Genomic DNA, 396,929 nt, shown 5'->3' on the forward strand with positions numbered 1-396,929 from the left:
GGTTGAGGACAGTCCTGCGCGTCTTGACGTCGTCTTAGGAATCCGTTGAGAAGACGAGAGTACCGCTTGCTCAAAGACCTTACGATCCTTACTCCTTACAATCCTTACATTCAAGCCTTTCCTTCGTCACCCGATGCCGATATGCGAACATCGCATCCAGATCGCGCGCGATATACAGCCAGTTGGCAACGATGCCCAGCGGCCCGGGCGGTGGCTTGTACGTGAGGGTGTCGCGAAGGATCGAAAGGCCCTCTTCAACCGACGGCAAAAATTCGTGCGTGTGTCGCCAGTATGCGAACGGTGATTTTTTGGCAACATCGACAAAGCGATGTGGTGCATCCACTTCCACGATCTCCGCTACCCACCGGCTGGGAATGCCAAAAATCGAGAACTTCATCTCCTGAATTGCGCCCTGCTCAACGGCCATCTCCTGGCTGATCGCTTCAATTCTCTTGCTTGGAGGCGTAAGGAGTTGAAGGACTTTGGCGTTGGAGTGGAACTCCCAAAGCTCCTGAACCGTGCAACGGATGTTGATTTCGTAGGTTTTGGTGATCAAATTCTGATCCTGACCGGATTATGCGCCAGCTTGACGTGTTCGCCCCAAAACTGTCTTTCGACAGCGTAGACTTATGCGGTCAGCCCATGAATCACCTCGTTATCCTTGCCCACCCGAACCCTAACAGCTTCTGTGCAGGGATTCGTGATGCTGTGCTGGACGCGGCGGGGCAATCCGGGCACCAGGTCAAGCTTCGCGACCTTTATGCACTGAACTGGAACCCGGTCCTGAGCGGGCAAGACATCGTCAGCATGCGGGCACACCAGACTCCGGTAGACATCACCGAAGAGCAGAGCTATTTGGCTTGGGCCGACCTTATCACCTTCATCTATCCGGTCTGGTGGTCCGGCATGCCCGCCATCCTCAAGGGCTACATCGACCGCTGCTTCTCCAATGGCTTCGCGTTCCGAGCTGGTCCGGACGGCATCGAAAAGCTCCTGGCCGGCAAGCGGGCCGTCGTCTTTCATACGATGGGAAGCTCAGCAGAGTCGTACCGGAAGTCGGGACTGGACGACGCTTTGGACTCGGCGATGACGGCGGGCATGATGAAGTTCGTGGGGATCGAGGTGGTGCAGGACATCCGCTTCGTCAACGTCCCCAAATCCACTGACGACGAGCGAGCCGCCATGATAGAACATGCAAAGGAAACTATTCGCGGGCTTTAGCCGCCCCACCAGCTTCCCATCGGCACAGTGATCGCCAAATCGGCGCCAGCTTTTTCCGCAAGCTCGACTGCAAAGTCAAGGTCGGGTACAAGGGCATAGATCGTCGTTCGTGGCTGGGTACGGTCAGCCGCCCGAGCCCCACTGACAAGCAGCAGATTGTCGGTGAGGATCAGGCTGAAGCGAACTCTCGCGTCCACGGGAGCGGGAGGCAGATCGCCAGGTCCCAGTGCCGTGTATCCCTCCGCTTCAAGCTGGCGCTCGAACAGGCTTTGATAGGCCGCGCTTCGTATCTGCACATACGCATAACCTTTGCGATCCTCATCCAGACCGCCCTCAACCAGCCGCAACGGGGGCGGAATCCACCTGCGTCCATCGTTCTGCGGAGAGCTGCCCTCGCTCATTCGACCTATCCTCTATTCATAGAAGCGCGAAATAATGGACTCCGTTCAATGAATATCGGCTCCTGCCGTCAAACGTGGCGAACTCATGCGCATGAACCTTAACCCCAACGACCCCATCTCCATGTGGGAATCCTCGGCCCAAGCCTGGATCGACAGCCAGGGCGAAGCTGGCGATTGGATTCGCCGCTGGGTCTTGGACAAGGCGATGAAAGACGCTCTTCCGCCTGTCGATCAAGCCAGAAGTGTGCTGGACGTGGGCTGTGGAGAGGGCCGGTTCTGCCGCCAGTTGCAAGCCTTGGGATATGAAGCGACGGGAATCGACCCCATCGAATCCTTCATCCAGTCGGCTCGCACGCAAGACCCAGCAGGGCGCTACCTTGTCGAATCGGTCGAGAGTCTCTCTTTCCCGGCGGAGAGCTTCGATCTGGTTATCTCTTACCTCACCCTGCTGGATTTCACCGATCTCGACCAAGCGATGGACGAGATGGTGCGGGTTCTTCGTCCCGGCGGGTGGCTGCTATCTTGCACGCTCAATCCGTTCATGACCTCCATCGAGTACCCCTGGAAGCGCGATGAGAACGGTGACAAGCTGTACGCGATGGTGGATCGGTATTCCGAGGAAAGGCTGCAGGTGGTGGGCTGGAAGGGGATTGAGATCATCAACTACCACCGCCCGCTCAGGCAGTATATGCAGGCATTCCTAAGCCGAGGAATGATCCTGGAATGCTTCGATGAACCCGACCCCTTGCCTGAAGCCCCCGACCGCGACGACTACCTGCGTGCGCCCTGGTCGATCCTGATGAAGTGGCGGAAGGGATGATTCGTGATCGGTAATCAGTGATCGGTGATCAGCCGGAAAACTGTACTGCCATGATGCTTGACTGACCGTTTTAGCCAGGAGCCCTTTCGTCAACTGTTGCCCTCCCCAGCTTTTCTGTGTATTCTCTGCTTGATGCCAGGGCACTACGATCTTCAGATTCCCGACGGGTTTGACCCGCAGGTGGCACTTCTCCTGGGAGCGCTGCAGGACAGCACGCGCGAATGGCGCGACAACCTCGGCAAGCCTCCCGTCGAAGCCATCGTTTGGCAGCCCTATCCCCACGCCCACAGCATCGGCGCCGAGCTGCTTCATATGGCGGACACGGACGCCTACTGGTTCGAGACTTTTGCGGCAGGGAAGGCTCGCCCGCGCGGCGAGATAAAGCGGCTGATGGTCGACCAGACCAAGATTTATGGAGCGAAATGGCCCGAGCCCCCGCGCGAGCCTATCGAGTGGTACTTCGACATGATGGACCGCATTCGAGAGCGGTCGGTAGAGGCGCTGAGGGGCCTGTCTGCCGACACGCTGTATGAGCGGAAGACCTTCTCCTGCACGCTGAGATGGGTGCTGGCGCACGTCGTCGAGCACGACAGCTATCACGGCGGGCAGGCCGTGCTTCTGCACGAGCTCTGGAAAAAGGACCAGGGGAAGAAACGCTAAGCTGTGGAATAATATGAGTGTCCGCTGAGGAGCGTTGCGATGCCGGAAACGGCACCAGGCTCAGCGGTGAGGGAAGATTCAAAGCGCGAATAGATTCACGCATTCCCAAAACGAACGGCGCTCGCAAGTCGAATTCGATTTGCGAGCGCTTTTTGTTTGTGGGAGGGCATCGCTCTGTCGATGCCGGTTCTTGGACGTGAGCAATCTTAAGGGTCTCTCGCAAAGGCGCAAAGACGCTAAACGAGAAACCAGACAAAAACTCTCTACACTGAACTTGCGTGAGGGCGTTCCGCGATTCAAGGCGCGAATAAATTCGCGCACTCCCAAAAGTGAAACGGCGCTCGGCGAAAGTACCGATAAGGATAAACAGATGGAAACTGCAATCAAAACCGACTTTCATGTCGCCGACCTCGGCCTTGCCGGCTGGGGCCGAAAAGAGATCGCTATCGCCGAGACCGAAATGCCGGGGCTGATGGCGATTCGCGAAGAGTTCGCCTCCTCTCAGCCGCTCAAGGGCGCGCGCATCGCCGGGTCGCTCCACATGACGATCCAGACCGCTGTGCTCATCGAGACGCTGAACGCGCTGGGCGCAGAAGTGCGCTGGGCGTCGTGCAACATCTACTCGACGCAGGACCACGCCGCCGCCGCGATCGCGGCAGGGGGCACTCCGGTCTTTGCCTACAAGGGCGAAACCTTGGACGAGTATTGGGCCTACACCCACCGCATCTTTGAGTGGGCCGACGGCGGCACGCCGAATATGATCCTGGACGACGGCGGCGACGCCACGCTCCTGATCCTCCTCGGCTCCAAGGCCGAGAGCAATCCGAGCGTCTTGGACAATCCGGGAAGCGAAGAAGAGGTTTGCCTTTTCAATTCGATCAAGGCCAAACTCGCCACCGACCCCACCTTCTACAGCCGCATCAAGGCGAACATCAAGGGCGTCAGCGAAGAGACGACCACCGGCGTCCACCGCCTTTATGAGCTTCAGAAGAAGGGCGAACTTCCGTTCCCGGCGTTCAACGTCAACGACTCGGTCACCAAGTCGAAGTTCGACAACCTTTACGGCTGCCGAGAGTCGCTGGTGGACGGCATCAAGCGCGCGACCGACGTGATGGTCGCGGGCAAGATCGCGCTGGTCTGCGGCTATGGCGATGTCGGCAAGGGTTCGGCTCAGGCTCTGCGCGCGCTCAGCGCCCAGGTTTGGGTCACCGAGATCGACCCGATTTGCGCTCTGCAGGCCGCAATGGAAGGCTTCAAGGTTGTGACGATGGACTATGCTGCCGACAAGGCTGATATCTTCGTCACCTGCACAGGCAACTACCACGTCATCGGGCATGACCACATGGCGAAGATGAAGAACAACGCCATCGTGTGCAACATCGGGCACTTTGACAATGAGATCGACGTCGCCTCGCTGAACAAGTATCAGTGGGAGGAGATCAAGCCGCAGGTCGATCATGTCATCTTCCCCGACGGCAAGCGCATCATCCTGCTCGCCAAGGGTCGGCTGGTCAATCTCGGTTGCGGAACGGGGCACCCCAGCTACGTGATGTCTTCGAGCTTTGCGAACCAAGTCATCGCTCAGATCGAGCTTTGGACCAAGCGTGGCGAATACGCCCCCGGCGTGTACGTCCTGCCGAAGATTCTGGATGAGAAGGTGGCGCGGCTGCAGCTCAAGAAGCTGGACGCTCAGCTCACCGAGCTTCGCCCCGACCAGGCGAAGTACATCGGCGTTCCGGTTGAAGGTCCGTACAAGACCGACATGTATCGGTATTGAGATTCGTTTCTAAGCCCCGGCTCGTCGGCTTTCTTATTGACTTGCCGGGGCATTTTTGTGTGCCCCGCATGCAGGGCACTCCGGGCGGCGGCGGACGTCCACATTGCGACTGATGCCGCTTTTCAGGTCTAAGAGCATCAGTCTGCTCGCAAGTGGGGTTTCGACCCCGAGCAGAACCTTAATCGCCTCGGATGCCTGAATCGTTCCGATCGTTCCCACGAGCGGTCCAAGGACGCCGACTTCAGCGCAGGAGCCGCAGATCGTTCGATCCGTCCACACACAGTCGTAGCATGCGGCCCCAGGCATATAAGTCTGAACAAATCCTGTCCATCCCACGGCACCGCCGAAGACGGCGGGCTTGCTCCGCGATATGGCGGCAAGATTGATGATGCGTCGAGCCCCCAGCGAGTCCGTGCCGTCGATTACAACGTCGCAGCTCTCAAGCAGCATTTCGGCGTTCCCTCTAGTGAGTCGATCCGGGATCGGCTCGATCTGTACGTCGGGATTCATAGCCGCTAGCCTCTGCTGGGCTGCAACAACCTTCATGATGCCCATGTCGGAGGGGCCATAAAGCACCTGTCTGCCAAGATCAGGCTCACTGACCGAGTCGTCATCAAGCAGGGCAATCTTGCCGATCCCGGCTGCGCAAAGGTAAAGCGCGGCTGGACAGCCTAAGCCTCCGGCACCTACGATCAGAACGCTCGATCCTTGCAGCCGCGCGATGCCGCTCTCCCCGATTTCTGGCAGCTGCGAAAACCTCTGATAACGCCCCGGCTCCACAGAGGAAAGTATGGCGTAGAATAAGCGAACCCGAACTCGCGAGAAAAACAATGGTTCAAGTACTGATGGTCGATGAATCCACTGCCGGAGGGCGCATACAGGGGCTGACCTTGCAGATTGCCTCCCACGAGATATCCATTAGAGATCTGATCGCACTTCGGGTACGGACGGAGATAGAGAATTACAACCGGGAGAGACCTGCCAGGTTTTACGGCCTGATCCAGCCGACCGACGTCGAGACATTTCTGAACGGACCGAAGGAGAGAGCATACAAGCCCATCAATGCGGACAGACAGGTTCAAATCGCGCTGGATGCGTTTGAGAAACAGAGGTTTTTGGTGCTGCTGCCTGGGGGGCAGGCCCAATCGCTAGATGAGGTCGTCACGCTGCGCGATAACGACGAAGTGTCCTTCCTGCGGCTGGTTCCGCTGATCGGCGGGTAAAGGATGAGGCTGCCATTCCTTTCTAAAGCCCTGAAGGGGCAGACGGTCGATCTTTCCAAAAGCGACTATCAGGAAGAGCATCGCATGCTGGCCTTGTATCTTGAGCAGAGCGATGCCTGGCGAAAGCAGGATGGGACCCACTTTATCTGGGGCTACGATCCATCAAGTGTGGAGGCGTCTGTGCCGATCCTCAAACGCACGAAGGAAGCTGGAGGCCGCATGATGACGGCGATCGGGGAGCGACTGGCGAATATCACGCCGATAAGCCAGCACGATTTTTTTGTTACGCAGGGCGATCTGCCATTCCTATACTCGCTCGCGACGATGCTCTCCTGCAGACAGCCGGAGTTCACCCCGCAGCAGATTCAGCACCTCCTGATGCTTTCGATGCGCAGCCAGGCTTGTTCATGGACATTCGGCAAGGATAGCCTGACGTCGATGATCGTTGGCGCGGCCAAGCGGCAGGGGCTGACGCCCGAGATAAAAAAGGCTATCGATGCGATAATCGAAGCTTATGAAGAGGAGACCCGGCGCACACATCTCAGCAAGGAAGATCAGCGCAGTCTAGCTCGGCTCAGAGCGGTGCGCGAAAGCCAGGACCCCAACGCTCACCCACTCAACGAACCTTGGCAGGCTCCCCTGGCAACTGAAGAGACACGCTTGCTCGAGTTCATTCGCCATTGCGCGACTGCAAGCGGGAAGACGCCTTCCGAAAAGTGGAAGAAGGTTGCTGCTGGAATATTGGCGCGCTTCGAAACGAATGACCTGCTTGCTCTGTTCGAGCAGTCTCTCGCAGGCGTGCGCAAGATGGAGGTTCCCGTCGACGCGGCGCACAGCAGCATGCTGCGCGGATACTGCTGGATGATCGGGCTGATCAAAAGTCCGCGAGCCGCCTTTCTGCTTGGCGAGATGTTGCTTGCGTGCAACCATAAGCTCACAGGCTTCGGAGCCCGCTCGCAGAAGGGCTTCAGCGCCTGCGTGATCGCTTTGGAGCAGATGGGGGAAGTCTATGCCTTGGCTGAGCTTTCCAAGGCACGGGCTAAGGTCAAGACGCCGAGCCTGGCGGACCACCTGCTGAGCACACTGAACCACGCCGCAGCACAGCAGAATATCTCCCTGGAAGAGCTTGAAGAGATCATTCTTCCGACCTTTGAACTGGATGTTCCGGGCATAAAGAATCTTGGGTTTGGAGATTCGCAGGCAACTCTGGAGATCGTCGGCACCTCCGAGGTTGAGCTTCGATGGACAAAGGCAGGCAAGCCGGTGAAATCGGCTCCCGCACACGTGAAGGCCGAGTTCAAGCAAGAGCTTGCTGAGCTGACGAGGACAAAGAAGGAGATCGAATCGGCGCTTTCTGCTCAAAAGGCTCGACTTGAATCGCTCTTCATGATCGACCGGTCATGGCCCTATCCGCTCTGGCGAGAGAGGCATATCGATCATCCTCTCATGGCGAACATGACGCGGAGGCTGGTGTGGCGATTCCTCACAGCGAAGGGTGAAGTGTTGGGTATCGCGACCGACGGCGTTCCCCTCGATATCGAGGACAAGCCGATTGAAGGCCTTGACGAAAACGCCGAAGTTCGTCTTTGGCATCCGCTCGACGCTGGGGTTTCCGCGGTCGAGGCATGGCGGGAGTACATCGTCGACCACGAGATCCGGCAGCCGTTTAAGCAGGCCCACAGGGAGGTTTATATCCTTACGGACGCCGAGCGAACGACCGGCATCTACTCAAACCGATTTGCCGCGCACGTGCTCAAGCAGCATCAATGCGCCGCGCTGATGCGCGCCCGAGGATGGAGATATCAGCTGCAGGGCTGGTTCGACTCGCAGTCGATACCGACGCTGGCTCTGCGCCAGCATGGATTGCGGGCTGAATACTTCGTCGAAGTCTCCGAAAACGACCCGGCGATGATGACGTCGGAGTCTGGCATCGCCACCTACGTCATCTCGGACCAGCTGCGGTTTCTCGATCTGGAAAACAACGCGGTCAGGCTTGATGAGATTCCGGCGAAAGTCTTTTCCGAAGTCTTGCGCGATGTCGACCTCTTTGTCGGCGTTTGCAGCGTCGGAAACGACGCGAGCTGGTTTGACCAAGGCGAGAGAATGGGCTTTGGCGCATACTGGCAATCATTCTCTTTTGGGGACCTGTCGGCTACGGCAGAGACCCGAAAGGCGATTCTGGGAAGGCTCCTTCCTCGACTGTCCCTCGCCAATGTTGCGCATATCGATGGCAGGTTCTTGGTTGTAAGGGGCAAGCGACGCACCTACAAGATTCATCTAGGCAGTTCGAACATTCTCATGGAGCCGAACGATCAGTATCTGTGTATCGTGTCGGCGCCGGACAAGGAACTGAAGACAGAGACGATCTATCTGCCTTTTGAGGGAGATCGGACGATGGCGGTTATTCTGAGCAAGGCTTTGATGCTTGCTGACGACGACAAGATCAAAGATCCGACGATCCTTAGCCAGCTTGAACGCTGACACAGCGCATTATCCACCCGTTAAGCAAGGTCTCTCTTTTCCTTCTCTTAACAATCAGGCTTCAGAATCCTGCGGTCGGGCCGGATATCCGGCCCTTTCAGCCCGCTTGAGCTTCGGGACACCGTGCAGGGCGTGGCTTGATCTTGCAGGAAAAAGGAAGATGGATAGCACCCGCGCACGCAGCTTTGCCGCTCTCGTCACTCTCACCGTCATCAGCACGACCGCTTTTGGACAGTCGGTCCGCATCGCCACCTGGAACGTCAGCAACTATTCCGGGGGGCGAGTGTCCGATATACAGAACGCGGTCTACGGCACTTTCCAGGGCCGGAGCTTCCGCCCCGATGCGATCTTGGGCGAAGAGTTTGCCAGCGTCTCCGCCGCCAACGCCTTCGTGACGGCGCTGAATACGGCAGCCGGATCGCCGGGAGACTGGGCAGCGTCATCGGACACGGTTTTTTCGCTGTCAGGAATCAACGGCTCCAATGACAGCGTGTTCTTCTACCGCACCTCCAAGTTCAATCTGCTGAGCGCACCGATCAACGTCAGCCCCTCAGGAACCGTAGGCTCCGGCTCCAACCAGGCACCGCGTCACGCTTACCGCTGGGACCTTAAGATTCTCGGCAATGCAAACTCCAGCGAAGTTCTGGCCCTTTACGGCAACCACATGAAGGCGGGCTCAAGCTCGGCAGACCAGGCTCGAAGGCAGCCGACCGCTGATGCGATCCGCAACGATGCCAACGCGCTGCCCAGCAACTATCAGTTCCTCTACGGCGGAGACACGAACACGCAAAGCTCAAACCAGGCTCCCTATCAGACGATGGTCGGCTCTTCGGCCAACAACCGGGGACGGTTCGTCGATCCGATCCGAACGCCGGGTTCTTGGAACGGCAACTCTTCCTTCCGGTTTGTGCATACGCAAGACCCGACAGGGTCGGGCGGCATGGACGACCGGCACGATCAGATTCTGGTCGGCGGCGGGCTGGTCGATGGCGTGGGAACCGACTATGTCGGCAACGCGAACATCGCCTATTCCACCTCTACATGGAACGACCCGAACCACTCCTACCGCGCTTGGGGCAACGACGGCACCAGCTTCAATACCACGCTGACGGTCACCGGAAACACGATGGTCGGCGATTCGATCGCCCAGTCGCTCAAGAACACAGCTACCGGAAGCGGAGGCCACTTGCCGGTCTTCCTCGACATCGCCTACACTCCGGTGCCCGAGCCCGCCACGCTTGCAGTTCTGGGTGTGGGCGCGCTTGCCCTGATGCGGCGAAAGCGACGAAGCTAGCGGGCTACATCTCAAAGTGAGCGCTGACGCCTTCCAGGATCATCTCCCGGAAGGCGTTTTCGTCGAGGTCCCCGAACTTCTTGAACCGAAAGCAGCTCTTCCGATGCTGGCTTTCGGCTGGCGATCCTTGTACTGTTCTGCGATATATCCGTTCTCATTGCCTGCGCAGACATAGACCGAGATGTAGTTCTTGTTGCTGGCAAGTCCGAAGCGAAACCAGTCTCCCTCTCGGCCCGAGTCGTATTTGTAGTGGTAGGTTCCGTAGCCGATCATGCCGGAACGGATGTGGGGATTGAGGCCGGGGGCGAGCTCTTGGATCAGCCTGTGAATGCGTTCGATCTCAGACTTGCGCGGCTCTTCCAACCCTTCGATGTACTCTTCAGCCGTTTTCACGGCGGTATTGCCAGGCATAGCGAGATATTATCGCGCAAAGAGTTTTCGGGCAAGAATTGCAAGGGAGTTAGGGTTTAAATCGTTTGGTCGCGTTGTATCCTATGCACCATGCGCGGCGAGGGCACCACCGAAGGCATGGCGGATGGTAAGCCGCTGGTCTCTGTGCGCGGGCTCGCGATGGCTTTCGGCGGTGTGGAGGTCCTCAAGGGCGTCGATCTTGATCTGCGGCCCGGCGAGGTCCACGCAATCACTGGCGAGAATGGGGCGGGGAAGTCCACGCTTGCCAAGCTGATCGCGGGCGTCCATCGCCCCATTAGTGGGGAAATCCTTGTCCAGGGCAAACCCGTGCGGATGGATGGGCCAAGCGCAGCCACTGCCAACGGAATCGCCCTGATCCACCAAGAGCCGCTCACTTTCCCAGATCTCACGGTCGCGGAAAACATCTTTGTCGGCAACCATCCCCGAACGGGCACGCGGCTGGTCGATTGGAAGGCGCTGAACGCCCGTGCCGAAGCGGTGATGGCGAATCTGGGTTTGAAGCTTAAGCCGACCGAGAAGGTGAAAGGGCTTTCGGTCGCGGATCAGCAGATGGTCGAGGTTGCCGCTGCGCTCACCCACGACGCCAAGGTTCTCCTGCTCGACGAGACCACCGCTTCCCTCACCCCCAAAGAGGTCGAAGAGCTGTTCGTCATCGTACGGAGATTACGCGATCAGGGCTGTGCGCTGGCTTTTGTCAGTCACAAGCTGGAAGAGGTGTTTGCGATATGCGACCGGGTCACGGTCTTGCGCGACGGTGAGAAGGTTGGAGAAGTCATGGAGAAGGACTCCAGCCCAGCGGAGATCATCCGCATGATGGTGGGGCGGGACATCGAGCCCTCGTCGCATGCGCGAAAAGAGCCCGGCGAAACGCTTTTGGAGGTCAAGAACCTCAGTGTCCCCGGTCGGGTGAATGGGGTGAGCCTGAAGGTGCGGGAGGGTGAGGTGGTGGCATTGGCGGGGTTAGTAGGGGCGGGACGTACCGACGTGGCCCACGCTATCGCCGGGGTTACTTCGGGAGCTTCGGGCTCAATCTCCTTGAAGGGACAAGCCCTTTCGGTCAAGAATCCTCAAGCCGCACTCAGGCAAGGGATCGTTCTCGTCCCCGAAGACCGCCAGCACCACGGCCTTCTTCTGGCGATGGACATCGCTCAGAACGCTACGCTCCCGATTCTCAAGCGGCTTTCGTGCCTTTGGATGCGGGAGAAGGATCAGCGCACGATGGCGCAGGGATGGATCGAGCGGCTTCGCATCGCCTGCATCGGACCGATGCAGCCCGTGCGCGAGCTAAGCGGCGGCAATCAGCAGAAGGTGGTCCTTGCCAAATCGCTCCTTTGCGAGCCGAAGATTCTGATCGTCGATGAGCCAACGCGCGGGGTGGATGTGGGAGCCAAAGCCGAAGTCCACCGACTCTTGCGCGAGCTTGCCGACCAGGGCCTTGGTGTGCTGATGATCTCTTCCGACCTGCCCGAAGTCTTGGCGGTCGCTGACCGGGTGCTGGTGATGCGAGCTGGGCAGATCGTGGCGGAGATGGACCGCAATGAAGCAAGCGAGGAGAGCATCATGTTTGCGGCTGCCGGGGAGACCGTTCATGCGGGCTAATCCCCTCTCGGCATTGCTCAGAAGCCGCGAAGCCCGCACACTTGCCCTCATTATCGTCGTGCTTGTCATTGGCGCGATGAAGGAGCCTCGGCTCATCAGCCCCTCCTCGATCAGCAGCATGATCCTATGGATTCCGCTTCTGACCGTGATGGCGGTCGGGCAGATGTTCGTAATCGTTTCTCGGGGGATCGATGTGTCGGTAGGGTCAATTCTCGGACTGTCCGGCATTATCGTCGGGATGCTTTTCCGATCAAACCCCGAGATGAGCATTGCCCTTGGCGCGGGATTGAGCTTGGGAGTTGGAGCGACATTGGGCCTCATCAATGGTTCCCTCATCGCCTTCGTCAAAATCCCTCCCATCATCACGACGCTCGGCACTCTCAGCGCTTATCGCGGTTTGGTCTTCATCATCAGTGGCGGCGAGCAAGTGAACTCTAATCACATCCCAACGGCCATTACCGACTGGTCGAAAAATGGTCCGGTACACATTGGCGGAGTCACCCTCCCGTGGCTGATTATTTTCGCCTTGCTGGCGGCTGTGCTTGGACACATCTTTGCCCACCGCACCACGACGGGGCGCAATCTTTACGCCATCGGAAGCCACCCAGAAGCCGCTCATCTCCGTGGCGTCCCGGTGCGGCGAAGCGTACTGCTTGCGTATGTACTTTGCGGGGCGCTCGCTGGCTTTGCCGGGATCTTGTACATGTCGCGGTTTGGTTTTGTGAATCCTGGCTCGGTAGGGCAAGGTTATGAACTGACGGTCATCGCCGCGACCGTCATCGGTGGGTGCGATGTGCGGGGCGGATCGGGCTCGGTGCTTGGTGTGGTGCTGGGCTGTGTGCTTTTAGGAGTGGTCAATGTGGCGCTCGCCGTGCTTGGCATCGCCGCCGACTGGCAAGTGCTGGTGTACGGCGCGGTGATCTTACTCGCGCTTGGGTTCGATGCGCTGATGGGCCGTCGCAGAGGGGAGGCTTTTGCATGAGGAAGTTCCTCCAGCGTCCAGAAGCGATCCCGGCATTGCTCTTGCCTATCGCCTTTGGAATCGGCATCTTGCTTTCGCCGTTCTTTCTGGACCTCCGATATCTGCTCGACAGCACTTCGCTTTACGCCGAGACAGGCTTACTCGTGCTTGGGATGACGTTCATCATCATTACGGGCAACATTGACCTTTCGGTGGCCTCCAGCATGGCATTGGTGGCTTGTACAGTGGCAAAGCTCACCGACTCAGGGATGCCGATCCCGGCAGCGATGATCATTGGCCTTGCCGTCGGGGGGCTTCTCGGCGCGTTCAATGGCCTGCTGGTAGCCTACGCCAAACTGCCTTCTTTCCTGGTGACTCTGGGAACGCTTGCCCTTTATCGCGGTATAGCTCAAGCCTGGATGGGAGCTGCTTCGGTGCCGCTTCCAGCATCCTTTGTCGGGCTGGAGAAGCTGGATTTCCCTCTACTCGGCGTCCCGATGCCGATGGGGATTGTGTTGATGATCGCGCTGATTCTTGGGCTTGTCCTGCATCGAACCATCACAGGAAGGTGGATTTTCGCGGTCGGAATCAACGAGAATGCCGCTTACTTTGCCGCCGTGCCAACCCAAGCGGTGAAATTCTGGGTGTTTGTAAATGCAGGATTTCTCGCTGCCGTCGCCGGCCTCCTTATCGATTCGCGGCTGGGCGTTGCGCGCTACGACGTCGCCCCTGGCTTGGAACTTGACGCGATCACTGCGACGGTCCTTGGTGGGACGAGCATCTACGGCGGGCGAGGGTCTGTTCTGGGCTCCATGCTCGCGCTATTCTTAATTGCGATTATTCGGGTTCAGATGGGGTTGGCGAACATCTCTGCCGAGGTGCAGATGACAGTTGTGGGGACCCTTTTGATCGTGGCGGTTGCCATCACTATGCTCACGAGTCGGCTTGGTGGCAACAGCCGTCGGGTTGTGGCAGGAGTGAAGGCCTCCTCTGGTGAATAATAAGCGCAGCATGCGAAAACTGTTGCTCCTTTTGCCGATCGCCGCGCTTGTCCTGGCTGCGTGCCAACGCCCCGCCGACGAACTGAAATCTTCGACATCCGGCACACCAACCGCCGGTCAAAAGCTGAAGATCGTCTTCATCCCGAAAAACTCTGGCAATCCCTACTTCGACCAGGTCTCGGCGGGATTCGAAGAGGCGGCAAAGGCAGCGGGTTGTGAGTTCACGACTGTCGCTCCGGCAAAAGGTGATGCGACTTCTCAAATCCCGATCATCAAGGAGCAGATCCAGCGCAAAGTGGACGTGATCGCGCTTTCGGCAAACAGTCCAGACGCTCTAAACGTGGTCTTGGACGAGGCGAAGGCAGCCGGAATTTTGGTTGTAACCGTCGATTCTGACCTCACCCGAAACGAGTCGCATCGAGAGGCATGTGTTCTTTCTCCCGATGCCAAGCAGATCGGCGAGAGCCAAGTGGAGCTTTTAGGTTCACAAATCGGCTACGAAGGCGACATCGCAATTTTGAGCGCCACCCACGACGCCCCCAACCAAAATGCTTGGATCGCCGTCATGCAAGAGGCGCTGAAGCAGCCCAAGTACGCGAAGATGAAGCTGGTGGATACGGTTTATGGTGACGATCAGCCGGAAAAGAGCGCGACCGAGTTTGAGGCTTTGCTTTCCAAACATTCGAATCTGCGTGGTGTGATCTCACCCACCAGCGTCGGTCTTGCCGCCGCCGCCCAGGCCTTAGAGACATCCGGCAAGTTTCCGGGTGGACCGAAGGCCTCGGGAGCCGGCCTCTTCTTGACCGGCCTCAGCACCCCGAACCAGCTAAAGAAGTTTGTAGAAGGCGGCGTGATCCAGGCGTTTCAGCTTTGGAGTCCGCGCGATATGGGCGTGCTTTGCTGCAACGTCGCAATCGCGATCAAGCAGGGCAAGCTCACTCCAGGTGATGGCGTGGAGTTTGACGATCCGAAGCTGGGCAAGCAGAAGTTCGGCACGAATAATGTGATCAACATCAGCCCGCTGACGACGTTTGACAAGTCAAACATCGCAAATTTTGACTTTTGATTGGTGAGGATGAATGTCTTCGTATAACGTGAGGTTAAGTCAGCAAGACTTGGCCTCATATTGTTCACGCTACTCTTACCCGTTAGAAGAAAGCGTTTCTGCACTTGTACCTGCTGTGAAATCTCGCGGCTGTCTCACACTTGACGACCTCAAAACGGTCGGCAACTGGAAATCACCTCGTATTCGCCCCAAGATCGCTCGAAACACCGATGCGCTTGTCCAAGAAGTTACACGAAGCATGCTGCAGACTAAGTCAATTCGGCTGGCTGTGTACATCCCTCAAGCATTGGTCGGAGTGGGCATGCCGGTCGCGTCAACCCTTCTCCACTGGTTCCATGATGACCCCTACCCGATTCTTGACTTTCGCGCTCTGTGGAGTATGGGCTTTGACGACGGGACCGTCTACTCGCTTGACTTTTGGGAGTCTTACGTCAACTCAGTCAGGCAGCTTGCCCAAGACTGGAACGTAGACATGCGCACTCTAGACCGAGCGCTTTGGCAGTACTCCAATGAGCATCAGCCAGCGCAAGCGAACGCAGTGAAGGTCCGGCCTGGAAATCCATAGAATCAAACACGTTTTGTACGCCACGTTATTCCTATATTCAATTTCGAGCAGCAATAAAAAATGAACTAGCTGTTGTTCTCCTACGATTGCGCGTAAGGAGAAGTAAGTGCGTCGGGCGGCCGACGCAAGGAGAAAATAATGGCAAATACAGCTACTCTTGACCGATGTATCGAGTCCTGTACGAGTTGTGAAAAGGAATGCCGATCCTGCGCCTCGGAGTGTCGAGGCATGACCGACAAGCCAGAGATGGTTGATTGCGCTCGTGCATGCGAGATGTGCGCTTCGGAATGTGCGCGAACCGTTCAGGCGATGGAGCGGGGCTCTAACGACAATTGTTCAAAGTGCGCTTCGATGTGCGAAAAATGCGCTGCCGAGTGTGATAAGTACGACCACGAGATGTGCAAGCATTGCGCTCAGAGCTGCCGAGACTGCGCGGAAATTTGCCGCGAATCGGCAGCTGCATGATCGTGAATCTGCCACGGGGAGGCATGCTGTCCATCCTGCCTCCCCCACAATCATAGGCAATTAGCCGGAGGAGCTGATCCGGCGAATGCAGGCTACTGCCTGCGACTACGCATTCATGTGATCTTGTTTCAACTTACTCTTGACAAGATATGTTGCTATTTAGTAACATATCTGTGCGATGGCGGAGGATGTCTGGAAGGCACTGGCCGATCCGACACGGCGCGCGATTTTGGACCAGTTACGCGATGAGCCACGGACGACCGGTGAGCTTGTCGAAGCTTTTCCGAACCTGGATCGATGCACGGTAATGAAACACCTTGAGATCTTGGTTCGGTGTGGACTTGTGCTCCCGCGCAAGCAGGGAAGGGTACGGCAGAACTATCTGAATCCAGCCCCATTGCAGGCGATCGTGGAGCGGTGGGTTCACGGGCACACTGCTCGAATTGCCGAAGCCGCGTTTAGGCTCAAACGCATCGCGGAGGAAGAGAATGGAACAGGCAGTCATCAAACAGATTGAACTTGAACTCGACATTAATGCCCCAATCGGGCGGGTTTGGAACTCCTTGCTCAACGAGCTACCGGTCTGGTGGCCGGGCGACTTTTTGGGTTATCCCGAGGGTGGTCCAATAAAATTTGAGCCACATGTCGGCGGACGATTGTATGAACAGACTGAGGACGGCAAGAGCCTTCTTTGGTCGACGGTGATCGCCATTGCGCCTGAAAAGTCGATGGACTTCATCGGATACATGACCCCTGCGTTTGGTGGCCCCACGCTGACAATGCTGCATCTAGAGCTCGAAGCGGATGGGGACGCAAAGACGAAGTTTAAGATGACGGACTCGCTTCTGGGTCGAGTCTCAGAGGAGGGCGAAGCCAGCATGAATCAGGGCTGGAGCTATCTGTTCGGAGCATTTAAGGCGCACTGCGAGAAGGGCTAGAGTGTTTCCCCTTCCAGATCAATCCTTTGGATTGGCGAGGCAGGGGAAATCCAAAATCTAAAATCCAAAATCGGAGTGGCGGAGAGGGTGGGATTCGAACCCACGGTAGGTTGCCCTACACCGCATTTCGAGTGCGGCGCACTAGACCAACTATGCGACCTCTCCGAGGGCAGATTATGGCAGACTCTCTTGCAAAATTCACCCCAGGGGGACTCTCTGTTCGCGAAACTTGAGCGCCCATTGAGAACACCGACCGTTGAAGCGTGCTTCACTGTTCACAAGAAGCTGAGTGTGAGGTGGAAAAGCAAACCCTACCTTGTCGGAAGCCTAAGGCGTGCGGGCATTTCGCGCACTGCTTGATCGACCGTCATAGGTCCAGTCACTTTATCGCCAGAGATGACATAGACGCCGGGCTTACGCTTTTGAAGGTCAGGCCGAACATCGCCGGTTGCGGGTGCGACAAGCCGACTCGGCCTGCGCATGAAGAGCTCTTTTGCAAGCGAGACGGACTGTGGCCCAACTGTAATGGCGTGTTCATCATCCATGAGCCCAAGGGAGGCGCAGAAGTAGCCAGACCCAAAGAACGCGATCTGTTCGGAGAGTCCAGCGAATCGAGTCATCGTGTTAAAAGCCGTCTGACTCAGGTGAAAAGCCGTCCTCACACGGTCACTGTCCGGAGCTAGGTCTGCATCTCGATAAAGCCGTGAGTAGCTGTTGCACAGTCGGATCGCGGTTGCCGTGCAAGACTCTTTATAGGTGTCGAGGATTTCTGGTGTCATCACATCGACCGGTCCGGGTTGTTCGGGAGCCTGAATCATAAGGTTCCAAACGCCGCTTGAGCTTACGAAAACCTCTTTTGCACGGAGCAGTACGCGCAACCCGTTTTGAAATGCTTGCGGGTCCCCCGTCGAGAGAAAAACCTGCAATGCGGCGTCGGCATAAGCCAGATAATCGCCAAGATAGGCACGCGGCGGGTCTTCTCGGCCTATCGTACGGACCACATCGTCGGCAACTCTGAACCTGTCGATGTTCATCCAAAATGGCAGGGTGCGCTGAAGGCGGTCGTCGTCGCCGATCATGCGGGCGGTTTGCAGCATCCGGGCCAGCACGGTTGCGTTGACATCAAGATAAAGCTCTCCTGTGCTTTTGGGCTCTTTGCTGCGTGCGGAGCGCAGCTTGCTGAGAACCGGTTCAAATCGCGCAGATTCCAGAGCCGCTCGTGGATCACGCAATACGAGCGTCATCGCAGGGTTCGTCTCTACTCGGAGGCCGAGGACGTCGCGGGCAAAGTCAAGATCGCTTCCTTTGAGAGTTTCTCGCAAAAGCCGGGGCGGGAAACTCACGCTTGGACTTCTTCCATCAGCACGTACGTCAGAAAGCCGCGATGCCCACACAAAGCCTTGCGAATCCCATTGCGCCTGAAACTGATCGTAGGTGCTCAGCGCTAACCGCCGATAGAGTCCTTCACCGAAGAGTGCTGATGCCAGACCAAGCACCTGCATCATTTCAGCGTTTTCAAGAGAATTTTTTTCGAAGTCGGGCCGAACCAATCCGTTCGAGTTATTGAGGGCGACAAAAAACCCGCCGTCCATCCAATCGACAATAGAACTGGTGAGCAAGGGATCCATCCAAGCTCGGAAGGCGTTTTCATCGTCGAGAAGGCAGATGTACCGAAAGGCGCCGACACGCAAAGTCGTACGCCCAAAAACCGGGAATCCGCCATTCTTGATGTCTGCCAGCGCAGAGATAGCGCTGGCCTGTGCCTGAAAGTCAGGCAAGCCGACCTGGGGTGTATGAGTCAGAAGCTCTATGTCGCGCTGATGCGGCGATGTCACCTCTGTTTGAGGAGTTGTTGATGCACGTTCCGAATACTTATCGAGTTGGCCTTCGAGAAGGTCAAGCAAAGCAGGCCAAACCGCAGGAACGGTTGTTCCAAAGTTAGCTGCGCTGTCGAAATAGCGCCCATCGGGGGTTAAAAACCAGATTTGGTATCCCCTCTGAAGCCCTGTTTGTGCCCTGCTAAGGGGGAGGTATGTGCTCAACCACTGCGGCGAGTCCTGGGAGTCGATTCGGACGCAGACAAAGTGTCGATTGATAAAACTCGCCACGTCGGTATCGGTGAAGATTTGGTTTTCGATGGTCCAACCAAGGCTTGATGACGAGACCCCAATCACAAGCATGATGGGCTTCCCCTCACGACGGGCCTTTGCGAAAGCTTCCTCAGACATCGGGTGCCAGTCGATGATGGAGCGCATCGCTTGGCGGAGGAAGGGTGCGGATTCGTCTTGGAGGCGGTTCGTGGGGAGAGGCGGCACAAAGGGTTCTAACCAACGAACCATCATGCCGATGCCAAAGAGCATGCATAGGCACAGGGTCATCACTCCAAAATTCGGTTTCCGCATGGGTAGGCGTCCATTATAGGTGACGCGCGAGGCAGCCTCGACGTGCCTGAGTTGGTCCCAGGATGAGCCTCATTGACAATGTGCCTCCACTCAGGTACTATTTCGACCCAAGGCCACCGATGATGGTTGCCGTTGTATGGAGTCACTTGAGAGTGGTTGCATAGAGCGGCATCGAACTGGGGGCCTTGAGACAGACGGAGGCTAACTTCCTACAGAATGCCGCTGGAAAAGCAACAAAAGTCACAGATCATTAGCGAACACGCCGTGAAACCCGGCGACACTGGTTCTGCAGAAGTGCAGATCGCTGTGATGCACGCTCGTATCCAACAGATTACGGGACACCTTCAGAAGAACCCGAAGGACTTTCATAGTCGTCGAGGTCTCATGATATTGGTCGGTAAACGCCGACGTCTTGAAGGCTATCTCAAAGCAAAGGATATTACGAAGTATCGCGAACTGATCAAGACTCTAGGTATTCGTGAAGTCAAGCCTCGTTAGGAGGCTCCATTGATTCACAGTCATTCATTCGAGGTTGAGGGAAAGACCCTTAACATCGAAACCGGTCGCGTAGCCAAGCAGGCAGGCGGCTCCGTTTTGTTCGGAATGGGCGAAACGGTTGTCTTGGCTACGGCCACTATGTCCCGCAATGCTAAGGAAGGCATTGATTTCCTTCCTCTTGTTTGCGATTTTGAAGAGCGCAAGTACGCTGTCGGCAAAATCCCTGGCGGATTTAACAAGCGCGGCGGACGTCCGAGCGACAAAGCTATTCTCACCAGCCGGTTGATCGACCGTCCTATCCGACCGCTCTTCCCGAAAGGCCTGCGAAACGACGTTCAAGTCATCGCGATGCCGTTTTCGGTCGATCCTGAGTGTCCGCCGGACGTTCTTGCAATCTGTGCCGCTGGCTGTGCCCTCGCGATTTCCGATATTCCGTTCCGAGGAGCGGTTGCCGGCGTCCGTGTAGGCCGTATCGACGGCAAGTTCATTCTTTTCCCAAGCCACGCCGAAATTGCGGAGTCCGATCTCGACCTTTGTGTCGCCGGACATAAGGAAGCGATTTCGATGGTGGAGTGCGGCTCCAACGAAGTGTCCGAGGCCGATATGGTCAAGGCGCTCAAATTTGCTCAAGACGCGATCCGAGTGATCTGCCTTGAGTTCGAAGAGTTCGCCAAGACAGCGGGCAAGCCGAAGCGCGAAGTCACCCTTTACGAAACCGACGAGGCGATGGTCGCCAAGATCGAAAAGGCAGAGAGCAAGTCCATCAAGGCCGCTCTCATCAACCCCGACAAGGCCACTCGCGAATCCGCGCTCGACGACATCATCAAAGAGATCGTCGCCAAGTACAAACCGGAATACGAAGACAAGCCCGAGCTTCAGAAGCAGCTTCCCGAAGCCGCCGACAAGGTTGTCAAAAAGATGGTGCGCAAGCTCATCATCGAAGAAGACACGCGTCCGGACGGTCGTGGACTGGATGAGATCCGAAATCTGGAAGCAGCCGCTGGAATGCTGCCGAGAGTCCACGGTTCGGGTCTGTTCACACGTGGCCAGACACAGGTCATGACGGTTTTGACGATGGGTATGCCAAAGGATGCTCAACTCGTCGATGCTCTTGAGGACAACTACGAGAAGCGCTATATGCACTTCTATAACTTCCCGCCCTATTCGGTCGGCGAAGTTCGGATGTTGCGCGGCGCAGGCCGACGCGAAGTAGGCCACGGCGCACTTGCCGAGAGAGCGCTCATTCCCGTGCTCCCGTTTGACGATCCTGAATTCCCGTACACGCTTCACCTCGTGAGCGATGTGCTCGAGTCCAACGGTTCGACGTCGATGGCGTCGGTCTGCGGTTCGACCCTCGCCCTCATGGATGCAGGCGTTCCGATCAAGGCCGCTGTCGCTGGAATCGCGATGGGCTTGATGTCGGACGGTAAGAAGTTCAAAGTTCTTACGGACATCATGGGAATGGAGGACTTCTGCGGCGACATGGACTTCAAGGTCGCTGGAACGCGAGACGGCATTACCGCTTTGCAGCTTGATACCAAGCTCGATGGAATTCCTGAGAAGGTTCTTTCCGATGCGCTTGCTCAAGCGAAGAAAGCGAGAATGCAGATCCTCGACGTGATCGACGCTGAGATCGCTCAGCCGCGATCCGAATATGCAGCTTCTGCTCCTCGCGTTGTGACCCTGACGATCAACCCCGAGAAGATCGGCGCTTTGATCGGACCGGGAGGCGCGACGATCCGCAAGATCACAAGCACCACCGGAGTCGAGATCGACGTTCAGCAGGATGGTCGAGTTCTCGTCGCAAGCACGACCGGAACCGCTTCCGACGAGGCGATTTCGATTATCAAGTCGCTGACCGACGAAGTTACCGTAGGCTCCGAGTTCATGGGAACGGTTTCACGACTCATGGGCCGTGGCGCGATGGTCGAGTACATCGCAGGCCGAGAGGGCATGGTCCTCTTGGAGCAGCTTACGCCGAACCCAATCCGAAGGCCGGAAGATGTCGTCAACGTTGGCGATAAGGTCCGAGTTAAGGTTCACGAGGTCGACAGCATGGGCCGCATCAACTTGACGGCGATCGGCGTTCCGCAGGAACTGCCTTCCCTTGCCGACAACGAGGCAGCAACGCCTCCTCCTCCCGGTAGCGGCGGCGGAGATCGTGGCGGACGCGGTGGAGATCGCGGAGGCCGAGGCGGCGGAGACCGAGGTGGACGCGGCGGTTATGATCGCGGTGGAGACCGAGGTGGACGTGGCGGAGATCGCGGCGGACGCGGTGGTGGATTTGACCGTGGCGATCGTGGAGATCGGGGCGGCGACCGTGGTGGAGATCGCGGTGGTCGAGACCGAGACCGAGCGCCCGTAGAATCGAGCGAGCCGAAAGCCGAGTTCCGAAGCGCTGAGCCGAAGACCCCCGAAGTTCCGAGCAGCTTCCCCAAGAAGAGCCGTGGTGACGACGAAGATGTGAACACACGCTTCCGTCCGCGACGGTAAGCATAGGTTCAAAAAAAACGAAAAGAGCCTCCGATCATTCGGGGGCTCTTTTTCTTGGCTAATCGTCCCTTTCACGACAGCGACGTGGCCAACCGGAACTCCACCCCCTTGCCCCCTCCTCATCAAGCCTTCGGCGTTGACGAGGAGGGGGAGAAAGGCAAGGTCACAGCATCTTCTGGACCAGGATGTAATCGGTGAAGTACTTGAACCCGAGGTCCAGGTTGAGCTGATACATCGGATTGTTCTCTTCGTTGTCCGTCGTGACCGTCTTGATCCCTTTGCTCTTCGCACAGGCGAGCGAGTTCGCTTTCAGCGCGGTGGCGATCCCACGACGTCGATAATCCCGTCGCATCCCCGTCAAGCCCGTGGTAGCGAGCTTAGAATCGACAAGATTCGGGTGAATCTGCGTCCCACCGGTAACCACATCGCCATCCATCGCAACCCACAGGGAGTTGTAGTCAAGGGCGGGGTCGGCAAGTTGCTTCAAGAAGGCCTCAAAAGGCGTGTCCTTCCAGGGCTCGGGAAGCGGCACGTCGCTCATCAGGTCGCTATCCAACCGCCAATACTGATGCTGCCAAGTGTCAGGATAGCGGTCCTTAAACTGATTGAGCGTAATCAGCTCAATGCCCTGCTTTTGGACACGTTCGATAGCGCCAGAGAACCGCGAAGGATCAAACTCATCGAGTTCAAGTTTGCTTCCGGGGCACTTGAGAGTCACGCTAAAGCCCTGACCTTCGAACCAATCGCCAAACTCTGGCTTGTCGGAACGCCAATGTGAAGAGATTCGCTTTGCCCCTTCGGCAACGGCAATCTCCGAGAGCTTCTCGAAAAACTCCGCGTGTCGCTCCATGTAGCCAGGCTCCGTCAAACAAGAGACCTGGACGTTATAAATCTTTTCGACCTCTTGCCAATAAGCCTCGTGAACGGTGCCGTAAGCAACCGCTCTATCTCCATCGAACATCAGCAGCCGCTTTGAGAAGGTCCCCTCGGGCTGCATCTCCCTCCAAGACTTGGCTTGAGTGACGGTAATGGGAGAATAGATCTCCTTGGTGTTGCGAATCTTGATCGCAACTTCCCAATCTTCCAACGTTTCTAATTCACGGAATTTCAATAATGTGTTAGCGGACATAGTGACCCCTTTGGGCATTGTCGGGCAGCCAAAAAAGGCTGTAGTAAGGCGTGGAAATAAGGGGGCGAGAAGCCCTCAATCAGCGCGTGTCAACGGTTTGCGCTGTTGGAGGCGGTTGTGTTTAGTTTGGTTTTCATCATCTTTGGCACCTCCGAAAAGTTGGTGGAGAGATTATAGCCGAACTTGTGAGTTTGCGTAAGCCTTAGGGTCCCAACAGGCTCGCCGGTAAAATGAGCCCCGTGCTGCTCAACGTCTCCAGCATCCAAAAAGCGTTTGGCCCCGATGAAATACTTCGGGATGCTACGTTTCGCCTGGACCATCGCAGCAAAGTCGCCTTGGTCGGGCGGAACGGGGCTGGCAAAACAACGCTTCTGCGCATTCTCATCGGGGAAGAAATCAAAGACGGCGGCAACATTACGTGGGCAAAGGGCGCGCGCTGGGGCTACCTTCGTCAGCAGCACGACGATGAGCCCGATCAAAGCGTCTTGGAGGCGGCTTCGGAGGCGCGGAAGCACTTGCTTGACCTCAAAACCCGCCTTGATGAACTTCAGGTGCGAATTGAGGACAACCCGACCCCGGAAGAGTTGGAAGAGTATTCGGTTCTTCATGAGCACTTTATCGAGCAGGACGGCTACGATGCCGAGCGGCAAGTTCTGAATATGCTGGAGCACTTTGGCTTCAAGCCCAGTGAATTTGAAAAGCGGGTCTCGATGTTAAGCGGGGGCGAACGGACGCGTCTTAACCTGGCGCGACTACTTCTCGAAGAGCCCGATGTTCTCATCCTCGACGAGCCAACGAACCACCTGGATATGGACGCGGCCGAGTGGCTGGAAGGGTGGATTCGGGAGTATCGCGGTTCGGTGCTGATCGTTTCGCACGATCGCACATTCCTCAACAACACCGCCGAGCACGTCGTCGAACTATCCGAGGGCAAGACAAAGACCTACGTGGGCAACTACGACCGCTTTGAGGTGCTGAAGGCCGAAGAGATTGCGCGACAAGGAGAGGTAGCCCGACGCCAGCAACAGCAAATCGGGAAGATGGATGAGTTTGTGCGGCGGTTTATGAACTCCCAGCGGACCGCTCAAGCCCGAGGTCGCGAAAAGCTCATGAACCGGCTCAAGTCGCAGATGGCGGAAACGCCACAGCAGGAAAGCGCGATGGCGGCGGGGTTTGCCCAGGTCGCACGGAGTGGGGATATCGTACTCGAAGCAAAGAAATTAGGCTTTGCCTTCCCGGATGAAGAGCTTTTTCATGGCCTGGATTGGACGGTGCGCTGGCAGGAGCGATGGGGGATCATCGGTCCGAACGGGAGTGGAAAATCCACGCTGACCAAGATTGCCCAGGGTGAGCTTCCTCCGACGGTTGGCTCAATTCGAACCGGAACAAAGGTCGTTGTGGGCTGGTTTCGGCAGGACGCCGAAGATTTGGACACTGAGGCGACACCCTTGGAGACATTGGTTGACGTGTGCGGCCTTGGAGCCGCCGAAGCTCGGACAGTGTTGGGCAGGTTTCTGATCTCCGATGACGACGCGTTACGCCCGGTTCGAACGCTCAGCGGAGGAGAACGGAACAAGCTCCAACTCGCGGCAATCACGGTGATGCGGCCCAACTTGTTGATTCTCGATGAGCCGACTAACCACCTGGACATAGCTTCGCGTGAGGCTCTCGCAAAGGTGTTGAAGGACTATCAGGGGACGTTGATTCTGGTCTCCCACGACCGTTGGTTGCTCGGTGAGGTCACGAACAACATTCTTGACCTCCAGCCGTCGGGACCGAAGCTGTATCCCGGCGGCTTTAACGACTACCGGGCACGGTCGGGAGGGCAACGCTCCGTCGTTGCCGAATCCAAACAGGCACGGCAACAACAAAGCGTAGCCCGCCCAACCCTGTCCCCCCATGAGATTAGCAAGGAGATAGGGCGGCAAACGGATGCCTTGGCCAAGGCTGAACAAGCCGTATTCGATGCTGAGGCGGACCTTGCCAAGCTTGAAAGCCAAATGGCGAACCCTGACCCCAATGCCGATTTTCACGCGCTCGGGAAAAGGCATGGTGAGCTAAAGCAAGCCGTCGATGAAGCTACGGAGAAGTGGATCGCTACCGGAGAGCGGTTGGACGAACTGAAGGCAATGCAGGGCTAGCCTTTCTTGGCGGGCAGCAGGTTCTTGAAGTCGATGATGACGCGTGGGGCGTCGCTCTTGTCCTTAGCCTTGTCCGTAAAGTCGAAAACCGCCCGCGGTTTTTGGTGGGTCATGACTGAGTCGATGCTGTGCTGGTCTTTGGCATCATGCCAAGTCAGCTTTGCCATCACTTCGCCCTTTGTTTCGCTGCGGAGCTCAATGCTGATGTGAAGGCCGTTCGCACGGTCGTCTAGGCTCACCAGCGCACCATTGTTGACGATCAGCGACATGTTTTCGACGATATCCCGATCCTTTACTTCGAGCTTTATATCAAGCTGGATTTTGACGGGCTCGACATCGAACCGCTTGACCAGCTCTTCAAGAGCCTTCAAGTCCTCCTCATTGCCTCGGGCGATGATGCTGTTGTCGGTTGGGTCGTGACTGATGAAATCGACAGACCCAAGGTTTGCCTGATTGATCACTTTAACTAGTGTGCGATAGACGGAGTTGGCGGTTGTTCGACTAACGCGGATCTTCTTAAACTGTTTTGACTGCTGGCTGGTCTCCAGTTCCGTTTTGAAAGCAACCGCAGGCGCAGGTCCGGGATTGCCCGAACTTACGGCGACGGCGACGCATGCAACGATTGTAGTGATCAGCATAAAACCCTCACTAACTGGAGGGATTCTACGCTGCTAAAGTTCGCTGCTGACGTCAGGGTGCAGGCATCCTTCCTGCGCCAAAAGCGGCGCTGAAACGCCGCACTCCATAAGCGCTACCTCTTTGCAAATCCCTGTTTCTGAATAAATTCCTTCAACACCATGCGCCCAGACATGCTTCGCTCGCTGCCGTTGACCCTCTTGCCCGACCGCATCGACCAGGTCACCTCTCCCTTCATGCCTTGGCTCTCATAAAACGCCTGCATCCGCGCATCATATTCGGACACATCCACATCGCTTTGATAAGCCTCACGGAACCAAACGGCATCCGGGCTGAGCTTGGGCTTGATCTCAGCGGTCAAGGGCTCCTCGGGCCAACCGACACAAAGCCCAAACGGGGAAAAGACGTGCTCGGGGAGATTTAGGAGTTGCTGGACTCCGGGCGGATCATTGCGCATCGCACCGATATAACAGATGCCCAATCCAAGCGATTCGGCGGCGCAGACCATCCTCTCTGCGGCGAGGGCCACATCGACCAAGGCCATGATAAAGAACTCTTCGTAGTCCAGACCTGCCGGGTCTTCACCTACTTGTTTTGCCGCTTCGATGAGGCGGTGATGATCGGCAAGGAATGCAAAGAACCAAGCTGCTTCCCGTACCTGGCTCTGGTCGGCGCAGAGCTTGGCAATCGCCTCGCGGCGTTCCGGCTCTTGTACGCTGACCACGGACCACAATTGCAGATTGCTGCTCGTTGCCGCGCTTTGAGCTGCCGCGATCAAGCCTTGGACGGTGGCTTCTGGCACCGGATCGGGCTTGTATTTGCGCACAGAGCGGTGGTTTAAGAACTTGCCTAGATCGGGAAGGTCTGGGGGCGGATCGGTGCCGAGGCGAGCGTTCCACGCCGCTTGAGGAGTTTCGTCGAACATCTGCCTAGAATTGTGGCACGGACGGGTTAGTTGAACTGCTCGGCTGTTGCGGGGAGATCGCCCACGGCTATATCCACAATCCTCCAGTCGTTCTCTCCGTTGCGTCGAAGCGTTAGTACCAGCAGTGCGTTCTTGTAGGCACACTGCATCTCGGCCCTGTACTTAAAATCGACTTTGGTGCCTTCCCCAGGCTTTAGGGCGACGCTGACACGCTTTTGGGTGACGGAGCCATAGGTGCCGTTCCACTCGGCGAATTTTTGACCATTCTCGGGCGCGCTCCACGAGGATTGAACTGACGGATCAAGAGCAGACTGCAAGTTCTCAAAGTTCCAGTTAGTAAAGATGTCGGCCACGTACTTCGACCCGGCCTCTCGCGCCTCACGCATATATGCCGCGTTGTCTTTAAATCCGACGATCTTATCCTTGATTGTTTGATAATTGACGGCAACGATAAGGATAGCGCCGAGAATGAGCGACCAGAGGATTATGCGTTTGGCGAGGGACATTGTTCTGCGTCTCCGATTAGAACTTGCTTCTCATGCTATTACTTTTGTCAATGTTGTGCAACAGGCGAACGCCAAATGAACCTACAAGGAAGTCTCGCTGCTCCCGGTAGAGTCCAAAACCCTCAGATCGTAAATCGACCACTTGTCACCACGCTTGCGCAGAATCATGTTCATATGCGCAACCTTCTTTTGAAAGACAACACCCGCAGAATAAGCCACTTCAGTGTAGGTGCCTTCCTCGGTCGTCGATTTAAACCTGTAGGCCATGGTTGAGCCGGAGAAGGAAACGGCTGATCCATATTCCGAGTTGAGCTCTTCAACGATCGGTTGAATGGTTTCCAAGGTATAGCGACCCTTGACCGATTCATCAAGCATGTCAAAAATTGCCTGTGCGCTCCAGGGTTGAGCGACTTTCCTAAGGATGGTGTCACCCTCGGCCTGTGCCTCCTGCATGACCTTGCCGCCACGATTGGCCATGATATAGGCACCTCCACCAAAGATGGCGGCCACCCCGCAGCAGCCAAAGACAAGCACTCCGGCAATGATCCAAAGGACTAGCGCATTCGATTTTTGCATTGCTTCAAAAAGACGGACTGTGTGGTTTCACAGAGGGTTGCAAACACCTCGCAAACACGCTATCCGAAAGTACTGACAACAGACTTTCTCACAGGCTGCCTTTCGTTGAGTTGGGCCCCATCACGCTAACCGATTCTAAGTACCAGTTACTGCCTCTCTTAGTCAAAATAAGCAGCACTTGGGCTTGAGACTTCTCGAACAGAGCTTCGCCTATGTACTCCGCCTCAGAGAAAGAACCTCCGGCATCCAATAGATCGGTATAGCTATTGATATCCCCTTTAATCGAAACCAGCGCCCCAAACTCTTTTTCATAGGCGACAGCAATCTTTTGGGCTTTCTCAAGTACCATCGGATTCGCTGAGTAGGGGTCGGCCATTGACGCCATCTTCTGCGCATCCCAAGGTTTGGCAATCTTCATCATGATGTCGTTGCCAACGTTATATGCTGAGCTTACGGCAGAGCCTCGATTGTATAAGACAAAACCAATGATTCCAATGAAGAGGCAAAACCCGAAGGCTAATGTTCCAACTATGACCCAAATTAGAGTATTATTTCTTGGCTTCACGATCAACTTCCGCAAAAAACGCTACGTTATCTTAGCCTAAGAAATTTAGAATACAAAATGTTTTCGCTCGTGTATTGCTTGTTCAGGTTCTGAGGGACCGACCAAGTCTTCTTTAATCAAGCATCATACTGCTTGAGTTGCAACTGCTCTTACTAAGAGCCAGGCGGATTAATCCTGAACGTGTTGAAGTACCAATTGCCATCGCGCTGAATCAAAGTCATTCCAATCTTTACTCGTCCCTTTTCGAATTCGGCATCACCTATATACTGGGCGTCGATGTGGGGTCCGTTCATGTCGCTTAGTTTTGAAATGTCCTTGATCTCACCCTTTACCGACTTTAGAGAACCATAGGTCTTGTCCATAGAGGAGGCAAAGTTTACGCAACCCCCAAGTGCCCACGGTAGAGGAGTTTTGGGATCTAACAATGAGTACATTTGCAGTCCATCCCAGGGTTGAGCTATTTTGGTCAAAAGCTCATCACCAGCGTTGATCGCGGCTCGTTCTGTGGCGTACTCCGGCAATACTAAAAAGCCAATGACACCGCTGATAATGCCAAGCCCAACTGCTATGCCGATACAAACTTGTACAACTGGAGACTTGCCCTGCGACATACCGTTACCCTAATCGTATGCTAACACAGATTAGCGGATCGATATCGTTGGCTCTGAACTTCTTAAGACCTCTCCAATACAATCGTAACCTTCGATCGGAGTTTTGCTGAAGAGAGCAAGCCCTCCGCTGGTCTGAGGGTCGCAAACGAGAGCTCGCATCGTGTCGGAGATTTCCGCTTGAAAGTCCAAGGCTTTGCCAATAAACTCTGCGTTCTTTCTTGCGCCGCCCGTCGTATGCCCCCGCTCGATCATGCCTATCACGCCAGGCAGGATCGGCAAGGACGCTGAATCAATCTGGATGTGAACGCTTGAGGCTCGTGCGATATTGTAGAGGTGTCCCGCAAGACCGAAGCCTGTGATATCTGTCGCGCAAGATACACCGGCGGCAGCACCCCTTTCGCTGGCGTCCTTGTTCAAGGTGGACATCCAGCGGATGGCTTCGTCAAGCTCTTCCTTTGTGCAGTCGTCGGACTTGGCGGCTGTTGTAACGACGCCCGTTCCAAGCGGTTTGCTTAAATAGATCTTGTCGCCTGGAGAAGCAGTGTCGTTCGTGAACATCTTTTTGGGGTCAACAAGCCCGGTTACGGCCATGCCAAACTTGGGTTGATCGTCTTCAACGCTGTGCCCACCCATGACAACCGCTCCGGCTTCCACAGTCTTCTCGAATGCGCCGAGAAGAATATCGGCCCATACTTCAGGTGGGGCGGCGGTGGGGTTGAAGCAAGCGATATTGAGCACCGTTAAGGGCTTGCCTCCCATGGCATAGATGTCGCTCAGGGCGTTCGCCGCCGCAATCGCTCCGTAGGAATAAGGGTCGTCAACGATGGGAGTAAAGAAGTCGACTGTCTGGACCAGAGCTTGATGTTCAGACAGCGCGAAGACACCCGCATCGTCCCGGGTTTCAAAACCCACGAGCAGGCCAGGGTGAGTCACGGATGGGAGTCGTCGGAGCACGTCCGACAGTTGGGTCGGGCCCAACTTACTCGCTCAACCGGCGCAATTGACCATGTGCGTTAATCGCATCGGGTTGAGTTTACTGCTTAATCGGAGTGTCGGGCTTGTAAGACATGGCGGCTGTCTCTCCCTTGGCTAACAATGGTGAGACAGCCGCACTAAGACTTCCTACACTCTGGTACGTTCGCGTGTCGTATTGACTAAAGCAACGGGTTCAATCGGGCGGTCAAGCTCAGCTTTGCCACGATCAATCGCGGTGACAACCTTGCCGACAACACCCTCAAGTTTGGAGAGCACGTCGTAGGCGTAGTTTTCTGCTCCGCGCCGCACGGCTGCAGCATCTTTGTCGGCGGAGTTTCGTATCTCTTCGGCCTGCGCCTTTGAAAGCTTTAGTATTTCGCTCTCAGAGACCATACGCTCCTGCTGCTGTCTGCCCTGCTCGATCGCGCGATCTGCCTCCACGCGCCCTTCGGCGATGATGCGCTCAGCCTCTTTCCGTGCGTCAGCCAAGGCACGTTCAGCCTCACGCCGAGCCACTTCAACCGTTTGGTCGGCATCGTGCTTGGCGGTGTCGACGATCCTTTCGGACTCGCGAACGCGCGCTACTGCTTGCTTCAGCTCGGTAGGCAGGGAGGCGCGGATCTTGGCGATCTGCATCTGGATCTCCTCTTGATCGAGGCCCCAGTAAAGTTTCGTGCCCAAGATTTGTTTCGGCCGCTCGACGGCCATATCGTTGAGCTGTTCGAGCATTCTTAAGATGTCCACAATAATGTTCCCCAGAAAGCTCCCGTGAGTTCGGTGTTCAGGTTATTTTGCCACCCTAGAGACGAAACCGCGCCAACAATCTTTCCACCTTGGGACGAAAGCTGTGGAAAACACCAGTACGGACAAGGATGATATCGAGTTGCAGACTCACTGCTCCGAGTCATCCTTCGAATCAGGCTTACGCTTTCGTACGCCCCGAAGTTTGAAACAGTTCCGACACCGGGCCTCGTAACTCTCGGTGGCGCCGATAAGAACAATGGGATCGTCAATGTGCGCTGGCTGCCCGTCAACGATCCGGTAGGTGTGGCTCGCGGGATTGCCGCAATTCACACAGATCGCACGAAGCTTAATGACTTCATCTGCTACGGCGAGCAACTTGGGCATCGGGCCAAATGGCTTCCTGCGAAAGTCTTGGTCTAGCCCGGCGCAGACGACGTGCTTCCCCTTGTCGGCAAGTTCGACGCATAGATCAACTATGGAGTCATCGAAGAACTGTGCCTCTTCGATACAGATGACTTGTGACTCCTGAGCAATCTTGTTCTCAAGTTCGGCAATGGAGGACACGGGGATAGCCTCAAGTTTGACGCCCATGTGGGTGACGACCATGGATTCGTGATAACGGGCGTCGATGACTGGCTTAAAGACTTGAACCTTCTTTTTGGCGTAGAGTGCCCTGCGAGCCAAGCGAATCAGCTCTTCGGATTTGCCCGCAAACATGCTTCCGCAAACGACTGTGATCTGGCCTACGGGCTTACTCTTCATCGTCGAGCTTGCCCTCCATATCGGCTTCGAACATCGCCTCAAGGTCTTCCGACATGTCGTCGTCCATGGCCTTGCCCATCTCTTTGGCAAGAGTTCGCATTTGTGAGGGGCTGTCTGGTTCCCCCATCGTTTCCAGATGGTCGGCGATCTCGTCAACCCGAGCATCCTCCGAACGGCCCCGTATAAAACGGCTCACGAGACGGGCAACGTCACGGCTGTCGCAGTGGGGACAGGCTTCGTCGTCAGGTTCGGCGGTCATGCCGATCAACGCTTGAAACCGCTTTCCGCAGGCTTGGCATCGGTATTCGTAGATAGGCATGGAGAGAACTCAATATACCGCCGAATTCTGGGCCTAAATGAGGATGGAGGTTGACAGGTAGAATGCACACGACTGGCACAAGAAGAGTGCGATTGAGGACTGTAGCGATTTCGGCCAAAACCAGACCTCTCGTGCTCGGGGAACGATCTCCGCTAAATCCCCTGCCCGCCAAAAACTATAACGAATTTGAGGCATACCATGCGCAATCAGCGCACCACAAACAAGACAAAGCAAACTGCCCGATCAGGGCGATCTACTCGGCAACCCAGACGAACTCCGGTCGTTCGAACTCCCGCACTCAACCCAAAGGTCGAGATCGTTGTCAACTGCACCGATCGTGAAACACGCATCGCGATGCTTGAAGACGGCAACTTGATGGAGTATCGCGTCGAGCGAGAAGAGCGCGTTGTCGGCTCCATCTTTAAGGGAATCGTACAGAATGTTCTCCCCGGCATGGACGCCGCCTTCGTCGATATCGGCCTGGAGCGAAACGCGTTCCTTTACGTTGCCGACATTATTCCTGAGGATTTGAGTGACAACTCCCCCGCGTCAATGAAGCGATCTGAGCTTCGACGCCGCAAGATCGCTGACCTTCTCCGATCTGGCCAGCAGCTGATGGTTCAGGTCACGAAGGGCCCTCGCGGCACCAAAGGCGCTCGCGTGACAACAAGAATTTCTTTGCCAGGCCGTTACGTTGTGCTGATGCCCGAGGCTCTGCATGTTGGAGTGAGCCGAAAAATCGAAGACCGGTCCGAGCGAGATCGCCTGAAAAGGGTCGGCGAGAAGATCTGTCCGGAAGGGTACGGGCTCATCATGCGCACCGAGTGCGAAGGCCGCACTGAGACCGAGCTGAAGCAGGATACTTATTATCTCGTCCAGCTCTGGCAGCAGGTCATGGTGAATGCCAAGCGCGTCCATGCTCCAGCATCGGTTCACAAAGATCAGACTTTGCTTTACCGGACCATCCGCGACATGTTTGGCGATGAGATGGACCGGATGGTGCTGGACGATCCCGACGAGTACGAAAAGGTTCACCTCGTCAGTAGTTTGGTCGCCCCCAACTTGCGCGACAAGATTGATCTCTACGACAAGGACGCTCCCATTTTTGATGCCTACGGGATCGAGAATGAGTTAGACAGGCTCCTTCAGCATAAGGTTTGGCTTCGGTCCGGCGCTTACCTCGTTGTCGACGAGATGGAAGCCCTCACTGCTATTGACATCAACACAGGCAAGCAAGTGGGTTCGACGTCGCTCAACGACACGATCCTCCGCGCAAACCTTGAGGCCGCAGAAGAGGTTTGCCGTCAACTCCGATTGCGCGACCTCGGTGGCATCATCGTCATCGACTTTATCGACATGGAGTCGGAAGAGGATCGCAAGCGAGTCATTGAGCATTTTAAGGCCATGCTCGCGAGGGATCGTGCACGAACGCGTGTGGGCCGGATTTCTTCCCTTGGACTAGTTGAGATCACTCGCAAGCGAACAGGCGAATCAGTAACGGAGTCAACGACCGAAGAGTGTCCGATGTGCATCGGACGCGGTCGTATTCCTTCAAAGGAGACGGTTTCAATCTGGATTGAGCGTGATATGTGGCGCAAGATCACCGACCCGGGCAACGCATTCCTTGTCGAATGCCACCCTGCGGTAGTCGAGGCTCTGATCGGCATAGACGGCGAGAACGTTGAAGAGATGGAGCACGAGATGCGACGAGGCATTTTCATCCGTGCAAACTTCGACATGGAGTACGAGGAGTACGAAATCACCTCAACGACACTCGATAAGGTTGAGCGGAAGTATATGGGCTATCGACGGGCGCAGGTGGTCGAATGCAACGTCCGCCGATCCGCCTTTGAAGCCACCAACAAGATCGTGGGTTGGACCGATAACGGGTACTACATCGAACTGATGGAAGCCCAGGATTACATCGGTCAGCGGGCCAAGGTCTGTTTGCAGGATATCCGGCGTTCGTTTGCGGTTGCCGACGTCATCCTGCCGGGTGTGCCGACCCAGAGCCGCAGCATCACTTAGACAAAGAAAAGGGCCGACACTCCCCAAACCAATCTCTGAAAGAGATTGCCGCGAAGCGTGCCGGCCTGATGTTGCGTTCACCGCCTCCCCTTGGGGTGAACTCTGCAGTCTGCAGAACATCTTGAGCAGGATTAGCGTATCCCAGGATTTGGCGTTTGCCAACGGTTTGCATGCAAGTCCGTCAAATAAGTACAAAGATTCTTTGATTGGGGCATCTTTGACCGTCGTGTGACCCTCCCGCTGACCCTATTTAGGACTGTCCTCGAACCCGAATCGAGTATCCTTAACCGCGATGGATTCGATGCACTATCTGACCGTTCAGGACGTTCTGTGGATCAACTACCAAGTCACGAAAAAGGTCCAGACCTTTGCGTATGCCAAGTTAGAAGAGGCCACTTTTTATCAGTACGGCTACGGCGCATCGAAAAACTTGCGAGGGCAAGCGGCACGATTTATCGAAGGCTTCCTCAAAATGGCTCCGCTGGAAGCGGGCAACGAGGCAACCGCATTCATTGGCCTGCTCGCGTTTGTGAGAATGAACGGCCACAACCTGAAGCTATCGGACGCTCAAGGCGCTGATTGGCTAAAGGCAATCGCATCGGGTCAGACGAAGGCTATAGATGCGCTGGAATCCGCCATTTCCCAATCTACAGACGGGCATCATGGGCTCCAGCCGGATGCTCATGCCATTTGCGAAGCCATCATCGAAGAGTTTCCGCAAACCATCGCCAGCCTAACCCCCACGAATGTCGTGTGATTGCCGATCGCGGTAGCTGACCGAATTATTTCCTGGAGCGGGTGACGAGATTCGAACTCGCAACATCAACCTTGGGAAGGTCGCGCTCTACCATTGAACTACACCCGCTCAGAGTCTTATTCTATACGATTTGAAGAGTGTCTTAGAACCCCGAAAATCCCGAGAACCCGGACGCTGTTCCGGCAAGTTCGTCAAGCGATTCACTGGGTACACGAACGTTCTTAAGCCGCCATTGCTTGCCTGGAATAATGAGCCATCGTGTTGTCGTTTCCTTTTCAAACTCCATCTCGACATTTTTGACGGTGAGCGCCATTCCTGGGAGGCCAAAGCTCACCTTTGCATCAGCGGTGATCAAAGCGCGTTCTCCATTGATGGAAGGCTCTTGATTCGAAAACTCGACGTCAGGCTTCTTTTCTCGGACGTATCGGGCGATTTGGGACATGTTGACCTGCATGGAGTCATTGACCGTCATCTCTTTGCTCATCAGGTCAACAACGCTGCCAGGGCGGCCTTCCTTTCCGGCGAGAACAGCCTCTGCTAGAGCGGCACGGATCAACTCTTTGTCGGAGGATTGGGGCGCGAAAACGACGAATCGGAGAAGTAAGACAACAGCTACCGTCGAAGCGATCATCCAGAACAGCTTGCTTTTGTTCATCGATTAACCAGCGATGCGCGCTAATGCCACATCGCTCTCCATCTGTACTTTTAACGCTTCAACGGAGTCAAATCGTTCTTCGTTGCGAAGTCTTTTTAGAAACCTAAGCGACATTGATGTTCCGTATAGGCTGGTTCCGGGGAAATCAAGCAAGTAGGCTTCGATTGTTCGCTGCCCATCGGATTCGATGGTTGGGCGGACGCCGATACCAACGGCAGCACGGAAAACGCCAAAATCGGTTTGGGCTTCGCAGGCATAGACGCCATCGCGAGGAACTGCTTGATTGAATGAGCGAGCGAGGTTTGCAGTGGGGTAGCCGATCGTCCGACCTAATCTCTGTCCCGGCACAACCACGCCAAATAGCTCGAACGGTCTCCCCAGCCAGCGTCTGGCATGCTCAACCCTCCCATCCAAAATCGCAGCGCGAATCGCACTACTGCTTACCCGCAAACCATCAAGCTCAAACGGAGGGACAATGGTGGTCTCGATACGCTCCTTGAGCCATTCTGCGGTACCAAGACGCCCGTGCCCAAATGCAAAGTCGTGTCCGACAACTATCGCGCTCGCTCGCAGCTTATTCACCAAGATTGTCTGATAAAAATCTTCGGCGGAGGTCTGGCTTAGATCGTACGTAAAGGGGAGCATGACGGTGACGGCAACGCTCAGGCTCTCAAACATTCTCAGATTGGCTGGGATTGAAGCGATGGCAGGTGGGCAACGCTCGGGTGCGAGAACGGCAGCGGGATGTCGGTCAAAGGTAACGAGGATCGCGGGCTCTTGGGCTTCGCGGGCGTGGCTCACCGACTGCCGTATGACCGCTTGGTGTCCGAGATGGACCCCATCGAACGTACCCACACAGACAAGAGCTTTTGGCCACTCCGCCTGAAGTTGGTCGACACCGAAGTGAACCTGCATGCAGGCACGATTTTACCGAGACTTGCGCGAAAGCCACACGCGCTGCAGGATGAGGACAATACCCAGGAAGCCGACTTGAACAAAAAGAGTCGCTATTAGAGTGTCCCAACGATGCCAGATGTAGAGCGTTTTCCCAAGCTCGCTCACAACCTGAATCGAGTCCTTCGAGGTAGTCGCCATGGAGACGATCATTGCCATTAACGCGATGTGCATGGGTGGCAAGAGCAACAGGTGCCAGCGATTCAACCGCCTGGGTTCGAACATTGGTCTCATCAGGCTGCTGAGAAGTGCAACGGCGCAGCTGCCAGCTCCGGGAACGGTGATAGAGAGGAGCAATGATTGATCTGTGAGGCCGGAGATTTCCGCGCGAAGCGACCACCATGCGACTGGGATACTTGCGATGAGCAAGACAATGGATAACGCAACGGCAAAACCCAACCCGTGGTCTTGCTTCATCCGTGTTTACTCCGGAACATCGTCGGGGCTGACTTCGGTGGATTGCACGTTCTCGACCTGAATCTGATCGTAAATCTCTTTGCGATGGACGGCAACATTTTTCGGAGCGCGTATCCCAAGCCGGACCTGTTCGCCACGGACTTCAAGCACGACAACTTCTACTTCGTCTCCGATGATAATGCTCTGATGTACTTTTCGCGTCAGAACCAGCATGCTCGTTCGCCCTCCGTGGCTGTAGTGAGCCGGAACCGCTCCAAGCTCAGTCCTTACACTATACTCCGGACTGAGCCTGGCTAGGTTGAAAAACCGCTACGCAGCGGTAACAGCAGGCTGTTTTTGAGACGCCTGGAGTGTAACACTGCTCGTCTCGACGACGAACTGTCGGCCTTGCCGATTCTCGAGGTTGATGACGATTGGCCCAGCAAGGTTGAGCGTGAGCTTGTCTGGCTCGCCCTTGGGGATGGAGACAGTCGTGAGAAGCATCATTGATGTCTCCGCTGTGATCTGCATCTCAAACGTGTCTTCATCCTCAATCTCGACGGAATAGCCGTCGATAAACTGCGACGGATCCGCAACCAAAAAGGCGATAGCCGGTTCCTCGATGGACTGTAGCCATCGGAACTTGCTCTCAGGTTTGTGAGAGACGATAAGAAAGTGTGTGAGGTGATCGAATCCAATCATTCCGCGATCAAACTCGATCACGTCTTCATTGAGATATTCGACACTTCCGAAACGTGTGCCGCTAAGTTGATTTATGCTCATGGTTATCACTGAATAAAGTCCATCAGACTGAGCCTAAATCCCTGGCTCGCGACATTGAGGGCCGCGGTGTACGCGGTTTCGGCGGCTTGATACTTCATGATCGCCTCCGCCATGTCGACTTCTTCCGTGTCGGAAATCGCTTTTGTAAATTCGTCGGACCGGCGTTGCATCATTGCGAGACCAGTTTCGACTTCTTTGAGCTTTGCGCCCACCTTTCCACGCTCATAGTTAAAGCCATCCATCGCGCCTTGAAGCGCAGGAATGTCTATTCCGCTCAGAGCGCCTGTGTCACCCGAGGTGAGGTGATTCTTGAGCTCTTCGAGATTGTTGTAGGCATCCGCCATCTTTTGAGCAACGACCGAGTTGATCTGGATCGTCTGCCCTGGCGCACTCTCGACAAAGACTTGCGTATTGCCTCCGTTCACTTGGACGACACCGCCAACCAGTGTCAAGGGTTGTTGATCGGAGGTCTGTCCCGCAAAGAGATACTTTCCGTTCGGTCCACGACTGTTTGCCGTATCCAAGAGCCTCTTCTGGATCTGTTGAATCTCTTCAACCATACCAACTCTGCTTGTCTGATCGGTAGCGCCGTTCGCTCCTGATACGGCGAGTTGATAGGCACGGCGCAAACCGGTGACGGTTTCCTCAAGCGCGCTTTCCGTGAACTTCATGAAGGTCGCTCCTGTTTGGAGGTTCTTCATGTACTGATTCGAGGCGTCGCGCATGTTTCCGAGCTTGAGGATATTGCCGGTACCGAACGGATCGTCGCTTGGCTGGTTCACCCGCTTTCCAGTGGTCACGGCACGTTGGGCGGCAAGATAGCTCTCTTGCGCCTTCGCGATGTCTCGCGAGTACGTTTCGTATTGGTATGCCGTAGAAATTCTCATTGCTTACCCCAGTGAAATTACCGGTTACCGGACCATATTGATAATATCTTCGGTTACTTGGTCGAGGATTGAGAGGGTCTTGGCTGCAGCTTGGTAGCTTCGCTGAAGTTTGAGCATGTTTGCCATCTCATCATCGAGCGATACTCCGCTGATGCTTTGTATCTGCGTTTGGATTTGCGCGATCACTGCCCCTTGAGTTCCGTAGGCCGACGCAGCGGCTTGACTATCGCGTCCGACTTGGGCCACGTAGTCACTGTAGAACCCTCCAAAGGTGAGGTTTCCAAGCCCCGCTTGGGTGGCGTCTCGGAGCTGAGACAACGAAAGGGCAAGGTAGCCATCTCCGAGATTTCCAGAGGTTCCGCTGGAGATATTGTTCGGATCGTTTTGGATGAGTTTTTCGAGCTTAAAGTCCATCGCTCCCGTCGAAGCAGGATCGAAGAAGGCGATATTGGTCGTGCCATTCGGGTTGGTGCCCGCGAGGTGCATGGAATTAACCCGATCACGAAGCTCGTTTGCGAAGGTATCCAGTTTTCCTTGGTAGCTCGCAACCTGGTTGAGGGTATCGAAGATGCCCCTGAGCTTTCCAGACTTCACGGCAAACGACGTCATCCCGTTCGAGACGGTGTTTGTCGAGAGGTCATAGGTTCTTGGTATTCCATGAGCCCCACCAGCATCGACCAACGAGAATTGGCCCATGTACACCACGTAAGAGCCGTCATCCTGCTCGAATGTGTTGACGGGCACGAGTTTCCCAAGTTGCTCGACAGCCTGATCACGCTGATCGAGGAGGTCACTGGCTGCGCCATTCACGCCTCCCTTCTGCTTAATTTCAAGGTTGAGCTGGGAAATCCGCTTTGCCAAGTCGTCGATTTGGTTAAAGGTTGAGTTCAGTTCGCCAATCGCCTGAGTGCTTACTCGGCTGTAGTCATTCGAGAGATTGCGAATGCGCATGGACAGGGTGTCGCCCGCAGTCTGAACCTGTCGTCGTGCCTCGGCGTCGCTCGGGTTTGAGGCGAGCCCCGACCAAGCGTTCCAGAACTTGTTCAGTGCATCGTTGATCCCGTTCGGCCCAGGCTCGTTGAGCAGTGGCTCGATCTGCTGCATCGACGATGCGAGCGTTTGGTAACGTCCCAAGTCCGCCTGTGCACCAACGCTTCTCTCTTGCAAAAACATATCGCGAATGCGATTAACACCGCTAATGGTAATGCCATTGCCGAGCCCGAATGGCTGCCCCGCTCCGAAGAACGTCGTTGGCTGCATCTGGGCGTACTCGACCGTTTGTCGCGAATAGCCAACGGTGTTGACGTTCGCGATGTTGTGGCCGGTGACATCGAGGCCGCGCTGGAAAGCCCGGAGCGCCTGCGACATCATCCCTATTCCGTGAAATGCATTGGGCATGGCAGTCTCCTTGGCTTAAGCCGCCTGGTTGATGAGAACGGCGGCGTGTGTCGGCTTCTCGTAAGGTGTCTTCGTTTCCGAAGCGGTCTTGGCGATCAGCGTCAGCGTTCCGTTCACATAGGTCAGTTCGTTCTGAATCAGGGTCTTGTTCTTCGCGAAAACGTTCTGCACGTTTCGGGAAGCGACGATGACTCGGTTTGCGAGAGCTTGAACCTGCTGCGCTTCGGCCTGTTCCAGGACCTGCACCAAGCTTCGAAGATTGGGCTCGGCGCCCGCTTCTTCGGCCAGCTTCTTTGCGCAAGTTGCAGCTTGTTCGTCGATGGCTCGCATCTTTTCTGTCAGAGTGTCGAGTTCGGGTTGAATTCTCTCCACGCGTTCGACGTCACGGAGCGTTAGCGCCGCAGTCTGTTCATGTAGCGAACGGAGCAATCGCTCCGAAGTGCTGAGCCAATCCCACCACAGTGTTTGTAGTTCACGCGTTTGCATGTCTTCTCCTTGTTCTCCTGCCGTTACCGGCCCGACGTAGAAATCTTGATTGGGACGCCGACAGCTTTTTCAGCTTCGTCGACAAGGTCACGGACCGCGGTGTTCACGGTCGCTTTAGCACGCTGGACGGCTTTCATCGTCTCAGCCTTTGCAGCGGCGGCAAACTTCTCTGCCTCCGCCTGAAGGATCGCAGGCTTCATGGTCTCCATCATCATCTTGCTGATGCCGAGAGAGCCCTTCTTAGCCATGTTCTCCGAGAGAGCCTGGTCTAGCATGTCGTAATAAATGTCGCTTCCTGGCATAGGCTTGTCGGTCTTGAGGACAGACTTGCGCATGATTCCGAGAAGGTCTTTGAGGAACATCGCCTCTACGCCCTCCGTTGCCTTGGCGAGCTTCTGTATTTGAGGCTCAGCCTGCTTGGCGATCAGGGCATCTTTGAGGGCAATCTTAATCTGCATTAGTTCACCTTCACCCTTGCTTTGAGCGCACCCTGCGACTGCAGGTCTTGCAGGATCGCAATGGCGTCTCTCGGCGTAACTTTGAGTGCTTGGAAGAGCTTGGCAAGGTCGAAGACGGTCGTCGTTGGTCCCATAATCGCCACTTGTGCCGTGTCCTCTTCGGCGGTAACGGTGGTTTGTTCCGTCACGACGGTTTGTCCCAGTGTCAGTGGGTTCGGCTGGCTAATGACCGGGTCTTTGGTGATGCGAATGTTTAGGCTGCCCTTGATGACTACTGACGGCCCGATCTTGATGTTGCCACCGAGCGTGATCGTGCCCGTTCGCTCGTTGATCACGACAATTGCAGGAACGTCGGCGTAGACCGTTGTCAGTTCGATCTCGCTCATCGCTTCAATCGGTGCCTTGCCAACCGGCAAGCTAACCTCAATCGTGCCACCGTTGAGCGGCCGAGTCTGATAGTTCGGGAACGCTTGCCCGAGCTTGTCGCTCACGCGCTGTGCCGTCGTTAGGTCCTGATCGTCGAGCTCAATGTAGAGCTTGCCGTCGAACACGAACTTGGTTGGCGCCGGCGTCTCGACGATGCCACCGGAGGGGATTCGCCCTACTGTGGAGTGGTTCTTCTGAACACTGTTGCCTCCGCTGCCGATATTGAATCCGCCGATGCTAATCGGCCCTTGAGCGACGGCATAGACCGTCTCCTTGCTGTTTGCCGCGTAAAGCGGGGCTTGCAAGAGGGTGCCGCCCTGCAGACTCTTAGCGTCTCCGATCGACTGGACGGTGACATCAATATCGTTGCCCGGCACCGTAAACGGCGGGAGGTCGGCTGTGATCGCGACAACGGCTACATTGCGCAACTTCAGTGAATTCGGGTCCACTTGCGTTCCCCAATTCTTGAGGGCGTTCGCGAGCAAAGTCTGGGTAAAGGGTGTGCTCTTGGAGTCGCCAGTACCCTCAAGGCCAACGATCAGACCGTAGCCGAGGAGTTGGTTTCCACGGACTCCTCGAAATCGAGCAATGTCCTTAATGCGGACTTCGACGCCGTTCTTCTCGGAGTTAATGAATTCTTGTCGCCACTTCTGCTCATTCTCGCTCAGTTGCTTTAGGCGCTCCATCTCCTCTTTGGTGAGCTGTCCGCCTTGACCATTGCCCTGTCCTGTGCCCTGGGTTTTGGGCGGGTTATTGCCATTGCCTGAGCCTTGGGGTCCTCCGCCTTGAGCGGCGGCAAAGCTGATGGCTGCGACAGATAGGATAGATAAAATCGTGTTCTTCATGGCTTTACCTCGTTAGAAAATCCAGTCCAGGATTCGGCTGAGGAATCCACGTCGCTGGCGGTCGCTGATCGCGCCCTTGCCATCGACTTTGATTTCAGCTTCAGCGATGTTCTCGCTGAGCACGGTGTTGTCGCTCCGAATATCGTCAAGCCGGACGATCCCGCTCAGTTTGAAAGTCTGTGTTTCTTTGTTCACTTGCACCGACCGCGTGCCTTCGATGACCATCGTGCCGTTCTCCATGACCTTTTTCACGATCACGGTCATCTTTGCCACGAGCTTGCCGTTCTGGCTAGTTGTGCCTTTGCCGTCGGATGACAGGTCCCCACTCGTTCCGAGTGCAGGGAGGAAGCCACCGATGATCGGAATGTTCAGGCGAGCGACGTTGTTTGCTTCCTTCTTGCTCGTCGTCGTGCCTGCATTGAACTGAGCGGCTGACGTTTCGCTGATCAGGACCGTTAAGATGTCGCCCTCCGTTCTAGCCGTTCGGTCGAGAAGAGGATTCTTGTAGCTCTTGGGCCATAGCGAGCCGGGATATTCATCGTTCAACCCTTGGGAGAACGAGCTTGCGCTGAGGAGCGCGAGCGTTGTCAAACAAAAAAGCTTTCGTGTGTTCATAGCTTTACCTCCACGATTCCGTTGCCAACGACGGTCGCCGCGTGGCTTGTAGTTGATCCGGGGCCGTCGTACTGCACGGTCACTTCGACCGTCTGTCCCAACATTCCGTTTTGTCGCGAGCGTCCGCTAATCTCTGCTACATAGCCAGAGGTGATAAAGCGAACCTTGACAAGCTGTCCGGCTTTGACGCCTGCCGTGAGGCCTTCGCCGTCGAGCTTAATCGTCCGTGAGTTGAGCCGCTTGCCGTCCACAAACACCGCCATGACGACCTGCATTTGCGCGTCCTTGGGTGACATGGATTCCATGCGAAGCTGGAGCACTCCCTTGGGTGCGTGAAAGTCAGGTCCTGCCGAATCTCCAGAAAGCGGGATGGCAACGCCAAGTCTTTCTTGCACGAACTTGATGGCTGCTTCCAAGAACTGCGCCTGGGTGATGATCTGACCCTCTCTGTGAACCGTTATGGTTTGGGGAGATTTGAGATCAAGAGTAGCTGTGTTGTAGCCAAGCCTTTTGACTTGGTAAAGGATCGTTTCGCGGCTAATGCGAAGTGGGATACCCGGCTGTGGCGTCGTGCCAAGATCGATTTCCCGGAGTCTGGCGAACTCAGCTTCCTTGGCTGAAATCGTGGCGATGTCTCCAAGCTTGATGCGATCAGCGGAGGTCATCACGGTCTCTGAGATTTCGATGCGGATGAGTCCAGTAGCCACGGGTTGCGTTTGCGGTGGCGTGTTCGAGGGCTCGGTTCGAGCTGGGCTTACGTCGTTGCCGCCCTGGACCCGCACAACCCCTGCCATCCTTTCGCCGGGATCGAGAAGCTGTGGTCTTGATCGTGCGATCAAGAACTCTCCCTGCTTTGTCAGAGTGGGCTCTGACTCAAAGTAGGCAAGGACAATACGTCCGATGATCCTCTTTTCACCACGGATCGTTGCGCTTATGTGACCCTCAAGATCGGAGCCTAAGCGTTCGGTGTTTGCTGGCACCTCGACGGAGGGCAGCAGCACTTGTCCGCTTGTGTGGGCAAGGCGTCCGCTTTCGTTGACGGTCAGCTTGGCCTCTTTGGAGTAGACAACACGACCGCGATCGCCAAAGCGAAGGTAGCCATCGCCGTCGATACTGACGCCGAGTGTAGGCCCTTGTCCGAGCAGGATGGTGGTGAGGAGAGTGACGATCATCTAACTCCTACCTCTTGAGCTGGTTGAGCGTGCCGAGCATCTCGTCGGCTGTCTGCACGGCCTTGGAGTTGATTTCGTAGGCACGCTGGGCGGTAATCATCCGAACCATTTCTTCGACGATCTGGACGTTTGAGCCTTCGATAAATCCTGATTGAATGAATCCCGATCCTTGCTCGCCAGGGGTCACGACTTGAGGCTCACCGCTAGATCCGCCGCCTTGCATCAGATTGTTTCCGATGCGCGTAAGACCAGCGGGGTTGGGGAACACGGCTACGGTAATTTGTCCGAGCTGTGTAACCTCATTCTGACCCGGCTGAACGCCGCTGACGATTCCCGATTGAGAAACAGTGAGGGCGGTTGTACCGGCAGGGACTGTAATGTTCGGGGAAACCTTGAAGCCCATGCTCGTGACGATATTGCCGTCGCCGTCAACCTTGAAATTGCCGTCGCGCGTATAAAGGGTTTCGCCGGTGCTCGGGCTTTCGATCTGGAAATAGCCCGCGCCGTTGACCATCATCTCCAGCGGGTTGCCCGTATTGATGGGCGCGCCCACGTTTCCGTTGACGGACGTTGCCGAGAACCGTGCACCGAGACCGACCTGAATCGGCACCGCTTGGCGTGCGTCGCCCGCAGTTCCTGCGCCCGATGCGCCTAATGTTTGGTAGACGAGGTCTTCAAACTCTGCGCGCTGTTCCTTAAAAGCTGTTGTATTGACGTTTGCCAGGTTGTTGGCAATCGTGTCCAGATTAAACTGTTGGGCGACCATACCGGTCCCCGCTGTCGTTAACGCTCGCATCATGGCGTCGATATCTCCCTTGCGCTTCTGCGCATGTTATCGTTCGCCTTCCTTGACCCTTCGTCGGAATCACATCCTGGATTCCGTGCCGCCTCCTACGTCGCCCTTGCGAGCTCCGATCGGTCCAGCGCTTTATCGGTCTTGAAGGCTTTGTATCAGTCGTCCTGTCATGTCGTCCTGCTGTTGGATCGACCGTTGCGACAGTTCGAAACTTCGATTCAGCGTGATCATCTCCAGCATCACACTGACGGCTTGAACGTTGGAACCCTCGACCGCGCCGTTTTTGATTTGAACGCTGTTGTTGGGGTCCGTCATGTCTATGGGTTGAGCATTCGTGCTCTTCCAGAGTCCTGTACCAATCTCCTTAAAATCTCCGTCAAACACGCCGACTTGGCCGACATCCCGTCCATCGACGGTTATCGTGCCATCTATGCCAACCATCACGGTGCCAAGCGGCACCTGTATGGGTTGGAGGTCGCTTCCGAGAACAGCTCTTCCGTCAGCAGTACGAAGGACTCCGCCTTCGTCGGTGATGAAAGTGCCGTTCCGGGTGTACGAGATCTTCCGGTTGCCGGTCAGGTCCGGCGTTTCCTCTTCCACTGCGAAGAGCCCCTTCGTGCCGCGAATCGCCATATTGAGCGGCTCACCGGTCATAAGTAGTGGGCCCTCCTCAAAGACAGCAAACTCTCCTTTCTCAACTGCGCCGCTGCCTAGGGTTCCCAGAACGCGGCCTTTGCCGCCATCTGCCTGGAGGAGTCTTTCGTAGGATTCCGCGAATGCGACGGCCTGTCGCTTATAGCCAACGGTACTGAGGTTGGCCAAGTTATGGGCATTGACTTCGAGCGCACGTTGCGCCGACATCATTCCCGTTGCTGTCGCATAAATTCCTCGGTTCATCCCACCATGTCTTTCGGCAGGCATGTTTACGAGGTTTAGGTTTCAAACCTCGCAATCGACTTTAGGTTTGTGTGATTTGAACCTGAGGATGTGGAAAAAGGGGCAATTTGGCGTGGGGCGTTAGGGCATTGTGGGTCCGATCCTCGAAAACGAAATGCCTCGATAACCTCGACGAAAAGCTCTATGCCAGTCTCACAGGGAGTACACGGATGCGTCTGTGCGGCTCTTCACCCACCGCTTCGCTCGCCAACTTCTTCGATTCCGTGACTTGGTGCTGCATCTTGCGAATCGTCGCAGGCTGGGGGGTGAGGTCGTACGGCTTACCGGTCTGCATCACGGTTTCAATCGCCTTTTGAACTTCGTCGAGGGCTTCGATCTCGTGATCTTTCGATTCTCCAGCGCCCTTGAGGATATCGTCGAGGCCTTGTGCAATCTGGCTGTATGTGTTCGACTTGACGACAACGGTTGGCACGTTACGACCCGCCAGGTCGCGCAGTTTACGCGGCTTGGCTTGATAGGTGGAGCGAATCGCCATGATCGCGTCGGCCTGATGGATATCACCGGTGACGTAGGCGGCGGCGCGCTTTTCGCGGATGGCGCGCTCAAGGCGCGTTCGAGCGATGCCGTAGGGGAAGATGCGGATCAGTCCTGGCTTCGCACCATTATCGGGGATGTTTCCGTTGGAAGCGCCCGATTTGGTTGAGGCCGTGTCAGGAGCAACTTCGCCCGGTTGGCGTGAGAGTGACGGATATTTTTTGTTGAACGTAGGATCGTCCAACTCACCGGCGAGCTCATGCTGCACGACTTCGATGCTGCCTGCGTCGGTCCGCACCCGAACTTCTGGCCTTGGTGGGACACCCCGCAGAAGAAGATCGACAGTCTTTTGGACATTGGAGTGGACGGCGAGGCGTTCAAAGTCGATCAGCTCAATCACCACGTCGAAAGTCGGCGGGGCTTTTCGTTCAAGGACCGTTTTTTGGGTGCCTCGGCGTCGCGCTTCATCGTCGGAAAGTGTGACCGCCTGGATGCCACCAATAAGGTCGCAGAGCGACGGATTCAGCATCAAATTCTCAAGAGTCTGCCCGTGCGCGGTGCCGATAAGCTGCACGCCGCGCTCATTGATTGTCCGGGCGGCTAGAGCCTCCGCTTCAGTACCGATCTCGTCGATAACGATGACTTCGGGCATGTGGTTTTCAACGGCCTCAATCATCACCGCATGTTGTTCAACAGGCGTCCTGACCTGCATACGGCGAGACGACCCGATCCCAGGATGCGGGACATCGCCGTCCCCGGCGATCTCGTTTGAAGTATCGACGATGACAACCCGCTTTGAAACCTCATCGGCAAGGACGCGGGCGATTTCGCGAAGCTTGGTGGTCTTTCCCGTCCCTGGTCTTCCCAGAAGAAGAATCGAAGCGCCCGAGCGGACGAGATCGTCGATCATGTCAATGGTGCCTTCGAGGGCACGTCCGACACGGCACGTCAATCCAATCACCTTTTCATGGCGATTACGGATACATGAGATTCTGTGGAGCGTGCGCTCAATGCCAGCTCGGTTGTCTACGCCAAACTCACCGATAGAACGCGTAACAAAGTCGATGTCGTGTTCAGACACGACAACGTCTTCCCATCGATCGACATGATCGCGGTACCTTGCTTCGGCAGGGCGTCCGTAATCAAGCACAACCTCGATGAGCGTTTCGAGTTTTCCGGTCCTTTCAAGCCTCTCCCTGACCACTGCGGGCAGAACTTCGAGAAACTCCTTGAGACCGTCGTATAAACCTGACATATCAATGTTCATGGCTCGCGGCGAGCCTTACAATCATTCCGACGATAAGGGCGAGACAAATGCTCCTTGAATTCTCATTCACTTAACGTGATGGTAACGGTTTTTGTAGAACCGCGGGACCAGTATTTTAGCGAGACCTGATCCCCAATTCGCTTGCCAAAGAGACCTTTGACATAGTCGAGAGGCTCAACGAGCTTCTTTCCGTCCATCTCAAGAAGGATGTCGCCGGGTTGAATGCCCGCTTTGGTGGCGGCGCTGTTACGGAAAACAGATCGGATGGCGAGCCCGTATGACTGCTTTGGTGGCATGGATCCAATGCGCTCGTTAATGAAACTGCGGAACTCGTCGCTTTCGAGCAAACCGGCCTGATTGAACAGCCGTACGCCCACCTCGCCATAACGGACGCGTCCGTTGGTGACGATCTCGTCGGCGACCCGTTTGACTGTGTTGATGGGGATGGCGAACCCGAGACCGATACTGCCTCCGGTGTTGCTGATGATGGCGGTGTTGATGCCGACGATCTGACCGGAGGCGTTGGCTAAAGCCCCTCCGGAGTTGCCTTGGTTGATGGCTGCATCTGTCTGTATCGCATCCACGAGGAGGCTTGAGCCGTTGGTGCTGAGGGTACGGTTGAGGTTGCTGACAACTCCAACGCTCACGGTGTTGTCGTAGCCGAGCGGATTGCCGATCGCAATCACCCATTCCCCGACTTCGAGTCTGCTGTTATCGCCGAGTTGTGCCGGTGTCAGATTTGTCGCCTCTATTTTGAGGACGGCAACGTCGGATCGAGGATCGGTGCCGACGACCTTGGCCTGGAACGATCTGCCGTCACCGAGACGGACCCGAACGGCTTGTGCCCCTTCCACAACGTGGTTGTTCGTGACCACATATCCCTTCGAGCTGATAATCACACCGGAGCCGGTTGCGGCGCGCTCAAGGCGGCTGTCGTCGAAGGAGAAATAGGACGACATGTAGTTGTCGACTGAGACCACGGACGGAGCAAGCTTCTTGGCAGCGAGCCGGAAGTCGCCGGGGGTGGCAACGGCGCCTTCTGTGCTGACCGGGATGGCGCCATCGAAAGCGTCCCGCTTGCCATCAAGCGTGAGCGTTGGCGGCTTGTTATTCATGGCCCGGTCCAGTTGCACAGCCAAGAATGCTCCGGCAAACACCGCCGTCAGGACACCCACAAACCCTAAAATCCAACTCTTCTTCACAGCATTGTCCTCTTTCTTTTGGATACAGATTTGCTAACGTCTGGTGTTCCGAAGTGGTTCACGGGACCCAGGTGGAGCGCAGATAAAGAAATGACCTGTTGGACCAATCCGTCCAACAGGTCATATTTTGAGCGTGCACGTTTCTGCACTTTCAATCCAAAATCCAGAATCTTAAATCCAAAATCGTATCAGCCGTTGCGCTTTGCAAAGTCCGCCATGAACTCTGCCATCACTTGGCAACCTTCCAGTGGGAAGGCGTTGTAGATGCTGGCGCGGATCCCGCCGAGCGACCGGTGTCCCTTCAGGCCATTGAGCTTGACGGCATCGGCTTCCTTCACAAAAGTAGAGAGCAGTTCTTCAGTCGGAAGCTGGAAAGTGACGTTCATGTTCGACCGGCAATCGGCTTTAGCGTGTCCAGCATAGAAACCGGCGGAAGCATCGATGGCATCGTAAAGCACCTTGGCCTTGGCTTCGTTGCGCTTTTGGATCGCCGTTAGCCCGCCTTCTTTCTTCACCCACTTATAAACCAATCCGCACACGTAGATCGCAAAGCACGGTGGGGTGTTGAACATGGAACCGTTGTCCGAAATCGCTTTGTAGCTGAGCATGGGGTGGAACGGCTCGGGTGTGCGAGCAAGCAGGTCTTCCCGCAGGATCACGAGCGTAGCGCCTGCGGGGCCCATGTTCTTCTGTGCTCCCGCATAGATCATGGCGTACTTGCTGACATCAACCGGACGGCTCATGATGTTTGAGCTCATGTCGCATACCGAGGTCACAGGCAGGTCGGGATCGCTCTTGAACTCGACTCCGTGGATGGTCTCGTTGCTCACCCAGTGAACGTAAGATGCGTTGGGTGAATAGTCGAGCTTTGTGAGGTCGGGCACCTCCGAATAGTTGTGGGGTTTGCCGTCGTAGATGACCTTGCATTCGCCGACGAGCGGCGCTTGTTGGCTGGTCTTCTTGCCCCAATATCCGGTGACGACGTAGTCGCCCACGCCTTCCCCGAGCAGGTTCATCGCATGAGCGGTGTTTTGAAGAGTCGCGCCGCCCTGCATGAAGAACGTTTTGTAGTTCTCGGGCACGTTGAACACGCGGCGGAAGGTCTCCAGCGTCTCGTCAAGGATGTCCATGAACTCTTTGCTGCGGTGGCTCATCTCCATGACGGACATGCCCTTGCCCTTGTAGTTCATCAGGTCGTCGCGGATCTCTTCGAGCACCTCAACAGGGAGGGTGCACGGTCCGGCGGAGAAGTTAAAAACGCGGTCGTACGCGGTCTTGACGGCGGTGACGCTCATAGCGTTATTTTAGCATGGGGGACCCTCCATTTATCAGACTGTTGAACCCCGTGGATCAATCCTCATATCTTTGCCCTAAACGAAAGTCGGGACCAGTTTCGAGAAACAACTTGAGAGTTTCGCTGTGCGTAGGATGTGGGAAAACCACGAACGGCTTCTCTGGGGAGCGTGTGGCGAGTATCAGTGCTGAACACCACGCATTCTGAACCCCAAAATAGCCATTGCCAGCGGTCGTCCATCCTACACCCGATGGGTCCGCTTTGAACACCGCGCTTCCATACAGTGCCTGCCATAAACAATCCTCTTCAAACAACGACAACATGGGCAATTCAATGACGATAATATTTAGTTGATCAGAGCTTGCTTTGGGCGCAAAACTCGGCTTTGCTTTTTTGAAGCGCGTAGACAAGGAATCGCGCAAGTCGTCTTCGCGCACTTCTTGCGCGAATCCCAAAGTGTCCACTGGAGCCCAGGTGGTTCCTCGCTTGACACCCTTTTTTTCTTGGTTGGTCAATGTTATCTGGACATAACAGTTAGTACTGGCATCCAGCCAATCTACATGCAGGCCAACTGGTAACTGATCTATATTCTGAGAAAACCATCGTTTAAGACGTTCAAAAGCCTCTTCATCCAAGTCCCGTTCTACGGCTATATCAAGTACCAAGCCAGGTTCTCTTTCACAGTATTTCTTCTCGCACCATGATAGGAATCGTTCAAGCCAAAGCTCGTTTGAGAGATTTAGAACAGCCTTGCACTGAAAGTTGATCCTTGCTGTGCCTTGCCAGACGACCAAATCAGGAGGCGATGTTGCAGGCGGACAAGGTGGAGGCTCATACTCGATTTTTGCTTCAGGAAAACTACGGCATAGCCGTTCGGCTAGACTGACCTCAAGCAAGTCCCCCTGGACTTTGGTCAAAGAGGACATTTGTGCCAGGAGCCGATCCACGAGTTTTCCCAAACCGCGCTGATCAAGAGTTTGTATTGTTTTGCACAACCATCCGTGCGCCTCGTTCTCCGGATTCTTGAGTCCCGAAAGAGTTGGGTGCATTCCCTCGTGAATGAGTGATGATAAACTCGTCGGATTACGCACGCTAAGCCTCCCAGCAAATTCTATCGCGATCTTTAGTATGAGCCAGAATTTCCGCTACGAACTTCTCTCCACCTGCCAGCGCACAGGCGCGCGCCGGGGACGCATCCACACGCACCACGGAACGGTCGAAACCCCGTGTTTCATGCCGGTGGGTACGCAGGGCACTGTCAAGACCGTCGGCAGCGAAGACCTGGAGGCCCTTGGCTTCGAGCTCATCCTCAGCAACACTTATCACCTTGGCCTGCGCCCCGGCAGCGACCTCATCGACCGCTTCGGGGGGCTGCACAAGTTCATGAGTTGGAAGGGGGCGATCCTCACCGATTCCGGCGGCTACCAAGTGATGAGCCTTTCCGATATGCGAAAGATCACCGACGAAGGTGTCAAATTCAAGTCGCACCTCGACGGAACGGAGATGTTCCTCACGCCTGAGCAGTCGATGAAGATTCAGGACGAGCTGGGCGTGGATATCGCCATGGCTCTGGATGTCTGCCCGCCCTATCCTTGCACCCGTGACGAAGCCGTCGCTGCCATGCACCAAACCCACCGCTGGGCCGGACGATGTTTGGAATCCAGGAAAAAGGGTGCGCTGTTTGGGATCGTCCAGGGAGGAGTGCATGAAGACCTGCGCCAAGAATCCGCCGATTTCATCACCAAACTCCCGTTCGATGGTTTTGCCATCGGCGGTGTGAGTGTTGGCGAGCCGACTGAGATGCAGCGCCCCGTCGTCAAGTTTGCCTCGCCTCTGCTGCCCAAGGACAAGCCCCGCTACCTGATGGGCGTCGGCCATCCTCAAGACATCATTCACGCGGTGCGATGTGGGATCGACATGTTCGACTGTGTCCTCCCAACCCGCCAAGCACGGCATCATTCGTTGTACACGATGCAGGGCCGGGTGAACGCCATGGCGTTAAAATGGGCCGAGCACGACGGACCGATTGATCCGATGAGTATCTTTCCAGGAACGGAACGTTATTCAGCGGCTTACTTAAGGCATCTCTTTAAGGCTAAGGAGGCACTTGGGGCAAGGATTGCAAGCCTCCACAACCTTGCTTTTTACGCAAGACTGATGGAGGAGATCCGAAAGGCGATCGAGAACGACGCATGGGCTGAGCTAGAGGAACGGTACGCAAAGGCGTAAGTCGGCTATGAAGTGCGGTGTCTTACTCGTAACACCTTCGCTTCATCCTTCCAGAAAACAAGACCCGACTTTTGGCCGGGCCTTGTGTGTGGATATTCCCCTGGCCCGAAAGGACAGTAGGAAAGCGTTTTACTTAAACACGGGCAACGGAGTGAATTTCTGCCCAAGCACGATTTCGGAGTCTCCGCCAACCCAGTTGTCCAGGGCTGTGGCGTAGACCTCACGGAAGTCGACGTTGTGCTTAAGGTCGCCGTTCTGCAGGTTCACCAAATCCGGCGCTCCTCCATAAAGACCACCTTTGATCTTGTTGCCCACCAGGAACATCAAACCGCCTGCACCGTGATCGGTACCTGCGCTTGCGTTCTCGTAACAGCGTCGTCCGAACTCTGAGAAGACCAGAACGATGACCTTATCGGCTCGCCCGGCTGCTTCCATCTCCTTTTGGAATGCGTTTACGGCGTCGCCAAAGCCCTTCAACAGCCGATCATGGCTTTCCGCTTGCTTCGCGTGAGTATCGAAGCCGCCAGCGCTGAAGTAGACCACTCGGGTGGCGGGGGAAGTCGCCACGATCTGGGCGATCTGCTGGAACCCTCGCCCAAACGGATCGTTGGCGTAAGTCTGCTTTGTCTTGTACGTGGCGAGTTGAACTTTGAGCGCGGCGATCGCATCAAGGGCGGCTTTATTGGCTTGCTGAACGATACGAGCGTTCGAGCCTTGTGCCGCATCAGGACCCTGGATCTGCCGAAGCATGCGTTCCATATCGGGGTCGCCTACCATCGACTGGATGTCGGCGAGGCTTGCAAAGCAGGGGATGCTTGCATTCTTTGCCGAGAGCGAACGTGGCTTTTCGGTAGATAACCCAAGAGCGACTACGGGATTGAGAGGACCGGTAAGGGCTTGCTGGTCAAAGTGTCGGCCAACCCAACCGTATTTTAGCGATAGGTCAGGGCTTGCCGATTGCCAGATATCCATGCTCTTAAAGTGCGAGCGGTTAGGATTTGGGTATCCAACGTTGTCGACGATGGCGACTTTGCCCGCTTTATAAAGCTCTTCCAGCCCGGTCAAGTTGGGGTGAAACCCGACTTCGTTGGAGATCTTCAGCACCTTGTCTTCGGTGATGCCGATGGTCGGGCGTAGTTCGTAATATTTCTTGTTGGCGTATGGAACGACGGTGTTCAGTCCGTCGTTGCCACCCGAGAGCTGACAAACAACCAGCACAGTATCACTTAGGGCTTTGCTGCCCTTAGCCTGCCGTATGACCTCTGCATGGGCGAGGGTGCTAAGCCAACGTGGGGCCGTCAGGCCGATGGCAATCATGCCGCCGACACGGAAAAGGTCTCTTCTCGTTAATAGGTCGCTCATCGCTTTCCCCTCACAGATATCGTCTGGTTAGACAGACGTGCCTGCTGAGTCCAAGTTCAGTAGAAATGGTACATTGAATTTGGCCATGAATGGCAAACAAAGTGCAGCAAGTCTTCCCGCAGCCGCCGTTTTGACGCTACTGACCCTAAGCGTTTTTTATCTGTTGCGTGATTTCGGTCCTGAGAGCGCGGTTAGGAAATTCCATCGTGCTGTCCTCAGCCGCGACTTTGCCAAGGTCCAAGAGTCGATTCGGCCGGAGACAAACCAGGAGTCGCTGGACTTTCTGGCAAGAGGAGTCTGGAACTTTGCCCGTGCCGATGGGCGTTTCCAAATTCGATCCCTCCAGAGAAACACCAACCAAGTCACTGCCGAAGTGGAGTACAGCTTTCCTGATAGATCGCTCGTCGCGACAACACTTTGGTTGGTCGAAAAGGACCAAACCGGTTGGAAGGTCAACGTAAATGCCACCGAAAGACTCTGGAGGGACGGGATGATTCCGTAAAGGAACGCTCGAGTCGGGTTAAATAGGTGTCGGATGCTGCGTGCTGGTCGTCTTAATATTGTTTTGGCTCTTGGATTAGCCAGCGTCATCGTTCTAGCTGTATTGCTAGTCATGACTCGAAGCTCCCCTTCAGTCACCGTTGGCAACTTTCTCACCGCCCTTGCGAAGGCTGATGTCGATCAGCTTGTCGAGTTGAGCCACTACGACGGCGATAAAGCTGAATTACGCAAACAATGGGAGTTTTGTGTGAAGGAGGCGGCCCCCCATGTTCGGTTCGTGTGGACAATGGTTGGGTCGAGGGAGATAAGCGACACAAGCGCCTCCGTCAACATCCTTTGGACAAAAGACTTGGGAAATCAAGGGTATGAAAAACGATACGAAATCCCCTGTGTGAAAGAGGATGGACAGTGGAAAGTAGACATCGTTGCCGTTGCTCGGGACATGTTCCCAGCCCTGCCGCGGTAGGCACGGACAACTCCTTAACCTTTCTCGACGTCATTAATAAGTGAAGTGAACCGTCGTCGAGGCAGACTCCGATTAATCTCAATCCCAAATGGCTATCGCCTTTTTGGTCCGTCACGCCTGTTTCGATGCCTCACCTGGCTGAGTTTTTTGTTCGGAACCGCGCTCTTTGCCGTCGCAGTTGCGATCTGGCGTGATTCCAATTCGGCGGGCTGGCTCGGATTCGACGCCGCGAGCGTCATCTTGGGTGCAATCGGACTCTATCATTGGTCACTTTCCGTTTATTACTTCGCCAACGGTCCAGACCGGATGCTTGGCGAGATCAACCAGAAACGGGTCAAGCTTGACCGGTGCCGAACCTTTGCTGCGGAGAATGTCCAGGCCGTGCTGATCGACGACTTTGGAGATATCGCTTCCATGCTGGGCTTTCGGATCGACGGGAAGGAGATTTTCCTTGGCGAACTCACTGCCGTTGAGGATGTCGGTGACGTCGCTGGGCGTATCGCCGAGCTGCTGGATGTCCCCGTTCTCAGACGCCAACAGGTAGTCTGAACTTCATGCGTAAGAAGGCTGTCGAGACTCGGAAGTATCGGCTGGACATGAATGAGAAGATCCTGAACTCAGGCCACAAAGAGTTCAACAAGTTCTTCGCCCTGGACACCAATGCCTACCAAGAAGGCGCGATCAGCGTCCCGAATAAGGAGTTGATGGGTCTGGTCGGCTCCATGGTTTTGCGCTGCAACGACTGCATCTTCTATCACCTTGATCGCTGTGTTACGGAAGGCTGCTCACGCGAAGAGATACATGAGGCGATGAACATCGCCTTGGTCATCGGCGGCTCGATCGTGATTCCACATCTGCGCTACGCATTCGATGTGCTGGATGAGCTGTTCGCGGAAGGCATGCCACCAGCTCCAAACCTAGTCTGAAGGGCTTGCATAAGCGCTTCGGTGGGGAGACCAACAACGTTGTCGAAAGAGCCTTCAATGCTCGCAATGAAGCCATTTGAGGAGTCTTGCGCCCCATAAGCTCCTGCTTTGTCCATCGGCTCACCTGTGGAGATATAAGACCAAATCTGCTCGTCCACGAGGTCGTTGAAGGTGACTTTGGAGGTGTCGGCAAAAATGTGCTGTCCGCCGGGCCAAAAGAGCGCGATACCAGTGATGACTAAGTGCGTCCGCCCGCTGAGTTGTCTCAGGATACGGTGGGCATCTCCTTCGTCCTCAGGTTTGGCAAGTTGCTCAAACTTGTCTTCCCCAATCGGCAGAGCCACGACGGTATCCCCCCCGATAACGAGGGAATCGGGCCGCTGAGAGAATATAATCCCGGCTTTTGCTGCAGCGAGCGCTTCCGCTGTCGCGAAGGGATCAGAAGTGGTCAGAGCGCCCTCATCCAGGTCGGCGTGTAAGATGTCGAATTCGGTGATAAGCTTATTGAGCAGTTGCTTTCGGCGTGGAGACGCGCTTGCCAGGATGACTGGATAAGGGATTGAGAGCACAAGAAGATTATGTCCGTTCGCACCGTTTGCTTCTTTGGATTCATGCTCGCGACTGGAGTTGCTTCAAGCTTAGTCGTCGAACCTCGTAGGCCAATTCTGGATGGAGTTTTCTATTTGCCTTCAATAAGCGAGGACAGTATCTGCGCAAATTCCGTGAAATTGTTTGCGATCGTAACAACTCTGACTTCCTCGGTATCTACCCAGATTACTGGCGGCTCCCCGCTGTCAAAGGATTTTCGGTAGTCCAGCATGACAGCCGTATGTCCGTCGCCTCCGAGTACGATCCCAGGCGAGGGATAGTCCCATTCTTCAATCATGTAGGCGGAACCGGTGTCACTATCAATCCCGTTCTCATAGCCGATGCCCGATATTGACCTGAAAGAAACCTCACAGGCATTGATCACGAAGAATTCGCCTCTGACGAATCCTCCGTTGACCACGCGGCAGAACTCAAGATAACTGTGGGGTAGTTGGAGTCCTAGCTTTTGCTCAGCAACCGCTATCATTCTGTCGGTAAGAGGAGGTCCGTAATAAGGCTTCAAGTGCTCGATGCTGTTGATGGCGCTCAGTGAGATAGCAAGGTCAAGCGGCTCAATAATCTTTTCAGCAAGCGTTTTCATCTCGACTCTGCTGAAGATAGCTTACTGCGCAAGTAGCATAGATAGGCAAATCTATCCCGACAGCCAAAAACCGGGCCTATCGACCCTGGTGTGGGACCACTGTCCCGAGAGCTGGGACCACTCTTGGGACCCGTTTCAGATTCAATTTCAGAAATTGTTTGCGAAAGGCCAAAAGTCCGATTGCTACCCGTAATTTCACAGGCCACACTTTTCCCAGCGCCTAAAGCGCAAAGAAGGAGAGCTGAAGAACATTGCGATCACGATGGCTTTTTGTTTGAGCTGCTCTGCACTGGTTACAGTGCAGGCAACCCATCAAAAGCCAAACCCTCCGTGTCGATGACGCATTGAGGAGCAAGCTTCGCAAGTGCATCTTCGTTTTGGATGGACGCCCCAGCCGCATTCTGCGGCTGGGCTCGGTTCATCCATATGACCAGGTTTAGGCCCATGGCGCTCGGCACGGAAACCCATGTTGAGCTTTGAATTCGGGCACGACTCATTACCATCAAAAATGCTCGACCCAGAGAATCAACCATGAAAAACACAATGCTCATGATCTGTGCCGTTCTGCCTGCCGTTAGTTTCGGGCAGAATCTGGCGCAGGACAAACCCACGATCCTCACTGACCGACCGGCTTTTACAGACTCGGCAGCAGTCGTTCCACTTCGCTGGCTTCAGATCGAATCCGGCCTGACCTATCAGCGGATCCCAGGGGGCTCTGTCGTAAACGGACCGGAAGCGCTTCTGCGCTACGGATAGTCCCCACGAACCGAACTTCGTGTCGGGCTGCCCGATTACGCTCGCCTCGTCATCTACGGCAATAAGCTGAGCGGATACGGCGATGGCAGTCTCGGATTCAAATTTGAAGCGCCGGAACGAGTGCTCGGCTTCAATGTTGCCGCAACGATTGAGACATCCATCCCAACCCGCGACGAGTTTTCGACGCGAACGTACGATCCCACAGTCAAGGTAGCGTATTCGAGAAGCCTCGGCTCTATGTGGACGCTCTCAGCAATGACCGCGGGGACGTGGAGCGACGAAGGCGGCGATCGCAAGCTCTATGTGCAGCAGTCCGTGTCGATCGGACGCCAGCTTCGTCAAGGTGTCGGCGCTTTCGTTGAGTACTCAGGCATCTTCAATCGGACGGCATTGCCCGATCATATCGCGCACGCCGGATTGTCCTGGAAGCTTGATAACAACCGCCAAGTGGATCTCCACTTTGGATACTTCGTGTCTGGCAGTGACCGCATGCCGTTCGTTGGAGCGGGCTACTCAATTCGGTTCTAACATTTGCAGGCGGAGGTTCAATGGCACAAAAAAGTGCTTACAACGAACCTCCGCCAACTCTAATATGTCTATCCTAACACGATGAGATTTGCTGCGCTTCTTCTAACTCTGTTTGTATGCACGCTTTCGGTTGCCCAAACCAAAGACGTCACCCTTACAGCCGCTGACGGCAAAAAGGTCTTTGGCAAGTACTACAAGGCCACAGGCAAGGTGAAGGGCGCTGTCCTCATGTTCCATCAGGCACGGTCGAACATGGAGGAGTATTCCAACATTGCTCCCCGGGTAGCAAAGCTGGGCTACGATTGTATGACCATCGACCAGCGCTCCGGCGGCGAAATGTGGGGGGTGAAGAACAAAACAGCAGCACAATATCCCGCCTCTCAGAACTTCCTCCAAGCCTACGCCGACCTTGAAGCTGCCTTTAACTGGGCAAAGACAAACAAGTACAAAAAGATTGTGGCCTGGGGCAGCAGCTACAGCTCTTCACTGGCCCTCAAACTTGGCGCTGAGCACTCCGAAGTGAGCGCGGTTCTTGCCTTTTCTCCCGGCGAATACTTTGGACAAAAGGGGCTTGTAGGCGGTTGGAATTCAAAGATGAAAGCACGCGCTCTATTCGCTTTTACCAAGGACGAGGCGATCAAAGGCGGCATCGACCTTTATGACACTGCGGGCAATTTTCCAAACCGAAAGTACGATGTGATGGCAGTTCACAAGGACGGTCTTCACGGGAGTTCAACCCTTCGCAAGGACAAGAACACCAAGAGCCTTGAGTACTACTGGACGATGGTCGAAGAGTTTCTCAAGAACCTCTGACCGCGCCCGCAAAGCCTGTTTTCAACGGTCAAGTTTCCCGATTCAAGGTGATGCCTCACCTACAGGACCTAGGGAAAGCATCAAAGTTTAGCCATGGTTACACTTTTGTGGTTTTGCTGTGCTACACTTTCTAAATGTAGCCAAGGCTACATTTTTTGAAAGCCATGAAAATCGTCCCTTTACTGACTTGTTTCGCTCTCGCGACTGTTGCGTTTGCTCAAGACAAAGCCACCCCGCAAGGTCCGATTGTGACCGATCGCCCAGACTTCACCGAATCTGCAAACGTAGTGCCATTGAGGTGGCTGCAGTTCGAGTCCGGCTTTACCTACCAAGGGATTCGCGGAGGCTCCTCCATAAGCGGTCCCGAAGCTCTCATCCGCTATGGTATGGCCCCTCGATCAGAACTGAGAATCGGCATCCCCGATTACGGTCGCCTCGTGCTCTTAGGCAACTCCGAAGTTGGATTCGCCGACGGCAGTCTTGGATTTAAGTTTGAAACAGAAAAGCCGGTGCTTGGCTTCGACGTGGCCGTGATCGTTGAGACGTCGATCCCCACGCGGGGAGCATTCTCATCCGACTCTTCAGAACCTGCCGTTAAGCTCTGTTACGCACGCGATTTTAGTTCTGGATGGAGTCTTTCGGCGATGAGCGTTGGCGTTTGGACGAAAGATGACGGAAACCGGACCATCCTTCAACAAACAGTTGCCCTCGCTCGCGAACTCTCTGGCGGCCTCGGATTCTTCATCGAATATGCTGGCACCTATCACAAGTCGATGAAATCGGAGCATGTCGCCCACGGCGGGTTTGCTTATCAGCTAAGCAACGACCGTCAAATTGATCTTCACTTCGGCACTTCGCTTTCGGGCAATGACCGAATGCCGTTCATAGGAGTAGGGTATGCGGTCCGATTTTAACCTTCGTGTACGGTTTGCCGTACTCGCGGCGATCCTGGTAACTGCGCTCGTCACCGCCCTTGGCTGTGGGCCCGATGACACCACATCAGGCTCGAAAAGCGGGGAACGGCGTGATGGTCCAGTGAGGATCGTAGCGACGACAGGCATGGTCGGAGACCTTGCTCGGCGCGTTGGCGGTGAACACGTCACCGTTGATGTCCTCATGGGAGCAGGCGTCGATCCACATTTGTATAAAGCCTCTCCAGGCGACATCACGAAGCTCACGAGTGCGGACCTGGTGCTCTACAGCGGGCACCACCTCGAAGGGAAGATGGCGGACGTTCTTGTCCAGGTCGGGCGAAAGCGCCCCGTTCTCGCCGTAACCGAGCGCATTCCGGAGGACCAGCTACTTAGCGATGTTGTAAACACAGAATTCCCGGACCCCCACCTTTGGTTCGATGTGGCGCTGTGGTCGAAGGGATTGGACCCGGTTGCCGAGATCCTGAGTGAAGTCGATCCCGCAAATGCAGAGGCCTATAGGGCGAATGCCGAGGGCTATCGCAAAGAGCTGCTTGAGCTCGACGCAGAGATTCGGGCACAGGTTGCCACCATCCCAAAACCTCGGCGTCTCCTAATCACCGCTCACGACGCTTTTCGATACTATGGGCGGGCGTATGGCATCGAAGTTCGGGGCATCCAAGGCATCAGCACCGAATCGGAAGCTGGCCTGAGCGAGATCAACCGTCTTGTCGATTTGATCGCAACACGCAAGGTCACAGCGGTCTTTGTCGAGACTTCGGTGTCGGCCAAGAATGTTCAGGCTTTGATCGAAGGCGCGCAGCAGCGTGGGCTGAAGGTGCGCATCGGCGGAAACTTGTTCAGTGACGCGATGGGCGCGCCCGGAACTCCGGAAGGAACCTATCAGGGAATGGTACGCCACAATACAAAACAGATTGTACAGGCATTACGATGATCGCTTTTGAAGTCCGAAACTTGACCGTTGTCTATGACCGCAAGCCGGTCCTGCAAGACGTATCTCTCGTCATTCCCGCAAACGAACTCGTGGCAATCGTCGGTCCGAACGGGGCTGGCAAAAGCACGCTGATCAAGGCGGCTCTTGGGCTGGTGCCTCGTCTTAGTGGGGCCTTTCAGGCCTTCGGGCAGCCACTCGAAGGCCACGACAAACGCATCGGCTATGTGCCGCAGCGTGAAAGCGTTGACTGGGATTTTCCCGTCAGCGTGATGGACGTCGTGATGATGGGCACCTATGGGCGCGTGGGCTGGTTCCGCCGTCCGGGCAAAGCTGAAAAGGAGTCTGCCGAATCTGCGCTGGACGCGGTCGGCATGTTGGACTATCGCCATAGGCAGATCAGCCAACTCTCTGGTGGCCAGCAGCAGCGAGTTTTCCTTGCCCGAGCTCTTGCGCAAGAGGCAACCTTCTATTTTATGGATGAGCCGTTCGCCGGTGTCGATGCTGCGACCGAACAGGCAATCGTCGAAATCCTCCGTCGAATCCGTCAAAGCGGTGGAACGGTGGTGATGGTTCATCACGACTTGGAGACAGTGCCGGAGTATTTTGATTCCGTCGTGCTGTTGAATAAGTGCGTGATCGCCCAAGGTGCGGTCAAGCAAACGTTTACCGACGACAACCTCAAGCGCACCTACGGTGGCAAATTGCTTTCGCTCGGGACGCTTGGGCTCGGGGGAGCCGCCGCCGGTTGACATACAACACACTCATTGTTTTGATTGGGGCTGCTCTGCTTGGTGCGCTTTGCGGTGGGGTAGGCACGCTCACCGTTTTACGTCGGCGGGCCTTGCTCGGCGATGCCATCGCGCATGCGGCGTTGCCCGGAATAGGGCTTGGCTTTCTTATCTTCAAATCGAAATCTCTTCCTGTGTTGCTGCTCGGCGCGCTCGCTACCGGCTTGCTTGGGGTTTGGGTGATCGCGATGGTGCGCAGACATAGCCGAACCAAGGAGGATGCCGCTCTGGGGCTGGTGCTGTCGGTTTTTTTTGGCGCTGGCATTGCGCTTTCGAGGCACATCCAGAATGCCGTGCCGGACGGCAGTCAAGCGGGCTTGGATACCTATCTCCTCGGAAAGGCCGCGGGCATTGTGCGTCAAGACGTCATGCTGGTCGCTCTCGTCAGCATTGTTTGTCTTGCGGTGTTGGTCGTTCTCTTCAAAGAGCTTCGTCTATTGAGCTTTGACCCAGACTACGCTCGTTCGCTCGGCTGGAATACAGTTGTCCTCGACTTTGCTGCGATGGCGATGGTGGCTTCGGCGGTGGTCGTGGGTTTACCGATGGTCGGGATCGTGCTCGTTGCTGCGTTGACGATTTTGCCAGCAGTCGCGGCTAGATTTTGGACGGAGAGCCTGAGCAAACTGATGCTGATCGCCGCTGGTGTGGGAGCGGCGAGCGCCGCTTCAGGCGCTCTTCTGAGCGCATCATTTGACAAGATGCCAACCGGGCCTGTGATGATCCTCATTGCCGGGGGATGTTTTGTTGTTTCCGCACTCGTCGCCCCAAATCGGGGATTGATCACTTACACGCTTCGTGAGCGTCGAGGAAGGCTGAGCCACGGCGCACGTCTTACGGCCCGCTTGCTGATGGAATCCCCTGACGGGGTTCCCATAATGGTCGCGACAAAGACGCTGCAGAGCTATGGGGTTCGCGATCCCAGGCAGTCGCTGCTTGAGGCCTCACGCCGAGGATGGGTCGAGTTGAGCCGTGATGCTTACAAGCTCACTCCGGAAGGGATGGAGGCTGCGAATGTCGTGGATTGACAACCTCAGCCCCGAAGTACGCATGGCCTTCTGGACAATCCTCGTGGCCAGCATCTGCTCGATCATGTGTGCCCTGCTTGGGGTTTGGCTTGTGCTTCAAAGGATGAGCTTGACTGGCGATGCGATCAGCCACTCGGTACTGCCGGGGTTGGCGCTAACCTTTGTCTGGTTTGGCACTCGTGATCCCGTGCCAATGATGTTGGGAGCCGTTGTTGCCGGTGTGCTTACGGTGGTATTCACACGCGGCATTGGGAAGCTGACAAAAGTGCGTGAAGATGCTGGACTGGGGGTCGTTTTTACAATTCTGTTTGCCATTGGTGTCTTCGTGATCACTCGCTATGCCGCTCAGATCGACCTCGACCCCGGCTGTGTCTTGTACGGATTGGTGGAGTTTGTTTCGATCGACACGGCCCCGTTTGGTGGTACCGAGGTGCCTCGGGCGCTCATCACGATCTTGCCCGCATTTGCGGTTGTTGCCGCTGGCCTCTGGCTCTTCAAGCGCGAGATTGCCTTGATGGCATTTGATCCGGCGCTTTCCGCATCACTCGGCAAGAAACCCAACGCAATCTACTTCGGATTGATGGCCCTCGTCGCTATTGCCACCGTTGCAAGCTTTGAAGCAGTCGGGGCGATCTTGGTCGTCGCAATGCTCATTGGTCCTGCAGCGACAGCTCAACTTCTCACGCGAAAGCTGCGAGCCATGTTCGTCATCTCTGTGGTCTTGGCGGTCGTTTCGTCGGTTGGAGGCTATGCCCTTGCCGTACGATGGAATACGAGCGTGGCGGGAATGATGGCGGTGTGCACGGGTTTGCTTTACGCTGGAGCTTTTCTCTGGTCGCTGGTGGAGCAGCGAATAAACCATCGTCGGGTTCTGCTTGGGGACACCATTTCTACGTAAGCCACTTGGCCTGTGCTCCAATACTTGAACCTCACCCTGCCATACTCATACCCATGCTCAAGGTCGAGGGGCTCGGCAAGAGGTTTGGTCCGCGCTGGATTTTTCGCGGGCTTAACTTTGAGCTAGGTACCGGTGATGCCCTTATTGTTCTCGGGCAGAACGGGAGCGGCAAATCGACTCTTCTGAAGACGCTTTGTGGGCTGCTCAGCGCATCGGAGGGCAATGTCATTTTGCCCGACGGCGATCCAAGACTGACCCTTGGAGTGTCGGCGCTCGACATGGCGCTCTATCCGCATCTCACGCCCACCGAGCATTTGGAACTCTCTGCCGACCTTCGAGGATGCTCAGCTAACTCCGGGGAACTACTCAAGCGAGTGAACCTGACAAGCGCCGCCGACCGCCCTTGCGCCAAGCTCAGCACAGGAATGCGCAATCGGCTCAAGCTCGCGTTGGCGATCCAAACCGAACCCAAACTCTTGATGCTCGACGAACCGGGCGCAAGCCTCGACGAAGAGGGCCGCGCCTTGATCGAATCGATTTGTGAAGAGCAACGAATCCGGGGTGTGCTAGTCATCGCGACCAACGATCCAACAGAAAGGAGGCTCGGAAACCTTGAACTCCGGTTGGAAGCGTGAGATCGTCGCGGTGCTTCGCAAAGAGGTCATGGCCGAGCTGCGCGGACGCTCGGGCTTGCTCACAAGTCTGCTGTTTAGCCTCGTCAGCATCGTCGCGATCGCTTATGCGACGGTGAATGTCGAGGTCACCGGGCGATTGGCGAGCGGGCTGCTTTGGGTTACGCTCCTTTTCAGCGCGGTGGTCGCACTGCCGAGAACGTTTATTGTTGAGGAGGAGCAAGGAACAGCCGACCTTTTACGGCTTTGGGCGCGGCCTCATGCTATCTATTGGGGCAAGCTGATTTTTAACTTCGTCCAGATGTTTGGAACTGCGCTCTTGCTGAGCATCTTGTTCTTCTTCTTGATGGGCATTGAGGTGCGTCAAGTGGCCTTGTACCTATTGGCGTTGGCATTCGGATGCGGGGCCTTGGCGGGAGCGGTAACCTTGTGTGGCGCGATCGTGGCGCAGGCATCCAATCGGGGGACTTTGGCGGGGGCGATTGCTCTGCCGCTTTTGGTTCCATTGGTGGCGATTCTGATCGCAGCGACGAAGTTTAGCCTAGGGGACGGTTTGGCCGAGATCAGTTGGCAGGCAACGGCGGGGCTTGGCTGTTACACGGTTGCGGCGCTGACTTTGGGGCCGTGGATATTCCAAGCGATTTGGAAGCCATGACTATAGTTGTTGAGGAGCATTTCAATTCGCGTAAATGCAAAGTCTCCTCCCCCTTGAGGGGGGAGGCTGTGAGCGAAGCGAACTGGGTGGGGGTGAGGCAAATCCGAACCTTCGGACGAGTTAGGAAAGTGGTTCAAGTGCGATGCTGAAGTGGCTTTACTTTTTAGCGGTCTCGGCGATGACGGTGTGGACGTTCTTCGTCCCGCCCGCCGAAGGCTTTCAGCGGCCCGAACTTGCCCGAATCGTCTTCTTCCACCTGCCCTGTGCCATCGGCAGCTCCATCTTCATGACGATGGGCGCGTACTTTGGCATTCGGTACTTGGTGAAGAAAGATATCCATTGGTCGGTCCGCACGGAAGCGGCACTGGAGATGGGTTTGACGCTCGGCTTGCTGACGCTGTTTACCGGGATCATTTTTAGCAAGGTGCAATGGGGAGCATGGTGGAATTGGGACCCGCGACAGACCTCCTATCTCTTCGTGATGCTGATAATTGGAGCGTACTTCGCGATTCGGGCGGCGTTCTCCGACCGCGAGCGTGCGGCAGCGGCGTCTTGCAGTTACGTCGCAGCAGCGACGCTGCCGATGCTCTTCTTCGTTTTTGTGTATGCACGGTTGAAGTCGGTGACGACGCTGCACCCGGACGTCGTCCGGGACAATGGGTTTGATCCCACCTACAAGTACACGTTTTACAGCCTGTTCTTGCTTGTCTTTGTCGGGTGTTTTTGGATGTATCGGCTGCGCGTGAAGGCCGGTTTGATGGAGCTTGATCTGGAGGATTCTTATGGACAATTGGAAACTGATCGCGGCGGTTCCGCCGCTGCTGGTGTGGTTCGGCCTATTTCTGTATCTGCTGAGGATGGATCGGAAAGTCAAGGCGGTTGAGAGAGAGCTGAATCAGAGAAGCTGAGGCCGTGCGTTTCGGGCGTAAACCATCGCCGACGGACGCAATATTTTAGTTGCCCATAGACGCGCCATCTGGAGTCTGTAGGCATAGTTTCTTTCGGTACCGAGCCCCCGGCTTGACATGCAAAGGCGGCAACGACGGAGCGTTGCCCTCCCGGGCTGTCAAGCTCCAGACTGGAAGTCTGGGGGCCATAGTTGTGGATCGTCTAAAATCCCTAACCCATGCCAAAGCAGTGGCCGCAGGATACGATCGAAACCCTTCATAGCCGGATCGTCTACCGATGTGTGATCGGGTCGCACGCTTATGGCCTGGATACCGACGCCAGCGATACCGACATCCGCGGTTGCTTTCTTCCCCCGGCGAGCATGCACTGGTCGCTGGATGGAGTCCCCGAGCAGCTTGAAAACGACGAGCGGCAAGAGTGCTTCTGGGAGTTTGGGAAGTTCGTCAAGCTGGCATTGCAGAACAACCCGAACGTCTTGGAGTGCCTTTTCACCCCACTTTCCGAGCCAATTGGGCCGGTTGGGAAAAGGCTCGTGCAGGCGCGTGACGCTTTCCCATCCAAACTCGCCCACGGTCGGTATCGCGGCTACGTCGAAGACCAGATGCGGCGGCTCGACAACAAGCTCAAAGCGTCGGGCGAAATTAAATGGCGGCATGCGATGCACATGATCCGGTTGCTGATCAGCGGACTCGATCTGATGGAGACGGGAAGGGTCCGGGTCGACGTCAGCGAGCACCGCGACGAGCTGCTGGCGATTAGGGCAGGGCAGGTGTCCTGGGAACTGGTGCTTGCCCGGGCCGATGAACTGAGCAGAAAGCTTGATGAAGCCTACAACACGACCTCGCTACCCGCCCAACCAGACTACGCGCTCGTCAATAACTTGCTGTTACAGGCACGAAGGGAGGCGCTCGATTTCTGATGGAGCATCGCCCGCTGCTGGAACAGATCGTGCGCGAGCACTCGTATCCGCTCATTTTTGCGACTGTGAGCGGCGCGCATCTTTATGGATTCCCATCGGCAGACAGCGACATCGACCTGCGCGGGGCCCACGTCCTGCCCAAGGAGACGATGCTTGGCTTAGAGGTCGGCGATGAGACGGTCGAGGCCTCTTTCGTGCGAGAGGGTGTAGAGATGGACATCGTTTCGCACGATGCCCGCAAGTACTTTGCGATGCTGCTCAAGAGGAACGGGTACGTGCTGGAGCAGGTGCTTTCGCCCTTAGTGATCCATACCACCAAGGCTCATCAGGAGTTGATTCGCCTGGTACCTGGACTGCTTACGAAGCATCACGCGCACCACTATTTGGGCTTTGCGAGGACCGAATGGGGGCTTTTTGAGAAAGAGGTGAAGCCTCGAATCAAGCCCCTGCTTTACATCTATCGGGTGTTGCTTACGGGCATTCACCTCTTGCGGACGGGGGAGGTTGAAGCCAACCTTGCAACGCTAGCGCCTCTGTATGGCTTGGACGATATTCCTGAGCTCATTCAAATGAAAGTTGAAGGCACGGAAAGGGGCTCCGTCGAGGTCGATGTGGAGTTTCACAGACGTCGATATGGCGAGTTCATCGAGAGGCTGGAGAAGGAAAGGGACAGCTCCACGCTTTCTGAATTCCCGGTGGGCCGGGAAGAGCTAAACAAGATCCTTCTTGGTTGTCGATTGGACCCCGAGACGTGGTTAAGCTCGCAAAACTCGTAAAGCCTTGCTCTATTCGATCCGCTAAGAATCCTATCAACATCTTTGCAAAGACCTGAGCATGGTCTAAAAAACCCAGTAAATATACCGAAATGGACATTGGGCAGTTGTGTGCCCGATTGACCATGAACGCGCTCATTCAACTGGTATTCGGCCTTCTTTTAGCATTTCAGCAGACCGGGTCCGCCCCGATCAAGCTCAAAGTTGGCGATACGGTCACGATCGAAGCCCCGTCGGGCTATGGTGGAAGCTTTACGCTCCTCAACGATGGATCGATCTACGGCCGAGGATTTGGAAAAGTCGTTTTGGCGGGCAAGACTTGGGAAGAATCGGAGCAAGCCGTTAAGCAGGCCCTCAAGAGATTCGTCAAACCCGAAGATGTCCATCTTTACATTTCTTCTCAACGGGCCGAGCTTGTCTACCTCGTTGGGCTTGCCGGTGGCAAAGGGCCAGCAGCTTGGCGACCAGACTTAACGCTGCGCCAACTCCTCGCGAATTCGGATGTTGGCGAAAATCTGGACAAGGTTGAGGTTTCCGTCTTCCGAAGTGGCAGCAGTATTTATCAGGCTAACCTCGACAGCGTTCTCAAGGGTCAGGCTTCACAAGACCCGAAGCTCTCACCCGATGACGTGGTCACGATTACACCCATTGAGCACGTTCGGGTGTGGGTGAGTGGGGCAGTGCGGAATCCTGGCGAAGTGAGGATCCCCAAAGGGAGCGACCTTTACCGAGCGCTAACGGCAGCGGGCGGGCTTATCCAGAAGGAAGCTATCGACGACGAAGCAACGATCGTGGTGCGCCGAGGTCCGACGACAAAAGAGTATCCCGCACGAGAAATCGCAAGCCTTTCCCGAGTGAATCTCGAAGCGGGCGACGACATCTCGGTCGTGCTTCCTGAAGCGGTGCGTGTGTCGGTAATGGGCGAAGTTGCCTCTCCAGGAGAGTATTTGCTAACGGGCGGTCCAACCCTTTCTAAGGCGGTTGCCATCGCTGGAGGACCAACGACCAAAGGCACGCTCAGCAGGGTCATGGTCGTCCGGAACGGAGAAATGAGTCAGGTCGACGTCAGCAAGCCGGATGCCATTTACAGTTTGAAAGCGGGTGACCTTGTGGTCATTCCGCGCAACGAGCGTGTTGTCTTTGTGATGGGCGAAGTCAACGAGCCCAAGCGACTCGATCTTGAGGACAATCGCGAGTACCGCGTCACGGATGCCTTGGCTCTTGCCGGTGGTCTGAGAAGTGGTGGAACTTACCGTAGGGTCTATCTGGCAAGGCCTGATAAGAACGGCAAGGTTCAGATCACTCAATTTAACCTCGACGAGTACCTGAAGGACGGCAAACTCGAAAGCAATCCTATCCTTCAGCCAGGTGACAGCCTTCTTTTCGGCCGTCCCAACGGCCTGAGCTTTGCGGCTGCCGGGCAGATCATTTCCAGTTTCATCCTCATCGACAGTCTGGGGAGAGGGCGCTAATCCATGAGCGAACAGTTCTATTCCGACGAGCCAAAGGCGATCTGGGTGGCGATCTGGCACCAGCGCAAAGTCGTTGGCCTCACAATCCTCCTTGCTGTCACAGCGGGATGTGCATACACGTTCTTTGTCCCCCCAAAATGGGAGGCCAAAGCAACCATCGTCTTTCCAGTGCGCAACCCGAGCACCCTCGGCCCATCCGGCATGATGGAGCAGAATTCGCTCGCAGTCAGCTTGGGAACGGGGCCAACACCGCTCAAAGTGTATGAGGGCTTTCTCGACAGCGAAAGAACGCTCCGAAACGTAGCCGAAGGCGTCGGGCTCAAAAAGCGTGCCGTTCGTGAGATGCGGCGACTCACTGACCAAGTAATGGAGAACAGCCTTACTATCTCCGCAGTCAATGAGAATCCTGATCTTGCCAAGCGCGTTGTTCAGCTTCACCTTGACTCGCTAGCCGAGATCAATCACACCATCAACGATCCCTTGGTTGACGATGATCTGAAGGTATTAGCGGACAAAGTAAAGGAGCAGCAAAAAGTCGTCTCAGACATCGAGCAGAAGCTGTTAGCATTCCAAAACGATGCAATGACGGCTCCGAGTGTTTCGGTGACCGGAAGCGGAAAAGAAGCAACCGTTGTTGGCAACCCAGCGCGCTGGCAAGAGCTGCAGCGTCAGCTTGAGATTGAATTGGGACGCGTGTCCAGCAGCATCTCTTCAGCGAACCGAAGCATCATGCGTTCGTCGAACGCCAATCAGTTGCCGTCTAACATCCCTCCTGTTCGAAAGTGGCGTGAGCGGCTTGTGGACTTGGAGTATCAACTCAAGCTTAAAGAGATCGACTATGCCCCTGAAGCCCCGGAAGTGAAGAAGCTTCAAGAGGCTGTGAACACGACACGGGCAGAGATGGAGAAAGAGGTAGCCGCGTATGCCAAATCGGTAAGAAGCGGCATTATCGATCCCACAGCTCCAGAAGCCTCCTTGCCTGCGATGATTACGCAGAAAGTTGGAATCGAAGCACAGCTTGCAGCAGTTAAACGACTTGCCAAGCAGGCTCCTGCAGAATCCATGATCCTTGCGCGATTGACGCGCGATCTGGCGACGCAGAGCACGATTTTGCAGCAGCTTCAAGCACAAACCAAACTCGCCGAAGTTCAGGCTGCTCGCGAGCCAAACCGATGGCAAGTCCTAGATGACACCGAAGTCGATGAGAAGCCAGTAAATAAGAGTTACCTAAAGATGGGCGCCCTCTCGCTTATCCTGGGTACGTTCTTCGGGGTTTTGACCGGGCTAATCCGCGACGCGGCGGTAAGCAAAAAGAAGGTTGCCACTGAGCCACAAGAGCTGAGAGAGGCTGCTTAAACGATGAGTCGTCGGCGAGCCGCACTTGCTACGTTTACGGGCTCGTCACTCAGCACGCTCATCGCTGCTGCCCAGGCCATCTTGCTCTTGCCACTGTGCATCAGCTCGGTTGGCGATAGGCTGTATGGAAGCTGGCTGGCCACCGGTGAACTGCTTCTTTGTCTTTGTGCCTTCGATTTTGGACTTCCGAATCTGCTCATTCAAAGAGGCGGAGCTGCGCATGCCAAGCAGGACGATGCTACCGTAGGACGGTACTTTGCAACTGGCATGATCATGCTTTCAGGGATTGCTGCCGCCCTCGGCATTGGTTTGTACGTTGCTTCGCCTGCAATCTCCCACACTTTTACTCACGGAGACGCAGCAAATTCACAAGCGCTGATCTACGCGCTTCGCCTGGCTGTTGTGGCAACTGTGCTTACCATCTTGAACTATGGATTTCAAGGGCTTTCACGCGCGATACAACAAACTGTCTGGGTGAACGTTGCTTCTGTTGTCGGGTCAATCATCGGTTTCGGCGTGACCTTGGCGATGCTCCTTACAGGGAAAGGGCTGGAAGCCATCGCCTACGGCCTTGTGGTACGCAGTTCAATCGGACTTGCCGGAAGCGTACTGTTTCTGCTCAGATCCAAGTCTACTGTCGTACTAAGGAAATCGCTTCATTGGAGCCCAGAAGTCTGGCGCGATTATGCAAAGCATTCCCCGGCTCTTTTTGCTTCCGGCGTGAGCTACGCACTCATGACGAACAGTCAAGTTGCGATAGCGGTTTTGCTGCTCAAGCCAGAGATAGCCGTTGTTTTTAGCGTGACTCGTCGAGCGGCAGAGTTCGGCAAAGCCTTCCTCGATATGATCGGATACGCGTCCGTTGGCGGGGTCGCTCACCTCACCGCCACGGGCGATGAGTCACGGATTCGCAAGGTTTATCGCGAGCTGAATGCGACGTATTTTGCGGCGGCTATCGCGGTGATGTCGGCCTACATCGCAGGAAATTCGTCGTTTGTGAACGTCTGGATCGGTGACGCGTACTTTGGCGGACTGTTGCTGACGATTCTCATTGGAACCAGAACGATCGCCGTATGCTGGTCATACTTTGAGCTTAGCTTTCTGCGTGCTGCCGGTGAGATAAAGCTGGCGTCAGTTGCCATCATGGTGGAATGCGCCGTTAGATTGGCGCTGATGTTTGGCTTGACGCTGTGGCTGGGCCTGTACGGGCTCCCGTTAGCCGGATTGATTACGGGCGTTGCGAGCGGTTTTTGGGCGCGTCAGCGGCAGCAGGTGAAGCTTGACGAACCAAAGTGGGTTCGGCTCAGATCGTTCGCGGCTCGTACTGCGCCTTTGGTCGCGGCAGCCGCAATTGCTCTCCTGATTCCGTCGGAGAGTTGGCTCGATCTTTTGATCACCGTGGTCGCAGCCGGTGGCATCTCGGTGGCGCTGTCACTTCTCTTCGAGAGCGCTCTTAGCTCGCATGTGCAGACACTGAGGACTCGGCTCATTCGGAGGCCAGCATGAGTCTGGTTTTGCAGACCCGTGTTTTGGCAGGGCCAAAGCCGAGGGCGATTCCCGACATCAGTTGGGGCAAGCGACTCTTCCCGCTTTTCTTACTCCAAGTGCATCTGTGGCTTTCGTTGGCGCTTTACGCCTTCGGACCGTGGCACTGGCCGATGCGGGACCCACAAAAACTGTTTGGATTCGTCATTGCATGTCATGTCGCGCTTGCCGCAGGATACTTCGCGGTGGCGCACTGTCGTCCGCGTGCCCTTTCCATACGATGGCGTGGCACAACGCTCGTATATTGGGGCATCGTAGCCTCCCTTCTCGTCTTGCCAATCACCTGCTATGCGCGAACGGGCCACTGGATGCCCGACCTTGCCAGCGCCATAGCCGACCCCGGAGAGGCGTATCTGCAGGCTCACCTCTATACGGCAAACAGTAGCAACGCCGCCGCTTATGTGCGGGTCTTGCTTAGCCCCTTGCTAGTCATGCTGTTTCCGATGGCAGCATTCTATTGGAATCGGCTGTCTGGGATGATGCGCATCGCCGTCGTTGTTCTGGCGATCTGGGTTGTGCTGTTATCGATTGCTACTGGCCAACGACGCGACATTGCCGACTTGATCGTCACAATCCCGTTTATCTGCATCGCAAGTCATTGGGCAAGGATCACCAGCATTAGCCGAGCTGCACGAACAATCATGGTGACGTTGTTGATCGCACTAATTGGCGCATTCTTAACCTACTTCACCTATTCTCACATCAGTCGAGTGGGCGCTAACACAGCAACTTACGCAGCAAACCCGGCAACGCAGCAACTCCCAGATCGTGACAATCCCATTCTGGGCACTATCCCGGATGATGCCCGACCCGGCTTTTTAGCATTTGCAAACTATCTGACGACGGGTTATTACGGATTGAGTTTAAGCCTCGACCGCGAGCAGAAGCCAATGTACGGGATGGGGCACAGCATGTTTCTCACCCGAAACTACGAGCGATTCACGGGCGACAAGTCGTTCGCGAAGAGGTCTCTTCCAGTCCAAATCTCGGATAAGGACGGCTTTAAATACCCTGTGTATTGGTGCACCGCCTATCCTTACATGATCAATGATCTGGGGACCATAGGCACAGTGCTATTGATGTTTGGAGTGGGTGTTCTTTTTGCCCTCACATGGATAGACACATTGGGCGGGAAGAACCCGTTTGCAATCGTTCTCTTCTGGCTGCTCGCGATCTTTCTGTTCTATCTGCCCGCGACAAACCGGATGCTCCAGGATGGAGAAGGCGTAATCGCTTTTTACGTTTGGCTGGTGCTGTATCTCTACCATCGAATGAGCTACCGACGGAGGGCAGCAGAGTGATGCCAAAAAACAAAGAGCTTTCGATCCTCTATCTGGGAGCGTTCACTCCTGACCGGCCTGAATACAAGAACTCTGCGACAAGCACCGCTGGCAATATCTTCCAGCTCAACTTCTTGGCGGCGTTCAAACCCGCAGGACTTCCAGCCCCCGAAGTGTGCAGCTACAGACCGATGCCCTCATTCCCGAGATCGAAAAAGCTCTTCTATCTTGGCGGGAAGGATATTCTTAGCGACGGCACTCAGGTGCGATTTCTTGCGTTCTTGAACCTGGGAGCGCTGAAGATCATTACGCTCGGACTGTCGTCCTGCCTCCAGGTGATCCGATGGGGATTGCGTAACAGAGCGAGTAAGCGCCGAGTTGTCATTGCCTACAATCTCACCGCGCCACCCGCTTGGCCCATCTTCTGGGCATGCCGTCTCGTAGGGTGTGAATTCGTGCCTTTTATCGGCGACATCTATGTTCCGGGTGAGGTCGTTAAAGACACTTGGCTTCGTCGTCGGGAGTTTGCCGGGCAAAGGCGAATCATCCCGAAAGTCGACGGTCTACTCGTCGCGAACCAAGCGATCATCGAGGACTTCGCCCAAGGTCGGGATGCCCTGCTCATCGAAGGCGGTGTGCCGTCCGCTTTCGTTCAAAGATTTGCCTCTCGTCACAAGCAAGACGAAGATCATTTCAACATCGTCTTTGCCGGTCAATTGAGTGAGTTGAACGGCATTCCGCTGATCATTGAAGCGATGAAACGGCTTCAGGGCGACCGGTACCGGCTCTCAATTGCAGGGGGCGGCGAATATGCGGACGCCGTCAAGAAAGCTGCAGAGGCTGACCCACGCATCACCTACCACGGTCTGATTCCTCATCACGAAGTGTTAGCGCTTTACGCCAAGGCAGATCTACTTCTTAGCCTCCGACGGACTCATTACCAAACTCATCGCTATGTCTTCCCGTCGAAAGTTGTCGAGTGCCTGGCGACGGGTTGTCCCTTGCTCACGACAGATACAGGCCACGCCCGCGAGGAGTTCGGCAGTTTTGTTATCTTGCTTGAGGACGAGACTCCCGAAGCCGTCGCAGACAAGATCGAAGAGATAGCAACTTGGTCGCCGGACAAACGGGCAAAACTCGGGAAAGCCGCGCAAGCATACGTTAAGGCGAACAGGTCGTGGGAGTCCAATGTCAAGAGGCTAAAAGACTATCTCGACCAGGTGGCAGCATGAAGAAAATCAAGATCCTTGCGATGGTCGATTACTACTTGCCTGGATACAAGGGTGGAGGTCCGATCGTCTCCGTCAGCCGAATGGTGAGCGAGTTGCGAAGCGAGTTCGACTTCGTTGTATTTACTCGAGACCGAGATCTTGGCGACGAGGCCCCCTATTCGGATATCGAACCTGGAAAGCTGAATGCGGAAAAGGATTGCCAAGTCTTTTATGCTCGTCCCGATCAGCTCAATCTGCGCACGCTTCGTAAGCTTGTTGCGGAGGTAAACCCAGATGTCATCTACCTCAACAGTTACTTTTCCAAGCTCACAAGGCTTGCGCTGGCATTGCGCAAGCTCGGGCAAGCGAAAGGTATTCGTTATGTGATCGCGCCGAGAGGAGAGTTTTCTCCTGGGGCTCTTCAGCAAAAGGCGTGGAAGAAACGGGCATACATCCGAGCGGCCTCTACCGCAAGACTCCATGACAATCTTCTCTGGCACGTCTCCTCCGAGCTTGAGAAGAAAGAGGCCATTGATGCTCTTGAGAACAGGCTTGATGCTTACATCCTCGCTCCTGACCTGATGCAGGTCACGGTCGATCATGTGAACCATGCTGCAAGACCCCCAAAGCAAGTGGGCAGCGCATGCTTTGCATGGATTTCGCGGATATCTCCCAAAAAGAATCTACTCGGTGCAATCGAGGCTTTGATGAGTTGTTCTGGCGAGGCGAGCTTGACCGTTTATGGACCGATTGAAGACGAAGCGTACTGGCAATCGTGTTGTGAGCGAGCCTCTAAGCTTCCGGATGGCGTCCGCTTTGAGCATAAAGGGGGAATCCCCTCCTCTCGTGTGGTCGAGGAGTTGTCGAAGCACCACTTCTTCTTGTTTCCCACCCTCGGAGAAAACTTTGGTCATGTAATCCCGGAAGCATTGGCGGCAGGCTGCCCAGTCTTAGTAAGCGATCAGACGCCTTGGCAAGACTTGAATCATCATGGCGCCGGTTGGGTTTTGCCGCTTGCACCGAGCAGTGGCTGGCAGGCGGTGGTACAGGAATGTATCGACATGGACGCAGATACATTTGCGTGTCATCAAGATCGCTGCGCAGTTTATCTGGCTCAGCGATTGAAGGAAAGTGATCCGTCCAAAAGCGCGGGCCTGTTCATACAGGCTTTAGCTCCTTAAATCGCAATTTTTGGAGTATGATTTACCTGTAAAAAGTACCTGGAAAATCCAATAACTAAAGTATGGAGCAAGCGCGGCTGGATTCCCGGGTACTTGTCTTAGGCGCGACAGGAATGTTGGGTCATAAGGTTGTACAAACATTAAGCCCCTGCTTCGAGGCTTGGGCGACCTGCCGTAAGCCATATTCAGCTCTTGTCAGCTACGATATCTTCGACCAAGAGAGATTGATCACTGGCCTTGATGCGGCGTCTCTCGACGACGTTGACCGGGTCATAGAAGACGTTCAGCCGCAGTTTGTCATCAATTGCATCGGCATCGTGAAGCAACACCAGCTTGCCAATGACGCAGTAGCCTGCCTGACCGTAAACTCGCTCTTGCCACATCGCGCTGCAAAGGCCTGCGAAAGAGTCGGCGGCAAGTTTATTCACATCAGTACCGACTGCGTTTTTGACGGCAAAGGCGGCAATTACTCCGAATCGGATGTACCAACCGCTGAGGACCTATACGGACGCAGTAAGTGGATGGGTGAGGTCACTGAGGGAACGGCTCTAACTCTACGCACATCGATCATTGGCCCGGAGTTGGATGGATGCTCCGGCCTGCTAGAGTGGTTTCTTTCTGAACATAAAGAGGTGAAAGGGTACACCAACGCTCTCTTCAGCGGCCTTACGACAGTTGAGTTGGCCCGAGTGATAGCCAGATTAATCACTGAGCGCCCAGACCTGAAAGGCTTGTACCAAGTCGCTGGACCCGCGATTAGCAAGTACGACCTTTTACATTTGATCAAAGAAGCTTTTGGTCTTAAGACCATTATTACTCCCGATTCTCAGGTGCAAATCGACCGCACACTGAACGGGGAGAAGTTTGTTGCCGGAGCTGGTTATTCAGCTCCGTCTTGGCGTGAGATGATCCAAGAGATCACCGCGCACATGAAGTTGAAAGAGAGAGAACACTATGTACTTGCAGGATAAGCACGTCCTTGTTACGGGTGGCACGGGATCACTTGGGCAAACTATCGTACGCCGCATGCTGTCAATGGAAACCGGTGCGCCAGCGAGGGTCACGGTTTTTTCGCGTGACGAAGCCAAGCAACACTATTTGCGCCTCGAATACGCAAAGCCTAAGCCTGGGTTAAGTGAGCTCGCGGTTGAGCGGAGTCGCAACGTGCTCAAGTTCTCGATCGGAAACGTTCGCGATTACGACAGCGTTTGCCGAGTTCTGAAGGGTGTCGATATCGTCATCAACGCGGCTGCCTTGAAGCAGGTGCCAAGCTGTGAGCTTTTCCCGTATCAAGCGGTTCAGACAAACATCATCGGCGCACAGCATTTGATCAGCGCTATCCGTGACACCGCTCCGCAGATTGAGAGCGTGATCGGCATCAGCACGGATAAGGCCTGCAAGCCGATCAACGTAATGGGCATGACGAAGGCCTTGATGGAGAGAATGTTCATCGAAGCTAACATTCAGTGCCCTGGCACACGTTTTTCGCTCGTGCGATACGGCAACGTTATCGCGTCCCGAGGATCGGTCGTGCCTTTGTTTGAGGAGCAGATTCGAAACGGCGGTCCGATCACGATCACGACGCCAGATATGACCCGCTTTTTGCTCAGCCTTGAGCAAGCAGTGGACACGGTATTCGCCGCGCTAGTCCATGGAAATGCGGGTGAGACGTTCATTCCCAAGGTTGCTGCTGCACGAATCGTTGACCTTGCTAGGGTGATGATTGAGGATTCTGGGAAAAAAATCAAAACCCTGAATACCGGCATTCGCCCAGGCGAAAAGATCCACGAGATTATGGTCTCTGATGAGGAGCGATATCGCACGGTCGAGCGCGGTAACTACTACGTTATCCAGCCGATGATCGAAGGCATCCCTCATATCACCCTCGATAAGCCGGTTCTTGAGACGGAGTATTCGTCAGAGTTGGTGAATCTGGATGACGATGGAATTCGAAGGTTGATCGCGCCGATCATCGAGCAAAAGCTGTTCAGCGTTCCGGTGGCCGCATGAAAATCGCGACGATCCTTGGCACCCGGCCCGAAATTATTCGGCTGAGCAAGGTCATCGAGCTTCTCGATAAGCATTGCAAGCATACGCTTGTTCACACCGGTCAGAACTACGATCCGAACCTGAGCGAGGTCTTTTTTGAAGAGCTCGGCGTTCGAAAGCCGGATGTTTGGTGGGGCGTTCAAGGTGCTGGATACGGGCAGCAGATTGCCGAAGTAATCAACAATGCAGCCGAATTCTTCACGATTCATCGACCAGACAGGGTCCTGATCTTGGGCGATACGAACAGTGGACTGGCAGCCCTTGTCGCGGCGCGGCTGGGCATTCCCGTGTATCACATGGAGGCAGGCAACCGCTGCTTCGATAACCGTGTGCCGGAAGAGATCAACCGCCGTGTTATCGATCAGTGCAGCACCCTGCTGATGCCCTACACTCATCGAAGCAAGGAGAACCTCCTCGCTGAGGGATTCCCGCTCAATCGCATTTACGTCACGGGCAACCCAATCTTTGAGGTGCTTGAAGCCTACAAATCTCAGATCGACTCCAGCAACATTCTTAAAACCCTAGGCATAGAATCGAAACGTTACTGTGCCGTAACGATGCACAGGGCCGAGAATGTTGACGCGCCCGAGCGATTGAAGAGCTTGCTGGAAGGGCTGGATCGAGTAGCCACCGAGCACAACATGCCTGTGATCGTCAGTCTGCACCCTCGAACTGCCGACAAGGTAAAGAAGAACGATCTTGCTCCCAAGTCGTCGCTCGTGCGATTTGTGACTCCCATGGGCTTTTTTGACTTCGTGAAGTTGGAGAAGGAGGCGCGGTGCGTCCTGACCGACAGCGGCACGGTTCAGGAAGAGGCCGCAATTCTAGGCGTACCGAACGTCGTCATTCGCGACGTGACCGAACGCGCTGAGACGATTGAGGCGGGCTCGGGGATCCTATCGGGCGCGAGACCCGAAGAGATCCTAACCGCTGTAAACTTTGCAATCAGCAATCCGCACGGTTGGACGCCTCCTGCCGAGTACCTCCAGCCAAATGTTTCATCTGTTGTTTCAAGTATTGTTTTGGGTTATCGCTACGCGGCTGCTGCTTAGGGAAGAGTCCATGAAGATCCTGTTTCTTTCTCAGCACTATAAGCCAGAACCGTGCGACACACGCACCTCACAACTCGCGCAGCACCTTGCGGCGCGTGGTCACAAAACCTCTGTGATCACCTCCTTCCCGAACTACCCGCTTGGCAAGACGTATGAGGGTTGGCGTCAACAAATCGTCAAGAAACAGCAAGTCGACGGCGTAAACGTCATTCGTGTGCCGATGTATCCCAGCCACACCAAGTCACCCAAACGCCGGGCATTGAGCTATCTGAGTTTCGGGTTGTCGGCTGCAATCCTGGGTGAAATCTTTACCAAGCGACCCAACCTAATCTGGATTCATCATCCTCCACTTACAACCGGCCTTGCGGGGTACTTCTTGGCCAAAATCAAGGGCGTTCCGTATGTTTACGAGATTCACGATCTCTGGCCCGAAACCCTTGTCAGTACGGGAGTCATCAAGGAAGGTCGCATTACGCGAGCCATCCGAAAGGTTTGCGGCTTTCTCTATAAGCGATCCGCAGCGATCGTCGTAACCTCTGCCGGTATGAAGAGCCACCTAGAGCGGCAAAACGTCGAGCCGGAAAAGATTCATGTCATTCCTCAGTGGGCCGATGAAGCCATTTATCATCCTGTTCCTCGCGACCTGAAGTTTGGCGATGAGCACGGTTTGAATGGCAAATTCAATGTTCTCTTCGCCGGAAATCTGGGCTTAGCCCAAGGGCTGGACACGGTTCTTTGTGCAGCGCGAAGGCTGGAAAGATTTGAGAATCTACAGATTGTCCTGGTCGGGAACGGAGTGGAGGCTGAGCGTCTGAAGCAACGTGTTCAGGACGAGAAGATCACTAATGTTCGGTTTCTGGGACAGCACCCCGCCGAGTCGATGCCACAGTTTTTTGCGTGGGCGGATGCTCTCTTGATTCACCTAAAGGACGATCCGCTCTTTGCGATCACTGTGCCCTCTAAGACTCAGGTTTATGTGGCTTGCGGTCGCCCTATCCTATGCGGTGTAGCCGGAGACGGTGCCGATGTCGTGTCGAAAGCAGCTTGTGGTTTGACCTTTGAGCCGGAAGACGTCGATGCAATGGCGAACGCGATTGCGATGATGATTGAAGCAAGTGACGAGGTCCGTGATCGGTTTGCCAATAAAGCCCGCGAGAGCTACTTGCGCGAGTTTGGGCAGGATGCGCTCGTTGATCGGTATGAGGCTCTGTTCCACGGCATCACCAAGATTCCCCGTGCGGTGGTTGGTGGAGTCGAGTCGGAAGAGCGAACGGCAGCGTGATGGCATTAGCCCTTATTTAGACTCGACAAATCGTGTTCGGCTTAACACAGCAAGCCCAACTCCTCCAAGAGTCAACACCGACGAGATCGCAAGCCTCATCGTTGCCTCCTCATGCAGCGCAACAACCCCCGCGACCGCGGCGAGCACCGGTACGCAAAGCTGAACGACGGCTGCCCGGGTGGGCGTTAGGTTTGGCAGCACCGAATACCAAAGGATATAGCCGATTCCCGAAGTCAACGCTCCGGAAATGATCGCAAGGATAATCCCGTTCGTTGAAAGATGGAGTTGAAAGAAAGCAATACACCAGACAACCGCTATGATTGGGGTTGACCGAATAAAGTTGCCAGCCGTCACCAAGCCCGGCTCCTTCACACCTCGCCCGCGCAGAGAGTAAGCGCCCCAAGCAATTCCAGCCATGGCCATTAAAGCAGCCCCAACTGGAGATGGCGCCTTGAGGCCAGGCATTACCAGATAGACAATGCCACAAAGGGCGATGATCAGTCCGACCCACTCAACCAGTTTCGGCTTGTTTCCTTGGACTATCCCCACGCCAATCATCGTGATTTGGACGCTGATAAAGAGAATGAGCGCTCCTGTGCCTGCGGTAAGGCTGACGTAAGCAAATGAGAAAGCCACGGCGTAGAGAAAGAGCATCGCTCCCGATAGCCAATCCCCTCCGATTTTCATCGGGCGGACGCCCTTTGGGACGATCACGATTAGCCAAAGAGTAAGAGCGCCAGAAGCCAGCCGAAGCGAAGTAAAGCTCGCCGGGTCGATAGAGCTGCTGGCAAGCGCGAGCCTACATAAAACTGAATTCGCGGCAAACGCAATCAAGGTGAGTAGCGTGAGAATAGCTGTCTGGCTCCGCACAAGGTAATGACGCTATGCCGTGCGATAATCGTCAGATTGAGGTGGCCTAAGAGTCACTATCGCCAAAAGCTGACGGTGATGTTGTCTTGCGCTGGGTTCTCCTTGACAGATCGCTCCCTTAACCGAACGCTGCCGTTCATGGGCCAAAAACCGTCGAACTGCTTTCTGTACTGAAGCCCATCCTCTTCTTGAACGCACGTCCAACCTTCCGATTCGAGTTCAGCCTGAAGACTTTTGACGGTTTCGTTTGGGCGTGTCAGCGTGTAATAGATCTGGACGCCGCTTCCGGTCCCGCATGAACCAGATTGAGGGATGGTTTTAAGTGTGTCAATCGTGCGAACGCAGTCAGGAATGCCGCGCCGTGCAAACTCCGGCCGAATGACTTCCCACGACTGCCACAGGAAAGCGGCAGTAATTCCAATAAGAACGAACCACTTCACGCAACTCCATTTTATAACCCAACCGCCCGAACTAGAACCATTTTTTACTAGCTTGCATTGTCATCATTGCACCTTGCAAGTTTGTGAAGGAGGGCAATGCCGACCAATAAATATGCCGCAATTTTTGATGCAAGTCGGGCTCTAACGCATCAATGGGATGGAAGGGAGCAGAAGGAATTTCCTATTGGAACTTGCAATGGCGTGATCAGGCTCCTGGGCCGTGCGCCGGGCTATCTCCCACTTTTAGCTCGCTTAGGATACGGTGAAGTGTTTGCCCCATTTCTGTAACTGTGTTCGGCTTCAAAATGAGTTCGCTGATACCCAGGTTTTTGGCCTGCTCCAAGTCTTTAGGCCGGATGTACCCGGTGACCATAATGATAGGCACTTCAGGGCGAATTGCTTGCATTTCATGAACAAGTGCAGGTCCATCCATATGGGGCATCGACATGTCGGTTATGACAAGGTCGAACCCGTACGGATCTGATCGGAACGCTTCAAGGGCCTCTCCTGGATGCTGGAAGCTAGCCACTTTATAATTCAGCCGTCGAAGCATACGGGTCATCATGTAAGCAAGCGCCTCATCGTCGTCCACGTACAGAATACGCTCTCCGTTGCCCTCTGCAACCTCGATTGGTTTCGGATCGGTCAGCTTTGCCTCGCCTTCGGCTGCCGGGAAGTAAATATGAAATACGGTCCCCTTGCCCGGCTCACTATAGACTGTGATGGCACCGTTGTGCCGTTCGACAATGCCATAGACGACAGACAATCCCAGCCCGGTTCCTTCTCCCTGAGCTTTGGTTGTAAAAAACGGCTCAAAAATGCGCTGAAGTGTTTGGGAGTCCATGCCGCTTCCGGTGTCTCCAAACGACACACGTAGGTATTTGCCAGGCTTGACACTAAGTAGCGAATTTGCAGTGGCATCGTCTAGAATCACCTGATTCACTTGAATATCAAGCTTTCCGTTCTTGCCGTGCATGGCGTGATGTGCATTAATGCCTAAGTTCAGAACTATCTGGTGAATGTCTGTGCTGTCGGCAAAGATCGGAGGTAAGTCAGGCTCGAAGTGCGTTTCGATCTCCATGCTTGCAGGCAGTGTTGCTCTAAGCAGTTTTGTCGCCTCCGAAAGCGTAGAGGACATGTCGATTACCTCAGCCCCTTTCTCTCTGGAACTGCTGAATGTGAGAATCTGTCGGACGACATAGGTGGCTCGGTTGACAGCCTTTTCAATTTCAGCAAGACTCTCTTGTGCAGGATGATGCGGCTCCATATCGCCGCGAACAAGCATCACATTTCCTGAGATGGCCGCGATGATATTGTTGAAATCGTGCGCGATACCGCCTGCCAGAGTCCCGATTGCTTCCATCTTCTGGGCTTGTCTTAATCTTTCATTGAGCTTCTTCTGTTCGGTGAGGTCTCTAACGAATCCGATAAAGATGTGCCCGTCCAGCTGTTTGTGGCACACAATACTAAGCTCAACAGGAAACTCACGACCGTCTTTAGCAAGAGCTGTCAGTTCCAGCCTGCGTCCAAGGATTCTCTCTTCCCCTGTTTCGACAAATCGGCGCAGTCCTTCCGTATGGGCATTGCGGTATTGTGGCGGTACGATTGTTTCGACAAGGAGTTTCCCTACGACCTCATCGCTGCTCCAGGCAAACATGGCTTCAGCATTCCGGCTCCAGAGGGTGATTGTTCCGTCGTCTCGAATTGCTATAATCGCGTCCATCGCCGAATCTACTACCAAGCGCCACATGTCTTCGCTGGACTTGAGCGATGTTTCGGCTTGATATCGCTGAGTTGCTTCGGTCTCTGCGGCTTCGCGCGCGTCAAACTCGCGAATCGCAGCGTTCCTCAAACGATTCTGCAAAGAGCCAACAATAAAGGTGAACAGCGGGAGATAGATTATGCCGCCGAGCAAACGTCGCATACCTTGAGCCGTGTATTCAAGAAGCAGGCCGGGAGTCGCATAAAACCATGCGAGGTAGCAGATCGTGATTGCGGAGCCAATCATTCCAGCGCGCAAACCCGAAAGGTAAGTCACGCACATGATAATGATCAAGATCGTGCCAGCCGGGTGCTGTATGTATCCGGTCATCGTGATGTTTGCATGAGCACTTGCGATCGCAAATGCGATTACAAAGATGCCCAGAGCTTGTCTAGTGATGCCAGGATAGGATGGGCGTACCCTTGGTTTAGTTCTCTGATTTGAGCGGGCACGGGGACGCCACTCCATTTTGCGATAAAACATCCGCATGCCTCCCTCTCTTGTTCTATCAGCGGCTTGATGCGAAAACAGAACTCTGCGCAGTATACATCGGTGTTGGACGAAGTTTAGTTCAACAGAGTTCGGTAGTTATTTCAATTAGATTTTTTTAACTTGACTTACCCTCGAAACGCGCTGCGAAAGCTGACAGATAGAATGGGCCGCAATCAAAGTCAGGATTCAGAAATATTAGTCTAAGTGATCAAAAATTCGCCATGTGCTGTTAGGCCAAGTCGTTCGTCTTTCAGCGTAGATGCCTTTGTGAGGTAGGTGCATAACACCGCAATTACAGCGTCATGAGTTGCATCCAGACAGCAAAGTATATCTGCTAGTATGAGGATAGATGTTTGGACTCTGATGTAGGATGGTCAGAATGCAGGCGAAAGCACTTGACAATTACTTGCTGGTCTGCCTATCGAAGCATTATCGACAATAGACCTTAATATATGCGACTTTTTGTCAAGAACGCTGGGCTATATTAGTGCATTCGATATTGATCCTAGCCCATGCCAAGAAGCTTGAAGCATCCTGCGTAATGACGAAGGAGGGCAAGATCATGCATGGTAGGGCCTAGTGCGTTTGGAACGCTCACGAATTCCCCCAAGTCGAACGTGTAAGGTGCTGCAAATTTTGTGGCTGCCACGGAGGAAAGTATGAGTAGTTATTCAAACTATGACGATGATCGCCTCATTAACCAACACGAGTCAGCAAAAGCTACCGTTGAGCACGACTTGAACGCTGAAATCTCACACCGAGCCGAGGAAGTCGTTCACAAGGACAAAGCCGTTCTTGATGATATGGCGGTGCAGGTTAAGAACAAAGCTGTCGCGGATGTGCAGAAAGCAGCGCGGCTGTCGGAGCGCCGGCAAAGGCTTGCTCGGACCGTGCAGGTCATCGACTTCCTTTTCTATGCCCTGTACGTATTGCTCGCCGTCCGCCTCATTCTTGGAATGATCGCGGCAAGATCGGACGCAGGGTTTGTGAAGTTCATCACAACCGTCACTGACCCGTTCTATGCGTTCTTCAAGGGCATCGTTCAAAGTCCTTCCGCTTCGGGCGGATACACGATCGTTCTGCCGATCTTGATCGCAATGGGCGCCTACGCCCTTCTCCACTGGGGTGTGCGAAGTCTCGCAAAGCTGATTGCTTACCGACAGTCGGAAATATGATCCCTATACAGTCAGTCCTCCCAAAGATTGACGGGAGGACTGACTGTGTTTTTGAACCAAGATTTTTTGTTCAAACAAACCAGTTGCTCACGACATAAAGTGAAGACTTCTTGAGAGTTCTTCAGGCTCTGCGTAAGCTAGAATACTAGCCGAAGATGTCCAAAGCCGCCACCGAAATTCGCTTTTCAGCAACACTTCACCGACCGGTTACGACCGAATCGGATGTTTCTTGGACCTTTTTGAACCTGCCCAAAGAAGCCAGCGATAAGCTCTCTTCCCGAGGCATGATGTCGGTTGAAGGAACCTTCAACGGCTCGTCGTTCGTGACCACGCTTTTACCCGACGGTGAAGGGGGCCACTGGATGAAGGTGGATCAGAAATTGCGCGAAGCGGCTGGAGCAAAGCCAGGCGACGTCATTGAATTGAAGATCGCTCCGGTTGCGAAGGAACCGGAGCCCGAAGTGCCGGAGGATGTTCTGGCAGCCCTGGAGGCGGCAGGGTCGGTGGCGATGGAGACTTGGCGGTCGATCACGCCGATCGCACGGCGAGACTGGATCTTCTGGATCGTCTCTGGCAAGAAGGCTGAGACAAGGATCAAGCGTATTCAGGTGGCTTGCGACAAGCTGTCGAAAGGGAACCGTCGACCGTGCTGCTTCGATCGGTCGGGGATGTATGACAAGAGTTTGAGCAGTCCGGTGGCGGAGGAAGTGTAAGAGTTGTAAGGATTGTAAGGGGTAAGGGTTGTAAGGAAGAGCATGATGATGATCGCGACCTTTATCCCTTACTCCTTACCCCTTACAATCCTTACTTTCCTTACCCCCTCAGCACCCACCCGTTCGGATCGACCGTCGGCTCAGCCCCTGAATAGCTCACCGACCCCTTCCTGCCGGTCATCGGAACCCTGACCGTCTTGCCATCCACAAGCACGTCGACGGGCATGGGGAAGAGGAGGCTCTCCGGCGTCACCCATTCGAGCTGAAGCACCCCGTTTGCGGCTTCCGCTTTGAGCACGGGAAGTTTCGCCTGCCGGACGTACACCTCGAAGAACCAGCGCAGGTCTTGCCCCGACTCCTTCGAGGCGATGTTCACATAGTCCTCGGTGGTGACCAGGCGCAAGGCTCGCCCGTCGGTCCACTTTTCCGACTCGGGCGTGGGGTACGCCATGCGGCGAATCGACCGCAGAAATGCCTCGTCGCCGATGAGATAACGCAGGGTGTGGAGCACGAGTGCGCCCTTGTCATAGATGTCGCCGCCGTAGGCTTCGCTGGAGGTTTCTTCGCGGGGGGCCACCGGGGCTTGGTTGCGAATGTTGCGTCGTCGGCCCTTCATGGCGGCGAAGTAGGCATCCTTTCCGCGAATCTGCTCGATATAGAAGGTGTCCAGAAAGCTTTGGAAGCCCTCATGAATCCACATGTCGCGCCAGTCGGCGTTTGAAACGAGGTTGGCCCACCACTCATGCCCAAACTCGTGCAGAAGGAGCCAGTCGAGCCCGTCGGGCGCGAACCGGTAGCGGTTGCCGTAGGCCACCGCAGTGGAATGCTCCATGCCAAGGTGAGGGGTCTCCACGAGCCCAAGCTTTACGGTTCGGAACGGGAACGGGCCGCAATACTTCTCCAAAAACGCGAGGTACTTTTTCAGCTCCTCGACCAGCTTCAGGGCCCTGTCCTTGTTCTCCGGCAGAACGTAGTAGTGGATCGGTATTGTCTCGCCGGCGACCGACTTTGCCGAACCTTTGACCAGATCATACGGCGCGGCGTTGAAGACCAGCGAATAGTTGTTGATGGGCAGGGGCATGTTCCACACAAAGGTAGAGGTTTTGTCGCTGTTTTTGACGGTCCTTTCCAGCGTGCCCGGACCCACGGCGATGAGCGGATCGGGGACCGTGAGCCGCATGATGGCTCGGTTTGGGCGGTCGGAGGGGTGGTCTTTACAGGGGAAGATCAGGTCGGCCCCGGCTCCTTGCAGGGCTACCGAAACCCAGTCGGCCCCGCTTGGCGTCTTCGCCCACACCGTGCCGCCGTCCCACGGCGCATTCTTGGCAGCGTGGGGCTTTCCTGCATAGGTGGACTCCACCCTAATGGGATCGCCCGGCTGCTTTGAGAGCGGGAAGTAGACCCGGATCATGCCCTTGAGGCGGTCGTAGCGAAGGGGGCTTTTGCCGTCGGTAACCTTGGAGACGGTGTAGGGATCGTCCAGGTCGATCAGGATGCTGCCGGTGGGGATGACCGCTTTGGCGTCCATGACGGTGGTGCCGGAAAGGGTCTTGGTCGCCGGATCGACCTTGATGGAGATGTCGTAGGCCAGGACGTCGTAGGCGGCCTGTTCCAGCTTGAGCGCGCCGCCCGAGATGTGCTTGGGCGCGGTCTGGGGGTGAGCGGCTGTTGCAAGGAGCAGCGGAAGGACAGCAGTTGCGATCATGCTGCGCTTAGTATAGGCCGGGATATGGGACGAGATGAACACTTTGAAATGACATATGCGCGGTCGAATGGCGGTCGATCATTCTTCGAAGAATTGGGATAACTGCACGGAGTCATAACCGAAGTATTGAAAGACCATGACGGGAATCCGGAATGGACAACAAATAAGATGGTGGGCGGTACAGGATTTGAACCTGTGACCCCTACAGTGTCATTGTAGTGCTCTACCACTGAGCTAACCGCCCGTAAGGAGGGTTTCATTATGGGCGCGGCGCGCATTTCAAGTCAAGCGAGGGGGTCTTCGGTCGTGAGTGGTGAGTGGTGAGTCGTGAGTCGTGAATCGTGAATCGTGAATCGTGAATCGTAAGTAGAGAGGTGTGAGTCGGCAATCGGCAATCTGCAATCAGCAATCGGCAATCTACAATCTACAAGCGACAGTCACCGATCCCTACAATTTCCCCTAAAATTTGCTTGAATCTGCCGATTTGGCCAACGCCAGAGCCCAATCTGACGTATTTACGAGTAGAGCCGGACCGACGAAGCGCCAAAAACTATCTTGTTGCTGGAGCGATCCGGCGGCTACAGCGAAAGGGAGGATTTCCATATGACAAAGAATTCGCAGTTCGTGTTACCCAGATGGACCGGAAGCCTCTTCGTCGCGGAGAAAAAGAACGGCGATTAGTTTCGCGGCTCTAACCCAAATTAGGGACCGTGTGACGGTCCTCGTATAAAAGAATCTGCCCCCGCTTAGTCGGGGGCTTTTCTATGGGTAATCAATCAGGTTAATCTTCCGTAAGTTGGAGCTCTCTTTTCGGCATCTGCTCCATCAGCAGCCCAACCGCTTCCAAAGGCTTCATCCTGCCGCGCAGAACGGTGTCAATCGCTTCAATCACAGGCAAGCGAACCATCCTTTGGCGGGCGAGGACAAGAATGGCCTCAGCAGTAGTCACCCCTTCCGCAACTTGCCCGACCTTTTCCAGAGCGTCATGAAGGTTGTCCCCTTCACCAATCAGGTGCCCGACGCGGTAGTTCCGGCTGAGGTTGCTTGAGGCGGTGGCAAAAAGGTCACCCACACCCGCAATCCCCATAAAAGTTTCAATCCGCCCGCCCATGGCGAGGCCAATCTTGGCGATCTCCCCAAGCCCACGGGCAAGCAGAGCGCCCTTGGTATTGTCGCCAAACCCAAGGCCGTCGGAGATTCCCGCTCCGATGGCAAGTACATTCTTGAGCGAGCCAGCCAACTCGACACCGGCAACGTCGTCGGTGATGTACACACGGTAGGTGCGGCAGTTGAATGCGCAGGCCACCTTCTCCGCCATCTGAAGGTCCTTCGCTGCGACGACGGCTCCCGTGGGGATTCCGCGCACAATCTCGATGGCTAGATTCGGCCCGCTGATGACGGAAACCTGCACATCAGGCCGGACCTCGGTGACGACGTCGTGCAGAAGCTGCGGTCCGTGGGTGTCCATCCCCTTCGAGGCGATGGTCACGACCGGGTTCTCACCCTGGACCAAGCTCATTGCAGCGCGAACCCCGTGGCTTGGCACCGCCATTACCCAAAGGTCGCTGGGCTTTAGGTCGGTTGGATCGGAGGTGATGCGGACGTCGGTTGGGATGGCAAATCCGGGGAGGTAGCGCAGGTTTTCGCGAACGCTGGACATGACCAGCATCTCCTCGCTTTCGCGTCCAAAAAGCGTGACTTCGTGACCATTGCGGGCGAGCAGGATCGCCAAAGCGGTGCCCCAACTCCCAGCCCCAAGAACAGTCACAGTCATGCGGATGATTATACGGAATTTGGGAGGGCATCACTCCGTTGATGCCGTGCGACTGTGAGAAAGAAATGAGTGATGCAGGTTGTGCGATATCCGTGATCCGTAATCCGATATCCAAACGCCGACCATGTAGCGCTCCGTTGTTGCTGTACGAAACGCGGCAACGACGACGCGTTACTCTCCGAGGGGACGAGACGCCCATACCCAAACATGCCCCACAGGTACACTCAGGTTAGCCTGAGCGATGCCGCACAGGCCAGTTTTCAAGGAATCTCACGCTATGGCAATCCGCATCGGAATCAACGGTTTTGGCCGCATCGGCCGTCTTTCGCTTCGCACCATGCTCGCTCGATATCCGGGTGAATTCGATGTCGTTGCCGTCAACGATCTCACGGACACCGCAACGAATGCCTACCTCTTTAAGTACGACACCACGTACGGCCCTTTTGATGGAACGGTTGAGCAGGACGATTCCTCCCTTACCGTTAATGGCGACAAGATCAAGGTCTTTGCCCAAAAGGACCCGGCACAGATTCCTTGGGGAGATGTCGGCGCGGACATCGTTATCGAATCAACAGGCTTCTTCACTGATGCGACCAAAGCAGCAGCCCACCGCGAAGCGGGCGCAAAGAAGGTCATCATCTCGGCACCGGCAAAGAACGAAGATGTGACTATCGTTCTCGGCGTGAACGACAACATGTACGATCCGGCGAACCACCACGTCATCTCCAACGCGAGCTGCACGACCAACGGCCTCGCCCCCGTTGCCAAGGTCATGCACGAGAAGTTTGGGATTGAGAAGGGTCTGCTGACCACGGTCCATGCCTACACAAACTCGCAGAGCACCGTCGATACCGCCAAGAAGGACCTGCGCGATTCTCGAGCCGCCGCCGAGAACATCGTTCCCAGCAGCACCGGCGCAGCAAGGGCCGTGGGCTTGGTTATCCCTGAGCTGAAGGGAAAGTTCACAGGCATGGCGTTCCGTGTTCCAACCCGAACAGTTTCAGTAGTGGACTTTACCGCTCTGCTCAGCAGAGACGCCTCGGTGGAAGAGATCAACGCCGCCATGAAAGAGTATGCCGACGGTTCGCTCAAAGGGATTCTGCAATACTCGGACGAACCACTCGTGAGCAGCGATTTGATTGGCAACCCCTACAGCTCGATCTTTTCCGCTGTTGACACGGTTGGCCTTGGAAACTTCGTGAAGGTCGTGGCCTGGTACGACAACGAGTGGGGCTATAGCTGCCGCATCGCCGACCTGTGCAGCTTCCTGTCGAAAAAGGGTTTCTAAGAGCGCCAGGACTGAACGATGAAACAGGCCCGTAACACTTGGTGTTACGGGCCTGTTTGGCTTTGACCTCGTTATGGCGTCTTCTTAGGTTGAGGGGGGTCTTCCGTTGTGGCCGCCTTCTTTGTGGTTTGCGGGGTGTTCGTGCTCAATCCAGGAATGCCCCAATACTTTCCAACATACTGATTGGGATCGGTCACATAGAAGCGGACAATGCCAAAAACCATGTAGGCGGTGAGCAAGCAACCGAGCGCCCAAGTGCCGCTACGTGTGCCTATATCGAACTTGATGCCGCGAACGTATCCATAAAGGCAAACAAGGGCAGATATCGTAAATGCGAGATATAGGATTGGCCCAAAGGGGTTCGCTTGGACAGCATGCGTGAACTGCCCGTGCACCATAGACGTAAAACTCGTGGTCAACCCACATCCTGGGCAGGGTCGCCCAAAGACAAGAACGCTTGGGCACGGGGGCAGGCCAAGCTGCTGATGCGTACCGTGGCCATTGGGGTTGGGAGTCAAGAACAGAGCTACGCCGGTTACACATACCCAGATCAAAAACCACACCAGGTGGCTTCCGAGTTGTCTTCGTGTCAGGCCAAGCGTTCGTTGAATCATCTCGACACTACTATGCTACGCTATGCGAGCGGGGATAGGATGCGATACCGCGACTAATTGCCGGTGACAGCTTCTAATGGCAAGACGCACTCGGGCTGGATTTTTCCTTCTTCGATCCGTCCAACCCCAATGACATAGCCGCCAAGGTCCTGTAGGGCCACCAATGGCTCTCCAAGGGTTTCTGGAGCAGCTAAGCGTTGCCCCTGTCTAAAAGTGATCTCGTCCGATGGGCTGAGCCGCAGCAAGGGCATCGGCGGCAATGCTTCGGAAAGAGGAATCAGATCGGAAGGTGTCACCGTTTCGAGGGCAACGGCATCTTCGACTCGGAACTTGCCTGCCCGCGTACGCAAAAGGCTGCTCATATAAGCCCCACACCCCACCGCTTCGCCAAGATCGTGCGCTAACGAGCGCATGTAAGTGCCGCCTGAGCATTCGATCTCGAAAGTCGCCTTGTTTTCCTCGATTGAGAGCAGTTCGTATCGGCCGATGTGGACGCTCCGAGGCTCGCGATGAACGTCTTGCCCTGCCCTGGCATATTTGTACATTGGCTTGCCCTGTACTTTGACGGCGCTGTAGATCGGCGGCAGCTGCTCAATCAGCCCCATAAACGTAGGCTTGCAGAGTTCGATACGTTCACATAGGTCAAGCGGGACATCAACGCGATCCGACAGGGTGCCTTCACCGTCGTAGGTATCTGAGGTCTGTCCAAAAGTGAACTCACAGACGTAAACTTTGGGTTCGAGCGGCAGATACTGAAGGAATCGTGTAGCCGGTCCAACCGCGACGACAAGAAGGCCAGTGCCGAGTGGATCGAGTGTGCCAGCGTGTCCGATCCGCTTCGTTTCAAATCGGCGTCGGAGAATGTTGATGACGTCGTGGGACGTTATCCCTTTTGGCTTGTCGACTAAGAGTATCCCAAGCACGCGCGCAACCTCGGAATCACGGCGTCGATCACTTCATCGATCGAGCTCTCAAAGGAGCACCCGGCAGCGTTCTTGTGCCCTCCGCCCCCAAACTCACGGCCAACCTCGGCGACATCGTACTCCGCACGTGAGCGGAGACTTACGCGAACACGGTTCGGCTTGTGCTCTCGGAAGAGCGCCGCAATCTGCACAGTGCGTATCGAAAGCAGTTCGTTGACAAACCCTTCCGTGTCTTCATCGCTGGACCCGGCGGACTCAAAGTCTCGCAGAGTCAGCGGGGCCCAAGCTAGCTGCTCGTCGCACTCAAGGACCATCTTTTCCAGCATGTAGCCTTGGAGACGTGCCGCTGAGAATCGCTTCCGATGGAAAATCTCTTCGCTCACGAGGTTAATATCTGCCCCGCATTCGAGCAAGAACCCCGAAAGATGCAAGGCCTCGGGGCTTGTGTTTCGGAACCGGAAACTACCGGTATCGGTGACGATTCCCGTCAACAAGCAGGTTGCCATTTCTGGTGTGACGTCCGCGTCCAACTCTTTGAATAGGCGAGTCAAGATCAGCGCCGTCGCAGCGGCCTCAACGTCGATGATTCGGAAGTCTCCAGGCGCCTCGTGGGGAACGTGATGATCCACGACAATAAGCTTGAAGCAATGATCGAAGAACGGCGCAGTAGAGCCCAAACGCTCGGTGGAATCGAGGTCCAAAATTATTCCGAGGTCGTGCTTTTCGTTCTCCGGTTCCTGTCGAACCCGGCCCACGCCGGGCAAGAACAAAAGGTTTTGCGGTGGTGCATGGTGGCAGACGATCTCATTCTGAACGCCTAGAGCGTCGAGATAGTGAGAAACTGCCAAAGCCGAACCCAACGCGTCGCCGTCGGGATTCAGATGAGTGCCGATGAGGACGGAGGATGCTTTTTGGACTTCCGCTTGAAATTTCTTGGCCAGCGTGATGGTCTGACTCACCTTTATCCTTATCCTGCGCGGACGGAGATCAAAATGACCCCAACAGGAATGAACTCCCGCTTGGGCAGCCTCGCTGCCCGGGAACATGATACTCGAATCGACTCAGATCCCTTTGGGAGTGAAACTCGTACCACAGCCACAGCTGCGTGCTGCATTGGGGTTCTCAAACTGAAACCCACCGCCTATGAGATTGCCCGTGTAATCAAGCGTCGAACCTGCAAGAAATCGGGCTGATTTGCGATCACAAACCACGGTCACCCCATCGACTTCGAGGGACATATCCCGCTCTGTTAGCGCCGTATCGATCTTCGTCAGGTACTCAAATCCAGAACAGCCGCCACCTTTTACTCCGACGCGCAGGAAAGCTTCCGAACGTCCGTCCTTTTCCAAAATCTGCTTTAGGCGGACAATGGCGCTTGGAGTAAGCGTCACGGGGAACTCAACAGTCGCTTCGGTGAGGGACGTTTCCGACATATCTCTTCCTACGCTTAGCGGTTTGCGGCAATACGATCTTTGGGTATAGAGGTCTGAATCTGGATGAGTTGGTTTTGTTCTGCCTGAACCTTATCCAAGATCTCTTTCAAGGTGATCTTGCTCACGACGCTGTCAATCGCAGTCTGTATATCGGCCCACAGGCACATGATTGCGCACTCACCTTCGTGGACGCAGGTGCCGATGGAGCCGCTGTGGCGCCCACAGAACCCTTTGTCGTAGAGTTTGCCTCCAAGCTGTGCAAGGACCTCTCCAATCACAATCTCTTCGGGGGGCTGCGCCAGGGCATAACCGCCCGAGTGTCCTCGAGTGCTGTTGATATAGCCACCTTTGCGTAGGATCATGAGCAGCTTGGCGACATGAGGCTCGCTCAGCTCCTCAGCCTTACTGATCGTGGGGATGGTGACGCTGCCTTCCGGATACTCTTTCGCCACGCGAAGCAAGCACCTCAACCCATATTCTTCTTGTGCGCTTAACTTCATAACTCCTCAAAAATCGACAAAGGCCCGTCTCCATTATAGGCGACCGTCCTCAAACTCACCAGATCACAGCAAACCCAGCATCAACTTCACTTCGTCCGAAACCATATCCAAAGTGAACGGAGGGTCCCACGTCAGTTCAACCTTTGCGTCCGTCACACCCGGCACAAATTTCACTTTTTCCTCAACTTCGAGCGGGAGCGATTCAGCGACTGGGCAGGCCGGAGAAGTGAGCGTCATCAGCACGTTTACAAAGCCATTCTCATCGGCTGAGACGTTATAGATCAGCCCGAGATCGTGAATATTGACTGGGATTTCGGGGTCGTAGATTGAGCGCAATGCTTCAATGACCTCACTTTCCAGCATTGAACGTTCGATGGTGTTGAGGGTCTTTGATTGCGAGTTTGGTGTAGACATATCGATCGGTTTAGGCATGGCTCTTTTCTAAGCGCTCCCATAGAGAATTTACGTCATTGCGATCTGCCCATCGCATGACATACCACGCCGTGAGGCTAAGGGGCAGGAGAATGGGAACGCATACTGTTGCGATTATCCCGTACGCGGCGAGTGCCTCAGCAGCTGAGATGGCACGGGCGGCGGCCAGAACAAGGCAAAAAAGGGCGATGTTTGTCAGGCTGATGAGATACGCATATCCGCCTGCTCCAGGCCCTGTTATGGAGACGATTTTCTTTCGGAAGAGAAAGGCAACCGTAAGGCCTGTGACGGCACCAAGCGGGCCGAGCCACAGCCAAATCAAGGGTCCAAGCTTGCCTATATATTCGACCCCCGCCACAAAAAGGCTGATGATCGACGCGAGCACTACTGTCGCGAAGTAGCCGACAATAGCTGCCATTACGTAGTAGAACCCGACTAATCTCTTCACTCTGTCGTCACCGCCTGGCCGGAATCTTTCAAAGCTGCTTCCATCGCATGCCAGGCAAGCGTGGCGCATTTGATCCTTACGGGAAACTCGCGCACACCGGCCAAGGCAGCGAGCTGGCCCATCTCTTCTACGTCGGCCTCCCCCACGCCTGTTGCCATCTCCCGGAACCTGCGAAAGAGGTCTTGAGCCTCCTCAACGGTCTTTCCGGTGACTTCTTCGGTCAACATCGAAGCCGATGCAGTCGAGATTGCACACCCCGCGCCATCGAAATGGGCGGATATGACCGTGCTGTGGTCAACGGTGAGATAGATCGAAACCTGATCGCCACATAGGGGGTTAAAGCCTTCGGCGCAGCAGCTATATTCAGCGGGCACGCCAAAGTTTCGGGGCCGCTTGCTGTGGTCCAAAATGACCTCTTGGTAGAGTTCACGAAGGTCGATGCTGGACATTTCTACTTCTATTGTGAAGCATTCCTTGATTGGCCTCTTGGGATGCTCCTTTAAATAGTCTGCAGCCACGGGTCTGTTTGATTTCGGGCTAAGCACCGACAACGAGCAGACTTACGAATCAGCCCAGAATCTCTTTCGCTTTTCGCACAGCTCTCTGCAAAGCATCCAAGTCCGACTTCATCGTATACATACCAAGGCTCGCCCGTGCCGTTGCCGGAACTCCCATTCGCTTCATGAGTGGCATTGTGCAATGATGTCCGGCGCGTATGGCGATCCCTTCGGCGTCCAGAACGGTGCCGAGATCGTGCGGGTGAACGCCTTCAAGCGTGAAGGCCAGAATCCCCGCCTTTTCACGTGCCTGGCCTCGGATCGTGAGCCCAGGAATATCGCTGAGGAGCTGGGTTCCATAGGCGAGTAGCTCGTGCTCGTAGCTTGCAATGGCTTCTTTTCCAATCGACTGCACGTAATCGATCGCCGCGCCAAGTCCAATAAAGCCTGCAATATTGGGCGTCCCTGGCTCGAATTTGGCAGGGATCTCGGCGTAAGTGGTCTTCTCAAAGCTGACGGTGCGGATCATGCTCCCGCCGCTTTGATAAGGGGGCATCTTTTCGAGCAAAGTTCGCTTGCCATAGAGAATTCCGGTTCCTGTTGGTCCGTAAATCTTATGGCAGCTCAGTGTGTAGAAGTCGGCGTCGATGTCTTGAACATTGATTTGGAGGTGAGGCCCGCCCTGGGCACCGTCAACAAGACAGATCGCGCCGTGCTTCTTGGCCATGGCGATCATCTGCTTCGCAGGATTGATGGTGCCGATGGAGTTGCTGATGTGAACGAGAGCAACGATCTTTGTTTTTTCAGACAGGAGTTGCTCGTACTCCTCAAGAATGACCTCTCCGTCGTCGTTGATGGGAGCGACTCTGAGCACGGTTCCTATCTGCTCGCACAAGATTTGCCAAGGCACGATGTTTGAGTGGTGCTCCATCGTGGTGATGACGATCTCGTCCCCTGCCTTCAGAAATGTGCGCGCGTAGCTTTGCGCGACGAGATTGATCGCTTCTGTACAACCCTTGGTGAAGATGATCTCGGCCTCTTCACGAGCGTTGACGAAGGCGCGAACTTTCTCTCTCGTTGATTCAAATGCGTCGGTCGCCAACTGACTGAGCGTGTGCACTCCTCGGTGGACGTTTGCGCTGTTTTCGGCGTAATAGGCCCGCGTGGCTTCAATGACTGGTTTGGGTTTCAGGGCCGTTGCCGCGCTGTCCAAATAGATGAGCGGCTTGCCGTGAATCGTCCGGCTAAGCGCCGGGAAGTCGTCCCGCACTTTCTCCCCAATATTCATGATCGTGGGCGAATGGGCCATGGCATTTAATCGCTACGGCTGGTTCATCGAGAACACATTTGCGTCGAAGACGTATTCGTACTCTTTGATTTTTCGCAGCGCCGATTCAGACGGGCCTTTGTCCATCGAGATCTGAGCGATTGCCGACTTTGCTCCTCCGAGAACGATGTTCTCCATTTCTTGAACACTGATGCCTTCATCTTTCAGTACGCCTAGAATATGGGAGAGCACACCCACTCGGTCAACATGCCTGGCGACCATTACATGAGAGGCGATCTCCGCTTTCTTCACATTGACCACATTCGGGACACTGCCCGTTGCCTTGTACTCTCGCACGATCCGCACAGTCTCCATGGCGACCGCTTCCTGAGCTTGATCGGTGCTTGCGCCGATGTGGTGAGTGCAATAGACTCTTGGGTTGTCCTTCAAAGGACCTTCGTACGCGGCTTCTGCTGTATCCGGCTCGCCGTTGAAGACATCAAGTCCGGCAAAGAGCTTCTTCGCCTCCAGCGCTTCGAGCAATGCATCTTGGTCAATAACCTCGGCTCGGCTCGTGTTGATGATGTAAGCGCCATCGCGCATGGCATCAAAGAATTTTTTGCTAAGCATTCCCCGCGTATCGTTGGTCAGGCTGACGTGGATGCTCACAACGTCGGCTTGACGGGCAAGCTCTTCCAGGGATTCGGCGCGTCCAATTCCAAGAGCAGCCGCAACATCAGCGGTCATCCAGCGGCTGTAAGCGATGACGTGCATGCCGAACGCTCTTGCGCGCACGATCATCTCTTGCCCGATCCTGCCCATGCCTACAAGGCCAAGAGTGCGTCCGTAAAGTCCCTTTGCCTTGCTGTACTGCTTCTTGTTCCATTTGCCGTCGCGCAGATCGATCACATTGTCGGGAATGTGCCTATCGATAGCCAGCATCAATCCAAAGGCGAGTTCGGCGACCGCCTGGCTGTTTTTGCCCGGGCAGTTCGTCACGTAAATGCCGTTTTCACTTGCGGCGGCCACGTCGATTGTGTTGTAGCCTGCTCCAGCTCGGATAATCACGGCGAGCTTGGAGCCTGTGACCATAGGGGCAGTCACCTTCGTCGAGCGCACGACCAAGACTTCACAGCCCGTCTCCTTGATCGCTGCTTCCAGCGCAGCATCCTTTAAATCGGGTTGAAAATCAACGATGACGCCCAAGGACTCCAGGCCTTCAAGGCCGATCTTTTCGAACTTATCCGCAACGAGCACCTTCATAGAATGAAGTTTACCGATAAGGAGCGTCCTAAATGGACCGAATCGGCGACTGGCCCGTCAGGTAAGATTTCATCCCTCTCGCCCCGTGCCGGGGTGGCGGAATGGTAGACGCGGCGGTCTCAAAAACCGCTGGCTCAAAAGGTCGTGCGGGTTCGAGTCCCGCTCCCGGCACCAAACTCCTTTTTTCAGCCTATGGGCCCAGGAGCGTCAGCCCACCAGTAAATCGTTGGCGTTTTGGCGTGAGCTGCTTCGTGCGCCAACTATTCATTTAGATACGAAAGGGGAGAAATAAAAAGAAACGCGCTCGAATCGCTGGACCGAAGTCCGTTGCTCGAGCGCGCTCTATGCGCTAACTGTCAAATGCTTCCGAAGAAGCTTCATCCTTTTAGCGCTGTAGACTTCTTGCAAAGCTTTGTAACCGAAGTTACGCAACTGGTCCGCAAGCATTCTACGGTTCGCCAGTGGAACGGTCTTAGTCGAGTCCACTCCGCTCCGAAGAGCGTTCACCGATCTCCTCAGTGAAGACTTTGCTGCCGCTTCTCTCTGGCCGCGGAATCCGATCGGCGCACCTCTCGTTTTCCGTGCTCGGCCTTGATCGCCGGCTGCATGAATAATGTATCACGTCCAGAAGCCGAATGCAACAAGAATTTCATTTTGTTTTCCACAGGAAAAGTGGAAAACATAGGGGATAATGGCAACAGGCCTGGTATCGAAAAGCATTGAGCCAGAAGGTTGTAGAGTTATCTTTGTACAAGACGATCTAATGCTTACAAAAGCGTCGAATTAGAACGGATCATCCACACTCTGCGTATGAGTAAATCGTCCAATCGTGTAGATTGAGCCTGTGTGAACCTGAACAAGCTCGACGTTCGTACCGTTCTATACAGTAGGCCCTCATGAGCGACCATTCCGTCGGCACCCTCGGCAAGTATCAGATCATCCGCGAAATTGCGCGGTCGAATGATATCGTCTACGAGGCCTATGATCCCGTGATGAACCGCAGGGTTGCTCTAAAGGAGCTCGCCATGCCGGGTGGCGCATCCCAACAAGCACGGGAAGAACGCACAAAGCGCTTCCTGCGCGAGGCAAAAGCTGCTGGGAGCATGGCGGACCCCAACATCGTCACGATCTACGAGTACGGTGAAGAGAACGGACGCCATTACATTGCGATGGAGTACCTGGACGGGCACACTCTGCGCAATGAAATCGACACTCAGGGTTTTCTTGAGTTGGGTGAGAGCTTCAGAATCGCACGCGAAGTTCTCAAAGCGCTCGAATATGCTCACAACAAAGGCGTCATTCATCGCGACATCAAACCGGACAACATCCAACTCCTCCCCGACGACCGCGTCAAAATCACTGACTTCGGAATTGCGCGACTTACTTTTGAACCGAACATCACGATGGACGGGCAGGTGTTCGGAACTCCGAGCTACATGTCCCCCGAGCAAGTTGTAGGAAAAGAGATTGACGTCCGCAGTGACCTTTTCAGCGTCGGCGTCATTCTCTACGAGATGATCGGCGGGCAGAAACCGTTCCCTGGCGACAGCGTGGTCGCCATCACCCACGCGATCATGAACCGCGAGCCTGACCAACCGAGGCAAGCAAACCACGTCGTGTGGCAATTCTTGATGCGGGCGATGGACAAGAGTCCACAGCTGCGTTTCCCTTCGGCAACGGCGATGATCGCCGCACTCAACCAAGCCGAGGCATCGACAAAGTCGGTAGTTGCCGACCCCGGACCGACTATGGGCGGCCCGCCGCTCGCCTCAAACAACTACGGCCAGCCGAACCCCTATGCTCAGCCTAATCCTTACGGACAGCAACAGCCAATTGCTGCACCGCCGATTAACAACCCTTACGCATATCCGCAGCCACCCGGTCAACCCGCGCCTCCGCCGACCTATCCCTACAATCCATACAGCCAGAACCAACTTCCTCAGCAGATGGTGCCAGGCTCGTACGTGCCGCAGCAACCGGGCAACGTTTATCCGCCAGTTCCGGTGTACTATCCGCCTCCGCCTCGACAACCTCTTTTCAAGCCGGAGACGAAGCAGTTTCTCGGGAAACTATTCCTAACGATCTTGATTCTGGGGACCCTGTTTGCGCTCGTGTTTGTGGCGCTCACCTCGCTTAACTCAGCGATCCAACAAGCAAACCGACAAGAGCAAGACCAGAGAATTGTGGCTCAGCTCAATGCGCAGGACTCTAGCAAGCCCATCGAAGATCGGATTGAAGAGCGCCAAGCGATGATTCGTCAACTGCGTGACACAGTTACGATCAACACCGAGAATAAGAACCTGGCGGTTCTCTATGAACAACTCGGCAAGCAAAAACTTGCAATGCAGGATTTCATTGCCGCCGAGCTCGCCTTTCGACAAGCGCTGTCGTTAGATTCCAAAAACCCGGCGTATGCCAGCGATTTGGGTGACCTCATCTATCGCTTTTCGAGGAATGCAGCCACCTCGAACGAACGAGCGAAGCTTCTTGCCCAAGCAGCCGAGTTTTGGCGTCAAGCATTCGTCAACGAGACCGACCCGAAAGTTAAGGCAAAGTACGGCACTGGCGCAGCCGTGGCTCTCTACGATTTAGCCCGTGAGCAGCTCCAAATGAATATCTCGGACTTGGCAAAGGAGAATCTGTACAGCGCACGGGAATACGAAGACCCAAACTCTGAATTGGGTCGACGAATCCAGCAACTTCTTGACCAGCTTACGCGGTGAGGGCTAACCGCGCTTAGGAGCGGCGGCTACATAAACATAGTCACCGATCCCCCTGCTGACTTCTTCTGAATCGGTCCCCTCGATCATTGTCATCGTGATCCCAGTCTCCCCGGTTCGCTTCTGAATCTGATAGTTGATCCCCTGTCCGTACATCACATGCCCTGCGCCCGCAACCACCACGAACACCGTATTTGAAATGGTGGGAGACTTGGCAAGGTATTTCAGAGCTGTGTCCGCCATTCCGGCATCCCACAACACTTGAGCCGAGTAAACAAACTCTGCCCGCTCGCCTGTCATAGGGTGACCCCCCATCAGAGCTGTAAAAACGGCGCGGTGGTTTTGATTTGTGAGATCGGGCTCAGGCACTTGAGCACGTATTTCGGATGAAAGAGACTTGAAGCCCTCACGGCCCGTTTGCCGGACCCATTCTCTTGGCACATTCATGGCAACCATCGGGAGTCGATACTTCTTCGTCGCTTCAAAGATCGGCCGATAAAGCGCAAAGTCAAACCCCCACTGCTTCTTCCAATCACTCTTCTCGATGAACTCTTCTTCACTCCACCACCCCAGCGTCCAGCCGTTGAGATTGTCTTGAACGGGTCGTGTGAACATCTCAAAACCAACGATCACGTTTCGTCCGCGCTTAGCTAACGCTTCAATGACCGTCGCTTGCATCTTGTGGTGGTCGGGATTGTCGTGAAGCTCGCCCAGAAAAACAAAACGGTGTCCATCGGCAGCAGCTGCAACGTCGTCCGGAGAAGCAAGCTTTCCACTCTGTGTAGAGCGAATCTTCCCCAACTCGACACGTAATGTTCCTGGCCTGCCGATTGAAAGTCTGTTCGGGTCGGAGGCAGTAGCCGGTTGCCCCTGAAAGAGAACGTGGGTCGAGGCAATGAGGATCGATGCAAGTGCGCTCATAACCGATATTCTACGTCCGACACCGTTGTGGATGCCTGCTTCTTGTCTGCCGCCACTGTCCAGCTAGAGGTAAAACCCCTCTATCGCCATGATTTCCGTTCTTATTGCCACGCTCACGCTTGCCCAAGCGCCCGCCGCTGATTTTGCTCAAGGTCTTGCTGTTTCAGGAGTTGCGCGTTCAGCGCGGTTTGCCTTCCAAACAGATGCTGTTCAGCCGATTATCGCCTCGGGCACGTGGACCGAACCCAAGCTTGATGCAGAGGTTGCAATGCCAGCGGGGAGTCCCCGAAAATGGACAGAGTTGAAGGCTAAAGAGAACGGGGCTTTTGATCAGCGACCGTTTAGTGGGGGCTACGCGTATTTCTCTGTTCACAGAGACGTCGACTCGGTAGAGATTCTTGAGGCGGCAGGGCATGGAATGGTCTATGTCAATGGCGAGCCGCGCATGGGCGATGTATACGGAACGGGATACGTAAAACTCCCGGTGGCGCTGCACAAGGGTGAGAACAGCTTTATGTTCTCGTCTGGGCGGGGCGAATTACGAGCAAAACTGACGAAGCCCTCCTCTGCCGCCGTCTTCAATCTTGCCGATGCAACGGTGCCGGACTTGGTCACAGCACCCCTTCCACCCAAATCGGATGGTCCCATATTTTCAAACGGCGGAGCGGCTCTACCCAATAGGAAAGTTGGTGTCATCGTCGTTAATGCCTCCAACGAACCGCTTGCCGGCCTCAAAGTCCGTCTTGCATTCCCTGGTAAAGCATTTATTGAGACCGAATTGCCGAACCTTCCTCCATGCTCAACGAATAAGATTCCGGTTGAGTTTGAGAATCCAAGGATAGAAACAGCGGGGAGCGTTGAAGCCACGCTGACGTTGATCGGTCCGGCTGGGATGCTCGACTTCCAAAAGCTCACTTTTCGTGTTCGGGAGCCTAATCAGACGCGCAAGGTTACTTTTCTGAGTCTCATCGATGTTTCAGTGCAGTACTTCGCACTTAACCCAGCTCAGACCCCAGGCAAGGACAAGGCCCTTGTATTGACTCTTCACGGCGCAGGCGTTGAGGCGATCGGGCAGGCCGATGCTTACAAAGGCAAGGATTGGGCAAACATTGTAGCTCCGACCAACCGCCGACCCTTCGGTTTTGATTGGGAAGATTGGGGTCGGAAGGACATGGCCGAGGTGCTGGGGCTGGCAACAACTATGTTGTCTGCGGACCCTCAGCAGATCTATCTCACCGGACACTCGATGGGTGGGCACGGAACTTGGCAAAACGGAGTCACGTATCCTGGCGAATTCGCGGCGATTGCCCCCAGTGCGGGTTGGAGTAGCTTCTTCAGCTATACGGGTGCACCGCGCCAAAGCCCCGACGATCCAGTCGATGAGATGTTTGCGCGAGCCCAGAACCCGAGCGACACGGTGGCTCTCAAAGAGAACTTCCGCAATCTCGATCTCTTCATCCTCCACGGCGACGCTGACGACAACGTGCCTGTTCGCGAAGCCCGGAACATGAAGGCCGAGCTTGAAAAGATGAACAAGACGTTCGAGTATCACGAGCAGCCGGGGGCGGGGCACTGGTGGGGGAATGAGTGCGTGGATTGGCCTCCCATCTTTGAGATGTTCCAGAAAACTCGAAGGCCCAAACCCTCTGAACTTATGAAGGTTGATTTCTCTACCTTCAACCCGTCCATTTCGAGTAAGTATTACTGGGTCACGATCGAGCGGCAAGAGTCATCGATGAATCTAAGTTCCGTGAAGCTCGAACGACAGGCTTCAAAGATGGTCGGAACGACGGCAAACGTCGCCATGCTTACAATAGACCCCGTCGCCATCGACAAGTCGTTGAATCCCTACATCATCGAAATCGACGGCAGTACAGTCTCCCTCCCAACCCCGGGGCTGGGCAATGACCCTATCGCGCTGGAGCGAGTAGATAAGCAGTGGAGACTCGCCCGCACGTCTACTGAGCTGAGCAAGTCATCGATGAGGTCTGGCCCGTTCAAAGAGGCGTTCAACCACGGAATGATCTTTGTCTACGGCACGAAGGGCGACGATGCCGAGAACGCATGGTCCTTTGCCAAGGCACGATTCGACGCTGAACAGTGGTGGTACCGGGGCAATGGCTATGTACCTCTCATGTCGGACGATGAGTTCAACCGATCTGATATACGGCATTTCGAGAATCGAAGCGTGATTGTCTTCGGCAACGCCGATACAAACAGCGTGTGGAATCGGTTCTTGAGCGACAGCCCGATCCAGGTTCGGCGCAATCGACTGACGGTCGGCAAGAAGCAGCTTAAAGGGTCAGGATATGCCACGCTCTTTGCGCGTCCTCGTTCAGGTTCAACAGTGGCAATGATCGGCGCGGTTGGTGGAACTGGAGTTGAGGGAATGCGCAGCACGGACAGATTGCCCTACTTCGTTTCCGGTACGGGCTACCCAGATTGGTGCGTTTTTACCAAAGATGTCTGGTCGAAAGGGCTGGCTGGGGTGCTCGGCAGTGGTTACTTCGATAACGACTGGCGTCTGACGATGAGGCAAACAGCATGGCGAGCCGAATGAGTAGGCCTCCCAGAATCCCTCATGTAAATCAGTCCAGAATCTAGGGTGCTTATGTCTGACACACGGCAACCGATCACTTCCTGGCGAGACTTCTTTAACCTACACGCCCCTCATTACGACAAGAATTCGTTCACGGCGTGGACAAGCACGGAGGTGAGCTTCCTTGAGGATCTCTTCATGCTTGCGAAGGGGGCGAGAATCCTTGATATAGGTTGCGGAACCGGACGGCATAGTATTGAACTCGCCAAACGAGGCTACGTCGTCACGGGTATCGATATCTCGAATGGGATGCTCGCACAAGCTCAGGCCAAGGCAAGAGGGGCTGGGGTCGAAGTCGAGTTCATCGAAGCGGATGCGACTCAGATTCAATTCGATGCAGTCTTCGATGCGGCGATCTGCCTGTGTGAAGGGGCATTTGGATTAACCGATCCCGACAAAGAACCGGTCGGTCATGACTTTGCCATCCTGAAGAACGTTTTTGCCGCGCTCAAGCCGGGCGCTCCCTTCGTTCTGAATGCGCTCAACGGCTACGCTACGATTCGTCGAGTGACGGATGAGATGGTTCAGATGGGGGCGTTCAACCCCGCAACCATGCACTTTGCCTACCAGGACGAGTTTGGGCCGGACGATGACAAGCACCTGGTTAACGTGCGCGAACGGATGTTCATCCCTCCCGAACTGGTCTCGATGCTGCGATTTGTTGGCTTCGAGGTTGAGCATGTATGGGGCGGAACCGCTGGGGAGTGGGGTGACCGTCCTTTGAAGCTCGATGAGATCGAAGCGATGTACGTTTGCCGCAAGCCGTCGACAAAAAAATAACCCCTCCTTTTCAGGAGGGGTCTCCCCAATCGAGTGAATAATTGCTGGGGTGAAGTTCAGTTGAACGTCCCTACCAATAAGATACGGCATTGAAGAGCTGTATGTGAACCCTTGTCAGCCCTCTTAAACCATTTCCGTCAGATAAGTAGAACGATTCTTGCGAAGCTGGACAAATCAAGAAGAAAGTGACCGCCTTGATCGAAAAAAGCAGACACAACGATCCCTCAATACTTGGGACAGGCCACAGAAAACGGATTACTTTAGGTGTCTATCCCACCACTGAGTAATCTCGTTTAAGCGATGCGCTCGAAGGTCGGGTGGTCCACTTCGGCTCATGCCGTGTGAGGTGGTCGATGGGTACCGAATGAATCGGCTATCGACACCTTCCTGCTGAAGGGCAGTGAAAACCTGTTCACTTTGCTCAATGTTGCAACGCAAATCCCCTTCGGAGTGGATGATAAGCATCGGCGTTTTTACATTTTTGAAGAAAGCGATAGGTGATTGATTCCAAAGCTCCTTAATATCTTCATGGTCACCCCAGGCAATGCCTTTGAAGTAACCGTTCTTGTTGAAAGGAAAATCGCTGTTGCCTGCCATTGAAACCATATTCGATACACAGCGGTCAGTGATGGCAGCCTTGAACTTGTCGCTATGCCCAACCGCCCAATTGGTCATGTAGCCACCATAGCTACCCCCCATAATTCCCATCTTTCCAGGGTGAACAAACGATTGATGCTCGATCCAGTGCGTAAAAGTTTCGACGTCCGCCCAATCGCGATTGCCCCAGTCTCCGCTTATGACGGCACAGTGGTCCTCTCCGTACCCTTTCGACCCTCGCGGGTTGCAGTAGACAACGACGTACCCTGCTGCCGCCAAAACTTGGAATTCATGAAAGAAAGCCCATCCGTACTGTGTATGAGGCCCGCCGTGAACCTCAAGCACCGCTGGGTACCTTTTGGGTGCGAGGTAGTCGATTGGTTTCATCACCCATCCATGAACCTTATGACCATCCTCTGATTCCAACCATAACTCTTCCGGCTCGCTAAGTTTGATCTCCTCGTGAAAGGTCTTGTTGAGATGTGTGAGCAGGCTTGGCTCATCGCCAGATTTGTCCAGGTCGATGACCCCGATCTCAGGCAATTTGATAGCCGTGCCATAAGCGCAAGCTATCTTGGAGCCATCTTTGCTCACATTGCCAAGTCCGAGGCTGTGGTTCCCCTGAGTCAGGAACTCGATCCCACCCTTGTCTGGATCGCACATGGCCAGTTGCTCTGACCCATGATGTCCGAGAGCGAGGTAGATCGCCTTACTGTCTGGCGCCCAAAGGATCGTCGAGCCGTGTGCAGAGTCCTTGGTGTCGCTGATAGTGGAAGTCGTCAAGCAGTAATCGTCGTTTTCTGTCAGGCACTTGGCGTCGCCGCCATCTGCCGGGCAAACCCACAGCCGCGTGTTTCTCGCGCCCCAAGGATCTTCGGGCGTGTGCCTTCCTGTGTAGGCTAAGCGCTTTCCGTCAGGAGACCATCGGACTGAGCTTTTGGGCCCGTCAGGCAACCCTTCTAACTTCCAGGCTTGCCCTTCAAGGTTCACGCGGAAAATCTGATCGTTGTCCTCTTGGGCCATCGGTCGCTTGTTGACCGTGTGAATGACGGCAAGTTCATCCGAATTTGGCGACCAATCGTAGTCATACATTCCAAGTGGACACGCTTCGTAGAGCAGATTGTGCTCGCCCGACTCAACATCGACAATATAGAGGCGAAAGCGCTGACCGCCGAAGTATCCGTCACCATCAAGCCGGTACCAAACGTCATCCAACTCCCACGGTGGAGTGCTCAGCCCCTTCTCTTCGCGCTCCTTCTTCGCCTTCTCGGTCCAGTTCGGATGCGTCTCTCGGAAGGTGAAGGCGATCTTCTTGCCATCGGTCGACCATTTGAAGCCCCCGATCATCCCTTCCGGCAGCGAGGTCAGCTTGCGCGCCTCTCCGCCGTGCACTGGCATGACGTATATCTGAGGGGAGGGCTTTTCTCGCCCGCTGATAAAGGCGAACGATTCTCCGTCCGAAGACCATCTGCCGTGGCTATTGCCGCCCTCTGCCTGCGTCCATTGCTGGACTTTGCCATCCATATCGACCGTGCAGAGCTGTGTGATGTATTTGTTCTTGTCGTTGATATGCTTTCTTGTGAAAAGAATGCGGCCTCCGTCAGGGCTGATCTGGGGGTCGCCGACGAAGGTTATCTTGAGAAGGTCGTCAATGCGGATGGGTCTCTTCGGCATGGCGAGAGGTTACCCTTGACGACGCCGAATTAGGCGGGCCGCTCAGTGAGTGTGAGACTTGAAGAAATCCCAAATTCGGGACGTTGCATCGTAAGTTTTCACGTTCGGCCCGATCGTATCTTCGCGGAGTCCAGCGTACTGCCCGCCCGGCCATCCATGCCCCTGCCCCAGAATCTTGACGACGGTAAAGCCCGCCTTATCCTTGCCCGGGCCGTACTCCCACGTCTCCAGGCCGCCCTTGTTCGTGTGCGAGGCGGGCTTCGTCGGACATCCCATCCCCTTCGCCCATCGCTCCACGCTGTCCATTACGGGAGGAACCGTACTCTTCCCCCAAGGCAGCGTCCTTTCGCCACCATCCCACAGACAAAGCGGGTCCTTCTCACCAAAGATCGCCAGGGTTGGAATCCCCCTCTTCGGCGTCGCGCTCACCGCATACTGCCCCATCACCGGAGCGATAGCTGCGAACACATCCGGGCGCTCCGCGCCCAGCCGAAACGTCATGCCCGCCCCGTTGGAGTGCCCCGTGCAGTACACCCTCGCCGAGTTGATCTTGTAATCCTTCTTGATCTGGGCAAGCAGCGCGTCGAAAAATTCCAGATCGTCGATGCGCCCTCGTGGAGACCTGGGTTGAAGCTGACCGCTGTTCCAAAGGTTGGGATTCGTCAGAAAATCGGATTTCTGCAGCGGCCGTGCGGCAAGCCCCGTCGGCGCGCAGGCGATAAACCCGCCCTTGGCCGACATCGCCGACCAGCCGTTTCGGTCCAGATAGAGCTCGCCGTTTCCGCCCGCCCCATGAAACACGAACACCAGCGGCACCACCGTCTTTCCCGTGTAGCTTGCAGGGACGTTGAGATGGTAGGTCCACTCATACCCCGCCGCCTTGATCGTCTTGGCAACCGGCTTGGGGGCTGGAGAAAACTCCCCCGCCGGTGTGGCGAGAATGGCGGCAGCGAAAAGCACGAGCGGAGTCATGCTGGCCCAGACGAGGCGAAGCAAGGCGGGTTCACCGTTCTGGGACCCGGTATCCCGGCTCTGCCATAATCCATCTATGCCCAAGACGCCCAAACAGCCTCCAAGCGACGGTCCATTGAGCGTCAAGATCGTGACCCTCGGCTGCGCCAAGAACGACGTGGATAGCGAAGAGATCGCGGGCGTCCTGCACGAGGCCGGTCACAAGATCGACGGCATGGCGAAGAAATCGGATGTCGTCATAATCAACACCTGCGGGTTCTTGGAAGCCAGCAAGAAGGAGTCAATTGAGGCCATCAAACAGGCCGTCGCCGACAAGAAGGCGGGCAAGATTTCGAAGGTGATCGTCGCCGGATGCCTCAGCCAGCGCATGGGCGCCGAGCTTGCCCGGCTCGCCCCCGGAGCCGACACCTACGTCGGCGTCGGGCAGATGGGACGCTTCCAAGAGATCGTCAAGGAGACCATGGTCGCGCGGGAGAAGTTGATGGACGTGTCGCCGCCGCACCACCGCTGGGCCGACGTCCCGACCCGCGCCCGCACCGGAAAACCGTGGTCGGCCTATTTGAAGGTCAGTGAAGGCTGCGACCACAAATGCACCTTCTGCACCATCCCCAGCTTCCGAGGAGGGCACGTCAGCAAGCCGCTGGAGCGCATCGTCGCCGAGGCCAATCACCTTGCTCGCACAGGCACAAAAGAGATCAATCTGATCGCCCAAGACGTGACCCAGTACGGCAACGACCTTTACAAGAAGCAGATGCTCCCCACCCTTCTGCGCGAGTTGAACGCCGTCGAAGGCATCGAGTGGATACGTATCCTGTATTTCTATCCTAACCGCCTCACCGACGAAGTCATCGAGGCGATGGCGACGCTGCCCAAAGTCGCCCACTACATCGACATTCCACTCCAGCACGCCCACCCCGAAACGCTCAAGCGCATGAAGCGACCGTGGGATGGCGACCGCTACCTAAAGCTTTTTGAGAAAGTTCGGAAGGCCATGCCCGACGTGGCGATCCGCACCACATTCATCGTCGGCTTTCCCGGAGAAACCGACGAGGAGTTTGAGTACCTGCTGGACTTTGTCGACGCCGCCCGCCTCGACCGAGTGGGCGCTTTCGTCTACAGCCGCGAGCCGGGAACTCCCAGCCACGACTATGACGGTCAGGTTCCGTTCAAGGTCAAGCGCAAGCGCTACGACGAGATCATGACGCTCCAGCAGGGGATCTCATTGGCGGTCAACGAGGATTGGATCGGTAAAGAGCTGACGGTGCTGCCTGAAGAGCACCAGCAGGGTTGGACGATCTGCCGGTCGCACCGCGACGCCCCGGACATCGACGGCCTTGTCTTCGTCCCCGGCGAATTGGTGCTCGGCGAGTTCGCGCGCGTAAAGGCGACTGGAGCCGAACCCTACGATCTGTACGCCGAAGCGACGAACCACAAGATGATTGGCGGAAAGGCAAAGAAGCTGACCTCACTTCGCCAGGCAGAACCGATCGCTCCGCAATAGTCGGTTCCGATTTGCGAGTGCGCGAATTTATTCGCGCTTTAAGTGAGGCGATTTATCGCCGCGCCGCGACCAAAATCTTCAGCCACTTTGCATCGCCAAGGTAATCCGTCGCGACTCCCTTGTTCGAGCTCGACGAATGCACGAAATAGCCGTTTCCAAGATAGATACCGGTATGCCCGACCTTGTTTCGTTTATGATCCCAGAAGTAGAGCCTGTCGCCTTCCTTCAGGTCCTCAAGTTTAGTGATCGGCGTTCCCACCTTCACTTGCTCTGCGGCGGTTCGGGGAAGATCGACGCCGATCTGTCCGAAAAGATATTTTACGAACCCCGAGCAGTCAATGCCTCTAGTGGGGTCGTTTCCGCCCCATTTGTAAGGGGTGCCTTGATAGTTCAATCCGTTGCGCGCAGCGCTTGCTCGTGATCGGGAAGAGAGGTTTTGATAGTCTCGATTCCCCTTAGGTACGTCGAGGGTGACGACGTACGCGAACGTTGCAACGGCTTCCGATTTGATATAGCCGTAGGCGCCGTTCTCCATAAGAACTTGCAGCCAGCCGTCTTTCGAGCTGTTTTGGATGACGAGATACTGATACTCTTTGGTCTTGTAGTAAGTCTTCGACTTGGTGCTCGGCTTCGAGAAAATCGTCGCCGCTTTGAGCGCTTGTCCAAGCTTGCCGAGTTCAATCTTCTCGGTCTCTTGAGGCTTGGCCTGAGCGATCACCAGGGTTGCTGAGATCGCGAGGATTGCGGCCAATATCAGTCGTCTTAAAATCGTCATCGCTCTTTGGGTGTGTGTAAGAAAGGAACTTTCCTCATCGTACAAGAACGGAATTCCATAATGATCCGTTCAGTCCCTATACAAATCTTCGGCGAATTCCCAGATTCCTACACCCCAGCCTTGACGACGGAAAGTGCGTTTAAGATCAGTTTTCCGTCTTCAGAGCCAAGAATTCCTTTCGTCGCTCTCTCGGGGTGGGGCATCATGCCCAGCACATTTCCCGATCTGTTTAAGATACCCGCGATATTCCACGCCGATCCATTGGGGTTCGACTCGGGTGCGATATCACCCGCTGCCGAGCAATACTGAAAAGCGATTCTGTTCTCGTCTCGGAGCATCTTCCACGTCTCGTTATCGCAGACATAACGACCTTCGCCGTGAGCTACCGGAATCCGTAAAACACGGTCAACCCCAGCAGTCCACATCGAGGTTGTGTTGATCGCCTTCAGATAGACGTCTTCGCACACAAATTTCTGACTGTCATTCAACAGAAGCGCTCCAGGCAAAAGCCCAGCCTCGCAAAGAACTTGAAAGCCATTGCAAACCCCAATGACTGGCCCTCCATCATTTGCAAACCGGACGGTCTCTTCCATGATCGCCGCACGGCTGGCAATGGCGCCGCAGCGCAAGTAGTCGCCGTAGGTAAATCCGCCCGGGACAAAAACAGCATCGAACCCATTGAGTGAGTGGTCTTCGTGCCAGACGTACTCGGCTTGCACGCCGATATCTTCTCGAAGCGCCCACAAGGCATCTTGATCGCAGTTTGCCCCCGGGAACCGGAGAACAGCGACTCTCACTGAACGACCTCGAAGCGGTAGTCCTCGATCACGGGGTTCGCGAGCAACTTGTCGCACATCTCCTTGACCCTTTGTTCCGAGTAGTCATTGACTTGAAGCTCGATGAGTTTGCCTATTCGGGCGTTATCGATCTCATCAAACCCGAGCTTTTGAAGGGATCCGGCAACTGTCCGACCAGCAGAATCGAGAAGTGAGGGCTTGAGTGTGACGTAGACGCGCACCGTGACCATGCGGTCATTTTGACACCAACAACCCCAGACTCCATCCTAGGCTGCGACTTCAATAGGCCATTTCAGGCTCAAATCGGTCGAAGTCTTGCCGTCTAATCGCAAATCGATGGTCCACAATCGCGTTCCAAATCGCTCCATCGGAATGAGAAAAGCCTCCTTCCGATGCATGCTGATCTCAGGTCTTTGACCGATAAACATCAACACGAGCCCATCGATATCCGCATCTGGAATGATCTGGATGCTTGCGTGCTCCTCATGGAAGTGGGGCCACAGCCGCAAGTTTCGGCGCGTTCTTTCGAAAGCATAAAGCTCGTCTGGTCTGTAGAAGACCATTTTTGCCTGTTTAGCGATAGCCAGCATACGCCTCAAAGATGCGTTGACAGTCTCATTGTCCACCGAATCTGAGCGAATCACGGCATGGAAACAGCCATGAACCGCGCTTGCTTCCTCAATGATTGCGTCGATGCTTTGATCGCAGGTGACTTCTCCAGGAAGATAGGCATGATAGGGCAACTCAGCGCAGACGTTGGGAGTCCCGTCTTTTCGAATCGGTGAGAAAGGATGGCAAGTTCCAAAGGCAAATCCAGAAGTCCCTGGTTGGCGACCACCTTTGCTCAGCGACATCTTTACGCCAGCGGTGTCGCACATCTCATAAAAATGTCGCCAGTTTCTCCACTGTCCATCTGCAGGACGGGATGAGCTAAAGCTTGAAGTTCCCGCCGCACGGCCCAACGCCAAGTGCTGAATCTTTAGGCGCTCTTCGTGCCAGTAGCCCCCCTCTTCGCCAGTAAATAGAAGACCGATTTCATGTCCCCAAGAGCGCATGGTTCGGTAGACATCGAGCGTATAGCCGGGAGTGGCAACCACCCAGGCAGGCTGGCAACCGAACATTGTAAGCAGGGTGTGCGCTCGGTGAACGTGATCGTAGTCGTACTCTTCGCTATCGATCGTGAGCGCAGCGACAGAATCGGCATTCTTAGGCCAGTACCAGGTCATCACGCTACATGCGCCGCTTGCCTCGATGGCCTCAATAACGGCACGTACCCAGATTTCGCGGACCAAATCAGCATGCGGCTTGGCAAAGTGGGGGTGTGATGCGCCCTCCGCAGTGATTCGGTCGGACTCAAAACTCAGTGCGATGCCGTCTTCGGCGCGCAAAATCTGATCATCAAGGTGAGCAGAGTCGTCGTCAGGACCGATTCCATCCGTTTCGACGCTAACGCCCATCTGCATCTGGCACATCGTTTGGCCAATATGAGGGCCTATGAAGAGCATGATGCCCTTCTCGGTCTGAATGCGGTTTACGGCGGAGAGCTTCCTGAATGGGACGACATTTTGTCCCCTCACCGACGCCATCAATTCGCCGCCAAAGAACCGAATGCTGTCTGCATGTTCAGGCCACAGCCGGTCAGTTTTAGGACGGGTAAGCGTACCGTTCGAGATTCGTTGGGGGGTTCCGTCTAAACCAAACAGGGGGTCTAAACCCCAGCTTGATCCGCTTGCTACGAGCGAGCCGCCGGTTTGTAGCCACTGTCCGATAGCGTTTCGCTGAATGTTCGAGACAGAGCCATAGCCGCAAAGCAGGATGACGTCAAACTCGCCGACCTCGTCGGTCGTGAGAGTGTCCAACGGTGTGAACGGAATGCCCACATGCTCAAGCGCTTCACGATAATATGCGGCGTAGGAGTCCCCTTTCGCCAAATACAGCCCAATTTTTGCCCACTTCATAGGTTGCATGGATGCACCTGCCACCCCTCCGATTGATTATCGGCAAAATTGCGAGCAGTTCTTAACCAAAGTTAGAGCCGATATCTGCAGCACGGGCAAGACAAAAGGGCCGGGATAAAAACCCCGGCCCTTCCATGCTCCACTAAAGGCAGATCAGTTAGTACCGCCGTCACCTGCTTCTTTCGGCTTCTCCTTGCCCGCATTCTTGACATACCGATCAAGCCACTCAACCCACCGTGCCCAAATGTCGTTAAGCGTCTCGCTTGCGATTGGACCGTGATCTTCATAGGGATACATGTACAGCGAGGCTGTCTTGCCAAGGACTTCTAAGGCGTTGAACATCCGCTCGGAGTTAATAGGGTGGGTGCCAACGTTCATGTCGTCCATGCCGTGATACATCAACAGTGCGCCGTTGAGGTTCTCTGCATACAGCATGGGTGACATGTTGATGTAGAGCTCTCGGCTTTCCCAGATTAAGCGCTGCTCGCTTTGGAAGGCGAACGGTGTGAGCGTTCGGTTGTAGTTGCCATCTCCGGCGATGCCAGCCTTAAAGTAAGGTGTTTGAATCATCGCATGCGCGGTGCTGAATGCCCCGTAGCTATGCCCACCGATTCCAAGGCGATCACGGTCGATCAGGCCTCTCTTGTCCAGTTCGTCTATCGTTGCTGAAAGGTTGTTTCTCAGGTCAGAAAGATAGAAGTCGTTGATCCGATTCTGAGGGCCGACAATCGGGCAATCCGGTTCGACAATCACATAGCCAAGCGTTGTGAGATACTCAACTGACAGGTTGCCAAATGTCGGGAATTGGTTCTTATTGTAGGTTCGCTGACGGTCGTTGTATGCTTGCTGTGTTGCAAACTCACTTGGGTAGAACCAGAACATCGCGGGAGCCTTCTGACCCGCAACGAAGAATTTTGGAGTTGTGACAGTGACCCAGAATTTGAAGCCATCGACACGTGTGACCTGAATCCTTTGGGTTGGACAGCGGGACACTTCTGCCTGGTAATCCACATTCTGAGTGAGTTTCTTGGCATCTTTGGTTTGCGTTGAATACAACCAGTTGTCTGGCAAGACGTCGCGAGACTGTCGGTTCAAAACAAGTGTCGAACCTTCACTGTCCAAGATCTCGTTCAAGGTCTCATACATAGTGTCGGAGCTATGCCACACACGCTCCTTTTTGCCATCGCTGATCGATACAGCATCCAGGAACGGCCTTGGCGCCTCTTTTTCGGGGTCCTTGGAGTACTGCGTCCCACTCAAGAAGACGCGGCCCGTGCTTGAAACACGAACGACATCGACCCCTTTTGCCCCTGGAGCGGTCATTAGCCTGCCGGGATTGGCATAAAAGTCGTCGGTGGCATAAGAATAAAGCGTGGTCTTCTTTTCGGGCTGATCAATGTTTACGGTGTAGAGCACGCTGTTCGATCCGGCTGTGCCGGTAAGGAAGAGTGTCTTCATGTCCGCGGCATAGGAGACCGAGCCGATGCGTTCGTTCGTTTTGTAGATCGGTTTTGCGTCGTCTTTACCGAATGGGGCAACCCACTGAATGACCTGGTCTTGGCGCGTGGCTTGTCCTTGTTGCTGGGGCTCAAGCTGGAGATAGCTCAGGCCCTCGCCATCGGGTCGCCATGAGAGATTACGTCGGCCATTATTGGTTGCTCCGGCCTGACCTCCCCCTCCACGTCCTCCGCGACCTTGTTCGTCGTCTTCGTCAAAAAAGTCAGGATCGGGCGCGCCACCCCCTGTTCTTAACGGAGTTTTGCGGATTTCGACAACGGCTTTTCCAGACTCATCCCAAATCTCTTCAACGGTTCCAAATGAACTCATCGGTACGAGATAGGAAAACGGTTTGAGCATCGTGCGAACGATAAAGTGCTTTCCATCTGGCGACGGATTGACCGAGAGAATCATCTTCGGTTCGCCAATACGCTTGACTTGCCCAGACTTGGCGTCGATTCTCACCAATTGCCCGACCGAGTAATACTCCAGCAAATCTTGGTCGTATTGCGTCTCCAGCAGCCCTCGATAGGTTCGCAGACTGTCTCGACCAGAGTTTGTGACCATGACACGAGGCTGTGATGCGATTCGCGGGCGCTTTGGCGTGGGTGTGCGGTTGTCTGGCACGACGACCGACACGATCTCCTTATCGCCATTGACCCACTGTAGGTTGGTCACATGCACCGGAAGAACGGATATTCCGCTCAATCGCCGAGTTTTGCCCGAAGCCGCCTCCGCGATCCAGATCTCCGATCTCAATTCAAAGTGAGCAAAGAAGGCAACTTGTTTCCCGTCGTTCGACCAAGCTGCACCCGTAACTTTTGAGCCGGGTGGTATCTGAATCGAGTATCTCTTGCTGGTATTCCACTCAAAAAGGTCATAGCCTACGGCTCCTCGCGTGGTCATGCTCCGTGCACGGTTGGCGTTCGCATCGACCTGAAGTCCACCCAAAGTGAAGTAAACCTTGCCTACAGATTGAAGATCGCTCATCCCACCGGAATTGGCGATCAAGAACCGTGACCCATCTGGGCTGAGATTGGTCAAGTTGACGTTCAGGTGTCTTGGAGCGTTCAATAGATCGGCCACGGGCTTAGGCGGGGCGATATAGGCTTCCTTGTCGATAACCTGGGCATACGAGCCAACGGCGATACCAACGAGCAGACTTGCGGTCCACCCACGCAAGAAGTTTCTCGAATTCATCGGATTAACCTTACCGCGCAGAGCAGGGAAACGCTACTTTTCCGAACAATCTCGCTATAAGACAATCCCTAAGAGTTTCGGACCCAAATCCTAAAGGGCGGCGGCAACCCAGACCCGATTTCAACGTCTGGTTTATCGAGAGTGCTCCATGCCCGAGAACAAACTGAGCCACTATGGTCTATTCGTGATGCGCGTAATTCTGGGGGCTGTCTTCTTCTATTACGGATCAAGGCATCTGTTGATGCTGTTTGGTGGGCAAGGGTTCAACTCAACGCTCGATTGGATGGAAAGGCGCTATCACATCCCTCCAGCATTTGCCGCACTGGCGATTTTTGCTGAATTTTTTGGCGGGCTGGGTGTTCTCGTCGGTCTACTGACACGGTTAGCAGCGTTTGGGATTGCCGCGACGATGGCAGTGGCAACATATGTCAACTTTGCCCAGCTTGACCTTTACGATGAGACGACAGTTCAGCAGTTTGGGCTTCCTCTCGTGCTTTTTGGAATGAGCGTCCTCCTCATCACCACAGGAGGGGGAAAGATTTCTCTTGACTGGAAGCTGAGCCATCGCAAGAAGAAGGGCGAGGCGGCTTGAAATCTTGAAGCGGATCGCCCTCACTGGAGGAATCGCCGAAGGGAAATCGACCGTTCTCGGCTATCTTCGCGACCTCGGCATCGCCGTAGAGTCGAGTGATCATATCGTTTCGCAACTCTATGAAAACGATTCTGTATTGTCGGAATTGAGAGCGGAATTGGCCATTGAGGGCCCCGTCACACGTGAAATAGTCCGTAATTTGTTACAAAAACGGCCTGAGATTTTCCAAACACTGAATCGCATCTTTCACCAAAGAACTCTTGATCGCATCCTCAAATCTTCGGCCCAGGTTGTTGAGGTGCCATTGCTCTTCGAAACGTGTATTCAGGCTCAATTTGACCGAGTTTGGGTGGTGACATGCGGTGTTGAAGAGCAGCGAAGAAGGCTTTTATCCCGCTATGAAAACGAGTCGGTCGCGGAGCAAATGCTTGAACGCCAGTTGCCTTCACGGGTGAAATGCGCCTTTGCCGATGTGATTGTCCGAACCAATCGCTCGGAAGCGTCCGTCCTTGCCTTTGTAGCCAGGTGGGTAAAAGAAGAATTCGTTTAGCTTGTTGCGATCTTGATTTCGACATGCTATACTTCACCCGGCTTCGAGGCTGAATCATCGAAAGCGTACGAAGTTGCACATATTGGGAATCGGCAATAATCGGTTCCAACGTGCGAACAAGCGGAAGACAAGCCGCGAGCTTGTCGTTTTTTGCGTTTGCCGTGAGGGAGGATATGTGTGGTCTTAAGGTGGATGTTATGCTTCTAAGCAAAACCAAGTTTCAGAGGACTGACAAGGAGGACACGTCATAGTGAGGCGGTTCATCAATTCGTTCCTAGGTAGGGCTGTGAGCCAAATCATCGTGATGGCGCTCATCCTGCCTTTCACAGTTTTACTGTCAAGCAGTAAAGCCGTTGCCCAAGTACAGCAAGCTCAAAGCTGGGCTGTTCTTGAGTTCATCAACCCCGGCGCAGGTGGAAGGGAAGTAGGCGCTGCAGCGTCAGAAGCCGTTTCAGGCGAACTGGCAAAGCTAAACCGTTACGATGTTATTCCCAGCGAGACCGTGAATAGAGCGGTCGAGTCACTCAACCTTCAAGCCCCCGTCACAGACAAAATCAGCTTGATGCGGCTCGCCAATGAGCTGCGTGCGACAACACTCGTCACAGGCGAGATTATCGGTTGGCGCACCGTTTCCGAAGGCGGTGGACGCAGAGCTGAAGTCATCATGCGCGTCGTAGTTATCGACGTTGCATCGGGCCTGGGCGTCAACGGAGCCGGCTTGCGAGCGCATTCAAGCGTTCGTGCAGGCAATGTCGACGATCAAACGCTTCTTAATGAAGCGTTCCAACAAGGTGCCGCAGCCGCAGTGGCTGAGATTCAAGCAAAGACTCTGCCCACAGGCACAATTTTAAATACATCAGAGAATACGGCTCTCATCAACCAGGGCACACGAACTGGTTTTGCCAAGGGTCAAGAAGTCATCATTCTTCGCGGCCGTGAGCAGGTTGCTTCGGCAATCGTTGAGGAAGTTGAGCCCGATAGCGCGGTCGTTAAGGTGACCCGCCCCATCAAGGGTATCCAGCCAGGCGACAAAGTTCGCGTGGTCTTCGATCCGCCTCGTCCGAAGCTCGATTGGCGAGCAGACAACGGCGTGAGCTACGAGAAATCCAAGCGTGGAGGCAGCAGCAGCGGCTTCACCACGGTTGTTCTGGTACTCGGTCTCGTTGGCCTCCTCCTTAGCGGTGGACGTTCGGGCAACCAAAAGGCTGCTGACGATGTCGTCGCTGAAGCCGGTATGTTCCCCGAAGGTAGCGATGTCTTTGGCGTACGCGTCAAGTGGCGTCTCGATCTATTCGCTCGCGGTAACTCGCAGCGTGTGGAATGGCAGGTTTATCGAAACGACGTCCCAGGTTCGCCTGTGATGGTCGCGAACGGCCTCGACACGTCTGTTGTTGACGACAACCTCGCTGGTCGTAACGTTACTTACGGCGATTACGGCGGAGTTATCGGTGGCAGCACCTGTAACAACCAGAGCAATCCGACAACCAGCGCGACCGTTGATGGCGTCGTTGCCGGGCGGCCGTACAACTACTCCGTGGCATTGGTTTATCGACTCGCGTTGATCGACCTCCCCGGTGGTGGTAGCAGCGGCTCTGGCGGTGGCACTGGCGGTCTCACGACTGGCGGCACCGGTGGGCTTTCCACGGGCGGTACAGGAGGCACCGGCGGTACGACTGGAGCTACGACGGGTGGTTTGACCACTGGTGGTACTACAGGCGCAACCACAACAACGGGCGCTACGACAACCGCAACCGGCGGCACCACAGGTGGTGGTGGTACCGGTGGCGCAGACACCTACTGCTTCTTCATTTCACAGCGATCCTCGGCTCGCGGTATCGCAACACCTCTGGCACGGCTGACGCTCGTCTCGCCTGCGCCGAATACGGTTGTTGCAAGCGATATCCCGTTCACATACAACTCGGCAGTTACGGCGTTCCCGATCACTTGTCAGTACGCACTGCAAGTTTCGACGGACCCCAACTTCCCGAAGAACAAGTCGAGAATCTACGCAACCCTGACACGCTCTGATCTGGGTGTGCTTAGCACTGGCGCGATCACTAACCTGGTCAACCGGCTGCGAAGCGACTTCGGCAGTGCGCAACAGGAGTTCTGGTGGAGAGTTGGCGCAAGGAATGTAGCCGACAAGCCAGGTCCCATTGCAGACGCGAGTGGAGAGCGCTATATCTTTAGCGCAGCACGACGGTTTACAATTCCGTCGCCGCCTCCGCCCCCGCCTGTACAATAGCTGAAACTTGGAAAATCAGGGACTCCCAAGTGAACTTGGGAGTCCCACCAGACGACATAGCATTACGCTTACATCCTGGTTTGCGAAAAGGGATGAATTATGAATACGTCATATAAGAAGGCATTATCAATAGCGGCGCTTGCTGCAGTAGGAGTTTCCACAGCGGCAGCACAAGCTGACTGGGGGTTCCAGTGTATCGACCCCGGTAACACGACAGCCCGCTCACCAGACCACGCGGTCGCTATGATCGGGAACAACGTTTTTAGATGTCACGTTGGGCAGTCCGGAACAATCACATACGGTGACGTGGATGGCAATGCCCCCGCTCCGTGTTATCCCGCAGCAACAACCGGAAACCTAGCAGGACGAATCGGTTTTATGATGGGTACGCAGGGCTCGGTACAAGACCAAAACCCCGCAGACCCTGCAAATGCCAACTTTACAGACGACCTGATGGTGCTCACTGTTGGTATGCCATTCGATCCGAGCGGCACTTACAGCTACGCGACGACCACAAAGAACGGCGTCAGAACACTGTTTGGCGCAAACGGTCTTGGTACGTCGTTTGTTGGGGCTTCACACCGGTACATGATTCACGATTCCACGAATGATGGAATCTATGTTCAGCTTCGTGTCGACCTTATCGCAGATACCGCACGACTACAGTGGACGCTTGTCAATCTTGAGAATCAGATTAACACCGTCGGCCTGTGGATTGGAGCGGACATCGGTATGATCACGAACGGGTCGGACCTCAACGGTGCGAATCAATCCGGTACCGGACTTGCGGGACTTACGTCGAATCCCAAGCCCGCATATGCGGTTCTGCCCGGTCGTCGACCGCCCGTTACTGAGAAAAGGCTTAACCGTACGATTGATCCGGGCACATACCCAGATCACCTTGACTTTTACTTCGGTCAAACGGCTGCAGCTGGCTTGAGAATTGATACGGGTCCAACTCCTGGTACGACCGATGAAAGCGGAAACAGCGATGCAACCCAATCGGAAGAGGTCGTCCTTGGAAACAAGGGTTTCATTACCGGTCCCGCTGGTGGCGACAACACGTTTACCGACTCTATCATCGGCGATGTGCTGTGGTTAGGCAATGCTTCCTACCTCGTCAAGTATCCGGAAACCCCGCTTGCTGCAAATCCTAACCCGATTGCGAGCGCTGATCCGGGTGCAAACCCTGTCGGGACAAGAAAGCAGATTATTAGCTACGTGCGAACGCCTTGGGGCGTTGGCAGTTACTCATTGCCGTACGCAGCGGTCGCAGATGCACCTGTCCTGGTAGCAGAAAATCCGAACGGACAAGACGGCTTAAGCCCGAATCCGATGACGATTCGTGTCTATGTAGACAATATCTTTGCTTACTCAGACGTTGAGATCGGTACGCCGTTGAACGACGTGAAGATCACACTCAACTTGCCGAACGGTCTTTCCCTCGCCCCTGGCGAACTCGGAACCAAGACCATTCAAGTGCTTGGTCCACGGCAGATGGGTTCTGTCGATTTCCAAGTAGAAGCCAACGGTGTTGAGTTTGGCGACCTTCCCTATACTATCGTTGTAGACCCCGCCGGTGTGCCGAAGGATAAGACGTTGCATGGCATTGTCCGTGTGGCAGCGACACCGAGAGTTACAATTCGTCAAGACTCGAACATGATCTCGATTCCGTGGAACTTCCCGGACACGGCTTTCAACACAATCTTTGCTCCGTTGCAGATGCCGGTTGATTTCCAGGCCTACACCTGGGACCCTGTGCAGAACGGTTACATCCCTGCAACTAGCGCACAGCGTGGAAAGTCATTCTGGATCGTTTCGAACACGGATGAAGGTTCGGTTCCCTACACAGGAGCTACAACCCCGACGGATACGTCAACGGGCTTCCCGCTGATCAACCTCACACCGGGTTGGAATATGATCGGTAATCCATACAACTATGCGATTCCCGTTTCCCAGCTCGTTGGCCGAACAACTTCAACGACCCTGACCTGGGCGCAAATGCTGACGCAAAATGTAGTCAGCGGCTCCTTGGTTTGGTACGACTCTTCAATCGGCGACTACCAGTATCTGCAAGGACTTGATGCGTTCATCGAGCCTAACAAAGGCTACTGGGTCTACGTTTTTGAAGAGTTCGACCTTGACTTCTCATCGGTCACGCTCCCCGGTCTGCCGGGCTCGAACCGAAGCTCAAACAATGCGATTCCGTGGCAGCAGACAGACAAGCAATGGCGACTGAAGCTCTCCGCTCGAACGAACAATTCGATCGACGCAGAGAACTACATCGGAGTTGCGAAGTCTCAGGCTGAAGCACGAAACCTTACAGTGTTTGAAGCTCCGATGTCGCCGACACAAAAGGTCGCTCTCTCCACTGAGCAGATGGTCAATGGTCAGCCGACTCGGATGGCGCAAGCGTTGATTGATAACAAGGCTAAGCGAGAGTGGAAGGTCTTTGTGACCGCTCAGGAAGCTGGCGAAGTCGTCTTGACTTGGCCGAACGTTTCGACCCTGCCGAAGAACGTAAGGTTCCGCCTTACCGATGTCGCAACAGGTTCGACACGCGACCTGAAGGGTTCCTCAGGCTATACCTTCAACATGGCAGCAGCGGGCAGCCGCGAGTTCAAGTTGGAGGCGCTTGCGGCCGGAGCCGTGAATGCAGTCATCGGAAACGTGGTTGCAACACGACCTGGACGAGGCCCTGGCGATCCTCTCAACATTACGTACACGCTATCCAGCGATGCGAACACGACCGTCCGAATCCTTTCGGGCAGCGGACGTGAGATCTTCACCGTGACGCGCGGACGTTCTGACCGGGCTGGCGAGAACACCGCCGTCTGGACACTTCGGGACAACGCGAACCGATTGGTCGCCCCAGGCGCCTACCGGGTCGAGATCCTCGCAGAGACTGAAGGTGGCGAGCGAGTGAGAAAGGTCGTTCCGATCAATATCATTCGCTAAGTTAGAACAACAAAACGGAGCCCTTGGATGATTCTCCAAGGGCTCTTTGTCTTTAAACCAGACACGATTCAGGAATCAAACCAATCGGTACCGTTCTACCGTCTTCCTATCAGAGTGCACGGTTCCGGTACTATCGGGAAGACGAGAGCTTGATTATGCGAGTGAATATCTGGAAACAGTTGCTCACGGCCATGACGCTAACCTTGGCCGTCTGTCTGGCACACGCCGACAACGCCTCGTTGCGAATCACTTGTTTCCCGACGGTAAGTGTTGCAGACGGTCGAAGCACCGTCACTGTCACCGCAGAAGTCCGAGACAACAGCGGAAGAGCCGTGCCAGACGGAAGCCAAGTCGTCTTCACGACGACACTTGGAACGTTCCGGAATGCCGTTGTGACTACAACGAACGGTCTTGCCCAAGCGATCCTCGTCGCGGGCTCCATTCCTGGACACGCCAAGATCACCGCAACCGCTCTCGCTTTTAATACGGTTTCAACCTACACGTTTGAGTTCGTTGGCGATAGGTCCATGCTCTCGACAGCCAAAGAGTACATCGAAGTGACCGCACCTGATTATCTGATGTACAGCATGGATCAGCGCGTTATCGGCGCTGCAGGCCCAAACAAGGGAGTCAATCTTCGCTACCGAGACATTGAGATCGAATCTGACGACCTTCAAGTTAATGTCACGTCATACGAAGTTCGTGCCCGAAAAGCTGTTCTTCGAATGGGCAAGTTCGAGAAAGAGTTCGACGAGCTCTACTTCGTTCTTAATCAACGGCGAGGGTTCGGAACGACAACTTACGAGGGTGAGGTCGTAGACTTTGTTGGCGGTCATCCTTTCATGGTCCCCGTTGCCACCAAGAGACTGCGCTACGGCATTCTCGAGATCACCGGCACAAAAGTTCACGAACCAACAAGCCAATATTCAACCGAGCTATTTGTGTTCGATGACCTCATTGAAGCCACGAGCGGCGTTGCGGCAAAGAAAGCAACTATTTTTCCGCGAAGGAATATCCAATTCCAAAAGGCCGATATCTACATCGGCACAACCAAGATCGCCAGCGTTCCGCTCTATCAGCTGCCCGTTTATGCACAATCGCCTCTAGTCACCGACCAAATCGTCAATATCAACGACAGTGAGGTTTCGGTCAACTACCCGCACTATCTGACCCTAAAGCCAGGCGTCACCAGTCTTCTCCGATTTCGAACGGGAGAAAAGTATGGGCGTACGGCAGGGGTAAGTCACGGTGCATTCCTTGATTACGAACTGAGTTGGAATAAGGGTGACGATATGGAGGGCGGCTTGGTCGTCTCCGGTCTTGCTCGCGACGACTGGAGCGTGGGAATGCGTCAATACCTGCGTTTGGACGACCGGAGTAGTATTAACGCCATGCTGGAATTCCCGGCACACCGCGCCATGTACGGTTCGGCTAGCTACTCCAGGCATTTCAACGGCTTCCAAATGAGCATGAGCGGTTCTCACAGCCGTTCACTGCAGGGCACAAAGTTTGAAAATCAGAGCTACTCGCTCGTTCTTGAGAAGGACGCTACGAAGGTTGGCAAGCTGCCATTCCGAATGTTCTATGGTGTCACGGCAACTTCATTCTCGACGGACTCGCCATCAGGAAACCTCAATCAGAGTGCGGTGGGTATGCGGCTCCGAATGCAAATGTTGCCGCAGATTCTGGACTCGCACACCATGCTGAACGCTTCGTTCGCGGCGACGAAGCAGCAGGGCCGAAACACACTCAGCGGCTTGGGATACTCGGCGGACCTTTCCCTGAGCAGAAGGCTGGGCCCGAACTCTAGCGCTCTCCTAGGCTATTCATTCATCGATGATGGGTTTACAAGCTCCATCGTCGGCAAGCAGAATCTCAGCTTCCAAGGCTATATGGAGAAAGGTCGCACATACATCAGCCTTTTCGGTTCGCGCGGACTTGATGTTGATCGCTTAAGCATCTTTGCGGACGCATCCTACCGCGTCTCTGGGCTGTGGCGAATGACATATAGCCACACCTTCAATCGTTACATCGGTGATTCTTATCTTGATAACATCGTTGGGCTCAACTATCGTCTCGGCTTCCGCGAAATTGGCCTCACGTGGTCTTCTCGAACGAATCGACTGGGGTTCCAGGTCTTTGGTGCTTCGATTTATTAGTGCGGTCACGGCAGTTCTGCTCGCCGCGATCACGTCCTCACAGGCGTTTGGGAGGTTCGGCTACACACCGAATGTCCGAGTGCCCGGCTTTATTGTCACCACAGAAGGGTTCAACGTAGACAACCCCAAAGCCGACGTGTTTAAGTTCGAAGCGCCCTCAAAGATGTGGCGTCCCGTACTCACGTCGGACACATCCCAAACAGTCTTGCTCTCTGGTGTAGGAAGGATGCCGGCAAAGCTCCGTACCGACCTTTGGGGGATGGGTTTTTCGCTGTACTTCCAGTACGGTTTCGGGCTGCATCTCTCCACGATCTCAAAGCCATATGTCAGTTGGGCAGAGGGCAGCGCAGGACCCGACATTCCCACACCACCTGCAAAGTGGGTGCTGATCTCGTTTAGAGAGGGGCAACCGCCAGTTCTGTTGTCGTTCTATGGCAAAGCTTTGTCGGTCAAGCTCTCGGGCCGAGCAGGAGATTGGGTGCTTCGCTCAGAGGAACCTTATGATGGTTGGGTGCGGGTTGTTGCCCCGTTCGGCTTCGAAAGCCGCTCTGCAAGCTCGGCAGCGTCCCTGGGGGAGCTTGTGGCAACGGTCAAGAAGCACGAAGCTGTTATGACAGGCCCCATCCCCAAAGTGACCGGGGTCACGACAGACGATTCACTCACAAGTGTAACGGTGAACTGGGAGTTTGATGGTCCGGGCGCAGTCGTTCCAAGCCCAGCGATCTTGGCTCCGTTAGGAGGCTATCCCGTCACGATTCATAGCCGAACGACAAGACTGCCAGGAATGGACGAGAACGGTCCAATAACCATCTCAGACGACCCTCGAATCCGAATGACCTTCCCTGTAAGGCGAATCCCCACAGGGAGAGGGCTCAGCATCGGTAAGTCGGGTGAAGAGCTGATTGCGACAGCCTCACCCATAGATATTCCTTCCGTTTTTGAATTAGCCTTGGCAAATCTGGTTGGACAAAGGGAGAAGGTCATCCGGCAAGGTGCAGGCGAATCGCTGAATGCCTATCTTGGTGGAGCGCGCTACGAGATCGAGCCGTTTACCAACCAGCGATTGCCTTACAGCCCTGATGGAACGGGGATCGATCTTGCGGCAGCCCAAGCGCTCCTGATGCAATCGACAATGACCCCGGTTCAAGCGACGTCCGAACCGAATTCGCTCCTCACGTCTGTTCTCTTTCGCCGAGACTGGGCGACATGGACTATCTGGACACCCAACCCCCAGATTTCACGTCGAGCCACCGCCCTTGCCGCTCTTGCTGCGGCGATCTGTCCTGAGCCTGAAAGGAGGCTCCAGGCCGGACTTCTCCAAGCCGGACTCGCCAGCCAACGAGGCCTCCAAGTTTGGCGTCGTCGGCAGAGCTTAGACGACGGCGACCCTGCACAGCTTCTTGAAGTCGCGCTTGGACTGCGCAACAGCATCTTCTCGGGAACTGCGCGTGAACCGCGTGAGGATGGATTCCTCAAGGTCCTCCAAAGCGAGATTAGAATTTACGGGGACATCGGTTTGGTCACCGAACTCAAAAACAGAGAGTTGGTGGCAAAATGGGATTCTCCCGATGGTCAGCCAACGACGCTCGTCTTTGCCTCTGCTTATCCAATCGAAATCAACGACGGCACGAATACCTCCATCAGTAGGTCCGAGGAGGCGCTTGGGTTTACCGTTGTGCGCTGCGCTCCGGTGAAGGCAGGCCCATGTGAGCTCATCATTACGACCCCGTCGTGGGCAAAATCACTCCCCGCTAATGTGGCGCCCCCTCGGTATACCGAAGTCATGCAGTAGGGATGAGATCGGTGTTGTAGTGTAGCCCGACATTCTCTCGCCTTGAGATCGCGCCACGAATGACATGCCCAGCCGCAAGGAGAAGGTTTCTTGTCTCTAGTGCGTACATGCCATACGGCGCGTCAGCCTTGGCATCGTACTCAGCCATAAGTTCGGCAAGGCGCGTTTCAGCCGCGTCCAAGCCTGCGTTTGTACGTACGATTCCCACGTTATCGGTCATTAAACGCTGTAGGGCCCGTCGGATCTGAACGGCTTCTGTGTCTGGCGTTGAAAGTGGCTCGTGGACAACGGGGGGATTCTCAAGTGTAAAAGAGGGTTCCTCGAATGAAGCCTGTGCGGCAGCCCTACCAAAGACCATCGCTTCGAGAAGGCTATTACTGGCTAATCGATTCGCGCCGTGTACCCCCGTCGAAGCAACCTCCCCAGCCGCGTAAAGGCCTGGCACGGAGGTCTTTCCGCTCAGGTCAGTAATAACGCCTCCGCAGGAGTAGTGCTGGGCAGGCACTACAGGCGCCCAGTCCTTGTCGAACTCCACTCCGACTGTGCTAAGCGTGGCGTGGATCGTCGGAAACTCTTCTTTCACTGTTCCAGGCTTAAAGTGAGTGAGGTCCAGGTAGACGCACCACGTCCCAAGTCGTTTGATCTCACTGTCTATTGCTCTGGCCACGATGTCGCGGGGTGCAAGCTCCAGCCGTTCGTCGTAGTCGTACATGAAGCGCCTCCCAAGGTGGTTGCGCAGGGTGCCGCCAGCGCCTCTGCACGCTTCCGTGAGAAGGTAGCCCCTCAACTGCTCATGATAGAGCGTTGTCGGGTGGAATTGCATAAACTCCATCCCCGCAATCTCTGCCCCGACTTCACTTGCCAATGCTACACCGTCCGCCGTGGCGACACGTGGGTTGGTTGTGTGCCGATACATTGTTCCGCAGCCGCCTGTTGCAATAAGCGTCGACTTCGAAAGGAAGGAGACCTCGCCAAGCCCCTCGATCATCGCTCGCACACCTACACACCGACCCTCGTGCATCAGCAGATTTGTGACAAAGGCATGTTCGATAACCGTGATGTTTGGGCTGGCTTTCACTGCAGCGACAACGGCGCGCTCAATCTCATAGCCTGTTCGGTCCTCGAAGTGGATAATACGGTGGCGGCTGTGTCCGCCCTCTAGCCCAAGCCGCAGTTCGCCGTTGTCCTGAACGTCAAACTTTGCCCCAATGTCTTGTAGCCATTGAATCGCATCCGGAGCTTGTTGCACCAGAAACCGAACCGCATCGGCGTTGCAAAGACCCGCGCCCGCGATGAGCGTGTCACGCTCGTGAAGCTCCCAAGAGTCCGCCTCGCCTATGGCAGCGGCGATGCCGCCTTGCGCATAACTTGTGTTGGCGTCCGTAACGGCGGCTTTTGTGAGCACACAGACCGATCCGAACTTTGAGGCGGACAAAGCATAAGTAAGCCCCGCTAGGCCACTTCCAACCGCCACAAAGTCGTACCGCTCAACGCTCATAGGAAGATTGTTGCATGTCTTCCTGACTGGCATATGGGCGTGTGCAAGTCACAGGTTCCAAAATGTCATAATCAACGGAAATGCAGGTTGTCGTCCCCGAGGAGTTTAAGTATCTATACGTTACGGATGCGTCGCGTCCGATCGTGAAGGTGCCCGTAAAGGTGTTGCGGCAAAAGTGTGAGCCGGTCAAGAAAGTTGACAAGAAAACCAACGAACTCATTGATCGTATGCTCAAAGCGATGAAGGACGCCAATGGCATTGGACTTGCCGCCCCCCAACTTGGGATCCCGTTGAGGGTCATTGTGGTTGCTGTTGGCAAGATGAAGCCTTTGGCGCTTATCAACCCTGTCATCACAAGCGCCGCAGGCGAAGAGATTGGTGAAGAGGGGTGCTTGAGCATTCCGGGCTTGTATGGAGAGGTGAAGCGAGCCGCCACTGTCGAGGTTGAGGGCTACGACAGAAAGGGACGAAGAGTCGGCTTTGAGATGAACGAACTTGCTGCGAGGGTCGTGCAACACGAGGTCGATCACCTTGATGGGGTCCTCTTCATCGACAAAGTTGATGAAGCAACCCTGCACTGGATGCACCCAAAGTCCGGCGACGAGGCTGAATGAAGCTCGTTTACTTCGGGACGGGTATCTTCGCTGTCGAAACTCTTCGTGTTCTGAGAGAGCATGTTTCCTTGGTCGTCACTCAGCCAGACCGCCCCTCGGGCCGCGGGATGAAGCTCCAATCGAGCCCCGTCAAACGGATGGCACAAGAGCTTGGACTGCCGGTCGAATCCCCTGAGAAGTGTCGCGCGCCTGAGTTTGTTGAGCGCCTGCGGAGTGAATCAGCAGATGCTTTGGTCGTCGCATCTTACGGACAGATTTTAAGCCAAGCCGTTTTGGATTCGGCAACGAGAGGCGGAATCAACCTTCATGGCTCCATTTTGCCCGCCTATCGCGGGGCTGCTCCTATCCAAAGATGCTTGCTGAATGGTGACCTCGAAACCGGTGTGACCCTCATGCAAATGGACAAGGGGATGGATACGGGAGATATGATCGCCATTGGGAGAACCCCCCTCCATCCAGACGAGACGTACAGCGAACTGGAAATCAGACTATCTGACCTCGCAGCACAGATGGCCCTGCAGTGGATGCCACGCATTGTAGATGCGGACTATCCTCGAACTCCGCAAAACCATGAGCAGGCGACGATGGCCCCTAAGGTGACAAAAGCCGAGGCGGAACTTCGTGTTACGAAGAATGTGTTGCAGGAATACAACCGCTATCGAGCATTTACCGGCGCCCCAGGAGCGTTCATTGCCACGCGCTTCGGCTTGCTGAAACTGACTCAAGTTCGGCGAGAAGAAACGACAGGCAAGCCAGGAACAGTCGTTTCGATGAATCCGGACCTGGAAATTGCCTTTGAGGGCGGAAGTTTGCGGCTGATCGAAGTCCAGCCGGAGGGTAAAAAGAGAATGTCGGGACGCGACTTCGCAAACGGAGCACGACTAAAAATTGGAGACCGATTAACGGATGAGTAACAAGCCAGACGACAAAAAGAGTCAGGAAGAGCAGTCTTCCGAGGGTCAGCGATCACCGAGCTATTCCTCGACGGGCCGCTTGCTCAAGCCGGGCATGGGGCTTGAGGGCGACGCCGTCCAGCCTAAGACGGTCAAGAAACTCATCACACGTTTTGCCATTCTGATGGCGATCCTTGCTGTTTTCTTCTTTGGCCTGCAGTGGGTTCTCAATCAGGGCAAGGACCTTGGCAGCCTTGGAAGTGTCAATAGTGCTGGCTGGATCTCTGCAGTCGAGTATTACGATCGCGGCTCACAAGCAATCTATCTCGATGCAAACGGTGTCATTCACAAGAGCAGCGGTTACGAGGACGAAGTCACAGACAACGAGCCGGTTTGGTCGCCCGATGGTAACTTCCTCTACTTCGTCAGCAACCGGGAGATTAAAGGGATTAAGCAAGGCGCAAACAACATCTATCGTTGGAATCTTGACAAGGGGCTTGTCGAGGCGAGAACTTACGATACGCGCAGCAAAGGCACCCCCATTTTTGATAACGTCAACACGCCTGAGAGCAACAACTACGCCATCGTCATGAGCGGCATGACGGTCGATAGTTTCACGCCCAGTGAGAAAAGCATGAGCCGTCTGCTGCCTCCGATCACTCGCGAATTGGGTTCTGCGGGTCAAGGGGAAGAAGGCGGGGCAAATCCATTCGTCGCCGTCTACGGAAGGTTCGGAGACAGCTTCAAACAAGTGCTCCGATCGAATGACAAGCGATACATGGTCGCGGTCATGCGTGCTGCTGATGGTGATGTGCTCATCGTGCAATTGATGGACGGCGAAGCCCCACCAAGGTTCGTCATCGCGGGCCGAAGAATCGACATCGAAAAGAATCCTGCAAACGGCGACTTTTACGTCATCATGCACGAACCCTATGTGCCGGAATTCCAGCAGAACCAGATCGTCAAGGATGCTATCGAGAAGGGCGAAAAGCCGACACTTCCTCAATGGCAAGAGCATCATTGGGTTTATCGGCTTGCCGTCGGTGAAGCAGACGTCCAGATGGCGCCGTTGATCCCCCCACTCAAGGACGACACGAATGTTTGGAACGACTTCAAGCCCTCTCCCGATGGACAGTACTTCCTGGTCACGGTTGGCGACTATAAAGGCAATGGAATCGTGGACGTAAAGTCTGTATGGGTCGGCAACGACACTGGCTTTTCAGTGCTCATCAATTCACCCGCTTATGATCTATCATGGAGCCCCGACTCAAACAAGATCCTTTACACGAAACTTGTAGGGGATAAGCGCGATATCTTCGTCATCAATCGAGACGGCTCTAACGAAACCAATCTGACGAAGGGGAAAGGCGACTTCGGAAAGCCGAGGTTTAGCCCTCAGCTACCCAAGTAGAGACGCTATACGTCGGTGAGATACTCCTTGACCTGTTCAGCGAGTCGCTGAGTCATCGTGGGGACGGCCGCGATCTCCTCTGTCTTGGCTTTGCGGATGCCCTCCAATGAGCCAAACGTTCGTAATAGGAGTCTCTTTCGGCGCGGACCGATGCCCGGAATCTCCTCAATCGCTGAACCTTGCATCCTTTTGTCGCGAATCTTCCGGTGGAAGCTGAGGGCAAATCGGTGGGCTTCGTCGCGTAGCCTTCGCAAAAGTGTGAGCCCGTGCGATTGCAGCGGCAACTCAATCTCCTGGTAGGCATAAGCGTGCTTCGAGCCCTTCTCATAGTGGTACACCCACTCACGCGCTTCTTGCTCCTCTCGGTCTCCACTTCGCGGCAAGCTTTCGGGGTGGGCGGCTGAGCCTTCGATAGGCTTGTAGATCAGTTCCATTTTCTTGGCAAGCCCAACCATTGGAACGCTCAGTCCAACGTCGTCCCGTGCCTTCAACGCGGCAGAGAGTTGTCCTTTGCCGCCGTCGATCATGATGAGGTCAGGCAGTTTTGCAAACTTGGGGTCGCCATCAACATACGCTCGTAGCCTACGGGTGATGACTTCGTGCATCATCGCAAAGTCGTTTGGGCTCTCGGGGTGGAATCGTATTCTGAACCGACGATACTCGCTCTTTGCTGCGCGCCCATTCTCAAAAACGACCATTGAGCCGACGGGTGCCGTCCCTGATATGTTCGAGATATCGTAACCTTCGATACGCATCGGCGGTGTGGGATTCTCGACGGCTTCTTGGAGTTGGGACATCGCCTCCTCTGCCCACTCTTCCTGTTCCGCAAGTTCCTTGCTGAGAGCGTGCAGCGCCTGCTCAGCATTGGTCGCTGCCATCTCAACAAGTTTGCGCTTCTCGCCGCGCTGCGGCACATCCAGAGTTACTGCCGAGCCTCTTCTTGATTTCAGCCATTGCTGGACAATCTGCTTTTCGGCGATCTCAACCGGTAGGAGAATCTCACGAGGCACCTCGGGTGCATCCGAGTAGTACTGTTTGACAAACTCCTGAACGGCTTCTCCTGGGGCGCTGTCGCTGGACCCGTCAAGCATAAACTGCCGCTGCCCAATAAGCTTTCCAGAGCGAATGTAGAGCATTTGGATGGCGGCTCCACGTTCATCCTTGACCACGGCGATGACGTCCTGATCGACAGGATCGGCGGTCAGCACTTTTTGCCGCTGCAGCACTGACTCAAGGGCCTGAATCTTATCTCGAATCTTTGCTGCTTTCTCAAAGTCGAGGTCATCAGCGGCTTGTTGCATCTGCTTCTCAAACTCTCCAACGAGGTCATCCCCCTTACCGGAAAGGAACCGCTGAACCTCCTGAATGACCTCCTTATATTCATCGTTGTTCGCCAACCCTGCACAAGGGGCGAGGCATTGTCCTAAATGGAAATACAGGCAAGGGCGCTGCTCAGCCCGCCCCGACCAGCTCTTTCCGCATGGAATCAGCGGGAAGGTTTTGTGCAGGAGTTGGAGAGTCTCTCGGACAGAGTAGGCAGAGATGTAAGGCCCGAAGTATTTGGAGCCGTCCTTCTTCACGCGCCGTGTGAACATGAGCCGCGGAAACTTCTCGTTTGTAATGGTGATATAGGGGTAGCTCTTGTCGTCACGAAGCAGAACGTTATACGGCGGGCGGTACTTCTTGATAAGGTTGCACTCAAGGATCAACGCCTCAATTTCGCTGTCTACGACGATCCATTCAATCTCGCAGATCTTCGAGACCATCCGGGCAATGCGGATCTGGTGGTTGGTGGAAGCTTGAAAGTAGCTCCGAACCCGATTTCTTAGATTGATGGCCTTGCCCACATAGAGAACATCGCCTCCAGCATCTCGGTAGATGTAGCATCCGGGACTTGCAGGAAGTTGTTTGAGCTTCTTTTGAACCTGTTCAGGCCATTCTTTCTTCATCGAAGGGTTGGGAATATCTTACTCTGGCAAGCGCGCGGACCTTGTGATGAGCAGGACAAGCCTCGCAAAAAGTGAATTCAAAGTCGGGACAGGCTGCAGTTCTGCCCCATCCTGGCGTATTATCAAGTTGTGATGGGAACATCCAAAAAGAGAGCGTTCAACCTCCGTATGCTTGGTTTCGGCCTTGCTGTGGGAGTTGCCGCGCTCGGTATCGCAGTGGGATCAAGCCAGCAGACCCCTGTTAAGTCCGGACAAAAAGCTCCGGATTTTAGCGCAACGGGAACTGACGGCAAGACTCACACTCTTTCGTCAACGACGAAGAAGAGCGCGACCGTGCTGTACTTCATTAAAGAAGGATGCCCGGTCAATCACCGCGCCGCACCGTTCCTTTCCAAAATAGCGGAAAAGTACGGAGCGGATGCCAATATCGTCGGTGTTTATAACGGCAGTGTCGACCGAGCAAAAGCTTGGGCAAAGACATACAAAGCCACCTATACAATCCTCGCCGATCCCGACTACAAGATCATCGAATCCTATAAGGCACCTTATAGCCCATTCATGATTGTCGTAGGTAAGGATGGCAAGATTGCGGAAGTCTATACAGGCGCAGGCCCGAAAGACTTGCCGAAGATCAACGAGCTCTGCTCGAAAAACGCCGACAAGAAAATGGTCGCCATGGACTTCACAGGAGCTCCAGATGGCGGCGGATGAGCGTTCTAACTTCACGTTTCCCGTTGGGAAACGACTGACTTAGAAGGACCGGTTCCGTGCGAACAAGGTCCTTCTTTCTTTTATCCGGTCCAAACTATTCGCCATCCCACCTTACAAATCTCTCTAGTGGATGCCGGTGATGGGTGAATCCGTCCTCAGCGGCGTAGCCAGCAGCAACGATCGCTGAGATCTCAGCGTTCTCACGCAGCCCAAGCGCTTTCTTCATCCCATCTTGATCAAAGCCCAGCATTGGCGAACTGCTGTAGCCGAAAGCATCCAACGTTAGCACCAAGTATCCGAGAAAGATGTAGTTGATTTGCCTGCCAAAGTTCTCTCGCTCTTTGGCATCCATCTCTGTGAACTCCTTTCGCGTGTTTGCAATCGTGCGCAAGCGACGATCCTCTGGAATTCCGGGATGAACTGTATCTTCAACGTTATCGATGACGTCCAGCATATCGCTGTACAACACAAACAGAGCTGCCGCTGCGCCGACCTGTTTTTGGTTATTAGCAATCGGCTGAAGCTCGGCAAGACGTTCTCGCCCCCGCACAACCACCACCCGCCAAGGTTGAAGATTGCCCGGAGATGGGGCAAGTCCGCAGAGAGTAAGGATTTCCCGAATATCTTCCTCAGGGATCGGGTCGTCGGTGTACCTGCGGATAGCCCGACGATGGAGGCAAGCTTCTTTAACGCTCTTAATATTTCTATGGGACATAACGGCTCTTTGTTGCGAATACAACTATATGACGTCAAATTACAAGATGCCATTCGCTCTCTTGAAGATACCGACTATTCGATCGGTTCCAAGAGCTTGAGCAGAAGATTGACGAGCTGTCTCTTTTCCGCGTCAGTAAGCCCACGAAACTGCTCTGCCTCATTGTTGCGGTGTTCCGCTTGGACCTTTTGAAAGAACTGCTCGCCTTGCGGAGTCATGGTTACGTGCCAAGACCGTCGGTCGTTGGGACAGGCCACCCTCTCGACGTAGCCCTTCTGAGCTAGGTTATCGACACGGTTCGTCATCGAGGCGGGCGTCACCGCCATTTGCGTCGATAACTCATGCAGAGGCACACCCTGAGGTCGGTTTAGCCGAAACAAAGTCGCCAGCACGTCATATTGCGAGATATGCAAGTCAAAGCTCTTTTCAAGCGCTTCAGTGAGATTGCGGCTTACGGCAACGCTCGATCTGGCAAGCATAACCGCAGCTATCGACGGCAACATATCCTCTTGGGGGTAACGGGAGCGCCAATCAGATTCAAAACAATTCAAATAATTTCGAGATTTCATGATCCCTCAGATATTTAAACGCGAATAAGTTGACTGAGGAAACACCCACGCTAAAGGTCTCGGCACATCAGGCTCAACAAATGTGCGCCCGATGGATTGTGCGAAAGCCCAAGAGGTTGATTCCCAAGGCCACCAAACGGGCGAAGTGTCGTGAGGATCACTTGCCTTTCTCCCAAGCTGATCTCGACTGCAATGGGGTGCTCGGCATAGGTGCGCACATCGACGCGATTGATGAGAACCTTGACCGTGGCACCTTTTGGCAAGCTGTTTTGAATGGTGGCGAGGTCAAGGGCGCGGTCGGGGGCGATGGGTAGGAATGTCTCCCAAAAACCGTCTGCGAGGGATTGGTACCAGGGTCGGACGTAAGGGAATTCATAGGCGCATTCACGCCATGCTGGCATAGGGATCGTGCCTTCGCCCATCGCGAAGGCAATCATTGAGGAAGTGGTTGCGCTCAGGTCGCTCAGTCGGAAATCGGTAGTGATGAGTTTTGGGTTCTTCAGTCCGGCTCCATCTGGGAAGTGCTCGATCAGCCCATAAGGGTCACGCTTGCCCCAGCCTTCCAATGTCTCAAAGTTCGGCTTCTCGTAGACGTGGAATCGCCATGCGTTCATCAGTCCGTCGGACTTCACCCGTAGCCAGTAACTCCCCGGTTGGTCCATTTGCACACAGATTTCGGCGATCTGTTGGGAATCAGATGGGTGTACGTTGAAATCTTCAGAGCCGCTTTCGACGAATTCGGCGTCACTGGCGTTGTCGATCCGCCACTCCAGCGTTCCTTTGCGTCCATGCTCTGAACCCAGGCCAATCTTCCACAAAATGGTGCCTATACTGTGGTTGTAATCGTCTTTCCAGCCAGGCCGGTTGCCTCCATTAACCCACGGCGGACGTCGGGATGGAATGAGGAAGAAGGCATCGGAGGCGTTCCATTCCCAAGGATCAAGGGCTTCTTTGACTTCGCCCCAGTCATCCAGGTACCCAGCGGTGGAGATGGGGGTGTCCTGCCATCCGGTCACCACATATCCCGCGATTTCCGACCGCGATCGCACCGCCTCCTGCACATATTTACGGATGAACTTGGCTTTCTCGATTGAGCGGAGTTGAAGAAGCCGGTGCCGGCGAGTGTCTTCGGTGTTGGCGAGAGGATGGGTTGGGATGACGCCGGGAAGATTGAGTTGCCACCGGACGCCTTTGTCGTTCAGCGCCGGGTCTGCCGACGCCCAATAAGGGGCTTCTCCTTTGATTCTTGGGAGGTCGCGGTGGACGTCGATGTCGTTGAACTCTCCGAGCAGGATCGGCTGGTTAGGGCGCGGTCCGGGTAGGAGGCTATCCAGGACTTGGGGATAGAAATGGGTGTCGCAATAGGGGTGATAGTCGTAAAAGTCGCCGAATTCGCGGGGGTCTCCACCGTACATCTCGGCGCCGCCGGAGTTGTCTTTGACGAGGGGCAATCCTGTCAGGTCTTTGACCATTTGAACCAGCGATTGACGGTATTCGGGGGGCGTTGCATCGCTCAATTCGCAGCCACAAGTCCAGACAATGATGTTGTCGTGATGCCGGTATTGCTCCACGATTCGATGCATCTCTGCCGCCATCATTCCTTGACGAACGGGGTCGGAGGAGGGGTCCCAGAGTGGAAGCTCAAGCCACGCGAACATCCCTTCTTCTTTGAGAATCTCAAGGTAGCGGTGCGGAGGAATCCAGAGGCAAAACTTGATGAGGTTGAACCCGAGTTTTTTGGCGGCCTGGACCTCTTTGCTGATCAGCTCTTCAGGCGGGTTAGTATGTCCAAGCTCGGCGTACCACCCCCAAGTGAGCGCCCCACGTAGGTACACAGGTTTGCCGTCGATGAGAATCTTGTGTCCCTTCACCGTGACGCGGGATTTTGGTGCGGGGGTGGGCTTCGATAGCGGGTCTTCATTTCCCGCAACTAGCTCAACTGGCTGATAGATCCCTCCGAAGGTGTGATAAACGTAAGGGAGAAAGCCACTGGCTACATCTTTCACGGGGAATGTTTCCCCGCCGTTCTTTATGACTTCAACCTTAAGCTCGGCCTTCTGCCCAGCCCAGCGGGTCACGTCGATGCTGAAGGCATCCCAAAGCCCCTCATGCTCCCCAGCAAGCGTATCGTTGACATACACCTTTGCCTGATAGCTCACTCCGTGGAAGATCAGCCATGCTTTGGTGTTTGCGGGGATTCGGATGGGTCGTTCATAAATCGCAGGCCCTTCCCATCGAACGTCTACGTCCTGTCGCCAGGCATGGGGAACAACGATCTGCTTTGGGTCTGTTGGACCATCGGGCAGAAGATAAGTGACCGTCCAGTCATCAAGCAGCGTTCGGAACCCCATGAATACCAATATTGGCATGGGAAAGCGGCGAATATTGGCACAAAGTTCCAAAGTAGGAATACATGGAGCCCCCTCTATTCGTTATAAAGTGCGTAATGTTTCTTGCTGCGCTTTCACTTACACTCATATCCTCATCGCAAAATTTGGCAGCTTCGGACGCTGCGTCAGAGACCGCCGCTTTGGTCGTGAAGCCGATACGCACTTCGCATGGGATCAAGTTAATGTCCGTTGCTCCTGGTCCGACCGGATCGAAGGTCGTGATTGGGGCCGAAGACAAAACCGTACGAATCGTTGACGCAAGTACTGGAGGGACGGTCATGACGTTTACCGGTCATCCCCAACCCTGTTACGCAGTTGCTTGGAGCCCGAACGGAAAACTGATCGCTTCGGGAGATGAGTCGGCAAGGATTTTCATTTGGGACACAGCGACTGGTAAGAAGCTGCGCGAACTGCGTACACATACACGAGGCATTCAGGCTCTTAGTTTCAGCCCAAACAGCCAGACCCTGATGAGCACAGGCAAGGACGACATGATGCGTGTCTATGACCTGTCCAATGGTAAAGAGATCAAAACCATTGCTGGTAAGGGCACGAACCTTTATGGAGCGCAATATTTAGACAACGGCGGTACCATCGTCGCTTCTCTCGGCGCAGGTGTTAAGCTCACGATCGGCTCAAAGGTGACAACCTTTAACTATCCCGGAAATCAGGGGTACTGGGATGCAGCTTATCTCCCCCAATCGAGCCGAGTTCTTACCGCTGCCCGAGACGGGCGCATCGGGCTATGGGATGCAAAAACGGGCAACCGGATTCAATTCCTCAATGGCCATCAGGATTGGGCTGTCCATGTCGTCGCTACCCCGAACGGCAAGTACGGCATCAGCAGTTCGGCAGACCGAACAGTTCGCGTCTGGGATCTGAAGACTCTTGCGAACGTCGCTACTCTTGAAGATCAGTCTCTTGTTGGCGCCCCGATCACCGTAACCGCCGACGGCAAATATCTGATCTCTTGCAGCTCTTCGGAGTCGCTTCAAGTGAGCGCGTTGAATCCCCCGCAACCGCCAACTCCTGTGAAGGCAACGAAGGCCAAGAAGCGCGGCGGCTAACCCTTCACAAACCAATCCAAATTCAATCCCTCCTTGGCGATGCGCCAAGGAGGGATTCGTTGCTTACAAGCTTTGAAAATGACCGGATAGAGCGTTCCTTGCCAATTTCGGCAATTGTGGATAAATCGAACGTCCCGACGAGAGGCTTTTCGAATCGGCAGGGCGTCCCTTCATGCGAGCTTTGGAGAGAAACCAGAGTGTGATTTTGTGAGTGAAGTGATGCGACCAGAAAACCTTTTTGAAAGCCAAGCAACGATCAAAGTCCTTGGAATTGGCGGTGCCGGATGCAACGCAGTCAACCGTATGATCTCGGAAGGGGTCTTGGGTGTCCAGTTCGTTGCACTCAACACCGACGGGCAGGCTCTGCAACTCTCGCGAGCTTCGAAGAAGCTGCAGATTGGCGAAACGCTCACGCGTGGCCTCGGCGCGGGTGGTGATCCTGTGGTCGGCGAAAAAGCCGCCCACGAAAGCGAAAAGCTGATTGAAGCCGAGCTCGAGGGCGCCGATATGATCTTTATCACGGCGGGCATGGGTGGTGGCACCGGAACCGGTGCAGCTCCGGTTGTCGCCGAGATCGCACGTCGCAAGGGGATCTTGACCGTTGGCGTTGTCACCAAGCCGTTCCTTTTCGAGGGCCCGCGAAGGCGCAAACTTGCCGAAGATGGCGCGGCAAGGCTTAAGGATTCGGTCGACACGCTGATCACAGTCCCCAACGACCGGTTGCTCAGCGTGGTGGAAAAGAAGACTACGATGCAGCAGGCGTTTGCCGAAGCCGACGACGTTCTCCGACAAGGAGTGCAAGGCATCAGCGACATCATCCTGCTTCCCGGTGTGATCAACGTGGACTTTGCCGACGTCAGAAGCGTCATGCGCGGCGCTGGAGTCGCCCTGATGGGACTTGGCAAGGGTGTTGGCGATCAGAGAGCGCGTATGGCTGCTCAGCACGCCGCAAACTCGCCTTTGCTGGAAACCAGCATCCAAGGCGCGAAGCGGTTGCTGGTTAATATCACAGCCGGACCGGACTTCAGCATCGGGGAAGCCCACGAGGCGATGGAGTACATCCTGCAGTTTGCGGACTCTGAAGATGCCGATATCATCATGGGTCACGTCCTGCGCGACAACAGCGAAGGCGAAGTGAGTGTGACTCTGCTCGCCGCAGGCATGACAGGAACTGTTCCACTCCAACACCGAGATCAGGAAGTTTTCGTCACGGACTCGACAGGCACTGTGAATGTTCCTCGACGAGACGTTTCCTCGACGCAACCCAATGCATCAACGCCGCCACCGATAGGGCTTGACGAGATTGACCTCGATATTCCGACGTTCCTTCGACGCCAGCGCAGCGGCAATTAACAATGTGGTTGAGGAGCGAAACGGACTTCGCTCTTCAACCCTCGAATTCATGACCGCTAGGCACTCCGGCGCTACAAGACCGGAGGCAACTGGTCCATAGCTAGCCCCGTCCTCAGTGGCGGGGCATTTTTCTTTTCCGCCTATCTCCCTCCCCTTGCGAAGCGAGGTGAATCAGACCGACGTGCCTGTCCAAGCTTATCGGGGAGAATGTTTTGTCGCAACACAGTTCCTCCCTCCAGGGGCAAGGGATTTCTGCTGCGGCACCCCAAACGCCGCTGGAGGGACACTGTCCACAGTGTCCAAAAGCCTTTGGTCATCGAGGACGATGACCCTACAGCCTGGGCTTAGGCACGAACCCCCATCCCTCAGCTCACTGCGTTCGCAGGTCCCTTCCCCCTAAACGCAGAGGGAAGGGATATCTCTTGCGGCCCTCCAACTCTGGCCGCGCAGGTGAATCCTCCATAATTCTCCCATGACCCTTGGCGAGTGGATTCCCCAAGCTGGAGCTGCGCTTCGTCAGAACGGCGTCGAATCCCCCACGCTTGAGGCACAGGTGCTCGCCGCGCACACGCTCGGGCGCGACCGCAGCTGGGTTCTTGCCCACCCCGAAGCCGAGCTTCCCGAGCTTGCCGCGAATGCTCTGCTCGAACGCCGTCTGGGGCATGAGCCGCTGGCCTATATCCTCGGATATCGCGAGTTTTACGGACGCCGGTTTGCCGTGAATCCGAGCGTTCTGATCCCTCGCCAGGACACTGAGACGCTGATCGAGGCCGCCCTCATGCACCCTGCGCTCACGTCGGACAATCCTTTGCGCGTTCTCGACATCGGCACCGGCTCCGGCTGTATCGCGATCACGCTGAAGCTGGAGCGACCGCTTTGGAGCATAGCAGCGACCGACATCTCCCCGAAAGCTCTCCAGAGTGCCGAGCTGAATGCGGAGAGCCTTGGCGCGGTGGTTCGGCTGCTGCAAGGCGACCTCTTCGAGCCGGTGCAGGGAGAGACGTTCGATCTGATCGTCAGCAATCCACCCTATATCGGCATTCATGAGGAGCTTGCGCCGGAAGTGCGCGAGCATGAGCCTGCATCGGCGCTTTTTGGCGGGGAGAGCGGGGATGAGTTCTACCGGCGTCTGGCCAGGGAGGTTGGGCCGCATCTGGCGGAAGGGGGCTGGGTGTTCGTCGAGGTGGGCTACCAGCAGGCTGAGGCAGTGCGGGGACTGCTTGAGGCGCAGGGGATGCGGTTTGGGCAGGCTTATGCGGACATACAAGGGCACCAGCGCATCCTTTCGTTTTCGTTGGGATAGGGCTTGCTCTGCGAGTTTTTCGTTTGCGTCACCCCCACCAAGTTCGTAAGGTTGAAGCGGATCTTCCTCCCTTGATGGGAAGGGGACAAAGGGGGAGGGTGACGAAGGATACTGCCTTCGGCGGTCGGGCGAAGACTTCTTGAATGGAAAGCGGCCTGCGATGCAACGCCCGCGCAGGACTCTCTCATCGAGTGTTTCGAGATTGCCCCTAGTCGTCCAGCGGCAGGTCTTCGCCGTGTAGTAGCCGCAGTACCGATCCTGGGTGTGAGCGGTCCATGAACGCGACTTCCAGCGTCAGGCCTTCGCGGGCTTCGGAACCCTCCCCACCATCGAGCGCGGCGCTGCCCGCGTCCCAAATCTCCTTCAGCTCTTCGATCGCTTTTTCGACCGTCTTGATGCGCGAGTCGAACTTCTTCAGCCTCTCCTCGATCACCTTGCGAACCTCTGCGTCGGCGGCAAGGAAGCCGTGCTTGCGTCGGGTGTGAAAGTCCCCATCGTATTCGATGGCGGAGAAGAGGTCTTGCTCCTGGGTGTCGCCGACCTCGGCAAAGAGGGCCATGGCGATGACGGGGGCCGAGGAGAAGTCGGCGAAGGCGCGCTTGATGGGCGCGGAGATGGCGGTGACGACGCGCTGAAGCGTCACGTCCTGCTCGCTGCGGCTGAAGCCCTCGCGGTGGGCAAAGTCGAGCGCGGCGGTGCGGATGGCTTCGGCGTCGGACTGCTGTCCCAGAGCCGCCATCGCCAGCCGGTCGTAGATTTCAAAGGTCTTGCGGGCGTTGCGGCGGTAGGTGAGGATGACGATTCCGGGCTCGATGGAGATTCCAAGGATCGGCGCACCGAGGGTCAGACGGGATTCGATATATTGGGCGCGGTTGCCGATGGCCTCCTGCCAGTCGTATGGTGTGAGCATCTGTTGTAGTTATACGTGATTTTCAGAGATTTGCGTTAAGTGGGTCAGTGACTTCAGGATTTGCACTACTCATCGGCTACCATCAGCTTCTGATATGCTTCTTCAAACTGCTTCTTGTAGCTCTCGACCGCCGCTTGAAATTCCGCCTCTGTCAGCACGATTGGAGACGCTTCGGGGCAAGTTACCCCTTGTTGGTAGAGAACTTCGGCGAGGGCATCACAGGCAGCATAAACATCAGGGGATCCGCGCTTTGCTCGCTTAGCCGCTTCGATTCCTTCTGTAGTAAGCCAATATCTGCCCTGAGAGTGCTCTATAAAACCTGCCCGGAGAAGTCTATTAAGGCCACTACTGAGTTCCGTTCGTGTGATCAGCAACTTTTGAATCCCGTCAACACTCCATATGACGTTGGGCAAATCAGTTGCTTTTCCATCAGAGGGAATCGCGCAGAATACCCATCCGTCGCTTGCCATCCGTCTAAGGATAGCATCCGTCAGGCATAGGTACATGATGGGAGCGAGATGAACAGCGCTAATCCCCAAATCACCCAGTAGATTAGGGCAATCGGCCGTCGCTTCACCAATGATGCAATAACACAAACCAATCCGAAGCCCATCAGCCCAGCGCTGATAAGGGCGCAGTATGTTGAAAATTGGTAAGCATAGGCGCCGTTGAACCACTCAACGTATGCTGGACTTGCCCACAACGCCAACAACGACGCAAGACCAAACACATTCGTAAGCCCTAGCGCACGACTGCCTGGCTTCGATGCGCGGCTCTCAGAATTTGGTCGCGCAGTGGTCTCTTCGAATTCCATAATTGCCTTGCCCGACCTCTACGTTCTAAGACGGTCTATCTCGTCTGTTTTGGGTCATCTCTTCAATCCAAATAGGAACACTACAGCCGATTTTGTAAGATGCCATAGCGCTACAAATGGCAATGCGATGATTATGAAGGGCGTTGCTGCGACTATCAAGGCGATTAATACTGTGTTCGACCACTTTGCTGCCCGATCAACCTCACCTTGTGTAATTGGCCTGAAGTCCCGTGGCGGTGTCGACCAGCTAAGTTCTTGTTCGAGAAATCGTAGCGCGTCATAAGCGGTGTGCGATCGCTCGGTTGCCATTTCTTGCAAAGTGATACCTTTTGCCGTAAGCCGGTACTTCCACGCCGAGGACTCGACGTAGCCACCTCCTATAAGACTGCCAAGAGCGATGTTCAGAACATCAGCCGATAATGGTGCCTTTTCAAGAGCTTCATACACTCCGACAATATCGCTCAAAGGCGTCCATTTTCCTTCGCGTTTTAGGCTGTGAAGCACGATTGCAGCGGTATAGAGGGAAATGTGATCATGCATGGTCGGTTGATGTGGTGCTATGCGAGGCAAATCGGCAAGACACTGCAGATATAGATACAGGAAGATGATTGTATCGGCAATGCATTTGCAAGATGCAGTGATGTGTAATCCTACTTGACTTCAGTTTTTAAAGTAGTTCAACACGCAATGCGACTAATTCGCTGTACACTTGATGCATGCAAATACGCCTGCGTTCGGGGTATGCCTGGCTTGGCGCTGCCGTTCTTCTCTCCGGCTTTCCGGCAACTGTGCCAGCCTCGACTGTTTCTGCGCTCGCATTCGCGTCGCTTGCCTACGGACCGAGGGATCAGCAAGATTGGACCGTTCTCGAGCAAGGCGACTTCAGTCCAGTCGCACTCGCGTCTGCCAATGAACTGGATAGATACGGGTTTCGCTCGGGCGTCGTTCTGAACTTGTACATCACGTATGAGGTTTTCTGGCTGGATGTGACCTGCTCAAGACGGGTCACTCCAGGACTAAGCCTCTTTGGGACTTCCAACTACAACGAAACCTTTGCCAAGGCAGAGACGCCGGGTGGTGAGTACGTGCTGCTGCCGATCTTGCAGCGGGGCGACGAGCCGGGAAGCTACGCGATCCCTATTCCCATCGCCTACGCGCCAAAGGTCTCTACACTCAAGCTGACGCTTTCGTCGAGCGGATGCAAAAACACCGTGCTGCGCCTGAACCGTATTCCAAAGTCGATCGAGCAGACGCCGCAAAAGGCCAAGCCCGTCACCGAGCTGCGCGCGGATGGTATCAGCGTGTCTGGACGTGCGTTTCCGGTGACTTCGGACGCTACAGGAAGCGAGGTTGGGCTGGGCTATCGCCTGTCTTGGAGCGAGCTGTCCTCGGGGCTGTTCTGGCGTATCCGGGTGGACCACCCGACGAAGCCGTTCGTTTCTCCGGCAATGCTGTCTTACGATGGCAATGCCAGCTTTATCGTCGAACCTTCGGCAGGGCATACGACGCGCGGTGCGATGATGTCGATTCCTTTTTCGCGCGATGTGAATATGCTGGGAGTCAAGGGCGTTTTTGAGGGCTATGCGGAAGAAACGGAAACGGTCGATTTTGGCACTCTGCCGCTTCTGCGCACTGAAGAGGAAGAGCATGAACAGAGAGTCCGTGACATCGTCGGGATCAGGGTCCGGAAGTATTCGTATCTCGACATCAGCGAACCGATAGCACGAACGCTGCCCTCCGGTTTGCGCATCACCCTTCTTCCCCTGCGGTCGCCCCGGGAGCACAACCTCAGCCATACAAACGATATGATCTACGTGCGCATTCAGGCCGATGCGGACAGTCTGCGCAGGGCAATAGGCAAGGCCCCCATGTCGGGGGAAGAGCCGATTGTGGAGGTTCGTCGAGAAACCAACGACTTTTCTTTTCACCAAATTCAGCCTCCGCGCGACGGCATGAACAAGGCGAGCCCCATGATCGTGCTTCCGCTGGACAGTGCGGACCAGCAGTCGGTCTCCCTGCGCCTGAAGGTGCGCAAGCTTTCTCTGCAGAAGCGGCTTTCCTACAGCCTCTTGCTTCCGGTGGATCGCTCAAGGCCGGAAAAGGCAGTGTGGAGCCTACCGCTGCCTGGGTCGATGTCGGGTGCCGTTGATTGAGGCTGGCTGCAAACTTGAGGGGAGAAGACCAATAGGATAGTGTAGGTCCATAAGAGGACAGACCTTACTGTACACTGGAATCATGAAGAGGCGAAGGCTAAACTGGTCCGCAGCGCTTATCGTGTTTGCTTGTCTTGCTGCGGTCGGGGCAGTGATCCATGTCGTTAAGCCGGCTTGGTATGCAAACGCTCTTGAGTCTTTGCGTAGGCGCAGCGAGGGTTGGGAAGTGCTAAAGCAGGGGGATTTCGAGGCTGTCAGCCTTCTGCCTGTTTCTGAGGAATTCGTGCAACCGCGTGAGTTTCCCCACGGATCGGGTCTCACGGTGCGTGCTGACACCAGCTCTTGGTTCTACTTCCGTTGTGGCAAGCCAGTTGGAACGTGGGAAAGCAATATGGGGCTCGAAACGAAGCCTTTGTCGGAGTTGCCCTCTTACGCCCGGTTGCAAACGCCGAGCGGGGCAAGCACCATTGTTGAGATTCAGGGCGGATTCTACGACCCCTACCTCTATTGCGTTCAGGTTCCTGGAAAACACCCGAGTAATCTTGATTTCATTGATTTGACATTGAAAGCCAAGGGTTGCGAAGACACCGTCATACGGCTTTTTAAGCCGGGAAAGACGGTTCCAGTCCATGAGGGTCACCCTAAGGACACCCTTGTTCAGGATGGTGTCACCATCAAGGGCACGGCGAACGCGATTAAAGGCATCGAGTCGGGTGATACGGTAGGGATTGAGTGGTCAGTTGGTTGGCAGGGTCTTTCGGACCAGCTCGTTTGGCGGTACACGGCTTTTTCGGGGGGCAATGTTTTTCAGCCGCGCTACCTTGCAGATAAGAAGAGTAGTGGCAGCTTCAGCTTCCAAACGAAGAACGGCGGCGGCAGTGGCAATTCGCAGGCCATTGCCTATGCGACTGACCTCTTGGCGATGCCTACATCAGGCAAGCTTGAAGGCTATGAGACATCAGAAGAACTTGTCGACTTCGGCACATTTGCCGTGATCGAGGAGACGGTTCGTTCAGAAGACCGTGGCGAAAAGCACTACTTTCTGGATTTCAAAACTCCTATCGTGAGGACTACGCCCTCCGGCATGCGGATTGTTTTGGAGCCTCTGCGCTCTGTCATTGATTCCATTGGCAACGGTGGCCCCTCTGTGTTGCACTACGCGTTGCGTGTCGACTCAAGTAGCCTCCTTGGTACCGGCAAAGCGCAATCGTTAGGCAATGGCCAGGTTCGCATCGAAGCTCGAATCCAAGAGGAGAAAAGTTTATTCTTCCCCATTGAGCCGCCTTCAAACTTGGCTGGCGGCATCAACGCGTCGCAGGTCGTGTGCCCGTGGGTGCCCAAGGGCAAAAGTGTGGAGATGAAGGTACGCGTGCGAAGATTGGATCGGCGGAAGTACATCCCGTTCGAACTCAACATACCGATCGACCAAAAGGATCGGGTGAATGGTCCATGGCGCTATTCAAGCTTGGACCTGGGCATGGGATGGCAGGGCAAGAAACCTGCTGCGCTGTTCAAGCAAAAGTAATCGCAAGCTTGGGTTTTGGTTGAGGTCGTTGATTGTCGTCAAGTAATGTTGTGGAGACCATTCTTCCTGCCGTGATCGAAGAGACAAGACCCCGTAGGAAGTGGACAGATTTGCTGTGGCTCGGTGGGGCTGTGGCCTTCCTGCTGACTCTGCTTATCTCCTTTGAGATATGGTCTCCTTCCCGCGGCTCTGCACCGCACGACATCGTGAGCAAGGTTCCACTTGGCATACATGTTTCGGAGCTCGATCCCTATCTGATTCGAGGTCACGGCAGTACCGGAGTGGTCACGGAGTGGACGGAGAAGACGACTGAGTCTTATACCGGTCGCGTGCCCATGAAAAATACGAAGTACGGAAAGTTTAAGACCCGCGGTCTGGGCAACTACGACACGTGGAAGAAGACGATCGACAGGCAGGACCGCTTTACGGGCGAGATTACATTCACGCACGAAAGTTTTTGGAGCACGGACGTAAACAGTTTTTACTTCAAGGATGGCGTGCTGGTCGACAAGGATTGGGGTTTTCTACCAGGGTAGGGAGGTCGCCCGTCGTAAGATAGAGTTGTGCAGATGGAAGCGCCGCCCGTCGTTGCGGATGTGAAACCACGTTGGAAATGGATCTGTTTGCTATGGATAGCCATTGCTCTCACATGCCCATTCATTGGCTATCAAGCTCTTTTCCGGTACGAAGGTTCGGCGCCGCACAATGTTGTGGACTATGTCCCCTATAGCACCAAGCTCTCCGATCTCGATCGCTATCTTATTCGAGGCATTGGAAGCGAAGGTGAGGTCGAAGGCACCATCCTCGAGCCCGACGGGTCAGGCAAAAAGGTCGAAGTTAAAGAGGACTATGATCGATGGAAAGCAACACCTGAAGAGCGCGCCCGTTTTACAGGCAAGATCACCTTCTATCACATGGGGACGACCAGTACCGACGTCAACGAGTTTGTGTTTCAGGATGGGAAGCTGGTCGACAAGGATTGGGGTTTTCTGCCGGGGTAGTGCCGCTTACACACTCACTTCCGAACGCCGCTCTTCGACCCTTCTCTGCGAGTGGTCGAGCGTCTTCTTTCGGAACCGCAACATCTTCGGCGTGACTTCCAGCAGCTCATCGTCCCGCAGCCAGGACAGCGCCTGTTCCAGCGAGAAATCCTTGTGCGCGTCCAGGACCGTCGTCGAGTCGGCGTTTGCAGAGCGCATGTTGGTGGCGTGCTTTTCCTTGGTCGCGTTCACGATCATGTCTTCGTCGCGAGCGTTGGCCCCCACGACCATGCCGCCGTAGACCTCGGTGCCGACCGGATAGAAAAGGGTGCCGCGCTCTTGAATGTCCTCATAGGCGTAGCGTGTGAGCTTGCCCGGGTCCTTGGCGATGAGGGAGCCCTGCGTGCGCGATTCGATGGTGCCGGAATAGGGCCGGTAGCCTTCCAGCAGGCTGGACATGATGCCTAGCCCGCGTGTTAGGGTGAGGTAGTTCGACCGGAAGCCGATGATGCCGCGCGTGGGGATGAGGTAAGTGAGGCGAACGGTGCCGTTGGCCTCGGTCTCCATGTTGACCATCTCGCCCTTTCTTCGGGCGAGTTCCTCCATCACGTCGCCTGTGGAGTCGTTGGGCAGCTCCAGCGTGACGTTCTCATAAGGCTCCAGAACCTTCCCGTTCTCATCCTTCTTGAAGATGACCTGCGGACGGCTGATCTGCATCTCATAGCCCTCTCGCCGCATGGTTTCGATGAGGATGGCAAGCTGAAGCTCGCCTCGGGCGGCTACCTTGACCATATCGGCCGGGGCGTCGCGGTCGATGCGGACGCTGACAGAGACCGCCTCCTCCTTTTCCAGCCGCTCCTTGATCTTGTGGATGGTGAGGAATTTGCCGCCGTCCTTGCTGGCAAGGGGAGAGTTGTTGGCGTAAAAGCCCATGCTGAGCGTAGAGGGCTCGACCAGGATCGGGGGGAGTGGGTCGATGGCGGAGGCATCGCAGATGGAGTCGCTGATGAGTACGTCGTTCAGGCCGGACATCATGGCGATCTCTCCGGCAGAGACCTCTTCGACCTCCTTCATCTGAATGCCTTCATACGTCCAGAGTTTGGTGACGTTGAAGCCGACCTGCTTGTCCTCGCGGATTTGGGTCAGGCGGTCGCCCACCTTCACCTTGCCCCGCAGCACCTTGCCGCCGAACATCCGTCCGACGTAGTCGTTGTAGTCGAGGTTGTTGACCTGGAGCCGGAACGGTCCCTCAGCTTGCACGTCGGGCGGGGGCACCGCGTTCACGATCATCTCGAACAGCTCGCGCATGTCCTTCTCGCCGCCATCGGGCGAAACTCGCGCAAATCCTCCCGAGCCGGACGTGTAAAGGTGGGGGAAGAACAGGTCGTTCTCGTCTGCGCCCAGGTCGATGAAGAGGTCGATAGTTTTGTCGTAAGCCCAGAGCGGACGCGCGCCGTCGCGGTCGATCTTGTTGATGCAGACGATCGGCTTGAGCTTGTTCTGGAAGGCCTTTTTGAGCACGAACCGCGTCTGCGGCATGGGGCCTTCGTTGGCGTCTACGACGAGAAGGACGCCGTCCACCATGCTGAGCACGCGCTCCACCTCGCCGCCAAAGTCGGCGTGGCCGGGGGTGTCCACGATGTTGATCTTGTAATTCTTGTAGCGAACGCTCGCGACCTTGGAGAGGATGGTGATGCCCTTTTCGCGCTCAAGGTCGTTGGAGTCCATCACGCGCTCTTGCATGTGCTGGTTCTCCCGGAAGATGCCCGCCTGACGAAAAATGGCATCGACCAGGGTGGTTTTGCCGTGGTCGACGTGGGCAATGATCCCGATGTTGCGAACGTTGGACGCCATTGAACCCAAATTGTACCGGTGGGCTCAATTTTAGCCTTGGGATGGGGCCTGCATTTATCGGATGCGGAAGATCGTCGGCCATCGCCGGCAACCATAGAAGAAGCCAAGGACTAGGAAAAGAATGACACTGCCAGCAACATAATATGGACCGCTTGTGTACATGAATGGAACTGGCCACTTCTTCAGCTTCGCTGGCGGGACCTCTTCGTAACCATCCCAAAAATCTGAATCGGTGTCGGGGTGCTTGCGTTCCTTGAACCGTGCGAGCATGAACGCAGTTCGAGTTTGCTCGTATCTCTTGGCGTTTTCGCGCATGATCTCATAGTTCTCTTTGGCAAAGGCCGATCTTCCGTCTATAGTTTTTCGCTCTGTGCCTTCTACAGCGTCACGGCGGACACTTTCTTCCAAACCGGGATCGATCGCGTGCTTCCCGTGCTTATAGAGTTCAACCATCCGAAGCGTCGTGAAGGTTTTCAGACCTCCAAAATAGCCTGTGTCTCCAAGAACATTCATGATGTCGATGCTCTCCCATGCATTGCCGAGCACGATCAGACCGCTGAGTCCCTTAACCGAGTCAGAGAGTCTGCCAGTTTCAAGCAGATAACTTTTTAACTGAGGTCGCTCGTCGTTTGGTTTAGCGGACTTCAGGTCGATCAACCATTCGATGCAGGCAAGCTGGACTCGTTCGCGTCCAAAATGCGCATCGGGATTGATCTCAATCGCTTTTTGGATGTGCTTAAAGCTTGCTTTGGCAAGTTCAATCTGCTCAATCTTTCCGCCCTCTCTCAGCCATTTGTGTATCTGGAATGTGCCGAGGTTTGCGTGGAATCGATACTGATGCTCGTTGTCAGGGCTTGCCTTGAGTCGCCTTTCCTTAGCGGCCATCACCTTTATCGCCTCATTGCCCTTCCCAATTCGGTCGTAAGCCACCGCCAAGTCGTCGAGTTCTTCAAGTGTTGTCTTCCCAGCCTCAAAGACCGGCAGCAGCCGGTCAATGCGCATTTGGTAGTACTCGGGAGGGTTCCGCTCAAACCGGCCGACGATCGCTTCGGCGACACCGGGAAAGTTCTTCATCTCCATGGCGAGCGTATCGCGATCCCACATGCAGGCTTGAGCCAAGCTAGCCAATACGCAGAACATTACAAGTGTCAGAAGTCGAAATCTTCTTTGCATACTTGAAGCTAATGGGCATAGACAGGCGACAGGAGTTTTGAGGCATCCAAAAGCGAAGGCGGCTTGCGCGATTTTTGACGTTTCTTTAGTTCTTCCTCAAGCTCCCTGCGGTGGTCTTCTGGTAAGTCCTGCCAGCGGCTGACCCACTCTCCATCAATTCTCTGATCCTGGATCAGCGAGTATTTGGGCTCTTGGCCTGGGAACTCAAAGTAGACACGCTTAGATAGCAGGGTCATAGGACGATAACCCGAGGCTTTGGTTTCAATGTTTCCAGCCTCAAACAAGCTGACATACAAGTATATGTCTCGTATACTCCCAGCCTTGAATCCTGGAGCTTCTCCTTCTGTCGAGGTTCCGATAATAATTCCGCGCTGCTCTTCATATTCGATACGAAGCGTGCCTTGATGAGGTAACCCTTGGGGCCAAATCTCCGTAAGCTCTTCCATCGCATCGTCGGAGTACGGCAATGCATCTTCATCTGACACATAGAGCCAAGTACCTCTGCCGCTGTAGTTGTACAGGAAGGATGATATGCTCGCTTGAACGTTCAGTGGCAGACTGCTGAATTGCATGGGTCGCCCAGAATCCAACTCTCTTAAGATGTTTGGCGGCAAGCTTTTCAATAACCGACGAACAAAAGCTTCGCCAATGTTAAGCTCCCGTGGAGCGTTTGGACAAAGAAACCGGAAATACAACATCGGAACGTCGCTCTCGTCGACAATGCTATCTCTGGGGGGCACGAGCGGCTCAAGGTCAGCAAGTGTTGCATAACCCCTGGCCTCGACCGACTTCAGTATGTTACGAAGCCGTAATCGGTTTGCCCAAAAAGGGTTTTGGCCTTCGTCAAGATCGCTCGGACGGATGACGATCCAGTTACCTTGGAGCGTTGCATTCAGGCTCCTGATCGAGTCAATAAGGTCTTCAAGGATTTTTGACGATACTGTCAGATGTCTGTAATAGTACGAATAGTAGACTGTGAATGCATCGGGTGCAGCGATTACAAGTTGCATGCCTTCAGCCGCCGCCGCTTTTACGAGGCGTTCTCCAGTTCCAAGACTAACTGGCTCAAACAAGTCAGGTCTACGCACTTTTTCAAGGACGCTAATCATTGACTTGGGTACTGGGCCAAGCGGTTCCTCCAAATAATCGACACAATCTAGCCACGCCTGAGCGTCAGACGATAGCTGTATCTTTTTCGCCTCTTTGAAACGACCTCTGCTGTTGGATTGTTCCTTCCTTAATGACAAATAGATTGCATCCATACCGTGGATGCGGTGAAAGATAATGGACTTGCCTGCTTTAGAAAACTCGATTTCAGTTAACGGGCGGATTTCGCCGTAGTCGCGTTCAACGCGAACTGTAACTTGAGTTGAACCCGTAGGATCTACTTCCCATCGCCATCCACTCCATTCGCCTTTTTCAGGCTTAGAAAGCACCCCAGAAGTCAGAATCTCGTCGACGTAATTCCTTTGCTCTCGTATGTAGGTGTCTATTGCTGCTCGAAGGGCTGGAGTAAGCGGTCGTTGCAATCGATTTGGTTTGAGCGCGTACACGATAGATTCTTCACAATGCAAGCTTGCAACTGTTTTCGAATCAAGTGCGGCTTCGATATTGTATTTAAGTCTTTGTGTAGGGGTCTCTTCCAACGTTTCACGGAGTTCATCACTTTTTTCATTGAATTGTTGGGTGATCTTAGTGATGAGAATCGTAGCCCGGTCTCTTGTGATTGCTTTTTGCTTCGACAGGATATCGCGGATCTTGCCTTGTATCCTGGTGAATTCTCGTTCGCGGTGTGCTACGGCTTCGTTCCAGATGCGGCGTTTGACTGTATCCGTTTGAACTAGCGTTCGCTCGTCTTTGCCGTTGATCACCCATTGCCCGCCTGCTGCATCCGCGATCCGGGATAAGAGCGCCTCGGGAGACACGTCCCGAACCGAAACAACCATAGGCATTTCCGCAAGGTTTGCTGCGACAGACAGCTTCAAGGAGGTCTGCTCTTTAAGTTGAGCAACCACCTTACCGAGCGCCAAGCCCGTCGTTTCGTAGCTAATTTGGACTTCTTGTGGGTTCAAGAGCAGTCCAGCGACGATTAAGCAAATCATTTTGAGCGTCCTGTCTTAAAATACGACCTCCAAGCAGCAGGGTTGCTGGCGCGGTTTACAGCCACAGAAAGGCGAAGCTGCGGCTTGAATGCGTTGTTGCCCGTTCACATTCTGAGAATGTTCTGTCTAAGACGTACTTGATAGAGTACGAAGAGAAATCGCCACCACCGCCTCCGCCATCGCCTTTTCGCTGTTCCTTGATCTCTTTAATCGCCTCTTCCTTGGCTTTCTTGATAAGGTCTTGGATGTCACTGGGCAGGTCTTCCAGACGTTTCACTTTTGCACCGGTCGGCTCCGTATCGCTCAGCGGAACCTGCATTTCGGCGTCTTTGGACAGATTGAATTTATAGTTCCAGACTGTCTGCTTGGCCATCCGGAAGCTCTTCCATTCGATGCTTCGGTAATACTCCTGCATCTCCATATCCGTCGAGCCAACCTCTTTTGCCGCAAGCTGGTATCCAATCGACTCAGGGTCTTGTTGAGTGGTGTGAAGCCCTGAGCCTTCATAGGTCTGCTCAATTTGAACCATCGGATTCTCTTCAAGCTCAAGAGTGATGAATGCATCCAAGGGGAGGCCATTTGGAAAGAGCTCTGTGGGCTCTTGCGGCGCATACTCCCAATCCTCTTCATCCTCCTCTTCTTCAAACATCTCGGGGTCAAATTCGTTTTGACCAGGAGGAGTAATGGACTCCCCGTTTTTGAAGATCATATCGAAGACAATCTGCTTCTGTTGTGGGGTTAGATCAGCAATCGCGATCCTCCCTCCGTTGATAAGGGCTTGCTTCTGACTTTGTGTGAGCAGGCCATGAAGCTGCATCATCTCTCGGCTGGCTTCGCGCCGCCTCCCATAGCGGTACATCATTGACTGGCTCGCCGGATCATCAAGGAGTAGGCTTGGATAGATCGAATAAAGGCTCCAATAGCTCTGTTCTCCTTCTTGCAAGGCGATGAGGCACTGAACGTCGAGAGAAACTCGACCAACTTTAACGGCCTGCCTGATGACTTGCCCTAAGGCGGAGCGGTTGATACTGCCAAACTCTGCCATCTCTGAGAAATCCGCACGCTTGAAGATCAGCCACTCCCCATCAACAACAGCAGGATTGTCTTCATCCTTTGTCATCAGCATCATTCCGAGGAGTTCGGACGCTTTGAGCGCTGTCTCACTTCCCATGTAGAGAGCCATCATCACCATGAAATCGCCGGGCGCTGCGACTAACTGAAACTTGCCGTGCTTGCCAAGAGCGAAGAGAATATCGGTCGCCCCAAACTTGAGTGGGTCGTGCTTTTCTGGGTTCAGAAGCGCTGCGCGAAGCTCGGGAGAGATCGGCTTTTTCTCTGCCTCGTCTTGCTCTGAAAAATACTGCCCAGATAGCTTAGCTCGAAACTCCTCGGCTAAGGGGTTCAGTTTGATCGGTTCTTCTTTCGCAGCGCCTTCGCGGAGTTTCAGAATTTGCTTTTCATAGTCTTCCGGAACCTCATAGTCTTCTCTGCTGGAACCGGAGATGTAGGTGTTCAAGTAAGCCATTGCCCGGCCCTTGGCGTCCAGAAGTTGCAGCTCAACTGACACAGAAGCTGACATCTCTGAGCCGCAGGTCAGGATGAGCAGAACTTTCGCCGGGGCTGCTGTGAATCGTCGACGGTATGAAAGAAGTTGGGCTGTCTCCCAGCCACCCTCATCCTCGTAGTTCGGCTCAGGAACGCCTCCCAAAACATCGGCCCAAACATTTTGCTCGGCCATGAACTGCTTCACGGCAGGGATAACGCTCGAAGGCATGGGCTGCTGCATTCGATTCGGAGTTGTCGAAAGTACAACACGGTCACCCTTCTTCATTGCCGCAAGGACCTCAGGCTTGAGACTAACGGCAACACGCTCGCCGAGTCGCGATTTAGGCAACTTGCCTTCAAGCTCAGAGATGCGCTCATAGCGTTTCATCTCTTCGTCTTCATCGGCGGGCTTCGTTTGAAGGGATTCCGTTTCTTTAACGATGGCGAGAGCCGCCTTGGTGTCAAACGCGCCAAGTTTCGAGAGCGAGTCAAGCATCTCTTTTTGAGCTTTTGTGAAGGCCTTAAGGCGCTTCTGATAGGCTTCGTTCGCCTTTTTGCGAAGGAACGTGCTTGTTCGTGTCAGTCGAATTGACGCCGCTTCGTGAACCCAATCCGCCTCAACCGCAACGGCAAGCCTGTCCATAAGGTCTTGGACAGTGACGTCTTTGACGTCAATGACCATAAGCATCGAGTTCAAAGTGCCAGCTGCGGCAAGCTTGACGCCTGTCTTTTCAGCGATCTCTTCGCAGACTGTTTTGAGGGGAATAGCCTCGGCGTGATAGCTGATTTTTTGGGTCAGACTTTGGGCCGACGAAAGCGTTGCGCCAAGCGCAAAGCACACGAGCAAAAGGATTCGTCGCATTTTTTTCACAACTCGTTAAGTAATGATCTACTTTACGCTATGTTGTGCCTGCGCGAGTGAAGAATTTGTACTATTATCTTAGGCCTATCTCAGGGGTTTAGCTCGCCTTCACAGTCAGGCCACCATCACCTCCCCCACCGGGAGGCTTCTGCTGCCCGTTGAGGGTCTTAACCATGTCGTCCTTGGCTTTCTTGATCGCTGCTTGTGTCTCGGATGGAAGGGCGTCGATCGAGTTTACTTTTTCACCCTTGTTGACCGTATCTGTGAGCTGATGGGATGCGTGAATCTTCTCGGTGTATTCAAACATGTAGTGCCACGACGTTTGATCTGCCATTCGGAAGCTCTTCCACTCAATCTTGCTGTAATATTCGTCTGACCCCTGGCTGCGGCCCGCGCGGTCTTTCATCGCAAGGTGAAAACCAATGGACTGAGGATCCATCGGTTGCGTGAAGGAGTTCATCATGTCGAAAGACTGCTCGACCATGACGATGGCGTTTTGACCGAGCGTCGCGGTGATAACTCCATTGCGCGGCAAGCCGTTCGGAAATAGCTCGGTTGACTCTTCAGGTAACCAAGCTCCAGGTACTTCCTGTCCAACGCTATTGGAGTCTGACAATTCAACAGCAGCGGGGACGATGCCGGAATCAAATCGCGAAGATTTGAACACCATGTTGTAGATGACTTGCTGCTGTTCGGGTGAGAGGCTTCCAATCACCAACCGACCATCGTTCGCCAAAGTTGCTTTTTGGCTGCGGGTGAGCAGACCGTGCAGCCTTAGCATGTTTCGGTTCGAACCGCCCAAGTTCACTTCACTTGGCGTGGAATTAAGCAGTATCGGCGCGCAGATGTCATAAAGACTCCCGAAGGTGTACTCGCTAGCGCTTTGGAGTGCTATTTGACACTTGACATCCAGCGAAATTCGCCCATCTTGGCCAATCTGACGGATAATTTTTCCGTAAGTGGCGCGATCTGCGGTAGCCATCTCGCGGATGCCGCTGAAGTCGCCACGCTTGCCAGTCAGCCAACTGCCTTCTGCTGTGATTGGGCTGAGCTCTGGAGGCAGCATTTGCATCATGCCAAGTATTTCGCTGGGCTTGATTCCCGCCTTATCCCCGCTAAAGCCCATCATGGAGATCATAAAGTCGCCTGGTGCTGCCACAAGCTGAAGAGCCTTGGTCTTTGCAATCTCAAACAAGATGTCGGTAATTCCGAAACGCAAGGGATCGTACTTTTCTGGGTTGAGTAAGGCTGTTCGGAAGGCCAGTGAAATCGGAGGCAAGGACTCGTTATCGGTCGATAGTCGTTGCATGGCACGATCCCGAAACTCCTGAGCGAGCGGATTGAGCTCGACCGGGTTTTCGCTTGCACTCGCGGCGCGCAAGTCTGCCATCTTTTTGTTGAAGACATCCCCCATTTCCGGATCACTCAGGATCGACGCAGCAATGCTGGTGCTGGTGGATGTGATGGTCCGGCCTGTACTGTTAAGTAACCGCACTTCCAGGCTGATTGACTGACTGCTGTCCTGATCGTTCAGAACAAGCAGTACTTTGGCAGGGGTCTCCTCAATCTTTTTGCGATCCGTGAAGATAGAGTGACTTTGGTAATCGACTATTCCTCCCCCCTCAAAATTCGGCTGGTAGATGCGGGCAAGAGCATCCGACCAGATCGCCTGCTCGCGAATGAATGCCTCAATGTCCGGCATGACATTAAAAGGCATTGCCTTCTGCATACGATTGGGCGACGTGGAGTAAACGGTTCGTCCATTCTGTCGGATCGCAGCGATGAGTTCAGGCGAAAGATTAGCCGCGATACGATCTGCAAGACGACGGGTCGGGAGCTTATCGGAGATTTGTTGGTACCTGCGCCAACGGTTTGTATCGTTAACCTCGGGGTTGAAAGTCTTAGCCATCATCTCGACATCGGTTGCAATAGCTTGCGCCGCTGCCGCATCAAATTCACCCGCCTTTTTGAGCGTCTCCCGAATCTTTGTTTGCGATTTCGTCACTGCGGCAAGGTGGCGTTGAAAAGCCTCTGCTTCCTTCTTGCGAATGAAAGCAGCTGTCCTTGTTAATCGTGTTGCTGCACTTTCTTTGAACCACTCCGCTTCAACAACCTCAGCAAGCTGGTCCATCAGCTCCTGTACGCTCACATCGCGCACGTCGATCACCATGATCATCGAGTTCAAAGTGCCAGAGGCGGCAATGGGAACACCCGTCTTTTGGGTGATCTCTTCACAAACAGTCTTTAGCGGAATAGCCTCGGCCCGGTATGTGATCTTTTGCGCCAAATCCTGCGCCGACACACAAGCAGCACAAGCGTAGAAAGTTGCAAGCAGTAGAAAACGCCTCATGATTAGCCTCAGATTCAAATATCTCCAATAATTTACTCTACGTTATCTATTCTCGGGTCAGTGAGATGAATTTGGGAGTCGTGATCGCCTGTTAACAGGAATCGAACTGACTACCGCTACAACGCAGCTTCCGTGCCGCCGCTCGGTGGGGGGTTCTTCCTCACTTCCTCGACTAACTTCTTGACTTCGTTGCGCACCTTCTCAGGTAGTTCCTCAAAGGTCTTAACCCATCCGCTAACCGGGACAGAATCAGTTAGCCTGCTTGTGTGAGACAGCTCGGATGATAACTGGATTTTGTAGAGATACTCCCGATCATCAAGGGATTGAAATCCTACGAAGGGCATTTGAGCATAAAGAGCGTTGCCAGATTCCAACCCGTAGAGGTGATTTGCGACCATCCAATAGGTGTAACGTTGGGTGACGACACGGTCGGATTGATGAGCGTTCTGTCGAATCTTCAGGCTGCCCCCGGATGTGACCTTGCAACTAATGCGCAAGTCAGATGGCAGGCCATTCGGAAAGGCCTCTGTTGGCTCCGGTGGATCGTACCAAGTCCGATTCGGGGCGTTCGGATCGACTGGGGTGGGCTTGGTCACATTGAACTCTTTGTCATCGTAAACAAGGCGGTGTACGAGGTTCTGTTGATAGGGTGTGAGCTGCCCCAGCCTGAGGTCGCTGCCAGCCTCCAGGCTCGTGCGCTGAGATTCGGATAAGGAACCGTGTAGCTGCAGGACGATTTGAGAGCGAAGCTCCATGTTCATCATGTCGTTGAGGTTCTGTGGAATGAGGGTCGATGCGATTTCAGCTATCGGAGAAAGGTCTTCGTCGGTCAATAAGACGATCCGGGCCTTCGCCTCCAGGCCGATTCGTCCGTCCGACGCTACTTGCCGAAGAATCGGCCCCATGACGCTTCGCTTGAGGGGCACGTTTACAGAGCCCGAGAAGGCAAAGGGATCCCACGTTGCCAACAGCCAGCCTTCATCTTCGACCACGGTCTTTGACTCACCACCAAACCACAGCGCTCGAGCAAGAATCTGGCTTGGCGTCTGGCCCATACGCGCCAGTATAGGCAAAGAAATCCAACTGTCAGTGAGGCACGCAACAGCTTGCAGGCTCTTAGATGCTGCAAATTGGCAAAATAGCTTTCCGGTAGCTAAACTTATCGGGTCGTATCGTTCTGGCTGAGTGAGACGGTCAAAAAGTGTTTTGGAAGGCGGTATCCAGGCATCGTCGACATCTTCATAAGATTTCAGTACACGGTCGACAAACTCACCAGAGATCTCGTCAAATTCAAACGGCTTTTCGCCTTCGAGGGGCTTCGGTTGTATGTATCGCGTCCGCGGCACAAGTAGAAAGTGATCGCTGCTCACCCGTTTAGTACGTCCCTGAGCATCCACCAAGAAAACTTCAACCATTACGCCCCGATACCCAGCTTCCAGTTTTACGGAGACGATCGTCTTCGCGGGCATCTCTTCTGGTGCGTAGCGGTCTTGGATAAGCATGTAGGCATCAACATTGAAGCCGGGCAGCTCGAACCCTCGAATCTCCGGCAATGGATAGCGCTTGAGCGATGTCATCCACTGTTGCTGCTCCTCAACGTACACCTTGATCGCCGCCTCAGCTTCTTTGGGCAGTTGCTTTTGCATACGGTTTGGCTTTTGGGTCAGCACGATTCGACGGCTCTTTTCAACTGATGCGTAAAACTCGGGTGTGAGCAGCGTGGCGATCTGCTTTGCTAGCTTGGCCGCGGGCATCCGGTCTTGGAGGCTTCGCTGTTGTATATAGTTGATCTCTTCTTTTGACTTTAGAAGAGCATTGATCTGATCGGCGAGGGCATCCGCGGCCTGTTGGGTTAGCGGCTTAGCGGCGGCGAGCTCTTTCTTCTTATCTGCAATTGCTTGGCGATAAGCCTTCACCATAGATTTGTAGTGCTCCTCGGCCTCTCGCTTCTCCGTCGCAGGAGACTTGACCAGCCACCACCCGTTGCTGTCTTGCTTCCATTCGGCATGGCAGACCCGCGCGACCTTGTCCATCAGCTCCTTAAGGGTCACATCACGAACATCAATGACGAGCGGAAGTTCGTGGTACTGGGCGGAAGCAAGGAGCTTCGTGCCTGTTTTCGCGCTAACATCGTCAAAGACCGTTTTTAGGGAAGAGCCGTGATTCGTGTAGGTGACTTTGACTTCTGACGGCTTAGTTTGCGCCACTGAGAAAGAGATGAGGCCAATTGTGAGAAGTGTGAACGTAGTCCACCGGATTCTCATTTCGATCATTACCCTCCGCCTCCACTGTGCTTCCGATAGATGTCGATGTGCTTCTTAATCTCTGTCCGAATTTTCTCAGGCAGTTCCCCATACTTTTTCACCCACTGCCCAATAGGAGCCGTGTCGCTTAGACCGAGCCCGCTGGTAACAGTTGGAGAGTAGGCAATTCTGTACGAAAACTCCGTTGTCAACGCCGTGCGGTAGCCTGCGATGGTAGCTCCATTCAGCATATTAGAATCGTCCGGTTCGCGGAAGATCTGACTGGCGAACGACTGCAATTCATATGAACTTTGCGACGCTGGGCTACTTCCCGTCGTTTGCATGATGCTGATACTCTCCTTCTCAAGAACAGTACAGGAGATTTCTAACTCAGTGGGAAGTCCGTTTGGAAAGAGCTCAGTCGCCTCAGGATAGTTTGTGTACCGAGGGCCGTCGGTAACAACGTCGGGAGGGAGGTTGTAGTTGTTTATCCCTCGAGTTCCGTAGAGCATCTTGCTCAACTCATCCTTTTGGAAGGGAGTCAGCAACATCGTGTTCAGTTTGCTACCCTCCCTTAATGTCCTTAGCTGCGAAGGAGTGAGCGATCCATGCAGGCGGTAGAAAGCTATGTAAGTTGGGCTCGTTGCTGGGAAGTACGTGAATACCTCCGGTGTGATCGCTTTAGAGAGGTCATAGAGTACGGAATACACGGTATTCAGCTCCAATGCGATCTTACAGCTCGTATCCAATGTGATCCGTCCGTCATCATTGATTTGTCGAATCGTCTTTCCCATGAATGTTCGGGACATCGGACGCCCATAGCTTCCGCTGTTTGAGGTTGCATGCCAGGTGACGGTCAGCCAGCCGTCCTGGTTCGAAATCATCTGGGCTGGCGCCCAATACTGGAAGAGTTGATCCCAGAACATCGTCAGAGTCAACTTCCCTCGATGAGCATGTGCAGTTTGAGTGATCGCTGCATCGGGCGGACAGGCGACAAGTTGCAACCCACGATCTTTAGCCAGATTGATGAATACACGCCCCACACCCATTTGCATCGGCTCATGCTTTTCTGGATGAAGCAGCGCTTGCAACAGTGCACGAGAAGGGGGAGCCCAGTCCGATACGGTCGGGATTTGATTGAGCCAAAGGCGCACACCCAACTCTCCCAAGAGTGGTGTGACCTCCATTGGAGCTTCACCAGGGTCCGGTTTAGGTTTCGTGATTGTGATTTTAGGTGGCTCGTCAGTTGTCGGGAACATGGCGTCCCGAGCGATTGACCTCGTGATGCCATGGTTATCGATCATCAACAGGCTGATTTCGAGGCTTCCCGTGAACTCAATCGCGTCAATAGTCAAGATCGGCTTGAGAGAGAGATCGTTCTGTCTCAGGTTCTCCTTTAGACGCCATGTGAGTTCATTCTGGCTTTCGAGCAGGGTTCCGCTAAGCCCAACCGCCTTAATCCAGAGTCCTTGCTCCTTGGCAAACTGGGACAAAATCTCGAGGCATTCTTTCGGAAATGCCTGCTGCATACGGTTCGGTCTCGCCGAGAGGACGAGACGTTGGCCGTCCGCAGGCGTTGCCAGCAATTCTGGAGGCAGGGCATTGATCAGACGATTCATGAGACGCCGACTGGGCGACTTCTCCAGCATGGAGGAAAGTCCAGCCGCGGTAGCAGATGACTTGTCACGGAGGGCAGCTTCAATCTGCAGAGCGAGCAGATTAGCTGCTTGCTCATCAAAAGGTTCGTAAGCTTCGACCCGTTTCTTCCGAATCTCGAGGGCTTTGCTGTAGCCTGCAACTCTCCAACGATAAGAGTCTTCAAGCGCCTGCTTTACAAATTTATCAGTGGACCGGAGCCGATACCCGTCCTTTTCCTTAACCCATTCTGCATGAGTGACCCTGGCAAGGCGGTCCATCAGGTCTTTCAGCGTGACGTCCTTGACGTCGATGACGAGTGGCAGCTCGTGCAGGGTGGCCACTGCTTGCAAGCTGACCCCTGATTTCTTGGTCAGCTCCTCAAAGACGCTCTTGAGCGATGCGCCCTCATTCGAATAACTGAGATTGACTTTGGCTGGCTCAGGCTGACATAGCGCCAAGGCGCTAAAAACAAAAGTCCCCAGGCAAAGGAAAATGCGAGCAAAAAACTTCCCCATAAGCAGCCTTCTATATCAAGGATAGCGCAGACCTTGAATTAGTTCACAGTGGAATCGTAAATGTAGTTCAGGTAAACCTATCGGAGCTGCTACGGCTAAGTGACCAACAATGAAAATCTACATCTCTGCCGACATTGAAGGCGTCACCGGGCTCGTCTCCTGGTCGCAGTGCGGACGCCCGAGCGGCGACCACTACGACTACCGCTGGGCCAGAGAACGCATGATCGCCGACGTCAACGCCGCGGTCCGAGGAGCGCGCAGCGCGGGCGCGACCGATATCCTCGTCAAAGACTCGCATGGCAACTCCAAGAACCTGATCCTAAGCGATCTTGAGCCTGGAGTTGAGCTGGTGAGCGGGCATGGCAGCGGCAACGACGGGATGATGCAGGGGATTGACGGCAGCTTCCACGCCGCAATGCTGATCGGTTACCACGCGATGGCCGGAACGCAGGGCGGGATTATGGAGCACACGATCTCGGGACGCGTCCACCGGATGCGCATCAACGGGATGCCTGCCGGGGAGATGGCAATGAGCGCAGGCGTGGCGGGGCGATACGGGGTGCCGATCGTCGCCGTCAGCAGCGACCGAGCGGGATGCGTCGAAGCTCAGGCCCTGGTTCCCGGAGTACAGGCTGCCGAAGTGAAGGAGGGGTACGGACGCTACATGGGCTGCTGTCTGCCCGTTGAGGAGGCGGAAAGCCTGATCGAGCAGACCGCTGCCGAGGGGGTACGCAGGGCGAAGGCGATCCAGCCGTGGACGACTAACAGTCCGGTGACCTTCGAGATCGAATTCAACCGTAGCGAAGAGGCGGACATGGCGGCCAAGCTTGTGGGATGTGTGCGACAAGACGCTTACACCGTGTCTTACACGGGGCCAGATTACGAAACTGCCCACACTGCAGCATGGAATCTGATCCAGCTTGCAGGGTTGGGCCCGCAAGCGCACGATTAAGTCACCTCTTGCTCATAATCTAAAATCTTGTTGGAGAATACGAGATTGTCTTGTATATTTAGTACAACATAGCGTTGGGGAGCCAAATCGTAATAACGCTGTTCCTGCTCGACGCCTGAAGGACTCTATGATGCACAGACGACTAATTGTAGTGGGCGCAGCCTGCTTTCTTTTCCTCCCTCTCATCGCCATTGCTTTAGGCAAAAGTCCGCAAGTAGCCGGTGGTGGGTGTCCTGCAGGATATGACGGGATATCAGCTGATTGGTGCGTTAAGTCGGAGTATCATGGAACGACTACCACCGTTAGCTGGGCGATGGACGAAAACGGTCAAGCGGTCCAGTCAAACATAACTTTGCCTTGGAGTCAGTGGTTAGGCTCCAGTGCAACAAACGGCACGCCGTACGTTCAAACAGTTTCTATTCATTCACAAGGCACAATTAAGGTCAAGTATAAGTGGAGAGGTTCGGGAACTGTTCCTGGTACTTTGCGATTAAAGGTTGCCTCAGCAGGCTATATTGGCACCAATGGGTTTAGCACACTGGCCGCTACTGCTCCTGATTCTTGGAATTTAGACACAGGGTTGGGCTTGGCAGTTGAAGATGGAAGTCATCTTTATAGTTGGCATAAGTATACGCCTGGACACGTTTTGCGGAAAGTCAAGATAGACGAAAATGGAGAAGGCGAACTTGTTGTGGATCAGGCTGCAAGTTTGGAGAGGATAGCGATAGGCACATTTACACTCAGTGCCGGAGCGCCATCACTTCAATGCGAAATTGACAATCGGGATGTCATGTTGACAACCCAGGTTTTCGGCACTCCTCTCAAAAAGAAGACTTTTGATTGGCTCAATGATTGGCAGATAGTTTTGCCGCAAGATGATTACACATATTATTCGGGCTCAGAGCACGATCTCTACTGGAGGAATAGAGTTTTCAGCTTCTTTCCTTCAATACCAGAAGTGACACCACTCTATTTTCCTAGTGACTCTACAGATTACATGGAGTGGCATGTTGGGTTGAAACAGGATGATCGTGTTGTGAATAGCTTTATCGACACTCAGATCGTTTTGTACGAGATATTGAGTTGTGTTGGACTTGTAGGCCCCTACTACGTTGGCGACTCCTATGATTGGACTTGGTCACTTGGCTACCCGATGGAATACCCCGACGACTACCCGTCAGCCGGCACTTATGACGGAACGAATATCGACCAAATCACACACAGGGGCAGGCGCTTTACGAGGCCAAGCTTTTACATTCAATATCCTGGCACTTCACAGGCCAAACTTAGCCAGTATCCTGGGCATGCTAAGGACTCAACACTGGTAAAATTCAAATGGACCTGGGGATCCGATGGGCTTGTCGGCGAAAGCATACGGAATGTCTTTTTTCATCGCAATGCAGAGCCAGATGGGCAGGTGAGCTCACAGTGGTACGATCTTAAGGTAGGCGAGTCCTATCTGACTCCGCCTGGAATGAGTTTCGAGCCTCCGAGTAACGGTATTCCAGTAACGGGCTGGATCACCGCTGGCGCTGCGGATTGTGACTTCAGTGATGTTGAACTCGGCAAGATAAAGTTTGATACGTTCGACTCTGGAGTTCAAGCGCTTGTAGCGCTTTTCTTCGTAGTATCTGTGATAGAGCCGACGCCGTTTGTTGAAGCGATCACTGCATTTTTAGTGAATGGGACGCTGTCAGGGCTGTCTGTCGGCTGGGATGATGCCGAGCCTGCGGTCAACTTGCGGAGAACCGATGCAAACACAGGGCAGTGTGATACTTTGATAGTGAGGCCGGCAATTAATGTTCCCGGATACGGCGCGATAAGCGAAGCTGATTATAGTGATCCGCAAAAGCTGTCTGCGCTCAAGGATGCTCTAATGGATGGGAATCTTGGGATTTACTACTGGAAATTGGACTATCGTCGCATCTACAACTTCCACAAATACATGGTAGATAACTGGGGGCATGGCGGCTATGTCTTCCAGACATCTGACACAAAAAGCACCCCGCTTGGTTTTGGTTCCGCGTACTACAAGTTCACATTCGATACCAGACAAGGAGGAGGAGCATGAAGCTCCGGAAGCCATCTGGGGTTGTCTTTCTCGTTGGGCTGATCGCGATTTCCGTTGCGCAGCAGACGCCGCGCGGTGGTCATACACCCAAGCCAAGCTGGCCCCCTTCGTGGGTGAGTACGAAGTGGACGTACGACGACACAGAGTTCCGCAAGGTTCGTGAGAAGCTTGAGCAGATGAAGTGGCACACAGACGTACCGAATCTCGAAACAATCGGGAGCTGGGTGGATAAGTATCTGCCGCCTGTGGAAAAGAAGGTAAAGGCGAATCGGTTCAAAGATGTGAAGCCTCTGGAGGCATACTGGGCGATGGCTCTTTGGGCTTACTTTCCTACGGAGTGCCAGAAGCACGCTCCGTGGGTGACCGACCTCGTTCGTTTTGTACCTGCTCCTCCTTCTTATGAATATGTGCGCGTAGCTGCATGCGTTGCTATTAAGCAAGATGAAGATAATGGTTTAGAGCCTTTAATGATCAGATTGCTGTCGAAGTGGTCAAAAGACCCTTTGGTTCGTTGGCGTTACATTGATCTTAAGGGATTTGACGGATACATTCCAAGCATTCATGATAGGATGGCAAGATTTGCCGATGAACTCTACAAGGAACTACCCTTAAGAAATGAAATTTTATCCGTAACAGGTGTGGCTGTATATGCAGGGCACTGGATACGGAGCAAAAAACAGGAGTCCTTTAATCACCTGATGTTTTACTTCGATGAGGCTATCAAGAACTCACAAATATCAAAGCCTGAGCAAGATCGGTATAGGATGCTCAAGAAGGACTACATCGAGAGGGGGAGGAAGGCTGGGATGAAGGTTCCTGGCGGATAGGGTCCCACTGTCATGGAACTTGCGGTACCGTTTTGCTGCTTGAAGGTTCTATAATTCAGTGTTCGCACAACGCGAACACCGAAGCGTCATGCTCCACATCGTTCCTGCACTGCTTATTCTGCTCCTTCAAGGCCCTGGTGGCTTGGAGAAGATGGCGCATGCCGGAAAATGTCCCGAAGCGGTTGCTTTGCTTCGCTCGATGGGCATCCAGCACACAGAGCACCGCCAAAGTGCAAACCAAGGCAGTCTGTCTAACGCTTCGCCTGCCGTTGCGCTGAGCGCCATTCGCGCGTCCAAGCAAGACTTTGGAAAGCTGCTAGAGGCCATAGCAAGCCTCTATGCCGAGCTGGAATCGGCGTCGCCTTCGGTGCAGCCGGACACCGACACCGCTTGCCTCGCGCCACCGCCACAACCTAGTGCGGTCGGCACAGTTCACGACGGCTTTATTGCGAATTCACGTACTCGAGACGGCCCGCGATAGGCGATTCTTCGCCTCGTTGTGCCGCGCCGTCGTGCGCCTCGACCCGAATTCCAATTCAAAGCCATGCAATTTCTACGTAAATATTTCGACACCAGCAAAAAGGATGTTGTCGGCATCCAGCCAATCGTTCAAGCCATTAATGAGTTTGAGCCGGCGATGGAATCGTTGTCCGACGCGGAGCTCTCCGCAAAAACCGTTGAATTCAAAAAGCGTCTGGCCGACGGTGAAACACTCGACCAGCTTTTGCCCGAAGCCTTTGCTGCCGTCCGCGAAGTAAGTCGTCGGACTCTCGGCATGCGCCAGTTCGACGTGCAGATGGTCGGTGGTGTTGTGCTTCATCAAGGCCGAATCGCCGAAATGAAAACGGGTGAAGGTAAGACGCTCGTCGCCGTGGCGCCGATGTATCTGAATGCGCTCACCGGGCTAGGCACCCACCTCGTTACGGTTAATGACTACCTTGCTCGTCGCGACGCCGTTTGGATGGGGCCGATCTATCACACCCTTGGCATGACGATCGGCATTATTCAGGGCCACGGTGAAGACAACGATGAGCGCGGTGGAAGCTATCGCTACGTTCCAGGTGCTGACGAGACGGGCGACCCACGCTACCTGAATCTGGTTCCCTGCAGCAGGCGCGAAGCCTACCTTTGCGACATCGTCTATGGCACGAACCACGAGTACGGTTTTGATTATCTGCGCGACAATATGGCGTTCTCGGTTGATGTTCTCAACCAACGAACCCTTAACTACGCGATCATCGACGAGGTCGACTCAATCCTCATCGACGAGGCACGTACTCCACACATCATCAGCGGTCCGTCTATGGACGATGTCTCGCTTTATATGCGCGTGGACGCTGTGGTTCGCAATCTTAAGAACGAAGAGCATTACACGTTCGACAAGAAAAACCACTCGGTAAGCATGACCGAAGAGGGCATGGACCTTGCGGAGGAGTTGCTGGACATTGGCAACCTGGCGAATGAGCCAAAGTTGATGCACCACGTGAACGCGGCTGTTAAAGCCTATGCCCTATTTGACAAGGACGTCGAATACGTCGTTCGTGCGGGTGAAGTTATCCTCGTTGACGAGAATACGGGCCGTCTGATGTTTGGGCGAAGGCTCTCTGATGGATTGCATCAAGCGCTTGAGGCGAAGGAGAAGGTGCCGGTTCAGCGCGAAAGCCAGACCATCGCCGTCATCACGTTCCAAAACCTATTCCGACTCTATAACAAGCTCTCCGGTATGACGGGTACGGCCAAGACCGAAGAGGACGAGTTCCGCAAAATCTACGGCCTTGACGTGGTTACCGTGCCAACCCACCGTCCCATGATCCGTAAGGATCAGCCCGACATCATCTTCAAATCGGAAGAGGCAAAGTTTAGGGGTATCGCTTGGGAGATTCTGCGGCTGTACACCAAGCAGCAGCCTGTGCTGGTCGGGACACGTTCGATTGAAATGTCCGAGCGCGTTTCGTCTCGACTTGAGGCAGACATTCTGCAAAAGCTTGTGCTTTCGGCTCGTCTGCGGCACCATCTTGAGGTCAAGAAAGACGTTCCCAAAGAGCTAAAAGAGGATGCTGAGCGTATCGTTGTCGAGCCATTGAAGGAGGCCAAGAAGCAGGACTATGCAAGCATCTTCAGCAAGATGGATGTCGATACCGACGCCCTTTCAGACGCTTCCATTGAGTTTTGTCTTGAGCAGTTCAAGCTCGATGAAGATGACCGCGAATTCTTAGACGAAGCGCTTCGGCATGGTATCCCCCACAACGTCCTTAATGCGAAATTCCACGAACGGGAAGCCATCATTATCGCCGAAGCTGGTCGTAAGGGTGGCGTCACAATCGCGACCAACATGGCCGGTCGTGGTGTGGACATCCTCCTCGGTGGTCGTGTTCAGGACGACCTTGTCGTCAAAGCAAGAGATTCCAAGGGCGACGCTCACTTCGAGCAGGACTTCGCGTCTACATTCGCGAGCTTCCGACGTGGCGGCAAAGAGCGCGCTGCCCCCCCACTGCCTCTGAGCGATCAAGAGAGAAGCGACAGAGCGGACGAGGTTCGAGATCGAGGTGGAATGTATATCCTCGGTACCGAACGACACGAAAGCCGTCGTATTGATAACCAGCTTCGTGGACGAGCTGGCCGTCAAGGCGACCCTGGCGAAAGCCGATTCTTCGTCTCGCTAGAGGACCAGCTTTGGAAGATCTTTAATGCGAAGATGCTGGAAAACCCAATGCTCAAGGCTTGGCCCGAGCTCGAAGAGGTCAATGCGAAGTTCCTGAGCAAGATGATCGAGAAAACCCAGGAAAGGATTGAAAACCACTTCTTCGAAGCCCGTAAGCACGTTCTCGAATACGACGACGTTCTAAACGCCCAACGCGAGCATGTGTATGGCATGCGCCGCGACATTCTATTGGGCAAACACATCCGCGAAGATGTGATCACTTACGTCAAGGACATGGTCACCGAGTTGGTACGCAATAGTTGGGACTTCGACGACAACGGCGTTCGAGTGTACGACTACGAGAACCTCTACGAAGAACTGAACGATGTGTTTCCGCTTCTCGACTATGCCAAGGTTTCAGACCTTGAGGCGATTCCGCCGGACGAGCGACTGGAAGATTACTGCACCAAGCTCGCGATGGACGAATATCGACGCAAGGCCGAGCGCCTTGGCGATGAGATGATGGGTTATCTCGAACAGCAAGTCATGCTTCACGCTGTAAACGACAAGTGGATGGATCACCTCCAAATGATCGACTACATTCGAGAAGGCATTAACTTGCGATCATACGCACAGCAGGACCCGCTCGTGGCTTACAAAAAGGAGACGTACGATCTTTTCCAAACTACGCTGCGATTGATCCGCGATCACGCTGTCCGAACCATCTTCCGAGCCGAGATTGAACAGCAGCAGGCTGGTCGACCGGCAGATGACACCCCACAGATGGTGCGTGTGGAGGAGGAGCCCGTCGCGGTTGCCGCAGGCGCTCAGCCTACGATGAAGTCGATGACATCAAGTTCTCAGGTCGATCTAGATTCGATCGACTGGAAGAAAGTTGGCCGAAATGATGTCTGCCCGTGCGGAAGCGGTAAGAAGTTCAAAGCTTGCCACTATCCGCTGCTGAGACAGGCTGGCGTGCTTTGATCGAGTGTTGAGTACTAAGCGTTGAGCCCAATCTCAATACTTAGTACTCAACACCCACACCGTCCTGCCCCTACCCCTCCGGCAACTCTTTCCCTTTCGTCTCTGGCGCAAAGGGAAGGGCAAGCAATCCTATCAGGTACACACCTGCCGCAAGCGTTACTCCGTGCGCGGGCGAGCCTCTTCCTGCGGCGATCAACAACCCTGTGAGCCAGGGTAAGGGCGCCTGCATGATCCTCGCCACGTTGTAGGCAAAACCGCTGCCCGTTGCTCGAAATCGAGTTGGGAACAGCTCGGGGAAGTACAGCCCAAAGGTTGCTGTCAGGCCGATCGCAAGGAAGGCCATCAGAGGACCGAAGACCAGCAGATTGGTATAGCTAAAGCCAATATTGAGAGCCACAAATACGCTTATGGGAGCAAGGATAAAGAACGCAAATAGAGTTGGTCTGCGTCCGACCTTCGTGCACAACCACGGCACAAGCAACACGCCAAGGAAGGTGCCGACATGCATAATGCTCGTCGCGTATGACTTCCTTGCGCTGATGTCTTCTGGGCTGAGTCCCTTGCTCACCTGCTCAACCAAGTTTGGAAGCCAGTAGGCGATGTTGCCTGCTCCTGCAATCCCTACGGCGCCAATAATCATTGCGACGATGACGTTGCGTCTCCATATCGGGTGTACGAACATCTCTTTGATCGGCTCAAGGGTGCTTGTCTTCGACTCTTGCTTTTGGGCCTCAGTCCATCTTTCCGGCTCCTTGATCTTGAAACGTATGACGACGGTCAAGAATGCCGGCAGGATACCAACGACAAACAGCCATCGCCAAAAGGTTGCCTGATCGAGTTCGTAGGCGGCCCAAGCCGACGTAAGGGCATAGTTCGCCAGAGATGCCAGCCAGGGCCCGAACGCTGCGGCGGTCTGCAAGAGGGCCGCAGCCCCCGCCCGGGCTTTGTTGGGCACCGTCTCGGCGATTAACGCCGCACCGGCCGCCCACTCTCCGCCGATGCCCAAGGCCGTAAGGAATCGGATAACGGCAACCTGCTCCCATGTCTGGCAAAGTCCGGTGAGCCCTGTGAAGAGGCAGTAGAGGAGAATGGTCAGGGTCATGGTGCGGGCACGACCCCACCGATCAGCCATCACTCCGAAGATGAGTCCACCGATTGCCCAGCCAATCAAGAACACGAGTTGCATCAGACCGTCAATCTCGTCTTTTCGCGCCATTGCGTCAGGCGTGGAAAGCAGTTCCTTGAGCATCGGCCCTTTGGCAAAGGCGAACAGTGCGGAGTCGAAGATGTCGAAGACCCACCCCAGCCAAGCCACGATCAGGACGAGCCACATCGTCTTGGTGAGTCCCTTCCACCATGGTGCTGAATCGACAGCTTCTGTCATTCCGGGCTAATTCGCCGCAGCCTTGCAAAATCCCTTCCCACAGAACAATCGCAAAGCACTTTTTGCAGCTACAGGAACGAAAGTCGCAATCCGAACGGTAAAGTGCTAAAAAGTTTGCACTGTCGGAGATGTGATGATGAAAATAAGAAAGATGTTCGCTGTGTCCGCGCTTGTCGCGGCAATCCTCTGCGTCTGTGCCGGATTCATTCTGGCTTCCGACTTCAAGTCGGCCTTTGCTGACTACAAGGCCAAGCGAGAGGAACTGTTCAATAGGGGCAACGTGACCGTCAAGGATATCGAAGTCCTTCACGACAACTTCTTCTCCAAGATTGAGATTGACAAGCTGTCTGTCGCGGAGATCGACGAACTATCGAACTTCAGCATGTTCGCCTACGAAAAGTGGATCAGCAAAACCAAGTCAAGGCTGGACATTCTTGCAAAGGCTCCAACTGTCGAAGGGGCATGGGCTTCAGCGCTCGTCCTTACCGTGACAGGAGGAGGTCGGTACGACGACACTTCGCTGAGCGGCGAAGACCGTGCTAAGTACGCTGAAGCTTTCTTCGCTCATCCTAAATTGAATGACCTACTGGCATCCAATGAAATGAGCGCGGCATTGAATGCCTTCAGTTTGTGCCCCGCTGACCTGCGCCTCAAGCATAAGGGCGTGATCCTATCGTTGGGCGACCGGATGGCGGCAAACCCCACAGCAAAGACCGCCATGGCGGCAAGCGACTACTGGGGACTTGTACAGAGCATGACGAAGGAAGGCACCGAGCGACAAGCCGCGCGAAAGAAGATCGCGGCCTGTGTGGAAGGCGCGTTGAAGCTTAATGGCGAGAATGCACCCGACGAGAAGCAGAAGGAGTGGCTCAGGAAGATTAGCATGCAGATCAACGGTGCTTCCGCAAAGGGCGAGCTGGTTGGTTACGATGCTCCCAGCATGGAGTTCATCTGGTCTTCGATTCCTGGTACCAAGACCCTCGCCGATCTCAAAGGCAAGGTTGTTATCATAGACTTCTGGGCCACCTGGTGCGGACCATGCATCGCGTCTTTCCCGAAGATTCGTGAAGTTCAAGCACACTACAAGGGCTACGACGTCGTCGTTTTGGGTGTGACCAGCATCCAGGGTTCGGTATTAGGTCTGAGCAAGGAGGAGCCGCAGATTGACTGCAAAGGCAATCCAGAAAAAGAGATGAATCTAATGCCGGACTGGATGAAGGCCAAGGAGGTCACGTGGGATGTGGCGTTCAGCAAGCAGGACGTCTTCAATCCCGATTTCGGCGTGTACGGCATCCCCAGCATGGCGATTATCGACGCCGCCGGCAAGGTCCGCTATGCGGGCATGCACCCGTCCTCGGTTTCGTTTGAGAAGAAGAAAGAGATGATCGACGGGCTGTTGAAGGAAGCAGGCAAGAAGACGCCGGGCAACTAGCTCTGATCTCCCCTCCCTCCATTTTTGGGAAATGGAGGGAGGAGTCGGGGGAGGGAGGTCTCGCTCCGCGTACAATATGCGTATGCCAACAAAGACCCCTGTCCGCGCCCCCCGAGGAACCCAACTATGCTGCAAAGGCTGGCACCAGGAAGCCGCCATGCGGATGCTCATGAACAACCTCGACCCCGAGGTCGCCGAGCGCCCCGACGACCTTATCGTCTATGGGGGTACCGGGAAGGCCGCGCGGAACTGGGACTGCTTCCACGCCATCGTGCGCTCGCTGCAGAGTCTGGAGAACGACGAGACGCTGCTGGTCCAATCCGGCAAGCCGGTCGGCATTTTCCACACCCACGACCTTGCCCCTCGCGTCCTCATCGCCAACTCGAATCTGGTGGGGCGGTGGTCGCACTGGGAGCACTTCCTGGAGCTGGAGCGAAAGGGCCTGATGATGTACGGCCAGATGACGGCGGGCTCGTGGATCTACATCGGCTCGCAGGGGATCGTCCAGGGCACGTTTGAGACCTTCGCGGCCTGCGCCGACCAGCACTTTGGCGGCTCGCTGAAGGGCAAGCTAGTGGTCAGCGGCGGCATGGGAGGCATGGGCGGCGCTCAGCCCCTCGCCGCGACGATGAACGGCGCGTCCTTCCTTGGCATCGATGTGGACCCCACCCGCATCGAAAAGCGGCTGAAGAGCGGCTATTGCGACATGATCGCCTACACGCTGGATGAGGCGATGGAAATGCTGGAAGGCAGACCAGCGATCTCGGTCGGCTTGGTGGGCAACTGTGCCGATGTCCTGCCGGAGATGGTCCGGCGCGGGATTGTTCCCGACGTCCTTACCGACCAGACCAGCGCCCACGACCCGCTTAACGGCTACGTGCCCAACGGAATGACCCTTGCCGAAGCCCAGGAGTTGAGGCAAAGCGACCCCGAGACGTACACCAAGAAGTCGGTAGATGCGATGGGGGTTCACGTTCAGGCGATGCTGAATCTTAAGTCGCTCGGAGCGGTCACCTTCGACTACGGGAATAACATCCGCGCGTTTGCTGAGCAAGCCGGTGTACGCAACGCTTTCGATATCCCCGGCTTCGTTCCCGAGTACATCCGTCCGCTGTTCTGCGAAGGGAAGGGGCCGTTCCGCTGGGCGGCGTTATCCGGCTCGCCAGAAGACATAGCCCGAACCGATAAGCTCGCCTTGGAGATGTTCCCCCACAACGAGACCCTGAAGCGGTGGATGACCCTTGCCCAAGAGCGAATTCACTTCCAAGGCTTGCCGTCTCGCATCTGCTGGCTGGGTTATGGCGAACGGGCTGAATTTGGGTTGGCGATGAACGATTTGGTGCGAAAAGGCGAAGTGCAGGCTCCGCTCGTGATCGGGCGCGACCACCTGGACTGCGGCTCCGTCGCCTCCCCCAACCGCGAAACGGAAGCCATGAAGGACGGCACCGACGCAGTTGCAGACTGGGCCTTGCTGAACGCGCTTGTCAATACGGCTGCCGGAGCCTCTTGGGTGTCGCTGCATAACGGCGGTGGCGTGGGGATAGGTTATTCCCAGCATGCGGGCATGGTTGTGGTCGCGGATGGGACGGACAACTCGGCTTTCCGACTGGAGCGCGTACTGACCTCCGACCCCGGTATGGGCATCGTCCGGCATGTGGACGCAGGTTATGAGAAGGCGTCGGAAGTGGCGCAGGCAAAGGGCGTGAAGATTCCGATGGAGCCTTAAAATGGCTTTGATGCATGTGTTCGCATGCATCAAAGCCATTTCTATACGAACATCGGATGATTCTGTGCGGCAAATGAATGCATTCGCATGCAGAATAGTGATTCTTGTCGCATAATAAGGGTGAAGAGTCCGATTTATATGCGTTCACATTCAAAGATAGGTGTTTCTCTGCCGCATACCCGCCTGGCAAAGGCCATTCGCGTGCGGCGGCGAGATCTCGGTCTAACTCAAACCGAGGCGGCTGAGCTTGCCGGGTGCACTCGGCTCTTTGTGTCGGAAGTGGAGCGCGGCAAGCAGACGGTGAGGTTCGACAAGCTACTCAATCTGTTGCAGGTGCTGGGGCTGCAGCTTGCGCTGGAGACGGGCAAGTCAAAGCTGGAGGTCAGAGTCGATGCTGAGATCGACGGAAATTGAGAGAGTTTCGATCTACTGCGACGGAGTTCTTTGCGGGGAGCTTCGTCGGACGCCGAAGGGTTCGGCTTTCCAGTACGACAGAGCATTTCTCACACGGGAAGAAAAGCCGCTACGCGGCATTGCGGTCCACCTGCCGTATCGCGAATCTCCTTACATCACCCAAGGCGTCAATCTCCACACCTTCTTTGCCGGTCTACTCCCAGAGGGGCTCCGGCTCGAAGCGATCATCGCCAAGGCTCGGACATCGCGAGACGACCTCTTCTCTCTGTTTGTCGAGGCGGGACCAGATTCAGTTGGAGACGTCTACGGCGTACCGGCGGGGCAGACGGTCGATCCCGATATCGCCACCGTGGATCTTGCCAAAATTCAGGGGGCAGGCTTCGACGAGCTTGAAGAGGGGTTCGTCTCAGGGGCGCGGGATGCGAGCATCCCTGGTGTGCAGGCGAAGCTGTCTGCCGGTCGTATCAACCAGCCAATTGGTTCTACTCAAAGCTTCGGGCCTTCTATTTTGAAACTTGCGCCAAGGTCTTACCCGCGTCTCGTCGAGAACGAATACTTCTTTTTGAACTTGGGTGCAAAGTGCGGCATGGCAGTGCCAAAAGTAGAGATCGTTCATGACCGACGAGATCGTAGCGGCTTGATTGTCTGGCGATTTGACCGGGATGAAGACCTCGCCAGTGGAACCATCAGGAGAATCCACCAGGAAGATGCCTGTCAGTTGGCAAACCGCTACTCAGCTGACAAGTATCGGCTGACAATGAGGGAGATCGCGGAGGCGATTTGCGAGCACTGCGACACACCAGCCGTATCGCTCTACAAGCTGGCTAAGCTCTGCATCTTCAGCTATCTCATCGGCAACGGAGACCTTCACGCCAAGAACATCAGTGTCTTTCGCAGGAAGCAGAACGGCCCGCTGACGCTGACCCCGGCATACGACCTTGTCTCGACACTGGCCTATCCCGATCTGGATACAAGGATGGCACTGCAATTAGATGGCAAGGACGACAATATCAAGAAGCGCGACTTTGCCGCATTCTTTGAAAGGCATGGGCTTAAGGCATCGATTGTGGAATCGGAGGTTGAACAGATCGCAAACGGAGTCGGGGCAGCCTTGACTGACTTACCAGAAATCGGACTTGACGAAAAGACGACGGCGCGGATGACGCGCATCATGCAAGAGCGCATTGCAAGGCTTTAACGGGTTCGGTCAGCGATTGGGCAGCTTGCCGTCTCCCCGATTCTCGCTTTGCTTGCCCTGCCCTTTCAGCTCTTGGTCAGCGTCTCCAACGTCGGCAGCATCTCATCTGGCTTGAAGCCCGCTGGACCAGGCCCGGATTTGTACGCCACTTTCCCATCTAGGTCGATCACATAGATCCGGTCTGGCCATGCAGCGAAGGCTTTATTAGCGGCGTCATCCATCCCGTCGATATAAATCGGGAGCTTGATCGAGAACTGCTGGGCGAAGTCTTGGGCGACCTTGCGGCGCTCGGCCTCTGTCTTGGGATCATTGATCACGATGCCGTCTTTCTTGTTTTGGGGCACCTGCCAGCCATCATCTGGGTGGGCTTCCCGAATGTAGACGACGGCAAAATCAACTTTCGATTTCCATTCGGTGTAAATCTTCTGAACCCGGTCGACCGACCGGCGGAAGGGTGGTCACGTACAGCTGCCGAAGATCAACACCAGCGGCTTTTCGCGCTTGCCGGAGATCTCCAATTTTGTCTTCTCGTCCAGCGAACCCAAAGAGAGCTTCGGTGCGGCGTCGCCGATGTTAAGGCTGTCTGGAGGGCGGTTTTGGCGTTGGAATCCCGTCAGCGTCAGCCCGAGTAGTCCCGTACAAAGCAAGAGTCCGGTTCTCATGGTCAGGTTGGACGTTGAGCTTGGTGTGAAGTTCAATTCGTTGTTTCTCACGAAACTTGACCTTTGTGTCTTTGTGAGAAATAACATGTCTCTACGGCATCGACGGAGCGATGCCCTCCCCCAACATCTCCCGAACAGTCGGCTCGATAGCTTTGCCCCAGATTTCGTAACCTGCGGCGTTGAGATGCAGCAGGTCCGGCATCATTGTCGTGCGCAGGGTTCCATCAACCCGCATAAAGAACTTCCCGATGTCCAAAAATCGCACATGATTCCCATCGTCAAGGCCCATGAATAGCTCCGTCGCTTTGGCAACTTTCATGCGCATCCCATCTTCGGGCGTCAAGCCGCGCGGAAAGATGCCAAGCAAAAGAATCTTCGCATTCTTGAAGCTGGCTTGCATCTTAGCGACAATCGCGCGGACACCATCCGCAGTCTGCTCGGGGGTGGAAGAGCCGTGGCCGATGTTGTTCGTGCCGATCATCATCACAATCACTTTCGGATTCAACCCAACCATTTCCCCGTGCTCCATTCGCCAAAGAACATGCTCAGTACGGTCACCCGAAAAGCCAAAATTTGCGGCCTTTAGAGGGGCAAAAAGCTTATCCCATGTCGCCTTCCCGCCTCCTTCCCAGCCTTGAGTGATGGAGTCGCCTACAAAAATCACATCTACGCCACCCCTCTTAGTGAGCTCAACACAAGCCTCGTGTCGCTGTTTCCACCAAGCCTCCGAGAGTCTTTCAACGGGTGTCGTTGCAACGTGTTGGGGAGCCTGCGAAAAACCATTCAGGGCAAAGAAGCAGGTGACGGCAGATAGGAACATAAGCCGATTATGGACTGATCACTCTCCCGCCCACGTTCGAGGCTGTTATTGACGAACCTACTCCGCAAGAAGAGATGCATTATTTTTCAGAATTTGCGGGATAACGGAAACTCTCGATGCACAACCATCGTAACTACTCGTGTAGTAACTACGACGGTCGTCGTTGTTCTGATTCTATTCACCACCGAGGTTTAAGAAAGTATGATCAGTCTCCTTTTGCCATTTGCCCTGATGCTGAATCAGACCGACGGAAAAGCCGCCTTGCAGGCCTGGCAGACAAAGCTTAAGTCTGCTCAAACGCTTACCGGGTCACTCGTCGTGGACGGCGGTCCTTTCAGTGACAAGGTCGATTTTCAGCTCATGAAGCCAAACTTGGGTCGCTCGGTCTCGAAAAGCTCAGAGCGTGTCAGTGACGGTGCAATTTCATACGACTTCAATCGAGAAGACAAAACCTACTTCAAGATGAAGTCTGCTGGTATGCCGTTCGTCACCACCCTCTTCTTTGGGTTCGAGGCTTTCTACGGGGATGAGGGCGATTTCGAGTACAAGAAGGAAACGAAAGAGAAGGTCAATGGAGAGGATGTAACGGCGGTCACCCTCGGTCTAATTCCAGGGCGGCTCCTCATTGTTGGATTCGAATCCAATGGAGGGCCACCCATCGGCATTACAGGCGCAGGCTATACGGTCAAGCTCTACTTTAAAGCAAAGGGTGAAGCCCCCCTCGGATTTGAACTCAATATGCCCGATCAAGTCATCAAAGGCGCTTACCGGAACATAAAGCTCAATGAAAAGCTGGATATCAAATCTTTCGCGTGGGTGCCGCCAAAAGGGGCTAAGGAGACCAAGCTGGACGAGCTTGACGATGTTGAAGCCAAGCTTCTCCCAGTGGGTTCAAAAGCGCCAGACTTCACCTTAAAGACTCACGACGGCAAGACGATCAAGCTCAGCGAGTACGTGAAAGACAAGAAAGCCACACTTCTCAATTTTTGGTATTGGGGCTGTGCGGGATGCTTGATCGAATTCCCACATCTGGAAAAACTCAACACCTCCCTTAAAGGCAAGGGCCTGGGGCTGCTAACTTTGAATCTGCTTGATGACGCGGCAACTGTGAAGAAATACTACGCTGAAGGGAAATTCACTCTGCCATGCCTGCTGATGAAAGATGCTAAGGTCGACATTCCCAAGCAGTACGGAGTTCTCGCCTATCCGACAAATTACATCGTCGACAAAAACATGAAGATCCTTTACAGAGCTACCGGCGAGTATCTTGACGACATCAAAGCCACGCTTACCAAAGCTGGCGTGAAGTAAGTATTTCCTCACGGGAAACTTGAATCTGTCCGTTCTCCCGGATTCAACATCCGGGAGAACGGAGGTCTTTACCCATTGCTACGCGGTGTCGTGTAAAGAAGCTCATCACGCACTCAAGTTGGGACTCGCTACGTCCTGCGAAATAGCTATACTCACCCATGCCTGCAGTTTCGAGTCTTGTAGCCCTCCTGCTGATTGCGCAGCAGCCTGCTCTTGCGCCGGTTGCCAAACCGTATGACAAGATCACTCCCAAGTCGGTGATGGCCCACATCCGGTTTTTGTCCCACGATCTTCTGGAAGGCCGGGGGACGCCCTCGCGCGGGCTGGATATCGCAGCCGAGTACATTGCGGCTCAGTTCCAGATCGCGGGCCTGGAGCTGGTAGGAGACGACGGCTACTTCCAGACCACCGAATTCACAAACCGCCGAACCCAAACGACCGCTAAGGTACGCAACGTCATCGGCGTTATTCGCGGTACCGACCCCGCGCTGAAGGACACCTATGTCATCGTGACCGCCCACTACGACCATCTGGGCAAGCGCGAAGGAGAGGGAGACACCATCTTCAACGGTGCAAACGACGATGGCAGCGGCGTGGCGGGAGTGATCGAGTGCGCCCGCGCGCTTTCCGAGATGAAGCCGAAGCGGAGCATCGTCTTCATGTGCTTCTGGGGCGAAGAAGCGGGCCTGCAAGGCTCGCGCTACTATTGCCAGAAGCCGGTCTTCCCACTCGCCAAGACCATCGCCAACGTGAACCTGGAGCAGATTGGGCGTACCGACGACGACGAGGGGCCCCGCGTCAGCGAGTTCAACATCACCGGCTTCGACTATACGAACCTCGCCGAGTATATGACCAAGGAGGCCAAGGCGTTTGGCGTGAAGGTCACCAAGCACGAACGGTTTAGCGATCCCTACTTCAACGCCAGCGACAACGCCGCTTTTGCGAATGCGGGCGTTCCGGCAAACACGATCAGCACCGCCTACTCCTTCCCCGACTATCACAAGGTCGGCGACGAGTGGCCCAAGATCGACGCGGAGAATACGGTGAAGATTGTGCGGTCGGCATGTGCGGGCGTGTGGGCGATCGCCAATTCGACCGAGCCGGTGAAGTGGAACGAGGCCAACCCCCGTACCAAGCGGTACGTCGATGCTTGGAAGAAGCTGATGGGGGGAGAGGGGCAGTGATCCGTTATCCTTGATCGGTGATCAGAGCCGTGAGTCCTTGCAAACAGGACTTCATGCGTTGGGCGTAGAATCAACCATCATGCGCCGAATCTTCACCTTCGCCGGGCTTGCGCTTGCCGCAGCGTTTTCGCAAGCCGCCGAGTACACCTTCACACCCCTTCCCGACACGAACACTGGGCAGATTCGGGTGAAGCTGGATAAGGGAACGGCGAAGGAGTTCCGGGTTGCGGCGTGGTGTCCCGGCGACTATCAAATTTTCAACTACGGCAATAATGTGACGGCGATCCGGTTTCTGAAGGCAGGGCAGGCGGTCACCGCGACGAAAAGGAGCGACCCTAACCTATGGACCATCGCAGAAGGCGCGGACGAGGTGATCTACGAAATGAAGCCGAGCCGGGGCAACTTCACGGTGAACCTGAGCGTGAAGGCGAACGAGGCTTTTGTGAGCCCCAGCGCGGTGTTCGGATGGTTTACAGGCCACACCAAGGAGCAGCACACGCTGATTGTTCAGACGTCCTCTGCCGAGTTCAAAGTGGAGTGTCCGCTGCCGAAGGCAAAGAGCCAGAACGAACGGCTGCATCGGTTCACCGCGAAAGACCTCGACGAGCTGCTCGACTCGCCGTTTGTGCTCAGCAAGAACCTGCAGGTCAAGGATTACAAGGTTCGGGGCAAGGACCACGCCATCGTCACGTTCGGAAACAACTCCGGCGTCGATCTGGACAGCTTTGCCAAGAACGCTCAGCTTGCCGCCGAGGAGTCTTACAAGCTGTTCGGCGAGCTGCCCTACTCCCGCTATGTCTATTTCTTCGATTTTGGCGGCGGGGGGGGCGGGCTGGAGCACATGAGCAGCACCCGCATCGGCGCGTTCTCCCGGAACGGAGCCAGCTCGGCGGGGATCATGTTCCACGAATATTTCCACGCCTTCAACGTCAAGCGCATCCGACCCAAGGTTCTTGGACCGTTCGACTACAGCAAGCCTGCAATCACGCCGTCGATCTGGTGGCTGGAGGGCGTCACCGACTACTACGCCGAAGTGCTCCAGGTGCGAAGTGGATTGCAGGATCGCAACAGCTTCCTGCGCGATATGTGGGAAACGCTCAGCAGCCTAGCCGGAAACTCAGCAAGCGAGAGAGTCTCTGCCGAGGAGTCGAGCAGACGGGTTTGGGAGAGTCGGGGCAGCGGGGGCTACGGCGGCATCAATTACTACGTGAAAGGACGCGCGATTGGATTTCTGCTGGATGTCGCTATCCGTGCCCAGACCAAGAACAAGCACTCGCTGGACGACGTGATCCGGCAGCTGTATGAGGAGTGCAAGAACGGCCAGCCCGGTTATGAGGAGAGCCGGATTCGGGAGCTTTGTGTGAAGTTCGGCGGGGCTGAGCTTGGCCCGATCTACGATGACTGCGTTGTCAAGGCTCAGCATCTTCCTGCGGCGCGGGTGCTGGCGATGGGTGGTCTGGTCCTGACCGACAGCGGCATCGCCGACGACAGTAACAACCCGGGTGCCCTCGGTCCCACTTTCCCATTCGATCTGCGCGGGAAGTCCGTCTCTTTGCCATAGCATGTCACAACCGCACCACGATCCGAACTGGCCTCGGGCTTCGGCCTGGCTGGAGGGCGCGACCCTCGAGCCCACTGTCGGGAAGCTTGGGATTCTCGGCGTTCCGCTGAACCGCTCGATCACCCCCGGCCGGTGCGACCTTGCGCCGAAGGCAATCCGGGATGCGATGTTCAGGCTGAGCACGTACGATCTGCGCCATGAGCGGGACATTCGCCAAGTTTCGGCGCGGGATTATGGCGACGCCGACGTCTCCGAGCTGAGTCCTGAGGAAGCTTTAGCACCGATTCGGTCTGCGATGGGGCGAGCTTTGGGAGAGTCCGATGCGCTGGTTTTACTCGGCGGGGATAACGGGATCACTCGGCCTGGAGTGCTTGGTTTTGGGCTGCCGCTTGAGCGTGTAGGCGTCGTTACACTCGATGCCCATCTGGATTTGCGAGACACCAAGGACGGCCTGATGAACGGCAACCCGATCCGTGCTTTGCTCGATGACGGCCTGCCGGGAAAGAACGTCGTGCAGATCGGGATTCAGGATTTTGCGAATTCAGCCGCTTATCATCGGGTGGCTAAGGATGCGGGCATTTGCATCGTCTCGATGCAGGAGGCTGTAGCCCAGGGTATCGGCAAGGCGGTCGGTGCTGCTTTCGAGCAGCTTGCCGAGCGTGTCGACGCCATCTACTTCGACCTTGACATCGACGTGCTGGACCGCGCGTTCTCTCCGGCGACTCCCGGCGCGAGGCCGGGAGGGCTCACGCCCACCCAGCTTTTTGAGGCGGCCTACGAAGCGGGCAAGCATCCGAAAGTCAAAGTGATGGACCTGGTCGAGATCGACCCGACGAAGGACATCAACGACGTCACCTGCCTCACGGCAGCGACCTGCATCTTGCACTTTGCGTCCGGGCTGATGGAGCGTCACCGTTGAGCCGCTTTGCGGTGGTCCATGCGGGCCAGCTGGTCACACTGCGAGGCCGGGCGGGGGCACGCCCCGGGCCGGAGATGGACGAGCTTTCGATCATCGAAGATGGGGCGATGATCGTTGCCGATGGGCAGATCGAAGCGGTGGGCACGACGGACGAGCTATCTGCCCAGTTGCCAGAGGACGTTTCGGACGCGGGAGGGCGGCTGGTCACCCCCGGCCTGATCGATGCGCACACGCATGCCGTTTTCGGGGGCTGCCGCGCCAACGAGTTTGAGATGCGATGCGGCGGGTTCGGCTACCAGGAGATTGCCGAGGTGGGGGGCGGCATCCGGTCGTCGATGCGCTCCACAAGAGCTGCCACCGAGGACGAGTTGTTTGAGCTGGGAAGGCAGAGGGTTCAGAGGTTCTTTGATCTGGGAACGACGACGATCGAGTGTAAGTCCGGCTATGGACTGACCTTCGACGACGAGCTGAAAATGCTCCGGGTGATGCGCCGTCTCGACGACGAAACGCCGATGACGGTAGTTCCGACTCTGCTTGCGGCTCACGCCATCCCCCCAGAGTTTGAGGGCAATCGTGAGGCGTATGTAAACCTCATCTGCGACGAAATCATTCCGGCTGTCGTCAGGAGGGGGCTGGCGAAGTACGTCGATGCGTTCTGCGAGGATCGTTACTTTACGGCAGACGAGGTTCTCAAGATCGCGACCACGGCCCAGAAGTACGACCTCGAACTGCGCCTCCATGTCGACCAGCTCACCAACGGCGGCGGGGCCGCGCTTGCGGCGGAGCTTGGGGCCAAGACCGCGGATCATTTGGAGCAGACGGATGAGGACGGGATTCGCGCTTTGGCGGGCTCAAAGACGATGCCTGTGCTGCTTCCGGCGTCGGTCTTCATGCTGGGCCTGGACAAGTATCCAGATGCGCGGCGGATGATCGACGGCGGGCTGCCTGTAGTCCTTGCTACAGACTTCAATCCAGGCTCTTCGCCCACGCAGTCGCTGCCGTTCGTGATGACGCTGGCCTGCCTGAAGATGGGGATGTCGCCCGCTGAGGCGCTGACAGCCTGCACGGTCAACGCCGCCGCAAGCCTCGATTTGGCTCACGATCGCGGCACGCTGGAGGCCGGGAAGCGGGCGGACTTTGCGGTCTGGGAAGCGGAGGACTATCGGGAGATTCCGTACTGGGCGGCGACGGTCAGGCCGCACAGCGTCTATGTGCGCGGGCAAAAGGTGGGCTGAGGCTTCCCTTTCGAAGCGGCTTCGCTTCAAGATGAGCGATATGTCTGCGCCTGCCGCACCAACCGACCTCCGCGTCGAACACTTGACCGAAGCTTTCGGCATCGACGTCGCCAAGCCCCGGTTTTCTTGGAAACTTCCTTGGACACAACAAGGGGCTCACCAGATAGCATTTCATGTCCAGGTTTTCGTTGGAGATCGTGTCGCGTGGGATTCTGGGGAAGTCCCGTCAGCACAGAGTGTTCTTGTTGAATACGAAGGCGAAGACTTAGCCCCTAAGACGGCTTATCGTTGGCGAGTCAGAGCGAAATCAGAGTCGGGCGAATGGTCGGACTGGAGCGATTACAGCGGACTTGAAACGGGATTTTTGGATACGGCTTGGACCGCCCGTTGGATCGGCGCTGGTTGGCATGGCACAACCCAAGATTCGGCACCCTGTCCTTACCTTCGAACTGAGTTTGAGCTGCCTGCGGCACCCATCAAGGCCCGACTCTATATCTCTGCTCTTGGCCTCTTCGAGGGCTGGATCAACGGCAAAAAGATCGGAAACGATCTGCTTGCTCCCGGCTGGACCGAGTACGACAAGCGAGTTTATTACCATACGTACGATGTGCTCAATCTGGTTCATGCAGGTTCAAATGCTATCGGGGCCATCTTGGGAGATGGCTGGTATTGCGGGCACGTTGGGCTTGCCGCTCGTGAGCAGTACGGCGATCGACCCTACCTGCTTGCGCAGCTTGAGGTGGAGTGTGCCGACGGGAGCCTTGTAACAACCACTACAGATTCAAGCTGGCAGTGCGCAAAGGGAGCGTTGTTGGAATCCGACTTGCTCATGGGTGAGTCTTACGACGCGAATCAGGAACTGACGGGATGGGCGACAACCGAATACAGCGGTGGGGATTGGGAGGCGGCAACGCTCGGAGAGAGCTTGAACCCCAAACTTGTGGGATTCCCCCGCCCTCCGATCCGTGCAGTCAAAACGCTGCAACCTGTCACCGAACCTGTGAAGATCGAGTCCGAGTCTGGCCCTCAATGGATCGTTGACTTTGGCCAGAACATGGTCGGATGGGTGCGAATCAAGCTCACGGCGCCGCAAGGGACGACGATGATCCTGCGGCACGGGGAGATGCTGAGCCCGGACGGCACTCTCTATACCGAGAACCTGCGCAGTGCCAAGCAGACCAATACTTATGTCTTCAAGGGCGATCCGGTAGGAGAGGTCTTTGAACCAAGATTCACCTTTCACGGCTTCCGATATCTTGAGATCTCCGGTGTGCCTGAAGCGCCCAAGCAGGCGGATATCCAGGGTGTTGTGTTATGCAGCGATCTTGAAGAAACGGGGAGCTTTGAGTGTTCGCATCCGCTGATCAACCAGTTGCAGAGCAACATCGTGTGGGGGCAGCGCGGCAATTTCCTTGATGTCCCGACCGATTGCCCACAGCGCGACGAGCGCCTAGGTTGGACTGGGGATGCCCAAGCTTTCGTGGGGACAGCTGCCTTCAACATGAACGTCGCTCCGTTCTTTGCGAAATGGCTCCAGGACCTCACCGACTCTCAAAAGGCAGACGGGCGCATCCCCCCGGTTGCGCCTCACCCAAGCCTCAAGGTTGTGCCCGATGATGGCGGGCCGGGATGGGCCGATGCACTGGCAATCTGCCCTTGGTCGATCTATCAAGACTATGCGGATCGGGGACTGCTGGAGAAGATCTACGAGCCGCTTTGTCGGTTCGTGAACTTTCTCGAAGCGAACTCACCGGGGGGCATCAGGGCGAGCGCCGATGGCGAACTCTTCCGAGGATTCGGAGACTGGCTTAGCATCGGCGTGGACACTCCGCTCGATCTCGTTGGGACCGCGTTCTATGCAAACTCAGTGGATGTCGTGAGCAAGATTGCAGCTGTGGTCCGGCCGGGAGATGTCCTCAAATGGGAAGCCAAACATGCAGCGGTGGTGCAAGCGTTTCGCAACCGATTTGTCTCCCCCGATGGCCTTGTCGTTGGGAATACACAAAGCTCTTACGTGCTTGCGCTCGCCTTTGGATTGATCCCGAAAGACAAGGAACAGGTCGCTGTTCAAGCGCTCGTGGACGATATCGGCAAACGGGGTTGGCTCCTCACAACCGGATTTTTGGGGTCGGGGTACTTACTTCATGTTCTTTCCGATCATGGGCGTACAGATGTGGCCTTCCGGCTCCTTCTTCAAACCAAGTGCCCCAGTTGGCTCTACCCCGTCACGCAAGGGGCGACGACGATCTGGGAGAGATGGGATGGCTGGACACAGGAAAAGGGCTTCCAAGACGTTGGGATGAACTCCTTCAACCACTATGCTTTTGGCGCTGTCGGTTCGTGGCTCTATCAAAAACTGGCGGGAATATCGCCGGGGAGCGAGCCCGGCTACAAGTCCTTTACTCTCAAACCATTTATCGGAGGAGGACTCCGATCAGCACGAGCAAGCTACGAAAGCTCGTATGGCCTCATCGAGAGCAACTGGTCAGTGGATGGGGATCGGTTCGCGTGGGACATTGCGATCCCGGCAAATACGGAGGCTGATGTGTGGGTGCCGTGCGGAGAAGACGATGCCTTTGCAAGCCCGCATCAAGATCAGTTCTCACCTTCGAGCCCCTGGAAACACGCAAAAATGCCTGCTGGAAGATACCAATTTGAGGTTGCTGGCCCAGGGATTGTATCGATGTCCGCTCGCGGAGAATCGGGCTAGTCAAAAGAGTGGAACCCCAAGGCCACAGATTCCGTAAAAGTTAAGGCTCGTCGAATCAAGGTAAAATGGTTCGATAAATTGCCGTATACACGGCTTTTGCTTTGGGAGTTTCAGACCAGAATGATCTACCGGCCGCTACGCTATGAACTGCTCATGAAAGCAGCAGATGTGTATGACGTCCGGGCGCGACGCATGTTTAACGGCATGGGCGTGTACAACGGAGAGAAGATGTTCGCCTTCCTTTACGAGGCGGAGGTCGGGCTGAAACTGTCTCCCGAAGATATGCAAGAAGCGCTTGAACTGCCTGGAGCGGAACCATTACGCCCCGATCCGGATTCTGACCCTATGAAGGAATATGTCCGGATTCCCGAAGAGATCCTCGAAAACTTCGACTCGTTCGTACGCTGGGTTCGACTCAGTGCGGACTACGTCGCTAGGAAGCAATCGAAGGTTTAGTTCTCGCGATCCGGGAGGAACCGGATGCGTCTACGTAAACAGAGAATAATTGTTGGACTGCTGATTGTTGGGTTTTTATGTGCGGGTAGCTGGGCTTTCTGGCACTATTGGCAATATCGTGTCCCATATCTGAGCGCAGCAAACAGGCTCGCAGAAACCACCAAAGAGGCTAAGGCCCTTGGTCTGGCGCTCACTCCCGATGACCTGCGATCAACTCGCGGCAAAGACCCAAGGGACAACGCGGCCGAAGATTTTCGTAGGGCCACAATTTTGATCTCTGGATCGGGTTTACGGCTCCAGGGCGGAAATGCCGTTCCTTTACAGAATTTTGTGTTCTCAGGGGGAGATTCGTCTTACCGGGCCACGGCAGACATCGCCATCAAGATGGGTGAAGTGCCCGAGAAGGCGTTGGACGAAGCATTCACGAAACCCTACTGCGACTTTGAGCTCGACTATTCCAAGGGAATAAGTGTCGAAATCAGCTCGGTCGTCGATCTTCGCCCCATGACTTCCGTGTTTGGCGCAAAGGCAGTACTCGCCGCTCAAGAAGGCGATATTGACACCGCGCTTGCTTACATCGAGCGTGTGAACGCCTTGCGTACACAGTTGGTAAAAGACCCTGGCATGCGCCGCGCCCTTCTAACGACTTCAGCAGATGCGCCAGCTCCTGTGATGCTGTTTGTCATACTTTCGATCCTTGGGGAGTCACCGGAAGTAATCTCAAAGACGCGGGAGTTGCTCAAGCGCATCCCTGTCGAATACACGTTTGAATCAGCGATGCAGGCGGACCTCTGCGTGGGTCTGCTCGACATCGAGCAGATTGGCGAGCCAGCCCCCGAAAGAGGCAGCAACCGAGGGCGTCGCAACCGCGAGGAGCTTATTGCGGACTACGTTCCCGATCGCGTACTCAAGGATGCTTATAAGGAACGATACATCCGCTTCTGGATCAACGCGTTCAAAGGGATTCGCAAGCATCCTGACTCGACGCTTGCCGCCGCTTCAGAGATCGACAAGCTCATCCTTTCTTACAACTCCAAGAGCGAGAAACCGGACGACAAGTACACCACGTATGCATTTCCTCGGAATTATTGGGGGGTTGCCTCAAGCATCATGCGCCATCAAGGAATGCTCACTCTTGCTAGCGGCTACCTCGATCTGATCGAATTCAAGAACAAGAATGGACGTTTTCCGAACGATGGAGAGCTTGAGCTACCGATCGATCCCTACACTGGGCAGGCGCTTCGCTACGAACGAAGAGGCAGCGAGTTCATTCTTTGGTGCCAAACAGGCACAAACCCGTCAACGGGTGGTCCTGCGGCGCCGCTTGGCATTGAGTATCCCGGGCTCTCACCGATGAACTTTGGTTCGCGCGGTTCAGGGTTTAACCGTCGGCCTAATTCGGGTTAATCCATTCCCTTAAGTCGGTATGGGTCAGGCGTCTCGGCCCTCGATCGTCATAAATGCGGCTTCTTAGATCATCGATCTCAAGGAGTTGATTTTCAAGAATCGGGATGATTCGGCTTAGTCTCTCGATGGTATCTGTGGTTTCGAGCAGTGACTGCTTTTCCCTGTTTTCGATTGGAAGCAGGTTAGCGATTGTGAATGAGAGCGCCATCGGGTCCGGCGGGAAAATGACCTGAACATTGAATCCTGGGCGTGCGATCAGGCCCTCAACAAGCAGCTGGAAGTCCTCGCGGGCCTTGAGGACCAGAGCATCGGTGCGGGGTGAATCGTCAGGCTCACCCTCAATGACGGGTTCTACCAATCCCGTGAGATAAGGTTTGGATTCATCGAGCCTGCGAATACGGAAGCGATGTTCTCCTTGAACTTGCAGGTCCATCCTGCCGTCATCATAGGTGTGCAAGTTGACGATGCGGACCGCTGTGCCCACCAGATACGGTTCAATGTGCTCGTCAGTCTCCGACCCCGAACGAATCAGCACAATCCCGAACAGCCGTCCATCTTCCATGCACTCGCTGACCATCTCACGATACCGATCCTCGAAGACGTGAAGCTGAACCGAAGCGAACGGGAAGAGCACCGTCTCCAGGGGGAAAAGGGCGAGTTCTTCGAGTTGCTCTGCCATCTGACCGCATTATGACGCGGTTTTTGCGAAGATCGCCGCTGGGCCAGGGGAACCCGACTCATTGGGGTGCTGTCAAAAGGTAAGCTATCGAGGCAATTTTCCATGGAAGTGCGAAGTAATAATATGTCCGGAGCAATAGACTTTGATCTGCCCAATGACCCAGCCGAGTTGAAGCGGCGGTTAACAGCGGCAATCCAAAAAATTCAGGAACTGCAGGCGCAGATCAAACTCGCCCAGGAGAAGAGTGAATCTCAAGTCCCCCGCGGTGGGATGGACGCTGGGATGGAAGTCGCCCCGATTAACGAATCGGATGTGACCCTACGCCGGCTTGTTCAGCGCATCGCCATGATTCTTCAGGCAGAGAAGATCGTGATCATGTTCTATGACCGCGAGCAGGGCGATCTTTGCGGAATTACACCCGCATATGGCATCGAAGAAAGCCGAGTACCGCACTTCAAAGTTCGAGCAACACAAGGAATCTCAGGGCAGGTTTTTCGAGATGGCGAGCCCGTCATCTTCCACGACGCCAACAACGACCCCCGTACGCAAAAGGACCCCTTCTCATTGCTCGGCGTACAGAACGGCATAACCGTCCCGCTTGTGCTTGAACAGCGCGATGAGGAGAACAGAGTGGTGGATAAGACCACAATCGGTGTTCTTCATGCGTTCAACAAGCGCCATGGCGAAGATTTTAACGAGGAAGATGTTCGGCTTCTGGAGAGAATGGCGAAGAACGTTGGTTCGATCATCGCCAACCTTCAACTCTATCGCGAGGTCATCGAACAGCGCGAGGAACTGCTACAAACTTTTGAATCGCTGACTGCCGGTCTGATTCTTGTCACCGCTGAGGGCAAGGTCACGCAGATGAACGCCTCGGCCCGAGCGATCTTCGGGGCTGGCAACGATGCCGTGGGCAAGCAGTACCACGACGTTATCAACGTTGAAGAGTTCAAGACGGTCTACGATATGGCCTTACGTGGTGAGGAAACGCCGAGAAGAGACATCACCACGCATATCGCAGGCATCGAGCGCCATTACCAAATGCAAGCCGCGCTGGTGCGCAGCGAAGAGGGCAAGGAGATTGGCGTTGTCTTTATCCTGAACGACATCACCGAGTTGATGAACATCGACAAGATGAAGTCCAGCTTCGTCGCGATGGCATCTCACGAGTTAAGGACCCCACTCACGGCTATCAAGGGCTTCTCTACGACTCTGCTTGACGGCGTCGAAGACGCGCTGTATTCTGTCGATGAACAAAAGGAGTTTTTGGGAATCGTCGTCCACGAGTGCGACCGCTTGCGGCGGCTCATCGACGACCTTTTGAACACGGCAAGAATCGAATCGGGAGAATCGCTCAAGCCGAACTACACTGAGGTCGATATGAACACCTTGGTTCAAAAAGTTGTTACCATCCAAAAGCAGGCCTCGCACAAGCACACGATCCTCTCCAAGATCGAAGGCACTTTGCCGGTCATGGTTGGGGATGAGGACAAGCTCGACCAGATCCTGACGAACCTGCTCAACAACTCCATCAAGTACGCACCAAACGGTGGCGACATCATCGTCCATGCGAAAGTCGAAGGCAAGGATCTTGTCATGTGCGTCGAGGATCATGGCATGGGCATTCCCAAGGATCACGTGGCCAAGATTTTTGAGAAGTTCCACCGGGTGAACAACGACGATAACCGAAAGATATATGGAACGGGCCTTGGTCTTTACCTGGTCAAGCACCTCGTCGAAAAGGTTCACATGGGCACAATTTGGTGCGAATCCGAAGTTGGTGTGGGTTCGAAGTTCTGGATCAGAATTCCAACCGATATCGACATCGAAAAGGCAAAGGAACTGAATACGTAAGGTCGTCTGATCGACTGTGCGTTGCGAGCCATTAGGCTCAAGATTCGTGTAAGTAAAGGCCTGGGAGGTGCAATTGATGTGCATCCCAGGTTTTTCTACAGATGCCAGCCAAAACGACGGTCTATTCCATTCCAAACAGTGTCGAGTCGTTGCCCACCATCGCGTATTCTTGACCCATGAAGTACCGCATGAGCAACTGTATCGCCTTGGGCGTTCCGGACAAGGAGGCCGCCGCTAGGTTCTATCAAGAAACGATGGACTTCGAGCGTGTGAAGGACGGACCTGGCTGGATCGAGATGAAAACCGGACCGTTGAGGATTTTCTTTTGTTCCGACGATGTGATGGAACCGGCGTTTGACCTTGAAGTGGACAGCCTGGAAGTGGCGATTCCAAGACTTGAAGCGGCTGGATGCGTTAAAGAAGACCTTGTCCCGAACGAGGTTTTCATGCGGACGCCGTTTGGACACCTCTTTGCGATTACACCAAAGGACTGAAGCTATGCTGAGCTAATGTAGAAGGCACCTATGCCATTGGCAACATGACTTGGCCTTTGCTATGAGTGTCTTCCGCAGGCTCACTCACCAGCTCCCCAAACACCGCTCCATCCCGAACCTCATCCAATCGCACCCAGGCGATCTGCCTACGCAACGACTGCGGTCCCGCAAATTTGACTTCAAGGTAGTTATCAGTCAACCCGGAAAGCAGACCTTCTTGGTCAATCTTGCCTTCTACCAGAACCCGCATCGTGCGCCCCAGGAACTTTCTCATGTGCAGGTCCGCCGTTCGATTGGCGATCTCTTGGATACGGTGACTCCGCTCAGTTTTCTCCTGAGGGCTGATCGGGTCGCCCCATTGATCGGCAGGAGTGCCAAAGCGTGGGCTGAACCGGAAGACATGCGCTTTCAGATACTTCGCCTCTTCGCAAACGTGGAGTGAAGATTGGAAACGTTCTTCGGTTTCGGTGGGGAAGCCGACCATGATGTCGGTTGTAATCGAAATATCCGGCAGTTGGGCGTACAGCTTGTCGCAGAGTCGTAGGTAATCGTCCTGTGTGTAGCGGCGATTCATCTCCTGAAGGACCTCCGTGTCGCCACACTGGAGTGGAATGTGAAGGTGTGGAACCACTTTTCCTGACTTAATCAGCTCGATAAGACGATCCGAAACTTGGGGCATTTCGATGCTGGAGATGCGCAGGCGTGCGATTCCCTCGACCTCTGATAGCCGCTCAACTAAAGTCTCAAAGTCTGGGCCTTCACTCCCCGATTCCGGTCCATAAGCTCCGATCAAAACGCCGGTAAGCACGATCTCTCGGTAGCCCATCTCCGCCATCTTTTCGGCTTCCACAATGACATCCCGCCAAGGCCGTGAGACCATCCCTGGGCGGGTGAAGGGGATACTGCAATAGCTGCAATGGACGCTGCATCCATCCTGAATCTTGAGCGTTGCGCGGGTTCGAGTGTGGAGGGAGTTATTGATTGGTGGCTTGGGTTCGGATTTCAAACGGGCGGCAAACTCAGGAAATGCCTTCATGAAATATCCGAGGGCGTTCAGCTTGTCGGGGTTGGGGACGATCACGTCCGTCCCTTCAATCGGCTCATCTTTGTTGATCGCCATTTGCATGGCGCAGCCGGTGACGACGACCCTTGCGGTTGGGTTGTTTCGGGTTGCCTTCCGAACGGTGTAGCGGCTCTTACTTTCGGCGATGCTGGTGACGCTGCAAGTGTTGATGACGTAGACGTCGGCAGGCGAATCAAAGGGGACGACCGCGAAGCCCGCGCTCTCAAAGCTCTCCAGAATTCTCTGGGTTTCGTATTGGTTGACCTTGCAGCCAAGCGTCGTGAACGCTGCCGTCGGCATAGAGGAGAGTTTACTCGGGAGGGACGATGAAGGCGGAACGATGAATGATGAATGGGGAGGGAATATGGGAGGGCAACGTTCCGTCGTTGCCGCGTGTCAGATTTCTCACAAAGGCACGAAGAACCACAAAGACACAAAAAAGGATAGTGGGAGGGCAACACTCCGTTGTTGCCGTTCAACACCGCGCATATGCAGGCAAGGATGCCTGCACCACAACCGGTTAAACAGGCTATACACGCGTGATCTGTGATCCGTAATCCGATCTCAGATATCTGATCTCCGATTTCCACACACCGGGAGGGCATCACTCCGTTGATGCCGTGCAGCACCACTAGTGCGCGGGCATGACCGCATTCACCACAACCGGATAAATAGGCTTTGCGCCTTGGCGTCTTTGCGAGAAAAGCATGGAGAGCGACACAATCGGTAATCCGATCTTCGAAGGAGGTTTCTGCGGCAATGACGGAGCATTGCCCTCTCGGGTCGAGTAGAACCTGTAAAATGTCCGCATGCCGAGGATCGAGGAGCTTTGGGAGGAAGTTGGGTTTGCCAACTATCTCCTTGCACCTGCATCCTGGCTGTACTCCGCAGGCTGGCTGACTTACGAAGCCCTCTATAAGATTGGACTGAAGCGCCCAAAAGAGCCGCATTGGCCGGTGGTCTGCGTTGGGAATCTGACAGTCGGGGGGAGTGGGAAGAGCCCTGTCACGATCCATGTCGCTCAAGTTCTTCAGGAGCTCGGTTGCGAGGTTGTGATTTCATGCAGCGGATATGGAAGTCCGGCGTCGGAGATGGCTTCCCTTGCTCCTGAAGGTGAGCTGTCGGCGAAAGAGTGGGGCGATGAGCCAGCGATGATCCGTGATGCCCTTCGCAAAATACCATTAATCGTCGGGAGAAACCGAGTCCGGGCGGCGGAGCTTTGCCATGAGCATTTTCCGAATGCTGTCCTTTTGATGGACGACGGGTTCCAGCACCTTCCCGTCAAAAAACATGTCGTGATTCTCCTGGACGACCCGGATCGGAAGAACCACTTCTGCATGCCCGCAGGGCCGTATCGTCAGCCTTGGCGGATCGGGCTAGGGAAGGGAGACACCGTAATCCCAGGCGAGTTTCAGGTTGAAGCCCAAGAATTGCAGATTGATGATTGCAGATTGATGATTGAGAGTGATCTGAGATCGGAGATCGGACTGGAAATCCAAAATCCAAAATCCAAAATCGCCAACGCTCTTTGCGCCATCGCCCGCCCCGAGCGCTTTCGCAAGTCACTGGAGGAAGCAGGATTAACCCTTCAAGTCTTCAAGGCCCTGCCCGATCACGCCGACCTCACCACGGGTACCATTTTTCACGGGTTAGACCCGAATTTGCCGCTTATCGTCACGGCAAAGGATTGGGTGAAGCTCCGCGAAAACCCAGAGTCGCAACGTTTCGATATCCGAGTGGCACAATATAGTGTCACTATCCAACCTGCCGACGATTTTCGGTCCTGGCTCCATGGCAAGCTCAAAGATCAGATTCAAAAAACGGTTTGAGAATGCGGCGGGCGCTTTCGCTTTTGGTCTTGTCAAGGCTTGGATGAGCCGCAAGACGGTTCTGCAGGCAGAGAAAACTGGGAAAAAGCTAGGACGACTGTTTTTCAAGCTTTCACGCAAGCATCGCGAACGCGCTCTTTCAAACCTTGAACTCGCCATGCCCGAGCTCTCCGCCTCCGAGCGAGAGGCCATGGCGCTCAAGGTGTTCGAGCATTACGGGATCGTAGGGACTGACTTCCTCCGCACTGAGCGTCGCAACTACGAAGAGGACCTCGCCAATACCGAATTTGAGAATTGGGAGATTTATGAGGAAGCCTGCAAAGCTGGGGGGGTACTCATTGTCTGCGCCCACTTCGGCAACTGGGAGAGACTCGGGGAGATCTTCGCCAAGAAAGGTTATCCCATTTATGCGGTAGCCCGAGACGCCGACGACGAAGGTGTGAACCGTCAGGTACTTGAATTGCGCCAGCATGCAGGGCTGCAGATTCTTCCACGCGGGAATGCCGCCATTCAGATACTGAAAGCGATGAAGCAGAAATTGAGAGTCGGCTTACTGCCCGACCAGAACTGCGATGAAAGCTTTTATCCGTTCTTTGGCAAGTTAACTGGGACAGTTCTTGGCCCGGCAACATTGCACATCCGTACGGGTGCGCCGCTGGTCCCCGTTTTTTGTGTGCGTACGGGACCAGGGAAGTACAAGGTTATCGTTCTGCCAAAAATCGAGCCGTTGCCTGGCTACGAGGACAAGATCGAGGCGATCACACGCTCAATGAATCTGACCTTGGAGGGTGTGATCCGACGCTATCCCGAACAGTGGCTTTGGTTTCATGACCGTTGGAAAGCCGCTCGAAAACGGGGCCTGTTGTGAGGTTCTTACTAGTGCGATATTCGGCGATCGGAGATTGTGTGATGGCGGCTCCAGTAGCGTCCTCTGTGCGCCGGGCATCTCCCGAATCATTCATCGGTTGGGCGGTGGAAAAGAGATGCGAAGACGTTGTTGATACACAGAGGTTGGTCGACGACCGCGCATCCTATGATCCCAAGGTCTTTCGCAAGGCGAAGAACCGTGTTGCCGGAATGCGCCGCGAATGGGCCTATTTCATTCGTTTGCGAACTCTAAGGTTCGACGTTGGCCTGGACCTTCAAGGACATTCCAAAACTGCTCTATGTCTTCGTCTGGCTAAGCCAACCAAACGCTTCGCGATCCGTGCCACAGATGTTTTCGCCCGATCCCTCAATCCGATTCTGTCGATCAAGGAGGGGCAGCACACGGTCGAACGAAACCTTGAGGCCTTGCGGCTTGCCACTGGTCTGGACACCGATCCAACACCGATCATGCCAGAGCACTCTTTAGAGAAAGAGGAGATGTTGAGCAAACTCGGGAAGGACCGGCGGATCGCGACGATCTCTGTAAGCGCGGGAGCCCAAATCAAGGAGTATCCACTTGATCGATGGTCGGTCGTGGCTCAAGAGCTTCTGAAGCAAGGCTACACGGTCGCGTTTTTGGGTGGCCCGACCGACAAAGCCCCCGGCACTCCGAACGCTTTCGACTTTGTCGGCAAGCTGAGCCTTGCCCAATCGATGGCGGCGGTTGCCGTCAGTTCCATTCACCTTGCTGCTGACACGGGGACCGGGCATATGGCAGCGGCCTACGGAGTGCCGGTTGTGTCGATCTTCGGCCCGACCGATCCAAATCTCTACCGCCCGTACATAGAGAAGGGTATCGTCCTGTGCAAGGGGGATGCGACCGAGAATGTCTCTACCGACGAGGTGATCCAAGCGGCGATCACTCTAAACGACCGTTATGGCGACCAGGTTTCTCATTAGTCGGCTCTCCTCGCTGGGCGATGTCGTTTGCTCTCTTCCGGCTGCGGCGGCGCTGAAAGCCGGATTTGACGACTCGCACATCGTTTGGATCGTCGATCGGCGCTTTGCCGGCATCGTCGAATGTTGTCGGTTTGTGGACGAGGTTATGGTGGCGGCTCCTGGGTTACACCCAAGAACGTGGCCCAAACCAGAAGGACATTTTGAGGCGGCGCTTGACCTTCAAGGGCTATTTAAGAGCAGCATAGCCATCGGTCGAGCGAAGGCTGTGCACAAACTGGGTTACCATTGGCAGCGAGAGGCCTCTGGACTCTTTTCGCATCCTGTCACTCCCGATGACACGTCTTGGCATATCGTGGATCAGTATGTGGATGTTGCTCGCGCCGCTGGAGGAAAGGCAGGTCGGGCAGAGTTTGGGCTTGAGCCGCACTTGGACGACAAAGGCTCGGTCCAACAGAAGCTTAGGGACATCGGTGTGAGTGGGCGATTTGTGGCAATCAATGCCGGTGCGGGATGGGTGACGAAACGCTGGCCCGCTTCCTCTTATGCAGCCCTGATCGGCAGGCTGGCTGAAGCGGGTTTGCAGACCGTGTTGATCGGGGGGAAGGCAAGTGCTGATCGGGAAGCTGCGAACGATGTCGTATCAGGCGCTGACTCGAAGCCAATCGACATGCTCGGGCAGACCTCGGTTAGGGAGTTGGTGGCTCTGATTTCGATGTCGGAGGCGCATATCGGCGGCGATACTGGAAGCACGCATATTGCGGCGGCGCTGGATAAGCCAGCGATTGGGCTGTACTCTATTACGCGTCCCAAGCGTTCGTGTCCATACGGACAGGTTGAGCGGTGCCTTTACGATCCAAGTTCTTTGGCGAATATTGGTGTAGTTGCCGTGTTTGAGAAGGTGATGGAGGCGGTGGGTTGATTTTGGATTTTGGATTTTGGATTTTGGATGCGGGGGGAGTATCTCACGAAGGCGCAAAGGTGCAATGGGGAATGGCCAATGCGCGGAATATTGTTGCGAGCTCTCCCCTCCCCTTGCGAAGCGAGGGGGCAGGGGGTGGGGGTTCCCATATCTGTTGCTATCACAGCCCAACGATGACAGTGAGGGTGATAGCGTCGGGAGCCTTTTGCAAAGTTGCAAATGCTCAATGGGGAATGGCCAATGCGCGGAATATTGTTGCGAGCTCTCCCCTCCCCCTGCGAAGCGAGGGGGAGGGGATGAAGGGGTGGGGGTTCCGGTTTGCGGGTTTATTGCTATCACCCCTATCCCTCAGTTCACTTCGTTCACAGGTCCCTTCCCCCTCGCTTTGCAGGGGGAAGGGAACGAGTCCATATTGGGGTGTCCGGGCTTGAGTCTGCTCACTCCTGAACAAGCCGTTGCCCTTCGCCAAGGCAAGAAGCTTGTCTTCACCAACGGTGTTTTCGATATCCTTCACGCCGGACACGTCCAGTATCTCAAGCAAGCGCGAGCGCTGGGCGATCTGCTGATCGTAGGCATGAACTCCGACGCAAGCACTCGAACCCTCGCCAAAGCCCCCGACCGCCCTATCAACACGCTCGAAGACCGAGCCGCCGTCCTGAGCGAGCTGAGGTGCGTCGATGGAGTGGTGTCTTTTGAAGAGAGTACACCGGAGCAACTGATCGAGCTTCTGAAGCCGGAGGTTCACGTCAAGGGTGGAGACTACAGGATTGAGGACTTGCCCGAGGCCAAGATTGTCCACGCATATGGCGGCGAAGTCGTGATCCTGCCGTTTTTGAGCGGGCACAGCACCACCGAAACCTTGAAGAGGCTGCGCGGCGAATGACCTGTTTCGATACCGATCCAAATCTGCGCTGGCTGCTATGCATCACCCATCCTGACGATGAGCTTGCTATCGCTGCTTGGCTTAGAAGACTCACGCGGCAAGGGAATGAGGTCTTTGTTTCTTGGACGCACACCACCGATGAACGCACCGAGGAGGCAATTCAGGCCGCAAAACGCATCGGCATCCCTAAGGATCGGTTACTCTTCCATCGAGGCCGTGATGGACACGTTGTTGACGACATCCCATCGTTGCTTCCCGATTTCAAGCAGATGATGAAAACGGTGAACCCCTGCCGTGTGATTGTCGGAGCTTATGAGCAGGGGCACCTGGATCACGACGCAACCAACTTCCTCGTGCATCAAACGTACGATAGCCCCACGCTCGAAGTGCCCCTCTACCATGCCTACTACACATGGGTTCAAAGGCTGAATCGTTTTGCCGATCCGGCTACCGAGGAAGTGATCGATTTGGATGAAGAGGAACAGGCTTTCAAAGTTGAACTGGCGCATATGTATCCCAGCCAGACGATTTGGAGTGCGCTGGCCTGGTACGAGTTCATGCAGTTGGTGAGGATGAACCCGGTCGAGCTCAAAAGGTCAGAACGCATGCGTGTTCAAACCCATTTCGACTACCTCACCCCTAACCTGCCCGAGCACCTCGCACACCGGGTCAGAAAGACGTCTCGGTGGGCAAGATGGGAAAGTGCAATGAATCAGTACGCTTGGCAAGGGCTTTGGAATCCTGCAGGCTAGAAGGAAGCGAAACCTGTCTGTCGAATAATCAACTTAACAGTTTTTTCCCGCTACGGAGACAACCATGTTCACAACTCTCATCGCCGCCATTGCCCTCTCTACCGCACAACCCCAGGCCAAGCTCCCTGGGCCAGATGATTATAATCCAACGGGTCCCGTCATCCGCTTCACTCTTGAAAGCAAAAAGAGCTTTGAAATCACGACGGACCCCAAGAGTTCTCCCAGAACGGTGGAACACATTCTGGACCTGGTGAAAAGGGGATTCTATGATCGACAGCGGTTTCACCGGGTCGAGAGTTGGGTGACTCAGTGGGGCGCACCGCAGAGCAAGAACCTTCCGATGGATGTGAAGGACCCCAAGACGGGCAAGATGGTCACGAATCCTGTGATTGCCAATGGCGAATCTGGCAAGCAGCTTCCGTTTGAAGAGTCGCTCGTGGACTACTATCGGGGCGTTGTCGGTGTTGCATCGACTGGACTGCAAGTTGGCGGGGACAGCCAGTTGTTTATTCTCAAGGGCGACGCTCTACGGCTGTTCCGGTCGTATGCGGTGGTCGGCAAAGTCACCAAAGGAATGGATGTTGTTGACGGGATCAAGCGTGGCGACCGGATCACAAAAGCCCAGGTTCTCGCCAAAAAGAAGTGAATGCGGAGCCAGAAGCCCTGAAAACCGCGTAGGTCTGCGAGTAGGTCCATGAAACCGTTGCTTTCGCCTCTCGTGTTGTTTACAATGAATGGACAGGGGCTTTTGGCAAGGTCCTTGCGTCCATGACAGCAGGAAGCGAATTATCAAGAAGCCTATGAAGGTCGCCATTTTCTCCGAATGTTATCTACCCACCACGAACGGGGTTGTTACGAGCATCGTGACGCTGCGTCGGACGTTGGAGGAGATGGGCCATACCGTCTACATCTTTGCGCCGGGCAGGCCCGAGCGTGAGGACGACCCGTTCGTCTATCGGCTTCCCGAACTTCCTTTTCCATCGCACCCGTATCGTTGGGCTAGGCCTTATCCGAGGCTTGGCTTTGACTTTGGCGCGCTTGGCGTGGACATCATCCACTGCCAACATCCCTTCTCAGTTGGCACGCTCGGTTTGGAATTGAGCGAGAAATACGACATTCCAGTTGTCTACACCGTCCACGCGCTCTACGACGATCTTGCCCGGTATCTGCGCAGCAGCACCCTCCGAAAAGTTGGTCCTGCGATTTTGCGAACCAAGATGCGCAAGTTCTGCTCGCGTATCGAGAACGTTATCGCCCCCTCCGAATACGCGCGCGACCAGCTTTATGCCGACCGAATCAACTCAAGAATCACGGTAATCCCAAGCGGAATTCGACCCGTCGTCCCCACCGCTGGAGCCCGTGAGCGGATTCGGCGTGTCCTTGGCTTGCGCCAGGGGGACAAGATGATCTTTGCGGCTGGGCGCCTCAGCCCCGAAAAGCGGATCGATGTCTTGCTTCGGGCGTTTGCGGTTCTCAAGGCGATCATGAGCCCGGTTGAAGCCGCCTCCCTCAAGCTTGTGCTTGTGGGTGACGGGCCGGTAAAGCGTGATCTGTTCCAGCTGGCCTATGACCTCGGGACTACGGATTCGGTGATCTTTGCAGGCAAGAAGCCGAATAACCAGATGAGCGATTGGTACGCCGCTGCCGACATCTTCGCCTGTTCGTCACCAGTCGAGACGCAAGGTCTTGTGTTTGTCGAGGCGATGAGCATGGGGCTGCCGTGTATCGCCGCAAATCAGGGCGGCGCTCGCGAGATCGTTGTACGCAACAAGACCGGTCTCCATGTACCGCTCGACGCTGGGGCGTTCGCTCAAGCGATGCGAACACTCCTCACCGACCCCGAACTCTGCGCCGAGATGAGCCAATATGGGCGAATTGAGGCTCAGCGGTACACCCCGGAAGCGATGGCAAAGAGCGTTCTAAAGGTCTACAACGCCGCCATCCACGGCCCGCACATGCTTCACGTCGATCCGACGGATGCCGAGAGAGCCGCTTACGCGACGACCCTTTAAACTCGGACCATCGCCCAAGCGCTACACTTCCGTCAGCGCAAGCTCGCAGAAAACGCGAATGCCTGTTGCGATGGCATCATCGTTGAAGTCAAACATCGGCGTATGCACGTTCGGATAGTGACCCTGCCCAACCGGGACTAGGCCAAGTTGGAAGAAGCATGCCGGGATTTCGTAGCCGTAGTAGCTAAAATCTTCGCCTCCCATCGTTGGCACGGCATTGCTATCGACAAACTCTGGTCCAAGCACACTGCTGGCAACTTTCACAAAGTGCGCTGTTGCCCCCGGATCGTTCATCGTCACTGGGTAACCCTCATGCCAGTTGATCTCAGCGGTTGCCCCAAATGCCTCGGCGACTGAGCTTACAATCTCCTTAAAGCGCTTTTCCGCATACGCCCGAGTATCGGGCAGCATCGTACGGATTGTTCCATTGAGCCAGGCAGTCTGAGGGATGATATTCTCGGCGGTGCCCGCCTTAAACTGACCGACGGTAAGCACGATCGAATCGAACGGGTCCGTGTTTCGAGATGCGATCGTCTGCAGTGCAGTGACGATATGTGCAGCCACGACAACCGGGTCGATCGTGGTGTTGGGAGCGGCGGCGTGCCCGCCTACACCCTTAACGGTTACTTCGAAGGTGTTTGTGGCCGCCATGAGCGCTCCAGTTCGGGTGGCCACGTGCCCGATACGAACGGTTGTCCAACCATGCAGGCCAAAGATCATTTTGGCTTTGTGAGGAAAGATTGAGCCATTGAGGACGCCGTCGTTGCACATCTCTCTTCCACCAGCGCCCCCCTCCTCAGCAGGTTGAAAAACGAGCAGAGTATTGTTGGGTCGATCTTGCGTCTTTGCCAGTGCCCGAGCGACGCCGATAAGGATGGACGTGTGTCCATCGTGTCCGCAGGCGTGCATCTTCCCAGGGATCGTTGAGCCGTAGAGTTTGCCCGTCTCCTCGTGGATCGGCAAAGCGTCCATATCCGCGCGCAGCGCAATCGTGGATGCGGAGCTGGGGTCTTTGGTGGTCGCAGGAAGAAAGCCCAAGACGCCAGTACCTTTGGCAAGCCCCGCTTTGAACTCTATGCCTGCTTTGGTCAGCTCGCGTTGGACAAGCTCGCTGGTTCTGTGCTCCTCAAACATCAGTTCGGGGTGCTTGTGGAGATCGTGACGAATAGCTACGATTTCAGCGAGTTCACTTTGGACTCTTTCGGCGATGGCACTCATAGAGTGAGCGTACCCCGTGGGGCAATTCGCAATTTTCGCCACTCAGGATGCTATCGCGTCCTGTTAGGTTCGCGGGCCTCCTGGTAGACTCAGGCTGTGCCGAAAGGCAATTCGAGGGCCGAATGGACCGTGCGGATGAATCGCTCGAACCTACCGCAAGCGCAACAACCGCGTCCGTGGTTCATCTCTCTGCCCTCATTCAGCAGATTTCCAATATTCCTGCCCCAGAGGAGCAAGAGCAACCCATGCCCACAGACAACTTCGATGCAGATATCATCGTCATTGGCGCCGGACCCGGCGGCTACGTCGCTGCCATTCGTGCAGCCCAGCTTGGAGCGAAGGTCACCGTAGTCGAGAAGGAGTATCTCGGCGGCACCTGTCTTAATTGGGGCTGTATCCCATCCAAAGCTCTGATTGCCTCTGCTGAGGCTTACCAGCACACGAAGCATCTGGACGCTTTTGGCGTCTCGATCAAAGGCGATGTGACGTTCGATTTCGACAAGATCAACGCACGAAAGGACAAGATCGTCCAAGCCCAGCGTGGTGGCATTGGCATGTTGTTCAAAAAGAACGGCGTGACCCATGTCGAAGGTTTTGCCTCCTTCGTCGACAAGAACACGATTGAAGTGGAGAAGGACGGCAAGAAAACGAAGCTCCGAGCTAAGAGCTTCATTCTCGCCAGCGGCTCGACGATCATCGTGCCCAAGATTCCAGGCCTTGAAGGCGGACGAAAGGAAGGCATCTGGACGAGCGACGATGCCGTCACCGCTCCCCACCTGCCCAAGAAGATGGTTATCATCGGTGGGGGTGTTATCGGGGTCGAATTCAGCTACGTTTTCAATGCCCTTGGCTGCGACACAACCGTCGTGGAGATGATGCCGAACCTGATCCCCATGATGGACGAGGACTTGAGCAAAGAGCTTGGCAAGCTGCTCGGTCGGCAGGGCGTGAAGATCATGACCGGCAGCGCAGTCGAGAAGCTCGCCAAGACCAAAAACGGTTGGAAAGTGTCCGTTAAGAGCGGTGGCGAAACTTCCGAGATCGAGACCGAGGTGGTGCTCGTTGCCGTTGGCCGTCGCGCCTTCACCGACAACCAGAACCTCGACAAAATCGGAGTCAAGACAAGCCGGATGGGTGTGGAAGTCGATGACACCATGCGAAGCAGCGTGCCGAACATCTTTGCCATTGGAGACGTGAATGGAATCATTCAGCTCGCCCACGTTGCCAGTTATCAAGCCCAAGTCGCTGCGGAGAACGCCGTGAATGGGGGACAGCGCAAAGCCGACCATAAAGCCATCCCGAACTGTATCTACACCGTTCCCGAAGTCGCCTCTGTTGGGCTCACCGAGGGTCAAGCCAAGGAGCAAGGATACGATGTCCAAGTGGGCAAATTCATGTTCCGCCCGCTTGGCAAGGCAATGGCCAGCACCCACCAAGATGGCTTTGTCAAAGTCGTTGCGGAGAGGAAATATGGCGAGGTCTTAGGTGTCCATATGCTCGGACACGGTGTGACCGATATGATTCATCAGGCCGTAGTTGCGATTAAGCTTGAGGCAACGCTGGATGTGATGGTGGACACGATCCACGCACACCCGACCATGAGCGAAGCCGTGCTGGAGGCGTATGAAGACGCCATCGGCCACGCGATCCACAAAATGTAAACCTACGGATGTCGGAGTTTCGGGCGCGAGGTTGCGTCCGAAACCCACACTCACGAGGTAACGTTGAACGGAGCTTGGTGCAAGGGTTGTCCATGAATGCTCCCCCCGGACTGCTGATCACAATAGACTGGCTGGACAGCCACGACTGGATACCCTACGATCTCCAAGGTGGTGTGTTGGAGATCGCTCCCAACGGGCATCAAGGATTCTCGATTACTGTTCAGTCAAGTGGCGCTGGGTTTGACGTAACCTGCCAAGGGTGGAAAATGTACTCAGGCGTACAGCACGACCAAGTTTCCCAACTCGTGGCTTGGCTGGTTTCCTCAAAAGCACGACTGCAAATCGACCTTGTTGTCGGTTCTCCGGTGTGCTACACCCTCCAGACTTTCGACGGCTCAAAGTGGCTTAACTCCAAGGAAGTCAAAAAAGTCAACCTTGGCTTCTGGAAACAAAAGACGACTCAGTTCTTTACAAACGGCTACGTGTGATTCATCTCCCGCTCAGCAGGCGTCATCTCTGAGCAGGTGGGGCCATCGTCACCTGTCAGTTCGGCTGCTCTCTGGTACAACCACCGACAAGCATGACAACCATTGAGACCTTTGCCAACCCCGCGCCTCAGCGTGATTACGTGATCTCACACATCTGCCCAGAGTTCACCAGCGTATGCCCCAAGACCGGACTACCCGACTTCGCGACCATCGAGCTTGACTATGTTCCCGATCAGGAATGCATCGAACTCAAAGCGCTCAAGTACTACTATTTCAGCTTCCGCGATCAGGGAATCTTCTATGAAGCGGTCACAAACCAACTCCTTGACGAACTCTCTGCGGCTTGTAAACCCCGCTGGATGCGCGTCACAGGCCGTTTTGCCGTACGGGGTGGGATTAGCTCAGTCATCGTCGCAGAGATGGGCGAACGTCCGTCCCACGTTCGCTGAAGCCTCTGGCTGAGGTATCCTTCGTGATCGTTTGACAGCATTTGTCGAGGTGTGAACGGTTGGACCGCGTTCCCGCGACAAGTAGAGAGTTTTTAGGTGAAAGATGCGAGTTAAGAACAAAGAGATTCGACAGCGACGCCAGCGCAAAGAGCAGCGCGTGAGAGAGATCATCAAGCAGCTCAAGGCCGAAGCGGCGGGCAAATCCAAGACCGAAAAGGCAGCCGCAAAGAAGGCCAAGACCGCCAAGCCTGCTCCGAAGCCCAAGGCCGAGAAAGCCGAAAAGGTAGAAGCGCCCACTGAGGCCGTGGCCGTCGAAGAAGCAGCCGCTCCTGCTCCCGCAGAAAAGCCCAAGAAGGCCCCGGCAAAGCCCAAAGCCAAGAAAGAAGAAGCACCGTCTGAGTAGCTTAAACTGTTTTGAGTGTTTAGTCTTCAAGCCCGCTTGGGCACGCCAAGGCTAAACACTCGAAACTAAGCGCTCTTTGCGAGCGCTTTTGTCATCCTCACAATCCCCATCAGCCCCATGCTCTTGCCCATCGAGAGCTCACGCCCAAAGATCTCGTAAACGATCTCATCGGGCACCTCCTGTATCTCGTCTGGACTCTTACCGGATAACGCGCCGTCCAGGATCGCGCACAGCGCCATTGCCGAGACCCCTTGCGGATTGTCAACAGCATAGTACGCCTTGATGCCCTCCCCTACGCGCCTGACCCACACAAAGACCTCTGACTCGCACCCTGGCACTCTATTGGCCTCAGGGTAAGGACGCTCAGCGATATCCTTGGGAGGCGCTTGATACTGTTCCGAGTAGGCGATCAGCGTCTGGATGCGATCCTGCTTGTCGGGAAACATCGCAAGGGTGTCGAGAACCTCTTGAAGAGCCTCGGGCATCGGCATATCTATTTCTCGATCGGAACGCCGACCGTGTTGCCCCATTCCGTCCAACTGCCATCGTAGTTGCGCACGTTCGGATAGCCAAGCAGGTACTTCAGGACAAACCAAGTGTGGCTGCTCCGTTCGCCAATACGGCAGTAAGCGACAACCTGATCATCAGGATCAAGTCCCGCTTCACCCTCATAGATCGCCTTGAGTTCTGCAGCAGACTTGAATGTGCCGTTCTCAGTGTTGACGGCTCGCGCCCAAGGGACGCTTTTTGCGGTCGGAATATGCCCACCACGAAGCGCTCCCTCGTTGGGATAGTCCGGCATGTGCATTCGTTCACCGGTGAACTCCTCTGGGCTGCGAACGTCAACCAGCTTGCCTTTGATGTCAAGGTGATGCAAAACGTCGGCGCGGAAAGCGCGGTTACTTAAGTCGTCCCTGTTCTGAGCGTTGTAGACGGCGGACGGGTAGGTCGGTACTTCCTTGGTTAGCTCGCGCTGCTCGATGAGCCATTTCTGCCTGCCACCATCCATGATCTTGGAGTTGGTGTGCCCAAACAGCGAGAAAACCCATAAAGCGTAGGCGGCCCACCAGTTGTTCCGGTCGCCATAGAAAACCACTGTGGTGCTGTTGGAGATACCGTTTCGGGCCATCAACGCCTCGAAGTCGGCTCGTTGAAGGTAGTCCCTGCGCAGAGGATCGTTGAGATCTCTCGTCCAGTCGATCTCAACTGCACCTGGGATGTGCCCTGACGGGTACAAAAGCGCGTCTTCGTTAGATTCCACCAGCCGAACATCGGGGTCGTTCGCATGAGCTGCGACCCATTCCGTAGAAACCAGCATATCGGGATTTGCATATCCCCGCGAGGCGATATCTGACATGCATTGATTCTAGCGGTTAAAGCCAGCAATTTGCACAGCTCCGAGTAACGAGAGGCTATGCAGAGAACGCAAGATCGGGGGCTTCACCTGGTTGCTGCCTCACTGTTTCTAACTCCCACTTAAGCTGGGTAAGAAGAACCGCTGCCCGCTCAGCCTGCCCATCTGAAAACGCAATGCTAACACGCCGTCCGACCAGGGCAACACGCTCAGCTCCGATGCTTGATGCTGCAGTAAGAAGCTCGTTAAGGAGCGATTGAGCCCGCAGGCTAATCCCCTCCTCCATCACAAGACCTTCGAGCGCCTCAAGCCTCGTGTATGTGTCTTGAACAAACTCTTCAAGGACCCTTTCCGCCGGCTGATTCTCTCCCTTGGCCCTGTTGTATAAACGCTCGTAGTCGACTATTTGCACAGTTAAATTACCTCACCCAACCATTCTTCATTGTAATCATGGCTATCTGGAGCATTGGATGTGAGGCAACTCCTTGCTTTAGTAGACGCAATTATGGAGTGCTGGTATTAGAGCGGCCCGTAATCTTGCCAGTGCAGCTCAACACCGGTATCAGCTAATCGCTCTTGTAAATCATTCAGAAATGCAGGAGTAGCGCGTACACTTCGCGGCAGAACCGCCTTACTCAAACTCATCGCGGCAAGATGTCCGGCAGCCTCTCCAATATTCCACTCAACAGGATGAAGCCGGTAACAGCCGTTGGTGATGTGGGTGACACCAAGATTCTTGCAAGCCGGAATAAGATTGTCAAGCCTCACAGGCACCAGAGCGCCGAGCGGGATTTCGAACGGTATCGAACTGATGTCGATGGTGTCATATCCCCCAACACAAGGGTGCAGATCGATCCTGTAAGAGCCAATTCCCACACTGTCATAGAAGGGCTCTGCTGTTCTCCGCTCAGGATTTGATCCAGTTGCGACGTGTTGCTCCAGAATGGTGAATTCCGCTTTTATTCGACGCGATTCCCTGATGTAAGGCGCCTGGGCAAACCCGTCTGACGTACCTGTGATGGAAGGCTGTAAGCAAAGCCCGGGATAGCCGTGTCCCCCATCAGGACGTTCAGCTTCGGTTTGCAGCCAGTAGAGCAGACTCAATGAGAGCTGTTTAGCGTCGGCAAGACGACCATCTACTACATCTTGCGACTGGTCGATAATATTCTCAACAAAGTAATCGTTCTGCGGCCAGTTGACTATTGTGGTATCGATACGCTTATTATCTTCAAAAAGTGAATTATTTACAATTTGTCGATAGTCGAACAATCCCATATTTCTCGCATGTTCGTATTTAAACAGGGTCCATGTAAGTGGGTTGCCCGTTTGTGGTTGAATCGTTTTCCAATCAAGGATTGGCCCCGCCCAAAACTCAGGCACAAGGGCTCTCCACCGTTTGTATTGCTGGGGCTCCTCAATCACATGGTCGCCATTCGGGTCAAAGCCCATCGCAAAGCACCACGTCAGCCCTTGAACACAGTTGGGATCTGCGTCCCCAGGCAGCGCATGAGGCTCCCCAGTATCCTTTTGCGACTCTGCTCCTGAGACGTATTCTGCTCCCGCAAGTGGAAGCAGGTCTCCTAACTCTGTCGCATCGAGAACCATCTTCGCCAGGATAGTCTCGGAGCTTCCTGTCTCCATGTTCAAAAGCGTTACCGACTTGATAGTGTCGCCATCAACGTCAACCGAAATCGGGCGTAAAGGAATCAAAACTTCAAGCCATCCTGCGGCGATGGAAGGCATCATCATCCCACCCAAGACTGCGTGCCCGACTCTTGGCTCGTGGCACAACTTCGATACCCATCCCGAGCCAGGATTCAGGAAGTTATCGCTCCGCGCCGCGTAGGTCAACGGATAGTAGTCGCGATAATATCGGCGTACTCGGTTGCGATACTCGCGATAAGTGGCGGTGCAGCCGCACGTTTCAATCCAGGGATGCTCGTCAGGCGGAACAGCTTGCGAGGTGAGTTGCCCGCCAATCCACGGGTACTGCTCGGTCATGATGACTTTGTATCCGTACTGGCTTGCGGCGAGAGCCGCCGCGCAGCCTCCGGTGCCACCGCCAACGATCAGGATGTCGCAACTTCGCTCGCCCATGGAGCATGAGTTTGGCACGGAATACGGCTTGGGGGAATGACGGGATGACATTCCTATGAGGGTCTAGCCGATTAGAATCTTTGTCGTCGGATTCGCCATCAAATACTCTTGCGCCGAGAATCTTCCCTCGCTGGTGCGCGGCTGGCGCCGTACGTATTTTCCGTCCGACTTGAGTTCCCATGCCTGACAGTTGTCCTTCAAGCACACCTCCAAGATTCCATCGCGCAGATGCGCCACAAAGTCAGGATTTTGGACTGGGGTCAGGACCTCTACACGACGGTCCAGGTTACGGCGCATAAGATCGGCGCTGCCGATGAAGGCTTCTGGAGTCCCGCCGTTCGCAAAATACAGTATTCGGCTGTGTTCTAGAAATCTCCCAACGATTGAGATCACCCGGATATTCTCACTCAGCCCCGTCACTCCAGGGCGCAAGCAGCAGATGCCCCGACAGATCAGATCAACCTGCACGCCTGCTTGGCTGGCGTCGTAGAGGGCGTCGATAATCTCCCCATCGACTACAGCGTTTTGTTTGAAGATGAGTCGCCCGCCCCCGTGCTTGCGGTGCAGGTCTATCTCGCGGTGAATCTTGTTGAGGATAGCTTGCCGCAAACCAAACGGTGCGACCAGGAGCTTTCGGTAGTTGGTCTGTTTTGAAAAGCCAGTCAAGAAATTAAAAAGCTCAACGACGTCCTGGGTGATCTCCTCGTCCGACGTGAACAGGCCAAGGTCTGTGTACAGCCTCGCCGTAGAGGGGTTGTAGTTGCCCGTCCCAACGTGGACATAGCTTCGTATGCCATCCGGCTCCCGGCGCACGATCAAGCAAAGCTTGGAGTGAGTCTTGAGTTCGGGGAAGCCATAGCTCACGTGGGCACCGCCACGCTCTAAGGCACGCGCCCATACAAGGTTGTTGCTTTCGTCGAAGCGGGCCTTAAGCTCAACCATCGCTGCGACTTGCTTGCCCTCTTCCGCGGCATCTAGCAGAGCCTCAACGATAGGCGATTCGCTGCCGACTCGATAAAGCGTCTGCTTAATCCCGATCACGCTCTTGTCCGTCGAGGCTGCATTAACAAATTGCTGAACTGGACGAAAACTGTCGTAAGGGTGGTGAAGGAGAATATCGGTTGTCTGAAGAGTCTTGAGCAGCTTTCGTTCGTCATTGATCGCATCTGGCAGATACGGCACATGGTTGGGAAAGTGCAGCGCCGCCTTATCGATGCCCGTGAACTCCCAAAGAACGTCGAGCCCGATGAGCCCGTCCACGTCAAAGACATCTGACTCTTCCAAGCACAACAGCTTCATCAGAGTTTTGCGCACCGATTTCGGCATCCCCGTCGCCGCTTCAAGCAGCACAGGATCGCCGAAGCGTCGGCGTCTCAAACTCTCCTCAATGGTTTCGATCAGGTCTTCAGCCTCAAGTAGCCGAATCTCCACGTCAGCATCGCGGATGACTCGAAACATATGAGCCCCAAGAATCTTCACACCCGGAAAAAGGAAGTGCAGATTCTCGCGAATAATGTCCTCCATCAGGACGTATTCATGCCGACGCTTGTTTAACCGGATTGCCCTTGGCATCACCGTTGGGATTTTTACGCGGGCGAGCTTTTGCGCTCCTTCACCATCCTCAAGCAAGACCGCCAAGTTCAGACTTCGGTTCGAGATAAACGGGAGAGACGGGGCCGGGTGAAGAAGCAACGGCGTGCAGAGTGGGAAAATGTCCTGCCGAAAGGTTGTGCGTAGGGACTTCTTTTGCCCATCCGTCAGACGGCTGTAGTCGAGGATTTCAATCCCTGCTTCAATCAACTGCGGTCGGAGCGTCGATTCAAAGAGTTTGCCTGCCTTCGCCCTTAAAGGTCGCGCTTCGCGTGAGATAAGGTCAAGTTGCTCGCTGGGTGTAAAGCCATCTGGTGTCGCTTCGATGATCCCACTTTCGAACTGCTCGATGAGGCCCGAAACGCGAACCATGTAAAACTCATCGAGGTTCGATTCGAAAATGGCGAGAAACTTCAGCCTTTCGAGAAGAGGGTTGCGCTCGTTAGCCGCCTCCTCTAGGACGCGCTCGTTGAACTTTAGCCAACTGTATTCACGGTTGACATAGCGATCTGCAAATGGTGATTTCTTCGGTTCTGGCATGCGTCTCAAAGAGGACACGGCACGATGTTCCCGTCTTTCAATTCAAGCACGGCCCCCTCTCGTACTCCGTATTGACTGACCAACATTTCACGATGCTCAAATCGTTCCAATAAGCAACGATACACAATCGAACCGGGTAAAAGGGTCGATGCTCGCTTAGTCTTAACATTGAAGCGGGCACATATCTCATCAACCGTAAGTCTCGTCGCAGCCCAGGTGAGGTATCGCAGCTCTTCAATACTTAACACTCGATCCCCATCAGGATGAAGTGCCCGCCAAAGCCCGCGAGCAACGCCCCCACTCACAACTGCCCGCACCGTATCCTGGGGCATTTCACACGCATCCAAAGCAGAATGGATAATCTCCTCGATCCGGTGCGCAGTGACCTCGTTTGACGGATAGACAACACTGGCTTGAGCAATCAGCCTGCCCGTGCCTATCGGTAACGAGCATTCGTGCGTGATTTGACCATCTACACAACGGGCAATCTGCGCACTCCCCCCTCCAACCTCAATCAGAAGCATCGGTGATGGGCCTAAGCTGTCCAGTGCGACCCCCTTCAGCGAGAGTTCAGCCTCGCGCTGAGGGCTGATAATGTCAACCTGCAGCCCAATGCGGTCCTTGATTCGATCAAGAAGTTCAACGTGGTTTCGTGCAGACCGCATCGCCTCCGTAGCGAACGCGTAAACGCCGGTCGCACCGTTGACCTTGGCCCGCTTCTTAAAGGCGTCGAGAGACTGAATGATCCGCTCTGCGGTCGCGTTAGGAATCTCTCCTGTCCGACTTACAATCTCTCCTAAGGAAAGCCAGTCGCTTTCATTCGTCAGCCGCTTTACTGCGCCGTTATCGACGCTCGCGACGAGAAGGTGGGTCGTGTTGCTGCCAATGTCGACGGCAGCTAGAACATACGGCATGACCATCTCATTATGGCGAATCTCCTATGCTAAGATCGGGCATGTCGGAGAGTGCGTTCCCCCATTTGCATCGGGCCCTGCGATTTGCTCTTGAAGCCCACATGGGGCAAGATCGCGACGGCGAGAACCCTCTGCCGTACATCACTCATCCATTTGAGGTCGTGAATACGCTGCGATACATCGGCAACGTCACCAACCAGGAGATTCTATGCGCAGCAGCTCTGCACGACCTTCTGGAGGAGACTTCTGCCACTCGCGAGGGCATCCTTGCTGCCTTTGGAACGGAGGTCTTGAACCTTGTTCAAGAAGTCACTCGACATGAGCCCTCAACCGCCGACATTCAAGGCTTGAGCAAGGATGAGATTTGGGTCTTGCGAACTCGCATTTTCATGGATGAGATTCGTAAGATGAGCGAGCGTGCATGGCTTATTAAGCTCGGCGACCGGTATTCCAACCTCGGTAACGCCTTTTATACGCGTACACCCGAAAAGCTGGAACGCTATGTGTGGCAAAGCATGATGATTTTGGAGATCATTCCCAAGAGAACAAACGCTGCGCTTTGGCAGGGCATTCAGGAGATGATTGACCGATTGCCCGTTTCAGAGAAGACACGGCGTCGATTGGCCCTCTAGCTATTGGGCATGTAAAGTATACTTTTCTGTAAATGCGCTGGCTTGCACGTCGCGACGATACTTGTCACCGCCAAGCCGGAACGAACAGTAGCCCCGCCTTCTCCGCATATGTCGCCGAGAACGCAACATAGGACTCCATTCATGCTTCAAATTACCAATCTGCACGCCAAGGTCGAAGACAAAGACATCCTGAAAGGCCTCAATCTAACCGTCAAAGCCGGTGAGGTACACGCTATCATGGGCCCGAACGGATCGGGCAAGAGCACACTCGCAAACGTACTCGCCGGACGTAGCGACTATGAGGTGACCGAAGGGCAAGTTGAGTTCGACGGAAAGGACCTCCTTGAACTAGAACCAGATGAGCGCGCATGCGAAGGTCTCTTTATGGCTTTCCAGTACCCGGTTGAGATTCCCGGCGTCAGCAACGTCTACTTCCTCCGACAAGCGTTGAACTCAATCCGAAAGTATCGCGGCGAGCAAGAGATCAATGCCGTGGACTTCCTGAAGTACGTTCGTGAAAAGGCGAAGGAGCTGCACCTCGATCCGACCATGCTGAATCGGTCGATCAACGAAGGCTTCTCCGGCGGCGAGAAGAAGCGCAACGAAATCTTCCAGATGGCTGTGCTTGAGCCCAAGCTTTGCCTGCTCGATGAGACCGATTCCGGCTTGGATATCGACGCCCTTCGAGTGGTCTCCGATGGCGTGAACGCATTGCGCGGACCCGAGCGGGGGATCGTGGTCGTCACTCACTACCAACGGCTTCTAAACTACATCGTCCCCGACTTTGTGCATATCCTGATGGGCGGTCAAATCGTCCGGTCGGGAGGGAAGGAACTCGCTCTCGAACTCGAAGAGAAGGGCTACGGTTGGATTGAGGAGGAGCTCGCCGCCGCGCGCTAATCTTTATGAACAGCCTTCAAGAAAAGGAGATCAATTTGGAAGGACACTTCGAGGCGCTTTCGACCGAACTTGAAAAAGTGGCTCCCAGCCTCTTTGAACTGAGGAAGAAAGCATTCGAAGAGTTCACCGCCGTTGGCCTGCCCACGCGCAAAGATGAAGAGTTTAAGTACACACCCTTCCGTGAAGTATCGGAACTGAGCTTTGGTGTGGCTTATAAAGCGAACGTCACACGCCAGGAGCTTGGCGAACATACAATCGCGACCAGTATCTGTTGTCCGCTTGTGTTCGTGAACGGGGTCTACGCCCCAGAACTATCCGAGCCCCTGGAGCTTCCTAGCGGCGTCATTGCCTGCTCACTCAAGGAAGCGCTGGCATCAAACCCAGAACTGGTGCTCAGCCAACTTGGCAAGATCGCCGATCTTGACGGCAAGCTTGGCTCCACAAACGACGAGCGATTTGCCCGATTGAACGACGCCCTCTGGCTCGATGGCGCATTCGTCTACGTTCCAAAAAGTGTTGCCCTCGAAAACCCAATCCACATCCTCTTTGTGAACAAGGCTGACGCGGGCGTTTTCGTCGCGCATCCGAGAGTACTCGTCATCGCCGAGGAGAACGCTCAGGTCAATGTCGTCGAAACTTACTTAGGACTGGACGGCGTTTACATGACGAATGCGGTTTCCGAGGTCGTCGTCGGAAAGAGCGCTCTCGTGGAGCACACTCGAATTCAGGAAGAGAGCGAAAAGGCATTCCACATCGGCACTGTTGCTGCTCATCAGGAAGCCAACTCCACCTACACCTCAACAAACGTCCAGTTCGGTGGTCACATCGGACGGTGCGACATTAACCTTTGGTTGAACGGTGAGCACACTGAGTCTTGGCTCAACGGAACTTATGTAGGCAACGGAGAGCAGATCTTGGACAACCACACCCGGATCGACCATGCCCAGCCGAATAGCCACTCTTTCGAGGTTTATAAGGGCATTCTTTCGGACAAGGCGACCGGTGTTTTCAACGGCAAAATCTTCGTTTACGAAGATGCTCAAAAAACGGACGCGAAGCAGACGAATCAGGCTCTGCTCCTCTCCAAAGAGGCTCAAATCAATACCAAGCCACAGCTTGAGATCTTCGCCGATGACGTGAAGTGTACGCACGGCGCTACGATTGGGCAGTTGCGCGAAGACGCGATGTTCTATCTGCGAGCTCGTGGAATCTCTCAGACTGATGCGCGAAATATGCTCGTTTATGCTTTCGCCGCCGAAGTGCTTGAGAAGATCACGGTTGATACCGTGCGCGAGATTCTTGAGCAAGAGCTGTACGAAAAGCTAGGGGCATAGGTCAGGTCCAACCCTACGCTGCTTGCTTGGTCTCTTCCGACGTTGATCGAAGCGACTCTGGCGGCTCATTCCCGAGCAACCGGTAGGCATCGATGAGCTTTTGATGCTTCTGCTCAGTCGTCTGGATTTCGCCGACCAGTTTCTTTTGATGCTCCTTGGCTTGCCTCTCCGCGTGGTCGCATGCCGCCTGATACTGCTTGCGAGCCTCGCGAACGACCGCGTTGAGCTGACTCTCAACGGCTGCTCTCTGTGCGCCCTTGGCAAGCTGCATCACCATTCCGATGGCCATTGGCAACAGGGCGAGCACCAGCACCCCATAAAGAACCGGTCCTTGAAGGAATCCAGAAGAGCCAATGACGGTCAAGACGACATGAGCAATCATCGCGATCACACCAAATCCGCAGCCAATCCCTGCCGTCGCAAAGAAACCACGCTCTGAATCGTTTGCAATCCGATCATAGTGCGCCATCTCCCGCCGCATATGTTCTTCGGCCTGGCGAACGACTTGCCGTTGGTCGGCTGTGGCTTTGTCCTTCCAATCATCCATACTGCCGATCTGTCCGCGCAGATGCTTAAGCAGAGCAAGACTCTTTTCAAGTTCCTTGTGAATCGTCTCCCGCCCGAATCTCAACATCTCATGCGGCTTATCAACGACAGCGGTTGCGCCGTATGCAGCCTCAAAAAATCCTGTCGCGACTTCGGCTTTGCTCTGATTGCATTCCAATCCCGCAGGAAACTTGGGCTTGAGGCCAGCATCGCTGAGTGCCTTTTTGACCAGATCAGAAGTGGACTTCCATTCGCTCAATTTGAGGTCTTGCGTACGCGTCCAAAGCTGAATCAGCTCGGCGGTCGATTCGCGAAGAAGCTCTTTCACGCGGCCCACCTCACCTGTTCCGCGGTGTCTTGTCCGGCAAGCCATACGATGAGCAAGGGCTGTCTGGAGACGGCGGCGAGCAACATCTGCTTTGACTCACCGGGCAAACCCGCTTTCCAGGCGTACGTAGCCGCTTCGGCAAGTGAAAACGGCGTTGAGCACTCCCCACCAAGCTTAAGCAGCTTCATAAATGCCTCATGGGGATTGTCGAGCTCGGAACTCGCATAGGCAGAGAGCCGGGAGATCAAAGTCGTAATCGGGTCTTTGGTGACCCCTCTTTCGGCGAGCGCTTTGGTCCACAGCTCTGCCGACTCGTTAAGTTGGTAATCAAGTCGCCACTTGAGCCAACCGAGCAGCATCCACGAAATTGCGTCAGAGTCACCCTTTGAGGTTGCCGTCACTTGCGTGTACAGCTCGGCAGCCTCCTTAAACAGTTCACGACGCTCAGAGCTCGTTTCTCGCAGGCCCTCACGTACCGCTTGGTCAGCCCTCTTTGCCTCACTGCGCTCTGCTCCAAGGTGCGTCAGACGTCCCTTCATCGCCATATTCAGGAGCTTTCCAAGGGCCACAACCTCAAGAGCCATGTCATGAAGGTCTTGACTTAGGCCTTTAGCTAGTGGGCTTGGCTCCGGTCCTTTCTTGGCTTCGATGTCGGCGGGTGAAACCTGAAGAAGCTCGGCGAGAGCTGGGGCAAGAGTGGTGACCAGTGGCGAATTCGTGGGCTCACCGCGCTTAACTTGGTCCAACGCTGCGTGAACCAGTGTTTGACTTTGTAGCCAATAGAAATCGTAGATGCGCTTTTCGGAAGTTTGGGCGACGGCAAAGGGAAGACGCGCAACAATATCCGGCACGAAAGCCGGGCGCTCTTCGCTTCGACCAAGGATCAGTTCAAAAAACTCCATTCAGCCCGGTGATATTATCGGGACTTCATGGCGGGTTCTTAACCTAGACTCAGCGACGGCTGCCCATCGGTCGCTTTCGCTTGCCTTGACCAATCCTGCCGGATGAAGCGCCTAAGAATGATCGGAGCCCAACGATCTCATCCCGGACCTCGGCAGCCTTCTCAAACTCCATCGCTTTGGCGTAAGCCTTCATCTGTTTCTCAAGGTTATCGACAAGCATCGGAATGTCTTCCAGCCGAACAGGAGCGCCGTCCATCCCAATCTGTTCGTTCACACTGTCGGTGTACTGTCCAGAAATCTCGGCGACAGCATCTTCACCGTAGGCCCGGATCGTTTCACGGACCTCCTTCTTGACCGTCGTCGGCGAAGTTCCGTGCGTTCTGTTGTATTCAAGCTGAACTTCTCGGCGACTGTTCGTGACATCGATCGCCCGACGCATCGAGCCAGTGATGTTGTCGGCGTAAAGAATAACCGTGCCCCCAACGTTTCTCGCCGCGCGCCCGATGGTCTGGATCAAAGACGTTTCCGAGCGCAGGAAACCTTCCTTGTCGGCGTCGAGGATCGCGACAAGAGTGACTTCGGGAAGGTCCAATCCTTCACGAAGGAGGTTCACGCCGACGACGACATCGTAAACTCCAAGCCGGAGATCGCGCAGAATTTCAGGTCGCTCCAGCGAGTGAACATTGGAGTGGATATAGTTCACCTTCACACCGAGGTCTTGTAGATACCCGGTGAGGTCCTCTGCCATCTTCTTCGTGAGAGTTGTAACCAGTGTTCGTTCCTTCTTCTCAACCCGAATCTGGATTTCGTGGATGAGGTCGTCGATCTGGCGGTTGGTGGGCCGAATCTCAACCTCTGGGTCCACAACATAAGTCGGCCTGATAATTTGCTGGACGACTTGAGCCTGTTGCTCAGCTTCAAACGGGCCGGGAGTCGCGCTCACAAAGATCACCTGAGGCACACGCTCCAAGAACTCCTCAAACTTCAACGGGCGGTTGTCTAAGGCGCTTGGGAGGCGGAACCCATAGTCCACCAATACCGACTTCCGCTGCTTGTCACCGTTGTACATCGCGCGAACTTGCGGGATCGTCTGGTGCGATTCGTCCATAAAGACGATTGCATCCTTGGGTAAGAAGTCGAGCAAGGTGTAAGGCGGCGTCCCCGGCTCTCGACCATCGAAGTATCGCGAATAGTTTTCGATGCCGCTGCAATAGCCGACTTCGCGCATCATCTCGATGTCAAAAGCAACGCGTTGCTGAAGCCTTTGCGCTTCGAGAAGTTTGCCTTCGGCGATAAAGCTCTTTACTCGATCGGCAGCCTCCTGCTCGATGAGCACAATAATCTCATCCATCTTCTCCCACGGAGTCACGTAATGTGTCGCAGGGAAAATGCTGACTCGGTTAGGTTCATCCAGAACCTCTACCGTGAGTGGATCGAACAGTCGTATTCGCTCAACAGTGTCTCCGAAAAACTCAATCCGAGTGACGATCTCTTCGTCCTTAGGCTGAATCTCAAGCGTATCGCCACGAACTCGAAAAGTGCCCCGGTCCAGCACGATGTCGTTGCGAGTGAACTGCATATGAATCAGCTTCTGCAAGACTTCATCCAGCGCGATCGGTTGTCCCTTCTCGAAGGTGATTACCGATTCCGCATAGACATCCGGTGAACCAAGGCCATAAATACAGCTCACCGAAGCGACGATGACGACGTCACGACGCTCAAGGAGGGCCTGTGTGGCGGCGTGTCGCAGTCGGTCGATCTCCTCATTGACGCTGGAGTCTTTCTCGATGTAGGTGTCCGACTGTGGTACGTAAGCCTCCGGCTGGTAATAGTCGTAATAGCTAACGAAATACTGGACTGCGTTTTCGGGAAAGAACGCTCGAAACTCTTGGCAAAGTTGAGCGGCGAGAGTTTTGTTGTGAGCCATCACCAAAGCCGGTCTCTGAGCCTGAGCGATCACGCTCGCCATCGTGTAGGTCTTACCGGTTCCCGTCGCGCCGAGCAACGTCTGGAAGCGGTAGCCTGATCCTAAGCCGTCAAGCAACCCCTCGATAGCGGTTCCTTGATCTCCCTTTGGTTCAAAGTCCCCCGATAGCTGAAACGGTGAGTCGTACTTAACGATCATGGCGCACATATAGTATACGTTTGTGCGGGGGAGATTTGTGAGCAGTCCGAACTATGAACTCAAAAACTGCGTTGGCCTGCTCGACAAGCAGTCGAGCAGGCCAACGATCAGAAAATATTGGAGGGTTTACGCCTTTTTTCGCCTTCTTGTAACCAGGGCCAATGCGCCGACTCCAAGAATAGCCATCGAAGCTGGTTCGGGAACAGGATTCGTGTTGAACTTCTGTTGAACCAAGCTAATCTGTGCCAGATCAAAATCGCCAGTTGGCGGCGCATCAAGTCGGAAAGTCTTCGTGACCTTCACGCGCGTGCTCGACCGGCTAAAGGTGATGAATTCTGAGATGGGCAGTGGAGTTGTATTTGTGTTTGTTGAGAAACTGCCAATCACGCCTGGGTTTACGAGATCGTCAACCTGCTCGGTAGCAGCGATTAAGCCAGAGCCTGAAACAGCGCCAAGGACGCTGAAGTTAACCGACCACATCTCTTCGTTCGGTCCGGAATCGGCCTCAAACATCACCGTGATCGACGCAGATGTCCAGATTGAAGGGTCCCCGACAAAAGCATTCGGAAAGAGGAAGTCAATGTCGTAGGGGCCGGTGTTCACTGAGTGACCAGCAACGAGGCTGTTGCCTTGGTTATCCGTGACCGAGACGTTTGAGAATGAAATGGCGGCCGAACTCACTGCCGACATTGCCAGAACAAACGTGCTTGCCGATAAAACGCGCAGGTTTTTCACATGTACTCCTAATTCCGCCCAACCGCTCGGGCCTGCCTATTGTCACGATTATATGCAAGCCCGCTGCCATAAGCCGAGATTGCCGTGGGATTTAAGCAAAACCCAATAATTCTACGGGGCAAAAACAAAATGAGGCGGATCATAGCCGCCCCATTTCGCTTAAACCCGCGATCTTTACTTCTTCTTTCGACGTCGGGTGATGAGCGCTACTGCGCCAAGGCCGAGCGCCGCCATTGTTCCAGGTTCGGGAACGACGTTAATTTTCTGCTGGATCAGGCTTATCGACGCTAAGTCGAGGATTTGCGGATCCGTGCTGTCTTCCGCGATCAGCGTGAAGGTCTTCTTGACCTTGACATGAGTGACCGCCCGGCTAAAGTTAAACGTCTGCGTATACGAAGGGGGAAGCCAGTTGCCAGCCGTCAGGGTTGCCCCGCCGCTTGCCAAGGTCCCACCGCCGGGACCAGCATCCTCAATTACCTCGTTGACGATGATCGTGCCCTTGCCGGAAAGCGCACCAAGCAAGCTAAGAACCATCTGGTTCATTGGCGTGGCGTTGGTTGCTTCGTAAGTGATGATGATATTCCCAAACCGAACCGGCGCTACAGGGTCGCCAACCGAAGCAGGCGGACTCCACAGAAAGTCGATGTTGTCTGGAAAGATGTTGACCGTGTTCCCTGGAGCAAGACTCCCAGAGACATTCACGTTAAAAAACGTAATCGCATGGGCACCCGAAGCTGCCGCTGCCGCAATCACGACTATAAATGATTTCCTAATAAAACCCAACAAGACCAAATCTCCTCCTCATCGGTCGTTGGAGCACCTAAAATATTGACTCAAACAAGGTGCCCCGAAGGACGGGGACAAAAACAGTATAGCCAAGTTCGGGCTAAGTGACAAGAGAAAATAGTTCAAATTGCAACTTGTTAACGATGTCTGTTAAAATTACCAGTGTCCAACCACCCGTCCTTTGGACCCTCTCAAAACTCTACGACGATACGGCGGGTACTCTTTGCCTCCGCGCGAAAGAGCGTGCATAAGAGAGCAAACAATGGTGTTTCGAAGGATTTATTGGGTCACGGAACAGATCGACAACAACGGCAAGAGCCAAGTTACAGGCGTTTATACGTCCATTCACGACCTTGTCGGGAACGGGTTGCGATGGATTGACGGTGAGCCCGCAGAATTTGCAACGTTTCGGCTGAGCTTGGTAAAGCTCGACTATTCGGGCGGAGTTCTTGGTTGCTGGGAATCTCCCAATTTTGATACATTGGCCGCCGATCTCCAGCCTTTCGTAGCCACGCAAGAGTTCACAATCGAAGACGTCACCCAACTCCCGCTCCTGCTTGGCGAATTCATCAATCAAGGTCGTTGAGCGGACGTCCGGATGAGGGAAGCCAGCGAGTTCGTCTCGTTTTGCTGTCGTTCAGACTCAAGCAATGCCTCTTCAGCTGTCAAAAGCTGAAACGATAGGCTTTGGTTCTCCCTTAGCTGAGAAACTCGGGCAAGGTCGGCCTCAATGACTACCCCCACTTTTGGGTAGCCACCGATAGTCGGGCCATCAGGACCAATGACGATCCACTCACCCTTGGGCGTGACCTGAATCGCACCAATACAGGCGGGTTCGCTCGTAATCTCCTGAAAGCCTATGCTTGGCTTGCCGCTCAGCCGAGTTCCGACTCGATTTCGTTCGGCGAGTACGGACATGGGGTCCTCTGTCCAAAGACCAGTGTCAAACTGAGGTCCGTGAGTAGCACGGATTTTGCCTGTCGCAAGACTCTGTGGGGGACGGCTCAAGTGCTGGGCAGTCGCGTTCCCCTGAACAGTCCTCTCATTCGAGACAAGGATATCGTTTCGTTTGACATTGGCGGCCGGGTCTCCACTCCAGCCCCCGCTCGCAGCAAGATAAGCGATCGACCCCTCAGAGTAAGCATCAATCTCCAGACGATCCCCTTTGTGCAGCGTGAAGGTGCTGTTTGAACTTGCCGTGGTTCCATTCACAGAGACCGGACCATTTCCACCCACCAAGGCGACCCTAATCGTCTCTTCGGCAATGAAGACGCCGCCATACATAGGCAGCTCCAAGGCTAATTCGGAAAGTGAGTTCCCAAGTAGAGCGTTGGCGAGCAGGTGAGATTCCCTGTCCCAAGGTCCCCCGTAAGGTACACCAAAGTGTCGTCTGCCAAACCTGCGTTCTCCCTGGAGAGTCGCGGCACCCGAGATTGAGAAAACGCGTAGACTCAAGCCCGAATCTCCCAGCCCCCAGATTCCAATGCCGTGCGTATTCGTTGGGCAAAATCGACACAGCCTTCGGTGTCGCCATGAAGACAGATGGAATTGACTCGCGATGCGAGGTCAAGCGCTTGCCGTACGACCGCTTCGTGATCCGTCAAAACTGCTCCTGGCTGTGTTCGAGGAATCAAAGTTCCAGCCGCTGTGTAGCCACGGTCAGCAAATCCCTCTGTAATGACCGCTACACCCTGCTGTCGCAGCTCAGAAGCAAACTCAGACCCAGCCAACATCATGATCGGCAGACGATACTCAAGGGCGATTTCAAGCGCGACCCTCCGAGCCCAATCTCCAGATGGGTTTCCAGCGGGAGTGGTCATTAAGTTGTACCAAGCGCCATGAGGCTTGATGTAGTCAGCCCCTAACTCAGCGACAAATCGGGCTACCTGCTCTTGCAGGCTCTCTGCCCAAGGCCCCAGCAAGTCGTCGGATGGGTTTCGTCGCCCCATCCCTTCTCGATCTGGAAACCCGGGATGGATGCCTACCCGAATCCCCAAGGTTCGACACTGTGCAACGGTTGCCGAGGTCAGATCCCATAAGCCGGCGTGTTCTCCACAACAAACGTTTGCGGAACTGACGATGCTGAGTAACGCATCATCGTTAGGAAATCCCTCCGCAATATCGACGTTAAGATCAACCCGCTTCACAAGCGCTCTCCTTGCAGCCTGGAAAACTCGGCCTCGTCAATCCGCTTAAACTGAACTTGGTCGCCGGCAGTAATCGGAAAGTAGTCATCGTCGACATCAACGATTGTCAGTGGAGTGCGTCCTAACAACCACCATCCTCCGGGACGTTCCAGCGGGTAAATGCCGGTTTGCCCATTCGCAATCGCAACACTCCCAGGTTCTATGCGCGTTCGTGGGCTGGGGCGCCGCCCTAACCCTCGGAGATTCTCAGGCAGATAGCCGAGAAACGGAAACCCTGGACAAAAGCCGACGGCGTAGCACAGATAGGAAACGCTCAAATGGTAATGAATGACCGACTCGGCTGATGTATCCAGCTTGCTCGCAACTTCGGCAAGGTCGATCCCAAGTTCATAGCAGACAGGAATAGAGTGCTGCCGAACGGACTCATGCGAAGCCTCGGCTGCATCCTCGATAAACCTCTCCACATCCTGCTGCGTGAGTATCCTTCGGTCGGTGTAGATGCCCACCGTTGCATAGCTAGGCACAACATCAACGATGCCGTCTAACCGGAGTGTCCGCAAGGCCGCTGCAATCACATAGGCTGGTTGATCGCCAAGTTCAGATACGATCCATGCGCTCTCTCCCAACCGCTGAACCCGCATCTATAAAGTATGTCCGAAGCTGGTCGCGGCTGCAAATGGAGCATTGATCGGAATCGACGACTCACCGCGACTTGTTAAGGTTCGATAGATTAGAATGGGTGACGTCATGGACAAGGTCCCCATTCCGATCACGCTCAGCCCCGATGCCCAGCTTCCGGCCTACGAAACCGACGGCGCAGCAGGGATGGACCTTCGATGCACCGAGGATTTTGAGCTTCAGCCGATGGAGAGGAAGGCCGTCCCCACTGGTCTGAAAGTTGCAATCCCTATAGGATTCGAGGGGCAAGTCCGCCCGAGATCGGGCCTTGCCATTCGTCTTGGCTTGTCGATGGTGAACACTCCGGGAACTATAGACAGCGATTATCGCGGAGAAATTAAGGTTCTGATGATCAATTTGGGGCAAGAGGTCGTCAAAGTTTCCAAAGGTGAACGGATAGCCCAATTGGTGATCTGTCCAGTCGCACGTGCGGAGTGGATCGTGACCGAAGAGCTCGAAGACACAACAAGGGGTGTTGGCGGATTTGGCAGTACAGGAACCCAGTAAAGATGTGATTCTATGCGACCGTTGCTTTGCAATGGTCAAAGCGGAAGCGGAGTTTTGCCCCGATTGTGGAGCCCCGATTGCCCACGATGACGCACCAAGCGAGGGGAGTGACGCCGCGATCTATCCCGAACTTGCACGGGCGAACCTGCTGCGCATGCGCGGTGAGTACAAACAAGCCGAGGACATCTGCCTTTCGATCTTGCGCCGATTCCCAAACAACGCCACCGCGAACGGTCTCCTTGGCGACATGAAGGCTGAACAGGGCGATCTTGAGCAGGCTGCTGAATGGTATGAGCTTGCCTTGGACCTCGTTGACGATACAACGATCAAGACCAAACTCGTCAATGTCAAAAAGCGCATCCAGGAACGAGAGGTCGCCAACACGGCAAAGCAGATCGGACTGCCTTCGAACAAGCCCAAGACCGGCCTTTACGTGGTCGTGATTCTCATCCTCATTGGCGGTTCAGCGGCTGCGGCCTACATGATGGGCCAGCAATCGAATATCGCAAATACCAATGGAAAGCAAGCGATGACCGCGCCATTGAACATTCCCGGAAATTCGAACAAAGGCGACAAGGGAACCGCAAACCCGGACAATGGCGATGAAGGTGCCACGGTGGAACCGCCCATTCCATCGGCAAAGCCAGAAGTAGATCGGCAGCTTATCCAGGCTCTTAGTTTGGCCACGACTTTCGGCGCTAAGGTCATCGACGCATTTCAAGACCCTCGAACGAAGCAGATCACGGTCACGTTTGTTGGCACAGAAGGCGAGAATCTACACACAATCGCCGCTGAGCTTGGAAAGGCCGCTCTTGACAGCCATCTGGAGTCCCCGAAGGTCACCATCCGCGGGATCGTCTCGAATAGGATTTCTTTGGTAGCCGATATGACACGAGAGTCTCTTCGGAGCCTTGACACTCCCGAATGGAAGCAGGCACACGAGAGCGACCCCGATGCCTGGGCAAATGCCGTCCTCTCTAACGTTTGGCCACCCACAGCCAACTCCGACGCATCACGTTCGGAAGCAGCCCCACCTTCTGAACGAGGCGATGCAAGTGGGCAGCCTTTGCAAGGAAACTAAGCCAAAGCGATAGACATTCGCGCTGTCGGGATGGGCAAAATGGGTCGATGAAGCTTTCGGTCCAACTCTTCACGCTCCGCGACCAGTGCGACGCCGACCTACCAGGAACGTTGAACTGCCTACGCCAAATGGACCTGAATTACGTAGAGTTGGCCGGGTTTGCGGGACGCTCCGCTTCCGAGTTCCGTAAGCTGCTTGACGATCACGGACTAAAGGCGAGCGGCGCTCACGTCGGAATCGGTGACCTCGAAAGCGATTTCGATACGACGATCGATGCCTATAAAACGGTCGGGACAGACCAGATTTTTGTCCCGTGGATCGGAAAGGACGCCTACGAGAACGGTTGGGCTTCGTTTGCCGACCGCATGAACAAGATGGGAGCCCGCGTACAAGCCACCGGTCTGCAGCTTGGCTATCACAATCATGCATTTGAATTCGCGCTAGAAGGCGGGCGTCCGGGTTTGGATGTCTTTTATGAAGCCGCTAATCCCGAATACGTAAAGGCCCAAATCGATGTCTACTGGGTGCTTGACGGTGGGCAAAACCCTGCGGAATATGTCCGGAAACTGAAGGGTCGAGTGCCCTCGGTCCACCTCAAAGATGGCGATGGCAAGCAGCCCCCGACCTACCTTGAAGCTGGTCGTGGCGTCGTCGATTGGGATTCCGTGCTCGCGGCTTGCACCGAAGCCGGAGTCGAATTTGGCTCGATTGAGCTCGACACCTGCATTCGTCCTGGATTAGAAATGGTCCGTGAATCAGTCGAGTTTTTCCGCAGCAAGGGTGTCTCTGAGTAACTCTTTGCAGGATAACGAGACGCAATTATCAGTCGTTTCCAATCAAACCAGAGAGTGTCCCGTATATTTCCAATCCAAGCCAATATGAGCAGCCACTGAAGCGCCGACGCAACCAAATCCGTCGTTGTCGCCCAAAGCCGCAGTCTGAATCCCAACCCCTATTGCAACAAAGGGAACGTACTCTCGGGAGTGATCGGTGGAGGTCGTCGTTGGGTCGTTGCCGTGGTCCGCTGTAAGGATCAGAAGATCGTCATTCTCTAGGCGATCCAGGGTCCTTCCGAGAAAGACGTCGAACTCCTCAAGGCATTTTGCGAAGCCGACAGGGTCATTGCGATGGCCGAAGAGCATGTCCGTATCCTCGAAGTTCGCGAACACGAAGCGCGATTCTGAGGACAGCGAATTTAGCACCTTTTTCATATGCTCGGGATTGCTCTGTGTTCGATCGACGAGGTGAAACCCGCGCCCATTAAAGAGTTCGGGCACCACGCCAACGCCGAAGACATCGCCGATAGAGTCAATAAGGTTTATTGGGGCTTCTATCGGGTAGTCCTTCCGTTTTTCGGTTCGTGTGAAACCTTCCTCGGGTGTTCCGATGAACGGTCGGGCGATGATCCGCTGAACGTTGTTCGGGGCAACGCAGAGGTCTCGTGCAATCTGGCACCACTCGTATAGCTTCTCAATCGGCACGATCCCCTCATGGCAAGCGAGTTGGAAGACGCTGTCGGCGCTGGTATACAGGATTGGAAATCCCGTTTCTACATGGAGCTTTCCGAGGTCCTCGATGATCTTCGTTCCGCTGGCTGCGCGGTTGCCAAGAGTTTGAGTGCCCGTTGCCTTTTCAAAAGCCTTCACGAGAGGGATTGGAAACCCATCAGGATAGGTTGGGAATGGCTTGTCAAGGACAATACCCATCATCTCCCAGTGTCCGGTGACGGAGTCTTTGCCACCTTTCGATAGCGGTTTTAGGCGTCCGTAGCGAGTCTTCAAGCCGTTGGCAACGATTCCCGGGACGACACCGTCGACATCAATGCCTCCAGCTCGGAGAAATCCACATGCCGCAAGGTTCGGGGCGTTAAATCCCCCAACGGCATCCCAAACGTGTTTAAGGGTGCTGGGCTCATCGAGGTCGTGAAACTCGGGTGCATCTGGCGCGACCCCTGCACCAACCCCATCCAGCACAATGACGATGGCTCTCTTCACACTTCAAGATACCTGCCGCGGTTAGGCACGGTCTGGGCTATCCTATCGGGCATCCTGATTCTTTATGCCTGTCGTGCAATGCAAAGATGCACTGTTACGTCACGAAAGATAAATGGAACAACTTGGGAGATTGTTGCTCGGGGTAGGCATCGTCACTGCCGTAATCGGCGCTGGGCTGTGGGCTCTGGGACAACTCCCCATGTTCCGGGGTGGGCGCGGGCTACCGGGCGACATCAGCGTCCAGCGAGATGGTTTCAGCTTCCAGTTTCCCATCGTTACTTGTATCGTGTTAAGTGCACTCCTGAGCCTCATTTTTTGGCTGATTTCGGCTTGGCGGCGGTAAAGTTCTGCCTGACGCCATGCCGATCACCTGTATCACTTTCGACTGTGCCGACACCCTTGTTCGGGCAGACTGGAACTCGTCGAGATTCGCCATTGAATCGGCGCGAATGGCAGGAATGAACCCCGATGAACAGGTCGCGAAGGAGGTCTATGAGCGTCTATTGTTTGGGCGATGGAAGGAGTACGGACAGCTGAATCTGACGAAAGACCCCGATATCTGCGATGGGTTTTGGATCGAGCTGACGAGAGATTGGATGGCGAAAGTTGGCCTTCCTGCCGATAAGCTTGACCCTCTCATGGAGATTGTACGCGAGCGTCTTTACGGCCCTGATCAACAGATTTTCAGCTTGTTTGACGATACGTTAGCCTGCCTCGACAAGCTTTCAGCCAAAGGCATCCGACTCGCGATCATCAGCAACTGGGACTACAGCCTCCACCGAGTGGTCAAAAATCTGAATATCCAGCACTATTTCGAGAAGGTTTACGCCTCGCTGGAAGTTGGGGTTGAAAAGCCCGAGTCCTACATTTTCACCAATGCGCTGCAAGAGCTTGGCGTGAAGCCGGATGAAACGCTTCATATCGGCGACAACCCTCTCGACGACGTCCAGGGAGCACGCGGGGTTGGGATGCACGCTGCGCTTATCGACCGCTCCTGCCAGTCCAGCTACAAAGGAACCCTCTCGACGCTCCACGACATCGAACAGGTCTTCACATGGATCGACTGAGCGATTACGACTACGATCTGCCTGTCGAGCTGATCGCCCAGGAAGCCCTCCCCGATCGCTCCGCATCCCGACTGCTTCACATCGACAAGCGCACAGGGGCAATCAAACATCGACAATTCCGTGAAGTCGTCGATATCCTCCAGCCGGACGATCTTCTTGTTGTCAACAACACACGGGTCACGGCGCTGCGACTCTTCGGCAAGAAGCAAACCGGCGGACAGGTCGAGCTCTTGCTTTTACGCGAACACCCCGACGGAGGCTATGAAGCGCTTTCAAAGCCTGCCAAGCGATTGAAGCCCGGAGCTTTGGTCGAACTAGAAGGAGCTTTGATTGCTCGAATTGAGCACGACCTCGGAGAAGGAAAGAAGCGTATCTCCTTTCCAGAAGAGGATGACCCCGCTCACAAGCTTCGAGAGATCGGCGAAGTCCCTCTCCCGCCATACATCCACACAAAGCTCAAAGACGCAGGGCGTTATCAAACGGTTTATGCGGAAGTGGGCGGTAGCGCCGCCGCACCGACGGCCGGTCTGCACTTTACTCCCCAGATCTTAAACGAACTCCAAGAAAAAGGGGTGCAAACCTCCGAAGTGACCCTTGATGTTGGGCTTGACACGTTCCGCCCGGTGAGTGTTGAGCGGATCGAAGATCACAAAATGCATGGCGAAAGATGCTCCATGTCGGCGCAAACGGCCTGCGCCATTGCTCAGTGCAAGGGTAGAGTGATAGCCGTCGGTACCACTTCCGTTCGCACAATCGAAACTTTTGCTAATTCGCGAAGGGACATCACGAACGGGGTACTGGACACAAGCATTTTCATTTATCCCGGCTATTGCTTCAAGGCGGTGGAAGGCATGTTTACAAACTTCCATATGCCCCGAACGACCATGCTGATGATGATCAGCGCGATGGTGGGACGCGAGGCTGTGATGAATGCGTATAAGGAAGCGGTCAGCGAGCAATACCGGTTTTTATCTTTCGGCGATTCGATGCTGATTTTGTGACCATTGACGTAAGAGGCAGACGCGATGCAGGGGTATCATGACCCTTGCTGTCGCGATTGAGGTACGGGTTGAAAAAGAAGGAATTTGATCCACTGGAATATATCGAACAAGGGTTTTTGGACAACCGTCCCAAGAGCGGGCAACCCCCGAGAACAGTGGATACAGACCTGGACGTAGACGTCCCTCGTATCACTGAGTACCTTCGATCTGAACATAAGAACGGCGCATCGACGGCTGTTCTTGAACCACCGAAGAAGTATCGCAAAACAGCGATGCGCGCTCCACGCCCTCGCAAAGCATCCAAGCCCGCGCTCAAGCAGAACGTCCATCCTCGACTCAAGTCGCTTTGGGAATCGATCCCCCGCAACATTGAGTTTCTTTCGGGTTTCTTCGACGATAGTGTGACGGCCAACTATTATGGCGGCGACTTCAAAGAGTCACGCGAAGAATTAATTCTCCGATTGCTCGATCCCGAGCTGAGTTTGGAAGAGAGCAGCCGTCTATTAGGAGTGTGTCCGGCAACGGTTCGTCGGTACACTAATCGAGGATGGCTATCGCATCATCGCACCAAAGGTGGCCAACGACGTTTCCGTTTGAGCGACATCATCCGATTCGTCGAGGAGCACGGACGCTTCCCAGAGGAGTAACTCTGTGAGTCGCGAGAAGTTGCGGATCGCGATCTTCTCCGATAGCGCTCTTCCCATCCTGAATGGCGTGAGCATCAGCATTGATGCACTCGTGCGTGGCCTGCGCAATGCCGGACATTCCGTCCACGTTTACACCGCCGCCGCTCCAGGATACAAAGATTCCGATCCAAACACCTACCGCTTTTGGGCGATGGAAACGCCTTGGACCAAGGGCTACCCGCTCGTCGGCCCGTTCGTGCACGGGATCCTTGGCGAGTTTCGAAAGAACACTTACGATGTGATCCACACGCACACACCGTTCACTGTTGGCTTCATGGGCCTCAGATGGGCGGATTCCCACGAAATCCCCATCGTTTCGACTTACCACACGCTCTATGATCGCTACGCCCACTACATCCCCTTCTTTCCACGGCGATATGTCCGGTTCAAAATCGCGAAACATACGAGCTTCTACTACAACTCGGTACGGCACGTGATCGTCCCCAGCGAAGCCGCCAAAAAGTGGCTCAGACGACACGCGGTCACCACCCCAATCAAAGTCATTCCTACGGGAGCCCCAGATCGGCAGATGATTGACCGGTCCGAGGCAAGGGCTCGGCTAGGCATCCATCCAGTCGAGCTAGTAATGCTCTATGTGGGGCGTATCGCAAAAGAGAAGAACCTAAGCACCCTCTTCGAGATGGCAGCTCTCGCTATGCGTGAAGAGCCCAACCTGCGGCTCATCCTGGTTGGCGATGGACCTTACCGCGAAGAAGCACGCGAGATGGTGCGAGGCCTTGGCATCGGCGACCGCGTTCGTTTTGCGGGGTTCTTGCCGCGCGCAGAAGTGGATCAGTTCTACTCCGCCGCCGACCTCTTCGTTTTTAGCTCGATTTCGGAGACGCAGGGTTTAGTGCTGCAAGAGGCGATGACCTATGGCGTGCCCGCAGTTGCGGTTGTAGGCGGTGGGGCAAGTGAGACCATCGTGCCCGATGTGAACGGCTACACCGTGAAGAACGATCCGACCGAGTTTGCCGGAACGATCCTTAAAGTACTGAACGACGAAAAGCTGTACGCCAAGCTCTCACAAGGGTCGCTCCAAACGGTCCGTGGGCGTGGGTCAGAAGCTATGGTCGAGTCCGTAGTTGAGGTCTATCGGCGGGCGATGCGGATACCCACTGAGAAGTCGAAGGGAGGGCGTCTTGTCCCAGTCTAAGCCGAATGCGTCTGATGCTGACGCGGTGCCCCAAGTCGACCAGACGAATTCTCGTCCCGACCCAACGATGCCTGGCGGCATCGCGATTTTCTTTATCACTTTGGGCTCGCTCGCGCTGCTCCGCGTCGGCCTTGGATACATTACATTCCCCGAAGCAGTCCTACTCCCAATCAATGTCCTGCTTACCGCGATCTTCATGGGCGCTCCCATCCTTGCGCTCTTTTACGCGGCAAATGCCCACTGGAAGAAGTCAACCGCCCTGCTTTTTGTGGCGGGTGGATTAGCGACACATCTCGGTTTGTTCTTCCTCGACAAGCAGCTCACCGGAGGGCACGGCCCGATATCAGGCGCCCTCGGCGCGATCTCCCAAGCTGGCCTAAGCACGTGGTGCATTGGACTTGGGGCGTTATTGACGACGATGCTCAAAGATCGGAATCTCCTGATTCCGGTCAGCATATTCCTTGCGGCTTACGACGCTTTCTTGGTCCTGACCCCGGTCGGCTTTACCCAGGTCATCTTACAGAAGATGCCCAACGCCCTTCCGTCCGTGGCGATGCAAATCCCAGCTGCCATCGCAAACACCTCGGCACAGCCGCCCGGCGGGAAAGCAGCGATAGGCGGCTACGTCGGACCTGCTGACCTTGTGTTCATGGGGATGTTCTTCGTCGCGCTGTTCCGGTTCAAGATGAAGACAAGGCTCACCCTAACGGTGATGATTCCTGTCCTGGTCGCATACATGGGCCTTGTCGGCTTGACCAGTATGCCTTTGCCCGCGATGGTGCCGATAGGCTTGGTCATCCTCATCGTGAACTGGAGTGAAATCAGACTAACGAAGCAGGAATGGATATCCACTGCCGCCTTAACCCTACTATGTGGTTTGCTTCTCGGCTGGTCGGCTACTCAGCCAAAGCCAAAGCCGCTAATTGAGATTTTGCCTGAGGTCCCCGGCCAAGAAGCTGAAGGATCGGTAAGCTCGCCCGAGACAACTTCGCCCAATCAACCCCCGTCTGGACCCCCGAACGCTCCATAAAGTAAACCAAGTCTTCCGTGCTCAGGTTGCCGCCAGCCCCCTTCGCATAAGGGCATCCGCCAAGCCCAGCTGCGCTTGCGTCGAAGGTGGAGTAAACGTTCCACTCGAGTGTCGTCGCAACATTCGCAATTGCGGTTCCCCGAGTGTCGTGAAAGTGCCAAGCGATCTTGCCAAGGTCGCCCGAAAAGCCATCGCGCAACTCTTGGCAGAGACGATTGACTTCGGCTGGAACGGCAACACCGAGCGTATCGCCCAGACTAATCTCATCAACTCCAAGGTCATGCAGCGCGTTGGCAACGGCGACCGTGGTCGCAGGGTCGATCCTCCCCGCAATGGGACACTCAAACGCCGTACTGACGTACCCCCTGACCCAGCCTTTTGGATGAACGGCTCGGAACGTTGCAATCACTTCCTCAAAGACTTGAAGGGATTGCTCGACCGACATGTTGATGTTCTTCTGCGTGAACGCGTCGCTAGCAGCGGTGAACAGGGCGATCCTGTCGCATCCAACCTCCATAGCCCGCTCAAGCCCGCGCACATTTGGGACGAGAGCGCTAAACCGCGCACCAGACGGAAGCTGGGGCCAGAGTTCGGCAGCATCGGCAAGCTGGGGAACCCATTTCGGGGAAACGAAGCTTGTAGCCTCGATCTCGGTCAGCCCAGCATCAATCAAGTTTTGGATAAAGGCCAGCTTGACATCGGTGGGGATCGGTGTAGCCTCATTCTGTAAACCGTCCCTTGGGCCAACCTCTACGATGCGGATCATAGTTTGAATGTACTTGATTTGTGAGCTGGAGCCGTAAGGACCGTAAGGATCGTAAAGCGTCAGGAACAACATGAACGGGACTGGGGCACCATCTCAGGGAGTGGGTTTGAGTGACGAGCGTTGAGCTTGTAGCTTCGCCATAACCCGATTCCGATACTCTGTGCTCTTCTTTACTCCTTACAATCCTTACGATCCTTACGATCCTTACAATCCCTGCCCATTACGCCCCTGCCTCCCGACTGGTAGAATAGAGGCCCATGTCCGAACTGCAGCTCGATCAAATCCGGCACGCGCTCACCGTTGCGCGGCAGCTTGGGTGTACAGAGGTTGAACTGGAGGCTGGTGACCTGGAGTTTAGCGCTCGGCTAAGCGCAAAGAGAGCGAATCCAGCAGTAACTTCACCCGATCCGGCTCGTGATGTGATGACCTCCCCCGAATCGCCCTTCAGGGAGATTACTGCACCCTGCGTCGGTTACTATCAGGATGGAAAGACCCCCCTGAAAGCAGGCGATGAGATCAAAGTTGGCGATTTGGTGGGTGTGGTTTCGGCTCTCGGGTTAGGGAACGACGTGGAGTCTTCGTTCTCGGGAACGATCGAAGAGGTGTTAGTCAAGGATGGCGATCCGGTCGAATACGGGCAAGCGCTTGCCCGTGTGAGGAGCTAACAATGAAAACCAAACGTGGATTTGGCCTGGTTGAAATTTTGGTTGTGATCGGGATTCTCGCACTCTTGGCGGGTGCGATGTACATGGGCTTTGGCAATAACGGCGGAAGCACACGCGCCGATGGAAAGGGCAACACCATCATCGGCAAGTCGATGTATAAGGCAAAAGACGAGGTGTGCAGAAACAATCTCCGCCAATTGCGCCTTGGAATCGAAGCGCGGCACACGACTGACGATATGTATCCGGTGAAGCTCGAAGAGCTTCGCATAGGCAACGATTTCTATAGTTGTGCAGTCGGGCAGGAGCCGTACGAATACGACCCAGAGACGGGCGAGGTGAAGTGTCCGCATGCCGGGCATGAGAAGTATTGATGTTTAAGACAGTCCTCATCGCAAACCGTGGCGAAATCGCATGCCGCGTCATCCGTGCATGCCGCGAACTCGGCATCAATAGCGTCGCGATCTATTCGCAGGCGGACAGGGATAGCCTGCATGTGAAACTCGCCGACCAGGCGATTTGCGTTGGGCATGGCACGAACACCGATTCGTATCTGAACTTAGCCAACGTCTTGATGGCGGCGCGCATCTCGGAAGCAGATGCCGTTCACCCAGGCTACGGTTACTTCAGCGAGCGCTCTCAGTTTGCCGAGGCTCTCGGACAGATTGGAGTGACCTTCATCGGTCCACCCCCCGCAGCAATCGAGGGCATGGGCGATAAAGCCAAGGCCAAGCAAGCGGCAATTGCTTCGAACTGCCCAGTCGTTCCTGGCTCCGATGGCCCCGTTGCCACCGATCAAGATGCCCTCAAAGTCGCCGACCAAATCGGCTATCCGGTTCTGCTCAAGGCTGTAGCTGGCGGAGGGGGCCGCGGCATCCGCCGTGTCGATAGCCCCGAAGAGCTTGCCGGGGCTTGGCGCACGGCCCAGGCCGAAGCAGCCGCTAGCTTTGGCAGCGACGAAATGCTTGTTGAGAAGTGCGTCCTGCGTCCAAGGCACGTCGAGATTCAGCTAATCGGTGACCAGCACGGGAATCTGGTCTACCTCGGCGAGCGCGAATGCTCTGTCCAAAACCTTCGACACCAGAAGATCGTCGAAGAAGCGCCCTACGCTCAGCTCCCTGCCGAAGTGCGAAAATCGATGGGCGAAGCTGCGGTCCGGGTGGCCTGGAGCGTGGGCTATCAAAACGCGGGGACGGTCGAATTCCTCGTCGATGACGACTTCAACTACTATTTCTTGGAGATGAATACCCGACTGCAGGTGGAGCACCCAGTAACCGAGGAGATCACCGGAATCGACTTGGTGCATACGATGCTCAAGGTCGCGGCAGGGGACAAGCTTCCGTTCAAACAGGAAGACATTCGGCTCAGTGGACACAGTATCGAGGCCCGAGTCACCGCCCAAGACCCCGACAAGGATTTTGCCCCCAGCACCGGAGCCATTACGATGTGGCGAGCGCCGATGGGACGTGGAGTCCGGATGGAGAGCCATTGTTACGCGGGGTTCTGCGTCAGTCCATATTACGACCCCCTTCTCGCAAAGCTCATCTGTACCGGGAAGGACAGAACCGACGCCGTCAAGAAGCTTCAAGCCGCTCTTCACGAGTTCCACGTCGAAGGCGTCATGACGAATATCCCGTTCTTGCGCAGGCTCGTCGCTCATCCCGACTACGTCGCGGGCAACTTCGCAACCGACTTTGTACCGCGATTCCTCGCGGAGGAAACCGCCGGTGCCCGTTAAGAGTCGGAGAAAAGCCAGAGAGGCCGCACTCCGTGCGATGTACGCGATAGAAATAGGGAAGATCGCCTTGCCTGAGGCGATGATGGAGATGCAGGAACACCTTGAGCTCGACCGCGAGCTTATTTTTTTTGCAGAAGAGCTGGTACGAGGCTTTCAAGAAGGCAAATCCGAAATTGACACGATTGTCAGCGACCACCTGAGCAGCTATAACATGCAGAGGCTGGCAGCCGTGGACAGAAACCTGCTGAGACTCGGCGCTTACGAACTGCTGCACTGTCCGCAGGTGCCGCCCGCAGTCACCCTGAACGAGTACATCGAGATTGCTAAAAAGTACAGCACAGCAGAAAGCGGAAAATTTGTAAACGGCGTCCTCGCGCAGATTTTGAAAGGAAGCCCGAAAGCGGACTGGGCGGGTTCTCCAGCGGAAAAAGAGGCCGTTGAAGAAGCCCCGCCAGAGGTCGAAGCGCCCGTCGCTATTGAAGAGGTAAGGCCGGGTACGCCAGAAGCGGATGAACTGATGAAGATCGGCCTTTGGAAGATCAAATCTGACGAACTGACCCCCGATCCTGAAGTTGTCGAACCGGTGTTAGGCGAGGACAAGGTGGAGGATCAGCCGGAATGAGCGCGCAAATCCTCGACGGCAAAGCCCTTTCCCAACAGATCAGGGCAGAGCTAAAAGAGCGCGTGGCCGTCCTTGCCGCAAAAGGCATCGTTCCCCGGCTGGATGTTCTTGTCGCCGCTCAAGACCCGGCAAGCTGGGCTTATGTTCGCATGAAGCGAAAATGGGCTGAAACGGCTGGGATGCTCGGTGAGATTTATGAGATCGACGAGAACACGACTCAAGAAGAGCTGATCAACCGGATCGAACAGCTCAATGGCGATCCAGACGTCCACGGAGTGCTGATTCAGCACCCTCTGCTAGCGCACCTTGACGAAAAGGCAGCTTTGCTCGTCCTTGGCGCGGAGAAGGATGTCGATGGGATCACTCCCGCGTCGCTCGGGCGCTTGGTCTCTGACCTCCCCGGCTTTCGATGTGCAACCCCCCTCGGCATCATGAAGATGATCGAGCACTACGGCATCGACTGCGCTGGAAAAAACGCGGTGGTTATTGGCAGAAGCGTGATCTTGGGCAAGCCCGCCGCACTAATGCTTTTGCAGAAGAATGCAACCGTAACCATCGCCCACAGCCGAACCCAAAATCTCGCCGACCTTTGTCGCACCGCCGACATTCTTGTCGCTGCCGTGGGCCGAGCCGAAATGGTGAAAGGCGACTGGATCAAGCCTGGGGCCGTGGTCTTTGATGCGGGCTACAACAAGGTCGAAGGACGAACGCACGACGTCGGCGACGTGGATTTTGAGTCGGCAAAAGAGATTGCAAGCTGGATCACGCCGGTCCCTGGTGGAGTTGGCCCGATGACGGTAGCAAGCCTGCTGTCGAATTGTGTGGAAGCCGCAGAACTGGTTGCCTCAAAAAGGTGACTTGGCCTAGGCAACGTGAAAGCAACTTGCCGCAATTCGAAAACGCACTTTTTGGTATCATTCCTGCAACTGTCAGTTTCGGAGAATTTGAGATGAAGAAGATTTTTGTACTTATGTCGATGATGACTCTCGCCGTCAGCTTTGCTGCCGCGCAGGATGACTGTTGCAAAGAAGCCGTGAAGCCCAAGGTTCAAGCGAAGCAGGATTCCTGCTGTGCAGCAGGCAAGCAAGTGAACTCAGAGGAGGCGTTCATGGCTGAGGCTCGCCGAATGATGGCTGCCGCCGAAGCAAAGAAGGAGTGCTGCAAATCGACCGCCGAAAAGCCACAAGCCAAGGGTGAGGGCGATTGCTGCAACGCCAAGGGCGCTGAAGCGAAGTTCAAGGTCTTTGTGGCTGGCGCAGGCTACAAGTTCTTCGGATGCAAAGATTCTGCTGCTGAAGGTCGTGCTGAGCTGTTGGCCAAAGGCGCGATTGTCGGAAAGGTTCAGAAAGTCACTGGCAAAGTGATGATCTAAGCTTGCGAGAATTCAGAAAGCTAAAGAGCCCCCACCGTTGCGGTGGAGGCTCTTTTTGTTGGAGATATGATCTGCTGGCAGAGGCGTTCTTAGTGCGTTGAGGCACCATTTTTCTACCGCGTGTGTTCGCTAATTTGGAGAGAATCATGAAATCAAGCAAAGTGCTTCGGTTGATTGTATGGTGTTTGACCACATGTTTCGCGGTCATCCAGCTAACTGGCTGCGGTGGACTTGACTTCTCACCAGACGGGAAGCGAATCGTGTTCGACACCATCGCTGTCGATGACCTCCTGCCAAACAATGTAAGAGCCGGGTTGGCGGTTGTCAATGTCGATGGTACTGGCCTGAAGCTCTTGCCCAATACTGAGTCGGCAGAGAATGCGCTTTGGTCGCCCACAGGACGTTGGATATCTTACTCGGTTGGCAGTGACACCTTCTTGTTTGATTTAGAAAAGCAGAAATCCAGCTTTCTCATCGCAAATGCTCGAGATCCCCAATGGAACAAGAGCGGAAGCAAACTCATTTGCTTGCGAGCAAATGCCCCAGGTGATGCCGATGTGATTTGGATCGAAGTCCCATCGGGCAGAATCTCGTCTCGCGCCAATCTCCCTCTTAACCTGTTCGATGTGTCCCACGAAGCCTATCTCCCAGGGTCGGACGGACTTGCTGTTGCAGGCAGGGGCACCCTATACATTGCCGAACCAAATCGAGTCCTCAAGATTGCCACCGTCGGTGATATTGTCGGTCTCGCAGCTTCTGTGGACGGGAGAAGAATTGTTTGGGCCAGCGGCACGAAGAACCCAAGACAGACGATTCTCACTCTCTATGAATACGATTTGCGTACAAAGACTACGCGGAGGTTGCCTTTCCCAGACCTCGTCCCAGGCGTCAACACCGGCTTGAAACATGCTCCTGTTGGATTAAGCAGCGTGGGGTTTAGCCCGAATCTTCAGCGCATGGTTGTGACCTGTAAGTACGACATCCCCGATGAAGCACGAAAGTCAAGGAGTATAGGCGCGTTTGCCATAAATATTGATGGTTCTAACCTTGTGACAATGGTTGACGCCGAAAAGGAGTATGCAGACTTGATTGGGCCCGTTTGGTCCCGCGACGGCACAAAAATGGCAACCATCAAAGGCACTACCTTCTACAAGGATGGGGTTGAAGTGTCCCGTGTCCAACTTCAGCTCAGGCAAGCGGACGGCAATCCATTGCAGACTCTTAGCGAATGCTTCATGATAGGAGACCGCAAGGCACAACCACCAAGATAAGCCCAATTCGTACACAGCGAAGAGCCAGACCCTGACCCAACCCAAACCCCTCCCCTACTCCCATCTCGACCTAATTCCGCGAACATCCGTATTTTTGCTTGGTATTTGCAAGCGTACGCGTGGAACACATACTCTGGCGCAGGTGAAGTGAATCTCGTTCGTGGCTACACGAACGGACCGCTACACAGAGGAGATACGACGGTAGGCCCCGTCGGACTGGATGTGGAGTATGGGTTCGGAGAATCTAAAACTTGGGCTGTTAGAGCTATCTGCGGTGCGTGAGCTGGCCAATATCGGCCTGGGCCACGCAATGACCGCACTCACAGAGCTAACCGGCAGGTCGTTCAACATGAGCGTGCCCTATGCCGAGAACGTAGCCCTCACAAACCTTCCCGAAATGTTGGGTGATCGCGACGGCATCAACGTCGGCATCTACATGCCGGTTGAGGGTGATGTCGAAGGCCACATGGCTTTTCTTTTTCCATGGGCCGCCGCGCAGCGCATCTGGAAGATGCTTCTCGGAAGCGCCCCCGAAAGCATCGAAGACGTTTCCGAACTTGAGGCATCGGCAATGCTGGAAGTCGGAAACATCATCAACTCAAGCTTCTTAAACGCGATTTCCGACATGACGAATTATCGACTTCATGCAACTCCTCCATACGTCTCAGTGGACTATGGGGTGAGCATCTTGTCCGCAATCGTGACGGAGGCGAGTTACGAAGAGCACGCCGCGCTTGCGATCGAGACAGATATTTTCGACGACCAGAACGAAGCGAGTGGAATCTTCCTGTACATTCCGACCGTGGGCGGCCTAAAACTGATGTTCAACGCGTTGGGCATCGTGGAGGCTGCGTAGCCATGACGGCTACATCAATCGTCGTGGGGATGGCGGAAATTCACGTGGCCAAGGGGCCGGCAAAATACACTTGTCTCGGGTTAGGCAGCTGCATCGGGCTTTGTGCGCTGGACAAAGTTTCTAACGTAAGTGGGTGCGCACATATCATGCTTCCCGAAGCATATGCCGATAAGTCTATTGAGAGGCCAGGAAAGTTTGCAAATACGGCTGTCCCGGAGCTTCTCACAATGCTTGAAAGGCTTGGAGCACACCGATCGCGCATGGTTTGGGCGATGGCGGGTGGCGCTCAGGTCTTTAAATTTAGCGCCAATACGGCGGGGAAGCTGGATATTGGGGTTCGCAATGCGGAGGCGGTTGAGACACTTTTTAAGAGTCTTGGCCTGAAGTGCATCGCCAGGGAAGTCGGGGGCAATCTCGGCCGAACGGTGATGATGGATGCAGAGACCGGGCTAATTACGGTTCGAACGGTCTCTCTCGGTGAAAAGCCGCTTTGTAACCTGAGGGGATAATCATGGTCCAGCCATCATTCACCATCGAACAAATCGTCGCAAAGACGGCGGACCTGCCAACGATTCCGGCAGCGGCGCTGGCTGTGATGCGCGAGACCAACCGGCCCGAATCCTGTGCCCGAACCGTAGCCCAGCACATCAAGAAAGACCAAGCATTAACGGTGCGCGTCCTTCGACTGGCAAACAGCGCCTATTACGGACTATCACGCCGGGTTGTTGATGTGAACGATGCCGTTGTGATGCTCGGTATGAAGGCCGTCCACAACTTGTCGATGGTCGCCTCTACATATCCTTGGCTAAGTCGTCCGTTAAAAGGCTATGGCCTTGGACCAAAGGAGATGTGGACACATTCGTTCGCCGTCGCTACCGGCAGTGAGCTTGTCGCCAAGCACTCAGGGCGAGTCGATCCTTCAGTCGCATTTACGGCAGGGTTGCTGCATAACGTCGGCAAGGTTGCCCTAAGCATCTGGCTCGAAAATCGGGTTCAGGCGTTTATTGCTTTGGCGATTCGGGACAACCTCACCTTCGACGAGGTTGAGCGCAAAGTGTTGGGATTCGATCACTGCGAAGTTGGTGGCTATCTCGGCGAACTCTGGAATCTTCCAGAGGACATCGTCGCCGCGATTCGATGGCATCACCATCCGAACGAAGCCGATCCGGTGAACCTAACCGTCGATGCCGTCCATATGGGCGACTTCATGACCATGAGCATGGGCTTCGGTCTAGGGGCAGATGGGCTGCGATACGATTTTTGTGAAGATACGATGGTTCGATTGGGCATTCGCCACGACGAACTTGATGAGCTGCTGGGCGCCTTTATCGAGGCATACGAAGATTACGAAAGATTGTTTGAGGGGTTTGATTCGAAATGAAACAGAGAATTTTGGTCTGTGACGACTCTCCGCTGATTCGGAAGATGCTTTCCGAGATCATTGGTGCGGAGGCTGATCTTGAAATCGTGGGCATGGCTCATGACGGCGAGGAGGCGGTAAAGCTCGCCTTGGAACTGAAGCCCGACGTCATCACCATGGACGTCGAGATGCCTCGTAAGTCCGGCCTCGCCGCGCTTCAAGAGATTATGAAAGCGCGTCCAACCCCAATTATCATGGTGAGCAGCATCACCACAAAGGGAGCCGAGGCGACTCTTACCGCCCTTGAGCACGGCGCATACGACTTCGTAGCCAAACCCAGCGGGGGATCAACACTCCACTTCCGACAGGTCCAAGAGGAGCTCCTCGGAAAGATTCGGGCTGCCCTTAGCGCTCGCGTTGGACTAAGACCGGCAATAGCTCTCAAGGCGGGGATGCCCACTCAGAAGACGGACAAAGTTGTCCTGATTGCGAGCTCCACCGGAGGCCCCAAGGCCCTTCAAACACTGTGGCAATCGCTTCCTCAAGGCTTTAATGCGCCGATTCTTATCGTGCAGCACATGCCCGCTGGATTCACGGCAAGCCTTGCCGCGCGGCTGCATCGGCTTGGCACAGTTCCGTGCCGCGAGGCCAAGGCTGGCGATAAGGTCATGCCAGGCGTTGCGCTCATCGCGCCGGGTGGCGTGCATATGAAGGTGGATAAGAACGGAAGCATTATCTTTGAAGATACGCCGACGATACATGGCGTCAAGCCCGCCGCCGACCACCTCTTCATGTCCGCAATCCAGACCTTTGGAGCACGCTGTGTAGGCGTTGTCCTCACGGGTATGGGCCGGGACGGAGCTGCTGGAGCAAAGGCCATCCGCGAAGCTGGCGGCCTTTGCTACGGAGAAAGCCAGGCTACCTGCACGATCTACGGAATGCCAAAAGCAGCATACGAGGTTGGGGGCATCGACGCCGAATTTGGAATTCATGAAATGGGGAGCGCAATCGTTGCATCCCTATCGGGGAGGAAGGCACGTGCATCTTAACGAGCAGGATTGGCAAAGTTTTTATTCGAACTTTAAGCGCGCTGCAAATCTGGACTTAAACCAGTATAAGCAGGAGCAGCTTCGACGACGCATCATCAGCATGGCGGACACAAAGGGCTGCAAGAAGCTTGACGACTTTTGGCTCTATCTAAAGAAGTCACCGGAAAACATCCAGTGGTTTCAAGACAAGATGGCGATCAACGTTTCGGAACTGTTTCGTAACCCAGAGAAGTGGGTCGAGATGCAGGATAAGGTTCTGCCCGAATTGATTCGACGCAACAACAAGCTTAAAGTCTGGAGCGCAGGCTGCAGCTATGGCGCAGAAGCGCACACACTTGCTGCGATCTTGCAGCATAAGTTCAAAGGATTTCACAGCATTGTCGGCTCAGATATCGATGACGCAGCTTTGGCACAAGCTCGAAGCGGTGAGTTCAATGAAGCCGATATGCGTTGTGTACCTGCCGAGATCAAAGGCAAATACTTCACCAAAGAAGGCGATATCTGGCGCGCCAGCCCAGAGATTAAGAAGTGTCTCACCTTTAGAAAGGCAAACCTTCTCGAAGAGCCCTTCGATGCGAATTTTGATCTAATTATGTGCAGAAACGTTGTGATCTACTTCAACGATGATGCCAAAGATAAGCTTTATGAGAGATTTTTCCGGGCTCTGAAGCCCGGAGGCGTCCTATTTGTGGGAAGCACAGAACGCATTTTCAATGGAAAGCAGATTGGCTTTGAACAGCCGATTTCGTTTTTCTACCAGAAACCTATGCACGGAGAAACTGAATGGCGAAACGCATCTTAATCACGGACGATGCCCTCTTTATGAGGGTTACATTGAAGAACATTCTGACTCAGGCAGGATATGAAGTCGTTGGCGAAGCCGCAAACGGCGTCGAATCTGTCCAGCTCTACAAAGAGCTTACGCCTGATGTCGTGACCATGGACATCACCATGCCCGAGATGGACGGTCTGGCTGCTCTCAAAGAGATCAAGTCGCACGACCCGGGCGCTCGAGTAATCATGTGCACCGCAATGGGGCAAAAGAACATGGTGGTCGAGGCAATTCAAGCTGGAGCGAAAGACTTTATCGTCAAACCATTCCAGCCCGATCGAGTTTTGGAGGCTGTCTCGAAAGCAGCTGCGTAAATGTCACGCAGCCGAAGCCAAGGCGATTTGGGTAGGCGTCGGATGTTTGGGTGAGTGAAGTTTATTGTTTGAGGTTTTGTTGACATGAAAGTCGAATATATCAATCCCTTTGCGGAAGCGTGTATGAACGTAATGCAGCAGGTTATCGGGCTAACCCCGGAACGCGGCAACCTTACAGCGCGCCCGCAAATGTTCACAACGCAACAGGTCAACGTCATGTGTGGCGTCACAGGCGCTGTGGAGGGTCTCGTCATCTACGGTCTGTCATCGCACACGGCGGATAAAATCGCCGGTCTGATGATTGGCCAGCCCGTCCAAACGTTTGATCAGCTTGCTGCCAGCGCGATCGCTGAGCTTGGCAACATGATCAGCGGTAACAGCGTTGCCGGTCTAGCCGCCAAAGGCTTCGTTTGCGACATTACGCCGCCCACGATTATTCGTGGTGCGAACGTAAAGATCTCAACTCTGAACATTCCCGCCATCTGCATCCCCTTGCAATTGGCGAATGTGGGGACATTTGAGATCAATATCAGTCTCCAGGAGCGACGGGTCAGCTCCGCCGCGTAGGTTTCCCTAACATAAAGTAATGCGCTCAAGTCGTGAAAACGACTTGAGCGCATTTTCTATTCATCCTTGGGCAGCCAAGCAAACAGATCAATGCCAACTCCGTTCGGGTCCTCAACATGGGCGTATCTTTGCCCCCAGAACGCATCCCAAGGCTCTTTCTGCCCCTTAAAGCCCGCATCGACGATCTGCCGATAAAGCTCGTCCACGTGCTCTGCCGAATCACAAAGAAACGCAAGGCCCGTTCGCCCTTGAGTTTGTCCGTGATACTCCGGATAAAAAGACCGCACCATATCAAGGCTGTCGAGTGCGAATCGCATGCCGTTTGGAAGTCGCGATTCCACGTGGTCCTCACCCTCTGAACCCGGCTCAAACTCTAAACCGAGCATCCTATAAAATCGAATGGAGGCCGTCATGTCCTCTGTGACAACTCCGATTAAGTCCAATTTCAAAGCCATAGCATTCACCGAAAGAATAGTATATATAAGTCTACATATATTGTCAACTATAGAATTGGAAATCGGACATCAGATATCGGAAATCAGCAGGCGTAAAACGTAAACCGGAAACTTGCATTCTCGATTCACATCGTTGAATCATTCACTCGCTGATCGCTGATCGCTGATCGCTGATCGCTGATCGCTGATCGCTGATCGCTGATCGCTGATCGCTGATCGCTGATCGCTGATCGCTGATCGCTGATCGCTGATCGCTGATCGCTGATCGCTGAATTCAACCATCCATCCGGTCGATAACCTGCTTCAACGTGGGCCATGAGCTTCGAAGATCGGCCGCAAGGGGAAGGTTGGCCCGCGCGATATCGATCAAATCCAAGTCAATCTCACCCATCAGCAGATGTTCTTCGATTATCGGCGACTCGGCAATGAGGTCGCCTGTCGGGCCGTACACCAAGCTGCCCCCAATAAATCCCTTGCCCCCTTCAAATCCTGCGAGTTGACAGTTGACGGCAAAGACGCGGTGCTCCTCCGCAGTCCCTCGAATCATCCGGCGATAACGGTCGTGGTTGTCCACGTCCTCGCCCCAGAATCCTCTGCCGGGGGACGCGCTAAGCACCAAGATCATCCTCGCCCCATCCAGTGCAGTCAAGGTTGCGCTGATGGAGTGCCATACGTCTTCGCAGATGAGCATCCCCACTTTGCCAAAGCGCGTCTCGAATGCTCCGAACTCAGTCCCCCGAGTTACATACCGTTCGTCATCGAACACCCCGTAGGTCGCCAAAAAGAACTTCCGATAAGCGCCACGCAGCGTCGAAGCCTCAGGCGAGAACTCGATATAGGCAGCGCTGTTGTAAAGGGTTCCATTGTCCGTTTCATAAAACCCAATGACTGCGTCCACAGATTTCGTGAGTCTTGATGAAAGGCGCGTGGCTAACTCTGCCCGAAGGCTCTCCGTTGTGATAGAGAGTTCAAAGGTGGCAGATTGGACGATGTAGCCCGTCGTTGCCGTTTCTGGAAAGACGACAAGGTCAGCCCCCTCTTCGGCAGCTTGCACGATCGTATCGGCGATCACGTCGAGATTGGCAGAAAGCTGGCCTTTCTTCGGCGCGATCTGCGCGCAAGCTACGGTGAGGTTCATGCCTGGAGTGTACTTAGGAGTGCACACTGCAGGCAGGGCCTATCGCTTCATTGCCCTAGATGAAGGGGAAGGGAGTGGTGCAGTCTTTTGTGGTGCAGGCATCTTGCTTGCGCCGAGAGCATAGCATGTCCTCAGCCCAGCAATCCTGCCGCCATCGCCGTAATTCCCAAATCCCAAATCCAAAATCTAAAATCCAAAATCTAAAATCCTGCCGGTAGCTTCCAACCGAGGCTCTTCACGCAGAAAGCCCACTTATCGGCCACTTCTTCGATGATCTTGGAAGTCGGCTTTCCTGCGCCGTGCCCTGCTTGGGTCTCCACCCGAATCAGGATCGGATTCGGCCCCGACTGCGCCCACTGAAGCTCAGAAGCGAACTTGAAGCTATGCAGGGGCACAACCCGGTCGTCATGATCACCCGTAGCGATCAAGGTTGGCGGGTAGCTTGTGCCCTTCTTGACATTGTGATAAGGCGAATACTTGATCGAAACATCGAAGTCCTCCTTCTTATCGGGGTCGCCATAGTCGCTCTTCCAAGCCCAACCAATGGTGAACTTGTGGAACCGGAGCATATCCAGCACTCCAACATCGCATAGGACAGCTCCCCAAAGGTCAGGCCGCTGTGTCATCACCGCGCCCATCAAGAGCCCTCCGTTTGAGCCACCGTTAATCGCAAGCTTGGGGGTCGAGGTGTACTTTTGATCGATCAGCCACTCACCTGCCGCGATGAAGTCGTCAAAGGTGTTTTGTTTGTTCTTCAGCCGACCGCCATCGTGCCAAGCCTTGCCGTACTCGCCGCCACCACGAATACACGCGACGGCCGAGATTCCACCCATCTCCATCCACACCAAGCGAGAAACCGAGAAGAATGGCGTTTGCGAGATATTGAATCCGCCATAGGCATAGAGCAGAGTTGGGTTCGACCCATCCATTTTCAAGCCTTTCTTGTACGTGAGGAACATCGGGACTCGGGTTCCATCCTTGCTGTTGTAGAAGACCTGCTTCGTCTCAAACTTGTCGGGATCAAAGTCCACCGTCGGTTGAAAGACCTTTGTGCTCTTCGCCGTCTTCACGTTGTAGCGGAAGATCGTGGACGGGTAGCCAAAGCTGGCATAGCTATAGAAGAATTCTGTGTCGTCGGACTTTCCGTCAAAAATCCCCGCGCTTCCGATTCCCGGAAGATCAACCTCGCCTTCCGGTTTTCCTTTAATGGAGAACACCCGAACAGCAGAGTGGGCGTCGCTAAGGTAGCTCGCAAAGAATTTTCTTCCGATCAGGTTCACCCCAACGAGCGTTTCTTTCGACGAAGGGATAACAGTGGTCCAGTTCTTTCGGTCCGGCTTGCGAACGTCGATGGAGATCAAAGCTCCAAGGGCAGCATTCTTGTCCGTAAAGAAGAAGAAGACAGGGCCAGAGTTGCCAACGAAACTGTACTGTGCGTCGAATCCCTTCAGCAGTTCGACAACCTTCCCGTTCTTGCTTTGTAGGTCCTTGTAGAAAATCTGGTTCTCGCGGTCTGTCCCTTTCCAAACCGAGAGCACGAGATACTTGCCGTCGTCAGTGACCTCTCCGCCAAAGCCCCATTCCTTTTGGTCCTTGCGCTCGTAAACGAGGACATCTTTGCTTTGGGCGGTGCCCAGCTTGTGATAGTAAATCTTCTGATAGTAGTTCTGCTCGGCAAGCGCTTGGCCCGCCTTGGGCGCATCATAGGCGCTGTAATAGAAGCCCTTGCCGTCCTTATCGAAAGCCGCCCCGCTGAACTTGCTCCAAGAGATGACATCCTTCAGATCCTTGCCGGTATCGATGTTGCGAACGTGCCACTCCTGCCAGTCCGAACCTCCCTTGGAAACGCTGTAAGCGAGCCATTTGCCATCGTCGGAGATCGCCGTTCCGCTCAGGGCGACCGTTCCGTCCTTCGATAGCTTGTTCGGGTCGAGAAGCACCTTGGCCTTTGCTCCGAGCGACTTTGCCCAGTAAAGCACCGATTGATTCTGCAGCCCGTCGTTCTTCGACCAGATGTACTTGTCGCCGACCTTGCTGGCGCTCTCGTAACGTTCAAAGTTAAAGAGTTTCTCATAGCGCTTCCGAATGGCATCACGAGCAGGGATATCGCTCAAGTATTGGCTTGTGACCTTGTTCTGCGCCGCAACCCAGGCTGCGACTTCGGGAGAGTTCATATCCTCCATCCACCGATAAGGGTCCGCTACCTCAACCCCGTGCAGGGTCTCTTTGAAGTCGGTACGTCGAGTTTCGGGATATTGCAGCTGCATAGTAGTTTCTGTAGCGATAGCCGAGCCAGCGAAGGCGGCTAACAGGGCAAGGACTGGTAGTTTCATGGGGTCGTCACCTGAATAAGGTCAGTTTACTTGAGCAGACTTAGGATGGGCATTGGTCTGTCCCAGCCGCAATGAGAAGTCTAGGCAGAGGTCCAGGCCTCATAGAATCGCATTCGCGCAGCCTTGGCCTTTTCTACGCAACCCTCACCGACCGCATTGAGGTGCCCCATCTTTCGCCCCGGCCTCGACTCGGCCTTGCCATACCAGTGGAAACGAATGCTCGGATCCTCCAAGACGGCTGTGAGCCCGCAACGAAAGTCATTCGCTCCCGCTTGTCCAAGGAGGTTCGCCATGCAAACGTCGTTGCCTTGTGGCCTTACTGTCGGCAGTCCCATCGCCAGCCGCACATGCTGCTCAAACTGAGTGATGCCACCCCAATCGAGGGTGTAATGTCCGGTGTTGTGGGGACGTGGGGCAAGCTCGTTGATCAGGAACTGCCCATCTTCCAATTCAAACATTTCGACTCCAAACAGACCATAGCCGCCAACTGCCTCAACCGCGGCGATGGCGACAGGAGTGGCGTCAACTCCGCTCGGGAAGACGAGGTCGCAAACGTGGTTGGTCTGGATGGTCTCCATCGTTGGAAAGGCTCCCGCGCCCCACTCCGAGATATAAACCATGGCCGCAACTTCGCGCTTGAAGGGCACAAAATCCTCAGCAAGCCAACCACCCTTCCCCCAAAGATCGCGATAAGAATCGAACTCGTCGCGAGTCTTTGCGTAGCGGGTTCCCTTGCCGTCATAGCCGCCAAATCGCGCCTTCAGGACCATAGGAAAGCCAATCGTTTCAATCGCCTGTTCGCCGTCGCTTTCAATGGCAAGGGCATTTGGCGAAGGCACCCCGGCCTGTTTCATCGCGTGGCGCTGGAGTAGTTTGTCCTGAATAATCTCAAGCGTTTCGATGCGAGGAACGATATCGTGGGCGTTAAACTTGGCTATCTCGCAGGCCTCACGGATGGCGTCAGCCGGGATGAATTCGTTTTCAAGGGTGACGCGGCGGCTCACTTGAAGAACCTCGGCGACCTTTTTAGGGTCGTCCAACTTTCCTATGATCGCTTCGGCTATCTGCGATGCCGGAGTATCTTCGCCTGGGTCAAGCGAGATGCACTTCAAGCCCATCCGTTGGGCAGCCTGAATCGACATTCGGGCGAGTTGCCCGCCACCGAGAAATCCGAGATCGAAGTCTTTATGTGACATGAGCTGAAGTTACGAAAGAAGGTACCAGCATCCGATAGCCGGTCTCAGGCCAAGGATCACGGATCGCTTACTTCTGCCTCTTCTTCAACCGCATCCACAATCTGACTCTTGTTCACAGTCAAATGAGTTGCCGTGTCCATATCCCGTTGACGGATAACCCCGATCAGTTCAGTCTCCGCGAACTGCACTCCCGCCTTGCCCGCTTCTTCTATGATCAATTCAACAATCGGATCAACCGGAGTGAGATCGGGAAGGGTCAAATTCAACGACACCTGACTCAGCTCTCTGCTTGCCAAGTAAAGGCCGAGCGCACGCACCCCCAAAAAGCGCTCGTCGCCCTCACGGCGCAACCCACGTATCTTGCGAGCGGTGCGTTCGGCAAAGCTGCCATCGTCGTGCTTAAAATCAACATTCATCGCGATCAAGAAATCGCGAACGCCCATCACGGTCACACCAAGTCTGGGGTGGGCGCGAACTGGACCGTAATCCGGGTTCAACTCTTGGTCGAAGAGTCCTCCGAAACCGCCCTTGCGCAAGCTCGGCAGGTCCGCTTCATGACGCCCCCGTTCTGATTTCTCATAAAGAAAAACGGGCAAATCATACGTGGTCGCAATTTCCTCTGCGAAGCGATCGACCATCTCTTGAAGGTCAGTTGCGCTGAGGCTCAACTCGTTCTCAAGCACCACGAAGGGGCAAACGTCAAGAGCTCCGACCCTTGGGTGAACGCCAATATGTCGGTTCAGATCGACAACGTCAAATGCCTCTTCGCACAGAGTCAGCAGCGTCTTCAAGACCCTTTCGGGTGGCCCACTAAACGCCGATACAGTGCGGTTATGGTCGATATCGGAGTCGCAAAAATGAAGTCTGTGGCCGTCGCAGAGGATCGTGTCCTGGAAGGTCTGAAGGAGCCGGCGGTCGCGGCCGAAAGACCAGTTCGGGACGGTGAGCAGACGGGACATTTTTTCACATGCCTACGATGTTGTATCCGTTATCAATATAGATGACCTGTCCAGAGACTCCCTTGCCGAGGTCACTCAAGAGATAGACGGCTGATCCAGCCACCTCATCTTGCCCAAATTCACGTTTTAGCGGCGCACGCTCATGAACGTACTCGATCATTCCCAGCAGCCCTTTCACGCCACGAGCAGCCACGGTATTGATCGGCCCTGGGCTCAGAGTGTTTACGCGAATGCCGCGTACACCCAAATCGACAGCCAGATAGCGAACCGACGCCTCCAGAGCGGCCTTGGCAACGCCCATGACGTTGTAGTTTCCGACCGCACGGACCGAGCCGAGGTAGCTCATCGTCAGCACGCTGGCATCGTCATTGAGGATAGGCTCAAGCGTGTGACACAGCTTCACGAGGGAATAAGCAGAGACATCAAGCGCCGTCTTGAATCCCTCGCGGGAAGTCTCGATAAAACGTCCGGCAAGGTCTTCACGGTTGGCAAAGGCGGCGGAATGAACGAGGAAGTCAAGCTTCCCATACTTTGCCGCCGCAGCATCTCGTAGCGCTTCCAGCTGATCGTCAAACGAAAAGTCGATCATGAAGGGGGTCATGCGCTCGAAGCCGGAAGCAAGCTCTCCGACCTTTTCCATCATGCGTTCGTTTTGCGCGCCGACGCCTACATCGGCGCCGTGATTGTGCGCATGTTCGGCTATCGCCCAGCCGATGGAGTTCTTGTTCGTGACGTTGAGGACGAGACCCTTCTTACCTGCAAGAAGCATGCCCCGAGTATAGCGGAAAAGCGGGCGCTTAGGCCGCCCGCTTTGCTTTCGAAGATTCTGGATTAGGCTTCGGACTTGCGCTCTCGATGAGCTGCTCTGCCGACTTTCCATTCTCTGGGAAAGAGGAGTGCAGAACTTCGATGCGCACCTGTCCGGCTTGTGCCAAACGATCAGACATCCATGCTTCGATCTTTTGCGTCAATCGCTGACGGACGATCAGAGCGTTCGTTCCTGTCGCAGGCAGAATGATTCCGAACGTTGACGCCCCGCATCGACAGACCAAGTCGAGTCGTCGAATCTGACCCTTCAAGAAGTCAGCAATGTCAGCCAGGAAGTCCGTGACGCTGTCGGGACCATAGAAAGCGCGCATCGACTCCAGTCCTGTAACGTGGACCATGGTCAGAGCTACCGCGCCGCCTTCAGACGAAGCGCGATGAACCTCTTCCTGCAATCGAGAGTTGAAGTACCCTTCGGTATAGACTCCAAGTTCGGGGTCGATCACATCGTAATCCAGTTCCGAAGCCTGTCGTCGCAGAACTCGATCCTTAACTTCCTCAGCCGACATAATCTTGCGCAGCTTTGCAAGCGACTGTCGCAGGATGTGCGAAACATAGTTGCACGAGATTCCAAGCTTGCTCGCAATCTCAGTCTGGTTCATGGCATCGAAGTGAAAATGCACGAGAACCTGGCGCTCAAGATCGCGAAGTTGGGCCATCGCACTTTCCAGCAGAACTCTGTCCTCAACGCTCAGCTGCTCAGGGCAGAAGTCGGAAGCATCAAGCCTCTCGACATCGGCATCGGAGTCGTCGTCAGTCGGCGCTGAATCCAAGGAAGCCACTTTAAGAAGCTCTTGAGTTTGGAACACCTCGCGGATGGCAGTTTCGCTAACCCCGATCTCTTCCGCAATCTCAGCCTCGCTGGGGTTGCGTCCAAGATTCTGCTGCAAAATTCCCGCAGCGCGGTTCACCTTGTGCCGCAACTCTTGCAGCCAAGCGGGTTGGCGAATCGTTTGGGAACGATCGCGTAAATAGTGCTTTATTTCTCCGGCGACAAGATAGGTGGCGTACGTCGTAAAACGAACACCTGCCGTCGGATCGAACTTAGATAATGCGTTGAGCAGTCCGATAAACCCAACTTGTACAAGGTCCTCTTGGGGCTCAAGTCCGCTGAAGCGTCGGGCGACGCGCTCAACGAGGCTCCCATAGTGGACAAGAATTAAGTCTTTAAGATCGGCACGAGGATTATCCAAGTACCGTAAGACCAAACTTTCAGGATCTTCATTTAGACCAAATGCCTGCGACATTCATCACTCCATTGATGTTCTGACCAGTGTCTGCTATCCTTGCTGACACTCGAAGGCTACATCTGCCTTCTCTACCACTATTTGACTTTTGAGAGTGGCCGCTCCCCAATCTATGATCGGCTTCTCCCTCTTGCTACAATTATCAGTGCAATTCTCCGATCTTCGGTTCTTCCCCATCCTAGGGTTTCTCCGGCAATCGGACCGAGGCAGCAGCAATCTGCTGCCCCGAAAATCGTTCTACTTCACGCTGTTGACGAGCTTGAAGATCGGCGTCATAACCGAGATCGCAATAAATCCGACGACGCATCCCATAAAGATGATGAGCATCGGTTCGATCATCGAGGTCAGTCCCTTTACCGTGGCTTCAACCTCGCTGTCGTAAAAGTCGCCAACCTTGACGAGCATCTCCGACAGGCGTCCTGACTCTTCACCGATGTCGATCATGGTCGTAACCATGGTCGGGAAGAGCTTCGACTCGGTGAGCGGTGCGGAGAGCTTCTGCCCTTCGCGGATCGCTTCTCGAGTTGTGTCGATAGCCTCGCTCAAAACGACATTGCCCAGGGTTTCGCCGACGATCTCAAGGCTCCGCATGATCGGAACACCCGAGTTAATCAACGTTCCGAAAGTTCGGGAGAATCGGGCGACGCTCATCTTGAGCGTCAACTCTCCCACAATCGGAATCCTAAGCTTGATCGTATCAAGCTGATACCGGCCCTTGGGCGTCTTGCCCCAGGCCTTGAGGCCAAAAAATGTTCCGACGGCGGCCATGACGATCACATACCAGAACTGGTTCATGAAGTCGCCGATGGCAAACAGGCCAGCGGTGACGGGCGGAAGTTCGACGTCCATACCCGTGAAAATCTCTTTAAACTTCGGCAAAACGAAGCTAAACAGAGCAAAGAGCATGACGACGGAGAAGCAAAGGACGAGGACGGGATACATCATCGCCGCCTTGATCTTGCCTCGGATTTCGTTCTCATACTCCAAGAAGCCTGCCAGACGGTCGAGGATCTCATCCAAAATACCGCCGAGCTCAGCCGCTCGAATCATGTTCACAAAGAGCTTGTTGAACACGACCGGATGCTTCACCATCGCTTCGTTCAGGGCTGTACCCCCTTTAACGTCCAGACTCATCTGCTCAATGGCTTGCTTCAAAGTTGGGTCTTTGCACTGCCCAGCCAGAATGTCCAGACATCGAAGAATGGGAATACCGGCGTCGATCATCGTTGCGAACTGTCGCGAAAAGACGACGAGGCTCTTTGGCTTCATCTTCTTCTTGCCGTAAGATTTGGCGACCTTCGCCTTCTTCGATGTTTTGATGTCGGTACAGTGCAGCGACATGTCGCGCAGCTTGGCAAGCACGAGAGACTCGCTCTCTGCCTCCATCACCGACTTTACGGTTCGACCTCCGGCATCAACCGCCGTGTAAGCGTACAATGGCATTCCTTTCTCCTGGGTACAGCAGCCCCGCCGATCATGTTCGGCGTAACCTACATAAGTGATTCTCGGCAAACGGCATTCGGAAGCCCACGCGAAATACCAGGAGTTTTTCAAAAAACAGCATTCTGGCAAATATACGTTAGCCCCTTTCCTGCCAGAATTTGAACCTGACGTACGATTGGCGGCACGTTCCAAATCCCTATGAAATCGAGTTTTCCACACGGTCCCACCCTGTCTCTTGAAGAAGGGTTGACGGTGCTGCGTACAGCATTTGGTGAGGAAGCAGACTTTAGGGACGGTCAATGGGAAGCGATCACCAAGACTCTTCAGCCGACTTCTCGCCTCCTCGTCGTCGAAAGTACGGGTTGGGGGAAGAGCGCGGTCTACTTCTTGGCGACCCTTGCTCTGCGCCGTCAAGGCTCGATGGCGCTGATCGTCAGCCCACTGCTTGCCCTCATGCGCAACCAGCTTGAGCTTGCCGAAAAAATGGGAGTTCGTGCGGCGGCGATCAACTCAGCTAACGTCAAGGACTGGGAAGGGGTCGAAGCCCGAATCTTGACAGGCGAAGTCGATGCTCTTTTCGTCTCTCCCGAGCGTCTCGCCAACGAGCGCTTTCGCTCCAAAATTCTCGGTTCCATCATTCCAAAAGTCGGGCTGTTGGTGATTGACGAGGCCCATTGTGTGAGCGATTGGGGACACGACTTCCGACCGGATTACAAGCGCGTCATGCGCATCGTGCCCGACCTACCCTCGTCTGCATCGGTCCTCGCCACAACCGCCACCGCAAACGAGCGTGTCATCCAAGACCTGAAATCACAATTTGGCGAAACGCTGCAGATTCAACGCGGCAAGTTAATGAGAAAAAGCATCCGGCTCTCTGCGTTCGACCTCCCGTTGCCTGAACAGAGGCTTGCATGGCTTGCCAAGTATCTGCCTCGCTTCGACGGAACCGGCATCGTCTACACCCTCACCATTCACGATGCCGAAATGGTGTCCGCGTGGCTAAAGCAACAGGGCCATGAAGTGGAGGCGTACCACGGAGTGCTTGACCCTGAAGAACGACTGCGTCTGGAAGACGCCTTCTCCCAAAATCAGCTCAAAGCGTTAATCGCAACCTCAGCGTTGGGAATGGGTTATGACAAGCCGGACGTTGGGTTTGTCGTCCACTACCAAATGCCCGGATCACCCGTGGCATATTATCAGCAGGTCGGGCGTGCCGGGCGGGGTCTGGAGACGGCCTTTGGTGTGCTGCTCGTGGGCCAGGAGGATGAGGACATCGCCGAGCACTTCCGATCCACATCAAGCCCACCCAAATCCGCCTTCGAAGCGGTCTTCCGAGCTCTGAGCGCAAGTCCGTTGCCCTTGCACGAAATCGTGGAGCAGGCAAGACTCCGGCAAAGCATCGTCCAGCAATGCCTCGACATTTTGGATGCAGAGGGGCATATCCGGTCGGGTCCAGACGGGCATACCCTTTTGCCATCTGTGAGCAGCTTCGACCTCGAAAGAAGTGAGCGAGTACGAGCGCAGCGTGAAGAAGAGATGCAGCAGATGAAGGCCTATGCCCAAACGCAAAAATGCCGGATGGTCTCTCTTGCCCAACTCCTCCACGACGAAGCAAATGAAACGTGCGGTCGCTGCGACAACTGCAAGCCGTTGAGTCCGATCAAGCTCGACGAAGATTTCATCGAGGCCGCGCGCCGATTCATGATGGGCCTCGCCTATGAGATCGAAGCGAAGAAGATGCTTCCCATCGCTCAGGCGAACATGAAATCTCGGCGAATCCCAGCCGAGCAGCAAGTGAGCCCCGGCCTTGCGTTGAGCAGCTATGGCGATCCCGAGTGGGGACGCATGGTACGCGAAGGGAAGTATCAGGAAGATGCGTTCGGAAAGGAGCTGATCGACGCGTCATTGGTGGCATTGCGGCGCTACGAGATCAAACCGGATTGGGTGACGTGGGTCCCCAGCTCGCGGCATCCTCATCTCTTAAAGAGGTTTGCTGAGCAGATTGCCGCCGAGCTTGGCGTGCCTGCGACAGAAGCCGTAACCAAGGTCGAAAGCAACCAGCCCCAAAAGCTCATGCTGAGCACGGCAGCCCAATTCTCCAATGTTTGGGATGCCTTTGAAGTGTCAGGGGCCAGACCTGGGACGGTGCTACTGGTGGACGACGTCGTCGATTCCGGCTGGACTCTCTCGGCGATTGGCCGCAAGCTCCGGCTCGCAGGGGCTGACAAGGTGATCCCCTTCGCGCTGGCAACGGCACGTCCACGGAGGCAGCGATGAGAACACTCTTCACGGTCGCCCTAACGACGCACCTGATCCCAGGCCGGAACTCCGTCCCCCCCAAAATTTGGCGTGAATTGCGAGGCTGTGTAGCCAGTGCGTCCTCCGCCGAGGAGGTCATCGAGTATTCCAACCGAGTCCTAGCCCCCACCGATGCGACGCGAGTCGCCGCCTGTTTTGAGGACCTTCACGAATACGAAGACGCTTTGGCAACTCTGAGTGAGACCGACATCTCTTGCGTGACTGAATTCGACGATAACTATCCGCAAAATTGGATTCGGAAGTTAAGCGGGAAACATCCTGCCGCGATCTTTGGCTCCGGAAATCTCCCCTTGCTCAACGCGCGATCAATCGGTATCGTAGGCTCACGGGCGGTCGACGATGCCGGGGCGGCCTTCGCGCGCCAGGTTTCTCAAGAGGCGGTACGCCTGGGCTTCATTGTGATTTCTGGCGGCGCCAAAGGTGTGGATCAAGTGGCGACAGAAGCCGCAATCGCTGCGGGTGGGGAAGCGGTTGAGATCGTTCCCGATTCCATGCTTCGGCGGGTTCTTGCTGGCCTGTCAGGTCCTAATCGATTGCTAGTCACGCCCTACCAGCCCGATGCTGGATTCTCGGCGGGGAACGCGATGGGCCGCAACAAGTTGATCTATGCGCTGTCGTCAGGAACGGTGGTGGTCTCTTCGAGTCTTGGAACTGGCGGGACGTGGTCAGGCGCAAAAGAGGCGATCATGAAGCGGTTTTGTCCGGTGCTGGTGCGGTCTGCGGAGAATGCACCTCCCGGGAATCGTGCGCTAATAGAGTTGGGGGGCAGGCTTTTGGGGGACGTTGGGGAGTTGGAGGCTGTTCTTGAGAGCAGTGAGCCAGGGGCGTTGTTTTGATGCGAAGGCAGGAAAGTCCGAGTAGGCTCACTCAACTCTCACGCACTCTGCACAAATAGCATTCTCTCCACCCCAACCACGCCCGCACACCCTCGCCGTAGCGCCCGACTTGACCCGTGGGTCTATAATTGCCTGCAAGCTATGGCGGATATCGTTCAGGTCTGGCAAGAGGCTCTCCCCGAAATCAAGAAGAGTGTCACGGGCGTTGGTGTTTGGGCGGCGCTCAACACATGCAGGCCCGTCGCCTTCGAGGAAGGCACCTTCGTGCTTGGCTTGCCGTTCGACGCCACGGAGCTCTCCGGGCATCTGCGTATCCCAGCCACTCAGCGTACGATGGAGGTTCAACTCGCCCAGCTTTTGAACGAACCCGTCAAGGTACGCATCATCGACGGTGTCACTTCAACGGAGTGGGAGCTTGCCAAAAAGCGCGACTCCGAAACAAGACGGCTGCAGGAACACGCCATCGCCAAGGCCCGCGCCGAAAGCGAAGCCCGGATGAGCTGGGAAGGGTTGTACGAGCAGGTGAACCGGCTGTACTCCTCCATCCAGAACAAGTCGCTGCCCCAAAACCGCGCGAAGTTCTACCTTGAGGCGGTCCGTCTACTTGGTGAGGCACGCAAAGCTCAGCCTTCGCATGACGACCTTAGCGAGCGGAACTTTGCTCGATGTATCGAGCGAGTGTCGCAATACAGCGAAGTCAGCAGCACCGTCGTTGCCATTGAGGTCTTGCGCGCCGCAGGCGAGTTGTGATGGCCGAGGTCGTCGTTCTGGGCTCCGGCACAAGCAACGGTGTGCCGATGCTCGGCATGGACTATTCGCCCGATTTCCTCGCTAACCCTAAAAACCACCGCATGCGGTGCAGCATTGTTCTCAAGGGGCCAGAAGGGAATGTGTTGGTGGATTGTTCGCCCGAAATGCGTTTGCAGATGATCCGCGCCGACATCAAGCGCATCGAGGGCGTCATCATCACCCACACCCACGCGGACCACATCATGGGGATGGACGATTTGAGATCGTTTTGCGTGGCTCACCGGATGGATATTCCGGTCTTCACGTACGAGCGATATCAGGACGACATTCGCCGGATCTTCGCCTATGCCTTTCAAGATCACGGAGACCCCGAAATCCTCGTGCCCAGGTTTATCCTCCAAGAGATGCCGCCCGTGCTCGAAATGGCTGGGCTGGAGATCGAACGTCTGGACATCTGGCACGGCGAATGGCCGGTTATCGGGCTAAGGATCAACGATTTTGCTTACCTGACCGATGTGAACCGCATCCCCGACGAAGTCATGGCGAGGCTGTCTGGGCTTGATACTCTCATCCTTGATGCCGTGCGGTACCGGCCCCATCCGAACCACTTTAACTACGATCAGGCGATTGTAGTTGCCCAGACGATTGGCGCAAAGAAAACATACTTCACCCACTTGAGCGCCGACTACGATCACGACATCGTCAATGCCGAATTGCCAAAGGGCATCGAATTGGCATACGATGGGCTATCGATAGGCCTTTGAGCAAAATCTGAGCGATTACTATAGGTTTTTTAGCGAGAAACCTCGCAAAAAGCCTGCACAAACCCTAAAGTAACCTGCGAAAGTTGCCAGGATTTAACGTGAGGCTTAGCCTTGGTTCCGGCGTACGGAGATTGGATCGATGCCTAAACTGATCGGAGGACTGACTGCACTAATAGCTCTATCGGGCGGAATTCTTGCTCAGGTCGATCCTATGACGACGGTCGTCAGAGCGGGTATCGCATTCTTGGTAGCGTACGTTCTCACCATGGTTTGGTATGTTTTCTTTGCAACCCAGGTGCAACCGATCCGATTGAATCCGGTTAAGCGAAGAAAAGCCGACCCAGAGGCCGAGGCAAAGGTAGTCTAGTAATTCTTCGAGTAAAGAATCAAGAAATCTTAAAAGGGTGGAATAAGGTTCATAGAACCTACAAGAGGTGGAGTTAGCGTGGCACTGTCAGCCGAACAACTAAAACGAGCGTGGATCGACTTCAAAGTTTACAAGAGACTTGATGCACGCAGCGAACTGATCAATCATTATGCGTACCTGGTCAAGATCACATCTGGACGTCTGGTAACAAGCTTGCCCGGAGGACTGGATCGTGAAGACCTGATCGGCTCCGGAGTTATAGGATTGATCAAGAGTGTCGATCAGTTTGACCCCACCCGAGACGTAAAGTTTGAAACATATGCGATCGCACTCATTCGTGGCGCGATTCTCGAAATGCTTCGAGATGAAGACTGGGTGCCGCGTTCCATCCGCGAAAAGCTCAAAGCGCTCGACCGTACGGTAATGCGATTGGAGACAACGCTGGGAAGACCCGCCACCGAGAAAGAGATTTCCGACGAGATGGGCATCCCCGCTCAAGACGTATCCGAACTCCTCGTCCGAATGGGCCGCACCAACGTTTACAGCCTCGACGACATTTTGACTACTGGCGACGGCGACGATCATATCCACTTCGTCGAGCTGATCGTCGATGAAGACTCCAATCCAGCCGGAGAGATCGAAGGCCGCGAGGTCCGCCGAGTACTCGCTTCCGGCGTTGACAAGCTTCCCGATCGCGAGCGGCTCGTCGTTGCCCTCTACTACTTCGAAGGTTTGACATTCAAAGAGATCGGCAAAGTGCTGGGCGTGAGCGAGTCTCGCGTTTATCAGCTCCATACACAAGCCATGAACCGGCTTCGAAACCACATGCATTCGGAGGGGACGGTTCCGGCAAGGTAGGTAACAGCCCATGGCTGACATCATCCGTGTTCAGCCGACCACTGCGATACCGAAGGTCCAGAACCAGACCTACAGAGTCCAAGGCTCCGACGGAGCCGAGGATCATCGACGCCAGCATGAGGAGCAAGAAGCGCCTCATGATAAGCTCGAACTTCACGACGAAATCGTCGAGTCCGAAACGCCGCCCGAGACCCTCAATCCACCAACCTCATCTGAGGACAACGGTCTCGATATCGCCGTCTAACTTAGGCGGTGGCACTATTCTTGCCCATCAACGGTTGTAACGTTTGGGTCAGAAGAGAGATATGCCGGTAATTTCACCAGGCTGGTATCCTATTCTGAACTCAATGAAAGAAGGATTAACCTTGATGAAGTACTTGACGATAGCGCTCGCAGCCGGTGCTGCATTGGCGATAGTTGGTTGTGGTTCGAAGGGAGCCGCGCCGTTGGCGACGATCAACGGCGAAGACGTGTTCACCGAAGAGTATTACAAGACTCTTGAGCGATTGCCCACAGTTCGTGTGCAAACCGCGCAAGGTGCGCAGGACGTCCAGGTTTCAGAATCGCTGGCATTTCAAGCCCTCAAGCAGACCGTTTATAACAAGGTCTTGCTGCAGCTTGCAAAGGACGAAGGCGTCTATCCCACCAGCAAAGACATTCTCGACGAACTCGAATTCCAGAAAGAGGTCGATAAGTCGTTCGGGGACCGCCTCAAGCAGTCGGGATTGACCATCGACATGGTGAAAGAGCAGATCCTCATTCAGCTTGCTCAGGAGAAGCTGGTCACAAAGGGCATCAACGTCACCATCCAAGACGCTGAGAAGTTCATTAACGACAATCCCAAGCAGTTTATGCAGCCCGCGACGATCAATGCGAGCTGGATCTTTGTCAATTCCGACGCCAAGAAGGCACAGGCCGATCAGGCGCTTTCGACAGGACAAGCTTTTAGCACTGTCGCAATGCAGTACAGCGAAGCGCCCCAAGCCAAAGAGCTCGGTGGACGTTTCCCAGTCGAGAGACTAGATACGGTTGGCCCGCCCTTTGACAAGGTTCTCAAGGAGACCAAAGAAGGAACGATGTCCGAATGGGTCAAGGCAGAGAATTCGTGGGCGAAGTTCTATATCGAGCGACGAACCGAAGAGCGCCCGCTCGTTGTTGACGACCTGCTGAAGCGCCGAGTTCGCCGCCAGCTTGCCCTGCAAAGAGGAGCGCTCGCCGTCGATCTTGAGCGACGCGTCACCGACAAGATCGTAGCCAGCAAAATCACGATCGAAAGGACCGATCTTCAAGAACCCTGGAAGCGTTTGGTCGATGAGGTCAAAAAGCAGCGGGCTACCGTTGGAACCACGGGCCCAACGCCGGGTTCAGAAGCCGGTACACCCCCCGGACAGTAAAGTCTGCTACTTCACCAAATACATCCGTCTCCCCAGAAGTAAATTCTGGGGAGACTTTTTTGGGTTTTGCATGATGAGCGACTCTTCGAACACCGACAATCTCCTATAGAGACACGGTATGCCGTCAGCAATCGAAATCGATAGCATCGGCAGATGCGTGTCCCTAAAATCTCTGAGGAGGGAAGGACGCATTTTGATGCCGATTGATCATCAGTGTGTTCAGAACGGGAATGGGGCTTGAGGAGGCAAAGCCATCCCAGGGTGAACGGGCTATGGCCGAACGAATAAACGAGCTGGAAGGCCAGGTTGCAAGCGCTAAATCGGCGCAGAAGATGCACTGGTATGCCGCACGCAGGTTCGAGGAACTGTTTCATGCAGTTCCGGCAGCGTGCTACACGCATGATGCCTCCGGCAAGATCTACGAGTTCAATCGTGCCGCCGAACACTTGTGGGGTATCGAAGCCTTCGAGATTTTTGAGAAATCGGTTTATGGCAACCTCGTAGGGCCCAAGGCAACCGCGAGCTATATCCAGGTGGTCGAGAGAGTTCTCCGAGGAGAATCCGTCACCGAATTTGAGTGGGAGTTCGATGCCAGAGACGGCACCACCCACTACCTCATCTCCAATTTCTTCCCCGCGCGTAATTTGCAAAACGAGATCGTGTCCGTCAGTTGCGCGACTCTCGACGTTACCCAGATCAAAGTCGGCGAAATCGAGCGATATCGCACGTCAGAATTGGTAAGACAGTTTGTCCAACACTCCCCAGCGCCAATCGCAATGTTCGATACTGACATGCGATTCCTGGTCGCCTCAGATCGCTGGAAATCCGAGTTTATCGGACACGCGATGGAGCTCGAAGGGCAGGAGCTTAAGGACGCAAGCCCGAACCTTGCCGAGCGTTGGCAAACCCAGATCGTAAGAGCGCTCCACGGAGTCGCAAGCTCAAAAGAGGACGATCCGTTTGAGGATGTCGTTACCGGGGGAACCTCCTACTACCGTTGGGATATTCGCCCTTGGAGAGACCAAAGTGGAGAGGTCGGCGGCTGCATTATTCTCTGCGAAGATGTCACAGATCGCTGGCAGGCAAACCAAACAATCCTCGAAGGCAAGGCCAAACTTGCCGAGGCGCAAAGAGTTGCCAAACTTGGCTATTGGAGCTATGACGTCCAGTCGGATCGAGGCGAGTGGGCCGAAGAGCTCTATGCCATCCACGGTCTTGCAAAGCCCGATTGCATTCCACTTGACCAAGAGAAGTTTTTCAGTCTGATTCTTCCAGAGGATGTCGAGCGCGCGAAAACGGTCGTCGAGAAAGCAAAGAAAAGCGAAACAGAGTTCACCCTGGAATATCGCATCCATCGCAGCGACGGCGAAACGCGATATGTCCTTTGCCGCGGTAAAAGCAGGAAAACCCAATCGGGAATGTTGCTCGAAGGCACGGCCCAAGACATCACCGACCTTAAAGAGAACGAGCTTCGACTGATAGAGGCCCAAAGCCGGATCGCATCGTTCATCGCGACGAGCCCAACCATTCTGTACTGCGTCTCGGCGGACGGCACATTCGCCTGCACCTACGTGAGTGAGAACGTTGAGCGGGTTTTGGGATATGCCCCAGAGCAGTTCTGCGGTGATCTCAAGAGTTGGACAGATCGCATCCACCCCAACGATAAAGCGGCCTTTGACACTCAGTGGCAGGGAGTCGCGGAAGGCAAGCCCTTCCGATGCGAGTACCGCTCTGAACACGCCGACGGTTCGTATCGTTGGATCGTCGACGAGATCAATCTGGTCAGAGATTCATCTGGCGACCCCTTCGAGTACGTCGGTTCAAGAACCGACATCACCGAACAAAAGCAAGCCGAGGAGAATCTGCGACTGCTCTCCAGCGTTGCCGAAACATCTTCGAGCGGCATCTTCGTCTTTGACGCCAGCTTCCGACTCAAGTACGTAAACACCGCCTTTGTCAAGCTCGTGTCTTCCGATGCCGAAGACCTGGTGGGCAAATCTGCAGAGGAAATCCTAACGCAGTTCGGCTCCGAGGAGCATGCGATTCGTGTCCTACGGCAAGTCTTTAGAAACCCCAAACCCACCGAGCTTGAACTGAGCGTGAATGACCGTTACGGCGACAAGTATTGGTTCGAACTCGTGCTCAACCCGGTCTTAGACCCCGAAGGAAAGCTAACACACTTTATCGCCGTTGCACACAACATCACCGACCGAAAGCTCGTTGAGCACGAATTGCAAACCGCAAACAAACGGCTTGAGGCGTTGGCATCCACAGACGGCCTGACGGGTGTTCAAAACAACCGCGCATTCAGAGGTTTTCTGGAACTTGAGTTGCAAGCGGCACATGCTGCAAAAAGACCGCTGTCGATTATCCTTCTCGACGTTGACAAGTTCAAAAGCTTCAACGACAGCTTTGGGCATCTTGCTGGTGATGAGGTTCTCAAGGGAGTTGCCGACACTCTCCTCGATGCGTGCCGCGCGGGCGATTTCGTCGCTCGGTACGGTGGCGAAGAGTTCGTGGTTGTCCTGCCAGGAGCGGACGAAGAAAGGGCAATCGCAGCCGCAGAAAGAATTCGCACAGCTATCGAACGGGTGGTTTGGCCTCATCGACAGGTCACCGCCAGCTTTGGCGTCGCGACCGTCGTCGGTCGATGCAAGGATATCGAAAAGATCATCAGCGAAGCCGACAAGGCTCTCTATGCGAGTAAGGACGCCGGACGCAACTGCACGACGCATTTCCGACACTTGGCAAAGAAAGCGGCGTAGAGATTTTCGTTAGAATGCGTTCAGGAGAATGCATTGAACGAAAATCAAAACCCAAAGCTGCTCCAGGATTGGACGCAAGAACTCGACGCGTATCTCATTAGCATCAAATCCAAACGTCGTTCGAGTGACTTCAAAGGTTCCGAACTCGCCGTAGCGGCGATGGAGCGTCAAAAGCCCGCAGACTTTGTCTTATATGGGCCTCGTTCGTGCTTTGTCGAAGTCGACCGAGAGCCTGAAACCGAATCCACTCAACAAGAGATTGCCCTCTATAGGCGCATTCGCGAAATCGAACGACGTCTCGAAGCCAACGAGCGAAAGCGCAGGTGGTTTGAACGTCGGTTTTCGCTTGTGTTTGTACTTGCCGGCATGATCTGGATGTGGATCGCGCAGGGCCAGTTCATACGTTACGACTCAACACTGAGCGAGGTGGACACACGAAGCGTCAACACCCGCAAAGGCTCGCTTGAGCGTGAACAGCAGTTGATTTCCAAGATGACGAATCTGGAAAAGCGAGTGAAAGAGCTGGAGAACCGCTAAGCCTGCGCGAAAAGCGCAAGTGCAGCCGCGCCATATAGCCCCGCATCGGCCCCTAGTGGACTTGGAAGAATATCCGGCTTCACCCATCCCTCAGCAATATCGGAGTTCAAGTTATAGATCATCTCTTGCAGCCAGTCGGAGAGCCCAACCCCACCACCGACAACAATCACATCCGGCATCCACAGCGCGGCAAGAGTTCCGATGGCTGTCCGTGCCGCTTGAACGGCCCTATCTTTTTGCGATTCCGTTGGGGTCGGCGTCAACGCCGCTCCGCCGAGAAGCTCCTCAAATGATTCCGAGCCTGCAAGCAGATCGTTGAGCCGAGGGTACTCACCATAGGGCCCTCTCCAGATAGCTCCGTTCGCGACCAAGCCGCAGCCAACCCCCGTGCCCAGGCTAAGCGTTGCAACCCGCATGCCCGCAAACTGGGGCAGGTTAGCGTGCCCCCAAGCCGTCGCCAAGCCGTCATTGAGGACAACCGTATCAAGCCCATCCCAATCGTAACTTGCGCCTTCGTAATCTGGAATGATCGGCTTCGCTTCAATTACCACCTTAGAAGCGGGATCGACGGTTCCCCCGGTTGAGATTCCGATCCTCCTGACAGAAAACTCACCGGCTTGCTCGCGAATCCAGGCCTCACGTTCTCCTTGCGATTTTGGAAGTGCAATCCGCGACGAAGAAAGCAGTTTCCAATCGCTGCTGAAGTAGCCAAAGCGCAGCCAAGTTCCCCCGATGTCCACTGCCCCAACGTTAGCTTTGCTTCGAGCTGTAGCCGCAACAAACCGGCGAGTCTGCTTTACCGGATCGTTTAGGGCCCCACCGATCACAACCCCAGCTGCCCCAATCCGCAAGGCAGCCTGAGCTTGCCAAGGCTCCTGAAAACGACCTTCTGCCAAGACTGGGGTACTCCCCGCAATGCGCACCGCTTCGCGCAGAAACTCAAGGTCTGGACCGGAACTGCCCCAACTCTCCTGCGTGTATCCGGCGAGCGTCGTGCCGATAATGTCCGCCCCTGCCTCAAGCGCGTGACGAACCGAATCGGGACTGTCGCAATCCGCCATCGCAAGGAGTCCGCGGCGATGTATGTATTCGATAAGGGAACGCAAAGGAGCCCTATCCGGTCGAGCGCGACGTGTTCCATCAAGGGCGATAACTTCGCATCCTTCTTCAATGAGGGCATCGACTTCGGTAACAGTAGGTGTTATATAAACCTCGCTGCCCGCGTAGGCCTGCTTGATCAGGCCGATAACCGGCACCCCCGTGCCACTTTTGATCGCGAGGATGTTCTCAACCCCCTGCAACCGCAGGATTTGCGCACCTTCTTGGAGGCTCGCAAAGGCAAGCCTTAGCAGGGTGAGCGGGTCCTCTGTCGGCGACCCATCGCTTGCTTGTACACTTGCCACGACCGGGCATCGCCGGAGGCTCTCTTCAAACTCTTCAATCCGCATTAGAACAGGCTCTCCTGTTCCGAAACCTGTTCATCCGTGGATGATTCCTTCGCCGGCTCAGCCTCCTGCCCTTCAACCAGAAGCTTCTGTGCTGCTGCCCACGCGCGTGCGATGTCGGCAACCAGCAGAGAGTATCCGCCATCGTGGGTGCTTGAGGATTGCCGAAGGATATATGCCGGATGCAACGCCGCAATAGCCGTCCGAGCGTAGGCACACGGAAAGTACTTCCCGCGCTCTGCCGTGATCTTGAAGTCTTTCTTGATGATCAGCTTTGCGCTCGGCGCTCCGATACAAAGTACAACCTTGGGAGCGATAATCTCAAGCTGGGGTTTAAGCCATTGAGAGCAGGCAAGAACTTCCTCGTCTGTTGGCGGGCGATTGAATGCTTTTCCCTCCCGCCAATCGCATGCCCGACACTTGACCACGTTGCAGATATAAACGATTTCGCGGCTTAACCCATTGTCTCGCAGAGCCCGATCCAGCATCTGCCCAGCACGACCTACAAACGGACGCCCTGTGTGGTCTTCCGTCTCGCCTGGCCCTTCCCCCACCAACACCAACGGAGAAGCTGGATTGCCCTCACCAAAGACGACATTGTTTCTCCGCTCCGCGATGGCACAGGTCTGACAACAAAGCGCCCGCTGTCGTAGTTGGAGGAGGTCTTGAGGCCATCGTTCAAGCGGCAGAGGCTGACTGATTCCTGCGACAGGTGTAATCGCTGCTGTCAACTCGGTATCGGTCGGGCTACTCAACAGTCTCCCCCTCAGCAATCGCTTTCAACCTGTCGTAGCTCTGCTCCAAGGTTTGTGGCAGGACACGCACATCGCCCACCGTCGTCATAAAGTTTGTATCGCCGTTCCAGCGCGGCACCACATGCCAATGAATATGGGAAGGGATACCCGCGCCCGCAGCATGTCCGACGTTGACACCGATATTAAAACCATCCGGCTTGTAGGCCGCTGTCACCCATCGTACACATGCGGCAACCAGCTTGTTGATCTCTAAGAGCTCGGCATCGTCGAGCGCGCCGATGTCGTTCGTATGTTTGTAAGGGGCGATCATCAAGTGCCCGTTGGTATACGGGAAGGCATTCAGCATCACAAAAGCCGTTTTGCCACGCCACAAAATTAGGTTTTCCCGATCGCTATCCTGCTGGGGAAGATCGACGAAAATGCATCCTCCATCGCTTGGAGATGCTTTCTCGATATAGGTGAATCGCCAAGGCGCCCAAAGCCGTTCGGCCATAGATTGTTATAGCACGGGCCGGGTTGTGCGATGTGTTTGCGATCAAGTCGCTTCGGCAAGGATAATCGCTTCCGCAACCTCTCGCATACTCTTCCGGTTGTTCATCGACTGCAACTGAATCCGACGATAGGCCTCGGCCTCGTCGATGCTATGTTGCTTCATCATGATGCCCTTGGCCCGATCAAGGAGCTTTCTCGCTTCAAGCCGTTCCTGCACTCCCGAAAGTTCCTTGTTAAGCTGAAGATGCTGTTCATAGCGCGACCGTGCAACCTCAATGGCAGGCGGTAGATCACTGGGCTTGAACGGCTTCACCAGATAGGCAAACACTCCAGCGTCCTTGGCGCGGTCAATCAACTCTTTATCGCTATATGCGGTCAAAAGGATCGTGGGAGCGAGAGATTCGCTGGCGATTTCGGAAGCCGCGTCGATCCCATCCATAACCGGCATCTTCACATCAAGGATGCAGACGTCAGGTCGAAACTCCCGTGCGCTGCTCAGGGCTTGTAGGCCGTCGCCTGCCTCGGCAACAACCTCATAGTTCATGTTCTCAAGCATCTGCTTGAGGTCAAGCCGAATAATCGGATCGTCGTCAGCTATAAGAACTCGCATCATAGACATTGGCATCACCTTTCTGGGGCACGCCTTTGTGAAGCCCAGTCTTGTCCCTTATTGTACAGTAGCCCGGCAGGAAGTCACGGGACACCAAGAGGCATACTTGGCAACCGAAAGCATGGACGTCTGCCATACTAAATTCATGACCGAAGCCTTGCGGCGGCTTATGAGCGGCGTCATCGATTATGCGGGTCTTTTTCCGCCCGCGAAGCTGGATATGGCCTCTGCTGTAGAGGAGTACTTAAAGGTCATGAATGGGCCGCATCGATGGATGGTGAGCCGGTTCATCTGCCCCGCATCGCGCTTGGACGAACTGGGTGAGATCCTTGTCGAGAAGCCTCAGACAGGCGTTTTTAAGCTTACGCTCACGGGCTCCGGCGGGACCGATCTCGATGCGTTCGAGACCGGTCTGGAATCAGACGCAAAGGCGATGACTGCTTTTGAATCTCAGTTTGGAGAACAAGCCCCCATCGAAGCCCTGGAAATTAGGCTTCCATCCTACAAAGACACCGCTCGCGTGTTCCGAGATCTGCAGTCGTTTGACTCAATCGAGGTCTTCCTAGAGCTTCCTTGGCACGAGCGACAGGTCGACACGATGGTCGAAGTCGCCGAAGAGGAGTGGATTGGGGTTAAGGCACGAACCGGTGGGCTGGATGCATCGGCGTTTCCCACAACTCGGCAGTTGGCTGCATTCCTTCAGCAAACTGTCGATCTTGACCTTACGTTCAAGCTGACTGCTGGCTTGCATCACCCAATACGGCACGACAATGCGTCGGTCAAAACGAAGATGCACGGATTCCTGAATGCGCTCTTCGCGACGGCTTTGCACGATCAGCATGGGCTAGGTATTGAAGAGATTGACGAAATCCTTGCGGACGAGAAGCCCGATTCGTTCGTCTTGAGTAACGACGGCATTCGATGGCGAGACCTCGAAGCCGATATCGACCTGATCAGAGAAACCCGGCAACTCTTCGTTGGCTATGGCTCATGTTCAGTCGATGAGCCTGTCGAAGACCTTGTGTCTTTAGGCTTGCTGAACGGAGAAGACCGATGAGATTTTTTGTGCCTCCCGATGCTCGAAGCTGGATTGCTTATCCCGACGACACCGATTTCCCCATTCAAAACCTTCCGTTTGGTGCGTTCTTGCTCCCCGACGCCGACGACGACATGCAATATGTCGGCGTGGCGATCGGCGACTATGTCGTCAATCTCGCCCCGCTCGAAGCTGAAGGGGTCATCGACCCATGTGGCGCCACCGAGGGTGTCGGCCTTTGGGTGCTCCTATCGGAGGGCCGCGACGCGATGGCGGCGATCCGTGAGCAGGTCTTCGATCTTTTGCGTGAGAAGAACTCGGCGTTGAGGGACAACCAAGCTCTGCGAGCCGCAGCGATCTTACGACGGGACGACGTCTACATGACGCTTCCAGCACCCGTGGGCAACTTCGTCGATTTCTATTCCGGCATTCACCATGCGAGCAACGTGGGCAAAATGTTCCGCCCCGACCAGCCGCCCCTCCTCCCGAACTACCGCCACGTCCCCGTCGCCTACAACGGGCGCGCCTCAAGCGTGATCGTGTCGGAAGAGCCGATCCGGCGTCCGAACGGGCAAACAAAGGGTCCGAACGACGAGATGCCGAGCTTTGGTCCAACGCGAGAGCTTGATTTTGAGTTGGAGATGGGTTTCTTTGTTGCCGAAGGCAATGAACTGGGTGATCCCGTCCGGGTAGACGATGCGGAGGAGATGCTTGCTGGAGTTGTTCTCGTCAACGACTGGTCGGCTCGTGACGTTCAGAGATGGGAGTATCAGCCACTCGGCCCCTTTCTCGCTAAGAGTTTCGGCACCAGCGTGAGCCCGTGGCTCGTTTCGCTGGATGCACTGGAGCCCTTCCGCATCCAAGGCCAACCCCAAGATCCCGAAGTGTTGCCGTACCTTCAGCCAAGCGGACCCTGCCATTTCGACATCCAGCTTGAGGTCTTGCTGCAAACCGAAAAAATGACCAAGCCCCAAGTGATCTGCAGGAGCAACTCGAAAAACCTTTACTGGAGCTTTGCTCAGCAGCTTGCACACATGACATCGAACGGCGCAAACCTCCTCCCCGGAGACTTAGCGGCGACGGGAACGATCAGCGGCACCTCCGAAGATTCCTACGGATCACTTTTGGAGTTGACTTGGAGAGGGCAAAACCCGATCACTCTTTCCGAGACGGGCGAGACGCGGACCTTCCTTGCCGATGGTGATGTGGTCATCATGCGCGCATTCGCCACCGACGGAAAACTGCGAATCGGCTTCGGCGAGGTTCGATCTCAGGTTTTGCCAGCCCTCAACTATCCATAAAGATTCGTGCAGGAACGGGCTCATTTCGGGTACACCTAGCGGACTCGGCACAGTCTGTGTTTGGAGCATTCATGGCAGCGGTTGCATCTACCGATACAGTAACGATTCTTGTCAACGACGTCGAACTCCAGGTCCCCAAAGGCGAGATCATTGTGGAGTCCGTAAAACGGCTCGGGCTAGAGATTCCGATCTTTTGCTACCACTCGCGTATGAAGCCTGTCGGCATGTGTCGAATGTGCTTGGTCGAAGTCGGCTTTAAGCAGCCCGACGGCTCCGTTCGCAAAATGCCCAAGCCCCAAGCCGCTTGTACGCTCCCAGCAAGCGATGGCATGGCGATCTATACGGACACCGAAATGGTGCACCGAGATCGCAAGAGCGTCCTTGAGCTTCTGCTCATCAATCACCCGCTCGACTGCCCGATCTGCGACCGTGGTGGAGAATGCCCCCTCCAAAACAACACACTGATTTATGGCCCATCCACGAGCCGGTACATCGAAATCAAGCGCCACCTGCCGAAGGCCTATCCGCTGAGCAGTTACGTCACGCTCGACCTTGAGCGATGTATCCAGTGTGGTCGCTGTGTACGCTTTACAGAGGAGATTTCTGGCGACAGCCAGCTCGCGTTCCGGTTCCGTGGCGCGTCGATGCAGCCAAGCACCTTTGAACTGCGCAACTTTGAATCCAAATTCAGCGGCAACGTCATCGAAATCTGCCCAGTTGGAGCATTGACAAACGCCGAATACCGCTTCCGTGCTCGTCCGTGGGACCTCGAAACTCGGCCCGCGATCTGCACGCTCTGCTCAAACGGATGCAACGTCTGGTTCGACTATCGAGCCGGAAAGATGGTCCGCATGAATGGTCGGACCAACGAAGCTGTCAACGAAGAGTGGACCTGCGATAAAGGCAAGTTCGGTCACGAGTTCTACAACGACGAGAAGCGACTGAAAAACGTCCTCGTGCGAAGAGGCGAAAAGCTGATCGAGAGCGAATGGGCGACCGCCTATGCCGACCTGATCCCCCGTTTCGAGAAAGCGGGCAAGAAAGCCGCGGTTTTGATGGGTGGAAGCCTCTCAAACGAAGCCTATTACATGGTGCAAAAGCTGGTTCGAAACGGGTTCAAGTGCAACAACCTCGACCACCGATGGACTAAGCATCTGATGGGAGCAAACGACCGACTTGAGACCAAGATGAACTTCAAGTCCGTTCAAACTCAGATTGCGTCTTTCGAGAACAAATCGGCAGTTCTGATCTTTGGGACCTCACTCGCCGACGAGCAGCCGATCCTTTTCCTGCGCGTCCGGAAGGCTTGGTTCCAAAACGGTGCAAAAGTCGTTGTCGCGCACGATTCGCCCACCGATGCCGATAGTTTTGCCCATCTCATCCTTCGCTACAAGCCCGGCACAGAAGAAGCTCTCGCAAACGCAATTCTTGCCGCAACGGTAGAGAGCGGCAAGGCGAGTGTGCCCGACGCCGTCAAGAAGCAGTTGGTTGATTTCTCCCCTGAGAAAGCCGAGAAGATCACAGGCGTCCCTGCCGCACAGATCCGTGAAGCAGCCTCCCTGATGGGACCGGGGGCCGCCATCATCACAACCCACAGCCTCCTGAACGTGGACAAAGCCCAAGACACACTCGAAGCCGTTGCCGCGGTCGGCATGACCACAGGCGCCGAATTCAACTGTTACGCGCTGAACGCCAACGACATAGGAGCCGACGCAGTGGGCATCCTGCCCGACGGGAAAGCTGCCGGTAAGGATGAGGGCCTGAACACACACGACATCCTCCAAGACTGCGCAAACGGCAAGATCGAGTCGCTTTGGCTGATGGGGTGTGATCCGTTCACCCTGCACCCCGACCGCCACCTCGTCGAGCGCGCGCTTGAAAGCGTGGAGTTCTTGGTTGTGCAAGACATCGCCGAGACCGAAGCGCTTAGCTATGCAAGCGTGGTCTTACCGATGTGCGCCCCCGCCGAAGACGACGGAACCTATACAAACATGGAGGGTCGCGTACAGCGTCTGAAGCCGGTGTTGGATGCGAAAGGAAATGCCAAGTCTGCATGGCGAATCGCTCAAGAAGTGATTTTGAGGATAACTCCAGGCGCTCCCATCTTCAATCCCAAAGATGTTATGGCGGAGATGGCTGGAAAACTGCCCGCATTTGCAAACGCAACGTATGATCGGCTTGAAGGCGAAGGCGTCGTACTGAGCGAGGCATGATCGGGAAGCAGCTCCGCGATCTCCAAATCACGGCTGATTAAACTTTGTCGCTTCCCGACTCCTTCAGTTGCGCAACGATCTCTTTTACGCGCTGAGCTTGGTCTTTCGGCAGCACAAGAACTGCGTCCCCAGTCGTAACCACAATCACATCCTTCATTCCCAGAACGCCTACTGTCATGCCTTCGGCCGCGTTGTAAACGATGCTCCCTTCGGTATCGATGAGTTGGGCTTCCCCGACCGTTACATTCCCAGAATCGTCGCGCGTAAAGGTTCGCGAAAGGGAGTCCCATGCGCCGATATCATCCCATCCAAAATCGCCTGGCACCATGTAAACCTCGGTGGCTTTCTCCATCAGCGCATAGTCAATGGAGATATTGGGCACCTCCTCAAACTTAAGGATAGCGGTCTCCTTGTCGCCCCTCTGAATGGAGTTTGCAATCTGAGCAGTAAGTCGCTCGATCTCGGGTTGGGCTAGAGAAAGCGCTTTCATGAACGCATCCAGCGTCCAGAAGAACATCCCACTGTTCCAGTAATGGTTTCCTGATCCAACAAACCTTTCTGCGACCTCTATAGTCGGCTTTTCATGGAAGGAGGCGACGCCAAAAGCAGATGTACTCTGCCCGCCACCAGCAGATGTTTCGATGTAACCGTATCCCGTCTCCGGCCTTGTTGGCTTGATCCCGATGGTCACCAAGCCGCCAGTCTCTTCTGAGGTAACAAAAGCTCGCTCGACGCAGGTACGGAATTCGTCTTCATCGGCAATCAAATGATCCGCCGTAAGCACCGCTATAGTTGGGTTCTCCAGTTCGCGAGCCATGAGATTTGCCGCTGCCCAACAAAGACACCCTAGGGTATTGCGCTTAGCAGGCTCCACCAGGACATTCATCGGTGGCACCAGATCGGCATCGATGACCGCAAACTCAACGTCCTTCCCGACCGCCATGAAGATTCGGCGCTGATTAACAAGCGGCTCAATCCGATCTCTTGCTTGCTCCAACAAAGTACGGTGCGGGTCGGCAAGGCGTAGAAGCTGTTTGGGTCTTGAGGTGCGGGAGACGGGCCAGAAGCGCTCGCCTGAACCGCCAGCCATAATGATGGCAAGCCGTTTGGTCACGATCCGATTATGGCTTGCTCTCGGTCTTGGGTGCGGCTATCCGCTCAAGCTGGAACCCCTGTCCCTGGGTGGGGGTGAGCGTGATCTTGCTGTCGTTGATCCACTGTACGGTGAACTTTCGAGTTCGCACTAACTCCCTTTCGGCTCGCGCTTTCGCCCCACGGCCCATTCCCTTTGGCAATCCGTCAATCTCTACCGAATCGACCACGGTTTCAAGCTTCTCGCCATCGTCAATCTTGTAGCTGCCAGTTCCCGTGACCGTCACCGACAGGTCACCGAAGGGTCCAGAAGTGCGCACTTCTGAGGTGTAAGCCATCTCAAAGGTGCCATCGGCGCCAAAGGTCTGCGTCACGACAACGTTCTGATCCCCTATCTTCATCGCCGACTGCCAAGAGCCGACGAGCGAACGGTCTCCCGAGCACCCGCTCAAAATCGCGACAGTAAGAACGAGTGCAAGAAGGAAACGGATCATGGCTTAAAAGTAATAACGCTATCAGAGCCTGGTTGTTCCGGCTTTAGGCGTCATTGCGGTTTGATCCGCTTGAATCGCGTTGTCTCTTCGGCGGATTTGATGCTGATCGTGTTTTCGTCAATCCACTCGATCTTATCCATCGCCGTCTTTCCCTTGTCCTTTTCGATTTCAAGGCGAATCCCTGGCTCTGCCTCTTTGGCGATGCCTGCGTAGCCGTAATCCGTGGGTGTTGTCAGGAGTCTGTCTTTCCCTTGAATTGAGTACGTGCCGCGAGCAGTAATGGTAATGTCCTTGCCGCCACCGGGGTTCTTGATGCGAGTCTGAAAGGTGAATATGCCGTCTTCGCTAAAGTTTTGGGTGATCGTCGCGGGATTGTTCCCCGACTTAAACTCAGCTTCCCAAGTGCCAACAATCGAGGGCTCGGGAGCTTCGCCGCAGCCAGCGACAAGCGCGACGATAGCAACAAAGAGAAGTAGCGCCGACTTCAACACAAGGTTGTTAGGGCGCTCACGTCGTAATCCCAACTGAGCGCTCATTCCTTCTTGCGACTGAGGGTAAGTGTCTGGTCTTGGACGGATAACGTAATCGTATCGTCATCGACCCATGTAATATCCCGAAGCGATTTCTTATTGAGCTCCTTGGACGCGTTGTCTCGGACGACCTGATCGAGCTCCTTTGGAAAATTCTCAAGCGTAACTGATGTTCCAGTCATCGCAAGCTTGTTCTCGCCCTCGGCGGCATATGTACCGGAACTTCGTACAATCATCTTTTCGCCAATGGGCGGCGAAAACGTGAATTCGTTCGAGTACGTGCCATCAGCGTTGAAGACTTGAACGAAATCTCCCGTCAAACCGTTCACGACGGGCATCGTGCCGGTCCAAGTCCCCACGAGCTTATTCTTAGCTCCGCAACCGCACAAGGCTACCACAACGGCAACGGCCAAAAACAAGCCAACAAACTTTCGCATAAAGCGAGTATAACACGCACTTTTCGTGAGGCTGTATCCTTTAGACCAACCCATGCCATCGTCCTACTGGAGCCCCGAAACCGTACAGATAGTTATCGCTTCTCTGGAAGCGCAGTACGGTCCACCCCCTCCCATCCCAAACACTGATCCCCTAGAGGAGCTTGTCGCCTGCATCTTGAGCCAACACACAAGCGATGCAAACTCCATCCCCGCCTACGAGCGGTTGCGAGCTGAGTTTCCTCACTGGCAAGCCCTCGTCGAAGCTGGGGAAGAAGGTGTAGCGAACGTTATACGCAGCGCCGGACTCGCCAATCAGAAATCACGAACGATTATTCGATGTTTAAAGGAGATTCAAGATCGCGTCGGTGATTACTCGCTTGAACTCTTGAGGGATATGTCGCCGATCGTGGCCCGAAACTGGCTCACAAGTTTGCCAGGAGTCGGCCCCAAAACGGCTTCGATCGTCCTTTGCTTTAGCCTCGGAATGGGAGTTGTTCCGGTTGATACTCATATCTTTCGTGTGAGCTGGAGGCTTGGTCTTGTTGAGCCAAAGCCAGGTGAGGGAAAAGCCCACGATGCGCTCATGCCACTTGTACCATCAGAGCTTGCTTATCGCTTTCACATGGCGTTCATTCAGCATGGAAGAGCCGTCTGCAAAGCGCCTGTGCCCTTATGCGCCCAGTGCGTCCTCAAGGACCGTTGCGGGTGGTTCTCGATTGGTGGCCCCGAACTCCGAATGAGAGAGATGCAGCAAAAGAGGGGCCGCCGCGCCAACGATTCTCCTTCACAGGGATCAAAAAAGCGGTCGCGATGATTTAGACTGGTAGGAAGGTTTGACGGTTTTCCGAGATAACGAGGCTGCAGAGAGGACGATGGACAGGCTCCACGCCCTAACCGGCTTGGAACTTGATGCTGACTTTCAGGCTTGCTTTGACTCTGCTACCGACCCCGATCTCGCCATTATCAACCTGGAAAGGTGGCTCAAGGCGGTCTCGAACCCCGGAACTCAACTTGCTTTGCTTCTGCAAATGCCCCGATTCCTCCGACTCCTGATTGAGCTCCTCGGTGCAAGTCAGCCGGTCGCCAACGCACTCATTCAGAATCCCGAACTGGTCGCCATCTTGACTGACCCCGAAGCGCTCCCGGTCATCCCATCCCGAGAAGGGATAGAGCAAGAAGGGCGGAGGTTGATCGAACTCGCCACCAGCTACACCCATGCCTTAGACCGTCTTCGCTTTCTTCGACAGCGTTGGATAGTGCCGATCGTGGTCTGTGATCTTTCAGGAATGTGGGAACAAACGGTTGTGTGGCAGGCGATCTCGGACCTTGCCGATGCCCTCATTACTCTTGCGCTTGAAGCCAGTTGGCATGAGTATGCAGCGGGGAAGGGGATTGATGACGAGTGTCCACTGATGGTTGTAGGGTTCGGGAAGCTAGGCGGACACGAACTGAACTACAGCTCCGACGTTGACTTGGTCTACGTCGTCCCTTCCGGCATAAGCGAGGAGATGGAGAAGCACGCTGGACGCGTCTGCGAAATGTTGAATCGCGCACTCAGCGAGCCGATGGGGCGGGGGTCGCTCTACCGGGTCGATCTCCGGTTGCGGCCGTTTGGCGGTGCGGGGCCGATCATTCAGACCAGTCGAGCAGTCGAGGCTTACTATCGCTCCCATGCCGAACTGTGGGAGTCTCAGGCCTTGCTTCGTTCGCGCCCGATCTGCGGACCCGCAGAGCTTCGTGAGAGTTGGGAGGCCATGCGAGACACGCAGTGTTTCGGCAGCCGCCTAAGCACGGCGTCGGTCGAGCAGCTTCTGCACATGCGCGAACGTGTGGAGCAGCACGCCGAGGACGAAGACTTGAAACGAGGGCGAGGCGGGATTCGGGATATAGAGTTCCTCACCCAAATTCTGCAGCTCGCCACCGGACACGAGCACCCCGAAACTCGTGTGTTGGAAACGCCTGTCGCCCTTGCCCAACTGAGTCAGGTTAAGGCTCTCCCGGGAACGGTTGCCGAAGAACTGACTGGTCACTACACCTTCCTGAGAAAGCTCGAACACCGCATTCAGCTCTTTCACGATCAACAGACTCACACTGTCCCTCCTCAAGAAGAAGCGCGCAAGCAGCTTGCCCGGTTGATGGGCTTTGGCAGTTGGGTCGAACTCGATGGGGAGCTGACGATCCGCCGGATGAATGTCAGAAGCATCTATCAAACGATCCTGCCCCCTCTCGCCGGAGTTGACGATTACCGGTCAAAGTCGCTCGCACAGTTGGGACAATTCGCCTCCGACGGCGCAAAGTGGATAGACGCATTGCCCGAGAGTGAGGCGTTCTATGTCAGCCTCTCCGAAAACCGCGATAGCATCGACCGCATCAGAGAGTGTTTGCATGGGGCCCCGGCCCTGACCCGCTACTTTGCGTCCTCAATGCCCCTGATGGAAGAGCTGATGAGCGGCGAAATCGACGAAGAGTTCGATGCTGGGGACTCGATTGCGAGGCTCCCGGCAAACGTGCCCCTGGAGACACTTGCCGCCAAGATTCGGCATATCTGGGTGATCTGTGCTTACCAATGGTCGCGGAATCCTGAGTTTGCGCTCGGAGAGAGGCTTGCCGCCATCTACAGCGCGACTCTGCGCCATATGATGAACAGACTTTACGTCCAATTCGATCTGTTGGCGATGGGGAGTTATGCGGTGATGGAGACCGCGCTCGGGTCCGATCTGGATGTGGTGTTCCTGGTCGAAGACCCCGATCAGCGACCTCAAGCCGAGCAGCACGCTCAAGACCTCCTGAGCATGGCCGACTTCTTGGCGAGGCACGGAGCCCCTATCAAAATCGACCTTCGGCTAAGACCCGAGGGCGGCAAAGGCTTGCTTGTCCGAAGCTATGACGGCTTTGAGGCCTACGAGCTTGAAGCCATGGAGATGTGGGAGCGGTTTGCGCTCGGACAGTCGCGCTTGGTCGAGGGCAACCCCAAAGCCGAGTCCCTTGCGATGAAGGCGGCTTACGCCATCCCTCTCACGCCGGAACACCTCGAAGAGTTGATGCACATCAAGCGCAGAATCGAGAGTGAGAGACTCTCCCCCAAGTACGCAAAGCGGCACGTCAAGCTCGGCCACGGGGGGTTAATGGATATCGAGTGGATGGTGCATCTCAACGAGTTGCGTTATCCAACGGCGGCTCAAGCCGGCAAAAACCTGCTCTTTGATGATCGCATCCGCGCTTTAGCACGGGCAAAGCTCATCAATGCGATTGAGATGGATCAGCTTCTTGCCGCACGAGTACATTTGCGAACGCTACGTGATAGACTTTATCTGTTGGGGATGACCCCCGATATTGTCCCAGAGAACCCAGACAAGCTCGACCGTTTGGCCGAGTTTTTTGGTGTTGGCAACGGCAATGAATTCCTAAAAGAGCACGAGAACCTCGTCGAATCGGTGCGAACGATCTACATGGAGAGCTTGGAGCGACTGAGAGCGAAGGCATGAAAGAAGCATTGGTGTTCCTTGCCGCCTATTTTGTTGGCTCGATTCCGGTCGGCTACCTGGTCGCCCGTGCAAACGGCATCGACATTTTCAAGACCGGGTCGGGCAATGTCGGCGCAACGAACGTGATGCGAAGCCTCGGCAAGAAGTGGGGCATTGTCGTTTTTGTGCTGGACCTTCTTAAGGGCTTTGCCTCCGCGATGGTAGGGGGAATGCTTCTCCCAGAACCGGGTTACGGCCTTCTCGTCGGTGTGATTGCGATCGTGGGGCATTGTCTGTCCCCATTCCTGAAGTTTCGTGGGGGCAAAGGCATCGCAACGGGGGTGGGGGCGCTGTTTGGAAGCGTTCCCGAAATTGCCGGGATCTGTCTCGCCGCCTACGCTCTGGTGTTTGTCACAACGCGCTATGTCAGCGTCGCCTCCATCGTTGCGATTTTTCTCGCGGTCATCTTAGGCTACGCCTTCAAGCTTCCTCCCGTCGGCATCTACGCTCTCTGGGGGATGTGGGCATTGATCGCATTTCGCCACAAAGGAAATATCGAGCGACTGTTGAAAGGGGAAGAACCAAAGTTTTACGCGAAGGGCGCACGTCCCGAACAACCGGGCAACTCGGTTTCGTCAGAAGACAAGGAGCCGATTCCGGTCAATAAGGAGTCCAACTGATCCATGGGCAATGGGTTCGACCTTTCTGTAGAAACAATCGCCGGAATGTGCCTCGTCTGGGTTCCGATTGCCATCTGGTGCATCATGATGATCAACTGGATGATCGTCGGAGAGATCGAAACGCTCGCTGGCCTCGTTGGACTTGGCTTCGGAGTAACTCTTGGCGTCCTATCCGTGAACCCGCCCGATCCTGGGCTGCGCCCACTCTTCTTTGCCGCCGCCGTTATCACCCTCATTCTCACCCCGATCACAAGGCTGACCATGGATAGGATGGCGCTCGCCTCGTTCGACATTGAGGCGATAGAACGTGCCTACGAGATGTTGCGATCCAAGCCCGACAACTACGCCGCAAAGCTGCGGCTCGCAAAAGCCCTCTACAACAAAGGGCTGATCCTCCACGCCGTCGCCATTTGCGAAGAAGCCCTGCGCCCCGCATCCGATGTCACATTCAGCGAAGAGAAGTACATGCTCAAGCGCTGGAAGGGGCAAATCGGAATGGTGCAGAACCCAACGCGCGATATCCGCTGCATCAACTGCAATGAACTCAACGAACCGGGACACATCCTCTGCAAAAAGTGCGGACACGCGTTCTTGCTTAGCTATGCAAAAGGCCAGTTCATCAAACCCAGCATTGCAAAACGGTTGGTGGCTTGCTGGATGTTCGCGATGATGGCCATTCTGGGAATCCCCCTCAGCCTCACCGCCTTTGCGCCTCTCGTCGCGATCGGTGTCATCATCTTTCTGTTCGTCGTCGGAACGTATTTTCTTATCCGCGCATTCCGAGACGACAAGGCCGTCACTGTATGAAAACTCTCGACCGATACGTCATTCGAGAGCTGTTCGTGCCGTTCTTGATCGGCACGATCACCGTCGTGCTGATGTTCCAGGCCAACATGCTGATTTTTCAGTACAAGACCTTCTCGCTGAACACGATCCCGATCCTTGCCTCACTCAAGGTTATTCTCTTCGAAACCCCTGGCTTCTTGAACATGACGCTCCCCGTCGGGACGTCGCTCGCGGTGTCGCTCGCGGTAACGAGACTCGCACGGGAGACGGAGTTGACGGCGATGCGCTCGGCTGGCGCGTCCATCCGCCGCGTGATCATGCCGATGGTCTTTTTCGGCTTCCTCGTGTCTATCGGCAACTTCTTTCTCGCTGAAAATGTCATGCCCGCCGCGAAAAAGGCTTCGCTCAAGATTCAACGCGATATCGGCGCGCTCGGCGGCACACCAGACTTCAAATCCAACGTCGTCGTCAACGTCCGCACCTACACCGTAAACGTTGGCGTCGTTCAACGCACCCAGGATGGCGGTCTTGTTCTGAAGGACATCCTCATGTTCGAACGTCCGCGAGTCGATGAAGTGTGGTTGTACCGTGCCGATAGCGGGACCTACAAAGACGGCATATGGGGCGAATTTAAAAACCTCAAACTCTGGACGATCAAGGGCTCAAGCCTCCGAATTTTCGATCCCAAGGAGTTTGTAATCGAGGAGCCGATCACACTCGATGCCATCTTCTCGCCTCCCACGAACGAGGAGCTCACGCTCAAAGAGCTTCAAGGGATGGTCGCAGACGGCAAGAAAGCCGGAGTCGATACAACTTCGGTCGAAGTCAATTTGCACACCCGTTTCAGCGTCCCCGCCGCCTGCCTGATCTTCTCGCTAGTTGCACCAATCTTCGCCGTACTGTTTGCCCGTGGTGGCACGTTTATCGGTGTGATGCTGAGCCTTGTGCTGGTGATGCTTTATTACAACGCCTACATCATCTCCACGGAGATTCTGGGCAAGCAAGGCATCGTGAGCCCAATGATCGCTGCATGGCTTCCGAATATCGTCTTCCTCGTACTTGGATTGCTCGCCTTGCGGAGGATTGAGTGAAGCGGTGGACGGTTTCCCTGTTCAGCCTTGCCTCAGCCGCCGCATTCGGACAATCCGGTCTGGCTCAGCTTTACAGCACCGCTATCGCTCACACGGGGCAAGATCCTGCCGGAAACTCGCAGACGCCTCCCGATGCGAGACAAGATCCCAATAAGCCCCCGCTCCAGCCGACCGGATTCCCTGCGGGTGCCGACGCAGACGGTCGTTTGCCCACCCCAGTTCAGGGGCAAAACTCAGACCGAGTTGTGCGAATCCTATCCACTAACAGCCAACTCACAAGGATGGGCGACATCGTCACGATCAAGGACAAGGTGCATGTCCTTTATCGCGGATACGATATCTTCGCTGACGAGGTTGTTGGCAATCTACGCACGAGCGTCTTTGTTTTGCGAGGGAACGCCTCGCTGGTCGGGGAGGATGCAGTCATAAAGGGCGAACGGCTTGAGGTCGACTTTGACACCAAGAAGTTCAGGACGCTCAAGATCGACGCTGAATTGAGGCCAAGCCTACTCGGCGGAGAGACACTCAGCAGCGTTTATGTGAGAGGTGGAGAAGGGTTTGGTACAGACCGGGAGTTCACCGCTCACGACAGCCTCTTAACAACCTGCGAAAAGGAGATCCCTCACTATCATATCGACTCTAAAATGATGGAGGTTCGTCCAGGAAAGCGAATCATCCTCCGCAAAGCAGGCTTCGATCTTCTTGGGCACAAACTCTTCACGATCCCCTACTTGGTGATCCCCCTCGACGACCGCAATCAGCGATACGCCCCCGAGATCGGGCAAACGCAAGAGGAGGGTTGGTTCATCCGGAACACCATCGGAATTCCGGTTTCGGGCAACAACGCCCTGTCGAGTTATCTCGATTACTACGAAAAGCTTGGACCAGGGATCGGTGGTCGGTTCGCCTATGACTCGGAGAATGCGGCCGGCTTTGTGCGCGCCTACAACATCGCTGGCGATACCCAATCTCTCGAAGTCGTATCGAGCCACATTCAACGGTTTGGTTCGTCGATCTTTAGCCTCGACAATAACTTTCAAAAGCGCAACTTTTTCAACTCGCCTCAGAACACAAGCATGCAAACAAGGGCATCGCTGCTGTTTCCTCAACGCGGCGCAACGACGAGGCTGTCGTTTATTCGCTCCGCGAACGAGTCCACCAACTTCGAGAGCGTGACCCAGGCCTTTGCGATCTCCGACCAGCGCACATACGGCCTCAACACACGGACCCTACTCGATCTATCGTGGAACCGATACAACTCCCAGTCTGGATCGAACACGAATCAGCGCGAGCAACTCGACGTGCGCTTCAATGGTCGATACGACCTCAGCCAGGCGCTTGCCGAACTCGACTATCAGCGCAGCATTCCTATCGGTGAGAACAAGAACTTCTTCGGAGCAATTGAGCGAACTCCCGTCCTCACACTCAGCACCGATTCACGCCGACTCCTCGGGAGAGGAACCAAAACGGATTGGCCTTTCTCATCCCTTTTATCGGTAGGACAATTCACCGACCAGCGCATCGGCGACACGATTACACGCTATTTCTTTGAGTTCAACCTCAACAGGCCCGACAACGGCAGAAGTCGCTTCGGCATGCAGACCAATGCCCGTTTTCAGCAGCGGTTCTACAGCGACGACACGGCTCAATACGTCACCACCCTCAACACCGCCCTGCGCTACAACCTGGGTGACCGTTCGGCCTTCAACCTGCGGTACTCCTACCTTCAGCCCGAAGGCTTCACTCCCTTGAATATCGACCGCTCAAGCCGAACAAGCTACGGAACGGCTGAACTGAACTTCCAACTCTCGTCTGCGCTTCGGATCGGCGCACAGTCAGGATTTGACGCCCTTCGTTCGCGTGAGGGCGAAGTAGGATGGCAGCCCGTTGGCGTTCGCATGGAGTGGCAGCCAACCGATGGATTCTTAATGCGGGGGCAGACCACATACGATCCCCGACTCTCGACATGGAGCAACCTCACACTCGACATGGGCTACGCCCATAACGACACTTTCCTGAGCATCGGCGCTCGCTACGATGGCATTCGCCAGGTCTGGGGCAACTTCAACGTTTACCTCGACGGATTCCGTGTCGGAAGGACGCGCGTCGCTGCGCTCCTAACTTACAATGGATATCTCAAGAAGTTCGACAGCAAGCATTATTCGCTGATTTATGACCTGCACTGCGCCGAAGCCGTGCTCGAAGTACTGGAGAATAATTTCGGTTTTCGCTCGGGAAGAGAAGTGTATTTTTCAATCCGTTTGAAGGCTTTTCCATTCGGTTCAAATTTTGGAACGGGCACGCGCGGTCAGCCGATTGGCATCGGCACGGGCTCTGGATTTTAAAGAAAAAGCATGTAATACTGTGTATTGTCGATTTTGGTTCACGAATTTGAACCTTGCGGGTGTGTGGACGCGTCCCGAAGTTCGAGGGTTGCCCCATTTTTGGTGAAGAGGTTATGAGGAAGAATTGCATTAATTTTAGAACAGCGGTTGCTCGTACAACGATGATCGCGCTGTTTGCTGTTACGGCAGCAAGTATGATGGCGCAGGCTCGCGCTCCTTTCGTAGAGCGGCCTGGCATCATTGAGTACACCGGCGAAATGATCGTTCGCCCCTACACAGTCGATGCTTGGAAGAAGAAAGGTCTGTCGCCCCAAATCTCGGCAAACCGCATCCAAAACGCTGTTCGACGCATTCAAGGATTTGTCGTATCGGCAAACAACCGCACAGGCGAATACATCGTGCGCGTTCCCATCGGCTACAACGAGAACTCGTTCTCGCAGTCGCTGATGTTCTCCGGCGACTACGAATACGCAGTGCCGAACTGGATGTGCTATCCGACGATCAATCCAAACGACACGCTTTTTGGTCAGCAATGGCACCACCCGAAGATTCAGGCCCCGCAAGCATGGGACATCCTGACGGGTGACAACACTATTATCTGCGCAATCGTCGATACCGGTATCGACACGGACCACCCCGACTTGGCTCCGAACCGCGTTCTCGGTTACAACTCCGTGACAAACACAACCGAGGCTGCGGGTGGCATCGTAGAAGACGATAACGGTCACGGTACACACTGTGCCGGTGATGCCGCTGCCATTGGAAACAACGGCATTGGCGTCAGCGGAGTCGGCTGGAACTTCAAAATCATGGGCATCAAAGCCACCTCGGGTGGCGGCGGCGCTTCGATGGCGTCCTTGACCGGTGGCGCACAATGGGCCATCGATAACGGTGCAAAAGTCGTAAGTGTCAGCTTTACCGGCGTTGATTCTCCTGCCGTTCAAACGACAGGCGCGTACTGCAAAGCAAACGGCGGTCTAATGTGCTGGGCAGCGGGTAACGATAACCGCAACCTGACGTTCAATCACCCCGACGTTATCGTTGTCGGAGCTTCCGACAATAACGACGGCAAGGCCAGCTTCTCGGCATTCGGCCCCGGCGTCCACGTCTTCGCTCCTGGCGTCAACATCATGAGCACCACGATGGGCGGCGGTTATGGCAACTCCAGCGGAACCTCGATGGCTACGCCAGTGACCAACGGCGCGATTGCAATGATCTGGGCCGCTGACCCCACGCTATCACCACAAGAAGTACAAGATATTCTTGAGAGCACCTGCGACAACATCGGCCCGTCAAACATCTTTGGCCACGGTCGAATCAACGTCTTCAAGGCAGTTGACGGCGCTGGTTCCGTGCCCGAGATCACGCTTGGACCGCAATCGATCAGCACTTTCGAAGGTACTTACATCAGCGGTGATCTGAACTCAGTGAAGTTCGACGATACCGATTATTACAAGACGAAATCGACGATCGTCGCTGGCCTCGGATTCACGGCAAGCGCTGAGTACATCTATCAGATCAACATTCCTAAGAATAAGCTGCGAACCATCAACTTCTCGATGTTGATGCGACAGCAGAGCGCTCCGTCTGTGACGGGACTTACATTCCTCTGGAACTATCAGCTCAACAAGTACGACTTCGTTGGAGCGAACCCGATCAAGACGACGTTTGGATCGCCAATCGTCCGAGCTATCGGTGACTTCAACAAGTACGTTGGCCCGACAGGCGAAGTGAAGATCGTCATCCGAACGCTTGCTCCTTTCAGCAAGGCACGAGGATTCTCGTTCTTCTTCGATCTCGACCATGTTGAGATGAAGATCAAGGCCGCTCCTTAGGCTCTCACAAGCCAACCTCTTGAGCCCTGCGAAGTTCATCTTCGCAGGGCTTTTTCGCGTGCGATTAGCTGCTGGCGCTTGAGTAGTGCACAAGAGATTTGTGCCAGAAAACACGAGCCGCCAAAAAGAGAGCCAACGCCCAACCAATCCCCAAGCCGACCATGCTGATTTGAATGCCCTGTGTAAGCTGTTTGCTTGGCTCATAAGCCAGAAAAGCCATCGGCACCGCAAAAGTGAGGAAACGAATCAGCGCCTTCGGATAGATATCCAAAGGAAAGCGTACGACAGAGATAACGGTATCGCCTAGCACCCAAAGATTCTCGACTCTCACGAAGTAAATGCCGAGGGTCATCAGGATCAAATTCACCGAGTAGAAGATGATGACCGCGCACAAGGTCAGAGTCGCGTATCCAAAAATATCCATCAACGACGGATGGGCCTTGCTAAGCACAACTCCGATAATAATGATCGCCAGGCCAGACAGCGCGACCCCGCTCTGCTCGAAGTGAAACTTCCGGAGAGACACCCAATACTGCGAGTCGATAGGCTTGGTCACCACAAAATCAAGCGTTCCTTTTCGCACTTGTTCGGGGATCTCCATGAGCCCCATCGTAAACATCGCGCTTAGCGCGTTCATGAAAATCGTTGTGCCAAGAAGGATCGTCGCATCCCCCTTCCCCCAACCCGCGATGGCATCGGTGTTCCGATAAATCACCAGCAAGACCAGAATTGCGAAGCCGACCCAAACAAGATTTTGTGCGATCTTGGCGAAGAAGTTCGCCCTGAACTCCATCTCACGAGCAATCGAGGTGAGAAAGAACTTCTTATAGACTCGGAGATACCGTCGCACGAGGTGAAGATACCTTGAGGGTCATTCTTTGGGTGAAGCCAGAGTCTCGGGGCGTATACTGATGAGCGATGTTTGAGCCTGCGGCCGGTCTTGGAGCCTTACTGTGTCTCGCTGTCCTCGTCCTGTTTTGGCACCAGTATCTGCGAGACTGGCTAGGGGATATCGACCCTGCCGCGCGGCTGGGCATTTCTGGGCTTCTTGGTCTCGGAGCCGTCGGCTGGCTGCTCTTCTTCGTGGGCTACATACCTGGGAGCCTCAAGACGTTTGGCTATCTCCACCTATTGATCGCGATGCTTCTCGTCGCTATCCTATTCAGAAAGACTTTCCTGCGCCCATTAGACCTTCCTATCGCTAAACCGGCGGGCGTCGGTTTCTTCGTCACTGCGGCATGTCTTCTTTGCGCGGTGGTGGCTCTTGTGGCTGTTCTCGCCCCAAGCGACATCAACGATTGGGACTCCCTTGCCTATCATCTCGCCGTACCAAAGCTCTGGCAGCAAGCCGGTCAGATTTATTACATCCCCTACATCCACCACAGCAACTTCCCATTTTTGGTCGAGAATCTGAACTTGCTCTGGCGCGATGGCAGCGCGGCAAAAGCTACTATCTTTGCCTTCTCCATCCTTGGAGCCTTTACCGTTTTCGGGATAGCACGCCAAAAGTACGGTGACAAGGCGGCATGGTGGTCCTTGCTTGCGTTCTGCACAGTTCCCGTCGTGCTTTGGGAGTCGGGCTCGGCTTACATCGATGTTGCTCATGGGCTTTTCTCTGGGCTCGCGGTTGTTTTGGCTCTGATGTGGGGAGAGAAGTTCGATAAGCGGTATCTCTGGCTCTCAGCGATCTTCCTTGGCTTTAGCATCGGCTCTAAATACACTGGCCTGCAAGTCACAGTCGTTCTTCTCGCCGCTCTATTCGCACTCGCTGTGCGCACACCCAACTTCGCAAAGGTTGCGAAAGGGGGAGTGCTGATCGCCATCGTTGGCGTGTTGATCGGCGCACCATGGTACGTTCGCAACGCCGTTGTCGTAGGGAATCCCGTTTTCCCCTTCTTTTATGAGAAGCTGGGAGGCAAGAATTGGAGCGACTTCAACGCGCAAATCTACCGCAATGAGCAGCAAACGTTTGGTGTCGGACGAACCGAAACTGGTCGCGATGTCACACAAATCGGCCATGCGATCCTTGGCCTTGCCTATCAGCCCGGACGCTATGTGAACCCCGGCCAAACCGAAGGACACGGATTCCCGTTCGGCGCTCTCGGAGCGGTCACCATGGTAGCCGCGATGCTCTGGATGCTCGCGGGCCGGGCCGGACGCTTCGAAGGCGGAATCCTCTTCTCTACCTTCGTCTCGCTCGGTATGTGGTTCTTCCTAAGCCAGCAGAGCAGATACGGGATGAACTTTGCCCTGCCCCTAGTTTTCCTTGCCGGTGCAGGAGTGACACGCCTCCGGGCCGGGCCGATGCTATCTGCTGCAATCGCATTACAAGCTGTCTACTCCCTTTGGATGGTCTGGACGACCACAACAACACCGAAGCTCCCAGTCGTCCTTGGCAAGGAGACGAGGGAGGAGTACATGTCCCAGGCGATCCCCTTCTTTGAGCCCGCACAGCTCCTGAACGAAGCCGCCAAGTCAGGCAAGATCGCGCTCTACGACGAAGTCTTTGGCTATCTGCTTGAGCCCGCCTACTTCTGGGCGAATCCTGGGCACTGCACGATCATTCCTTATGACGAGATGGCTTCGGGGGATGATCTTGCGAAGGCGCTTCGCGATCTGGGTTTCACCCATGTTTACGTGAACCTTGGCTTTTGGTCTTCCGAAGATCGCATCGAATGGTTGAGGGCCACAGGGGTGGCTGGCGAGGCCGTTCCGTACACGTCAGAACGCCGTCAAGCGCTGGTGTCAGACCCTCAGGCGAGCTGGCGACTTTTCCTCGCCGAGGCGATTGCCTCGGGCAAGCTTGCCGCGATTCAGGACTTCCCGGCGAAGTCGCTCGAAGAGGGTCGCGTGCCAAGGTCATTCCTTATAGTTGTCAAGTAAGGTCTCGTCAAAAAATTGCACGAACAACGATCTATCCCGCTCAAGGTAACCTGACCCTGATGCAATATAGAAAACTTGGGCGCTACGGAATCAAGGTTAGCGAGGTCGCCCTCGGTGGCTGGCTGACACAGGGCCGCTCGATCAGCGACGATACGACCAACGCGATTGTAAAAGAGGCCTTCGATCTCGGAATCAACTTCTTCGACACAGCCGATGTTTACAATGCTGGCGAAGCTGAAAAGAGTCTGGCAAAAGCCATCAAAGGATTCCGACGCGAAGATATCGTAATCGGTACGAAATGCTATTTCCCTATGTCGGACCGTCCCAACGATCGGGGCCTCAGCCGAAAGCACATCTTCGAATCCGTACACAACTCGCTCAAGCGTCTTGAAGTCGATTACGTCGACATCATGCAGTTTCACCGCTACGACCCCGATTCTCCAACTGACGAATCGGTCCGCGCTATGGACGATCTCATCCGCCAGGGCAAAATCCTCTACTGGGGCACCAGCGAGTGGCCCGCCCACGAGATCATGAACGCTTATCATCTCGCCAAAGAGATGAACTGCATGCCGCCCGCATCGAACCAGCCCGTTTACAACATGTTGAACCGGGGGATCGAAAACGCAGTCATCCCTGCTTGCACCGAACTCGGCATCGGACAGGTCGTATTCTCACCACTGGCTCAGGGTGTTCTTACGGGCAAGTACGTGCCCGGCCAGCCGCTGCCAGCAGGTTCACGCGGAGCGGACGATAAGTCGAATATGTTCATGGGGAACTTGCTCACCGACGATGTATTGACCCGCGTCCAAAAGTTGAAAGCGTTTGCCGAATCGCTCGGAACGACGGTCGGGAAGTTTGCCCTGGCTTGGTGTCTACGGCAGCCTAACCTTTCTTGCGTGATCGTCGGCGCTTCAAGGGTGGAACAGATCAAAGAAAATGTCGAGGCGAGCGAGCTCAAGTTTGATGCAGCAGTTTGGCAACAGGCAGAGAAGATCCTGGAGGGATGAACTGCGAATAAGGTTCGACTCTTCTTGCTTGAATCTTTTGGCATAACGGCGGTCCAAACCATGCCCATTAGATCATTCGAGTAGGGGAGTTTGTGCTGTGCAGACCTCACAATTGCCACTCGGACGCCCTGTGTAACGGCGGTGGTCTCAGGGTGGGCCTCAACACATCACCTGATGCGTGTAAACTTGGCCCGGTTCGACGCGGCAGAGTGGCCGTTCGGAGATGAAGTGGGGTCAAAGGTCGGCGATAAATCACCGACCGCAAGCGCGAATCAGTACGCGCACTCCCAAAGAATGCCAAAGAGATGAACGTCCTTACCGAATTTGAAAAGCCGCGCGGAATTCACACCGTCGAAGTCAGGCCAGGCTATGCCGTCGTCGAGGTCCTAAACCTTGCCGCGCCGCTGGATGGCAAACGCCTAGACATCCTTGCCACCGTCGCCAAAGCCGGCATCAGCGTCGACTTCTTAAAACTCACCCAAACCGGCCTGTCGTTCGTAATGCCTCAGGACAAAGCTGAGCTTGCCGAGAAAACCTTAAAGAGTTTTGGTGCACAGTACGAGGTCACAGGGAGCCGGTCCATCGTGATGGTCCATGCCGTGAATATGCGCGATGAGCAGGGACTCATTGCACTTGTCGTTTCGACAGCTATTCGAACCGGAATAGAGCTGGAACACCTGAGCGATATGCACGACCGTGTGCTGATCGTTTGCCCGGCTGATGAAGCAGACCGCCTCGCTGTCGAACTGGGTCAGATTCACGGAGGTCTGGCTTGAACATCAAGGTGATGAAGTTCGGCGGAACTAGCGTGCAAACCGCCGAATCACGAGCAACCGCGGCATGGCGCGTCATTGCTGAAAAAGAGAAGGGATGTATGCCGGTTGTCGTCGTGAGCGCCATTGGACGCAAGGGCGATCCTTACGCAACCGACACCCTCATGAACATGATCCGGGCGATTGACCCAACAGTTGAGCCGGACGAGCGCGAGATGGACTTGCTTATCGCCTGCGGCGAAATCTTATCCGCTTCGATCTTTGCCCACACGCTCAAAACCCTGGGTCACGCCGCCCAAGCTTTTCGTGGGGGCCAAGCCGGAATTCGAACCGACGGACAGTTCGGCAATGCCCGCATCGTGAGCATCAACCCCATCTCCGTTGTCGAGGCATTGGAGGAAGGATTCATCCCGGTCGTTTGTGGTTTCCAGGGCACCTTCGTCAAGCGCCCAGGCCTGCCCGGCGGTGAGTTGACCACGCTCGGAAGAGGCGGGTCGGACACCACTGCTGCCGCGATTGGCGCGGCGTTGCACGCAAGCGCGGTAGAGATCTTTACAGACGTGGATGGCGTAAAAACCGCCGACCCCGACTACGTCAAGAACGCCAAAACCCTGCGCCAGGTGACTTACGATGAAGTCGCCGAAATTGCCCACTTGGGTGCTAAAGTTGTCCACCCCAGAGCCGCCGAAATCGCCATGAAATTCTCGATTCCACTCTGGGTCAAGAATACATTCAGTGACGACCCTGGAACGGAAATCACAGGCCAGGATTCGATCCCAGGAAGGCGTGTTACCGGCGTAACGCACACGGCAAGATTGGTCAGCCTACAGTTTGATTTGCAAAACTGCAAGCCCGAACACCGAGTGCAAATCGAATCCAAAGTCTATGAGATGATGGCTCGCTACGAGCTGAACCTCTTTATGATGAACCACAGCGCAGAGGGATTCGGATTTGCCGTTCCGCGCGACCATTACAAAGTCGTCGAAGACCTGCTGGATGCGTTGGTCCTCTCAATGCCCGGCGACGAGTCCGTGCATATGTTTTACATCGGTCAGAAGCTCAGTAAAGCCGCTGAAACCCAGGCGGACCTGCTTGAGTCTCTAAAGCGAGTGACGACGATCCCGATTCAGCTCACAGAAAACTGCACGGTCGTCTCCTTGGTCGGGCGTGAGTACTTAAGACAGCCTGGCGTGTATCTCGATGTACTCACAACACTTCGAGAGCAAGACATCCCCGTTCTACAAACCTCCGACTCCGACTTCTCACTGAGCGTGCTCGTGCTTGAAGTGGACAGCGAAAGAACGGTTCGTGCCCTCCACGATAAGTTTGGATTGGGAGAAATAGCGTAGTCTGAATTTCTCTGTAAGGATTGACCCAAGGTCAGCGTAAGGATAACCATGAACATTTTGCTTGCGACGGATGGTTCTAACCACGCAAGGTTGGGAGAGATTCTCCTTTCCAAGATGCCCGGTCTCAAAGGCTCTCGGGTAACCGTTGCTTGCGTCGTAACCTCTCCGAATCTCTTTTATACAGGTTTGGAGCCCTTTGGCGGCATGGCCCTCGCAGAGCAAGCGCAGATCATGATCGATCAAAGCAGGGAACATGCCCAAGGGCTGGTCGATCAGGTTTGTTCGCGACTTCGTGAGGCTGGTTTCGAAGCCGAGGGCATTATCCCAGAAGGCGAGATCGGCGGATGCTTGGTTGAATTGGTCAAGCAGCACGATATTCAACTAGCGGTAATTGGAAGCCGAGGCATGGGTGGCTTGAAGGGGCTCATCTTCGGAAGCGTCGCCAGAAAAATGGCGCACGATGCCCCTTGCTCATTGCTCATTGCCCGCGCCTATAAAGGGATGACAGCCGAAGAGAGCTGGCCCATTGTTCAGCAGAAGGACAAGCTTTCCGCCTTGATCGCGGTGGACGGCTCGCCCGGCAGTAAAGTCGCCTTAGACGAAGTCGCCATGATGGGACCGCTCTCCTTCGCAGAGCTCGGCGTCGTTTGTGCCCAGCCCCTCGGTGTTCTTCCTTCTGGCATCGAGCCCGCGTCGTTCAAGGAGTTTTATCAATACGACGAAGAGATGGCCAGCGCGGCGATCGAAGCAAGCAAGAGCCAGCTCGACGGTTGTGCGACGAACGTTTATGGGGAGACAGAGCTTAGCCGCCCTGCCGACCTCATCAAGAAAGTAGCCGAAGATCACAAGGCGGACTTGGTCGTGCTCAGCGCAACGCGGCACGGAACCATCGAAAGAGCGCTGCTCGGCAGCGTATCCTCAGAGGTCGTTTCCGAATCCCCATGCTCGGTTTGGCTCGTCAGAGTGAAGCCAACGGAGTGAAGTACAACCACTTATAGCCGATAGCCGATAGCCGATAGCTGATAGCTTTCTACCGCCTGCTCAACGCCTTCTTAATAATCTCAACCGCAGCCGCAGGAACCATCTCGCCAAAGTCTCCTCCCAGCAGCGCAACCTCTCGCACGATGCTGGAGCTAAGGTAGCTGTGTTCCCACTTCGTCATCAAGAACACGGTTTCGATCTCCTCTGCAAGGCGGCGATTAACCATCGCCATCTGAAATTCATACTCAAAATCGGCGGTGGCACGAAGACCCCTGACAAACGCCTTCGCCCCGACCTTCTTCGCATAGTCAATGAGCAAGCCGTCAAACGCCTCAACCTTCACGTTTGAGAACGAGGCGACGCTGCCTCGCAGGGCTTCTATCCTCTCCTCAGCGCTGAGCATCGGATTCTTTGAGGAGTTGGTCCCCACCGCGACGATAAGGTTGTCAAAGAGACGCGACGCACGCTCGATAACGTCGAGGTGCCCGAGGGTGGGAGGGTCAAACGTTCCCGGATAAATCGCCAGTCGTCGCATGGCTGTGATGTTACTCGGCTAGCCAATCCCCTCGGTTGCAGCCTGGAGCATTGCCTTGGCAAACAGGTCAATCTCCTTCACGGTTGTGTACACGTTTGGCGAAACCCTGATGCCCGAAAACTCAGGCTGAGCAATCGTGGTCACAAAGATGCCGTGCTTCGACCACAGCCACTCGGCGAGCTTCCCTTGTTCGATCCCTTCAATACCCACCGTACACAGGGCACAAGAAAGGGAAGGGTCGAGGTTGGTGTGAAACTGCACCTTGGGGTGGCTGGATAGCCTATCGGTCCAACGCTTGCGAAGGTAGAGAAAACGCGCTGTCTTCCTTTCTTGCCCAATCAGCTCATGGAAGGTAAGCGCCTCAGCTATGGCGTTATGATTCGCCGCCGGATGCGTCCCAATTTCCTCAAATTTGCGAATGTCGTCCACTTGCTTGTCGCCAGAAGCCATCAACGACCACAGCTTGCCAATATTCGCTTTTTTCACGTGGAGCATCCCCGTGCCAATAGGGGCGAGAAGCCATTTGTGCAGGGAAACTCCATAGTATTCGGCTTGGGTCGACTGCACTGTTGATGGGATCTGGGCAAAAGCATGCGCCCCATCGACGATGACGGGGATGCCGTGCCGTTTGCCAAGGTCGCAAACCTGAGCGCTGGGAAAGATGAGGCCATTGAGGAAGCTGACGTGGCTAAAGAGGATGAGCTTGGTTTTTGGCGTGATGCCGCCTTCGATGGCCTTGGTAAGTTCGGCGGGACTGTTGGGCTTGTGGGGGACACTAACCTGAACCATCCTAATCCCCTCACGTCTTTCACGCTGCTGGATGGTGGTGATCATGCGCGGGTAGTCGAGTGATGTCGTCAGCACCTCGTCACCCGGTTTCAGGTCAAAGCCAAACAAACAATTCTCCAAAGACTCGCTAGCGTTGCGGGTGATGGCAATCTCCTCCGCATCGCAGCCGAAGGTGTTAGCAAGCCGTCGCCTCACCGATTCGATTTGCGGCTCTAGGTGTCGCCACATAAAGTAGCTTGGCGCTTGGTTGGAGTATTCCAAGTACCGTCGCATCGCCTCTTGCACCACTCTCGGGGACGGCGACACGCCGCCGTTATTGAGGTTGATCATCGTTCGGTCGAGGGTGAATGCCTCCTGAATCTGCATCCAGAAGTCTTCATCCTGTGCGGCTTGGAGAGGATCGTTGGCAACGCGGTCGATCCACTTCCCGACGATGTCAAGGGTCTCATTTCGAAAAGCGATTCCAGCAAGGCCGGTGGCAATCAGCGTGCGTCGTGTGACCATTAATCAGGGGATTCGGCGCAGAGCGGGGGAGTCCTGCTGGGAAGGGTTGGCAAGTAGCCCTCAGGTGGTCGGCAAGTAGCTGGCAGGTAGTTCAAGCACTGAAAGCTATCTCAAAACAACTTGACGACCACTTGCCAACCATATGCCAACTACCTGCCGACGCATCTCCCCTACCTCTCCCCCGGCAGAACAATGCCCTTCATGATCACGCCCTGGGCAGCAAGGAACACCACGAGCGTGGGGATTGCGGCAACGGTTAGCGCAGCCATGACGACAGCCCTCGGCGCCACGTTCTGCAATTGGTATATCCAGACCATTAACGTCCACATCCGCTGATCCTGCGCCACCAGGAAGGCATACATAAACGAGCTGTAAGCCCCCATAAAGGCGATCAAGGCCAGATACCCAAGAACAGGTCGCGAAAGCGGAATCGCGATCCGCATCATCATCGTCGTCTCTTTAGCGCCGTCAAGCTGACCTGCCTCAAACAGCTCGGAGGGGAGCGAGTCGAAGAAGCCCTTCAACAAAAAGATCATGTATCCCGACGCCGCCCCCGGCAAAACCAACGCCCAGAAGGTGTTCAGCATCCCAAAATCTTTCAGCATCAAAAAGGACGGGATCATCGCAACTTCGGCAGGGAAGGCCATAGTCGCGAGTAGAAAGAGCAGAATCTTCGCCGATGCCTTGATGGGGAACCGTGAAAGCGCGTAAGCCGCCAATGGATTGATGATGAGCTGACTTCCGATGGCAAGCAGACAGAAGATCGCTGTATTCCAAAGCGCACGCCCATTGATAACGATGTATTCGATAACGTAGGTGTAGTTGCGGGCGGCAAACTCGCGCCGGATCTCACTCGCCTTGCTGGCAACAAAGGCACGTTCGTAAGCCTCAATCGGCATGGGCTCTTGGCTCACGGTCGCCCAAGTCGCTTCAGAGGCTCCGTTCTTGTATCGTTCCGGCAGCCAGTTGGCATAAAAATCGTCGAGCACCGGTCCACCGCGCGGGAGCGTGATCTGATCAAAGTTCTCAGCCTCACCAACCACAATCGGCGGCACATTCGCTAGCTGATTTTGATATTTGCTTTTTAAGTAGTCTTGGAAGAGCTTCTGCTCCCGAATCGGCACCCGAAATTCAGCCGGAAGCGACCGCTTAAAGACAAGCCACTCGCGATACTTCACCGTATCCTTAGCCTTCCAAACTTTGCGCTCCAGCATCTCGGCAGGCGGGGAGACTGTCCTAAAGTCAATGTTCTCTTCGATGTAGGCCTTGTTGAGAGCGTTAATATCGTTGCTGTATTTCTCGCGCAGCCAAGCTTGGTATTCGGCGTTGAGTCGACTTGTCACTTGTGTCGAAGCAAGACGAAATCCCGCATTCCAATAATCAAGGGGGAGTTCCTCAAGAAACTTCACGTAAGTTGCAATGCGATCCGGAGTGGCTTCTTCTCCGGTACGGGTCGTTGCAATCATCGTCGCATCGCCCGCGTACTTGTCGTCCAAGTACTTATTCAGAAGCGATCCCTTGGCGAGCTGTCCGTCCTCATCCATCTCCGCAACGTTGCTCCAGTATTCGGGGATGAGTTGATTGTCGTTTTGATCGGTCGAGCCCTTAAAGCCCGTCGAAAGCATCAAGAGGAACGGATAGACAGTGGTGATGGCACCAGCGGTCAGGATCAGATACAGCATGCCCATCGCGAAGCGCGCGCGTGGTCTTTTCCTCCCGACCCTGTTGACGAGGCCCATCAGAGATTATTATGCGCGGTTGGGTGATCGGAGTTGGGAGCTTAAGGCATGGAGCTCGGAGTTGGGCACAGATCTCGGACTTTGATTGTCCGTGCATGCCACGTTCCAAGGAGACACCTCGGAAAGCAATGGCGTTCTAGCAGTCAGGCATTTCCGAGTGTAGTCTTCATTCCCCTTACAACCCTTACTCCTTACGATCCTTACACGAAGGGCGGAGATGTGCCTTGTATTCAATCAGGGATTATTTTCAGCCCCATAAATCTACCAGCCAGCAAAAATACGTAAAATCCAGGTAATTTTACCAGGTATTCCCGGCAGGAATACCTGGAAAGACATTTGTGAGGATGTCACGCGATGCAACTGGAGCAAGAAGCACCGGCCAAGTCACGTTTCACGGAGGAACACAACCACAATGTCATTCAGAGTGAACACGAACGTTGCTGCAATGAACGCGCTTCGCAACGTTTCAAACACAAACATGGACTTCAGCAAGTCGATCACGCGTCTTTCGACCGGCTTGCGCATCAACTCTGCCGCGGACGATCCCGCTGGCCTGATCATCTCTGAGAGCTTCCGCGCTCAGTTGTCCGGTATTGATGCGGCAACCCGCAACAACCAGGACGCCGTCAACATGGTTAAGACCGCAGAGGGCGCTCTCGACGAAGTCAACCGACTTCTTCGCGATGCTCGCTCACTGTCCGTCTCTTCGGCGAACACCGGTACCCTGAACTCCTCGCAGCTTCAGGCAAACCAGAACCAGCTCAACTCGATCGTGAACTCGATCACACGAATCGCTCAGCAGACCCAGTTTGGAACCAAGAAGTTGCTCGATGGCAGCGCCGGCGTCCAGGCTTCGGTTACCAGCTCGGCAAACGTTTCGTCGATGTACTTCAGCGGTCAGTTCAGCGGTGGAGCTATCACCACGAACTCACTCGTGACGATGACTGTGACGACAAGCGCAACCCAGGGAACCATCGCTGGTGCGACGATCTACACAGCCACAACCGACACAGTTGCTGCAGGCCAGCTCTCGATCAACGGCTACACGTTCAACACGACGTCGGCCACCACGATCGGCGACCTGATCAACCAGATCAACAACGTCTCCGCACAGACCGGCGTCACCGCCGACCTGACAAGCGGCACGGGCGTCACCTTGACGACAACCGAATACGGTACAAAGGGCAGCATCGTTCTTTCGGATGCCACCGGCATCTTGAACACGGCGGGCACGACCACAGCAGCGGGTACAAACGCAATCGCTACAGTCGTGATCGACACGAACGGCGCGACAGCCGGCGGTCTCAGCACAGTCACCTTCACCGGTGGACGCAGCGGAGCAAGCGGCCTCGTCCTTTCCGACAACGACGGCAACTCGATCTCGATCACCCCGGGTGCATCGACATCGGCAACCGGCATCGGTTACCTCAGCGTGGGTTCGGCAACGTTCCAGGTCGGCGGCAACGCTAACCAGACAGCCAACCTTTCGCTCGGCAACTTCGTCGCCAGCCAGCTTGGATCGGGTGTGGTTGCAGGTCTAAACCTCAGCAACCTCGACATCACGAGCCAGGACGGTTCGACGAACGCCATGAAGGTTATCGACCAGGCGATCAACGATATCTCCCGAGCACGAGGCGAGATGGGCTCGTTCCAGCGCAACATTCTGGACTCGAACATCCGCGCCCTCGGCGTCGCCCGAGAGAACCTGTCGGCCAGCGAATCCTCGATCCGCGACACCGACATCGCAAGCGAAATGACTCAGTTCACCAAGCTCCAGATTCTGCAGCAGTCCGGTCTGTCAGTTCTGGCACAAGCGAACTCAGCACCGCAACAGGTCTTGGCACTCCTCCGAGGCTAAGAATTCCTGCTCGCATAGCATCCTAGATGGCCGGCTCGAAAGAGCCGGTCTCTATTTGTATTTGAGCCCCCAAATTTTATACACATCCTCCAAAACAACCGAACGAATGGAGGCACAAAGCCCATCTTTAATTTGTGCCACACATGCTCATCGAAGCGCGACTATGAGTCGTACTCGGCAGTGTGCGGTGGACTTCACCAAACTAAAAGATAGATTTACCTACCCAAACCATAGACGCCGTAAAGGCGTGAAAACCGGGGGCAATCTTGTTGCATGAGGCAAACGCCAGAGTGCGCAGGAATCGCAATCTCCGGAAGCGCTCACTCGGTCCTTGTCTGCGCAGCACGACGAGGACCATTTTTTTATTTGCGGATTGTCACCGCACCAGGTTGGTCAACAGAACCCTTGATGGTAATGCGAATCGGCAGGAGCTGCTTGATGACCCAAACCATACTCAAAAACCGCTCCGTCAGCCGGGGCACTTTAAAAGAAGAGTCGCTTTGGGCAACCACAGCCGTGAGAAGGATCTGATCGGCAAGGTAAGAATCCAATGTCGCATCGGTCTTCATCCAATCCAAGAACGCGCCGAAAGCTTGCTGACAAACCGCCTCCATCCGCAGACCCTTAACGCCCATCGCGGTCGAGCCCCCGAGCCCGCGCTCAAACTCGGACCAGACCGTAACGTAAGCGCCGGGTGACTTCGAGTTCACCACAACCTCGTCGATGGTGAGCGGAATACTCGCATCTCTTGCCAACTTCTCAAGGTGTGCAACCCCACGCGCCGCCACATCCTTCGACAACTCCGAAGTTGCGATTGTCGCTCGACATTCAACTAGCTCTCCCCGAGAAGCCCACTGGATGCCCTCAATGACACTGGGCTCAACTTCAAGGTGCACCTCTCCCCGCGATCCCCTTCCAAATCCAGCAAGCACCATGTCGGAATACGCATACAGCCCCATGCGTCGGTTCAGCGCCAAGGTGACCTGAGAGAAATAGTCGTATGTGAGAATCCCGTGCCCATAGGTCTCACCAGGGGCGTCAATCGAAGAGAACGCGCCCGTCCGAGCAAGAATTGGCAGAAGCGTGTTCAACACCAAACACGCGCTCGCGCTGCCCGTTCCGTTGGCTGCGTCGGCGATATCGATTCGCTGGCTCAGCGCCTTCACCCGTGATTTGGGACGGAAAGTGACCTCGTGCGAGCCAACCTGAGCGCCTACTGTCTCCGCTTTGCAAACAGCCGCCAGCCCACGTAGAATGGTCAGGTCTTCATCGTTTAGCCCTGGAAACTTGGTTCGACCACGCACGGCAGAAACCTGCACAGGCTGTTGGGTCAGAGTCGACATCACAAGGACGGTGCGGAGCAGCGCGCCTCCGCCTTCGCCATAAGAACCGTCGATCTGGATGGGCGCCGATATCTCGCGCATTAGATTTTGAGCTTGAAGATCAGATACTCAACGACGCGGATGGTATAAGCGAGCGCTACCACCACCAAGCACACCAGGAGAATCTCCTGGAAGGGAATTCCTGACTGTTGGACCTGCTGCTCCACCGCGCCACCCTTCTGATAGGTGAGTCTTCCCAGGATTCGGTCGATCGTATTCAGCAGATTGCCAGCCATCGTAAGCAACGGCCCACGGAACAAGAGGTAAAGCAGCACCCAGCCAATCATGACCGTGGGCATGGCGAGCTTGTACTTATGCTTTTGGTGCTCGTTGTAAATGACGCATTGGCGGCATCGCTCTGCCTTCTGCCCGTCACTAAGCTTATGATTTCGCGGGATATAGTTTGAAGCCGCAACCGAATCCTTGGGGATCGTCTTGCCCGCCATCGCATCGCGGATGACCTGCTCTTCGCACATACACCCGACGCGCTCCTTCCAACAAGTGCGACGGCTATGGTAAATCGGACAAGATTCGCGGACAAACTTTCGGCAGAAGGGAAGTTGGTAGCACTTGCCCATAAAGATGTTCTGCTTGTCGGCCTCCTCCTTCATCCCTTTGCCGTACTTCAGCTGATCCAGTCGCGAGCCAATCGTTGTTCTCTGCTTGACGCGGGCCGCAATATCCGTCACCAGAACAACCACACCGATAATGCCAGACCAGATTCCGCCTGCCTGAACAGCCGCTAAAGCCGCCTGTCCCACATCTCCGGGGGTGTTGCCCCCAGAAAGCAGGTTCGGAACGTACAACGGAGCAAAGTAAAGAGCCGCAGCAAAGCCGAGTTGCAAAACTCCAAGAACCTCTTCACCCCAAAAAAGTGAGGCGCTTCCCACATACGCAGATAAGGTGCCTGCAATAAGCAGAGTTTGGAATAGCTGAATATTGCTCTTGGCCTGCTCGGCGCTGCCGGGGCTGTTGCCGCCGCTGAAGGCTGAGTAAGTAAAGATCAGCGCGGCTATGGCCAGTACGGAAACCACGACACCAGCCCAAAACAAAAATCGGCTGGCGTTTTCAATCAGCGCGGCAATAAAGTCGCTGCGGGTGGTATCCGGGCCATAAGGCTGTTTCTTCATCTGTTCGAACGGGGCCCCTCGTTGCTATGACGTGCAAAAGCGTCAGTTGGCACACAACTACTTTTTGACGCGCTCCAGATAGGTATCCGTTCGCGTATCGACCTTGACAATATCTCCCTCATTAATGTGGAAGGGCACGTTCACAACGGCGCCCGACTCTAGCTTGGCAGGTTTGTTGCTGCCGCTGACCGTATCCCCCTTGAAGCCGGGGTCGGTTTCAACAACCGCCATCTCAACGAAGGGCGGAAGCTCGTAACCGAGCACCTGACCGTCAGCCACAACTGCGCTGACTTCTAAGTCCTCTTTAAGATACTTAATCTGGTCTCCAAAAGCATCTGCCGGCACAGGGTCTTGCTCATAAGTTTCCAAATCCATGAGCACCAGTTCGTCACCTTGTCGGTATAGATACTGCATCTTACGTTTTTCAAGGAACGCGGTTTCTACTTTTTCGCCAGACCTATAAGTTTTTTCGATAACGTTGCCATTACGTAGTCGGCGCAGTCTCGTTCGCACAAACGCTCCACCCTTGCCGGGCTTCACGTGCTGGAACTCGATAATCTGATAAACCTCGCCATCTTGGTAGATGGCTAAACCGTTCTTGAAGTCGCTGGTATCCGATGCCAAATGCTTTCTCCTCGGGCCTGCAATGAGCCGAAATCGCGCCCATAGGATAGCACACCCGCAGACTCAATCGCAGGACATGACCGGTTCAAACCATACTTTCCGGTACAGATTTTCTTGGCCTGGTTCCTCAGATGAGTGGTTCGCCGCGCCCCGATTGTTCAGGCCGAATTCAGGCCACCGCGTCAGGCTTCGTAAGGCGGGAAGCGATATACCAAGTCAAACTGAGGGCAGTGATCGCAAGGATGCCGTACACAAAAGGCTTGTGGACGAAGTAACAAGAAACTCCGATGCAGAGCCAGATCATTGTAATCGCAACGACCTTTGTGCGTCTGCGGATCCACTTGTTCTCATCCCAATCTCGTAGTGTTGGGCCAACAATTCTATGCTGCAGAAGCCAATTCTCGAGTCTCTCGCTGCTGCGCTTGAAAGCCCATAGCGCGAGGATGAAGAAAATGGTCGAAGGCATAACGGGCACGAATAGTCCGAGGGTGCCCAGCCCCACGAAGAGAATGCCGGAAGTAAGGAAAAGCCCACGCCGTACACCCGTCCTGCGTTGCGGCTGTACGGCAGCAACGTTTGGGCTTGATTGAACGGGAGTTTCAGCCATCCTACTGCAAATGGTGACATACGGGGAAGCTCCCCGCCGCACATGCCTAACGATGGCTTGCTTCTTTTGACGAAATATGGACTAAGAGCCTGTTTCCGTCGGTGAGTGCTCAGGGAGTTTCGGCGTCTCACGACTCGCAAGATAGAGACGGATACCCCTGTTCGCCACAACAGCGCTGGCAACCACCATGACGAAGAGCATGACCACTCGCCAAACAACCGTCATGAGTGAAGCCCCGGCCTTGGCAACATCCAGCCCCTTTCCGTCCTTCGTCGAGATCACCTGGTCAGGTGGCACGGAAAAGAGATCGTAAGAAAGTTTGAACGTGAGCATCAACCCAGCAATGCCAAGCAGAAAGACGAGCAGGCCAATCAACTGACCGATCCAATCGGGACGTATTCGGGACGGCTTGTTGGCTCTGTTTTCCCCTTTTTGATTGGATTCATTCGTCATAAGTGTAGATGGCGTCAATCGTACAGACGGGTTTGAAACAGCATACCGTCCACCTAATCGTTTCAACACGCCTCAATGCGCAGGTATGGGTGTTTGATCCGAATCCGTCGGCTCGGGTTCCCGTATCTTCAAGGTACCTATCGCAGGGATGAGCATGATCCCACCCGCAAAGGCATAGGGCACCCACGCAGCGATGCTAAACAGGGCATTGCCGATGACGGGAGCTATAATTCGAGCAACCGAACCCAGCGATTGCGTGACCCCAAAAATCCCGCCCTGCATCTCAGGGGGCGCTGTCTTCGAGATCAAACTGCTCATGCTCGGCTGCGAGAGCCCGGTGACCGTTCCCAGAATCATGATGCCGATGATCTGTGGAATCCACGGCGGGGCAAATGGAATGAGCGCCAACATTGGCGCCTGCATAAAGTAGGCAAAGCGCAGGATGCGTATTTCTCCAAACCGAGCAGTAAACGGCTTTACAAGAAGGCCTTGAGTTGCCGCGCTCACCGCCCCCACCAACACCAGTAGGAAGGAGGCCTGAACTTGGGTTAGCTTAAACGACTCATCAGTGAGCCGCATATAAGTCGTCTCCAGGTTCGCAAATGCAAAGTTTGTCGTGAAGAAGACGCTCAAGAGAATCGCGAGTTGTGGATTTGTATAGGCAGCAGAAAGTGTGCTCCAGGTGGTCTGCTTCGGCTTAGGTGCGGGATCGTCGTTCTTCTTAAGACTTTCTGGCAAGAGAAATGCGATGTAGAGGAAGTTGATCGCGGCTAGCGCGGCGCCGGTGTAACCAAGAATGTGCGGGTGCCCACCCCCCAGTTCCAGCAGAAACGCGCCCGCGGGTGCGCCGATAAGAAAGCCGATACCAAACGCCGCCCCCACCATCCCCATCCCCTTTGCCCGATTCTCCGGGGTTGTGATGTCCGACACGTAGGCAAAGGCGACGCTCAGATTCGCACTGCCAAGCCCACCCAAGACGCGCGCCAGAAGCATGATCCAGAACACCTCGGCAAAGGCATACGTGAAGTGCCCGATAATCACCATAAAGCAGGTGGCGAGCAGGATCGGACGTCGACCTATAAAGTCGCTGAGCCTCCCTAAATAAGGGCCTGCAATAAACTGCGCAATCGAGAAAGAAGCAATAAGGAGCCCGATAATCACGCCTTCGGGGTAGTAACCCGCCGACTTGACTAAAGCGGCACCGCGAATCTGAATGTCCGTGATGGCTAAGCCAAAGCTCAGCATATCCAGCAAAACAGTGAGGAAGATGCCGAAGAGCGCTGGAGTTCTGGGCTTGGACACTTCGAGGATTATGGCTTAGTCAGGTTCAACGCCGCAGGTGGAAGGCCCACAAAAAAGCCGCAGGCCGTCCTGGCCTGCAGCCCTCTCTATCCCCGAAAAGACGGACTCTCGCAAGAGTCTCAGAATCGACTTCTGTTACGGGCTCCACACGCGGCTTGAACGCATCGCTGCAAAAGCAGCCGCCCGCACATCTTCGTGCAAAAGCGAGATGCTGGCCAGCAAGCGATCAAGATGCGATGCGGTGTTCCTGTCCCAGAGGGATCGGTTCATCGAACGCTGTAGCGAAAGGGATCGACGTTGTGCCTTCAAAGAACGAGAAATTCCCAGCAATTGCCGAGCTTTTCGCCCACCCTCAAGCGGCGAAGACACTATAGCGTTGACCCGAGCACGGATTTCGTGTTCCGTCATTTTTTCAGTTCTCTCCTGGACGACTTTGTCCGGTTCTTGCATGGGCATACGAGGTTAGCTGCCGGGTTCGGACCAAGAACCATCCGTTCCTTGTGAAAGGAATTCACCCCATAGGTGGGTCCCCCGCTGCCGCCGAGGCGGCATTATGCCTTTTTCGAGATGTTCCTCATCTCTTAAATCATCATAACGAGAGAATTGGGATAATCGCTTCCTTTTTGTGCACACCTTTTCCACAATTCTTTGGCGCGTCTGCAAGTTGTTGCCTCGTTGTCAACATGTGCGATCAAGTTATTTTGAGCCCACCTGCCGACTACCTGTCGACTACCTGCCAACCACCTGACAACTACTTGCCGACGAACCCCCGACACTCCCCATCCATCCTCTCCCCAATCTCACCAAGTCGCGTGAGCCCCTCAATCGCGGGGCGCAGCCAGCCGTTGCCCGCCAGGATGTCGAACGGAAGCCGGACCGTTTCGTATTCGTAGGGCGGGTCCTGCCACCGGAATTCGTCGGGCCAATGCCGCACGACCTCCTGAAGGATCGCGACCGTGGAAAGGACGGGCCGGAAATCGCGACGGTCGGTGACATGGATGAAGCAGCCTTGGCACACTTCACCCTTGAACTTTTGGAAGGTGGGCATGAACTGCACGGGCCGGAAGAAGACGCCCGGGAGTTGGATTGCGTTAAGGCTGTCGGCGAGCTTCCAGCCGTCGATGAACGGCGCGCCGAATGATTCGAAAGGACGGGTTGTGCCCCGGCCCTCGCTGAGCTTGGTGCCTTCGAGAAGACACTGTCCGGGATAGACGACGGCTGTATCGACGGTTGGCATATTCGGAGATGGCATCGCCCAAAGGAGCCCGGTTTCGTCGTGATACTGCGCTCGATCCCAGCCCTGCACTTCCAGCACCGACAGATCGCAACCCGGATGGTGATTCCGTTGCATGTGCTGGGAGATTTCGCCTGCCGTCATGCCGTGACGCATGGGCAGCGGATGCAGACCCACGAAACTGGCATAGGCCGGGTCGAGCACGGTTCCTTCCACCTGAGTGCCGCCGATGGGGTTTGGGCGGTCGAGGATCAACACCGGGATGCCCAGCCGCTCGCAGGCCTTCATGCAGAGCGTCATGGTCCAGATGAAGGTGTAGTAGCGCACGCCGATATCGACGATGTCGATGACGAGCAGGTCGAGACCGCTCAGCATGGCGTCGGTCGGCTCGCGGTGCTCGCCGTAGAGGGAGTAGAAGGGCAGGCCGGTGCGCGGGTCGCGGTATCCCTCCCACTCGATCATGTTGTCTTGGGTGTGCCCCCAGATGCCGTGCTGCGGGCCGAAGACCGCCCCGATTTCGAACCCATCCTTGTCTTGTCTGGCGATCAGCGCATCCAGCCCAAGAACCCCACCCCGAGTGATCGACGCTTGGTTGCAGACGTAGCCAATCCGCTTTCCCTTCAGCGGAGCGCAGCTTTGGGAGAGGAGGCGGTCGAGGCCGGTGAGGACAGGCATACGGGGATTGTAGATTGTAGATTGTTGATTGAGGATTACATTTCGCAGGAGTTCAATCATCAATTTGCAATCTCCGATCTACAATCTCTCATGCCCACGCAAGCGCGCATCACCGGTACGTTCCTCGACGAGATCACCCACGACATCCCGAGCCAAAACTGGGGGTCGAAGGAGTGGCGGCGGGAGTTTGAGCTTTATTCCAAGATCGGGATCGACACCGTCATCATCATCCGCGCGGGCTATCAGAACAAGTGCATCTTCCCCAGCAAGACCCTCCCCGACCTGCTCCCGATCTACGACGACATCGGCGAAACCTTCTACTCTCTGGCGGACGAGTTTGGGCTGAGCGTTTACTTCGGCACCTACGATTCGGGCTTCCATTGGATGCGGCGAACATGGTGGAAAGAGGTCGAGGTCAACAAGCCGTTTTTGGAAGAGGCCGTGGAGCGGTATGGGCACCACCCGTCGTTCAAGGGCTGGTATCTCAGCCACGAGACGGGCAAGAACGACGCCCACATCATCGAGCTGTTCAACCATATCGGACGGTTCTGCAAGGAGCTGAAAGACGTGCCGGTGCTCATCTCTCCCTACCCGCAGGGGGCAAAGCAGCTTCATGAGAACGCCTTTACGCTGGAGGAGTCGTTCGACCACTGGGATCGCATCTTTGCCGACACGCGCGGCGCGTTCGACATCTGCGCGTTTCAGGACGGGCAGGTTCACTATCAGGAGTTGCCGCACTTCATCAAGGGGATCGGTGAGCTTGGCCGGAAGTATGGGGCGACGATCTGGTCGAACCTCGAGTCGTTCGACCGGGATATGCCGATCAAGTTCCCCCCGGCGGACTGGCGGTATCTGCGGTTCAAGATGGAGACGGCGGCTCAGATTGCCGAGAAGATCATCACGTTCGAGTTTCCCCACTTCATGTCGCCGCATTCGTGCTATCCAGCCGCGCACAACCTGTTCGACCGGTATGCCGAGTATGCCGGAATCGATATCTGATATCTGATTTCAGATGTCCGATCTCGAATTCACGCCGCTTTCTGACGCTTGGCTTCACGCTTGAAGGCATACATCCGCTCGTCGGCTTCCTGAGTGACTCTGTTGCACGTGCTAGCGCTGGTGATTTCGGCAACCCCATAGCTGAACCCGATCGCGGTCATGACGGGACCAATATTGAGAGGTGTGTTCAGTGCCCGGATCAGAAAATCTTCAAGCCGCTTGGTCAGTTGCTCAGCCGATTGTTTGGCGATAATCGTGAACTCATCTCCGCCAAGCCGGGCGACAGAGCAGTCACGCCCAAACGTCTTATAAAAGAGCTGAGTGAACTCAACGAGCGCAGCATCTCCGGCCTGATGTCCATAGGTGTCGTTGATCAGCTTGAAACCGTCTAGGTCAATCACCGCCAAAGAAGCGGTTTGCCCCTGACGGGCAAGCTCAACAATCTCAGAAAGTCGATACTCGTGCGAGGTGCGATTGGGGAGTTTGGTTAAGCTATCTGCCCTTGCGGCGGCGTTGGCGGACTCCAGCCGAGCCCGCATCTCCTCTAACTCCGCTCGGTACTGCTCGTGAATCTCAGCGGTGCAGTTCCTGTACTCGCTAACGGCATCGGCGAGTACTCGAACCTCTTGGGCAACAGTTTGGCGCAGCTCTTCAAAACTCGAAATACTGTCAATGGAACTAAGGCGTCGGGTCATCCCGTTCGCGCCTCTGGCGATCTTGTCACCAGATTCAAGCGCTTTATCCAACGAACCGACAAGATCACGGAGCGATTGATCCAGATCGCCGATGATCTCCTCTATCGACTCGCGTTGGTGGTTAGCAAACACCTCCGCAGATTCTCCCATCGACTTTGCGAGGCGCAAAAACTGATCTTCGTGAGAAAGCGACTTCGCTTTCTCTTGCAGAGCATCCAGGTCGCCCGCGAACTCAACAGATTTAGACTCCTTTGGCGCGATGACAAGGAGCTTCAGAGCATGCACTGTCGAGCCCAAGAACACGGCATAACGAGTCAGCCTATCGCCAGCTGATTTTTCCGGGTTCCTCTTCCACGAAAGCACATGATAATTCTTAGAGCCTTTGATGTGGATTCTGACCGGCAAACTTGCGAGCTTCCGCTTTCTCGCCCTGTGATTGTGTATTACCAAGTTCGAGTTAAGTAAGAAAAAGGACCGCCTGCACAAGCAAGCGACCCTTCTTAGATATTCCGAGTGCAGATCTACTTGCGGTAAACAAACCGCTCAAGAGTCACGCTGTACTCCTTGCGCACAGTATCGTAGGTGACCTTGTAGACCGTCGGGTAGTAACCGGGCTTTGCAACCTTTTCCGGAAGCACGATCTCTTGCTCAGACTGTGGCTTGGTTAGCATCCAGCCCAAGTCCACCATCGGCTCAAAAAAGTGGACATTGCCGTTGTAGGAACCAAAGATAAAGGTCTGAGTAAACGGCGTGCCGTTGAACTCCGGGCTCTTCGGATTCACCCAATGTGCTCCCATGTACGGCATCTCCGCTCCAGGCGCATAGACATAACCCTTCGACATCATGCCGTTGGGCACCGGCTTCTGAAACTTAGAGAGGTCCCCGTCGACAATCCTCATCTGCGCCCGCTCCGCTGTAGACACCATATAGAAATGGAAGTCGAGATGCGGCGTCGTGTAGATTCCGGCGGGCTCATGCCCCTCTGGGTTCCAATCGATGCTGACGTGGTTAAACGGCGTAACGTTTGCCTGCTTGGGCAGCGTGACGAGGAAGCTGTGCCCCATGCCATCCTCTCCCATATCTTTGGGGAGGTTCTCAAAGGCGCTTTCCGACATTGTAACGCCGACAGCCTCAGGCTTCTTATCCTCGCCGATTCGAACCCAAGAGCGTGCGGTTCCGTTGCCCATCAAGACGGTTTCGCCGATAAACGTTCCGGTCGTCTTGGTTTGACAAAAAGGGCAAGCCGATACGGCTGCCGTGGCCATCGCCACCATGGCGATAATGCTGATCTTTCCTGTTTTCATGTTCTTCCTTCTCTCTTCAAACGCAGTGGGACAGTCGCCCACAAAACGTGGGATTGTATGGATACACCCTCCTCAAATGTCGCCAGAGAACGAAGAATTAGGCATGCTGGTCGTTTGCGATGCGATATTTGGGCCTTCCGACTAGGAAAGAGGTCCGAGAGACAAGCAATCCTACGGGGACTTACTGCCCGTCACGGATGTGTAACGCAAAGGCTTATTCTGTAAAGAACGAGCTGATCTCTGCAAGAGACTTGCGCCCAAGATCGGGCACCATGCAATCCGGATGAGGGTAACCAACCGGCATAAGCACAAAGGGCTTTTCGTTAATCGGCCTGCCGCAAAGATCGCGTAAGAATGTCATTGGAGCGGGAGTGTGAGTGAGTGTCGCAAGACCCGCATGGTGCAGGGCTTGAATCAGGAATCCGACCGCAATCCCCACCGATTCGGTCATGTAGTAGTTCTTTAACCGTCCACCGTCGGGCAGCAGGTCGTAATCGCGACGAAAAACAACGATCACCCAAGGCGCAGCCGTTATGTGCTCTTTGCGAAAGTCGGTGCCAAGCGGAGCAAGCGCCTCAAGCCACTCATCGGGTGCGCGATCATCATAAAACGCTCGCTCCTCAACCTCGGTAGCGGTTCGAATCTTCCGCTTCATCTCCGGGTCGCCGATCGCTGCAAAATGCCACGGCTGGCGATGGGCTCCACTTGGAGCCGTACCCGCGACGAGAATCGCCTTCTCGATGACATCTCTCGGAACGGGATCGCATGAAAACTGCCGAACGGTCCGCCTGGCGTTAGCAATCTCATACTCCTTCTCAATACGTTCTCGAACCTGATCGACCGGCACGCGCTCCGGTCGATAGGGGACAGGCTTAAACGATTCGGGCATTCAAGGATTCTACAAGCCGGACGCGGGCTGAATCAATCTAACTGAACTCTATCCTCACACCTGCGTCCATTCCACCGAGATGCTCGCCGTCCGATGAAGACGGTCTGCGGAGGACTTCGATGAAACGACATTGGGCTACGATCACAATTTGTACAGCTTCACTCGCAATCGCGACAATCGCGATCACGACACAAACTTCATTTGCGCAGGGAGATCAAGGCGGCTTCCAAAATGGTGGCCAAGGCGGCGCGGGCCCGCGAGGCTTCGGCGGCGGCGACCCTAACCAACGACCAGGGCAAGGCGGACAAGGTGGTTTCGGCGGCTTTGCCGGGGGAATGGGTGGCGGCGGTGGAGCAGCCATCGACAGCGACCAATTCTTCCTCTATGTTGTCTCCGGAAACAACCTGATCAAGATTCAGAAATCGGACCTTAAGGTTGTCGGCACGACTCAATTGATGCAGATGGGCGCACCGGGAGCCGGAGGCTTTGGTGCCCCTGGACAAGGTCGTGGCGGCGCAACAGGAGCCGGTGGCGGTGGACAGCAGCGCGGCGGTGGCGGCGGCGGAACACCTCCTCCCGCAGAAAGCGCGGATTAGCTTCATTCCTAAGGGATTCTTTACGGCTGCCCGATCTATTCGACCGGGCAGCCGTTGGAATGTGGCGGGTGCTAAACGCTCATCAATCGCTCAAAAACAACCTGGCGTTTGATCTCCTCAAACCCCAACCGCACATAAAAGTCGTGCGCCTCCGTTCGTTTCTCATTCATGCGCAGGCGCACTTTTTCGACGCCCAATTGATCGGCAAGTGCAAAGGCATGGTTGATGAGCGCCTTGCCGTGCCCCTCGCCCCGACTGTCCTCGTCCACAACGAGGCCCGAAATCAGCAAGTAAGGCTCGCTTGTCAGTTCAGCATCAAGGCGAGCGCCCATCCAGCCGACTATCTTATTCTCCGACTCGACCACAAACACAAAACGCTCAGGGTCGTCAAGAAACGATTGAAGGGATGACCGCATGCGTTCGAGGCTCACCGAGTAGCCAAGCTGGACACTTAACCGCGCCATCTCATGGGCATCGTCAAGGAGCGCCTCGCGAATTCGACCAGCCATAAGCCGATTATGAATCCGCGCTGCAAACAATGCAGTCAGAAAGGAAATCTGGTGGAGGCGGGGAGAATTGAACTCCCTTCCAAAACCGTCGCACTAACCATCACCACGAGCGTCTTCCCAGATTAATCTTAGTGCCAACCTGCCCTGAGACCGGCCAGTTGACACCCAGCTCGATTAGTTTAACTCAGCTTGCTTCAAGCGGCAACTCACTGAGCGATCCGGATTTTGTTACACCCGAACTCTCTCCTACCGACTCGGAGAGGGCGGACGCGCTGCGTTAATTAGGCAGCGTAGGCGAAATTGTTGTTCGCTTTTACTTTTTTGCCGCTTTTTACGAGGCCAACGGCTCCTCGGCTCGCAACGGAAAGTCGAACCAGCTCTGTCGAACCCGTTCGCCCCCAGTTCCTACAATTATAGAACATCGGTTGCTTGCAGGCAGTTCCAGGCTCAAATTTTCAGGTCTATATAGATTTTTTGCACGTAAATCGGACAGTTCTAAAGTATTCTTGAGAATGAGATTGTTACAGATTGCCCGGTCGTGTGCATCATTCGTTCGCGCACGACACGTCTGAATTTCTGGAGAATGCCCGTGAATACACATCGTTTGACTCTTTGCTCGGTCGGTTTGGCAGTATTGGCCAGCGCCGCATTAGCCCAATCGGGGCGAGTCGGCCCGACCAAGATTTTTACAACGTCACGAGCCGTGGTGGAGAGCACTGCAAAGTTCCAACCGCAGATTAACCCCATCATGCGCGCAGGCCTGTTCGTACCCGAGAACCCCGGCCGCAACCTAATCTTGGCTCCACCCGAAGCGATGAATGCGCTTCCCGTTGGAGGCATAGCGCCATACAAGAACACCACCGGCAAGGCCTACTTCCCCGGAATCACAGCGACGGGATGGGTCCCTGCCGACCCCCACATCGCGGTGGGTAAGACGCACGTCGTCCAAGTCGTGAACTCGGATATTGCGTTCTTCACCAAGACGGGCACAAAGGTTTTCCAGCAGAGAATGGATGGCGCGTCCGGTTTCTTCGGCAGTGTCGGTGCAAGCAGCTTTGTCTTCGACCCCAAAGCGATCTACGACGCGAATACGGACCGATACTTCGTTGTCGCACTAGACAAGACTGCCGACGACTCCAATCTACTCATTGCTGTCTCCGACGATGACAACCCCGTCGGAAACTGGTTCAAGTACAAAATCAACTGTAAGCTCACGGTCGGCGCCGATACCTTCTGGCTCGACTACCCGGGCTGGGGTCTCAACAAGGATGCCGTGGTTTGCTCGGGCAATATGTTCGGCCTAAACAACGGTGGATTCGGTGGCGCACAGTTCGTCGTAATCAAGAAGGCACAGCTCCTCACTGGCGCTGCCGCTCAAGTGACATCGCTTGTCCACGCTGGCGGTTATTCCGTCCAGATGGCAGAGACACGCGACAACGCTCTCGACAAGATCTATGCGATTTCGTTGCAGAACACGGGCCAAGTACGGATGTACGCGATCACTAACACGGCGGGCGTGCCCGTACTGAACTTCACCTCAGTCGGCATTCCGTCCTACAACCAGGTCACACGAAACGCAAACACCATCGGCAGTGTGCTCGACCCGGTAAGCGACCGCGTTTTCCAAGCAACGTTCATCAACGGGAAGCTGTACACAACGCACGTCGCGATGACAAACGATAACCGAATCGGTTCGCGCTGGTACCAAATCAGCATGAACAACTATCCGGTCGGAACCCCAACCACCGATATGGCAGGTTTGGTCACGGCGAACGCCGGACAAGACGCATTCATGCCAGGTATCGCCGTCAACAACCTCGGCGATGTCTCGCTCATCTTCACACGCAGCAGCCCATCGGTCGCTGCCGACGTGATGATCTGTTCGCGAAAATCGACTGATGCTCCGGGCGTCATGAGCACTCCCGTCCAGATGGCCACTTCAACAGGTTCGGGCTACGGCGGACGCTGGGGTGACTATCACTCCGTGCAGATTGATCCCAGTGATGGGCTCACATTCTGGGGAGTTGCCAAGACGATCAATGGCAATAGCTGGGCAACTCAAATCGTCTCTTGGTCGGTAAGCAGTCCAATCGAAGTTGCCGACGAATGGGATGCAACCTCCGTGGCCGCATTCCTTGGAAACTATGCTGGCGGAGATGTGACTTCGGTCCAATCCGTAAACAACGTAACCTACAACGTTTCGTCGGTCTACATCCAATCCCTCGGGTACGCGGCGGCTGTTGAAGCAACCTTCAACGTCACCCCCGGACCGTACAACAACATGTTCGTGAAGATCAAGGCCAACCAGGTCTTGTCCGTAACAGGCATGGTCTGGGTTTGGAACTGGAACACAAACTCCTATGAGTTCATCAAGGCTTGGCCGCTTCCGAATTCGAATACGGTTAGCCTCCAACTCTTCGGTAACCTGGCTCGATTCGTGGGCGCGGATGGAACGGTCAAAGTCGTGTTCCGCACGAACTTCGGACTCAAGGCATCCAAGTCGCACGTCCTCAAGGCTGACCTCATTCAGTTCTTGACAACGACGCCCGGCTAATCGACTCAGAAACAGATAGGGAATAAGCGGGCCGCTATAGCGGCTCGCTTATTTTAATTGGGCACTCCACCATCACCCCCTCCCTGCCCCAAGCTATAATCAAGCCAATATGACGCGTGTTTTGGTGATTGACGACGAGCCCGATGTCTTGCAGGCCGTAGCTCGTCGACTTGAAAGGTGCGGCTATGGCGTCGAGACAGCGGTCAGCGCCGAGGACGGAATCAAGAAGGTCTTCGACACCGCGCGACCCTTCGACGTGATCGTCACCGATATGAGCATGGATGACCCCGAAGCAGGCCTCCACGTACTCAGCGCCGCATTCTCGCGTGATCTCTTCGCCGAAGTTATCGTCATGACCGCCTACGGCAACGTTGCAAATGCCGTCGAATGCATGAAGCGTGGAGCGTTCGATTACGTCGAGAAAAACTCCCCGGGCATTGATACATTCGAACTGCTCACTCTAAAGATTGATCAAGCGATGGAAAGACGTCGGCGCGACATGCGCACGATTGAATTGTGGGAGCGGACTGCAAAAGTCCGAGAAAGAGAAAAGGCTCCAAGCCTTCCTGATTAGTATTTGCAGGAACGCACTATGTTCATTTAGAACTTTAGAACGTGCTGCTGCCGATTCGATCTAAGAATCCTCCGGAAAGCTTTCCAGTAGGGACGGTCCTCCTCATTATTGCGAACGTAGTGGTTTATGCCTTTACGTCCGACATGTTCCTGAGCATCAAGGACCCAATTGTCGAAAACTACGGGCTCTCATACAACAATATGAGTCCGTTAACATTCTTCTCAAGCACGTTTTTACATGCCGATCTCTTTCACCTTCTCGGCAACATGTGGTTTCTCTACCTCTTCGGGTTTGCCGTGGAGGGTCGCTTCCGAACACCTAAGTTCCTCGCTGTCTACTTTTTAGCTGGTCTAGCCGGTGACGCCCTGCACCTAGCGCTAATGGGAGCACGCGAGCCAGATCTGCCAAGTATTGGTGCGTCTGGTGCGATCATGGGCGTTATGGGGGCGGCGATCTATATGTTCCCGCATGCCAAGGTCATGATGCTGTACTTCTTCGGCATCTGGTGGTACGGTATCACCGATTGGGCGATGTGGGTCGTCGGGCTAATCTATGTTGGGCTAGACGTACTGGGCGCCCTTGTGAGTGCAACCGGGGGTGGAGTCGCCCATTTGGCTCACCTTGGCGGAGTGGGTGGTGGGTTCCTCATCTGTATGTTGCTCCGAACCCACCGCGACGATGCCTACACGAGCGAAGCGAAGGCAAGCCTCGACGAAACAAAAGACCTCAGTCTTCTTTCAGCATCAGAGCTACAAGCTCTTTACGAGATCAATCCAAAGGATCATAAAATCATTACGCATTGGATGCTATCCATCATCCGTGGCAGGAGCTACTCAACACTGCCCGCCGGCACCGGCTACAGCAGCCACTACAATCCGCAGAAAATCGACCCGATGGCGATGCAGGCTGGTATGGGATTTATGAGTGGCCCGCCAAAACCGACGGTATTAGGGCAAGGGGGTTCCAGCCCCGACACCTGCATTCGAGCCTTTCTGGGTGCCTTGCCGCAGTTGGTCAAAGAGATGCCCGCTGCCACCATGTCGAGCATCCTCTTACAGTTCCCCGCCGACCCAGGAAGCATTCCTTCCTATGCTTTCTTCGAGGTCGGAACAAAGCTGGAAAGGGAAGGGCAAGGAATTCAGGCGCTTCAAATGTATGATCACGTTCTCAAGCATCCACAGCCATCGCAATCGGACCTTGAGGCAGCGATGTTTCGCAGTGGTGTCCTGTGCGAAGGGCAGATTGCAAACTTCGAGCGCTCGGCCCACTGTTACCGTGAGATCATTCGCGTATTCCCCATGAGCACCTTTGCGGACAATGCGCGGTCGCGCCTCGCAAACCTCCAAAAGTCCGGCCGTATCAAGTAATTGCCAGAATAAATAATAGTAAGTATATTTTATGATGTATATTAAAGGTGGTGACATCATGAAAAAGCTGCATATCACGCTCTCACTCCTCCTCGCCGCCTCCGCCCTCTTCGGATTTAGCCGCCAAGACCCGCACAATCACGGCAAAACGTCCGCCCAAAAGCCGCAATCTGCCGCTGAACTGGCCTTCGACCAATTCAAGAGCATGGTCGGCGTTTGGGAAGGGAAGGACGCCTCAACCGGTCGCAACATCAAGATCGAATACAGGCTCATCGCCAACGGCTCCGTCGTAATGGCGACCTCCGACTACGACGCCCACCCAAACGACCAGATGGTCACGATGTACTCGCTCGACATCGGCAAGCTCATCCTCACTCACTACTGCGTGGCCCGCAACCAGCCAAGGCTTGAGGCCACAAATATCTCTGCCGACGGTAAAACCATCGAGTTCAGGTTCAAAAACGGCACCGGCTTGAAAGACATCAATACCGGGCACATGCACAACGTGAACGTCTGGTTCCTCGACAAGGACACCTACAAAGATCAATGGAGCTTCTATCAAAACGGCAAAGAAACCTTCATGGAAGACTTCACGCTCAAGCGCGTCAAATGAACCCCAGCCACGGGCGAATGACCGTCCCTCAAAAGGGACGGTCCTGTTTTTTGAAAGATTATGTGACCATATGGTCACATATAGACCAAATCTGTGTTATGCTCCTAATCGGTGAACGAAGACGGCCTGGATTCTGTATTTAAGTCCCTCTCCGACCGCACCCGACGAAGGCTTCTCGACATGCTCAAGGAGAAACCACGGACAACGGGCGACCTATGCGCGCAGTTCCCCGACGTCACGCGGTTTGCGATCATGAAGCATCTGGAGGTGCTGGTCACAGCTGGCCTGGTCGTGCTGCGTCGGCAGGGAAGAGAGAGGTGGAACCACATCAACGTTGTGCCCTTGCAAGAGGCGCACGAACGTTGGGTGAGCCAGTATCAGCAGGCATGGGCGTCTTCGCTCCTGACTTTGCGGCGAACGGTCGAATCCGAGAGCCGCGCGGAGAGATTAGCAATGGATCAGATGACAATAGAACAAGAGATCGTCATTGGGGGTGCCCCCGACACTGTATATAAAGCGTTGACCGAAAACATCGGCGCTTGGTGGTCACACTCCTTCTCAGATGCGCCCAAGCACATCACCCTCGAACCGTTTCCTGGAGGACGGTTCTTCGAAGAGTTTGAGGGCGGCGGCGGGCTATACGCAACCGTCACCTACGCCGAACCCGGCAAAGAGCTGCGAATGCTCGGGCCAATGGGCATGTCGGGCGCGGTCGCAGGATATGTCGAATACCGGCTCGAAGCCGAAGGCAAAGACACACGACTCAAGCTTTCCCATCGCGTCGTTGGAGAGGTGACTGACGAAAGAAAGAGTCTCTACACAACGGGGTGGAATGCACTCCTCACCCAACGCTTAAAGCCTTTTGTCGAAAATGGGGAAAGATATCGTTAGCTGATTTCCACCCATTTGGGAATTAAAAGCACGATTCTAAGGGCATTTCAGAGGTCCCGTCGGTCCTCGGCGGGACCTTTCTGCAGCACACGGCCGTCGCCGAATTGAACCGCAACCGCCGATTCCGGCCCATTTTTTACAAGGAATGGCCCATATTCAGCGGGACTTTTCCGCAATCGTTGCATTAGGGGTTTGAGTGGGGTACAACTTGCCCTCGCGACTCAGAGCGGGGACGGTTAAGAGAACCGAAAAGATGCGAGGAAATCGCCTGGGACCCTTGACTTCCGCAACGAGACGTGCCTATAATTCCAATTGCTGTCCGAGAGGTCGGCAAGCTCCTTGAAAGTTGTATAGAGTGCGTTTGGTAAGGTGAGCTACAAGCAGGACTACGGTCCTGCAAAACGAAGGCCGAACGAGGAACGATAATCTAATCGAGAGACGTTTGGATCCCGCAAGGGAAAAACTTCGACCCCTGAAAATAAACGACCTGATCCCGTTCAGTCGGGAATAGGAAATTTTTTTCGGAGAGTTTGATCATGGCTCAGGACGAACGCTGGCGGCGTGCCTAAAACATGCAAGTCGAACGAGAGAGCAATCTCTAGTGGCGAACGGCGGAGTAATACATAAGCAACGTGCCCCGAAGACTGGGATAGCCGATGGAAACGTCGAGTAATACCAGATGTGGCCGCGGGTAGGCATCTATCTGCGATTAAACGGTTTTTCGCTTCGGGAGCGGCTTATGCCTCATCAGCTAGTTGGTAGGGTAACGGCCTACCAAGGCTACGACGGGTAGGGGGTCTGAGAGGATGATCCCCCCGAGTGGGACTGAGACACGGCCCACACACCTACGGGTGGCAGCAGTTGGGAATCTTGCACAATGGGGGAAACCCTGATGCAGCGACGCCGCGTGGAGGATGACGGATCTAGGTCTGTAAACTCCTTTTTCATGGAAAGACTTAGGACGGTACCATGAGAATAAGCACCGGCTAACTACGTGCCAGCAGCCGCGGTAAGACGTAGGGTGCAAGCGTTGTCCGGATTTACTGGGCGTAAAGAGCGCGTAGGCGGTCTGTTAAGTGAGAAGTGAAATCTCTATCGCTCAACGAAGAAATGGCTTTTCATACTGGCAGACTTGAGGAACGCAGAGGTGACTGGAATTCCTGGTGGAGCGGTGAAATGCATAGATATCAGGAGGAACTCCCATGGCGAAGGCAGGTCACTGGGCGTTATCTGACGCTGAGGCGCGAAAGCGTGGGTAGCAAACAGGATTAGATACCCTGGTAGTCCACGCCCTAAACGATGGATACTACTCGTTGGGGGTATCGACCCCCCCAGTGAGCGAAGCAAACGCGTTAAGTATCCCGCCTGGGGAGTACGGCCGCAAGGTTGAAACTCAAATGAATTGACGGGGACCCGCACAAGCGGTGGAGCATGTGGATTAATTCGATAATAACCGAAGAACCTTACCCAGTCTTGACATCGATGGAAAGTCCTAGAAATAGGGCCCTCTCCCACAAGGAGACCTGAAGACAGATGTTGCATGGCTGTCGTCAGCTCGTGCCGTGAGGTGTACGGTTAAGTCCGCCAACGAGCGCAACCCTCGTTCTATGTTACCAGCGAGTAAAGTCGGGGACTCATAGGAGACCGCCGGTGTAAGCCGGAGGAAGGTGAGGATGACGTCAAGTCAGCATGGCTCTTACGACTGGGGCTTCACACATGCTACAATGGGCGAAACAAACGGCAGCAATACCGCGAGGTGGAGCAAATCCGAAAAATACGCCCCCAGTTCAGATTGCAGTCTGCAACTCGACTGCATGAAGGTGGAATCGCTAGTAAACGCAGGTCAGCTATACTGCGTTGAATACGTTCCCGGGTCTTGTACACACCGCCCGTCAAGTCACCTGAATTGTCTTCACCCGAAGTCCGTGGCCTAACCGTAAGGAGGGAGCGGCCGAAGGTGAGGGGGGTAAGGGGGACTAAGTCGTAACAAGGTACCCGTACCGGAAGGTGTGGGTGGATCACCTCCTTAAGGATAAGCACTTGACTCTGCACGTCAGAGTTAACATATCCAGGTCGGTCTCATCTTTCAGATGCACTCTATAGAGCTTTCAAGGAGAAGGCGTCCCGAACTGTAATGGTTCGGGGCGCTTTTTTGCGTTAAGATAAGGGTATGAGCGCAATGGCGCAAACGACCCTGGACTGGATTACAGTCCGAAAAGCGTTCTTTGCCTCCACGCTAGCCGGCTTCGTGGTTGCTCTTGTCACTAGTCCGACATCTATCCCAGGCATAACTTCAAGCTTGGGTAACACTCCAATAAGCCAAGCCATTTACCACTTCATATTGGGGCTCGGAATGCACGTCGTTCCCAGTGCAATCGCCTTTGCGTTGACCTTCATGATTCCCCTTGTCTCTGGGAACAAAACGCTCAGGTGGGCATGGGGCACCTTGCTGATCTTGGCCAGCTTCCAAGGTGAACTCCGCAGCCTGCCCTGGTGGATTCAGGAAGGGCGCGTCGCTGAGATACTCGTGAACGTCCTTATCTTCGGCGGTGTGTTGGCGCTCTTATGCTGGCTTTGGGATCGGAAGCAGAGCCCCCAGGAGCCTGTTTCCGAGGAAAACGGGGTAAGAATCGCGCGGAGTTGGCCGGTCCTGGGTACCGCCATCGCTATCGGCGCTTTCGCTGCCGTAGTGCAGTCTGTCCTTACATTCCTCAGCATGAGGGCTCGTGCGGGTGGGGTAGAAGTTGGTTCCTTCTTTTGGGAGCAGCATTGGAAAGCACTGCCCGGAGAAATATTTGCATTTGGTGTGATGCTGGGGTGCTTGTTGCCCTCACGGAGCAAATCGGTGTATCGATGGCTCATTGGCACTGTTGCCGTCTCGATGATTATTAAGGCCCTGAGCGCCTATCCCTCGATGGTTGATACGTCTAGCCATGGAAGACCTGGGATCATGGCGGGTGTTGGAGAGTGGGGATTGACCGTTCTGGCCGGGTTAGCAGTTAACGTCATTGCGCTTTGGCTTGCTATCATGCTTTATTTGCTAGTCAACCCCGAGGAGAAGATCGGCGAATGGAGTGAGCGTTGGAGAGCAAAACGCCAAAACCGAAAAATTCAGAAAGCACAAGAATGGCTCAGCGGAGAGTAGCCCCACTGCAACGATTACCAACCGTTCCCGTATCAATTGACAATGAAGAGGTCCTTCCAAGACCAGGTCCGAATCTACCGCCGACGCAGCATCGCCATGGCCTTCGTCGCGCCTTTTGTGGCGATGGGCGTCTTTACCAGCGTCGGCGTTTGGCTGCTAAAGGACTACTTTTGGGCGCTGAGCGCGCTCGGTCTTGTCATCGTGCTTGGCGTGGGAGCCCATGGATACTTCTATGCTGCCCCCGCCATGCAGATTTCCCTCGCAAACGGCAAGTCCAGCCCTGAACAAGAGCGGAAACTCAGCAACCTACGCGACGAACTCAGGGTAGCCACCGGGAACACCAACCTCGGCGTCTTCCTGCTCGATAGCCCCGCCATCGACGCCTTTGCCCTCGGCGAACGGTACGGAATGCCCGCGATCGGCGTGACGGAGGGTGCGCTGGAGGCTTGTTCGCGCGACGAACTGATGTGTATGCTCGCCTTCGCCGCCGCGTCGCTGCAGATGCGCGACATCCGGTTCCTCGCCATGGTTTGGGCGCTGGCGATGCTGGGGCCTAATATGCTGCGGCTGTTCGCGGAAGGGTGGGGACAGCTTGTCAGCGACCTGGAGGCTTTCGTGCCTGCACTGGTGATGCTCCTCATTGCTGTCGTGCTGAGCATCTTCGGCTGGGTATGCGCAGGCTGGATTTATGGCCTGATCCTCTCCAAGCGCCAAAAGATGGCAGACGCCCTGGCGCTCCAACTCTCCCGACACCCGGAAGCATACATATCCGCAATGGAGAAAGCCGCGCGAAGACCCATCATTGGGATCGGTGGTGACGTCGCCCCGGTCGCCTTTGTTGGCAGCGTCAAGAACGGCGACATGCGACGCTCGGTAAGAAGAAGAATCAACACCATCGGGCGAATCTTCGGCGTGAGCAAAACGGTCGTTTGGGGCGGCTAAGACAGATCAACACACCCTAAGAAAGAGGCGATCTCAATCCGTTTGAAACTCCATCCCTTAAGGGAGGGACAGTGAACAGAGTGAACCGAAGGCGGGTGGCGTGAGCAGTGATGGTTTAGCGCAGCTCAACCCGCCAGACCATCCTCAGCCCCGACCACACCTCCGAAACTGCGCAAACCTTATTGTCCACCAAGCCCATCGGCAAGCAAAGGTCGCGCAGGTCTTGTTCGGTGATGTCGGTCGGCACCTTGGAAGCCTTCTTCGGCCAGCAGATCCAGATCGACCCGTTTGGACGGATGGATTCCCCTAACGCGGCCATCGCAGATTCCATGTCCGCCTTCCAAAAAAAGAACGCGAGCACGATGTCACAGAATTGCCCAGGCTCATAAGTGGCAGGACTCAAGCCATCCAGCCACTCCGCCAACCCATCGGGAGCATTCAGCGCCGTCACGACATGCTCGGGCTTGATGCCGAGCTTCTTGGGGAGCGGAGTGCCGGAGTAGCCAACGGTGGACATAAAGGAAAATGATGAACGATGAGTTATGAATGATGAGTAAGAAGATTATCCCCATTCATCATTCATCGTTCCTAATTCATCCTTGAATCATTACTCCCGCCTCTTCGCCATCTGCTTTCCAAACCATTTCTCATTCCCATCAGCCGTCAGCTCCGCCTCAAACTTTGCCACCAGGGCCTGCGCATCGCTCTCAAAGTGATAGCTCCCGTCGATATCCCCCTGCCAGATCGACTCGATCACCCACTCCGGGACAGGTAAGAAAATGATCCGCTCCGGCGCATCAAGCTTCACCGTGACAATCGCCGAACCACCTTGCGGGTCGGGGTAGATGAATTCAAGGTAGATAGCCTGAGGCTCATAGCGGGTCGTGCCCATCTGCGGCAGGCCCTTCACCTTGGCATCGAGAAAGGTCTGCTCGTCAAATTCGCCCTCGGAAGGGGGAAGACCTTGCTTGAGCTGCTCAAAGATCATCAGCCTTTTCTCGGCAGCATAGGCGTTCAATGGCATAGCTTATTATGGATATTTTTTGAGCGCTGAGCTTTCACACTGCTGGAGGGTCACTGTCCTCAGTGACCGATCCCAATGACAAAGGAAAGTGCCTACCCCTTCACAACCGTAAAGTCCCCTTTACGCTTCCCAACAACAATCTTCCACCCCGTTTTTAACTTGAGCGTCCAGCCCGGCCCACTCACGGCACCGGAAGCAGGCGCCACCACCTTCGCCGACCGCCAATCCCCCGCAATCAAAACGCCATCGGTGACCTCAATCGTCCCCCATTCGTCAATGATCGTCGCCGTCGGATAATAGGTTCCATCCTCATCAAGCGGTACCAAATTCTGCGGATCAAAGGAGACTCGCATCTTCTCAAAAGGAAGAAGCAGAACCGGACCCTCAATCATCCGCTTGCGGATCGCCGCGAGCTTCTCCAGCCTCGCCTTCTCCCGGTCTGTCTCGATCTGGAGCAGTTCGTCGTAGCCGTAGGGCTTTGCAAGCGCGATAGTCGCCGAATCCGATTGAAACGTCTTCAAATCATAAAGCTCAGCAAGCATCCCGGCAAGGCTCGACTGCGCAGTAAGAGTCTTCCGCCACCGAATCTCGTCGTATAGCGCAGCTTCCCGAACGTTCAAAAGAAGCGCATAAGCCGGACCAGTCTTGTAAGCAAACCGCCGCGAATAGGTATCCAGTCCAACAAAGTAATTCAACTGATTGCTCATCCACATCCGCGATTCCGGCTCCCAGCCCCCGCGCATCATGTAGCCCGTAAACTCCGCAAGCCCCTCGTTCAGCTCAAGCTGGTCCTCCTCGACCTTGGCTTTGGGGAACAGTCGGTACCGCATCTGACGGAACTCCAGCGCATTCTTCGCATACCGATCGCGATCCTTCGCCGTCCGTGCCAAAAGCGCCTCACTCAGCGCTTTGAGTTCAAGCTGAAGCCACAAACGGCCATCCTTGGTTTCCATCTGCGCATTTTGGGGCGACGCGCCAGGGATGCCAAGCTCCGGCTGAATCCGGTGAAACAGCTCGTGGATCATCAGAGTCGCTCGCTCGGCGCGGTTGGAGGGCAAAGGCCACATCACCATCGTCCAACGGCTGCCCGCCCAATCGATCGCCGTGTTCGCAATCGCGATCTGATCCGACAGCTTGCCCAAAAAAACCTCGGCCTGCTCCGAAAACTCACCTTCCGGCGGCCTTTGATTTGTCACGTAAGTTCGGGTGTCCGCATGAACAAAGATCATCGGCCCATAAAGGGGTTTGCCCCAAAGCTGCGCGTCGTCGTCATCGGAAATCCACTTGGCTTCCTGAAAATATCGCTTCGCCGTCGGGATATCAATTGGACCCTGAATGGGATTCAGCGGCAGCAATGTCAATGCTATAAGTGGCGCAATACAGATCACACTCGAATTCTATTGCAGACCGCCGAGGCAAGCTTGTATTGCGCCTGCAATATGGACGCGCTTTGCGTTATTTCATCAATCGCCGGTACTTCGACGGGGCGATCCCGTAAGCCTTGACGAATTCACGAGAGAAGTGCGCTTGGTCATAGAAGCCAAGGTCCACGGCAATCTCGGCAATGAGCGCATCGGTCGCCCCAAGCCTCTTCTTTGCCTCTTCAAGCTTGAGCCACCGTGCATATTCCCCCACCGAACAACCGTGAATCTTGCGGAAGGTCCGGGCAAGGTGCGCCTCATGGACCCCAACCTCCGCAGCGATCTTGCTCAAAGAAAACGTCTGTTCGGGGCTGTCATGAAGCAGGCCCATGATTCGGCGCATCCATTCCGGTTCGGCCTGATACTCCTTGCGTAAGGTGCGTTCGGCATGGGTGAGAAGACTAAGCGTTAGCGAGGCCAGCGCCAGCAGGGATGCCGGATCGGAAGTTCGAAACTCGGCATAGATGCGCTCAATAAGGCGGCAGGTGGTCGGGTCGTTCAAGACGGTGGCCATCTCTAAAACCTCCACCGCGCCACCTAGCCGCTTATGAAAGTCAGGAGAGAATTCGACACTCAGCGTATGCGCACCTTCCGGACCGATCTCGTCGGAATGGGCCTGTCCTGCCGGAACGATGAGTAATGAACCAGGAACGCAGGTCAGCACCTTGCCCGGATAAGTCTCGATAAACTGCCCGCTGATGAGGCAGGTGATGTGCGAAAGCACATGCTCATGTTGGGGGATGTGCATCGCCCCGGTGAAGTGGTTTTCCGTGATCGTGAATTCAAGCGATTGTCGCCGGCGTATCGATTCGCCGAAGTATTCGCCCAATCCCAGCTTTTGACTCACACACGCCATTTTAATCTTCCTACTGCATTCTCTTTGCCAGGGACTTCCCGAGCGTCAAAGATTGTCAGATAGTTCGCCCGTCGAGGCCCGCCAAACAGCTCGTGGCTATCCGTGCGAAGGGTAAAATAGACGCATGAGCAAGGTGGTAGAAGGCGACAAAGTCCGTATCGTGACACGGGCCGTCACAGAAGAGGACCGAAAGTCAAACCGCTATTACGACCATATGGGCGGGCTGACCGGAACTGTGCAAAACGTTTACGGCGCCGACGAGGTGGCCGTGATGGTCGATCTTGACTCCTTGAGCGAAGTTTCGCGAAACGTCCACACCGTCGCAAACGAGCGGATGAGAGAAAAATTCCTCGGCTCCGTTTCCGAAGAGCAGAAGAAACTGCTCACCGATGAAGAACTCAACTTCATGGCCCACTACATGCTCCTCGTCCGCCAAGCGGATTTGGAGAAGCTCGGAAAATGAGAAACGAGGAAAGATGAATGATGAACGATGAAGTTGGCCAAGGTTCCCTATTCATCACTCATCGTTCCTAATTCATCCTTTCCTGCGTTCAGCGCCCCGGTAAACTCCCCCCTTCCATGACCATCGACGAACAGTTGGCGATCCTGCGCAGAGCGACGATTGAAATCATCTCCGAAGCCGAGCTCATCGACAAGCTCAAAAGCGGACGCCCCCTGCGTATCAAGCTAGGCGTCGATCCCACCGCTCGTGACGTCACGCTCGGTTGGGCTGTTGTCCTTCGCAAACTCCGCGATTTTCAAAGGCTAGGTCATCAAGCCGTTCTTGTGATTGGCGACTTCACCGCCATGATCGGCGATCCCAGCGGCAAAAGCAAAACCCGCAAACAGCTCACGCCCGAAGAGGTCGCCCAAAACGTTGAGGCCGTCAAGAAGCAGTTTGGAAAGATTCTCGACATCGACAAGACCGAGATCCGCCCCAACAGCGAATGGCTTGGCAAAATGAACTTCGAAGACGTGCTGCGGCTGTGCGCGAAGACAACCATCGCCCGCATCATGGAGCGCGACGATTTCAGCAAGCGTTGGGAAGCGCATCAGGCCATCGGCATGCACGAGCTGATGTATCCGCTCCTGCAAGGGACGGATTCGGTCGCGCTGGAAGCTGATGTCGAGCTCGGGGGGAACGACCAGAAGTTCAACAACCTCATGGGTCGGCAGCTCCAGGAAGCCAACGGACAGGCTCCCCAAGTCGTCGTTCTTTCGCCACTCTTGGTTGGCACGGACGGCAAAGAGAAAATGTCGCAGTCGCTCGGCAACTATGTGAGCATCATCGACACGCCGAACGACATGTTCGGCAAAACGATGTCGATCCCAGATGAGCTGATCGAGAACTGGTTTGAACTCTGCACCGACGTGCCGATGCCCGAGGTAAAGGAACTGCTTGCACCCGGCAAGAACCCACGCGATGCCAAGGTCCGACTGGCGAAAGAGATCGTCGCGCTTTACCATTCAACAGAAGCCGCCGACGAAGCCGAGAACTACTTCATCGAAACCTTCAGCAAGCGTCAGCAACCCGTGGAGGCTGAGGAGGCCGCCATCCCGCAAGAGCTGATCGTTGAGGGCCTCGTCCCATTGGCGAACCTGATCGGGGCGCTTGAAATGGCAAAGTCGAACGGCGCTGCCCGTGACCTTATCAAAGCCGGAGCCGTCGCCCTCGATGGCGAAAAGGTAAGCGACCCCTTCATCAAGCTCGCCCCAAACGACCTGAAAGGAAAGGTCTTAAAGGTCGGCAAGCACCAGTTCCGAAAGCTCGTCTAGTTGGGAGTGCGGAACTTCAGAGTGTGTTGCTTTCGCCAGACGTAACCACCCACTGGAGGGTCACTGTCCTCAGTGACCACTCTTGGCCAGACGTGGTCACCCACTGGAGGGTCACTGTCCTCAGTGACCGCTCTTGGACTCTTGGACATTGAGGACAATGTCCCTCCAGCCTCGAAACAACTCACACTTCCATCTATAGAAACCCACCCACCGGACACCAGTGCTCCCCTCCCCGTAAAATCCCCATCTTTTTATTGTAGAAATGTTGCATTAAAGCCAACAATTACAATAACATTGCAATAGATAAATTCATGCAGGTGTCTCAGCTATGAAGAAAAACGGATTTACCCTTATCGAACTCCTTGTCGTCATCGCGATCATCGCCATTCTTGCCGCGATTCTCTTCCCGGTTTTTGCTTCGGCAAAGCTCGCCGCCAAGAAAACAGCTGACATGAGCAACGTCCGCCAGATCGGTATGGCGATCCAGATGTACGCCAATGACAACGACGACCTCTCCCTCTACAAGGACGAGACCATCGACTACGAGTGGTATTTGCCTCTCTACACCTATGTAAAGAATCCGACGATTTTCCGCACTCCCGCCTATAAAGCCCTGCCTTCGGAGCCGCCAACCGACTACCTCATCAATGGCGTGATGGCCCACAGTGCGAGCCTCACCCAATTCAGCGACCCTTCTGGGCAGATCATCATCGCCCTGCGAAGGCAAGAGGTTGAAGACACGGACTACCATCCTTGGCCCGGCGATTACACAAGCTGGGACGACCCGAACGCCTACGAATTCGATGAAGGAAGCGGAGTTGAAAACTGGTTCGACAAACGAATCTTCCACGATGCGTTCAGCAAAGGTTCAAACTTCGCCTTCATCGACGGCCACGCGAAATTCCTCCGATGGGAGCTCACTTACAATAACCGCCCCTATCCAGGCATGCACAACGTAGACCGGATCGTTGGAATTCGGGAGTAGATTGGAAAGCTATCGGCTTCGATCTCCGATAGCCGATAGCCGATAGCCGATAGCTGATCGCTGATGTCCGTGGTTCCTACTTAAACCTTCCAGCAATCTTCCCAAAAGCCCCTGGCCCCGCGTAGACCGCTGTCCCTTCAAGCATCTCTTCGATGCGCAGGAGTTGGTTGTACTTGGCAACGCGGTCGGTACGGTTCGGCGCGCCGGTCTTGATCTGCCCGCAGTTCGTCGCCACCGCAAGGTCGGCAATCGTTACATCTTCCGTCTCGCCCGACCGGTGGCTCATCACAGCCGTATAGCCCGCTCGCTTAGCCATATCAACAGCCGCGAGAGTTTCGGTGAGCGATCCGATCTGGTTCACCTTCACAAGGATGGAGTTCGCCGTGCCCGTGTCGATGCCGCGCTTCAACCGTTCGACATTGGTCACAAACAGGTCGTCGCCGACAAGCTGAACCTTCGATCCAACACGGTCGGTGATCTGCTTCCAGCCATCCCAATCCTCTTCCGAGAAGCCATCTTCGACGCTGATGATCGGATACTTCTCCGTAAGTCCAGCGATGTAGTCGGTCTGCTCAGCGGGCGAAAGCTGTTTGCCGTTCTTGTAAACGTACTTCTTCGTCTTCTCGTCGAAGAATTCGGTTGCGGCACAGTCCAAGCCAAGCCACATGTCGTCCCCGGCTTTGTATCCGGCTTGGGCAATCGCCTCAATGATATAGTCGAGAGCCAACTCCTGTGACTCCAGGTTCGGCGCGAATCCGCCCTCATCGCCAACGCCGGTGTTCAACCCCTTGCCCTTCAATACCTTCTTGAGTTTGTGGAAAACCTCAGTCCCCTTCTGAAGCGCCTCAGCAAAACTCTCTGCCTTCACCGGTAGAACCATAAACTCCTGAAAATCCACGTTCGAGTCGGCATGCTTGCCGCCATTGAGGATGTTCATCATCGGCACGGGCAGAACCGCCGCGCTAACGCCACCAACGTACTTATAGAGCGGCTGTCGGCAATAGTTGGAAGCGGCTTTGGCGACGGCTAGAGACACACCCAAAATCGCGTTTGCGCCTAGCTTTGCCTTGTTGGGTGTACCGTCAAGCTCAAGCAAAACCGCATCGATTGCGACTTGGTCTGTTGCATCCATATCGATCAGCTCAACAGCGATTGCATCGTTGACGTTTTCGACCGCTTGGAGTACGCCCTTGCCATCATAACGACCTTTATCCTCGTCCCGAAGCTCAACGGCTTCGAACTGCCCAGTGCTGGCCCCGCTTGGCACGGCAGCGCGGCCCCAAGCCCCACTTTCGAGGATAACATCCACTTCAACGGTGGGGTTTCCACGGCTGTCCAAAATCTCACGAGCGACGACGTCAACAATGTTGGGCATGACGTCGATAGCGTACCTCTGGCAGGGCGGATATCAGGGCTCGCGTCCCAATTGACCAGGACCGATCCAAAGTACACTTATGGGGCTGGCGCAGAGCCGCACGGCAAGGTGAGGGATCCGTTGAAAGTACCGTTTTACGATATCAAAGCTCAGTACGACGAACTTCAAGCTCCGATGGACGCAGCCGTCCATGAGGTCATTTCGACCGGCGCTTACGTGATGGGGAAGTACCATAACGCGCTCGAAAAAGAGCTTGCCGAATACCACGGCTGCAAGCACGGAATCGCCGTCAACTCCGGTACGGACGCCCTCCGCATCATGATGGACGCAGTCGGGATTGGAGCGGGCGATGAAGTGATCACCACCGCTTTCACTTTCGTGGCGAGCGTCGAAACGATCATGCAAACGGGAGCCACGCCCGTGTTTATCGACATCGATCCCGCGACATTCCAGATGGACCCCAACCTCATCGAAGCCGCCATCACCCCGCACACCAAGGCCATTCTCCCGATTCACCTCTTTGGACAGCTTGCCGACATCCGCCGAATCAAGGAGATCGCCGACAAGCATAACTTGATCCTCCTCGAAGACGCCGCCCAGGCGCTGGGATCGCACAACAACGGGGAATACGCCGGACAATTTGGTGTCGCCGCTGGATTCAGTTTTTATGTGACGAAGAACCTTGGTGCAGCTGGCGACGGCGGTCTGATCATGACCAACGATGATGCCATCGCCGAGCGAAGCAAGTCGATGCGTGTGCACGGCATGGGTCGCGAACGCTACTACTACGATCACCTCGGATACACAAGCCGCCTCGCCGAGGTTCAGGCCGCCGTGCTCCACGTCAAGTTCACAAAGTTCGAGGAGTGGAATTCGCGCCGTCTCGAACTGGCCAAGACCTATTTCGAGATTCTTGAGGGCAGTTCGGTCGTGCTCCCGGCTCTCCTCTCCGGAAACAATACGACATGGCATCAGTTCACCATTCGATCATCCCGGCGTGATGAGCTTCAAGAGTTCTTAAAGCAGCGAGAAGTGGGTTCGATGATCTACTATCCTGTGCCTATTCACTTCCACGAACCGTACGCTCATCTCGCGAATGGCAAAGGTAGCCTCCCGATCACGGAGCAGGTTTCCGAGGAGTGCTTAAGCCTTCCGATCCATCAGCACATGTCTCAGGATCAAGTGGCCTTCGCCGCGACCTGCATCAAAGAGTTTGCGGGCAGCGCGGTCACAGCCTAAGCACAACCGGAGCTTGCCGTGAGTTCGGGTAGGCAGGTAGTCTTCAAGTAGTCGCCAAGTTGTTGGCATGTTGTTTGTCCGTCAAGCAATTTGCAGACAACTTGCAAACTACTTGTCAACAACTTGACAACGGTTCTCCATGCAGGTTCCACCTTACATCCCACAGCCGGTTGAAATTCCGAACAACCTGACTCAGGAGAAATATCTCGTGCGACTCGGCTTTGTGCGCAGGGTCGCCGCCCTGCACATGCTCACACTAGGGATTGTCGCTGCGCTCGTCCTCGCCCCAATCCCCCAAATGCCCCTCCCAACCGCCGTACTGCTAACAGTGGGCTGTCTGATTGCACTCGTGAGCCTCCGAAGGATCGAGAAGGGTCAGAAATACGAGCAGATCATCTCGCTAGTCTTGTTCCCGCTGATGCTGGTTTCGATGGCTCTCACCATCCAGGGGCTCGATGCAATCGGCTGGCCGATGTGGGCGCTGCCTGTCGGCGTGGTGCTGGCCCAGCTTTACACCTTTGTAAGCGGGCGCGACCTCAGCTACATAGTGATGTTCCTGCTGCCCTTGGTCCTTGGGGTCACGGGAATCATCGTCTATGGGATTTGGGCAAGCATCGACCGGGGGACCATCTTCGGAGCCTGCATTCTGCACGGAACGGTGCTTTTCTACTACGTTTACGACCTGGCCTCTCTCTTAAGTCGGCGAAGGTTGGGTGAGGAGCTTGGGGCGGTCATCGACCTTTATCGCGATCCCCTCAACTTCTTGAGCTACACCATCCGTGTGATTCGCCACTGGCGCAAATACAGCGTTTGGGGGCGTCCATAATGGTACGCATCACCTGCATCATCAAACCTCATCGCCTTGAGCAGGTGAAATCCGCCATCGCATCACTGGGAGTTTCGGGGATGAATGTTGCCGACGTTCGTGGTTGTGGCAACTCCCCCGAGAAGGCAAACTGGTTTGGCGGCGAAGAGATCCTCGTTGCCCTACCACTGCGCTCCAAGGTCGAAGTTGTCGTTTCCGACGACATGAAAGAGTCGATTATCGAAGCTATTCTCGAATATGCGCGGTCTGGAGACTCCGGTGACGGTAAAATCTTTGTCGAACACGTTGAAGACGCTATCCGAATACGAACGCGTGAACAGGGCGATCCCGCCATTGAGTGAACGCATTCGGCTTTTGAAACGTCTGAGTTCAGGAATCCAAAAGTGACGGTCTAAACAATGATTTCTTCTCTTGTTGCTCTCGCTGTTATCGCCTTCTCCCCGATGGAGGCCCAGAATCTGCAGGTCAGTGTCAACGTCAAGGATGGCGACACGATCTCCGGCGAGATGAATTTCCGGGTCTCGGTCCAATCGAAAAACCCCGTAAACCAGGTCGAGTTCTATGTCGGCGATAACCTTCGCGATACCGACTCAAGCACCCCTTACGAGTTCAAGTTGGACACGATCAGCGAAAATGACGGATCAATTAAGCTGACCTTTGCCGCGTACACAACCGAAGGCGAAAACGTAAAGCGGGTTGTCAACGCCAAAATCGACAACGGCTTGTCGAAGGGGGCAGATTTCCACGTAACGCGTGGACGCGAACTGCTCAGCGAGAGCAAATGGGATGACGCGATTTTGGCAGGCAGAATTGCCCTCAAAGCCAAACCGAACCATAACCCCGCCCGACTCATCATGGCTCGCGCCTACTATGGCCTCGGAGTGTTGGACAAGGCACAAAAGTACGCCGAAGATGCGCTGTCCGACGATCCCAAGTTCAGCGAAGCTCAAGAGTTCCTTTCCGCGATTCTCCTGAACCAAGTCTTTACCATCATCAATCGCGGCGGCAAAGAAGAAGAAACGATCAAGGCCATCCGGACAACCCTCGTGGGCGCTGTCACAAACAGCCGCAAGTTCGTGGATGCCGGTGTGGACAACTTTGGAACGGTGACCGCCGAGAATCGAATGGCTTACGTTGACGCCGCGATTCGCGCTCACCGCTATTCAGCCGTCACCCAAGAGCTTGGCCCCATCTTCCGCCAAAACTCCAAGGATTACCAAGTCGGAAATCGACTTGCTTACGCTTACGTCAGACTCGGTCGCTGGGATGAGGCCTTCATCGCGATGGAAGCCATGAAGCGTGCCGGTGTGCTCGATGCCTACAGCTACGCCCTTCTCGGCGTGATTGAGGCATGGAGGTCGAACGAGCAGGCATCTGACGATGCCATGCGCGAAGCCGTCCTTAGCGATGGCGATAACCTCGGAGTGCGAACCGCACAGGCAGCAATCGCTCTGCGAAGAGGCCGCTACGATACGCTCGGACCGCTGTCGACCGCTTTGGTTAATGATGCAGGCAGCCGGACAGAATCGTTCTACTACAGAAGCATCGCTCAAAATGCACGCTCCCAGTTTGCAGACGCCGAGCGCTCCTTCCAAAGAGCCGTTCTTGCTGATCCCATCAACTACGAAATGTACATCGAGCGCGGAAACCAGGCGCTCACGCTGGTCATCAACTCCCAGGTGAGCTCAAACCAATTCCCGCACCTCGTGCAGTTGGCCCGCGCTTACTTCGAGGCTTCACTCGCCGCAAGGCCAGATTCGGCAGAAGCCCTCACCGGTATCGCCTTCGTCAGCGCATACGAAAAGAAGAATGCCGACGCGATTCGCTTCGCCCGGGCCGCAACCCAGGCAAACGCGAACTACGCAGCCGGACACTTTCTGCTTTCGATGGTCGCAGCCACAGGCGAGGCCGAGGCTAAAGCTGCTGCCGAGAACATCCGCCGTGGCACCCGAGATGGCAGCCTAACTTCCGAGCAGCGCGAGCAGATTCGCCGCTTGTCCGATCAGTCGAATGAGTACGGCAAAGAGGCTGTTCGAGCAAACCAGGAAGCAGGTCGGCTTGATCGAGCAAACCTCTCCGGACGAACGATGCCCGGCACCATCGAAGCCTTCAACTACTTCGTGCGCTACGGACGCATTCCGTACATGATCTCACCCAAGTAGATGTGGTGAACGAAGCGATTGGGCGCTGAGATACCTCAGCGCCCAATCGTGTTTATTAGGCTCAACGATTACGATGTCCGAAAGTCATGATCGCAAACGGCGAAAGGGTATCATGAACGCTCGCGTCGGGGCGTGGCGCAGTTTGGTAGCGCGCTTCGCTGGGGGTGAAGAGGTCGCAGGTTCGAATCCTGTCGCCCCGACCAACTTTCTCATACATCATCGCCAATTGACGTCGCATCCATTACTGCCCGCCGGTCCGAGGCGATAACCTTGCAGTAGTCTGTAGTAAGCGATTGATATGAGCCTTCTGAGCGCACTGTTAGCCATCACTTTTCTAGGAGCGGGGTTCGTTCCTTTGCTCTATCGCTGTGTGCCAAAGCTGGCTGCCTGGCTATCCCCAATCCCGGCGCTTTTCGTCTTCGTTGCCTTCTGCGCCCAATTCAAAACCAAACCCGCGGGAACCTTCCTCATGGAGTCCAATTCATGGGTCCCCGAGATTGGACTGAGCTGGAGCCTTGGCCTCGATAGTTTTCGTCTTCTCTTCGCTCTCCTCATCACAGGCATAGGTTTCCTCGTCCTTCTCTACGGGGGGCATTACTGCTCCGGTCGCGCATACGGGCCAAGGATGCTGACCTTCCTGTACTTGTTCATGGGCTCCATGCTAGGGCTCGTGCTAAGCCAAAACCTCCTGCTTGTCGTCATCTTTTGGGAGCTGACAAGTCTAACCTCTTTCTTCCTGATCGGCTTAAGATTTGAAGACTTCTACGCCGTCAAGTCAGCTCAGCGAGCCCTGCTCACGACCGGTTTTGGTGGTCTGTTCCTCCTCGCCGGAATGATCGGCCTTGGACAGAGTTTTGGAACCTACGAGTTCCCCCAAATCATGGCGATGGGCCACGCAAACCCCATCCCTGGCTGGGCGATTGTCTCGATCCTGATAGGATGTCTCACCAAGTCGGCTCAGTTTCCATTCCACGCCTGGCTTCCAGGCGCAATGGTCGCTCCCACTCCAGTCAGCGCCTACTTACACTCGGCAACTATGGTCAAGGCCGGTGTCTTCCTGCTCGCCGTCCTCAGTCCTATTTTGGGCAACACGTTTTACTGGAGCCCGATCTTGATCGGCGCTGGCACGGCAACGGTATTCATCTCCACGGGTGCGCTGCTCAAGCACGACTTCAAGCAAGCGATGGCCTTCTCCACGGTCGGCGTTCTCGGCCTGATGGTCATGCTCATCGGCATCGGCACACCGCAGGCAATGTACGCCCTTTCAGCGCTCATCGTTACCCACGCGCTCTACAAGGCCACGCTCTTTCTCAGCTCCGGCACGATTGACCGCCAAATGCGAACTCGAGACATGACTTCGCTCGCCGAAACTGGCGTCGCTTTGCCGTGGACTAGGTTTGCCGTTGGCGTAGCGTGTCTCTCAATGGGGGGCGTTCCTCTTTTCCTTGGCTTTGCCACCAAGGAATATATCTACAAGACCTGGCTATCCTCGCCGGTCGCATGGTGGTCCGCCATAGGCTTCCTCTCATCGGGGGTTCTCACCGCCGCAATCGCTTGGCGAACGTTCTCATCCGTAGTTCTTCCCAAGTCCACGCAACGCGCCGAACTCAAGCCAGAGATTCGCCCGATGCAGTTGCCGATCCTCGTGCTTGCGATCGCCGGGCTCGTCGCCGGAATTGCGGTGCCGCTAGTCGTCCGCATCCTTCCTGCCGCAACCGATGCAGCGGTGCCCGAGCTGAAGTGGTGGTATGGCTTCGACGTTGTCTTGGCGATTAGCCTTAGCTCGATCGCCGTGGGCGCTGTGGTTGCAAAGCTTATCAAACCTCATGTGTCAACTCAGGAGGACCGTGAGTTTCTGGACAGCGTCTTCTTCGGCATTCATCGTGTGTCGAGAAACATGGTGCGCGTGCTGCAAACCGGCCACCTCCGACGTTACATCCAGCTCACGCTGATCTCGGTTCTGGTGCTCGTCGGCATCGGTATCTGGCGGGTCGGGGGATTGCGATTTAATGCCGGTGATGTCGAGATACAGGCGCACGAACTGATCGTCACTTTGGCAATCGTCGCCGGAGCTATCGGAGCGGTCGTCGCCTCCAACCGCCTGCGAGCCATCGTCTCCCTTGGTGTCGTTGGGTTCGGAATCGCCGCCGTCTATATCATGTTCGGCGCACCTGACCTTGCCATGACCCAGATCTTCGTTGAGATTCTCACGGTCATTCTCTTCGTCTTAATCTTCTATCACATGCCCAAGTTCAGCCGACTGAGCAGCCTGCTCGGGCGGCGCTTCGATGCCGTCCTCGCTTGCGGAGTGGGGGCGATGATGACCGTTCTCACGATAGTCGCTGCCAACCAAGAGCACAAGGAAAGCATCGCCAACTGGCACGCCGAAAACGCGCTCGTCCAAGGCCAGGGCCGCAACGTCGTGAACGTCATGCTGGTCGACTTCCGAGGTTTGGATACGATGGGCGAGATCACCGTTCTTGGCATCGCTGCAATCGGTGTCTACGCCATCCTCAAGCTCAAACCCCGAAAGAAGGAGGAGTCGTCATAGGATCGATCATCTTCCGAACGGGGACGCGCTTCATGCTTCCCATCCTCCTGATGTTCTCGCTGTTCCTGTTATGGCGTGGACACAACGCCCCGGGCGGGGGGTTCTCAGGTGGTCTCGTTGCCGCAGCTGCGCTCACACTTCACCTGTTGGCGTTTGGCATCCCCGCGACCAAAAAGCTGCTGCGCGTCTCGCCGCGAACGATGATCGCATCCGGGCTGCTCATCGCCGCGCTCAGCGGGGTAGCCCCTATGTTTGTGGGCAAGCCGTTCATGACCGGTCTTTGGGTCGATGTAAACGGCACGCACTTGGGCACACCCATGCTTTTTGATCTTGGAGTTTATGTGTTGGTGATCGGGATGGCGCTAAAGATCATCGTGACGATTTCGGAGGAAGACAGATGACGATAGTACTTGCGGTTGTAGTGGGAATTCTGTTTGCGTGTGGACTCTATCTGATGATGCGCCGCACGCTTGTCAAACTCTTGCTAGGCCTTGCCCTGATAGGCAATGCCGCCAATCTGATGATCTTCGTTTCGGCTGGCCTTACCCGAGGCGCACCACCTCTCATCGGCGCGGGTGAGACCGCTCCTCCCAAAACGTACGCCGATCCACTTGCCCAAGCGCTCATCCTCACCGCGATCGTGATCGGATTCGGGGTGCTCGCCTTCACCCTCGCGCTTGTAAGACGTACTTACCAGGTCACCAAGACCGACGACTTGAACGAACTGACAACAACGGATAGATAACTTGCTGATACTGCCAATCCTCATACCGCTGTTCGCTGCGATATCGCTCTTCTTCTTAGTGCGATCACGCAAGATGCAGCGCGTCACGAGCATATTGGCTTCGTTGGCTCATTTCGGAGTGGCGGTCAGCCTCCTCGTCCAAGTATCGCAGGCTGGAGCAATCAGTCTGCGCTTGGGAAGTTGGCCCGCGCCTTACGGCATTGCATTTACGCTCGACCGCATGGGCGCAATGATGCTCGCGGTCGGCTCCTTCGTCGCCCTCGCCGTGATCACTTTTGCGATGGGGAGTCTGGATGGACGCCGCGAAAAATTCGGCTACTACGCGCTCTCGCAAATCCTGCTGATGGGAGTATCCGGCTCCTTCATCACCGCCGATATCTTCAATCTCTTCGTATGGTTTGAAGTCACTCTTATCGCCTCCTTTGTCCTGATGTCGCTGGGTGGAGAGCGCGCCCAGGTGGAAGGGGGTTACAAGTACGTTGCCCTCAACCTCATCTCCTCATCGATATTCTTGGTTGCGGTCGGACTTCTGTACGCGTCGGTCGGAACACTCAACTTTGCCGATCTGCCAGGCCGGATCGCCGCCCTCCCCGACAAGAGCTTTGTCACCGTTCTCGGGATGCTGTTCATCGTCACGTTTGGCATCAAGTCAGCCCTTTTCCCCCTTTTCTTCTGGCTGCCAGCCTCCTACCACACTCCCCCGGGAGTGGTCTCTGCGCTCTTTGCCGGACTGCTCACCAAGGTCGGCATCTTCGCCATGTTTCGCTCGTTCACGATGGTCTTTGTGACCGATCCCGGCCTATATCAATCGGTCATCCTTGTCCTTGCCGTATTGACCATGGTCTTCGGCGCGTTGGGAGCCATCGCCCAAAAAGACCTGCGCAGGTTGCTCGCCTTCATCCTCGTCAGCCACGTCGGCTACATGACGCTTGGCCTTGCCGTGATGTCGCCACACAGTCTCGGCAGCGCTCTCTATTACATGGTCCACCACATGGTTTGCATGTGCTTGCTGTTCCTTTGCGCTGGCATCGTCAAGCACCTCACCCGCAACAAGACCATGCACGAACTCGGTGGCCTCGCCGCCGTTCGCCCATACCTTGCTATCCTCTTTGTATTGGGCGGATTTGCGATTTCAGGTTTGCCACCATTTTCCGGGTTCTATCCAAAGGTCGGCCTTTTCCAAGCGATCTTTGCCAGTGAAGCCCCCCACGTTGCTTGGGCCGTCCTCGCGTCGTCAGCCCTCACCATCCTCGCCATCTTAAAGGCCTGGAACGAGGTGTTCTGGGGACCGCGACCCAAAGATCTGGAACTCGTCGAACTCTCCCCCAAACGTGCGATGGCGATGTATCTGCCAACCACAGTTCTGGCGATTGCCGTCATGGGGTCTGGAATCTTCGCTCGCCCGATTGCGGCTTGGTCGCACGCCGCCGCCGACCAACTGCTCAACCCCATCGAATACAAGCGGGCGACGCTCGGAGGCGTTGAAGAATGATCATCTGGAGCTTGATCTTAGGTGGACTCTGGGTTTGCCTGAACGGCAGCTTCACGCTGGGAAGCTGGCTAATGGGCTCTCTCGTCGGCTGGGCCGTTCTGCGGATGAGTTTCCCAAAAGGGATGGAGCCAGAATCGCGGCAGCTCATCTACTTGTCAAAGCTTCCCGCATTCATCCTGTTCTTCCTAAGGGAGCTTGTCTTGGCAAACCTCGTCATGGCCGCCGACCTGCTCTCCAACTCCCGCCGACTCCGACCCGGTGTCATCGCCATCCCGTTGGATGTCAAAACCGACGCCCAGATCGAGCTGCTTGCCACGCTGATCACGCTCACCCCAGGCACACTCAGCCTCGATGTTGCCTCCGACCGGAGCAAGCTCTACGTCCACGCGATGTTCCTCCCCGAGCAGGATATCGACAGGATGCGTCAATTGATTAAGGAGGGCTTTGAGTCGCGAATTCTCGCGCTCTTCCGCTAACCATGACTGCCCTGCAAATCACCGTTCAGATCGTTCTCTTTCTCCTCAGCGTAGGCATGCTGGGGGCATTCTTCCGTCTACGCAGAGGCCCCAGTCTCCCCGACAGAGTAGTCGCCCTCGACTTGATCGGAGTGCTCATCGTCACCATCATCGCTTCGCTGTCGATTTGGCTCGATCTGCGTGTGCTCGTCGACATCCTCCTGGCGATGGCGCTCGTTTCGTTCCTGGGCACTGTTGCCCTTGCCAAGTACATCGAGAGGGGGTCCTAATGATTCGGGAAGCTGTAACTGTAGGGCTAGTTTGCATAGGAGCGTTCTTTGCGCTGCTCGCCGTTGTCGGTGTGCTAAAGCACCCCGATCTCTTCACACGAATGCAGGCCACAACCAAAGCCTCGACGCTCGGGATCGGCTGCCTGATGATGGCTTCAGCTGTGTATTTTTGGGATCTTGGCGTTGCGGTGAAGTGCCTTCTTGTCGTCGTTTTCTTCTTTATCACCCAGCCCATCGCCGCCCACATGCTCGCCCGAGCCGCCTACATCTCCGATGTTCCCCTCGCCGACAGCACCGCCGTCGATGAGCTAAAGGGGCATTATGACCCTGTCACCCACGAGCTACTTTCAGAGCAGTATTTTGAACCTACCGCACCGTCCGATGAGCCCAAACTAGACAGCGAGGACGATACCGACGACAAGGCCGAGGGGTGGTAAAGCGTAACTTTCCGCTTCACAATAAGAGGCAGAAGGAAAGCTATGAAGAACATTCACGACATGGTCAAGGCCCTCAGCGATGAGCAGGCCATCGAAATGACCGAAAAATACGGCGCGCACAACTACCATCCCCTCCACGTCAACATCGTCCGAGCCAAGGGCATTTACGCATTCGATGGAGCAGGGAGGGAGTACGTTGACTGTATCGGGTCGTACTCAGCCGTCGCCAACGGACACCTCAGCGACTACATCATCGAAACGATTCGCGAGCAGCTCGACATCCTCACCCTTACCAGTCGCGCTGTCTACACATCCGAACTCGCCCTATTCCTCAAAGAGATTTGCGACTTCACCGGAATGGACATGGCGTGCCCCATGAACACCGGCGCCGAAGCCGTAGAAACCGCCATCAAGATGGCGCGAAAGTGGGCCTACACGGTCAAAGGTGTGCCCGACAATCAAGCCGAGATCATCGTAGCTCAAGACAACTTCCACGGCAGAACGACCACCATCGTTGGCTTCAGCACCGAAGAGCAATACAAGCAGAATTTCGGCCCCTTCACCCCCGGCTTCACCATCGTACCGTTTGGGGATATCACGGCTCTCGAATCGAAGATCAGCCCAAACACGGCTGCCATTCTGATGGAGCCAATCCAAGCCGAAGGCGGCATCCTTTTCCCACCCCCCGGCTACATGGAGCAGGTTCGCAAGCTTTGCGACAAGCATAACGTTCTGCTGATCTGGGATGAGATTCAGACCGGGTTCTGCCGAACCGGAAAGAACTTTGCCTGGGAGCACGAAGCGGCAAAACCTGACCTCATGTGTCTCGGGAAAGCCCTTGGCGGCGGCGTGATGCCGGTGTCGGCGGTTGTCGGTTCCAAGGAAGCCATCGGCGTGTTTGTGCCGGGCGACCACGGCTCGACGTTCGGCGGCAATCCGCTCGCTTGTGTAGTAGGCATCGCCGCAATTGAAGAGATGAAGGAAAAGAAGCTCTCCGAAAACTCAGCTCGCCTCGGCAAGAAGCTCGTCGACGCGCTAAAAGCGCTGCCGCATCCGTTCATCGACGATGTGCGTGGGCGGGGGCTCTTGGTTGGGCTTGAAGTGTCGGAAGAAGTCGATACGAAGAAGCTTGCCGCAGCCTTTATCGAGAATGGAATCCTCACCAAAGAGACCCGATCCCGAACCTTCCGCTTTGCGCCTCCATTGACGATTACGGAAACCGAACTCGATATAGTGATCGAAAAGACGCGAAAGGCATTGGATGCGGTTGTGCCCGCAAAGGTCTAAAAAGCTATCAGCTATCGGCAATCAGCTATCCGTGCCCGATAGCTGATCGCTGATAGCCGATTTCTGATCGCTGATAGCTGACCGCCGATTGCTGATAGCTGATAGCCGATCGCTGATTTCTGATAGCCGATTTCTGATCGCCGATCGCTCCGAAGTAAGCCCTCGTCACTCGTCTACCCATTTGGGTAGACTCTTCCCATGTCGCACGACAAGATCGTCGTCCTGGGAGCGCGGGAGAATAACCTCAAAAACATCAACGTGGAGATCCCCCGCGACAAGCTGGTGGTCATCACTGGCCTCAGCGGCAGCGGAAAATCCAGCCTCGCTTTCGACACGATCTACGCCGAGGGACAAAGACGTTATGTCGAATCCCTCAGCGCCTACGCTCGCCAATTCTTGGGGCAGATGGACAAGCCGGATGTCGACCACATCGAGGGCCTTTCCCCCGCCATCTCCATCGACCAAAAGAGCACCAGTCGCAACCCCCGCTCAACGGTCGGCACGGTCACCGAAATTTACGACTACCTCCGCATCCTCTACGCCCGTGCCGGTGTGCCCCACTGTATCAACGGTCACGGCCCCATCGAACGGCAGTCGCTCGACCAAATCGTCGACGCCGTACTCGAACTCCCCGAAGGCACCAAGCTCCAGATCATGGCCCCGATCATTCGAGGCCGCAAGGGCGAATACAAGAGCGTCATCCAAGACATCGCCAAGCAGGGCTACGTCCGCGTGCGCGTCGATGGGCAGATGTACGAAGTCACCGACGACATCCCGATGGAGCGATATAAGCAGCACACCATTGAGGTGGTCGTCGACCGCATCGTGCTCAAAGAGGGCATCGACCGACGCCTGACCGACTCGGTCGAAGCCGCCCTCAAGCTGGCAAAGGGAATGGTAACGATCTCCCACACAGCTTCAAGCGATCAGCCATCAAAAATCGGTGATCAAGGTTCCGAAATCCGAAATCCAAAATCCAAAATCCAAAAGCCCAAAACTCCATCCTCAACCCATGGCCCCTCCCCCTTGAGGGGGGAGGTCAGTGAACGTAGTGAACTGGGTGGGGGTGATAACTCCCCCGACTCACGACTCACGACTCACGAAATCTGGATCGACAAAGACTTCTCCGAATCCTACGCCTGCAACGAGTGCGGATTCAGCATGTCCGAGCTGGAGCCCCGCATGTTCTCCTTCAACTCCCCCTACGGAGCCTGCCCCGAATGCACCGGCCTCGGCACCAAAACCGAATTCGACCCCAACCTCGTCATCCCCGACATGTCCAAGCCGCTCCGCGATGGTGCCATCGTGCCGTTTGTGTACAAGAGCGGTGAAGTGAAGGAATGGTGGCCCGACGTTCTCGACGGCGTCGGCGAGGCGCTCGGCTTCGACGCAAGCGAGCCCGTCAGCACCCGAACCGCCGAAGAGATGGAAGCTGTCTGGCACGGACTGGATAAGCCCGTCACCGTCCTCATGCGCTACTCCCGCACCGAGCGCAAGTTCCAAAGCAAGTGGGACGGCGTCTTGAACACGCTCAAAAAGAAGTACGAGCAGACCGAAAGCGAATGGGTGCGCAAAGACTTGGAGCAGTACATGTCCACCAAGCCCTGCCCAACCTGCCAAGGCCGCCGCCTGAAGCCGGAAACGCTCAACGTCAAGCTGGACAACAAAGATATCTCTGAAATCACGACGATGTCGGTGGAAGTCGCTCACGACTTCTTTGACAAGCTCCCCAAAAAGCTGAGCAAGCGGCAGATGGCCATCGGCGACCGCGCGATCAAAGAGATCATCGAGCGGCTGCGGTTCCTCGTTGATGTCGGCGTTGGCTACCTCACGCTCGACCGTTCTGCCCGGACCCTCGCCGGTGGAGAAGCCCAGCGCATCCGACTCGCGACCCAGATCGGAAGCGGCCTGATGGGGTGTCTTTACATCCTTGACGAGCCGTCCATCGGCCTGCACCAGCGCGACAACCGCAAGCTCATCGACACCCTCATCCGCCTACGCGATATGGGCAACACCGTGATCGTCGTCGAGCACGACGAAGAGACGATGATGGCGGCGGACTGGCTGATCGACCTCGGCCCCGGCGCGGGCGAGCACGGCGGCGAGATCATCAACGAAGGCCCAACGAAAGAGTTCTTAAAGAAGAATGTCGGCACTGCCCGATGGCTAAATGGCAAACTCCAAATCGCCACTCCAAAAGAGCGCCGCCAACCCAAAACCCCCAATCCCCTGCTCCCGATCAAGAACACCAACGGCAAGCCGGAAAAGAAAGTTGCGGAGTCCAAAGCTAGCTTTGGAAAGCCGAAGAAAGCGAAGACGAAAGCCTAGCTCCTAGTTTAGTTCAATGCCCCAACCCTCCTAAAGGGTTGAGGCAAAGATCCGAAACCCCCTCCTCGTTAACGTCGAAGACTTAATGAGGAGGGGCAGGGAGTGGAGCAGGATACGGGTGGAAACAGCCCCTCAGCTCGCCTCCCGAACATCCCCCTCAAACGTAAAGTAGAACGTTGCCCCCTCGTTGATTTTCGCCTCTCCCCAAATCTTACCGCCGTGCTTGCTCAGAATGCGCTGCACATTCGCCAAGCCAATTCCGTTACCCGGAAACTCTTCTTCCGAATGCAGCCGTTCAAACGGCTCAAACAGCTTGCTCGCATATTTCATATCGAACCCCGCGCCGTTATCCTTCACATAATAACTGTCTCCATCCTTGCCAAACACGATGTGCGGACGCACGCCCGGACGCCGATACTTATACGCATTGTCAAAAAGATTCTGGATGACGATCTGCAATAGTCCAGGGTCGCCCACAACCTCCAGATTCGGTTCGATCTCGAAGTCGGCTTCGTTGCCCAGACTCTGCGATATCTGGGCTGCAATATCGGAAAGGTCGACCCTTGCAGGTCTGACAATGGCCCGACCAAGCCGCGCATAGCCAAGAAGATCGTCCATCACCTTGCCCATCTTGGCAGCCGCACGGGCTAAGGCTTCCAGCCGTTCGGTGCCCTCGCCGTTCAGCTTGTGGGCATAGTCCTCAATCAAGATTCTCGCATTGAAGTTGATGCCGCGCAAGGGTTGGCGCAAGTCGTGGGCAATCGAATGGCAGAATCCCTCCAGTTCGTCCACCAACTCCTGAAGCTGCTGAGTGCGTTCGACGACGCGGCGCTCCAGGTCGGCGTTGAGGCTTTGAATCTCCTCTTCGTGCCGCTTGCGCAGGGTGATATCGCGCAGGATGCCCGTAAAGATCGTGCCTTCTTCGGTGTGGGTTTCACTGACAGCCAGCTCCAGCGGAAACTCGGTGCCGTCCTTCTTCAGGCCCATCACCTCACGTCCGATTCCGATGATCTTCCTGACGCCCGTCGTGTGATAGTTTTCGAGATACGTGTCATGCTCGGAATGGTAAGGCTCAGGCATCAGCATCCTGACGTTCTTTCCAACCAACTCCTCGGGCGAATAACCGAAGATGGACTCTACAGCTGGGTTGGCGGTAATGATTGTGCCTTCAGGATCGATGGTGAGAATGCCATCCACGGCCGTGTCGACCACGGCCTTCAGCAGACCTTTCTCCTTTTGCAGAGCCTCCTCCTGCGCCTTGCGTTCGGAGACGTCGCGAATGATGCCTGTAAAGATACGCCCGTCTTCTGTGTGCGTTTCGTTGACGGCAAGCTCCAGAGGAAACTCTGTCCCATCCTTCCGCCGACCCTTCACCTCACGGCCGATGCCGATAATCTTCCTCTCTCCGGTCGTCAGATAGTTCTTCAGATAGCCGTCGTGTTCGCCGTGATACGGCTCGGGCATCAGCAGCTTTACGTTCTGCCCGATCAGTTCTTCTGGCGAATAGCCGAAGATGCGCACGACCGCCGGGTTCACTTTGATGATCTTTCCCGCTTCGTCAATGGTAAGGATGCCATCCACCGTCGCATCCACCACCGCCTTCAAAAGCCCGCGCTCCTTGCGGATCGCCTGCTCGGCAGCTTTGCGGCCGGAAATGTCCCTGATCACGCCGGTAAAGATGCGCCCTTCTTCGGTGTAGGTCTCGCTGACGGCAATCTCAACTTCAAACTCCTCGCCGCTCTTCTTGCGCCCGATCACCTCACGCCCAATGCCGATGATCTTCTTCTCGCCGGTCCGCATATAGTTGCGCAGATAGATGTCGTGGTCTTGCCGGAACGGCGAGCCCATCAGCACGCGAACGTTCTGACCGATCAGCTCTTCAGGCTTGTATCCAAAGATGCCCTCGATCGACTGGTTGACGGTGATGATCTCGCCTTTTTCATTGATCGTCACGATCACGTCAATCGCCGTGTTGACCACTGCCATCAGCAAGGCATGCTCGCGTCGGATGGCCTCCGCCGCCGACTTTTGGGCGGAGATGTCGTGCATGATCCCCGTGAAAACCCGCCCCCCTTCCGTCATGGATTCGCTGACAGACAGCTCGATCGGAACCTCGCGTCCATCCTTGTGAAGCCCCCGAACCTCGCGTCCGATCCCGATGATCTTACGCTTGCCCGTGCGTTTGTAGTTCTGGAGATATTCGTCGTGCTCCTCGTGGTAGGGCGAGGGCATGAGCATATTCACGTTCTTGCCGATGATCTCGGCGGCGGAATAACCCAAAATCCGTTCGACGGCCGGGTTGGCGGTGATGATTGTTCCCGCTTCGTCGATGGTGATGATGCCGTCAAGAGCCGCCTCAACGACAGCGCGGAGTAGCTCACTCTCATTCGCTCTTTTTGGATTATCGTTGTGGTCGCCTTTCTTATCCGACGGCATCGAATGCCTCCCCAGGCTATCGGTCTGCTATCCAAACCGCTATACTGTATTCTATTCCATTCCGGCAAGTCCTGAGGTAAAAGGGCAAGCAAAGCTGCATTTTCATAGAGTCCTATCGTTAGATTCACACCTTCAAACTTCGATAAGATATACTAACGTCCACATGTCTTCCGGCTGGATCGTCCTGCGCAATGCCCGTGGCAATAACCTCAAAGGGGTGGATATCGCCATCCCGAAGGGACTGTTCACATGCGTCACCGGAGTCTCCGGCTCTGGCAAATCCACCCTCATCCAAGACACCTTCTTCCCCCGACTGATGTTCGAGGTCTACGGTACGCGTACGGTCTGGGAACCCCACGACAGCATCGAAGGGATCGAGGGAATCGACAAGGTCATCGACATCGACCAGTCCCCGATTGGACGCACACCGCGCTCAAACCCCGCCACCTACACCGGCACCTTCGACATGATCCGCGAGTTGTTTGCCATGACCCCCGACGCCAAGATGCGCGGCTACAAAAACGGGCGGTTCAGCTTCAACGTGAAAGGTGGGCGCTGTGAGGCCTGCAAGGGCGACGGCATCATCAAAATCGAGATGCACTTCCTGCCCGATGTTTACGTCCCTTGCGAAATCTGCAAAGGCAAGCGCTACAACCGCGAAACGCTGGAGGTCAAGTACAAGAACAAGTCGATCTCGGACGTGCTTGGCATGACCGTTGAGGAAGCCTGCGAATTCTTCTCTGCCATCCCCAAAATCCACCGCAAGATGAAAACTCTACTCGACGTGGGATTGGGCTACATCAAGCTCGGACAGCCCGCCACAACGCTTTCTGGCGGTGAGGCCCAGCGTGTCAAGCTGGCAGAAGAGCTTTCCAAACGCTCGACCGGGGCCACCATTTACATCCTCGATGAGCCCACCACCGGACTCCATTTCGAAGACGTCGAGCGGCTGCTCGGTGTCCTGCACCGCTTAGTGGATCAAGGCAACACCGTCATCGTCATCGAGCACAACCTCGACGTGATCAAGACCGCCGACTGGCTAATCGACATGGGCCCCGAAGGTGGGGTCGGCGGCGGCGAGGTCATCGGCACGGGAACACCCGAGGAGATCGCCAACATTACCAACTCTCACACCGGAAGGTATCTGAAAGAGCTGTTTCGCCGGCCCGCGCAGGCATTGGCGAAAAGATGAAGCCCTTCACGCACCTTTGCCGTTCTGTATGATAAGCCCGGAAATGTCGGGGCGAGCGGGCTATGCGAAGGATTCTTCTCTTTACAGGTGCGGGGGCAATCGCCGGTCTGCTCGCCTCCGCCATCAGCACGCCTTTTTACACTTCCCGGGTTAGCCCCTCTCTGCAAGAAATCATGCAGAGCCAATTGATCGACGCTCGAAAGCTCGTCACCTTCGGCACCACTTACGGGCTCGTTCGCGATATCGCCTTCGGAGCGCTCGTGGCCGCCGTGATCGCTTTCTTACTGGCCTCCCGAGAGCCCGCCGAACGACGGCTCGCTCGCGCGGGTATCGCCGCCCTCGTAGGTGCCGTCCTCTATACGGCCATCGACATGGGCATCGAGAAGTTGTTTCTGAGCATCGTCCACGCCCGCCACGGCTCCTACACCGCGCCGATACACTCCGTCAGCCTGCTCCAAATGGCCTTCGAGCCGATGTGGGGTTTCTTGCTTCCCGCGTCGCTCGCCTTATCCGTGCTCATCGCCCACGCTTTCAAGCGGTACTATCGCGGACTTGCCTTGTGGGCGAGCCTAATTGGGGGCTTTGCCGGAATGGGTGCCCGTACTGTTGTAAGTTTGCTATTTGGCGCTTTCTTCATCGGAAAACTCCTGTCCTCAAAAGGCACGCCCGATATGGATTTGACCCCCGGCGTCTGGGCAGAGATGACCGCCCTGATGGTTGCCAACGGAGCAGGGGTTGGGCTGGGATTCGCCTTTGCGATCATGATTCACAAAGCCGCATGGCTGAAGTCGATCAAAGGCCTAACCGAGGGCCGAACCTGGTCGCTCCAACGGCCCCTTGTCAGGATCGGTTGCCACGAGGCAAACGAAGTGTTCTTGCCCCCGGACGGCACCCTAGGAGAAATCCACGCCCAAGTCCAGTCGCAAGATGAAGCCCACTTCATCGTCGATGTCGTTGGCGATACAACCCTGAATGGACAGCATATGCAATCGGCGTGGCTCAAAGATGGCGACCGCATCGGTGTAGGCTCCACGACCTTGGTTTATCGAACCAGGCTGGACTCTCAAAACCACCCTTCCCAAACCCCGAACATCGAACTGCCAAAAACCGCTCCTGCCCCAAACTACACGCCCAACTCGCCAGCAGCCGCTAGCCAGCAGGGAATTCCCACCTCCCAGACCGCACCCCTAAGACTCGTTAGCGATGCGGGCCACGAATTCCCGCTCCGCGATGGCACGCAAACGGTCGGCAGAGATCCAAGCTGCGACATCGCCCTCACGTGGGAACCGTCGGTCTCCCGTCGACACGCCGAGATCACGGTGAGCGGTGGGCAAATCACAGTTGTCGACATCGGCTCAACGAACGGAACATACGTCAACGGTGTCCCGATAACCGTCCCCACTCAAGTCTTGCCCGGGGCACAGATTTCGTTCGGAAAATGCCAGATGAACCTACGGTAAGACCGGAAACTACTTGAGCATCAACCCTCCATCCCCCAATCTCAGAATCCCAAATCCCAAATCCAAAATCTAAAATCCAAACGCCTTACAATCCTTACTCCTTACAATCCTTACACCCATTTCCCGGCCCACGGTATCCTTATCCCCATGAATCCCGGCTTCCAAAGTTGGCTCACGTCGCAGCTTCAGACCCTCAAAGACCAGCACCTTTACAAGACCCCAAAAATCTTGGAAACCCCCGCCGGCGGACGCGTCCGCATGGACGGAAAAGAAGTCGTCAACCTCAGCAGCAACAACTATCTCGGCCTTGCCAACCACCCCAAAGTGCGCCAAGCCGCGCTGGATTCCATCGAGCGTTGGGGAGTGGGAGCGGGAGCCGTGCGCTGGATCGGCGGCACGATGAGCGTCCACGAGGAGCTAGAAAAGCGCCTCGCCAAGTTCAAGCATGTGGATGCGGTTTTGGTCTTCACGGGCGGATTCACCGCAAACTCCGGCTGCATCCCGGCAGTGGTCACGGATAAGGACGTCATCATCTCCGACGAGCTCAACCACGCCAGCATCATCGACGGCGTGCGGCTGTCCTCGGCAAGCTACAGAAAGTCTGACGGCTGGGTCTACAAACACAAGGACATGGAAGACCTGGAGCGCGCGCTCAAGGCCGCCAACGAAAAGGGATTTGAGAAGAAATTGATCATCACCGACGGCGTTTTCAGCATGGATGGCGATATCGCCCCCATGCCCGACATCGTCCGCCTCGCCGAGCAATACGACGCCTGCACCATGATCGACGATGCCCACGGCAGCGGCGTCCTCGGCAAGCACGGCGTAGGCACAGTTTCTCACTTCGACCTCTACGGTCGGGTGGACATCCAGCTTGGCACGCTCAGCAAAGCGCTTGGGGTGATCGGAGGCTACATTGCTGGGACGAAACCGCTGAAGGAGTGGCTGATCAATCGGGGGCGTCCGCACCTGTTCAGCACCGCCCACCCGCCCATGGTCGCCGCCGCCCTCATCGCCGCGCTCGACGTCATGGAGAACGATCCCACTCCTATGCAGAAACTGTGGGACAACGCGCGATGGTGGAAGGAGAATCTGGCAGCCGCTGGGTTTGACACCATGGGCAGCGAAACCCCAATCACGCCGGTCTATGTGGGCGACGAAGCGGCTGCCCAAGAGATGGAAAGGATGCTGTGGGAAGAGGGCGTCTATGCGCTGGCGATTGTGTATCCCACGGTTGCAAGAGGCAAAGCCCGCCTGCGCACCATGCCCAACGCCACGCATACCGAAGAAGACCTCGCCTTCGCCCTGGATGCGTTCAAACGGGTGCGGGACAGACTCACGATCAGAGCATGAGAAGGTAAGGATCGTAAGGGGTAAGGGTTGTAAGGCGGCGTAAGGTTGTAAAGACGGATTCCCTCCTTACGACCCTTACGCACAACCTCTTTACGCTCACGCTTTGTCGTAGCCGACGGCTCTGCGATCTCTGCGCCTCTGCGAGAAACCCAATCATCAATCTGCAATCAGCGATCTGCAATCTCCAATCAACAATCTACAATCTGTCCGAGGGACCGGGAGGGCAACGCTCCGTCGTTGCCGAAATATCTGCGCTTTTGCAAAAAATAACTTGCCTCCCACATGGCAACGATCCACTCACCTCTCCCTTGAGGGAGAGGCCTGTGAACGTAGTGAACAGGGTGAGGGTGACAACTCCCTCCCCTTCCATTTTTCCGAAAATGGAGGGGAGGGGCAGGGGTGGGGAGGTCCCGAAAGAGCTACCGCCCACCACCTGCCATCGCACCAAAAAGACCGCCTGCCAACAAACCGCTTATCCCTCCCCTTGAGGGCGGCTCCACCGAGCATCGCGAGGAAGGAAGAGGGAAGTGTGAGCGAAGCGAACTCATGGAGGGGTGAACATGCCCTTCCCTCCTTACAATCCTTACGCATTACCTCTTTACGCCCCCGCGTCCTCTGCGTCTTTGCGAGAATCCCAATCTGCAATTGCCAATCCCCTTACCATCCTTACCACTTCCACCCTTACATTCCGCAGGAATTCTTGCTATCGTTATCTAGAGGTTCCAAATCCCAATGTTCATGGTCGTATCCAAATGGCAGCCCAAACCGGGCAAAGAGCAGGCGTTTGCCGAGATGGGACGCGCGGCGCGCAACGAGATGCGCAAGACTCCCGGCGTCAGCCTGGTCGCATCGTTCATGGGCGAAAGCGGCCCCATCGCCGTGATCGGCTATGAGTCCAAAGAAGCCTACGACCGGATCGTCAACACCCCCGGCGGCCCGTTCGAACAGATCGCCGAAAAGTACGACCTCGCCAACACCGCCGACTGGGTCTGGTCCGAACGCGGCGAGTGCATGGAAGACGAAGATGGCTTCAGGTAGCAAAACCGAGCTACGGTTGTACCCTGCCCGCTAAGATATGCCGGCTCGAAACTGGCTCATCGTTAAACGTCCATAGCCGTCCAGAACGCGACAAGTACTCAAGCTTATTGCCATCAAAGTAATGGATTAAAACGATTCCTGCCTCCATGTCTCGCTTAAACTTCATAAAAAAAGCGAACGCGTCTTGCCAGTCGATAGAAAAAGAAAAGTGCAAGAATGCCAAAAGCGCAAGCTACGATAGCCTTTGTAACACTTGGTGGACGCGTCAGGGTAGAGATAAACTGTGCAGAAAAATAAAGTAATACAAGAGGCTCCCATAAAGGACGATACCACTTCGCGCTATCTATCAAGCGTTGAATCTCATTGATTTCTGTGTCACTCAGTATTCGTGTGGGCACTGGCGAATCAACGGTCAGTTCAGAGATAAGATTCGGGAAACCGTGACTTGCTCGGGGTTGTGCGACTCCAAGAACTCCAATTGGGACACGCAATAGCGTCTTTGGTAGGAGCCCATTCACCGAAACAATGACTCCCGATTCCTCAAGGCAGCAAATCTCAAGCTCCCGGGTTGGATCAGCTTCAATACCAATGTTCTCAAAGAACTTTCGATTCCGTTCATGGATGTAATCAGACAGAAGATAACCCTGGAAGAGGAGTACTTCATTGGCCTGAAGTGCAGCGCTTAAACGTCTGTACTCTTTCTTGGCATCGCGAGCATGAAGCAAGAGTACAGGTGTTGCAAATGTCATTGTGAACAGTAGAATAAAGCCAAGCAGAGCAGCTGGCGTCATCGCCAATGGCATGCTAATGAACAATAGTATGGCAGCAATCCATGCTCCAAGCCGGAGATAAAACATCTTCTTCTTTGCGACTTGGTGTACGGATTCGAGCCATTCACTTTCGAAAATAAGGGGATGCCGACTTCCAACGTGAGTAAGTCCAAGACACGTTTTCATAGGTAGATACCCTCAGTCTTTAGTGGATTAGCTCTGCACTACCCCTTCCGACCCGGGGAGTTAAACTCTCCCGCCCAGAGCTGACGGCTGTTCGTCGGCGCATCATCAACCGTCCACAGCCGACGAGAGTGGGGAAGGATTTCAAACTTCTGCCCGTTCTCATACACCACAACCACCGCCCGCGCCGCCACGTCCATCTGGTTCAACTTCGAGAACCGAATCATCCTAAAGATTCGGAAAATGTTCGAGATCAGCACCAGCACAAATAGGATCGAAAAGACGACATTGATCGGGTCTTGCAGATAGTTCACATTTCGGATAAGCAGAAACACAATCAGAATGAGCAGCCCCTGATGCCAGTACGGCTTGTACCAAACAAGCCCCTTCGCGTGTGACTCCAATTCCCGAAGCTCCGCATCGCTCAGCGACCGCGTCTCGCGGTCGCTTTGCAGCTTCATCTCCGAAAGTTGCCCTGGAAAAGCGCCCGCCGAAGTATTGCGCAAGGCCTCACCCGTCACCGCGATGTTCACTGTCTCAATCTTGCTCGGCCGCTTGCCATTCGTCAGCAAGATCACCCCAGAAACCTCCAGGCATTCCATCGTCACAGGTTCATTCGGGTCGCCAAAAATGCCCGTACTCTTAAAAAAGGGCAGGTTTTCCGGCACACAATACATCGGGCTGATCGTGCCGGAAAAGATCGAAACCGACGTCTCGCTCCACGTCTCGCGAAGCGTTTTGCGCAAACGTTTGAACTTGCGGACATACAAAAACGAAACCGTCATTCCCGTAAGCATCGCAAGAACAAGGAACACAATGACCACATTTGGCGCGTGGAGGAGGACCCGCGTGAAGAACAGAAAGGGAAGCCCAATCAGCAGCATGAAGACAAACCCCCAAGCCAGGATCTGTGCAAAAAACACATAACGGTCCGCAAGGTCATGCTGCTCGCGCAGATACGCGGATTCGGCAGGGGTTATGGGTCGTGTGCCCTCCAAAGGCATTCCAAGTGCGGTCTTCACAGGATTCCTATCTTACTCCGGCCCAAAAAAATCGGGTGGCTTTGGCTGATCGGATTGCCATTTGGACCAGCGTTTTGGCGGGCGATCTTGTGAGAAAACCGGCGGCAAAATGCCCTTACTCCGGTGCATTTGGAATCATATCAAAGTGATATCACGATGATATGATTTTGATGTCATTTGTTTCGGGGCAATTCTGCCCCACGCAGAAATTGAGACAATCGCCCATCTCATGGAGCTATGACATGGGGGTCTTGCGAATCCGGAACTTGCTTTGCCGAGCCATCGGCATACACGATGATGTTCAGCCGGGCTCCTTCTTTGCTATATCGTCCCGGCTTGGGCAGAGTGTCCAAACCGGCTACTGCGTTCCAAAGCAAGATCGTTGAATCGAAAACCAAAGGTTCCTTTTCCGGTTCTTTGATCTTCGGCAAGGCCGTACCCGCAAACTCTTCTCGGAGCGCAAACCCAAATGTGCTGCTGCCGCGCCGTCCTACAGCGGGAGAACGGAAGTAAGAATCTCGACCGACGAACGAAGAGGAAGCATCCATCCAAGTGTCGCCTGGGGGCAAGAGATCGTTGTTGTCCAGGCTGTAAATCTGGAGGCCGGTAATAATGCGCTTTCCATTACCCATTGCGCCGTTTCTTAGCGCCGACTCCCGGGCCGTCATAAAGACCGGAGCAAGGAGGGCAGGGACCGCCACGATGCACAAACACATGCCTCCTACGAGAACGATGATTATGGTCAACAATGTCTTGTTGCTCTTTTTGGGGGAGCTTGAATACTCGGACGGAGAGGCTGGCGGCATGTTCATGGCGGGTGTCTTACCAACATTCTACAATGGGCCGAAGGAATCCTCTTCGAACTGGACGCCGTGCTGAAACGTCCGTTCGTATAGAAGGAAGGTGAGGAAGATGAAGAGCATACGATTTTACGCACTGATCGCCGGGCTTATCGCCGTTTCGGCAGCGGCTTTTGCCTGGCAAGCGCAAGGTGGGCAAGGGCTTGGGCAAGAAAGGAAGGAGCAGAAGGCGGCTCCCGATGCAGCAAAGTTTGTGATCGACAGGGCGTGCATCCTTGCAGAGAAAGAGAACAAGAATGTTTTGATCATCTACCACGCTTCCTGGTGCAGTTGGTGCAAGAGACTCGACGCGGTTTTGAACCAAAAGGACGTTGCCCCAATCATGGGCAAGTACTACGTGATCACTCATCTCGACGTGTTGGAGCAGACCCCCGAGGGCAAAAAGCTCGAGAATCTGGGCGGTTATGATCTGATGAAGGCGCAGGGCGGAGAGACTGCCGGGCTACCTTTCTTGGTGATCATGAACCCCAAGCAGAAGGTTCTGTTGAACTCGATGATGAAGATCGCGGACAAGGAAGTGAACATGGGCTGTCCGTATGAGCAGGTGGAGATTGAAAACTTCCTGATGATGCTGCGAAAGACAGCTCCGAAGATCACCGAGCCTGAAATTCGGGTTGTATGGTCGGCCTTTTCGGCGCTGAAGCGCGGCGACGGTGGATAGCTCGTAAGCCCAGAATGACGAAAGCCCGGCTCTCTGATTCGGAGAGCCGGGCTTTTCATTGCCTTCAGACCGGGTCAACCTCCGGTGTGAGTGGGGATTCGGATGGATTTGCTAATGGACTGCGACCATCCGAGTGGATCGACTTGATTCTGTGCGTTGAGCGCGTTGGCATAGTTCCAGCCGTCGACTCCACCGAATGTTGGATACTGGCTGGCGAGGCTCTGCAGTATCGGTGTGAGTGTGTTCAGGTCGATGTAGCCGCTTCCGTTGTTCGGGTTCGTTAGGACGCCTGCTACGAGTTTGGATACGTTGGCTTCGCCGCATGCCTGGACGACGTCGGAATAGTCCGGGCTGCCTCCGTCAAGACTTCCCCAACCATTGTAGAACTGGAGGTTGTACCAGTCGAACGAGGCCAGCAGTGTGTTGTAGTTCACCTGAGGCGACACGGACCCGCCTCCGGTAAGCGCTGACGCAACCGGGGCGCTTGAAATGGTGAACGAACTGGGCATGTCGTTCCTCAAGTCGCTGACTAATTGCGATACATTGGCAGTTGTAACGCTGTACTCCTCGATATCTAAGTCAAGTCCTTGAAGATTGTATTGAAGTAAGGTCTGCTTAAGGAGCGGATAGAAGGTGCTGTAGTTGGAAAAGAGGTTTCCGTAGTCGCCAACACCACCTCCTCCCAAAGATGCCATGACGCTTGTTCCGTTGGCCTTGAGCGTGGGGACGATACTCCACAAGTTGTCGAAAATTGGGTCGCTGGGCACGTTGTTGTTCAGATGAACGTACGGCCCGGTTTTGTTGTTTTCGTTGTTGTATCCCAGGTGAAAGAGGGAAATGAGCGCGTGGGTGATGGAACCCTGCTTTGCCCCTGCAATCAGCGGGTCCAAGTTGTCGAACGAGGTCACATAATAGATGACCCGAGACGTGTTCGTATTCACTGTAAGCCTCCCCGTCGCAGTGTCAATAACCTAGAGTTTAGGCAAGCCACTACGGCTAACTTCATGATACATGCATTTTTCAGGACTGTCCCATTTATTTAACGCAAGAAACTGACAAATTCGGGTATAATTGTAGAAACATTATCTTCGAGCTTTATCTGGTTTTCATTAAAGGTTAACTCGTTTTAGATTAAAGCTACGCTCCGTAATTTTTGACAAAAGGATGTGGTGTTAACCTGGGGAGGCGGCATTTCTGTCGAAAAGTTGACAAATATGGCGATATTGCCATTGAAGTCCCTGCTTGAAGGGAACTTTTTGACCCTGTCAGGGGTTCTTTACCAGTAGGAATCCTCAGAACTTATTCAGCACTCCTTATTGAAGGAACGAGGAAATCCATGATGATTATTGACGCAACTGAAAGGGAAAAAGGCAGTGAAGCTCGGTTCTCCGAGCTGATGAAGCAGACCTACAAGAAAGTCTTTAACATGGCCTATCGCCTTGCCGGCAATCGGGCGGATGCAGAAGACCTCGCGCAGGAAGCTTATTATCGGGCCTACAGAAGCTTCAAGGACTTTGAAGGGGACAAGCCATTCGAAAACTGGATTTTTCGAATCGTGACTCGTCTGTTCTTGGACCTGTTGCGCACTCGTAAACGAAGAGTGCAGGCCGTTTCGTACGATGCGCCGATCAGCAAGGATGGCGCTGATGACACGATCAAGTTTGATGTGCCGGACAACAAAACGACACCCGAAGACGACTTGATGAACCAGAATTTCAGCGAGGAAGTGGAGCGAGCGCTGGGCGCATTGAACCCAGAACAACGACTTTTGATTCAGCTTGCCGACATTGAGCAGGTCCCATACAACGAGATCGCAGAGATGTTCGACAAGCCCGTAGGGACGATTCGTTCACGCTTACATCGAGCGCACAAGATGATGCGAGACCGGATCGAGCGGTGCAGGATGGTTGAACTCAAACAGGCGAAAACATGCGGGTTACCCAATTGTGCCTGTGCAACGGCTTCTTAACTTCATCCCCTCCTCGCCCCAAGCCCCGGCCCCTCCCCAGGCCGGGGCTCTCTTTTTGTCTCCGGGTGTATTCGGGATCGGGGACAGTCCTACAATTGCCGTTTCACGGGTAGCCTTAACGAATTCAAACATCGTTTGAGGGCAATTCTATGAGAAGGCAAATCTTGTTGTCATTTTTAGCGGTCGCTGCCGTCGTGGCCGCCGCTCCTGTTCTTGCCGGGCAGCAGCCCAAGAAGATCTTGGACCCGAGCGTTTGGGACGGCTGGAAGTCCGTTCAGAATGCGGGGCTATCTCGCACCGGCAAGTGGATGATGTATCGCTTGTCGCCGCAATCGGGGGATGCGGAGTTGGTTGTGATGTCCACTGCCGGAGGCACGACGTATAAAACGGCACGGGCAACCGGTGTGCGCATCACGCGCGATGAGAAGTTCGCGGTGATGACGATCGTGCCGCCAAAGGCCGACGTGGATAAGGCAAGACAGGAGAAGAAGCCTGCTGCGCAGCAGCCGAAGAACTCTCTTGGCATCATGGACCTCTCGAACGGAAATGTGACGCTCGTTGAAAAGCTGCGTTCTTTCCGCATGGCAGACAAGGATAACGGCTGGATTGCTTATCAGCTTGAGCCCCCGGCACCTCCCGCAGGGGCAGCCGGAGGGGGTAGCGCTCGGCCTGGCGGTGGTGGTGGCGGTACAGACCAAGAGCCCGCGAATCAGGAGCCGAAGCAGGAAGAGAAGAAAGAGGAATCTAAGAAGCGAAGGAACCACACGGTGGGCTCCGAGGTCATCCTGCGAGAGCTTGCCACGGCGAACGAAGTCAAGATTGCCGACGTTTCCAGTTTCACCTTTACGGAGGACGGCAGCCTGCTGGTTTATGCCACGTCAACTAAGGATGGAGCGGGCGATGGAGTCTTCCTCCGCGATATGGCTTCGGGGACGACAACAGAGGTTGTGAAAGGTCTGGGCGTTTATCGTTCGCTTGGCTTTGACAAGAAGAAGAGCCAGATCGCGTTTGTGAGCGATAAGGAAGACTACAAGCCGGAGCAATCGAGCGTCAGCGTGTTTGTGTACGATATCGGCCGCAAGTCGCTGCGGACGGTCGCAAAAGAAGGGACGCAGGGCATTCCTCGGGGCTGGTGGGTTTCGCCAAACTCCAATGCAACGTTTTCGGAGAGTGGAAAGCGGCTCATCATCTCGACCGTCTCTAAGCCGGGGCCTGAGGTGAAGGATGAGACCCCCGAAGAGGACCGCGTATCCGTCGACATCTGGAACTGGAAAGACCCTCTGCTGATGCCCCAACAGCTCAAGCAGACTCAGCAGGTTTTGAACAAGACGTACGACGCAGTCGTTTATCTGGATTCTGGACGCGTGCTTCAGCTTGAAACGGAAGAGATGCCTAACGTGAGCATCGGCAATCAGAACGATGCCGACGTTGCGATTGGAGTGGATCCGGCACCCTATCAACAACTGATTTCGTGGGATCAGGGTTACCAAGACATCTACAAGGTGAACCTGCGAAACAATGAACGGACGCTGCTCCTGCGAAAGAGCGCGACCGGTGTTTCCCTTTCGCCATCGGCTAAGTACGGTCTGTACTTCGATGAGAACAAGGGTCACTGGTTTGTGATCGATATGGCGAGCGGCAAGTCGGTGAACATCACTGTCCAGATTCCCAATCCGGTCTATAACGTGCTCAACGACGTCCCGGCGAAAGCTGGTCCTGAAGGGTCGGGCGGTTGGATCGACGACGACAAGGGCGTGTTGATCTACGACCAGTTCGACATTTGGCTTTGCGACCCGACGGGCAAAGCTGCACCGAAGAACATCACCAACGAATTGGGGCGATGGAGACAATGGGAGCTTCGGATTATTCGCACGGATACTGAGGATCGCGACATTGATCCCAACAAGCCGCTGCTTTTGAGAATGACCGACACGCAGACGATGGCGACAGGGTTTTTTACCGATACGGTTGCGGGCGATGCCTACCCTGAGAAGCTGCTGCTTGAAGATAAGAACCTTGGTTTTGCCGACAAGGCTACCGAGGGCGACCAGGTCTTGATGACGCGGGGCACGTTCACCGAGTATCCCAACCTATGGCTGACGGATATGACCTTCAAGAATCAGAAGCAGGTGTCGGACGCCAACCCGCAGCAGAAGGAGTACAACTGGGGGACCACAGAGATTGTTCGCTGGACCTCGACCGATGGTCAGAAGATGAGCGGCGTCCTGGTGAAGCCGGAGAACTTCGACCCGAGCAAGAAATATCCGATGATCGTTTATTTCTATGAGCGGTCGCTCAACCAGCTCCACAACCACCGTGTTCCCGCGCCGAGCGCTTCCGTTATCAACCCGACGGAGTATGCCAGCAACGGCTACCTTGTGTTCATGCCAGATATCGTTTATCGGGATGGCTACCCGGGAGAGAGCGCCGAGCAGTGCATTCTCTCGGGCACGGCAGCGGTGATTGATCGCGGCTATGTCGATCCCAAGCGGGTGGGCGTGCAGGGTCAGAGTTGGGGCGGTTATCAGGCCGCGTTCTTGATTACGCGCACGCGGATGTTTGCGGCGGCTTGTGCTGGTGCGCCGGTTGTGAATATGTTCAGCGCATATGGCGGCATTCGTTGGGGCTCTGGACTTGTACGGCAGATGCAGTATGAGCAGGGGCAGAGCCGCATTGGCGGCACGATGTGGGAGAAGCCTTTGCAGTACATCGAGAACTCGCCGATCTTTTGGGTCGACAAGATCGAAACGCCGCTCTTGATGATGAACAACGATCAGGATGGCGCGGTGCCGTATTGGCAGGGGATTGAGATGTTCACGGCGATGCGGCGGCTTGGCAAACCTGCTTGGCTGTTCGTTTATAACGGTGAGGATCACAACCTTGTGCAGCGTAAGAATCGGAAGGACTGGTCGGTGCGGATGCTGCAGTTCTTTGATTATTACTTGAAGGATGGCCCAGCCCCGGTCTGGCTGATTGAAGGCGTGCCAGCGGTGAAGAAGGGCAAGACGATGGGCACGGAGACGGTGCCGCCGAAGAAAGGGGGATAGCCCGTTTGTGAATAGTCTGGTGGGGACCTCCCCACCCTCCCCTCCCCTCCATTTCCGGAAAAATGGAAGGGGAGGGCTTTTGTTTCCCTCCCTTCCATTGCTACGCAGTCGCAATGGAGGGAGGGGCAGGGGGTGGGAGGTCCCCTAGCGCGAAGCGCTGACAAAACCCTCATGCGCCAAAACTCCAAGAATCACACGGTCAAAGCCCGAAAGAACGCTCGCAGGCTACGTGCGGAGATGGGGGTCTCAGAACGGGTGCTTTGGAATCTTCTCCGACGAGATCAGACAGGCTTTCATTGGCGGAGACAAGTCCCGATAGGGCCTTTCGTGCTCGACTTCTATTGCTCCGAAGCGAGCTTAGCTGTTGAAATTGATGGTGAGCAACACGCTCTGCGGATTGACAAGGACGCAGCACGCGATGCCTTTTTCATGGAAAAGGGGATTCAGACAGTGCGCTTCGCTTCGCTAACGCTTTTTGATATTGACACGGCTGGCTTGGAGAGAATCCTTCGTGATATCACCGCAATTTGCGAAGAGAGATCGGGTAGGAAGGCGACTGATGTGAACCCACGACGTAAGCGATTCCAAGATAGCGATCGGTGACCTCCCCACCCAACCCTCCCCTCCATTTCCGGAAAAATGGAAGGGGAGGGCTTTTATTTCCCTTGCTTTTGTCCCAATCCTCACCTATAATAAAGATGTAGACATGATTCTACATTCTTTCACGAAGCAAGACCTGAAGCTTCGTTATATGTTTCTGGACCTGAACGCCTATTTTGCGAGTGTGGAACAGCAGATGGACCCCAAGCTTCGAGGGAAGCCTATTGCTGTGTCACCGGTAGATAACGATTCGTCCTGCGCTATTGCGGCCTCGTATGAGGCCAAGAAGTTTGGCGTCAAAACGGGGACTTCGATTCGGGAGGCCCGTTCGTTGTGCCCGGAGCTTATCGTTGTCACGGCCAAACACGCCCTCTACACGCGCTTTCATAAGGCCATCGTTCACGCGGTAAACAGCGTCGTGCCGGTGGAAGAGGTTCGCAGCATTGATGAGATGTACTGCCGACTTTTGGGCGAAGAGCGTGAGAAGGAGAACGCCATCGCGATTGCTCACAAGGTGAAGGGGGCGATCCACGAGCAGGTTGGGGAGGTCATGCACTGCAGCGTTGGCATCGGTCCGAACGTTTTCCTTGCCAAGCAGGGCACCGAGCTCCAAAAGCCCAATGGACTGGTCGCCATCGAATCCAGTGACCTTCCCGATCGGCTATATGGGATGGCGCTGATGGACTTTACGGGAATCAACCGTCGGATGAAGGCGCGGTTGAACGCGGCGGGCATCTTTAGCGCGGAGCAGCTTTGCGCTCGGTCGAAGGAGGAGCTGAGGCTGGCGTTTGGGTCGATCATCGGGGAGCAGTGGTGGTATAAGCTGCGGGGCTATGAGATTGAGGAGAGGGTTGTTCGTCATCAGTCGCTGAGCCATTCGCACGTGATGGCGCCGGAGTTTCGCTCCGATGAGGGCGCTCGCACCGTGCTCTTTCGGCTTTTGATGAAGGCGGCGGCTCGACTGCGGAGCGAGGGCTATATGGCGCGGGGGATGAGCGTTTGGGTGCGGGGGAAGAGCGCGAGTTGGGAAGCATCGACGCGCTTTACTGCAACTGACGACACGCCCACGTTCTTGCAGTACACCTCCGAGCTTTGGAATGAGCGGACGTTCATCGACCCGCATCAGGCGGGGATTGTGTTTTACGATTTGATCAAGCCCGAGCTCATCACGCCGAGTCTGTTTGACAACACGGTTCAGAAGCACAAACTCGCGGTGGCGGTGGACAAGATGAACAACCGATTTGGCAAGAATCATGTTTACGTGGGTTCGATGGAGCGGGCGCGAGACTCGGCTCCAGAGAGAGTCGCGTTTCTGAAGACGGACCTTTTTGTGGAGGGGCGCGGGGATCATTCGGAGTACGACACGCTGTTTCCGTGGTTGAACGATGCGCCTGAAATTCCGGAGCTTAGCTCCAGGCCGCGCGGTTGGGCGACGGTTTGAGGGCTGGGGCTGTATGCGTACGGTCTTGTTATGAGCCGAGGCTTCGGCGTTTTTTCTCAGCCTTTTGGCTTTGATCGATCGCGGTCTTCAATTCACGAATGGCATCCAGCGATTGGATGGACTCGGCGACTTGGAGGTTGAGGACCACATAACAAGAAGGGTTTGGGCAAGGGAAGGGCTTGGCCCGGACGAGGTCTTCCAGAGTCATCGGGATGAACGTTTTACATTCGGGGCAGGGCATTCCTGGCTGTTCGATTTTTAGCATGGTACGTTTCCTTAGGCTTGTACGGTAAAGGTGAGATTGGCGCGGATCTCGGACAGGTGTCCAAGTTGATCGGCGACGAGGGCAACAACGACGATTGTTTCCGACGTTGTTCCGGTGGGTGGGGCATTGACCACGACGACCGAGAACGATGCCTCTCCGTTGCGGTCGGTGATGATCTCCGTCGATTGCAGGCTGAATACGTTGTCGGGGCCTTGCATGAGGTTGAGCTTTTGACCAGGGATTGGGTTTTGGCTGGTGTCAAGAAGGGTTGCTTTGACGATGGTGAAGCTGCCCTTTCCGATAAGATTGGTGGTTTCGGGGTTGAGGGTTAGCGTCGGCATGTTTGGCTGTGTGGGCCTGACGATGGTGCTGTTCGCCATACGATTCAGCAGTTGGAGAATGCCATCGGGGAAGTCCAGCTGCTTAATATTCACCGTCACTTCCATGTGCGCGCGTGTGGAGGGGCGCTCCTGCCCTGTTGGTTGGGGTGCGGCTACGCGGGCGAGCATCCGTGGAATCGGTTGGGGGGCGGGAAGGGCCGATGTGCTCAGGTTTTGAGTTTTGGCGACGGCGCTTTGAACCGGCTTGATGATGTTCACGCCGAACTTTACGGTTGCGTCTTGGATGCCCAGCGCGGGCAGGGTCAGCAAAGACAGCAGGGGGATTTTCAGCCGGACCGGTTCGACGCGTCCGTCTGGGAGCTGCTGTTCGTAGGTGAAGGCAACCATCTTCAACCGACCGAGCCCGTTGTTTGGATTGTCTGGATCGGGCTCGAAGCCGTGGGTCTGCACAAAGTCAGCGAAGCAGGATGCGGCGCGGGCGTCCGCGTCGATAAGGGCATTGAGCGGCATTGCGAAAAGCTCACCGAGTTCGAGAATGGTGGGGTCTTGACCGTCAGCCATGCTTGCTCCTGCGGGATTTAGATCGAAACGCTCGACTCGGCATCGGCGACCCCCTCATAAACTCGGATGCTCAGGTCGAGTTCGGTTATGCTTTGCGGTGGAAGCTTCGACAGTTTGTCGGCGTCTATGACAACCATTGCGCTGGACGTTCCCGTACCTTCGGTCGCGGACAGCCGCATCTGTGGCTCGTCCTGAATGGCAAATCTCAAACTTACGGAGACGGTCTCAATTTGGGCCTGGGGGACTTGGGTAAATCCCGTCGCACTATCGGCCGAGGAGTACAGCCCGCCAGCGTAGTCGTTCGCCAGCTTTTGGGCGTCGGTTACGGCGACAAGGATCGCCCCGAGAACATTATCGAGCGGGAGTCCGGTTGGGGCGGGTGGAGGCGTAGGTTGGCCCGGATTCAGCACGGGCTTCTCTGGGATTGCCGCGCTGCTGAACTCAGATGCCGAATCGGAATTTTTTGGCGATGCCTGCGGTTTCGCCGGCTCTTGCTTACGCCGCCAAAAATCAAAAATTCCCATAGTGAAATTCCTGCCCCCAGCGATAGGTTCGCTGGGGGCATTTTGTTATCAGGCCTACGGAACAGCCGGTAGGTCGACCTGGAAGGTGCCGGTGATCGGCGCTGGCGCTGTGCCACCCGTTGGGGTGACTGGCTGCACCGAAACGGTAAAGGGCACCGTACTGGCAGGTGTCGTCGCTGTCGGAGCTGTATAAGTTCCTGTGAACGTATAGCTGCCCTGTGCGCTTGTCGTCGTTCCTGCGCCTGTCGCTGCCGTAAAGGCGACACCGCCTGCCGCAGTCGGCAGAGTTACCGTTGCACCCGGAACTACCTTGCTGTTCGAGTCGATGACGGTGATCGTCACATCGAACGAGTGTGCAGTGCCGCTTGGTGCATAGGAAGTCTGATCGAAGTTCATGCGTCCAGAAGATGGCGTGACCTGCATCGTAATGCCGTCCTGAAGGATTTGCAGGACCTTGGCAAGGCCAGCGGGCATGTCGGTCTGTCCGGCCTCGACGTGGACGTCCATCGTGTACTCCACGGAGTACTTGGAGTCTTGCGTCGCTTTCGAGTCCTTCTTGCTGCTGTAGCTCGCGGACATGTCGAATTTGACACCCCAGAAGGAGCCGCCAACCGTGGCGGATGCGCCAACCGTTTGCGAACTTGTGTCTTCCTGCGAAGAGGAGCTTGACGCGTTGATGTTCGCTTTGAAATCGATCGTGATCAAGTTCACGGCAATGTACGGAATCGGCACGATGGTGATGATCGGTACGATCAAGACTCGGTTGTTGCCGGAACCGTCGGTATAGGAGAAGCTGACGGTAACGGCGGTTTTATTGCCGTTTGCGTCGGTTTGCAAACCAACTTGCTGGATGAAATTGATGGTGTTGAGCGCAGACTTGCCCTGTGCTTCAATCGCTGCGTCGAGTGGTCCGCCGATGAGGCTGGAGAAAGGAATTGCGGATAGCGACTGAGTCGCCACTTGTGAAGGTGTGGTATCGATAGCCATATGTCTCCCCAATCGCATCCTTGCGCCCAGCGACCCGACCGTCCAAGCGTAGGCAAGATGCCTTGTGGAGCCACTGTATTTCTATCATAAGGCAATCTACAAAGACTTGTCAAGCAAGAAGAATCATTGCTACATCGATTCACTAAAATAAAGTGATGCAGGCAGTCTTACTCTTATCTATATTCTCTTCTGTGATGTATCAAGAGAGGCAGATAAAGCGTATTTTGTTTTAGATTTAAACGATATCACTTAAAGCAATATACAAATAAAGTGTCATTGACCTGTTCCCGATGAGCCTGCAGTGATGATAACGGGCGGCGGGTATTTGCCCATCGCGTCTATCTGCTTTCGTCTTTTGCGGGCGGTTTCCAAAACGTCGGGGCGCTTGTGGGGTGAATTTGCGGGCACGACGAACGCACGCTTGAACACCGGCCAAAACGGTTCAATGTCGTGCGAAAGATCGAAAACCATCACGCCTTGCGTCGTTCCGGTAGCTCCCTGAAGCACGTTCATCAGCCCTTCGGGGTCGTCCTTGAATTGACTGAGCATGATGCCCGCGACTGTCCATGTGCTGTCGCGCACGGCTCGGGCTGATAGGTAGCCCGCGGCTTCGACGGTGGCGCCGATGCCGACATTGTCTTCGAGGGCTTGATGGATAGTTCCAATTTTATAATAGCAACCAGTAACCAAAAAGTCGAGATCTGATGCGTAGCCTGTTTTCTGATACTCGGGGGTAAGGAACCAGAATCCTCCGTCGAAAGAATCGCCCGCCCAGTTGTTGCCGAGTGAAGGATATTCCCCATACCAGCTTCCAGCATAAACTCCAAGTTGTGCGTCAGGCTGTATGCTGCGTATCCAGGCTCGGGCGCGCTGCACAAATTTTCGCAAAGTCATCGCTCGAAAAGCCATCCAAGCGTCATAGTACGGTCCAAGACTTAATCCTTTTTCCAGCTTAGTTGTGTAGGTGTATCGGAAAACATCTTGGGGCCATTGCAATCTCTTGCCAACGAGCCTTTCAAATTCTGCACGGGTGGATTCTGAGAAATCGGCGTAGAGCCCAGCGTATCGCAGGCGGTCATCATAGACGATTCCGTCGATCTTGTAATTTCGGATCAGCTCTGAGGCGATGTCGAGCGCACGCTGCTGCATGTTCCCGTTGTGCGGGTTCATCATCAGCGGATATTGCAGGCTTGGTCGCTCTCCGGTCCGCACGAATTGTGCGCGGGTGTCGAGCTTGATCCGATCTCCGGGCCAAACATGCTCCTTTAGGAATTGGGCAGCTTTGCCTCGCCCAACGAGGGCGATTCCTTGGCGAGGGATCGTCGGTTTGATCGTCTTCACACCTGCGCCAGCAAAGCCATCGACCACTCGCAGATCGGGGGTGAGGGTCACGGCAAAGAGGGCGGGATCAGGGGTGGGCAGCTTTGAGGCATCGGTGAATGCGCCGAGACTATCCTCGCCATCGGGCATTTTGTTTGACGTTTGCGAGATGTCAAATGAAGTGGTTCGGGTGATTACCTGCGGTACGGCCTCGTAGATGACGGACTGGAGGTCGAGCATTTGGTAGCCAGGGCCTTCGGTGAAGAGGTTGTGCCCCTCACTGAAGGCATTTAGGCTGACAAAGAAGGAGAGTCCGGCAGCCTTTGCTCTGGGCGCCATTACTTCAAGCGGGTCGAAGTCGGGGCTCAGCTTTTGGCCCTTCCATTCTAGGATTTTGGGTGAGATTTTGCTTTTGTAGAGGACCTGTCCGCTGATCGGCTTGACGTCGAAGACGACAGTGTTGAAGCCGGAATCTTTGATCTGGGCGATCAGCTTGTCGATTTTTTCGACTGAGCCGACCCTTTCCAGGTTTGCGGTGCCATCGATCCAGAGCATTCGCGACTGCAGGTTATTCGCTTTTGCCAGTTCATTTGCGTAGCCCCACCCAGCCATTCGGCGGTCAAGCATGACCTGAGGCGCGCCTTGCAACGGCGCAGACATTTGGAAGCGTGGGGGCGGAAGCTGAACCTTCTCGGGAGTTTGGGCGATGGCAGCGGCAAGACCAAGAGCAGACAGCATGTCTTGGTTTTACCTTTGTTGGAACGTCGAGCGAAGGACAAAGAAAACTGCCGCCACTCGGAGGTACGGAGGCGGCAGTTTCAGAGTATGCGGATATCACATCATTTGGAATTCTGGGGATGCAAAGATCAGCCTCGTGACGGCAGCGGCGGTTTGGTTGGCGTTTTGAGCGGTGATGCGCCCATTGCAGGCCTTGCGAGCGGATTCGATAAGCTCGGTTTGTTTGGCAGCCGAGAGTTCCACATCAAAGATGGACTGCAACTTTTTGGTTGCCCCTTCGGGCGTCGGGTCCGATGCCAAGAGGGCCATCGCGGGATAGCGGAAATTGACTCCGCCGCGCCCGCCTTGAGCGGTGCCAAAGAGACGGTCGGCAAGTTTGATACGCTCTACCATTGTTGCGGAGCTAATCCAGTTTTGGCCACCATCCCAACCGGCTACGTCGGGCGGGAACAGGAGATCCATTCCCATGTTCTTGGTGACGCCGCTGAGCCCGATCGCAGGGGCCATCGCTCCGCGCATTTTATCCGGCTCGGCCTTCTCGACGTTTTGGGCCAGCGTTTCACCCACGCCAAGCTGTCGCACAGCTGACGCGGCAAAATCGACGGGGTTCTTATAGATCGCGCGAACGGCCTTGTCGGAGTAAAACTCGGGCGACTCCATGATCGCACGGACGAGCGCTTTGATGTCGAGGGCTGAGGATCGGAACTTAGACGAGAGCTTGTCGATGAGGGCTTTCTCTGGTTCGGGGTACGCAAACCACTCCCACATTTTGGTGGTGATGTAGCGTGCCGTTTGGGGGTGGTCGCAGAGGATATTAAGGATGTCGTCGCCATCGAACGGACCCTTGTTGCCGAGTACCTCCTTCAGGCCGGAGTCGTGTTGTCCAGGTCGAAAGACGAACTGGCCTCGGCGCGGGGGTTTGTTGGCGTTTGCGGGGGGCTGTCTGTCGGTGCGACCAACGCCTATGGTCCAGCCGGTGAAGGCGCGTGCGGCCTCAAGAATGTCTTTCTCGGTGTAGTTGCCGATGCCGAGGGTGAAAAGCTCCATGACCTCGCGCGCAAAGTTTTCGTTCGGCTTTCCCTTTACGTTGTACTGATTGTCCAGCCAGAACAGCATTGCGGGGTCTTTGCTGACGGAGCCGATGAGGGTTCTGAACTTGCCGAGGCAATTTTGGCGGAGGATGTCGATCTGGTCGATCATCATCAGCGGCTGGTTTACTTTTTGGGCGCTGGTGGCGAAGTGATCGTGCCAGAACAGCGTAATCTTTTCTTGCAAAGGGCGTCGGGTGGTGAGCAGCTTCATCATCCACCATCCCTGGACCTCGCGGATGTTGGGGATTTTGCCGTCGTTGGTGACTTCGTCGGGGGCGGCTTTGAGCGGCTCTTCGACGCTTTCGTACGCAAAGAGGCGGTCAATGGCGCCGGAGAGTCCCTTTTCGCCGTAGTAATCGAGCTCGGCCTCGCTTGCGCCTAGCCCAAATCGACGCAGCAGGTGCGCGATTTTCTCCCGCTCGCTTTGCAACTTCATATCGTTATTGGACGGTCAAAAGTGGCTAACGTTCAGTGAGATGCGAGGCTGACAAACAGAAAAAACCGGAGACATGCCCCGGTTTTAAATCTGGTTAGCGACTCCCTTACTTTGCTTCCGGGGCGTTCGTGGAGTTGTAAGTTGCTTCGTTGACGAATTTGAACAGCTTGCTTCCTTGGTATTCAGCCATAAGAGCGTAGCGCACCTGCTGGCCCGACTTCGTTTTGCGGACCATCTTCATCTTCTTAATTTCCGAATCAGGCACATCGACGTGCGATCGTGTTTTCAGGTTGTAAAACTTCATGTTTCCCTCCAGGAACCCCGGCGTTTCTCCCAGGCTCCTATTTCCGTGAATTACTTTATCACAAACTTAGGTTCAATTGAACCTGAAAATTCGCGATTGTCGATAACAAGGACGTGAAATAGGCTCAATCAGCATCTTAAAACACCTAAAAAAGGCATGAATATCCGTTCTTGGCGCACAATGTGAAGCATGGCGAAGCCAACCACGGCCGTCCCGGAACTGCAAAAATGCAACGTTGCGACCCAGGGCGAGGCCAAGAAATTTGAGGAAAGAGCGCTGGAAGTCCTGAAAGAGGAGGGCTTTCGCATCACGATGCCGCGCGTTCAGGTGATCCGTGCTCTTGCCGAAAGCAACCGGGCTTTGAGCGCTTACGCCATCCACGAGCGGATCGTGAGCAAGGGTGGGCGCATCGACGTTGTCAGCGTTTATCGAATTCTGTCGACACTTCAGGCGGTTTGTCTGGTCCACCACATCGGTGTCGTCGATGGATACTATCCTTGCCGGGCCGATGCGGAGCATATTCACGACACCGAGCATTTGGTTTGTGAGCAGTGCGGCTGCGTGGCCGAGCTTCCCATCGCGCAGAGTTCCGCAAAAGCGGTGGAGAGTCAAGCGGCGCAGGCGGGCTTTCGTCCGTCGGAGATGAAGATTGAGGTGCTTGGCACCTGTGCGCATTGTTTGGGGAAGTAGGGAATAGCGAGCGGCGATCGGCGATCAGCTATCGGAAATCGGAAATCAGAGATTGGTGAACAGTGATTGAGAGCCAAGAAAAGCGGTCGGCAATCTTTGTGATTGCCGACCGTTGATCGCTGATAGCTGATAGCTGATCGCTGATCGCTGATCGCTGATCGCTGATCGCTGATAGCTTTCCCTAACCGCCCTTCGCTTTGATGAAGCTTGCGAGGCGGGCTTCCATTTCGTTGATCGTATCTTGAAGCTGCTGCGGGACGGAAGGCATTTCTGCGACCATTGCCTTTACGAGGGCGACGGCTTTCGTCTGATAGTCCACAGCCTTATCGAAGTTGCCCTTTTTGTAGTGGGCAAGTGCGAGCGTGTCCATGATCATGCCGTCTTTCGAGTCGGTGGCTTTGACGGCTTTTTCGGCAAGCTTCAGGACGAGATCGACGTTAGGCTTCTTGAAACGGGCTTCCGTCATCATGTTCCAGGCGATCTCGTTCAGTGTGGATGCGCTCGTTAGCTCACCCTTGTCGAGCCACTTTTGCACTCTTGCGTATGTGCCGGGCTCGTCGTAGTGAACCATGCTGTCGACGATCATGGGGATGATAAGCTGTCGAGCCTCTTTCGGGCCGGTTGCATAGAGGTCATCCAGGATTTCGACGGCGGCCTTGTATTCGCCTGACTCCATCAGCTCTGAGGCTTTCATGAATTTGGCGGCGTCCTTGCTGGCTGCCTCCTCTGCGTCGGCTTTCTTCTTTGCTTCGGCGAGTGCGTTCCACTTCTTCGCGAGGATTTTTTCGAGGACCTTATCCATATCGTCCAGTGGATGTCCGATCCAAGCGAGCTTTCCGGCTTGGTCGACAATGAAGGCGGTGGGGATTCCACCTTGATTCGCAGCGTCCATCCAGTTTTTCGCCATGAAGCCGTCGGTGGTGTCGATGCCGACGTTGTAATCCATTTTCGCGCCCATGTCCTTGACAAACTTTTCGACCATCGCAAAATGCTCGGGTTCGCCGTTTTCGCCCTTGACTACGGGTTCATCGGGATCGACTTCGAAGGAGTCCACGCCGATGAAAGAAACTTTATCTTTGAACTTCTTGGCAAGCTCCGTTAGATGAGGGATGGTTTCTTTGCAGGGGCCGCACCACGTCGCCCAAAACTCGACGACATAGACCTTGTTCTTATCGAACATCTCGACCTTGCTTCCTTTGATCCACTTGGCGATCTTGACTGCAGGGGCGGGTTGGCCGACTTGGAGCTTCGCCTTCTCTTGCGCTTGGGCAAGGGAAGAGGCTGAAGCAAGCATCAATAGTGAAAGACCAACTCCGGCGAGACGGCCAAAAACAGATTGGATCATTATTCTCCTCACATACCTTCAACGAATTGTTGACAGGCCTCGTTACCTCTATGATAGCGGAACGGAGGGGCTCAAGGCCGATGCGATCGGCAGTTCCTTAGCGATGGGAGTTTGCGATTGGCTTTGCAAGAGTTTCGGCTTCAAACTCCAAAAGCTTCTCAAACAGCTTGATTTGAACCATGGCTCGGGTTTTGTTGAGGTCGACGGGATCCGTGGGAGCCACGCGGAAATAGGTGTCTCCGCGAAGATAGTCCGCCAAAAAGCGCACACCAAGCTCAAGCGTTATCGCTTGCACAGCCCGTGGCATGAGGGCGATCTCATTATCGGGCATCGTGGTTGCGGCTCCGAGAAAGCCATCGCGCACGGCGGCGTAGACTTCTCGGTCAACCTGAATTCTGCTCAGGTCTGTCTCTTTCTCTCCGGCGACATTGCATAGCGAGCGAACCATATCGCCCCAATCGGCAAGCCACGTTAGCGGCATCACCGTGTCGAGATCGACGAGAGAGACGACTTCGTGCGTGGACTGGTCGAAGAGGAAGTTCTCAATCTTTGTGTCGCCGTGGATGGCAGTTTGGCGAATTGCACCCGACTCGCGAAGGTCTTGCAGAGATGTTGCCAAGGACTCGTACTTGAGAGCGGTCTCGATAAACGGCAGCAATTCAGGATCATGACGCCTTGCCAACCGGTCGTCTTCGGAGAGGACGCAATGGAAATGTCGCTCGGTAGCGGCTCGCACTTCCGGGTCGGGGGGCAATATGGGTTCCGTATCGTCGAGTGAGCGGTGGCCTTTGAGCGCGGAATGGAGCTGCTTGAAATAGATCTTGGTGTCTCGGTAACCAGGAAGGGACACGGGTATCTCGCTTGCGTCCACTTCGGCGGTCAGATCGGTATAGATCGCCAAGCCGCGTCCGACTTCGCGGGCGATGGTTAGGCGTTTGTGATCGGGGACTTCGCTGAGGCTCTTGTACGAAACCGTCCCTTCGATGAACTGCATCATCCGCCAGGTCTTTGCTGGCGTAAGCGAGATGTAATGGTCGTGATCCCTTGTGCGGACGAGGGTGACGGGCTTCCAGGCGGATGCGGAAGGGACCCGGCCCTTGTCGATCGCATCCACTTGCTGACTGATGGAAGCGAGCATGCCGGCCATGACGCGGTCGGGCATTGGGAAAACCTCGGCGTTGACCTTTTGGAGGAGATAGTGCTGCTTATCCGGTCCGGCCGTGATCAGCATGGTATCGAGGTTGATGTTGCCCTTCCCCTCGAAATCGACAATGTCTATCGGACCTTCGATGGCGAATTGCTCGGCGATGGTTCTGGCTTCTTCGACAGTGATCATAACCGTGGACTCGACGCAAGGATTATACTGCCGATTTTGTGCCGGTTCGCGGGAACTTGAAAAACCCCGGTAGAAAGGTCGGGCGAGTTGGGATAAGGCTGCGTCCCCTTGCGAAGCGAGGGGGTAGCCCCGACGTAGTCGGGGAAAGATTAGGACGAGAAGTAGGTTCAGTTCCAGAAGCTGGCTGCCATCGCGAGCAACCCCCATCCCTCAGTTCGCTTCGCTCACAGTTCCCTTCCCCCTAAATTCAGGGGGGAAGGGGACAAAGAAAATGACAGAGGGCAGGGGACAGGGGACAAGGGACAAGGGCAACCGCAGGCGTTCTCGCGCCGCTCTGACCTTTCTGACCTTGAAGCTTCACGGATTTAGGCTAAATTTACAACCGACTGGTAGTCTCGCCTCATCCATGTTCTTTGCCGCCCTCACTCTGCTCATGCTTCAAACTCCCTCGCTCAAACTCGTTGACCTTTCGCAAGACAGATCACGGCAAGTCGTTGTGGATCGTGAGGATGGTCAATATTTGGGGCACGTGAGCACGCTCCTTTTGGAGGATAACAAGACGATCCTTTGCGTGTATCCGAAGGGGCATGGACGCGGGGCAATTCTTTACAAGAGAAGCATGGATGGCGGGAAAACATGGTCGGGCCGCTTGCCCGTGCCCGAAAATTGGTCGACTAGCCTGGAGACGCCGACAATTCATCGCGTCATCGACCCCAAAACGGGAAAGAAGCGGCTCATCGTTTGGTCCGGTTTGTATCCGGCCCGTCTTGCCGTTTCGGAGGACGACGGCGCGAGTTGGAGCCCGCTCAAGCACGTGGGCGATTGGGGCGGGATCGTGGTAATGGGGTCGGTACAACGCGTGTCCAATGGCGACTATCTGGCCTGGTTCCATGATGATGGGCGGTTCTTTAAGAAAGACGGGAAGGTCACTCCTACTTTCACGCTCTACCAAACACGATCGAGCGACGGTGGACTCACATGGTCTTATCCGAATGAGATCTGGTCGGGCTCGGACGTTCATCTTTGTGAGCCTGGCGTCGTCATGTCTCCTGAGGGCTCACAGATTGCTCTACTGCTGCGTGAGAATCGGCGCAAGAAGAACAGCCACATCATGATCAGTCGCGACGAGGGCAAGACTTGGGGGCCTCCGTTTGAGATGAACGGCGCTCTTACTGGTGATCGCCATACGCTGCGCTATACCCACGATGGACGGCTTGTGTGTGTTTTTCGCGATATGGCGGAAGGGCCTTGGAAGGGCGACTTTGTGGCTTGGGTGGGGACCTATGAGGACATCCTCAAGGGCCGACCCGGGCAGTATCGGGTGCGGTTGATCGACAATCAGAATTCGTGGGATTGTGGCTATCCTGGGTTGGAGATATTGCCGGACGGAACGCTCGTGGCGACCACTTACGGGCATTGGGAGAGCGGAAAGGAACCGTACATCGTGAGCGTGCGCTTTCGATTGAGTGAACTGTAGATACGCGCTTACTCCCTTGAGAGGGTGGAGACGACGGCGGCAACCTCCTGAACATCCAACTGTAGATGCCCGCCATAGGTGACGTCGGTTTCGAGTTTTGAGGTGGGATCGAGTGTCGAAGTTGTCGGCCCAAGGTGGACGCTGGTTACCTTCGATTTTTTAACGATCCTGCGGACGTTGACGGAGCGAACTCCTCCTGCCGCGACGATTTCGATTCGTCCTTCTGACATCGTGACGAGTTCACTGAGGTTGTCTATACCGTCTATAGCCGAACGCTTTCGTCCGCCTGTGAGGATTCGGCTAAAGCCCAGTTTGATCAGAGTTTCGAGAGCTTCTTTTGGATCTGGTGTGAGGTCGAAAGCTCGATGGCACATGAATGCCACATCAGGGACGGCTTGGCGCAAGCGGGACAATCGGGCTTGGTCGATACGACCGTCCTTGAGCAGAATCCCCACCGAGACCTCTTTGATTCCTATTGTTGCGAAACGCTCGAGGTCGAGTTGCATCGTTTCAAACTCGGAATTGGAATAGCAGAATCCGCCTTCGCGCGGGCGAAGGATGGGGACAACGGGGATTTGGACGCTGTTCAGACTGCGTTGAGCGGCGCCCAGCGATGGCGTGAGCCCGCCTGTGGAGATGGAGGAGACGAGCTCGATGCGGTCTGCGCCCGCATGCTCGGCGGCGACTGCTTCCTCGGCCCGTGCGCAGACGATCTCAACGCTTACTCCCATCGGATCAACTTAGCCGATCCCGCACAAATGGTGCAACAAAAACGGACCAGCTTTGCAAAGCTGGTCCGTTTGACAAGGGTTGAGTTTAGGCAACCCGAAGGTGATCGCGGCCAAGGTCGGTTGCCGATGGCTCTTCGGCACGAGCTTGAGGTTGACGGTCCACCTTGAACCGCGACACAACTTCAAGCAGCTTTGCTGAAGACTCTGAGAGATTTCCACACGACACGTGCAACTGCTCAGCCGATTCGAATTGCTGAGAGATATCGACCGAGACACCCTGTGTGCTCTTGCTTGTGCGCTGCGAGGCGTGTCCAACGGCGGTTGCGTAGTCGCGAATTTGCTCGGCGCTTGCCGACAGCTCTTCGGCTGAAGCACTTGTTTCTTGGGCGACGGATGCGATGTTCTCCATCTCCTCTCCGATCTTGTCGATGTTGGACATGATTGCAGCCGTTTCGTTTGCTGCCGACTTGGCTTGGGCGGCAATTTTGTCGATAGAATCTAGCACCTTGTTCATGGTCTCGAAAGCAACGACCGAAGACTCTACACCGTCGCGAACGGCGGTATCGGCTCCCTCGATAACCTGAGCGAGCGCTTTGGTCCTTTCTTGAGTTTGTGAAATGATGGTTTGAATCTCATTTGTCGCGGTCGCACTGCTCTCCGCCAATTTGCGCACTTCTTCGGCTACGACGGCGAATCCGCGTCCATGCTCGCCGGCTCGTGCTGCTTCGATGGCTGCATTGAGGGCCAGTAGGTTTGTCTGCTCTGCGATGCCCTTGATCGTTTGTACGATGTCACCGATCTGATAGGACATTTGCGAAAGCGATTCGACCTCTTGAGAAAGGCTCTTTGTGCTGTCTTGGATGCCGTGCATTGCCGTTTGTGCTGCCGTCAGCGACTTGCCGCCTTCGGCGGCGAGAACTGTGGCTTCGGATGTGGAGGTGTCAACGGCGCTGATCTCCTCCATCATGCGTTTGGTGCTTTGCGTGACGTTGTTGATGCTTGCTGCACCGCTGGATGCCGCGAGCGCAGTTGTTTCGGCGGCTGCGGCGACTTGGGTGCTTGCGGAGACCACCTGCTCGGTCGTATCCATCATTCCTTGCACGGCCTGATCTTGCTCTCGAATGTCGTCGCCAACTTGATCGACCAGCTTGGACACTCCAGCGCATCGCTCCACAGATTCCGTAGCGGCGGTAGAGACTTCGTTTGAGACTTGATCGACTTCGCCCGTGATCGCTACTGCATGGTTCAGTGCGGTACATAGAGAATCGAGGCTACCGTTCAGTTCGCGGGCCATAACCCCGATTTCGTCGTTTGAGTTTACGTTCGCTACTCGTGTTAAGTCGTTGTTGGATACAGCCTCAACAACTCGTCGCATCTCCATAACGGGTTTGGTGACGCTCCGAACGGTAAAGAATGCGATCGTGCCAGCGGCAAGCAGCAGTAACAGTTCAATCAGTATGCCGATGGTGTTTAGTCGGCTAAGCCGGGCCTCAGATTGCTTTTCAAGCTGCTTGACAAAGAGGCTGGCTGATTCGAGCAAATCTTGGATCGCAGCCTGTCTTTTGAGTCGGGACTCGAGCCCGACTGTATCGTAATATTTTTGAGCCTCTTTGACCTTGCCCGCTTCGATCAGTTCAATGGTCTTGTTTTCGATGGGGTTCGTCTCGTTCTCGTCGATGTCTTGAACGAGGTCTAACTTGGCGACGAGCTCTCTGCCGCCCTCAAGCTTCGTCAAGTTGTCTCGTACTTCATCTAACGATGCACCCGCTTGCTCGTCGGCATCGAGTTTGTTTTGCTTTGCTTCCTTGTGGCCGGTAAGCATGAACTCGTAAGTTTGAGAGGTCATGACTTCAAAGAAGTAAGAAGCCTTTCTTGATGCAGCGCGTGCGCCAGTTCCGAACTCCGTTTGAGTTCGTACATGGCTGACGGTGCTATGGGTCGCGGACATGATCCCAACAAATGTTAGGAAGCCGGTAACAACGATGATTCCGAAGCCGAGATAAAGCTTTGCCCTAATGCCAAAATTCTTCATGTTCGATTTAGTGTTCTCCTACACGTCTTCCCCAATGAGTGCTTTTACACGAATGTAATAATGGGAATGTCGGCAGGCCGTAGACCAAAGCTAACGAACAAAGGGCCACTGCAGTGGCCCTTGTCAAGAATTTGGCAAAAATTTAGCTATGACTTTGGAACAAGCTTGAGCGCTCGTAAGTTCATAACGCCAAGGCCCGGTTTGCTCAAAGGCTTCACGACTACTTTGATCTTTCCGGGCACCACTATGGCTACTCTCCCTAGGTTGACACTTACGAAGTCTGACCAGCCCTTGGTCGCCTTCACCGTCGACTTCAGGTTCTGCCCAGCAATCTGCACCTCATAGGTCGCGCCTTCGCTCCCCGGCTCGCAGGCCAGCTCGACCGTGACGTCGTACTCGCCCCGGCTCTTCACCTCAAACTCCCATTCGACGGTGTCCTTGACGTTGGTCCAATAGCCGATAGCCCGCTTGTCCGCCTCATAGGCCGCCGAAGTCCCCTTGACCGTCGCATCCACCGCGTTGAGCGCGATCGTGCCATCGGCAGCCGGACGGATCGGAATGGTGACGACCGTCGCCTTGCCGTCAATCTCCATCAGAATCACGACGGGCATACCGGCGGGAATCCCCTGCGTCTTTGGCGTTTCCACAAACACGCTGTCTCCGTCTTTGCGCCACTTCAAAGGCTCGAACCCGTTCAGAACTTGAACGCTCTTGATCTTCGCCGAAAAGCCTGGCAGCTCGATCTCCCCGCCCGGCTTCTCAAAGACGTGCAGATACAGCTTCCCCGGCTTTGCCGTCACCCTGCCCCACGACAAAGGCTTCGGGAACGGCCCCGCCTGCGTGCCATAGATCGACTCTCCGTTGGTCTGGAGCCACTGACCGACGTCAGCCAGCCGCTTCACCGACTCCTCGGGAATCTCTCCAAGCGCCGTCGGACCGACGTTCAGCAGATAGTTGCCGCCCTTGGACGCGCAGTCGATCAGGTTCTGCACGAGGGTCTTTGCCGACTTCCAGTTGTGATCGGCCTTGTGGAATCCCCACGAGCCGTTCATTGTCATGCACGACTCCCAATCGACCCCCGGCATCCCGTTCGCCGGAATCTCTTGCTCGGGCGTGCCATAGTCGCCCATCGCTTCGTCGCTGGCGCTCATCCCCGCCATGCCCGAACGGTGAACGTCCACCCGGTTGTTGATGATGATGTTGGGCTGCAGGCTGCGCACATAGTGGTACAGGTCCACCCCGCGCTCGTGCGTCCAAGCCGCCGGCTCCCACTCTCCGTCGAACCACAGAATCCCGATCTTGCCGTAGTTGGTCAGAAGCTCTTTGAGCTGATTCTTCATGAACTGCGTGTAGCGGTCCATGTTCGTGGGAGTTTCCGGGCGCATATCCCAAGGCCGCCGCACCGCATAGTCGGGATGCGTCCAGTCCATGATGCTGTGGTAGAAGCACAGCACGATCCCCGCCTCCTCGCAAGCCTTCGCCAGCTCTTTCAGCGGGTCGCGCTTGAACGGCGTGTTCATGATGTCCCAGTCGGTGTACTGAGAGTCGAACATCGCAAAGCCGTCGTGGTGCTTGCTGGTGATGACGATGTACTTCATCCCCGCATCCTTGGCGATCTGCACCCACTTCTTCGCGTCGAACTTGTACGGGTTGAACTGTGGTCGGAGCGGCTGATAGTCCTTGACCGGAATCTTCGCCGTATTCATCAGCCACTCGGACGCCCCGCCATAAACCCGACCGTTCCACTCTCCCGCTGGAATGCTGTAAAGCCCCCAGTGGATGAACATGCCGTAGCGGGCATCGCGCCACCATGCCATCCGCTTGTCCTTCTGATCTTTGGTCTCCTTCTGCACGGCGTACTTGGCGTTGGGCGTTGCATAGACGGCAACTTCAGAGATGGCAGGCGTAGCCCTCGATTTCGTAATCTCGACGGCGATCTCATCGGAAGTCGTCGCAGGAACGCGAACGATCCTCTTTGCTCCGATCGTTGTGCCCTTAGCCAGCTCTTTCCAATCGCCATCCACCTTCGCTGAGATCGTAAACCCCTCGACCCGCTGCCCCAGGCTGATCTTCTCCTGGAGGCAGACACGGTCAAACGTCGTCGGTTTGGGAAGACGAATTGTAAAGCCGCCGCTCTTCTGCGTGCCTGGCTGCCAATAGGTGTCCGGGTTTGTATCGGCGACTGCTGCCGCGTTTCCGACCGTCGTAAAGTCGCTAGGTTTGGCAAGCGCGATCGGCTTGCTCCCCTTCGCCAGATTCTTCCCGTAGGTTTCGTCCCGCAGCTTCTTAAACTCCATCAGCGCTCGAACGTCGTTCTCATGGATCAGCCCGCGACGGTCCGGCGGGACGTTGAGCAGCAGCGATCCGTTATGCCCCACCGACCGCTCATAAAGGTCCATCAGCTGTGCGGCGGTCTTCACCTGCCCATCCTGCGAGGCATGGTAGAACCACCCCGGACGGATCGAAACGTCGCACTCCGCAGGCGTCCACTGATCGCCGTCTCTCAGCCCCGTCCCCAGTTCCTTCTGGTCGGCAACCCCCGGCTGAAACTTGCCCGCCTTGATCATCGACCAGCAAGTCTCCGGCGCATAGCCAGCCTCGTTGCCCACCCAGCGGATGTCCGGCCCGGCATCGCTGAAGATCACCGCGTCCGGCGCATACCTCCGCACCGTCTCGTTGAACAGCTTCCAGTCGTAAACCTGCTTCTTCCCGTTTGGGCCCTCGCCGTTCGCCCCGTCGAACCACACTTCGTAGATCGGCCCGTACTTGGTGAGGACCTCTTTGAGCATGTCGGCAAAAACCTGGTTGTATTCGGGCGTGCCGTACTTGGGATGGTTGCGATCCCAGGGCGAAAGATAGACGCCCATCTTCAGTCCGTATTCGTTGCACGCCTTCCGAAGCTCCATCAGCACGTCGCCCTTTCCGCCCTTCCACTTGCTTTGCGCGACGGTGTGTGTGGAATAAGCGGAAGGCCACAGGCAGAAGCCGTCGTGATGCTTGGCGGTGATGATGACCTGCTTCATCCCGGCTTCTTTGAACGTGCGCACCCACTGGCGACAGTCTAGCGCCGTCGGGTTGAAGACGTCCGGCTTTTCCGTCCCATGCCCCCACTCCTGGTCGGTGAAGGTGTTCGGGCCGAAGTGGATGAAGGCGTAATACTCCAGCTTCTGCCACGCCAACTGTCGGGGCGTCGGCACCGGCTGGATGGGCTTGAGATCGGATTGTGCGGTCATAGCGATTGTGGCGAGCATGACAAGGCCAGAGAGCATGTCTTGATAATAGCGCGGAATCCTTTTTGTCGTGCGCCGGTTCACTGCCGCTTTAGATCAATTCCGGTGGATCAAGTTTTGGCCTTTGCCCTTTGTATTGTTCATCGCGCGGTTTAAGCTTCTCAACTGGGCAGAATGTTGGGGGTGATCCTGCGCTAGGGGACCTCCCACCCCCTGCCCCCTCCCTCCATTTCGACTTCGTCAAGATGGAGGGAGGGGAGTTTTGAACTTAGCTTATTAACCTCAACCCTTGCGGAAGCAACGAGGATAATGGCTGGGAGTGAAGATTGAGGGCAAGAATCGCATGACTCATCGTGCGGTTTAAGCTTCTCAGCGGGGCAGAGTGTTGGGATGTTGGGGTGATTTTGCGCTAGGGGACCTCCCACCCCCTGCCCCCTCCCTCCATTTCGACTTCGTCAAGATGGAGGGAGGGGAGTTTTGAACTTAGCTTTCTAACCTCAATCCTTGGGGAAGCAACGAGGATGATGGCTGGGAATGAAGATTGAATGTAAGGATCGCATGATTCATCGCGCGGTTTAAGCTTCTCGCGACGGATGCATCTAGTCGGGGTGTTGGGGGTGATCCTGCGCTAGGGGACCTCCCACCCCCTGCCCCCTCCCTCCATTTCGACTTCGTCAAGATGGAGGGAGGGGAGTGGCGGCTCATTCTTTTAGTACCCTTTGCTTGATTTGCTTCCAGATGCTGTTGTGCGCGGTACAAGTCTATTGCGATGCACATGTCCACGACAATCGGCATCAAAGCCCTGCCGAATTTCAGCGGCAAGCCAGGTCAAAAGAGCTGCGGCCTGTGGCCGGCCGTGCTTTGGGCTCTTGTGATCTTCGCGACGTCATCTACCGTGGTCACAACGAAGCAGCTTGTCAAAACGGTCGCCAGTAACACGGTTGTCCAAGTGTCATCCAGCGGCTTTGACGCCTTTTGGCGCGAGTACTGGTGGGTGTTTGTGAAGGGCTATCACGCGCTTGAATACATGACGCTGTTTCTGCTGCTGAACAAGGGGCTCAGCTCGAAAGCGGATTGGACATTCGAGCGACGTTGGAGATTGAGCCTGTTGCTTACGATCTTCTACGCTGCTACTGATGAATACCACCAGACCTTCGTTCCCGGTCGCGGCGGGCTCGTCAGCGATGTTCTGATTGACACGGGTGGCGCAGTGGCCGCCGCATTCTTTGTGCTGTGGCTGGAGCGTCGAAAATTCAGGAAGTGACGCTTATTCGGGGCGGGTTCAGCCTTTGACCGAGTACGTCAATCCGTCGCCTTCTCCGCAATTGCCGTCTCTGCTCCATCCAGCTTTCTGAAGTTCACATCCAGGATGTTCAGCCGCTTTAGGTGGGTTGCGAGCCGACCCATGAAGCCTGCGTAGTCCTTGTTTGCGGGCTGGGTCCAGGCGACTTCGGCGAGGGCGCAGGCGCGGGGGAAGGCCATGTATTCCACGTGCTTGGGGTTATGCATGTACTCGGTCCAGAGTTGGAACTGGCACCCTTGGATGTGTTGGTGGAACTCCTTTTCCAGCTCTTTGGGGATCGGCTCGTAGCCGTAGACGGTTTCGAGGGGCAGATACCCGCCGATGCCGTGGGGCTCTTTGGCTCTGTCGCGGGACTGGTAATAGTCGAAATAGGTGTGGCTGGTTTGGGCCATGACCACGTCGTGCTTTGATCGGGCGGCAGATAGGGCTCCTTCGGTGCCGAGCCAGACCATGAGCGCGGCGTTGTCGGCGATACCGCCCTCCAGGATTTCCGACCATCCGATCAGCCTACGGCCATTGCTGACAAGGTAGTTGTCGAACTGTCGGATGAACCAGCTCTGCAGCTCGTGCTCGTCTTTCAGCCCCAGCTCCTTCATCTTGGCCTGGGCGCGCGGGCTGTTCTTCCACTGCGTCTTGGGGCACTCGTCGCCGCCGATGTGGATGAACTTGCTGGGGAAGATCTCCATGACTTCGTCAAGCACGTTTTTGAGAAACTTGAAGGTGCTCTCCTCGACGTTGAAGACGTTGTCGGAGACACCCCACTTCGTCATGACTTCGAGCGGCTGGTTCGTGTTGCCGAGGTCGGGGTAGGCGGCGATGGCAGCTTGGGCGTGTCCGGGCATCTCGATCTCGGGCACGACGGTGATATGCCGCTCCGCTGCGTAGGCGACGACTTCGCGGGCGTCGTCCTGGGTGTAGAAGCCTCCGTGGGGTTTGCCGGTGTAGGTGGCAGGGCTGTAGGTGAGCATCGTGTCCTTTCGCCATGCGCCGACCTCGGTGAGCTTGGGATAGCGCTTGATCTCCAGGCGCCAGCCTTGGTCCTCGGTGAGGTGCCAGTGGAAGGTGTTGAGCTTGTGGAGGGCCATGAGGTCCAGGAACTTGAAGATGAACTCCTTGGGCATGAAGTGGCGGGCGACGTCGAGGTGGGCGCCGCGCCAGGAGAACCGGGGCTGGTCCTCGATCTCGACGCAGGGGATGCTCCATTCGACGCCTTCGACCCTGGCTTTGCGGAAGATTTCGGGTGGGAAAAGCTGGCGCAAGGTTTGGATGGCGTAGAAGGCTCCGGCGGGCTTAAAGGCGCGGATTTCGACGCGGTCTTTCTTGACGGAGAGGCGATAGCCTTCGTCCCCGAGCGCGGAGAGCTTCTTGTCCAGGGCGAGAGAAATGCTGTGTCTTCCCTTATCTGGGGCGACCCCGAGGTCATAGCCTGTGGCTGCAGAGAGGTCGCGCTGAAGCGATTTGCCCAGTACAGCGGTGTCTCCGGTGGAGCCGATCATTGAGTCTGACTTGAGGAGAAAACGACCCTCCTTCAATTCAATCTTTGAGGGTTGGGGGATGATGTTGGGCATCATGGCTTGGGTTTGGACGGCAGTGGCAAGGATGGCGGTTGTGAGGATGCTCATGGCGGGGGCTTGGTTCTACCTTACATGCGGCATGGGTTCGCTAAAATCTGTCTGAATTCGGGGGCGGGGTTGATCCTGTGCCTTCCTATGCTTCCAACGCTCCTTAGGATTGAGGCTACAGCGGGAGTGGGACTTAGCCTCAATCTTAGGGAAGGTTGAGGCATGAGAAGAGATTAAGGCATGAGAAAGCGCGAATAAATTCGCGCACTCCCAAAGGGGACCTCCCTCCATTTCGACTTCGTCAAGATGGAGGGAGGGGAGAGTTTGCTTACTTCTCGATCCGGTGCATCAGTTCCCATGCCATGGCGCCGGGGCCGAAGCATGTATGCCCGTTGATCTCGTGCTCGCTAATCCCGAAGAGATCGGCGAAGCTTGGCGTTCCGGTTGAAACGGCCTGGCTTGTCTTGCCCTGGATGATCCTTTCGATCTCCTTGCGGCTGTCGGCAAGGTGCATCGCGGTGATCTGGTCAGCGGAGACGGGGATCGCTTTGTCGATCTGCTTGGCAAGGTTTTTGAGTTCAATCTTCAGGTAGAGCCGAAGGTCGGTTTGAGTCTTGCTTGCGCCGTTTAGCCTGCCGTCGATGGTGCTGAGATAGGTGCGCTGTAGGTTGCGGCGGTAGATGTCGATTCTCGGCTTGGCTTCGCGGAGTTCGCTCCAAGAGCCTTCGCGCAACTGGGCGCACATCTCGGACACTCGGTAAGCGCTCTGCCCAAGCTGGGCCTCGGCGTCGAACATCCGTCGAGCGCGGGCGTCGTTCAGCAGTTGGTTGAGGATCAGGTTTTGAACCCCACTGACTCTGTTCACGACTCCGTTCGGCTCAATGCGTCCGAGGATGCTGCTCTGCAGCAGATACATGGGCGTTTGCAGGCCGGTTGTCGTGAGGAAGTTCACAGCCTTGCGCTGGTACGCCGCGCTGACAGGCTTGAAGACTTCGCCACCGCGTCCGGCGTGGTAGTCGGTCTCGACAACGCCGCCGACATACTGGACAACCTGCATGAGCCACATCATTCGGTGGGAGTTGATATCACCGAGGACTTCGCTCATCAGGGTGTAGTCTTCGCCGTGGGTTGTCGTGGCGGTGAGGAGACGCTGGGCGGTTCGCTCAAGGTTGAGCAGCCCGAGACGAGTTGCCTCGACAGCGTCATCTCCAATCCGCTCCGATTGGGTGGTCGGGTCTTGTCGATATTTGTAGTTTCCGAAGCGCACGGTCGGATCGTCGACTTGCCGAGCGAGGAAACGATCGAGGAAAGAGGTTTCGTCTTCGGGCTTGTTGACATCGGGGATGGGCTTGTAGCCGTATTCGATGGCAAAAAAGTCGTACTCGCCGAGGAACCCGTTCGTGCTGTAGGTGATTCCGTCGCCGGGTTGGGCAACGTAGTTGTTTCGCGAGTAGCTCATGATGGACGACGAAACGCCGTGCGTCTTCATGAACTCCTTATTGCGGAGCTGAGCGATGGTTCGGGCGACGCTTGCCTTGAAGTTGTGCTCCAAGCCAAGCGTGTGTCCGACCTCGTGGGCTACGACGTAGGTTAGAGTCTCGCCGATCATGTCGTCGGAGAAGGGGAGTCGGCGGGTTCGCGGGTCGATGGCTCCGCACTGGACGAAGTACCACTTCTGCGTGAGGTCGATGATGTTGTGCCAGAAGATGATGTGGGCCGAGATGGTTTCGCCAGACCGTGGGTCTTGGATGGATGGGCCCATGGCATTGGCGGTTGAGGATGGCGCCCATCGGATGACGCTGTAGCGAGCATCTTCGGGGTCCCATGTGGGATCGGCTTCTACCGATGGTGCGTCTTTGCAGATGATTGCATTCTTGAAGCCAGCTTTGGCGAAGGCAGGCTGCCACATCTCGACGCCTCGCTTCATGTAGGATCGCCACTTTTCGGGGACCTCGCGGCTGAGGTAGAAAACGATGGGTTTGACCGGCTCGCTCTCGGCGGCTTTGGGGTCCTTCTTTTCGAGGCGGAAGCGGGCGATATATTCGATAGGTTTGACGGGTTTGTTGGTGTTGATACTATCGAACCCGACCGTGAAGTAGCCGATGCGGGAGTCTTTGAGGCGGCCCATCATCGGTTTTTCGGGCAGGAGGGTAAGGCTGTAGTGGACGAGTACGGTGACCGCGCTTGAGTTTCCTCCGGCAGGCGGGCCAAATGGGCTGGCTTGCCGCCCCCCTCCGCCACGGGCAAACGTGAGCAGAGACCGCGTTTCAATGTTGATGGGGAAGGCCTTCACGCGGTCGATATAGCTTCGGGAGCCATCGACTCCGGCTCCGCCTACCGCTCCACGCACTCCAAAATCCTGGGGATCTGTCAGGAACGTTGACGTGACGTCAATGACCGTGCTGTTGTTTTCACCCTCGGCCTGAACGTCGAAGGCCATGATGATGGGATAGACGGTGTTCATTTGCACGCCGCGAAAGAGTCCGCCGGAGGTTTCGTCCGTTCGGATGGGATCACTCACGTCGTGCATAAAAATCTTGTTGTTTCGGCGGGTGAAGCAGATGGTTTTCAGCCCGGCTGCTGTCCCGGGGTAGCCCGTTGTATAAGGCTGCTCGGCGATTTCGGTCTGCCATAAGAACAGTCTGCCGAGCATATTCGCAGGAATCTCCCAGAGAATCTTCTCGTCGATCTTGTGGACCTTGAAGACGCCGTGCTGCGTTTCGGCTTCTTTGGTCACCACCTCGTTGTACGGCTTGGGGCCTTGAGCGGGCCTCTGCCCCCCTTGACCGGGTGGGCGAGCTTGTCCGGCTCCTCCAGTGGGAGGTGGGGTTTGGGCCACGGCAAAGGCCGATACAGTGAGAATTGCAATTGCGGAGATAAGCAAACGAGTACGCATAAATGAACCTACCTGGCAGTACAAATTCGAGGCGCAAGTCCACGAATCCTTGTCAAATCGCCTTTAGGCGCTTTCTGTAAGACTACCGCCCTTCGACGGTTCCGAGCAGTATAAATTCAGCGACCGATGTCCAAGGGCCTCCGTTGACTTCGTCGAGGGCGACAAATCGAACGTAGCGGCCTTTGACAGCGGCCTTGAAGAGGATGCGCTGGATGTCGGCTGAGTTGGGGAACTTGCCCTTCTGTACAGGGCTTCCCCAGGTCTTGCCGTCGGCGCTGACGTACACCTCGTAACCACCGATCCTTCCGTTCGCCTGGTTCTGTCGGGGAGTGTAGACAAACCCGGCGAGGCTGGTTTCGGAGCCGATATCGAGCACGGCTTCATGCGGATGCTTGTCCTCACCGCCCGTGTACTTTGTGTGCCAGAAGGTCCCAGGGTTGCCATCGAGCATGTGGGCAGCTTCTCCTTCACCCGGCTCGAAGGAATCGACGCGGACGATCTTGACGGTCTTCGAGTCGATGACCCGGGTGGGGACGATGCGCGGGAAGGATGCCGACGCGACGGGGCTTTCGATCAGATTCGGCCCGGATGCGTAGGCTTCGACCATTCCGCCCGTGGCATAGCCGAATGGTCCGCGATACCCGGCCCAGCGCGCACGGATGGAGTCGTTGCCGTAGGTGATCTGGGTGTCTGGGGTCGGCGAAACGATCGTGACCACTCCGTCCTCGCCACGCGAGATCGTCGGCGTTTGGGCGACAGGGGCTTGCTCGCGCTCCTTACCCTTGATGTAGGGTCTCAGGACGACGCGGAAGTCCACGGGCCGGGGTCGGCACACGTACTGTTCCAGCGGGCCAGGGCCGCAGCTGGCGCCGCCGAGCCCCATTGTCATGGTATCGAGGCATACCACGACGTTCTTTCTGAGGATGAGGGGGACGCGCTTGCGCGGCTCGCCGTTCTCGTGGCGGGCGTCGTCGATGTCTTGGGGCGTGAAGTGAGAAACGTTCATCGCCAGGTGCCCGGATGCCTGGAAGAGGATGCCGTTTCCGTCGGCATCGGTGAGGGCTCCCCAGCGCACTTCCTCCTTGTTGCCGTTTTCTTGCGGGCGGACGTATTCTTGATACTGATCTTTGACCTTGCCCGAGTAGCGGCCCACGTCGGCGGCCTGCTTGCGGTCGGGATAGCTCTCAAACGGTCCACGCCCCAGCCAGGTGAAGTTGTCGAACGCCTTGTCGACGAACATGAGGAGGCCGATCCGGCCAAGTGGGGGAAGATCGCCCATAGGTGTGATCTGACTGTCGATGACGATGGTGCCGTCTCCGAGGATCGTGTAGACGGCGCGGTGGCGGAAGCCGTTGCCCTTGAAGCCGACGGCGTCCATCTCCACGGTAACGCGGACGGCCTTTGCGCCGACGCGCTCCACGGTGATGCCCTGCGGATGGTAAGCCATCTGCGTCATGCCGGAGTTGAAGTACGCCTTCTGGAACCAGGTGTCGTTATCGGTAAAGGCGCGGAAGGTGTTCAGTTTGGGTCCGGTTTGGACGCCGGGCTGCTGGGCGACGATCTGCTTGTTGCCGTAGACAAGCGAACTGAGCATTCCGGTGGCTTTGTCAAACTCGGCCTTGAAGCTGCCGCCCGTGACGGTGATCTTTCCACTGCTGTCGGTGTGGGTGAGATCAGAAAGGTTGTTTAAGGGGGTGTAAGGGGCGATGGACTCAGCAGGAATTTGAAGCTGATCCCAAGCGACCTCGTGCCCCTTCTTCGCCCAAACGTGGTCTTGGCGGGTATGGAAGCTGACGCGGACGAAAAGCTCGGTTCCGGCGGCGACCTTGGGCTTGGGGAGCGGCAGCTGGACGGTCTTGCTCTGACCGGGAGCGAGGCTGATCGGAGCGATGTCTCCGGTCGCGACGGTCTCCCCGTCGGCGGTCAAGGTCCACTTCGCGTCGAACGCGTCAAGGTTTGTGAAGAAGTGCTTGTTTGTGATCTTCACGGTGCCCTGGATTAGGTCGGCAGGCTCCACTTTGACGTACTGGTAGATCTTCTTGACCTCCCAAGTTTTGGGCATGATCTGGCGGTCGGGCATGATGATGCCGTTGCCGACGAACGGGCCGTCGTTGGGGGTGTCGTCGTAGTCGCCGCCGTAGGCATAGAACCACTTGCGCTTGCCGTCGGGGCCGGGCTCTTCGTCGGTGTATTTGCGCAGACCTTGGTCCACGTAGTCCCAGATGCATCCGCCCATGTTGCGGTCGCTGGACTCAAACGCCTCCCAGTACTCTTTGAGGTTGCCGACGGCGTTGCCCATCGCATGGGCGTATTCGCAGACGAAGAACGGCTTTTTGGACTCCTGCCTGCCCTGACCGTAGATGTAGTTCACGTCGGGATACATCACGCTGTCCACGTCGGCGACGCGGTTGTAGCGTTCGTAGTGGACGGGGCGGCTAGGGTCGAGCTCGTGGACGAGGTCGGCGGTGGCGTCGAAGTTGACGCCGGGGCCAGCCTCGTTGCCGAGCGACCACATGACGATGCTGGGGTGGTTGAAGTGGCACTTGACAAGGCGGTCGGTGCGATCCAGGTGGGCCTTACGCCAGACCGGGTTGTTGCCCAGCGACCGCTCATACGAGTAGCCCATGCCGTGCGATTCGATGTTGGCTTCGTCGATGACGAAGATGCCGTAGCGGTCGCACAGCTCGTACCAATACTCGTCGTTCATGTAGTGCGAACATCGGACCGCGTTGATGTTGAACTGCTTCATGATGCGGATGTCCTGCTCCATCCGCTCTCGGGTGACGCGCCGTCCGGTGTCGGGGTCGTGCTCGTGACGGTTGACGCCTTTGATCTTCACATGGACGCCGTTGACCTTGAACACGCCTTCTTTGAACTCAACCTTTCGGAAGCCGGCGCGATAGCCGCGAAAGTCGAAAGCTTTCTGGCTTTGGTCGAAGAGGGAGACGACGGCGGTGTAGAGGTTGGGGAGTTCGCTCGACCACTTTGCGGGATCTGTGACGCGGACTTTGATCTCTACGGTCTTGGTCGATTTAGCGGAGACTTGTCCGACTTCGACCGTTCGTGACGGGTCGGCTTTGCCGCCTGCTGCGTCGGCTCCCTCGCCGACATGGATGACGGGAACGCGCTTGCCGTCCTTGTCGAAGAGCTGGAGATCGACGCCTCGGCTGTCGAACGGCTTGTCGCCGAAGTTGCGGACGGTGGCCTTGACGCTCAGATAGCCGTCTTTGTAGTTCTTGTCGAGATCGGGCGTGATCTGTACGTCCCAGATTGCGGCTTTGGGGAAGCTGAGAAGCGAGACATCGCGGAAGATGCCGCTGAAGCGGAACATGTCCTGATCCTCCAGATAGCTTCCGTCGCACCAGCGATAGACCTCTACGGCGAGCGAGTTCTTTCCAGACTGTAGGTAGGGGGTGATGTCGAATTCGGCGGGGCCTTTGCTATCCTCGCTGTAGCCCACCTTTTGACCGTTCACCCACACATAGAAAGCCGAATAGACGCCCTGAAAGCGCAGGATCGTTTCCCGGTCTTTCCAGCTTGCCGGAACCTCGAACTCGGTCCGATACGACCCGACAGCGTTGTAGCCGTGGTCGATGAAGGGGGGATTGGCGGGGTGGGGATAGCGGACGTTCGTGTAGATCGGGGTGCCGTAGCCCTTCATCTCCCAGCACGAGGGGACTTCGATGGTCGCCCAATGGCTGATGTCGTAATCCTGCTTGTAAAAATCGACGGGCCGCTGCTCCGGCTTGCCGACCCAATGGAACTTCCAGTCGCCGTTGAGGAGCTTGAACCAGGGGCTCTTGGCGCGGTCGAGCGTCATCGCTCCGGCGAGGTCGGAGTAGGGGTAGGCGTCCGTGCGTGGGACTTCCTTATTGATGCTGAGAATGTTGGGGTCTTCCCAGTCCGGCATCGGCTGGGTTTGGGCTGGAGTTTGGGACATGGTGAGGGTTCCGAGCAAAAGTGCAGCGAGCAAGGTCATGGATGTTTTGAGGATACGCGAAACGGAGGGCTGGAGGCTATTGGTGGGCGCGGATGGCTCTAAATTGCGGGTGATGACAGAGTGGGATTTGGCGAAAAAGGGTCTATTCAACGCACATTTTGCGTCGAATAGACCTATAATCGACGCAGAGTGCCGAAATATATCTATGAACAGCCGGAGTGGCCCGAGTATAGATGGGAAGCGGCGACGCTTGCCAAGACGCTGGAGGCTGTGCGGCTGGATCAGGGACGGCTGCTTGGACGTCTTGACTCGCTGGGCATCGGTCAGCAGCAGGCGGCGACCATGGATGCCGTCGTCGAGGAGGTTCAAAAATCCAGCGAGATCGAAGGCGAGGTGCTTGAAAGCAGGCTGATCCGTTCGTCGGTTGGGAGACGGCTTGGTCTTGAGACGGCTGGCCTGCCTGAGCCTGACCGCCGCGTCGACGGAGTCGTCGAGATGGCTCTCGACGCCGCCCAGGGGTACGACAGGCCTCTGACGGTCGATCGGCTTCGGGGCTGGCATGCCGCCCTGTTTCCAGCGGGCAGAAGCGGCATCCATCGCATTGTCGTCGGCGAATGGAGAGACGACCGGAATGGACCGATGCAGGTGGTTTCGGGGAGTGTGGGGCGCGAAAAGGTTCACTTTCAGGCTCCGCCGGCGAGCATCCTCCATGACGAGATGGAGCGGTTTCTCGCATGGTTTCAGGGAGATAGCTCCGCCGATGCTCTGCTGAAGGCCGGGATCGCCCACCTCTGGTTCGTGACGATCCATCCCTTCGACGACGGCAATGGCAGGATCGCGCGAGCCATCGCAGACATGGCGCTGGCAAGGAGCGAGGGTCGGGGGTTGCGCTGCTACAGTCTGTCCTCGCAGATACGCAAGGAGCGCACCGCCTACTACCGCATCCTTGAAGGGACGCAGAAGGGTGGGCTCGACGTCACGGAATACCTCCTTTGGTTTTTGGAGTGCTTTCAAAGGGCGCTGCACACTGCGGACGAAACGATGTCGAGAGTCCTTGCAAGCGCCCGCTTCTGGCAGAGCCACGCGAAGACAGAGCTGAATTCGCGTCAGCGCACGATGCTGGCGAGGCTGTTGGAGGGGTTCGACGGCAAGCTGACCAACGCGCGATGGGCACGCATGGCGAAATGCTCTCACGACACGGCCTTGCGCGATCTGAACGACCTCGTCGGGAAGGGCATTCTGGAGAGGAACTCAGCAGGCGGGCGCAGCACCAGCTACTCGCTTTCGCCTGCCGAGGATAACTCTACCGAGCCTTAAGCTGCCGGATCTCTTCCAGGGTCGTCTTTAAGGATTGCAGCGAGGTTTGGGGAGTCACCGTCTCAAACTCTCGGCCTTGTTCGATGCAGTCCACAAAATACTTCAGCTCGTGGTAGTAGCCGCCGAGATCGCTGATGTTTCCGCCGCCTTGGGCTTCCATCTTTGGGAACTGCGGGACTACCGGCTCTTTGCCATCTTCATAGATCGTGAGCGGTCCGCTGTCCATGATTGCAGCTCCACGTTCGAAGATCGCGCGGAAGGCCATCTTAAAGGGTGTGTGATTGGGAAGGTTCCATCCCCCTTGGAGGTGGGCGACGCAGCCGTCTTCGTACTGCAAAGTCGTGTAAACCTGGCTCGGGCCTCGATGATCCACCGTTCCGTATGAGGAGATGTGCACGGGCTCCCCTTTTAGATAGAGGGCAAAGTCGGTGTCATGGATATGCATGTCCAGTACGCCGCCGCCGGATTTGGATTCGTCGGCGAGCCAGTTGTCGGTGGACCAGAACGGAAACTCACCGTAGCGGGTGAGGTTGATGGAGGTTAGCTTGCCGAGCGCACCGTCGTCATTGAGCCTCTTTAGGTAAGCATATTCGGGCCAGAAACGGATGCAGTGCCCGATCATCAGCTTGACCTTTGCCGTCTCGCAGGCCTCGATCATGGTTTGGGCCTCTTCGGAGGTGAGGGCCATCGGTTTTTCGCACATGATGTGCTTGCCAGCCTGGGCGGCCCGGACGGTGTATTCGCAGTGTTGGAAGGTGGGCAGGCAGATATCGACGGCGTCGATCTCTTCGTTTGCGAGCATTTCGTCGAAGTCGGTGTAGGCCTTTGCACCGAAATCGCTGGCGAAGGCCTCGGCTTTTTCGGGCTTGCGGTCTACCGCGGCGACGAATTGCGCATCGTCCAAAATCGAATAAACGTTGGCGTGCATGCGCCCCATGAACCCACAACCGACAATTGCGACCCTAATCATAAGAAGTATCTACTCCGAGCGCAGACTTATACCGTGCCGAACCTAAACCGGCTCTAAAAGCAGCTTTTCTCCTGCGCAAACAACGAACTGCTCCGCCTCCTCCGCGCTCATGTGCCGACCGATTTCTACGAGTTCATCGTAAGTCTCGGCTCCCAGATGCTGCCGTAACTCGGCGACGTATTCTTCGTGGAACCGCTCTTCGATCCCAAACACATGTGAGCCGGAGGACTCCCAGCAGGCTTCGGTGTAGCCGATGACGCGGGCGGCGTCGGCATAGTCGCCAGAGTGGAAGAAGAGGTAGGCGTATTCGAGATAGGTTTGCCAATGCAGGCTGTAATGTTCGGAAGAGGCTTGGAGGACGGTTCGCAGCCGCATCAGCCCTTCGGCGATCTTGTCGGTTCTGCGGCAGAGCTTGACGAGCATGTGGGTGGCGTCGATGGCGTAGGTCGTGAACCCATGCCGGTCGAACATCGCGAGCGATTCTTCCAGCCAAACTCGGGCGGCATCATTTTGCTGGTTGAGCGTTGCCAGATTGCCGAGCGCACCAAATGCCGTTGCGATGTGTTCGGCACTGTTCATCTCTCGACCGACTTTGAGTGAGGCTTCGTAACACTCTTTGGCGGCCTCGCGGTCGCCGAGCTCGACGTGTGCATTTCCGAGGCGTCGCAGGGCGACGGCTTCGGCGTCTTTGTCGCCCACTTCGCGCACCTTCTTGAGGATTCCCTGCAAGATGTCGCGTGTTTCGGCAAAGTTGCTTTGGCGGTGAGCTTCGAGCTGGAGTTCGACTTGGACTTCGATCTGGCCTTGCACATTTCCCGTCGATTCAAACAGCTCCAGCGCGTGCCTTAGGTGCCCGGTTGCGATGGAGTATTCGCCTTGCACCCAGGCCATCTTTCCAAGGTTCATGTAGCCTTCGGCGCGGACGTTGGGCTCGATGTCCACCTCTTTTGCGCGGTCCATCGCGACCTCCAGCCAGTCCCTTCCGACCTTTGTGCGGTTCGTGAGGAGCATGAAGCCGCCGATCTCGGCGGCGAGCTTGAGCTCGTTGGGGATGTCGTTCTGCTTTCGGTACCAGCTCAAGGCCGTGGCAACATTTGCATAGTCCGGCTCGACGAGATGGATGCCGGTTCCCCCGACCATTGTTCTCGCTCGCGTTACGAGATCGGCGAAGTATTCGGCATGCAGCCAGCCGGTCTCGGTTTTGACGCTCGGGGAGACCTGGTCTTGAGCGTAGGTTTGCAGAGTCTCTAGCATGCGAAAGCGCATACCTTCGACGGTGGGATCGGCAATGATCAAGCTTTGCTCTTCGATGGCTTGGAGGGCGGCGCCAATGTCGCTGTCGGGGCAGACGTGGGCTGCGGCGTCGTGCGTCCAGCCTCCGTGAAAGATCGAGAGTCGTTGGAAGGCGGACTGCAATTCCGGCTCAAGCATCGCGTAGCTGCCATCAATGGCGGCTCGGACCGAGCGATGCCGAGGGTTGATGTCCTTTCGGCGGCTTTCCAGGCGGTCGTAATGAGCGCTCACTTGGTCGAGCATTTGGCTGGCGGTCATGCTCCTTGCCCAGGCTGCGGCAAGTTCGATGGCGAGGGGTATTCCTTCCAGTCTTCGGCAGAGATCAACGAGAGCTTCGGCGGTGCGGTCGGTGAGCTGGAAGTCTTGTCTTACCGATTGCGCACGATTGACGAACAATTCGATGGAGGGGTTTACCGAAAGCTCTTCAAGAGTGGTTGCGGGCGTCATGCAGGGGATCGCCAATGGCAGAAGCGGCAGCGTGTGTTCGCCGTCGATGTTGAGCGTCTGGCGGGATGTCGCAAGAATGGAAAGGTTGGGGACGGCGAGCAGGAGTCGGGCGATGCAGGAGAGATCTTGATCGGCGAGATGTTCCAGATTGTCGAGGACCAGGAGATAGTTGGGGAAGTCGCTAAGATAGTCGATCAAGCGCTCTATACCGGAGCTTGAGTTTGACGGGACACTAAGTTCACGCGCGATCACATCGGGGACTTCATCGCTGGCGACGGTATCGACAAGGCTTACAAACCCGACCCGATTCTCAAATCTTTCGGCGGCCTTCCATGCGGCCTCAACGGCAAGCCGTGTCTTGCCGGAGCCACCCATCCCGGTCAGTGACAGTAATCGTATCTGCCCGTTCAGTTGGGAATCAATTGAATTCAACTCCTCATCGCGCCCGATAAAGCGTGTGTAGAATCTCGGGAGTCCGGGTTGGACGGTTTTAAACCTTGCGGAGACGGCGTCCAGGCGACCCTTCTGCTCCGAGATGGTGACGACTTCTTCTTCGGCTCCTTTGCCCAGCAGATCTTCGGCTTCTTGGCGAAGCGTGACAGCCGTTTCTGTCGGGGTGAGATCGAGCGTGGCAAGGCTTCGCACGAGCTCCTCGTATTGGGCGATGGCGGCTTTGGGTCGACCAGCTGCGATGTAGAGCCTGATGAGATGGTTGTGATATTTCTCTTCGGTTGGGTCGACAAGGAGCAGCTTGGACCCGGCCTCGATGGCATTGTCGATGTCCCCGTTTGCGGCAAAGAGCCGGACGAGCCCGTTGAGGATGTTCGCGTAGAGGTCGTTGAGTCGCAGTCTCTCTCCGAAAGCCCACTCTTCGTAATAGCCGTCAAGCAGGTCACCTTTATACAGGCTTGCCGCTTTTATAAGATGAGCGAGCTTTTGCCCTTCGTCGGTCTCCTCTTTGGCGGACTTCACGCAGTCCATAAACTCGATCACATCAACGGTCACGATGGCAGCGTTGAGCGAAACCGTGTGATGATCGGCGACCAGGATGGAGCCTTGAGCGACACCGGGCGGGTGGAGCTGGCGTCGCAAAGATGAAACGGCTTGGTTGAGTCTGTTTCGGATGGCGATGGGGTCGCCATCAGGCCAGAGAAGTTCGGCGATCACTTCACGGGCGATAGGGCGGTCCAGATGCATGGCGAGGTATGCCAGCAAGGCTCCGGTCTTTTGCGTTTGAAAACGCGAAATGACACGGTCCCCATGGATTACACGCAGCCCCCCAAACAACTCAATGCGACACGGAAGAGTCACCGATCTATTTTAGTTCAAGGGAAGAGTATTCTGTACTAGGAAGAACTTTTAGGACGCATTTAGGCAGGATGGTCTAAGCTTGCCGTCGTTACCAGAGTTGGATCAGGTGTGTATATGAAGAAGTGTCTGATAGTCGCAGTCGTTGTCGCAATCGCTCTCACCATCGCCGGTTGTACGAAGGGATCGGAAACCGACAACAAGGTCAAGATCGGTTTTCTGGTCAAGTCAAAGACCGAGCCATGGTTTCAAACCGAGTGGAAGTTTGCCGATGAAGCCGCCGCCAAGTATGGTTTCGACTTGATCAAGCTCGAAGTTGCCGATGGCACGGCGGTCAATAAGCAGCTTGACGTCCTTGGCGCACAGGGAGCGCAGGGCGTGATCATCTGCACGCCCAATCAGAAACTCGGTCCGGCTATCGTCAAGAAGGCGGGAGAGTACAACATGAAGCTGATGAGCGTGGACGACCGATTGGTCGACGCGGACGGCAATTCGCTTACCGATGTTCATCACCTCGGGATCTCGGCTCACGAGATCGGCAAGATGGTTGGGCAGACCCTTGTTGATGAGATGCAGAAGCGCGGATGGAAAATGGAAGAAGTCGGCGCGCTTGCCCTCACCATCGACTCCCTTGAAACGGCGAAGCAGAGAACGGATGGAGCCATTGAAGTTCTGACAGCGAACGGCTTCCCGAAAGCGAACATCTACACGACACCTTGGAAGGCCGGTTACGATATCGGCACTGCTCTTGCCGACTCTCGGGTCACACTCACCCAGCATCCCAACGTGAAGTATTGGATTGCTTTCGCCTCGAACGACGATGGCGTGCTTGGGGCGGTCCGCGCAACCGAAGAGAAGCAGATTCCTGCTTCGAATGTGATCGGCGTTGGGATCAACGGCACGAGCGGAGTCGATGATTTCAAGAAGGCATCTCCGACTGGATTCTTCGCCTCCATTCTCCTTAGCCCGAAGAAGCACGGATACGGCACCGCCGAAGCCATGTACAAGTGGATCAAGGACGGGGTGGAGCCACCAAAGGAGACTTGGACGAGCGGTATCCTGATCACTCGCGAAAACTACAAAGAAGAGATGAAGAAAGAAGGTCTGGACTAACAGACGAAATCGCAGGATCAGATCAGTTAAACCGACGACGATAACAACTTGGTCCGAAACGGTGTTGTGGCGTTTCGGACCATGGGCTTAAAGATGAGCACGACTCCGTATCTTCAATTCCAATCTATTTCGAAGGGGTTTCCCGGCGTCCAAGCGCTCAGCGATGTCACATTCGGGGTGCGCGAGGGCAGCGTTCACGCGCTTTGCGGAGAGAATGGCGCGGGGAAAAGCACCCTCCTGAAAATCCTCAGCGGGGTTTATCGGGCGGATGCAGGGAAGATGTCTTTTGGAGATCAGGACGTTGCGTTTCACTCTCCGTTTGAGGCGATCCAGTCGGGTGTGGCGGTTATCTATCAGGAGCTTCACCTTGTCCCCGAGATGTCGGTTGCGGAGAATGTGTATCTTGGGCACCCGCCCCATCGTGGGGGGTGGATCAACCGGAAGCAACTCCTTGCCGACACGATGGAGCGGCTCAAACAGGTTGGTGTGAATATCTCGCCAAATACGCGCTTGGGCAGCCTTTCCATCGCACAACGTCAGATGGTTGAGATCGCGAAAGCCCTTTCGAGAGATGCGCGAATTATCGCTTTTGACGAGCCGACGAGCTCGCTGAGCATGAGGGAAGTCGAGCAGCTTTTTAAGATCATCGACGAACTCAAGAGTCAGGGCAGAGTGATCCTCTATGTGAGCCATCGCATGGATGAGATTTTCCGAGTGTGCGACGCGGCGACGGTGTTGCGCGACGGCTGCCATGTCGAGACCTTCGAGACGCTGGAGCATATCGACGAGAACGTCATTGTCAACCGGATGGTCGGTCGGGACATACAGGACATCTTCGGTTATGAAACGCGCGAGCACGGTGAGATGGGGCTTGAAGCCAATGACATCACTGGCGTTGGCCTTGCCGGGCCTGCGAGCCTGCATGTTCGCAAGGGTGAGATTGTTGGGATTTTTGGGCTTGTTGGGGCGGGCCGGAGCGAACTGTTAAAGGCGATTTACTGTGCTTCTAAGGGCGCGGGGGGATCGGTGAAGATTCAGGGATCGGCGACGAAGTTTCGGGACCCGCGCGGCGCTATTCGGGAAGGGCTCATGCTGTGCCCAGAAGATCGCAAGGCAGAGGGGATTGTGCCGATTCGTTCTGTTCAAGAGAACATTAATTTGAGCTGCCGACGCCGATTTTCATGGCTTGGATTTTGGATTCGCGAGAAGACAGAGCGGGAGAACGCCCAGGCTCAGGTGGACCGTTTACGGGTGCGCACCCCCTCTTTGGACCAAGAGATTCGGTTGCTTTCTGGTGGGAACCAGCAAAAGGCGATCTTGGCGAGATGGTTGAGCGAGAACGTTCATGTCTTGATGCTTGATGAGCCGACGCGCGGCATTGACGTGGGGGCCAAGCGAGAGATTTACGACATTCTTTACACCCTTGCCAAGCAGGGTGTTGCGGTGTTGTTTGTATCCAGCGAGCTGCCCGAAGTCCTTGGAATCAGCGACCGCATCTTAGTGATGCGGCAAGGCCGAATCGTGGGAGAGGTTTCGCGAGCGGATGCTACAGAAGAGACGGTTCTCAAGCTCGCGATGCCCGTTGCTGAAGGGGTCGTTGCTTGAGGTGGGGGACGGTCGCGAGGCTTTGGAACTCTTCGGGGATGGCGGCGGTGTTTGTCGTCCTTGTTGTTATCTGCGCTCTCAGCGTCCACAACTTCGCATCGTTTCGCAACATTCAAGGCATGCTGATGGCGGTCTCGACCGTCGGGATCATCTCCTGCACGATGCTCTTTTGCCTTGCCGGGGGTGACTTTGACCTCTCCATCGGTTCAACCGCAGCCTTTGGCGGAGTGCTGGCGGCTTACTTCCTTGCTCAAGGACGCCCGCTTTGGTTCGCTTTGTTGATCCCGTTGCTCTTTGGCGCTTTGATTGGGATCGTCAACGGCTTTGTGATCGCCAAGGTTGGGATCAATGCGCTCATCACAACCCTTGCCACGATGCAGATCGTGCGCGGGGCGGGGATGCTGGTCAGCAACGGCAGTTCGATCGGTGTGTCCGACGAGTCGTTTATGAAGCTTGGTCAAACGAGCATCGGGCCAGCTGGCTATCAGGTGGGTTCGCCGGTTTTGATCATGGTGGCCTGCTTTATCGTTTTTGGGGTGTTGCTCAGCCGCACGACCTTCGGGAGAAACATCCTGGCGGTTGGGGGCAATGCGGAGGCAGCTCGGCTTGCGGGCATCAGCGTTGTGCGGACCAAGATCATCGTCTTTATGCTCCAAGGCATCATGGCTGCGTTTGCGGGAATTGTTGTTGCTTCAAATGTGACCAGCGGGCAGCCCAATTCGGGAATCGGTCTTGAGCTTCAGGTGATCTCGGCATGTGTTTTGGGCGGGGTGTCTCTTTCAGGCGGTGTAGGTTCGATGTTTGGAGTCATCGTGGGCGTTCTGATTTTGGGAGTCGTCGATAACGCGATGAGCCTTAGGAACGTGGATGAGTTTTGGAAGTTGGTGGCGAGCGGAGGGATTCTGCTGGCGGCGGTGATGTTCGACCGTTTGAAATCGCGCAATAGGAATACGGGATAAGATGGACTTGAGGATGAAGATGAAACAGACGCTACTGTTGGCCTTTGGGCTGTTATTGATCGTGGGTTGCAATTCGGCAAAGAGTGAACCCAAGGCAATGGTTGAGGTTCAGGCCTTTAAGGGTGGCTACGATATCGACTTTTATGCGCAAGCTGCCGAGGAGTGGGCCAAGGAGAATCCTGACACGACGGCAACCGTCGATGGCAGTCCTGAGGTATGGAACAAGCTTCGTCCTCGGCTGAACTCCGGTTCACCCCCGGATTTGATGTTTCCTGGCTGGGGCATGGACCATTGGGAGCTTGCCGATCTGGGGCAATTAATGGCGCTTGACGAGGCTCTCGACAGCCCGTCTCATGATGGTTCGGGCACTTGGAGATCCACGTTCAACGAGCAGGTTTTGAAGTTGGGGCAGTCGGACGGGAAGCAGTACGTCCTTCCTTATTACGTGAGCGTGATGGGTTGGTGGTTCGATCCTGGCGTGTTTAAGAAGCACGGTTGGGACGTGCCGAAGACGTGGGATGAGCTGCTTGAGCTTTGTGAGAAGATCAAGGCGGCGGGGATCGCCCCAATCACCTATCAAGGGCAGTATCCCGACTACATGACCGTTGGCATGCTTATGCCTTGGTCGTACAGCATTGGTGGGAAAGAGACGCTTGAGGCGATGCAGAATCTTGAGCCGGGAGCTTGGAAGTCTGCGCCGGTCTTGCAAGCGGCGCGGATGATCGACGAGCTTAACAAGAAGGGCTACTTTGAGGCGGGTGCGCTGTCGATGAAGCACACCGACGCACAGGCCGAATTTCTCCTCGGAAAGGCCGCAATGATCCCTTGTGGGACTTGGCTGTATGCAGAGATGGAGAAGATGATCCCGCCGGGTGTGAAGATGGAGTTTATGCTTCCTCCCGTGGTGGCCGGAGGCAAGGGCGACCCGACCGCGCTTGCGATCAAGATTGAGCCGTGGATGATCCCCGCCAAAGCAAAGAATCCAAAAGGCGCTGTCTCCCTCTTCAAGTACATGACATCGGTGGAGAAGGCCAAACAGTTTGTCGAACAGAAAGGCACTTTGATGGCGATCAACGGCTCCGAGAACGCAAAACTGCCCGAAGTCTTGATTGTGCCGGCGGCAAAGTTTAGCGGCGCCAAAGCGGTTTGGGCGAATCAGATTGCGGAGTATTACAAGGCGTTTTATGAGGAGATCGGTAACGCGCTCACCGAAATGTTGAACGGCAAGACGACTCCAGAACAGTTCTGCGAAAGGGTGGAGAAGAAGGCAGAAGAGACCCGGAACGACTCGGACATCAAGAAGCGAAAAGTTTCGATGTAGGGGGTCGTGAGTTGTGAGTTGTGAGTTGTGAGGCGTGAGGCGTGTGGGGTGGGGCGTGATGACTTCCGGAGTCATGATCCTTGACTCGGGGTTGGGAATCTTCGCCGTAGAACTCCCATCAATTGCGCTCGGTGGATAATGCATTTAGGATGCACATGTTTAAGGAGCCGGGCGAGAAGGTTTACGCGGTCGGTTGCCTCTTGATGGTGGGGTTCGCATTATTCGTCGTGATTCGTGGTGCAACTACCCCACATCCGAACAAGATACGGACGCAGGAGCTGTCACATATCAAACAGTGCGGCATTGCTGCGTTGCTTTATGCCGTCGATTATCATGATCGGTTGCCTGTAGCTGAGCGTTGGATGTCTTGTGTATTGCCCTATGCAAAAGACGACGTTTCAGTGTTTGTCAACGTGCTGAATGAGCAGTCGCATATGCCAAGCTCTCCGGCATCACCGCAAACCGGAAAGTACGGCAACATTTTCCTGCAAGATCACTCAGAAAAACTGCAAGCGGGGATCCCTAAGCCCGACGAGACGATCATGCTGTTTACTTCGCGTTTGCTCAGCTGGAATGCGACGAGCGGGCTGGAAACCGCCGCTCCAAGTTTTACGGCATATGGGGGCACGAAAAGAATCTACGTCTGTTTCACAGACAGCTCAGCACTTTCGATTAAGTTTGACGATCTGGCTGGTTATGACTCCAAGACGGGCGAACGGAAGGCGAGGTTATCCAGGTAGGTTTTGCGAAAAAGCGATGAATAATAGAGGTACGGAGGTGTTCGATGAAACGCCCGGCTACGCTTATTAATGTTTTTATTGGATTTGTTGCCATCGTCCTTTTCGGCACTGCCTTTTTTAGTCCTATCCACGCGGGCGATCCGCCGTCGCGCGAGACGACCAAGCGCAACTTGGTGCAATGTGCGACAGCATTGATGCTCTATTCCGCCGACTACGACGAGCATTTGCCGAACGCCTATCGGTGGATGAGCGCGACCTGGCCCTACTTGCAGGATGCAGAAGCCTACCGCGATCCTTGGAACCCCGAGTCGCGCTCGCCGACGAACCCGGCAGTGCCGGAGTCGGGGCGGTATGGAATTGCGTTCTTCCTTCCTCTTTCGGAGGCTGACCAGTCGAAGATCGAGGAGCCTTACCGGCAGATTAGGCTGTTTACATCCAGCCATCTTGGGTGGAATGCGACGTCGGGATTGGAGTCCGTAAAGCCGACGGCGGACTATCAGGGAAGGAAGTTTTGGGCGTCTTTTGTGCAGGGGTTGACGCGGTCAGTTTCCAACGATTCGGATGGGGTGGATAGGAAGACGGGGAGGCTGAAGTGATCATGCGTACAAAGTTGGTCCAGTGCCTCGTCGGCATGATTGGCTTCTTTGTTCTTGTCGCCACCTGTATCGCCCTGTTCGGTGTAAACATGAACCGGAAATCGCCTGCTTCGTCGACCGTGTTGCTCTCCAACATCAAGCAGTGCGGGACTTGCCTGGCAATCTACTCTGCGGACAACGATGACCGTCTGCCTGACGCATACCGATGGATGACGGCGACGTGGCCTTACTCCCAGAACGCAGAACTCTACCGCGACCCGAAGAATAAAGACTCAAGAATGCCGACCGATCCCGACGTGCTGGAGTCGGGCCTGTATGGAATTGCTTTCTTCGAGCCTATGTCAGAGGTCAAGCCGGCGAGCCTTGCCAAGCCGGAGACGCAGATCATGCTCTTCACGTCGAAGCACCTGGGATGGAACGCGGCGGCAGGGCTCGATACGGCGAATCCGACTGCAAGGAGAGACCGAATCACGGTCGCGCTTGTGGACTTTTCTGCCCGACACATCAATCTCGAAGATATCGCCAAATACGACTCGAAGACAGGAGCCAAGCGGTGAGACATGCAAGAGTCGGAAAGCCGCCGGGGAGCCAAGGGGTCACCCCTCTTCGCATTGCGATCTGCGGAGTGATCCTTCTCGTCCTTGCTGCGATCTTTTATCCGGTCTTCCAGCCCGCCAAAATCGACAATAAACCAACGGCTCAGCGGAACCTCAACAGGTTGGCACGCAGCTTGGCACTCTACTGTGCCGACCACGACGAGCGTTTTCCGACGGCGGAAGTTTGGATGGATGCTCTTTGGCCCTATCAGAGCAACACGCAGTACTTCGTCAATCAGGATGCGGCGAAGGTGAAGGAGGGACCCGCCTACGAGGATCGCCTTTCGGGGGTTTACGGATTCTCCTTTATAGACTCGATGAGCCAGCGCGCGAAGTCGGAATTGCCGGAGCCAGACCGCCAAACGGTGATCTTTTCTAGCACAGACCTACGATGGAACGCACATGGGAAGTGCGAGGGGTTTGTGCCGTTTCGCGGTGGCAAGAACATTCTCGTCGTGACAGGACTCTGCCGTGTTCGCTTGCGTGATGTGACCGCGGAAAACCTGGGCCCTGATGGAGAAGTCAAAGAGCCATAAGTACAGCGGCTGCTCGGAAGGAGACAGATCATGGGGCAGATAAGATCATACGACTGGGATAAGATGTTGCACGTCTCGGCCCTGGTTGTTACGGGTTGTGCGCTTTCGCTTTGCCTCATCTTCAATGTTCGAGCAATTTTTAGTAATACGGGGCATCCAATACCAAAGCAACGAATCCATTTGATTCAGCTTCAGAATGCACTTTTCATGTATACAGTTGATGCAGATGGCAAGTATCCGATAGCCGATACGTGGATGGACGGAGTTTGGCCTTACGAAAAGGACTTTGAGTTCTACGTTAATCCCAACGAGCCTGGCACTCATGTGCCGAAGAGCTATGCGGACCGGGCAAATGGTCGCTACGGATTTGCGTTTGTTCGATCCCTTGAGATGCGAGACAGATCTACTCTGCCTGGGGAGCAGGTGACTCTGTTTCCTTCGAAAAACCTGGCATGGAACGCAAACGGACAGTTTTCTAACTTCTCGTTCGTCCGTCTAAACCGCATCTACGTGGGGAATGTGTACGGCTACACGACTGGGCTTGATGTTAGGTCGGCTACATTTCCTGGGCCTGATGGGATGAGGCCGAAAAGCTCGGACGCAAGTCCACCTTCGGAGACGCCTTAGCCGTCTTCGCCTCCTTTGAGCCCATCCAGGCTGCTCAGCCGTCTCTATAGCTTGAAGAGATGTCCGTTTGGGCGGTGATCGGATCAGAAATGGAGACCAGGAAGATGATTAAAGAGTTTAAAGAGTTTGCCATTAAGGGCAACATGATGGACCTCGCGATTGGTGTGATCATTGGTGGCGCTTTTGGGGCAGTCGTCAAATCCCTGGTCGACGATGTGATCATGCCCCCGATCGGTGCGCTGACGGGTGGGATTGACTTTAAGGACCTTGCCTTTACGATGAAGGCAGCGGTGGGGGTGGAGGGCGACGCCGACTTTAAGCCTGCTGTCGTGCTGAACTATGGGTCGTTTATCAACACGGCGATCACTTTCCTGATTGTGGCTTTTGCGTGCTTCATGCTGGTGAAGGGGATGAATCGGCTGCGTCGGGAGAAGGAGGCGGAACCGGAACCTGAGGTTGTGCCGGAGCCTTCAGCGGAAGAGAAGCTGCTGATGGAGATTCGGGATTTGCTGAAGGCGAAGGGTTAGTTTTTTGGGGCAATTTTTGGGAGTGCGCGAATTTATTCGCGCTTTGCGCTGACTATTTCGACCGTGGAGTTCCTGTCCACCCCCATCCTTCAGTTCGCTACGCTCACTGTTCCCTTCCCCCTGTCGTATGGGGAAGGGATTCCGTAGTCGATCGGCGTTTCATTCCTCTACCTTTGACGGTGGAGGGTCTCCTGAGAGTGATC

The 396,929-nt window shown here is 55.3% G+C and carries 362 protein-coding genes, 5 tRNA genes, 1 rRNA gene, 1 other RNA gene and 1 riboswitch; of the genes, 206 read left to right on the plus strand and 163 right to left on the minus strand.

Annotated features, from left to right (window positions below; all coding sequences use genetic code 11):
• Positions 1–88: 88 nt before the first annotated feature.
• The gene (locus KF784_12375; protein ID MBX3119855.1) at positions 89–556 is read right to left on the minus strand and encodes an SRPBCC family protein; all 468 of its coding nucleotides are present in this window, start codon (positions 554–556) and stop codon (positions 89–91) included.
• Between the two features lie 86 nt (positions 557–642).
• Between KF784_12375 and KF784_12380 the strand changes: the two genes are divergently transcribed.
• The gene (locus tag KF784_12380) at positions 643–1,221 is read left to right on the plus strand and encodes an NAD(P)H-dependent oxidoreductase (protein MBX3119856.1); all 579 of its coding nucleotides are present in this window, start codon (positions 643–645) and stop codon (positions 1,219–1,221) included.
• Here the strand turns inward: KF784_12380 and KF784_12385 are convergent.
• Complete coding sequence (locus tag KF784_12385) at positions 1,218–1,622, minus strand: hypothetical protein (GenBank protein ID MBX3119857.1); 405 nt, start codon at positions 1,620–1,622, stop codon at positions 1,218–1,220. The genes KF784_12380 and KF784_12385 overlap by 4 nt on opposite strands.
• Before the next feature lie 91 nt (positions 1,623–1,713).
• Here KF784_12385 and KF784_12390 point away from each other — a divergent pair, with 91 nt between their 5' ends.
• The 3 genes from KF784_12390 to ahcY all read left to right on the plus strand — a co-directional run bounded on the left by KF784_12390 (position 1,714) and on the right by ahcY (position 4,879).
• A complete protein-coding gene (locus KF784_12390) occupies positions 1,714–2,442 on the plus strand; it encodes a class I SAM-dependent methyltransferase (protein MBX3119858.1) in 729 nt (242 codons plus the stop codon).
• A gap of 132 nt (positions 2,443–2,574) precedes the next feature.
• The gene (locus KF784_12395) at positions 2,575–3,102 is read left to right on the plus strand and encodes a DinB family protein (protein ID MBX3119859.1); all 528 of its coding nucleotides are present in this window, start codon (positions 2,575–2,577) and stop codon (positions 3,100–3,102) included.
• A 20-nt stretch (positions 3,103–3,122) separates the two neighbouring features.
• Positions 3,123–3,232, plus strand: a riboswitch (S-adenosyl-L-homocysteine riboswitch).
• Positions 3,233–3,472: 240 nt separating this feature from the next.
• A complete protein-coding gene (gene ahcY, locus KF784_12400; protein MBX3119860.1) occupies positions 3,473–4,879 on the plus strand; it encodes an adenosylhomocysteinase in 1,407 nt (468 codons plus the stop codon).
• Between the two features lie 33 nt (positions 4,880–4,912).
• Here the strand turns inward: ahcY and KF784_12405 are convergent, their stop codons facing one another.
• Positions 4,913–5,659, minus strand: a complete 747-nt coding sequence (locus tag KF784_12405) for a HesA/MoeB/ThiF family protein (GenBank protein ID MBX3119861.1) — start codon at positions 5,657–5,659, stop codon at positions 4,913–4,915.
• Positions 5,660–5,709: 50 nt separating this feature from the next.
• Between KF784_12405 and KF784_12410 the strand changes: the two genes are divergently transcribed.
• From KF784_12410 to KF784_12420, 3 genes are all read left to right on the plus strand, one after another.
• Entirely contained in the window at positions 5,710–6,102 is a 393-nt protein-coding gene (locus KF784_12410) for a hypothetical protein (GenBank protein MBX3119862.1), read from the plus strand.
• 3 nt (positions 6,103–6,105) lie between these two features.
• Positions 6,106–8,583: a DUF4132 domain-containing protein gene (locus KF784_12415; GenBank protein ID MBX3119863.1), complete on the plus strand. Its 2,478-nt coding sequence runs from the start codon at positions 6,106–6,108 to the stop codon at positions 8,581–8,583.
• Between the two features lie 160 nt (positions 8,584–8,743).
• A complete protein-coding gene (locus KF784_12420) occupies positions 8,744–9,877 on the plus strand; it encodes a PEP-CTERM sorting domain-containing protein (GenBank protein ID MBX3119864.1) in 1,134 nt (377 codons plus the stop codon).
• A 39-nt stretch (positions 9,878–9,916) separates the two neighbouring features.
• On the opposite strand, the gene KF784_12425 is transcribed toward KF784_12420, so the two are convergent.
• Complete coding sequence (locus tag KF784_12425; protein MBX3119865.1) at positions 9,917–10,288, minus strand: DUF1801 domain-containing protein; 372 nt, start codon at positions 10,286–10,288, stop codon at positions 9,917–9,919.
• A 90-nt stretch (positions 10,289–10,378) separates the two neighbouring features.
• On the opposite strand from KF784_12425, the gene KF784_12430 reads away from it, so the two are divergent.
• From KF784_12430 to KF784_12465, 8 genes are all read left to right on the plus strand, one after another.
• On the plus strand, positions 10,379–11,908 hold the full coding sequence (locus KF784_12430; protein ID MBX3119866.1) for a sugar ABC transporter ATP-binding protein: 1,530 nt from the start codon (positions 10,379–10,381) through the stop codon (positions 11,906–11,908).
• Entirely contained in the window at positions 11,898–12,890 is a 993-nt protein-coding gene (locus KF784_12435) for an ABC transporter permease (GenBank protein ID MBX3119867.1), read from the plus strand. Before KF784_12430 ends, KF784_12435 begins: the two co-directional genes overlap by 11 nt.
• Positions 12,887–13,870: an ABC transporter permease gene (locus KF784_12440; GenBank protein MBX3119868.1), complete on the plus strand. Its 984-nt coding sequence runs from the start codon at positions 12,887–12,889 to the stop codon at positions 13,868–13,870. The genes KF784_12435 and KF784_12440 overlap by 4 nt, the downstream gene beginning before the upstream one ends.
• A 10-nt stretch (positions 13,871–13,880) precedes the next feature.
• Positions 13,881–14,936, plus strand: a complete 1,056-nt coding sequence (locus tag KF784_12445) for a substrate-binding domain-containing protein (protein MBX3119869.1) — start codon at positions 13,881–13,883, stop codon at positions 14,934–14,936.
• 115 nt (positions 14,937–15,051) lie between these two features.
• Complete coding sequence (locus KF784_12450) at positions 15,052–15,501, plus strand: hypothetical protein (GenBank protein MBX3119870.1); 450 nt, start codon at positions 15,052–15,054, stop codon at positions 15,499–15,501.
• A 138-nt stretch (positions 15,502–15,639) separates the two neighbouring features.
• Positions 15,640–15,966: a four-helix bundle copper-binding protein gene (locus tag KF784_12455; GenBank protein ID MBX3119871.1), complete on the plus strand. Its 327-nt coding sequence runs from the start codon at positions 15,640–15,642 to the stop codon at positions 15,964–15,966.
• A 178-nt stretch (positions 15,967–16,144) separates the two neighbouring features.
• The gene (locus KF784_12460) at positions 16,145–16,483 is read left to right on the plus strand and encodes a helix-turn-helix transcriptional regulator (protein ID MBX3119872.1); all 339 of its coding nucleotides are present in this window, start codon (positions 16,145–16,147) and stop codon (positions 16,481–16,483) included.
• Complete coding sequence (locus KF784_12465) at positions 16,455–16,904, plus strand: SRPBCC domain-containing protein (GenBank protein MBX3119873.1); 450 nt, start codon at positions 16,455–16,457, stop codon at positions 16,902–16,904. Before KF784_12460 ends, KF784_12465 begins: the two co-directional genes overlap by 29 nt.
• Positions 16,905–16,980: 76 nt before the next feature.
• Here the strand turns inward: KF784_12465 and KF784_12470 are convergent.
• Positions 16,981–17,069: transfer RNA gene (locus tag KF784_12470), tRNA-Ser, on the minus strand.
• Between the two features lie 146 nt (positions 17,070–17,215).
• Positions 17,216–19,306 carry a thioredoxin domain-containing protein gene (locus tag KF784_12475; protein MBX3119874.1) on the minus strand — a complete coding sequence of 697 codons (2,091 nt, stop codon included), beginning with the start codon at positions 19,304–19,306 and terminating at the stop codon, positions 17,216–17,218.
• 216 nt (positions 19,307–19,522) lie between these two features.
• On the opposite strand from KF784_12475, the gene rpsO reads away from it, so the two are divergent.
• On the plus strand, positions 19,523–19,804 hold the full coding sequence (rpsO, locus tag KF784_12480) for a 30S ribosomal protein S15 (GenBank protein ID MBX3119875.1): 282 nt from the start codon (positions 19,523–19,525) through the stop codon (positions 19,802–19,804).
• A gap of 9 nt (positions 19,805–19,813) precedes the next feature.
• A complete protein-coding gene (locus KF784_12485; protein MBX3119876.1) occupies positions 19,814–22,297 on the plus strand; it encodes a polyribonucleotide nucleotidyltransferase in 2,484 nt (827 codons plus the stop codon).
• A gap of 163 nt (positions 22,298–22,460) precedes the next feature.
• Here the strand turns inward: KF784_12485 and KF784_12490 are convergent, their stop codons facing one another.
• Complete coding sequence (locus KF784_12490) at positions 22,461–23,426, minus strand: GNAT family N-acetyltransferase (GenBank protein ID MBX3119877.1); 966 nt, start codon at positions 23,424–23,426, stop codon at positions 22,461–22,463.
• Positions 23,427–23,665: 239 nt separating this feature from the next.
• Between KF784_12490 and KF784_12495 the strand changes: the two genes are divergently transcribed.
• Positions 23,666–25,567 carry an ABC-F family ATP-binding cassette domain-containing protein gene (locus KF784_12495; GenBank protein ID MBX3119878.1) on the plus strand — a complete coding sequence of 634 codons (1,902 nt, stop codon included), beginning with the start codon at positions 23,666–23,668 and terminating at the stop codon, positions 25,565–25,567.
• Here the strand turns inward: KF784_12495 and KF784_12500 are convergent.
• The 10 genes from KF784_12500 to KF784_12545 form a co-directional block, all read right to left on the minus strand.
• Positions 25,564–26,205: a hypothetical protein gene (locus tag KF784_12500; GenBank protein MBX3119879.1), complete on the minus strand. Its 642-nt coding sequence runs from the start codon at positions 26,203–26,205 to the stop codon at positions 25,564–25,566. The genes KF784_12495 and KF784_12500 overlap by 4 nt on opposite strands.
• Positions 26,206–26,318: 113 nt before the next feature.
• Complete coding sequence (locus KF784_12505; GenBank protein MBX3119880.1) at positions 26,319–27,128, minus strand: nitroreductase family protein; 810 nt, start codon at positions 27,126–27,128, stop codon at positions 26,319–26,321.
• A gap of 26 nt (positions 27,129–27,154) precedes the next feature.
• The gene (locus KF784_12510) at positions 27,155–27,634 is read right to left on the minus strand and encodes a hypothetical protein (GenBank protein MBX3119881.1); all 480 of its coding nucleotides are present in this window, start codon (positions 27,632–27,634) and stop codon (positions 27,155–27,157) included.
• 81 nt (positions 27,635–27,715) lie between these two features.
• The gene (locus KF784_12515) at positions 27,716–28,210 is read right to left on the minus strand and encodes a hypothetical protein (GenBank protein MBX3119882.1); all 495 of its coding nucleotides are present in this window, start codon (positions 28,208–28,210) and stop codon (positions 27,716–27,718) included.
• 88 nt (positions 28,211–28,298) lie between these two features.
• A complete protein-coding gene (locus KF784_12520) occupies positions 28,299–28,631 on the minus strand; it encodes a hypothetical protein (protein ID MBX3119883.1) in 333 nt (110 codons plus the stop codon).
• A 296-nt stretch (positions 28,632–28,927) separates the two neighbouring features.
• Complete coding sequence (locus KF784_12525) at positions 28,928–29,386, minus strand: hypothetical protein (GenBank protein MBX3119884.1); 459 nt, start codon at positions 29,384–29,386, stop codon at positions 28,928–28,930.
• 30 nt (positions 29,387–29,416) lie between these two features.
• Positions 29,417–30,340: a selenide, water dikinase SelD gene (gene selD / locus KF784_12530; GenBank protein ID MBX3119885.1), complete on the minus strand. Its 924-nt coding sequence runs from the start codon at positions 30,338–30,340 to the stop codon at positions 29,417–29,419.
• 168 nt (positions 30,341–30,508) lie between these two features.
• Complete coding sequence (locus KF784_12535; GenBank protein MBX3119886.1) at positions 30,509–31,090, minus strand: hypothetical protein; 582 nt, start codon at positions 31,088–31,090, stop codon at positions 30,509–30,511.
• Between the two features lie 162 nt (positions 31,091–31,252).
• Complete coding sequence (locus KF784_12540) at positions 31,253–31,867, minus strand: thymidine kinase (protein MBX3119887.1); 615 nt, start codon at positions 31,865–31,867, stop codon at positions 31,253–31,255.
• On the minus strand, positions 31,857–32,186 hold the full coding sequence (locus KF784_12545; protein MBX3119888.1) for a zinc ribbon domain-containing protein: 330 nt from the start codon (positions 32,184–32,186) through the stop codon (positions 31,857–31,859). The genes KF784_12540 and KF784_12545 overlap by 11 nt, the downstream gene beginning before the upstream one ends.
• Positions 32,187–32,384: 198 nt before the next feature.
• Here KF784_12545 and KF784_12550 point away from each other — a divergent pair, with 198 nt between their 5' ends.
• Positions 32,385–34,214, plus strand: a complete 1,830-nt coding sequence (locus KF784_12550) for an Rne/Rng family ribonuclease (protein MBX3119889.1) — start codon at positions 32,385–32,387, stop codon at positions 34,212–34,214.
• A 292-nt stretch (positions 34,215–34,506) separates the two neighbouring features.
• Entirely contained in the window at positions 34,507–34,971 is a 465-nt protein-coding gene (locus KF784_12555; protein MBX3119890.1) for a hypothetical protein, read from the plus strand.
• A gap of 33 nt (positions 34,972–35,004) precedes the next feature.
• On the opposite strand, the gene KF784_12560 is transcribed toward KF784_12555, so the two are convergent.
• The 19 genes from KF784_12560 to KF784_12650 form a co-directional block, all read right to left on the minus strand.
• A tRNA-Gly gene (locus tag KF784_12560) sits at positions 35,005–35,079 on the minus strand.
• Positions 35,080–35,113: 34 nt separating this feature from the next.
• On the minus strand, positions 35,114–35,626 hold the full coding sequence (locus KF784_12565; GenBank protein ID MBX3119891.1) for a hypothetical protein: 513 nt from the start codon (positions 35,624–35,626) through the stop codon (positions 35,114–35,116).
• Positions 35,627–35,629: 3 nt separating this feature from the next.
• Positions 35,630–36,541 carry a bifunctional riboflavin kinase/FAD synthetase gene (locus KF784_12570; protein MBX3119892.1) on the minus strand — a complete coding sequence of 304 codons (912 nt, stop codon included), beginning with the start codon at positions 36,539–36,541 and terminating at the stop codon, positions 35,630–35,632.
• 12 nt (positions 36,542–36,553) lie between these two features.
• Positions 36,554–36,805, minus strand: a complete 252-nt coding sequence (locus tag KF784_12575) for a hypothetical protein (GenBank protein MBX3119893.1) — start codon at positions 36,803–36,805, stop codon at positions 36,554–36,556.
• A 198-nt stretch (positions 36,806–37,003) separates the two neighbouring features.
• Positions 37,004–37,210, minus strand: coding sequence for a carbon storage regulator CsrA (gene csrA, locus KF784_12580; protein ID MBX3119894.1), 207 nt, complete (start codon positions 37,208–37,210; stop codon positions 37,004–37,006).
• Positions 37,211–37,306: 96 nt separating this feature from the next.
• Entirely contained in the window at positions 37,307–37,759 is a 453-nt protein-coding gene (gene fliW, locus KF784_12585; GenBank protein ID MBX3119895.1) for a flagellar assembly protein FliW, read from the minus strand.
• A 5-nt stretch (positions 37,760–37,764) separates the two neighbouring features.
• Positions 37,765–38,646, minus strand: a complete 882-nt coding sequence (gene flgL, locus KF784_12590; GenBank protein MBX3119896.1) for a flagellar hook-associated protein FlgL — start codon at positions 38,644–38,646, stop codon at positions 37,765–37,767.
• A gap of 24 nt (positions 38,647–38,670) precedes the next feature.
• Positions 38,671–40,044 (minus strand): flagellar hook-associated protein FlgK, encoded by a 1,374-nt coding sequence (flgK, locus tag KF784_12595; protein MBX3119897.1) that lies wholly within the window; start codon positions 40,042–40,044, stop codon positions 38,671–38,673.
• A gap of 15 nt (positions 40,045–40,059) precedes the next feature.
• Positions 40,060–40,530 carry a flagellar export chaperone FlgN gene (gene flgN / locus KF784_12600; GenBank protein MBX3119898.1) on the minus strand — a complete coding sequence of 157 codons (471 nt, stop codon included), beginning with the start codon at positions 40,528–40,530 and terminating at the stop codon, positions 40,060–40,062.
• A 23-nt stretch (positions 40,531–40,553) separates the two neighbouring features.
• Positions 40,554–40,988 (minus strand): rod-binding protein, encoded by a 435-nt coding sequence (locus tag KF784_12605; GenBank protein MBX3119899.1) that lies wholly within the window; start codon positions 40,986–40,988, stop codon positions 40,554–40,556.
• Entirely contained in the window at positions 40,988–42,259 is a 1,272-nt protein-coding gene (locus KF784_12610; GenBank protein ID MBX3119900.1) for a flagellar basal body P-ring protein FlgI, read from the minus strand. Before KF784_12610 ends, KF784_12605 begins: the two co-directional genes overlap by 1 nt.
• Before the next feature lie 12 nt (positions 42,260–42,271).
• The gene (locus KF784_12615; protein MBX3119901.1) at positions 42,272–42,874 is read right to left on the minus strand and encodes a flagellar basal body L-ring protein FlgH; all 603 of its coding nucleotides are present in this window, start codon (positions 42,872–42,874) and stop codon (positions 42,272–42,274) included.
• The gene (locus KF784_12620) at positions 42,871–44,046 is read right to left on the minus strand and encodes a hypothetical protein (protein ID MBX3119902.1); all 1,176 of its coding nucleotides are present in this window, start codon (positions 44,044–44,046) and stop codon (positions 42,871–42,873) included. The genes KF784_12615 and KF784_12620 overlap by 4 nt, the downstream gene beginning before the upstream one ends.
• A gap of 7 nt (positions 44,047–44,053) precedes the next feature.
• Positions 44,054–44,845: a flagellar basal-body rod protein FlgG gene (gene flgG / locus KF784_12625; protein MBX3119903.1), complete on the minus strand. Its 792-nt coding sequence runs from the start codon at positions 44,843–44,845 to the stop codon at positions 44,054–44,056.
• A gap of 129 nt (positions 44,846–44,974) precedes the next feature.
• A complete protein-coding gene (locus KF784_12630) occupies positions 44,975–45,763 on the minus strand; it encodes a flagellar hook-basal body protein (GenBank protein ID MBX3119904.1) in 789 nt (262 codons plus the stop codon).
• Positions 45,764–45,920: 157 nt separating this feature from the next.
• Complete coding sequence (locus KF784_12635) at positions 45,921–47,528, minus strand: AAA family ATPase (GenBank protein MBX3119905.1); 1,608 nt, start codon at positions 47,526–47,528, stop codon at positions 45,921–45,923.
• Positions 47,529–47,602: 74 nt separating this feature from the next.
• Positions 47,603–48,742 (minus strand): trypsin-like peptidase domain-containing protein, encoded by a 1,140-nt coding sequence (locus KF784_12640; GenBank protein MBX3119906.1) that lies wholly within the window; start codon positions 48,740–48,742, stop codon positions 47,603–47,605.
• A gap of 188 nt (positions 48,743–48,930) precedes the next feature.
• Positions 48,931–50,037, minus strand: coding sequence for a phosphoserine transaminase (gene serC / locus KF784_12645; protein MBX3119907.1), 1,107 nt, complete (start codon positions 50,035–50,037; stop codon positions 48,931–48,933).
• Between the two features lie 55 nt (positions 50,038–50,092).
• A complete protein-coding gene (locus KF784_12650) occupies positions 50,093–51,127 on the minus strand; it encodes a hypothetical protein (GenBank protein ID MBX3119908.1) in 1,035 nt (344 codons plus the stop codon).
• On the opposite strand from KF784_12650, the gene tgt reads away from it, so the two are divergent.
• The gene (gene tgt / locus KF784_12655; GenBank protein MBX3119909.1) at positions 51,096–52,265 is read left to right on the plus strand and encodes a tRNA guanosine(34) transglycosylase Tgt; all 1,170 of its coding nucleotides are present in this window, start codon (positions 51,096–51,098) and stop codon (positions 52,263–52,265) included. The genes KF784_12650 and tgt overlap by 32 nt on opposite strands.
• A gap of 129 nt (positions 52,266–52,394) precedes the next feature.
• On the opposite strand, the gene KF784_12660 is transcribed toward tgt, so the two are convergent.
• Complete coding sequence (locus KF784_12660) at positions 52,395–53,627, minus strand: DUF1501 domain-containing protein (protein ID MBX3119910.1); 1,233 nt, start codon at positions 53,625–53,627, stop codon at positions 52,395–52,397.
• 85 nt (positions 53,628–53,712) lie between these two features.
• On the opposite strand from KF784_12660, the gene KF784_12665 reads away from it, so the two are divergent.
• The 4 genes from KF784_12665 to KF784_12680 are packed head-to-tail and all read left to right on the plus strand — an operon-like array spanning position 53,713 to position 55,520.
• On the plus strand, positions 53,713–54,129 hold the full coding sequence (locus KF784_12665) for a hypothetical protein (GenBank protein ID MBX3119911.1): 417 nt from the start codon (positions 53,713–53,715) through the stop codon (positions 54,127–54,129).
• Positions 54,130–54,162: 33 nt separating this feature from the next.
• Positions 54,163–54,594: a DUF4878 domain-containing protein gene (locus KF784_12670; protein MBX3119912.1), complete on the plus strand. Its 432-nt coding sequence runs from the start codon at positions 54,163–54,165 to the stop codon at positions 54,592–54,594.
• Positions 54,595–54,639: 45 nt separating this feature from the next.
• The gene (locus KF784_12675; protein ID MBX3119913.1) at positions 54,640–55,143 is read left to right on the plus strand and encodes a hypothetical protein; all 504 of its coding nucleotides are present in this window, start codon (positions 54,640–54,642) and stop codon (positions 55,141–55,143) included.
• A gap of 5 nt (positions 55,144–55,148) precedes the next feature.
• Entirely contained in the window at positions 55,149–55,520 is a 372-nt protein-coding gene (locus tag KF784_12680) for a carboxymuconolactone decarboxylase family protein (GenBank protein MBX3119914.1), read from the plus strand.
• On the opposite strand, the gene maf is transcribed toward KF784_12680, so the two are convergent.
• The 3 genes from maf to KF784_12695 form a co-directional block, all read right to left on the minus strand.
• A complete protein-coding gene (maf, locus tag KF784_12685) occupies positions 55,454–56,089 on the minus strand; it encodes a septum formation protein Maf (GenBank protein MBX3119915.1) in 636 nt (211 codons plus the stop codon). The genes KF784_12680 and maf overlap by 67 nt on opposite strands.
• Before the next feature lie 110 nt (positions 56,090–56,199).
• The gene (locus KF784_12690; GenBank protein ID MBX3119916.1) at positions 56,200–56,709 is read right to left on the minus strand and encodes an SMI1/KNR4 family protein; all 510 of its coding nucleotides are present in this window, start codon (positions 56,707–56,709) and stop codon (positions 56,200–56,202) included.
• Positions 56,710–57,002: 293 nt separating this feature from the next.
• Positions 57,003–57,206 (minus strand): hypothetical protein, encoded by a 204-nt coding sequence (locus tag KF784_12695; GenBank protein MBX3119917.1) that lies wholly within the window; start codon positions 57,204–57,206, stop codon positions 57,003–57,005.
• A 34-nt stretch (positions 57,207–57,240) separates the two neighbouring features.
• On the opposite strand from KF784_12695, the gene KF784_12700 reads away from it, so the two are divergent.
• The 23 genes from KF784_12700 (at position 57,241) to KF784_12810 (ending at position 79,699) form a co-directional block, all read left to right on the plus strand.
• Entirely contained in the window at positions 57,241–57,465 is a 225-nt protein-coding gene (locus KF784_12700) for a hypothetical protein (protein ID MBX3119918.1), read from the plus strand.
• 27 nt (positions 57,466–57,492) lie between these two features.
• Complete coding sequence (locus tag KF784_12705; GenBank protein ID MBX3119919.1) at positions 57,493–57,993, plus strand: transporter; 501 nt, start codon at positions 57,493–57,495, stop codon at positions 57,991–57,993.
• An 81-nt stretch (positions 57,994–58,074) separates the two neighbouring features.
• A complete protein-coding gene (locus tag KF784_12710; protein ID MBX3119920.1) occupies positions 58,075–58,806 on the plus strand; it encodes an alpha/beta hydrolase in 732 nt (243 codons plus the stop codon).
• A gap of 164 nt (positions 58,807–58,970) precedes the next feature.
• The gene (locus tag KF784_12715) at positions 58,971–59,720 is read left to right on the plus strand and encodes a transporter (GenBank protein ID MBX3119921.1); all 750 of its coding nucleotides are present in this window, start codon (positions 58,971–58,973) and stop codon (positions 59,718–59,720) included.
• Positions 59,704–60,672: a zinc ABC transporter substrate-binding protein gene (locus KF784_12720; GenBank protein ID MBX3119922.1), complete on the plus strand. Its 969-nt coding sequence runs from the start codon at positions 59,704–59,706 to the stop codon at positions 60,670–60,672. The genes KF784_12715 and KF784_12720 overlap by 17 nt, the downstream gene beginning before the upstream one ends.
• Positions 60,669–61,421, plus strand: a complete 753-nt coding sequence (locus tag KF784_12725; GenBank protein MBX3119923.1) for a metal ABC transporter ATP-binding protein — start codon at positions 60,669–60,671, stop codon at positions 61,419–61,421. Before KF784_12720 ends, KF784_12725 begins: the two co-directional genes overlap by 4 nt.
• Positions 61,418–62,485, plus strand: a complete 1,068-nt coding sequence (locus KF784_12730; GenBank protein ID MBX3119924.1) for a metal ABC transporter permease — start codon at positions 61,418–61,420, stop codon at positions 62,483–62,485. The genes KF784_12725 and KF784_12730 overlap by 4 nt, the downstream gene beginning before the upstream one ends.
• Positions 62,472–63,383 (plus strand): metal ABC transporter permease, encoded by a 912-nt coding sequence (locus KF784_12735; protein ID MBX3119925.1) that lies wholly within the window; start codon positions 62,472–62,474, stop codon positions 63,381–63,383. The genes KF784_12730 and KF784_12735 overlap by 14 nt, the downstream gene beginning before the upstream one ends.
• Before the next feature lie 53 nt (positions 63,384–63,436).
• Positions 63,437–64,018: an ABC transporter ATP-binding protein gene (locus tag KF784_12740; GenBank protein ID MBX3119926.1), complete on the plus strand. Its 582-nt coding sequence runs from the start codon at positions 63,437–63,439 to the stop codon at positions 64,016–64,018.
• Positions 63,996–64,670 (plus strand): heme exporter protein CcmB, encoded by a 675-nt coding sequence (locus KF784_12745; GenBank protein ID MBX3119927.1) that lies wholly within the window; start codon positions 63,996–63,998, stop codon positions 64,668–64,670. The genes KF784_12740 and KF784_12745 overlap by 23 nt, the downstream gene beginning before the upstream one ends.
• A gap of 142 nt (positions 64,671–64,812) precedes the next feature.
• On the plus strand, positions 64,813–65,553 hold the full coding sequence (gene ccsA / locus KF784_12750) for a cytochrome c biogenesis protein CcsA (GenBank protein ID MBX3119928.1): 741 nt from the start codon (positions 64,813–64,815) through the stop codon (positions 65,551–65,553).
• 243 nt (positions 65,554–65,796) lie between these two features.
• The gene (locus tag KF784_12755; GenBank protein MBX3119929.1) at positions 65,797–66,498 is read left to right on the plus strand and encodes a nucleotidyltransferase domain-containing protein; all 702 of its coding nucleotides are present in this window, start codon (positions 65,797–65,799) and stop codon (positions 66,496–66,498) included.
• On the plus strand, positions 66,498–67,274 hold the full coding sequence (locus KF784_12760; protein ID MBX3119930.1) for a nucleotidyltransferase domain-containing protein: 777 nt from the start codon (positions 66,498–66,500) through the stop codon (positions 67,272–67,274). Before KF784_12755 ends, KF784_12760 begins: the two co-directional genes overlap by 1 nt.
• Before the next feature lie 89 nt (positions 67,275–67,363).
• A complete protein-coding gene (locus KF784_12765) occupies positions 67,364–68,743 on the plus strand; it encodes an SLBB domain-containing protein (GenBank protein MBX3119931.1) in 1,380 nt (459 codons plus the stop codon).
• A gap of 3 nt (positions 68,744–68,746) precedes the next feature.
• Entirely contained in the window at positions 68,747–70,099 is a 1,353-nt protein-coding gene (locus KF784_12770; GenBank protein MBX3119932.1) for a hypothetical protein, read from the plus strand.
• A 3-nt stretch (positions 70,100–70,102) separates the two neighbouring features.
• Positions 70,103–71,605, plus strand: a complete 1,503-nt coding sequence (locus tag KF784_12775) for a hypothetical protein (GenBank protein MBX3119933.1) — start codon at positions 70,103–70,105, stop codon at positions 71,603–71,605.
• On the plus strand, positions 71,602–72,945 hold the full coding sequence (locus tag KF784_12780; GenBank protein ID MBX3119934.1) for a hypothetical protein: 1,344 nt from the start codon (positions 71,602–71,604) through the stop codon (positions 72,943–72,945). The genes KF784_12775 and KF784_12780 overlap by 4 nt, the downstream gene beginning before the upstream one ends.
• The gene (locus KF784_12785; GenBank protein ID MBX3119935.1) at positions 72,945–74,156 is read left to right on the plus strand and encodes a glycosyltransferase; all 1,212 of its coding nucleotides are present in this window, start codon (positions 72,945–72,947) and stop codon (positions 74,154–74,156) included. Before KF784_12780 ends, KF784_12785 begins: the two co-directional genes overlap by 1 nt.
• On the plus strand, positions 74,153–75,316 hold the full coding sequence (locus KF784_12790; GenBank protein ID MBX3119936.1) for a glycosyltransferase: 1,164 nt from the start codon (positions 74,153–74,155) through the stop codon (positions 75,314–75,316). The genes KF784_12785 and KF784_12790 overlap by 4 nt, the downstream gene beginning before the upstream one ends.
• A 62-nt stretch (positions 75,317–75,378) precedes the next feature.
• Entirely contained in the window at positions 75,379–76,287 is a 909-nt protein-coding gene (locus tag KF784_12795) for an SDR family oxidoreductase (GenBank protein MBX3119937.1), read from the plus strand.
• The gene (locus KF784_12800) at positions 76,271–77,326 is read left to right on the plus strand and encodes a polysaccharide biosynthesis protein (protein MBX3119938.1); all 1,056 of its coding nucleotides are present in this window, start codon (positions 76,271–76,273) and stop codon (positions 77,324–77,326) included. Before KF784_12795 ends, KF784_12800 begins: the two co-directional genes overlap by 17 nt.
• Positions 77,323–78,417: a UDP-N-acetylglucosamine 2-epimerase (non-hydrolyzing) gene (gene wecB / locus KF784_12805; GenBank protein ID MBX3119939.1), complete on the plus strand. Its 1,095-nt coding sequence runs from the start codon at positions 77,323–77,325 to the stop codon at positions 78,415–78,417. The genes KF784_12800 and wecB overlap by 4 nt, the downstream gene beginning before the upstream one ends.
• A 10-nt stretch (positions 78,418–78,427) precedes the next feature.
• Entirely contained in the window at positions 78,428–79,699 is a 1,272-nt protein-coding gene (locus tag KF784_12810) for a glycosyltransferase family 4 protein (protein MBX3119940.1), read from the plus strand.
• A 12-nt stretch (positions 79,700–79,711) separates the two neighbouring features.
• On the opposite strand, the gene KF784_12815 is transcribed toward KF784_12810, so the two are convergent.
• The 3 genes from KF784_12815 to KF784_12825 form a co-directional block, all read right to left on the minus strand.
• The gene (locus KF784_12815; GenBank protein MBX3119941.1) at positions 79,712–80,569 is read right to left on the minus strand and encodes a DMT family transporter; all 858 of its coding nucleotides are present in this window, start codon (positions 80,567–80,569) and stop codon (positions 79,712–79,714) included.
• A 56-nt stretch (positions 80,570–80,625) separates the two neighbouring features.
• A complete protein-coding gene (locus tag KF784_12820) occupies positions 80,626–81,009 on the minus strand; it encodes a hypothetical protein (GenBank protein ID MBX3119942.1) in 384 nt (127 codons plus the stop codon).
• 205 nt (positions 81,010–81,214) lie between these two features.
• The gene (locus KF784_12825; protein MBX3119943.1) at positions 81,215–83,101 is read right to left on the minus strand and encodes a response regulator; all 1,887 of its coding nucleotides are present in this window, start codon (positions 83,099–83,101) and stop codon (positions 81,215–81,217) included.
• Between the two features lie 821 nt (positions 83,102–83,922).
• Between KF784_12825 and KF784_12830 the strand changes: the two genes are divergently transcribed.
• Complete coding sequence (locus KF784_12830) at positions 83,923–84,438, plus strand: YggT family protein (protein MBX3119944.1); 516 nt, start codon at positions 83,923–83,925, stop codon at positions 84,436–84,438.
• Between the two features lie 155 nt (positions 84,439–84,593).
• On the plus strand, positions 84,594–85,151 hold the full coding sequence (locus KF784_12835; protein ID MBX3119945.1) for a DUF1905 domain-containing protein: 558 nt from the start codon (positions 84,594–84,596) through the stop codon (positions 85,149–85,151).
• A gap of 100 nt (positions 85,152–85,251) precedes the next feature.
• On the opposite strand, the gene KF784_12840 is transcribed toward KF784_12835, so the two are convergent.
• The 3 genes from KF784_12840 to KF784_12850 all read right to left on the minus strand — a co-directional run bounded on the left by KF784_12840 (position 85,252) and on the right by KF784_12850 (position 88,630).
• Positions 85,252–86,856 (minus strand): M1 family metallopeptidase, encoded by a 1,605-nt coding sequence (locus tag KF784_12840; protein ID MBX3119946.1) that lies wholly within the window; start codon positions 86,854–86,856, stop codon positions 85,252–85,254.
• Positions 86,857–87,025: 169 nt separating this feature from the next.
• Positions 87,026–87,100, minus strand: a tRNA-Val gene (locus tag KF784_12845).
• A 537-nt stretch (positions 87,101–87,637) separates the two neighbouring features.
• Entirely contained in the window at positions 87,638–88,630 is a 993-nt protein-coding gene (locus tag KF784_12850) for an NAD(P)-dependent glycerol-3-phosphate dehydrogenase (protein MBX3119947.1), read from the minus strand.
• Between the two features lie 277 nt (positions 88,631–88,907).
• On the opposite strand from KF784_12850, the gene gap reads away from it, so the two are divergent.
• Positions 88,908–89,918 carry a type I glyceraldehyde-3-phosphate dehydrogenase gene (gene gap / locus KF784_12855; protein ID MBX3119948.1) on the plus strand — a complete coding sequence of 337 codons (1,011 nt, stop codon included), beginning with the start codon at positions 88,908–88,910 and terminating at the stop codon, positions 89,916–89,918.
• 71 nt (positions 89,919–89,989) lie between these two features.
• Here the strand turns inward: gap and KF784_12860 are convergent, their stop codons facing one another.
• The 10 genes from KF784_12860 to KF784_12905 all read right to left on the minus strand — a co-directional run bounded on the left by KF784_12860 (position 89,990) and on the right by KF784_12905 (position 97,295).
• Positions 89,990–90,532 carry a DUF2752 domain-containing protein gene (locus tag KF784_12860; GenBank protein ID MBX3119949.1) on the minus strand — a complete coding sequence of 181 codons (543 nt, stop codon included), beginning with the start codon at positions 90,530–90,532 and terminating at the stop codon, positions 89,990–89,992.
• Positions 90,533–90,585: 53 nt separating this feature from the next.
• A complete protein-coding gene (gene truB / locus KF784_12865) occupies positions 90,586–91,455 on the minus strand; it encodes a tRNA pseudouridine(55) synthase TruB (GenBank protein MBX3119950.1) in 870 nt (289 codons plus the stop codon).
• A complete protein-coding gene (locus KF784_12870) occupies positions 91,437–92,414 on the minus strand; it encodes a bifunctional oligoribonuclease/PAP phosphatase NrnA (GenBank protein MBX3119951.1) in 978 nt (325 codons plus the stop codon). Before KF784_12870 ends, truB begins: the two co-directional genes overlap by 19 nt.
• Positions 92,415–92,516: 102 nt before the next feature.
• Positions 92,517–92,888 (minus strand): iron-sulfur cluster assembly accessory protein, encoded by a 372-nt coding sequence (locus KF784_12875; protein ID MBX3119952.1) that lies wholly within the window; start codon positions 92,886–92,888, stop codon positions 92,517–92,519.
• Positions 92,889–92,902: 14 nt separating this feature from the next.
• On the minus strand, positions 92,903–93,388 hold the full coding sequence (locus KF784_12880; protein MBX3119953.1) for an Rrf2 family transcriptional regulator: 486 nt from the start codon (positions 93,386–93,388) through the stop codon (positions 92,903–92,905).
• A 63-nt stretch (positions 93,389–93,451) separates the two neighbouring features.
• Positions 93,452–93,820 (minus strand): DUF59 domain-containing protein, encoded by a 369-nt coding sequence (locus tag KF784_12885; protein ID MBX3119954.1) that lies wholly within the window; start codon positions 93,818–93,820, stop codon positions 93,452–93,454.
• Positions 93,813–94,268: a hypothetical protein gene (locus KF784_12890; protein ID MBX3119955.1), complete on the minus strand. Its 456-nt coding sequence runs from the start codon at positions 94,266–94,268 to the stop codon at positions 93,813–93,815. The genes KF784_12885 and KF784_12890 overlap by 8 nt, the downstream gene beginning before the upstream one ends.
• Positions 94,265–94,717: an SUF system NifU family Fe-S cluster assembly protein gene (locus KF784_12895; protein MBX3119956.1), complete on the minus strand. Its 453-nt coding sequence runs from the start codon at positions 94,715–94,717 to the stop codon at positions 94,265–94,267. The genes KF784_12890 and KF784_12895 overlap by 4 nt, the downstream gene beginning before the upstream one ends.
• Positions 94,718–94,835: 118 nt before the next feature.
• Complete coding sequence (locus KF784_12900) at positions 94,836–96,053, minus strand: cysteine desulfurase (GenBank protein MBX3119957.1); 1,218 nt, start codon at positions 96,051–96,053, stop codon at positions 94,836–94,838.
• 33 nt (positions 96,054–96,086) lie between these two features.
• Positions 96,087–97,295, minus strand: coding sequence for a hypothetical protein (locus KF784_12905; protein MBX3119958.1), 1,209 nt, complete (start codon positions 97,293–97,295; stop codon positions 96,087–96,089).
• 87 nt (positions 97,296–97,382) lie between these two features.
• Between KF784_12905 and KF784_12910 the strand changes: the two genes are divergently transcribed.
• Positions 97,383–97,469: transfer RNA gene (locus KF784_12910), tRNA-Leu, on the plus strand.
• Positions 97,470–98,191: 722 nt separating this feature from the next.
• A complete protein-coding gene (locus KF784_12915; GenBank protein ID MBX3119959.1) occupies positions 98,192–100,018 on the plus strand; it encodes a protein kinase in 1,827 nt (608 codons plus the stop codon).
• Between the two features lie 3 nt (positions 100,019–100,021).
• Here KF784_12915 and KF784_12920 read toward each other — a convergent pair whose 3' ends face one another.
• Positions 100,022–100,936 (minus strand): ChaN family lipoprotein, encoded by a 915-nt coding sequence (locus KF784_12920; protein ID MBX3119960.1) that lies wholly within the window; start codon positions 100,934–100,936, stop codon positions 100,022–100,024.
• A gap of 88 nt (positions 100,937–101,024) precedes the next feature.
• Here KF784_12920 and KF784_12925 point away from each other — a divergent pair, with 88 nt between their 5' ends.
• Complete coding sequence (locus tag KF784_12925; GenBank protein ID MBX3119961.1) at positions 101,025–103,496, plus strand: prolyl oligopeptidase family serine peptidase; 2,472 nt, start codon at positions 101,025–101,027, stop codon at positions 103,494–103,496.
• Between the two features lie 51 nt (positions 103,497–103,547).
• Positions 103,548–104,315: a class I SAM-dependent methyltransferase gene (locus tag KF784_12930; protein MBX3119962.1), complete on the plus strand. Its 768-nt coding sequence runs from the start codon at positions 103,548–103,550 to the stop codon at positions 104,313–104,315.
• A gap of 255 nt (positions 104,316–104,570) precedes the next feature.
• On the opposite strand, the gene KF784_12935 is transcribed toward KF784_12930, so the two are convergent.
• Entirely contained in the window at positions 104,571–106,586 is a 2,016-nt protein-coding gene (locus tag KF784_12935; protein ID MBX3119963.1) for a S9 family peptidase, read from the minus strand.
• Positions 106,587–106,628: 42 nt separating this feature from the next.
• Positions 106,629–107,582, minus strand: a complete 954-nt coding sequence (locus tag KF784_12940) for a dienelactone hydrolase family protein (GenBank protein MBX3119964.1) — start codon at positions 107,580–107,582, stop codon at positions 106,629–106,631.
• A 52-nt stretch (positions 107,583–107,634) separates the two neighbouring features.
• On the opposite strand from KF784_12940, the gene rimO reads away from it, so the two are divergent.
• Positions 107,635–109,059 carry a 30S ribosomal protein S12 methylthiotransferase RimO gene (gene rimO / locus KF784_12945; GenBank protein MBX3119965.1) on the plus strand — a complete coding sequence of 475 codons (1,425 nt, stop codon included), beginning with the start codon at positions 107,635–107,637 and terminating at the stop codon, positions 109,057–109,059.
• A gap of 52 nt (positions 109,060–109,111) precedes the next feature.
• Here rimO and KF784_12950 read toward each other — a convergent pair whose 3' ends face one another.
• From KF784_12950 to KF784_12970, 5 genes are all read right to left on the minus strand, one after another.
• Positions 109,112–109,834, minus strand: coding sequence for a C40 family peptidase (locus tag KF784_12950; protein MBX3119966.1), 723 nt, complete (start codon positions 109,832–109,834; stop codon positions 109,112–109,114).
• A gap of 107 nt (positions 109,835–109,941) precedes the next feature.
• Positions 109,942–110,631 (minus strand): phosphoribosylformylglycinamidine synthase I, encoded by a 690-nt coding sequence (purQ, locus tag KF784_12955; GenBank protein ID MBX3119967.1) that lies wholly within the window; start codon positions 110,629–110,631, stop codon positions 109,942–109,944.
• A complete protein-coding gene (gene purS / locus KF784_12960) occupies positions 110,628–110,861 on the minus strand; it encodes a phosphoribosylformylglycinamidine synthase subunit PurS (GenBank protein ID MBX3119968.1) in 234 nt (77 codons plus the stop codon). Before purS ends, purQ begins: the two co-directional genes overlap by 4 nt.
• Before the next feature lie 36 nt (positions 110,862–110,897).
• On the minus strand, positions 110,898–112,589 hold the full coding sequence (locus tag KF784_12965; GenBank protein ID MBX3119969.1) for a hypothetical protein: 1,692 nt from the start codon (positions 112,587–112,589) through the stop codon (positions 110,898–110,900).
• Between the two features lie 153 nt (positions 112,590–112,742).
• Positions 112,743–115,286 (minus strand): S9 family peptidase, encoded by a 2,544-nt coding sequence (locus tag KF784_12970; protein MBX3119970.1) that lies wholly within the window; start codon positions 115,284–115,286, stop codon positions 112,743–112,745.
• A gap of 148 nt (positions 115,287–115,434) precedes the next feature.
• Between KF784_12970 and KF784_12975 the strand changes: the two genes are divergently transcribed.
• From KF784_12975 to KF784_13000, 6 genes are all read left to right on the plus strand, one after another.
• Complete coding sequence (locus KF784_12975) at positions 115,435–115,878, plus strand: DoxX family protein (GenBank protein MBX3119971.1); 444 nt, start codon at positions 115,435–115,437, stop codon at positions 115,876–115,878.
• 4 nt (positions 115,879–115,882) lie between these two features.
• Entirely contained in the window at positions 115,883–116,428 is a 546-nt protein-coding gene (gene coaE / locus KF784_12980) for a dephospho-CoA kinase (protein MBX3119972.1), read from the plus strand.
• 286 nt (positions 116,429–116,714) lie between these two features.
• Entirely contained in the window at positions 116,715–118,673 is a 1,959-nt protein-coding gene (locus KF784_12985) for a hypothetical protein (protein ID MBX3119973.1), read from the plus strand.
• A gap of 99 nt (positions 118,674–118,772) precedes the next feature.
• A complete protein-coding gene (locus KF784_12990) occupies positions 118,773–121,631 on the plus strand; it encodes a hypothetical protein (GenBank protein MBX3119974.1) in 2,859 nt (952 codons plus the stop codon).
• Positions 121,632–121,786: 155 nt separating this feature from the next.
• Positions 121,787–123,790: a hypothetical protein gene (locus tag KF784_12995; protein MBX3119975.1), complete on the plus strand. Its 2,004-nt coding sequence runs from the start codon at positions 121,787–121,789 to the stop codon at positions 123,788–123,790.
• Positions 123,774–125,582 carry a hypothetical protein gene (locus tag KF784_13000; GenBank protein ID MBX3119976.1) on the plus strand — a complete coding sequence of 603 codons (1,809 nt, stop codon included), beginning with the start codon at positions 123,774–123,776 and terminating at the stop codon, positions 125,580–125,582. The genes KF784_12995 and KF784_13000 overlap by 17 nt, the downstream gene beginning before the upstream one ends.
• Here KF784_13000 and nadB read toward each other — a convergent pair.
• Positions 125,572–127,080 (minus strand): L-aspartate oxidase, encoded by a 1,509-nt coding sequence (nadB, locus tag KF784_13005; GenBank protein MBX3119977.1) that lies wholly within the window; start codon positions 127,078–127,080, stop codon positions 125,572–125,574. The two genes, KF784_13000 and nadB, sit on opposite strands and share 11 nt — an antisense overlap.
• Before the next feature lie 80 nt (positions 127,081–127,160).
• Between nadB and def the strand changes: the two genes are divergently transcribed.
• Genes def through KF784_13020 form a run of 3 tightly spaced genes read left to right on the plus strand, consistent with a single transcriptional unit; the run spans position 127,161 to position 129,998 of the window.
• Entirely contained in the window at positions 127,161–127,694 is a 534-nt protein-coding gene (gene def / locus KF784_13010; GenBank protein ID MBX3119978.1) for a peptide deformylase, read from the plus strand.
• A complete protein-coding gene (gene fmt, locus KF784_13015; protein ID MBX3119979.1) occupies positions 127,691–128,608 on the plus strand; it encodes a methionyl-tRNA formyltransferase in 918 nt (305 codons plus the stop codon). Before def ends, fmt begins: the two co-directional genes overlap by 4 nt.
• A complete protein-coding gene (locus KF784_13020) occupies positions 128,601–129,998 on the plus strand; it encodes a PD40 domain-containing protein (GenBank protein ID MBX3119980.1) in 1,398 nt (465 codons plus the stop codon). The genes fmt and KF784_13020 overlap by 8 nt, the downstream gene beginning before the upstream one ends.
• A gap of 5 nt (positions 129,999–130,003) precedes the next feature.
• On the opposite strand, the gene uvrC is transcribed toward KF784_13020, so the two are convergent.
• Positions 130,004–131,947: an excinuclease ABC subunit UvrC gene (uvrC, locus tag KF784_13025; protein ID MBX3119981.1), complete on the minus strand. Its 1,944-nt coding sequence runs from the start codon at positions 131,945–131,947 to the stop codon at positions 130,004–130,006.
• Between the two features lie 132 nt (positions 131,948–132,079).
• Here uvrC and KF784_13030 point away from each other — a divergent pair, with 132 nt between their 5' ends.
• Entirely contained in the window at positions 132,080–132,658 is a 579-nt protein-coding gene (locus tag KF784_13030) for a redoxin domain-containing protein (GenBank protein ID MBX3119982.1), read from the plus strand.
• Between the two features lie 94 nt (positions 132,659–132,752).
• Here the strand turns inward: KF784_13030 and KF784_13035 are convergent, their stop codons facing one another.
• The 3 genes from KF784_13035 to KF784_13045 all read right to left on the minus strand — a co-directional run bounded on the left by KF784_13035 (position 132,753) and on the right by KF784_13045 (position 136,311).
• The gene (locus tag KF784_13035; protein ID MBX3119983.1) at positions 132,753–133,373 is read right to left on the minus strand and encodes a nitroreductase family protein; all 621 of its coding nucleotides are present in this window, start codon (positions 133,371–133,373) and stop codon (positions 132,753–132,755) included.
• 74 nt (positions 133,374–133,447) lie between these two features.
• Positions 133,448–133,876: a MarR family transcriptional regulator gene (locus KF784_13040; GenBank protein MBX3119984.1), complete on the minus strand. Its 429-nt coding sequence runs from the start codon at positions 133,874–133,876 to the stop codon at positions 133,448–133,450.
• Between the two features lie 116 nt (positions 133,877–133,992).
• Positions 133,993–136,311, minus strand: a complete 2,319-nt coding sequence (locus KF784_13045) for a hypothetical protein (GenBank protein ID MBX3119985.1) — start codon at positions 136,309–136,311, stop codon at positions 133,993–133,995.
• 125 nt (positions 136,312–136,436) lie between these two features.
• On the opposite strand from KF784_13045, the gene KF784_13050 reads away from it, so the two are divergent.
• The 3 genes from KF784_13050 (at position 136,437) to prmC (ending at position 140,055) form a co-directional block, all read left to right on the plus strand.
• Positions 136,437–137,399 (plus strand): WD40 repeat domain-containing protein, encoded by a 963-nt coding sequence (locus KF784_13050; GenBank protein ID MBX3119986.1) that lies wholly within the window; start codon positions 136,437–136,439, stop codon positions 137,397–137,399.
• A 219-nt stretch (positions 137,400–137,618) separates the two neighbouring features.
• Complete coding sequence (gene ftsZ, locus KF784_13055; GenBank protein MBX3119987.1) at positions 137,619–138,752, plus strand: cell division protein FtsZ; 1,134 nt, start codon at positions 137,619–137,621, stop codon at positions 138,750–138,752.
• 472 nt (positions 138,753–139,224) lie between these two features.
• Positions 139,225–140,055 (plus strand): peptide chain release factor N(5)-glutamine methyltransferase, encoded by an 831-nt coding sequence (gene prmC / locus KF784_13060; GenBank protein ID MBX3119988.1) that lies wholly within the window; start codon positions 139,225–139,227, stop codon positions 140,053–140,055.
• Positions 140,056–140,263: 208 nt separating this feature from the next.
• Here prmC and KF784_13065 read toward each other — a convergent pair whose 3' ends face one another.
• The 3 genes from KF784_13065 to KF784_13075 form a co-directional block, all read right to left on the minus strand.
• Positions 140,264–140,965 (minus strand): hypothetical protein, encoded by a 702-nt coding sequence (locus tag KF784_13065; protein ID MBX3119989.1) that lies wholly within the window; start codon positions 140,963–140,965, stop codon positions 140,264–140,266.
• Positions 140,966–141,030: 65 nt separating this feature from the next.
• A complete protein-coding gene (locus tag KF784_13070; GenBank protein ID MBX3119990.1) occupies positions 141,031–141,435 on the minus strand; it encodes a hypothetical protein in 405 nt (134 codons plus the stop codon).
• 398 nt (positions 141,436–141,833) lie between these two features.
• Positions 141,834–142,319, minus strand: a complete 486-nt coding sequence (locus KF784_13075) for a hypothetical protein (GenBank protein MBX3119991.1) — start codon at positions 142,317–142,319, stop codon at positions 141,834–141,836.
• 176 nt (positions 142,320–142,495) lie between these two features.
• Between KF784_13075 and KF784_13080 the strand changes: the two genes are divergently transcribed.
• The 4 genes from KF784_13080 (at position 142,496) to KF784_13095 (ending at position 146,458) form a co-directional block, all read left to right on the plus strand.
• Positions 142,496–143,932, plus strand: coding sequence for a hypothetical protein (locus tag KF784_13080; GenBank protein MBX3119992.1), 1,437 nt, complete (start codon positions 142,496–142,498; stop codon positions 143,930–143,932).
• A gap of 82 nt (positions 143,933–144,014) precedes the next feature.
• Positions 144,015–145,457, plus strand: coding sequence for a hypothetical protein (locus KF784_13085; GenBank protein ID MBX3119993.1), 1,443 nt, complete (start codon positions 144,015–144,017; stop codon positions 145,455–145,457).
• Between the two features lie 50 nt (positions 145,458–145,507).
• Positions 145,508–145,993, plus strand: coding sequence for a hypothetical protein (locus KF784_13090; GenBank protein ID MBX3119994.1), 486 nt, complete (start codon positions 145,508–145,510; stop codon positions 145,991–145,993).
• 33 nt (positions 145,994–146,026) lie between these two features.
• Positions 146,027–146,458 carry a hypothetical protein gene (locus KF784_13095; GenBank protein ID MBX3119995.1) on the plus strand — a complete coding sequence of 144 codons (432 nt, stop codon included), beginning with the start codon at positions 146,027–146,029 and terminating at the stop codon, positions 146,456–146,458.
• Between the two features lie 6 nt (positions 146,459–146,464).
• Here KF784_13095 and typA read toward each other — a convergent pair whose 3' ends face one another.
• The 7 genes from typA to KF784_13130 form a co-directional block, all read right to left on the minus strand.
• Positions 146,465–148,291, minus strand: coding sequence for a translational GTPase TypA (gene typA / locus KF784_13100; protein MBX3119996.1), 1,827 nt, complete (start codon positions 148,289–148,291; stop codon positions 146,465–146,467).
• Between the two features lie 54 nt (positions 148,292–148,345).
• Positions 148,346–149,419, minus strand: coding sequence for a hypothetical protein (locus KF784_13105; GenBank protein MBX3119997.1), 1,074 nt, complete (start codon positions 149,417–149,419; stop codon positions 148,346–148,348).
• A gap of 53 nt (positions 149,420–149,472) precedes the next feature.
• On the minus strand, positions 149,473–151,566 hold the full coding sequence (locus tag KF784_13110) for a hypothetical protein (GenBank protein MBX3119998.1): 2,094 nt from the start codon (positions 151,564–151,566) through the stop codon (positions 149,473–149,475).
• 55 nt (positions 151,567–151,621) lie between these two features.
• Positions 151,622–153,973, minus strand: a complete 2,352-nt coding sequence (locus KF784_13115; GenBank protein ID MBX3119999.1) for a hypothetical protein — start codon at positions 153,971–153,973, stop codon at positions 151,622–151,624.
• A gap of 97 nt (positions 153,974–154,070) precedes the next feature.
• Entirely contained in the window at positions 154,071–156,323 is a 2,253-nt protein-coding gene (locus tag KF784_13120; protein MBX3120000.1) for a hypothetical protein, read from the minus strand.
• A gap of 116 nt (positions 156,324–156,439) precedes the next feature.
• A complete protein-coding gene (locus tag KF784_13125) occupies positions 156,440–158,596 on the minus strand; it encodes a hypothetical protein (protein ID MBX3120001.1) in 2,157 nt (718 codons plus the stop codon).
• Positions 158,596–160,719, minus strand: coding sequence for a hypothetical protein (locus KF784_13130; protein MBX3120002.1), 2,124 nt, complete (start codon positions 160,717–160,719; stop codon positions 158,596–158,598). The genes KF784_13125 and KF784_13130 overlap by 1 nt, the downstream gene beginning before the upstream one ends.
• A 109-nt stretch (positions 160,720–160,828) precedes the next feature.
• On the opposite strand from KF784_13130, the gene KF784_13135 reads away from it, so the two are divergent.
• The 5 genes from KF784_13135 to KF784_13155 all read left to right on the plus strand — a co-directional run bounded on the left by KF784_13135 (position 160,829) and on the right by KF784_13155 (position 168,194).
• Entirely contained in the window at positions 160,829–161,671 is an 843-nt protein-coding gene (locus KF784_13135; GenBank protein MBX3120003.1) for a M55 family metallopeptidase, read from the plus strand.
• A 313-nt stretch (positions 161,672–161,984) separates the two neighbouring features.
• Positions 161,985–163,742 (plus strand): hypothetical protein, encoded by a 1,758-nt coding sequence (locus KF784_13140; GenBank protein MBX3120004.1) that lies wholly within the window; start codon positions 161,985–161,987, stop codon positions 163,740–163,742.
• On the plus strand, positions 163,739–164,569 hold the full coding sequence (locus KF784_13145; protein ID MBX3120005.1) for a hypothetical protein: 831 nt from the start codon (positions 163,739–163,741) through the stop codon (positions 164,567–164,569). Before KF784_13140 ends, KF784_13145 begins: the two co-directional genes overlap by 4 nt.
• Before the next feature lie 58 nt (positions 164,570–164,627).
• Positions 164,628–165,050, plus strand: a complete 423-nt coding sequence (locus tag KF784_13150; GenBank protein MBX3120006.1) for a hypothetical protein — start codon at positions 164,628–164,630, stop codon at positions 165,048–165,050.
• 63 nt (positions 165,051–165,113) lie between these two features.
• Positions 165,114–168,194 carry a preprotein translocase subunit SecA gene (locus tag KF784_13155; GenBank protein MBX3120007.1) on the plus strand — a complete coding sequence of 1,027 codons (3,081 nt, stop codon included), beginning with the start codon at positions 165,114–165,116 and terminating at the stop codon, positions 168,192–168,194.
• 70 nt (positions 168,195–168,264) lie between these two features.
• On the opposite strand, the gene KF784_13160 is transcribed toward KF784_13155, so the two are convergent.
• Positions 168,265–169,578: an MFS transporter gene (locus KF784_13160; GenBank protein ID MBX3120008.1), complete on the minus strand. Its 1,314-nt coding sequence runs from the start codon at positions 169,576–169,578 to the stop codon at positions 168,265–168,267.
• 133 nt (positions 169,579–169,711) lie between these two features.
• On the opposite strand from KF784_13160, the gene KF784_13165 reads away from it, so the two are divergent.
• The 4 genes from KF784_13165 (at position 169,712) to KF784_13180 (ending at position 174,348) form a co-directional block, all read left to right on the plus strand.
• Entirely contained in the window at positions 169,712–171,010 is a 1,299-nt protein-coding gene (locus KF784_13165; GenBank protein MBX3120009.1) for a TlpA family protein disulfide reductase, read from the plus strand.
• A gap of 82 nt (positions 171,011–171,092) precedes the next feature.
• Complete coding sequence (hutU, locus tag KF784_13170; GenBank protein MBX3120010.1) at positions 171,093–172,736, plus strand: urocanate hydratase; 1,644 nt, start codon at positions 171,093–171,095, stop codon at positions 172,734–172,736.
• A gap of 138 nt (positions 172,737–172,874) precedes the next feature.
• Positions 172,875–173,150, plus strand: a complete 276-nt coding sequence (locus tag KF784_13175) for a helix-turn-helix domain-containing protein (GenBank protein ID MBX3120011.1) — start codon at positions 172,875–172,877, stop codon at positions 173,148–173,150.
• Entirely contained in the window at positions 173,128–174,348 is a 1,221-nt protein-coding gene (locus KF784_13180; protein MBX3120012.1) for a HipA domain-containing protein, read from the plus strand. The genes KF784_13175 and KF784_13180 overlap by 23 nt, the downstream gene beginning before the upstream one ends.
• A 65-nt stretch (positions 174,349–174,413) precedes the next feature.
• Here the strand turns inward: KF784_13180 and KF784_13185 are convergent, their stop codons facing one another.
• From KF784_13185 to KF784_13195, 3 genes are all read right to left on the minus strand, one after another.
• Positions 174,414–174,770 carry a hypothetical protein gene (locus KF784_13185; protein ID MBX3120013.1) on the minus strand — a complete coding sequence of 119 codons (357 nt, stop codon included), beginning with the start codon at positions 174,768–174,770 and terminating at the stop codon, positions 174,414–174,416.
• 36 nt (positions 174,771–174,806) lie between these two features.
• Positions 174,807–175,010: a hypothetical protein gene (locus tag KF784_13190; GenBank protein MBX3120014.1), complete on the minus strand. Its 204-nt coding sequence runs from the start codon at positions 175,008–175,010 to the stop codon at positions 174,807–174,809.
• A 91-nt stretch (positions 175,011–175,101) separates the two neighbouring features.
• On the minus strand, positions 175,102–175,830 hold the full coding sequence (locus KF784_13195; protein MBX3120015.1) for a hypothetical protein: 729 nt from the start codon (positions 175,828–175,830) through the stop codon (positions 175,102–175,104).
• A gap of 201 nt (positions 175,831–176,031) precedes the next feature.
• On the opposite strand from KF784_13195, the gene KF784_13200 reads away from it, so the two are divergent.
• The 8 genes from KF784_13200 to KF784_13235 all read left to right on the plus strand — a co-directional run bounded on the left by KF784_13200 (position 176,032) and on the right by KF784_13235 (position 186,613).
• Positions 176,032–177,141: a redoxin domain-containing protein gene (locus KF784_13200; GenBank protein MBX3120016.1), complete on the plus strand. Its 1,110-nt coding sequence runs from the start codon at positions 176,032–176,034 to the stop codon at positions 177,139–177,141.
• Positions 177,142–177,299: 158 nt separating this feature from the next.
• Complete coding sequence (locus KF784_13205; GenBank protein ID MBX3120017.1) at positions 177,300–178,325, plus strand: M20/M25/M40 family metallo-hydrolase; 1,026 nt, start codon at positions 177,300–177,302, stop codon at positions 178,323–178,325.
• A gap of 79 nt (positions 178,326–178,404) precedes the next feature.
• The gene (locus KF784_13210; protein MBX3120018.1) at positions 178,405–179,886 is read left to right on the plus strand and encodes a M61 family metallopeptidase; all 1,482 of its coding nucleotides are present in this window, start codon (positions 178,405–178,407) and stop codon (positions 179,884–179,886) included.
• Between the two features lies 1 nt (position 179,887).
• Positions 179,888–180,805, plus strand: coding sequence for an agmatinase family protein (locus KF784_13215; GenBank protein MBX3120019.1), 918 nt, complete (start codon positions 179,888–179,890; stop codon positions 180,803–180,805).
• On the plus strand, positions 180,802–182,040 hold the full coding sequence (hutI, locus tag KF784_13220; GenBank protein MBX3120020.1) for an imidazolonepropionase: 1,239 nt from the start codon (positions 180,802–180,804) through the stop codon (positions 182,038–182,040). Before KF784_13215 ends, hutI begins: the two co-directional genes overlap by 4 nt.
• A 40-nt stretch (positions 182,041–182,080) precedes the next feature.
• Entirely contained in the window at positions 182,081–184,750 is a 2,670-nt protein-coding gene (locus KF784_13225; protein ID MBX3120021.1) for a family 78 glycoside hydrolase catalytic domain, read from the plus strand.
• 78 nt (positions 184,751–184,828) lie between these two features.
• A complete protein-coding gene (locus tag KF784_13230; GenBank protein MBX3120022.1) occupies positions 184,829–185,206 on the plus strand; it encodes a TfoX/Sxy family protein in 378 nt (125 codons plus the stop codon).
• A 24-nt stretch (positions 185,207–185,230) separates the two neighbouring features.
• Entirely contained in the window at positions 185,231–186,613 is a 1,383-nt protein-coding gene (locus tag KF784_13235; GenBank protein MBX3120023.1) for a hypothetical protein, read from the plus strand.
• On the opposite strand, the gene KF784_13240 is transcribed toward KF784_13235, so the two are convergent.
• Positions 186,600–187,292, minus strand: a complete 693-nt coding sequence (locus tag KF784_13240) for an LON peptidase substrate-binding domain-containing protein (protein ID MBX3120024.1) — start codon at positions 187,290–187,292, stop codon at positions 186,600–186,602. The two genes, KF784_13235 and KF784_13240, sit on opposite strands and share 14 nt — an antisense overlap.
• Before the next feature lie 123 nt (positions 187,293–187,415).
• Between KF784_13240 and KF784_13245 the strand changes: the two genes are divergently transcribed.
• Together KF784_13245 and KF784_13250 are read left to right on the plus strand one after the other, a co-directional pair.
• Positions 187,416–189,146, plus strand: coding sequence for a GAF domain-containing protein (locus KF784_13245; protein ID MBX3120025.1), 1,731 nt, complete (start codon positions 187,416–187,418; stop codon positions 189,144–189,146).
• Between the two features lie 176 nt (positions 189,147–189,322).
• Complete coding sequence (locus tag KF784_13250; GenBank protein ID MBX3120026.1) at positions 189,323–189,640, plus strand: VOC family protein; 318 nt, start codon at positions 189,323–189,325, stop codon at positions 189,638–189,640.
• 28 nt (positions 189,641–189,668) lie between these two features.
• Here KF784_13250 and mtaB read toward each other — a convergent pair whose 3' ends face one another.
• Entirely contained in the window at positions 189,669–191,003 is a 1,335-nt protein-coding gene (gene mtaB, locus KF784_13255; protein MBX3120027.1) for a tRNA (N(6)-L-threonylcarbamoyladenosine(37)-C(2))-methylthiotransferase MtaB, read from the minus strand.
• A 509-nt stretch (positions 191,004–191,512) separates the two neighbouring features.
• Here mtaB and lpxK point away from each other — a divergent pair.
• From lpxK to KF784_13295, 8 genes are all read left to right on the plus strand, one after another.
• Complete coding sequence (gene lpxK / locus KF784_13260; protein ID MBX3120028.1) at positions 191,513–192,532, plus strand: tetraacyldisaccharide 4'-kinase; 1,020 nt, start codon at positions 191,513–191,515, stop codon at positions 192,530–192,532.
• Positions 192,495–193,400: a lysophospholipid acyltransferase family protein gene (locus tag KF784_13265; protein ID MBX3120029.1), complete on the plus strand. Its 906-nt coding sequence runs from the start codon at positions 192,495–192,497 to the stop codon at positions 193,398–193,400. Before lpxK ends, KF784_13265 begins: the two co-directional genes overlap by 38 nt.
• Before the next feature lie 41 nt (positions 193,401–193,441).
• Positions 193,442–194,359 carry a glycosyltransferase family 9 protein gene (locus tag KF784_13270; protein MBX3120030.1) on the plus strand — a complete coding sequence of 306 codons (918 nt, stop codon included), beginning with the start codon at positions 193,442–193,444 and terminating at the stop codon, positions 194,357–194,359.
• The gene (locus KF784_13275) at positions 194,337–195,278 is read left to right on the plus strand and encodes a glycosyltransferase family 9 protein (protein MBX3120031.1); all 942 of its coding nucleotides are present in this window, start codon (positions 194,337–194,339) and stop codon (positions 195,276–195,278) included. The genes KF784_13270 and KF784_13275 overlap by 23 nt, the downstream gene beginning before the upstream one ends.
• A gap of 427 nt (positions 195,279–195,705) precedes the next feature.
• A complete protein-coding gene (rfaE2, locus tag KF784_13280) occupies positions 195,706–196,161 on the plus strand; it encodes a D-glycero-beta-D-manno-heptose 1-phosphate adenylyltransferase (protein ID MBX3120032.1) in 456 nt (151 codons plus the stop codon).
• A complete protein-coding gene (locus KF784_13285; GenBank protein MBX3120033.1) occupies positions 196,158–196,913 on the plus strand; it encodes a PIG-L family deacetylase in 756 nt (251 codons plus the stop codon). Before rfaE2 ends, KF784_13285 begins: the two co-directional genes overlap by 4 nt.
• A 64-nt stretch (positions 196,914–196,977) precedes the next feature.
• A complete protein-coding gene (locus tag KF784_13290; protein ID MBX3120034.1) occupies positions 196,978–197,559 on the plus strand; it encodes a peptidylprolyl isomerase in 582 nt (193 codons plus the stop codon).
• A 154-nt stretch (positions 197,560–197,713) separates the two neighbouring features.
• Positions 197,714–198,925 (plus strand): glycosyltransferase, encoded by a 1,212-nt coding sequence (locus KF784_13295; protein ID MBX3120035.1) that lies wholly within the window; start codon positions 197,714–197,716, stop codon positions 198,923–198,925.
• Positions 198,926–198,946: 21 nt separating this feature from the next.
• On the opposite strand, the gene KF784_13300 is transcribed toward KF784_13295, so the two are convergent.
• On the minus strand, positions 198,947–200,143 hold the full coding sequence (locus KF784_13300; GenBank protein ID MBX3120036.1) for an amidohydrolase: 1,197 nt from the start codon (positions 200,141–200,143) through the stop codon (positions 198,947–198,949).
• Between the two features lie 122 nt (positions 200,144–200,265).
• Here KF784_13300 and lpdA point away from each other — a divergent pair, with 122 nt between their 5' ends.
• The 4 genes from lpdA to KF784_13320 all read left to right on the plus strand — a co-directional run bounded on the left by lpdA (position 200,266) and on the right by KF784_13320 (position 203,144).
• Positions 200,266–201,804 carry a dihydrolipoyl dehydrogenase gene (gene lpdA, locus KF784_13305; protein MBX3120037.1) on the plus strand — a complete coding sequence of 513 codons (1,539 nt, stop codon included), beginning with the start codon at positions 200,266–200,268 and terminating at the stop codon, positions 201,802–201,804.
• 92 nt (positions 201,805–201,896) lie between these two features.
• Positions 201,897–202,292 (plus strand): hypothetical protein, encoded by a 396-nt coding sequence (locus KF784_13310; protein ID MBX3120038.1) that lies wholly within the window; start codon positions 201,897–201,899, stop codon positions 202,290–202,292.
• A 92-nt stretch (positions 202,293–202,384) separates the two neighbouring features.
• Positions 202,385–202,741, plus strand: a complete 357-nt coding sequence (gene queF, locus KF784_13315) for a preQ(1) synthase (protein ID MBX3120039.1) — start codon at positions 202,385–202,387, stop codon at positions 202,739–202,741.
• Between the two features lie 103 nt (positions 202,742–202,844).
• Positions 202,845–203,144 carry a hypothetical protein gene (locus KF784_13320; protein MBX3120040.1) on the plus strand — a complete coding sequence of 100 codons (300 nt, stop codon included), beginning with the start codon at positions 202,845–202,847 and terminating at the stop codon, positions 203,142–203,144.
• Positions 203,145–203,209: 65 nt separating this feature from the next.
• Here KF784_13320 and KF784_13325 read toward each other — a convergent pair whose 3' ends face one another.
• The 6 genes from KF784_13325 to KF784_13350 all read right to left on the minus strand — a co-directional run bounded on the left by KF784_13325 (position 203,210) and on the right by KF784_13350 (position 209,639).
• On the minus strand, positions 203,210–203,635 hold the full coding sequence (locus tag KF784_13325; GenBank protein ID MBX3120041.1) for a SufE family protein: 426 nt from the start codon (positions 203,633–203,635) through the stop codon (positions 203,210–203,212).
• A 2-nt stretch (positions 203,636–203,637) separates the two neighbouring features.
• On the minus strand, positions 203,638–204,501 hold the full coding sequence (locus KF784_13330; protein ID MBX3120042.1) for a sulfurtransferase: 864 nt from the start codon (positions 204,499–204,501) through the stop codon (positions 203,638–203,640).
• Between the two features lie 55 nt (positions 204,502–204,556).
• Positions 204,557–204,910, minus strand: a complete 354-nt coding sequence (locus KF784_13335; GenBank protein MBX3120043.1) for a hypothetical protein — start codon at positions 204,908–204,910, stop codon at positions 204,557–204,559.
• Between the two features lie 107 nt (positions 204,911–205,017).
• Positions 205,018–206,595: an FAD-dependent oxidoreductase gene (locus KF784_13340; protein ID MBX3120044.1), complete on the minus strand. Its 1,578-nt coding sequence runs from the start codon at positions 206,593–206,595 to the stop codon at positions 205,018–205,020.
• 63 nt (positions 206,596–206,658) lie between these two features.
• Entirely contained in the window at positions 206,659–208,725 is a 2,067-nt protein-coding gene (gene ppk1, locus KF784_13345; GenBank protein MBX3120045.1) for a polyphosphate kinase 1, read from the minus strand.
• A 5-nt stretch (positions 208,726–208,730) separates the two neighbouring features.
• Positions 208,731–209,639, minus strand: a complete 909-nt coding sequence (locus tag KF784_13350; GenBank protein MBX3120046.1) for a hypothetical protein — start codon at positions 209,637–209,639, stop codon at positions 208,731–208,733.
• Positions 209,640–209,680: 41 nt separating this feature from the next.
• Here KF784_13350 and KF784_13355 point away from each other — a divergent pair, with 41 nt between their 5' ends.
• From KF784_13355 to sufD, 3 genes are all read left to right on the plus strand, one after another.
• Positions 209,681–210,271, plus strand: coding sequence for an HD domain-containing protein (locus KF784_13355; GenBank protein MBX3120047.1), 591 nt, complete (start codon positions 209,681–209,683; stop codon positions 210,269–210,271).
• A 141-nt stretch (positions 210,272–210,412) separates the two neighbouring features.
• Complete coding sequence (gene sufC, locus KF784_13360) at positions 210,413–211,171, plus strand: Fe-S cluster assembly ATPase SufC (GenBank protein ID MBX3120048.1); 759 nt, start codon at positions 210,413–210,415, stop codon at positions 211,169–211,171.
• 35 nt (positions 211,172–211,206) lie between these two features.
• Positions 211,207–212,505, plus strand: a complete 1,299-nt coding sequence (gene sufD, locus KF784_13365; GenBank protein ID MBX3120049.1) for a Fe-S cluster assembly protein SufD — start codon at positions 211,207–211,209, stop codon at positions 212,503–212,505.
• A gap of 13 nt (positions 212,506–212,518) precedes the next feature.
• Here sufD and KF784_13370 read toward each other — a convergent pair whose 3' ends face one another.
• The 5 genes from KF784_13370 to KF784_13390 form a co-directional block, all read right to left on the minus strand.
• Entirely contained in the window at positions 212,519–213,379 is an 861-nt protein-coding gene (locus KF784_13370; protein MBX3120050.1) for a hypothetical protein, read from the minus strand.
• Positions 213,376–214,281 carry a hypothetical protein gene (locus KF784_13375; protein ID MBX3120051.1) on the minus strand — a complete coding sequence of 302 codons (906 nt, stop codon included), beginning with the start codon at positions 214,279–214,281 and terminating at the stop codon, positions 213,376–213,378. Before KF784_13375 ends, KF784_13370 begins: the two co-directional genes overlap by 4 nt.
• 49 nt (positions 214,282–214,330) lie before the next feature.
• A complete protein-coding gene (uvrB, locus tag KF784_13380) occupies positions 214,331–216,406 on the minus strand; it encodes an excinuclease ABC subunit UvrB (protein ID MBX3120052.1) in 2,076 nt (691 codons plus the stop codon).
• 126 nt (positions 216,407–216,532) lie between these two features.
• Positions 216,533–217,141, minus strand: coding sequence for a PEP-CTERM sorting domain-containing protein (locus tag KF784_13385; protein MBX3120053.1), 609 nt, complete (start codon positions 217,139–217,141; stop codon positions 216,533–216,535).
• 174 nt (positions 217,142–217,315) lie between these two features.
• Positions 217,316–217,894, minus strand: coding sequence for a PEP-CTERM sorting domain-containing protein (locus KF784_13390; GenBank protein MBX3120054.1), 579 nt, complete (start codon positions 217,892–217,894; stop codon positions 217,316–217,318).
• A gap of 295 nt (positions 217,895–218,189) precedes the next feature.
• Between KF784_13390 and KF784_13395 the strand changes: the two genes are divergently transcribed.
• A complete protein-coding gene (locus KF784_13395; protein MBX3120055.1) occupies positions 218,190–218,513 on the plus strand; it encodes a hypothetical protein in 324 nt (107 codons plus the stop codon).
• Here KF784_13395 and KF784_13400 read toward each other — a convergent pair.
• Genes KF784_13400 through KF784_13410 form a run of 3 tightly spaced genes read right to left on the minus strand, consistent with a single transcriptional unit; the run spans position 218,501 to position 220,715 of the window.
• Positions 218,501–219,382, minus strand: coding sequence for a biotin-dependent carboxyltransferase family protein (locus KF784_13400; protein ID MBX3120056.1), 882 nt, complete (start codon positions 219,380–219,382; stop codon positions 218,501–218,503). The two genes, KF784_13395 and KF784_13400, sit on opposite strands and share 13 nt — an antisense overlap.
• The gene (locus KF784_13405) at positions 219,379–220,074 is read right to left on the minus strand and encodes a LamB/YcsF family protein (GenBank protein MBX3120057.1); all 696 of its coding nucleotides are present in this window, start codon (positions 220,072–220,074) and stop codon (positions 219,379–219,381) included. Before KF784_13405 ends, KF784_13400 begins: the two co-directional genes overlap by 4 nt.
• A complete protein-coding gene (locus KF784_13410; GenBank protein MBX3120058.1) occupies positions 220,071–220,715 on the minus strand; it encodes an allophanate hydrolase subunit 1 in 645 nt (214 codons plus the stop codon). Before KF784_13410 ends, KF784_13405 begins: the two co-directional genes overlap by 4 nt.
• Positions 220,716–220,821: 106 nt before the next feature.
• Here KF784_13410 and dut point away from each other — a divergent pair, with 106 nt between their 5' ends.
• From dut to KF784_13425, 3 genes are read left to right on the plus strand one after another with little or no spacing between them, the layout of a single operon-like run.
• Positions 220,822–221,259 (plus strand): dUTP diphosphatase, encoded by a 438-nt coding sequence (gene dut / locus KF784_13415; GenBank protein ID MBX3120059.1) that lies wholly within the window; start codon positions 220,822–220,824, stop codon positions 221,257–221,259.
• The gene (locus KF784_13420; GenBank protein ID MBX3120060.1) at positions 221,237–222,340 is read left to right on the plus strand and encodes a tetratricopeptide repeat protein; all 1,104 of its coding nucleotides are present in this window, start codon (positions 221,237–221,239) and stop codon (positions 222,338–222,340) included. Before dut ends, KF784_13420 begins: the two co-directional genes overlap by 23 nt.
• A gap of 47 nt (positions 222,341–222,387) precedes the next feature.
• Entirely contained in the window at positions 222,388–223,134 is a 747-nt protein-coding gene (locus KF784_13425) for a sugar phosphate isomerase/epimerase (GenBank protein MBX3120061.1), read from the plus strand.
• A 42-nt stretch (positions 223,135–223,176) separates the two neighbouring features.
• Here the strand turns inward: KF784_13425 and KF784_13430 are convergent, their stop codons facing one another.
• Entirely contained in the window at positions 223,177–224,334 is a 1,158-nt protein-coding gene (locus tag KF784_13430) for a phosphopentomutase (GenBank protein MBX3120062.1), read from the minus strand.
• A 112-nt stretch (positions 224,335–224,446) separates the two neighbouring features.
• Between KF784_13430 and KF784_13435 the strand changes: the two genes are divergently transcribed.
• The 5 genes from KF784_13435 (at position 224,447) to KF784_13455 (ending at position 228,244) form a co-directional block, all read left to right on the plus strand.
• Positions 224,447–224,677, plus strand: coding sequence for a DUF2905 domain-containing protein (locus KF784_13435; GenBank protein MBX3120063.1), 231 nt, complete (start codon positions 224,447–224,449; stop codon positions 224,675–224,677).
• Positions 224,678–224,693: 16 nt separating this feature from the next.
• On the plus strand, positions 224,694–225,401 hold the full coding sequence (locus tag KF784_13440) for an HAD-IA family hydrolase (protein ID MBX3120064.1): 708 nt from the start codon (positions 224,694–224,696) through the stop codon (positions 225,399–225,401).
• Positions 225,389–226,402 carry a tRNA preQ1(34) S-adenosylmethionine ribosyltransferase-isomerase QueA gene (gene queA, locus KF784_13445; GenBank protein ID MBX3120065.1) on the plus strand — a complete coding sequence of 338 codons (1,014 nt, stop codon included), beginning with the start codon at positions 225,389–225,391 and terminating at the stop codon, positions 226,400–226,402. The genes KF784_13440 and queA overlap by 13 nt, the downstream gene beginning before the upstream one ends.
• 68 nt (positions 226,403–226,470) lie before the next feature.
• Positions 226,471–227,049: a helix-turn-helix domain-containing protein gene (locus KF784_13450; protein ID MBX3120066.1), complete on the plus strand. Its 579-nt coding sequence runs from the start codon at positions 226,471–226,473 to the stop codon at positions 227,047–227,049.
• 4 nt (positions 227,050–227,053) lie between these two features.
• Positions 227,054–228,244 (plus strand): glycosyltransferase, encoded by a 1,191-nt coding sequence (locus KF784_13455; GenBank protein MBX3120067.1) that lies wholly within the window; start codon positions 227,054–227,056, stop codon positions 228,242–228,244.
• An 896-nt stretch (positions 228,245–229,140) separates the two neighbouring features.
• Here the strand turns inward: KF784_13455 and KF784_13460 are convergent.
• Positions 229,141–230,112 carry a hydroxymethylglutaryl-CoA lyase gene (locus KF784_13460; protein ID MBX3120068.1) on the minus strand — a complete coding sequence of 324 codons (972 nt, stop codon included), beginning with the start codon at positions 230,110–230,112 and terminating at the stop codon, positions 229,141–229,143.
• Positions 230,113–230,297: 185 nt separating this feature from the next.
• On the opposite strand from KF784_13460, the gene KF784_13465 reads away from it, so the two are divergent.
• From KF784_13465 to KF784_13530, 14 genes are all read left to right on the plus strand, one after another.
• Positions 230,298–230,705: a biotin/lipoyl-binding protein gene (locus KF784_13465; GenBank protein ID MBX3120069.1), complete on the plus strand. Its 408-nt coding sequence runs from the start codon at positions 230,298–230,300 to the stop codon at positions 230,703–230,705.
• A gap of 2 nt (positions 230,706–230,707) precedes the next feature.
• Positions 230,708–231,076 carry a prepilin-type N-terminal cleavage/methylation domain-containing protein gene (locus KF784_13470; GenBank protein MBX3120070.1) on the plus strand — a complete coding sequence of 123 codons (369 nt, stop codon included), beginning with the start codon at positions 230,708–230,710 and terminating at the stop codon, positions 231,074–231,076.
• Positions 231,076–232,440, plus strand: a complete 1,365-nt coding sequence (locus KF784_13475) for an acetyl-CoA carboxylase biotin carboxylase subunit (protein MBX3120071.1) — start codon at positions 231,076–231,078, stop codon at positions 232,438–232,440. The genes KF784_13470 and KF784_13475 overlap by 1 nt, the downstream gene beginning before the upstream one ends.
• Positions 232,430–233,062, plus strand: coding sequence for a transcription antitermination factor NusB (gene nusB / locus KF784_13480; GenBank protein MBX3120072.1), 633 nt, complete (start codon positions 232,430–232,432; stop codon positions 233,060–233,062). The genes KF784_13475 and nusB overlap by 11 nt, the downstream gene beginning before the upstream one ends.
• Positions 233,059–233,919 (plus strand): bifunctional 5,10-methylenetetrahydrofolate dehydrogenase/5,10-methenyltetrahydrofolate cyclohydrolase, encoded by an 861-nt coding sequence (locus KF784_13485; GenBank protein MBX3120073.1) that lies wholly within the window; start codon positions 233,059–233,061, stop codon positions 233,917–233,919. Before nusB ends, KF784_13485 begins: the two co-directional genes overlap by 4 nt.
• Positions 233,920–234,011: 92 nt before the next feature.
• Entirely contained in the window at positions 234,012–234,434 is a 423-nt protein-coding gene (locus tag KF784_13490) for a hypothetical protein (protein MBX3120074.1), read from the plus strand.
• Between the two features lie 146 nt (positions 234,435–234,580).
• The gene (locus KF784_13495) at positions 234,581–235,705 is read left to right on the plus strand and encodes a hypothetical protein (protein MBX3120075.1); all 1,125 of its coding nucleotides are present in this window, start codon (positions 234,581–234,583) and stop codon (positions 235,703–235,705) included.
• A 229-nt stretch (positions 235,706–235,934) separates the two neighbouring features.
• Complete coding sequence (locus tag KF784_13500; GenBank protein ID MBX3120076.1) at positions 235,935–236,561, plus strand: chemotaxis protein CheC; 627 nt, start codon at positions 235,935–235,937, stop codon at positions 236,559–236,561.
• A 2-nt stretch (positions 236,562–236,563) separates the two neighbouring features.
• Positions 236,564–237,070, plus strand: a complete 507-nt coding sequence (locus KF784_13505; GenBank protein ID MBX3120077.1) for a hypothetical protein — start codon at positions 236,564–236,566, stop codon at positions 237,068–237,070.
• A 2-nt stretch (positions 237,071–237,072) separates the two neighbouring features.
• Positions 237,073–237,942, plus strand: coding sequence for an HDOD domain-containing protein (locus KF784_13510; GenBank protein ID MBX3120078.1), 870 nt, complete (start codon positions 237,073–237,075; stop codon positions 237,940–237,942).
• Positions 237,939–238,970: a chemotaxis response regulator protein-glutamate methylesterase gene (locus KF784_13515; protein ID MBX3120079.1), complete on the plus strand. Its 1,032-nt coding sequence runs from the start codon at positions 237,939–237,941 to the stop codon at positions 238,968–238,970. The genes KF784_13510 and KF784_13515 overlap by 4 nt, the downstream gene beginning before the upstream one ends.
• Positions 238,960–239,772 carry a protein-glutamate O-methyltransferase CheR gene (locus tag KF784_13520; GenBank protein ID MBX3120080.1) on the plus strand — a complete coding sequence of 271 codons (813 nt, stop codon included), beginning with the start codon at positions 238,960–238,962 and terminating at the stop codon, positions 239,770–239,772. The genes KF784_13515 and KF784_13520 overlap by 11 nt, the downstream gene beginning before the upstream one ends.
• Positions 239,754–240,116 carry a response regulator gene (locus tag KF784_13525; GenBank protein ID MBX3120081.1) on the plus strand — a complete coding sequence of 121 codons (363 nt, stop codon included), beginning with the start codon at positions 239,754–239,756 and terminating at the stop codon, positions 240,114–240,116. The genes KF784_13520 and KF784_13525 overlap by 19 nt, the downstream gene beginning before the upstream one ends.
• A gap of 84 nt (positions 240,117–240,200) precedes the next feature.
• Positions 240,201–240,683, plus strand: a complete 483-nt coding sequence (locus KF784_13530) for a chemotaxis protein CheX (protein MBX3120082.1) — start codon at positions 240,201–240,203, stop codon at positions 240,681–240,683.
• A gap of 56 nt (positions 240,684–240,739) precedes the next feature.
• On the opposite strand, the gene KF784_13535 is transcribed toward KF784_13530, so the two are convergent.
• The 9 genes from KF784_13535 to KF784_13575 form a co-directional block, all read right to left on the minus strand.
• On the minus strand, positions 240,740–241,138 hold the full coding sequence (locus KF784_13535) for a VOC family protein (GenBank protein MBX3120083.1): 399 nt from the start codon (positions 241,136–241,138) through the stop codon (positions 240,740–240,742).
• 138 nt (positions 241,139–241,276) lie between these two features.
• Positions 241,277–241,420: a hypothetical protein gene (locus KF784_13540; protein ID MBX3120084.1), complete on the minus strand. Its 144-nt coding sequence runs from the start codon at positions 241,418–241,420 to the stop codon at positions 241,277–241,279.
• Entirely contained in the window at positions 241,413–242,276 is an 864-nt protein-coding gene (locus tag KF784_13545) for a hypothetical protein (protein ID MBX3120085.1), read from the minus strand. The genes KF784_13540 and KF784_13545 overlap by 8 nt, the downstream gene beginning before the upstream one ends.
• A gap of 200 nt (positions 242,277–242,476) precedes the next feature.
• Complete coding sequence (locus KF784_13550; protein MBX3120086.1) at positions 242,477–244,609, minus strand: S9 family peptidase; 2,133 nt, start codon at positions 244,607–244,609, stop codon at positions 242,477–242,479.
• An 80-nt stretch (positions 244,610–244,689) separates the two neighbouring features.
• Entirely contained in the window at positions 244,690–245,805 is a 1,116-nt protein-coding gene (locus KF784_13555; protein ID MBX3120087.1) for an ATP-grasp domain-containing protein, read from the minus strand.
• A 56-nt stretch (positions 245,806–245,861) separates the two neighbouring features.
• Positions 245,862–246,764 carry a hypothetical protein gene (locus KF784_13560; GenBank protein MBX3120088.1) on the minus strand — a complete coding sequence of 301 codons (903 nt, stop codon included), beginning with the start codon at positions 246,762–246,764 and terminating at the stop codon, positions 245,862–245,864.
• A gap of 4 nt (positions 246,765–246,768) precedes the next feature.
• Entirely contained in the window at positions 246,769–247,533 is a 765-nt protein-coding gene (locus KF784_13565) for an enoyl-ACP reductase (GenBank protein ID MBX3120089.1), read from the minus strand.
• Positions 247,534–247,561: 28 nt separating this feature from the next.
• Positions 247,562–248,836, minus strand: coding sequence for a sigma-70 family RNA polymerase sigma factor (locus tag KF784_13570; GenBank protein MBX3120090.1), 1,275 nt, complete (start codon positions 248,834–248,836; stop codon positions 247,562–247,564).
• A gap of 237 nt (positions 248,837–249,073) precedes the next feature.
• Positions 249,074–250,279 carry a type II secretion system F family protein gene (locus tag KF784_13575; protein ID MBX3120091.1) on the minus strand — a complete coding sequence of 402 codons (1,206 nt, stop codon included), beginning with the start codon at positions 250,277–250,279 and terminating at the stop codon, positions 249,074–249,076.
• Positions 250,280–250,531: 252 nt separating this feature from the next.
• Between KF784_13575 and KF784_13580 the strand changes: the two genes are divergently transcribed.
• The 10 genes from KF784_13580 (at position 250,532) to KF784_13625 (ending at position 260,869) form a co-directional block, all read left to right on the plus strand.
• Entirely contained in the window at positions 250,532–252,556 is a 2,025-nt protein-coding gene (locus tag KF784_13580; protein MBX3120092.1) for a RecQ family ATP-dependent DNA helicase, read from the plus strand.
• The gene (locus KF784_13585) at positions 252,553–253,434 is read left to right on the plus strand and encodes a DNA-processing protein DprA (GenBank protein MBX3120093.1); all 882 of its coding nucleotides are present in this window, start codon (positions 252,553–252,555) and stop codon (positions 253,432–253,434) included. Before KF784_13580 ends, KF784_13585 begins: the two co-directional genes overlap by 4 nt.
• A 141-nt stretch (positions 253,435–253,575) precedes the next feature.
• Positions 253,576–254,184, plus strand: a complete 609-nt coding sequence (locus KF784_13590; GenBank protein MBX3120094.1) for a hypothetical protein — start codon at positions 253,576–253,578, stop codon at positions 254,182–254,184.
• The gene (locus KF784_13595; GenBank protein MBX3120095.1) at positions 254,184–254,948 is read left to right on the plus strand and encodes an MBL fold metallo-hydrolase; all 765 of its coding nucleotides are present in this window, start codon (positions 254,184–254,186) and stop codon (positions 254,946–254,948) included. The genes KF784_13590 and KF784_13595 overlap by 1 nt, the downstream gene beginning before the upstream one ends.
• A gap of 139 nt (positions 254,949–255,087) precedes the next feature.
• On the plus strand, positions 255,088–255,315 hold the full coding sequence (locus KF784_13600) for a hypothetical protein (GenBank protein MBX3120096.1): 228 nt from the start codon (positions 255,088–255,090) through the stop codon (positions 255,313–255,315).
• Between the two features lie 78 nt (positions 255,316–255,393).
• Positions 255,394–256,173: a FliA/WhiG family RNA polymerase sigma factor gene (locus tag KF784_13605; protein ID MBX3120097.1), complete on the plus strand. Its 780-nt coding sequence runs from the start codon at positions 255,394–255,396 to the stop codon at positions 256,171–256,173.
• A 10-nt stretch (positions 256,174–256,183) separates the two neighbouring features.
• On the plus strand, positions 256,184–256,417 hold the full coding sequence (locus tag KF784_13610; GenBank protein MBX3120098.1) for a hypothetical protein: 234 nt from the start codon (positions 256,184–256,186) through the stop codon (positions 256,415–256,417).
• Positions 256,418–256,520: 103 nt separating this feature from the next.
• The gene (locus KF784_13615; protein ID MBX3120099.1) at positions 256,521–257,567 is read left to right on the plus strand and encodes a peptidyl-prolyl cis-trans isomerase; all 1,047 of its coding nucleotides are present in this window, start codon (positions 256,521–256,523) and stop codon (positions 257,565–257,567) included.
• Between the two features lie 272 nt (positions 257,568–257,839).
• Positions 257,840–260,332 carry a PAS domain S-box protein gene (locus KF784_13620; GenBank protein MBX3120100.1) on the plus strand — a complete coding sequence of 831 codons (2,493 nt, stop codon included), beginning with the start codon at positions 257,840–257,842 and terminating at the stop codon, positions 260,330–260,332.
• Between the two features lie 33 nt (positions 260,333–260,365).
• Positions 260,366–260,869, plus strand: a complete 504-nt coding sequence (locus KF784_13625) for a hypothetical protein (protein MBX3120101.1) — start codon at positions 260,366–260,368, stop codon at positions 260,867–260,869.
• Here the strand turns inward: KF784_13625 and KF784_13630 are convergent.
• From KF784_13630 to KF784_13645, 4 genes are read right to left on the minus strand one after another with little or no spacing between them, the layout of a single operon-like run.
• Positions 260,866–262,317, minus strand: coding sequence for a putative N-acetylmannosamine-6-phosphate 2-epimerase (locus tag KF784_13630; protein MBX3120102.1), 1,452 nt, complete (start codon positions 262,315–262,317; stop codon positions 260,866–260,868). The genes KF784_13625 and KF784_13630 overlap by 4 nt on opposite strands.
• The gene (locus tag KF784_13635; GenBank protein ID MBX3120103.1) at positions 262,317–263,069 is read right to left on the minus strand and encodes a uracil-DNA glycosylase; all 753 of its coding nucleotides are present in this window, start codon (positions 263,067–263,069) and stop codon (positions 262,317–262,319) included. The genes KF784_13630 and KF784_13635 overlap by 1 nt, the downstream gene beginning before the upstream one ends.
• Positions 263,062–263,562, minus strand: coding sequence for an HIT domain-containing protein (locus tag KF784_13640; GenBank protein ID MBX3120104.1), 501 nt, complete (start codon positions 263,560–263,562; stop codon positions 263,062–263,064). Before KF784_13640 ends, KF784_13635 begins: the two co-directional genes overlap by 8 nt.
• A 42-nt stretch (positions 263,563–263,604) precedes the next feature.
• Complete coding sequence (locus KF784_13645; protein ID MBX3120105.1) at positions 263,605–264,186, minus strand: response regulator; 582 nt, start codon at positions 264,184–264,186, stop codon at positions 263,605–263,607.
• Positions 264,187–264,316: 130 nt separating this feature from the next.
• On the opposite strand from KF784_13645, the gene KF784_13650 reads away from it, so the two are divergent.
• The 3 genes from KF784_13650 (at position 264,317) to nuoG (ending at position 268,721) form a co-directional block, all read left to right on the plus strand.
• Complete coding sequence (locus tag KF784_13650) at positions 264,317–265,228, plus strand: hypothetical protein (protein ID MBX3120106.1); 912 nt, start codon at positions 264,317–264,319, stop codon at positions 265,226–265,228.
• Positions 265,225–266,508: a fumarylacetoacetase gene (fahA, locus tag KF784_13655; protein ID MBX3120107.1), complete on the plus strand. Its 1,284-nt coding sequence runs from the start codon at positions 265,225–265,227 to the stop codon at positions 266,506–266,508. The genes KF784_13650 and fahA overlap by 4 nt, the downstream gene beginning before the upstream one ends.
• Before the next feature lie 71 nt (positions 266,509–266,579).
• Positions 266,580–268,721: an NADH-quinone oxidoreductase subunit NuoG gene (nuoG, locus tag KF784_13660; protein MBX3120108.1), complete on the plus strand. Its 2,142-nt coding sequence runs from the start codon at positions 266,580–266,582 to the stop codon at positions 268,719–268,721.
• Between the two features lie 37 nt (positions 268,722–268,758).
• On the opposite strand, the gene KF784_13665 is transcribed toward nuoG, so the two are convergent.
• The 4 genes from KF784_13665 to KF784_13680 are packed head-to-tail and all read right to left on the minus strand — an operon-like array spanning position 268,759 to position 271,274.
• Complete coding sequence (locus tag KF784_13665; GenBank protein MBX3120109.1) at positions 268,759–269,835, minus strand: mannose-1-phosphate guanylyltransferase; 1,077 nt, start codon at positions 269,833–269,835, stop codon at positions 268,759–268,761.
• A gap of 7 nt (positions 269,836–269,842) precedes the next feature.
• On the minus strand, positions 269,843–270,307 hold the full coding sequence (locus KF784_13670) for a hypothetical protein (protein ID MBX3120110.1): 465 nt from the start codon (positions 270,305–270,307) through the stop codon (positions 269,843–269,845).
• Positions 270,308–270,357: 50 nt separating this feature from the next.
• On the minus strand, positions 270,358–270,843 hold the full coding sequence (locus tag KF784_13675) for a hypothetical protein (GenBank protein MBX3120111.1): 486 nt from the start codon (positions 270,841–270,843) through the stop codon (positions 270,358–270,360).
• Positions 270,840–271,274 (minus strand): hypothetical protein, encoded by a 435-nt coding sequence (locus tag KF784_13680; GenBank protein MBX3120112.1) that lies wholly within the window; start codon positions 271,272–271,274, stop codon positions 270,840–270,842. Before KF784_13680 ends, KF784_13675 begins: the two co-directional genes overlap by 4 nt.
• 52 nt (positions 271,275–271,326) lie before the next feature.
• Between KF784_13680 and KF784_13685 the strand changes: the two genes are divergently transcribed.
• From KF784_13685 to KF784_13715, 7 genes are all read left to right on the plus strand, one after another.
• The gene (locus tag KF784_13685) at positions 271,327–272,088 is read left to right on the plus strand and encodes an endonuclease III (protein ID MBX3120113.1); all 762 of its coding nucleotides are present in this window, start codon (positions 271,327–271,329) and stop codon (positions 272,086–272,088) included.
• Positions 272,089–272,107: 19 nt separating this feature from the next.
• Positions 272,108–274,759 carry a hypothetical protein gene (locus KF784_13690; protein ID MBX3120114.1) on the plus strand — a complete coding sequence of 884 codons (2,652 nt, stop codon included), beginning with the start codon at positions 272,108–272,110 and terminating at the stop codon, positions 274,757–274,759.
• Entirely contained in the window at positions 274,756–275,418 is a 663-nt protein-coding gene (plsY, locus tag KF784_13695; protein MBX3120115.1) for a glycerol-3-phosphate 1-O-acyltransferase PlsY, read from the plus strand. Before KF784_13690 ends, plsY begins: the two co-directional genes overlap by 4 nt.
• 3 nt (positions 275,419–275,421) lie before the next feature.
• The gene (locus KF784_13700) at positions 275,422–276,225 is read left to right on the plus strand and encodes a tetratricopeptide repeat protein (GenBank protein MBX3120116.1); all 804 of its coding nucleotides are present in this window, start codon (positions 275,422–275,424) and stop codon (positions 276,223–276,225) included.
• Positions 276,222–277,295, plus strand: coding sequence for an LptF/LptG family permease (locus tag KF784_13705; GenBank protein ID MBX3120117.1), 1,074 nt, complete (start codon positions 276,222–276,224; stop codon positions 277,293–277,295). Before KF784_13700 ends, KF784_13705 begins: the two co-directional genes overlap by 4 nt.
• Positions 277,292–279,640, plus strand: a complete 2,349-nt coding sequence (locus KF784_13710; GenBank protein MBX3120118.1) for an LPS-assembly protein LptD — start codon at positions 277,292–277,294, stop codon at positions 279,638–279,640. Before KF784_13705 ends, KF784_13710 begins: the two co-directional genes overlap by 4 nt.
• Positions 279,641–279,753: 113 nt before the next feature.
• Complete coding sequence (locus KF784_13715) at positions 279,754–281,475, plus strand: S8 family serine peptidase (protein ID MBX3120119.1); 1,722 nt, start codon at positions 279,754–279,756, stop codon at positions 281,473–281,475.
• A gap of 64 nt (positions 281,476–281,539) precedes the next feature.
• On the opposite strand, the gene KF784_13720 is transcribed toward KF784_13715, so the two are convergent.
• Positions 281,540–282,325, minus strand: a complete 786-nt coding sequence (locus KF784_13720; protein MBX3120120.1) for an ABC-2 family transporter protein — start codon at positions 282,323–282,325, stop codon at positions 281,540–281,542.
• Between the two features lie 68 nt (positions 282,326–282,393).
• Here KF784_13720 and KF784_13725 point away from each other — a divergent pair, with 68 nt between their 5' ends.
• The 5 genes from KF784_13725 to KF784_13745 all read left to right on the plus strand — a co-directional run bounded on the left by KF784_13725 (position 282,394) and on the right by KF784_13745 (position 288,471).
• Entirely contained in the window at positions 282,394–284,358 is a 1,965-nt protein-coding gene (locus tag KF784_13725; GenBank protein ID MBX3120121.1) for a glycosyltransferase family 39 protein, read from the plus strand.
• Between the two features lie 59 nt (positions 284,359–284,417).
• Positions 284,418–285,368 (plus strand): aldo/keto reductase family protein, encoded by a 951-nt coding sequence (locus tag KF784_13730; GenBank protein ID MBX3120122.1) that lies wholly within the window; start codon positions 284,418–284,420, stop codon positions 285,366–285,368.
• Positions 285,369–285,673: 305 nt separating this feature from the next.
• On the plus strand, positions 285,674–286,144 hold the full coding sequence (locus KF784_13735) for a hypothetical protein (protein ID MBX3120123.1): 471 nt from the start codon (positions 285,674–285,676) through the stop codon (positions 286,142–286,144).
• Positions 286,141–287,490, plus strand: coding sequence for an aspartate kinase (locus tag KF784_13740; protein ID MBX3120124.1), 1,350 nt, complete (start codon positions 286,141–286,143; stop codon positions 287,488–287,490). Before KF784_13735 ends, KF784_13740 begins: the two co-directional genes overlap by 4 nt.
• 48 nt (positions 287,491–287,538) lie before the next feature.
• Positions 287,539–288,471, plus strand: coding sequence for a universal stress protein (locus KF784_13745; protein ID MBX3120125.1), 933 nt, complete (start codon positions 287,539–287,541; stop codon positions 288,469–288,471).
• A 49-nt stretch (positions 288,472–288,520) separates the two neighbouring features.
• On the opposite strand, the gene coaD is transcribed toward KF784_13745, so the two are convergent.
• The 3 genes from coaD to KF784_13760 form a co-directional block, all read right to left on the minus strand.
• A complete protein-coding gene (gene coaD / locus KF784_13750; GenBank protein ID MBX3120126.1) occupies positions 288,521–289,006 on the minus strand; it encodes a pantetheine-phosphate adenylyltransferase in 486 nt (161 codons plus the stop codon).
• An 18-nt stretch (positions 289,007–289,024) separates the two neighbouring features.
• Complete coding sequence (locus KF784_13755) at positions 289,025–290,299, minus strand: aminotransferase class V-fold PLP-dependent enzyme (protein ID MBX3120127.1); 1,275 nt, start codon at positions 290,297–290,299, stop codon at positions 289,025–289,027.
• A gap of 170 nt (positions 290,300–290,469) precedes the next feature.
• Positions 290,470–292,038 carry a carbohydrate ABC transporter permease gene (locus KF784_13760; protein MBX3120128.1) on the minus strand — a complete coding sequence of 523 codons (1,569 nt, stop codon included), beginning with the start codon at positions 292,036–292,038 and terminating at the stop codon, positions 290,470–290,472.
• A gap of 424 nt (positions 292,039–292,462) precedes the next feature.
• Between KF784_13760 and KF784_13765 the strand changes: the two genes are divergently transcribed.
• On the plus strand, positions 292,463–293,896 hold the full coding sequence (locus tag KF784_13765; protein MBX3120129.1) for a hypothetical protein: 1,434 nt from the start codon (positions 292,463–292,465) through the stop codon (positions 293,894–293,896).
• A 362-nt stretch (positions 293,897–294,258) separates the two neighbouring features.
• Here KF784_13765 and KF784_13770 read toward each other — a convergent pair whose 3' ends face one another.
• From KF784_13770 to KF784_13800, 7 genes are all read right to left on the minus strand, one after another.
• Positions 294,259–295,320, minus strand: coding sequence for a hypothetical protein (locus KF784_13770; protein MBX3120130.1), 1,062 nt, complete (start codon positions 295,318–295,320; stop codon positions 294,259–294,261).
• Positions 295,320–296,408 (minus strand): hypothetical protein, encoded by a 1,089-nt coding sequence (locus tag KF784_13775; GenBank protein MBX3120131.1) that lies wholly within the window; start codon positions 296,406–296,408, stop codon positions 295,320–295,322. Before KF784_13775 ends, KF784_13770 begins: the two co-directional genes overlap by 1 nt.
• A gap of 57 nt (positions 296,409–296,465) precedes the next feature.
• Positions 296,466–297,032 (minus strand): elongation factor P, encoded by a 567-nt coding sequence (efp, locus tag KF784_13780; protein MBX3120132.1) that lies wholly within the window; start codon positions 297,030–297,032, stop codon positions 296,466–296,468.
• 169 nt (positions 297,033–297,201) lie between these two features.
• Positions 297,202–297,639 (minus strand): YbaN family protein, encoded by a 438-nt coding sequence (locus KF784_13785; GenBank protein MBX3120133.1) that lies wholly within the window; start codon positions 297,637–297,639, stop codon positions 297,202–297,204.
• Positions 297,640–297,720: 81 nt separating this feature from the next.
• On the minus strand, positions 297,721–298,092 hold the full coding sequence (locus KF784_13790; protein MBX3120134.1) for a hypothetical protein: 372 nt from the start codon (positions 298,090–298,092) through the stop codon (positions 297,721–297,723).
• Positions 298,093–298,164: 72 nt separating this feature from the next.
• On the minus strand, positions 298,165–299,394 hold the full coding sequence (locus KF784_13795; protein ID MBX3120135.1) for an MFS transporter: 1,230 nt from the start codon (positions 299,392–299,394) through the stop codon (positions 298,165–298,167).
• A gap of 751 nt (positions 299,395–300,145) precedes the next feature.
• Positions 300,146–301,303: a DUF1343 domain-containing protein gene (locus KF784_13800; protein ID MBX3120136.1), complete on the minus strand. Its 1,158-nt coding sequence runs from the start codon at positions 301,301–301,303 to the stop codon at positions 300,146–300,148.
• A gap of 90 nt (positions 301,304–301,393) precedes the next feature.
• On the opposite strand from KF784_13800, the gene KF784_13805 reads away from it, so the two are divergent.
• Positions 301,394–302,302 (plus strand): DUF4434 domain-containing protein, encoded by a 909-nt coding sequence (locus KF784_13805; GenBank protein ID MBX3120137.1) that lies wholly within the window; start codon positions 301,394–301,396, stop codon positions 302,300–302,302.
• Positions 302,303–302,331: 29 nt separating this feature from the next.
• On the opposite strand, the gene KF784_13810 is transcribed toward KF784_13805, so the two are convergent.
• From KF784_13810 to KF784_13820, 3 genes are all read right to left on the minus strand, one after another.
• Complete coding sequence (locus KF784_13810) at positions 302,332–303,402, minus strand: diguanylate cyclase (protein ID MBX3120138.1); 1,071 nt, start codon at positions 303,400–303,402, stop codon at positions 302,332–302,334.
• Between the two features lie 116 nt (positions 303,403–303,518).
• Positions 303,519–304,301 (minus strand): DUF5602 domain-containing protein, encoded by a 783-nt coding sequence (locus KF784_13815; protein MBX3120139.1) that lies wholly within the window; start codon positions 304,299–304,301, stop codon positions 303,519–303,521.
• Between the two features lie 214 nt (positions 304,302–304,515).
• Positions 304,516–305,190: a nitroreductase family protein gene (locus tag KF784_13820; protein MBX3120140.1), complete on the minus strand. Its 675-nt coding sequence runs from the start codon at positions 305,188–305,190 to the stop codon at positions 304,516–304,518.
• Between the two features lie 119 nt (positions 305,191–305,309).
• Here KF784_13820 and KF784_13825 point away from each other — a divergent pair, with 119 nt between their 5' ends.
• Positions 305,310–305,786: a hypothetical protein gene (locus KF784_13825; GenBank protein ID MBX3120141.1), complete on the plus strand. Its 477-nt coding sequence runs from the start codon at positions 305,310–305,312 to the stop codon at positions 305,784–305,786.
• 71 nt (positions 305,787–305,857) lie between these two features.
• Here the strand turns inward: KF784_13825 and KF784_13830 are convergent, their stop codons facing one another.
• Positions 305,858–306,295, minus strand: coding sequence for a GNAT family N-acetyltransferase (locus KF784_13830; protein MBX3120142.1), 438 nt, complete (start codon positions 306,293–306,295; stop codon positions 305,858–305,860).
• A gap of 49 nt (positions 306,296–306,344) precedes the next feature.
• Positions 306,345–306,695, minus strand: a transfer-messenger RNA (tmRNA) gene (gene ssrA, locus KF784_13835).
• Between the two features lie 189 nt (positions 306,696–306,884).
• Between ssrA and KF784_13840 the strand changes: the two genes are divergently transcribed.
• The 8 genes from KF784_13840 (at position 306,885) to KF784_13875 (ending at position 316,381) form a co-directional block, all read left to right on the plus strand.
• Positions 306,885–308,849 carry a hypothetical protein gene (locus tag KF784_13840; GenBank protein ID MBX3120143.1) on the plus strand — a complete coding sequence of 655 codons (1,965 nt, stop codon included), beginning with the start codon at positions 306,885–306,887 and terminating at the stop codon, positions 308,847–308,849.
• 109 nt (positions 308,850–308,958) lie between these two features.
• Positions 308,959–309,423, plus strand: a complete 465-nt coding sequence (locus KF784_13845) for a response regulator (GenBank protein MBX3120144.1) — start codon at positions 308,959–308,961, stop codon at positions 309,421–309,423.
• Between the two features lie 41 nt (positions 309,424–309,464).
• Positions 309,465–310,790: a rhomboid family intramembrane serine protease gene (locus KF784_13850; protein ID MBX3120145.1), complete on the plus strand. Its 1,326-nt coding sequence runs from the start codon at positions 309,465–309,467 to the stop codon at positions 310,788–310,790.
• A 58-nt stretch (positions 310,791–310,848) separates the two neighbouring features.
• Positions 310,849–311,403, plus strand: a complete 555-nt coding sequence (locus KF784_13855; protein ID MBX3120146.1) for a hypothetical protein — start codon at positions 310,849–310,851, stop codon at positions 311,401–311,403.
• 111 nt (positions 311,404–311,514) lie between these two features.
• Positions 311,515–312,294: a helix-turn-helix domain-containing protein gene (locus KF784_13860; GenBank protein ID MBX3120147.1), complete on the plus strand. Its 780-nt coding sequence runs from the start codon at positions 311,515–311,517 to the stop codon at positions 312,292–312,294.
• A 518-nt stretch (positions 312,295–312,812) separates the two neighbouring features.
• A 16S ribosomal RNA gene (locus KF784_13865) occupies positions 312,813–314,323 on the plus strand.
• Between the two features lie 141 nt (positions 314,324–314,464).
• Positions 314,465–315,439, plus strand: coding sequence for a hypothetical protein (locus KF784_13870; GenBank protein ID MBX3120148.1), 975 nt, complete (start codon positions 314,465–314,467; stop codon positions 315,437–315,439).
• 42 nt (positions 315,440–315,481) lie between these two features.
• Positions 315,482–316,381 (plus strand): M48 family metalloprotease, encoded by a 900-nt coding sequence (locus tag KF784_13875; GenBank protein MBX3120149.1) that lies wholly within the window; start codon positions 315,482–315,484, stop codon positions 316,379–316,381.
• Positions 316,382–316,496: 115 nt separating this feature from the next.
• On the opposite strand, the gene KF784_13880 is transcribed toward KF784_13875, so the two are convergent.
• The 4 genes from KF784_13880 to KF784_13895 all read right to left on the minus strand — a co-directional run bounded on the left by KF784_13880 (position 316,497) and on the right by KF784_13895 (position 319,673).
• A complete protein-coding gene (locus tag KF784_13880; protein MBX3120150.1) occupies positions 316,497–316,898 on the minus strand; it encodes a DUF3052 family protein in 402 nt (133 codons plus the stop codon).
• Positions 316,899–316,988: 90 nt separating this feature from the next.
• Positions 316,989–317,405: a hypothetical protein gene (locus KF784_13885; protein MBX3120151.1), complete on the minus strand. Its 417-nt coding sequence runs from the start codon at positions 317,403–317,405 to the stop codon at positions 316,989–316,991.
• 92 nt (positions 317,406–317,497) lie between these two features.
• Positions 317,498–318,793 (minus strand): hypothetical protein, encoded by a 1,296-nt coding sequence (locus KF784_13890; protein ID MBX3120152.1) that lies wholly within the window; start codon positions 318,791–318,793, stop codon positions 317,498–317,500.
• Positions 318,794–318,860: 67 nt separating this feature from the next.
• Positions 318,861–319,673 (minus strand): helix-turn-helix transcriptional regulator, encoded by an 813-nt coding sequence (locus KF784_13895; GenBank protein ID MBX3120153.1) that lies wholly within the window; start codon positions 319,671–319,673, stop codon positions 318,861–318,863.
• Between the two features lie 133 nt (positions 319,674–319,806).
• Here KF784_13895 and KF784_13900 point away from each other — a divergent pair, with 133 nt between their 5' ends.
• The 3 genes from KF784_13900 to KF784_13910 all read left to right on the plus strand — a co-directional run bounded on the left by KF784_13900 (position 319,807) and on the right by KF784_13910 (position 322,443).
• Positions 319,807–320,145 carry a hypothetical protein gene (locus KF784_13900; GenBank protein ID MBX3120154.1) on the plus strand — a complete coding sequence of 113 codons (339 nt, stop codon included), beginning with the start codon at positions 319,807–319,809 and terminating at the stop codon, positions 320,143–320,145.
• A 116-nt stretch (positions 320,146–320,261) separates the two neighbouring features.
• On the plus strand, positions 320,262–321,458 hold the full coding sequence (locus KF784_13905) for a tyrosine--tRNA ligase (protein MBX3120155.1): 1,197 nt from the start codon (positions 320,262–320,264) through the stop codon (positions 321,456–321,458).
• Positions 321,459–321,786: 328 nt separating this feature from the next.
• Positions 321,787–322,443, plus strand: coding sequence for a prepilin-type N-terminal cleavage/methylation domain-containing protein (locus KF784_13910; protein ID MBX3120156.1), 657 nt, complete (start codon positions 321,787–321,789; stop codon positions 322,441–322,443).
• Positions 322,444–322,519: 76 nt separating this feature from the next.
• On the opposite strand, the gene eno is transcribed toward KF784_13910, so the two are convergent.
• The gene (gene eno / locus KF784_13915) at positions 322,520–323,818 is read right to left on the minus strand and encodes a phosphopyruvate hydratase (protein MBX3120157.1); all 1,299 of its coding nucleotides are present in this window, start codon (positions 323,816–323,818) and stop codon (positions 322,520–322,522) included.
• A gap of 120 nt (positions 323,819–323,938) precedes the next feature.
• On the opposite strand from eno, the gene KF784_13920 reads away from it, so the two are divergent.
• The 13 genes from KF784_13920 to rocD all read left to right on the plus strand — a co-directional run bounded on the left by KF784_13920 (position 323,939) and on the right by rocD (position 335,302).
• Positions 323,939–325,057, plus strand: a complete 1,119-nt coding sequence (locus KF784_13920) for a DegT/DnrJ/EryC1/StrS family aminotransferase (GenBank protein MBX3120158.1) — start codon at positions 323,939–323,941, stop codon at positions 325,055–325,057.
• 139 nt (positions 325,058–325,196) lie between these two features.
• Positions 325,197–325,883, plus strand: coding sequence for a hypothetical protein (locus KF784_13925; protein ID MBX3120159.1), 687 nt, complete (start codon positions 325,197–325,199; stop codon positions 325,881–325,883).
• Complete coding sequence (locus KF784_13930; protein ID MBX3120160.1) at positions 325,883–326,224, plus strand: P-II family nitrogen regulator; 342 nt, start codon at positions 325,883–325,885, stop codon at positions 326,222–326,224. Before KF784_13925 ends, KF784_13930 begins: the two co-directional genes overlap by 1 nt.
• Before the next feature lie 57 nt (positions 326,225–326,281).
• Entirely contained in the window at positions 326,282–328,045 is a 1,764-nt protein-coding gene (locus KF784_13935) for a hypothetical protein (protein MBX3120161.1), read from the plus strand.
• 126 nt (positions 328,046–328,171) lie between these two features.
• Positions 328,172–328,248: transfer RNA gene (locus KF784_13940), tRNA-Pro, on the plus strand.
• A 95-nt stretch (positions 328,249–328,343) separates the two neighbouring features.
• Positions 328,344–330,596, plus strand: a complete 2,253-nt coding sequence (locus KF784_13945; protein ID MBX3120162.1) for a DUF4040 domain-containing protein — start codon at positions 328,344–328,346, stop codon at positions 330,594–330,596.
• Between the two features lie 32 nt (positions 330,597–330,628).
• Positions 330,629–330,997 carry a Na+/H+ antiporter subunit B gene (locus KF784_13950; protein MBX3120163.1) on the plus strand — a complete coding sequence of 123 codons (369 nt, stop codon included), beginning with the start codon at positions 330,629–330,631 and terminating at the stop codon, positions 330,995–330,997.
• Positions 330,994–331,341: a Na+/H+ antiporter subunit C gene (locus KF784_13955; protein MBX3120164.1), complete on the plus strand. Its 348-nt coding sequence runs from the start codon at positions 330,994–330,996 to the stop codon at positions 331,339–331,341. The genes KF784_13950 and KF784_13955 overlap by 4 nt, the downstream gene beginning before the upstream one ends.
• Before the next feature lies 1 nt (position 331,342).
• Entirely contained in the window at positions 331,343–332,833 is a 1,491-nt protein-coding gene (locus KF784_13960; protein MBX3120165.1) for a hypothetical protein, read from the plus strand.
• Positions 332,830–333,309, plus strand: coding sequence for a Na+/H+ antiporter subunit E (locus KF784_13965; protein ID MBX3120166.1), 480 nt, complete (start codon positions 332,830–332,832; stop codon positions 333,307–333,309). The genes KF784_13960 and KF784_13965 overlap by 4 nt, the downstream gene beginning before the upstream one ends.
• 2 nt (positions 333,310–333,311) lie before the next feature.
• Positions 333,312–333,578, plus strand: coding sequence for a hypothetical protein (locus tag KF784_13970; GenBank protein ID MBX3120167.1), 267 nt, complete (start codon positions 333,312–333,314; stop codon positions 333,576–333,578).
• Complete coding sequence (gene mnhG / locus KF784_13975; protein MBX3120168.1) at positions 333,578–334,015, plus strand: monovalent cation/H(+) antiporter subunit G; 438 nt, start codon at positions 333,578–333,580, stop codon at positions 334,013–334,015. The genes KF784_13970 and mnhG overlap by 1 nt, the downstream gene beginning before the upstream one ends.
• 60 nt (positions 334,016–334,075) lie before the next feature.
• A complete protein-coding gene (rocD, locus tag KF784_13980; protein ID MBX3120169.1) occupies positions 334,076–335,302 on the plus strand; it encodes an ornithine--oxo-acid transaminase in 1,227 nt (408 codons plus the stop codon).
• 25 nt (positions 335,303–335,327) lie between these two features.
• Here the strand turns inward: rocD and KF784_13985 are convergent, their stop codons facing one another.
• Positions 335,328–335,483 carry a hypothetical protein gene (locus KF784_13985; protein ID MBX3120170.1) on the minus strand — a complete coding sequence of 52 codons (156 nt, stop codon included), beginning with the start codon at positions 335,481–335,483 and terminating at the stop codon, positions 335,328–335,330.
• Positions 335,484–335,500: 17 nt separating this feature from the next.
• Here KF784_13985 and uvrA point away from each other — a divergent pair, with 17 nt between their 5' ends.
• On the plus strand, positions 335,501–337,630 hold the full coding sequence (gene uvrA, locus KF784_13990) for an excinuclease ABC subunit UvrA (GenBank protein MBX3120171.1): 2,130 nt from the start codon (positions 335,501–335,503) through the stop codon (positions 337,628–337,630).
• Between the two features lie 132 nt (positions 337,631–337,762).
• Here uvrA and KF784_13995 read toward each other — a convergent pair whose 3' ends face one another.
• A complete protein-coding gene (locus KF784_13995) occupies positions 337,763–340,066 on the minus strand; it encodes a PAS domain S-box protein (GenBank protein MBX3120172.1) in 2,304 nt (767 codons plus the stop codon).
• Positions 340,067–340,229: 163 nt separating this feature from the next.
• Here KF784_13995 and KF784_14000 point away from each other — a divergent pair, with 163 nt between their 5' ends.
• The 4 genes from KF784_14000 to KF784_14015 all read left to right on the plus strand — a co-directional run bounded on the left by KF784_14000 (position 340,230) and on the right by KF784_14015 (position 345,109).
• Positions 340,230–341,258, plus strand: a complete 1,029-nt coding sequence (locus tag KF784_14000; GenBank protein MBX3120173.1) for a hypothetical protein — start codon at positions 340,230–340,232, stop codon at positions 341,256–341,258.
• A 62-nt stretch (positions 341,259–341,320) separates the two neighbouring features.
• Positions 341,321–342,718, plus strand: coding sequence for an FHA domain-containing protein (locus tag KF784_14005; GenBank protein MBX3120174.1), 1,398 nt, complete (start codon positions 341,321–341,323; stop codon positions 342,716–342,718).
• A gap of 147 nt (positions 342,719–342,865) precedes the next feature.
• Positions 342,866–344,071 carry a glycine C-acetyltransferase gene (locus tag KF784_14010; GenBank protein ID MBX3120175.1) on the plus strand — a complete coding sequence of 402 codons (1,206 nt, stop codon included), beginning with the start codon at positions 342,866–342,868 and terminating at the stop codon, positions 344,069–344,071.
• Between the two features lie 732 nt (positions 344,072–344,803).
• A complete protein-coding gene (locus KF784_14015; GenBank protein MBX3120176.1) occupies positions 344,804–345,109 on the plus strand; it encodes a hypothetical protein in 306 nt (101 codons plus the stop codon).
• Positions 345,110–345,264: 155 nt separating this feature from the next.
• Here KF784_14015 and KF784_14020 read toward each other — a convergent pair whose 3' ends face one another.
• From KF784_14020 to KF784_14030, 3 genes are all read right to left on the minus strand, one after another.
• Positions 345,265–346,065, minus strand: coding sequence for a hypothetical protein (locus tag KF784_14020; GenBank protein ID MBX3120177.1), 801 nt, complete (start codon positions 346,063–346,065; stop codon positions 345,265–345,267).
• A 38-nt stretch (positions 346,066–346,103) separates the two neighbouring features.
• Positions 346,104–347,084 carry a hypothetical protein gene (locus KF784_14025; protein ID MBX3120178.1) on the minus strand — a complete coding sequence of 327 codons (981 nt, stop codon included), beginning with the start codon at positions 347,082–347,084 and terminating at the stop codon, positions 346,104–346,106.
• A 227-nt stretch (positions 347,085–347,311) separates the two neighbouring features.
• A complete protein-coding gene (locus KF784_14030) occupies positions 347,312–347,800 on the minus strand; it encodes a hypothetical protein (GenBank protein MBX3120179.1) in 489 nt (162 codons plus the stop codon).
• Between the two features lie 196 nt (positions 347,801–347,996).
• Here KF784_14030 and KF784_14035 point away from each other — a divergent pair, with 196 nt between their 5' ends.
• Positions 347,997–348,605, plus strand: a complete 609-nt coding sequence (locus tag KF784_14035) for a thioredoxin family protein (GenBank protein ID MBX3120180.1) — start codon at positions 347,997–347,999, stop codon at positions 348,603–348,605.
• A 74-nt stretch (positions 348,606–348,679) separates the two neighbouring features.
• Here the strand turns inward: KF784_14035 and KF784_14040 are convergent, their stop codons facing one another.
• Positions 348,680–349,546: a hypothetical protein gene (locus KF784_14040; GenBank protein MBX3120181.1), complete on the minus strand. Its 867-nt coding sequence runs from the start codon at positions 349,544–349,546 to the stop codon at positions 348,680–348,682.
• A 395-nt stretch (positions 349,547–349,941) separates the two neighbouring features.
• Between KF784_14040 and KF784_14045 the strand changes: the two genes are divergently transcribed.
• From KF784_14045 to KF784_14060, 4 genes are all read left to right on the plus strand, one after another.
• Complete coding sequence (locus KF784_14045) at positions 349,942–350,574, plus strand: sigma-70 family RNA polymerase sigma factor (protein ID MBX3120182.1); 633 nt, start codon at positions 349,942–349,944, stop codon at positions 350,572–350,574.
• Between the two features lie 149 nt (positions 350,575–350,723).
• Complete coding sequence (locus tag KF784_14050; GenBank protein ID MBX3120183.1) at positions 350,724–353,621, plus strand: S9 family peptidase; 2,898 nt, start codon at positions 350,724–350,726, stop codon at positions 353,619–353,621.
• A 171-nt stretch (positions 353,622–353,792) separates the two neighbouring features.
• Positions 353,793–354,224 carry a DUF559 domain-containing protein gene (locus KF784_14055; GenBank protein ID MBX3120184.1) on the plus strand — a complete coding sequence of 144 codons (432 nt, stop codon included), beginning with the start codon at positions 353,793–353,795 and terminating at the stop codon, positions 354,222–354,224.
• A 103-nt stretch (positions 354,225–354,327) separates the two neighbouring features.
• Positions 354,328–355,662, plus strand: coding sequence for a hypothetical protein (locus KF784_14060; GenBank protein MBX3120185.1), 1,335 nt, complete (start codon positions 354,328–354,330; stop codon positions 355,660–355,662).
• Between the two features lie 28 nt (positions 355,663–355,690).
• Here KF784_14060 and KF784_14065 read toward each other — a convergent pair whose 3' ends face one another.
• The 7 genes from KF784_14065 to KF784_14095 form a co-directional block, all read right to left on the minus strand.
• Positions 355,691–355,927 (minus strand): hypothetical protein, encoded by a 237-nt coding sequence (locus tag KF784_14065; GenBank protein ID MBX3120186.1) that lies wholly within the window; start codon positions 355,925–355,927, stop codon positions 355,691–355,693.
• Between the two features lie 11 nt (positions 355,928–355,938).
• On the minus strand, positions 355,939–356,829 hold the full coding sequence (locus KF784_14070) for a DUF2589 domain-containing protein (GenBank protein MBX3120187.1): 891 nt from the start codon (positions 356,827–356,829) through the stop codon (positions 355,939–355,941).
• 17 nt (positions 356,830–356,846) lie between these two features.
• Positions 356,847–357,353, minus strand: a complete 507-nt coding sequence (locus tag KF784_14075) for a hypothetical protein (GenBank protein ID MBX3120188.1) — start codon at positions 357,351–357,353, stop codon at positions 356,847–356,849.
• Between the two features lie 54 nt (positions 357,354–357,407).
• Complete coding sequence (locus KF784_14080; GenBank protein ID MBX3120189.1) at positions 357,408–358,340, minus strand: DUF2589 domain-containing protein; 933 nt, start codon at positions 358,338–358,340, stop codon at positions 357,408–357,410.
• A 273-nt stretch (positions 358,341–358,613) separates the two neighbouring features.
• The gene (locus KF784_14085) at positions 358,614–360,398 is read right to left on the minus strand and encodes a hypothetical protein (protein MBX3120190.1); all 1,785 of its coding nucleotides are present in this window, start codon (positions 360,396–360,398) and stop codon (positions 358,614–358,616) included.
• A gap of 96 nt (positions 360,399–360,494) precedes the next feature.
• On the minus strand, positions 360,495–361,925 hold the full coding sequence (locus tag KF784_14090; protein MBX3120191.1) for a DUF1800 domain-containing protein: 1,431 nt from the start codon (positions 361,923–361,925) through the stop codon (positions 360,495–360,497).
• Positions 361,926–362,031: 106 nt separating this feature from the next.
• Positions 362,032–362,229: a hypothetical protein gene (locus KF784_14095; protein MBX3120192.1), complete on the minus strand. Its 198-nt coding sequence runs from the start codon at positions 362,227–362,229 to the stop codon at positions 362,032–362,034.
• 189 nt (positions 362,230–362,418) lie between these two features.
• On the opposite strand from KF784_14095, the gene KF784_14100 reads away from it, so the two are divergent.
• Positions 362,419–362,919, plus strand: coding sequence for a transcriptional repressor (locus KF784_14100; GenBank protein ID MBX3120193.1), 501 nt, complete (start codon positions 362,419–362,421; stop codon positions 362,917–362,919).
• A 181-nt stretch (positions 362,920–363,100) separates the two neighbouring features.
• On the opposite strand, the gene KF784_14105 is transcribed toward KF784_14100, so the two are convergent.
• On the minus strand, positions 363,101–364,264 hold the full coding sequence (locus tag KF784_14105; protein MBX3120194.1) for a redoxin family protein: 1,164 nt from the start codon (positions 364,262–364,264) through the stop codon (positions 363,101–363,103).
• A 97-nt stretch (positions 364,265–364,361) separates the two neighbouring features.
• Positions 364,362–365,600 carry a phosphotransferase gene (locus tag KF784_14110; GenBank protein ID MBX3120195.1) on the minus strand — a complete coding sequence of 413 codons (1,239 nt, stop codon included), beginning with the start codon at positions 365,598–365,600 and terminating at the stop codon, positions 364,362–364,364.
• A gap of 406 nt (positions 365,601–366,006) precedes the next feature.
• Between KF784_14110 and KF784_14115 the strand changes: the two genes are divergently transcribed.
• Complete coding sequence (locus tag KF784_14115; GenBank protein MBX3120196.1) at positions 366,007–367,077, plus strand: exo-alpha-sialidase; 1,071 nt, start codon at positions 366,007–366,009, stop codon at positions 367,075–367,077.
• 8 nt (positions 367,078–367,085) lie between these two features.
• Here the strand turns inward: KF784_14115 and KF784_14120 are convergent, their stop codons facing one another.
• The 3 genes from KF784_14120 to KF784_14130 form a co-directional block, all read right to left on the minus strand.
• Positions 367,086–367,808, minus strand: coding sequence for a hypothetical protein (locus KF784_14120; protein MBX3120197.1), 723 nt, complete (start codon positions 367,806–367,808; stop codon positions 367,086–367,088).
• A gap of 85 nt (positions 367,809–367,893) precedes the next feature.
• Entirely contained in the window at positions 367,894–369,840 is a 1,947-nt protein-coding gene (locus KF784_14125; protein MBX3120198.1) for a methyl-accepting chemotaxis protein, read from the minus strand.
• A gap of 146 nt (positions 369,841–369,986) precedes the next feature.
• Positions 369,987–373,109, minus strand: coding sequence for an alpha-L-fucosidase (locus KF784_14130; protein MBX3120199.1), 3,123 nt, complete (start codon positions 373,107–373,109; stop codon positions 369,987–369,989).
• A gap of 736 nt (positions 373,110–373,845) precedes the next feature.
• Here KF784_14130 and KF784_14135 point away from each other — a divergent pair.
• Entirely contained in the window at positions 373,846–374,334 is a 489-nt protein-coding gene (locus KF784_14135) for a VanZ family protein (GenBank protein MBX3120200.1), read from the plus strand.
• A 38-nt stretch (positions 374,335–374,372) separates the two neighbouring features.
• On the opposite strand, the gene KF784_14140 is transcribed toward KF784_14135, so the two are convergent.
• From KF784_14140 to KF784_14150, 3 genes are all read right to left on the minus strand, one after another.
• Positions 374,373–375,995: a beta-N-acetylhexosaminidase gene (locus tag KF784_14140; GenBank protein ID MBX3120201.1), complete on the minus strand. Its 1,623-nt coding sequence runs from the start codon at positions 375,993–375,995 to the stop codon at positions 374,373–374,375.
• A gap of 268 nt (positions 375,996–376,263) precedes the next feature.
• Positions 376,264–378,831: a zinc-dependent metalloprotease gene (locus tag KF784_14145; protein ID MBX3120202.1), complete on the minus strand. Its 2,568-nt coding sequence runs from the start codon at positions 378,829–378,831 to the stop codon at positions 376,264–376,266.
• A gap of 82 nt (positions 378,832–378,913) precedes the next feature.
• Complete coding sequence (locus KF784_14150) at positions 378,914–382,810, minus strand: DUF4981 domain-containing protein (GenBank protein MBX3120203.1); 3,897 nt, start codon at positions 382,808–382,810, stop codon at positions 378,914–378,916.
• A 150-nt stretch (positions 382,811–382,960) separates the two neighbouring features.
• Between KF784_14150 and KF784_14155 the strand changes: the two genes are divergently transcribed.
• Entirely contained in the window at positions 382,961–384,088 is a 1,128-nt protein-coding gene (locus KF784_14155; protein MBX3120204.1) for a Fic family protein, read from the plus strand.
• Here the strand turns inward: KF784_14155 and KF784_14160 are convergent.
• Together KF784_14160 and KF784_14165 are read right to left on the minus strand one after the other, a co-directional pair.
• The gene (locus KF784_14160; protein ID MBX3120205.1) at positions 384,075–385,058 is read right to left on the minus strand and encodes a Gfo/Idh/MocA family oxidoreductase; all 984 of its coding nucleotides are present in this window, start codon (positions 385,056–385,058) and stop codon (positions 384,075–384,077) included. The two genes, KF784_14155 and KF784_14160, sit on opposite strands and share 14 nt — an antisense overlap.
• Before the next feature lie 42 nt (positions 385,059–385,100).
• Positions 385,101–388,109, minus strand: coding sequence for a hypothetical protein (locus KF784_14165; GenBank protein ID MBX3120206.1), 3,009 nt, complete (start codon positions 388,107–388,109; stop codon positions 385,101–385,103).
• A 114-nt stretch (positions 388,110–388,223) separates the two neighbouring features.
• Between KF784_14165 and KF784_14170 the strand changes: the two genes are divergently transcribed.
• The 10 genes from KF784_14170 to mscL all read left to right on the plus strand — a co-directional run bounded on the left by KF784_14170 (position 388,224) and on the right by mscL (position 396,726).
• Positions 388,224–389,219, plus strand: coding sequence for an arabinose ABC transporter substrate-binding protein (locus KF784_14170; GenBank protein MBX3120207.1), 996 nt, complete (start codon positions 388,224–388,226; stop codon positions 389,217–389,219).
• Positions 389,220–389,312: 93 nt separating this feature from the next.
• Positions 389,313–390,824, plus strand: coding sequence for an L-arabinose ABC transporter ATP-binding protein AraG (gene araG / locus KF784_14175; protein MBX3120208.1), 1,512 nt, complete (start codon positions 389,313–389,315; stop codon positions 390,822–390,824).
• Between the two features lie 38 nt (positions 390,825–390,862).
• Positions 390,863–391,783, plus strand: a complete 921-nt coding sequence (gene araH / locus KF784_14180) for an L-arabinose ABC transporter permease AraH (protein MBX3120209.1) — start codon at positions 390,863–390,865, stop codon at positions 391,781–391,783.
• 19 nt (positions 391,784–391,802) lie between these two features.
• A complete protein-coding gene (locus KF784_14185) occupies positions 391,803–393,104 on the plus strand; it encodes an extracellular solute-binding protein (protein ID MBX3120210.1) in 1,302 nt (433 codons plus the stop codon).
• A 155-nt stretch (positions 393,105–393,259) separates the two neighbouring features.
• Complete coding sequence (locus tag KF784_14190; GenBank protein ID MBX3120211.1) at positions 393,260–393,844, plus strand: hypothetical protein; 585 nt, start codon at positions 393,260–393,262, stop codon at positions 393,842–393,844.
• A gap of 44 nt (positions 393,845–393,888) precedes the next feature.
• Positions 393,889–394,440, plus strand: coding sequence for a hypothetical protein (locus tag KF784_14195; protein ID MBX3120212.1), 552 nt, complete (start codon positions 393,889–393,891; stop codon positions 394,438–394,440).
• Between the two features lie 2 nt (positions 394,441–394,442).
• Positions 394,443–394,997 (plus strand): hypothetical protein, encoded by a 555-nt coding sequence (locus tag KF784_14200; protein ID MBX3120213.1) that lies wholly within the window; start codon positions 394,443–394,445, stop codon positions 394,995–394,997.
• The gene (locus KF784_14205) at positions 394,994–395,572 is read left to right on the plus strand and encodes a hypothetical protein (protein ID MBX3120214.1); all 579 of its coding nucleotides are present in this window, start codon (positions 394,994–394,996) and stop codon (positions 395,570–395,572) included. The genes KF784_14200 and KF784_14205 overlap by 4 nt, the downstream gene beginning before the upstream one ends.
• 207 nt (positions 395,573–395,779) lie before the next feature.
• On the plus strand, positions 395,780–396,199 hold the full coding sequence (locus tag KF784_14210) for a hypothetical protein (protein MBX3120215.1): 420 nt from the start codon (positions 395,780–395,782) through the stop codon (positions 396,197–396,199).
• Between the two features lie 104 nt (positions 396,200–396,303).
• Entirely contained in the window at positions 396,304–396,726 is a 423-nt protein-coding gene (gene mscL / locus KF784_14215; GenBank protein MBX3120216.1) for a large-conductance mechanosensitive channel protein MscL, read from the plus strand.
• The last annotated feature ends 203 nt before the right edge of the window (positions 396,727–396,929 follow it).

The organism is Fimbriimonadaceae bacterium (assembly GCA_019638775.1).
Taxonomy (GTDB): domain Bacteria; phylum Armatimonadota; class Fimbriimonadia; order Fimbriimonadales; family Fimbriimonadaceae; genus JAHBTD01.

Coding starts and splice junctions, on each gene's coding strand:
- KF784_12380 (MBX3119856.1), top strand. CDS start 643: ATGAATCACCTCGTTATCCTTGCCCACCCGAACCCTAACAGCTTCTGT.
- KF784_12385 (MBX3119857.1), bottom strand. CDS start 1,622: ATGAGCGAGGGCAGCTCTCCGCAGAACGATGGACGCAGGTGGATTCCG.
- KF784_12390 (MBX3119858.1), top strand. CDS start 1,714: ATGAACCTTAACCCCAACGACCCCATCTCCATGTGGGAATCCTCGGCC.
- KF784_12395 (MBX3119859.1), top strand. CDS start 2,575: ATGCCAGGGCACTACGATCTTCAGATTCCCGACGGGTTTGACCCGCAG.
- ahcY (MBX3119860.1), top strand. CDS start 3,473: ATGGAAACTGCAATCAAAACCGACTTTCATGTCGCCGACCTCGGCCTT.
- KF784_12410 (MBX3119862.1), top strand. CDS start 5,710: ATGGTTCAAGTACTGATGGTCGATGAATCCACTGCCGGAGGGCGCATA.
- KF784_12415 (MBX3119863.1), top strand. CDS start 6,106: ATGAGGCTGCCATTCCTTTCTAAAGCCCTGAAGGGGCAGACGGTCGAT.
- KF784_12420 (MBX3119864.1), top strand. CDS start 8,744: ATGGATAGCACCCGCGCACGCAGCTTTGCCGCTCTCGTCACTCTCACC.
- KF784_12425 (MBX3119865.1), bottom strand. CDS start 10,288: ATGCCTGGCAATACCGCCGTGAAAACGGCTGAAGAGTACATCGAAGGG.
- KF784_12430 (MBX3119866.1), top strand. CDS start 10,379: ATGCGCGGCGAGGGCACCACCGAAGGCATGGCGGATGGTAAGCCGCTG.
- KF784_12435 (MBX3119867.1), top strand. CDS start 11,898: ATGCGGGCTAATCCCCTCTCGGCATTGCTCAGAAGCCGCGAAGCCCGC.
- KF784_12440 (MBX3119868.1), top strand. CDS start 12,887: ATGAGGAAGTTCCTCCAGCGTCCAGAAGCGATCCCGGCATTGCTCTTG.
- KF784_12445 (MBX3119869.1), top strand. CDS start 13,881: ATGCGAAAACTGTTGCTCCTTTTGCCGATCGCCGCGCTTGTCCTGGCT.
- KF784_12455 (MBX3119871.1), top strand. CDS start 15,640: ATGGCAAATACAGCTACTCTTGACCGATGTATCGAGTCCTGTACGAGT.
- KF784_12460 (MBX3119872.1), top strand. CDS start 16,145: ATGGCGGAGGATGTCTGGAAGGCACTGGCCGATCCGACACGGCGCGCG.
- KF784_12465 (MBX3119873.1), top strand. CDS start 16,455: ATGGAACAGGCAGTCATCAAACAGATTGAACTTGAACTCGACATTAAT.
- KF784_12475 (MBX3119874.1), bottom strand. CDS start 19,306: ATGCGGAAACCGAATTTTGGAGTGATGACCCTGTGCCTATGCATGCTC.
- rpsO (MBX3119875.1), top strand. CDS start 19,523: ATGCCGCTGGAAAAGCAACAAAAGTCACAGATCATTAGCGAACACGCC.
- KF784_12490 (MBX3119877.1), bottom strand. CDS start 23,426: ATGTCCGCTAACACATTATTGAAATTCCGTGAATTAGAAACGTTGGAA.
- KF784_12500 (MBX3119879.1), bottom strand. CDS start 26,205: ATGCTGATCACTACAATCGTTGCATGCGTCGCCGTCGCCGTAAGTTCG.
- KF784_12505 (MBX3119880.1), bottom strand. CDS start 27,128: ATGTTCGACGAAACTCCTCAAGCGGCGTGGAACGCTCGCCTCGGCACC.
- KF784_12510 (MBX3119881.1), bottom strand. CDS start 27,634: ATGTCCCTCGCCAAACGCATAATCCTCTGGTCGCTCATTCTCGGCGCT.
- KF784_12515 (MBX3119882.1), bottom strand. CDS start 28,210: ATGCAAAAATCGAATGCGCTAGTCCTTTGGATCATTGCCGGAGTGCTT.
- KF784_12520 (MBX3119883.1), bottom strand. CDS start 28,631: ATGATGAAGATTGCCAAACCTTGGGATGCGCAGAAGATGGCGTCAATG.
- KF784_12525 (MBX3119884.1), bottom strand. CDS start 29,386: ATGTCGCAGGGCAAGTCTCCAGTTGTACAAGTTTGTATCGGCATAGCA.
- KF784_12535 (MBX3119886.1), bottom strand. CDS start 31,090: ATGCTCGAACAGCTCAACGATATGGCCGTCGAGCGGCCGAAACAAATC.
- KF784_12540 (MBX3119887.1), bottom strand. CDS start 31,867: ATGAAGAGTAAGCCCGTAGGCCAGATCACAGTCGTTTGCGGAAGCATG.
- KF784_12545 (MBX3119888.1), bottom strand. CDS start 32,186: ATGCCTATCTACGAATACCGATGCCAAGCCTGCGGAAAGCGGTTTCAA.
- KF784_12550 (MBX3119889.1), top strand. CDS start 32,385: ATGCGCAATCAGCGCACCACAAACAAGACAAAGCAAACTGCCCGATCA.
- KF784_12555 (MBX3119890.1), top strand. CDS start 34,507: ATGGATTCGATGCACTATCTGACCGTTCAGGACGTTCTGTGGATCAAC.
- KF784_12565 (MBX3119891.1), bottom strand. CDS start 35,626: ATGAACAAAAGCAAGCTGTTCTGGATGATCGCTTCGACGGTAGCTGTT.
- KF784_12570 (MBX3119892.1), bottom strand. CDS start 36,541: ATGCAGGTTCACTTCGGTGTCGACCAACTTCAGGCGGAGTGGCCAAAA.
- KF784_12575 (MBX3119893.1), bottom strand. CDS start 36,805: ATGTTCGAACCCAGGCGGTTGAATCGCTGGCACCTGTTGCTCTTGCCA.
- csrA (MBX3119894.1), bottom strand. CDS start 37,210: ATGCTGGTTCTGACGCGAAAAGTACATCAGAGCATTATCATCGGAGAC.
- fliW (MBX3119895.1), bottom strand. CDS start 37,759: ATGAGCATAAATCAACTTAGCGGCACACGTTTCGGAAGTGTCGAATAT.
- flgL (MBX3119896.1), bottom strand. CDS start 38,646: ATGAGAATTTCTACGGCATACCAATACGAAACGTACTCGCGAGACATC.
- flgK (MBX3119897.1), bottom strand. CDS start 40,044: ATGCCCAATGCATTTCACGGAATAGGGATGATGTCGCAGGCGCTCCGG.
- flgN (MBX3119898.1), bottom strand. CDS start 40,530: ATGCAAACGCGTGAACTACAAACACTGTGGTGGGATTGGCTCAGCACT.
- KF784_12605 (MBX3119899.1), bottom strand. CDS start 40,988: ATGCAGATTAAGATTGCCCTCAAAGATGCCCTGATCGCCAAGCAGGCT.
- KF784_12610 (MBX3119900.1), bottom strand. CDS start 42,259: ATGAAGAACACGATTTTATCTATCCTATCTGTCGCAGCCATCAGCTTT.
- KF784_12615 (MBX3119901.1), bottom strand. CDS start 42,874: ATGAACACACGAAAGCTTTTTTGTTTGACAACGCTCGCGCTCCTCAGC.
- KF784_12620 (MBX3119902.1), bottom strand. CDS start 44,046: ATGATCGTCACTCTCCTCACCACCATCCTGCTCGGACAAGGGCCTACA.
- flgG (MBX3119903.1), bottom strand. CDS start 44,845: ATGATGCGAGCGTTAACGACAGCGGGGACCGGTATGGTCGCCCAACAG.
- KF784_12630 (MBX3119904.1), bottom strand. CDS start 45,763: ATGCCTGCCGAAAGACATGGTGGGATGAACCGAGGAATTTATGCGACA.
- KF784_12635 (MBX3119905.1), bottom strand. CDS start 47,528: ATGTCAGGTTTATACGACGGTCTCAAGGAGTTTCTCGAAGTTCTGCCC.
- serC (MBX3119907.1), bottom strand. CDS start 50,037: ATGAGCGTCACCGCCGTCAAGACCGCGTACGACCGCGTTTTTAACTTC.
- tgt (MBX3119909.1), top strand. CDS start 51,096: ATGAGTGATGATAAACTCGTCGGATTACGCACGCTAAGCCTCCCAGCA.
- KF784_12660 (MBX3119910.1), bottom strand. CDS start 53,627: ATGAGCGACCTATTAACGAGAAGAGACCTTTTCCGTGTCGGCGGCATG.
- KF784_12665 (MBX3119911.1), top strand. CDS start 53,713: ATGAATGGCAAACAAAGTGCAGCAAGTCTTCCCGCAGCCGCCGTTTTG.
- KF784_12670 (MBX3119912.1), top strand. CDS start 54,163: ATGCTGCGTGCTGGTCGTCTTAATATTGTTTTGGCTCTTGGATTAGCC.
- KF784_12680 (MBX3119914.1), top strand. CDS start 55,149: ATGCGTAAGAAGGCTGTCGAGACTCGGAAGTATCGGCTGGACATGAAT.
- KF784_12690 (MBX3119916.1), bottom strand. CDS start 56,709: ATGAAAACGCTTGCTGAAAAGATTATTGAGCCGCTTGACCTTGCTATC.
- KF784_12695 (MBX3119917.1), bottom strand. CDS start 57,206: ATGAGTCGTGCCCGAATTCAAAGCTCAACATGGGTTTCCGTGCCGAGC.
- KF784_12700 (MBX3119918.1), top strand. CDS start 57,241: ATGAAAAACACAATGCTCATGATCTGTGCCGTTCTGCCTGCCGTTAGT.
- KF784_12710 (MBX3119920.1), top strand. CDS start 58,075: ATGAGATTTGCTGCGCTTCTTCTAACTCTGTTTGTATGCACGCTTTCG.
- KF784_12715 (MBX3119921.1), top strand. CDS start 58,971: ATGAAAATCGTCCCTTTACTGACTTGTTTCGCTCTCGCGACTGTTGCG.
- KF784_12720 (MBX3119922.1), top strand. CDS start 59,704: ATGCGGTCCGATTTTAACCTTCGTGTACGGTTTGCCGTACTCGCGGCG.
- KF784_12725 (MBX3119923.1), top strand. CDS start 60,669: ATGATCGCTTTTGAAGTCCGAAACTTGACCGTTGTCTATGACCGCAAG.
- KF784_12735 (MBX3119925.1), top strand. CDS start 62,472: ATGTCGTGGATTGACAACCTCAGCCCCGAAGTACGCATGGCCTTCTGG.
- KF784_12740 (MBX3119926.1), top strand. CDS start 63,437: ATGCTCAAGGTCGAGGGGCTCGGCAAGAGGTTTGGTCCGCGCTGGATT.
- ccsA (MBX3119928.1), top strand. CDS start 64,813: ATGCTGAAGTGGCTTTACTTTTTAGCGGTCTCGGCGATGACGGTGTGG.
- KF784_12755 (MBX3119929.1), top strand. CDS start 65,797: ATGCCAAAGCAGTGGCCGCAGGATACGATCGAAACCCTTCATAGCCGG.
- KF784_12760 (MBX3119930.1), top strand. CDS start 66,498: ATGGAGCATCGCCCGCTGCTGGAACAGATCGTGCGCGAGCACTCGTAT.
- KF784_12765 (MBX3119931.1), top strand. CDS start 67,364: ATGGACATTGGGCAGTTGTGTGCCCGATTGACCATGAACGCGCTCATT.
- KF784_12770 (MBX3119932.1), top strand. CDS start 68,747: ATGAGCGAACAGTTCTATTCCGACGAGCCAAAGGCGATCTGGGTGGCG.
- KF784_12775 (MBX3119933.1), top strand. CDS start 70,103: ATGAGTCGTCGGCGAGCCGCACTTGCTACGTTTACGGGCTCGTCACTC.
- KF784_12780 (MBX3119934.1), top strand. CDS start 71,602: ATGAGTCTGGTTTTGCAGACCCGTGTTTTGGCAGGGCCAAAGCCGAGG.
- KF784_12785 (MBX3119935.1), top strand. CDS start 72,945: ATGCCAAAAAACAAAGAGCTTTCGATCCTCTATCTGGGAGCGTTCACT.
- KF784_12790 (MBX3119936.1), top strand. CDS start 74,153: ATGAAGAAAATCAAGATCCTTGCGATGGTCGATTACTACTTGCCTGGA.
- KF784_12795 (MBX3119937.1), top strand. CDS start 75,379: ATGGAGCAAGCGCGGCTGGATTCCCGGGTACTTGTCTTAGGCGCGACA.
- KF784_12800 (MBX3119938.1), top strand. CDS start 76,271: ATGTACTTGCAGGATAAGCACGTCCTTGTTACGGGTGGCACGGGATCA.
- wecB (MBX3119939.1), top strand. CDS start 77,323: ATGAAAATCGCGACGATCCTTGGCACCCGGCCCGAAATTATTCGGCTG.
- KF784_12810 (MBX3119940.1), top strand. CDS start 78,428: ATGAAGATCCTGTTTCTTTCTCAGCACTATAAGCCAGAACCGTGCGAC.
- KF784_12825 (MBX3119943.1), bottom strand. CDS start 83,101: ATGACCGGATACATACAGCACCCGGCTGGCACGATCTTGATCATTATC.
- KF784_12830 (MBX3119944.1), top strand. CDS start 83,923: ATGAGTAGTTATTCAAACTATGACGATGATCGCCTCATTAACCAACAC.
- KF784_12835 (MBX3119945.1), top strand. CDS start 84,594: ATGTCCAAAGCCGCCACCGAAATTCGCTTTTCAGCAACACTTCACCGA.
- KF784_12840 (MBX3119946.1), bottom strand. CDS start 86,856: ATGATCGCAACTGCTGTCCTTCCGCTGCTCCTTGCAACAGCCGCTCAC.
- KF784_12850 (MBX3119947.1), bottom strand. CDS start 88,630: ATGACTGTGACTGTTCTTGGGGCTGGGAGTTGGGGCACCGCTTTGGCG.
- gap (MBX3119948.1), top strand. CDS start 88,908: ATGGCAATCCGCATCGGAATCAACGGTTTTGGCCGCATCGGCCGTCTT.
- KF784_12860 (MBX3119949.1), bottom strand. CDS start 90,532: ATGATTCAACGAACGCTTGGCCTGACACGAAGACAACTCGGAAGCCAC.
- KF784_12875 (MBX3119952.1), bottom strand. CDS start 92,888: ATGTCGGAAACGTCCCTCACCGAAGCGACTGTTGAGTTCCCCGTGACG.
- KF784_12880 (MBX3119953.1), bottom strand. CDS start 93,388: ATGAAGTTAAGCGCACAAGAAGAATATGGGTTGAGGTGCTTGCTTCGC.
- KF784_12885 (MBX3119954.1), bottom strand. CDS start 93,820: ATGCCTAAACCGATCGATATGTCTACACCAAACTCGCAATCAAAGACC.
- KF784_12895 (MBX3119956.1), bottom strand. CDS start 94,717: ATGTCCAGCATCGACCTTCGTGAACTCTACCAAGAGGTCATTTTGGAC.
- KF784_12900 (MBX3119957.1), bottom strand. CDS start 96,053: ATGAATATTGGGGAGAAAGTGCGGGACGACTTCCCGGCGCTTAGCCGG.
- KF784_12905 (MBX3119958.1), bottom strand. CDS start 97,295: ATGAAGGTGCTCGTTGCGGATAAGTTCGAAAAGATCGGCCTTGAAGGC.
- KF784_12915 (MBX3119959.1), top strand. CDS start 98,192: ATGAGCGACCATTCCGTCGGCACCCTCGGCAAGTATCAGATCATCCGC.
- KF784_12920 (MBX3119960.1), bottom strand. CDS start 100,936: ATGAGCGCACTTGCATCGATCCTCATTGCCTCGACCCACGTTCTCTTT.
- KF784_12925 (MBX3119961.1), top strand. CDS start 101,025: ATGATTTCCGTTCTTATTGCCACGCTCACGCTTGCCCAAGCGCCCGCC.
- KF784_12930 (MBX3119962.1), top strand. CDS start 103,548: ATGTCTGACACACGGCAACCGATCACTTCCTGGCGAGACTTCTTTAAC.
- KF784_12935 (MBX3119963.1), bottom strand. CDS start 106,586: ATGCCGAAGAGACCCATCCGCATTGACGACCTTCTCAAGATAACCTTC.
- rimO (MBX3119965.1), top strand. CDS start 107,635: ATGCCCAAGACGCCCAAACAGCCTCCAAGCGACGGTCCATTGAGCGTC.
- KF784_12950 (MBX3119966.1), bottom strand. CDS start 109,834: ATGACGATTTTAAGACGACTGATATTGGCCGCAATCCTCGCGATCTCA.
- purS (MBX3119968.1), bottom strand. CDS start 110,861: ATGGTCACGGTGCGCGTCTACGTCACACTCAAGCCCTCACTTCTCGAT.
- KF784_12965 (MBX3119969.1), bottom strand. CDS start 112,589: ATGAAGTGGGCAAAAATTGGGCTGTATTTGGCGAAAGGGGACTCCTAC.
- KF784_12970 (MBX3119970.1), bottom strand. CDS start 115,286: ATGAATTCGAGAAACTTCTTGCGTGGGTGGACCGCAAGTCTGCTCGTT.
- KF784_12975 (MBX3119971.1), top strand. CDS start 115,435: ATGCCCGAGAACAAACTGAGCCACTATGGTCTATTCGTGATGCGCGTA.
- KF784_12990 (MBX3119974.1), top strand. CDS start 118,773: ATGAATACGTCATATAAGAAGGCATTATCAATAGCGGCGCTTGCTGCA.
- KF784_12995 (MBX3119975.1), top strand. CDS start 121,787: ATGCGAGTGAATATCTGGAAACAGTTGCTCACGGCCATGACGCTAACC.
- nadB (MBX3119977.1), bottom strand. CDS start 127,080: ATGAGCGTTGAGCGGTACGACTTTGTGGCGGTTGGAAGTGGCCTAGCG.
- def (MBX3119978.1), top strand. CDS start 127,161: ATGCAGGTTGTCGTCCCCGAGGAGTTTAAGTATCTATACGTTACGGAT.
- fmt (MBX3119979.1), top strand. CDS start 127,691: ATGAAGCTCGTTTACTTCGGGACGGGTATCTTCGCTGTCGAAACTCTT.
- KF784_13020 (MBX3119980.1), top strand. CDS start 128,601: ATGAGTAACAAGCCAGACGACAAAAAGAGTCAGGAAGAGCAGTCTTCC.
- uvrC (MBX3119981.1), bottom strand. CDS start 131,947: ATGAAGAAAGAATGGCCTGAACAGGTTCAAAAGAAGCTCAAACAACTT.
- KF784_13030 (MBX3119982.1), top strand. CDS start 132,080: ATGGGAACATCCAAAAAGAGAGCGTTCAACCTCCGTATGCTTGGTTTC.
- KF784_13035 (MBX3119983.1), bottom strand. CDS start 133,373: ATGTCCCATAGAAATATTAAGAGCGTTAAAGAAGCTTGCCTCCATCGT.
- KF784_13040 (MBX3119984.1), bottom strand. CDS start 133,876: ATGTTGCCGTCGATAGCTGCGGTTATGCTTGCCAGATCGAGCGTTGCC.
- KF784_13045 (MBX3119985.1), bottom strand. CDS start 136,311: ATGCCAATATTGGTATTCATGGGGTTCCGAACGCTGCTTGATGACTGG.
- ftsZ (MBX3119987.1), top strand. CDS start 137,619: ATGCGACCAGAAAACCTTTTTGAAAGCCAAGCAACGATCAAAGTCCTT.
- prmC (MBX3119988.1), top strand. CDS start 139,225: ATGACCCTTGGCGAGTGGATTCCCCAAGCTGGAGCTGCGCTTCGTCAG.
- KF784_13065 (MBX3119989.1), bottom strand. CDS start 140,965: ATGCTCACACCATACGACTGGCAGGAGGCCATCGGCAACCGCGCCCAA.
- KF784_13070 (MBX3119990.1), bottom strand. CDS start 141,435: ATGGCAAGCGACGGATGGGTATTCTGCGCGATTCCCTCTGATGGAAAA.
- KF784_13075 (MBX3119991.1), bottom strand. CDS start 142,319: ATGCATGATCACATTTCCCTCTATACCGCTGCAATCGTGCTTCACAGC.
- KF784_13080 (MBX3119992.1), top strand. CDS start 142,496: ATGCAAATACGCCTGCGTTCGGGGTATGCCTGGCTTGGCGCTGCCGTT.
- KF784_13085 (MBX3119993.1), top strand. CDS start 144,015: ATGAAGAGGCGAAGGCTAAACTGGTCCGCAGCGCTTATCGTGTTTGCT.
- KF784_13095 (MBX3119995.1), top strand. CDS start 146,027: ATGGAAGCGCCGCCCGTCGTTGCGGATGTGAAACCACGTTGGAAATGG.
- typA (MBX3119996.1), bottom strand. CDS start 148,291: ATGGCGTCCAACGTTCGCAACATCGGGATCATTGCCCACGTCGACCAC.
- KF784_13110 (MBX3119998.1), bottom strand. CDS start 151,566: ATGATTTGCTTAATCGTCGCTGGACTGCTCTTGAACCCACAAGAAGTC.
- KF784_13115 (MBX3119999.1), bottom strand. CDS start 153,973: ATGCGACGAATCCTTTTGCTCGTGTGCTTTGCGCTTGGCGCAACGCTT.
- KF784_13120 (MBX3120000.1), bottom strand. CDS start 156,323: ATGAGGCGTTTTCTACTGCTTGCAACTTTCTACGCTTGTGCTGCTTGT.
- KF784_13125 (MBX3120001.1), bottom strand. CDS start 158,596: ATGATCGAAATGAGAATCCGGTGGACTACGTTCACACTTCTCACAATT.
- KF784_13130 (MBX3120002.1), bottom strand. CDS start 160,719: ATGGGGAAGTTTTTTGCTCGCATTTTCCTTTGCCTGGGGACTTTTGTT.
- KF784_13135 (MBX3120003.1), top strand. CDS start 160,829: ATGAAAATCTACATCTCTGCCGACATTGAAGGCGTCACCGGGCTCGTC.
- KF784_13140 (MBX3120004.1), top strand. CDS start 161,985: ATGGACGAAAACGGTCAAGCGGTCCAGTCAAACATAACTTTGCCTTGG.
- KF784_13145 (MBX3120005.1), top strand. CDS start 163,739: ATGAAGCTCCGGAAGCCATCTGGGGTTGTCTTTCTCGTTGGGCTGATC.
- KF784_13155 (MBX3120007.1), top strand. CDS start 165,114: ATGCAATTTCTACGTAAATATTTCGACACCAGCAAAAAGGATGTTGTC.
- KF784_13160 (MBX3120008.1), bottom strand. CDS start 169,578: ATGACAGAAGCTGTCGATTCAGCACCATGGTGGAAGGGACTCACCAAG.
- KF784_13165 (MBX3120009.1), top strand. CDS start 169,712: ATGATGAAAATAAGAAAGATGTTCGCTGTGTCCGCGCTTGTCGCGGCA.
- hutU (MBX3120010.1), top strand. CDS start 171,093: ATGCCAACAAAGACCCCTGTCCGCGCCCCCCGAGGAACCCAACTATGC.
- KF784_13175 (MBX3120011.1), top strand. CDS start 172,875: ATGCGTTCACATTCAAAGATAGGTGTTTCTCTGCCGCATACCCGCCTG.
- KF784_13180 (MBX3120012.1), top strand. CDS start 173,128: ATGCTGAGATCGACGGAAATTGAGAGAGTTTCGATCTACTGCGACGGA.
- KF784_13190 (MBX3120014.1), bottom strand. CDS start 175,010: ATGAGAACCGGACTCTTGCTTTGTACGGGACTACTCGGGCTGACGCTG.
- KF784_13195 (MBX3120015.1), bottom strand. CDS start 175,830: ATGTTCCTATCTGCCGTCACCTGCTTCTTTGCCCTGAATGGTTTTTCG.
- KF784_13200 (MBX3120016.1), top strand. CDS start 176,032: ATGATCAGTCTCCTTTTGCCATTTGCCCTGATGCTGAATCAGACCGAC.
- KF784_13205 (MBX3120017.1), top strand. CDS start 177,300: ATGCCTGCAGTTTCGAGTCTTGTAGCCCTCCTGCTGATTGCGCAGCAG.
- KF784_13210 (MBX3120018.1), top strand. CDS start 178,405: ATGCGCCGAATCTTCACCTTCGCCGGGCTTGCGCTTGCCGCAGCGTTT.
- KF784_13215 (MBX3120019.1), top strand. CDS start 179,888: ATGTCACAACCGCACCACGATCCGAACTGGCCTCGGGCTTCGGCCTGG.
- KF784_13225 (MBX3120021.1), top strand. CDS start 182,081: ATGTCTGCGCCTGCCGCACCAACCGACCTCCGCGTCGAACACTTGACC.
- KF784_13235 (MBX3120023.1), top strand. CDS start 185,231: ATGCGTCTACGTAAACAGAGAATAATTGTTGGACTGCTGATTGTTGGG.
- KF784_13240 (MBX3120024.1), bottom strand. CDS start 187,292: ATGGCAGAGCAACTCGAAGAACTCGCCCTTTTCCCCCTGGAGACGGTG.
- KF784_13245 (MBX3120025.1), top strand. CDS start 187,416: ATGTCCGGAGCAATAGACTTTGATCTGCCCAATGACCCAGCCGAGTTG.
- KF784_13250 (MBX3120026.1), top strand. CDS start 189,323: ATGAAGTACCGCATGAGCAACTGTATCGCCTTGGGCGTTCCGGACAAG.
- mtaB (MBX3120027.1), bottom strand. CDS start 191,003: ATGCCGACGGCAGCGTTCACGACGCTTGGCTGCAAGGTCAACCAATAC.
- lpxK (MBX3120028.1), top strand. CDS start 191,513: ATGCCGAGGATCGAGGAGCTTTGGGAGGAAGTTGGGTTTGCCAACTAT.
- KF784_13265 (MBX3120029.1), top strand. CDS start 192,495: ATGGCAAGCTCAAAGATCAGATTCAAAAAACGGTTTGAGAATGCGGCG.
- KF784_13270 (MBX3120030.1), top strand. CDS start 193,442: ATGGCGGCTCCAGTAGCGTCCTCTGTGCGCCGGGCATCTCCCGAATCA.
- KF784_13275 (MBX3120031.1), top strand. CDS start 194,337: ATGGCGACCAGGTTTCTCATTAGTCGGCTCTCCTCGCTGGGCGATGTC.
- KF784_13285 (MBX3120033.1), top strand. CDS start 196,158: ATGACCTGTTTCGATACCGATCCAAATCTGCGCTGGCTGCTATGCATC.
- KF784_13290 (MBX3120034.1), top strand. CDS start 196,978: ATGTTCACAACTCTCATCGCCGCCATTGCCCTCTCTACCGCACAACCC.
- KF784_13295 (MBX3120035.1), top strand. CDS start 197,714: ATGAAGGTCGCCATTTTCTCCGAATGTTATCTACCCACCACGAACGGG.
- KF784_13300 (MBX3120036.1), bottom strand. CDS start 200,143: ATGAGTGCCATCGCCGAAAGAGTCCAAAGTGAACTCGCTGAAATCGTA.
- lpdA (MBX3120037.1), top strand. CDS start 200,266: ATGGACCGTGCGGATGAATCGCTCGAACCTACCGCAAGCGCAACAACC.
- KF784_13310 (MBX3120038.1), top strand. CDS start 201,897: ATGAATGCTCCCCCCGGACTGCTGATCACAATAGACTGGCTGGACAGC.
- queF (MBX3120039.1), top strand. CDS start 202,385: ATGACAACCATTGAGACCTTTGCCAACCCCGCGCCTCAGCGTGATTAC.
- KF784_13320 (MBX3120040.1), top strand. CDS start 202,845: ATGCGAGTTAAGAACAAAGAGATTCGACAGCGACGCCAGCGCAAAGAG.
- KF784_13325 (MBX3120041.1), bottom strand. CDS start 203,635: ATGCCGATGCCCGAGGCTCTTCAAGAGGTTCTCGACACCCTTGCGATG.
- KF784_13330 (MBX3120042.1), bottom strand. CDS start 204,501: ATGTCAGATATCGCCTCGCGGGGATATGCAAATCCCGATATGCTGGTT.
- KF784_13340 (MBX3120044.1), bottom strand. CDS start 206,595: ATGGGCGAGCGAAGTTGCGACATCCTGATCGTTGGCGGTGGCACCGGA.
- ppk1 (MBX3120045.1), bottom strand. CDS start 208,725: ATGCCAGAACCGAAGAAATCACCATTTGCAGATCGCTATGTCAACCGT.
- KF784_13350 (MBX3120046.1), bottom strand. CDS start 209,639: ATGCCGTATGTTCTAGCTGCCGTCGACATTGGCAGCAACACGACCCAC.
- KF784_13355 (MBX3120047.1), top strand. CDS start 209,681: ATGTCGGAGAGTGCGTTCCCCCATTTGCATCGGGCCCTGCGATTTGCT.
- sufC (MBX3120048.1), top strand. CDS start 210,413: ATGCTTCAAATTACCAATCTGCACGCCAAGGTCGAAGACAAAGACATC.
- KF784_13375 (MBX3120051.1), bottom strand. CDS start 214,281: ATGGAGTTTTTTGAACTGATCCTTGGTCGAAGCGAAGAGCGCCCGGCT.
- uvrB (MBX3120052.1), bottom strand. CDS start 216,406: ATGATCGTTAAGTACGACTCACCGTTTCAGCTATCGGGGGACTTTGAA.
- KF784_13395 (MBX3120055.1), top strand. CDS start 218,190: ATGGTGTTTCGAAGGATTTATTGGGTCACGGAACAGATCGACAACAAC.
- KF784_13410 (MBX3120058.1), bottom strand. CDS start 220,715: ATGCGGGTTCAGCGGTTGGGAGAGAGCGCATGGATCGTATCTGAACTT.
- dut (MBX3120059.1), top strand. CDS start 220,822: ATGGACAAGGTCCCCATTCCGATCACGCTCAGCCCCGATGCCCAGCTT.
- KF784_13425 (MBX3120061.1), top strand. CDS start 222,388: ATGAAGCTTTCGGTCCAACTCTTCACGCTCCGCGACCAGTGCGACGCC.
- KF784_13435 (MBX3120063.1), top strand. CDS start 224,447: ATGGAACAACTTGGGAGATTGTTGCTCGGGGTAGGCATCGTCACTGCC.
- KF784_13440 (MBX3120064.1), top strand. CDS start 224,694: ATGCCGATCACCTGTATCACTTTCGACTGTGCCGACACCCTTGTTCGG.
- queA (MBX3120065.1), top strand. CDS start 225,389: ATGGATCGACTGAGCGATTACGACTACGATCTGCCTGTCGAGCTGATC.
- KF784_13460 (MBX3120068.1), bottom strand. CDS start 230,112: ATGTTGTTCCTGACGCTTTACGATCCTTACGGTCCTTACGGCTCCAGC.
- KF784_13465 (MBX3120069.1), top strand. CDS start 230,298: ATGTCCGAACTGCAGCTCGATCAAATCCGGCACGCGCTCACCGTTGCG.
- KF784_13470 (MBX3120070.1), top strand. CDS start 230,708: ATGAAAACCAAACGTGGATTTGGCCTGGTTGAAATTTTGGTTGTGATC.
- KF784_13475 (MBX3120071.1), top strand. CDS start 231,076: ATGTTTAAGACAGTCCTCATCGCAAACCGTGGCGAAATCGCATGCCGC.
- KF784_13485 (MBX3120073.1), top strand. CDS start 233,059: ATGAGCGCGCAAATCCTCGACGGCAAAGCCCTTTCCCAACAGATCAGG.
- KF784_13490 (MBX3120074.1), top strand. CDS start 234,012: ATGAAGAAGATTTTTGTACTTATGTCGATGATGACTCTCGCCGTCAGC.
- KF784_13495 (MBX3120075.1), top strand. CDS start 234,581: ATGAAATCAAGCAAAGTGCTTCGGTTGATTGTATGGTGTTTGACCACA.
- KF784_13500 (MBX3120076.1), top strand. CDS start 235,935: ATGGGTTCGGAGAATCTAAAACTTGGGCTGTTAGAGCTATCTGCGGTG.
- KF784_13505 (MBX3120077.1), top strand. CDS start 236,564: ATGACGGCTACATCAATCGTCGTGGGGATGGCGGAAATTCACGTGGCC.
- KF784_13510 (MBX3120078.1), top strand. CDS start 237,073: ATGGTCCAGCCATCATTCACCATCGAACAAATCGTCGCAAAGACGGCG.
- KF784_13515 (MBX3120079.1), top strand. CDS start 237,939: ATGAAACAGAGAATTTTGGTCTGTGACGACTCTCCGCTGATTCGGAAG.
- KF784_13525 (MBX3120081.1), top strand. CDS start 239,754: ATGGCGAAACGCATCTTAATCACGGACGATGCCCTCTTTATGAGGGTT.
- KF784_13530 (MBX3120082.1), top strand. CDS start 240,201: ATGAAAGTCGAATATATCAATCCCTTTGCGGAAGCGTGTATGAACGTA.
- KF784_13535 (MBX3120083.1), bottom strand. CDS start 241,138: ATGGCTTTGAAATTGGACTTAATCGGAGTTGTCACAGAGGACATGACG.
- KF784_13540 (MBX3120084.1), bottom strand. CDS start 241,420: ATGGTTGAATTCAGCGATCAGCGATCAGCGATCAGCGATCAGCGATCA.
- KF784_13545 (MBX3120085.1), bottom strand. CDS start 242,276: ATGAACCTCACCGTAGCTTGCGCGCAGATCGCGCCGAAGAAAGGCCAG.
- KF784_13550 (MBX3120086.1), bottom strand. CDS start 244,609: ATGAAACTACCAGTCCTTGCCCTGTTAGCCGCCTTCGCTGGCTCGGCT.
- KF784_13555 (MBX3120087.1), bottom strand. CDS start 245,805: ATGTCACATAAAGACTTCGATCTCGGATTTCTCGGTGGCGGGCAACTC.
- KF784_13560 (MBX3120088.1), bottom strand. CDS start 246,764: ATGTCCCGTCTGCTCACCGTCCCGAACTGGTCTTTCGGCCGCGACCGC.
- KF784_13565 (MBX3120089.1), bottom strand. CDS start 247,533: ATGCTTCTTGCAGGTAAGAAGGGTCTCGTCCTCAACGTCACGAACAAG.
- KF784_13570 (MBX3120090.1), bottom strand. CDS start 248,836: ATGTCGCAGGCATTTGGTCTAAATGAAGATCCTGAAAGTTTGGTCTTA.
- KF784_13575 (MBX3120091.1), bottom strand. CDS start 250,279: ATGCCATTGTACGCTTACACGGCGGTTGATGCCGGAGGTCGAACCGTA.
- KF784_13585 (MBX3120093.1), top strand. CDS start 252,553: ATGAGAACACTCTTCACGGTCGCCCTAACGACGCACCTGATCCCAGGC.
- KF784_13590 (MBX3120094.1), top strand. CDS start 253,576: ATGGCGGATATCGTTCAGGTCTGGCAAGAGGCTCTCCCCGAAATCAAG.
- KF784_13595 (MBX3120095.1), top strand. CDS start 254,184: ATGGCCGAGGTCGTCGTTCTGGGCTCCGGCACAAGCAACGGTGTGCCG.
- KF784_13600 (MBX3120096.1), top strand. CDS start 255,088: ATGCCTAAACTGATCGGAGGACTGACTGCACTAATAGCTCTATCGGGC.
- KF784_13610 (MBX3120098.1), top strand. CDS start 256,184: ATGGCTGACATCATCCGTGTTCAGCCGACCACTGCGATACCGAAGGTC.
- KF784_13615 (MBX3120099.1), top strand. CDS start 256,521: ATGAAAGAAGGATTAACCTTGATGAAGTACTTGACGATAGCGCTCGCA.
- KF784_13620 (MBX3120100.1), top strand. CDS start 257,840: ATGGCCGAACGAATAAACGAGCTGGAAGGCCAGGTTGCAAGCGCTAAA.
- KF784_13630 (MBX3120102.1), bottom strand. CDS start 262,317: ATGCGGATTGAAGAGTTTGAAGAGAGCCTCCGGCGATGCCCGGTCGTG.
- KF784_13640 (MBX3120104.1), bottom strand. CDS start 263,562: ATGGCCGAACGGCTTTGGGCGCCTTGGCGATTCACCTATATCGAGAAA.
- KF784_13645 (MBX3120105.1), bottom strand. CDS start 264,186: ATGCCAATGTCTATGATGCGAGTTCTTATAGCTGACGACGATCCGATT.
- KF784_13650 (MBX3120106.1), top strand. CDS start 264,317: ATGACCGAAGCCTTGCGGCGGCTTATGAGCGGCGTCATCGATTATGCG.
- fahA (MBX3120107.1), top strand. CDS start 265,225: ATGAGATTTTTTGTGCCTCCCGATGCTCGAAGCTGGATTGCTTATCCC.
- nuoG (MBX3120108.1), top strand. CDS start 266,580: ATGGCAGCGGTTGCATCTACCGATACAGTAACGATTCTTGTCAACGAC.
- KF784_13670 (MBX3120110.1), bottom strand. CDS start 270,307: ATGATCCGTTTCCTTCTTGCACTCGTTCTTACTGTCGCGATTTTGAGC.
- KF784_13675 (MBX3120111.1), bottom strand. CDS start 270,843: ATGAGCGCTCAGTTGGGATTACGACGTGAGCGCCCTAACAACCTTGTG.
- KF784_13680 (MBX3120112.1), bottom strand. CDS start 271,274: ATGCGAAAGTTTGTTGGCTTGTTTTTGGCCGTTGCCGTTGTGGTAGCC.
- KF784_13685 (MBX3120113.1), top strand. CDS start 271,327: ATGCCATCGTCCTACTGGAGCCCCGAAACCGTACAGATAGTTATCGCT.
- plsY (MBX3120115.1), top strand. CDS start 274,756: ATGAAAGAAGCATTGGTGTTCCTTGCCGCCTATTTTGTTGGCTCGATT.
- KF784_13700 (MBX3120116.1), top strand. CDS start 275,422: ATGGGCAATGGGTTCGACCTTTCTGTAGAAACAATCGCCGGAATGTGC.
- KF784_13705 (MBX3120117.1), top strand. CDS start 276,222: ATGAAAACTCTCGACCGATACGTCATTCGAGAGCTGTTCGTGCCGTTC.
- KF784_13715 (MBX3120119.1), top strand. CDS start 279,754: ATGAGGAAGAATTGCATTAATTTTAGAACAGCGGTTGCTCGTACAACG.
- KF784_13725 (MBX3120121.1), top strand. CDS start 282,394: ATGTTTGAGCCTGCGGCCGGTCTTGGAGCCTTACTGTGTCTCGCTGTC.
- KF784_13730 (MBX3120122.1), top strand. CDS start 284,418: ATGCAATATAGAAAACTTGGGCGCTACGGAATCAAGGTTAGCGAGGTC.
- KF784_13735 (MBX3120123.1), top strand. CDS start 285,674: ATGAACGTCCTTACCGAATTTGAAAAGCCGCGCGGAATTCACACCGTC.
- KF784_13745 (MBX3120125.1), top strand. CDS start 287,539: ATGAACATTTTGCTTGCGACGGATGGTTCTAACCACGCAAGGTTGGGA.
- coaD (MBX3120126.1), bottom strand. CDS start 289,006: ATGCGACGACTGGCGATTTATCCGGGAACGTTTGACCCTCCCACCCTC.
- KF784_13755 (MBX3120127.1), bottom strand. CDS start 290,299: ATGGTCACACGACGCACGCTGATTGCCACCGGCCTTGCTGGAATCGCT.
- KF784_13760 (MBX3120128.1), bottom strand. CDS start 292,038: ATGGGCCTCGTCAACAGGGTCGGGAGGAAAAGACCACGCGCGCGCTTC.
- KF784_13770 (MBX3120130.1), bottom strand. CDS start 295,320: ATGCGCGAGATATCGGCGCCCATCCAGATCGACGGTTCTTATGGCGAA.
- KF784_13775 (MBX3120131.1), bottom strand. CDS start 296,408: ATGAAGAAACAGCCTTATGGCCCGGATACCACCCGCAGCGACTTTATT.
- KF784_13785 (MBX3120133.1), bottom strand. CDS start 297,639: ATGGCTGAAACTCCCGTTCAATCAAGCCCAAACGTTGCTGCCGTACAG.
- KF784_13790 (MBX3120134.1), bottom strand. CDS start 298,092: ATGACGAATGAATCCAATCAAAAAGGGGAAAACAGAGCCAACAAGCCG.
- KF784_13800 (MBX3120136.1), bottom strand. CDS start 301,303: ATGCCTGTCCTCACCGGCCTCGACCGCCTCCTCTCCCAAAGCTGCGCT.
- KF784_13805 (MBX3120137.1), top strand. CDS start 301,394: ATGCCCACGCAAGCGCGCATCACCGGTACGTTCCTCGACGAGATCACC.
- KF784_13815 (MBX3120139.1), bottom strand. CDS start 304,301: ATGAAAACAGGAAAGATCAGCATTATCGCCATGGTGGCGATGGCCACG.
- KF784_13820 (MBX3120140.1), bottom strand. CDS start 305,190: ATGCCCGAATCGTTTAAGCCTGTCCCCTATCGACCGGAGCGCGTGCCG.
- KF784_13825 (MBX3120141.1), top strand. CDS start 305,310: ATGAAACGACATTGGGCTACGATCACAATTTGTACAGCTTCACTCGCA.
- KF784_13830 (MBX3120142.1), bottom strand. CDS start 306,295: ATGGCTGGTCGAATTCGCGAGGCGCTCCTTGACGATGCCCATGAGATG.
- KF784_13845 (MBX3120144.1), top strand. CDS start 308,959: ATGACGCGTGTTTTGGTGATTGACGACGAGCCCGATGTCTTGCAGGCC.
- KF784_13855 (MBX3120146.1), top strand. CDS start 310,849: ATGAAAAAGCTGCATATCACGCTCTCACTCCTCCTCGCCGCCTCCGCC.
- KF784_13870 (MBX3120148.1), top strand. CDS start 314,465: ATGAGCGCAATGGCGCAAACGACCCTGGACTGGATTACAGTCCGAAAA.
- KF784_13875 (MBX3120149.1), top strand. CDS start 315,482: ATGAAGAGGTCCTTCCAAGACCAGGTCCGAATCTACCGCCGACGCAGC.
- KF784_13880 (MBX3120150.1), bottom strand. CDS start 316,898: ATGTCCACCGTTGGCTACTCCGGCACTCCGCTCCCCAAGAAGCTCGGC.
- KF784_13885 (MBX3120151.1), bottom strand. CDS start 317,405: ATGCCATTGAACGCCTATGCTGCCGAGAAAAGGCTGATGATCTTTGAG.
- KF784_13900 (MBX3120154.1), top strand. CDS start 319,807: ATGAGCAAGGTGGTAGAAGGCGACAAAGTCCGTATCGTGACACGGGCC.
- KF784_13905 (MBX3120155.1), top strand. CDS start 320,262: ATGACCATCGACGAACAGTTGGCGATCCTGCGCAGAGCGACGATTGAA.
- KF784_13910 (MBX3120156.1), top strand. CDS start 321,787: ATGAAGAAAAACGGATTTACCCTTATCGAACTCCTTGTCGTCATCGCG.
- eno (MBX3120157.1), bottom strand. CDS start 323,818: ATGCCCAACATTGTTGACGTCGTCGCTCGTGAGATTTTGGACAGCCGT.
- KF784_13925 (MBX3120159.1), top strand. CDS start 325,197: ATGCAGGTTCCACCTTACATCCCACAGCCGGTTGAAATTCCGAACAAC.
- KF784_13930 (MBX3120160.1), top strand. CDS start 325,883: ATGGTACGCATCACCTGCATCATCAAACCTCATCGCCTTGAGCAGGTG.
- KF784_13935 (MBX3120161.1), top strand. CDS start 326,282: ATGATTTCTTCTCTTGTTGCTCTCGCTGTTATCGCCTTCTCCCCGATG.
- KF784_13945 (MBX3120162.1), top strand. CDS start 328,344: ATGAGCCTTCTGAGCGCACTGTTAGCCATCACTTTTCTAGGAGCGGGG.
- KF784_13950 (MBX3120163.1), top strand. CDS start 330,629: ATGCTTCCCATCCTCCTGATGTTCTCGCTGTTCCTGTTATGGCGTGGA.
- KF784_13955 (MBX3120164.1), top strand. CDS start 330,994: ATGACGATAGTACTTGCGGTTGTAGTGGGAATTCTGTTTGCGTGTGGA.
- KF784_13965 (MBX3120166.1), top strand. CDS start 332,830: ATGATCATCTGGAGCTTGATCTTAGGTGGACTCTGGGTTTGCCTGAAC.
- KF784_13970 (MBX3120167.1), top strand. CDS start 333,312: ATGACTGCCCTGCAAATCACCGTTCAGATCGTTCTCTTTCTCCTCAGC.
- mnhG (MBX3120168.1), top strand. CDS start 333,578: ATGATTCGGGAAGCTGTAACTGTAGGGCTAGTTTGCATAGGAGCGTTC.
- rocD (MBX3120169.1), top strand. CDS start 334,076: ATGGTCAAGGCCCTCAGCGATGAGCAGGCCATCGAAATGACCGAAAAA.
- KF784_13985 (MBX3120170.1), bottom strand. CDS start 335,483: ATGGGTAGACGAGTGACGAGGGCTTACTTCGGAGCGATCGGCGATCAG.
- uvrA (MBX3120171.1), top strand. CDS start 335,501: ATGTCGCACGACAAGATCGTCGTCCTGGGAGCGCGGGAGAATAACCTC.
- KF784_13995 (MBX3120172.1), bottom strand. CDS start 340,066: ATGCCGTCGGATAAGAAAGGCGACCACAACGATAATCCAAAAAGAGCG.
- KF784_14000 (MBX3120173.1), top strand. CDS start 340,230: ATGTCTTCCGGCTGGATCGTCCTGCGCAATGCCCGTGGCAATAACCTC.
- KF784_14005 (MBX3120174.1), top strand. CDS start 341,321: ATGCGAAGGATTCTTCTCTTTACAGGTGCGGGGGCAATCGCCGGTCTG.
- KF784_14010 (MBX3120175.1), top strand. CDS start 342,866: ATGAATCCCGGCTTCCAAAGTTGGCTCACGTCGCAGCTTCAGACCCTC.
- KF784_14015 (MBX3120176.1), top strand. CDS start 344,804: ATGTTCATGGTCGTATCCAAATGGCAGCCCAAACCGGGCAAAGAGCAG.
- KF784_14020 (MBX3120177.1), bottom strand. CDS start 346,065: ATGAAAACGTGTCTTGGACTTACTCACGTTGGAAGTCGGCATCCCCTT.
- KF784_14030 (MBX3120179.1), bottom strand. CDS start 347,800: ATGTGTTTGTGCATCGTGGCGGTCCCTGCCCTCCTTGCTCCGGTCTTT.
- KF784_14035 (MBX3120180.1), top strand. CDS start 347,997: ATGAAGAGCATACGATTTTACGCACTGATCGCCGGGCTTATCGCCGTT.
- KF784_14045 (MBX3120182.1), top strand. CDS start 349,942: ATGATGATTATTGACGCAACTGAAAGGGAAAAAGGCAGTGAAGCTCGG.
- KF784_14050 (MBX3120183.1), top strand. CDS start 350,724: ATGAGAAGGCAAATCTTGTTGTCATTTTTAGCGGTCGCTGCCGTCGTG.
- KF784_14055 (MBX3120184.1), top strand. CDS start 353,793: ATGCGCCAAAACTCCAAGAATCACACGGTCAAAGCCCGAAAGAACGCT.
- KF784_14060 (MBX3120185.1), top strand. CDS start 354,328: ATGATTCTACATTCTTTCACGAAGCAAGACCTGAAGCTTCGTTATATG.
- KF784_14065 (MBX3120186.1), bottom strand. CDS start 355,927: ATGCTAAAAATCGAACAGCCAGGAATGCCCTGCCCCGAATGTAAAACG.
- KF784_14070 (MBX3120187.1), bottom strand. CDS start 356,829: ATGGCTGACGGTCAAGACCCCACCATTCTCGAACTCGGTGAGCTTTTC.
- KF784_14075 (MBX3120188.1), bottom strand. CDS start 357,353: ATGGGAATTTTTGATTTTTGGCGGCGTAAGCAAGAGCCGGCGAAACCG.
- KF784_14080 (MBX3120189.1), bottom strand. CDS start 358,340: ATGGCTATCGATACCACACCTTCACAAGTGGCGACTCAGTCGCTATCC.
- KF784_14085 (MBX3120190.1), bottom strand. CDS start 360,398: ATGCTGTCTGCTCTTGGTCTTGCCGCTGCCATCGCCCAAACTCCCGAG.
- KF784_14090 (MBX3120191.1), bottom strand. CDS start 361,925: ATGAAGTTGCAAAGCGAGCGGGAGAAAATCGCGCACCTGCTGCGTCGA.
- KF784_14095 (MBX3120192.1), bottom strand. CDS start 362,229: ATGAAGTTTTACAACCTGAAAACACGATCGCACGTCGATGTGCCTGAT.
- KF784_14100 (MBX3120193.1), top strand. CDS start 362,419: ATGGCGAAGCCAACCACGGCCGTCCCGGAACTGCAAAAATGCAACGTT.
- KF784_14105 (MBX3120194.1), bottom strand. CDS start 364,264: ATGATCCAATCTGTTTTTGGCCGTCTCGCCGGAGTTGGTCTTTCACTA.
- KF784_14110 (MBX3120195.1), bottom strand. CDS start 365,600: ATGATCACTGTCGAAGAAGCCAGAACCATCGCCGAGCAATTCGCCATC.
- KF784_14115 (MBX3120196.1), top strand. CDS start 366,007: ATGTTCTTTGCCGCCCTCACTCTGCTCATGCTTCAAACTCCCTCGCTC.
- KF784_14120 (MBX3120197.1), bottom strand. CDS start 367,808: ATGGGAGTAAGCGTTGAGATCGTCTGCGCACGGGCCGAGGAAGCAGTC.
- KF784_14125 (MBX3120198.1), bottom strand. CDS start 369,840: ATGAAGAATTTTGGCATTAGGGCAAAGCTTTATCTCGGCTTCGGAATC.
- KF784_14130 (MBX3120199.1), bottom strand. CDS start 373,109: ATGCTCTCTGGCCTTGTCATGCTCGCCACAATCGCTATGACCGCACAA.
- KF784_14135 (MBX3120200.1), top strand. CDS start 373,846: ATGTCCACGACAATCGGCATCAAAGCCCTGCCGAATTTCAGCGGCAAG.
- KF784_14140 (MBX3120201.1), bottom strand. CDS start 375,995: ATGAGCATCCTCACAACCGCCATCCTTGCCACTGCCGTCCAAACCCAA.
- KF784_14145 (MBX3120202.1), bottom strand. CDS start 378,831: ATGCGTACTCGTTTGCTTATCTCCGCAATTGCAATTCTCACTGTATCG.
- KF784_14150 (MBX3120203.1), bottom strand. CDS start 382,810: ATGACCTTGCTCGCTGCACTTTTGCTCGGAACCCTCACCATGTCCCAA.
- KF784_14160 (MBX3120205.1), bottom strand. CDS start 385,058: ATGATTAGGGTCGCAATTGTCGGTTGTGGGTTCATGGGGCGCATGCAC.
- KF784_14170 (MBX3120207.1), top strand. CDS start 388,224: ATGAAGAAGTGTCTGATAGTCGCAGTCGTTGTCGCAATCGCTCTCACC.
- araG (MBX3120208.1), top strand. CDS start 389,313: ATGAGCACGACTCCGTATCTTCAATTCCAATCTATTTCGAAGGGGTTT.
- araH (MBX3120209.1), top strand. CDS start 390,863: ATGGCGGCGGTGTTTGTCGTCCTTGTTGTTATCTGCGCTCTCAGCGTC.
- KF784_14185 (MBX3120210.1), top strand. CDS start 391,803: ATGAAACAGACGCTACTGTTGGCCTTTGGGCTGTTATTGATCGTGGGT.
- KF784_14190 (MBX3120211.1), top strand. CDS start 393,260: ATGTTTAAGGAGCCGGGCGAGAAGGTTTACGCGGTCGGTTGCCTCTTG.
- KF784_14195 (MBX3120212.1), top strand. CDS start 393,889: ATGAAACGCCCGGCTACGCTTATTAATGTTTTTATTGGATTTGTTGCC.
- KF784_14200 (MBX3120213.1), top strand. CDS start 394,443: ATGCGTACAAAGTTGGTCCAGTGCCTCGTCGGCATGATTGGCTTCTTT.
- KF784_14210 (MBX3120215.1), top strand. CDS start 395,780: ATGTATACAGTTGATGCAGATGGCAAGTATCCGATAGCCGATACGTGG.
- mscL (MBX3120216.1), top strand. CDS start 396,304: ATGATTAAAGAGTTTAAAGAGTTTGCCATTAAGGGCAACATGATGGAC.